At 60.4% G+C, this 461,373-nt stretch carries 377 protein-coding genes, 3 tRNA genes, 4 rRNA genes and 10 pseudogenes (2 of these 394 cut by a window edge); 210 read left to right on the top strand and 184 right to left on the bottom strand.

Annotated elements, in window-relative coordinates; genetic code table 11:
* The 13 genes and pseudogenes from tssF to ACVWZP_RS21300 all read left to right on the top strand — a co-directional run.
* On the top strand, positions 1–487 hold the 3' portion of the coding sequence (gene tssF, locus ACVWZP_RS21360) for a type VI secretion system baseplate subunit TssF (protein WP_046381630.1). Its footprint begins 1,373 nt before the window's first position; only the last 487 of its 1,860 coding nucleotides appear in the window; its start codon lies beyond the left edge, outside the window; its stop codon occupies positions 485–487.
* Positions 451–1,494: a type VI secretion system baseplate subunit TssG gene (gene tssG, locus ACVWZP_RS21355; RefSeq protein ID WP_057004025.1), complete on the top strand. Its 1,044-nt coding sequence runs from the start codon at positions 451–453 to the stop codon at positions 1,492–1,494. The genes tssF and tssG overlap by 37 nt, the downstream gene beginning before the upstream one ends.
* A complete protein-coding gene (gene tssH, locus ACVWZP_RS21350; protein WP_057004026.1) occupies positions 1,487–4,144 on the top strand; it encodes a type VI secretion system ATPase TssH in 2,658 nt (885 codons plus the stop codon). The genes tssG and tssH overlap by 8 nt, the downstream gene beginning before the upstream one ends.
* A 148-nt stretch (positions 4,145–4,292) precedes the next feature.
* Positions 4,293–6,233: a type VI secretion system Vgr family protein gene (locus tag ACVWZP_RS21345; protein ID WP_169863643.1), complete on the top strand. Its 1,941-nt coding sequence runs from the start codon at positions 4,293–4,295 to the stop codon at positions 6,231–6,233.
* 15 nt (positions 6,234–6,248) lie between these two features.
* Positions 6,249–6,684, top strand: a pseudogene (locus ACVWZP_RS21340) (DcrB-related protein).
* A gap of 12 nt (positions 6,685–6,696) precedes the next feature.
* Positions 6,697–11,124 carry an RHS repeat-associated core domain-containing protein gene (locus ACVWZP_RS21335; RefSeq protein WP_457370146.1) on the top strand — a complete coding sequence of 1,476 codons (4,428 nt, stop codon included), beginning with the start codon at positions 6,697–6,699 and terminating at the stop codon, positions 11,122–11,124.
* A gap of 2 nt (positions 11,125–11,126) precedes the next feature.
* Positions 11,127–11,405 carry a hypothetical protein gene (locus tag ACVWZP_RS21330; RefSeq protein ID WP_057005221.1) on the top strand — a complete coding sequence of 93 codons (279 nt, stop codon included), beginning with the start codon at positions 11,127–11,129 and terminating at the stop codon, positions 11,403–11,405.
* Positions 11,406–11,474: 69 nt separating this feature from the next.
* A complete protein-coding gene (locus ACVWZP_RS21325) occupies positions 11,475–15,821 on the top strand; it encodes an RHS repeat-associated core domain-containing protein (RefSeq protein ID WP_457370145.1) in 4,347 nt (1,448 codons plus the stop codon).
* A 13-nt stretch (positions 15,822–15,834) separates the two neighbouring features.
* Positions 15,835–16,281, top strand: a complete 447-nt coding sequence (locus ACVWZP_RS21320; RefSeq protein ID WP_057005220.1) for a hypothetical protein — start codon at positions 15,835–15,837, stop codon at positions 16,279–16,281.
* A 292-nt stretch (positions 16,282–16,573) separates the two neighbouring features.
* A pseudogene (locus tag ACVWZP_RS21315) lies at positions 16,574–16,839 on the top strand (RHS repeat-associated core domain-containing protein); the annotation flags it as partial.
* A gap of 74 nt (positions 16,840–16,913) precedes the next feature.
* Positions 16,914–17,185: pseudogene (locus tag ACVWZP_RS21310) on the top strand (hypothetical protein).
* Positions 17,186–17,193: 8 nt separating this feature from the next.
* Positions 17,194–18,063: a tetratricopeptide repeat protein gene (locus tag ACVWZP_RS21305; protein ID WP_457370144.1), complete on the top strand. Its 870-nt coding sequence runs from the start codon at positions 17,194–17,196 to the stop codon at positions 18,061–18,063.
* A 148-nt stretch (positions 18,064–18,211) separates the two neighbouring features.
* Positions 18,212–19,027, top strand: a pseudogene (locus tag ACVWZP_RS21300) (RHS repeat-associated core domain-containing protein); the annotation flags it as partial.
* 18 nt (positions 19,028–19,045) lie between these two features.
* Here the strand turns inward: ACVWZP_RS21300 and ACVWZP_RS21295 are convergent.
* The 4 genes from ACVWZP_RS21295 to ACVWZP_RS21280 form a co-directional block, all read right to left on the bottom strand.
* Positions 19,046–19,540 carry a type III secretion effector protein gene (locus tag ACVWZP_RS21295; RefSeq protein WP_231589857.1) on the bottom strand — a complete coding sequence of 165 codons (495 nt, stop codon included), beginning with the start codon at positions 19,538–19,540 and terminating at the stop codon, positions 19,046–19,048.
* A gap of 951 nt (positions 19,541–20,491) precedes the next feature.
* Entirely contained in the window at positions 20,492–20,767 is a 276-nt protein-coding gene (locus ACVWZP_RS21290; RefSeq protein ID WP_003213368.1) for an HU family DNA-binding protein, read from the bottom strand.
* 191 nt (positions 20,768–20,958) lie between these two features.
* Positions 20,959–22,107 (bottom strand): NAD(P)/FAD-dependent oxidoreductase, encoded by a 1,149-nt coding sequence (locus ACVWZP_RS21285; RefSeq protein WP_457370143.1) that lies wholly within the window; start codon positions 22,105–22,107, stop codon positions 20,959–20,961.
* Positions 22,108–22,143: 36 nt separating this feature from the next.
* Positions 22,144–22,311 carry a rubredoxin gene (locus ACVWZP_RS21280; RefSeq protein WP_046381624.1) on the bottom strand — a complete coding sequence of 56 codons (168 nt, stop codon included), beginning with the start codon at positions 22,309–22,311 and terminating at the stop codon, positions 22,144–22,146.
* 197 nt (positions 22,312–22,508) lie between these two features.
* Here ACVWZP_RS21280 and ACVWZP_RS21275 point away from each other — a divergent pair, with 197 nt between their 5' ends.
* Both ACVWZP_RS21275 and ubiA read left to right on the top strand, forming a co-directional pair.
* Positions 22,509–23,072, top strand: a complete 564-nt coding sequence (locus ACVWZP_RS21275; RefSeq protein ID WP_017849993.1) for a chorismate lyase — start codon at positions 22,509–22,511, stop codon at positions 23,070–23,072.
* The gene (gene ubiA / locus ACVWZP_RS21270) at positions 23,072–23,962 is read left to right on the top strand and encodes a 4-hydroxybenzoate octaprenyltransferase (protein ID WP_017849994.1); all 891 of its coding nucleotides are present in this window, start codon (positions 23,072–23,074) and stop codon (positions 23,960–23,962) included. Before ACVWZP_RS21275 ends, ubiA begins: the two co-directional genes overlap by 1 nt.
* A 30-nt stretch (positions 23,963–23,992) precedes the next feature.
* On the opposite strand, the gene ACVWZP_RS21265 is transcribed toward ubiA, so the two are convergent.
* The gene (locus ACVWZP_RS21265; RefSeq protein WP_046381623.1) at positions 23,993–24,373 is read right to left on the bottom strand and encodes a COG4315 family predicted lipoprotein; all 381 of its coding nucleotides are present in this window, start codon (positions 24,371–24,373) and stop codon (positions 23,993–23,995) included.
* A 154-nt stretch (positions 24,374–24,527) separates the two neighbouring features.
* Here ACVWZP_RS21265 and phoB point away from each other — a divergent pair, with 154 nt between their 5' ends.
* The 3 genes from phoB (at position 24,528) to ACVWZP_RS21250 (ending at position 28,144) form a co-directional block, all read left to right on the top strand.
* Positions 24,528–25,217, top strand: coding sequence for a phosphate regulon transcriptional regulator PhoB (gene phoB / locus ACVWZP_RS21260; RefSeq protein ID WP_003176964.1), 690 nt, complete (start codon positions 24,528–24,530; stop codon positions 25,215–25,217).
* 59 nt (positions 25,218–25,276) lie between these two features.
* Positions 25,277–26,599: a phosphate regulon sensor histidine kinase PhoR gene (phoR, locus tag ACVWZP_RS21255; RefSeq protein WP_017849996.1), complete on the top strand. Its 1,323-nt coding sequence runs from the start codon at positions 25,277–25,279 to the stop codon at positions 26,597–26,599.
* A gap of 204 nt (positions 26,600–26,803) precedes the next feature.
* Positions 26,804–28,144, top strand: coding sequence for a hemolysin family protein (locus ACVWZP_RS21250; RefSeq protein ID WP_177029754.1), 1,341 nt, complete (start codon positions 26,804–26,806; stop codon positions 28,142–28,144).
* A 3-nt stretch (positions 28,145–28,147) separates the two neighbouring features.
* Here ACVWZP_RS21250 and ACVWZP_RS21245 read toward each other — a convergent pair whose 3' ends face one another.
* The 8 genes from ACVWZP_RS21245 to ACVWZP_RS21210 all read right to left on the bottom strand — a co-directional run bounded on the left by ACVWZP_RS21245 (position 28,148) and on the right by ACVWZP_RS21210 (position 38,686).
* Positions 28,148–28,819 carry a peptidoglycan DD-metalloendopeptidase family protein gene (locus ACVWZP_RS21245; protein ID WP_046381621.1) on the bottom strand — a complete coding sequence of 224 codons (672 nt, stop codon included), beginning with the start codon at positions 28,817–28,819 and terminating at the stop codon, positions 28,148–28,150.
* 207 nt (positions 28,820–29,026) lie between these two features.
* On the bottom strand, positions 29,027–29,932 hold the full coding sequence (locus ACVWZP_RS21240) for a response regulator (RefSeq protein WP_046381620.1): 906 nt from the start codon (positions 29,930–29,932) through the stop codon (positions 29,027–29,029).
* Positions 29,933–30,099: 167 nt separating this feature from the next.
* Entirely contained in the window at positions 30,100–30,861 is a 762-nt protein-coding gene (gene phoU / locus ACVWZP_RS21235; protein ID WP_017850000.1) for a phosphate signaling complex protein PhoU, read from the bottom strand.
* A 70-nt stretch (positions 30,862–30,931) separates the two neighbouring features.
* Positions 30,932–31,765, bottom strand: a complete 834-nt coding sequence (gene pstB, locus ACVWZP_RS21230) for a phosphate ABC transporter ATP-binding protein PstB (RefSeq protein WP_017850001.1) — start codon at positions 31,763–31,765, stop codon at positions 30,932–30,934.
* Between the two features lie 190 nt (positions 31,766–31,955).
* Positions 31,956–33,626, bottom strand: coding sequence for a phosphate ABC transporter permease PstA (gene pstA, locus ACVWZP_RS21225; protein WP_457370142.1), 1,671 nt, complete (start codon positions 33,624–33,626; stop codon positions 31,956–31,958).
* 15 nt (positions 33,627–33,641) lie between these two features.
* Positions 33,642–35,675, bottom strand: a complete 2,034-nt coding sequence (locus ACVWZP_RS21220; RefSeq protein WP_169884756.1) for an ABC transporter permease subunit — start codon at positions 35,673–35,675, stop codon at positions 33,642–33,644.
* A 484-nt stretch (positions 35,676–36,159) separates the two neighbouring features.
* Positions 36,160–37,146, bottom strand: a complete 987-nt coding sequence (locus tag ACVWZP_RS21215) for a phosphate ABC transporter substrate-binding protein PstS (RefSeq protein WP_017850004.1) — start codon at positions 37,144–37,146, stop codon at positions 36,160–36,162.
* 250 nt (positions 37,147–37,396) lie between these two features.
* Positions 37,397–38,686 carry an MFS transporter gene (locus tag ACVWZP_RS21210; RefSeq protein WP_017850005.1) on the bottom strand — a complete coding sequence of 430 codons (1,290 nt, stop codon included), beginning with the start codon at positions 38,684–38,686 and terminating at the stop codon, positions 37,397–37,399.
* 468 nt (positions 38,687–39,154) lie between these two features.
* Between ACVWZP_RS21210 and ACVWZP_RS21205 the strand changes: the two genes are divergently transcribed.
* Together ACVWZP_RS21205 and ACVWZP_RS21200 are read left to right on the top strand one after the other, a co-directional pair.
* Positions 39,155–39,559, top strand: coding sequence for an acyl-CoA thioesterase (locus ACVWZP_RS21205; protein ID WP_010566936.1), 405 nt, complete (start codon positions 39,155–39,157; stop codon positions 39,557–39,559).
* A gap of 58 nt (positions 39,560–39,617) precedes the next feature.
* Positions 39,618–40,517, top strand: coding sequence for a D-hexose-6-phosphate mutarotase (locus ACVWZP_RS21200; protein ID WP_046381618.1), 900 nt, complete (start codon positions 39,618–39,620; stop codon positions 40,515–40,517).
* A 58-nt stretch (positions 40,518–40,575) separates the two neighbouring features.
* Here the strand turns inward: ACVWZP_RS21200 and ACVWZP_RS21195 are convergent, their stop codons facing one another.
* The 5 genes from ACVWZP_RS21195 to ACVWZP_RS21175 form a co-directional block, all read right to left on the bottom strand.
* Positions 40,576–41,112: a DUF3299 domain-containing protein gene (locus ACVWZP_RS21195; RefSeq protein ID WP_046381617.1), complete on the bottom strand. Its 537-nt coding sequence runs from the start codon at positions 41,110–41,112 to the stop codon at positions 40,576–40,578.
* Between the two features lie 78 nt (positions 41,113–41,190).
* Positions 41,191–41,436, bottom strand: a complete 246-nt coding sequence (locus ACVWZP_RS21190) for a GlsB/YeaQ/YmgE family stress response membrane protein (RefSeq protein WP_046381616.1) — start codon at positions 41,434–41,436, stop codon at positions 41,191–41,193.
* 106 nt (positions 41,437–41,542) lie between these two features.
* The gene (locus tag ACVWZP_RS21185) at positions 41,543–42,628 is read right to left on the bottom strand and encodes a 5-(carboxyamino)imidazole ribonucleotide synthase (RefSeq protein ID WP_457370141.1); all 1,086 of its coding nucleotides are present in this window, start codon (positions 42,626–42,628) and stop codon (positions 41,543–41,545) included.
* A gap of 11 nt (positions 42,629–42,639) precedes the next feature.
* The gene (gene purE / locus ACVWZP_RS21180) at positions 42,640–43,131 is read right to left on the bottom strand and encodes a 5-(carboxyamino)imidazole ribonucleotide mutase (RefSeq protein WP_017850010.1); all 492 of its coding nucleotides are present in this window, start codon (positions 43,129–43,131) and stop codon (positions 42,640–42,642) included.
* 251 nt (positions 43,132–43,382) lie between these two features.
* A complete protein-coding gene (locus ACVWZP_RS21175) occupies positions 43,383–44,291 on the bottom strand; it encodes a LysR substrate-binding domain-containing protein (protein WP_017850011.1) in 909 nt (302 codons plus the stop codon).
* Between the two features lie 182 nt (positions 44,292–44,473).
* On the opposite strand from ACVWZP_RS21175, the gene aspA reads away from it, so the two are divergent.
* The 8 genes from aspA to ACVWZP_RS21135 all read left to right on the top strand — a co-directional run bounded on the left by aspA (position 44,474) and on the right by ACVWZP_RS21135 (position 61,494).
* Complete coding sequence (aspA, locus tag ACVWZP_RS21170; RefSeq protein ID WP_017850012.1) at positions 44,474–45,898, top strand: aspartate ammonia-lyase; 1,425 nt, start codon at positions 44,474–44,476, stop codon at positions 45,896–45,898.
* Positions 45,899–46,278: 380 nt separating this feature from the next.
* Positions 46,279–47,730, top strand: coding sequence for an alanine/glycine:cation symporter family protein (locus ACVWZP_RS21165; RefSeq protein ID WP_046381614.1), 1,452 nt, complete (start codon positions 46,279–46,281; stop codon positions 47,728–47,730).
* Positions 47,731–47,802: 72 nt separating this feature from the next.
* On the top strand, positions 47,803–48,780 hold the full coding sequence (locus ACVWZP_RS21160) for an asparaginase (protein WP_457370140.1): 978 nt from the start codon (positions 47,803–47,805) through the stop codon (positions 48,778–48,780).
* 129 nt (positions 48,781–48,909) lie between these two features.
* The gene (locus ACVWZP_RS21155; RefSeq protein WP_457370139.1) at positions 48,910–51,525 is read left to right on the top strand and encodes a dermonecrotic toxin domain-containing protein; all 2,616 of its coding nucleotides are present in this window, start codon (positions 48,910–48,912) and stop codon (positions 51,523–51,525) included.
* A gap of 2,040 nt (positions 51,526–53,565) precedes the next feature.
* Positions 53,566–54,558: an AraC family transcriptional regulator gene (locus ACVWZP_RS21150; protein ID WP_017850016.1), complete on the top strand. Its 993-nt coding sequence runs from the start codon at positions 53,566–53,568 to the stop codon at positions 54,556–54,558.
* Positions 54,559–54,691: 133 nt separating this feature from the next.
* Positions 54,692–55,726 (top strand): histone deacetylase family protein, encoded by a 1,035-nt coding sequence (locus tag ACVWZP_RS21145; protein WP_046485934.1) that lies wholly within the window; start codon positions 54,692–54,694, stop codon positions 55,724–55,726.
* Complete coding sequence (locus ACVWZP_RS21140; RefSeq protein ID WP_017850018.1) at positions 55,723–56,814, top strand: polyamine ABC transporter substrate-binding protein; 1,092 nt, start codon at positions 55,723–55,725, stop codon at positions 56,812–56,814. The genes ACVWZP_RS21145 and ACVWZP_RS21140 overlap by 4 nt, the downstream gene beginning before the upstream one ends.
* Before the next feature lie 111 nt (positions 56,815–56,925).
* Positions 56,926–61,494 (top strand): dermonecrotic toxin domain-containing protein, encoded by a 4,569-nt coding sequence (locus tag ACVWZP_RS21135; protein WP_457370138.1) that lies wholly within the window; start codon positions 56,926–56,928, stop codon positions 61,492–61,494.
* On the opposite strand, the gene pdxR is transcribed toward ACVWZP_RS21135, so the two are convergent.
* Positions 61,479–63,029 (bottom strand): MocR-like pyridoxine biosynthesis transcription factor PdxR, encoded by a 1,551-nt coding sequence (gene pdxR, locus ACVWZP_RS21130; RefSeq protein WP_128192117.1) that lies wholly within the window; start codon positions 63,027–63,029, stop codon positions 61,479–61,481. The genes ACVWZP_RS21135 and pdxR overlap by 16 nt on opposite strands.
* A gap of 102 nt (positions 63,030–63,131) precedes the next feature.
* Here pdxR and ACVWZP_RS21125 point away from each other — a divergent pair, with 102 nt between their 5' ends.
* From ACVWZP_RS21125 to ACVWZP_RS21115, 3 genes are read left to right on the top strand one after another with little or no spacing between them, the layout of a single operon-like run.
* Positions 63,132–63,770: an FMN-binding negative transcriptional regulator gene (locus ACVWZP_RS21125; protein WP_017850021.1), complete on the top strand. Its 639-nt coding sequence runs from the start codon at positions 63,132–63,134 to the stop codon at positions 63,768–63,770.
* On the top strand, positions 63,767–64,213 hold the full coding sequence (locus tag ACVWZP_RS21120; protein ID WP_457370137.1) for an N-acetyltransferase family protein: 447 nt from the start codon (positions 63,767–63,769) through the stop codon (positions 64,211–64,213). Before ACVWZP_RS21125 ends, ACVWZP_RS21120 begins: the two co-directional genes overlap by 4 nt.
* Before the next feature lie 10 nt (positions 64,214–64,223).
* The gene (locus ACVWZP_RS21115; RefSeq protein ID WP_017850023.1) at positions 64,224–64,895 is read left to right on the top strand and encodes a GNAT family N-acetyltransferase; all 672 of its coding nucleotides are present in this window, start codon (positions 64,224–64,226) and stop codon (positions 64,893–64,895) included.
* Between the two features lie 551 nt (positions 64,896–65,446).
* Here ACVWZP_RS21115 and ACVWZP_RS21110 read toward each other — a convergent pair.
* Positions 65,447–66,349 (bottom strand): homocysteine S-methyltransferase family protein, encoded by a 903-nt coding sequence (locus ACVWZP_RS21110; RefSeq protein ID WP_046485926.1) that lies wholly within the window; start codon positions 66,347–66,349, stop codon positions 65,447–65,449.
* A 113-nt stretch (positions 66,350–66,462) separates the two neighbouring features.
* On the opposite strand from ACVWZP_RS21110, the gene ACVWZP_RS21105 reads away from it, so the two are divergent.
* From ACVWZP_RS21105 to ACVWZP_RS21095, 3 genes are all read left to right on the top strand, one after another.
* Positions 66,463–67,284 (top strand): ABC transporter substrate-binding protein, encoded by an 822-nt coding sequence (locus ACVWZP_RS21105; RefSeq protein ID WP_017850025.1) that lies wholly within the window; start codon positions 66,463–66,465, stop codon positions 67,282–67,284.
* Complete coding sequence (locus ACVWZP_RS21100; RefSeq protein ID WP_057005205.1) at positions 67,281–68,111, top strand: amino acid ABC transporter permease; 831 nt, start codon at positions 67,281–67,283, stop codon at positions 68,109–68,111. The genes ACVWZP_RS21105 and ACVWZP_RS21100 overlap by 4 nt, the downstream gene beginning before the upstream one ends.
* Positions 68,112–68,244: 133 nt before the next feature.
* On the top strand, positions 68,245–69,537 hold the full coding sequence (locus ACVWZP_RS21095) for an autotransporter outer membrane beta-barrel domain-containing protein (protein WP_457370136.1): 1,293 nt from the start codon (positions 68,245–68,247) through the stop codon (positions 69,535–69,537).
* 91 nt (positions 69,538–69,628) lie between these two features.
* Here ACVWZP_RS21095 and oadA read toward each other — a convergent pair whose 3' ends face one another.
* Together oadA and ACVWZP_RS21085 are read right to left on the bottom strand one after the other, a co-directional pair.
* Positions 69,629–71,437 carry a sodium-extruding oxaloacetate decarboxylase subunit alpha gene (oadA, locus tag ACVWZP_RS21090; RefSeq protein WP_046381604.1) on the bottom strand — a complete coding sequence of 603 codons (1,809 nt, stop codon included), beginning with the start codon at positions 71,435–71,437 and terminating at the stop codon, positions 69,629–69,631.
* A gap of 11 nt (positions 71,438–71,448) precedes the next feature.
* Positions 71,449–72,864 carry an acetyl-CoA carboxylase biotin carboxylase subunit gene (locus tag ACVWZP_RS21085; RefSeq protein WP_003213442.1) on the bottom strand — a complete coding sequence of 472 codons (1,416 nt, stop codon included), beginning with the start codon at positions 72,862–72,864 and terminating at the stop codon, positions 71,449–71,451.
* 196 nt (positions 72,865–73,060) lie between these two features.
* Between ACVWZP_RS21085 and ACVWZP_RS21080 the strand changes: the two genes are divergently transcribed.
* Entirely contained in the window at positions 73,061–74,035 is a 975-nt protein-coding gene (locus ACVWZP_RS21080; RefSeq protein ID WP_017850031.1) for a LysR family transcriptional regulator, read from the top strand.
* Here ACVWZP_RS21080 and ACVWZP_RS21075 read toward each other — a convergent pair.
* The 3 genes from ACVWZP_RS21075 to ACVWZP_RS21065 all read right to left on the bottom strand — a co-directional run bounded on the left by ACVWZP_RS21075 (position 73,965) and on the right by ACVWZP_RS21065 (position 78,286).
* Positions 73,965–74,162, bottom strand: a complete 198-nt coding sequence (locus ACVWZP_RS21075) for a PA3496 family putative envelope integrity protein (protein WP_079444958.1) — start codon at positions 74,160–74,162, stop codon at positions 73,965–73,967. The genes ACVWZP_RS21080 and ACVWZP_RS21075 overlap by 71 nt on opposite strands.
* A gap of 221 nt (positions 74,163–74,383) precedes the next feature.
* Positions 74,384–75,250, bottom strand: coding sequence for a transcriptional regulator HexR (gene hexR, locus ACVWZP_RS21070; protein WP_017850032.1), 867 nt, complete (start codon positions 75,248–75,250; stop codon positions 74,384–74,386).
* 162 nt (positions 75,251–75,412) lie between these two features.
* Positions 75,413–78,286, bottom strand: coding sequence for an EAL domain-containing protein (locus ACVWZP_RS21065; RefSeq protein WP_457370135.1), 2,874 nt, complete (start codon positions 78,284–78,286; stop codon positions 75,413–75,415).
* A 279-nt stretch (positions 78,287–78,565) separates the two neighbouring features.
* On the opposite strand from ACVWZP_RS21065, the gene uvrD reads away from it, so the two are divergent.
* The 3 genes from uvrD (at position 78,566) to ACVWZP_RS21050 (ending at position 82,478) form a co-directional block, all read left to right on the top strand.
* Complete coding sequence (gene uvrD, locus ACVWZP_RS21060) at positions 78,566–80,749, top strand: DNA helicase II (protein WP_057005204.1); 2,184 nt, start codon at positions 78,566–78,568, stop codon at positions 80,747–80,749.
* 315 nt (positions 80,750–81,064) lie between these two features.
* Positions 81,065–81,934 (top strand): Tim44 domain-containing protein, encoded by an 870-nt coding sequence (locus tag ACVWZP_RS21055; RefSeq protein ID WP_017850035.1) that lies wholly within the window; start codon positions 81,065–81,067, stop codon positions 81,932–81,934.
* 136 nt (positions 81,935–82,070) lie between these two features.
* The gene (locus ACVWZP_RS21050; RefSeq protein WP_046381602.1) at positions 82,071–82,478 is read left to right on the top strand and encodes an SMI1/KNR4 family protein; all 408 of its coding nucleotides are present in this window, start codon (positions 82,071–82,073) and stop codon (positions 82,476–82,478) included.
* 37 nt (positions 82,479–82,515) lie between these two features.
* Here the strand turns inward: ACVWZP_RS21050 and ACVWZP_RS21045 are convergent, their stop codons facing one another.
* On the bottom strand, positions 82,516–84,279 hold the full coding sequence (locus ACVWZP_RS21045; RefSeq protein ID WP_017850037.1) for a cation:proton antiporter: 1,764 nt from the start codon (positions 84,277–84,279) through the stop codon (positions 82,516–82,518).
* A 288-nt stretch (positions 84,280–84,567) separates the two neighbouring features.
* On the opposite strand from ACVWZP_RS21045, the gene ACVWZP_RS21040 reads away from it, so the two are divergent.
* Complete coding sequence (locus tag ACVWZP_RS21040) at positions 84,568–85,053, top strand: acyl-CoA thioesterase (protein WP_017850038.1); 486 nt, start codon at positions 84,568–84,570, stop codon at positions 85,051–85,053.
* Between the two features lie 69 nt (positions 85,054–85,122).
* Here ACVWZP_RS21040 and pdxY read toward each other — a convergent pair whose 3' ends face one another.
* Entirely contained in the window at positions 85,123–85,995 is an 873-nt protein-coding gene (gene pdxY, locus ACVWZP_RS21035) for a pyridoxal kinase PdxY (protein ID WP_457370134.1), read from the bottom strand.
* 119 nt (positions 85,996–86,114) lie between these two features.
* Here pdxY and ACVWZP_RS21030 point away from each other — a divergent pair, with 119 nt between their 5' ends.
* On the top strand, positions 86,115–86,507 hold the full coding sequence (locus ACVWZP_RS21030) for a DUF3301 domain-containing protein (protein WP_017850040.1): 393 nt from the start codon (positions 86,115–86,117) through the stop codon (positions 86,505–86,507).
* On the opposite strand, the gene ACVWZP_RS21025 is transcribed toward ACVWZP_RS21030, so the two are convergent.
* Genes ACVWZP_RS21025 through zigA form a run of 3 tightly spaced genes read right to left on the bottom strand, consistent with a single transcriptional unit; the run spans position 86,501 to position 89,360 of the window.
* The gene (locus ACVWZP_RS21025) at positions 86,501–87,463 is read right to left on the bottom strand and encodes a CobW-like GTP-binding protein (protein WP_108525805.1); all 963 of its coding nucleotides are present in this window, start codon (positions 87,461–87,463) and stop codon (positions 86,501–86,503) included. The two genes, ACVWZP_RS21030 and ACVWZP_RS21025, sit on opposite strands and share 7 nt — an antisense overlap.
* Positions 87,464–87,507: 44 nt before the next feature.
* On the bottom strand, positions 87,508–88,152 hold the full coding sequence (locus ACVWZP_RS21020) for a DUF1826 domain-containing protein (protein WP_057005203.1): 645 nt from the start codon (positions 88,150–88,152) through the stop codon (positions 87,508–87,510).
* The gene (gene zigA / locus ACVWZP_RS21015; RefSeq protein ID WP_046484300.1) at positions 88,152–89,360 is read right to left on the bottom strand and encodes a zinc metallochaperone GTPase ZigA; all 1,209 of its coding nucleotides are present in this window, start codon (positions 89,358–89,360) and stop codon (positions 88,152–88,154) included. The genes ACVWZP_RS21020 and zigA overlap by 1 nt, the downstream gene beginning before the upstream one ends.
* Positions 89,361–89,499: 139 nt before the next feature.
* Between zigA and ACVWZP_RS21010 the strand changes: the two genes are divergently transcribed.
* A complete protein-coding gene (locus ACVWZP_RS21010) occupies positions 89,500–89,868 on the top strand; it encodes a hypothetical protein (protein ID WP_017850044.1) in 369 nt (122 codons plus the stop codon).
* On the opposite strand, the gene ACVWZP_RS21005 is transcribed toward ACVWZP_RS21010, so the two are convergent.
* Positions 89,865–91,067, bottom strand: a complete 1,203-nt coding sequence (locus ACVWZP_RS21005; RefSeq protein ID WP_448124421.1) for an N-acetylmuramoyl-L-alanine amidase — start codon at positions 91,065–91,067, stop codon at positions 89,865–89,867. The two genes, ACVWZP_RS21010 and ACVWZP_RS21005, sit on opposite strands and share 4 nt — an antisense overlap.
* A gap of 129 nt (positions 91,068–91,196) precedes the next feature.
* Here ACVWZP_RS21005 and folE2 point away from each other — a divergent pair, with 129 nt between their 5' ends.
* From folE2 to ACVWZP_RS20975, 6 genes are read left to right on the top strand one after another with little or no spacing between them, the layout of a single operon-like run.
* Complete coding sequence (folE2, locus tag ACVWZP_RS21000) at positions 91,197–92,087, top strand: GTP cyclohydrolase FolE2 (protein WP_017850046.1); 891 nt, start codon at positions 91,197–91,199, stop codon at positions 92,085–92,087.
* Positions 92,084–92,752 carry a metal ABC transporter ATP-binding protein gene (locus ACVWZP_RS20995; RefSeq protein WP_457370133.1) on the top strand — a complete coding sequence of 223 codons (669 nt, stop codon included), beginning with the start codon at positions 92,084–92,086 and terminating at the stop codon, positions 92,750–92,752. Before folE2 ends, ACVWZP_RS20995 begins: the two co-directional genes overlap by 4 nt.
* Positions 92,752–93,618, top strand: a complete 867-nt coding sequence (locus tag ACVWZP_RS20990) for a metal ABC transporter permease (RefSeq protein ID WP_457370132.1) — start codon at positions 92,752–92,754, stop codon at positions 93,616–93,618. The genes ACVWZP_RS20995 and ACVWZP_RS20990 overlap by 1 nt, the downstream gene beginning before the upstream one ends.
* Before the next feature lie 11 nt (positions 93,619–93,629).
* Positions 93,630–94,508 carry a metal ABC transporter substrate-binding protein gene (locus tag ACVWZP_RS20985; RefSeq protein WP_046381599.1) on the top strand — a complete coding sequence of 293 codons (879 nt, stop codon included), beginning with the start codon at positions 93,630–93,632 and terminating at the stop codon, positions 94,506–94,508.
* Positions 94,505–95,065: a gamma carbonic anhydrase family protein gene (locus ACVWZP_RS20980; RefSeq protein ID WP_017850050.1), complete on the top strand. Its 561-nt coding sequence runs from the start codon at positions 94,505–94,507 to the stop codon at positions 95,063–95,065. Before ACVWZP_RS20985 ends, ACVWZP_RS20980 begins: the two co-directional genes overlap by 4 nt.
* A 3-nt stretch (positions 95,066–95,068) precedes the next feature.
* Positions 95,069–96,406 carry a dihydroorotase gene (locus ACVWZP_RS20975; protein WP_128192122.1) on the top strand — a complete coding sequence of 446 codons (1,338 nt, stop codon included), beginning with the start codon at positions 95,069–95,071 and terminating at the stop codon, positions 96,404–96,406.
* On the opposite strand, the gene ACVWZP_RS20970 is transcribed toward ACVWZP_RS20975, so the two are convergent.
* Entirely contained in the window at positions 96,403–96,924 is a 522-nt protein-coding gene (locus ACVWZP_RS20970) for a DUF3617 domain-containing protein (RefSeq protein WP_017850052.1), read from the bottom strand. The two genes, ACVWZP_RS20975 and ACVWZP_RS20970, sit on opposite strands and share 4 nt — an antisense overlap.
* Before the next feature lie 130 nt (positions 96,925–97,054).
* Here ACVWZP_RS20970 and cls point away from each other — a divergent pair, with 130 nt between their 5' ends.
* Positions 97,055–98,494 (top strand): cardiolipin synthase, encoded by a 1,440-nt coding sequence (cls, locus tag ACVWZP_RS20965; RefSeq protein ID WP_046484309.1) that lies wholly within the window; start codon positions 97,055–97,057, stop codon positions 98,492–98,494.
* A gap of 561 nt (positions 98,495–99,055) precedes the next feature.
* On the opposite strand, the gene cfaB is transcribed toward cls, so the two are convergent.
* The 8 genes from cfaB to hflK (ACVWZP_RS20925) form a co-directional block, all read right to left on the bottom strand.
* Positions 99,056–100,240 carry a C17 cyclopropane fatty acid synthase CfaB gene (gene cfaB / locus ACVWZP_RS20960; RefSeq protein WP_026140407.1) on the bottom strand — a complete coding sequence of 395 codons (1,185 nt, stop codon included), beginning with the start codon at positions 100,238–100,240 and terminating at the stop codon, positions 99,056–99,058.
* 87 nt (positions 100,241–100,327) lie between these two features.
* Positions 100,328–101,116, bottom strand: coding sequence for an HvfC/BufC N-terminal domain-containing protein (locus ACVWZP_RS20955; RefSeq protein ID WP_046484311.1), 789 nt, complete (start codon positions 101,114–101,116; stop codon positions 100,328–100,330).
* Positions 101,107–101,952, bottom strand: a complete 846-nt coding sequence (gene bufB / locus ACVWZP_RS20950) for an MNIO family bufferin maturase (protein WP_017850056.1) — start codon at positions 101,950–101,952, stop codon at positions 101,107–101,109. Before bufB ends, ACVWZP_RS20955 begins: the two co-directional genes overlap by 10 nt.
* A gap of 65 nt (positions 101,953–102,017) precedes the next feature.
* Positions 102,018–102,269: a BufA2 family periplasmic bufferin-type metallophore gene (gene bufA2 / locus ACVWZP_RS20945; RefSeq protein WP_046381596.1), complete on the bottom strand. Its 252-nt coding sequence runs from the start codon at positions 102,267–102,269 to the stop codon at positions 102,018–102,020.
* 115 nt (positions 102,270–102,384) lie between these two features.
* Positions 102,385–104,271 (bottom strand): cation-translocating P-type ATPase, encoded by a 1,887-nt coding sequence (locus tag ACVWZP_RS20940; protein ID WP_046381595.1) that lies wholly within the window; start codon positions 104,269–104,271, stop codon positions 102,385–102,387.
* Positions 104,268–105,302: a protease modulator HflK gene (gene hflK / locus ACVWZP_RS20935; protein ID WP_169863634.1), complete on the bottom strand. Its 1,035-nt coding sequence runs from the start codon at positions 105,300–105,302 to the stop codon at positions 104,268–104,270. The genes ACVWZP_RS20940 and hflK (ACVWZP_RS20935) overlap by 4 nt, the downstream gene beginning before the upstream one ends.
* On the bottom strand, positions 105,299–106,288 hold the full coding sequence (hflC, locus tag ACVWZP_RS20930) for a protease modulator HflC (protein ID WP_017850060.1): 990 nt from the start codon (positions 106,286–106,288) through the stop codon (positions 105,299–105,301). The genes hflK (ACVWZP_RS20935) and hflC overlap by 4 nt, the downstream gene beginning before the upstream one ends.
* Before the next feature lie 12 nt (positions 106,289–106,300).
* Positions 106,301–108,226, bottom strand: coding sequence for a protease modulator HflK (gene hflK / locus ACVWZP_RS20925; RefSeq protein ID WP_128192123.1), 1,926 nt, complete (start codon positions 108,224–108,226; stop codon positions 106,301–106,303).
* Between the two features lie 319 nt (positions 108,227–108,545).
* On the opposite strand from hflK (ACVWZP_RS20925), the gene ACVWZP_RS20920 reads away from it, so the two are divergent.
* The 8 genes from ACVWZP_RS20920 (at position 108,546) to pbpC (ending at position 122,457) form a co-directional block, all read left to right on the top strand.
* Positions 108,546–109,169 carry a CDP-alcohol phosphatidyltransferase family protein gene (locus tag ACVWZP_RS20920; RefSeq protein ID WP_046381592.1) on the top strand — a complete coding sequence of 208 codons (624 nt, stop codon included), beginning with the start codon at positions 108,546–108,548 and terminating at the stop codon, positions 109,167–109,169.
* A 10-nt stretch (positions 109,170–109,179) separates the two neighbouring features.
* Entirely contained in the window at positions 109,180–110,934 is a 1,755-nt protein-coding gene (locus ACVWZP_RS20915) for a bifunctional alpha/beta hydrolase/class I SAM-dependent methyltransferase (protein ID WP_046381591.1), read from the top strand.
* A gap of 2 nt (positions 110,935–110,936) precedes the next feature.
* Entirely contained in the window at positions 110,937–112,235 is a 1,299-nt protein-coding gene (locus ACVWZP_RS20910) for a phosphatase PAP2/dual specificity phosphatase family protein (RefSeq protein WP_457370131.1), read from the top strand.
* On the top strand, positions 112,225–112,668 hold the full coding sequence (locus ACVWZP_RS20905; RefSeq protein WP_017850065.1) for a hypothetical protein: 444 nt from the start codon (positions 112,225–112,227) through the stop codon (positions 112,666–112,668). Before ACVWZP_RS20910 ends, ACVWZP_RS20905 begins: the two co-directional genes overlap by 11 nt.
* Before the next feature lie 9 nt (positions 112,669–112,677).
* Positions 112,678–113,298 carry a lysophospholipid acyltransferase family protein gene (locus tag ACVWZP_RS20900; RefSeq protein ID WP_017850066.1) on the top strand — a complete coding sequence of 207 codons (621 nt, stop codon included), beginning with the start codon at positions 112,678–112,680 and terminating at the stop codon, positions 113,296–113,298.
* Position 113,299: 1 nt separating this feature from the next.
* Complete coding sequence (locus ACVWZP_RS20895) at positions 113,300–114,232, top strand: phosphatidate cytidylyltransferase (RefSeq protein ID WP_108525785.1); 933 nt, start codon at positions 113,300–113,302, stop codon at positions 114,230–114,232.
* Between the two features lie 145 nt (positions 114,233–114,377).
* Complete coding sequence (locus ACVWZP_RS20890; protein WP_457370130.1) at positions 114,378–120,179, top strand: MG2 domain-containing protein; 5,802 nt, start codon at positions 114,378–114,380, stop codon at positions 120,177–120,179.
* Positions 120,160–122,457: a penicillin-binding protein 1C gene (pbpC, locus tag ACVWZP_RS20885; RefSeq protein ID WP_046381588.1), complete on the top strand. Its 2,298-nt coding sequence runs from the start codon at positions 120,160–120,162 to the stop codon at positions 122,455–122,457. Before ACVWZP_RS20890 ends, pbpC begins: the two co-directional genes overlap by 20 nt.
* A 21-nt stretch (positions 122,458–122,478) precedes the next feature.
* Here pbpC and ACVWZP_RS20880 read toward each other — a convergent pair whose 3' ends face one another.
* The 3 genes from ACVWZP_RS20880 to arsQ form a co-directional block, all read right to left on the bottom strand.
* Complete coding sequence (locus tag ACVWZP_RS20880) at positions 122,479–122,844, bottom strand: hypothetical protein (RefSeq protein ID WP_457370129.1); 366 nt, start codon at positions 122,842–122,844, stop codon at positions 122,479–122,481.
* Positions 122,845–123,111: 267 nt separating this feature from the next.
* Positions 123,112–123,657 carry an arsinothricin resistance N-acetyltransferase ArsN1 family B gene (locus ACVWZP_RS20875; RefSeq protein ID WP_057005224.1) on the bottom strand — a complete coding sequence of 182 codons (546 nt, stop codon included), beginning with the start codon at positions 123,655–123,657 and terminating at the stop codon, positions 123,112–123,114.
* A gap of 91 nt (positions 123,658–123,748) precedes the next feature.
* Positions 123,749–124,954: an arsinothricin export permease ArsQ gene (gene arsQ / locus ACVWZP_RS20870; protein ID WP_288076363.1), complete on the bottom strand. Its 1,206-nt coding sequence runs from the start codon at positions 124,952–124,954 to the stop codon at positions 123,749–123,751.
* 196 nt (positions 124,955–125,150) lie between these two features.
* Here arsQ and ACVWZP_RS20865 point away from each other — a divergent pair, with 196 nt between their 5' ends.
* A complete protein-coding gene (locus ACVWZP_RS20865) occupies positions 125,151–125,648 on the top strand; it encodes a MarR family winged helix-turn-helix transcriptional regulator (protein ID WP_046381585.1) in 498 nt (165 codons plus the stop codon).
* Between the two features lie 298 nt (positions 125,649–125,946).
* On the opposite strand, the gene ACVWZP_RS20860 is transcribed toward ACVWZP_RS20865, so the two are convergent.
* Both ACVWZP_RS20860 and ACVWZP_RS20855 read right to left on the bottom strand, forming a co-directional pair.
* Positions 125,947–127,809, bottom strand: coding sequence for a DUF3857 domain-containing transglutaminase family protein (locus ACVWZP_RS20860; RefSeq protein ID WP_457370128.1), 1,863 nt, complete (start codon positions 127,807–127,809; stop codon positions 125,947–125,949).
* Positions 127,810–127,864: 55 nt separating this feature from the next.
* Complete coding sequence (locus ACVWZP_RS20855; RefSeq protein ID WP_238587091.1) at positions 127,865–128,293, bottom strand: PDDEXK family nuclease; 429 nt, start codon at positions 128,291–128,293, stop codon at positions 127,865–127,867.
* 472 nt (positions 128,294–128,765) lie between these two features.
* Here ACVWZP_RS20855 and ACVWZP_RS20850 point away from each other — a divergent pair, with 472 nt between their 5' ends.
* From ACVWZP_RS20850 to ACVWZP_RS20840, 3 genes are all read left to right on the top strand, one after another.
* A complete protein-coding gene (locus ACVWZP_RS20850) occupies positions 128,766–129,530 on the top strand; it encodes a hypothetical protein (RefSeq protein ID WP_457370127.1) in 765 nt (254 codons plus the stop codon).
* Positions 129,458–132,337: a DEAD/DEAH box helicase gene (locus tag ACVWZP_RS20845; protein WP_457370126.1), complete on the top strand. Its 2,880-nt coding sequence runs from the start codon at positions 129,458–129,460 to the stop codon at positions 132,335–132,337. Before ACVWZP_RS20850 ends, ACVWZP_RS20845 begins: the two co-directional genes overlap by 73 nt.
* Before the next feature lie 92 nt (positions 132,338–132,429).
* Positions 132,430–132,981, top strand: a complete 552-nt coding sequence (locus ACVWZP_RS20840) for a hypothetical protein (RefSeq protein WP_457370125.1) — start codon at positions 132,430–132,432, stop codon at positions 132,979–132,981.
* A 564-nt stretch (positions 132,982–133,545) separates the two neighbouring features.
* Here ACVWZP_RS20840 and ACVWZP_RS20835 read toward each other — a convergent pair.
* The 6 genes from ACVWZP_RS20835 to ACVWZP_RS20810 form a co-directional block, all read right to left on the bottom strand.
* Positions 133,546–134,418, bottom strand: a complete 873-nt coding sequence (locus ACVWZP_RS20835) for a hypothetical protein (protein ID WP_457370124.1) — start codon at positions 134,416–134,418, stop codon at positions 133,546–133,548.
* Complete coding sequence (locus tag ACVWZP_RS20830; protein ID WP_457370123.1) at positions 134,418–136,040, bottom strand: AAA family ATPase; 1,623 nt, start codon at positions 136,038–136,040, stop codon at positions 134,418–134,420. The genes ACVWZP_RS20835 and ACVWZP_RS20830 overlap by 1 nt, the downstream gene beginning before the upstream one ends.
* Before the next feature lie 98 nt (positions 136,041–136,138).
* Positions 136,139–137,353 carry a restriction endonuclease subunit S gene (locus ACVWZP_RS20825; protein WP_457370122.1) on the bottom strand — a complete coding sequence of 405 codons (1,215 nt, stop codon included), beginning with the start codon at positions 137,351–137,353 and terminating at the stop codon, positions 136,139–136,141.
* Entirely contained in the window at positions 137,350–138,933 is a 1,584-nt protein-coding gene (locus ACVWZP_RS20820; RefSeq protein ID WP_457370121.1) for a type I restriction-modification system subunit M, read from the bottom strand. The genes ACVWZP_RS20825 and ACVWZP_RS20820 overlap by 4 nt, the downstream gene beginning before the upstream one ends.
* Before the next feature lie 33 nt (positions 138,934–138,966).
* Positions 138,967–140,811: a DNA recombination protein RmuC gene (rmuC, locus tag ACVWZP_RS20815; protein WP_457370120.1), complete on the bottom strand. Its 1,845-nt coding sequence runs from the start codon at positions 140,809–140,811 to the stop codon at positions 138,967–138,969.
* Between the two features lie 8 nt (positions 140,812–140,819).
* A complete protein-coding gene (locus ACVWZP_RS20810; RefSeq protein WP_457370402.1) occupies positions 140,820–144,200 on the bottom strand; it encodes a DEAD/DEAH box helicase family protein in 3,381 nt (1,126 codons plus the stop codon).
* Positions 144,201–144,844: 644 nt separating this feature from the next.
* Here ACVWZP_RS20810 and ACVWZP_RS20805 point away from each other — a divergent pair.
* Both ACVWZP_RS20805 and ACVWZP_RS20800 read left to right on the top strand, forming a co-directional pair.
* A complete protein-coding gene (locus ACVWZP_RS20805; RefSeq protein WP_457370119.1) occupies positions 144,845–145,786 on the top strand; it encodes an RES domain-containing protein in 942 nt (313 codons plus the stop codon).
* 543 nt (positions 145,787–146,329) lie between these two features.
* Positions 146,330–146,635 (top strand): hypothetical protein, encoded by a 306-nt coding sequence (locus ACVWZP_RS20800; RefSeq protein ID WP_457370118.1) that lies wholly within the window; start codon positions 146,330–146,332, stop codon positions 146,633–146,635.
* 82 nt (positions 146,636–146,717) lie between these two features.
* On the opposite strand, the gene ACVWZP_RS20795 is transcribed toward ACVWZP_RS20800, so the two are convergent.
* The 4 genes and pseudogenes from ACVWZP_RS20795 to ACVWZP_RS20780 form a co-directional block, all read right to left on the bottom strand.
* Positions 146,718–147,146: a hypothetical protein gene (locus ACVWZP_RS20795; RefSeq protein ID WP_457370117.1), complete on the bottom strand. Its 429-nt coding sequence runs from the start codon at positions 147,144–147,146 to the stop codon at positions 146,718–146,720.
* Positions 147,143–148,996 carry a DEAD/DEAH box helicase gene (locus ACVWZP_RS20790; protein ID WP_457370116.1) on the bottom strand — a complete coding sequence of 618 codons (1,854 nt, stop codon included), beginning with the start codon at positions 148,994–148,996 and terminating at the stop codon, positions 147,143–147,145. Before ACVWZP_RS20790 ends, ACVWZP_RS20795 begins: the two co-directional genes overlap by 4 nt.
* Positions 148,997–149,591: 595 nt before the next feature.
* A complete protein-coding gene (locus tag ACVWZP_RS20785; protein WP_457370115.1) occupies positions 149,592–150,065 on the bottom strand; it encodes an antitoxin Xre/MbcA/ParS toxin-binding domain-containing protein in 474 nt (157 codons plus the stop codon).
* A gap of 132 nt (positions 150,066–150,197) precedes the next feature.
* Positions 150,198–150,756 (bottom strand): annotated as a pseudogene (locus ACVWZP_RS20780) (DCL family protein).
* A 384-nt stretch (positions 150,757–151,140) separates the two neighbouring features.
* Between ACVWZP_RS20780 and ACVWZP_RS20775 the strand changes: the two are divergent.
* Positions 151,141–152,037, top strand: a complete 897-nt coding sequence (locus tag ACVWZP_RS20775; RefSeq protein WP_457370114.1) for a TniQ family protein — start codon at positions 151,141–151,143, stop codon at positions 152,035–152,037.
* 3 nt (positions 152,038–152,040) lie between these two features.
* On the opposite strand, the gene ACVWZP_RS20770 is transcribed toward ACVWZP_RS20775, so the two are convergent.
* The 25 genes from ACVWZP_RS20770 to rpmH form a co-directional block, all read right to left on the bottom strand.
* Positions 152,041–153,510: a TnsD family Tn7-like transposition protein gene (locus tag ACVWZP_RS20770; protein ID WP_457370113.1), complete on the bottom strand. Its 1,470-nt coding sequence runs from the start codon at positions 153,508–153,510 to the stop codon at positions 152,041–152,043.
* Between the two features lie 27 nt (positions 153,511–153,537).
* A complete protein-coding gene (locus ACVWZP_RS20765) occupies positions 153,538–154,986 on the bottom strand; it encodes an ATP-binding protein (protein WP_457370112.1) in 1,449 nt (482 codons plus the stop codon).
* Complete coding sequence (locus ACVWZP_RS20760) at positions 154,979–157,006, bottom strand: transposase (protein WP_457370111.1); 2,028 nt, start codon at positions 157,004–157,006, stop codon at positions 154,979–154,981. The genes ACVWZP_RS20765 and ACVWZP_RS20760 overlap by 8 nt, the downstream gene beginning before the upstream one ends.
* A gap of 121 nt (positions 157,007–157,127) precedes the next feature.
* Entirely contained in the window at positions 157,128–157,991 is an 864-nt protein-coding gene (locus ACVWZP_RS20755) for a TnsA endonuclease N-terminal domain-containing protein (RefSeq protein ID WP_457370401.1), read from the bottom strand.
* Positions 157,992–158,311: 320 nt separating this feature from the next.
* Entirely contained in the window at positions 158,312–160,144 is a 1,833-nt protein-coding gene (glmS, locus tag ACVWZP_RS20750; protein WP_057004918.1) for a glutamine--fructose-6-phosphate transaminase (isomerizing), read from the bottom strand.
* 10 nt (positions 160,145–160,154) lie between these two features.
* Complete coding sequence (locus ACVWZP_RS20745; protein WP_026140274.1) at positions 160,155–160,922, bottom strand: DeoR/GlpR family DNA-binding transcription regulator; 768 nt, start codon at positions 160,920–160,922, stop codon at positions 160,155–160,157.
* Positions 160,923–161,152: 230 nt separating this feature from the next.
* A complete protein-coding gene (glmU, locus tag ACVWZP_RS20740) occupies positions 161,153–162,520 on the bottom strand; it encodes a bifunctional UDP-N-acetylglucosamine diphosphorylase/glucosamine-1-phosphate N-acetyltransferase GlmU (protein WP_046484441.1) in 1,368 nt (455 codons plus the stop codon).
* 115 nt (positions 162,521–162,635) lie between these two features.
* Positions 162,636–163,061 carry a F0F1 ATP synthase subunit epsilon gene (locus ACVWZP_RS20735; protein ID WP_046381581.1) on the bottom strand — a complete coding sequence of 142 codons (426 nt, stop codon included), beginning with the start codon at positions 163,059–163,061 and terminating at the stop codon, positions 162,636–162,638.
* Positions 163,062–163,105: 44 nt separating this feature from the next.
* On the bottom strand, positions 163,106–164,485 hold the full coding sequence (gene atpD, locus ACVWZP_RS20730; RefSeq protein ID WP_010565871.1) for a F0F1 ATP synthase subunit beta: 1,380 nt from the start codon (positions 164,483–164,485) through the stop codon (positions 163,106–163,108).
* Between the two features lie 27 nt (positions 164,486–164,512).
* Positions 164,513–165,373, bottom strand: coding sequence for a F0F1 ATP synthase subunit gamma (atpG, locus tag ACVWZP_RS20725; protein ID WP_017848932.1), 861 nt, complete (start codon positions 165,371–165,373; stop codon positions 164,513–164,515).
* A gap of 50 nt (positions 165,374–165,423) precedes the next feature.
* Positions 165,424–166,968, bottom strand: coding sequence for a F0F1 ATP synthase subunit alpha (gene atpA / locus ACVWZP_RS20720; protein ID WP_017848933.1), 1,545 nt, complete (start codon positions 166,966–166,968; stop codon positions 165,424–165,426).
* 21 nt (positions 166,969–166,989) lie between these two features.
* Positions 166,990–167,526: a F0F1 ATP synthase subunit delta gene (locus tag ACVWZP_RS20715; protein ID WP_017848934.1), complete on the bottom strand. Its 537-nt coding sequence runs from the start codon at positions 167,524–167,526 to the stop codon at positions 166,990–166,992.
* Between the two features lie 12 nt (positions 167,527–167,538).
* Positions 167,539–168,009 (bottom strand): F0F1 ATP synthase subunit B, encoded by a 471-nt coding sequence (locus ACVWZP_RS20710; RefSeq protein WP_015886647.1) that lies wholly within the window; start codon positions 168,007–168,009, stop codon positions 167,539–167,541.
* Positions 168,010–168,066: 57 nt separating this feature from the next.
* Complete coding sequence (atpE, locus tag ACVWZP_RS20705) at positions 168,067–168,324, bottom strand: F0F1 ATP synthase subunit C (RefSeq protein WP_002555987.1); 258 nt, start codon at positions 168,322–168,324, stop codon at positions 168,067–168,069.
* 133 nt (positions 168,325–168,457) lie between these two features.
* A complete protein-coding gene (gene atpB, locus ACVWZP_RS20700; RefSeq protein ID WP_017848936.1) occupies positions 168,458–169,327 on the bottom strand; it encodes a F0F1 ATP synthase subunit A in 870 nt (289 codons plus the stop codon).
* Positions 169,328–169,343: 16 nt separating this feature from the next.
* A complete protein-coding gene (locus ACVWZP_RS20695) occupies positions 169,344–169,751 on the bottom strand; it encodes a F0F1 ATP synthase subunit I (protein ID WP_026140275.1) in 408 nt (135 codons plus the stop codon).
* 148 nt (positions 169,752–169,899) lie between these two features.
* Positions 169,900–170,772: a ParB/RepB/Spo0J family partition protein gene (locus ACVWZP_RS20690; protein ID WP_017848938.1), complete on the bottom strand. Its 873-nt coding sequence runs from the start codon at positions 170,770–170,772 to the stop codon at positions 169,900–169,902.
* A 9-nt stretch (positions 170,773–170,781) separates the two neighbouring features.
* Positions 170,782–171,579 (bottom strand): ParA family protein, encoded by a 798-nt coding sequence (locus ACVWZP_RS20685; protein WP_016978715.1) that lies wholly within the window; start codon positions 171,577–171,579, stop codon positions 170,782–170,784.
* Between the two features lie 18 nt (positions 171,580–171,597).
* Positions 171,598–172,242 (bottom strand): 16S rRNA (guanine(527)-N(7))-methyltransferase RsmG, encoded by a 645-nt coding sequence (gene rsmG / locus ACVWZP_RS20680; protein ID WP_026140276.1) that lies wholly within the window; start codon positions 172,240–172,242, stop codon positions 171,598–171,600.
* Positions 172,239–174,131, bottom strand: a complete 1,893-nt coding sequence (gene mnmG / locus ACVWZP_RS20675; protein WP_046381580.1) for a tRNA uridine-5-carboxymethylaminomethyl(34) synthesis enzyme MnmG — start codon at positions 174,129–174,131, stop codon at positions 172,239–172,241. The genes rsmG and mnmG overlap by 4 nt, the downstream gene beginning before the upstream one ends.
* A 551-nt stretch (positions 174,132–174,682) precedes the next feature.
* Positions 174,683–176,053 (bottom strand): tRNA uridine-5-carboxymethylaminomethyl(34) synthesis GTPase MnmE, encoded by a 1,371-nt coding sequence (gene mnmE / locus ACVWZP_RS20670; RefSeq protein WP_046381579.1) that lies wholly within the window; start codon positions 176,051–176,053, stop codon positions 174,683–174,685.
* A gap of 79 nt (positions 176,054–176,132) precedes the next feature.
* Positions 176,133–177,815: a membrane protein insertase YidC gene (gene yidC / locus ACVWZP_RS20665; protein ID WP_046381578.1), complete on the bottom strand. Its 1,683-nt coding sequence runs from the start codon at positions 177,813–177,815 to the stop codon at positions 176,133–176,135.
* A gap of 2 nt (positions 177,816–177,817) precedes the next feature.
* Positions 177,818–178,063 carry a membrane protein insertion efficiency factor YidD gene (gene yidD / locus ACVWZP_RS20660; RefSeq protein WP_003213574.1) on the bottom strand — a complete coding sequence of 82 codons (246 nt, stop codon included), beginning with the start codon at positions 178,061–178,063 and terminating at the stop codon, positions 177,818–177,820.
* A complete protein-coding gene (gene rnpA / locus ACVWZP_RS20655; RefSeq protein ID WP_010565857.1) occupies positions 178,056–178,460 on the bottom strand; it encodes a ribonuclease P protein component in 405 nt (134 codons plus the stop codon). Before rnpA ends, yidD begins: the two co-directional genes overlap by 8 nt.
* 16 nt (positions 178,461–178,476) lie before the next feature.
* Positions 178,477–178,611 (bottom strand): 50S ribosomal protein L34, encoded by a 135-nt coding sequence (rpmH, locus tag ACVWZP_RS20650; RefSeq protein ID WP_003213577.1) that lies wholly within the window; start codon positions 178,609–178,611, stop codon positions 178,477–178,479.
* A 585-nt stretch (positions 178,612–179,196) separates the two neighbouring features.
* Between rpmH and dnaA the strand changes: the two genes are divergently transcribed.
* The 5 genes from dnaA (at position 179,197) to ACVWZP_RS20625 (ending at position 187,238) form a co-directional block, all read left to right on the top strand.
* Positions 179,197–180,714, top strand: a complete 1,518-nt coding sequence (gene dnaA, locus ACVWZP_RS20645; protein ID WP_026140277.1) for a chromosomal replication initiator protein DnaA — start codon at positions 179,197–179,199, stop codon at positions 180,712–180,714.
* Between the two features lie 38 nt (positions 180,715–180,752).
* Positions 180,753–181,856: a DNA polymerase III subunit beta gene (dnaN, locus tag ACVWZP_RS20640; protein ID WP_017848945.1), complete on the top strand. Its 1,104-nt coding sequence runs from the start codon at positions 180,753–180,755 to the stop codon at positions 181,854–181,856.
* A 20-nt stretch (positions 181,857–181,876) separates the two neighbouring features.
* Positions 181,877–182,980: a DNA replication/repair protein RecF gene (gene recF / locus ACVWZP_RS20635; RefSeq protein WP_010565854.1), complete on the top strand. Its 1,104-nt coding sequence runs from the start codon at positions 181,877–181,879 to the stop codon at positions 182,978–182,980.
* Positions 182,981–182,984: 4 nt separating this feature from the next.
* Entirely contained in the window at positions 182,985–185,402 is a 2,418-nt protein-coding gene (gene gyrB / locus ACVWZP_RS20630; RefSeq protein WP_017848946.1) for a DNA topoisomerase (ATP-hydrolyzing) subunit B, read from the top strand.
* A gap of 417 nt (positions 185,403–185,819) precedes the next feature.
* Positions 185,820–187,238: a DEAD/DEAH box helicase gene (locus ACVWZP_RS20625; RefSeq protein WP_457370110.1), complete on the top strand. Its 1,419-nt coding sequence runs from the start codon at positions 185,820–185,822 to the stop codon at positions 187,236–187,238.
* Here ACVWZP_RS20625 and ACVWZP_RS20620 read toward each other — a convergent pair.
* Positions 187,235–188,385, bottom strand: a protein-coding gene (locus ACVWZP_RS20620; RefSeq protein ID WP_457369968.1) for an IS3 family transposase whose coding sequence is annotated in 2 segments (ribosomal slippage) — positions 187,235–188,148 and positions 188,148–188,385 — 1,152 coding nt in all. Because the reading frame shifts where the segments join, the coding sequence is not laid out codon by codon here. The genes ACVWZP_RS20625 and ACVWZP_RS20620 overlap by 4 nt on opposite strands.
* A gap of 103 nt (positions 188,386–188,488) precedes the next feature.
* Between ACVWZP_RS20620 and ACVWZP_RS20615 the strand changes: the two genes are divergently transcribed.
* The 4 genes from ACVWZP_RS20615 (at position 188,489) to ACVWZP_RS20600 (ending at position 192,120) form a co-directional block, all read left to right on the top strand.
* Complete coding sequence (locus ACVWZP_RS20615; protein ID WP_457370109.1) at positions 188,489–189,553, top strand: ATP-binding domain-containing protein; 1,065 nt, start codon at positions 188,489–188,491, stop codon at positions 189,551–189,553.
* Between the two features lie 75 nt (positions 189,554–189,628).
* On the top strand, positions 189,629–190,234 hold the full coding sequence (locus tag ACVWZP_RS20610; protein ID WP_457370108.1) for a hypothetical protein: 606 nt from the start codon (positions 189,629–189,631) through the stop codon (positions 190,232–190,234).
* A gap of 300 nt (positions 190,235–190,534) precedes the next feature.
* On the top strand, positions 190,535–191,503 hold the full coding sequence (locus tag ACVWZP_RS20605) for a hypothetical protein (protein ID WP_457370107.1): 969 nt from the start codon (positions 190,535–190,537) through the stop codon (positions 191,501–191,503).
* A gap of 8 nt (positions 191,504–191,511) precedes the next feature.
* Positions 191,512–192,120 (top strand): hypothetical protein, encoded by a 609-nt coding sequence (locus ACVWZP_RS20600; RefSeq protein WP_457370106.1) that lies wholly within the window; start codon positions 191,512–191,514, stop codon positions 192,118–192,120.
* A gap of 308 nt (positions 192,121–192,428) precedes the next feature.
* On the opposite strand, the gene norW is transcribed toward ACVWZP_RS20600, so the two are convergent.
* Positions 192,429–193,562, bottom strand: a complete 1,134-nt coding sequence (gene norW / locus ACVWZP_RS20595) for an NADH:flavorubredoxin reductase NorW (protein WP_017848947.1) — start codon at positions 193,560–193,562, stop codon at positions 192,429–192,431.
* Complete coding sequence (gene norV / locus ACVWZP_RS20590; protein ID WP_256822767.1) at positions 193,559–195,001, bottom strand: anaerobic nitric oxide reductase flavorubredoxin; 1,443 nt, start codon at positions 194,999–195,001, stop codon at positions 193,559–193,561. Before norV ends, norW begins: the two co-directional genes overlap by 4 nt.
* Positions 195,002–195,161: 160 nt before the next feature.
* Here norV and norR point away from each other — a divergent pair, with 160 nt between their 5' ends.
* On the top strand, positions 195,162–196,685 hold the full coding sequence (gene norR / locus ACVWZP_RS20585) for a nitric oxide reductase transcriptional regulator NorR (protein ID WP_079442533.1): 1,524 nt from the start codon (positions 195,162–195,164) through the stop codon (positions 196,683–196,685).
* An 85-nt stretch (positions 196,686–196,770) separates the two neighbouring features.
* Here the strand turns inward: norR and ACVWZP_RS20580 are convergent, their stop codons facing one another.
* Entirely contained in the window at positions 196,771–197,973 is a 1,203-nt protein-coding gene (locus tag ACVWZP_RS20580) for a cytochrome P450 (RefSeq protein WP_057004921.1), read from the bottom strand.
* 200 nt (positions 197,974–198,173) lie between these two features.
* On the opposite strand from ACVWZP_RS20580, the gene ACVWZP_RS20575 reads away from it, so the two are divergent.
* The 4 genes from ACVWZP_RS20575 (at position 198,174) to ACVWZP_RS20560 (ending at position 201,389) form a co-directional block, all read left to right on the top strand.
* The gene (locus ACVWZP_RS20575; RefSeq protein ID WP_017848951.1) at positions 198,174–198,521 is read left to right on the top strand and encodes a hypothetical protein; all 348 of its coding nucleotides are present in this window, start codon (positions 198,174–198,176) and stop codon (positions 198,519–198,521) included.
* Between the two features lie 414 nt (positions 198,522–198,935).
* Entirely contained in the window at positions 198,936–199,286 is a 351-nt protein-coding gene (locus ACVWZP_RS20570; protein WP_046381569.1) for a hypothetical protein, read from the top strand.
* A 284-nt stretch (positions 199,287–199,570) separates the two neighbouring features.
* Entirely contained in the window at positions 199,571–200,344 is a 774-nt protein-coding gene (locus ACVWZP_RS20565) for an SDR family oxidoreductase (RefSeq protein ID WP_057004922.1), read from the top strand.
* A gap of 115 nt (positions 200,345–200,459) precedes the next feature.
* A complete protein-coding gene (locus tag ACVWZP_RS20560; RefSeq protein WP_046381567.1) occupies positions 200,460–201,389 on the top strand; it encodes a LysR family transcriptional regulator in 930 nt (309 codons plus the stop codon).
* A 32-nt stretch (positions 201,390–201,421) separates the two neighbouring features.
* Here ACVWZP_RS20560 and ACVWZP_RS20555 read toward each other — a convergent pair whose 3' ends face one another.
* Positions 201,422–202,144, bottom strand: coding sequence for a response regulator transcription factor (locus ACVWZP_RS20555; RefSeq protein WP_017848955.1), 723 nt, complete (start codon positions 202,142–202,144; stop codon positions 201,422–201,424).
* Between the two features lie 437 nt (positions 202,145–202,581).
* Here ACVWZP_RS20555 and ACVWZP_RS20550 point away from each other — a divergent pair, with 437 nt between their 5' ends.
* A complete protein-coding gene (locus ACVWZP_RS20550; protein ID WP_448123646.1) occupies positions 202,582–204,855 on the top strand; it encodes a CHASE2 domain-containing protein in 2,274 nt (757 codons plus the stop codon).
* Positions 204,856–205,037: 182 nt separating this feature from the next.
* On the opposite strand, the gene ACVWZP_RS20545 is transcribed toward ACVWZP_RS20550, so the two are convergent.
* The 4 genes from ACVWZP_RS20545 to glyQ form a co-directional block, all read right to left on the bottom strand.
* Positions 205,038–205,808 (bottom strand): lysophospholipid acyltransferase family protein, encoded by a 771-nt coding sequence (locus tag ACVWZP_RS20545; RefSeq protein WP_017848958.1) that lies wholly within the window; start codon positions 205,806–205,808, stop codon positions 205,038–205,040.
* An 82-nt stretch (positions 205,809–205,890) separates the two neighbouring features.
* Complete coding sequence (gene gmhB, locus ACVWZP_RS20540; RefSeq protein WP_169850580.1) at positions 205,891–206,430, bottom strand: D-glycero-beta-D-manno-heptose 1,7-bisphosphate 7-phosphatase; 540 nt, start codon at positions 206,428–206,430, stop codon at positions 205,891–205,893.
* On the bottom strand, positions 206,430–208,484 hold the full coding sequence (gene glyS, locus ACVWZP_RS20535) for a glycine--tRNA ligase subunit beta (RefSeq protein WP_017848960.1): 2,055 nt from the start codon (positions 208,482–208,484) through the stop codon (positions 206,430–206,432). The genes gmhB and glyS overlap by 1 nt, the downstream gene beginning before the upstream one ends.
* On the bottom strand, positions 208,481–209,434 hold the full coding sequence (gene glyQ / locus ACVWZP_RS20530) for a glycine--tRNA ligase subunit alpha (RefSeq protein WP_003213601.1): 954 nt from the start codon (positions 209,432–209,434) through the stop codon (positions 208,481–208,483). Before glyQ ends, glyS begins: the two co-directional genes overlap by 4 nt.
* 81 nt (positions 209,435–209,515) lie before the next feature.
* On the opposite strand from glyQ, the gene ACVWZP_RS20525 reads away from it, so the two are divergent.
* Together ACVWZP_RS20525 and ACVWZP_RS20520 are read left to right on the top strand one after the other, a co-directional pair.
* A complete protein-coding gene (locus ACVWZP_RS20525) occupies positions 209,516–210,073 on the top strand; it encodes a DNA-3-methyladenine glycosylase I (protein WP_017848961.1) in 558 nt (185 codons plus the stop codon).
* A gap of 40 nt (positions 210,074–210,113) precedes the next feature.
* On the top strand, positions 210,114–211,001 hold the full coding sequence (locus ACVWZP_RS20520; protein WP_017848962.1) for a lysophospholipid acyltransferase: 888 nt from the start codon (positions 210,114–210,116) through the stop codon (positions 210,999–211,001).
* 137 nt (positions 211,002–211,138) lie between these two features.
* On the opposite strand, the gene ACVWZP_RS20515 is transcribed toward ACVWZP_RS20520, so the two are convergent.
* The 5 genes from ACVWZP_RS20515 to def form a co-directional block, all read right to left on the bottom strand.
* Positions 211,139–211,450: a tetratricopeptide repeat protein gene (locus tag ACVWZP_RS20515; RefSeq protein WP_256822770.1), complete on the bottom strand. Its 312-nt coding sequence runs from the start codon at positions 211,448–211,450 to the stop codon at positions 211,139–211,141.
* 19 nt (positions 211,451–211,469) lie between these two features.
* The gene (gene trkA, locus ACVWZP_RS20510; RefSeq protein WP_046381563.1) at positions 211,470–212,843 is read right to left on the bottom strand and encodes a Trk system potassium transporter TrkA; all 1,374 of its coding nucleotides are present in this window, start codon (positions 212,841–212,843) and stop codon (positions 211,470–211,472) included.
* Between the two features lie 22 nt (positions 212,844–212,865).
* On the bottom strand, positions 212,866–214,176 hold the full coding sequence (gene rsmB, locus ACVWZP_RS20505; RefSeq protein WP_017848965.1) for a 16S rRNA (cytosine(967)-C(5))-methyltransferase RsmB: 1,311 nt from the start codon (positions 214,174–214,176) through the stop codon (positions 212,866–212,868).
* Positions 214,173–215,126 (bottom strand): methionyl-tRNA formyltransferase, encoded by a 954-nt coding sequence (fmt, locus tag ACVWZP_RS20500; RefSeq protein WP_232591059.1) that lies wholly within the window; start codon positions 215,124–215,126, stop codon positions 214,173–214,175. The genes rsmB and fmt overlap by 4 nt, the downstream gene beginning before the upstream one ends.
* 69 nt (positions 215,127–215,195) lie before the next feature.
* A complete protein-coding gene (gene def / locus ACVWZP_RS20495; RefSeq protein WP_017848967.1) occupies positions 215,196–215,702 on the bottom strand; it encodes a peptide deformylase in 507 nt (168 codons plus the stop codon).
* 135 nt (positions 215,703–215,837) lie between these two features.
* Between def and ACVWZP_RS20490 the strand changes: the two genes are divergently transcribed.
* From ACVWZP_RS20490 to ACVWZP_RS20480, 3 genes are all read left to right on the top strand, one after another.
* A complete protein-coding gene (locus ACVWZP_RS20490) occupies positions 215,838–216,614 on the top strand; it encodes a peptidoglycan-binding protein (RefSeq protein ID WP_457370105.1) in 777 nt (258 codons plus the stop codon).
* A gap of 63 nt (positions 216,615–216,677) precedes the next feature.
* Positions 216,678–217,772, top strand: a complete 1,095-nt coding sequence (dprA, locus tag ACVWZP_RS20485) for a DNA-processing protein DprA (protein WP_457370104.1) — start codon at positions 216,678–216,680, stop codon at positions 217,770–217,772.
* A 54-nt stretch (positions 217,773–217,826) separates the two neighbouring features.
* On the top strand, positions 217,827–218,384 hold the full coding sequence (locus tag ACVWZP_RS20480) for an L-threonylcarbamoyladenylate synthase (RefSeq protein WP_017848970.1): 558 nt from the start codon (positions 217,827–217,829) through the stop codon (positions 218,382–218,384).
* 130 nt (positions 218,385–218,514) lie between these two features.
* Here the strand turns inward: ACVWZP_RS20480 and ACVWZP_RS20475 are convergent, their stop codons facing one another.
* Positions 218,515–219,492 (bottom strand): NADPH:quinone reductase, encoded by a 978-nt coding sequence (locus tag ACVWZP_RS20475; protein WP_079442542.1) that lies wholly within the window; start codon positions 219,490–219,492, stop codon positions 218,515–218,517.
* Positions 219,493–219,652: 160 nt separating this feature from the next.
* Here ACVWZP_RS20475 and hemF point away from each other — a divergent pair, with 160 nt between their 5' ends.
* Positions 219,653–220,585, top strand: coding sequence for an oxygen-dependent coproporphyrinogen oxidase (hemF, locus tag ACVWZP_RS20470; protein ID WP_017848972.1), 933 nt, complete (start codon positions 219,653–219,655; stop codon positions 220,583–220,585).
* The gene (aroE, locus tag ACVWZP_RS20465) at positions 220,585–221,403 is read left to right on the top strand and encodes a shikimate dehydrogenase (RefSeq protein ID WP_017848973.1); all 819 of its coding nucleotides are present in this window, start codon (positions 220,585–220,587) and stop codon (positions 221,401–221,403) included. The genes hemF and aroE overlap by 1 nt, the downstream gene beginning before the upstream one ends.
* Before the next feature lie 52 nt (positions 221,404–221,455).
* On the opposite strand, the gene ACVWZP_RS20460 is transcribed toward aroE, so the two are convergent.
* The 3 genes from ACVWZP_RS20460 to betC form a co-directional block, all read right to left on the bottom strand.
* The gene (locus tag ACVWZP_RS20460; protein WP_457370103.1) at positions 221,456–223,024 is read right to left on the bottom strand and encodes a SulP family inorganic anion transporter; all 1,569 of its coding nucleotides are present in this window, start codon (positions 223,022–223,024) and stop codon (positions 221,456–221,458) included.
* Positions 223,025–223,185: 161 nt separating this feature from the next.
* The gene (gene choX, locus ACVWZP_RS20455) at positions 223,186–224,109 is read right to left on the bottom strand and encodes a choline ABC transporter substrate-binding protein (protein WP_046484407.1); all 924 of its coding nucleotides are present in this window, start codon (positions 224,107–224,109) and stop codon (positions 223,186–223,188) included.
* Positions 224,110–224,124: 15 nt separating this feature from the next.
* Positions 224,125–225,639 carry a choline-sulfatase gene (betC, locus tag ACVWZP_RS20450; protein WP_128192138.1) on the bottom strand — a complete coding sequence of 505 codons (1,515 nt, stop codon included), beginning with the start codon at positions 225,637–225,639 and terminating at the stop codon, positions 224,125–224,127.
* Positions 225,640–225,742: 103 nt separating this feature from the next.
* Between betC and ACVWZP_RS20445 the strand changes: the two genes are divergently transcribed.
* From ACVWZP_RS20445 to ACVWZP_RS20420, 6 genes and pseudogenes are all read left to right on the top strand, one after another.
* The gene (locus tag ACVWZP_RS20445; protein ID WP_017848977.1) at positions 225,743–226,693 is read left to right on the top strand and encodes a choline sulfate utilization transcriptional regulator; all 951 of its coding nucleotides are present in this window, start codon (positions 225,743–225,745) and stop codon (positions 226,691–226,693) included.
* 2 nt (positions 226,694–226,695) lie between these two features.
* A pseudogene (locus ACVWZP_RS20440) lies at positions 226,696–226,773 on the top strand (DOPA 4,5-dioxygenase family protein); the annotation flags it as partial.
* A 176-nt stretch (positions 226,774–226,949) separates the two neighbouring features.
* Complete coding sequence (locus ACVWZP_RS20435; RefSeq protein WP_457370102.1) at positions 226,950–227,909, top strand: 2-dehydro-3-deoxygalactonokinase; 960 nt, start codon at positions 226,950–226,952, stop codon at positions 227,907–227,909.
* A 1-nt stretch (position 227,910) separates the two neighbouring features.
* The gene (locus ACVWZP_RS20430) at positions 227,911–228,531 is read left to right on the top strand and encodes a 2-dehydro-3-deoxy-6-phosphogalactonate aldolase (RefSeq protein WP_017848979.1); all 621 of its coding nucleotides are present in this window, start codon (positions 227,911–227,913) and stop codon (positions 228,529–228,531) included.
* 48 nt (positions 228,532–228,579) lie between these two features.
* Positions 228,580–229,729 (top strand): annotated as a pseudogene (gene dgoD / locus ACVWZP_RS20425) (galactonate dehydratase).
* A 175-nt stretch (positions 229,730–229,904) separates the two neighbouring features.
* Complete coding sequence (locus ACVWZP_RS20420; protein ID WP_046484398.1) at positions 229,905–231,209, top strand: MFS transporter; 1,305 nt, start codon at positions 229,905–229,907, stop codon at positions 231,207–231,209.
* 41 nt (positions 231,210–231,250) lie between these two features.
* Here the strand turns inward: ACVWZP_RS20420 and ACVWZP_RS20415 are convergent, their stop codons facing one another.
* The 4 genes from ACVWZP_RS20415 to trpB form a co-directional block, all read right to left on the bottom strand.
* Positions 231,251–232,909, bottom strand: a complete 1,659-nt coding sequence (locus ACVWZP_RS20415; protein WP_177030071.1) for a BBE domain-containing protein — start codon at positions 232,907–232,909, stop codon at positions 231,251–231,253.
* Positions 232,910–233,083: 174 nt separating this feature from the next.
* Positions 233,084–233,524 carry an anti-virulence regulator CigR family protein gene (locus ACVWZP_RS20410; RefSeq protein ID WP_057004935.1) on the bottom strand — a complete coding sequence of 147 codons (441 nt, stop codon included), beginning with the start codon at positions 233,522–233,524 and terminating at the stop codon, positions 233,084–233,086.
* A 136-nt stretch (positions 233,525–233,660) separates the two neighbouring features.
* Entirely contained in the window at positions 233,661–234,470 is an 810-nt protein-coding gene (trpA, locus tag ACVWZP_RS20405; RefSeq protein ID WP_046381551.1) for a tryptophan synthase subunit alpha, read from the bottom strand.
* Positions 234,471–235,697, bottom strand: a complete 1,227-nt coding sequence (gene trpB / locus ACVWZP_RS20400) for a tryptophan synthase subunit beta (RefSeq protein ID WP_017848984.1) — start codon at positions 235,695–235,697, stop codon at positions 234,471–234,473.
* Between the two features lie 111 nt (positions 235,698–235,808).
* On the opposite strand from trpB, the gene ACVWZP_RS20395 reads away from it, so the two are divergent.
* On the top strand, positions 235,809–236,705 hold the full coding sequence (locus ACVWZP_RS20395) for a LysR family transcriptional regulator (protein ID WP_177033149.1): 897 nt from the start codon (positions 235,809–235,811) through the stop codon (positions 236,703–236,705).
* Positions 236,706–236,713: 8 nt separating this feature from the next.
* Here ACVWZP_RS20395 and ACVWZP_RS20390 read toward each other — a convergent pair whose 3' ends face one another.
* Positions 236,714–237,040 (bottom strand): DUF883 family protein, encoded by a 327-nt coding sequence (locus tag ACVWZP_RS20390; protein WP_010565821.1) that lies wholly within the window; start codon positions 237,038–237,040, stop codon positions 236,714–236,716.
* A 156-nt stretch (positions 237,041–237,196) separates the two neighbouring features.
* Between ACVWZP_RS20390 and ACVWZP_RS20385 the strand changes: the two genes are divergently transcribed.
* A complete protein-coding gene (locus ACVWZP_RS20385) occupies positions 237,197–237,412 on the top strand; it encodes a dodecin (protein WP_017848986.1) in 216 nt (71 codons plus the stop codon).
* 115 nt (positions 237,413–237,527) lie between these two features.
* A complete protein-coding gene (locus tag ACVWZP_RS20380; protein WP_017848987.1) occupies positions 237,528–237,752 on the top strand; it encodes a DUF1161 domain-containing protein in 225 nt (74 codons plus the stop codon).
* Positions 237,753–237,813: 61 nt separating this feature from the next.
* On the opposite strand, the gene ACVWZP_RS20375 is transcribed toward ACVWZP_RS20380, so the two are convergent.
* Positions 237,814–238,815 carry an LLM class flavin-dependent oxidoreductase gene (locus ACVWZP_RS20375; RefSeq protein WP_017848988.1) on the bottom strand — a complete coding sequence of 334 codons (1,002 nt, stop codon included), beginning with the start codon at positions 238,813–238,815 and terminating at the stop codon, positions 237,814–237,816.
* 216 nt (positions 238,816–239,031) lie between these two features.
* Between ACVWZP_RS20375 and ACVWZP_RS20370 the strand changes: the two genes are divergently transcribed.
* Positions 239,032–239,463: an OsmC family protein gene (locus ACVWZP_RS20370; protein WP_017848989.1), complete on the top strand. Its 432-nt coding sequence runs from the start codon at positions 239,032–239,034 to the stop codon at positions 239,461–239,463.
* Positions 239,464–239,605: 142 nt separating this feature from the next.
* The gene (locus ACVWZP_RS20365; RefSeq protein ID WP_017848990.1) at positions 239,606–239,845 is read left to right on the top strand and encodes a DUF1161 domain-containing protein; all 240 of its coding nucleotides are present in this window, start codon (positions 239,606–239,608) and stop codon (positions 239,843–239,845) included.
* Here the strand turns inward: ACVWZP_RS20365 and ACVWZP_RS20360 are convergent, their stop codons facing one another.
* Positions 239,846–240,268 (bottom strand): PA0061/PA0062 family lipoprotein, encoded by a 423-nt coding sequence (locus ACVWZP_RS20360; protein WP_017848991.1) that lies wholly within the window; start codon positions 240,266–240,268, stop codon positions 239,846–239,848. It abuts the gene before it with no gap.
* Positions 240,269–240,378: 110 nt separating this feature from the next.
* Here ACVWZP_RS20360 and ACVWZP_RS20355 point away from each other — a divergent pair, with 110 nt between their 5' ends.
* Positions 240,379–241,422, top strand: coding sequence for an aminopeptidase (locus ACVWZP_RS20355; RefSeq protein WP_057004936.1), 1,044 nt, complete (start codon positions 240,379–240,381; stop codon positions 241,420–241,422).
* A gap of 86 nt (positions 241,423–241,508) precedes the next feature.
* Here the strand turns inward: ACVWZP_RS20355 and ACVWZP_RS20350 are convergent, their stop codons facing one another.
* Together ACVWZP_RS20350 and ACVWZP_RS20345 are read right to left on the bottom strand one after the other, a co-directional pair.
* Entirely contained in the window at positions 241,509–242,168 is a 660-nt protein-coding gene (locus ACVWZP_RS20350; RefSeq protein WP_457370101.1) for an HAD family hydrolase, read from the bottom strand.
* Positions 242,165–242,707, bottom strand: a complete 543-nt coding sequence (locus ACVWZP_RS20345; RefSeq protein WP_017848994.1) for a gamma carbonic anhydrase family protein — start codon at positions 242,705–242,707, stop codon at positions 242,165–242,167. Before ACVWZP_RS20345 ends, ACVWZP_RS20350 begins: the two co-directional genes overlap by 4 nt.
* A gap of 102 nt (positions 242,708–242,809) precedes the next feature.
* Here ACVWZP_RS20345 and prlC point away from each other — a divergent pair, with 102 nt between their 5' ends.
* Positions 242,810–244,861 carry an oligopeptidase A gene (gene prlC / locus ACVWZP_RS20340; RefSeq protein WP_046381549.1) on the top strand — a complete coding sequence of 684 codons (2,052 nt, stop codon included), beginning with the start codon at positions 242,810–242,812 and terminating at the stop codon, positions 244,859–244,861.
* On the top strand, positions 244,858–245,130 hold the full coding sequence (locus ACVWZP_RS20335; protein WP_046381548.1) for a YheV family putative zinc ribbon protein: 273 nt from the start codon (positions 244,858–244,860) through the stop codon (positions 245,128–245,130). The genes prlC and ACVWZP_RS20335 overlap by 4 nt, the downstream gene beginning before the upstream one ends.
* 7 nt (positions 245,131–245,137) lie before the next feature.
* Here the strand turns inward: ACVWZP_RS20335 and ACVWZP_RS20330 are convergent, their stop codons facing one another.
* Positions 245,138–245,824 (bottom strand): tyrosine-protein phosphatase, encoded by a 687-nt coding sequence (locus tag ACVWZP_RS20330; protein ID WP_046381547.1) that lies wholly within the window; start codon positions 245,822–245,824, stop codon positions 245,138–245,140.
* Positions 245,825–246,105: 281 nt separating this feature from the next.
* Here ACVWZP_RS20330 and ACVWZP_RS20325 point away from each other — a divergent pair, with 281 nt between their 5' ends.
* From ACVWZP_RS20325 to ACVWZP_RS20300, 6 genes are all read left to right on the top strand, one after another.
* A complete protein-coding gene (locus ACVWZP_RS20325; protein ID WP_288076512.1) occupies positions 246,106–246,858 on the top strand; it encodes a gluconate 2-dehydrogenase subunit 3 family protein in 753 nt (250 codons plus the stop codon).
* Positions 246,859–246,860: 2 nt separating this feature from the next.
* The gene (locus ACVWZP_RS20320; RefSeq protein WP_457370100.1) at positions 246,861–248,645 is read left to right on the top strand and encodes a GMC family oxidoreductase; all 1,785 of its coding nucleotides are present in this window, start codon (positions 246,861–246,863) and stop codon (positions 248,643–248,645) included.
* Between the two features lie 12 nt (positions 248,646–248,657).
* Entirely contained in the window at positions 248,658–249,968 is a 1,311-nt protein-coding gene (locus tag ACVWZP_RS20315) for a c-type cytochrome (protein WP_457370099.1), read from the top strand.
* 70 nt (positions 249,969–250,038) lie between these two features.
* Positions 250,039–251,097: a PA0069 family radical SAM protein gene (locus tag ACVWZP_RS20310; RefSeq protein WP_169865945.1), complete on the top strand. Its 1,059-nt coding sequence runs from the start codon at positions 250,039–250,041 to the stop codon at positions 251,095–251,097.
* Between the two features lie 227 nt (positions 251,098–251,324).
* Positions 251,325–252,056 (top strand): carbonic anhydrase, encoded by a 732-nt coding sequence (locus ACVWZP_RS20305; protein ID WP_017849002.1) that lies wholly within the window; start codon positions 251,325–251,327, stop codon positions 252,054–252,056.
* A gap of 85 nt (positions 252,057–252,141) precedes the next feature.
* A complete protein-coding gene (locus ACVWZP_RS20300) occupies positions 252,142–253,689 on the top strand; it encodes a SulP family inorganic anion transporter (RefSeq protein WP_017849003.1) in 1,548 nt (515 codons plus the stop codon).
* 69 nt (positions 253,690–253,758) lie between these two features.
* Here ACVWZP_RS20300 and ACVWZP_RS20295 read toward each other — a convergent pair whose 3' ends face one another.
* Positions 253,759–254,406, bottom strand: coding sequence for a hypothetical protein (locus tag ACVWZP_RS20295; RefSeq protein WP_046484380.1), 648 nt, complete (start codon positions 254,404–254,406; stop codon positions 253,759–253,761).
* A gap of 368 nt (positions 254,407–254,774) precedes the next feature.
* Here ACVWZP_RS20295 and coxB point away from each other — a divergent pair, with 368 nt between their 5' ends.
* From coxB to ACVWZP_RS20275, 4 genes are read left to right on the top strand one after another with little or no spacing between them, the layout of a single operon-like run.
* Complete coding sequence (coxB, locus tag ACVWZP_RS20290) at positions 254,775–255,902, top strand: cytochrome c oxidase subunit II (protein ID WP_026140284.1); 1,128 nt, start codon at positions 254,775–254,777, stop codon at positions 255,900–255,902.
* 58 nt (positions 255,903–255,960) lie between these two features.
* Positions 255,961–257,550: a cytochrome c oxidase subunit I gene (gene ctaD / locus ACVWZP_RS20285; protein ID WP_017849006.1), complete on the top strand. Its 1,590-nt coding sequence runs from the start codon at positions 255,961–255,963 to the stop codon at positions 257,548–257,550.
* Positions 257,551–257,593: 43 nt separating this feature from the next.
* The gene (locus ACVWZP_RS20280; RefSeq protein ID WP_026140285.1) at positions 257,594–258,145 is read left to right on the top strand and encodes a cytochrome c oxidase assembly protein; all 552 of its coding nucleotides are present in this window, start codon (positions 257,594–257,596) and stop codon (positions 258,143–258,145) included.
* Between the two features lie 35 nt (positions 258,146–258,180).
* Positions 258,181–259,068 carry a cytochrome c oxidase subunit 3 gene (locus tag ACVWZP_RS20275; RefSeq protein ID WP_177030074.1) on the top strand — a complete coding sequence of 296 codons (888 nt, stop codon included), beginning with the start codon at positions 258,181–258,183 and terminating at the stop codon, positions 259,066–259,068.
* Between the two features lie 6 nt (positions 259,069–259,074).
* Here ACVWZP_RS20275 and ACVWZP_RS20270 read toward each other — a convergent pair whose 3' ends face one another.
* Positions 259,075–259,278 carry a twin transmembrane helix small protein gene (locus ACVWZP_RS20270; protein ID WP_017849009.1) on the bottom strand — a complete coding sequence of 68 codons (204 nt, stop codon included), beginning with the start codon at positions 259,276–259,278 and terminating at the stop codon, positions 259,075–259,077.
* A gap of 32 nt (positions 259,279–259,310) precedes the next feature.
* Here ACVWZP_RS20270 and ACVWZP_RS20265 point away from each other — a divergent pair, with 32 nt between their 5' ends.
* From ACVWZP_RS20265 to ACVWZP_RS20245, 5 genes are read left to right on the top strand one after another with little or no spacing between them, the layout of a single operon-like run.
* Positions 259,311–260,075, top strand: coding sequence for an SURF1 family protein (locus ACVWZP_RS20265; protein WP_017849010.1), 765 nt, complete (start codon positions 259,311–259,313; stop codon positions 260,073–260,075).
* A complete protein-coding gene (locus ACVWZP_RS20260; RefSeq protein WP_457370098.1) occupies positions 260,041–260,634 on the top strand; it encodes a hypothetical protein in 594 nt (197 codons plus the stop codon). Before ACVWZP_RS20265 ends, ACVWZP_RS20260 begins: the two co-directional genes overlap by 35 nt.
* Positions 260,635–260,644: 10 nt before the next feature.
* Complete coding sequence (locus tag ACVWZP_RS20255) at positions 260,645–261,724, top strand: COX15/CtaA family protein (RefSeq protein ID WP_017849012.1); 1,080 nt, start codon at positions 260,645–260,647, stop codon at positions 261,722–261,724.
* A complete protein-coding gene (cyoE, locus tag ACVWZP_RS20250) occupies positions 261,712–262,611 on the top strand; it encodes a heme o synthase (protein ID WP_046381540.1) in 900 nt (299 codons plus the stop codon). The genes ACVWZP_RS20255 and cyoE overlap by 13 nt, the downstream gene beginning before the upstream one ends.
* On the top strand, positions 262,608–263,243 hold the full coding sequence (locus ACVWZP_RS20245; RefSeq protein WP_017849014.1) for an SCO family protein: 636 nt from the start codon (positions 262,608–262,610) through the stop codon (positions 263,241–263,243). Before cyoE ends, ACVWZP_RS20245 begins: the two co-directional genes overlap by 4 nt.
* 144 nt (positions 263,244–263,387) lie before the next feature.
* On the opposite strand, the gene ACVWZP_RS20240 is transcribed toward ACVWZP_RS20245, so the two are convergent.
* The 3 genes from ACVWZP_RS20240 to ACVWZP_RS20230 are packed head-to-tail and all read right to left on the bottom strand — an operon-like array spanning position 263,388 to position 265,891.
* The gene (locus ACVWZP_RS20240) at positions 263,388–264,158 is read right to left on the bottom strand and encodes a MetQ/NlpA family ABC transporter substrate-binding protein (protein WP_017849015.1); all 771 of its coding nucleotides are present in this window, start codon (positions 264,156–264,158) and stop codon (positions 263,388–263,390) included.
* A 51-nt stretch (positions 264,159–264,209) separates the two neighbouring features.
* Positions 264,210–264,884: a methionine ABC transporter permease gene (locus ACVWZP_RS20235; protein ID WP_017849016.1), complete on the bottom strand. Its 675-nt coding sequence runs from the start codon at positions 264,882–264,884 to the stop codon at positions 264,210–264,212.
* Positions 264,884–265,891, bottom strand: a complete 1,008-nt coding sequence (locus tag ACVWZP_RS20230) for a methionine ABC transporter ATP-binding protein (RefSeq protein ID WP_017849017.1) — start codon at positions 265,889–265,891, stop codon at positions 264,884–264,886. Before ACVWZP_RS20230 ends, ACVWZP_RS20235 begins: the two co-directional genes overlap by 1 nt.
* Positions 265,892–266,156: 265 nt before the next feature.
* Between ACVWZP_RS20230 and katE the strand changes: the two are divergent.
* A pseudogene (katE, locus tag ACVWZP_RS20225) lies at positions 266,157–268,299 on the top strand (catalase HPII).
* A gap of 102 nt (positions 268,300–268,401) precedes the next feature.
* Here katE and ACVWZP_RS20220 read toward each other — a convergent pair.
* From ACVWZP_RS20220 to zur, 4 genes are read right to left on the bottom strand one after another with little or no spacing between them, the layout of a single operon-like run.
* A complete protein-coding gene (locus tag ACVWZP_RS20220) occupies positions 268,402–269,121 on the bottom strand; it encodes a PA5502 family lipoprotein (RefSeq protein WP_017849019.1) in 720 nt (239 codons plus the stop codon).
* 37 nt (positions 269,122–269,158) lie between these two features.
* Positions 269,159–269,947 (bottom strand): zinc ABC transporter permease subunit ZnuB, encoded by a 789-nt coding sequence (znuB, locus tag ACVWZP_RS20215; RefSeq protein ID WP_017849020.1) that lies wholly within the window; start codon positions 269,945–269,947, stop codon positions 269,159–269,161.
* Positions 269,940–270,725: a zinc ABC transporter ATP-binding protein ZnuC gene (gene znuC / locus ACVWZP_RS20210; RefSeq protein WP_457370097.1), complete on the bottom strand. Its 786-nt coding sequence runs from the start codon at positions 270,723–270,725 to the stop codon at positions 269,940–269,942. The genes znuB and znuC overlap by 8 nt, the downstream gene beginning before the upstream one ends.
* The gene (zur, locus tag ACVWZP_RS20205) at positions 270,725–271,207 is read right to left on the bottom strand and encodes a zinc uptake transcriptional repressor Zur (RefSeq protein ID WP_026140288.1); all 483 of its coding nucleotides are present in this window, start codon (positions 271,205–271,207) and stop codon (positions 270,725–270,727) included. The genes znuC and zur overlap by 1 nt, the downstream gene beginning before the upstream one ends.
* 58 nt (positions 271,208–271,265) lie before the next feature.
* On the opposite strand from zur, the gene ACVWZP_RS20200 reads away from it, so the two are divergent.
* Complete coding sequence (locus ACVWZP_RS20200; RefSeq protein WP_017849023.1) at positions 271,266–272,195, top strand: zinc ABC transporter substrate-binding protein; 930 nt, start codon at positions 271,266–271,268, stop codon at positions 272,193–272,195.
* Positions 272,196–272,246: 51 nt separating this feature from the next.
* Here the strand turns inward: ACVWZP_RS20200 and ACVWZP_RS20195 are convergent, their stop codons facing one another.
* On the bottom strand, positions 272,247–273,200 hold the full coding sequence (locus tag ACVWZP_RS20195) for a homoserine kinase (protein ID WP_017849024.1): 954 nt from the start codon (positions 273,198–273,200) through the stop codon (positions 272,247–272,249).
* A 56-nt stretch (positions 273,201–273,256) separates the two neighbouring features.
* Positions 273,257–273,547 carry a DUF2782 domain-containing protein gene (locus ACVWZP_RS20190; protein WP_079442558.1) on the bottom strand — a complete coding sequence of 97 codons (291 nt, stop codon included), beginning with the start codon at positions 273,545–273,547 and terminating at the stop codon, positions 273,257–273,259.
* A 74-nt stretch (positions 273,548–273,621) separates the two neighbouring features.
* Between ACVWZP_RS20190 and polA the strand changes: the two genes are divergently transcribed.
* The gene (polA, locus tag ACVWZP_RS20185; protein ID WP_017849026.1) at positions 273,622–276,396 is read left to right on the top strand and encodes a DNA polymerase I; all 2,775 of its coding nucleotides are present in this window, start codon (positions 273,622–273,624) and stop codon (positions 276,394–276,396) included.
* Positions 276,397–276,665: 269 nt separating this feature from the next.
* Here the strand turns inward: polA and yihA are convergent, their stop codons facing one another.
* On the bottom strand, positions 276,666–277,307 hold the full coding sequence (yihA, locus tag ACVWZP_RS20180; RefSeq protein WP_017849027.1) for a ribosome biogenesis GTP-binding protein YihA/YsxC: 642 nt from the start codon (positions 277,305–277,307) through the stop codon (positions 276,666–276,668).
* Positions 277,308–277,499: 192 nt separating this feature from the next.
* Here yihA and ACVWZP_RS20175 point away from each other — a divergent pair, with 192 nt between their 5' ends.
* The 6 genes from ACVWZP_RS20175 to ACVWZP_RS20150 all read left to right on the top strand — a co-directional run bounded on the left by ACVWZP_RS20175 (position 277,500) and on the right by ACVWZP_RS20150 (position 283,092).
* The gene (locus ACVWZP_RS20175; protein WP_017849028.1) at positions 277,500–277,799 is read left to right on the top strand and encodes a c-type cytochrome; all 300 of its coding nucleotides are present in this window, start codon (positions 277,500–277,502) and stop codon (positions 277,797–277,799) included.
* A 37-nt stretch (positions 277,800–277,836) separates the two neighbouring features.
* Positions 277,837–278,442 carry a c-type cytochrome gene (locus ACVWZP_RS20170; RefSeq protein ID WP_017849029.1) on the top strand — a complete coding sequence of 202 codons (606 nt, stop codon included), beginning with the start codon at positions 277,837–277,839 and terminating at the stop codon, positions 278,440–278,442.
* A gap of 167 nt (positions 278,443–278,609) precedes the next feature.
* The gene (gene dsbA / locus ACVWZP_RS20165) at positions 278,610–279,245 is read left to right on the top strand and encodes a thiol:disulfide interchange protein DsbA (protein WP_017849030.1); all 636 of its coding nucleotides are present in this window, start codon (positions 278,610–278,612) and stop codon (positions 279,243–279,245) included.
* 10 nt (positions 279,246–279,255) lie between these two features.
* A complete protein-coding gene (locus ACVWZP_RS20160) occupies positions 279,256–280,134 on the top strand; it encodes an endonuclease/exonuclease/phosphatase family protein (RefSeq protein ID WP_046381537.1) in 879 nt (292 codons plus the stop codon).
* Complete coding sequence (locus ACVWZP_RS20155; RefSeq protein ID WP_457370096.1) at positions 280,131–282,227, top strand: GGDEF domain-containing protein; 2,097 nt, start codon at positions 280,131–280,133, stop codon at positions 282,225–282,227. The genes ACVWZP_RS20160 and ACVWZP_RS20155 overlap by 4 nt, the downstream gene beginning before the upstream one ends.
* A gap of 88 nt (positions 282,228–282,315) precedes the next feature.
* A complete protein-coding gene (locus tag ACVWZP_RS20150) occupies positions 282,316–283,092 on the top strand; it encodes an N-acetylmuramoyl-L-alanine amidase (protein WP_017849033.1) in 777 nt (258 codons plus the stop codon).
* Between the two features lie 3 nt (positions 283,093–283,095).
* Here the strand turns inward: ACVWZP_RS20150 and ACVWZP_RS20145 are convergent, their stop codons facing one another.
* Together ACVWZP_RS20145 and algB are read right to left on the bottom strand one after the other, a co-directional pair.
* Positions 283,096–284,883: an ATP-binding protein gene (locus tag ACVWZP_RS20145; RefSeq protein ID WP_457370095.1), complete on the bottom strand. Its 1,788-nt coding sequence runs from the start codon at positions 284,881–284,883 to the stop codon at positions 283,096–283,098.
* A gap of 10 nt (positions 284,884–284,893) precedes the next feature.
* A complete protein-coding gene (gene algB, locus ACVWZP_RS20140) occupies positions 284,894–286,240 on the bottom strand; it encodes a sigma-54-dependent response regulator transcription factor AlgB (RefSeq protein ID WP_017849035.1) in 1,347 nt (448 codons plus the stop codon).
* Between the two features lie 376 nt (positions 286,241–286,616).
* Here algB and ACVWZP_RS20135 point away from each other — a divergent pair, with 376 nt between their 5' ends.
* From ACVWZP_RS20135 to ACVWZP_RS20115, 5 genes are all read left to right on the top strand, one after another.
* Positions 286,617–286,916, top strand: a complete 300-nt coding sequence (locus tag ACVWZP_RS20135; protein ID WP_457370094.1) for a hypothetical protein — start codon at positions 286,617–286,619, stop codon at positions 286,914–286,916.
* A 79-nt stretch (positions 286,917–286,995) separates the two neighbouring features.
* A complete protein-coding gene (locus ACVWZP_RS20130; protein ID WP_003170804.1) occupies positions 286,996–287,160 on the top strand; it encodes a DUF1328 domain-containing protein in 165 nt (54 codons plus the stop codon).
* Between the two features lie 2 nt (positions 287,161–287,162).
* Positions 287,163–287,630 carry an inhibitor of vertebrate lysozyme family protein gene (locus tag ACVWZP_RS20125; RefSeq protein ID WP_457370093.1) on the top strand — a complete coding sequence of 156 codons (468 nt, stop codon included), beginning with the start codon at positions 287,163–287,165 and terminating at the stop codon, positions 287,628–287,630.
* 728 nt (positions 287,631–288,358) lie between these two features.
* Entirely contained in the window at positions 288,359–289,690 is a 1,332-nt protein-coding gene (gltP, locus tag ACVWZP_RS20120) for a glutamate/aspartate:proton symporter GltP (RefSeq protein WP_457370092.1), read from the top strand.
* Positions 289,691–289,785: 95 nt separating this feature from the next.
* Positions 289,786–291,015: a nucleoside recognition domain-containing protein gene (locus tag ACVWZP_RS20115; protein ID WP_017849039.1), complete on the top strand. Its 1,230-nt coding sequence runs from the start codon at positions 289,786–289,788 to the stop codon at positions 291,013–291,015.
* Positions 291,016–291,118: 103 nt separating this feature from the next.
* Here ACVWZP_RS20115 and ACVWZP_RS20110 read toward each other — a convergent pair whose 3' ends face one another.
* The 20 genes from ACVWZP_RS20110 to ACVWZP_RS20015 form a co-directional block, all read right to left on the bottom strand.
* A complete protein-coding gene (locus ACVWZP_RS20110) occupies positions 291,119–291,730 on the bottom strand; it encodes an ABC-type transport auxiliary lipoprotein family protein (RefSeq protein WP_288076627.1) in 612 nt (203 codons plus the stop codon).
* A complete protein-coding gene (locus tag ACVWZP_RS20105) occupies positions 291,727–292,665 on the bottom strand; it encodes an MlaD family protein (RefSeq protein WP_457370091.1) in 939 nt (312 codons plus the stop codon). Before ACVWZP_RS20105 ends, ACVWZP_RS20110 begins: the two co-directional genes overlap by 4 nt.
* A gap of 1 nt (position 292,666) precedes the next feature.
* Positions 292,667–293,470 carry an ABC transporter ATP-binding protein gene (locus ACVWZP_RS20100; RefSeq protein WP_017849042.1) on the bottom strand — a complete coding sequence of 268 codons (804 nt, stop codon included), beginning with the start codon at positions 293,468–293,470 and terminating at the stop codon, positions 292,667–292,669.
* Positions 293,467–294,615 (bottom strand): ABC transporter permease, encoded by a 1,149-nt coding sequence (locus tag ACVWZP_RS20095; RefSeq protein WP_046381527.1) that lies wholly within the window; start codon positions 294,613–294,615, stop codon positions 293,467–293,469. Before ACVWZP_RS20095 ends, ACVWZP_RS20100 begins: the two co-directional genes overlap by 4 nt.
* A gap of 54 nt (positions 294,616–294,669) precedes the next feature.
* Positions 294,670–295,701, bottom strand: coding sequence for a DUF5924 family protein (locus ACVWZP_RS20090; protein WP_017849044.1), 1,032 nt, complete (start codon positions 295,699–295,701; stop codon positions 294,670–294,672).
* 70 nt (positions 295,702–295,771) lie between these two features.
* Positions 295,772–297,154 (bottom strand): M16 family metallopeptidase, encoded by a 1,383-nt coding sequence (locus ACVWZP_RS20085; protein ID WP_046484541.1) that lies wholly within the window; start codon positions 297,152–297,154, stop codon positions 295,772–295,774.
* Positions 297,155–297,211: 57 nt separating this feature from the next.
* The gene (locus ACVWZP_RS20080) at positions 297,212–298,870 is read right to left on the bottom strand and encodes a Na/Pi cotransporter family protein (protein ID WP_017849046.1); all 1,659 of its coding nucleotides are present in this window, start codon (positions 298,868–298,870) and stop codon (positions 297,212–297,214) included.
* Positions 298,871–299,081: 211 nt separating this feature from the next.
* Complete coding sequence (locus ACVWZP_RS20075; protein WP_017849047.1) at positions 299,082–299,849, bottom strand: TerC family protein; 768 nt, start codon at positions 299,847–299,849, stop codon at positions 299,082–299,084.
* 64 nt (positions 299,850–299,913) lie between these two features.
* The gene (locus ACVWZP_RS20070) at positions 299,914–301,221 is read right to left on the bottom strand and encodes a CitMHS family transporter (protein ID WP_017849048.1); all 1,308 of its coding nucleotides are present in this window, start codon (positions 301,219–301,221) and stop codon (positions 299,914–299,916) included.
* A gap of 311 nt (positions 301,222–301,532) precedes the next feature.
* Entirely contained in the window at positions 301,533–303,494 is a 1,962-nt protein-coding gene (locus ACVWZP_RS20065) for a DUF7844 domain-containing protein (RefSeq protein ID WP_457370090.1), read from the bottom strand.
* Positions 303,491–303,811 carry a DUF2388 domain-containing protein gene (locus ACVWZP_RS20060; RefSeq protein WP_017849050.1) on the bottom strand — a complete coding sequence of 107 codons (321 nt, stop codon included), beginning with the start codon at positions 303,809–303,811 and terminating at the stop codon, positions 303,491–303,493. The genes ACVWZP_RS20065 and ACVWZP_RS20060 overlap by 4 nt, the downstream gene beginning before the upstream one ends.
* Positions 303,812–303,837: 26 nt before the next feature.
* The gene (locus ACVWZP_RS20055; protein WP_046381522.1) at positions 303,838–304,146 is read right to left on the bottom strand and encodes a DUF2388 domain-containing protein; all 309 of its coding nucleotides are present in this window, start codon (positions 304,144–304,146) and stop codon (positions 303,838–303,840) included.
* 106 nt (positions 304,147–304,252) lie between these two features.
* Entirely contained in the window at positions 304,253–304,573 is a 321-nt protein-coding gene (locus ACVWZP_RS20050) for a DUF2388 domain-containing protein (protein ID WP_017849052.1), read from the bottom strand.
* A 159-nt stretch (positions 304,574–304,732) separates the two neighbouring features.
* Positions 304,733–304,915: a DUF1127 domain-containing protein gene (locus ACVWZP_RS20045; RefSeq protein ID WP_017849053.1), complete on the bottom strand. Its 183-nt coding sequence runs from the start codon at positions 304,913–304,915 to the stop codon at positions 304,733–304,735.
* Between the two features lie 265 nt (positions 304,916–305,180).
* The gene (locus ACVWZP_RS20040) at positions 305,181–305,396 is read right to left on the bottom strand and encodes a DUF1127 domain-containing protein (RefSeq protein WP_017849054.1); all 216 of its coding nucleotides are present in this window, start codon (positions 305,394–305,396) and stop codon (positions 305,181–305,183) included.
* 316 nt (positions 305,397–305,712) lie between these two features.
* Entirely contained in the window at positions 305,713–307,206 is a 1,494-nt protein-coding gene (locus ACVWZP_RS20035) for an acetyl-CoA hydrolase/transferase family protein (protein WP_017849055.1), read from the bottom strand.
* 179 nt (positions 307,207–307,385) lie between these two features.
* Positions 307,386–308,822, bottom strand: a complete 1,437-nt coding sequence (locus ACVWZP_RS20030; protein ID WP_457370089.1) for an NAD(P)(+) transhydrogenase (Re/Si-specific) subunit beta — start codon at positions 308,820–308,822, stop codon at positions 307,386–307,388.
* Positions 308,822–309,142, bottom strand: a complete 321-nt coding sequence (locus ACVWZP_RS20025; RefSeq protein ID WP_003187417.1) for an NAD(P) transhydrogenase subunit alpha — start codon at positions 309,140–309,142, stop codon at positions 308,822–308,824. Before ACVWZP_RS20025 ends, ACVWZP_RS20030 begins: the two co-directional genes overlap by 1 nt.
* A gap of 15 nt (positions 309,143–309,157) precedes the next feature.
* Positions 309,158–310,279 carry a Re/Si-specific NAD(P)(+) transhydrogenase subunit alpha gene (locus ACVWZP_RS20020; protein WP_046381520.1) on the bottom strand — a complete coding sequence of 374 codons (1,122 nt, stop codon included), beginning with the start codon at positions 310,277–310,279 and terminating at the stop codon, positions 309,158–309,160.
* Between the two features lie 452 nt (positions 310,280–310,731).
* Positions 310,732–311,631: a LysR family transcriptional regulator gene (locus tag ACVWZP_RS20015; protein WP_104904171.1), complete on the bottom strand. Its 900-nt coding sequence runs from the start codon at positions 311,629–311,631 to the stop codon at positions 310,732–310,734.
* A 156-nt stretch (positions 311,632–311,787) separates the two neighbouring features.
* On the opposite strand from ACVWZP_RS20015, the gene ACVWZP_RS20010 reads away from it, so the two are divergent.
* The 9 genes from ACVWZP_RS20010 to ACVWZP_RS19970 all read left to right on the top strand — a co-directional run bounded on the left by ACVWZP_RS20010 (position 311,788) and on the right by ACVWZP_RS19970 (position 322,503).
* Positions 311,788–312,969 (top strand): acyl-CoA dehydrogenase, encoded by a 1,182-nt coding sequence (locus ACVWZP_RS20010; protein WP_017849059.1) that lies wholly within the window; start codon positions 311,788–311,790, stop codon positions 312,967–312,969.
* 13 nt (positions 312,970–312,982) lie between these two features.
* Entirely contained in the window at positions 312,983–314,203 is a 1,221-nt protein-coding gene (locus ACVWZP_RS20005; RefSeq protein WP_457370088.1) for a CaiB/BaiF CoA transferase family protein, read from the top strand.
* A gap of 639 nt (positions 314,204–314,842) precedes the next feature.
* Positions 314,843–316,379, top strand: a 16S ribosomal RNA gene (locus ACVWZP_RS20000).
* 82 nt (positions 316,380–316,461) lie between these two features.
* A tRNA-Ile gene (locus ACVWZP_RS19995) sits at positions 316,462–316,538 on the top strand.
* Between the two features lie 27 nt (positions 316,539–316,565).
* Positions 316,566–316,641, top strand: a tRNA-Ala gene (locus tag ACVWZP_RS19990).
* Between the two features lie 247 nt (positions 316,642–316,888).
* A 23S ribosomal RNA gene (locus tag ACVWZP_RS19985) occupies positions 316,889–319,779 on the top strand.
* A 156-nt stretch (positions 319,780–319,935) separates the two neighbouring features.
* A 5S ribosomal RNA gene (gene rrf / locus ACVWZP_RS19980) occupies positions 319,936–320,051 on the top strand.
* Between the two features lie 109 nt (positions 320,052–320,160).
* Positions 320,161–320,276, top strand: a 5S ribosomal RNA gene (rrf, locus tag ACVWZP_RS19975).
* The 16S, 23S and 5S rRNA genes sit together here with 2 tRNA genes alongside, the layout of an rRNA operon.
* Before the next feature lie 346 nt (positions 320,277–320,622).
* Positions 320,623–322,503 (top strand): methyl-accepting chemotaxis protein, encoded by a 1,881-nt coding sequence (locus tag ACVWZP_RS19970; RefSeq protein ID WP_079442568.1) that lies wholly within the window; start codon positions 320,623–320,625, stop codon positions 322,501–322,503.
* Between the two features lie 39 nt (positions 322,504–322,542).
* Here the strand turns inward: ACVWZP_RS19970 and ACVWZP_RS19965 are convergent, their stop codons facing one another.
* The 5 genes and pseudogenes from ACVWZP_RS19965 to ACVWZP_RS19945 form a co-directional block, all read right to left on the bottom strand.
* A complete protein-coding gene (locus ACVWZP_RS19965; RefSeq protein ID WP_457370087.1) occupies positions 322,543–323,001 on the bottom strand; it encodes an SRPBCC family protein in 459 nt (152 codons plus the stop codon).
* A 19-nt stretch (positions 323,002–323,020) separates the two neighbouring features.
* Positions 323,021–326,389: pseudogene (locus ACVWZP_RS19960) on the bottom strand (amino acid adenylation domain-containing protein).
* Positions 326,386–327,333 carry a diiron oxygenase gene (locus tag ACVWZP_RS19955; RefSeq protein ID WP_457370086.1) on the bottom strand — a complete coding sequence of 316 codons (948 nt, stop codon included), beginning with the start codon at positions 327,331–327,333 and terminating at the stop codon, positions 326,386–326,388. Before ACVWZP_RS19955 ends, ACVWZP_RS19960 begins: the two are co-directional and overlap by 4 nt.
* Positions 327,330–328,088 (bottom strand): DUF3050 domain-containing protein, encoded by a 759-nt coding sequence (locus tag ACVWZP_RS19950; RefSeq protein WP_288074620.1) that lies wholly within the window; start codon positions 328,086–328,088, stop codon positions 327,330–327,332. The genes ACVWZP_RS19955 and ACVWZP_RS19950 overlap by 4 nt, the downstream gene beginning before the upstream one ends.
* Positions 328,089–328,467: 379 nt before the next feature.
* Positions 328,468–329,166, bottom strand: coding sequence for a GntR family transcriptional regulator (locus ACVWZP_RS19945; RefSeq protein WP_046385134.1), 699 nt, complete (start codon positions 329,164–329,166; stop codon positions 328,468–328,470).
* A gap of 332 nt (positions 329,167–329,498) precedes the next feature.
* Between ACVWZP_RS19945 and ACVWZP_RS19940 the strand changes: the two genes are divergently transcribed.
* From ACVWZP_RS19940 to ACVWZP_RS19905, 8 genes are all read left to right on the top strand, one after another.
* Entirely contained in the window at positions 329,499–330,392 is an 894-nt protein-coding gene (locus ACVWZP_RS19940; protein WP_256823553.1) for a TauD/TfdA dioxygenase family protein, read from the top strand.
* Between the two features lie 14 nt (positions 330,393–330,406).
* On the top strand, positions 330,407–331,432 hold the full coding sequence (locus ACVWZP_RS19935; protein WP_079442575.1) for an ABC transporter substrate-binding protein: 1,026 nt from the start codon (positions 330,407–330,409) through the stop codon (positions 331,430–331,432).
* Position 331,433: 1 nt separating this feature from the next.
* A complete protein-coding gene (locus tag ACVWZP_RS19930; protein ID WP_046385131.1) occupies positions 331,434–332,285 on the top strand; it encodes an ABC transporter ATP-binding protein in 852 nt (283 codons plus the stop codon).
* Between the two features lie 12 nt (positions 332,286–332,297).
* A complete protein-coding gene (locus ACVWZP_RS19925; RefSeq protein WP_046385130.1) occupies positions 332,298–333,146 on the top strand; it encodes an ABC transporter permease in 849 nt (282 codons plus the stop codon).
* Between the two features lie 72 nt (positions 333,147–333,218).
* Positions 333,219–334,175, top strand: coding sequence for a LysR family transcriptional regulator (locus ACVWZP_RS19920; protein WP_457370085.1), 957 nt, complete (start codon positions 333,219–333,221; stop codon positions 334,173–334,175).
* Positions 334,176–334,282: 107 nt separating this feature from the next.
* Positions 334,283–335,818, top strand: a complete 1,536-nt coding sequence (locus tag ACVWZP_RS19915) for an MFS transporter (RefSeq protein WP_169863892.1) — start codon at positions 334,283–334,285, stop codon at positions 335,816–335,818.
* Positions 335,819–335,845: 27 nt separating this feature from the next.
* Positions 335,846–336,904 (top strand): HlyD family secretion protein, encoded by a 1,059-nt coding sequence (locus tag ACVWZP_RS19910; protein WP_046385127.1) that lies wholly within the window; start codon positions 335,846–335,848, stop codon positions 336,902–336,904.
* Positions 336,901–338,346, top strand: a complete 1,446-nt coding sequence (locus tag ACVWZP_RS19905) for an efflux transporter outer membrane subunit (protein ID WP_108526149.1) — start codon at positions 336,901–336,903, stop codon at positions 338,344–338,346. The genes ACVWZP_RS19910 and ACVWZP_RS19905 overlap by 4 nt, the downstream gene beginning before the upstream one ends.
* 125 nt (positions 338,347–338,471) lie before the next feature.
* On the opposite strand, the gene ACVWZP_RS19900 is transcribed toward ACVWZP_RS19905, so the two are convergent.
* Positions 338,472–339,176, bottom strand: coding sequence for a DUF3142 domain-containing protein (locus ACVWZP_RS19900; RefSeq protein WP_046385125.1), 705 nt, complete (start codon positions 339,174–339,176; stop codon positions 338,472–338,474).
* Positions 339,173–341,341 (bottom strand): outer membrane assembly lipoprotein YfiO, encoded by a 2,169-nt coding sequence (locus ACVWZP_RS19895; RefSeq protein ID WP_457370084.1) that lies wholly within the window; start codon positions 341,339–341,341, stop codon positions 339,173–339,175. Before ACVWZP_RS19895 ends, ACVWZP_RS19900 begins: the two co-directional genes overlap by 4 nt.
* A gap of 219 nt (positions 341,342–341,560) precedes the next feature.
* On the opposite strand from ACVWZP_RS19895, the gene ACVWZP_RS19890 reads away from it, so the two are divergent.
* Genes ACVWZP_RS19890 through ACVWZP_RS19875 form a run of 4 tightly spaced genes read left to right on the top strand, consistent with a single transcriptional unit; the run spans position 341,561 to position 346,220 of the window.
* On the top strand, positions 341,561–342,277 hold the full coding sequence (locus tag ACVWZP_RS19890; protein WP_262377530.1) for an efflux RND transporter periplasmic adaptor subunit: 717 nt from the start codon (positions 341,561–341,563) through the stop codon (positions 342,275–342,277).
* Positions 342,274–343,593 carry an efflux RND transporter periplasmic adaptor subunit gene (locus tag ACVWZP_RS19885; protein ID WP_457370083.1) on the top strand — a complete coding sequence of 440 codons (1,320 nt, stop codon included), beginning with the start codon at positions 342,274–342,276 and terminating at the stop codon, positions 343,591–343,593. The genes ACVWZP_RS19890 and ACVWZP_RS19885 overlap by 4 nt, the downstream gene beginning before the upstream one ends.
* Entirely contained in the window at positions 343,593–345,689 is a 2,097-nt protein-coding gene (locus ACVWZP_RS19880; RefSeq protein ID WP_177030625.1) for a biotin/lipoyl-binding protein, read from the top strand. The genes ACVWZP_RS19885 and ACVWZP_RS19880 overlap by 1 nt, the downstream gene beginning before the upstream one ends.
* Before the next feature lie 15 nt (positions 345,690–345,704).
* Positions 345,705–346,220, top strand: coding sequence for a GNAT family N-acetyltransferase (locus ACVWZP_RS19875; protein ID WP_046385120.1), 516 nt, complete (start codon positions 345,705–345,707; stop codon positions 346,218–346,220).
* On the opposite strand, the gene ACVWZP_RS19870 is transcribed toward ACVWZP_RS19875, so the two are convergent.
* Together ACVWZP_RS19870 and ACVWZP_RS19865 are read right to left on the bottom strand one after the other, a co-directional pair.
* Positions 346,196–346,504 carry a hypothetical protein gene (locus ACVWZP_RS19870; RefSeq protein ID WP_046385119.1) on the bottom strand — a complete coding sequence of 103 codons (309 nt, stop codon included), beginning with the start codon at positions 346,502–346,504 and terminating at the stop codon, positions 346,196–346,198. The genes ACVWZP_RS19875 and ACVWZP_RS19870 overlap by 25 nt on opposite strands.
* 55 nt (positions 346,505–346,559) lie before the next feature.
* Positions 346,560–347,147 carry a phage tail protein gene (locus tag ACVWZP_RS19865; protein WP_046385118.1) on the bottom strand — a complete coding sequence of 196 codons (588 nt, stop codon included), beginning with the start codon at positions 347,145–347,147 and terminating at the stop codon, positions 346,560–346,562.
* 202 nt (positions 347,148–347,349) lie between these two features.
* Between ACVWZP_RS19865 and ACVWZP_RS19860 the strand changes: the two genes are divergently transcribed.
* From ACVWZP_RS19860 to ACVWZP_RS19740, 25 genes are all read left to right on the top strand, one after another.
* Entirely contained in the window at positions 347,350–348,963 is a 1,614-nt protein-coding gene (locus tag ACVWZP_RS19860; protein WP_457370082.1) for a glycosyltransferase family 39 protein, read from the top strand.
* A gap of 117 nt (positions 348,964–349,080) precedes the next feature.
* Positions 349,081–349,914 carry a sulfotransferase family protein gene (locus ACVWZP_RS19855; RefSeq protein WP_017845533.1) on the top strand — a complete coding sequence of 278 codons (834 nt, stop codon included), beginning with the start codon at positions 349,081–349,083 and terminating at the stop codon, positions 349,912–349,914.
* A gap of 51 nt (positions 349,915–349,965) precedes the next feature.
* A complete protein-coding gene (locus ACVWZP_RS19850; protein WP_457370081.1) occupies positions 349,966–356,943 on the top strand; it encodes an Ig-like domain-containing protein in 6,978 nt (2,325 codons plus the stop codon).
* A 40-nt stretch (positions 356,944–356,983) separates the two neighbouring features.
* Entirely contained in the window at positions 356,984–358,498 is a 1,515-nt protein-coding gene (locus ACVWZP_RS19845) for a TolC family protein (RefSeq protein ID WP_108526153.1), read from the top strand.
* Positions 358,482–359,069, top strand: coding sequence for an adenylyl-sulfate kinase (gene cysC, locus ACVWZP_RS19840; RefSeq protein ID WP_046385115.1), 588 nt, complete (start codon positions 358,482–358,484; stop codon positions 359,067–359,069). Before ACVWZP_RS19845 ends, cysC begins: the two co-directional genes overlap by 17 nt.
* 65 nt (positions 359,070–359,134) lie before the next feature.
* A complete protein-coding gene (locus ACVWZP_RS19835; protein ID WP_108526155.1) occupies positions 359,135–359,371 on the top strand; it encodes a DUF2789 domain-containing protein in 237 nt (78 codons plus the stop codon).
* Positions 359,372–359,815: 444 nt separating this feature from the next.
* Positions 359,816–360,232, top strand: coding sequence for a hypothetical protein (locus tag ACVWZP_RS19830; RefSeq protein ID WP_126587694.1), 417 nt, complete (start codon positions 359,816–359,818; stop codon positions 360,230–360,232).
* 785 nt (positions 360,233–361,017) lie between these two features.
* Positions 361,018–361,449 carry a MarR family winged helix-turn-helix transcriptional regulator gene (locus ACVWZP_RS19825; protein WP_017845527.1) on the top strand — a complete coding sequence of 144 codons (432 nt, stop codon included), beginning with the start codon at positions 361,018–361,020 and terminating at the stop codon, positions 361,447–361,449.
* On the top strand, positions 361,446–363,524 hold the full coding sequence (locus tag ACVWZP_RS19820) for an FUSC family protein (protein WP_457370080.1): 2,079 nt from the start codon (positions 361,446–361,448) through the stop codon (positions 363,522–363,524). Before ACVWZP_RS19825 ends, ACVWZP_RS19820 begins: the two co-directional genes overlap by 4 nt.
* Positions 363,521–363,730 carry a DUF1656 domain-containing protein gene (locus tag ACVWZP_RS19815; protein ID WP_256823581.1) on the top strand — a complete coding sequence of 70 codons (210 nt, stop codon included), beginning with the start codon at positions 363,521–363,523 and terminating at the stop codon, positions 363,728–363,730. Before ACVWZP_RS19820 ends, ACVWZP_RS19815 begins: the two co-directional genes overlap by 4 nt.
* Entirely contained in the window at positions 363,727–364,617 is an 891-nt protein-coding gene (locus ACVWZP_RS19810; protein ID WP_017845524.1) for an efflux RND transporter periplasmic adaptor subunit, read from the top strand. Before ACVWZP_RS19815 ends, ACVWZP_RS19810 begins: the two co-directional genes overlap by 4 nt.
* Positions 364,614–366,056, top strand: a complete 1,443-nt coding sequence (locus tag ACVWZP_RS19805) for an efflux transporter outer membrane subunit (RefSeq protein WP_457370079.1) — start codon at positions 364,614–364,616, stop codon at positions 366,054–366,056. Before ACVWZP_RS19810 ends, ACVWZP_RS19805 begins: the two co-directional genes overlap by 4 nt.
* Positions 366,057–366,152: 96 nt before the next feature.
* Positions 366,153–366,785, top strand: a complete 633-nt coding sequence (locus ACVWZP_RS19800) for a hypothetical protein (RefSeq protein WP_026139839.1) — start codon at positions 366,153–366,155, stop codon at positions 366,783–366,785.
* Between the two features lie 149 nt (positions 366,786–366,934).
* Positions 366,935–368,431, top strand: a complete 1,497-nt coding sequence (locus tag ACVWZP_RS19795; RefSeq protein WP_079442589.1) for a YdgA family protein — start codon at positions 366,935–366,937, stop codon at positions 368,429–368,431.
* A 302-nt stretch (positions 368,432–368,733) separates the two neighbouring features.
* Positions 368,734–371,214, top strand: coding sequence for a poly-beta-1,6 N-acetyl-D-glucosamine export porin PgaA (gene pgaA / locus ACVWZP_RS19790; protein ID WP_457370078.1), 2,481 nt, complete (start codon positions 368,734–368,736; stop codon positions 371,212–371,214).
* A 12-nt stretch (positions 371,215–371,226) separates the two neighbouring features.
* The gene (gene pgaB / locus ACVWZP_RS19785; protein WP_017845519.1) at positions 371,227–373,230 is read left to right on the top strand and encodes a poly-beta-1,6-N-acetyl-D-glucosamine N-deacetylase PgaB; all 2,004 of its coding nucleotides are present in this window, start codon (positions 371,227–371,229) and stop codon (positions 373,228–373,230) included.
* A 2-nt stretch (positions 373,231–373,232) separates the two neighbouring features.
* Complete coding sequence (pgaC, locus tag ACVWZP_RS19780; protein WP_017845518.1) at positions 373,233–374,573, top strand: poly-beta-1,6-N-acetyl-D-glucosamine synthase; 1,341 nt, start codon at positions 373,233–373,235, stop codon at positions 374,571–374,573.
* A gap of 2 nt (positions 374,574–374,575) precedes the next feature.
* On the top strand, positions 374,576–375,058 hold the full coding sequence (gene pgaD, locus ACVWZP_RS19775; RefSeq protein WP_026139837.1) for a poly-beta-1,6-N-acetyl-D-glucosamine biosynthesis protein PgaD: 483 nt from the start codon (positions 374,576–374,578) through the stop codon (positions 375,056–375,058).
* Positions 375,059–375,490: 432 nt separating this feature from the next.
* Positions 375,491–377,212 (top strand): ShlB/FhaC/HecB family hemolysin secretion/activation protein, encoded by a 1,722-nt coding sequence (locus ACVWZP_RS19770; protein ID WP_457370077.1) that lies wholly within the window; start codon positions 375,491–375,493, stop codon positions 377,210–377,212.
* A gap of 31 nt (positions 377,213–377,243) precedes the next feature.
* Positions 377,244–384,155 (top strand): two-partner secretion domain-containing protein, encoded by a 6,912-nt coding sequence (locus ACVWZP_RS19765; protein WP_457370076.1) that lies wholly within the window; start codon positions 377,244–377,246, stop codon positions 384,153–384,155.
* Positions 384,156–384,518 (top strand): hypothetical protein, encoded by a 363-nt coding sequence (locus ACVWZP_RS19760; protein ID WP_096131191.1) that lies wholly within the window; start codon positions 384,156–384,158, stop codon positions 384,516–384,518. It abuts the gene before it with no gap.
* Positions 384,519–384,607: 89 nt separating this feature from the next.
* The gene (locus tag ACVWZP_RS19755) at positions 384,608–385,003 is read left to right on the top strand and encodes a hypothetical protein (RefSeq protein ID WP_126587703.1); all 396 of its coding nucleotides are present in this window, start codon (positions 384,608–384,610) and stop codon (positions 385,001–385,003) included.
* Positions 385,003–385,479 carry a lytic transglycosylase gene (locus ACVWZP_RS19750; RefSeq protein ID WP_082107815.1) on the top strand — a complete coding sequence of 159 codons (477 nt, stop codon included), beginning with the start codon at positions 385,003–385,005 and terminating at the stop codon, positions 385,477–385,479. Before ACVWZP_RS19755 ends, ACVWZP_RS19750 begins: the two co-directional genes overlap by 1 nt.
* A gap of 362 nt (positions 385,480–385,841) precedes the next feature.
* On the top strand, positions 385,842–386,579 hold the full coding sequence (locus ACVWZP_RS19745; protein WP_457370400.1) for a DUF637 domain-containing protein: 738 nt from the start codon (positions 385,842–385,844) through the stop codon (positions 386,577–386,579).
* 663 nt (positions 386,580–387,242) lie between these two features.
* Positions 387,243–387,908: a hypothetical protein gene (locus tag ACVWZP_RS19740; protein WP_079442594.1), complete on the top strand. Its 666-nt coding sequence runs from the start codon at positions 387,243–387,245 to the stop codon at positions 387,906–387,908.
* 147 nt (positions 387,909–388,055) lie between these two features.
* On the opposite strand, the gene ACVWZP_RS19735 is transcribed toward ACVWZP_RS19740, so the two are convergent.
* Complete coding sequence (locus ACVWZP_RS19735) at positions 388,056–388,310, bottom strand: hypothetical protein (RefSeq protein ID WP_057006050.1); 255 nt, start codon at positions 388,308–388,310, stop codon at positions 388,056–388,058.
* A 254-nt stretch (positions 388,311–388,564) separates the two neighbouring features.
* On the opposite strand from ACVWZP_RS19735, the gene ACVWZP_RS19730 reads away from it, so the two are divergent.
* From ACVWZP_RS19730 to ACVWZP_RS19715, 4 genes are all read left to right on the top strand, one after another.
* Positions 388,565–389,836, top strand: coding sequence for a DUF637 domain-containing protein (locus tag ACVWZP_RS19730; RefSeq protein ID WP_457370075.1), 1,272 nt, complete (start codon positions 388,565–388,567; stop codon positions 389,834–389,836).
* Positions 389,837–389,865: 29 nt separating this feature from the next.
* Positions 389,866–390,312, top strand: coding sequence for a pentapeptide repeat-containing protein (locus ACVWZP_RS19725; RefSeq protein WP_227778761.1), 447 nt, complete (start codon positions 389,866–389,868; stop codon positions 390,310–390,312).
* A 101-nt stretch (positions 390,313–390,413) separates the two neighbouring features.
* Entirely contained in the window at positions 390,414–390,698 is a 285-nt protein-coding gene (locus ACVWZP_RS19720) for a hypothetical protein (RefSeq protein WP_457370074.1), read from the top strand.
* A 167-nt stretch (positions 390,699–390,865) separates the two neighbouring features.
* Positions 390,866–391,189 (top strand): hypothetical protein, encoded by a 324-nt coding sequence (locus ACVWZP_RS19715; protein ID WP_253392479.1) that lies wholly within the window; start codon positions 390,866–390,868, stop codon positions 391,187–391,189.
* A gap of 385 nt (positions 391,190–391,574) precedes the next feature.
* Here ACVWZP_RS19715 and ACVWZP_RS19710 read toward each other — a convergent pair whose 3' ends face one another.
* From ACVWZP_RS19710 to ACVWZP_RS19695, 4 genes are all read right to left on the bottom strand, one after another.
* Positions 391,575–391,877: a hypothetical protein gene (locus ACVWZP_RS19710; protein ID WP_046385098.1), complete on the bottom strand. Its 303-nt coding sequence runs from the start codon at positions 391,875–391,877 to the stop codon at positions 391,575–391,577.
* Between the two features lie 313 nt (positions 391,878–392,190).
* Positions 392,191–392,448, bottom strand: coding sequence for a hypothetical protein (locus ACVWZP_RS19705; RefSeq protein WP_046385097.1), 258 nt, complete (start codon positions 392,446–392,448; stop codon positions 392,191–392,193).
* Between the two features lie 553 nt (positions 392,449–393,001).
* A complete protein-coding gene (locus ACVWZP_RS19700; RefSeq protein ID WP_046385096.1) occupies positions 393,002–393,589 on the bottom strand; it encodes a hypothetical protein in 588 nt (195 codons plus the stop codon).
* 16 nt (positions 393,590–393,605) lie between these two features.
* Positions 393,606–394,217 carry a hypothetical protein gene (locus ACVWZP_RS19695; protein WP_046385095.1) on the bottom strand — a complete coding sequence of 204 codons (612 nt, stop codon included), beginning with the start codon at positions 394,215–394,217 and terminating at the stop codon, positions 393,606–393,608.
* A gap of 328 nt (positions 394,218–394,545) precedes the next feature.
* Here ACVWZP_RS19695 and ACVWZP_RS19690 point away from each other — a divergent pair, with 328 nt between their 5' ends.
* The 7 genes from ACVWZP_RS19690 (at position 394,546) to ACVWZP_RS19660 (ending at position 402,339) form a co-directional block, all read left to right on the top strand.
* Positions 394,546–395,226 carry a CsgG/HfaB family protein gene (locus ACVWZP_RS19690; RefSeq protein ID WP_017848624.1) on the top strand — a complete coding sequence of 227 codons (681 nt, stop codon included), beginning with the start codon at positions 394,546–394,548 and terminating at the stop codon, positions 395,224–395,226.
* 29 nt (positions 395,227–395,255) lie between these two features.
* The gene (locus ACVWZP_RS19685) at positions 395,256–395,618 is read left to right on the top strand and encodes a DUF4810 domain-containing protein (protein WP_017848623.1); all 363 of its coding nucleotides are present in this window, start codon (positions 395,256–395,258) and stop codon (positions 395,616–395,618) included.
* Positions 395,615–396,268: a DUF799 domain-containing protein gene (locus ACVWZP_RS19680; RefSeq protein WP_079442601.1), complete on the top strand. Its 654-nt coding sequence runs from the start codon at positions 395,615–395,617 to the stop codon at positions 396,266–396,268. Before ACVWZP_RS19685 ends, ACVWZP_RS19680 begins: the two co-directional genes overlap by 4 nt.
* A gap of 1,770 nt (positions 396,269–398,038) precedes the next feature.
* The gene (locus ACVWZP_RS19675; protein WP_457370073.1) at positions 398,039–399,661 is read left to right on the top strand and encodes a vWA domain-containing protein; all 1,623 of its coding nucleotides are present in this window, start codon (positions 398,039–398,041) and stop codon (positions 399,659–399,661) included.
* A 38-nt stretch (positions 399,662–399,699) separates the two neighbouring features.
* The gene (locus tag ACVWZP_RS19670) at positions 399,700–400,272 is read left to right on the top strand and encodes an RNA polymerase sigma factor (protein ID WP_017848620.1); all 573 of its coding nucleotides are present in this window, start codon (positions 399,700–399,702) and stop codon (positions 400,270–400,272) included.
* A complete protein-coding gene (locus ACVWZP_RS19665) occupies positions 400,269–400,856 on the top strand; it encodes a protein kinase family protein (protein WP_261754312.1) in 588 nt (195 codons plus the stop codon). The genes ACVWZP_RS19670 and ACVWZP_RS19665 overlap by 4 nt, the downstream gene beginning before the upstream one ends.
* A 418-nt stretch (positions 400,857–401,274) precedes the next feature.
* Positions 401,275–402,339: a 2,3-butanediol dehydrogenase gene (locus ACVWZP_RS19660; RefSeq protein ID WP_260473884.1), complete on the top strand. Its 1,065-nt coding sequence runs from the start codon at positions 401,275–401,277 to the stop codon at positions 402,337–402,339.
* A 276-nt stretch (positions 402,340–402,615) separates the two neighbouring features.
* On the opposite strand, the gene ACVWZP_RS19655 is transcribed toward ACVWZP_RS19660, so the two are convergent.
* The 3 genes and pseudogenes from ACVWZP_RS19655 to ACVWZP_RS19645 form a co-directional block, all read right to left on the bottom strand.
* Positions 402,616–404,235 carry a methyl-accepting chemotaxis protein gene (locus ACVWZP_RS19655; protein WP_201021704.1) on the bottom strand — a complete coding sequence of 540 codons (1,620 nt, stop codon included), beginning with the start codon at positions 404,233–404,235 and terminating at the stop codon, positions 402,616–402,618.
* A 209-nt stretch (positions 404,236–404,444) separates the two neighbouring features.
* A pseudogene (locus tag ACVWZP_RS19650) lies at positions 404,445–404,623 on the bottom strand (transposase domain-containing protein); the annotation flags it as partial.
* Between the two features lie 256 nt (positions 404,624–404,879).
* Positions 404,880–404,956: transfer RNA gene (locus ACVWZP_RS19645), tRNA-Arg, on the bottom strand.
* Between the two features lie 370 nt (positions 404,957–405,326).
* Between ACVWZP_RS19645 and gabD the strand changes: the two genes are divergently transcribed.
* From gabD to ACVWZP_RS19630, 3 genes are all read left to right on the top strand, one after another.
* Positions 405,327–406,769 (top strand): NADP-dependent succinate-semialdehyde dehydrogenase, encoded by a 1,443-nt coding sequence (gabD, locus tag ACVWZP_RS19640; protein ID WP_046385078.1) that lies wholly within the window; start codon positions 405,327–405,329, stop codon positions 406,767–406,769.
* Between the two features lie 181 nt (positions 406,770–406,950).
* Positions 406,951–408,228, top strand: a complete 1,278-nt coding sequence (gene gabT, locus ACVWZP_RS19635; RefSeq protein ID WP_017848615.1) for a 4-aminobutyrate--2-oxoglutarate transaminase — start codon at positions 406,951–406,953, stop codon at positions 408,226–408,228.
* A gap of 139 nt (positions 408,229–408,367) precedes the next feature.
* A complete protein-coding gene (locus ACVWZP_RS19630) occupies positions 408,368–409,576 on the top strand; it encodes an HDOD domain-containing protein (RefSeq protein ID WP_457370072.1) in 1,209 nt (402 codons plus the stop codon).
* Positions 409,577–409,640: 64 nt separating this feature from the next.
* Here ACVWZP_RS19630 and ACVWZP_RS19625 read toward each other — a convergent pair whose 3' ends face one another.
* Both ACVWZP_RS19625 and desA read right to left on the bottom strand, forming a co-directional pair.
* Complete coding sequence (locus ACVWZP_RS19625) at positions 409,641–410,642, bottom strand: sensor domain-containing diguanylate cyclase (protein WP_457370071.1); 1,002 nt, start codon at positions 410,640–410,642, stop codon at positions 409,641–409,643.
* Between the two features lie 202 nt (positions 410,643–410,844).
* Complete coding sequence (desA, locus tag ACVWZP_RS19620) at positions 410,845–412,029, bottom strand: delta-9 fatty acid desaturase DesA (protein WP_046385075.1); 1,185 nt, start codon at positions 412,027–412,029, stop codon at positions 410,845–410,847.
* Positions 412,030–412,195: 166 nt separating this feature from the next.
* Between desA and dibA the strand changes: the two genes are divergently transcribed.
* The 6 genes from dibA (at position 412,196) to ACVWZP_RS19590 (ending at position 418,576) form a co-directional block, all read left to right on the top strand.
* Positions 412,196–414,109 carry a phosphodiesterase DibA gene (dibA, locus tag ACVWZP_RS19615; RefSeq protein WP_288074980.1) on the top strand — a complete coding sequence of 638 codons (1,914 nt, stop codon included), beginning with the start codon at positions 412,196–412,198 and terminating at the stop codon, positions 414,107–414,109.
* 239 nt (positions 414,110–414,348) lie between these two features.
* Positions 414,349–414,531, top strand: coding sequence for a sulfur starvation response protein OscA (gene oscA, locus ACVWZP_RS19610; RefSeq protein ID WP_010565387.1), 183 nt, complete (start codon positions 414,349–414,351; stop codon positions 414,529–414,531).
* A gap of 177 nt (positions 414,532–414,708) precedes the next feature.
* Entirely contained in the window at positions 414,709–415,719 is a 1,011-nt protein-coding gene (locus ACVWZP_RS19605) for a sulfate ABC transporter substrate-binding protein (protein WP_017848610.1), read from the top strand.
* Positions 415,720–415,887: 168 nt separating this feature from the next.
* Positions 415,888–416,706, top strand: a complete 819-nt coding sequence (gene cysT / locus ACVWZP_RS19600) for a sulfate ABC transporter permease subunit CysT (RefSeq protein ID WP_017848609.1) — start codon at positions 415,888–415,890, stop codon at positions 416,704–416,706.
* Positions 416,707–416,719: 13 nt separating this feature from the next.
* The gene (gene cysW / locus ACVWZP_RS19595) at positions 416,720–417,592 is read left to right on the top strand and encodes a sulfate ABC transporter permease subunit CysW (RefSeq protein ID WP_017848608.1); all 873 of its coding nucleotides are present in this window, start codon (positions 416,720–416,722) and stop codon (positions 417,590–417,592) included.
* A gap of 3 nt (positions 417,593–417,595) precedes the next feature.
* Positions 417,596–418,576, top strand: a complete 981-nt coding sequence (locus tag ACVWZP_RS19590; RefSeq protein ID WP_457370070.1) for a sulfate/molybdate ABC transporter ATP-binding protein — start codon at positions 417,596–417,598, stop codon at positions 418,574–418,576.
* A 109-nt stretch (positions 418,577–418,685) separates the two neighbouring features.
* Here the strand turns inward: ACVWZP_RS19590 and ACVWZP_RS19585 are convergent, their stop codons facing one another.
* Positions 418,686–419,213, bottom strand: coding sequence for an Mpo1 family 2-hydroxy fatty acid dioxygenase (locus tag ACVWZP_RS19585; protein WP_457370069.1), 528 nt, complete (start codon positions 419,211–419,213; stop codon positions 418,686–418,688).
* 83 nt (positions 419,214–419,296) lie between these two features.
* On the opposite strand from ACVWZP_RS19585, the gene ACVWZP_RS19580 reads away from it, so the two are divergent.
* From ACVWZP_RS19580 to ACVWZP_RS19540, 9 genes are all read left to right on the top strand, one after another.
* A complete protein-coding gene (locus ACVWZP_RS19580; protein WP_457370068.1) occupies positions 419,297–419,983 on the top strand; it encodes a Crp/Fnr family transcriptional regulator in 687 nt (228 codons plus the stop codon).
* A 38-nt stretch (positions 419,984–420,021) separates the two neighbouring features.
* A complete protein-coding gene (locus ACVWZP_RS19575) occupies positions 420,022–420,387 on the top strand; it encodes a response regulator (RefSeq protein WP_128192249.1) in 366 nt (121 codons plus the stop codon).
* A 229-nt stretch (positions 420,388–420,616) separates the two neighbouring features.
* The gene (locus ACVWZP_RS19570; RefSeq protein ID WP_448119888.1) at positions 420,617–421,198 is read left to right on the top strand and encodes an alpha/beta hydrolase; all 582 of its coding nucleotides are present in this window, start codon (positions 420,617–420,619) and stop codon (positions 421,196–421,198) included.
* Between the two features lie 49 nt (positions 421,199–421,247).
* Positions 421,248–422,174 carry a sigma 54-interacting transcriptional regulator gene (locus ACVWZP_RS19565; RefSeq protein ID WP_046385070.1) on the top strand — a complete coding sequence of 309 codons (927 nt, stop codon included), beginning with the start codon at positions 421,248–421,250 and terminating at the stop codon, positions 422,172–422,174.
* 125 nt (positions 422,175–422,299) lie between these two features.
* Entirely contained in the window at positions 422,300–423,082 is a 783-nt protein-coding gene (locus ACVWZP_RS19560) for a MetQ/NlpA family ABC transporter substrate-binding protein (protein ID WP_046488782.1), read from the top strand.
* A gap of 579 nt (positions 423,083–423,661) precedes the next feature.
* Positions 423,662–424,765, top strand: a complete 1,104-nt coding sequence (locus ACVWZP_RS19555; RefSeq protein ID WP_256823168.1) for an efflux RND transporter periplasmic adaptor subunit — start codon at positions 423,662–423,664, stop codon at positions 424,763–424,765.
* The gene (locus ACVWZP_RS19550) at positions 424,762–425,832 is read left to right on the top strand and encodes an efflux RND transporter periplasmic adaptor subunit (RefSeq protein ID WP_301555664.1); all 1,071 of its coding nucleotides are present in this window, start codon (positions 424,762–424,764) and stop codon (positions 425,830–425,832) included. The genes ACVWZP_RS19555 and ACVWZP_RS19550 overlap by 4 nt, the downstream gene beginning before the upstream one ends.
* Positions 425,829–428,876, top strand: coding sequence for an efflux RND transporter permease subunit (locus tag ACVWZP_RS19545; RefSeq protein ID WP_457370067.1), 3,048 nt, complete (start codon positions 425,829–425,831; stop codon positions 428,874–428,876). Before ACVWZP_RS19550 ends, ACVWZP_RS19545 begins: the two co-directional genes overlap by 4 nt.
* Before the next feature lie 153 nt (positions 428,877–429,029).
* Complete coding sequence (locus tag ACVWZP_RS19540) at positions 429,030–430,346, top strand: amidohydrolase family protein (protein ID WP_256823171.1); 1,317 nt, start codon at positions 429,030–429,032, stop codon at positions 430,344–430,346.
* Here the strand turns inward: ACVWZP_RS19540 and ACVWZP_RS19535 are convergent.
* Positions 430,332–430,976 (bottom strand): class I SAM-dependent methyltransferase, encoded by a 645-nt coding sequence (locus ACVWZP_RS19535; RefSeq protein WP_457370066.1) that lies wholly within the window; start codon positions 430,974–430,976, stop codon positions 430,332–430,334. The two genes, ACVWZP_RS19540 and ACVWZP_RS19535, sit on opposite strands and share 15 nt — an antisense overlap.
* A 415-nt stretch (positions 430,977–431,391) precedes the next feature.
* Between ACVWZP_RS19535 and ACVWZP_RS19530 the strand changes: the two genes are divergently transcribed.
* Positions 431,392–431,520, top strand: coding sequence for a hypothetical protein (locus ACVWZP_RS19530; protein WP_288073940.1), 129 nt, complete (start codon positions 431,392–431,394; stop codon positions 431,518–431,520).
* Between the two features lie 92 nt (positions 431,521–431,612).
* Here ACVWZP_RS19530 and ACVWZP_RS19525 read toward each other — a convergent pair whose 3' ends face one another.
* From ACVWZP_RS19525 to ACVWZP_RS19465, 13 genes are all read right to left on the bottom strand, one after another.
* Positions 431,613–431,810, bottom strand: a complete 198-nt coding sequence (locus ACVWZP_RS19525) for a hypothetical protein (protein ID WP_177030237.1) — start codon at positions 431,808–431,810, stop codon at positions 431,613–431,615.
* A 194-nt stretch (positions 431,811–432,004) separates the two neighbouring features.
* Entirely contained in the window at positions 432,005–432,202 is a 198-nt protein-coding gene (locus ACVWZP_RS19520; RefSeq protein ID WP_457370065.1) for a hypothetical protein, read from the bottom strand.
* Between the two features lie 99 nt (positions 432,203–432,301).
* Positions 432,302–432,946, bottom strand: coding sequence for a methionine ABC transporter permease (locus ACVWZP_RS19515; RefSeq protein WP_010214125.1), 645 nt, complete (start codon positions 432,944–432,946; stop codon positions 432,302–432,304).
* A complete protein-coding gene (locus ACVWZP_RS19510; RefSeq protein ID WP_169863835.1) occupies positions 432,936–434,051 on the bottom strand; it encodes a methionine ABC transporter ATP-binding protein in 1,116 nt (371 codons plus the stop codon). The genes ACVWZP_RS19515 and ACVWZP_RS19510 overlap by 11 nt, the downstream gene beginning before the upstream one ends.
* 2 nt (positions 434,052–434,053) lie before the next feature.
* The gene (locus ACVWZP_RS19505) at positions 434,054–434,863 is read right to left on the bottom strand and encodes a MetQ/NlpA family ABC transporter substrate-binding protein (protein WP_256823175.1); all 810 of its coding nucleotides are present in this window, start codon (positions 434,861–434,863) and stop codon (positions 434,054–434,056) included.
* Positions 434,864–434,973: 110 nt separating this feature from the next.
* Positions 434,974–436,335, bottom strand: coding sequence for an LLM class flavin-dependent oxidoreductase (locus tag ACVWZP_RS19500; RefSeq protein ID WP_457370064.1), 1,362 nt, complete (start codon positions 436,333–436,335; stop codon positions 434,974–434,976).
* The gene (locus tag ACVWZP_RS19495; RefSeq protein WP_057005860.1) at positions 436,336–437,529 is read right to left on the bottom strand and encodes an SfnB family sulfur acquisition oxidoreductase; all 1,194 of its coding nucleotides are present in this window, start codon (positions 437,527–437,529) and stop codon (positions 436,336–436,338) included.
* A 41-nt stretch (positions 437,530–437,570) separates the two neighbouring features.
* Positions 437,571–438,812, bottom strand: a complete 1,242-nt coding sequence (locus tag ACVWZP_RS19490; RefSeq protein ID WP_126587740.1) for an SfnB family sulfur acquisition oxidoreductase — start codon at positions 438,810–438,812, stop codon at positions 437,571–437,573.
* A 198-nt stretch (positions 438,813–439,010) separates the two neighbouring features.
* Entirely contained in the window at positions 439,011–439,775 is a 765-nt protein-coding gene (locus tag ACVWZP_RS19485) for a hypothetical protein (RefSeq protein WP_017848590.1), read from the bottom strand.
* Between the two features lie 306 nt (positions 439,776–440,081).
* Positions 440,082–440,828 (bottom strand): L-cystine ABC transporter ATP-binding protein TcyN, encoded by a 747-nt coding sequence (tcyN, locus tag ACVWZP_RS19480; RefSeq protein ID WP_046385059.1) that lies wholly within the window; start codon positions 440,826–440,828, stop codon positions 440,082–440,084.
* Between the two features lie 3 nt (positions 440,829–440,831).
* Complete coding sequence (gene tcyL, locus ACVWZP_RS19475) at positions 440,832–441,497, bottom strand: cystine ABC transporter permease (protein WP_017848588.1); 666 nt, start codon at positions 441,495–441,497, stop codon at positions 440,832–440,834.
* Positions 441,497–442,291 carry a cystine ABC transporter substrate-binding protein gene (gene tcyJ, locus ACVWZP_RS19470; protein WP_017848587.1) on the bottom strand — a complete coding sequence of 265 codons (795 nt, stop codon included), beginning with the start codon at positions 442,289–442,291 and terminating at the stop codon, positions 441,497–441,499. Before tcyJ ends, tcyL begins: the two co-directional genes overlap by 1 nt.
* A gap of 279 nt (positions 442,292–442,570) precedes the next feature.
* A complete protein-coding gene (locus tag ACVWZP_RS19465) occupies positions 442,571–443,566 on the bottom strand; it encodes a D-cysteine desulfhydrase (RefSeq protein ID WP_046385058.1) in 996 nt (331 codons plus the stop codon).
* Between the two features lie 166 nt (positions 443,567–443,732).
* On the opposite strand from ACVWZP_RS19465, the gene epsC reads away from it, so the two are divergent.
* The 4 genes from epsC (at position 443,733) to mgrA (ending at position 449,970) form a co-directional block, all read left to right on the top strand.
* Positions 443,733–444,659 (top strand): serine O-acetyltransferase EpsC, encoded by a 927-nt coding sequence (gene epsC / locus ACVWZP_RS19460; RefSeq protein ID WP_108526209.1) that lies wholly within the window; start codon positions 443,733–443,735, stop codon positions 444,657–444,659.
* 662 nt (positions 444,660–445,321) lie between these two features.
* Positions 445,322–447,283 carry a choline transporter BetT gene (gene betT / locus ACVWZP_RS19455; protein ID WP_017848584.1) on the top strand — a complete coding sequence of 654 codons (1,962 nt, stop codon included), beginning with the start codon at positions 445,322–445,324 and terminating at the stop codon, positions 447,281–447,283.
* Between the two features lie 212 nt (positions 447,284–447,495).
* Positions 447,496–448,824 (top strand): OprD family outer membrane porin, encoded by a 1,329-nt coding sequence (locus ACVWZP_RS19450; RefSeq protein WP_082107807.1) that lies wholly within the window; start codon positions 447,496–447,498, stop codon positions 448,822–448,824.
* 108 nt (positions 448,825–448,932) lie between these two features.
* A complete protein-coding gene (gene mgrA, locus ACVWZP_RS19445; protein WP_017848582.1) occupies positions 448,933–449,970 on the top strand; it encodes an L-glyceraldehyde 3-phosphate reductase in 1,038 nt (345 codons plus the stop codon).
* A 143-nt stretch (positions 449,971–450,113) separates the two neighbouring features.
* Here the strand turns inward: mgrA and tauD are convergent, their stop codons facing one another.
* The 7 genes from tauD to ACVWZP_RS19410 all read right to left on the bottom strand — a co-directional run bounded on the left by tauD (position 450,114) and on the right by ACVWZP_RS19410 (position 458,339).
* Positions 450,114–450,950 (bottom strand): taurine dioxygenase, encoded by an 837-nt coding sequence (gene tauD, locus ACVWZP_RS19440; protein ID WP_457370063.1) that lies wholly within the window; start codon positions 450,948–450,950, stop codon positions 450,114–450,116.
* 14 nt (positions 450,951–450,964) lie between these two features.
* Positions 450,965–451,801 (bottom strand): taurine ABC transporter permease TauC, encoded by an 837-nt coding sequence (gene tauC / locus ACVWZP_RS19435; protein WP_017848580.1) that lies wholly within the window; start codon positions 451,799–451,801, stop codon positions 450,965–450,967.
* Positions 451,798–452,577, bottom strand: a complete 780-nt coding sequence (gene tauB, locus ACVWZP_RS19430; RefSeq protein WP_126585939.1) for a taurine ABC transporter ATP-binding subunit — start codon at positions 452,575–452,577, stop codon at positions 451,798–451,800. Before tauB ends, tauC begins: the two co-directional genes overlap by 4 nt.
* 16 nt (positions 452,578–452,593) lie before the next feature.
* On the bottom strand, positions 452,594–453,571 hold the full coding sequence (tauA, locus tag ACVWZP_RS19425; RefSeq protein ID WP_079442631.1) for a taurine ABC transporter substrate-binding protein: 978 nt from the start codon (positions 453,569–453,571) through the stop codon (positions 452,594–452,596).
* Between the two features lie 262 nt (positions 453,572–453,833).
* Positions 453,834–455,417 carry a glutamate--cysteine ligase gene (gene gshA, locus ACVWZP_RS19420; protein ID WP_017848577.1) on the bottom strand — a complete coding sequence of 528 codons (1,584 nt, stop codon included), beginning with the start codon at positions 455,415–455,417 and terminating at the stop codon, positions 453,834–453,836.
* Positions 455,418–455,631: 214 nt separating this feature from the next.
* Positions 455,632–456,015, bottom strand: coding sequence for a PaaI family thioesterase (locus tag ACVWZP_RS19415; protein WP_017848576.1), 384 nt, complete (start codon positions 456,013–456,015; stop codon positions 455,632–455,634).
* Positions 456,015–458,339, bottom strand: coding sequence for a Tex family protein (locus tag ACVWZP_RS19410; RefSeq protein ID WP_232566156.1), 2,325 nt, complete (start codon positions 458,337–458,339; stop codon positions 456,015–456,017). Before ACVWZP_RS19410 ends, ACVWZP_RS19415 begins: the two co-directional genes overlap by 1 nt.
* Before the next feature lie 358 nt (positions 458,340–458,697).
* Between ACVWZP_RS19410 and ompR the strand changes: the two genes are divergently transcribed.
* Positions 458,698–459,438: an osmolarity response regulator transcription factor OmpR gene (ompR, locus tag ACVWZP_RS19405; RefSeq protein ID WP_003213175.1), complete on the top strand. Its 741-nt coding sequence runs from the start codon at positions 458,698–458,700 to the stop codon at positions 459,436–459,438.
* Between the two features lie 117 nt (positions 459,439–459,555).
* A complete protein-coding gene (locus ACVWZP_RS19400; protein WP_017848574.1) occupies positions 459,556–460,869 on the top strand; it encodes an ATP-binding protein in 1,314 nt (437 codons plus the stop codon).
* Between the two features lie 97 nt (positions 460,870–460,966).
* On the opposite strand, the gene rimK is transcribed toward ACVWZP_RS19400, so the two are convergent.
* Positions 460,967–461,373 carry the 3' portion of a 30S ribosomal protein S6--L-glutamate ligase gene (rimK, locus tag ACVWZP_RS19395; RefSeq protein ID WP_003213178.1) on the bottom strand. Its footprint extends 499 nt past the window's final position, so the window shows 407 of its 906 coding nt (coding positions 500–906); its start codon lies off the right edge, out of view — the gene reads right to left on this strand; its stop codon occupies positions 460,967–460,969.

Here is a 461,373-nt window from a genome sequence, read left to right as displayed (position 1 = left end):
CCTCGCCGACAGCGCCCCGGTGCTGGCCGTGCGCTGCGTCGCCGGGCCCAGCCGCCCGCGTGCCAGCCATGCCCATGACGCCAAGGCCTGGCGCCTGATCAGCCAGCTGTCGCTCAACTATTTGTCCCTGAGCGAACAGGGCCAGGGCGCGGGCGCCTTGCGCGAGCTGCTGCGCCTGTATGGCGACAGCAACGACGCCGCCCTGCAATTGCAGATCGAAGGCCTGCGCGAAGTCAGCAGCAAAGCGGTGACCCGGCGCCTGCCGATGCCCGGCCCGATCGTGTTTGGGCGCGGCCTGGAAATCACCTTGGAATTCGATGAAAACGCGTTTCGCGGCACCGGCGTGTTCCTGCTCGGTGCGGTACTGGAACGCTTCCTGGCACGCTACGTGTCGATCAACAGTTTTACCGAGACGGTGATCCGTACCACCGAACGCGGCGAGATCATGCGATGGAAAGCCAAGCCCGGACGTCGTCCGACCCTGTGAGTACCCTGGATGCGATGCACCAGGAGCCCTGGGAATACGATTTCTTCCAGGCGCTGCGGCGTATCGAGTGCGAATCGCCGGACCTGCCGCGCCTGGGCCAGTCCCTGCGCCTGGCGGACGACCCGCTGCGCCTCGGGCAACAGGCCGACTGCACCTTCGCCCCGGCCACCCTGGCCTCGGTCGACCCCGCTGGCGAGGGCAAGCCAGCGCGGCTGCAGCAGTACTTTTTCGGCCTCGGCGGCCCCAACGGCCCGCTGCCGCTGCACATCACCGAGTACGTGCGCGAACGCCAGCGCAACAATGCCGACAGCACCAGCAAACAGTTCCTGGATATCTTCCACCATCGCCTGTTGAGCCTGTTCTACCGGGCCTGGGCCGAGGCGCGGCCGACCGTCAGCCACGACCGCCCGGACGATGATTACTGGTCGGCGCGCCTCGCCGCCTTGAGCGGTCGGGGCATGCCGAGCCTGCTCAACCAGGGGCTGATCCCCGACACGGCAAAGCTGCATTACAGCGGCCACCTGTCGGCGCAGACCCGCTACCCGGATGGCTTGAAGGCGATCCTTGGCGAGTACTTCGGCCTGCCGGTAGAGATCGAAGAATACATCGGCCAATGGCTCGAGCTGCCCGAGCGCAGTCGCGTCGGGGTCAGCGCCAACCGGCTCGGCGTGGACTTCTGCCTGGGCAGCCATGTGTGGGACCGCCAGCACAAATTCCGCATCCGCCTGGGCCCGCTCGCGCTGGACGACTACATGGGCATGCTACCCGGCAGCCAGCCGTTCAACGAGCTGGTGGCCTGGGTGGCCGAGTACCTGGGCCATGAATTGGACTGGGACTTGAACCTGGTTCTGCAACAACCCGAAGTCCCGGCGCTGCAACTCAACGGCCGGTTCCGCCTGGGCTTCAATACCTGGCTCGGCCGCCCTGCGGTTGATGCCAACGACCTAATCCTGGCCCGGCATTACGCCGATCACGCCACCACCTCAAGGAATCCAGAGCATGGGTGAAATCAGTCGCGCCGCACTGTTCGGCAAACTCAACAGCGTGGCCTACAAAGCCATCGAAGCCGCCACGGTGTTCTGCAAGCTGCGGGGCAATCCGTATGTGGAACTGGCCCACTGGTTTCACCAGTTGCTGCAACTGCAGGACTCGGACCTGCACCGCATCATCCGTCAGTTCAATGTGGAACCGGCGCGCCTGGCCCGCGACCTGACTGAAGCCCTCGACCGCCTGCCGCGGGGCTCGACTTCGATCACCGACCTGTCCTCCCATGTGGAAGAAGCCGTAGAGCGCGGCTGGGTCTACGGCAGCCTGATGTTCGGCGAAAGCCAGGTGCGTACCGGTTATCTGCTGCTGGGCATTCTGAAGACGCCGAGCCTGCGCCATGCGCTGTTGGGTTTGTCGGCGGAGTTCGACAAGGTCAAGGCCGAAGCCCTGAGCGAACGCTTTGACGAGTACGTCGGCGACTCGCCGGAGAATGCGTTGACGGCCAGCGACGGTTTCAACGCCGGCGCCGTTCCGGGCGAAGCCAGCGGTGCGATGGCGCCGAGTGCGATGGGCAAGCAGGAAGCGCTCAAGCGTTTCACGGTCGACCTGACCGAACAGGCACGCAGCGGCAAGCTCGACCCGATCGTCGGCCGCGACGAAGAGATCCGCCAGTTGGTGGATATCCTCATGCGTCGACGCCAGAACAACCCGATCCTCACCGGTGAAGCCGGCGTGGGCAAGACTGCCGTGGTCGAAGGCTTCGCCCTGCGCATCGTCGCCGGCGACGTGCCGCCCGCGCTGAAAGACGTGGAACTGCGCAGCCTCGACGTCGGCCTGCTGCAAGCCGGCGCCAGCATGAAAGGCGAGTTCGAACAGCGCCTGCGCCAGGTCATCGAAGACGTCCAGGCCTCGCCGAAGCCGATCATCCTGTTCATCGACGAAGCCCACACCCTGGTGGGTGCCGGTGGTGCCGCCGGCACCGGTGACGCAGCCAACCTGCTCAAACCGGCCCTGGCCCGCGGCACCTTGCGTACCGTGGCCGCGACCACCTGGGCCGAGTACAAGAAACACATCGAAAAAGACCCGGCCCTGACCCGCCGTTTCCAGGTAGTGCAGGTGGCCGAACCGTCGGAAGACAAGGCGCTGCTGATGATGCGCGGCGTGGCCTCGACCATGGAGAAACACCATCAGGTGCAGATCCTCGACGAAGCACTGGAAGCCTCGGTGAAGCTGTCCCACCGCTACATCCCGGCGCGCCAGTTGCCGGATAAATCCGTCAGCCTGCTGGACACCGCCTGCGCCCGCGTCGCCATCAGCCTGCATGCGGTGCCGGCCGAAGTCGACGACAGCCGTCGCCGCATCGAAGCCCTGGAAACCGAGCTGCAGATCATCGCCCGCGAGCATGCGATCGGCATCGCCATCGGGGCGCGCCAGAGCAACAGCGAAGCCTTGCTGAGTGCCGAGCGCGAGCGCCTGGCCAGCCTGGAAAGCCGCTGGGCCGAAGAGAAAACCCTGGTCGATGAGTTGCTCGCCACCCGCGCCACGTTGCGTGAAAAAGTCGGCGTGGTCGACAGCGGCAACGATGAGTTGCGTGCGCAATTGGTCGACCTGCAGCAGCGCCTCACCGCGCTGCAAGGCGAAACCCCGCTGATCCTGCCGACCGTGGATTACCAGGCGGTGGCCTCGGTGGTCGCCGACTGGACCGGCATCCCGGTCGGCCGCATGGCGCGCAACGAACTGGAAACCGTGCTCAACCTCGACCAGCACCTGAAGAAACGCATCATCGGCCAGGACCACGCCTTGCAGATGATCGCCAAGCGCATCCAGACCTCCCGCGCCGGCCTCGACAACCCGAGCAAGCCGATCGGCGTGTTCATGCTGGCCGGCACCTCCGGCGTGGGCAAGACCGAAACCGCCCTGGCCCTGGCCGAAGCCATGTACGGCGGCGAGCAGAACGTCATCACCATCAACATGAGCGAGTTCCAGGAAGCCCACACCGTGTCGACCCTCAAGGGCGCGCCACCGGGCTACATCGGCTACGGCGAAGGCGGCGTGCTGACCGAAGCGGTACGGCGCAAACCCTACAGCGTGGTGCTGCTGGACGAGGTGGAAAAAGCCCACCCGGACGTACACGAGATCTTCTTCCAGGTGTTCGACAAGGGCGTGATGGAAGACGGCGAAGGCCGGGTCATCGACTTCAAGAACACGCTGATCCTGCTGACCACCAACGCCGGCACCGAGTTGATTTCCCAGGTCTGCAAAGACCCGGCGAACATCCCCGCGCCGGAAGACATTGCCAAAGCCCTGCGCCAGCCGCTGCTGGAAATTTTCCCGCCCGCACTGCTCGGCCGACTGGTGACCATCCCGTATTACCCGCTGAGCGACGAGATGCTCAAGGCGATCACCCGCCTGCAACTCGAGCGCATCAAGAAGCGTGTGCAGAACACCCACAAAGTCGCCTTCGATTACGACGACGCGGTGGTCGATTTGATCGTCTCGCGCTGCACCGAGACCGAAAGCGGCGGGCGCATGATCGACACGATCCTCACCAACAGCCTGCTGCCGGACATGAGCCGTGAATTCCTCACGCGCATGCTCGAAGGCAAGGCGCTGGCGGGTGTGCGGATCAGTAGCCGGGATAATGAATTGCACTATCAGTTCAACGATTGACCTGAAGAAACATAATCAAAAATGTGGGAGGGGGCTTGCCCCCGATGGCGGTGAATCAGTCACCTGATACATCAACTGACACACTGCTATCGGGGGCAAGCCCCCTCCCACATTTTGATTGGGTTCCTTCAGCTATTAGGGTACTTCGATGCTATTCAACCAAACCTCACGCCTGGCCAAGATCACCAGCCCCCTCGGGCCGGACGTGCTGTTGCTCAATCAAATGGGTGGCGGCGAAGAGTTGGGTCGGCTGTTCGCCTATGAGCTGCAACTGACCTCCCTGGACGCCAACATCGACCTCAACCAGTTGCTGGGCAAGCCGATGAGCGTCGGCGTGCAATTGGCGGACGGCGGCGAGCGGCACTTTCACGGCATCGTCGCGCAGTGCAGCCAGAGCATCGACCAGGGCCAGTTCGCCAGCTACCAGGTGACGCTGCGCCCGTGGCTGTGGCTGCTGAGCCGCACGTCAGACTGCCGGATTTTCCAGAACCTGAGCATCCCGCAGATCATCAAGCAGGTGTTCCGCGACCTCGGCTTTTCCGACTTTGAAGACGCCCTGAGCCGACCGTATCGCGAGTGGGAATACTGCGTGCAGTACCGCGAGACCAGCTTCGATTTCGTCAGCCGCTTGATGGAACAGGAAGGCATCTACTACTTCTTCCGCCATGAACAGGACCGCCACGTGCTGGTACTGGCCGATGCCTACGGCGCCCACGCCACGGTGCCGGGCTACGTGTCGATTCCGTACTACCCCAAGGACGAGCAGCAACGCGAACGCGACCACCTGTACAACTGGCACCTGGCCCAGCAAGTGCAGCCGGGCTCGCTGGAGCTCAACGACTACGACTTCCAGCGCCCCAGCGCGAGCATCGACGTGCGCTCGGCGATGCCACGCCCGCACGCCGCCGGCGACTACCCGCTGTACGACTACCCCGGCACCTACGTGCAAAGCGCGGACGGCGAACACTACGCGCGCACCCGCATCGAAGCCCTGCAAACCCTGCATGAACAAATCGAATTCAACGGCAACGCCCGCGGCCTCGGTTCCGGCCATCTGTTCAGCCTCACCGGCTTCAGCCGCCAGGACCAGAACCGCGAATACCTGATCGTCGGCTGCCGCTATTACATCGTTCAGGAAAGCCTGGAAAGCGGCGGCGGCTCCAGCTCGGCGCAGTTCGACAGCAGCCTGACCTGCATCGATGCCCAACAAAGCTTCCGCCCGCTGGCCAACACCTATCGCCCCATCGTCAAAGGCCCGCAGACCGCGCTGGTGGTCGGCCCCAAAGGCGAGGAAATCTGGACCGACCAGTACGGCCGCGTGAAGGTGCATTTCTACTGGGACCGCCACGACCAGTCCAACGAAAACAGCTCGTGCTGGATACGCGTATCGCAATCCTGGGCCGGCAAGAACTGGGGCTCGATGCAGATCCCACGGATCGGCCAGGAGGTGATTGTGAGCTTTCTGGAAGGCGACCCGGACCGGCCGATTATTACTGGGCGGGTGTACAACGCGGAGCAGACGGTGCCCTACGATTTGCCGGAGAACGCGACCCAGAGCGGCATGAAAAGTCGTTCGAGCAAGGGCGGCACGCCAGCCAACTTCAATGAAATCCGCATGGAGGACAAGAAGGGGGTGGAACAGTTGTATATCCATGCCGAGCGCAATCAGGACATCGTCGTCGAGGTGGATGAGAGCCATTCGGTGGGGCATGACCGCAACAAGAGTATTGGGCACAACGAGACGGTGACGATTGGCAACAACCGCCTGCGCATCGTCAAGCAGGAAGACATCCTCTCGGTGGGCCAGAGGAAGACCGACAGCATCAGCCAGAGCTACGTCATCGAAGTGGGCGAAAACCTACGCCTGGTCTGCGGCGAAAGCATCCTGGAGTTGAACGCCAGCGGGCAGATCAACCTCACCGGCGTGCAAATCAGCTTCTACGCCAGCGGCGATGCCGAGTTCAACACCGGCGGCGTGCTGCACCTGAACAATGGCGGCGGCCCCGGCGCGACGCCCGATGGCCAAGGCATAAAAGCCAGCATCGACGCCAACATCAAAGCCGCGTTCCCCGCGCCTAAAAGCTCCTGACGAGACCTGTCTTCCATGACGTACCGAATCAACGAATTCCAGTTCCAACTGCCGGCCGGCGAGCTGCAGGACGCGTCGATCAATATCCTCAAGTTCCTCGAACTGGGCACTTCCCTGATCGTCAGCCGCAGCCTGCTCGCCGAAGGCGAAACCCCTGCACAGCAACTTCGACGACCAACTCAAGCGCCTGGAAAAACAGGTGCAGGACTTGCGCTGCCAACCGAGCGTCACCGTGCGCTTGGGCGCCGCCCAAGAGGTGGAAGGTATCGAGCTGCGCAGCCAGTTCAACAAGGGCAATGACAAGGTGTTCCAGTATCAACTGGCGTTGGTGTTGCCAGGGACGCGCAAGATGCTCGCCTTGAGTTACGTCAAGGCAGACACGCTGGGGGATGCCGAGGCGGCGCATTGGGCTTTGATCAAAAACTCGCTGTCCTTCGACATGCCACAGTGACGACGCGCCTCAATGTCTGACGCACTGCTCTGGGCCGCACGGTTGGGGGATGGCTTGTCCCATACCTCAGTGATGGCCGACATCCTTGGCGGTGTGCTCGAGGTCGCGGCTAACGTGGCGATAACGGCGTTGGCCACGGCTGCGGTGGTGGCGGCGACCGGTATCACCGTTGCGACGGGGGGGCTGGGCGCGTGCGTGTTGGGTGCCGTCGTCGGCGTGGTTGTCGGCATCGCCATGAGCAAAACCGGTGCCGACAAAGGCTTGAGCACGATGTGCGAAGGCATCGGCAACGCGCTGTTCCCTCCCGCCGTCATGGCGACGATTGTCAGCGGCTCCACTGACACCCTGATCAACTCAACCCCCGCTGCACGGGCAGCCGGCACGGTGCCATCCCATGTCGCCCCCTCCGGCACCGAAGCCGAAGAACCACCGTCGAAGCCGGAACACAGCGAAGAGCCCAGCTACCTGGATATGGCCAAGGGGTTCTTTTCACAAATGTGGCGCCCTACCGTCGCCACCCCGGCCCCCGGCGCAGTCCCCAAACCGTTGGACCTGGTGACGTGCATGAAGCATCCTCCGATGCCGCCGCAGTTTCTCGCCGAGGGCTCGGAAAAAGTCACGATCAACGGTCAGCCCGCCGTGCGCAGCGGCGACCGTAGCACTTGCGACGCGACGGTGGTGTCGTCGGGGCTGATCTCGCCGAACGTGACCATCGGCGGTGGCTCAGTGGTGGTGCGCGAGATACGCAGCGGCAAAACACCGGGTGTAGGCCTCGCCGTTACCGCCTTGATGATGCTCAAAGGGGGCAAAGGCAAGTTCCTCAGCAACCTGCCTTGTATGCTGCTCGCAGGCGTCAATTCGTTTGTGGTCAGCCAGGCCATGGGCGCCCTGGCCAATGCGACCATGGGCTCGCCTAACCCTGTTCACGCCAGTACCGGAGCCAAGGTACTCGGCGGTTCCGAGGAATTGGATTTTGCCCTGCCTGGCATCATGCCCATCGACTGGCAACGTTTCTACAACAGCCGGGACGAGCGCCAGGATGGCTTGTTCGGTGCCGGCTGGAGCCTGTCCTATGAGGTCAGCGTCCACTTGCTGCGCCACCCGGAAGGCGGCGAACACCTGGTGTACGTCGACGAGCAAGGCCGACGCATCGACATGGGATCGATCCCCTTGGGCGGCGCCGTGTTCAGTGCTGGCGAGGGGCTCAGCGTCAGGCGCCACCTGGGCGGTCAGTTGCTGATCGAAAGTGCCGACGGTCTGTATCGGTTGTTCGACCCGGCGCCACAGAACGCTACCTTGCTGCACCTTAGTCAATTAGGTGATCGCAACGACAACCGTATCTACCTGGATTATGACAACGACGGTCGCCTGCTGCGGCTTCGGGACACCTTTGACCTGGTCAAGGTTGAACTGGCATACGACGCAACCTGGCAGCGCCGCGTCAGCCAGATCGAGCGGCTTTACCCCGACCAGCGCCGCGAAGTGCTGATGCATTACAGCTACGACAGCCGTGGCGATCTGGCTTGTGTACGTCAATCCGACGGCCAGGTTAAACGTCGATTTGTCTACGATGCCGGGCAGCGTATGGTCGAGCATCAATTGCCCACCGGCTTGCGCTGTTTCTACCAGTGGGCCCTGGTGGAAGACCGTGAGTGGCGTGTGGTCCGGCACTGGACAGACGCCGGGGACACCTACGATTACCACTACGAACTGGACGCTGGCATCACCCGCATCACCGACGGGCTGGAGCGAATCAGCATCCGCCGATGGGATCAACAGCATCAGATCATCGAGTCTATCGATGTGCTCGGACGTACCTGGGCCTTCCAATGGAATGATGAAAGCCAACTGCTGGGCGCCACCGATCCCAACGGCGGGCACTACCAATTCAGCTACGACGAAGCCGGTAACCTGAGCGAGACGCTCGACCCCTTGGGACGCAGCGAATCGACCTTGTGGCTGGAACATTGGGCACTACCGCTGGCAGAAACCGACGCCGCAGGCAATACCTGGCAATACCGTTACGACTCGCGCGGCAATTGCGTCAGCGAAACCGACGCTGCTGGGAACGTCACGGCCTATCGTCATGATGCCCACGGGCAAGTCGTGCAAATCACCGATGCCAGTGGCAAGAGCAAAACCCTGCGCTGGACGCCGCTCGGCCAGTTAAGCGAGCACACCGACTGTTCGGGAATGACCACTCGCTTGAGCTACTGCGAGCGCGGCCTGCTGCTGACCAGCACCGATGCACTGGGCGAGCGCACGGTGTTCAGCTATGACGATCAAGGCCGACTCACCCGCAAGCAATTGCCCGACGGCCGCAGCGAACACTATGAGCACGACGCCTGTGGTCAGGTCATCGGCTATCGCGACCCCGCTGGCAACACTACCTACTTCCAGCATGCCCTGAGTGGCCAGTTACATCAGCGCATTGACGCCCATGGCCGCCGCGTGACGTTGAACCATGATGCTTACGGCCGCCTGCAAAGCCTGACCAACGAGAACGGTGAACGCTACCGGTTCGACTGGGACGCCGGCGACCGGTTGACCCAGGAACACCGCCTGGACGGCAGTCTCAAGCGCTACGCCTACGACCCACTGGACAACGTCACGCAGGTAGAGACGATCGCAGTACACGGCACCGAGACAGCCATCATTCACGACCTGGAACGGGATGCCGCAGGTCGGCTGGTCGCCAAGAACACCCTGGATGGGCGCACCGAATATTGCTATGACGAGCTGGATCAAGTCACATCCATCACGTTCACCGGGCGTGACGGCCAACAGAGTCTGGGATTCGGTTATGACGTCCTCGGCCAACTGGTTCTCGAACACAGTGCCGCCGGCAGTTTGGAACACCGTTACGACGAGCTGGGCAATCTGGTTCAGACCCAGCTTCCTGACGGCCGTTGGCTCAACCGCCTGCGCTACGGCAGCGGGCATCTGCACCAGATCAATCTTGATGGCAGGGTCATCAGTGATTTCGAGCGTGATCGGTTTCACCGGGAAGTCCTGCGCACCCAGGGCCGTATCAGCACCCGCAGCGAGTACGACCGCAGCGGACGACTCCGCGCCCGTCAGCGTCGGCAACAGGACCAGTCGCTGCTGGTGCCAGCAACGCAAACACGCTTTGGCTATGACGACAGCGACCAGTTGGTCGAGCGCTTTGTCAGCCACCCGGGCACGACACACCGCCAACTGCTGCACTACGATGCCACCGGTCGCATTCTCGCCAGCCAGGACAACCTTCTGGGTCAACGTGAAGCCTTCGCCTACGACCCGGCCGCCAATTTGCAAGATGGCCTCGGGCATGTGGCCCACAACCGGTTATTGACCTATCAGGACAAGCGTTACCGCTACGACGGTTTCGGCCGCATGGTCGAAAAATACAGCACCCAGCGCGGCACCCAACGCTTCAGCTATGACGCCGAGCAGCGGCTGGTGCAGGTGAACAACAACGACGGCTCCACGGTCAAAATGACCTACGACCCGCTGGGCCGACGGATCGCCAAAACATTGTTTGACCGTAACGGTGTCCAGCAGAGCCAGACGCTATTCACCTGGGACGCGATGCAGTTGTTGCAGGAGCGCTGCAACCAGCGGACCAGCCTCTATATCTATGCCGACGAGGGCTACGAACCCGTCGCACGCGTCGATGGCCTCGGGGCTCTGCAAAAGGTTCGCTACTATCACAACGACCCCAATGGCCTGCCCGAGCAGCTCACGGAAAGCGACGGCCATACGGTATGGAAGGCGCGTTATGAAGTCTGGGGCAATACCGTCGAGGAAACCCGCGAGCCCTATTACATCGAAGAACAGAACCTGCGCTTTCAGGGCCAGTACCTGGATCGAGAAACCGGGCTGCACTACAACACGCTGCGCTTTTACGATCCGCAGATCGGACGCTTCACGACGCCCGACCCTATCGGCCTGGCCGGCGGCCTTAACCTCTACCAGTACGCACCCAACCCCCTGAGCTGGATCGACCCGCTGGGCCTGATGAAGTGCTCAAGCCCACCCAAGGGGCGTAAGGTCAATCGCACGGTGTATCGATTCGAGGAGCCCGGACGCATCGGTACGACCTGGCAGGCACACAAGTGGAATGTGGAGTCCCGACACCGGTACACGGCCAGGGGACTGGGTGGCGTGTATGGCGCCAACTCGCGAAAGACCGCATTGGGCGAAGTCACCCACTGGGATGTCGACCTGTCCACACGGGTACTGGTCAGCAAAAAGGTGCAGCTAAACAACGTGCTGGACTTAACGCGCGCCGACGTGCGCAAACAGTTAGGCGTATCACTCAAAAGCATTACGGGTAACAAATACACCGAAACTCACCAGATCGGCAGCTGGGCAAAAGCCAATGGCTATGATGGGATTCTTGCCCCATCCGCGCGAAACCCGACCGGCAGCAACTTAATATCATTTGCAGGATTCTGATCATGCCACTTGAAGATGAATACCCCGGCGATGCCGACTGGCAAAGCATGGTAGCGCTGTACAAAGAAGACTATCTGGACGAAGACGCGCGCACCCTGGCGCAAGCATTGGCCGGCGACCTCGACGTGGCCGTTGTGCTGCGAGGCAAGCGAGGGCTCAAGGAAGGGCTGTGGTGGATCGAACGCAAAGTTCCCGCTCTCGACAATGTGCGGCCTGTCGACTGCCTTGAAGATCCGCGGCTGATCAAACGCCTGCGAACAGCCTTGATGAGCATGCCGTAACCAGACGAGGGAGCAACTGATTGACTATGGAAGGTCTCAAGAAAATCGCCACGGCCCTGGGCACCGCGTATGTCTGACGCACTCTGGGCCGCTCGCATGGGCGATGCGCTGGCCCACACCTCGATGATGGCCGACATCCTCGGCGGTGTGCTGGAGGTGGCTGCCAATATCGCGATCACTGCCGTGGCGACTGCTGCCGTTGTCGCTGCCACAGGGATTACCGTCGTGACCGGCGGGTTGGGGTGCTTCCTGTTGGGCGCGGTAGTGGGCACGATTGTTGGCCTTGCCATGAGCAAGACCGGTGCAGACAAAGGCCTGACAAACTTATGCGATAGCTTCAGCAATGCCCTTTTCCCGCCCACGGTACAGGCGAATATTCTCACCGGCTCAACCGATACCCTGACCAACAACATCCCTGCCGCCCGGGCCGCCGGGGCGATCAGCTCTCATGTGGCGCCGGCAGGCACCGAACTGGAAGCACCCGAGCCGGAACCCGAGGCCAGTTATCTGGACATGGCCGAGAGTTTCTTCTCGCAGATGTGGCGCCCCACGGTTGCCACTCCGGCGCCAGGCGCCGTGCCAAAGCCGCTGGACCTGGTCGCGTGCATGAAGCATCCACCGATGCCGCCGCAGTTTCTCGCCGAAGGTTCGTCCAAGGTCACGATCAATGGCCAACCAGCGGTGCGCAGCGGCGACCGCAGTACGTGCGACGCCAGCGTGGTGTCTTCCGGGCTGATTTCACCCAACGTGACGATTGGCGGCGGCTCAGTGGTGGTGCGGGAAATCCGCAGCGGCAAGACACCCGGCGTCGGGCTCGCAGTCACGGCGTTGTTGATGCTCAAGGGCGGCAAGGGCAAGTTCTTCAGCAAGCTGCCGTGCATGCTGATCGGCGGCGCGACTTCGATGGCGGTCAGCAGTGCAATGGGCGCGATGGCCAACGCGGCCATGGGCTCGTCCAACCCGGTGCATGCGGCGACCGGCGCGAAAGTGCTGGGCGATGTCGAGGAGCTGGATTTCGTGCTGCCCGGCATCCTGCCAATCGACTGGCAACGCATCTACAACAGCCGCGACGAACGCCCCGGCAGTCTGTTCGGCGCGGGCTGGAGTGTCGCCTATGAGGTGTGCGTCGAGATCCGCCCTCATCCCGACGGCGGCGATACGCTGGTCTACACCGATGAGCAGGGCCGACCGATCGACATGGGCTCGATTGCCCTGGGCGGCGCGGTGTTCAGCGCCGGTGAAGGACTCTCCGTGCGGCGCCACCTCAACGGGCAATTGCTGATCGAAAGTGATGACGGCCTGTACCGGCTGTTCGAACCGACCCCGACCAATGCTGGCTTGCTCCGCCTGACTCAGCTCGGTGACCGCAACGACAACCGTATCCACGTCGACTATGACACCGCCGGGCGCCTGGTGCGCCTGCGCGATACTTTCGATCTGGTGCAAGTCGAACTGGTGCGCGAGCGTGAACGCGTCACTCATATCGAACGCATCTATCCCGATCAACGCCGCGAAGTGCTCGTCAGCTATACCTACGACACGGCGGGAAATCTGGCTGAGGTACGCGATACCACCGGCCAGGTGCAGCGGCGCTTCGCCTACGACGCCGGGCGCCGGATGGTGGAGCATCAGTTGCCCACCGGGTTGCGTTGCTTCTATGAATGGGCGCTGGTCGAAGACTTGGAATGGCGCGTGGTCCGGCACTGGACCGACGAGGGTGACGCCTACCAGTTCGACTATGACTTGAAAGCCGGCCTCACCCGCATTACCGACGGCTTGCAACGCGTCAGCAGCCGCCACTGGAATACCCAGCACCAGATCATTCAATACAGCGACAACCTCGGCCAGACCTGGTTGTTCGAGTGGAACGACGAACGCCAATTGCTCAGTGCCACCGATCCACAGGGTGGGCGCTACGCATACAGTTACGACGAGGCCGGCAACCTGATCGGCGATTCCGACCCGCTGGGCCGCAGCGATTCGACGCTGTGGCTGGAACATTGGGCCTTACCGCTGGTGGAAACCGACGCCGCCGGCCGCAGCTGGCAGTATCGCTACGACCCGCGCGGCAACTGCATTGCCGAAACCGATCCGCTGGGTCATATCACTCGCTATCGCTACGACGCCCATGGACAGGTCGTGGAAATCGTCGACGCCACGGGTAAACGCAAGAAGCTGCGGTGGAATCCGTTCGGGCAACTGGTCGAGCACATTGACTGCTCGGGTTACCCCACGCGCTTCAGCTATGACGAGCGAGGCTATTTGCAGGTCATCACCGACGCCCTCGGCGAACGCACTCAATTCAGCTATGACGCCAACGGGCGTTTGCTCAGCAGCCAACTGCCGGACGGACGCATTGAGCGCTATCAGCGCGATGTCAGCGGTCAGTTGGTGGGCTACACCGACCCGGCCGGGCACACCACGCTCTACCAGCACAACCGTCGTGGCCAGGTACGCCAGCGCACCGACGCCCATGGACGACAGGTGCAATTCGGCTATGACAGCTACGGGCGGCTGCAAGCGCTGGTCAACGAGAACGGCGAAAGCTATCGGTTCGCGTGGGATGCAGGGGATCGGCTGACCCAACAACAAGACCTCGACGGCAGCGCCAAGCGCTACACCTACGACCAACTGGATAACATCACGGCAGTGACCGCCGTTGCGGCGCCTTATGGCAATGGCTTGGCGGTGGTTCCCGAGATGCCAGCGCCCCCCATCGTTCATCGGCTGGAGCGCGATGTGGTTGGCCGGTTGATTGCCAAGACCACCGACGATGGCCGCACCGACTACAGCTACGATGCGGTGGACCAGCTAACCGCCGTCACCTTCACCGACTTGCAGGGCAATACCCAGGCTCTTGGTTTCGCTTACGACGCCCTTGGCCAGTTGCTTGCCGAACAGAGTTCAGCGGGCAATCTGCACCACCACTACGACGAACTCGGCAACCTGATCCAGACGCAACTACCGGACGGCCGCTGGCTCAATCGCCTGTACTACGGCAGCGGCCACCTGCACCAGATCAACCTCGACGGCCAGGTCATCAGCGACTTCGAACGCGACCGCCTGCACCGCGAAGTGCTGCGCACCCAAGGCCAACTCAGCACCCGCAGCGAATACGACCGCAGCGGCCGCCTGCGCGCACGCCAGCGCCGCCACGCCAGCCAGCCCTCGTTGATGCCAGCGGCCACGCAAAAACACTTCGAGTACGACCCCGCCGACAACCTGATCAGCAAACTCGACCAGCAACCCGCAGCGCAACATCGCCAACTGCTGCACTACGACGCCACCGGCCGCATCATCGCCAGCCAGGACAACCTGCACGGCCAGCGCGAAACCTTCGCCTACGACGCGGCCGCCAACCTGCTCGACGGCCCGCAACCCGGCGCCGGGCTGGTGGTGCATAACAAGCTGCTGACCTACCAGGACAAGCGTTACCGCTACGACGCCTTTGGCCGCATGATCGAAAAACGCAGCGCCAAACGCGGCGTGCAGCGCTTTGCCTACGACGCCGAAAGCCGGCTGATTGAAGTACGCAATGAAAACGGCAGCGTGCTCAGGATGACCTATGACCCGCTGGGCCGGCGTATTGAAAAAACCGAGCATGGCCGCGACGGCTATCCGCTGGGCGAAACCCGGTTCATGTGGGATGGCCTGCGGTTGTTGCAGGAGCATAAACACAGTCAGACGAGCCTGTATGTCTATGAAGACGAAGGCTACGAACCCTTGGCCCGAGTCGACGGCATCGGCCCGCTGCAGAAAATCCGCTACTACCACAACGATCTGAACGGGTTGCCGGAGCAACTGACCGAAACAGATGGAGAAACGGTGTGGCGCGCGACGTATCGGGTGTGGGGCAACACACTGGAGGAGGTGCGCGAGCCTTATTACATTGAAGAGCAGAATTTGCGGTTTCAGGGGCAGTATCTGGACCGGGAGACGGGGCTGCATTTCAATACGTTTAGGTTTTATGATCCGGATGTGGGGCGGTTTACGACGCCGGATCCGATTGGGTTGACGGGGGGAATCAACCTCTACAAATACGCACAAAATCCCATCTCTTGGATTGACCCATGGGGACTTCTTAATCTCAACACCAACGGCGCTGCAGGTAATTTCGGTGTGTACGAAATTCGAATAGACGGTGAGCTGTACAAGTACGGCAAGGCCGATATGAACCGTGTAACAAAATCCAGCGGCAACCCGACCAGACTTCACCAACAAGTAGAAAAATTAGAACGGCTGAATCCTGGTAAAACGATTAAGGGTACCGTTCTAGAAAGCGGCATAAGCACGACCCAGGCGGCCAAGACCATCGAAACTGCCAAATTGGATGCACATTACAAAAAAACTGGCGGACTGATTCCTGAAGGAAACAAAAAGAGCTATAAAGGCCCTAAATCGCTATGTGGCAAATAAGAGAGGACAAATAATGCGCAACCCATACCCTATCGCCATAAGCGGACTTTTCCCAGATCCCGCTGCTGTTTTTTATGTATCGCACCATGTTAGCCGAATTATTCGAGAACAACTCGAACGCCAGATAATAAACACCGAAGTGTTCGATAAAAAATATGGTGACAATTATTGGCTGAGCCTGAGGGACTCAAGCGTGTCTGGGCTACTGGACCTAAATGTTACAGGCCCCGAGGTATCTAAGAGAAATAAAGCAGTGAGCTACTCCTTGAGAATGCCCAGCCAACCTATCAACAAAGACCCTACAGGCTATGAAAAATACCTTGAGTACCACGAAAAAGGTGTAAAAGAGGTCTTTGATGCATTAAAGATCCAGATGTCGGAGCCAATCGATAGCATTTATAACGCTATACGTAAGGAAGTTCGAAAATTGCCTCCGGACAAACTCAAGAATCCGGAATAAACATCGACGAACTTCAACTATATCACATGAGGCAAACTTATTTAAAATCACAGATCAAATAAATACCCCGCTTAATAAACCCAGGACTAACAGCAAGTTTCTATATTGATATATGGCAGGAATCCATCCTATTAGCTCAATTAAAATCGCACGTCGCCAGATCTACGATGAGACTTTTGAATTGGAGGCGCAGCAGCGGAAATTTTCCGTTTGTTGCCAAAGACAGCCACGGCAAACCACATATATTTGAAGTGAAGCACGGTGCTGGGAAGTTGACCCCAGACACAGGGCCTGGCAGGTAACGTATCAGATATGGGGTAACACGCTAGATAGAGGCGCGCGAGCCTTATTACATTGAAGAGCAGAATTTGCGGTTTCAGGGGCAGTATCTGGACCGGGAGACGGGGCTGCATTTCAATACGTTTAGGTTTTATGATCCGGATGTGGGGCGGTTTACGACGCCGGATCCGATTGGGTTGGACGGAGAGCTTAATCTCTACCAATACGCATCAAATCCGATTGCATGGATCGATCCATGGGGATGGAAAACTTGCGGCGCTGCAAACGGAAATTCCAGACAAAATAACAAGGTAAATCATGTATACGTCATTCGTAACAAAACGACTGGGCAGGTGTACAAATATGGTATCAGCGGTGGGAAATTTCCAAAAATGGGAAATCTTACCGAGCGCAGTCGCAGGTACGCAGACTTAACAGGGGGAGCTCTGATAAATACGAGTCCGCCATAATCAGAAAAAATGTAACACGCACCAAGGCTCTTAAAGTTGAACAAGGTAGAGTCAATGGCTACTCAGTAGCCGCTCAGCGAGCAGGTCAAACACCTTCATTTCCAAAAGTCGGGATTAATCCTGTGGGCAACTCACTGCCAAATGCGACGAGATAGAAACTCTGATGAGCAAATATTTATCAACACTCGAAATTATTCCAACTACAGACCGCCTGCAGGCTCACAGCGTTCGAGAGGCCGCCGTACTCTATATTTTTCTTCTAACGACCACTTGCAAGCTTTCTACTGGTGGAGTTGCCAAAGTGGTTCTTCAGCAAGCGCCAGAGGAAGCAGAGCTGACACTTACAAATGTTTGCACCTACTCTCATCCTTTCAAGCGCTTACAGGACCTGCCGACGGAAGCTACAGACGCCGTTATTCGCCAGTGCTTAATCGACGATATCAATGAGGCGCTCCTATCATTAGCAACTCTCAAAGGTTGGGATACCGACCCAATACATAAACTTCATGCAGCGATTGTCAAACGTGGCTATCAGTTTTCCGGTACTTCAGGCCGCTCACTGAAAAACCCAGCTAAAACGCTCACGGCGTCAGCCGCCTGGCGCACGGATCGATACATTAATATCGGCGTCTTGGTGCAAGGCCCCAAAAACACACCAACCGAGTTTTTTACTGCCACACGAATTGGCATATCGCTGGGACTTTTCGAATCACTGCTAGGCGCTGTTGAATGGGTGGACGATCAAACCATTCGCCTTTTCCAAGCAAACAAGCGCGACTATTGGGAAATTGATACGATCTCTAAAGAGGTGAAATTCCACTTCCCCAGAGCTGAGTCCGGTGATGCCCATGGAGAGTTTGATCTGGGTAAAATGTACGTTGATGGATGGATAGTCGAACAGAATTTTGAACAAGCCCGGCAGTGGTTGGAGCGCTCCGCTGCTCAAGGTTTCTCGCGAGCAGTCAAACTTTTGCAGCGCATGAATGACGGCGACACAAACCTCGCGGATCCGGTGATGAACAGCAAAAAATGATTCCGGGGTATATTCCTCTTGCATCCCGATTACTGGCTGCTCCTCATACACTCTGCGACCTGACAGAGCAATATTGTTACGACTAACCGCACGTGTACCTGCGCTCACGCCACCGTTGCCTACACCGGCACAAAAGCAGTTCGAGCATGCCGCCGCCAACCTGCTCGACGGCCCGCAACCCGGCGCCGGGCTAGTGGTGCATAACAAACTGCTGACCTACCAGGACAAGCGTTACCGCTACGACGCCTTTGGCGGCATGATCGAAAAACGCAGCGCCAAACGCGGCGTGCAGCGCTTTGCCTACGACGCCGAAAGCCGGCTGATTGAAGTACGCAATGAAAACGGCAGCGTGCTCAGGATGACCTATGACCCGCTGGGCCGGCGTATTGAAAAAACCGAGCATGGCCGCGACGGCTATCCGCTGGGCGAAACCCGGTTCATGTGGGATGGCCTGCGGTTGTTGCAGGAGCATATGGACCGGGAGACGGGGCTGCATTTCAATACGTTTAGGTTTTATGATCCGGATGTGGGGCGGTTTACTACGCCGGATCCGATTGGGTTGGAAGGTGGCCTCCATCTTTACCAATACGCGCCAAACCCAATTGGATGGGCCGATCCATGGGGCTGGGCGTATGCAGGGGTGGACTTTACTGGCAGCAGTGACCTGTATCCGATAAAAGGCTCACACAGAAATATCGTGACGATCAAGATGCAAGGCTCTAGATCGCGCGACTTTACTCAAGCCTACAAAGAACCAGGTATTCCTAGAAGCGCCAAGAAACACTATACCTGGCACCAGGTTGATGACTTCGACGCAAAATCCGGCAATACAACAATGCAGCTTGTCAGAAAATCTACCTATGAGGCTACGTACCCACATGGCGGTTCAGTTGCACAGTATGAAAAATACTTCAAAGTTAAAGGGCGGACTTGCCTAAACAAATCCGCCACTCTCCACTCTTGAATCAAGAGTTTATCAAAACTACGTTACATCCGATTCTACAAGCGTTATCAATCTTTTAATCATTCTGTTCATGTGCTTGTGGCGCAGTTCAATCGCATCCATACGAGACTTGTCAGTCGGTGCATCCGACGACTTCGGCGCTTCATACGGCTTATAAACAAGGTCGTATCGTGTACCCAGGTCTTGCAACTGGGCTTCTATGCCATCCATGGTTTTTTCTTGATTGGTCAAGCGCCCGGCTGTGTCTTTTGGTGCATCCGATTTTTTACTAACCGCATTAGCCTCAGATCCTTCGTTAATGGAAAGGATCTGGTTGACCATCAACTCTGTTTTTATTTCACTGTCTTCGAGGCGCGCGTCTATTTTTTGCTTTTCTGTTGCTGCCGGGTCTACGGTCGTGGTCGTGCCGTCCGCGTTCTTTTTTGCCGCGCCTGGCATTGCAGCTTGCGCTTCGATTCTATCGATGATGGCTTTGGAAGCCAAATGTTCCCCCACATTCAAGGGGATATTCACCAGTGAATTTACCCCCCCACTGATAAGTGAGTTGCGCGCGCTGGACGCCAGTTCAGAAGAGAGCGGCGAGAACCCATTTTTATCGTGTAGATCGTTAATATTTTGCGTGGTCTTTAAAGAATCCTTAATACCAGGTGACGCGGCTTTGGGGTTTGGCAGAGGATGGGAGCCTCCTTGTTTATTTGACCGAGGATTGGAGCCCCCTGATCCATTTGCGTGAGAATTCGGACCTCCTTGCCCATTTACGTGAGAATTTGAACCTCCTTGCCCATTTGCCTGAGAATTCGGACCTCCTTGCCCATTTACGTGAGAATTCGAACCTCCTTGTCCATTTGCCTGAGAATTCGGACCTCCTTGCCCATTTACGTGAGAATTCGAACCTCCTTGTCCATTTGGCGGAGTACCGGATCCACTTCCGGAACCTCCACGTCCACTTGACCCTCCCCCCCTGCGTCCTCCGCCAGCCTTAGTAGCGCCACTTAACTCAGAAGCACCTATTTTCTCATTACTCGTCGTGGGATATTCAATACCCCCTCCGTTACCCGCATTCGAACCATATACAATCTTCGAGGAGTCAGCCGTTTGCTGCCCATTACCCGACGTCAACGGAACTGAGTTTCCTGGCACAGTTGGCTGAGGTGATGGAGTATTTGGAGGAATATAAGTTAGATCAGTGAGTTTCATTGAGACACCTCTTTAAAATAGTCTTGAGCGCGTCCCTGCAATCTCGACTAATAGGTGGCGCCTCGTACCCATTAAGTTCCAGTGCGTAAGTAATCGTCCTTTACAAACAATAAAAAACTCTGCCCCGCTAATACTAATAACTGTATAAGCCGTGAGCCCCCTCCTTGCGCCTCGATTGCTTTTCCACGCGCACAAAAAATGGGCACCCGACCCAGTCGGCGTGCCCACTTTTTCTACCTCCCCGCCCCCTTCGAGACGATACCGCTATTACGGGTTGACGCTGTCTTTGAGCGACTTGCCCGGCTTGAACGCAACGGTATTGCTGGCCTTGATTTTCACAGGCTCACCGGTTTGCGGGTTTTTGCCGGTGCGGGCGCCGCGGTGGCGTTGCAGGAAGGTGCCGAAGCCAACCAGGGTGACGCTGTCCTTGCGGTGCAGGGCGCCGGTGATTTCTTCGAGAACGGCGTTGAGGACGCGATTCGCCTGTTCTTTGGTGAGGTCCGCTTTTTCAGCGATGGCGGCTGCGAGTTCTGGTTTACGCATAAGTGAAGCCTCTTTGACGGTTTTTTGTTGTTATGTCCGTGCTGCTCTCTAATGGAGCAGCGCCCAAGGCGCCGCAGGCTCTACTCTGCGGCAGACGGGAGTGAGGATGGCATGCCCTCGGACGCCGCGCCAGTCTCGTGGCGACCTTTCTAGGGTGAAAAATAGGGTTATTCCGACAGAACGACCGGTATTTACGCCAGCAGCGGCGGAAGTTCTTTGTTCAACGCCAGTTTTTCCATCACGGCGCTGCCGGTCAGCGCGTAGCCCAGCAGGCGGCCGCTGGCATCGCGGCACAGGGCCTTGATGTCGGCGCCCTGCCCTTCGACGCTCCACACGCCTTCGGTGCCCCGTGGCGGTGGCGAAACCACCAGCGGGCAGACCGGGGTTTTCACGGTGACCGGCATCGGCCCGTAGCTGACGGCCGTGGCGTTGCCCGCCAGCGTCTGGGCCAAGGCGCGGGCGCAGCTCATCAGCGGCATGACGTACAGCAGGTTCAGGCCATCGACCTCGGCGCAGTCGCCCAGGGCATAGATGTTGGCGTGGGAGGTCTTGAGGTGGCGGTCGACCACGATCCCACGGTTGACCTGCAAGCCGGCAGCCGCGGCCAGGTCGACACGCGGGCGCAGGCCGATGGCCGAGACCACCAGGTCGCACTGGATCACTTCACCGTCCGACAGGTGCGCTTCCAGACCTTCGGCGCTGCGTTGCAGGCGGTTGAGCACCGGGCCCAGGTGGAAGCGCGCCCCAAGGCCTTCCAGCCCGGCTTGTACCGCTGCGGCCGCCGCTGGGTGCAGCAGGGTCGGCATGACTTGCTCGCACGGTGCCACCAGGTCGATTTCGTAGCCGCCGAGGATCAGGTCGTTGGCGAATTCGCAGCCGATCAGGCCGGCGCCAAGCAGCAGCACGCGGCGTTTACCGACGGCTGCCGCGCGAAAGCGGGCGTAGTCTTCAAGATCGTTGATCGGGAAAATCAGCTCCGCGGCGTCGCCTTCGACCGGCACGCGCACGGTTTCCGCGCCCCAGGCCAGGACCAGGTCGCGGTAAGTCACCGCTTCTTCGCCGATCCACAAGCGCTTGTGGCCCGGGTCAATACCGGTGATACGGGTATGAGTGCGTACCTCGGCCTTGAGTTGCTCGGCCATGGCGCCGGGTTCAGCCATGCTCAGGCCATCGGCTTCCTTGTTCTTGGCAAAGCCGGTGGAGAGCATGGGCTTGGAGTAGGAGCGCCCATCATCCGCGGTGATCAGCAACAACGGGGTATCGCTGTCGAGCTTGCGAAACTCGCGGGCCACGTTGTAACCGGCGAGCCCTGTGCCGACGATCACGACAGGTGCGTTCATTCCTTTCTCCTTGTAGTACGTTTCTTAAATTCGCGATTACGCGATTTCAATCATTTCGAAATCCACTTTGCCCACGCCGCAGTCCGGGCACAGCCAGTCTTCCGGAACGTCCTCCCACAGGGTACCCGGAGCGATTCCGTCGTCCGGCCAGCCGTCTTTCTCGTCATAGATCAGGCCGCAGACTATGCATTGCCACTTCTTCATTTACTTGCTTCCTCAGGGTCCAGGCAGGTTGGCCGACGGTCGATAGATCCCGCGTTGCCGTGCGGCTCAGCGCGTTTTGTACTGATCGGGGCCTGCAGATGCAAGTACGATCGACACAAGGCACCGGTTCAGCCCGGCAAAAGAGCCGGACGCCATGGTAAGCTCGCCACCTCTTTTGCTGCCAATATTGACGCACCGTGCCGCACTCAATCGCCCTTCCCGATGCTTGCCAATGGCTGACCCAGAGCCTTCTGAGCCCCCTGCCCGCGCCGTTGACCCTTGACTGGCTGTTCGACGAGGGCTCGCTGACGCGGCGCCTGACGGGGCTGTCCAGCGACAGTTTCAGCGTGACGCCGCTGTGCGAAGGCTGGCAGCCGTTGCGCGACGATGAGTGCGCGGCGCTTGACCTGCCCCAGGCCAGCATCGGTTGGGTGCGCGAGGTGTATTTGCGCGGGCATGGCCAGCCGTGGGTGTTTGCCCGCAGCGTGGCGTCGCGCAGTGCGTTGCAAGGCGACGGGTTGCATATGGACGAGCTGGGGAGCCGCTCCCTGGGCGAGCTGCTGTTCTGCGACCGCGCCTTCACGCGCCGGGCGATCGAGGTCTGCCATTACCCGCGCCCATGGCTGCCCCCCGCGGATCAGCTCGACGGGCTGTGGGCGCGCCGCTCGCGGTTCGATCGCGGGGCGCTGAGCGTGCTGGTCGCCGAAATCTTCCTGCCGAGCCTGTGGCACGCGGTGCATGACCACCCGGAGAACCGCTGATGTATCAACGCCTGCTCAAATCCTTGAACCGTCTGAACCCCAGGGCCTGGGATTTCATTCAGTTGACGCGCATGGACAAACCCATCGGCATCTATCTGCTGCTGTGGCCGACGCTGTGGGCGCTGTGGATCGCCGGCAAGGGCTCGCCGTCCTTGATCAATATCCTGATTTTCGTGCTCGGCGTGGTGCTCACTCGCGCCGGCGGCTGCGTGATCAACGACTGGGCCGACCGCAAGGTCGACGGCCACGTGAAGCGCACCGAGCAACGCCCACTGGTCAGCGGCAAGATCAGCTCGAAAGAGGCGCTGGTGTTTTTCGCGCTGCTGATGGGTGTCAGTTTCCTGCTGGTGCTGCTGACCAACGCGACGACCATCCTGCTGTCCCTCGGCGGCCTGGCGCTGGCGGCGAGCTATCCGTTCATGAAGCGCTACACCTATTACCCGCAAGTGGTGCTGGGCGCGGCGTTTTCCTGGGGCATGCCGATGGCGTTCACCGCCGAAACCGGCAACCTGCCTGCCGCCGCGTGGCTGCTGTACATCGCCAATGTGCTGTGGACGGTGGGCTACGACACCTATTACGCCATGACCGACCGCGACGACGATTTGAAGATCGGCGTGAAATCCACCGCCATCCTGTTTGGCGACGCCGACCGGGCGATCATTCTGACCCTGCAAGGCCTGGCGCTGGCGTGCCTGTTGCTGGCCGGCGCGCGGTTCGAGCTGGGCGGCTGGTTCCACCTGGGGTTGCTGGCGGCGGCGGGCTGTTTTGCCTGGGAATTCTGGTATACCCGGGACAGGGACCGGATGAAGTGCTTCAAGGCGTTTTTGCACAACCACTGGGCCGGGTTGGCGATCTTTGTCGGGATTGTCGCGGATTACGGCTTTCGATGAGGGGCCAGGCCCCTCATCGCGAGGGCCCAACTAAGGCTTGGCGACTTTCCAGGCCCCGTCCATCTTGCCTTCACCGGTCATGTCGCCGGCCTTCTTGTCCATGACGAAGGTGTAGAGCGGCTTGCCGCTGTAGGCCCACTGACTCTTCTGGTCGTCACGGGTGATCACGGTCCATTTGCCCATGGGCTTGTCGGTGGACGCCGCCGTCAATGGCGGCCAGTTGGCGGCGCACTTATCGTTGCACATGGATTTGCCATTGGCGTCCTTGGCGAAGGTATAGAGCGTCATGCCGTTGTGATCGACCAGTATCCCGTCTTTGGTCGTCGCGGGGTCCGCCGCGAATGCCAGGGTCGGCAGCGTCAACGCCGCCGTGACCAGCAGGGCTTTCCAGGAAAAAGTACTGTAAGTCATCGGAACCTTCCTTTTGTGGTTGTCAGGATTCGGACCCAAAGCGTAGTCCACGCAGGCGGGAATTGCGCGAGCAGCTAAATTACTGTCACACGACTGCAATAATTCCGTTATCTAATGCGGCGCAAGACAGTTAAATGACAAGAGGATTTTAGGCATGGTTGGCAGGAGCATTCTGATCGTCGACGACGAAGCGCCCATTCGCGAGATGATCGCCGTCGCGTTGGAAATGGCCGGCTATGACTGCCTGGAAGCGGAGAACTCGCAGCAGGCCCATGCCATTATCGTCGACCGCAAACCGGACCTGATCCTGCTCGACTGGATGCTGCCCGGCACCTCCGGCATCGAACTGGCGCGGCGCCTCAAGCGTGACGAGCTGACCGGCGACATCCCGATCATCATGCTCACGGCCAAGGGCGAAGAAGACAACAAGATCCAGGGCCTGGAAGTCGGCGCCGATGACTACATCACCAAGCCGTTTTCCCCACGGGAACTGGTCGCACGCCTGAAAGCCGTACTGCGCCGCGCCGGCCCGACCGATGGCGAAGCACCGATCGAAGTCGGCGGCCTGTTGCTGGACCCGATCAGCCACCGCGTGACCATCGACGGCAAGCCCGCCGAGATGGGCCCGACCGAATACCGTCTGCTGCAGTTCTTCATGACCCACCAGGAACGCGCCTACACCCGCGGCCAGTTGCTGGACCAAGTGTGGGGCGGCAATGTGTACGTGGAAGAGCGCACCGTGGACGTGCATATCCGTCGCCTGCGCAAAGCCCTGGGCGATGCCTACGAGAATCTGGTACAAACCGTGCGCGGCACCGGCTATCGGTTTTCCACCAAGGGCTGAGCCAGCCGGTTTCTGAACGCAAGAGCCTGACTTAACAGCTGACAAGGACGCATGTTCAAGTGAACCAAAACTGGCATGGCACGCTGATCCGCCACCTGCTGCTGTTGATCACCGGCTGCTTGCTGGTAGGCCTGATCAGCGGCCAATACGGCTGGAGCCTGGCCGTCGGCATTGGTCTGTACCTGGGCTGGACCCTCAAGCAATTGCTGCGCCTGCATGAATGGCTGCGCCAACACAAACCCGATGAAGCACCACCCGACGGCTACGGCCTGTGGGGCGAGGTGTTCGACAGCATCTATCACCTGCAACGCCGCGACCAACGGGTACGCGGGCGCCTGCAAGCGGTGATCGACCGGGTGCAGGAGTCCACCGCCGCGCTGAAAGACGCAGTGATCATGCTCGACAGCGACGGCAACCTCGAATGGTGGAACCGCGCCGCCGAGACCCTGCTGGGCCTCAAGACGCCCCAGGACAGCGGCCAACCGGTGACCAACCTGGTCCGCCACCCGCGCTTCAAGGAATACTTCGAGCAGGAAAACTACGAAGAAGCCCTGGAAATTCCCTCGCCCACCAACGACCGCGTACGCATCCAGTTGTACCTGACGCGCTACGGCAACAACGAACACTTGATGCTGGTGCGCGACGTAACCCGCATCCACCAGTTGGAACAGATGCGCAAGGACTTCGTTGCCAACGTCTCCCACGAGCTGCGCACCCCGTTGACGGTGATCTGCGGCTACCTGGAGACGCTGCTGGACAACGTCGACGAGATCAACCCGCGCTGGAGCCGCGCCCTGCAGCAGATGCAGCAGCAAGGCTCGCGCATGCAAACCCTGCTCAATGACCTGCTGTTGCTGGCCAAGCTGGAGGCGACCGATTACCCGTCGGATAACCACCCGGTGGCGGTGCAAAGCCTGTTGCAGACCATCAAGAACGACGCCCAGGCCCTCTCCGGCCAACGCGGGCAACAGATCACCCTGGAAGCCGACCCGTCGGTACTGCTCAAAGGCAGCGAAGGCGAATTGCGCAGCGCGTTTTCCAACCTGGTGTTCAACGCCGTGAAGTACACACCGGACAAGGGCAATATCCGCATCCGCTGGTGGGCCGACGCCCAGGGCGCGCACCTGAGCGTGCAAGACTCCGGCATCGGCATCGACGCCAAGCACCTGCCGCGCCTGACCGAGCGCTTCTACCGCGTCGACTCCAGCCGCAACTCCAACACCGGCGGCACCGGGCTGGGCCTGGCGATCGTCAAGCACGTGCTGCTGCGCCACCGCGCACGCCTGGAAATCAGCAGTGTGCTCGGCCACGGCAGCACCTTTACCTGCCATTTTCCGCCGCCCCAGGTAACCCGTTCGCGGATGGTCGTGAATGATGAATAACCCGGACACAATACAACGCTAAATGTGGGAGCAAGCCCCCTCCCACATTTGGAATTGCATTGTTCCAAAGCAGGTATTCCTGGCTCCACCAGGCAGCAACCACTAGGCAAGCGCCGCGCCAGCCGCTACATTGGCCGACTTGTGTCCGCCTTTCAGGCGCTCCTGTCACCCCTATTGAACATACGGAACCCGCAAAACCCCATCATGGACCCTTCCCCAGGTATCACCCTCGCCACACTCTTCGCCGATTTCGGCATGATTCTTTTTGCACTGATCCTGGTACTGCTCAACGCGTTCTTCGTTGCGGCGGAGTTTGCCATGGTCAAACTGCGCTCCACGCGGGTCGAGGCCATCGCCCACACCAATGGTTGGCGCGGGCAGATCCTGCGCACCGTCCACCGCCAGCTCGACGCCTACCTGTCGGCCTGCCAGCTGGGTATCACCCTCGCCTCCCTGGGCCTGGGCTGGGTCGGCGAGCCGGCGTTTGCGCATATCCTCGAGCCGCTGCTGGGCGCCGCTGGCGTCGAGTCGCCGGAAGTGATCAAAGGCGTGTCGTTCTTTTCCGCCTTCTTCCTGATTTCCTACCTGCACATCGTGGTCGGTGAACTGGCGCCCAAGTCCTGGGCCATTCGCAAGCCGGAACTGCTGTCGCTGTGGACGGCCGTGCCGCTGTACCTGTTCTACTGGGCCATGTACCCGGCAATCTACCTGCTCAACGCCAGCGCCAATGCCATCCTGCGGATCGCCGGGCAAGGCGAACCCGGCCCGCACCATGAGCACCAGTACAGCCGCGAAGAACTCAAGCTGATCCTGCACTCCAGCCGTGGCCAGGACCCCAGCGACCAAGGCATGCGCGTCTTGGCCTCGGCCGTGGAAATGGGCGAACTGGAAGTGGTCGACTGGGCCAACTCGCGGGAAGACCTGGTGACCCTGGACTTCAACGCCCCGCTCAAGGAAATCCTTGCGCTGTTCCGTCGCCACAAATTCAGCCGTTACCCGGTGTATGACGCGCAGCGCAACGAGTTTGTCGGCCTGCTGCACATCAAGGACCTGCTGCTGGAACTGGCGAACCTGGACCATCTCCCCGAGTCGTTCAACCTGGCCGAACTGACCCGCCCGCTGGAGCGCGTGTCGCGGCACATGCCGCTGTCGCAGTTGCTGGAGCAGTTCCGCAAAGGCGGCGCGCACTTCGCCCTGGTGGAAGAAGCCGACGGCAAGATCATCGGCTACCTGACCATGGAAGACGTGCTCGAAGTGCTGGTGGGCGATATCCAGGACGAACACCGCAAGGCCGAGCGCGGCATCCTCGCCTACCAGCCGGGCAAACTGCTGGTACGCGGCGATACGCCGCTGTTCAAGGTGGAACGCCTGCTTGGCGTCGACCTCGACCACATCGAAGCGGAAACCCTGGCCGGGCTGGTCTATGACACCCTCAAGCGGGTGCCGGAAGAGGAAGAAGTCCTCGAGGTTGAAGGCCTGCGGATCATCATCAAGAAGATGAAAGGGCCGAAAATCGTGCTGGCCAAGGTCCTGCTGCTGGACTGACCGTCAATTGCCCAAGGCAAAATTGGGCAATACCCCCACGGGCTGGTTGAACTCATACGGGATCGATACCAGCCCCGCCTCGGTCCGCTGCTGCACCACAAAGTGCAGGTGCGGCCCGCTGCTGTTGCCGGTGTTGCCCGACAACCCCAGCGCACTGCCCACCGCCACCCGCTGCCCCGGCCTGACGCTGACCGAACCTTGCTTGAGGTGCAGGTACACGCCCTGGGTGCCGTCATCGTGCAGCACCCGCACGAAATTCCCTGACGCATCGTTGCCGCGCCCGGCCTGGTCATTCTCGATCTTCACCACCCTGCCGCTGCGCGCCGCAATGATCGGCGTGCCTTCGGGCATGGCAATGTCCATGGCGTAGCGGCTTTTGGCGTCGGTATGGCTGAAGCTGCCGTTGGGGCCTTGGCTCAGGCGAAACGGCCCGCCGCGCCAGGGCAAGGGGTAGCGGTAGGCCTGCTGGGGATAACCGGGCCTTGGCCGGTCGAGCACCGGCCGTTGCACGCGCACGGCCCCCCGCTCCCGGATCACAAACGCCTGGGCGCCGGGGGTTTGCCGGTCGCTGAAAAACACCTCGCCATTGGCGTCGGTGGATTTGTACAGGGTCATGGCCGGGGTCGACGTGGCGACCGCAGCCAGCCCACAGAACAGCAATAGGCGAAGGAGCATGGCGCGAACCTGCCGGGGGGACTGAATGGCAGGCTAGCAAGGCTTGATGACAAGACCGTGTGAGATTTACCCGATACTGAAAACAACGAACTTCACATGTAGGAGCGGGCTTGCTCGCGATTGCGGTAGTTCAGCCAACGAAGATGTTGAATGAAAGACCATCGGGAGCACGCCCCCTTCCACAGAGGACAGGTGGCGTTCTGTGAATCAGGCACCCGGCACAAAATGCTTCTGCGCCGTACCCCGCGCGATCAGCCGCGAGATGTAGTCCAGTTTCTGCGCATCCTGGTCGATAAAGCGGAAGGTCAGTTGCAGCCAGTCGCTGTCGGGCTTGGGCTCGAAGGCGACGACGGCGTGCAGGTAGCCGTTGAGGCGCGCGACTTCGGCGTTGTCGCCTTGCTCAAGGTCGAGCACCGCGCTTTCCAGTACCTGAGGCAGGACCTCACCGCGACGGACCACCAGCAGCGCTTCCTTGATGCTCAGGCCCTTGATCACGCATTGCTGGGTGCCGCTGGACAGGCGCAACTGACCCTGCCCGCGACCACTGGCGGGCGCAGCGGCGGCAGCCGCCTTCACGGGCGGGCTGTTGAGCAGGCCTTTGCTCGGTGCAGCCGCCGCGACAGGAGCGACCTTGACCGCTTCGGGCTTGCCACCGGTCAGGGCGCTCAGGGAGTCGTTGCCGAACGCTGAGTTCATCTTGGTCGGTGCGCTGGCGACCAGGGCGTCGAGGCGCCCGACCTTGTGCAGAGCGTGCTTGACCTTGGTCAACAGCTGTTCGTTGGTGAACGGTTTGCTGACGTAGCCGGAAACCCCGGCCTGGATCGCCTGCACCACGTTCTCTTTGTCGCCGCGGCTGGTCACCATCACGAACGGCATGGCTTTGAGCTGCGGTTGCTCGCGGCACCAGGTCAACAGCTCCAGGCCGGACATCTCGGGCATTTCCCAGTCGCACAACACCAGATCGAAGGTTTCGCGCATCAGGATGGCCTGGGCCTTTTTGCCGTTCACCGCATCTTCAATCTTGATCCCGGGGAAGTAATTGCGCAGGCACTTCTTCACCAGGTCGCGAATAAACGAGGCGTCATCCACCACCAATACACTGACTTTACTCATCGACCCTTTATCCTATAAAAACGCGGCACGCAGAACGCCTGACTGATGGCATTTTGCCAAAACTCTGTAGTTGTGTTGGGACTTTCTTTCACCCCACGCACAAAAAAATCAGCGCCCACAAACGAAAACGCCCGACCAAAGGCCGGGCGTTAATATCTCGGGCAACCTTACTTATCGTCAGATTCGCCCGGAACATTAGGGATTTGATCGGTAGATCCTTCAACTTCGGCTTTCATGCGCTTGAGGCCCATGTGCCGCACGTCGGTGCCACGCACCAGATAGATCACCAACTCCGAGATATTGCGCGCGTGGTCGCCGATCCGCTCCAGCGAACGCAGCACCCAGATAATGCTCAAGACCCGCGTGATAGAGCGCGGGTCTTCCATCATGTAGGTGGCCAGCTCGCGCAGGGCGGTCTTGTACTCACGGTCGATGATCTTGTCGTACTGGGCCACCGACAACGCCAGTTCGGCGTCGAAACGGGCAAACGCGTCCAGGGCATCGCGCACCATGTTGCGCACCTGGTCACCGATATGCCGCACTTCCACATAACCGCGCGGCGCTTCGCCTTCTTCGCACAGTTGGATGGCGCGGCGGGCGATCTTGGTGGATTCATCGCCGATACGCTCAAGGTCGATCACCGACTTGGAAATACTGATGATCAAGCGCAGGTCGGAAGCCGCCGGCTGGCGACGGGCGAGAATGCGCAGGCATTCTTCGTCGATATTGCGTTCCATCTGGTTGATCTGGTCATCGATCTCGCGCACTTGCTGGGCCAAGCCCGAGTCGGCCTCGATCAGCGCGGTGACCGCATCGTTGACTTGCTTCTCCACCAGCCCGCCCATCGCCAGGAGGTGGCTGCGCACTTCCTCAAGCTCGGCATTGAACTGCGCGGAGATGTGGTGGGTAAGGCCTTCTTTGCTAATCATGTTGGCGTCCTTGGAGCGTCCGGAAAGGTGCGGAGAACCGCAGCGTCAATGCAATCTGAACCACAGCTTCCTAGCCGTAGCGACCGGTGATGTAGTCTTCGGTCTGTTTCTTCGCCGGATTGGTGAACAGGGTATCGGTATCGCCGAACTCCACCAGCTTGCCCATGTACATGAACGCGGTGTAGTCGGAAACCCGCGCCGCCTGTTGCATGTTGTGAGTCACGATGACGATGGTGAACTTGGACTTGAGCTCGTAGATCAGTTCTTCGACTTTCAACGTCGAGATCGGGTCGAGTGCCGAGCAAGGTTCGTCGAGCAGCAGCACTTCCGGTTCCACGGCGATGGTACGCGCGATCACCAGGCGTTGTTGCTGGCCGCCGGACAGGCCGAGTGCGGAGTCGTGCAGGCGGTCCTTGACCTCGTCCCACAGCGCGGCGCCTTTAAGCGCCCATTCGACCGCTTCGTCGAGGATGCGCTTCTTGTTGATGCCCTGGATGCGCAAGCCGTAGACCACGTTTTCGTAGATGGTCTTGGGGAACGGGTTGGGCTTCTGGAACACCATGCCCACCCGGCGACGCAGCTCGGCCACGTCTTCACCCTTGCGGTAGATGTTGCTGCCGTAGAGGTTGATCGCACCGTCCACGCGGCAACCGTCGACCAGGTCGTTCATGCGGTTGAAGGTGCGCAGCAGCGTGGACTTGCCGCAGCCCGACGGGCCGATGAAGGCGGTCACGCGCTGCTTGGGGATGTTCATGCTGACGTCGAACAGCGCCTGTTTGTCGCCGTAGTACAGGCTCAGGCCCGGCACTTCGATGGCCACGGTTTCCTGGGCCAGGCTCAGGCTCTGCTTGTCACGACCCAGGGCAGACATGTTGATGCCATGGGAATGGGTTTCTTGTTGCATGGGATGCTCCCTGTGCTACCAATTCGTGTTGTTGAACCGCCGGGGGCGGTTTACTCAAATTCTGCGTATATCGTGGTCTAGTGTGGGAGGGGGCTTGCCCCCGATAGCAGTGTGTCAGCCAGCATATGTGTTTCTGATACGCCGCTATCGGGGGCAAGCCCCCTCCCACATTGAGTCCGCGTCACTTCAATTAGCTATCCAACGCTTTATATTTTTCGCGCAGGTGGTTACGGATCCACACCGCCGACAAGTTGAGCGTGGCGATCACCAGCACCAGCAACAGCGCGGTGGCATATACCAGCGGCCTTGCGGCCTCGACGTTGGGGCTCTGGAAACCGACGTCATAAATATGGAAGCCCAGGTGCATGATCTTCTGGTCAAGGTGCAAGTAAGGGTAGTTGCCGTCCAGCGGCAGCGACGGGGCCAGCTTGACCACGCCCACCAGCATCAGCGGCGCTACTTCACCGGCGGCACGGGCCACGGCGAGGATCATGCCGGTCATCATCGCCGGGCTGGCCATCGGCAGCACGATCTTCCACAGCGTTTCCGCCTTGGTCGCGCCGAGTGCCAGCGAGCCTTCGCGCACAGTGCGAGGAATCCGCGCCAGGCCTTCCTCGGTAGCCACGATCACCACCGGCACCGCCAGCAGCGCCAGGGTCAGCGACGCCCACAACAGGCCCGGCGTGCCGAAGGTCGGGGCCGGCAGGGCTTCGGCGAAGAACAGGCGGTCAACCGAGCCACCCAATACATACACGAAGAAGCCCAGGCCGAACACGCCGTAAACGATGGCCGGTACGCCCGCCAGGTTGTTCACGGCGATGCGGATGATCCGCGTCAGGGCGTTCTGCTTGGCGTATTCACGCAGGTACACCGCCGCCAGCACGCCGAACGGGGTCACGATCATCGCCATGATCAGGGTCATCATCACGGTGCCGAAGATGGCCGGGAAGATCCCGCCTTCGGTGTTGGCTTCCCGTGGGTCGTCGCTGAGGAACTCCCAGACCTTGCTGAAGTAGAAGCCGATCTTGGTCATCGTGCCCATGGCGTTCGGCTGATAGGCGTGGACCACTTTGCCGATGCCGATTTCGACTTCCTTGCCGTTCGCATCGCGGGCAGTCAAGGCGTCGCGGTTGAATTGGGCGTGCAGGTCGGCCAGGCGCGCTTCGATGTCCTGGTAACGGGCATTCAGTTCGGCGCGGCCCGAGTCCATGTCGGCCTGGGCGGCGGCGTCGAGCTTGCCTTCCAGTTCCAGCTTGCGACCGTGCAGACGGATACGTTCAAGACCGGCGTTGATCGCGCCGATGTCGGACTTCTCAAGGGTCTTGAGCTGGGCCGCCAGCTTGTTCACGCGGTCGACCCGAGCCTGCAGCTCCGGCCACGCAGCCTGGCCTTCGGCGATGACCTTGCCATCCTGCTTGACGTTGACCAGGGTGCCGTAGAAGTTGCCCCACTCACGGCGCTCGATGGTCATCAATTCCAGCGGTTTGGTCTGGTTCTTCAGCCATTCGCCGACGATCCATGTGAAGTCGTTGCCGTTCAGATCGCGGTTACCGACTTTGATCAACTCGCGAGTCATGAATTCCGGGCCCACGTCGGGCACGGGCAGGCCAGCGCTTTTCAGGCGCTCGCGCGGCACTTCTTCTTTCTGTACCACTTCGCCGATGACGATATGGTTTTCTTGGCCCGGGACATCGTAGTTGGCCTGGATCAGGTCAGCCGGCCAGAAGTGGCCCAAACCACGCACCGCAATCACAGCCAGCAAACCAAGGGTCATGATGACCGCGATGGACACCGCGCCACCGCTGATCCAGACGCCGGGGGCGCCGCTCTTGAACCATCCATTCAGGGAGTTCTGTTTCACAGACTTCTACCTTTCTTAAAGCGACGAGTATTTCTTGCGCAGACGCTGACGAATCAGCTCGGCGAGGGTGTTCATGATGAAGGTGAACAACAGCAGCACCAGCGCCGAGAGGAACAGCACGCGGTAGTGACTGCCGCCCACTTCCGACTCGGGCATTTCCACCGCGACGTTGGCCGCCAGGGTGCGCAGGCCTTCGAACAGGTTCATCTCCATCACCGGGGTGTTACCGGTGGCCATCAGCACGATCATGGTCTCGCCCACGGCGCGGCCCATGCCGATCATCAGCGCCGAGAAAATCCCCGGGCTGGCGGTCAGGATGACCACGCGGGTCATGGTCTGCCACGGCGTGGCGCCCAGGGCCAAAGAGCCCAGGGTCAGGCCGCGCGGCACGCTGAACACGGCGTCTTCGGCGATGGAGTAGATGTTCGGGATCACCGCGAACCCCATCGCCAGGCCGACGACCAGGGCGTTGCGCTGGTCATAGGTGATGCCCAGGTCATGGGAGATCCACATCCGCATGTCGCCGCCGAAGAACCAGGTTTCCAGGTATGGGCTCATGTACAGCGAGAGCCAGCCCACAAACAGGATCACCGGGATCAGGATCGCGCTTTCCCAGCCATCGGGAACCCGCAGGCGAATGGACTCAGGCAGGCGGCTGAAGATAAAACCGGCCACCAGGATGCCAATCGGCACCAGCATCAGCAGGCTGAAAATCCCCGGTAGATGCCCTTCGACATACGGCGCGAGGAACAGGCCGGCGAAGAAGCCGAGGATCACCGTCGGCATCGCTTCCATCAGCTCGATCACCGGCTTGACCTTGCGGCGCAGGCCCGGCGCCATGAAGTACGCGGTGTAGATCGCTGCGGCAACGGCCAGCGGCGCGGCCAGCAACATGGCGTAGAACGCGGCCTTCAGCGTACCGAAGGTCAGCGGCGCGAGGCTCATCTTGGGTTCGAAATCGGTGTTGGCGGCGGTCGATTGCCAGACGTATTTAGGCTCGTCGTAGTTTTCGTACCAGACCTTGCTCCACAGCGCGCTCCACGACACTTCCGGGTGCGGGTTGTCCAGCAGCAACGGTTGCAGCTTGCCGTCGGCTTCGACGATCACACGGTTGGCCCGTGGCGACAGGCCGAACACGCCCGGGCCATCGACCACCGGGTCCACCAGCAGGGTGCGGTGGGCGGTGCTGTGGAACACGCCGAACTTGCCGGAAGCGTCGAGGGCGGTGAAGCCTTTGCGACGTTCTTCGGCGGTGATTTCAACGATGGGCGCAGTGCCCATCTCGAAGGTGCGGATCTGCTTCAGGCGCTGTTCGCCATCCGGGTCACGGGCCATGAACCACTGGGCCAGGCCGCCCTTGGAGTTACCGACGATCAGCGAGATACCACCCACCAGTTGGGTGCTGGCGGTGATTTCGGCGTCGCCGTCTTCCAGCAGTTTATAGCGACCGTTGAGGCTCTTGTCGCGCAGGCTGAACACATCCGCCAGGGCACGGCCGTTGATCACGTACAGCCATTGCTGGCGTGGGTCGATGAAGATCGCCTTCACCGGCTCGGTCATCTGCGGCAGCTCGATACGCTTCTGCTCGCTGGTGACTTCGCCGGTCATCATGTTTTCTTCACGGCTCAGGGACAGCACGTTCAAGTGCGAACCGGCCGAACCGGCCACCACCAGCGAGGTGTCGGTGACGTTCAGCGCGACGTGTTCCAGCGGGCGACCGGCGTCATCCAGCACGATCGGCGTTTCGCCGTAAGGGTATTCGATGGCCGGGCTGATGGTCTTCTTGCCGTCCGGGTAGGACACCTTGTAGGTGTGGCGGAACACCAGGGACTGGCCATTGGACAAACCGAGGATCACCAGCGGGCTGCCCGGCTGGTCTTTACCAATCGACACGACGCTGACGCCGGCCGCCAGCGGCAGGTCGATGCGCTTGAGTTCGGCGCCGGTGCTCACGTCGAAGAACAGCGCCTGGCCTTTGTCGGAAACCCGCATGGCGACTTGGTTCTGTTCTTCCAGCGAGATCATCAACGGCTTGCCCGCGTCTTGCATCCACGCCGGTGTCAGCGCGGCTTCCTTGGTCAGCGAGGCGCCCTGGAACAAGGGCGCGACCACGTAGGCCAGGAAGAAGAAGATCAGAGTGATAGCGCCGAGGACGGCGAGGCCGCCGATCAGCACGTACCAACGGGTCAGGCGATCCTTGAGCGCGCGAATGCGGCGCTTGCGTTGCAACTCAGGCGTATTGAAGTCAATACGCTTGGGGGGAGAAGTCGTCGTCATAGTGGAATTGGCCAGATCATTCATGCGCACACCCTAGCGGTCCTGTATGACAGAAAGATGACAATGCAGTGACGCAAGAAATCCGCCGCATGGCAAAGCCGGCAGCGGACTAAAAATTAGGAGTTTCTGTAGGAGCGAGCTTGCTCGCGAAGAGCGTTAACGATAACGCGCTGCTTCTGAATAAACGCAGTGCTCTATCATCTTTCGCGAGCAAGCCCGCTCCTACAGAACGGCCGGTTTTACCCGGCCCAGCAACTTAGTTGCCTTCTTTCAGACCCAGGTCAGCCAGTGCCTTGGCGGCAACTTTGGCTGGCAGTGGGATGTAGCCGTCCTTGACCACAACTTCCTGGCCCTGCTTGGACAGAACCAGCTTCACGAACTCGGCTTCCAGCGGTGCCAGCGGCTTGTTCGGGGCTTTGTTGACGTAAACGTAGAGGAAACGCGACAGCGGGTATTTGCCGTTCAGGGCGTTTTCTTCGCTGTCTTCGATGAAGTCAGTGCTGCCTTTCTTGGCCAGGGCCACGGTCTTCACGCTGGCGGTCTTGTAGCCGATGCCCGAGTAACCGATGCCGTTCAGCGAGGAGCTGATCGACTGCACGACCGAAGCCGAGCCTGGTTGTTCGTTCACGTTAGGCTTGTAGTCGCCTTTGCACAGGGCTTCTTCTTTGAAGTAGCCGTAGGTGCCGGATACCGAGTTACGACCGAACAGTTGCACTGGCTTGTTGGCCAGGTCGCCGGTCACACCCAGGTCGCCCCAGGTTTTGACGTCGGCTTTGGCACCGCACAGGCGAGTCGAGGAGAAGATCGCGTCGACTTGTTCCATGGTCAGGTGCTTGATCGGGTTGTCCTTGTGCACGAACACGGCCAGGGCATCCACGGCAACCGGGATAGCGGTTGGCTTGTAGCCGTACTTCTGCTCGAAGGCCGCCAGTTCGGTGTCCTTCATCTTGCGGCTCATCGGGCCCAGGTTGGAGGTGCCTTCAGTCAGCGCAGGTGGCGCAGTGGCAGAACCAGCAGCTTGAATCTGGATGTTGACGTTCGGGTATTCCTTTTTGTAACCCTCGGCCCACAGGGTCATCAGGTTAGCCAGGGTATCGGAACCGACGCTGGACAAGTTGCCCGACACACCAGTGGTCTTCGTATAAGCCGGAATAGCCGGGTCAACACCAGCGGCCACCGCGTGGGCAGTCGCAACGCCAGCAGCGACAAAAGTCATTGCCGCCATCAAACGCTTCAGTTTCATGCCTTACTCCTAGCAGATAGGGATAGTTGGATCGGGGCCAAGTATTGATAGGCCGTGTGAACACTCTATGTCTGGAATATGACAATTAGATGAAAGGCCAGTATTGGGGGAAAAAGCGGCCAGAAGCGGCAAGTGCCGAAAAAACGGGGGTGGCGAGGACGTCGAGGCGGTTGAAACGATGATTCGGAAACACTCTGTAATTTATGATCGCTCCTACGCAACTGCGTAGGAACGATCTTCAGATAGCTGATTACCTGCCGCGCTTCCACAGATACCCACCCACCCCCATCCCCATCACGCACAGGACGGCAACGTAGTAGGCCGGGCCCATCGGGCTTTCTTTCATCAGCAGCGACACCGCCAACGGCGTCAGCCCGCCGAACACGGCGTAGGCCACGTTGTAGGAGAACGACAACCCGCTGAAGCGCACCACCGGTGGGAAGGCTTTCACCATCACGTAGGGCACCACGCCGATGGTGCCGACAAACAGGCCGGTCAGGGCGTACAGCGGGAACAGCCAGTCAGGGTGGTCCAGCAGGCTGTGATACAGCGTCCAGGAGGTCGCCAGCAACAGTGCGCAACCGACCACCAGTATGCGGCCGGCACCGAAGCGGTCGGCCAGGGCGCCGGAGGCAATGCAGCCCAGGCTCAGGGTCACGATGGCCAGGCTGTTGGCTTGCAGCGCAACGGTCGGGCTGAAGTGGTAGAGGGTCTGCAGCACGGTCGGGGTCATCAGGATGACGACTACCACGCCGGCCGACAGCAGCCAGGTCAGCAGCATCGACAGCACGATGGCGCCACGGTGGTCGCGCAGCACCGCGCGCAGCGGCAGTTCGGCGGCCAGAGCCTTGCGTTGCTGCATCTCGGCGAAGATCGGCGTTTCATGCAGCCAGCGGCGCAAGTACACCGACAGCAGGCCGAACACACCGCCGAGCAGGAACGGGATACGCCAGGCGTAATCGGAGACCTGCTCCGGGCTGTAGAGCGTGTTGATGGCGGTGGCCACCAGCGAACCCAACAGGATGCCGGCGGTGAGGCCGCTGGTCAGGGTGCCGCAGGCGTAGCCGATGTGGCGTGGCGGAACGTGTTCGGAGACGAACACCCAGGCGCCCGGGACTTCGCCGCCGATCGCCGCGCCCTGGATCACGCGCATCAACAGCAACAGGATCGGCGCCCACAGGCCGATCTGCGCGTAGGTCGGCAGCAGGCCCATGATCAGGGTCGGCACGGCCATCATGAAGATGCTCAGGGTGAACATTTTCTTGCGCCCCAGCAGGTCACCGAAGTGCGCCATGATGATGCCGCCCAGGGGCCGCGCCAGGTAACCGGCGGCGAAGATGCCGAAGGTCTGCATCATGCGCAGCCACTCGGGCATGTCGGCGGGGAAGAACAGTTTTCCGACCACGGTGGCGAAAAACACGAAGATGATGAAGTCGTAGAACTCCAGCGCCCCGCCCAAGGCAGACAGCGACAGGGTTTTGTAGTCGTTGCGGGTCAGCGGGCGCGACGGTTGCGCACTGCTTGCGGGCACGGAGGACATGGCAAGGCTTCTCTTATAGTAATCAGCGTAATAAAGACGGCACGCCCTGGACTTGCGGCGGTCTGGCAAGATAGCAAATCGCCGGAAAAAGCACAGCGTCGAACGGTTGATAGCGCAGCGCGGTGAACTATTCACGGCGCAGGGAGTCGGTCAACCAGGGCAGGAGAACAGTTGCCGGAAAAAGCTCCGTTACAGCGTCTATTTACCGACCAAATGAGCGCCGAGAGGTCGTCGCGACGCCAGCGTCTCGATATACTCGGCCCTTGCAAGCGCCAGACCCGCAGTCTTGAGGGGCTGCTGTGCCAAAACGCCGTTGGGTGCCATCCAGCCGGTTTGGCAGAGTTTCCCTTTAGTACGCCTTACGAGAAACACAGCTCGCGTCGTGCGTTGGTGCTGAAATGTTTTTCTACAAGACGGCTATCCATTTGAAACACCCATGAAGCGTCACGGCTCAGAGGCACCCTCGGCATGATCGAACTCGAACAAGAAGATCCCATCCCACAAGGCGATCTCGCCCTGCAAATCACCGCGCTTCCGCGTGAAACCAACGGTTTCGGCGATATCTTCGGCGGCTGGCTGGTCTCGCAGATGGACCTGGCCGGTACGGCCATGGCCAGCAAGGTCGCAGGCGGGCGTGTCGCCACCGTGGCCATTGATCGCATGGCGTTCCTGGTGCCGGTGGCCGTGGGCGCGCAATTGTCCTTCTATACCCAGGCCCTGGAAATCGGCCGCAGCTCGATCCAGATGATGGTCGAAGTGTGGAGCGACGACCCGCTGTCCAGCGAATGGCGCAAGGTCACCGAGGCGGTGTTCGTGTTCGTCGCCATCGATGGCAGCGGCCGCACCCGTTCGGTACCGTCGCGAGCGCGTTAAACCTCGCCGGGTTTTGACGGTCAATTGCCCCATTGCCTGCTATTAAGAGTGCTTTGTTATGCCGACGCCCCACGTTGAATCCGTGAAAATCGACGAGCTGGACTGCTGGCGCATCCGCCACAACGGCGCCGAGCTGATGGTGGCCCAACAGGGCGCGCACCTCTTCAGTTACCAACGCGCAGGCGAACAGCCGCTGATCTGGCCGAACAAGGCAGCCGTCTTCAAGGCTGGCAAAGGCATCCGCACCGGCGTACCGGTGTGCTGGCCGTGGTTCGGCGTGTTCGATCGCAACCCACACAGCGTGCAGGCCATGCGCCAGAGCGACCAGCCCGCGGGCGCCCACGGTTTCGTGCGTACTGCACTCTGGGAATTGGCCGCCACCGAACTCGAAGGTGACACCCTGCGCGTCGACCTGGTGCTCCCCGTACCCGCGGGCGGCTTCCCCGGCTGGCCGCATCAGGTCGACCTGAAGCTGAGCCTGCGCCTGGACGATCACCTGCACATCGGCCTGACCAGTCATAACCGTGGCACCGACACCGTGACCCTCAGCCAGGCGTTGCACACCTACTTCGCCGTGAGCGATGTGCGCAACGTGCAGGTCGAGGGCCTGGACGGGCTTGCGTATATCGATACCGCCGACGGCTGGGCCACCCGGCAACAGGCTGGGCCGCTGCACTTCGGCGCCGAGACCGACCGCATCTACCTCGACACCCCCGCGCAGTTGCACATCGTCGATAACGACTGGCAGCGGCGCGTCCGGCTCAGCAGCGAAGGCTCCCACTCGACCGTGATCTGGAACCCCTGGACCGAACGTGCCAAGGCCTTCGACGACATGGCCGACGACGGCTGGCAGGGCATGCTGTGCATCGAGACGGCGAATGTGCTGGATGACGTGGTGACGCTGGCGCCGGGCGAAAGCCACACCTTGGGCGTGAGCATCACCAGTAGCGCTTTGTAAACCCAATCAAAATGTGGGAGGGGGTGTTGCTCCCTCCCACATTGGTCGGTGTTGTGGTTTAGAGATCCGACTCCTTCACCGCCCGCACCTTGCCCGCATCCAGCGCATACGCCGCATCGGCCAGGTCGTTATTGACCGTCTCCACCTTCAACGTGCCCGTGACCCACAGCGGCGTGTAGATATCATCCAGCTTCAACCCCTTGGGGTAACGCACCAGCACCAATTGGTTCGGCGGCGGTGGCGGCACGTGGATGCACGCGCCTGGGTACGGCACCAGGAAAAACAGGGTGCTGCGGCCCTTGGCGTCGGTTTCCAAGGGCACCGGGTAACCGCCGATGCGGATGTTCTTGCCGTTCATGGCGGCCACGGTCTTGGTCGAATACATCACCGCCGGCAACCCTTTGCTCTGCTTCAAGCCACCTTTGTCGGTAAAGGTGCCCTGGGCTTCGGGGGAGTTGTGGTCGATTTCCGGCATTTGTTCGAGGGCTTTCTGGTCCGACAGCGGCATCAGGTCGAGCCAGTCGGTTTCCGGCAGTTCGCCAGCATGAGCCAGGCCTGGGCCCAGCAGGAGAAACATCAAGAGGAGACGGCGCATGGAGGAGCTCGACAAGGTAAACAGTGCTGGCATTCTAGCCCTCTGCGCCTGCGCAGCGCAGAGGACTTTGTCGCTCGATTAGTTCTTTTTGATCAGGCCGTAGATCACCAGCAGCACAATGGCACCCACCAATGCGCCGATGAAGCCAGCGCCCTGGCCTGCCTGGTAGATACCCAGTGCCTGACCGCCGTAGGTGGCGGCAAGGGAGCCGGCGATACCCAGCAGGATGGTCATGATCCAGCCCATGCTGTCGTCGCCGGGCTTGAGGAAACGCGCCAGCAGGCCGACGATCAGGCCGATAAAGATGGTTCCGATGATACCCATGGCATTTCCCTCTGATTGAATGTGAGTCATGAAAAAGCCTAGCCAGGCTTTATCATCCTGCAATCAGAGAGACGGCGGCCACCAATGGTTCCCGCCGCCCCCGGGATTATTGCTCGGCGATCAACGCTTCGACCTTGAGGATCTGCGCTTGCAGCGTCGCGCGGTCCTGGCAACGCAGGTTGGCGTGGCCGACCTTGCGCCCGGTCTTGAAAGCCTTGCCGTAGTGATGCAGGTGGCAGTCGTCGATGGCGATGACTTTTTCAACCGGCGGGACCACGCCGATGAAGTTGAGCATGGCGCTCTCGCCCACCTTGGCTGTGGAGCCCAGCGGCAAGCCTGCCACCGCGCGCAGGTGGTTCTCGAACTGGCTGCACTCGGCGCCTTCGGTGGTCCAGTGCCCGGAGTTGTGCACACGCGGGGCGATTTCGTTGGCCTTCAGGCCACCGTCGACTTCAAAGAACTCGAACGCCATCACGCCGACATATTCCAGCTGCTTGAGCACACGGCTGGAATAGTCTTCGGCCAGGGCCTGCAACGGATGGTCGGTGCTGGCCACGGACAGTTTGAGAATGCCGTTGTCGTGGGTGTTGTGGACCAACGGGTAGAAGCGGGTCTCGCCATCGCGGGCACGCACGGCGATCAGCGAAACTTCGCCGGTGAACGGCACGAAGCCTTCCAACAGGCAGGCCACTCTGCCCAGTTCGGCGAAGGTGCCGACCACATCGGCGGCGGTGCGCAGGACTTTCTGGCCCTTGCCGTCGTAACCCAGGGTACGGGTTTTCAGCACGGCCGGCAGGCCGATGCTGGCGACGGCGGCGTCCAGGTCCGCCTGGGACTGGATATCGGCGAAGGCCGGGGTCGGAATGCCCAGGTCCTTGAACATGCTCTTCTCGAACCAGCGGTCACGGGCGATGCGCAAGGCTTCGGCGCTCGGGTAGACCGGCACGAACTGCGAGAGGAAGGCCACGGTTTCGGCCGGGACGCTTTCGAACTCGAAGGTCACCAGGTCGACTTCTTCGGCCAGTTGGCGCAGGTGGTCCGGGTCGCTGTAGTCAGCGCGCAGGTGTTCACCCAACGCGGCCGCACAGGCATCCGGCGCCGGGTCCAGGAAAGCGAAGTTCATCCCCAGCGGCGTTCCCGCCAGGGCCAGCATGCGACCCAGTTGGCCGCCACCGATTACACCGATTTTCATCGTCAACAACCTCAGGCGATACGTGGGTCTGGATTGTCCAGCACGCTGTCTGTCTGCTCAGCACGGAATTTTTTCAGCATCGCGTGGAACTGCGGGTGCTTGGCGCCCAGGATGCTGGCGGACAGCAAGGCGGCGTTGATCGCGCCGGCCTTGCCGATCGCCAGGGTCGCCACCGGGATACCGGCCGGCATCTGCACGATGGACAACAGCGAATCCACGCCCGAGAGCATCGACGACTGCACCGGCACGCCGAGTACCGGCAGGTGGGTCTTGGCCGCACACATGCCTGGCAGGTGCGCTGCACCGCCGGCACCGGCGATGATCACCTCGATGCCACGGGATTCTGCTTCATCGGCATACTGGAACAGCAAATCCGGGGTGCGGTGGGCAGAGACCACTTTCACTTCATACGGAATGCCGAGTTTTTCCAGCATATCGGCGGTGTGGCTAAGGGTGGACCAATCGGACTTGGAGCCCATGATCACGCCAACCAATGCACTCATCGTCGTGCCTCTTCTCTCTGGGCGCCCGCAGGCGCGTCAAAAAACAACAAGCCACGCGGGAAATCCGGCGTGGCTTGGTGTACGAAATTTGGCCGGTTGGACCGGCCGAAGGCCGCGCAGTATACCGTAATAACGCAGATAAACAGCCCCTGGAATGACCATCTGTCTAGCGGCGCAAACCGGCGGTTTTATTGACTTAAGAGTCAGCGAAAACCCCACAAAACCCCTTCCACAGTTAAGCGGTGCTGGACTCACGTATTCTGCGCGGCTCCACCTTCCAGCTTGCGCCACAACAACCGCACGTTTGCCTTACGCACCAAGGCACAGCGGTACAAACGAATCTCCAATGGCACATGCCACTGCGGACCGCCGCAGACCACCAGCTCACCCCGGGCCAACTCGGCACGCACGCTCAGTTGCGGCACCCAGGCGATGCCCAGGCCTTCCAGGGCCATGCTTTTGAGGCTGTCGGCCATCGCGGTTTCGTAAACCGTGGTGAAGCGCAGGGCACGTTGGCGCAACAGCAGGTTCACCGAACGACCCAGAAATGCCCCGGCGCTGTAGGCCAGCAGCGGCACACTGCCTTCACCTTCCAGGTCGAACAGTGGCTTGCCCTCGGCATCGGCGGCGCACACCGGGAGCATTTCGGTATTGCCCAGGTGCAGTGACGGGAAGATCTCCGGGTCCATCTGCATTGCCGCGTCGGGGTCGTAGAACGCCAGCATCAAATCGCAGCCGCCTTCGCGCAGGGCATGCACGGCATCACCGACGTTGGTGGCGACCAGCCGGGTGGCAATGTTCAGGCCTTCGTTGCGCAACTGCGCGATCCAGCGCGGGAAGAAGCCCAGCGCCAGGGAGTGGGCCGCCGCCACTTGCATGACTTCGCCCTGCCCGCCTTCCAGATGGTGCAAATGGCGCAGTACTTCACCGAGCTGCTCGACCACCGTGCGCGCGGTCACCAGAAACAACTGCCCCGCGGCCGTCAATTCCACCGGCGTGCGCGAGCGGTTGACCAGGGTCAGGCCCAGCGCGGCTTCGAGGCTGCGGATACGTCGACTGAACGCCGGCTGGGTGACAAAGCGCCGCTCAGCAGCCTGGGAAAAGCTGCGCGTCGCCGCCAGGGCGCTGAAGTCTTCCAGCCATTTGCTCTCAAGGTTCATCAGTTCCTCCCACGGGTATGCACCATTTTGGCACACACGCCCGCCATGATAGCCGGGTCACACGCCTATTATGCCGTTTGTGCATAGGCCAGTGTTTAACAGCATTGGCCCAAAAACTTCCACAAGCCTAGCATTCACAGCGTTCCGGCCAGTTCCGGGTCCATATCGAGATGATTTCCGTCATGTCCTCCGCTGCATCATTCCGCACAGAAAAAGACCTGCTTGGCGTACTCGAAGTACCTGCTCAAGCGTATTACGGCATCCAGACCCTGCGAGCGGTGAATAACTTCCGCCTCTCGGGCGTTCCGATTTCGCATTACCCGAAATTGGTGGTCGGCCTGGCAATGGTCAAGCAAGCCGCCGCTGACGCCAACCGCGAGTTGGGCCAGCTCAGCGAAGCCAAGCACGCTGCGATCAGCGAAGCCTGTGCCCGCCTGATCCGCGGAGACTTCCACGAAGAATTCGTGGTGGACATGATTCAAGGCGGCGCTGGCACTTCAACCAACATGAATGCCAACGAAGTCATCGCCAACATCGCGTTGGAGGCCATGGGCCACAACAAGGGCGAGTACCAGTACCTGCACCCGAACAACGACGTGAACATGGCGCAGTCGACCAACGACGCCTACCCGACCGCGATCCGCCTGGGTCTGCTGTTGGGCCATGACGCGCTGCTGGCCAGCCTCGACAGCCTGATCCAGGCGTTCGCCGCCAAGGGTGTCGAGTTCAACCATGTACTGAAAATGGGCCGCACCCAGTTGCAAGACGCCGTGCCGATGACCCTCGGCCAGGAATTCCGCGCCTTTGCCACCACCCTCAACGAAGACCTGGCCCGCCTGAAAACCCTGGCGCCGGAGCTGTTGACCGAAGTGAACCTGGGCGGCACCGCCATCGGCACCGGCATCAACGCCGACCCGCGCTACCAGGCCCTGGCCGTACAACGCCTGGCCACCATCAGCGGCCAGCCGCTGGTGCCGGCGGCGGACTTGATCGAAGCCACCTCCGACATGGGCGCCTTCGTATTGTTCTCCGGCATGCTCAAGCGTACCGCGGTGAAGCTGTCGAAGATCTGCAACGACCTGCGCCTGCTGTCCAGCGGCCCACGTACCGGCATCAACGAGATCAACCTGCCGGCCCGCCAGCCTGGCAGCTCGATCATGCCTGGCAAGGTCAACCCGGTGATCCCGGAAGCCGTCAACCAAGTGGCCTTCCAAGTGATCGGCAACGACCTGGCCCTGACCATGGCAGCCGAAGGCGGCCAACTGCAGTTGAACGTGATGGAACCGTTGATCGCCTTCAAGATCTTCGACTCGATCCGCCTGCTGCAACGGGCCATGGACATGCTGCGCGAGCACTGCATCGTCGGCATCACCGCCAACGAAGCCCGCTGCCGCGAGCTGGTGGAGCACTCCATCGGCCTGGTCACCGCGCTGAACCCGTACATCGGCTATGAAAACGCCACCCGCATCGCGCGTATCGCCCTCGAAAGCGGCCGCGGCGTGCTGGAACTGGTGCGCGAAGAAGGCTTGCTCGACGACGCCATGCTCGACGACATCCTGCGCCCCGAAAACATGATTGCTCCACGTTTGGTCCCGCTGAAGGCCTAAGCGTTTGTTGCACCGCTCACCAGGTTGAGGGACTAGACACCTCTCACCTTTTGAGGGCCTGAAGGCTCGTTCTTCAGGCCCTTTTTTTTGCCTCAAGGTTGTGAAATGACGCCCATAAAAATTCCAATATCGCCCCTGCCCGCCACGCCCTGGCTGAAACCTTTAATCAGCCCAGGCAGACGGATCACGTTCGCCTAGGTATAGTGCCGCCCCTCTTCGCGCCAGCGGCCATCGGTAACGAGGCCCGGACACACGCGAAAACGCATGAATAACAACACCCGCAAAAGGATCGGGTCGAACCGTCGCGCACTGCCTGGTGCCAAGTGACAGCGTCGAACCGTCCTGCGTTTGCCATTAGAAAAATCAGCGAGGAACACTCCATGCTCGAAGTCATCAACGACTTCCTCTCAGGGAAAGTACTGATCGTGCTCATTGTCGGGCTCGGCGGTTATTTCACGATCCGCTCGCGTTTCGTTCAGTTGCGTCACTTTTTCCACATGTTTTCGGTGTTTCGCGACAGCCTGAAAAACAGCTCCGACCAGCTCAGTTCGTTCCAGGCGCTGATGCTCAGCCTGGCCGGCCGCGTCGGTGCCGGTAACATCGCCGGCGTCGGCATTGCCGTGACCCTGGGCGGCCCCGGTGCCGTGTTCTGGATGTGGGTCACCGCGTTGGTGGGCATGTCCTCGAGCTTTATCGAGTGCTCCCTGGGCCAGTTGTACAAGCGCACCGACGCCGAAGGCACCTTCCGCGGCGGCCCGGCTTATTACATCCAGCACGGCCTGCACAAGCGCTGGCTGGGCATGGTGATGGCGTTCCTGCTGCTGGTGACTTTCGGTTTTGCCTTCAACGGCCTGCAAGCCCATGCCGTGACGCATTCGCTGAACAACGCCTTCGGCCTCGACACCACCTACACCGGCCTGGCCCTGGCGGCATTGCTGGGCCTGGTGTTCATCGGCGGGATCAAGCGGATCGCCTCGATCGCCGACCTGCTGGTGCCGGTCAAGACCCTGGTCTACATCGCCGTGACCCTCTACGTGATCGTGCTGCAATTCGACCACGTACCGGCCATGCTCGCGACCATCGTCAAGAGCGCGTTCGGCCTCGACCAAGCCTTCGGCGGCCTGGTGGGCAGCGCGATCATCATGGGCGTGAAGCGCGGCGTGTTCGCCAACGAAGCCGGTTTGGGCAGTGCGCCTAACGTGGCGGCAGTCGCGTCGGTGGAACACCCGATCGCCCAAGGTGTGGTGCAAGCGTTCAGCGTGTTCCTCGACACCTTCGTGATCTGCACCTGCACCGCCTTGCTGATCCTGCTCTCCGGTTTCTACACCCCAGGCTTTGAAGGCGACGGCATTGCCCTGACCCAGAACTCCCTGGCGGCCGTGGTCGGCGACTGGGGCCGGATGTTCATCTCGGTGGCCCTGGCGTTGTTCGTGTTCACCTCGATCATGTACAACTACTACCTCGGCGAGAGCAACCTGCGCTTCCTGGTCGGCAACAACCGCAAGGTGCTGATGGGCTACCGCGCGTTGGTGCTGGTGCTGATTTTCTGGGGTTCGATCGAGAACCTGAGCACCGTGTTCGCCTTCGCCGACATCACCATGACGATGCTCGCTTTCGTCAACCTGTTCGCCCTGGCGTTCCTGTTCAAGATCGCCATGCGTATCCTGAATGACTACGACAACCAGCGCGCGGCGGGGATCAAGACCCCGGTGTTCGACTCCAGCCAGTTCCCCGACCTGGACCTGGACCACAAGGCCTGGCCGGCCAACCCGGTGAAACCGGAGCCTGCCGCTAAAGCGCCTGCTGAATCGATCGCACTGTCGCAACGCTAAGCGCAGATGACACGCCGCCTGGCCTTGGGCATGCTCTGGGCTTGGCGGCGTTTTTCGTTCAGGAGATTTTCGATGCAAGCAGCTAACAACGTCATGGTGCTCTACACCGGCGGCACCATCGGCATGCAAGCCAGTGCCAACGGCCTGACCCCCGCATCCGGTTTCGAAGCCCGCATGCGCGAACAGCTCGCCAACCAGCCAGTGCCTACATGGCGCTTCCGGGAAATGTCGCCGCTGATCGACAGCGCCAACATGACCCCGGCCTACTGGCAGCGCCTGCGCACTGCCGTGGTCGAAGCCGTGGACGACGGTTGCGACGCGGTGCTGATCCTGCACGGCACCGACACCTTGGCCTACAGCGCAGCCGCCATGAGCTTCCAACTGTTGGGCCTGCCGGCGCCGGTGCTGTTCACCGGCTCCATGCTCCCGGCCGGCGTACCCGACAGCGATGCCTGGGAAAACGTCAGCGGTGCGCTGCTGGCCCTGGGCCAAGGCCTGGCGCCGGGTGTGCAGTTGTACTTCCACGGCACGCTGATGGCGCCGACACGCTGCGCGAAAGTCCGCAGCTTCGGGCGCCACCCGTTCGCCGCGTTGCAACGCCAGGGCGGCGTGGCCCGCGCCGCGTCGATTCCTGCAGCGCTGGACTACCGTCAGCCCAAGGCCCTGGCCAATGTCGGCGTGCTGCCGTTGGTGCCGGGTATCGGCGCGCCCCAACTGGACGGTTTGATCGGCAGCGGCCTGCAGGCGCTGATCCTGGAATGCTTCGGCAGCGGCACCGGGCCCAGCGATAACCCCGAGTTCCTCGCCAGCCTCCAGCGCGCGCAGGCGCAAGGCGTGGTCGTGGTCGCGATCACCCAATGCCATGAGGGCGGCGTGGAACTGGACGTGTACGAAGCCGGCAGCCGTTTGCGTGCAGCGGGCGTGCTGTCCGGTGGTGGCATGACCCGTGAAGCGGCGTTCGGCAAACTCAACGCGCTGCTCGGCGCCGGGCTCGACACCCAGACCATCCGGCGCCTGGTGGAACTCGATCTGTGCGGTGAACTGGCCTGAATCGTACAGCCGAACCCGCGTAAAAACCCTCGGCCAACTATATAGTTAGCCTCCTCCCTGCCTTGCCGCTTTCTAGCATGCCGAAGCTGTTCTTCCGGCAGCGTCCATGAAATGGCAAGGCAGGAACCCATGAGCCAACAAACCTCCACCCTTCGTTACAACCCCTCCGATACGCTGGTCACCCAACTCTGCGTCGGCCCCGCCTTCCGGGAAGCCGCCAGCACGCTGTTACGCCGCTCGTTGCAAGAACTCTACCCGGACCTGGGCATCGACCCGGACATCGCCATGGTCGGCACGCCGACATGGGGCATTGTCGACGATGAAATCGTCGCCGGCCCCACCGCGCACCAAACCCTCACCGACATCCTCACCAATCAGGCCATCTCAGGTGAACCCGCGCTCTACATCGAAGGCGCGCACTACCTTATCCAGCCGAAAAACCAGCAACCCACCGCGCACTTGCCGGTACGCATCACGCAGATCGCCACCCTGATCAACCTGCTGGCGCCAGTGATGCTCACCGCCTACCAGGAACAACAAGTGGCGTTCTGGAACTCCAGCAACGGCACCTCCGGCCCCCATTGGCAAGCCTTGTCCAGCACGCTGCGCTCGGTGTGGAACGTGACCCGCGTCGACGGCTGGGACGAGCAGGACTGCGCCATGGCCCGCACGCTGTACGCCGCGCCGGAACTGACACGCCGCCAGAGCGACGATGCGTTCGCCTGCCGCGCCTACCTGGTGGACGTCGATCAGGTCGATGGCGCAACCGTCACCCACCTGGGCCTGCTGTCGATTGCCGTACTGATCGGCAACCACGACGGCGAGACGCTTATCCTCACGTACTCCCTGTTCAACGGCTACGAGAAATTCGCCACGCTGGAGCAACTGGGCCAGAGCTTGCCCGGCTACGTAGGTCGCCATGCACCCACTGACATCCAATGGCGACTGTTCGAACCCACCGGGCATTTTTTCGATCACCAGGCTTGCACGCTGATTGCCCAACAGCTTGCGTTCATCGGGCAGCTCGACACTCAGCAACTGCGGCGCACCGCCCCCAGCGAATCCTCACTCAACCTGCCACCGGCCACCCAAGAGCTGGTCGGCGAAAAGCAACCCGACCTCAAACCCTACCTCGACGCACTCCCGTCCTGGCTGACATCCGCCTCCACCACCGACCTGAGTCTCTACGCACGCTACCTGAAAGACCTCGCCGCGCTGCACAGCCTCAACGCGGGCAAGTCCTACGACGATGACATCCCGCACATCCAGACCTACGCGCTCGACAGACTGCGCGCCGAAATGCTCAAGGACCACACCGACGCGGCGAACCTGCGCCTGGAGAACATCGAGATTCAGGTACGCAGCCCGATTGTGTGGGGCAGTTTCACCCTGCCGGGCAAGGTCGACACCACCACCTTCAGCCTGGCCGACCTGGCCCTGCAAAACCTGATCGGCCTGCCCCTCGGCGACAAAAGCGTGCGCTTGCGCAACAGCAGCACCGTGCCGGCGTGGCTGACCATGGCATACATCGAAACGCTGATCCGCAAGGTGGACGTCGGCCAACACTACCCGGCCCTGGCCAAAAGCAAGTTGCTCGACAACCCGCTCGAATCCAGCCGCCGACGCGCCCTGTACAGCAGCCATTTGCGCATCCAACTGCCGCTGCAAGCCTTGCAATACAAGATGAGCCGACACGCCGGGATCGACGAACTGGGGTATCGCTACGTCGCTGCCGTGCTGGCGCCAGAGGCAGCGGACCGTCAGGTCGACGGGCAAGCCATCGTTCTTCGTCCCCTGGCCTTCCTGCCGAAAAACCGCAGCGCCGACACGCAAGACGTGGTGAGCAACATGTTTGTGATTGGCCCCCAGGACACGAACGCCGGGCCCTGCCTGTTGTATCGCCCGATGGCGGAATTACAACTGCTGCAATATCCGTCACCGGCCGACCTGCTGTATGCGATCCGCCAATCACGCCACCTGCGCGACTCGGTCCTGGCCTGGCTGCCGGACAACGTGCGCGACGACTACGCACGCTACGCATTCCCTGGCGAACTGCCGTCGCCCTGGGCAGTCGTGACGTTGCTGGCGGACCCGGTCAAACTCGTGATGATGAGCGGGCCCATGGACCTGGGCACGCAAGTGCTCAGCGGTGATCTGCCCGGCGAGCTGTTCAAGGCCAACGCCAACGCGCTGATCACGCTGGCCGACCGTCAGTCGGCGTCGAATGCCGAAAGTCGCTGGGCCTCGCTCAAGCAGGCGGGCTGGCTGATATTCAACGCAGCCCTGCCGTTCCTGGGCCGCACCGTAAACACCGCCGCCTGGATCTGGCAGATCCTGGATCAGGTGCAAGCGGTCGTCGACGCGCAACAGCAAAAGGACAAACCGGCCGAATGGTCCGCCCTGGCCGGGCTGTTGCTCAACCTGGGCATGGTGTTGACCCTGCACATCGCCAGCCGCGACGCGCCGTCAGCCCCCGCCTTGAGCAAGGACGAGCCGGCGCCGAAACCTGCCGCCCGGCCCGAGGTGATCGCCAAGCCCGTGACAGTCAAACAATTGGCCAACCTTTCGGCAGTTGAGCTGCCAGGCAATCACCCGCATGCACTGCCACACCCTGGCCGCGATCAACCGCAGCCCCAGCGACCTGGGCAGCCTGCTGGACAGTTTCAAGGTCGAAAAGCCGAAGGTGCGCAACAAAGCCTCATCGCGCATCGGCCCCCATCGCCACCTCTACCCGCTGCTCGATAAATGGTACGCACAGGTCGGCGAACGCTGGTTCGAAGTGACGGTGGATGAGAATGACGAAGTGCAGATCACCGATCCCCAACAACCCGCGCGCAACGGTCCCTTTCTGATCGGCAATCTCAAGGGCGAGTGGTTCATCGACACCCGGCTGCGCCTGCGTGGCGGCGGTTCAAGAAGCCGGGAGCGCAAAGCCCGGGCGCAAGCCGAACGCCAGGCCAGCCAACTGCGCAGGCAGATCACCGCCTTCGAGCAACAGAAAAAGACCGCCCAGGACACCCTGGAAAAGACTTATCAGGCACTGGTCGACGCACCGCCCACTTCGGCCCAGGCCGCGCAAAGGGCTTACCTCGATCAACTGGAGGCCCAACGCACAGACTACGAGACCGCCCTGAAAAACCTGAAAGAATTGAATGTACTTGCCCCCACGCCGGACTACCTGCACAGCGCCGTGGGGTATCTCAAGGCTCAGTTGAGCCTGAGCTGGGCCGGGCTCAACGAAGTGCTCAAAGCCTTTACGCCCAAACTCCGCACAATCCTCGACCACATCGCGAAGCAGGCCGCCGATGCCCGCGTGCGCAACATCCCCGACGCGCGGCAAATGAACGCAATACTGCACGGCATGATCGAGCGCCTGGACTACTTCGAAACGCGGTTCAACGAACTGCGTGACCTGCCCGGCGAAGGCCTGCGCCTGATCAAGAACACCAAAAGCCTGCTGCCTGCCTACAGCAGCGGCGACCTCAAGGCGTTGCAAGTCACCTTGGCCCGCAACCTGTGCCTGCGCGAAACCACCACCCTCAGCGCACCACTGGCATGGGCCGCCATCGACCATATTGTCGACGCCTGCGACATCGCCATCCAGGCCCTGCGCGACACCCTGCGCGAGCGCAGTGACAAGCGCATCGACGAACAGATCGAAACCCTGAGCAGCCTGATCGAACAGTTCACGGTGCTGGGCGAGCGCCTGCAGGACTTTCCCACGGAATTCCCCAGCGTCTCCCTGACGGAACCGTTGACCCGCCTGCGCGAGCAACTCGGCGAGTACACCAAACACGCCAGCACCCATCTTGCGCAAATGGCCGACCGACGCACCGCGCTGAGAGCCACCCCCAGCCCGCCGCCCGTCCCGCCACACCCGCAGAAAAAATTCATCCGCACCCGTTACCACGGCATGGTCGTCGGTGAGCCGCAGGTGTCCGCCACAGGCCTGGACACCGGGCTGGTGGATGTTCGCTCGCCCCTGTCCAACACCGTGGTGGCCACGTTTCACGAGAAACCAGACGGCTTTTGGGTGCAACGGGCCAGGAGCGAACAAACGGTGAACACGCCCATCGACCTGCAAACCAGCGTGGACGCCGGCCAGAACCTGCTCGACGGCCTACCGGACTTCAAACAACGGATCACCGGCCTGGCCAGCCAAGCCCAACGCACGCCCATCGGCATCGAATACTTGTACCATCAACACGCCCAGCGCCTGGAGCAAGCCACGCGCAGTATCGAGCAAGCCCTGAGCCAGAAGAACCTCGCGCAAGGCGACGTGGCCCTGGCCAGCACCGTCAAAAAGACCCTCAGCGACGCCACCACAACCCTCTATCAACAATCCGTAGACAATGTGCTGAGGATGACCCAACAGCACCCGCCGACACCCTCCGGCGTGCAATGGCTGAAGGCCCGCAACGCGATAAGCATCAAAAAAACCATCAGCCGCCGACGCATCAAATCCGCCCGGCCGGATTACCTGGACGAATACACCATCACCGACCGCAGCACCCATAAGGTGCTGTGGTCTGCACACTTCCACTACTCGACCGACTGGACCACGCCCAGGGCGTTTATCAACGCGCGCCTCAAGACACCGCAGGAACACAGCCTGGGCGCGGCAGCCGACACCACCAAAGGCCTGAGCAGCGCACAACGCGTGGCATTCCACCGCAGCGAGATCAACGAGAGTCAGGCCAGTACGCTGTTTTTCAACCTCGCCTGACACACGGCCGACGGCACACAACTTGCTCTTTCACCGTACCTGACACGTTGGAGCCGTCGATGCTGCACGCTCATCTCACCACCCTCAACGCGGTGTCGCTGGTGCTCGACACCTTCAAGGCCCAAGGGCTGCCCAGCGAGGCCTTGCTCGCGGGCAGCGGCATCTGCGCGGCGGACTTGAGCCGCGCCGACACGCGCATTACCACCAATCAGGAAATGCGCGTATGCGCCAATGCCGTGGCCCTGCGCCGGGATGTCGGCCTGGCGCTGGGCCGCCAGATGCATGTATCGGCCTACGGCATGCTCGGTTACGCGCTGCTGACGAGTGCCACCTTCGGTGACGCTTTGCGCCTGGCGCTGCGCTATCCGGCGCTGCTGGGAACACTTTTCAAGCTGAGCCTGGAGGCGGACGGCGAGCGCATCTGGTTTACCGCCGCTGACTATCGCGAAACCCCGGCCATGCAGATGTTCAACGTCGAACTGTGCCTGGCCTCGCTGAAGGTGATCTGCGACGACCTGCTCGGCCAGCCGCTGGCGCTGCTTGGCGCGCGCTTTGAATACAGCGCGCCGGATTATCGCGCGCGCTACAGCGAGTGTTTCGCCTGCCCGCTGCAGTTCGACGCCGGCACCAACGCCTTCGCCTTCGACAAGCGCTGGCTGGACCAGCCCCTGCCCCTGGCCGACGCCGTCACGCACCAGGCCATGGCCGAGCGATGCCGCAAACAGAACCTGGAGTTCACCGGCCGCCAGGCGTGGCTGGGCAGAATCCGCCAGTTGCTCACCAGCCAACTCGGCGCCGCGCCGGGGATCGAAGGCCTGGCCGCACAGATGAACTGCTCGCCGCGCACCCTGCGCCGCCACTTGCACGACCTGGGGTGCAGTTATCAGGAACTGCTCGACGAACTGCGCTTCGAACGCGCCAAGCAATGGCTGGCGGCGGATGAACTGCCGATCTACCGCATCGCCGAGCAACTGGGTTTCAGCGAAACCGCCAGCTTCCGGCATGCCTTTGTGCGCTGGAGCGGCGTGGCGCCGAGCCAATTTCGTGCATGACGCCCCATTGATGGGCGAATTGCGGACACATAATTTGGCCCGATTTATCCCCTTTTGGCCGCTCCTGCCGTTCTCATAAAGCGCCCCGCCCGCAAGACTGCAGGCACCGATACCGCCTGCGGAGAACAACAAAATGCTGACGATCTACTCGGACGATCACCACCTGCACCACGGCCGCTGTGAACTGATGGACGGGCAACTGATGCCCTGCTTCGAAATGCCCTCGCGCGCCGACCACGTACTGCAACGGGTCAAAGCCCGTGGGCTGGGCCCGGTCCTTGCCCCGCAGGACTTTGGCCTCGCGCCGCTGCAACGTGTCCATAGCCGCGACTACCTGGACTTCTTCAAAGGTGCCTGGCAACGCTGGACCGCATTCGGCGAGGACGGCGACCTGTTGCCCTACACCTGGCCCGCCCGCACCTTGCGCCGCGTGCTGCCCACCAGCCTGCACGGCCAGCTCGGTTACTACAGCTTCGACGGCGGCGCACCGATTACCGCCGGCACCTGGCAAGCGGCCTACAGCGCCGCCCAGGTCGCGTTGACCGCACAGCAAGCGATCCAGCGCGGCGCCCACTGTGCGTTCGCGCTGTGTCGCCCGCCGGGGCACCACGCCGCCAGCGACTTGATGGGCGGTTATTGCTACCTCAACAACGCCGCCATCGCCGCCCAGGCGTTTCTCGACCAGGGCCACCGCAAGGTGGCGATCCTCGACGTGGACTACCACCACGGCAATGGCACTCAATCGATCTTCTACGCACGCAACGACGTGCTCTTTACCTCGATCCATGGGCATCCGGAGGCGGAGTTCCCGTTTTTCCTGGGCTACGCCGATGAGCAGGGAGAAGGCGCCGGGGAAGGCTTCAACTTCAACTACCCGTTGCCGGCCGGTTCCGGGTGGGCGCGCTGGAGCGCGGCGCTTGACGAGGCATGCAGGGAAATCGAGCGCTATGACGCCGACATCATCGTCGTGTCGCTGGGTGTGGACACGTTCAAGGACGACCCGATCTCGCAGTTCAAGCTCGACAGCCCGGACTACCTGGCCATGGGCGCACGCATCGCGCGCCTGGGCAAACCCACGCTGTTTGTGATGGAAGGCGGCTACGCCGTGGCAGAAATCGGCATCAACGCCGTCAACGTTCTAGAAGGTTTTGAGGGGTCCATCCAATGAACATGCTCAAGTCGCTCGTCCTCTGCGCCGCCGTTCTCGGTGGCGCGGCCCATGCCGAAGAGAAAACCCTGCGGGTCTACAACTGGTTCGACTACATCACGCCCAAGGCGCTGGAAGACTTCAAGGCGCAGAACCCCGACGTCAAACTGGTGTACGACATCTTCGACACCAACGAAGCCCTGGAAGCCAAGCTGCTCACCGGCAACTCCGGGTATGACGTGGTGGTGCCGTCCAACGTGTTCCTCGCCAAGCAGATCGAAGCCGGAGTATTCCAACCCCTGGACCGCAGCCGACTGCCGAACTGGAACCACCTTGATCCCAAGCTGATGAAGCTGCTCGAGGCCAACGACCCCGGCAATAAGTTCGCCGTGCCCTACATGTACGGCACCATCCTGATCGGCTTCAACCCCGACAAGGTCAAGGCCGCGCTGGGTGCCGATGCGCCGGTGGACAGTTGGGACCTGATCTTCAAGGAAGAAAACATCAGCAAGCTCAAGCAGTGTGGCGTCGCACTGCTCGATTCGCCGTCCGAGATCCTGCCGCTGGCCCTGCAGCACCTGGGCCTGGACCCCAACAGCAGCAACCCCAAGGACTATGAAAAAGCCGAAGCGCTGCTGATGAAAGTCCGCCCGTACATCACCTACTTCCACTCCTCCAAGTACATGGCCGATATCGCCAACGGTGACATCTGCGTGGCCGTCGGTTATTCCGGCAGCTTCTCCCAGGCCGCCAACCGCGCCAAGGAAGCCAAGAACGGCGTGATCGTGGACATGCGCCTGCCCAAGGAAGGCGCGCCGATCTGGTTCGACATGCTCGCCCTGCCCAAAGGCGCGAAAAACCCGCAGGACGCCTACACCTTCATCAACTACCTGCTGCAACCGCAGGTGATCGCGCCGATCAGCGACTTCGTCGGTTACCCCAACCCGAACAAAGACGCGACGGAACTGGTTGACCCAGCGATCCGCCACAACCCCAACCTGTACCCCACCGAGGCGGCGATGGCCACGCTGTATACCCTCAAACCCCTGGGCCGCGACGCCGAGCGCGCCCGGACGCGGGCGTGGACCAAGATCAAGTCGGGGACATAGGGGCCGCCCGCTATCTAACTACCACCTCCGGACGGGCACGCGCCCTAACGTGGTCGAGGTCCTGGGTTGCCGTCGGCAACCCGCCTCACCTCGCCCGTCAGGAGCCCGCCCTTGCCCTCATCGCCTCCCAGTGCCAACGACCTGTTGACTCAACTGACCACCGGCCCCTCCTTGCGCGAAGTCGCGGCCGCCACCCTGCGCTCGAGCTTGCGCGAGCTGTACCCGGATCTCGACATCGACCCCGATCTGACCCTTCTGGTGACGCCGCACTGGCAGATCACCGCCGAGGCGATCCTGCCCGGAGCCCCGCGATTTCAAACACTGACCGGCGCGTTGTGCCGCAGTGCAACATCCGGCGCACCTGTCACCTGGCTCGACAGCGAGCACTACCTGATCTATCAATCCGCCACCGGGCCGAACGTGCATCTGCCGGTCAAGGTGGACTCCGTCGGCCGCCTGATCAATGAGCTGGCACCGTTGCTGTGCGTCGCGTACCAAGAACAGCAACTCGCGTTCTGGAATGCCAGCAACCACCCGAACGGCCCACGCTGGCGCACCTTTGCCAACGCCTTGCGCGCGATCTGGAATGTCGACAGCGTGGAGGGTTGGGACGAGGATGAATGCAACGTTGCCAGGGCGGTTTTTCACACGCCGGATTACGCCCAGCGCTTGCCCCAGGACAAATACGCGACCAAGGCTTATCTGATCGACGTCGACCTGGAATACGCCACACAGGTCAAACACCTCAACCTGTCGGCATTGGCGGTACTGGTCGGGCGCCTCGGCGAGCGCGACATCATCCTCAGCTATTCGATCGCCGACGGTTACGCCGCCTTCAAGAGCCTGCAAGCGCTTGGCGACGCCCTGAGCATTCAAGTGGCCACTCCACAGGCGACCAAGCTCCACTGGCGACTCTTCCAACCCTCAGGGGACTTTTTCGAGCAGCAGGCCTGTGCGTTTATTTCCCTGCAGATTCAGGCAATCGGCGCAATCGCGTTCAACAGCGGTGAGCTGATCCCGACCATGGCGCACGACAAGCCAGGCAGCGAAATCGCCCCCCGCGCCCCGCTGAATCAAGACCGAATCGGCTGGGTACATCGCGCCTTGCCCGACTGGATACTCACCGCGTCCTCGTCGGATCAGGCCACCTACGGGCGCTACATGATGGACCTCGCGGCCCTGCACCTGCGGCACGCGGGTAAAGCCTTTGATGACGGGATCAAGCACATCGGCGATTTTGCCCTGGATGCGATCCACACCCTGATGGTCAAGGACCACCCCGGCGTGGCCCGCACGACGCTGGACAGCGTGCGGATCAGCGTCACCAGCGTGCAAGCCTGGGGCACCCTGATCGTGCCGGGAAACACCCAGACCCAAACCTTTACCCTCGCCGAGTTGGCCCTGGAAAACCTGATAGCCCTGCCCTTGGGCAACAAAACCGTCGATTATGAAAACGGCAGCGCGGTGCCCGCCTGGATGACGGCGGCCTACCTGGAGCACTTGATTACCCAGGCGAACGTCGGCATGCGCTACCCGGCCCTGGTCAAACGCACGCTGCTTGACGACGCTGCCGAGTCCCTGCGAAGGCAACGTCTCTACACCGCTCAATTACGCCTGCAACTGCCGCTATTGGCGTTGCAGTACAAAGTACGAGGTGTCCACGACCTGAGCGAACAGGGCTATCGCTATGTCTGCGCGGCGATGCATCCAGACAGCGCAGCCCGTGTGGTCGACGGCGCGGCGGTGGTCATCCGCCGCTTGTCCCTGCTCCCCAAACGCCGTCTGGGCTCGGCCGTCGACGTCGTCGGCAACATGTTCGTCATTGGCCCTCAAGACCCGAAAAAAGGTCCTTGCCTGCTCTATCGCCCGCTGTCCAACCAACCGTTGATGCAGTTCCCGTCACCGACCAACCTGCTGTACGCGATCAAACAAGACACGCCATTGCGCCAATCGGTCCTGGCTTGGCTGCCCGATAAGGTGCGAACGGCTTACGCGCAATTTGTGTTTCCCGGCAGCCTGCCCTCGCCGTGGGTATTTACCAGTGTGCTGAACGACCCGCTGAATGCACTGGTGATGACCGGCCCCGTCGAACTGGGGCGGGAAGTGCTGCCAAACGACGACTTCGCCACACTGTTCCGAGCCAACGCCGACGCGCTGGTCACCCTGGCCGACCGCCAATCGGTGTCCAATGCCGAGGCGCGCTGGGAGAGTTTCAAGCACGCCGGGTGGCTGATGTTCAATACCGTGCTGCCGTTCATGGGCCGCGCCGCGGGCGCCGCGACCTGGATCTGGCAATTGATGGATGACCTGCAACAAATGGTCGACACCAATGAGGTCGGTGACCGTTCCGCCGGGCTCTCGGCGCTGGTGGATATCTTGCTGACGCTCGGCATGGTGTTAACGACGCATGTCGCCACGGCGCATCGGCCCGAGTCGTCCATCGGGAAGCCCGCCAAGCCGCGCGCATTGCCGCCGCCGGAGGTCAAGGTAGAGGTCGTCCAAAAGCCGGATATCGCGACGGCAGAGCTGCCCGTCGACCACGAACACACCCTGCACATCAGTGGTGCCCTGAACCGCAGCGCGCAGAACCTGGGCACGTTTCTCGACAGCTTTGCGCAGGCCAAGCCCGATCAATTGGGTACGCAACAGACCGTGGAAGGCCCTCATCAGCATCTCTATGCCAAAGCCTCACACTGGTACGCCCCGGTGGGTACACGATGGTTTGAAGTGACGGTCGACGAAAACGACACCGTGTTGATCATCGATCCGCGCCAACCTGGCCGGCGCGGCCCGCCGCTGATCGCCAATCGCCTGGGGCAATGGTTCGTCGACACGCGCTTGCGCCTACGCGCAGGCGGCCTGCGCAGCCGGCGCAAAAAAGGCGAAGCCCTCAGGCCGCCGAAAATCACCGATTTACGCCGGCAACTGGCAACCTTCGACAGCGAGCAAGCCCAGCGCCAGCACGGTCTTGAAGCCTTGCAAGGCGCCATCGACCGCACGGCGGGTGACGCCAAAGCCGCGGCCAGAACCACCTTTCTCGAACAGGTGGATACGCGTCTCAAAGAATTCGACGTACCGATTTCCCAGCTCAAATCCCTGAATATTCTCGACACGGTGCCCAACTATCAGGACGCCATGGTCGGCTACCTGGAACATCAGCTGTTTCTGGCGCGCTCCGCCATCAGCGAACAACAGATCCCGTTTCGCGAACGACTGGAAGCCATACAGGGCCACCTCGACATCGAGGGCGTTGAAGAAGAAGCCTTGCCCACCGTTCACTACCGCAACATGTATACCGCGACACACGCCATGGCGGAGCGCCTGGGCTACCTTCAGGCACGCTTCAAGGAGGCTCGTGCCCTGGGTGCGCGCGGGGTCAGGCTGATCCAGCAGCATGAGCCGCACCTGCCCGCTTATGCCCTTGATGATCTCAAGGCGTTCAAGATTACCCTGGGCCACTTCCTGTGCGTGGCCGAAGGCGCATCGGCCACACGCGACGACGCCAGGGAAGCCTTGCGCCGTATCGTCGATGTGGCGGAGCTGGCGGTCCAAAGTTTCAGAGAGGCCGCACAACCGCGCAACATGGTGCCGCCGGAGCAGTTGATCGAAACCCTGGACAGCCTGATGGATCAGTTTTCCAGGGTTGACCAGAACCTGGTGGATCTGCCGGCCGAGTTTCCCAATGACCTCAACAAGCCCGACCTGGAAAACCTGCGCAAGCAAGTGGACGAGTTCGCTCGGCTCGCAGAGAAACAACTGACAACCCTGCTTCGCGAACGCAGAGCCATGGAGCCCACCGCGGGCCCGTCGCGCACCGTCCCCAGGGCGAAGAAAAAATACATCAAGACGCGCTTCAAGGGGATGGTGGTCGGCGAAGAGCGTGAAAGCCCCGACGAAGACGGCAAGACGCTGGTCGACGTAAAGGAACCCCTGACCGGCAAAGTGATTGCAACCTTCCATGAGAAGGAGCCGGGGGTTTGGGTCGAACGCGAGCTGACGCCCAAGCCCGCTTCCCGCAGCCAGGCGCGTAACCTGGCAAACAGCATCAGCGACGGTCAGGCGCTGGTCGATGGGGTCGAAACCTTTATCGCCAACAAGGAAGCCTGGGCGAAGGAAACCCGGCAACTGCCGGTGGAAATCGAAGAGCGCTTCCACCAGCACGCCAAAAAACTGCAACGGGCCAACCAGGATATCGAAGAGGCGTTGACCTCCAGCAACCAGACCGAAAGCGCCTCGCCGTCAGCTGCGTTGACTAACCGCCGCCTTGATGAGGCGATCACCCAGCTTTACCGGGCAGGCAAACGGATCAAGCTCGAGGTGCTCAAGCGCCGACCACCGGAGGCGGCGCACGTCGAATTGCTGTTGCGCGAGGGCGCCGTCACGGTAGACCCGCCTGTCGGCGCCCGCACCCGACTCAGGGGGCGCGACAAGGGTTTCCTGCAGGAGTATGCGGTGGTGGACGTCAACACGAACCGTCCGTTGTGGTACGCACACTTTCACTACCCCACCCTCACCGGGCCGGAAGAAGCCTACACCGCCGCCCACCTGAAAAACCGCCAACAGCGCCTGATGGGCGGCCGGTTCGAACCCTTGAGCGACATCGCCGTGTACCGCAGTGAAATCGGTCTGCATCTGGCCCGCTCGCTGTTCCTGAAAGCCAAGCCTCAGCCCTCAGCCTGACCGGTCCAGGCCTGGCGCAACCGCGCGAGCGCCTGGCGGATCGCCGCCTCGGGCACTGCGGCGAAGCCCAGCACCAGGCCGGCGCGTTGATCGTCCGGTGGCCCGGCCTGCGCCAGCCAATAGCTGCTCAGGCCATTGACCTCCACGCCCACCGCGCGGGCCTGCGCCACCAGTTGTTGTTCGCGGGCAAGGCTGTCCACCCGCACGGTGAGGTGCAGGCCCGCCGCACTGTTCGGCAGGCTGCCGACCCCCGGCAGCTCGTCCGGCCAGCCGTTCAACAGGACGTTGCGTCGACTGAGCGCAGCGCGACGCATGCGCCGGATATGCCGCTGAAAGTGCCCCGCCGCCATGAACTCCGCCATCACCGCCTGGGTGCTGACCTCCGAGTGCCGCACGTCCACGGCGCGGCGCTGGGCGAATGCGTCGACCAGCGTCGGCGGCAACACCAGGTAACCCAGGCGCAGCGCCGGGAACGCGACCTTGCCGAACGTCCCCACATACAACACCCGCCCGCTGCGATCCAGGGCCGCCAGCGGGGCCAGCGGCGCGCCGCTGTAACGGTACTCGCCGTCGTAGTCATCCTCGACGACCCAGCCACCGCTGCGTTCGGCCCAGGCCAGCAACTCCAGGCGCCGGGCCAGGCTCATGACCACGCCCAATGGGTACTGATGGGACGGCGTGACATAGGCCAGGCGGCAGTTGTCGAGGCCGCTCAACACGCTGCAGTCGATCCCCTCGCTGTCCACCGCCACACCTTGCAACTGCGCACCGGCCAGGGCGAAGGCATGACCGGCGGCGCGGTAGCCGGGATTTTCAATCGCCACGCCATCACCTGGGCTCACCAGCAACTGTGCACAAAGGCTGATTGCCTGCTGCGCGCCACTGGTGATCACAATTTGCTCAGCCGTACACTGCATGCCCCGCGAGCTGCGCAGGTAGGCGGCAATCAGGCTGCGCAAGCGCTCGTCCCCGGCCGGGTTGCCATAGCACAGTTGCTTGAGGTCCGGCTTGCGCCAAAAAGCCGCATTCAGCTTGGCCCAGACGTCAAAAGGGAACAGGTCGAAGGCCGGAACCCCCACCCGAAATGCCCGTGGAGGCCCCGTGGGCGGCAAGGGCAAATGGTTGTTTTCGAGGCGCTCCAGCGCCGCGCTGTGGATAACTTTTTCGCTCGAAATATCGGCGTTTTTCAGCTCGATTGTGGATAAGGCTGGGGATAAGCCTGTTGAAAACCCTGTGGACAGTTTTGTGGATAGTTTTTTTGAACTGGGCAGTTGGGCGACATACGTCCCGTCGCCGACCCGGCTTTGCGTAAAGCCCTCGGCATACAGCTGATCGTAGGCACGCACCACGCTGTTGCGCGAAATCGACAACGCCGCCGCCAGGTCGCGCGTGGCGGGCAAACGCGTGCCGCCGGCCAGTCGCCCGTCCAGCACGCGTTGGCGCAAGGCTTCGTACAGCTGGCGGGTCAGCCCCTGACGACGATCCAGCTCGATTCCCGCAGGGTTGAACGACAACGGCGGCGCAAGGGACGACATTGGGCAGGCTCCGGAATTGGACCCATGAAATGGGTCATAGATGGCTCTTACAACGAACCATTAGCCTGCCTAGGATGCAGGCATTCGCCAAGGAATACTTTTATGTACACACCACGCGCCTTTGCCCTCGACGATTTGCCCGAACTGCAGCAACTGATCCAGCACACGCGCCTGGCGCAGGTGGTGACCGTGGGTGAACACGGCCTGCTGGCCAGCCACCTGCCACTGCTGCTCAACCCCAACGAAGGCCCGAACGGTACGCTCTACGGCCACATGGCCAAGGCCAACCCGCAGTGGCACGACCTGCAGAACGGCGGCGAAGCGCTGGTGATCTTTGCCGGGGCCGACGCCTATGTCAGCCCGGCGTTTTACCCGAGCAAGGCCGAGCACGGCAAAGTGGTACCCACCTGGAATTACCTGGCCGTGCATGCCTACGGCACGGCCGACGTGTTTACCGACGCCGAGCGCCTGCTCGGCGTGGTCAGCGCCCTCACCGACCGCCACGAAGGCCGCCGCGCCCAGCCCTGGAAGGTCAGCGACGCCCCGGCCGACTACATTGAAGGCATGCTCAAGGCCATCGTCGGTTTCGCCTTGCCCATCGAACGCCTGATCGGCAAACGCAAACTCAGCCAGAACCGCAGTGCCGCCGACATCCAGGGCGTGCGCGAGGGGCTGGCCGCCAGCCTCGACGTGCGCGACCAGACCCTCGCCCGTTTCATTCCCCAAGGAGCCCCAGAATGAGCCCGATCGACATCCGCCCCGTCACCGCCGCAGACCACGCCGCCTGGCTGGCGCTGTGGCACGCGTACTTGCAGTTCTACAACACCGAACTGCCAGACGCCGTCACCCAGAGCACCTGGCAACGCCTGATCGACGCCCATGAGCCGACCCACTCCGCGCTCGCCTGGCAGGACGGCAAAGCGGTAGGCATGGTCAACTTCATCTACCATCGCTCCAACTGGAGCATTGAAAACTCCTGCTACCTGCAAGACCTGCTGGTGGCGCCGGCCCAGCGCGGCGGCGGCGTGGGCCGCAAATTGATCGAACACGTCTATGCCACGGCCAAAGCCGACGGCTGCTGCGAGGTCCATTGGCTGACCCACGAGACCAATGCCACCGCGATCCAACTGTACGAACGCATCGCCGAACGCCCTGGTTTCATCCAATTTTGCAAAGGTCTTTAAGGAGCGCAGCATGTCCACCTCTCTCGCCGACTGGCAAGGCGCCCCGGCGCCCACGGTCCAACTGCTCGAAGGGCGTTTCATCCGCCTGGAAAAACTCGACCCGGCGCGCCACGCCGACGGTCTGTGGCAAGCCCTCGAAGGCCCCGGCGCCGACCCCAAGCTGTGGGACTATTTGCCGTATGGCCCGTTCAGCGACCGCACCGCGTTCGATGCCTGGCTGAATAACCATGCCCAGCACAACGAGCCGTATTTCTTCAGCGTGATCGACCGCGCCAGCGGCGATGTGCAGGGCATCCTCAGCCTGATGTCCATCGTCCCGGCCCACGGGCGCATCGAAATCGGCCACGTCACCTTCGGCGCGCCAATGCAGCGCTCGCCGAAAAGCACCGAGGCCGTGTATCTGTTGGCCAAGCATGCTTTCGAACTGGGCTACCGCCGCCTGGAATGGAAATGCAATAACGGCAATGCCCGCTCCAAATACGCCGCCGAGCGCCTGGGGTTCAGTTTTGAAGGGGTGTTCCGCCAGCACATGGTGGTCAAGGGGCAGAACCGGGACACGGCGTGGTATTCGATTCTGGACTCGGAATGGCCGCCGATCGGGGCAGGGTTTGAGCACTGGCTGTCGGAAGCCAATCAGGCAGGTTCAGGCCAATTGAAAAGCCTGGCGGAGTGTCGCGCCTAAATCCCACAGACAGCGCAGCACCAGAATATGAGCGCGGGCTTGCCCGCGAGGCGGTGGGTCAGTCGAGATTGATTTTCGACTGGTCTACCGCTATCGCGGCGTAGGTATCTACACATCCGATGACGCTGAAAACCCCGGTCGTATCGCGAGCTGTTGCTTTGCTGTTGCTCTGTTTTTGCTCTGTTTTTGATTTTGATCTTAGGCGCCCCGTTAACCACGCTGGCCGAACGCAGGCTTGAATCCGTGGGCAACCCGGCAGGACGCCGGGTTAGCCGTCCTGGGCCAGGGATGGCCCATGACGGCGGCCCACGGATTCAAGCCTGCGTTCGGGCATGCCGAGCCTAAGCGAGGCACCGAGTGGTGGGGCAAGAGCGTTTTGCTTACTTTTGCGCTTTTCAAAAGTGAGCCGCCGTAAGGGCGGAACCCATAGCGGCCGTCACCTGAATAATGGATATGTACTCATTCCAACCCGAGCGAAGGGTCGGCCCACAGGCCGCCACGGGAGCAAGCCCCCTCCCACACTCGATCCTCAGTGCAATCCGCACTGGGTGTCAGTCGGCAAGCTGCTCGGCCAACACCGCAATATGCTCCGGTCCGATCCCGCAGCAACCGCCCAAATGGCTGGCGCCGCGCTTCTGCCAATCGGCAGCCCATTGCAGGTAGCCCGGCGGGTCGAGGTCGTCGCGCAACGGGTCGAGGCCGTCGTTGGCCGTGGCCTCCTTGGGCTGTGGCGGGAAGGCGTTGGCATAGGCGCCGATCTGGATCGCCACCCCCAGGCGCTCGAAGGTCTGGCGGGCCGCGTCAATCGCCGCGCCGATCACCTCCGGCTGGCTGCAGTTGAACAACAACACCTGCACGCCCAGTTGCGCAGCCGCTTCGGCCGCCTCGGCCACCGGCTCGCCGGAACGCAGGCGCGGCACCTCGTCGGTGTCTTCGTCCTTCAAGGTAAACGACAGCCAGAACGGTTTGCCGTCCGCCGGCAGACCGGCATGAATGGCCCGCGCCTCGACGATCGAACTCTGGGTTTCCGCCAGCCACAGGTCGACATAAGGCGCCAGGCCGTTCACCAGGGGCGTCAGCAGTTCGCTGACCCGGTCGGCCTCGAACAGGTCGGGCCGATACGAGCCGAACAGCGGCGGCAGGGAGCCGGCCACGCGCACTGCTTGGCCGGACGCCACCACCGCGCGCCGCGCCAATTCACCGGCCAACGCCGCCAGGGCCTGGCCCTCGGCGGCAAACCGCGCTTCGCCGATATGAAACGGTACGACGGCATAGCTGTTGCTGGTGATCACGTCGGCACCGGCCTGGATGTAAGCCGCGTGTACCGCTTCCACCGCCTGCGGCGCTTCGCTCAACGCCAGCGCCGACCACTCCGGCTGTCGGAACGGCGCGCCGCGGCGTTGCAGTTCGCGGCCCATGCCACCATCGAGAATTACTGTGCGTACTGCGGCCATATGCTTTTTACTCATAAGCTTATGAAAATAACTCACTATGAGAGTCGCTCTTATAACTATTTAATACGGTAAATTCGCTTCATAACAACTTCTTTTTTATTCGGGTGCCTCTCTTGAAACTCAAACCGCTACTGGCCCTGGGCCTGACCATGCTGGCTGCCTCCACCCAAGCCTTCGGCGGTGCAACCCTGGACCGGGTTGAGCAAAACCACGAATTGGTCGGCGTGCTGATGGAAAGCTATCCGCCTTTCTCGTTCCTCAACGAGCAGAACCAGCTCGACGGTTTCGACGTCGACGTGGCCAAGGCCGTCGCGCAAAAACTGGGGGTCAAACTGCGCCTGGAAACCCCGTCCTGGGACGTGATCGCCGCCGGCCGCTGGAGCGGGCGCTACGACATCTGCATCTGCTCGATGACCCCAAGCAAGGCCCGCGCCGAAGTGTTCGACTTCCCCGTGGAGTACTACGCCTCGCCTGCGGTGATCGTGGTCAATGCCAAGGATGAGCGCATCCACGGCGCCAAGGACCTGAGCGGCAAGAAAGTCGGCCTCACCAGCGCCTCCAGCTACGAGAGCTACCTGAACAAAAACCTGGTGATCGAAGGCGCCGAAGACACCCAACTGCAATACCCGTTCGAGAACGTGCAGATTGCCCCCTACGACACCGACAACGTGGCCTTCCAGGACCTGGGCCTGGGCGCCGGCGTGCGCCTGGATGCGATCCTCACCAACCTGGTCACCGCCCAACCGCGCCTGAGCCAGGACAAGCGCTTCAAGCTGGCCGGCGAAGCGCTGTACGCCGAGCCCAACTCGGTGGCCATCGAAAAAGGCGACCCGCAGTGGGACAGCAAAGTGCGTGAAGTCTTCGCGCAGTTGAAGCAGGACGGCACCTTGAGCAAGCTGTCGCAAAAATGGATCGGCGCCGACATCAGCCAATGACCGCGTTCCCCACCCCACCCAAACCACCGATCAGCGCGTCGCGGCTACAACGATTCTTCGGTTTTCGCACGCGCCTGTACCTGACCTGGGCCGCGCTGTTCTGCCTGTTCGCCAGCTTCTTCCTGAGCTTTGACCTGAAGTTCTCGATCATCCTCGACAAGCTGCCCAATCTGGTCGGCGTGCATCTGGCGCCCAACGGGTTTCTGCAAGGCGCGGCGCTGACGGTGTTCCTGTGCCTGTGCTCGATCGTGGCGTCATCGATACTGGGCTTTATCACCGCCCTGGGGCGCCTGTCGAAAAGCGCGGTAGCCTTTGGCGTCGCGAGTTTCTATGCCTCATTCTTCCGTGGCACACCGCTGCTGATCCAGATCCTGCTGATCTACCTGGGCCTGCCGCAACTGGGCCTGGTGCCGGGGGCCATCGTCGCCGGGATCATCGCGCTGTCGCTGAACTACGGCGCCTACCTGAGCGAAATCTTCCGCGCCGGCATCCTCGGCGTGCCCCACGGCCAACGGGAAGCCGCCCTGGCCCTGGGCATGCGCGACAGTGCGATCTTCTGGCACGTCACCCTGCCCCAGGCCATGCGTACCATCGTCCCGCCCGCCACCAACCAGTTCATCTCGATGCTCAAGGACTCCTCCCTGATCTCGGTGATGGGCGTGTGGGAAGTGATGTTCCTCGCGCAATCCTACGGCCGCTCCAGCTATCGCTACATCGAAATGCTCACCACGGCGGCGATCATCTACTGGGTGATGTCCCTCGGCCTGGAACTGATCCAGGCGCGTATGGAGCGGCATTACGGCAAGGGGTATGTGCGACGGGGGTGAGGACTCAGTCAGATGCGTTTTTAATCGCACCGCACTACAGACAACTCCCGCAAACCAGGGGTCGATAGCCTGACAGTTATCGCCCCGCCATCTCGCTAAATTTCCGGCCTCATTCATCAGAGGTTGGGATCACATGCCCTTTACACCCCCACGATTTGCACTTGTCATGGCGCTTGCGATCAGCGCCGCCAGCCTTCAACACGCCCAGGCGCGGGGCGATATCGAATACCGGCCGTACCATTTCCAACCCTATGAGGCGCTTGATAATGAGTGGGCCGACGCAGCGTCTGAAAAAGCCGAACCCATCGACGGCTACCTCACTCAGCGCGCCACCACGCACAATGGCCTGCAGCTCGCCAAGGCCCTGGAACCTGCGCTGGTTCAGTTGCTGGAGTCCGGCGAACTGACCTCCGAACAGATCAAAGCCCTGGAAAAATTCGCCGACGCGCTGGACAAGCAGCCCGGCGGCATCGGCGCGGCCCTTGAGCAATTGGCTGCCAGCCAGAACGCCAACCTCGCCGCCGCGACCCAGAACACCACGCAGCAACTGAGCAGCCAACTGTTGTCGATCCTGCGCACCCTGCCCGCCGACGACGCTGGCCACTTCTGGGTGCAAAGCCTGGGCAACGACGGCACGCTCGACAATAAAGGTGGCAGCGCCGGTCTGAAACATGGCACCCAAGGCCTGTTGCTGGGGGCCGATTGGGCGCTGGACCACGCCTGGCGTGTCGGCGTGATGGGCGCCAAATCCAGCAGCCACCTCGACGCCGCGCGTTTTTCCGCCGACCTCGACAGCTGGCACCTGGGCAGCTATGCCGTGCGGCAGGACGGCCCGTTGGCCCTGCGCCTGGGAGCGATCTACAGCAGCCATGACGGGCAGAACAAGCGCAGCGTCAAGTTGCTCGATTACACCGAGCAGCTCAGGGCCAATTACAACGCCAACAGCCAAACCGTCTTCTCCGAAATGGGCTACCAATTGGGCACTGCGGATTTGAGCGTGGAACCCTTCGCCGGCCTCGGTTACCAGCGCTATCACCGCGACGGTTTCAAGGAGCGGGGTGGCCTGACCGCGCTGAACGTCGGCTCGCAAAACCAACAGAACCTGAGCAGCACCTTCGGTCTTCGCCTGGCGTCGCTGTATCGGTTCGATAACCAGATGAGTCTGACCCCCCACCTCAGCGCCAGTTGGAAACACCTGTACGGCGACGTCGACAGCCGGGTCAGTCAATCCTTTCGCGCTGCGCCGGGGCTGATTGACAGCTTCACTGTCCAGGGCACGTCGCTGGACCGCGACAGCCTGAACGTCCGAGCCGGCCTGGACCTCGCACTCTCGCCGCAACACACCGTGGGCCTGACCTACGCCAGCGAAACAGGCAACCATAGCCGCAACCAGGGCCTGATGGGCCAATGGCAAATGCGGTTCTGACCCCACGCTGCGCGCGCCGGCCAAATTACGGGCGAAAAAAAAGGGGAGCACCTGCTCCCCCGAGGATTAAACGGTAGTGTCGAAGGCTGGATCAGCCTTCGATTTCAATCAGGATTTCGCCAGGGTTCACCCGGTCGCCCTTGGCTACATGAACGGCGGTCACCTTGCCGGCAATCGCGGCCTGCACTTCGGTTTCCATCTTCATTGCTTCGGTGATCAGCACCGCCTGGCCGGCCTTGACGACGTCGCCTGGCTTGACCAGCACGTCGACGATATTGCCCGGCATCGTGGTGCTCACATGGCCTGGCTCGGTGGCTTGCTTGCGCTTGCTGCCGCCACCGCCGACGAACTCGTTGAGCGGTTCGAACACCACTTCTTCGGGCATGCCGTCGATGGACAGGTAGAAGTGACGCTTGCCTTCAGCTTTCACGCCAACACCGGTGATGTCGACGCGGTAGCTTTCGCCGTGGACGTCGATGACGAACTCGGTCGGTACGCCTTCGCCACCCGCACGGGCCACGCCGCCGGCTTCCGGGATCGGCAGCAACACTTCCGGAGTCAGGGTGCCGGCGTCGCGCTCTTCGAGGAACTTGCGGCCAATGTCCGGGAACATGGCGTAGGTCAGCACGTCTTCTTCAGATTTGGCCAACGCACCGATTTCGCCGCGCAGCTTGTTCATTTCCGGCTTGAGCAGGTCGGCCGGGCGCACGTCGATCACGTCTTCGCTGCCGATGGCCTGGCGACGCAGTTGCCCGTTCACCGTGCCCGGCGCTTTGCCGTAGCCGCCTTGCAGGTAGAGCTTCACTTCGTTGGTGATGGTCTTGTAGCGCTCGCCGGCCAGCACGTTGAAGAACGCCTGGGTGCCGACGATCTGCGAGGTCGGGGTGACCAGCGGCGGGAAGCCCAAGTCTTCACGCACCCGCGGAATTTCAGCCAGCACTTCGCCCATGCGGTTGAGTGCGCCCTGCTCTTTGAGCTGGTTGGCCAGGTTGGAAATCATCCCGCCCGGCACTTGGTTGACTTGCACGCGCGTGTCGACCGCGGTGAATTCGCTTTCGAACTGGTGATACTTCTTACGCACGGCGTAGAAGTACAGGCCGATTTCCTGCAGCAGTTCCAGGTCGAGGCCGGTGTCGAATTCGCTACCTTTAAGGGCGGCGACCATCGACTCGGTGCCCGGGTGGCTGGTGCCCCAGGCGAAGCTGGAGATCGCGGTATCGATGTGCTCGGCACCGTTTTCGATGGCCTTGAGTTGGCACATCGCTGCCAAACCCGCCGTGTCATGCGAGTGGATGAACACCGGCAGGCTCTGCTCGGCTTTCAGTGCCTTGACCAGCTCGCCGGTGGCGTATGGCGTGAGCAGGCCGGCCATGTCCTTGATCGCCACCGAGTCGCAGCCCATGGACTCCATTTGCTTGGCCTGGGCCACAAACGCGTCGATGGTGTGTACCGGGCTGGTGGTGTAGGCGATGGTGCCCTGGGCGTGTTTGCCGGCGGCCTTGACCGCTTCGATGGCCACGCGCAGGTTACGCACGTCGTTCATCGCGTCGAAGATGCGGAACACGTCGATACCGTTGACGGCGGCCTTGGCGACGAAGGCTTTGACCACGTCGTCGCTGTAGTGGCGATAGCCCAACAGGTTCTGGCCGCGCAGCAGCATTTGCAGGCGGGTGTTAGGCAACGCAGCGCGCAATTTGCGCAGACGCTCCCACGGGTCTTCTTTCAAAAAGCGCACGCAGGCGTCGAAGGTCGCGCCGCCCCAGACTTCCAGGGACCAGTAGCCGACTTTGTCGAGCTTGTCGCAGATCGGCAGCATGTCGTCGGTACGCATGCGGGTGGCCAGCAACGATTGGTGAGCGTCGCGCAGGATGGTGTCGGTGACAAAGATCTTCTTGCTCATTGTTATATTCCTCACAGGCCTGCGTGGGCGGCGATGGCGGCGGCGATGGCCAGGGCCAGCTCTTCGGGTTTGCGCTTGATCGAGTAGTTGGTCAGCTCAGGGTGGCTTTCCACAAAACTGGTGTTGAACTGGCCGCTGCGGAATTCCGGGTTGCGCAGGATTTCCTGGTAGTAGGCGGCGGTGGTCTTCACGCCTTGCAGGCGCATGTCATCCAGGGCACGCAGGCCGCGGTCCATGGCTTCTTCCCAGGTCAACGCCCACACCACCAGTTTCAGGCACATGGAATCGTAGAACGGCGGGATGGTGTAGCCGGTGTAGATCGCCGTGTCGGTACGCACGCCGGGGCCGCCGGGCGCGTAATAGCGGGTGATCTTGCCGAAGCTGGGCAGGAAGTTGTTCTTCGGGTCTTCAGCGTTGATCCGGAACTGCAACGCAAAACCACGGTGCTGGATGTCTTCCTGCTTCACCGAGAGCGGCAGGCCCGAGGCGATGCGGATCTGCTCGCGAACGATGTCGATCCCGGTGATTTCTTCGGTGATCGTGTGTTCCACCTGCACCCGGGTGTTCATCTCCATGAAGTACACCTCGCCCTCGGCGAGCAGGAACTCCACGGTGCCAGCGTTTTCGTAACCCACGGCCTTGGCTGCGCGCACCGACAGGTCGCCGATGTAGGCGCGCTGTTCAGGGGTCAGTTGCGGGCTCGGGGCGATTTCGATGAGCTTCTGGTTACGGCGCTGGATCGAGCAATCGCGCTCGAACAGATGCACCACGTTGCCAAAGCTGTCACCGAGGATCTGCGCTTCGATGTGCTTGGGGTTGACGATGCATTTTTCCAGGAACACTTCCGCCGAACCGAAGGCCTTGGTGGCTTCGGAGATCACGCGGGGGAAGGCTTGTTCGAGTTCTTCACGGCTGTTGCAACGACGAATGCCGCGACCGCCGCCACCGGAGGTGGCCTTGAGCATCACCGGGTAACCGATGCGGTCGCCTTCGGTGAGGGCTTCGGCGATGTCGGCGACGTTGCCTTCGGTGCCGGGGGTGACCGGTACGCCGGCCTTGATCATGCTGCGGCGCGCTTCGGTCTTGTCGCCCATGCGGCGAATCACTTCCGCGGATGGGCCGATGAATTTAATCCCACGTTCGGCGCAAATGTCCGCCAGTTCCGCGTTTTCCGAGAGGAAACCGTAACCGGGATGCAACGCATCGCAACCGGTTTCCACGGCCAGGTTCACCAGCTTGCGCGGGTTCAGGTAACCGGCAAGGGGCTCGGCCCCGATGCTGTGGGCCTCGTCGGCACGCTTGACGTGCAACGCGTGGCGGTCGGCGTCGGAATAGACCGCGACCGAGCGAATGCCCATCTCGGCGCAGGCACGCACGATTCGCACGGCAATTTCACCACGGTTGGCGATCAGGATCTTTTTTATCACTTGGAAATTCCCTTGAGCCGATTGCTGCGTTCTTCGACCCGCTAGACTCGGGTCGGCGCGTGACTAAATGTTTCAAGCCAGTCGCGAGGCACACACTAAGCCTGCTGAGGGATTAACAAAAATCAATAATTATTGGGTCATGCATAAGTAAAGACTTATAGTTTGCGGACCGGACGCCGCCAAGAGGCTTGAAAAAATGCGTAAGTCATTGATGAGACTGACATTACGTCAACTGCAGATCTTCAATGAGGTGTGTGATTTGCGCTCCTACAGCCGGGCGGCCGAGGAAATGTCCCTCACCCAGCCGGCCGTCAGCCTGCAAATTCGTCAGCTGGAAGAGCTGATCGGCCAGCCGTTGTTCGACTATGTCGGTAAGAAACTTTACATGACCGAGGCGGCCGAAGCGCTGCAACGGGCCAGTCGCGATATTTTCGGACGCCTGGAAAACCTCGATATGCAGCTGTCGGACATGCAGGGCTCGCTGCAAGGCCAACTGAAACTGGCGGTAGAGTCCAGCGCCAAGTACTTCGTGCCGCACCTGTTTGCCGCGTTCAAGCGCCAGCATCCGGAGGTGCAATTGCATCTGACGGTGGTCAACCGCGCCCAGGTGATCCGCCGGCTGTCGGACAACCGTGACGACTTGGTGATCATGTCCATGGTGCCCCAAGACATGGGCCTCGAATTCCTGCCGTTCCTCAACAACCCGATCGTCGCCGTGGCGCTGCCCGACCACCCCTTGAGCCAGCAAGGAGCGCTGCGCCTGCGCGACCTGGAGCCTTACACGCTGTTACTGCGCGAACCGGGTTCCGGCACGCGGCTGGCTTGCGAGGAGTACTTCAAGGAAAAACGCGTTCACTTCAGCCAGACGGTGGAAGTCGCCTCGGCCGAGGCGCAGCGTGAATGCGTGTTGGCCGGGTTGGGCGTGGCCTTGTTGACACGCCACGCCCTGAACCTGGAACTGGCCACCGGCGGGCTCAAGGAGCTGCCGGTGGAAGAGCTGCCGCTGTACCGCAGTTGGTGCCTGGTGCAGGCCAAGGCCAAGCGCCTGTCACCGGTGGCCCATGCGTTCCTGGGCTTTATCCGCAGCGAGCGGGTGCAAATCAGCGCGCTGGCTGAGCGCTTCGCTGGGCAGCCGCGGGTGCCTGCCAGTGCAGTTCCGGGTAGTCCGTGATGCTTTGCAGCAATTGGCGTTGATCACAGCGGTCTTCGATTGCGCGACGGAACGCCATGCGGCGCTGGTCTTCCTGCTGACGACGGGTCTTGACGGAGCTGTTGCTATCTTCGTAGGGCCGGGCCATTTGGAGTCTCCCAATGCGAGTGCGGGGAGTTCAGAATGGGCGCGAGGGATGACGGTTTGGCGGCGCGGGGATGACAGGACGATGAATCTTCTGGACAGGTGAGACATGCACATGTGGGAGGGGGCTTGCTCCCGATAGCAGAGTGTCAGTCGATGCATATGCGACTGAACCACCGCTATCGGGAGCAAGCCCCCTCCCACATTTGGATCGCTGTATCGCGCTCAGTCGTCGAGGGCTTTGACGGACTTGGGCGACAGACGAAGGCTGCGCAGGCTGCGCTTGACGCTCTTGAGGTGGTTGACCAGGCTCGGCCCGCGCGCCATGGCCACGCCCATCGCCAGCACGTCGATCACCACCAGGTGGGCGATGCGCGAGGTCAACGGGGTGTAGATTTCGGTGTCTTCGTGGACATCGATCGCCAGGTTGACCGTGGACAGTTCCGCCAACGGCGTCTGGCTCGGGCACAGAGTGATCAGCGTGGCGCCGCTTTCACGCACCAGGTTGGCGGTGATCAGCAAGTCCTTGGAGCGGCCGGACTGGGAAATACAGATGGCCACGTCGGTCGGCTTCAACGTCACGGCCGACATCGCCTGCATGTGCGGGTCGCTGTAGGCCGCCGCCGTAAGCAGCAGTCTGAAGAATTTGTGCTGGGCATCGGCCGCCACCGCACCCGACGCGCCAAACCCGTAGAACTCGACACGCTGGGCCTGGGACATCGCCGTCACGGCCTTTTGCAGCGCCACCGGGTCGAGCTTCTCGCGCACTTCCATCAGGGTGTGCAGCGTGGTGTCGAAGATCTTGAGGCTGTAGTCGGCGACGGAATCGTCTTCGTGAATCGCAAACTGCCCGAAGCTCGCGCCGGCGGCCAGGCTTTGGGCCAGCTTGAGTTTCAGGTCCTGGAAGCCGGAACAACCGATGGCACGGCAGAAGCGCACGATGGTCGGCTCACTGATGCCCACGCTGTGGGCCAGGTCGGCCATGGAACTGTGCATTACGGCCGCAGGGTCAAGCAGCACGTGGTCGGCAACCTTGAGTTCCGATTTGCGTAACAGGTGGCGCGACTGGGCGATATGTTGCAACAGGTTCAAAGGACAGGACTCTTGTTATTGGCAGACGCCAGGGATGTAGCAAGCTTGTAGTTATACTACAAGAATTGCCGTTTTGCCCGTCCGATGCATCACTAAATCGCCCTGCTGCCCTTTGAATCTAAGGGCAGCCAAGTTGTAGCCACAAAGGCTGAAGGCACGCCTCTAGGAAAAATCCGCATTCTTCCGTAACAAATCTGCCAGCCCTTCGGCCTTCATCGGCCGGCTGATCAAGTAGCCCTGCACCTCATCGCAACGCTCCCGGCGCAGGAAATCCAGCTGCTGCTGATCTTCCACGCCTTCGGCCACCACCTTGAGCGCCAAACCGTGGGCCATGGCGATGATCGCACGGGTAATGGCCGCGTCTTCCCGCCCCTGGCCGAGGCCGCGGATGAAGGTCTGGTCGATCTTCACGTAGTCCACGGGAATGCGCTTGAGGTAACTGAGGGACGAATAGCCGGTGCCGAAATCGTCGATGGCCAACTTCACCCCCAGGTCGCGCAGTTGCTGGAAGGTGGCGATGATGTGCTCGACACTGTCGAGCAGCTGGCTTTCGGTCAGCTCCAGCTCCAGGTATTGCGGGTCCAGGCCGGTTTCTTCCAGCACCTGGCGCACCAGGCTGACCAGCTTGCCTTGACGCAGTTGATGCACCGACAGGTTCACCGACACACGTATCGGCGCCAGCCCCTGACGCTGCCACTCACAAGCCTGCCAGCAGGCCTGGCGCAGGACGAATTCGCCCAACGGCACGATCAGGCCGGTTTCTTCGGCCAGGCCGATGAAGTCGCTTGGCGGCACCGTGCCCCACTGCGGATGCTCCCAACGAATCAACGCCTCGGCGGCGTTCAGTTTGCCGCTGGCCAGGCACAATTTCGGTTGGTAGAACACCGACAGCTGGCGCTCGTCGATGGCCTTGCGCAGCTGGTTTTCCAGCTGCAAACGCTCCAGGGTGCTGGCTTGCAGGCTGTCGGTGTAGAACTGGAAATTATTCCCGCCCAGGTGTTTGGCGTGTTGCATGGCCATGTTCGCCTGGCTGACCAACGCCGAAATTTCCCGCGCATTATCCGGAAGCAGGCTGACGCCCATCGAGGCGCTGACCACCAATTCATGCCCTTCCACCGTCACCGGCACGCGCAACTTGGCCAGCAGGCGCGTGGCCACCCGCGCCAGGCTTGAGAGGTTGCCGTAGGCATCGAAAAGCACGGCGAACTCATCCCCGGACAAACGCGCGATGGTGTCGGCCTCAGGCAGGGCATTGATCAAACGTCGCGCCATTTTTTGCAGCAATTGGTCGGCGACGTCATGGCCCAGGCTGTCGTTGAGCAACTTGAAACGGTCCAGGTTGATATGCAGCAACGCCAGGCTGCGCCCGCCCTGGCGCACCCGCTGATGCGCTTCGCGCAGCCGCTCGCGAAACAGCGAGCGGTTGGCCAGGCCGGTCAACTCGTCATAGTGCGTGAGGTAGCGCATGCGCTCCTCGGATTCGCGCCGCGCCGAGAGATCGGCGAAGAAGCCTACGATATGGCTGACGTTTCCTCGAATATCGCGCACCACGTTCAGTTGCAGCCACTGCGGGTACAACTCGCCGTTCTTGCGCGTTTCCACCAACTCGCCCTGCCAGGTACCGTGACTGAGCAGCGCCTGGCGGATCAGCGGAAAGTGCCGCCGGGCGTCGCGGCTGCACGGCAACTCCACCACATTGCGCCCGAGCATGTCGTCGATATCAAAGCCGGTGACGCGACTGAAGGCCTGGTTGACGGCGAGCAGCGCGTAGTCCGGGTCGAGGATCACAATACCTTCGCTGGCCGCTTCGAATACGGTCGAGGCCAGGCGTTGCTGTTCCTCCAGCGCCTTGCTTGCGCTGATGTCGCGGCGCGTGCCGAGCATGCGCGTGACGCGACCGCTGGGCGCACGCTCCACGGCGCGGCCGCGGTCTTCGATCCACACCCAGTGGCCATCGCCATGGCGCACCCGGTATTCCACCAGATAGTCCTCGCTGCGGCCCTTGAGATGCTCCACCAGGGCACGCTTGAGCAGCGGCAAGTCGTCGGGGTGCAGGCGCGGTTTGAGGTGGCTGAGCATCGCCGTGACGAACTCGGGCTCCAGGCCGAACAGTTCCTTGAGCTGGGTGTGGTGGACCTCGTCGGTTTGCAGATTCCAGTCCCACAGGCCCAGTTCGCTGGCTTGCAGAGCCATCGCCAGGCGCGCTTCGCTTTTATTCAGGGCCAGGCTGGCGGCGTCCAGTTCCTGGCTGCGTTGCGCCACGCGGTCCTGCAGGCCGATTTGCGCTTCGCGCAGTTCCTGCTCGACCTGGCGGCGTTGCTCGACTTCGCGCACCAGCTCCTGATTCAACTGTTCACTGCGCTGCTGTGCCTGTTGCAGATGCTCGATCAGCGCCTGGTTCTGAAAGCGCCGCAACAGCCCGTGCTGGATCAGGCGGTTGACCTGCCACGCCACCACACTCAAGGACGCCAGCAGGATCAGGCCGAGTACACCCCAACCCTGTTGCTGCGCGGCGCCGTTCCAGAAGAGATAGACAATGGCCGGCACCAGGCACGGCAGCGCGAATGACAGGAACGCCGGCAGGCTCACCGCATAGGCAACGCTGGCGGACAACGTCGCCGCGCCGATCAGGCCGAACACCCAGGCTTGCTGCATAAAGCTGTCTGCCGGCACCAGGGCGATGGCGGCGATGGCCAGGGTCAGGCCGCTGACCGCCGAGCCGAGCATGAACATGCGCCGCCAGATCGGTTGGGCCTGGCGGCTGGGCATCGCCGAGTCGAAGGCGGCCACCTGGATCACGCGCAGCGCGACCAGCGCCAGCAGCCAGACCAGCCAGATGCTGTCGAGCAGGTAATGTTTGGGGTTCCAGATCAACCAGGCGCAGACCAGGCCGTTGACCAGCATCAATAAGGTCGGCAGCAGCGAACCCTGGTAGAGCAGACGCGTGCGTTCGACCGCCATCTCGGTAGCGTAGTGTTTTCGGATAACCTGCGCGGGCGCCGCCATGGGGCTAAACAGGTCGGTGCTGAGGGTCATAGGCAGTGTTCTTATAATGGTGAGCCCGAAACGTCGACGGAGCATACACAAGCAAGCGCTCGGGCCAAACTGCTGCGCGTCATAAAAACCAGCGAGGCGTACCGCGCAAACCTCGGGGCCAGACGGCTTGAGCGAGACGCGGCGCGGCCTGTGGCCCATGACCAACCAGTCATCAGCCCCGCCGGAACGCGTGCCCGCCCCGGCACGCGCCGCAGGTTTTCCGTCGGCCATCCGCCAATGGGATTTGCCCCACTCCCCCGCGGGCCATAGAATGCGCCGATGCGCGATGATCTCTCCCTTTTGCTGAATTCCCTCAACGATGCCCAACGCCAGGCCGTAGCGGCCCCCGTTGGCCGTCAGTTGGTCCTGGCCGGTGCTGGCTCCGGTAAAACCCGAGTGCTGGTACACCGTATCGCCTGGTTGATCCAGGTCGAGAACGCGTCCCCGCATTCGATCCTGTCGGTGACCTTCACCAACAAGGCCGCTGCCGAGATGCGCCACCGCATCGAGCAGTTGATGGGCATCAGCCCGGCCGGCATGTGGGTGGGCACCTTCCACGGCCTGGCGCACCGCCTGCTGCGGGCGCATTGGCAGGAGGCGGGCCTGGCCCAGACCTTCCAGATCCTCGACAGCGATGACCAGCAACGCCTGGTCAAGCGCGTGATCCGCGAGCTGGGCCTCGACGAACAGCGTTGGCCGGCGCGCCAGGCCCAGTGGTTCATCAATGGCCAGAAAGACGAAGGCCTGCGCCCGCAACATATCCAGGCCAGCGGCGATTTGTTCCTGGCCACCATGCGCAGCATTTATGAAGCCTACGAAGCGGCCTGCGTGCGCGCCGGCGTGATCGACTTCTCCGAGCTGCTGCTGCGCGCCCTCGACCTGTGGCGCGATAACCCCGGCCTGCTGGCCCATTACCAGAAACGCTTCCGGCACATCCTGGTCGACGAGTTCCAGGACACCAACGCCGTGCAGTACGCCTGGTTGCGCCTGCTGGCCAAGGGCGGCGACAGCCTGATGGTGGTGGGCGACGACGACCAGTCGATCTACGGCTGGCGCGGCGCGAAAATCGAGAACATCTACCAGTATTCCGAAGACTTCCCGGACGCGGTCACCATCCGCCTGGAGCAGAACTACCGCTCCACCGCCGGGATCCTCAAGGCCGCCAACGCCTTGATCGCCAATAACACCGGGCGCCTGGGCAAAGAGCTGTGGACCGACGGCGGCGAAGGCGAAGCGATCAACCTGTACGCGGCGTTCAACGAGCACGACGAAGCGCGCTACGTGGTGGAAACCATCGAAAGCGCATTGAAAACCGGCCTGGCGCGCAGCGACATCGCGATTCTGTACCGTTCCAACGCCCAATCGCGGGTGCTGGAAGAAGCCTTGCTGCGCGAGCGCATCCCGTACCGTATTTACGGCGGCCAGCGCTTCTTCGAGCGCGCCGAAATCAAGAACGCCATGGCCTACCTGCGTTTGCTGGAAGGTCGCGGCAACGATGCGGCGCTGGAGCGGGTGATCAATATCCCGGCCCGCGGCATCGGCGAAAAAACCGTTGAAGCGATTCGCGACCATGCGCGCCACGCCGATGTGTCGATGTGGGAAGCCATGCGCTTGCTGATCGCCAATAAAGGCCTGACCGGCCGTGCTGCCGGGGCGTTGGGTGTGTTTGTCGAGCTGATCGAGAACCTGACGGCCAAGTGCGCGGACATGCCCCTGCATTTGATGACCCAGACCGTGATCGAGCAGTCCGGGCTGATTGCCTATCACGAAGCGGAAAAAGGCGAGAAAGGCCAGGCCCGGGTGGAAAACCTTGAGGAACTGGTCAGCGCCGCCCGCGCGTTTGAAAACACCGAGGCCGATGAAGAACTGACCCCGCTCGCCGCGTTCCTCGGCCATGCGTCGCTGGAAGCCGGTGATACCCAGGCCGATGAGCATGAAGACAGCATCCAGCTGATGACCTTGCACAGCGCCAAGGGCCTGGAGTTCCCGTATGTGTTCCTGGTGGGCATGGAAGAAGGCCTGTTCCCCCACAAGATGAGCCTGGAAGAGCCCGGCCGCCTTGAGGAAGAACGCCGCCTGGCCTATGTGGGCATTACCCGGGCGATGCAGAACCTGGTGATGACCTACGCCGAGACCCGTCGCTTGTATGGCAGCGAGACCTACAACAAGGTGTCGCGCTTCGTGCGGGAAGTGCCGAAGGGGCTGATCCAGGAAGTGCGCCTGTCCAACAGCGTCAGTCGCCCGTTCGGCGGCGGCCAGCAGCAGAACTCCAGCAGCCTGTTTGCCGGTTCCGAGATCCCGGAAACCCCGTTCAGCCTTGGCCAGCAGGTCAAGCATGCGATCTTCGGCGAAGGGGTGATCCTCAACTTCGAAGGCGCCGGCGCCCAGGCACGGGTGCAGGTGAACTTCGCCGAGGGCAGCAAGTGGCTGATGATGGGTTACGCGAAGCTCGAAGCGGTCTGACACGCTGACCCCTTCCCCCTGTAGGAGCGAGCTTGCTCGCGAAAAACCCTCAGACAACGCGTCTCATCCAGGATGCCCGCGTTATCGTTGGCGATCTTCGCGAGCAAGCTCGCTCCTACAGACAGAAGGACGGTTCAGCATGAAGGTTTCGCGTCCACCCTTGTTTTTGATGCGCGCGGGCCAATATCTGTAACTAGTCCTACAGACCCTTCGGATTCTGTCTTACGCAAAAGCCCGAAACATTATGTCGCTAGCCACTGTCACGACACCTGTGCAACATGGCGCGCGTGCAATCCACAAATGGGAATTCCCTTTATGAAACGTTTTCTTAGCATCGCCATGGCGCTGTGCATTGGCCTGACGATGAGCCTCGATGCCAACGCCAAACGCTTCGGTGGCGGCAAAAGCATAGGCTCGGCACCAACTCACCAGACCAGCCAAATGGCTCCGTCCGCTGGCGTCGGCGGTGCTGCCGCCACTGCAGGCGCGGCCGGTGCTGCAGGCGCAGCCGCCAAGGCCGGCGGTGCTTCGCGCTGGTTGGGCCCTCTGGCCGGTATCGCCGCCGGTGGCCTGCTCGCATCCATGTTCATGGGCGGCGGCTTCCAGGGCATGCAGATCTTCGACATCCTGATCATGGCGGTCATCGCCTTCCTGATCTTCCGCTTCATCGCCGCCCGTCGTCGCAAGCAACAGGAGCACATGGCTCCAGCCGGCGCGCCGATGCAGCGTGAAGTGTTCGAGCAGAAGCCAGCCATGGGTTCGATCTTCGGTGGTTCGGCCGCGCCTGCTGCTGCCCGCCCGGTGATCAATGCGCCAGCCTGGTTCAACGAAGAGCGTTTCGTCGAAGCGGCCCGCAGCCACTTCCAGTCCCTGCAGCAGCACTGGGACGCCAACGAAATGGATAAAATCTCCGAGTTCGTGACCCCGCAACTGCTCGAGTTCCTCAAGCGCGAACGCGCCGATCTGGGCGACGGCTTCCAGTCGACCTACATCGACGACCTGCGCGTGCAGCTCGAAGGTGTGGACGATCGCGCCGACAAGACCATCGCCACCCTGACGTTCAGCGGTGTGTCGAAGACCTCGCGTTTCGACCAGGGCGAAGTGTTCAGCGAAAGCTGGAACATGGAACGCGCCCAAGGCGACAACCAGCCTTGGCTGGTCGCCGGTATCCGCCAGAACGGCTGATAGCCACACGCTTGAACAAGCCGTAAGCAAAACCCCGGACATGTTCCGGGGTTTTCTATTTCACGGTTGCACTTATAGCGAGCTACTGTATAAAACGCCCCTGTAAACCGCGCCATCTAGCAAGAGGATCCCGGCCGTGGAAGAAGTCATCGAACAATTGCGTGAAGCCAACGAACCGGTTCCGGTTCCTCTGGAACTGCCTGATGAAGACCAACTGGTGGAAATCGAGGAACAGCTGTTCATCGACATCCCGTTTGTCTTCCGCGAATTCCTGCTAACCGTCAGCGACGTGGTGTACGGCAGCCTGGAGCCGGTGACCGTCACCGACCCGCAGTCCCACACCTACCTGCCGGATGTGGCGGCCAACGCCTGGGATGCCGGTGTTGACCGCAGCATGATCCCGATCTGCCAGGACGGCGACGACTACTACTGCGTCGAAGAAGACGGCACCGTGGTGCTGTGGTGCGCCGAAGAAGAACTCGTCACCGAAGAAACCTGGGAGTCGGTGTGGCACTGGGCACGGGACGTCTGGCTGGAAAGCTGACACCTGCGTCCTGCTCGCGCGGGGCGGCCCAGCCTCCTCAGTGTTCCGGCGTATCCTTGTGGTTATCCAGAGTCTCCAGCAAAGCGACCTGCATCCGCGTATGCACGCGGATGAACCACCGCCAGAGCACGGCCGCCACCGCCGCCGCGACCACGGCGATCAGCACCAGCAACTTGTTGGTCGGCAGAATACTCGCCGACAACGCCGCCAATAGCAGGAAGATCACCAGCAGCGACAAAATCGGGATCACCTCGGCGATCACCCGACGCACGCGCTGGGTATGCCGCCCGGCCATTTCCGGCTTGACGCTCATCTCCGCCAGCAGCATCGACAGCGCCTTGAGCTTGCGGTACGCCGCAATCAGGAACGGCAGCGACAACAGCAACGCCGCGCCCCAGATCAACGCCTTCTGCCAGCTTGGATCACTGATCCAGCCCTCCAGATACCCGCCGATACGCAGCGCGAAATAACTGCCGGTAAAGAAGATCGCCACCACCAGCGCCAGGTTCACCCCCACTTGCAGCACGATTTTGCGGATCATCGACGCTAGCAGCGCCCCCTCGCCGTGGGGCTGAATGCTGCGCAGCCATTCGCCATAGAGGCCAAATACCCGGCTCATGCGCTTGGGCATCACGGCGGCAATCTTCAGCGACAATGGGTCGGCGCCGCGAATCAGGTATGGGGTGAGCAATGTGGTGATCGCCGACACCGCGACCGCCACCGGGTAGAGGAAGTCACTGGTCACCTGCAAGGTCATGCCGAGCGCCGCGATGATGAAGGAAAACTCACCAATTTGTGACAGCCCCATCCCAACGCGCAACGACGTGCGGCCGTCATTGCCGGCGATAAATGCGCCCATGCCGCAGGACAACATCTTGCCCAGCACCACGGCCACGCTGATCACGGCAATCGGCCAGGCATATTGCAGCAGGATCTGCGGGTCGATCATCAAGCCAATGGCGACAAAGAAGATTGCGCTGAACATGTCGCGAACCGGCTCGATCAGGCGCTCGATCTTAATCAACTGGCGGGATTCGGCCATGATCGCGCCGATCAGGAACGCCCCCAGCACCATGCTGTATTCCAGCTTCACCACCAGCAGGCAAAAACCGAAACACAGGCCCAGCACGGTGATCAGCAGCATTTCATTGCTGTCGAACCTGGCCACGTAGGCCAGCAAGCGCGGCACCAGCAAAATCCCGATGACCAGCGCGACGATCATGAACAGCGAGAGCTTACCGACCGTGGAAAACACCTCACCGGAGCTGACCGTGCCACTGACGGCGATGCTCGACAGCAAGGCGATGATGCCGATGCCGAGGATATCCTCGACGATCAGCACGCCGAAAATCAGTTGGGCGAAGCGCTGGTCTTTCATCTTCAGGTCGTTGAGCGCCTTGACGATGATGGTGGTCGAGGAAATCGCCAGGATCGCGCCGAGGAACAGCGAGTCCATGGTGTTCCAGTCGAACCAGCGGCCGATCTCGTAGCCGATCCAGATCATCAGCACGATTTCCAGGAAGGCCGCGATAAACGCCGTGGCTCCCACCTTGAACAGCTTGCGCAGGCTGAACTCCAGGCCCAGGCAGAACATCAGGAAGATCACCCCCAGTTCGGCGAGGGTCTTGATGGTGTCTTCATCGTGGATCAGGCCGAACGGCGGCGTGTGGGGGCCGATGATGAACCCGGCGACGATGTAACCGAGCACCACCGGCTGCTTGAGGCGATGAAACAGGATAGTCACGACCCCAGCCACCAACATGATCACGGCCAGATCCTGGATAAAGCTGATGGCGTGCATGGCGAGGGGCTCCTTGAGGGTACTGGCGCTTTTCCCACGTCCACCGCACCTTTGAAACTTCGTAAAGAGCGGAAGGAAAAGTCTGCCTTGATCGTAAGAAATGCCCTTAGAAAGGCTTTTGAAGGTTAACACCGCGACTTCCGCCGAAAAGCCGGTGCAATATATGGAAACAGATCGCTGCAGGCGTGACGGCAAGCCGCCTACCGGCGTCCCGTAAGAGATGGCGCTGCAATGACTCGAGCATCCACAGAGGTGCCTCCCCACCAATGCCTAACCCGTGAGTGTGCTATGGAACCCGGAAACGCCCAGCTGTCGATGACGGTACTGATGACCCCTGATATGGCCAACTTCTCAGGCAATGTCCATGGCGGCACCCTGCTCAAGTACCTCGACGAAGTGGCCTACGCCTGCGCGAGCCGTTATGCCGGGCGTTATGTCGTGACCTTGTCGGTGGACCAAGTGATTTTTCGCGAACCGATCCACGTCGGCGAGTTGGTGACCTTCCTCGCATCGGTCAACTACACCGGCCACACCTCGATGGAGGTGGGCATCAAGGTGGTGACCGAAAACATCCGCGAGCGCTCTGTGCGCCATACCAACAGTTGCTTCTTCACCATGGTCGCCGTGGACGACCAGCGCAAACCCGCCGCCGTGCCGCAACTGCAACCGCACAACAGCGAAGACCGCCGCCGGTTTGCGCAGGCGCAGCAACGCCGGCAGATCCGCCAGGAGTTGGAAAAGCGCTACCAGGAAATCAAAGCCGACGCGCTGTAAGCACCAGGCTGTATACCCAAGCAAAATGTGGGAGGGGGCTTGCTCCCTCCCACGTTGGGTTTTGTGTAGTTACAGGCCGATCGGCGTGGCCTCGAAACGCACGCGGGGATGGGCGATGCGATCCTGGGCACGTACCAGCTCCAGTTCATAACTGGCGCAGGCCTGGGTTTCCAGCAGCACTTCATGCACCGCCGCCGCGGTGAACTCGAAAGCGGCCACCAGGCTGTCGCCCAACAATACCCGCGCCAGGAACAACCCTGAGGTCAGGTCGCCCACGCCCACCGGCTGGCGGGGAAACGCCAGCAGCGGCCGACGCAGGTGCCAGCTGCCTTCGGCTGTCACCAGCAGCATCTCAAAGCCTTCCGGCAATTTGCCCGGGTAATCCAGGTGCTTGACCAGCACGGCCTTGGGCCCGCGTGCCAGCAGGGCTTTGGCCATGCCCAGGCAGTCGAACAGCGATTGCGGCTTGCGCCCGGAAAAGCTGTCCAGTTCCAGCTGGTTGGGGCACAGGAAGTCGGCCATGGCAGCGGCTTCGTCCAACAGAAAATCACTGACTTCCTGCGGCACGACGCAGCCCTTTTCCGGGTGGCCCATCACCGGGTCGCACAGGTACAGGGCCTTGGGGTTGATCGCCTTGATCCGCGCCACGCCGGTGAGGATCGCCCGGCCCTGGGCCGCGCTGCCCAGGTAGCCGGAGAGAATGGCGTCGCAGTTGCCCAATTCACCGATGGCCGCAATACCCTCCACCAGCGCTGGAATCTGCTGCGGCGCTAACACTTCGCCCGTCCACTGGCCATACTGGGTGTGGTTGGAGAATTGCACCGTGTTGAGCGGCCACACGTTCACCCCGACCCGCTGCATGGGGAACACGGCGGCGCTGTTTCCGGCGTGGCCAAAGACCACATGAGACTGGATCGCAAGCAGATGAGGTGTGCGTTTCATGCAGGGGATTTCCGTAAAACCATTGAAATTCTGGTCGCGCAGTATGCGACCAAACACAGCCTGTACGACAGGCTAACGACACAGTTAAGCTGCTCTCACTTCGTTGGAGTTTTTTTCGCATGCTGACCCTGGGAAACATCTTCGTGTTGATGCTGCTGGCGACCGGCGCCGCCTGGGTATGGCACAACCACGGCCTGCGCGAGCGCGCGTTGGAGCGGGTCAAGCAGCATTGCGCCAAGCTCGATATCGAGTTGCTCGACGGTGCCGTGGCCTTGAAGCGCATCGGTTTTGTGAAGGATGCCAAAGGACGGCGACGCCTGGCGCGCATCTACAATTTCGAATTCACCGTGACCGGCGAAACCCGCCACCCCGGGACCATCACCCAGTTCGGCGCCCACAGCGCGCAGATCGAACTGGCGCCCTACCCGTTCGAAATCAAGACGCCGCTACCCAGCGCCGACGTGATCGAACTCAGCCAGTGGCGCCAGGACCACGCCAAGCACCGTCAATGACGGCAGGCGGCCAGCGCCTGCTGTAGCGCGGCCACGTCCTGTGGCGCGCTGAAAATCAGTTCGATACGCGAATCACGCCGCCATTCGCTGGGTTGCCAGACGAGTGGGCTGTTATCCACAGCGTTGCCGGAGATCCAGCCGTCGGTGCTGTGGATAACCAGTTTGGCGCGGCGCCAATCCAGGTGTGTCAGCCATTGCGCCAGGCGCTGGTGATCGAATGACTGGCTCGGATGCCAGCGCCAACCGATGCTCCAGCCGCCCTCCTGGGCCTGGCTCAAGCAGATCGGCAACGCAGGATCGCTCCACACCGCCGGCATTTGCGCCACGCCCTTGGGCGCCACGAAGTTATCCACAGCCGCTGCAGCCTGTGCGTTCAGGCCTGGCAAAAGCTGCAGTGGCAATTGCGCCTGACGCGTCCAGTAAAACGGAACCTCGACTAACTGCCGTTCGATCGCCTCGCGCTGTGCGGCGTCCAACGTCTCATCCTTGTTCAGGACCAACAGGCCGGCGCTGGCGAGTGCTTCGCGCTGCGCCTCCGGCAATGGTTTGCCCGCCGCCAGGGCTTGCGCATCCAGCACCAGCACGCAGGGCTGAACCGCGAGCACATCCTGCCATGGCGCCTCGCGCAATTGCTTGAGCACCTGCACCGGGTGCCCGAGCCCCGAAGGTTCGATAAACAGGCGGTCCGGCTTGGCCTTACGCAGCAAGCGGCCCAGTCCGACCTGGAACGGCGCACCATTCACACAGCACAAGCAGCCACCCGCCACTTCGCCCAGGGCAATGCCGTCGTCGGCCTGGGTCAGCAAGGCCGCATCCAGACCGATCTGCCCGAATTCGTTGATCAACACCGCCCAGCGCTCGTTGGCCGGGCGTTGGGCGAGCAGGTGTTTGATCAGGCTGGTCTTGCCGGCGCCCAGGGGCCCGGCAATCACATGAGTAGGAATGTTCTGCAGCATAGAGGGCATCATTCAAGCCGTGTAGAGCGTTTGATCCTACGCGGTTATGCCAGCCAATCCAGCGTCAGAATTAACCGTCGCTCATCGGCTTTAAGCTGCGGCGAGCGGTGAATCAGGCCGTGAGCTTCGTTGCCATGCCACTTCGTCCCTTTGAGCAACGCCACTTCGCCGCAGTGAATCTGCTCGATACGCTCGCTGGGCTCGGCATCCGCCTGGCCCAACTGGCGGCGGTCCATCACACCTTCGCGCAACCATTGGCTGCCGATGCCGGCATACGTGGTGATCAGGCGCACGGGCACATGGTCGACGTGAAAGCGCGGGCACATGGCTTTGTCCAACAGGCGCAAACGCACGCCGATCCGACGGGCGCCAAGCAGGCAGGCAAACGCGCCGATCAGCCACGACACATCGGCGATAAACCCTTCGTAACCCTCAAGATCGCGGCAGCAGGCGGCTAATCCCTGCACGTTCGGCACCGCGTCGTCGCTGGCCAATTCGATGACCAGCGACTCGGCCAACGGCTCGTCGAGCGCCACCAGCAAGGCGCCGAACTCGGCGATGTGCAACGGCAATTGGCGCTGCCACAGCGCCAGGTTGACGCCGTCTTCGAGAATCTCGGACAGCGCCAGCGGGGTGTCGCCGCAGGTCTGGCGGATCACCGGGCGCAGGGGGATGAGCGGTGCCAGCATCAGGCGGCCGCCTCTTCATACCAAGGGCCAAAAGGATCGGCCAGCAAGCGCCATGCGTCGACGCCCAGGGCCATTTCTTCATCGGTCAGCAGGCAGGCGTCCAGTTCGGTACGCATCTGCGCGAAGTCGATGTTTTGCCCGATGAACACCAGTTCCTGACGGCAATCGCCGGTGCTTGCTTGCCAGTGGCCCATGATCGCGGCGACGCTTTCTTCGTCCTGCGGCCACTGGCTTTTCGGCACAAAACGCCACCAACGTCCGGCAAAGCCATGGCGCATCAGGCCGCCGGCCTGGGACCAACTGCCGGCGTCCTGCGGCTTGCTGGCCAGCCAGAAAAAGCCCTTGGAGCGCAGGAGTTTGCCGTTCACCCAAGGGCGGTCGATAAACTCGAAAAAGCGCTGCGGATGGAACGGACGGCGCGCGCGGTAAGCCGTGGAGGCGATGCCGTACTCTTCGGTTTCCGGCACATGCTCGCCGCGCAATTCCTGCAGCCAGCCGGGGGCCTGGGCGGCGCGTTCAAAGTCGAAGCGGCCGGTGTTGAGGATTTTGTTCAGCGGCACTTCGCCCATGACCATCGGAATGATCTCGGCCTGGGCATTCAGGCGTTCGAGGATGGCCATCAGTTCCTCACGTTCGTGGCGGCCGATCAGGTCGATTTTGCTGATCAGGATGACGTCGGCAAATTCGATCTGCTCGATCAACAGGTCGGTGATCGAGCGTTCGTCTTCTTCGCCAAGGGTTTCGCCCCGCGATGCGAGGCTTTCGGCGGCCTGGTAGTCGAGCAGGAAGTTCATGCCGTCGACCACAGTGACCATGGTGTCCAGGCGCGCAATATCGGCCAGGCTCTGCTCGTTTTCATCGCGAAAGGTGAAGGTTTCGGCCACGGGCAACGGCTCGGAGATGCCGGTGGATTCGATCAACAGGTAATCGAAGCGGCCGTCCCTGGCGAGTTTTCCGACCTCTTCGAGCAGGTCTTCACGCAAGGTGCAGCAGATGCAGCCGTTGCTCATCTCTACCAGTTTTTCTTCGGCGCGGTTGAGGGTGACGTCGCGCTGCACCTCACCGCCGTCGATGTTGATTTCGCTCATGTCGTTGACGATCACCGCCACCCGCAGGTTGTCGCGGTTGCGCAGGACATAGTTGAGCAGCGTACTTTTACCGGCGCCGAGAAAGCCGGACAACACGGTAACGGGGAGACGATTGGGCATCAGGTCATTCTCATCAGGCCGCCCGTTCAAGCCGGGCTGTACTTAATGTTATATTATAACAACACAAATAAGCCAATCCCCCGCTTGCTCATCATGACCAACGGAGCAATGCTGGCGCTTGTCTACGTCGAGAAACCCTATGAAATATCTACTGTGCAGCCTGCTGTTGCTCATCACGACCCAGGCCTGCGCCCAAGTGCCGCGCCTGTCGGCCAATTGCACGCGCAGCGCCAACCTGCTGGCCTGCGTCGATCCGCTGGGCAATGCCTACAGCGTGGCGACGGTTGGCAGCACCACGTATCTGCGCGGTTTCGAGGCGATCGGCAGGCGCTATTGGGCGCAAACCAACAGCCGCTACGGGCAACTGACGTTCTTCACCGGCTTGGCCTCGGACGGTGAAGCGTGGGTCGGCTACACGCGGCGTGTGGGCTGGACCACAATCAACCGGTTTTCCAGCTCCGGTGGCGCCAGCGCCACGTTCACCTGCAGCCGTGTGACCGGCTGTTAGGCCTGGTTGTGTTTCTGTTCCTGGACCCAAGCCATGTAGCTGTTCACCGGCGGGTTCTTCTGGAAATAGCGCTGCAGGCCGAGGAACAAACCCTCCGCCACCGCCTGTTGATGCCGCGCCGTGACCAGCCGCGCACTGTCCCGCGCATTGGAGATAAACCCGGTCTCCACCAGGATCGACGGTACATCCGGTGACTTGAGCACCGCGAACCCGGCCTGTTCCACACGCTTTTGATGCAACGAGGTGATGCCTTCCAGGCTACCCAGGATCGAGCTGCCCAGTTGCAGGCTGGAAGCGATGGTGGCGTTCATCGACATGTCGAGAATTACCCCGGCCAGCATCGGGTCCTTGTCCTTGAGGTTCAGCAGACTGGTGGCGCCCAGCAGGTCGGCGCCGTTTTCCCGTTGCGCCATGAACCGCGCCGTGGCCGAGGTGGCACCGCCTTCGGACAAGGCATACACCGAAGCCCCCGACGCGGTGATCCGTGGTGCCGCATCCGCATGCACCGAGATAAACATGTCGGCGTTGTGTTTGTGGGCGATCTCCACGCGCTTGCGCAGCGGCACGAAGAAGTCATCGTTGCGCACCAGCTTCACATCGAACCCTTTCTCGCGCTTCAAGCGTTTGGCCAGCAATTGGGCAATGGACAGCACCACGTCTTTTTCGCGCTGGCCCTTGGAACCAATAGCGCCGGGGTCCTTGCCGCCGTGGCCGGGGTCGACCACCACGATGATGTCGCGCTTGGGGTGCGCCCTGTCGACCAGCGGCCGGGGTGCGGCCGCTATCGGGTGAGGCACCTGGGTGGCGCTGGTGAGATCAAGCACCAGGCGGTGCCCTTGCCCATCCCCTGGCGGCAACAAAAAGCTGGTGAGCTGCATCGGCGTGGCGAGGTCCAGCACGATGCGCGTATCCGCCTTGCCGAAGTGCCCGGAGCGAATCGAGGTGATCCCGCTGTTTTTCAAGACCAACTGAGAGAAGTCGCCACTGAGCCCGGCGCCGCTCAGGTCGATGATCAGGCGCTCCGGCGCGGTCAGGGAAAAAGTCTTGTAGTTCACCGGGCCACTGAGGTCGAACACCAGCCGCAGCTTGTCGTCCGAGCGCCACAGGCGGGCGTTGCGAATCTGCGTGGCCGACGCGGTGAAGGGCAAGGTGAACAGCGGGCTGACCAGGAGCAGGTTGAGGAGCTGACGTCTGTGCATGACAAATACCGCAAATAAAGGAGCGTCCTTACTCGACATGACTGAAAAAAGGCCGGAGCAGAAAATTCATCGTCGACTCAATAGTTATAATATAACATGTCTTTTTTATCGCCAACGATGGACCTGCTCATGAATGCGCTGACTCTGCCGGATATCGCCGCGCAGGCTTCACGCCAAGCCTTGCCGCTCGATTGGGTGGGCATGTGCGGCATCGCCTTGCCTATTTTGATCGACGACCAACGCCTCGCCGCCACGGCCGATGCCGGCGTCAGCCTGGACGACGGTGCCGCCCGTGGCATTCATATGTCGCGCCTGTACCTGGCGCTGGAGATGCTCGACCAGCAGCCACTGACTCCGGCACTTCTGCGTAAGGTACTGCAGCGTTTTCTCGACAGTCATGAAGGTTTATCTAATAACGCCTACCTGCGTATCCACACCGATCTGCTGCTCAAGCGCCCGGCATTGGTCAGCCCACTGGCTGGCTGGAAGGGCTACCCGGTGAGTATCGAAGCGCGCGTGGAAAACCAGATGTTCCACGTGGAACTAAACATCGAGGTGACTTATTCCTCAACCTGCCCGTGCTCGGCGGCCCTCGCCAGGCAGTTGATTCAGCAGCAATTTCTCGAAGATTTCGGCAACACGCCGTTGCAGCATGCCGATGTGCTGACCTGGCTCGGCAGCGCCAACGGCATCGTCGCCACGCCCCACAGCCAGCGCAGCAGCGCGCAACTACGTGTCCAGTTGCGCGGCGAGCAGCTGGCGCTGACCGAGTTGATCAATACCGCCGAAGCCGCCCTCGGCACCGCCGTGCAAACCGCGGTGAAACGTGCGGACGAACAAGCCTTCGCCCTGGCCAACGGACAGAACCTGATGTTCTGCGAAGACGCCGCCCGCCGCCTGAACCTCGCCTTGAAACGCTCGGATGCCGTCCAAGCCTTCCACCTCAAAGTGATCCACGCCGAAAGCCTGCACGCGCACGATGCCGTGGCTGAAAGCCGTTGGACGAGACACTCAGCATGATCACCTGCACCGCTTTGCGCTGGGGTGCCCCCGGCCAACCCCTGACACCCGCCGTGGACTTCACCCTGGAAACCGGCAGCCTTACTGGCGTGATCGGCCCCAACGGCTGCGGTAAAAGCAGCCTGCTCAAAGTCATCGCCGGCCTGCAAAAACCGCTGGCGGGCAAAATCCGCGTGGATGTGCCGCGTCGCGGCGGCGTGTCCTTCCTGCCCCAGCAACAACACCTCGATCGGCAGTTCCCCATCAGCTTGCAAGAGCTGGTCGCCGCCGGTTTCTGGGGCACCCGACTCACCCCGCAACAACGCAGCGAACGCCTGCACGCCGTGTTGGAAGACTGGTGCCTCAGCGGCCTGGAACAGCGCCCGTTGATGGCCTTGTCCGGCGGCGAACTGCAACGCGCCCTGCTCGCCCGCATGAGCCTGGCCGAAGCGCCGGTGTTGCTGCTCGACGAACCCCACGCCGCCCTCGACGAAGACGGCCAGGCCCTGTGCTGGAAACATATCCACGCCTGGCATGACGAGGGCCGCACGGTGGTCGTGGTCTGTCATGACTTGGCCTCCGTGCGTCAACACACCCAGCAAGCGGTGCAGATCAAAAGCACGGGCTGCCTGTTCGGGCCGAGCAAAGAACTGATCCGCCCGCAACCGCACATGCAGGTGGCCTGATGCACTTCACCGCCCACCTGTGGATGCCGTTTCTCGACTTCGTGTTCATGCGCCGCGCCTTGATCGGCGGCCTGGTACTCGCTTGCAGCACCGCGCCGCTGGGGGTGTTCCTGATCCTGCGGCGCATGAGCCTGATCGGTGACGCCGTCGCCCACGGCATCCTGCCCGGTGCCGCCCTGGGTTTCTGGTTCGCCGGCCTGAGCCTGCCCGCGCTGACCATCGGCGGCCTCGGCGCCGGCCTGAGCATGGCGGGGTTGGCCGCGTGGATCACCCGTCGCACCGGCCTGCGCGAAGACGCCAGCCTGGCCGCCATCTACCCCATCTCCCTCGCCGCCGGTGTGCTGATCCTCGGCCTTGCCGGCAAGCGCCTGGACCTGCTGCACCTGCTGTTCGGCTCGGCCCTGGCCGTCGACGAAACCACCTTGACCGGCATGCTCTGGGTCTCTGGTTTCAGCCTGGTCGCCATGGTGCTGATCTACAAACCGCTGCTGCTGGACACCCTCGACCCGCTGTTCCTGCAAACCGTCAGCCGCCTCGGCCCATTGGCCCACGGGATGTTTTTGACCCTGGTGGTGCTGAACCTGGTGATCGGTTTCCAGGCCATCGGCGCACTGATGGTGGTGGGTTTGATGATGTTGCCGGCCATCGCGTCCCGCTTCTGGAGCCGGCGCTTGCCGGTGCTGATCGCGGTATCGGCAGTGCTGGGATGCCTGTCGGTGTGGCTTGGCTTGTTGCTGTCGTTCTACTACTCACTGCCCAGCGGCCCGGCGATTGTGCTGGTGGCTGGCGGTGGGTACCTGCTGTCCGTGATCTTCGGTCCGGTGCATGGCTTGCTGCGCCGCCCGCCCTTGCTGTCATCCCAATGAGGTGTCTCCCGATGCGCGCTCTACTCGTGTTGTTCAGTCTGCTACTGCCGTTGTCCATGGCCCAGGCCGCCGACAAACTCCAGGTGGTGACCAGCTTCAGTATTCTCGATGACATTACCCACCAGATCGGTGGCGAACACATCCAGATCAGCAACATGGTCGGCCCCGACGCCGACGCTCATACCTACGAGCCGACCCCGGACGACGCCAAGGCGCTGCTCAAGGCCAAGCTGATCATCAAAAATGGCCTCGGCTTCGAGCCGTGGCTGGACCGCCTGGTGACCAGCACCGAAACCCGCGCCACCGTGGTTACCGCCAGTAAAGGCGTGATCTCCCACACCATGGAAGAAGACGGCGAAACCATCCCGGACCCGCACGCCTGGCATAACCTGGCCAACGCCGAAATCTATGTGAACAACATCACCAAGGCGCTGGTGGCCGCCGACCCGGCCAACCAGGCCGACTACCTGCGCAACAGCCAGGCGTACCTGAAAGACATCTACCGTTTGCTCGCCGAGGCCAAGGCCAAGTTCGGCGCGCTGCCAGCAGGCAACCGCCGCATCGTCACCTCCCATGACGCGTTCGGCTACCTGGGCCAGGCCTATGGCATCCAGTTCCTCGCGCCTCAGGGTTTGTCCACCGAGCGTGAGCCTTCCGCCGCCGAAGTCGCCGCGCTGATCACTCAGATCCGCAAGGACAAGGTCAAAGCCGTGTTCATTGAAAACATCAAGGACTCGCGCCTGCTCAAACAGATCGCCAGCGAAAGCGGCGCGCAGATCGGCGGCACGCTGTATTCCGACGCCCTCGCCGCAGAAGGCCCGGCCAGCACCTTTCTCGGGCTGTTCGAATACAACCTCAACACCCTGTGCGCCGCGTTGGGCAAACCATGATCCGCAAGAACCCATCCGGTGATCTGCCGGTGATTGCCGAATCGGCCTACGTCGATAAAACCGCGATCATCTGCGGCAAGGTCATCATCGGTGAGAACGTATTCGTCGGCCCCTACGCCGTGATCCGCGCGGACGAGGTCGACGCCAGCGGCGACATGGACCCGATCACCATCGGCGCCAACTCCAATATCCAGGACGGCGTGGTGATCCACTCCAAATCCGGCGCGGCGGTGACCATCGGCGAGTTCACCTCCATCGCCCACCGCTCCATCGTCCATGGCCCCTGCAGCGTCGGCGACCGCGTGTTCATCGGCTTCAACAGCGTGTTGTTCAACTGCGCCGTCGGCGACGGCTGCGTGGTGCGCCACAACTCGGTGGTCGACGGCCGCGACTTGCCCGCCGCGTTCTACGTGCCTTCGACCACCCGCATCGGGCCCAACACCGACCTGTCGCAATTCCCGCCGGTGAGCGTCAGCGCGTCGGAGTTTTCCGAGGACGTAGCGCGTACCAACGTCGATCTGGTGCAGGGTTACAAAGCCCTGCAAAACGAGTTCTGAACCATGAGCCGCCTGTTGATCCGCAACGCCCGACTGGTGAATGAAGGCCAGGTATTCGACGCCGACGTGCTGGTCGCCCACGGCCGTATCGAGAAGATTGCCAGCAGCATCACGGGGCACACGGCGCCTGTGGAAATCGACGCCCACGGTCAATGGCTGCTGCCGGGGATGATCGATGACCAGGTTCACTTTCGCGAACCCGGCGCGCCGGACAAAGGCGGTTTCTACAGCGAATCCCGCGCAGCGGTGGCCGGCGGCATCACCAGTTTCATGGACATGCCCAACACCCGGCCGGCCACCCTCACCCTGGAAGCGCTAGCCGACAAAAAACGCCGCGCCGTCCAGCACTCGGTGGCCAACTACGGTTTTCACTTCGGCGTCAGCAACGACAACCTCGACACCGTCGCCGCGCTCGACCCGCGGCAAGTGGCCGGGGTCAAAGTATTCATGGGCGCGTCCACCGGCAACATGCTGGTGGACGATCCACGGATTCTGGAGCGCCTGTTCGCCGATGTGCCGACGATCCTGCTGGCCCACTGCGAACACACGCCGAGTATCCAGGCCAACGAACAGCGCTTGCGCGAGCGTTTCGGCGACAACATCCCTGCCGCCGCCCATCCGCTGATCCGCGATGCCGAAGCCTGTTATCGCTCGTCTTCACTGGCGGTGGAACTGGCCAAGCGCCACGGCACGCGCCTGCATGTGTTACACCTGAGCAGCGCCCGCGAGTTGGCGTTGTTCGAAGACCAGCCGCTGGCGCAGAAACGCATCACCGCCGAGGTCTGCGTCCATCACCTGTTGTTCGACGACCGCGACTATCACCGCCTGGGCCACCAGATCAAATGCAACCCGGCGATCAAGACCCGCGCCGACCGCGACGCCTTGCGCCTGGCCCTGCTCGGCGAGCGGCTGGATGTGATCGGCACCGACCATGCGCCGCATACCTGGGCGCAAAAGCAGTTGGCGTATGGTGAGGCGCCGTCGGGTTTGCCCCTGGTGCAACATGCGTTGCCGGCGTTACTGGAGTTGGTGGCCGATGGGCTGCTGCCGCTGACCACCCTGGTGGCGAAAACCAGTCATCGCGTTGCCGACCTGTTCGCGATCCCGGACCGTGGCTACCTGCGCGAAGGCTATTGGGCCGATCTGGTGCTGATCAAACCCGAACCCGAAGGCAAGCCGGTCCGCAGCCAGCCGATCCTGGCCCGCTGCGGCTGGACACCGTTCGCCGAGCACCGCTTTCGCCACAGCGTCAGCACCACTCTGGTGTCGGGCCAGTTGGCCTGGCACAACGGCCAGGTGGTCGACAGCTGCCAGGGCCTGCCCCTGCACTTTCAGCGTTAAGCGCGTGGTTTGACGCTGCCGCAGTTTTCCCCCAGCCACTGGGCGTGACTGTCCAGGCTGCCCTTCTGCTGAATGCCGGTGGCATTGAAGGTGCCGTTGACCGTGGTGGTGAATTCCTTCTGGCTCTGGAAGGTGGCAACGCCGGTGCCCTGGGCTTTCGGGCAGCTGAAACGGAATTTCCACTGGTTGCCGCTCTTGTCGGTCACTTGCTGTTTGCAGCCCGACTGCGGATCGGTCAGCGGGATCGCGTCGGAGGCGACCTGGGCGGGGGTGAGGCACACCTGCACGCCTTTACCGGCCATGGTGATGCCTTGTTTTTCCAGCATGGCGCGCTGTTCGGGGGTCATTTGTTGCTTGAGCTGACCGAGGATCAATGACAAATCCGGCAGGTCCTGGTTATCCACTTTCATGTTGCTCGTGGTCAATTCCCACAAACCAGGCGCCAGCATCTGCGCCTGGGCCGCCACGGGCAGCGACAAACCAATAACCATGGCCAAACCTAGCAGACGAGCATTCATCGGGTAACTCCTGGATAATTGTGGGCATTAGACGCCACAAAAGCGCCAGTGTTGCACGGCAAATAAAATAGCGACATTCCTGACCGAACATGGTCTGTTAGGCACTGGATTGCCTGGAGTACCATCGTCCATGGATTTTTTTGGCCCGCACCTGCTCGCCTACTTCATCGCCACCCTGCATTTTCTCGGGACGCTCGCCGCGATCCATGCAGTGCTGACCGTCAGGACCGCCCAAGGCTCGATTGCCTGGGCGTTGTCGCTGATGTTCATACCCTACCTCACGCTGATCCCGTACCTGATCTTCGGCCGCAGCACCTTCGATGCGTACATCCAGGCGCGGCGCCAGGCCAACCAGGAAATGCACACTGCGATCAACGAGCTGAACTGGCGCCCGTGGGTCGAGGAAGCCCTGGCCGCCCGCAACTCCAGCGCCTACGCCTCCTTGCGGGCGATGCCGAAGCTGGGCCGCATGCCGTGCCTGGCGAATAATGAAGTGCGTTTGCTGATCAATGGTGACGCCACCTTCAGCGCGATCTTCGAGGCAATTCGCCGCGCCAAAACCGCCGTGCTGTTCCAGTTTTTCATCATTCATGACGACGAGCTCGGTCGGCAGTTGCATGCCTTGCTGAAGGAAAAAGCCGCCCAAGGCGTCGCCGTCTACGTGCTCTACGACCGCATCGGCAGCCACGCCCTGCCCTCTCACTATGCACAAACGCTGCGCGACGCCGGGGTGCAGGTCAAGGCGTTCGCCACCCGCAGCGGCTGGCTCAATCGCTTCCAGGTCAACTTCCGCAACCACCGCAAGATCGTGGTGGTGGATGGCATCACCGGGTTTGTCGGCGGGCATAACGTCGGCGATGAATATTTGGGCAAAAAACCGCCGCTGGCGCCGTGGCGCGATACCCATGTGCAGGTCACCGGCCCGGTGGTGGCGTGCCTGCAGGAATCGTTTGCCGAAGACTGGTTCTGGGCGGCGCGGGAACTGCCGCCGCTGATCCTGCCGGACACCTACCCCGAAAACGGCGTGCTCTGCCAATTGCTCGCCAGCGGCCCGGCCGACCCTTATGAAACCTGCTCGCTGTTTTTTGTCGAAGCGATCCACGCCGCGACCGAGCGGGTGTGGATCACCAGCCCGTATTTCATCCCGGATGAAGCGGTGTTTGCCGCCCTGCGCCTGGCGGTGCTGCGCGGGGTCGACGTGCGCCTGCTGCTGCCGTCGCGGCCCGACCACCGCATCGTGTATGCCGCCTCCAGCCTTTACGCGATCGAAGCGGTGCGCGCCGGGGTGCGGGTGTTCCGCTATACGCCGGGGTTTCTGCACCAGAAAGTGGTGTTGGTCGACAGCGAAATCAGCGCCATCGGCAGTGCGAACATGGACAACCGTTCGTTCCGCCTGAATTTCGAGGTGATGTTGCTGACCGTCGATGAAGCCTTCGCCCAGCAAGTGGAACACATGCTGCTCGATGACTTCGCCCTGGCCCATGAAGTCAGCCAGGAAGAAAGCCGCGAAACCCGCCGCCTACAACAACTGGGCATGCGGGTCGCGCGGCTTATCTCACCGATTCTCTAACAGACACTGCTGTAAAAAGTGGGAGGGGGCTTGCCCCCGATAGCGGTGAATCAGTGCCCAATCCGCTAGCTGACACACCGCAATCGGGGGCAAGCCCCCTCCCACATTTGGATCTGCGGGGCTTCGGGAAAATGCTTCAGCGGTAGATATCTTCCCGTGTCCACGGCAGTTCATGGCTGCCATCGGCGAAGGGTTTTGCCGCCAGTATGCGGATCCCACGGCGTGTTTCACCGCTGCACCAACAGACGCTGCGGTAAAAATGTGGGAGGGGGCAAGCCCCCTCCCACATTTGGATCTGCAGGGCTGTGGGAAAATGCTTCAGCGGTAGATATCTTCCCGCGTCCACGGCAGTTCATGGCTGCCATCGGCGAAGGGTTTTACCGCCAGTATGCGGATCCCACGGCGTGTTTCACCGCTGCACCAACAGACGCTGCGGTAAAAATGTGGGAGGGGGCTTGCCCCCGATAGCGGTGAATCAGTGCCCAATCCGCTAGCTGACACACCGCAATCGGGGGCAAGCCCCCTCCCACACTTGGATCTGCGGGGCTGTGGGAAAATGCTTCAGCGGTAGATATCTTCCCGCGTCCACGGCAGTTCGTGGCTGCCATCGGCGTGGGGTTTTACCGCCAGGATCTGGTGCAGGTTAATCCAGCCCCGCGCAAACGCGTAGGCGCAACCGGCCAGGTACAACCGCCAGATGCGCAACGCCTGCGCCGGCACCATCTTCGCCGCCGCTTCCAGGTTGTCTTCCAGGCGTTCGCTCCAGTGGTCCAGGGTGCGTGCGTAGTGCAGGCGCAGGCTTTCCACGTCGACCACTTCGAGCCCGGCTTCGCTGAGTTCGGCGGTCATCATCGCCAGGTGCGGCAGTTCGCCGTTGGGGAAAACGTAGCGCTCGATGAAATCCCCGGCGCCGCGGCCCACGGGGCGCCCGTCGGTGTGCTTGGCGGTGATGCCATGGTTCATCACCAGCCCGCCTTCGCGCACCGCGCCAAACAGGGTTTTGCAGTACTGCGCCAGGTTGGCGTGGCCGACGTGTTCGAACATGCCCACGCTCACCACTTTGTCGAAACGACCGTCCTGGGGCAGGTCACGGTAATCGAGCAGTTGCAGGTCCACCTGATCGTCCAGGCCCTCGGCTTTCACGCGTGCCTTGGCCAGGGCCAGTTGCTCCTTGCTCAGGGTGATGCCGAACACCTTTACCCCGAACTCCCGCGCCGCATACCGCGCCAGCCCGCCCCAACCACAGCCGACATCAAGCAAATACTCCCCCGGCTGCAAGCGCAACTTGCGGCACAGGTGGCGGAATTTGTCTTGTTGGGCCTGATCGATGGATTCGCTGCCGGTTTCGAAATAACCGCAGGAATACGCCATGTCCTGGTCGAGCCACAGCTGGTAGAACTCGTTGGACAGGTCGTAATGGTAGGAAATCGCCGCTGCGTCAGTGGCCTTGTCGTGGAACGAGCGCACCGGACGATTGCCCCCATCGTCATCGACCAGGGCGTGACTCAACTCGTCACACACCCGGATCACCTCGGAGATGGAGCCTTCCAGCTCCAGTTTGCCCTCGACGAAGGCTTCGCCCAATGAATCGAGCGTGGGATGGGAAAGCTTGGACACAATCGTGGGGTCCTTCACCACGATGGTCACACTGGGCTCAGGGCCCAAGTTGAATTCATGGCCGTCCCAGAGTCGAAGACGCAGCGGTAGCTGAAGATTCTGTAAGGCCGGTGGAAGTTGCGCGAGCATGAGTAGTCCCCCCTTGTTTCAGACGTCTGGAAAGAGGGTAGACCATCCGACGACCGGGTAGGAAGCTATCGATCTGATAACCTGCGCTTATGGAATCCGGCGTTCGAGCAAACCGTCCTGAACCCACTGTTTCAGCCATGAGACTGCTTGCAGGGGCGCACCCTCTCCATGACTGACCGCCAAGCGTTCGCACAGTTCTGAAAAACACCAGCCGGTGCTCACCATGCCCGCCAGGGCGCAGGTTTGCGCGGGTTCCAGGCTGCGGTAGCGGCATATCTGCTGATCGCGCCACACCAGGCAGACCTGCGGCGCGTCCAGAGGCTGGCCGGCGTGCAAGGCCGATTTAGCCTTGGCGGCACGCCAGGTTTCGACGGTATTGAAGCGGCAGAATATCTGCTGAACGGTCGGCGCCAGGGTGACCTGCAAGCCCGGCCAGTCGGGCGGCGGCAGTCGCGCCATGTCGTCCAGGGTCAGCGGCGTGCCCGGCGGCGCATCGAACGCCAGGGTAAACGCCCACTCCAGCCGTGCCAGCTCGGCCAACGGCGCGCTTTGTTCAGCCACCAGGTGCTCCTGGATAAACCCCGCAAACCGCTCGCCCAGCCAGCGCAGGCTGTAATGGGCGGACGGATAGCGACGCACGTAGGCCTCGGTCAGCGAGGCGAATTCGTCATCGCCCAGCCAATACCAGAGGGCGCCGAAGTCCTGCCGTAATACGTCCTGCAAGCGCGACAGGTAGGCGTTGTGATAAATCGCCAGGCCGGTTTCCACATCCAGCGTAGGACCACCCAGCAAGGTGGCGGCAAAGCCAGTACCGGCCACGGGCGTTTCGGCTAATAAATGCTCTTCGAAAGCCCGCTGCCAATCCGTCAGGCGCATAGCGTTCTCCTGAGCAAGGCGCTCGCCCCCAGCGACCGGGCCTTGTCCAACTCGCTGAGCAAGTCTTCGAACGGCGGGAAATGGTCGTCGCGCTCGAGCAACGTCGAGACCGGGCCCAGGTGCTCCAGGGTCTGTTGATACAGCGCCCACACCGGATCACACACCGGGTGGTCATGGGTATCGACCACGTAATCGCCGTAGTCCATATGCCCCGCCAGATGCAGCTGGCGGATGCTCTGCGGCGGCAGGTTGTGAATGAACGTCCAGGCATCGAAGCCATGATTGCGCGAGCTGACGTACACATTGTTGACGTCCAGCAGCAACTGGCACCCGGTCAAGTGGGTCAGCGCGTTGAGGAATTCCCACTCGGTGAATTCATCCGCCTTGGCGCGCACATAGCTGGAGACGTTTTCCAGCACCAGCGGGCGCTGCAACACATCCTGTACCTGAAGCACGCGACTGGCCACGTGATACAAACTTTCTTCGGTGTACGGCAGGGGCAGCAAGTCATGCAATTGGTGCGCGCTGCCGCGGCTCCAGCACAGGTGATCGGAGATCCACGCCGGCTGGATGCGTGCGGCGAGTTGCTGGAGCTGCTTGAGGTAATCGGTATCGAGCGGATGGGGCCCGCCGATGGACAGGGACACGCCGTGCATCACCAGCGGGTAGCGCTCGGCGATCGCGTCCAGGTAGTACAAGGCTTTACCGCCCTGCACCAGGTAATTCTCGGAGATCACTTCGAACCAATCCACGGCCGGCGATTGTTCAAGGATCTGCTGGTAGTACTCACTGCGTAGACCCAGGCCGTAACCCAGGCTCGGAAGGGATGTAGACATCAGGCACTCCTGGGCAAAAGTGTCCGCAGCGGTGACGGCGACCGCTGCGGGGTACGCGGGGCCGATTACGCGCCGACTTTGCCACCGGCCGCGTCGCACGCGGCCTTGGTCATGGCCTTGAAGCCATGACCCTTGCAGACCGCCTGGCCCTTGCAGGCGTTTTCAGCGGTCTTGCAGTCATTCATGCCTTTGCAGGAGGTTACGCCGTAGCAATGAACCGGAGCGTCGGCGGCCTGGACCTGGGTGGTGACACCGGCAAACAAGGCGGCGGCAGCGAAAGCCAGGGCAGCACCGGAAACGACGTTTTTGATGGTCATGGGGTCATCCTCATAAATCGTGGTTAGGTCGGCTGAGCGGAATGCTCAGTCGCGACATAGCACTAGAGTGAGGTGCCCCCTTGCCGTTACAGCGCCATCGAAAAAAACCTGGAATTTATTCCTCCAGCTTCGACAGCGGCTCCTGAAACCGCAGCAACCGCCCGGCATTGCCCAGCACCAGCAAGGTGCTGAGGTTGTGCAACACCGCCGCGATCATTGCGCCGGCGGCGCCCAACCAGCCAAACGCGGCGAACACCACGATCGCCAGCGTCCAGCCCAGGCCGATGATCACGTTGACCTGCAACGTCTGCCGGCACCGTCGGCTCAAGCGCACACAGGTGCCCAGGCGGCGCAAGTCGCTGCCAATCAACACCACATCCGCCGAGGCCAACGCAATGTCCGCACCGCCCGCGCCCATGGCCACGCCGACCACGCCGGCTTTGAGCGCCAGGGAGTCGTTGATGCCGTCGCCCACCACCATCGGCCGGAAACCGCTGCTGATTTCACCCAACACGCGGTTGAGCTTGTCTTCCGGCAACGCCTGGGCTTCGACATCGCTGATGCCCACGTCGAGGGCCAGGCTGTCGGCCACGCTTTGGCGGTCGCCGGTCAGCAGCAGTTGCCGCCCCAGGCCCAGGTCGCGCAGCTCTTGCAGGGCCTGGCGGGCTTCCGGTTTGACGCTGTCGGCCAGCAACAGCCAGGCGAGGAACGCACCGTTCAACGCCAGCCCGGCAATCGGGCCATCATGGTCGGGGACGCGGGTAGTGACGATGCCCAACTGCTCGAACAACTCCGGCCGGCCCAAGGCCGCTTCGCCCTGCGCGGTCTGGGCCACCACGCCGAGGCCTTGGCGTTCGCGGATGTCGGTGAGCACCAACAGCTGTTCCTGGCTCGCCAACCCGGCCAACGCGCGGCTGACCGGGTGGCTGCTGGCCGAACCGAGGCTGGCCGCCAGGTTCAACAACCCTTGGCGGTCCGGCGCGGTGGTTTGGATGGACTGCAGACGCAGAGTGCCGAAGGTCAGGGTGCCGGTCTTGTCGACCACCAGCGAGGTCAGGTCCGCCAACTCTTCGAGGAACGCCGAGCTGCGGATCAGAATCCCATGCCGCGCCGCCACAGCGATCCCGGCAATCGCCGTGGCCGGGGCCGACAGCACCAGGGCGCATGGGCACGCTGCGACCAGCACCGCGAGCATCGCCTGGGCGTCATTGGTGACAAACCAGGTCACCGCCGCCAGCAACAGCACCAACACCATATAGCTGCCGGCGTAACGCTCCAGCAGCCGCGTGATCGGCGGCTTGGAACGTTCGGCGTTCTGCATCAGGGCGATGACTTTGCCCAGGGTCGACTCGTTGCCGGTACGCGTCACTTCCAGGCGCAACAACCCGTCGAGGTTGATCGCACCGCCGAACACTTGCACGCCGACACTGGCTTCCAGCGGCACCGACTCGCCGGTGATCGGCGCCGTGTCGAGGCTGGCCTGGCCGGACAGCACCACACCATCGGCAGGCACGCGGTCGCCGGCGCGCACTTCGACGATGTCGCCGCTGTTCAGCGTGCCGTTGTCGACTTCGCTGATGCTGCCGTCCGCCTGCACCAGGCGTGCGTGGCTGCGGGTCAGTTTGCCGAGGGCGTGGATCGCTTCCTGGGAGCCGATCACGCTGCGCTCTTCGAGCACATGGCCGAAGATCATGATGATCGGCAGCAACGCGGCGGTCAGCAGATCGCCCGTGGCCCACGCGCCGAGCATCGCCAGGGCGATGAGTTGGTCGGTGATGCCATGCAGGCTGGGAAAACGCAGGCTGTACCAGGCCGAGCGCATCACCGGCACGGCCACCAGCAGCGAGGCCACGCCGAGCAGCAACTGGCTGACGCCGCTCTGGTCCGGCGCCAGCCAGCGCCACACCAGGCCCAGCACGAGCAAGCCGAGGGCGAGCATGGCCAGGGTCAATTGCCGGGCGGCGCTGCGCTGCTCGGCGGATGTCAGCATGGGTGCGCTCATTGTTCGGCTCCCTGAATGATCAAGCGGGAGTCGTCTTTGGGATCGACCGTGGTCACGGAACCGGCCTGGCCGAGAATCTTCGGCAAGCGCTCGCGGTACAGGCGCAACAGCAAGCCGGGGTCTTTGACCTGGGCCAGGCTGGCGACGGTGGCGGTTTGCGCCTGCGCGTTGGCCAGGCGTTCGCTGGCCTGGGCGTGGGCGACTTGCACCAGGCGGTCAGCCTGCTGGTTGGCGGTCTGGGTGAGCTTTTCCGCGTCGGTGCGCGCATTCGCCACCGCTTTGTCGGCTTGCTGGCTGGCGGTGAGCACCGCATTGAAGGCATTCACCGCCGGGCTCGGCAGGCTCGATTGCACATCGACGCGGGTGACTTCGATGCCCACCCCCAAGCCGCTGGCGGTCAACTCCGCCAGGCGCTTGTTGATGCCTTGCACCAGGTCGCCGCGCAGTCGTTCACGGCGCTCGGCGGCGCCGTTGTCGCTGCCGATCAATTCGGGGCGCGCCACCAGGATGGTGTCCAGATCCCGCGCCGCCGTCAGGGCCACGGCGCTGCGCGTCACCAGGCGATCCAGCGCCGGCAGCACGTGCTCGCCCTGCAGCACAAACGCATAAGGCTCGGTGACTTTGTAGAACACCCGCACATCCAGCTGCACCACGCCGGCATCGCCGGTCAGCAGGTAGCCGGACCCGGCCAGGGCATCGCTCAACGGCGTGGCGAAGCTGGCCACGCGATCGGCCTGCACCGCGGCATCGGAACGCAGCAGGTTGCCGACCCGCCGCTCGATCACCCGGTCTGCCGCCGGCAACAGCACGACTTGCTCGAACGGCTGCGGCCACGCCAGCAACAGTCCGGCATTCTGAACCCGATCGAGTGCGCCGAAGTGCAGCACCACGGCGCGATTCTGCGGGTCGATCTGCCGCACATTGGAAAACGCCCAGGCCAGGGCGGCCAACACCGTCACCGCGTACAGCGCCATGAACGTCAGGCGCCCGGCCTGAATCCACGGGCTGTCCGGGCTGTCACGCTCGGTCATGGCTGGACGTCCTTCGGCCCGTCCACCAGCGCGCGGAACGGCGCGGCGTCGGTGCGCAGGATGATCTTGGTGCCCGGGGTGACCACGGTGCCCAGGGTATCCAGGGAACGCAGCAGGTTGTACAGCTGGGGATTGCCGGCGTAGGCGCGACCATAGATCTGCGCCGCTTCGACCCGCGATTGCGCTTCGATGTCGGCGGCTTTCACCGTGGCATCGGCCTGCACGATGCGCGCATCGCGCTCGGCGGCGGAACGGATCTGCGCCGCCTCACGCTTGCCCACGGCGGTGCGTTCGGTGGCGATGGTTTCGCGCTCGGCGCGCATGCGGTCGACGGTGGCGGTGAGCGTCACCGACGGCAAGGTCAGCCGCTCGATGCCCACCTGCGCCACGCGCACGCCATAGGTGGTGAGCAATTGTTGATCGATCTGCTGGCGCAACTGCGCTTCGAAATCGCTGATGCGTACCTGGCTGGCGTCGGTATTGATCAGGCTGGACAGGTCGAAGCTGGCCGCCGTGGTTTCCAGCGCCGAACCGACAAACGTCCGAATCTGCCGCGCCGCTTCATCCGGCTGGTTCTGCACCGCACGCATGAAGCGCTGCACATTGTCGGCATCGCCCTGCACCTGCCACGCCACATAAGCCTGCACGATGATGCGCAGGCCATCGCGGGTACCGACATCCTGCAAACCGCTGGAGGTGGTGCGCAGGCGCAGGTCCACCGGGATCGCCGCTTCGAACGGCGCCGGCCAGCGCCAGCCCAGGCCCGGTTCCAGCAGCACCCGCGACGGGTTGCCGAAACGGGTAATCACCGTGGCTTCGCCGGAGCGCACTTGCACCAGGCTGGCGGCCGCTACTGCAAACAACACCAGCAACACAGCCCAGGCCATGCGCCGCCAAGGGAATGGGCCGGCGGGCTGTTCGTCACCATGGTGGTGATGATGGTGGCCGTGGTGGTGGTGACCATGATCGTGAGAATGAGCGCTCAACAGACAGACTCCTTATTGAACGGCTTTACGCGGCACCGAAGGATCGGCCGGCAAGGTAAAAGAACGCAGATCGATCGTCGGCGCACTGTCGGCGCCCAGGCGATGATCCAGAATCAACAGCTTGGCGTGAGCCAGGCCCTGGGTCAGCTGGCCGAGGTACTGCTCCAGCACGAAGGCTTTGCCCGCGCTGGCGTAGGCTTTTTGTTCGGCGGCAAAACGCAGGTCCGCCGCCCGGGCCCCGGCATTGACCTCGTGCGCGGTGGCCTGGGCCTGGTCGCGGACGGTGCTGGCTTGCAGCAGGGCCTGGTTGGTTTGTTCGCTGGCGGCGCCGCGTTCGCGGGAGATCAGCGCCTGGGCGCCGATCTGCGCCGCTTGCACGCCGTGGTAGGCGTTGGCGGCACCGGACGGCGGGTGGATGGCTTCGACCACCGTGGCGAGAATCTCCACGCCGCTGTCGAGTGTATGCAGGTCCGCTTGCACGGCGCGGCCGATCTCGTCGGCCAGGCCGGTGCGTTGTTCGCCGAGCAACTCGTCGAGGGTACGCGAGGCAAAGTCATGCACGAGGATGCGGCTGGCGGTGCTGCGGATCAGGGTCGGCACATCCGCGCTGTTATAGGTGGCGGCCAGTGCAGCCTGGTCGGTCAGACCGATACGGTAGACGAAGCGCACATCCATATTGACGATCTGGAAGCTCTGCTTGTCGCCACGGCTGCTGGCGATCACCTGGGACTTGTCATTCACATGGCTGGCGTCCCACAACCGGTTGGCGATCAGCGGCGCCGGGCCTTCGGCCGCCGCGAGTTCCGGGCTGGCGGTTTCGCTGACGCTGGTCGCCAGCTCATGCACCACGCCGTTTTCCACGTTCAGCACGCGGCCCAGCGGCCACGGCAACCCGGCATGCAGGCCAGGGCCGAAGACTTGCACCGGTTTGCCAAAGCGCTCATAAATCCCACGGCCTTGCAGGGGCACTTCATGCACCCCCGTCAGCGCCCAGCCGACGGCCAGTACCACCAGCAGCACCGGCAGGAATGCCCGACGCATGTAGGTAAACGCCCAGATCTGGCGCAGGTCGATGCCGAAGCGGTTGTGCAATTCGTGCTGCAAGGCCTGCAGCGGTTGCGGCGGCCAGCGCAGCAGCCCGGCGACAAAACTCTGCGCCATCAGGCGTGGTTCGAGGCGCGGTTGGCGCGGGCTGAACAGTGACAGCGCGGCCCGTAACAGAAACTCCAGCGCGACCAGCGCCGGCAACAGCCCGACCAGCGTCGCCAGGCGCAGCGGCCACACCGACCCGGCACTGGCAAACAGCAGGCAAATCGCGCTGATCACCAGGCACGCAATCGCCACCCGGCTCAGTTGCGCCAACTGCGCGGCTTCCGGCCATTGCGCGGCGGTTTCCTGGGCCAGGCGCCGCTCGAACACCAACAGGCCAAAGGCCAATGCCAAGGCCAGCGCAGCGCCGATACTTGCGCCTTGGCCGACCGCTGCCGCGGGCAAGCCCAGGTTCCAGAACTCGACAATGCTGACCAGCGCGAACAACGACCAACCGCCGAGCCACAACACCGGCGCGCCGATCTGGGCCAGCAACCCTCTGCCGAAACGCCCTACCAGGCGCGCCTGCCAGCCAGCGGGTTCACTCTCTGCTTCGAGTAACTCAGGTGCCGACGCTTCCAGCGCCTGGGCACGCCAATCGGCCACCCACCACGCCGACTGCAACCCGGCCACCAGCACCAGCAACGCAGACGCGCAATTGATCAACACCACCGGCCAGATCGACAACGGGGCGAACAGCGCGACGAACAACGCCAGCACCCAGCCGCTGATAGCCACCGCAGTCAGGCTGATACCGGCCTGCCTCAATCGACGGGCATGGAACAGCCCTTGCTGAAAACGCGGCAGTCCTTCAACCGAAGCGCCGTCAGCTTCTAGATCCACTTGCATCCACTCATGCCCGTTCACACATAATTCGTTACGATATAACACATGGCGTGAAATTTTTGTTCGTTAAACACCGTATTCACCTGCAACACAGACCCACTGTGGGAGCGGGCTTGCTCGCGATGGCGGTGGGTCAGGTGATACATGGGTTGGCGGGGCCGCCGCCATCGCGAGCAAGCCCCCTCCCACATTTGTTCTGCATCGCGCTCCGGAACGTGACTAACCCCCCATAAACACGTGCCATCACTGGTGCAGGCCACGATTAATCGGCACACTTCAGGCCAGTTTTTCGCGGGCTTACGGACAAGGAAACGTCACTCCCATGATTTCGATCTATCAACTCAAACCGCGTTTTCAAAACCTGCTGCGCCCCCTCGTGCAGCGCCTCTACGACAACGGCACCACCGCCAACCAGATCACCGTGCTGGCCGGGGTCATCTCCCTGCTGGTCGGCCTGCTGATCGCCGGCTTCGCCCAACACCTCTGGCTGTTCGCGCTGATCCCGCTGTGGATGATCCTGCGCATGGCCCTCAATGCCATCGACGGCATGCTCGCCCGCGAATTCGGCCAGCAGTCGCGCCTGGGCGCCTACCTCAATGAACTGTGCGACGTGATCGCCGACAGCGCGCTGATCCTGCCCTTTGCGTTGATCCCCGGCGTCAGCCTGGCGCCGGTGCTGCTGGTGACCTTACTGGCAGTGTTCAGCGAATACGCCGGGGTGCTCGGGCCGATGGTCGGCGCGTCGCGGCGCTACGACGGGCCGATGGGCAAGAGTGATCGGGCCTTCGTCCTCGGCGTGCTGGCCAGCGGCGTGGCGCTGGGCTGGCTCGGTGCCGGCTGGGTCGACACGGTGATGTGGCTGGTCGCCGCCCTGCTCGCCTACACCGTGGTCAACCGGGTGCGCCAGGGCCTCAAAGAAGAACAACACATTTCCCCTTCTGCATAAGGATTTTGCGATGCGCGAACAGCGAGAACACACCTTCAGTACCCATGATGGCGTCGAGCTTTTCTACCGGCACTGGCCCGCCACCGCCCCGGCAGGCGGCGAGCCGCGCAAGGCGATCCTGCTGTTCCATCGCGGCCATGAGCATTCGGGGCGCATTGCCCATCTGGTCGATGAACTGAACCTGCCCCATTTCGACTTCTTCGCCTGGGACGCCCGTGGCCACGGCCAATCCCCCGGCGAGCGCGGCGACAGCCCCAGCTTCGCCACCAGCGCCCGCGACGTGCAGACGTTCTGCGAACATATCGGCGCCACTTACGGCGTCGAGGCGGAAAATCTTGCAGTCATCGCCCAAAGCGTCGGCGCGGTGATCGCAGCCACCTGGGTTCACGACTACGCACCGAAAATCCGCGCCCTGGTGCTCGCCTCCCCGGCGTTCAAAGTCAAACTGTACGTGCCCTTCGCCCGGCCGGGCCTGGCGCTGATGCGCAGGTTTCGCGGCAACTTTTTCGTCAACAGTTACGTCAAGGCCAAGTTCCTCAGCCACGACCCGGAGCGCGTCGCGTCCTACGACAGCGACCCGCTGATCACCAAGGCGATTTCGGTGAATGTGCTGCTCGGGCTGTACGAAGCGGCCGACCGGGTTGTCGCCGATGCCCAGGCGATCCAGGTGCCGACCCAACTGCTGATCTCCGGCTCCGACTTCGTGGTCCACCGCAAACCCCAACAACAGTTCTTCGACCGCCTCGGCAGCCTGAAAAAAGAGCTGCATATCCTCCCCGGCTTCTTCCACGACACCCTCGGCGAGCGCGACCGTGCGGTGGCCGTGAGCAGCGCCCGGCGTTTTATCCTGCAGAATTTCGCGCACCCGCTGGACCGCGCCTCGCTGCTCGATGCCGACAAACTGGGCGCGACCTGTGCCGAATCCGAAGCCCTCGCCGCGCCGCTGCCGCGCAATTCCCTGCGCGACCTGTACTGGCGCCTGACCCGCGCCAGCATGGGCCTGGGCAAGAACCTGTCGGACGGCGTCAAGCTGGGCTTCGACACCGGTTTCGACTCCGGTAGCACCTTGGACTACGTGTACCGCAACACGCCCACCGGCAAAGGCGCGCTGGGGCGGATGATCGACACCAATTACCTCAACTCCATCGGCTGGCGCGGCATTCGCCAGCGCAAGCTGAACGTCGAAGAGCTGCTGCGCCTGGCCATGGCCACGCTGCGCACCGATGATCGCGAAGTGCGTATCGTCGATATCGCCGCCGGCCACGGTCGCTACATTCTCGAAGCCTTGCAGGGCGTTTCGCCGCTGCCGGAATCGATCCTGCTGCGCGACTACAGCGACATCAACGTGCGCGACGGTGGCGCGTTGATCCGCGAGAAAGGCCTGGGCGAGATTGCGCAGTTCATCAAAGCCGACGCGTTCGACCGTGCGGACCTGGCAGCGCTGGCGCCCAAGCCGACGCTGGCGGTGGTCTCCGGGTTATATGAACTGTTTGCCGACAACGCCATGGTCGGCGGTTCGCTGGCGGGCCTGGCCGAAGCCGTGGAGCCCGGCGGTTATCTGGTCTACACCGGCCAGCCATGGCACCCGCAGTTGGAACTGATCGCCCGCGCATTGACCAGCCATCGCCAGGGCCAGGCCTGGGTGATGCGCCGGCGCAGTCAGGCGGAAATGGATCAACTGGTGCAAGCCGCCGGTTTCCGCAAGATCACCCAGCGGGTGGATGAGTGGGGCATCTTTACCGTATCCCTGGCACAGAAGATCTGAACATGCGCGAACCCGGCCTGTTAAAGCCCGCGTTCCTGTGGCTGTTGCTGTTGGCGCCGCTGTTTTTCAGCACCTACGGCTTTGCCACATGGGTCACCAGCCAGCGCAGCGACGTCGGCACACTGGTGTTCGATTGGGAAACCCACATGCCGTTCTGGGCCTGGACCATCGTGCCCTACTGGACCATCGACCTGCTCTACGGTTTCTCCCTGCTGCTGCCCAACAGCCGCCATGAACTGAAGCAACATGCGCTGCGCCTGCTGAGTGCGCAGCTCATCGCCGTGAGTTGCTTCCTGATCTGGCCGCTGCGCTTCACCTTCGAACGGCCGGAGCTGGATGGCGTGTTCGGCTGGCTGTTTGCCGTGCTGGCCGGTTTCGATAAACCGTTCAACCAGGCGCCGTCGCTGCATATCGCGCTGCTGGTGATCCTGTGGATCATGTACCAACGCCACACCCAGGGCGCCTGGCGCTGGCTGGTGCATGGCTGGTTCGGGTTGATCGGGGTTTCAGTGCTGACCACTTATCAACACCACTTTATCGACTTACCCACAGGTGCCCTGGCGGGTTGGCTGTGCGTGTGGCTGTGGCCGCTGGAACATCCGAGCCCGCTGCTGAATGCGCGGCTGACCCGTGATTCCACGCGCTGGCGCCTGGGGTTGCGCTACGGCCTGGGCGCGCTGGTGCTGTTCATCATCGCGCTGACTTACGGCGGGTGGTGGCTATGGCTGCTGTGGCCGGCGCTGTCCCTGGGGCTGATCATGGCGAATTACGTCGTCCTCGGCGCGCCAGGTTTCCAGAAGCGTGCCGACGGTCGACTGACCCCCGCGGCGCGCTGGCTGTATGCGCCGTATCTGGCAGCGGCGTGGCTCAATTCACGGCTGTGGACGCGCACGCATCCACAGCCCGACCTGATTGTGGATAACGTCTCGCTCGGTCGGCTTCCTACCGTGCGCGAGCAAGGTTCATTCAAGGCCATCGTCGATCTGTGCGCGGAATTGCCGATTAATCCACAGGGCCGTGCCTATCAAAGCGTCCCCGTCCTCGACCTGATCGCGCCGACCCCCGCCGAATGCCTGCAAGCCGCGCAAGCCATCGAACGCCTGCGCGCCAGCGGCCCGGTGCTGGTGTGCTGCGCCCTTGGCTATTCGCGCAGCGCCACCGCTGTGGCGGCCTGGCTGCTGCACAGCGGGCGCGCCGCCACGGTGGATCAGGCACTGGCTATTATTCGTACAGCGCGGACCGAGGTGGTCCTGCATCCCGCTCATCGCCATGCTTTGGAGGCCTTGCCCCATGCCTGCTGATATGGAACTCCAGGTCGTCGCCAGCCTGCTGCGCCGCGGCCGCTCACTGGATCAGTTATCCACAGGCCTGACGCTGCTGGGCGTATTGTTCGGCCTGGCGCAACTGCTGATGGCCAGCATCGCGCCGATCTGCCTGCTGCTCAGCCTGTGGATGATTATCCTCGGCCTGCTGCAAAAGTACTGGGCGCTGCGCGTGGCCTTCGATGCCGACCTGTTCGCCCTGCTCGCCCGTAACACCGAACGCACCCCGGACCTCGACCAGGCCCTGCAAACCCTCGGCCTGCAGTCGCCCAAACGCGCCGGCCGACCCTGGACCGAACGCCGTCGCGGCGCCCTCAAACTGCTGCGCAAGCAAGCCTGGCTGCTGGGCGCGCAAGTGCTGTTGACCCTGGGCGTGATTCTCGCCAGCCCTTGGCTACCTTTCGCCGGATAAGGAATTCCCATGTTCGAACCCGTGGTCGCCACCCTGATTACCTCGATGGCCCGCACCGTCACCGGCGCCCGCAGCCTGTGGCTGGGCTGCGCGCCGGTGCCGGTGCAACGCATCTACTTCGCCAACCACAGCAGCCACGGCGACTTCGTGTTGCTGTGGGCATCGCTGCCGCAGAACCTGCGCAAATTCACGCGCCCGGTGGCCGGCAGCGACTACTGGAACAACAGTGCGCTGCGCCGCTACATCATCCACCGCGTGTTCAACGGCGTGTTGATCGACCGCGAGCGCAAAGACCCTGTGGATAACCCCTTGCAGCCCATGCTCGCCGCACTGGAAGGCGGCGACTCGCTGATCATCTTTCCCGAAGGCACGCGCAATCTGGAAGACGGCTTGCTGCCGTTTAAAAGCGGCCTGTATCACCTGGCAAAAAGTTACCCACAGGCCGAATTGATCCCCGTGTGGATTGCCAACCTCAACCGCGTCATGCCCAAGGGGCGCGTCCTGCCGCTGCCTCTGCTGTGTACCACCAGCTTCGGCGCGCCACTGCAATTGGAAGAAGGCGAAGACAAAGCCGCCTTCCTAGCCCGCACCCGCGACGCCCTGCTCGCCCTCGCCCCGGAGCATTCCTGAGATGGATAGCCAAACCCTGATGCTGTTCGGCGGAATCGGCGCGATCCTGGTACTCGCCTCGCTGATCGGCCTGATCCTCAAGCTGCGCAGCCGTGGCACGCCGAATGCGGTGATCGACAACCTCAACGCCCGCATCAACGCCTGGTGGGTGATGGTGGTGATGATCGGCATCGCCTTCTGGCTCGGCACCGGCGCGGTGATCGTGCTGTTCTATGCCGTGTCGTTCTATGCCCTGCGTGAATTCCTCACCCTCACCCCGACCCGGCGCAGCGACTACCCGGCGCTGGTGGCCGCGTTCTACCTGGCGCTGCCGCTGCAATACCTGCTGATCTATGCCGACTGGTACGGGCTGTTCTCGATCTTCATCCCGGTGTACGTGTTCCTGCTGCTGCCGATCCTCGCCTCCCTCGGCGGCGACAGCACACACTTCCTGGAGCGCGCCTCGAAGGTGCAATGGGGCTTGATGATCGCAGTGTTCTGCGTGTCCTTCGTGCCCGCCCTGCTCACCCTCGACATCCCCGGCTATGAAGGCCGCAACCTGCTGCTGATCGCCTACCTGGTGATCGTGGTGCAACTGTCGGACGTGTTGCAGTACGTGTGCGGCAAGCTGTTCGGCAAACACAAGATCGCGCCCAACCTGTCGCCGTCGAAAACCGTCGAAGGCTTTGTCGGCGGCATCCTGCTCTCCTCGCTGATCGGCGCGGCGCTGTGGTGGACCACGCCGTTCAACCCGTGGCAGTCGTTTCTGATTGCGCTGCTGATCAACTTGCTGGGGTTTGCCGGCGGCATTGTGATGTCGGCGATCAAACGCGACCGTGGCGTGAAGGACTGGGGGCATATGATCGAGGGGCACGGCGGAATGCTCGATCGGCTGGATTCGGTGTGCTTTGCGGCGCCGATTTTCTTCCACCTTGTGCGCTACTGGTGGACCTGACCGACACCGCCCTCAAGCCCGACGAAGATCAACATATGAGGGCGGGCATGCTCCCGCACGCTCGGCATTGATGTGACGTATCGCCCTCATCTTTTGTCGCAAAGACGCGTGTAAGATACGCCGCACTTAGCCAGGGATGCTCACCATGTTCGACACGTTAAAAACGATCTTTCGCCGTTTGTTCGGTGCGTTAATAACTGTGGTGGGTGCCCTGTTTGGCCAATGGCAGCCGCCGTTCTGGCTACGCGCCATCGGCCGGGGCGTGCTGAACCTGGGCAGCAAGGCCCGCGCTTACCCGCGCCGGGCCGGGGGCGGAGTGTTGGGCCTGGTGCTGCTGGCCGCCGCCGGGTTCTACGGCTGGCAGTGGTACTCCAACCTGCCGCAGCCGCACACCGTGGGTTATTCGCTGCACAAACCCAACCTGACCGACTACACCCAGCAACCCGCGGTTGTGGATAACTTGCAGGTGCGTTTTGCCGAGTCCGTCGCGCCCCTGGCGGCGATCGGCAAGCCGGTCACCGCCGGCATTACCCTTAAACCCGCTGTAGCCGGGGCCTGGCGCTGGTCTGATGACCGCACATTGCTGTTCACGCCGGAAAAAGACTGGCCCATCGACACCCATTACACCTTCGATCTGGCGAAGAAAAACCTGCTCGCCGACGGCGTATTGCTCAGCCAGTACAGCGGCCAGTTCTCCACTCAACCGTTCCGCGCCAGCCTTTCGCAGAACGAGTTGTATCAGGACCCGTCCAACCCGACGCTGAAACAACTGGTGGCGACTTTCCGTTTTTCCCACCCGGTCGACGAGGAAAGCCTACGCAAGCGGGTTTCGATCATTCTCGGCAAAGGCCTCGCCTACCGCGACGCCCAGTTACCCAATCGCCCGGAAATCAGCTTCGACGAGACCAAGCTCAACGCCTATGTACGCTCCGCCGCCCTGGCCACCCCGCTGGAAAGCACGCCCGTCAGCGCCAAGCTCGACGAAGGCATCAAGGCCCGGGACGGCGGCAACGCCAGCAACGCGCCATTGGTGGCCGAAGTCACCGTGCCCGGTCGCTATCGCCTGACGTTTACTGCTGCCGAAGTGAGCTTTGTCGACAACGAACGCGGCGAACCCGAGCCGGTGTTAATGTTCAGCAGTTCCAGCGCCGTAGCCGATGACACCATCGCCGGTAAGGTCCAGGCCTGGTTGCTACCGGAAAAAGCCGAGGACGACACGCGCCCCTATAACAGCAACGACATCGACGATGCCCTGCTGGCCCGCAGCACCAAGGTCAACCTGACCCACGTGCCCAGCGTCGAACCGCTCAACACCCTGCACGCATTCAAGTTCAAGGCCCCGGCCGGTCGTGCGCTGTATGTGCGCGTGCCCGCCAACCTGGAAGCCATCGGCGGCTACCTGGCGAAAAACCCCACAGCGTCGCTGATCAGCATGCCGGCCTACCCGCGCACGTTGCAGTTCCTCTCCGACGGCGCCTTGCTCAGCCTCACCGGCGAAAAACGCCTGGGTTTCATGGCCCGTGGCGTGCCCGGTGCCCATGTGGAAATCGCTCGCCTGCTGCCCAACCAGTTGCAGCATTTGGTGGACCAGAGCAGCGGCAGCTTTGCACGGCCGAACTTCGGTAATGAGTACTTCGATCGCATGGTCGAGCGTCAGTCGCTGGATATTCCGCTGTCGTCCAACGACCCGGCGAAAACCGTCTACGACAACGTCGACCTCAGCCATTACCTGACCGCCAACGGCGGCCGACGCGGTATTTTCGTACTCAAGCTCAGCCCACAGGATGACCCGGCCGAACGCACATTCGACTACTCCCGCAGCAGCACCAGCGACCTGCGCTTTATCGTGGTGACAGACCTCGGGATCATCGCCAAGCGCTCCAGCGACGGCAGCCATGACGTGTATGTGCAGTCCATCGGCAACGGTTCGCCGGTGGCCGACGCGCAAGTCGACATCATCGGCCGTAACGGTCTGCCGGTCGCCAGCGGCCACACCGACGCCGAAGGCCACGCGCATTTCGCCAAACTCGATGAACTGCGCCGTGAGAAAACGCCACTGATGTATGTGGTCAGTCGCGGTAATGACCAATCCTTCCTGCCGATTGCCCGTCAGTCCCAGCAGTTGGATCTGTCGCGCTTCGACGTAGGCGGTTTGCAAGAAGACGGTGCGATCGATCGCCTTAGCGCCTACCTGTTCACCGACCGTGGCTTGTACCGGCCCGGCGAAACCGCGCACCTGGGCATGATCGTGCGCAGCGGCAACTGGAAAGGCGCCCTGCAAGGCTTGCCGGTGGAGCTGCAAATCACCGACCCTCGCGGCCTGGAAGTGATTCGCCAGCCGCTGAAGCTGTCCGCCAGCGGTTTTGAAACCTTTGATTTCCCCAGCAGCGAAGTGGCCCCGGCCGGGGATTACACCGCGACCTTGCAACTGATCGGCGCGAAACAGACCCGCACCGACCTGGGCAGTGTCAGCTTCAAGGTCCGCGACTTCGAGCCGGACCGTATGAAAGTCAGCCTGAGCCTGCACGACACGCCAGTGCCGGGCTGGATTCCACCGGAGCAGGTGGTGGCCAAAGTCAGCGCAATGCACCTGTTCGGCGCCCCGGCGGCCGGCCGTCGCGTGACCGCGAAGATGTCCCTGAGCCCGACGCTCGCGGCGTTCGAGCGTTACCCCGATTACCGCTTCCGCCTCAACGATGCGCTGGAAGAGGCCAGCACCGAAGACCTGGCCGAGACCACCGTCGATGACAACGGCCAGGCCGTGCTCGACCTCAACCTGCAACGCTTCGCCAACAGCACTTACCGCCTGCAGGTAATGACCCAGGTGTTCGAGGCCGAAGGCGGGCGCAATGTGGCGGCGCAAAGTGCGTTGCTGGTGTCGTCTGCGCCCTACCTGGTGGGTGTGAAAAGTCAGGACTCGCTGTCGTATGTCGCCAAGGACGCCCCGCGCCAGGTGCAATGGTTGGCCGTCGCGCCGGATCTCACGCCGCTGGCGGTGGACGGGCTGACCAGCGAAGTGGTCGAGCACCGCTACGTCTCGGTGCTGGTGAAGCAGTCCAACGGCACCTACAAATACGAATCGCGGATCAAGAACATCAGCCAGCCCGCCTCGCCGCTGGTGATGACCAAGGACGGCGCCAAGCAAACCCTGAACACCGCCACCCCTGGCGATTTCACCCTGCAACTCAAGGACGCCAACGGCAAGCTGCTGAACCAGATCGACTACAGCGTGGCCGGGCGCGGCAACACCTCGCGCTCCCTGGAGCGCAACGCCGAGCTGCAACTGCGCCTGGATAAACGCAGTTACGCAACGGGGGATGAGATTGCCATCAGTGTCCGCGCGCCGTACACCGGGGCGGGCCTGATCACCATCGAGCGTGACAAGGTCTACACCCAGCAGTGGTTCAAGGCCGACAGCACCAACAGTGTGCAGCATATCCGCGTGCCCGCAGGGCTTGAGGGCAATGCCTACGTCAACGTGCAGTTTGTGCGCGACATCGGTTCGTCCGAGGTCTACATGAGCCCGCTGTCCTACGGCGTGGTGCCGTTCAGCATCAACCTGGATGCGCGGCGCATGCCATTGAAGGTTGACGGCCCGGCGCAGATCGAACCGGGGCAGACTCTGGATATCAAGGTCAACGCCGACCGCCCGGGCCGTGCGGTGGTGTATGCGGTGGACGAAGGCATCCTGCAGGTGGCGCGCTACCAGACGCCGGACCCGCTGGGCTTCTTCTTCCAGAAACGTGCGCTGGAAGTCGGCACCAGTCAGATTCTTGACCTGATCCTGCCGGAATTCAGCCGCCTGCTCAGTGGGGCCGCGCCCGGTGGCGATACCGAAGGCGCGTTGGCTAATCACCTCAACCCGTTCAAGCGTAAACACCAGCCGCCTGTGGCCTGGTGGTCCGGGCTGGTGGACTTGCCAGCCGGTGAAAGCGTGCTGCATTACCAGGTGCCGGACAGTTTCAACGGCAAGCTGCACCTGTTCGCGGTGGCGGTGGATGCCGACAGCGTGGGCGTCAGCGAGGCCACTACCGAGGTGCGCGGGCCGCTCGTGATCACGCCAAACGTACCGGCTTTCGTCGCGCCGGGGGATGTGTTCAACGTGAGCGCCGGGGTGTTCAGCAACCTCGACGCAGCGGCGGATGTGAAGTTTGAAGTGCAGACCAGCAACGGCCTCAACGTGCAGGGCGACAAAGGCAGCACCTTGTCGCTGCAACCGCGCAAGGAAGGCACCGCCGAGTTCAAGATCAAAGTCGGCGACACCCTCGGCTCGGCAGATCTGCGCTTTATCGCCGTGTTGCCGAATGGCAAGCGCATTCAGGTGGCGGAAACCACCTCGATCCGCCCTCTGAGCGAACACCGCGTGGCCCTGAGCCTGGGCCGTTTCGACAGCGCCAGCAAAGAGCTCAAGCCCACCCGCGAACTGTTCAGCCAACTGCGCGACGTGCAACTGGGTGTGGCGGCGTCGCCACTGGTGTGGGCCAACGGTCTCAAGCATTACCTGGATGACTACGGCTACGCCTGCACCGAACAGTTGGTGTCCAAAGCCATGCCGGCGTTGATCTGGGGTGGCAACGCGCCCGAGGCCGAACAGGCCTTCGCCAGCGCGGTGCGGATGTTGCGCCAGCGCCAGAACCAGGCCGGCGGTTTCGGTTTGTGGGCGGCCAATCCGGATGTAGCGCCATATGCCAGCCTGTACGCCACCGACTTCCTGATCGAAGCCAAGGAACGCGGGCTGCCGGTGCCGGAAGACCTGCTGGTACGGGCCAATACCTATCTGACAGACCTGGCCAACGGCCCCAGCGAAGGCCTGTCGGAATTGCGCAACCGTGCCTACGCCAGTTACCTGCTGAGCCGTCAGGGGATTCTGGTGAGCGGCGCCTTGAGCGATATCCGTGAGCGCTACGAGCGCTACTTCAAGGACACCTGGCAGAACGACCTGGGCGCCGCCTACCTGGCCGCCAGCTACAAGCTGCTCAAGCAGGATCGCCAGGCGGATACGCTGTTCCGTAAGATTCCATGGCGTTCGCTTGTGGATAAGTGGAACAACGACGGTCTGTATTACGACCCGTTGGTGCATGACGCCGAACACCTGCACTTGCTGGCACGGCATTTCCCCGAGCTACTGGACGAGGTGCCGGCGGCGCTGCTGGATAAACTCGGCAAGCGCCTTAACGAGCAACGTTACAACTCGCTGTCGGCGGCGCTGTTACTGCGCGCCCTGGATAACTACGGCCAGCGCGCACAAAGCGACATGACCCTCAAGGCCAGCGCGTGGTTGGGCGACAAACAGCAACAATTGCTGGAGATGGCCGGCCAACCGCCGCGCGCCGCAGTGCCGAGCGCCACGCAAAAATTGCTGATGGAAAAATCCGACGGCCCGGCAGCGTTCTACATGCTCAGCGAAGCCGGCTTTGATAAAGGTGCCAAGCTCAAGCCGATCACCAACGGCCTGGAGATTATCCACGAGTACCTCGACCTCAACGGCGAGCCGGTAAACACAGTCGCGGTGGGTGATGAGTTCCTGGTGCGCCTGCGCCTGAGGGCGACCGACCGCGATCAAGTGCAGCAAGTGGCGGTGGTCGACCTGCTGCCCGGTGGCGTCGAGCCTGTGTATAACTTGCCGCCGGAGCCGGAGGCCGCCAGCACCGATGACAGTGAAGGCGAGGAAGCGGAATACGTAGAAGACAGCGAAACGCCTGACGCCTGGCAAGCGCCGATCGGCGAAACCGAGCTAAGCAACTGGCAGCCAGACTACGTGGACGTGCGCGATGATCGGGTGGTGTTGTACGGCACCGCACTGCGTGACGTAGGCACTTTCGTGTACCGCGTGCGCGCCACCAACGCCGGTACCTTCAATACGCCACCGGCCTACGCCGAAGGCATGTACGAAACCACCCTGCAAGGGCGCGGCAAAGTAGGCCAGCTTGAAATTACCAAGCCTTAAACGCCTGACGCCGCTGCTGGCAGCGGCGGTACTGCTGGCGGGGCTGCGGCTGTGGCCACATGCTCCGCTGGAACAGGCGGTGACATCCTCAAGGGTGGTGCTGGCCGATGACGGCTCGCTGTTGCGCATGACCTTGGCGGATGACGGGCAATACCGCTTATGGCTACCGCTGGAGAGGTTTTCTCCGTCATTGATCGAGGCCTTGCTGCTCAAGGAAGACCGTAATTTCTACTGGCACCCGGGGATCAATCCCCCGGCGTTGCTGCGTGCGGCCATGGCCACTTACAGCGGCGGCCAGCGCCAGGGCGGCTCGACGTTGAGCATGCAACTGGCGCGGCGCTTGTGGGATCTGAACACCCGCCAGGTGCCGGGCAAGCTGCAACAGATGGCCTTGGCCTTGTGGCTGGAAGCGCGCTACAGCAAGCACGACATCCTTGAGGCCTACCTGAACCTGGCGCCCATGGGCGGCAATATCGAAGGCGCCGAGGCGGCGAGTCGCATTTACTTCGGCAAGGCGGCGGCGCAGTTGTCATTGTCCGAAGCGCTGGCACTGGCGGTGATCCCCCAGCAGCCGGGGCGACGCGCGCGCTTCGGGCCCTCGTTGCAAAACGCGCGACAGCGCTTGATGAACGACTGGCGCGCAACTTATCCACAGGACCCGCGCAACGACAGCCTGCTGGACGTGCCCCTGGAAGCGCGCAACCGCCAGCAGATCGCGTTTCTGGCGCCGCACTTGAGCGAACAGTTGCTCGCGTCCCAGCCCGGCAACGAGCTGAACAGCACCCTCAACCTGCCCTTGCAACAATTGCTCGAACGCTTGATCAGCGGCTTTATCGCCGAGCGGCGCGGCACGGGGGTGGAAAACGCCACGGCGATCCTGATCGACAGCCGCGACCAGAGCGTCAAGGCACTGGTGGGCTCGGCGGATTACTTATCCACAGGCATCCATGGCCAGGTCAATGGCGTGCTGGCGCGGCGTTCGCCGGGGTCGACGCTCAAACCGTTCCTCTATGGATTAGCGCTGGACCAGGGGGTGATCCACCCCATGAGCATCCTCAAGGATTTACCCAGTAACTTCGGCTACTTCCAACCGGAGAATTTCGACGGCAGTTTTGTCGGGCCACTGACGGCGCGCGATGCGTTGATCCGTAGCCGCAATATCCCCGCCGTGTGGCTCGCCAGCCAGGTGAAATCGCCTTCGTTATACGGCTTGTTGCAACGCGCCGGCATCAAGGGCCTGCGCGGTGAAAGCCATTACGGCCTGGCCCTGGCCCTCGGCGGCGGCGAGATGACGCCCGAAGAGCTGGCGCGGCTGTACCTGATGCTGGCGGGCGACGGGCACCTGCGGCCGTTGCGCTATTTACAGGAACAGCCCCAGGCCAGCGGCCCCGCGCTGCTGACGCCTCAAGCCGCCTTCATGGTGCGCGACATGCTGCGCCGCAACCCGCGCCCGGATGGCCTGCCCGGCCGGCACTGGCGCACCGCCTGGAAAACCGGCACCTCCTGGGGCTTCCACGATGCATGGAGTGCCGGGCTGGTCGGCCCCTACGTGCTAGTGGTGTGGGTCGGTAACTTCGATGGGCGACCGAACCCGGCGTTCATCGGCGCCAAGACCGCCGCGCCGCTGTTCTTCCGCATCGCCGACGCCCTGCCCCTGGCCTTGCCCAACGTGCAGATCAAACCCGACAAGCCGCCGCCCGGGCTGATCCGTATCGACGTCTGCGCGGCCTCCGGCGAATTGCCCAACCGCTGGTGCCCGCAGACCCGCAAAACCTGGTACATCCCCGGCGTCTCGCCGATTCGCGTGTCCAACCTGCACCGCCCGGTGCTGATCGACACCCGCACCGGCAAAGCCGCCTGCCCGCCGTTCGACCCGCAGTACACCCGCGAAGAAGTCTTCGAGTTCTGGCCCAGCGACGTACAACGCCTGTACCGCGCCGCCGGCCTGGCGCGACGCACGCCGCCCACGGTGATGAAAAACTGCCAGCCCAACCGCATCGGCGACCAGAGCGAAGCCCCGCAGATCCGTTCGCCGCTGACCCAGGTGAGCTATCAATTGCGCCTGTCCCAACCGCAGGAAAGCATTGCGCTGAATGCCAACGCGGCCAGCGACGCGACGACGTTGTACTGGTTTGCCGACCAGACCCTGATCGGCCAAGGCCCGCCGCAATCCACGCTGAATTGGCGACCGGGCAAGTCGGGGGAGTACCGATTGCGGGTCAGTGACGATCAGGGCCGCAGTGCGAGCCGGGCGCTGCGGGTGGAGTTTGTGCCGTGAGCGGGCGAACGCGCCTGACCGCTAGGCGCTGATCTCCACGTAACTCGACTCCCCACCGCCCGTCGCGCCCGACAACCATCCCCAAACGAAGCTCAAGGTGGTACGCCCGGCCTGATCCACACCCACCGTGCCACGCGACCAGCCGGCCAGCAGCTCGCCCTCAAGCGTCAGGCATTGATACAGCAACTCGATGGTATCAGCGCCTGTCACACGCCCGACCTGCGTGCCCACGCGGATTCGACCGCCTTGGTAAGAGCCGGAGATGGCCTCCCCTTCGACAAGGTAATGAAACACCGTGCCGGTACCGGATAGCCCGTGGGCATTGTTCGCGACCGTAAAGCGACGATTGTTCAAACGTGCGTGGATTGGGCAGAAGGGAGTGTCCATGAATGTCGCGTCCTTTCGTAGGGGGCTTCCGTTCCGGGTCGAGCCTGGAGACCCGGCGGTGGATCTAGAGAATTAAAACACTCGCAATCTACTTGGTTGTTTGCTGGGAACCAATACGCCCGTCTTCAGCTTGTCAGATGCGAATGACCTGGTGAATCACCTGATCCACAACCATGAAGGCTTCAGCATTCTCGATCAGCTCCTGGAGGCTGCAGACACCAATGTCGAAGCTGGCGCAGTAGCATCTGGCAGCCCTCTCTTGCTGCTCTACTCTTCCTTTACATCACTGAACGGGATGATTTCTATTGGTGGTGTCACTGCACAAAGTGGTTTGCGCCAATAACCAACGCTATGCCATTGACCGTGCTTGTACCCAACCTCAGGGTACGTGCCGATATGGGTAAAACCGAGCGCTTCATGGATACCGATGCTCCCCGCGTTGGGTAAGGCAATGCCGGCGTAGGCCGTATGAAACCCCTGTTTCTCGAGGAGCGGTAGAAGCCGCTGATAAAGCGCACGACCAACCCCTTTTCGGTGTACGGCAGGGTCGACATAGACGGTGACATCTACCGACCAGCGATAGGCTTCTCTAGCGCGATGCTGGCTTGCATAAGCGTATCCAACGACATCGCCATTCATCTCGGCTACCAGATAGGGATACATCGGCAGTGTTGCGGCGATCCGCTCTGCCATTTCATCGACAGTTGGTGGCGTCAGCTCAAACGAGATGGCTGTGTTCAAAACCATCGGCGCATAGATAGCCTGAATGGCAGAGGCATCAGCGGGTGTAGCGACCCTCACGTTGTAATTCATGGCGACCAAGTACTCCATTCTCTTTCTCTTTGAGTTCAGGCACGACGATTCGGTGGCTCGAGATCGCCGTTGGTTTTGTAGGCGTTCGAAATTAAGGCGATATCAGCAGAAGAACCGCCAGACCGATCAATGCTTGTAGAACTGAACCGGCGGTCATCAAACGCATATACCTGCCGGTGCTGTATTCGGGAAAGGCGTCCGATTTGACCAGCCAGTAATAGCTGTCGTTAGGGAGAATGGCGACGAACGATCCCAGACAGACGGCGAATGTGACGCTCATCAAGTCCACCGCGCCAGACGCAAGGATTGGAGAGAGAACAGGAGGGATGGCGGCAAAGGTCGCAAGGGAAGAGCCATTCAGTGTTTTGAATACCGCAGCCAGCAGGAACACCCCCACCAAAATATGCGTGGTGCTGCCCGACGCGCTGAACGCATGCTGAATCAGTTCCTTGGGAAGCACCAAACCGAGGGCTTGGCCCAAAGCAGACGCACAACCGATGGTGAACAATAACGGGCTGGTTCTACGCATCGCTTTGGACAGCAGATCTTGAACCTCATCAGGTTTGCAGCTAAGCGCAATCAACAACGATGTGGCGATCAACGCACCGGCGGGAGTAGTGAAGAACTCGATGATGGAGTGCTGGTTCTTTGGAATGGCGTAGCCGGTGATCAGGAGCAGGAAAAATACAGCCAGAGGCAGGATCACCTTGATAACCGAGTCGTGAGGCACGGTGGGATCAGTCGAATCGTTGGGTGATGAACAATCTGTGCGGGTCGTCCAGTACGTCCAGACCGTCCCGACAACCCAGGTGACGACTGTCAGCAGCAACCCTAGATACAGAAACTTTGGGTCATGCGTGTTGGCCCCTAACCCAATCCCAATGATCAGCGGGCCCGCGGGCATTAACAGCTTGAATCCCGAGTAGCATCCGATTGCAATGAACTTGCGGTGTTGCCCTGCAATGGGAGCAAGAGACGCATAGGCTGTATCGGGACAAACCATGCCAGCACCCAGCAAGGGTGACAGAGAGATGCCGAATTTTCCGAAGGACGCACTTCCTTGCGTCGAGATCCAGCCGGCAATGAAAAACGCGCTCAGGATGACGATGGCGAAATAGCCAAGGTTGTTTGCGAATCCTTTGCTCAGCGATTGGAACACGTCACTGCTGTTGGTGCCGGCAAGAAGAGGGATCAGAATCGCACCCAGCAACATCGCGACAGGGAGAGGAATGGAGACACGGCTCCCCAGGTTCCGTAGCCGGGAGCGTGTTTTCGTCCTAAGCGCTTCTACCAACATCCATGTACCTCCCCGCGTTACCGGAACCGCCTCTGAAAGGTCTGCAAGTTGTGCCTGCACTTCACAATCGCAAAATACGTTGCGACCCGCAACTAATATAATTGAACAATTTCGCAGGCGCTTATGCCCAGAAAAATGTGTCGCTGCGCCTGCTAAGGTGGTATTAGCGTTTTCCCGGAATTGCGAGCCGAGTGCTATGCCAAACATTGATCAGATCGACCAGGATGCCGAACAGCTTTACGAAGCCCTGAGTCACTTGGTTAGGGTCTACCAGTTTCGTGACAGAGATCGCAGCTGCTGCGAAGGCCTGTCCGTCACTCAATGCTATGCGCTTGAGCATGTGATAAAGGCTGGGCCGGTTCGCGTTCAATCGTTGGCCAGTGAGCTTTTTCTCGACAAGAGCAACGCGAGCCGGTTAGTCGATTCGCTTGCAAAACAGGGGCTGGTTTGCCGCGTACCAGATGCCACTGACGGCCGCGCGCTGGCGATCACCGTGACGCCCGAAGGCGTGACGCTTTATGAAAGTATTCGATCGGATTTAGTCGCAGAGGCTCGCAATCTCGCATCTGACTTATCGAAAGAAGCCCGTGAGGGTGCAATCCAAATGCTACGTCGCTTCGCTAACGCCACCGAACAACGGTGCGGTCTCAAAGACTTCAGTGCTGACGAGGCTCTGCCCCGCAAATGCTGCTGAGGCTGTTGGCGCTGATGCCGAGTTGACCCAGTTGCCGAGATTTCACTGAGCCAGTCTGACTCCTCGTGAATCATTGTCTGTGCTCGATTGTTGCAGTTTTAGAGATGGGACAGTCTTGCGTCGGCAATTGGGTCAATCCGGGGTCAGCATCAACACCCTGATTGATCTGTGTCTCGGCTACACATTACTGGAAGACCTCAACCTCAATGTTTCACTACAGAACATGACGGACCGTTAGAACCCGGTTCGTCATGCCCTTCGCGTGATGGCACACCTGCCGATCACGCGAGCATCGGGGTTACATCGTCTGCACAATGATCTGGCTTTTCAGGTCATTGACCATGCCTTCAATCGTCGGCTTCATCGCCGCGAACTCCTCGGGCGTGCACAACACGTTCGGCTTGGAGAATGCATAGTGTCGCGTGATCAGGACCGTATTGGCTTTCTTCACATAGGTTGAGCGGTAGTCGAAGCCGTTTTGTTTCATCGTGACCGCCTTGGGGAGTGCCAGAATTTTCACGTTGCCGGGAAACGCCAGTCGCGCCTCCTCAGAGATTTCACCCGACATACAGGTAGAGGTTTGCGTGCGCTCGTTTTCGGCAATGAACGAAAACACGTTCTGGGCGATGCCGCCGGCCAGGCTGGAGAGGGTACGAACTCCGGTAGGGCCGGGCAGGCTCACCAGATTTTTGGTATGGCCGCTCATCGTCGACGTGAAAGTATTGGCGTTGCCTTCCATTGAATCGTTTTCGATTACACCACTGCCGGATTGCCCGTACATACTCAAAATCTGTTGCACCAACTGATCGCGGTCGGCTGGCTGCATGGCCTTGAATATGAAGCGACTGAATTCCGCCCCCCAACCTTGCGCAGTGGATGCATGGGTAAAATCGGCAGCGCCTTTGCCGTCGATCTTGAAAGACAGCGTTGTGTTCACGTTGCTTTGCTGATGGTATGGGGTATGGCCGCGTTCACCGCTCTGGGTCTGCAGCACCGGCTTGCCCAATTCCTGAATGGGCAAATAACCCGCCGCGATAGGCGTGGCAGTCGAGTCCAGATATAGGTCGAGGCTGGGCACGTAGGTAATCACGTGGTTGAGCAGGCCCAGAGTCGGCACCTTCGGCAGTACGTAGGCATTACCGAGGTTGATCAGCGCGGGCGAGCTTTCGATGGCGGCAGCCTTGAGCAAGGCTTCTAGCAAGACGACATGGTCTTTGCAGTCGCCGTAGCGATTATCCAGCACCGCCTGTGCGGCATGCGGCACTACGCCGCCCGCTCCAACGTAAACGGCCACGTAACGGATATTCTTGCGCACCCAATCGCTCAACGCCAGGGCTTTGGCGCGCGGGGTATCGAGGTTGGCAGTGAGCTCACTTGCCAGTTGCGTGATGGCTGGAGTCACGTCTACCTTTGCCCTAGCGGCGTAGGCTTGAGCAAATTGTTTGTAGTCGGTGAAGGTGGAAACGGCTAGCAATTGTCCGTAATCGGTGTAAGCCACGGAGCCTTCTTCCACGCGTTTTTTTTCACTAGCTTGCAAGTCCCAACGGTAGACGGTCCGCCCGTTAGCGGTGGTGGGGACGGATGCTTTGAACCCCCGGAAGTCGGCGTACAACTTCATCTCGGCGGGCATGTCGTAGGTGAAACTCACCTGCTCGTTGCGATAGAAGTCCGGTGAAAACAGGTCTTCGAACTGCCCAGGGAACAACGGCGTGTTGCGATAACGCTGATAGTGCATAACTATGCGATCACCCACCTGCAGCTCGGGGAATATCACCACCTTGACCCGTGAGTCTTGGAACATTGGCGCTTCAGTGGAGGCCTGCTCCTGCTGCTCCTTGATCCGGTCTGCGGCTACGACGACTTTGCGTCCATCCGGTTTCAAGGTGTAGGCGTCAACGATATCCAAGGTTTCCAGCGTGCGGTTGTAGCTTACTGAGTGCTGGGCGTTGGTTTTGATCGCGCGCTCTTCTTTGATCAACGAAACCAGCTCGACATCCAGTACGAAACTGCCGTCGGCATTCACTGCGTACGACCGGATGTTTTTTTCGTGAATCAGAGAAAGGTCGGTGTAATCGGCGCGGACCTGCGTCATGAACAGCAGGCCGATGATCACAACCAGTGCACCGTACAGGCGCGTCGAGGGGTGCATAAAGCTTTGCATAGAGATCCTTCTGAGCGATGAGGCGCGCCGTCTTCAAGGCGGTACGCGCTTCTGGTTAAACCGCTAAATGCGAAGCGTTATTATATAGAGCCGATAACGAGCTAGCTGATTTTTTGTTGTGAATCGCCCCGGATTCTCTAGACACCTTGCAATAAACGGGATAACGAATACTCAAAGCATGGGCAATTGACTGGAGGGTTGGTACCGGCAGGAGAGGAAATTGCTCACGTATATCCAGCACCTCTGGGGAAAACTCGGCTACGAGCAAATACCCGTATTCAAGATCTGACAGCAGATGATGAAGCCTATCAACTTTTACTCCGTGGACCTTACGTGAGCGGCCCTGAGATGGAACGTCCTGCACGCGCAGCCATGGCACATACAGCTCCTGACTTCCTTGCCCAAAGCCTTTTTCGATATGCCGATCAATATCGGACTGCATCTTCCACGCAAGCCAACCTCCCATGCCTTCTGCAGCCTCCACATATCCTCAAAATGGAATGTGTACAAAAAAGTCCTAGGAAATTATCTGCCCTGTGAATAAGTCTAATCACTGGTACCAGACTAAACCTTCAGCAGGATCACAATCCAAAATAGGGTATGTGGTGGAGACACATAAAAAAGAAAAGCCCCTGAGATCAGGGGCTTTTGGCAGTGATTGTCTGAAACCAGACGGTGTGACGAAACAATAAAGATCGTCACAGTACCCGTCGTAGTCCGCGGCCTGTAAGACATTACAGAGCCAGCGCTTTGAAAATAAAGCTTGTCACAAATCTCCAAATCTCCAAAACAATTGCTCTGCTGCAAACAATAAAGGTTGTCACAAATGTTGACTCCGATGTCGAATTGCCCCTGATACAAAATCGCATCAGTACCAACACGCTGCGCTAACATAGTGGCGGAAGGCCTTACTCATGCAGCAGAGGCCATTTGCTGGAACAGGGAATGAGATACCGATGGCCTTCACTAAATCGCCCGCGAAGTCATCCAATGGATGGCAGATTCAGCTTGTCCGAGGCAATCCCGATTGCGCGGCGTTCTACCAATGGATTCATACCGAGCTCACGAAGGCGACCAAAAACTGGCCACCGAAAATCACAAAGCTTACTACCGGCCGGAAGGGCAACCTTGGCGAGTTTCTATCGTACAAGATTGCTCATGCCAGTGGATTACGCGGGAAGGGCAACGGGTACACAGTGGCGCTAATGGGAGCCCTAACTCCGCTTCAAGATGGCGCCCCGACGGGGCTGGACATCACCATCCTCCACTTGGACCCAGGAGGCGACGAGAGCAAGGACTGCCTTTACATCATGGAGGTAAAGACTACTGGCGCCACCGTGTTGACCTACGCGACCGCACTAATTGACGACTACGACAAGCTTTTGGGGAAAACAACGGTCGCTGGGTCGTTAGGTCAGAGATTTAACTGGCTACAGGGTTACCTGATGGAGGTTCACGAGTTCGATGACGACGCGCTTGAGCGAGTTGGCAATCTTTTCATGCCCGAGGCGAAGGACTGTAAAGGCATTAAGTTGTTGCCCACGTTGGTGCACGACCGTGGTGTCGGTGATCAGGCGGCTGTTGACGCGTTAGACAATGTCGCCGTCAAGATTGAACAACAAGGCTGGGACAAGCGAACTATTGAGCCTTGGAGCATCGCGATAAGCAAGCTGACTCATTGCCTTGTGCATCTTTCAAACAACGGAAGTACGATGCCATGAACGGCCTCCCTGTTTCTGTCAGATTCCTCGAAAGTGCTGCCTCCTCCGCAGCAAAGGCCAGAGGGGTTGAGCCGGTGTTGCCGACCGCAGACCCATTCGATGTGGCGACGGCACTTAAGTGCATCAGTGCGTTCCAAGTTCGCGTGGGAGTGAAGGTGCTTGAGGCACTTGATGACGAGAGCAAAGCGCAGCCTCTTGTCGCAGCAGCTCGGATCTTGCAATCGACGGCACAATACCTGCGACGTGGAACAAATCCGCCGAACGTCGCTGATCTTGATGACTTGTCTTTTCATGCCGCGCTTGCCTTTGCTATGCACGGCAACTTTCCCAGTGCACGCGCTGCGCTTTCTGATGTGTCCTCAGGTTATATCAACGAAAGCTTAGTGTTCCGTATGGTCGCAGCGATATGCGACCCATCGAGTAGGAACGTTCGATACCGTTCGTTCGATATGGAATTCGACGAGTTTCGTTTCTGGTGGTACCGCGCCTTGCGTCGCTCTGGCAAGCGGAGACGTAGCGAAGCATTCGAAAATGCGCTCGAACTCTTCACTGAAGCTGCAACGGCAGGAACCATGGCGGAGGGTGCACTCTTGCTGGGTGGGCGGATGGCAGCTAACCAAGCGAGACGACTAGCAACAGTTAATCTTCTAGACGACGCTCCCGAAATTCCGAGATGGTTCATCCGGCAATCCATCAAAGCTGGCATGGTGACCCTACTGCCCCCGCAGCACATTCTTCTGAGCAAGAAACGAATTGCTAGGCATGGACGCAACACCCTATTAACGCTTCCCACAAGCACTGGAAAGACTTTTGTCGCTGAAGCTTGTATGGCTGCCGATTTAGCGGATGACGGTTTGTGTGTCTATGTCGCTCCCTATGTCGCCATTGGGGAGCAGGTGAAGGATTCACTTCGGAGGTGCTTTGGCGATGAGGTCCCTGTTGTTTCAATGTTTGGCGGTTTCCAATCTGAGGCTTTAAACAGCTTCGCCGAGCGTGAGGTTGTCGTCGCTACTCCTGAACGGTTTGACGGTTGGCTTCGTACTGGTGAAAACCTTGACCGACTGCGCACAATCATCTTCGACGAGATCCATATTCTTGAGAATGGATCTCGGGGTGCTCGGGTGGAAGGCATGGTTTCAAGACTTCGGCTCCTTCAGCGAAACAATCCAAAGCTTCGCATCATTGGGCTGTCAGCTGTGTTGACTGAGCCGCAGCGCGTCTGTACGTGGCTTGGCGTGCAAGAAATTGACCTTCATCAAATTGGCTGGCGACCTACCGCACGCCGATTAGCCATGTGCCTCGCGAACGGGGATATGTACTGGATTCATGGGAACGACGCGCTCCGTCCCTCGAACGAGGAAGCCACTTCGGCCGTGTCGGAACCGATCAAAGTCAAACTTCCGGGGAAAATTAAACCGGCGCAGTTTCCGAATGCTAACGAGAAGAGTGCAGCCGCCAATGTTGGTGCGATAGCGCGAGATCTTTTGACTCGACTAGGTTCGCCCGGTCTAATCGTGTGCCCAAGAAAGCTGGACACGCGGCTACTTGCCCGTGAGTTGCTGGAAGGCCGAGAGGAGGTTGAGAATGATAACGTTCTACAGACGGCAGCCAACATCCTTAAACGTTACCCCTACTTGAACTTCTTAGCCGAATGTCTTCGGTATGGAGTGTCGTACCACAACGCATCTCTGCCCTTTGATGTGCGACGCGATATAGAAGAATTAATTCGGGCGCGCGCGCTGTCAGCTGTTTGCGCAACCACCACACTCGCTGAAGGTGCGGACCTTCCGTTCCGATGGACCATCGTCGCTCACTGGCTCAGCAGCATGCGTGACGATGGTCGGGTAATGAAGTCGATGACTTTCCGTAACATTGCGGGCCGTTGCGGTAGAGCGGGTGCCTTTTCTGAGGGCGATACGGTTCTCTTCGAAAACTTGATGGGGCCCCCATCCTTGAAGCGGGGGCAGCGAAACAAACGTAGTTTAGAAGACGTCATGTTTGCGTCCTCACCGCTCCAGTCGACGCTTGGGGGTGAGTGGGACGAGACCCCTATCCAAGGGCAGAAACTGCTGGAGGCAACAATCAGTGCGCAATTGCTCGCGTGCATCGGAGAGCATCCCGACGCTGAAGATATAGTGTCAGAACTGACGGAGGCCTCTTATGCTGGGCAAACCGATGGCAAGCAAAACGTACGACGAATCTTGTCGGAGACCGTCAGCAGAATTTTAGACGATCAGGAGGCTGGCGGTGCAATGGCTGTCATGAACAGCCCAATCAGACTCACGGAGTTTGGCCAAGCTGCCAACCTCAGCGGCTTCTCACCAGGGACATGTCGGCTAATGGTGGAATTTCTGTCCGAGGAGTGCTTCGAAGCTGGCGCGGCGCTATACAGTGAGCTTCTGGAGCGGTTCAACGACGTTCCCGAGCAGTCGAATGAGACGTTAAAAAAAATCTTCTCAGGAGTGAACCACAGAAACGTGGTTAAGACTGAAAACATTGAAGAGATGCTCAAAAACTTGCTATTGCGCATGGACTTACGCCAGGTCTTTGAAGGGCTGCGCAGCAAGAAATCTGCGGCTAAGCCGGACACGGTTGAGACGATGTTCGAGGAGTTCGTATCGTTCATTAATGGTGTTGTGGCCAATTTCCTACCATGGATTCTTAGAGCTCTCGGGAAACTCAGCAAGTTCGGAAGCGAAAAGGCAGCTGCCACAGACTGGTCGAAAATGGCTAAGGCGATTGAGAGTGCTTTGAGCGCTAGAAGCGGCGATACAGAATTCGACGACTTGCTGATTCCAATTGAATAGCCTCGCCTGGTCACGGCGTTGATCGCCTTGGTTGTTGGCCTTCTGGCCACCAGGTATGTGTATCGTCCATCTGACTCGGCAGATATATAGAAATGACTGAAGTTGAAGAGAAAGTGTTCGCTGATCGTGTGCTGGGCAAGCTATATGGCTTTCCGCAATGCTGCGTTGACTTCTACGTCGGGAGCACTTCCGATGCCCTGCGACGCACGAAAGGATTTCCTGGCATTCGGTTGTGTGAAAAATGCCGGGACAAGGAACTTGAAGAGGTTGTCACCGACCTGAATAGCCGCCGGATTTGTCCGCAACCATTTCCGATGGGACCGACAGAGAAGGACTACCAGAGCCTGGTTGCTGATTCTCGATTCACTACGGACGAGCAGGCTTGGTTGCTGGCCAACAAGAATCGAGTCGTCCCGCCAGAAGATCCTTTCCATCAGCTGCTGTTGGACTTCCATCGGAGCATGAACGAGCTCAACGCAAACACTGAAGCATCCATCGCCGCAGAACCGCACCGAGAGAAATTTTTTCAAGCGGTGCGAGAGCTGAATGCAGACGATATGATCGGCCTGCTACTAACTCGGATACACAAGCCTATGCATGCCCGCGTGGTGGATCAAGTGAAAGCAGGGTATCTGAAGGTGTAGCGAGGGAGGGTGTTGCCGCTGACCGAAAACTGCCCCAGTAAAGGCTGTTCTGCCGACTGAAAACTGACCCAGGTGTTCAACTGCTTCTGTTCACTTTCCGAGCAGGAGAACACAGGGTGATCAGCATGGAAATGTTGGGAATAATCCGGCGGATGTACTTCCGCGACAAGCTCTCGCTGGCGAGGTGAACAAGGCAAGTCTTTACGCGCTTTTGTACCGCTGAGGCTTGCGCTCGGTGAGCGGAGGAACTCCTCTCTGCTAGGCTTTTGACTATCCATTAGAAAGCCGCTTAAGCAGCTCCACCGAGACAGGCACGGTATGGTCATAGCGCACCACAGATCTAAACGCAGCTTGTTGTCTACGCAATACCCGACCAGATCTTGAGTGATATCGGACGCGCTACTACCGTAAGCCACAGCAGCCAATACGCTATCCACCTGAACCGCATCGGACAGCACAGGCAGCATATCCCGCAGGTGTATTCTGTTAATTCGATTGGCGATCAGTTTGAACGTTGAATTCCTTCATAGCTATTCGCAAATCGCACTACCCGCCAAAGCGCTATCAAACGATAGTAATTCTCGTGGCTTTTCCCTCGTCGAGTAGGGTTTTCAAAGACTGCTGCGTTCTCTGCACCTCATCAATACTAATAAGGTTGATGTTTAACTGATCCGCATGTGTCCCCTTTACTATATCGCTCATGAATCCATGTCCGGCGCGGACTGCGCCGGCATCCGTGAGAAAATAGCGGTCATGGAAAAACTGATCGGGAGCTACTATCCACACCAAACCAACTCCTCTCCCATTAATAGTGAGATATTCACGTTCATACACTCGCAGAGGATCCGCGGCACCAATAGTGCTTACAACACAAATAGACCTAACCGATGTACTTTGCAAAGCAATAAGAATCTTAGAAAAAGTTTTGTTATCCGCGAGGCGAAAGTAAGGATCAATCAACGTTACTTCTGTAGAGAGCCGCAACAAGCCACGAACCGCATCAACGATAGCTTCAGCTGTACGAGGAATAGAAAGCGAAGCCGGAACACTCCACTCAGGATGACCTTCATTTATGGAGTTTATATCCAGACGGCCCTCATCAGCTGACTCAGAGATCGTCACATCAAACGGACGGACTTGGATCTGGCTATTGATCCACGCCGGCCAGAGCCGGTGGTCGTCTCTGGGTCTATCTGGTGCCAGTAAGAACTCATCACTATCTTTGGAGCGAGGCAGCTTGTTCAGATAGTTTTTAATCGACTGCTCGCGAATAACCGAAAGCTCAGCCTGCTTTACAGCAGCCATGGCCTCCTGCGCCCAAGCTCTCCGATCAGCTGCGACGTAGCGCCCTTTATCAAAGCCGAACTGCTGTTTGAGCAGCGAATAGTATTCAAAGCTTTGAAGGCAGCACGGATCAAAAGCGACTTCCTTATACATCAGAAAAGCTCCGCATCACGCTCATCAAAAAAGCCTCCTGGCCATTTTTGCTCAAAATCACCGTCAGACGTAACGTCTAGCCGTTTGACTATCACCCCGTCTGGCGAAGGAATCAGATACGTAATAGAAATCTGAACTGGGACCACTCCCAACCCATTGGAGTTCTCGTGATACTCACGCACTCGGCGCAGTAACCGAAGGATCATGTGTTCGCTATGGGTCTCTATGAGATAGGGATGCCGATCACAGGTGCTGATAAACAGATCCGCTAACTCAACCTGAAACCGTGGATGGATATGCAATTCAGGCTGCTCGACAGTAACCATAGTGGCTCGGTTATAGTGGCTAGCAACAATGATCGGCAGAACCTGAGAAATACCCGTACCTAGCTGATTCGCGCTGAGGCAGATACCCGTAAGCTGATCTTTGAACCATAAATGCCGCTTTTGCAGCAGACGGCCTATTTCAGGTGCCTGCGAGGTATGCTCAACCAGCATCTGATTAAGCGATTCATTTACGAGGGCGTAACCAGTATTGAGCTTATCGGGATTAGCCAGCCAGTCGTTCGTCTCTCTTAATAAGGCGCTGGTCGCACTTTGCCGCTCAGGATTTTGATGTAACAGGTCCCAAGCTGCAGCACCATCGACCCAGTCTGACTGCGTGGGGTGGGAGTTGGCCATGTAGTCCATATCAGGCACCAAACGCAGCGGCCCAATTTGAATGGTATTCTCCAAATAGTTAAGTATCTTATCTAATGGAAGAACAAATGCTTGACTCAAAGCTTGCTGTACAGCTAGGTAATTAAGATGCTCATCGGCGTGGTCAAATTCCTGGCCAAGAAGATTCGTAGAGGCCGGATTCCCCAACAAAGGTACCGCTCCCCATTGGCAATGCAGGCTGATTGGTGCCACTCGATTTACAAATTGCAGCCCAACTGTTTCAGCGTCGGGCACCACCGCCGTACTCACAGAGTTCGGGTTGAGCTGATCCAAAACTCGCTCAAACTCAGTAGGGTATTCACCCCGTTCATCATTTGGCACCCCCTCATCTTCCATCTGTTCCTGATGATCCAGAGGCACTAATAGCGGATGCAGCGTATTCAGCTCACGAATAGCCGTGTTGCGCAGATCATCGCTTGAATGGACACAACCTATGTAGCCCCCATTTATCCATACCCGATACTCACGGACATAAGCCCATTGATACCGGTCAGACCAAGCTATCTCCAACTCCACAGCGCCATGGGTGATGCTACCGCCAAAATCATCCATGAGCACGACGCTAGCCTGAACATGGTTGAGCATATCGCTGACTTCGGCATCATAGTAGCTGAAGGGGGTTAAGCCAGACTCAAAGTCCAGCCGAATACGAATGCTACGCGCAGTATCCTGTCCGTAGACCAATGCGCGGAACCCACCGATAGCTTTCCGTCCCAGAGCATCAAGATGCTGGGGATCGCAATGGCCATACCCGAGGATCTGCCGGACATAAGCCAGAGCCATCAAAATTGAGCTCTTACCTACGCTGTTGGGGCCAAACAGCAGAGTAACTGGAGCCAGCTCAATGGTTTGAGCCGTCCTAAAGGACCGAAAATTCTCAAGTGTGATTTTTGTAATACGCATTCAGTATTGTCCTTTACTTTAACGGAGATAGCACTATTCCACAATTTCCTTGAAATATAACCAGCGCCCCCACTCAAAGACTTGTAACTACTACAAACTCAGAAAACTTTAGAAAAAGCCTTTTGCGTCAAAGCGTCAAATAGATCCCCAGTTTTCAACCGTGATGACGACATCCTATCCACTAATGCTTGGACCTTCCAATAAACGTGTTTAAATTTTTTCTGGGATTCAACACAAGGAAAAATTGCGCCTATTTCTTCAAACTTGCCTCTGGAGATATTAAGCATTGATCCGCTTGAGCCCGTAGCTTGAGATGTCAACCTTTCCTTGAATTTTGGATGCGATAATAGATAATTCAAAAATTCCGGCAAAAGCTGATCTTGACTAGCTTCAACTTTCCAAAGTTTATCTGGCAAAAAAACATTATCAAAATCCGACTGAACAAGGCACGTTGCCGCAACTAACTCCCGAGTATTTGCACGACTGAATAATAAATCCCCTCTTTTAGGGAAAATTAACGGCTTCCCTTTCGGAATATCCTCGTGCGAAACTCTTTTATTTTCCTCGGGTTTGAAAACACCACTAGTAACAGCGCTAATTTTCAGAACCCCAATTTCTCCAACATCACAGGGAAAACTTTCACCGTTTGCACTCCAGCCCGCTTTAATTGATTTCAAACCTGAAGATAAAGGCCTCACATCCCATCCCATCGGATTGATCACAGGATCGCCGAACATGCTCAGAAACAAGGCGCGGAGAAAGTCGTCGGCGAGCTGGATGGAGTGATGGCGTTTGCGGCTGATTGCGTCGGCTTTGTCGAGGGTGGCGGCTATTCGTTTTTGTTCAGGCACGGGTGGGAGGGGGATCTCAAACTCTCTTAAATCTTTAGCTGACAAGTTGGGCTGTGCAGCCCCGTTCTCAAAGCGAGTTATTTCACGAGCACACAAAGTGCTTCGCAAGTAATTTTTTAAATATCCTTCATCAAGTCTACGGTCAGGTCTAATAATCACGAGCGATGATGCAATAGCTCCTTTAGGAACTGCTGAGTCGACTATAGCAAATTTGCCAAGCGAGCCTCGAAGGCAGAATAGAATATCCCCCTGCTGAACCTTGCCATTACTTAACAGATTATAAGTTTCTTCTGAAATATAATTTGCACCCGAACAAACTATCGAGTGATCTTTAGTTAGGTTTCCCGCATTTATGAAAGGTATACCTTTAGATAAAATGCTGTCCTTTGATGGGTAGTTCTTACCCCTATCACCATTTACCAGTTTGCAGACCACTCCTAATTTAACCACAGGCCAACTCACAACATCCCCTCCAGCTCTTCCAAATTCGCCATGATCTCGCCTTCAAGCGCCTTGAGCTTTTGCAAAATCACCATAGGGTCTTCGAACTGCTCCTGTTGGTAAACCACTTTCCTGTAGCGATTGATGGAGAGGTCGTAGTTATTGGCGGCAATATCTACTGCTGGTACGACAAAGGCCTTATTGGCCCTGTCACCGAACACGGTATTGATGGTGCTGCCGCTGATATTTGACTCGATCATCTGCCGGTAGCGCTGCCATTGGACGAGGGTATCGGGCAGGTCATTGCAGCCCTCGCCTTTCAGCTCGGTGCGCTTGTCATCCAGAGAGTAGCCGTCAGCCTGCAGGTCGTAGAACCACACCCGCTCGGTGCTGCCGCCTTTCGTGAAGATCAGGACGGCGGTGCTAACCCCTGCATAGGGTTTGAACACGCCACCGGGTAGGCTGACGATGCCTTCGAGCTGGTTGTTTTCCAGCAGCTCCTGGCGCAGTTGCTGGTGGGCTTTACTGGAGCCGAACAGCACGCCGTCAGGCACGATCACCGCGGCGCGACCACCGAGCTTGAGCGAACGCAGGATATGGGCAATGAACAGTAACTCGGTCTTCTTGGTTTTCACCAACGCAAGCACGTCGGCGTTGGTGTTTGTTTCGTCCAGACTTCCTTTGAACGGCGGGTTGGCCAGTACCACGTCGAAGAAGTTCTCTTCTTGCCGTGGGTAGTGTTCCTTGATGGATTTGCTCAGAGAGTCTTGATAACGGATGTTCGCCCCATTTACCCCGTGCAGCATCATGTTCATGCTGGAGACGCGTAGCATGGTGGTGTCGAAGTCGAAGCCCCAGTACATCTGGGTATTAATGTGCTGGCGGTAGGGTTCAAGCAGGTCGCCGGTATAGTGCAGGTTACCGTCTTCATCGCTGAAGGTGCCGGCCTCGCTGGAATTTACCCGGTTGAGGTATTCCATGGTGCGTGCAAGGAAACCGGCGGTGCCGCAGGCCGGATCGCAGATGACGTCCGTTGGTTGCGGGGCGATTAGCTCAATCATGGTGTCAATGATATGGCGCGGCGTACGGAACTGGCCGTTGATGCCGGCGGTGGTGAGCTTGCTCAGCAGGTATTCGTAAATATCGCCCTTGACGTCGCTTTGCGTCAGCGGCAGATCGTTGACCATTTCCACGGCGGAGGTCAACACCGACTCGTTCTTGATCTCCAGGTCGGCGTCCTGCATATACTCGCTGATGTGACTAAGTCCTTCACGCTCGTCGCCCTCACCGTCAGCGCTGCCCAGCTTCGCGAAGAAGGGGTAGACGTTATGCTTGAGGTGTTTGTGCAGCTCCTTGCCGCTCATGTTGCGGAAGTTTTTCCAACGCAATAACTGGCCTTCCGGCGTGTAGGGAAACAGGCGTTCGAAGGCTTTGCCGGTGCGGTTGGCTTTGCGCTCGGCAACGTCTTCTTGCATGTCGAGCATGCGAGCGAACATCAGATAGCTGATCTGTTCAATCACAGTCAGCGGGTTGGTGATGCCGCCCGTCCAGAACTTTTCCCAGAGCTTGTCGATATCGGTGCGGATTTTACCAGTGAGCATGCGAGGTACTTCTCTCGTTCGGAAATTTGGAGATCAGAGCTGGGCAGCCAACTCTTCTTCGGATGATTGTGTGGAGAGTAGCGTTGGATCCGGGGCTTCGTCGATGGCTTCAACAATCAGTGACAGCCGCTCGCTTTCGAAGTCCATGTGAGCAGGCTCCAGCGCCGGCAGGATTTTGCTGACTTTGGCTGAGAGCTTGTTGAAACGCTCCACTTTGCCGTAGAGACCCTGCTTACCGGCCAGCGCCTTGACGGTTTCGTTGTAGTGGTTGCTGACGGTATTGAGCGTGCCGCCGAGCTTACCGAGACGCTCAGCCACAGTGCAGACCTGGTTGTAGATCTCGCCAGCCTTCTCGCTGATTTCCCGCGCCTCAGCGTTGCTGCGTTCGATCATCCACAGGTTCGAGACCGTGCGCAGGATGGGAATCAGGGTGGTATGCGAGACCAACACGATGCCCTTCTTGTAGCCGTACTCAAACAAATCCTTGTTGTTCTTCATGGCCTCGATGTAGGCCGGCTCGATAGGCATGAACATCAGCACAAAGCTGGGGCTGCGCATGCCAACGAGGTTGGTGTAGTCCTTGGATGCAAGGTCATCAACATGCTTACGCACGGCTTTGATGTGGTCGGCCATGGCAAGCTGATACGCCTCAGGCGACTCAGCACCGACAGCACGATCATAAGCGTTCAGGGACACCTTGCTATCGATAATGATGTGCTTACCATCCGGTATTTTTACCAGGTAATCGGTTTGCTTGCTTTTACCCTCGGCATCCTTAAAGGCGCTTTGTACCTCGAAGTGTGCTTCTTCAATCAAGCCGCTCATTTCAAGCGTCCTGCGCAGCTGGGCTTCACCCCAAGCGCCACGCTGCTGCGAGTCGCCCTTGAGTGCTGAAGTGAGATTATTAGCCTCTTTGCTCATTTGCAGACCGATATCAAGAACCTTTTTGATTTCACCATTGAGGCTGGTGTTGCCCTGCTGAGACGCGTCGTGCACGTCGTTAATACGCTTCTGGAAACCCTCGATCTGCTCGCGAAAAGGCTTGAGAAGACCGTCGATACTGATCTGACTGGTATGGGTGAATGTCTTGCCTTTCTCTTCGAAGATCTTGTTGGCCAGGTTTTCAAATTCCTGGGTGAGCGACTTCTTGGTGTCAGACAGTTGGGTCATCTGCTCTTGAAAGTGCTCCTCGCGTTTCTGTAAGGTGGTCTTAAGCTCGGTATGGTCGGAACCGAGCTTATGCAGACGTTCCTGCAACTGATTGAAAGACTCTATCTGCTGGGCATGCGTTTGCTTGGCCTCTGCAAATTGCTCGCGCACTTCTCGTTCAGAGGTTTCTAGCGCCTTAGCCCGTTTGCCTTCGCTCGCCAGCTCGTCCTTCAGACCGTCGCGCTCAGTTTGCATGGACGCGTTTTTCGTTTCTGCAGCGGTAAGCCGCTCTCGCAGCTCAGCGACCTGCTCTTGAAAGCCCCGCACTTCAGCCTGGGCCGTTTCCAAGCGCTTGGCCGTCTCATGATGATGTTGGTTCGCCTCTTCCAGTTTCAGCTGCAATGCCGCGCCTGTGTCTTTGCTTGTTAGCAGGTCAGCAGAGAGGCGTGTCGCTGTATCGGCTGCAGCGTGCAGCTGTGTCTGCAGCTTGCCTTGCTCCACCTGCAGGTTATGGCATTGCGCTTCTTCTGCTTTTAGCTGGCCTTGCAGTGCGGTCTGTTGGGCATCAGCAGCCGCTTGGCCTTGCTGTGCCTGTTCTAGCTTCGCAGTCAGCATGCTGACCTGCCGCCCCTGCCGCAGGGCCGTGATGAAGTAGCCAATCACCGCACTGGCAATGGCGAGCACTACGCTGATCACGATAATTTCCATCGTCCATTGGCTGGCTAGCATGATTGCTCCTAGAGGGCACTTGGCGGGGTAGTTCCGCGCAAAAAGGGTTTGAGCACTGCCACCAACTCGGTGACATCAGTAGGTGCGAAGACGCCGTCGATACCCTCGTGTGAAATGCTGTCGAACGGCGGTTCGTAGAGTTTTTCCACTACGATGCTGCCGTGCTGAGCGATGTAGTTTTTAAGCAGGTTCATAAAACGTACCTGCTGGGCCGTGAGGCTTGGATGGGCATGGAGGAAGCTCTTGAAATGCTCCTCGATGGCTTGCGCATCCAGACCGATAATCTCGCGCACGGTTAGGTGCAGCTGATCGGCCGTGCGACCGTAGAACTCATTGAGCACTTCCAGACTGACGCCAGGGTGGCTCGTGAGGATGGTCGACGTGAGCGTTTTCAGCTCCGGTTCGGCAATGGGTTCGCCCTTGTGGATTTTCTGCAGGGTCGGGTTAGACGCGAGCATGCCGTCGAGAATGTCCTTGAGGCGACGGCGATAGATCATCGCTTCGCTGGCACCGGCGATGTACACCGCTCGCTCCCCGCCCTGCACGTTGTCATCCCTGGTTTTGGTGGTGTCTATGCCGTACCCCGTGCTGGTTCCTGTTTGCCGGTATTTCATGATGCCGCGAAGTTCTTTGCGCGCGTTTTCCAGTTTGTCGATGCTCGGGTTCTGCCAGAAACCGGCGCTGCGTACTTCGGCAATCAGCACATCCTTCTGACGCACGGCCTGGATGTTGACCGCAAGCTTGTCCAACTCGACCAGCAGGATGATCTTGCCATCATCGAAACAGCTGGCCTTCTCGACCAGGCAACGCTGGATACCAGCAATCAACTTGTCCAACGCCGTGGCGTGTTTGTCGCGCAGCACCCGGGCCGACATCAGCGGTGCAATGGTATTGCTGAGCAGGTGCTGGGTTTTGGCATCGAACTGTTGTAGCAGATTGGTTTGCTGCAACTGGTGGACGACACGGAGCTCGCGCTTCACCGCCACGCTGTTTTCCGGCAGGTCATTGATGTCTGCACGTAGCAGTTCAATGGCTGCGTCGAACGCTTCTGCATGATTCTGACGGAGTGCGGCCTGGACAAGCTCCAGACGAGCTTCGAAAGTGGTTTGCAGCAGGGATTTGCCGCCTGTGTCATCCGGTTCCTGGTAATCCTGCTCGAAGAAATCGAAGTTGCCGTAGTGATCGAAGATCAGGAACTCGCTTTTATGTTTACCAGTGCCGAACAGATTAGGCCTCAGACGCGTGCCCCGACCTATCATCTGCCAGAACTTGACCCACGATTTAACAGGCTTGGCGAATACCAGGTTGACCACTTCCGGAACGTCGATACCGGTGTCGAGCATGTCTACCGAAATGGCGATGCGGAAGTGGTTATCCGGTTTCTTGAATTCCTTGATTAGGGTGTCCACATGCGGAATGTCGTTGTGGATGACCTTACAAACCCTGGCCCCATACTGCGGGTAGAGCTTGCAGAAGAGCTTTTCCAGATGCTCGGCGTGGTCCTGGCGTTGGGCGAAGACGATGGTCTTGCCGACCAGTGAACCGGTCTCATCCTTGATGCCGTTGTTAATCAGATTTTCCAGGATAATGCGATCGGTGTCCTCACTGAAAATCTTGCGACCAATGTCCTTGCCGGCAATGGTGGTGCGCTTGGCCTCCTCCTCGCCGAGGTCATCTTCCAGCTGGCGCTTCTGCTCATCGCTTAGGTCGTTGTAATGGATTCCGTCGCGCAGGAAGTCGGTGGTGAGGTCACGTACACGGAACGGTGCCAGATAAGGGGGCTCGTTGTTGATGGCGGCATCCAAACCGAACTCGAAGGTTGGATCGGTGGTTTCACAGTCGAAAATATCAAAGGTGTTGCGGCTGATGAACTTCACCGGAGTGGCGGTGAGGCCAACCTGTATGGCATCGAAGTAATCGAACAGGTCGCGGTACTTGTTGTAGATGGTGCGGTGACTCTCGTCAGCAATGATCAGATCAAAGAAGCCCACATCGAGTTGAGCGAAGCGGTTCATCATGCCCGGGTAGGTTGCGATATAGATGCGTGCGGTTTGATCCACCTTGTTGGTTTCACCGATCACGCAGCGCGGCTCACTAGGCAGATTCTGCTTGAAGGCCTCATCAGCCTGCACGCGAAGCTCCTTACGGTCGCAGAGAAACAGCACCCGTTTGGCCCAACCAGTGCGCAGAAGCAGCTCGGCCAAGGCAATGGCCACACGGGTTTTTCCTGTCCCGGTGGCCTGGATGATCAGCGCCTTGCGGCGCTGCTTTTGGAAGTGCGCAGCAACAGTCTTGATTGCTTCAATCTGGTAGGGCCGGTCGGCAATGCTCAGCTCGGGGTTGTGCTTTTCCAGCTCGGCGATGCGGTACTGACGCTGGTAGTTCAGGTATTCAAGGCTGTCCTTACTGTAGAGACCGTACACCGGGCGATAGGTGTTGTACTGCTTGTCGTCCCAGATGAAGGTTTCGTAGCCGTTGCTGTAGAAAATCACCGGGCGCTGCATGCCCATGCGCTCGAAGCCGTCGGCGTACATACGAGCTTGTTCGCGCCCTGCCTGCAGACTGACATTGCCGGACTTCTTGGCTTCGATCACGGCCAGGGGCTGACCGTTGTCACCCCATAGTACGTAATCCGCACGCCCCTTGCCGGACGTGTTTCCGGGGAAGTCGACTTCCACTTCATGGCCGACCTGAGCCGGGTTACTGACATCCCAGCCGGCCTGCAGAAGCATGGCGTCGATCAGCAGTGCGCGGGTCTTGGCTTCATTCCATTGCAGGCTGTCGGCAACTTTCTGACTCTGCTGCTGACGCTTTTGTTGATCTGGCTTGGCAGGTTGAACCAGCTTGTCGAGGTTGCGGGTGCGCTCCTGCTCCAGCTTGTCCATAACTCGCTGCAGCTCTTCCTGCTGCTTCTGCAGTTCTTTCTCATAGCTGGAAACTGATTGCTGAAGCTGACTCAGCGCAGCGGTCGGATCCTTGACCTCAATGAATTCCGGCAGCGCCGCCTGAGTAACGCCGTAGTATTTTACAGCCATATACTTGGCAAGCTCATGCGCTGCATTCAAAGCCAGCTTGGCATTGCGCAAATCACCCTCGCCACCATGAGCAGCGTCGTTACCCTGAATACGCAGGAAGTTAATCTGATAAACCAGCGATTTGCTGACGCAATCATTGAACACGGGGTCTTTCACCAGCTCATAGAAGCTCGACTGCGGTATACGCGGCAGCAGTTCTTCTTTGTAGATGGTTTTGGTCAGCTCTTCGGCAAAGCTGCGCAAGCGGGTGAGCGCGCTGCCCGGGTCGATGTGCAGCACCGCTTCGGCAAGGCCAACCAAGTTGGCCAGCATCTGGTTGCCGGAGCGAAGGAATTCGAAGTTAATTGATTTCATAAAGGCGATTCTGTCCATATCGATCCTAATAGCGAGGATCGTGCCAGTTTTACTCGATGCCGTAGGTACAGCTTTTAACGTGGACAGAGTCGGGAGCCTCACCGCCTGAAATTGCGTTGAGATCATTTCCGCCAACCCAACTGGCCAACACGCGTTGCTTTGTCGCCACTTAACCCTGAACTCCCGGCCTTCCTGTTGCCCATTCGCAGGCTAGAAAAATGTGCTCAAGTTCGATCTAGATGGTAAACCATCAGTTGATGCGGGTCTTGAAACGACTAATAATCAGAAGGGGTTATGCATGCGATGAGGCTCAGCCCGTTCACACATACTGCAAATTGCCCCATTTGTCGAGATGTCAACGCTGAGCGGAGGAACTCCTCCCTAATACGCCAACATACAGAAAGGCTCTGTGCCCGCACAACGGTTTCGTGCGACCGGCTGTTGCGGAAGAAAAACTCAATTTTGTGTCTAGGATTAGTTGATCACTACACTTCCACGCCATGTATGACTAGCCCAGGTATAACCTCAGTGATAGCTTGGCTTAGTCATCTCGCTCATGGTCGCGACGCAGACTCAGCTAGCAACCTTGAACGAGGGCTTGAAGGTGACCGCAGCGAAAAACTACGAGAGGCCAGAGGAATTACATGTCGATGTTAGAAATGGATAGCGAACGCGCACCAAAGGAAGACCTATCCCAGATAGAAGATTTACTGCGTAACATCAGCAGCAAGGAACTAAAGAGACGTATTGAGTCATTCAACAAAAACTATAAAACCTTCGACTCTGACGACATCTATGAACGAATCAAAGATGTGATCTTGGTCCAGGTAGGCGCATTGCGTGCGGGAGCATTTCCTGTCCAAGAAAAAGAATATTCCCCAGAAGGAATATTTTACCGGGCAAGAATCTGGTATGAAGAATTTAAAGACTTACCTGAGTCGGATTTCTGGGCAGCACCCGGAGAAAAGATCAAATCCTACGGTCGCATCAACCGACCTTCTCAAGGCCTGCTCTATACGTCTGAAGGCCAGATACACACCACCTTTGAGGAAGTAAGAGCCAACCCGCAATCTAAAGTTCTCTTGATGGCTTATCAATCAAAAGACACATTGACGGTGGGTACCATGGGAAACAGGTTTGGTGCTGATCTGTCATCAGATGCGAAAAAGAAGCTCGCTCTCATTCGCAAATTTATCAACAAAAACCTATTGGCTGCCGGTGAGGGTGCATATTTGTTCAGCAGCGAATTCACCAACACAATGATGAATTTCAGCCCCGACGGCTGGGCCTATCCTTCAGCCCTTTGTCCAGGGGGCGAGAATGTGTGCTTCCGTCCAGAATCTCAGCAAAAGCTGGAGTTGCTTGAGGTCTTCGCATTCAGTGGTACGGAAAACGGGCAGCCTGCGCCTGTGGGCTTTTTCCTACGGAAGCTCGATGGACACTATGAGTATCAAGCCGATGCTGAAGCCGCAGCCGCGCGCTTGCGGGACTTTATTCTCAAACACCGACGATTAACTTTTTCAAATGATCGATCGACCTTGGAACAGCGGAAAACAGTGTGCACGACAACCAATTTGATTCCCTAGAGGCGGTCATGGACAAATCCTAGGTAGATCGGCCGCAAGCTGCCGACTGATATCAAATGCGTGTAGCAGAAATAGAAAAGCCCGCCTTGGGGGGCGGGCTTTCAAGTTTCTCCGAGGGGAGGCTATGGGCCAACAAAGTCCCGGAGCAAGCCTCTGAAGAATATGCAATCTACACAGGAACTGTAAGCCAGCTTCAACGAGCCCTTACCGATGCCCGAGCAGGTGCTCACTACGGTTAGCCTCACAGAGTGGTTTCAGCACGATCGAAGCGTTCAGGAGCTCTACGTTGAGCTGACCCCAGTTTGGGGCCCTGCTCCACTAGGAGCTCGATGGCAGGCCGACGATGACCTGACCATTGCCATCTAAAGATGATTTGGTATCTCGACCGTTAGAGGCACATGAAACCGCATCTTAACGGGTTCGAAACCGCAATGTTGTCAGGGACTCTCTGGCCAAGCCCAGGCGGCTGATCAGCCACATAGCCAAGCGGCAAGGCCATGAGCGTCTAAACTGGATATGAGGGTGCACAGAGGCCCGCTCGAAATGAAAATCACTGGTCGCGTGGAAGTGGAAGCAGTGACCGACGTACGTTGCGACGTATGCGGCTGCTCCACCCGTTTGGAAAGTGGCAACTTAGAGTACGGGATGCTCCAAGCGCGTTGGGGCTATGATGCGCTGCACGACGGCAAGCGCTATGAGATGCACCTGTGCGAAGCCTGCTTCTTTGCGACCATCGCTTACCTCAAACAAGAGCGAAGGACGGCAAATATGTTTGAGGATATGCCACATCCGCCCGATGAAGACTTCGGGTTGGTCGCCCAGGATGACTTTTTCCGTGATGGCCCATGACTAGCGGCCTTTGAAGCAGGCGCTCACTGCGGCGTGATCATGACTGGTGGACGTCAGCCGCAGTGACAGGAAGGCAGGATGGTTACGCGACTAATTGAAGCCGAGGGGCGAGCGCGAGGTAGTCTTTAGGCATTGTCGCCAGGATTCTTGCGACTTGGGCTTGTGGGAGCTTGGCAGAAAGCAGCACCTCAAGCTTTTCAATACGCTCTTGGACTGCCCGGGCACGATCCCACTGAACGCTGAACCTCTTGGCCGCTACTTTCTGTTCTACGAGTACAAGATGACGGTTGCGGTCGTAAGTATAGCGCATCGTGACTTTGCTCGGGGCTCCCTCCTCGACCGACTCCGTGAAGATCAGCTCAAAGATCAGCCCGTCTGAGTTCTTGCGTGCGGAGGATTCGACATACTCATCCTCAAAGAGGTTGTCGATCAGCTCACTGGGCTGAACGCCACGGGTTACGTGGAGGGTCGTGAGCTCGTCAACAAGCGATTTGATGGATTCGAGACTCATTTCAACATCCCCCTCAGTTCAGCCATGATTATCTCGACATGCTCGATGGACCTGGACAGCGCGTTAGTGTCCCGTTCAACGACCTTACCGAATTTCTTCACGAGCTTGGCGTTAATAAATCTCACCAGTATACCGTCGTTAGGCATGCTGGATTGAATTCCCACAAGGTGGCGGCTGAATTTCGGATAAAGAGTAGACGCTTTCTCGTCGATCCCGAGGTCGCTGAGCAGCGTCGCGACTTCATCTTGGGCCTTTTTTGTGAGTATCTCGCGAAGTTGCTTGCGGGCGATTTCAGGCCGCTTTGCCACAAGATTGGGGTCAATTGTCTGAGCAGCCTTCCTGGTTTCTGCATTGATGATGAGGCTCTTGAACTGCGCCAAGGTGGCTTCATCGTAATCTGCGAGAGCAGACATGGCCTGCAGCTTTTGGGTCGCGATGGAGTCGATTTCAGCCCGTTTTTCGGAAAAAATCTTGTTGAAATCGAGGTCATCGAGATAGGAGTCTTGATCGCTCACGAACGCATCAGATGAGGTGACGCCGGCCAGGGAATGTTCTTTCCGCGTGTACTCTGTGTCGGTGATGGTGTACTCACGCGTTCGCTGATGCTGGGCGCGGTCCACTTCCTTCTGAAATGCGCTCCACATTGAGTCCAGGCCAGTTTCCTCGTGGTAAATCACCACCGCATTGTTGTCCACTTCGAAGGCCGATATCTCCTCTGCCGGAATAGCTCGAAGCACGCGGCCGACGATCTGCGCAAACGCATTGATACTGCGATAAGGACGGAACAGGGCAAGGACTGTGAGGTAACGATGGTCGTAGCCCTCCATCAACATATTCACCGAAATGACAACGTCGCACTCGTGGTTGTCGATCGCCCGGAATGCCGCATCGATATCCGACTGCTCCATGTCGCTGTGCACGATAGCCGCAGTCAGGTTCTTGGACTGGTACCATTTCTGGAGATCTACCGCATGGGCAATGCTGCACCCAACAGCCAGGATCTTGTGCGGCACCTTTGGTGATACCTTGCGTAGCTCGCTGAGGTTGGCGATGCTTCGCTCAATCACATCCATCGAGCACTCAGGCGAGAGCGCTACGCTTCGCTCTAGCCACTCTTTGTCCTTTAGCGCAAGAACCTCATCCTTTGACAAGCGAACACCCGGTTGATCCGCCAGGGTGAAGTAGAGTTCGTACGCATTGACGGTCTCTTTCCTCAACCACTTGACGTACCGATCCCGCATGACTTCGGACAGAGGCGTTTCATGGATTAGCTTTCCAGGAACCTCTTGTTTGTCACCACGGAACGGGGTGCCAGTGATGAAAATCTTTTTGGCCTTCGCGAAATATCCAATTGTTCTTTGCCACGTATCGGCCGGAGCGTGGTGACCCTCATCGATGATGATGAGATCGAAGAAGTCGGGCGATACACGCTTGGTTAAGCACCCCGCCCGCTCGCTGTGGACCTGCTGAATGTTTGAGTAGACGAAGTGACTCTGCTCTAAGCTAGAGGAAAGGGTTTTGGAGTTGTACTCGCAAATAACTGGGAGATCATCAGCATTGAAAATAATGTCCTGATTGATCCAGAAATTGTCTTCCAAAAGCTCTTGGGTCTTGCGAATGCTCTGCTTCGTTACGAGGTTAGGGGTTACGATCAGTACTCGTCCCTTGGCCAGCCCAAACGGTACGATGGAGATCAGCCCACTTTTCCCTGTTCCGGTCGGTAGCACTATCAGCGCGTCTTCGTCGGAGCTAGCGAAGTGGTCCTGCGCTTTGATGTAGGCCTCGATTTGGGGCGTACGCAGCTTATTGTTGCCAAGGATATTGGCTGCCGTTTCGATGAAGTAATTCATGGACAGTCGTGATTCCTATAGGCGGCGCGCGCCAAAGTGCCCGCACACCGAGCGGTTGCTCGGTGACCGGCGAACAGAGGTATGAGGGGTTTAAGTGCAGCAGACAAGGGCATTGAAATATCCATATTTCGGGCCCGCTGTCATCAGTGATCCTGACAGCTGAGCGAGTAGGCTACCGATGATTGTAGCCCAGTGACATCACTCTATGGGCCCTGACTTCATTGAAAAATGCCGTAGTCACTGCCATCGGCGAGGTAAAAAGCGCGGTTCCAACTGAGCTCTCACCTACGCTACTGGTCCACCTACTAGCTACCTTTCCGTTTGCGTGCAGCTGACTGCGGCAATCCCTCTCGGCTTCCTGCGAGTAGTCCGACGGGTTCCTCAATCGTCGTCTGAGCAGCGGTAGGGTAAAGAAGCGTGGTCGCCGATGCCCTATGCGCAAGAATTAATCGGGCGTCTTTAGCAAATTGCGCCATCATCAGCCACTTGTCCGTTTTGGCCTTTCGACGTCCCTTCATCTCCTACCTCCCTCTACCAGATATGCCTACGCCTCTCTCGACTACGTTATCTGAATAATAGGGATCATCATGAAAAGTCATTGATATATACCCAACTCGATTCTCTCCAAGTAATGTCTCACTGCTTGGAAGCCAATCGCGTTTTCAATCAGATCTAGGGGAATTAAGCCAGACAGATATTTGCATGGCCGACTAAGCCATTCTTCAGCAATCATCTGTGTCCCGAAAACAACAGTAGCCTGCTCCAATGCCTTCGCATATTGGAAAGCAATAGCACTTTGACGTGAGTTCAAGCGAGTTGGATGCGCCAGGTCACGCTGTCTTCGCGTCACCCGGGCGGGTGTCCCAATGATCCGCTCGGTTATTTGGGGGGTTGAGTAAAGTTTGGACAATGAAATCATGGCGTGGACGTCGTCAATTTCAAACCCTCTGATAATCAGAGAGACAATGCTAGATTCGCTCAGCTGACCCAGCTGCCCCTTTATCAAGCATTCTGTTGCGGTAAGAGCTGGATTTATTGATGTAGACTCATCAACACGACTTTTGATCATTCCAGATGCTCCTAAAATAGGCTAAACCTCATAAATTATAGCCGGTGAGCCCGAGATGCTAGCTTCGAGAGCGGTGCCAGCTGCTGAAAAGCCGCGATGAGAAACCAGCCGTTCCAGATACTCCACTCCTTGTCAGAGAACATATTTTTTGAATATTTCTAACTTGGCCACTGTCGCATGGCATTCAATGAAATCTAATGCCATCGCCGGGCTCGTGAAAACCGTTTGATATTGCATATCTTGGCTCTCTGTCACCATAGAGGAGCTAATCACCAAATTTTTTCCTTGAATAAATCCCGTCACAATATCCCGAAATCGCGGTTCAGTATGGCGATATTCGGATGTATGAATGGTGGTCAACTCCCCGGTTCCGGGGGACGAGTCGAATAACTGCTGTTTCTGATCCATCAGTTCGGCCACTCCCGAACGCCGACATGCCTCATAAAAATCATGACGTAAGCTCGGAGCCCGACCTGTTACACAGGCTGAATATCCAAAGTCCGTACTACTTCCATCGGCCCGCAAGGCATGGAAGCATGCTTGTGGGATGATTTGGTGATTTGTTTCTGAAAAAAGCTCGGACTCCTGCACCAATCTTTTGATCTGCATCCGGATGGCGATGTAGTAGTTCGTACAGGATATCTTCGTCGTCAGCATCCAGAAACTCTCCATCCGTGTAACGCGCAAGCATATCTTTGAAAAAGACTGTCGCCTCGCCTTGCTTAGCGAATGTCCTGCTGGGCAGCACCACGGGTTTAGCAGGCGTACAAACGTCCTCCTCAGTGCGTCGGGGATGGAGCCATGCATGGCACCACCACATTACCACACACCTTCCTGGTACGATGTTTCGAGCCCGCTCGCAGGTAGTGGAATCAGTCGGTTCGAACACGCATTGCCCACTCTAGACAGGTTGAGCTTCGGCCCCCGACGCTTGACATTGAGGGGGGTCTTGTCGGAGTTTTCTCATGATATCAGACTGATAGCGATGGCTTGCGAGGTGCTGGAGGCATGACCGAAGACCGTCGACGCCTACAAGAATAAGACCATCTGACAGGGCCACTAGTGATCTTAAACTATGAAAATTTTTACGCCGTTGCCAGGTGAGTACATTGCTTCAGCACTGAAACGAGGAAACGAATTGCTAGGTGTCGCGTCTCTAGCGACAGAAGATTTTTATATAAAGCCCGTACCAAGAGCTGGTTACGGAAAAAGCGGATCGCTTCTGCCTGTAACGGTAGAAGAGCGCGAGCATGCAGTATTCGACTTCCCAAAATTCCTGACTGAAAATAATATTGCCGAAGATGTATTAACCAAACACACTTTGTACCCTATAAATGCAGCGCTGGGCCGTTCACGCGCATGCAGTAAGGTCACCCCGAAGGTTTGGGCAAGAATTTGCCCAGAATGCGCAGTGGAAGACCTTGAAACCTATGGCAGTACTTATATACATACTAGGCATGTCCAAGCCTATGTTAAGGTATGCAATGTTCACGGATCTAAATTATTAGAAGCTTGCCCACATTGCTCTATCCCAATAAGCCGCCACGCCGTGGCTAAATTAGGTTACTGCAACCAAAAATACAAAACTTCAAAAAGATCTAGACGCCAACTAAATTCACCACCACATCAGTATGCATCATTCATCGCAGAACTTCTCAACTATCGCGGCCCAATGGTTAATCGATATCTTGCTGATTTTATAGCACACATCAGTATATTCAAGCATTATGCCAAAGACCTAGAACGCCCACACAACAAGTTAGACATGACCTATATTATAGAGCACGAACTCGGGCTTTCAGTTAAATATAGTAGATCCGATAGTCCACTAGACAACAAGTTTTCGATTTATGCTTTCATAGGCTGTAGGACTGCTGATAAATATTTTGAACTACTAAGCAACAAGGAACTTAGAGATTCATTAAGAGATACTATTCATTACTCAAACCTCCTGCATTGGCGACTTCATTAATACCTAAGAACTACTAAGTAGGTTTATGACTTCGCTATCAGACACCAGAGAAACTCTGATTCCAGCAAAACGGTATACGACGCTTATCGCACACCTTTCGTTCAGAAAATAGGTTTTGGCTGCCCATTTTATTTTACGAACTTGATAGTCATGAGTAGATTCAAGTAGGTCATCCACCAATGCGATGCTAATGGGAAAATGGTTTGGCTGTCTCAAAAAATCATAGCGATTGGCTACAAGGCCGCAGAGCGCACCACGTGTGACCTTCTGTGGTTTGCCCTCCGCAAACATTATCCGGTCATTAGCTTCCATAAGCTCTCGCGCAAGGTCAGCGTCCCGACCCTCCCAATCGATCAAGGCAGTTTGCGGCCTGATGAAAGGATGTGCAGACACATATTGCTTCAACCAATCCCTATCGTGACGGTACAGCCAAAGATAGCCACGCTTTTCGTGACATCTCAGATTGGCACTGTTGCAAAACGCTGACCGGCGCTCCTCAATGTCGCCCTCATTAGCAGAGTTCACTGCATGATTGCCGCCCGGCAAATCGCCACTGAGATACTCGGCTTTTGGCCGAAAAAGTTTGAGTTGTTCAAGATCTAAACCAAGCAGCCAACAAAGAAGGTAAAATTTCAAAGGCTGCACTACTCCACGTGGACGCAAGACTCGCAGGACCCACTCAGTGGAGCCCGTAATCTCCTGAAACTCAGTCGCGTCAGGAATGCGGAGAAGATGCGAAGCCAGGAAGGCTGCTAGCAGTTGCTCTCTGATCCGGCCAGACTTGATAAACCCCATCTCATCAAGGCGGTACCTTAGAAAATTCCCTGCGAAAAGTGCATGCACCTCCCTTGGATGCCCGAGTCCCCAGAACTGCATTTCAGCAATACTTGCAGCTGCTGTTCTGCCAGGAGAGCGTATTACCGGCGTTCCAGCTGCTTCAGCCGGTAGGAGCATGCAGCGCCAATCGGCGCCATTCGGAAATATCAGTGCGTGAAGCACTTCTCCGTGGTGCGGGCAAATACAGGTCCCTGCAGCTTGATGAATTCGGTGCCAGTAGGCAGAGCCGAATTTCAGGACGTCTTCTCTGACGCACCTGTCGCAGTATCTGAAAGATGCGTGTTTAAGAAAGCGAGAGGCGGTGATGCCCAGACTCATCTTGAGGCCAGTACCATCGCTGCCGGCCATCGTGATAATGGAAGCTCTGTACTTCGTATCGTTCAAAAATGGCCGATAGAGCGGCAAAAGCGTGAAGCGCTCGATCAACTCGACTACCGGATAGACTGCACCAAGCCTTTGAGACAGAGCCCCCAAGCAACACGGTAGAATGGAGCCACAGGTCCTGGAGTAAGTCCCGAACAGTTCTTGGCTTGTGAGGCGATAGCTGCGATTCGCCGCCAGCCTATGATAACGGACAGCCAAGCTGTAGAGAGACTCATCAGGAAACGGCTGAGGAAAGAAAAAAAGACTCTCCATACGCCTCCCCCCCCCCCCGCGAATCAGTCACCAGGCAGAGTCCTTATCCACCCAGCCGCGCTGTTCGAGTTGAGTTTGCACGTCTTCGTCTTTTGAAAAATGTGCGCTTTTTAAGGACCCATCGGCGACCGGGACTATCGGCCAACTGGCAACCTTGGCGACTGGACTAGCAATAGATTCTGCAGGAGAGGCAAACGAAGCCTGAGTAAGAAGCGAAAGATGTGTCCTATCGGCTCGCCGCGCCAGATCGTAACTCATCATCTGAGCGATCTGGTCCTTTGTAGGCATCATGTCCTCGAAGTCCGCAATTTGCAGAGGATCACCGCTTCGGAGGGCCTCAATGGGCTTGTGCAGAAGCCTCATCTGGGTGTCATACACCTGCTGCAATACCGCTGAAGTAATCGAATCAATGCCCTCCCAAATTACGTGCCGCTGGGTAAGCATGAGAAGCTTGGCCAAGAAGTCCGTGTTGCCTTGAGTGAGGTCGTAAATCGTAGCCAGGAGCTCATCTGTCAGCGGAGCACAGGAAGCTGTCCAGTCATAGGCCCAGAGCTGCGATACCAGATGTGACCAATATGGATCGTTCTCGCTGAATCGGTCAAAAGCGATCGGGCCCATCCCCGCAGCTCGCCGGGCGTTTCGCAAAACTCCGGAGAATAGCGGCAGCATTGCGTTTGTTCCGACGTAGACCAGCGGAACGCCGGTGTCGTTTGACAGCGTCACGAAAAAATTGAGCAACTTCTCGCGGTCTTGCCCGCCCCGCGACGAGCAAAGATGTTGCATCTCATCAATGATCAATGCACCGATATAGAAAGTTTTGCACAACTGACTGAGGTGCTGAAGCATCAAACTGATACTGTTGCCTGCGCCACCTTTGCGCGAGTATTTGTCAATTCCTAGCGCTACATCCAGTGCCGAGAAGAACGCGGAGCAAAACCCTCGTAGTGAACCGTCGTGCGGGCACTCAATCTTGAGCCAGACTACTTGGGTCTCGACGAAGATTTGCTCTTTGTATCTACTATGGCTGATCACCTGTGGGTAAAGCTTCGCTATGGAATTAAGGGCGGTTGTTTTACCCATACCGCTCAGCCCAATGAGCGTCATCGTTTCCGCCGTGGACATGAAGCCTTGGCGTTGAATCTCGGCAGATGAAGGCATCCGATGCCTGACGGATGAAACGAGTAGCGGGTTGCGACCTGTATACCCGTACCGGATCAACTGACTGAACAAATCCTCAAGCCGAAGGTGGATCTCAAAAGGAACGACGACATCCTTCAGTCTGTTGATCCCGTGTCCACGAAGCTTGGGGTCCAATGTCCGCTCCGCTTCGTCAGGCCTCATGGGATGATTACCAACACGCCTGACGACATCGATATCCGAAAGAATCCTGGGCAGGCACTCGATCAACGGATTACCGTCGTATTGAGGCATCCCGGTTGGAGTGTAATCAGCGGGCGCAAAACTGAAGTCACTCATTGGTCTCTCCACCGGCATTGAGCACCAGTTTCAGGAAGGCAGCGCTTCTCGCAGAATTGGGCTTGCTTACAGCTAGTTTGGGATTTTCCGCCGTAACAGGCGGGTTATCCACAACGCGAAGCTGATTCAGATCAGCGGAATGGAGGTCGCGCTCACTCTGAGCTTCTGTGGCTCGCTTGGAGCGTTTGTCCCGTTTGAAATCAGCGTTCGATTTCGGCTCGCCTTGAGCTACACGCTTGGTTTTAGCTCGGTAAAGGATGTCCTCCTGGCGACCTTTTAGTCGTGCCGCGATGTTGTCAGCTTCATATCGAGCGTCCGGCGAGACCTGATTCATGATCTTGATGATATCAAGCACCTCCTCCATACGGAGTCCGCCGTATTTTTGCGATTGTTGCGGCACTATCGTGAGCGGCTCGAATCCCGCTTCAGATTTAACCCAGCAATTCTCTATAGAGTTGGGATCATAATAAACCCTAACGTATTTCGTTTGAAAATTATGCGAGCGCTCTAACCACTCCTCGCGAACTGCTGTTTGACAAGTATATTGGACACCTTGGAAATTAATTCCGCCTCGGCTGATACGGCACTCCCGCGAAGGCAACAAGGCGATTTTGAGCTCAGCAGGAGAAACCGCCTTAGTATTGAGCATGCTGTTTTCCATGGACCATTTCCAGAGTTCTATTGGAGTAGGTTCTATTCCTGCCGCAATCATCTCGCGATTGAGAAGATGAGGCACCCGAAGACTTTTGTTGTGTGCCAGCACTCCCACTATTACCATTTCGGTAAATTCATCGATATCAAGGATTGCATCCAACTGGTAGTCTCGGTCACCTCGTTCCATTTTTCGGGCGTCCACGCCACCTGGCACAAACTTTAGGTCCAACTTTTCGTTTATCAACCGAAAGCGGCTTTCAATGATACTTTTCCAGTCTGGCCTAAAGGGTGGCAAAATTTTAACGGTAGTACCCAGGACCTTCGTCATCGCCTCACCGGCCTCGCTTAAAAGCTCAGCGCGGTCCGCAACGAGCTCAACCGGCAGATGAGAGCACGGCCAGTCAAACTCGTCGATATCAACGCCGTACCGCTTGCAGAAATCTACTTTAGGTGTACAGGCATTATAAATAGCATGCCTAGCTCCATTCCAACTTGGCCCCTCAAGACCAACGTGGATGCCAACAATCATTCTGGTGAACGTATCTACAACAACGTAGAGCACAGGTCGGCCAATAAGCCACAATCTGTTGACCCGGTGCACCAGATAAACATCGGCAATAGTTGAATCTATTTCATAGCGATGGCCAGCACCAAACAACCCCGTAGATGCTGACCCAACGAGCGAACGATGATCTTTGTTATAGCGAATGGCACCTCCGCGTTTCTTCAACTTATAAAGAGCATCGAAAAATAATTTTCCATTATGTCTAAGCTGATGGATGGATGGGTAACTGCCTTGTACCACATCCCCTTTAGAGCCATCGGTTAGCCTTTCCCTGTAGAATTTATTCAACATCCACTTATGTGCGTCTTGAAGCGTACCGCACCTGCCACTAGCAACCCGCCCATAAGCAAGGCGGATGTGGGCCAGATGCCGGCTCTCAAGCATGATAGCGCCATCTTCGCTCAGCGCGACGCCGAGATATTTGGCCGGCCTCCCAGGAATGACTCCAGAGACGCGGCTTTTCTTCTGCCCTCGACCGCCACATGCACTGGTGTTCCACAAGAATGCGTTGCGAGTTTGCCCCATGCTCCAGTATCTATAAAGAAGCCTATAGATTTGCTTGCGATCTAGTCCCATCGTCATAGCATGATTCGAAACGAGCGCACCGAAATTCGAAGTCAAGATATCTAAGGCAGTTTGATTTTCCACCAAATCCCGAACAAGGCTCCAGTTTCTATCTCTACTATTTCTTTCATTCTCACTTATCTGATCTTCAGTTCTAAGCAAATGCATAGGCACCCTTTCCGGGCTTAACACAGACGCACCGGAATCAATCTCTTCCAGCAAAAGTGATTTATTCATCCTCCAAGGCTTCGTCGGATTTGTGGATAGCTCTATCACTAAGACGTCATCATCTTTTTGACCCAAAACTCTAACTGGCCTCTGCAACAGGCTAGAGCCTTCACCTGGAGAAACGATGCAGTTAACTCGCAGATTTAGCATCATTGGATACCCCGATTGGTGCCGTAACAGCCGAACGCGATTCACTAATCCATACATGTAACGGCTGAGATAGGCTAATCACCTTTGATGTGAGATCCATTTCCAACCGACCGGCCCATAAAAGGTAATGAAAAAGTCGCTTTAAGTCCATGTAGTTTATATGTACATACTTTGAAGCTTTATCTAGTAGCAACTTAAGTACGATCTGATCAGTTTTGCACCGCTGTATGAACACAATTAAATTATGTATGTTCTTTTCTGTAGGCAGCGAAGGATGAATGTTCGCATAGGTGCGCAGAATGGTGAGATTTGCTATCTTGTTTCGCGACAAATTTTCGTGCAGAACTAGCTTCCACTCTACATTCCTCATCGACCAATACTTTTCTTCGATAGCAAGTTTCTCAGCCATTCGATTCCGCACGCCAATATCTGCATCCTCGAACTCCTTCCGGTATTTGACCGAGCGCGCAGCCAGCCTGACTTCGCCTGATGAATCTAGGAAGGTGATTAGGAAGTCAGTCGTTATGACTACAGGAACATGAGTCCCTGGGTAGACCGGATGGCGATAATCAAGACTGGTGGCTATAGCCTGGGTTTCGACTTGTGTTAAGAGAGGGTACTGCTCGCGGATATCGATTACTGAATTATCACGTTCCAGAACGGTGAGATAATCGCGCTCAGCGTTGGATAGGAGGTGATGAGTGCGTTGGATTTTTACTCCCGATACTAGGTGGGAAACACCCTTGGATTTGATGTCCCAAACCCTGATCCAAGGTTCATAGGATTCTCTCACGCCGCTACCACGACCAGATTTGATTCTTCTATCGATTCTCTGCTGAGTCATCAGCTTAGAGGAAACAGGCTTAGCAGGCGCAGCGGGAGCAGCGGGAGCAGATGTCATTTCGAGTCGCTCTTCGTTAGGCGACCGCTCGCGAGAAACGGCACAGGAGGGACGTGGCATGGAGAAGTCAAGAGTGACCTCAGCCAGGACAGCAATCACAAGTCCATAGAGGATCATGATCCTAATTTCACAGACCTGCTCCTGCCCCGATGTACGGTCGGAGCAGGGGATTGTGACAACCTTTATTAAGTTGTGACAACCTTTATTGTTTTGTGACAGCCTTTATTGTTTGGAAACAGACGGGCCTTCCGGCGCCAGCCGTATTACTCCACCGTCACCGACTTCGCCAGGTTGCGCGGCTGGTCAACGTCGGTGCCCTTGAGCACGGCGACGTAGTACGACAGCAATTGCAGCGGGATGGTGTAGAGGATCGGCGACAGGGTGTCGTGGATGTGCGGCATGTTGATGACGTGGGTGCCTTCGCCATTGACCATGCCGGCTTTCTCGTCAGCGAAGACGATCAGTTGGCCGCCGCGGGCGCGCACTTCCTGCAGGTTGGACTTGAGCTTCTCCAGCAGTTCGTTGTTCGGCGCGACGGTGACCACCGGCATGTCGTCATCCACCAGGGCCAATGGGCCGTGTTTCAGTTCGCCGGCCGGGTAGGCTTCGGCGTGGATGTACGAAATTTCCTTGAGCTTCAGGGAGCCTTCCATCGCCACCGGGTATTGCGCGCCACGGCCGAGGAACAGGGTGTGGTTCTTGTCGGCGAACAGCTCGGCGACTTTTTCTACGGTGCTGTCCATCGCCAGCGCTTCGCCGAGGCGGGTCGGCAGGCGGCGCAGTTCTTCCACCAGGGTGGCTTCGACGCCGGGGGCCAGGGTGCCGCGCACTTGGCCCAGGGACAGGGTCAGCAGCAGCAGGCCGACCAGTTGGGTGGTGAAGGCTTTGGTGGAGGCCACGCCGATTTCGCGACCGGCCTGGGTCAGCAGGGTCAGGTCGGACTCACGCACCAGGGAGCTGATGCTGACGTTGCAGATCGCCAGGCTGGCGAGGAAGCCCAGCTCTTTGGCGTTACGCAGGGCGGCCAGGGTGTCGGCGGTTTCGCCGGACTGCGAGATGGTCACGAACAGGCTGTCGGGCTGCACCACCACCTTGCGGTAGCGGAATTCGCTGGCGACTTCGACCTGGCACGGGATGCCGGCCAGTTCTTCCAGCCAGTAACGCGCAACCATACCAGCGTGGTAGCTGGTGCCGCAGGCCACGATCTGGACATTGCGCACCTTGGCGAACAGCTCGGCGGCTTGCGGGCCGAAGGCGTTGACCAGCACTTGCTTGTCGCCAAGGCGACCTTCCAGGGTGCGTTGCACCACGGCCGGTTGCTCGTGGATTTCCTTGAGCATGAAGTGGCGGAACGCGCCCTTGTCGGCCGCTTCGGCGCCGTCGCGGTATTGCACGGCTTCGCGCTCGACGGAATTGCCGTTTACGTCCCAGATCGCCACGCTGTCACGGCGGATGTCGGCAATATCGCCTTCTTCCAGGTACATGAAGCGGTCGGTGACCTGGCGCAGGGCCAGTTGGTCGGAGGCGAGGAAGTTTTCCCCCAGGCCCAGGCCGATCACCAGCGGGCTGCCACTGCGTGCGGCAACCACGCGGTCGGGTTGGCTCGCGCAGATCACGGCCAGGCCGTAGGCGCCGTGCAGTTCCTTGACCGTGGCCTTGAGGGCGGCGGTCAGGTCGTTGTGGTCCTTGAGCTTGTGGTTGAGCAGGTGGGCGATGACTTCGGTGTCGGTGTCCGAGGTGAACACGTAACCCAGGCTCTTCAACTGTTCACGCAGCGCTTCGTGGTTTTCGATGATGCCGTTGTGTACCACGGCCACGTCGCCAGAGAAGTGCGGGTGGGCGTTACGTTCGCACGGCGCACCGTGGGTGGCCCAACGGGTGTGGGCGATGCCCAGGCGACCGACCAGCGGTTCGCCGGCCAGGGCCTGGTCCAACTCGCTGACCTTGCCCGGACGACGCAGGCGCTCCAGCTTGCCGGCGTTGGTGAAGACCGCCACACCGGCGCTGTCATAGCCGCGGTATTCCAGGCGTTTGAGGCCTTCGATCAGGATGGGGGTGATGTTACGTTCAGCGACTGCGCCAACAATGCCACACATGGTGTTTCTCCTAGATGATTGCCGCGCATATCAGCGTAATGCCGCGGGCTTGGATCTGGTCGCGGGCCTCATGCGGCAGGCGATCATCGGTGATCAGGGTATGGACGCTGCTCCAGGGCAGTTCCAGGTTGGGAATCTTGCGGCCGATCTTGTCGGACTCGACCATTACCACCACTTCACGGGCAACCTCGGCCATCACGCGGCTCAGGCCCAGCAGTTCGTTGAACGTGGTGGTGCCGCGCTGCAGATCGATGCCGTCGGCGCCGATGAACAGTTGATCAAAGTCGTAGGAACGCAGCACCTGCTCGGCAACCTGGCCCTGGAACGAGTCCGAATGCGGGTCCCAGGTGCCGCCGGTCATCAACAGCACCGGCTCGTGTTCCAGTTCGCTCAAGGCGCGAGCCACGTGCAGGGAGTTGGTCATCACCACCAGGCCGGGCTGGTGGCCCAGTTCGGGGATCATGGCGGCGGTGGTGCTGCCGCTGTCGATGATGATGCGTGCGTGTTCGCGCAGGCGCATCACGGCGGCACGTGCGATGGCGCGCTTGTAGACCGAGATCGGCTGGGCAGGGTCGCCGACGAGCTCCTGGGGCATGGTGATCGCACCACCGTAACGGCGTAGCAGCAGGCCGTTGCTTTCGAGGGCGGCCAGGTCCTTGCGGATGGTGACTTCCGAGGTTTCGAAACGCTTGGCCAATTCATCCACGCTGACTTCGCCCAGTTGATTGAGCAAGGTCAGGATGTTGTGGCGTCGTTGGGGTGTATTTCGTTTCGACATGGTGACTTTATGTTTCGTTTCGAAAGATAACGAAGGCAATAAAAACCTATTGGCGAAAGATCGTCAAGCAGCATGCCGCAAATTTTTGAAACTGGCGAAGGGCTAATGTGGGAGGGGGCTTGCCCCCGATAGCAGTGTGTCAGTCATTAAGTGCTTTGACTGGACCGTCGCCATCGGGGGCAAGCCCCCTCCCACATTGGCTATTTGTTGCTGATAAGACTGTGGATAACTCAGCTCTTTTTGATTTTCACCGGGCGTTTCCAACCGTCGATGTTGCGCTGACGGGCGCGGGCCACGGCAAGCTGGGACTTATCCACATCCTGATTGATGGTTGAACCCGCTGCGGTGTTTGAGCCATCACCGATGGTTACAGGTGCAACCAGCGAGTTATTGGAGCCGATGAATACGTCTTCACCAATCGTCGTCTGATACTTGTTGGCACCATCGTAATTGCAGGTGATGGTGCCGGCGCCGACGTTGGTCCGCGCGCCGATCACCGCATCGCCCAGGTACGTCAGGTGGCCGGCCTTGGCGCCTTCGCCCAGATGGGCGTTTTTCAATTCGACAAAGTTACCCACATGGGCCTTGGCTTCCAACACGCTGCCGGGACGCAGGCGCGCAAACGGCCCCGCATCGCTGCCCTCGCCCATCACCGCACCGTCGAGATGGCTGTTGGCCTTGATCACCACGCCCTTGCGCAGGGTGCTGTCCTTGATCACGCAGTTCGGCCCGATCACCACGTCGTCTTCGATGATCACGCGGCCCTCGAGGATCACATTGATGTCGATCAGCACATCCCGGCCCACGGTGACTTCACCGCGCACATCGAAGCGCGCCGGGTCGCGCAGGGTCACGCCCTGGGCCATCAGGCGGCGGCCTTCGCGCAGTTGGTAGTGACGCTCCAGTTCGGCGAGTTGCTTGCGGTCGTTGGCGCCCTGCACTTCCATCGGGTCGTGGGGCTGTTCGGTGGCGACCAGCAAGCCATCGTTGACGGCCATTTCGATCACGTCGGTCAGGTAGTACTCGCCCTGGGCGTTGTTGTTGGACAAACGGCTCATCCAGTCCGCCAGGCGATTGGCCGGCACTGCGAGAATCCCGGTGTTGCCTTCGGTGATGGCGCGTTGGGCGTCGCTGGCGTCCTTGTGCTCGACGATAGCGGCGACCTTGCCGTCGGCGTTGCGCACGATGCGGCCGTAGCCGGTAGGGTCATCCAGTTCGACGGTGAGCAGGCCCATCTGGCCGGGCACGACGTGCTTGAGCAGGCGCTGCAGAGTTTCCACTTCGATCAGGGGCACGTCGCCGTAGAGGATCAGCACCGTGTCGGCTTTGATGAACGGCACGGCTTGGGCGGTAGCGTGGCCGGTGCCCAGTTGCTTGTCTTGCAATACGAAATTCAGGTCATCCGCGGCCAGGCGTTCACGCACCACATCGGCACCGTGGCCGATGACGACGTGGATGCGTTGCGGGGCCAGTTGCCGGGCGCTGTGGATAACATGGCCAAGCATGGAGTTACCGGCCACCGGGTGCAGCACTTTGGGCAAGGCCGAACGCATGCGGGTGCCCTGGCCAGCGGCGAGAATGACGATTTCTAGAGACATGAATGGCTACCAATCCTGGGCGGTCCGGCTTCAGACCAGAGAAGTGTTTTGCAAAAAAAGAAAAAGGGTAGCCGAGGCTACCCTTTTTAATCAATCACGCATGAGGCGTAACGGCTTAGCCGCCAAACTTCTTGCGGATCTGCTGGACGGTACGCAGCTGAGCTGCGGCCTCGGCCAGACGAGCGGCAGCAGAACCGTAGTCGAAATCTGCGCCTCTTTCGTTCAGGGCCTTCTCAGCAGCCTTGACGGCAGCCTGAGCGGAGGCTTCATCCAGGTCAGCAGCACGTTGCACGGTGTCGGCAAGTACCGTGACCATGTTCGGCTGAACCTCGAGGAAACCACCGGAGATGTAAAACACCTCCCGTTCCCCGCCTTGCTTGGTCAGAGTGATCGGACCTGGCTTCAAACCGGTGATCAATGGCGCGTGGCCCATGGCAATACCCAGGTCACCGAGTTCGCCGTGTGCAATCACCATTTCTACCAGACCGGAGAAGATTTGCCCTTCCGCGCTGACGATATCGCAATGGACTGTCATAGCCATCTGATTGCCTCAACCTGATGAGCGCCCGTTGCCGGGCGCCGGGATTACAGTTTCTTGGCTTTCTCGATCGCTTCTTCGATGCCGCCGACCATGTAGAACGCTTGTTCTGGCAGGTGGTCGTAGTCACCGTTGAGGATGCCTTTGAAGCCAGCAATGGTGTCTTTCAGGGAAACGTATTTACCCGAGGCACCGGTGAAGACTTCAGCCACGAAGAACGGCTGCGACAAGAAACGCTGGATCTTACGAGCGCGGGATACCAACTGCTTGTCGGTTTCCGACAGCTCGTCCATACCCAGGATCGCAATGATGTCCTTCAGTTCTTTGTAACGCTGCAGCACGTACTGAACGCCGCGAGCGGTGTCGTAGTGCTCCTGGCCGATCACGTTCGGGTCCAGCTGGCGCGAAGTCGAGTCGAGTGGATCGACCGCTGGGTAGATACCCAGGGAAGCGATGTCACGGGACAGAACGACGGTGGCGTCCAAGTGGGCGAAGGTGGTCGCTGGCGACGGGTCGGTCAAGTCATCCGCAGGTACGTATACCGCTTGGATCGAAGTGATCGAACCTTCCTTGGTCGAAGTGATACGTTCTTGCAGAACGCCCATCTCTTCAGCCAGGGTCGGCTGGTAACCTACTGCCGAAGGCATACGGCCCAGCAGTGCGGATACTTCAGTACCGGCCAGGGTGTAACGATAGATGTTGTCGACGAACAGCAGAACGTCGTTACCTTCGTCACGGAACTTCTCGGCCATGGTCAGGCCGGTCAGTGCTACGCGCAGACGGTTTCCCGGCGGCTCGTTCATCTGACCGTAAACCAGTGCCACTTTGTCCAGAACGTTGGAGTCCTTCATCTCGTGGTAGAAGTCGTTACCCTCACGAGTACGCTCACCCACACCGGCGAACACGGAATAACCGCTGTGCTCGATGGCGATGTTACGGATCAGTTCCATCATGTTTACGGTCTTGCCTACACCGGCACCACCGAACAGACCGACTTTACCGCCCTTGGCGAACGGGCAAACCAGGTCGATAACCTTGATGCCGGTTTCCAGCAGGTCGTTGCCGCCAGCTTGTTCCGCGAACGAAGGTGCTGGACGGTGAATGCCCCAGCGCTCTTCGGTGTCGATCGGGCCAGCTTCGTCAATCGGGTTACCCAGAACGTCCATGATCCGGCCCAGGGTCGCTTTACCGACCGGTACGGAGATGGCAGCGCCAGTGTCCAGAACACCCAGACCGCGCTTCAAGCCCTCGGTGGAACCCATTGCAATGGTACGAACCACGCCGTCGCCCAGCTGCTGCTGAACTTCCAGAGTGGTGCCTGCATCGCTTTGTACTTTCAAAGCGTTGTAGATGCTCGGTACGCTGTCGCGTGGAAATTCCACGTCGATAACGGCGCCGATGATTTGAACGATACGTCCGCTACTCATAGCTGGATCCTCTGAATATTTGAACCGTTAAACCGCGGCAGCGCCGCCGACGATTTCCGAGATCTCTTGGGTGATCGCAGCCTGACGCGCCTTGTTGTAGATCAGCTGCAAATCGCTGATCAGATCACCGGCGTTATCGGTAGCGTTTTTCATCGCGATCATCCGCGCCGCTTGTTCAGCTGCGTTGTTCTCGACCACCGCCTGGTACACCTGCGACTCCACGTAGCGCACCATCAAGCCGTCAAGCAGCTCTTTGGCGTCTGGTTCGTAGAGGTAGTCCCAGTGGTGCTTGAGTTCCTGATCCGGAGTCGCCACCAGTGGAATCAATTGCTCCACGGTAGGCTGCTGGGTCATGGTGTTGATGAACTTGTTGGATACCACGGACAGGCGGTCAATCCGGCCTTCCAGGTACGCATCCAGCATCACCTTCACACTGCCGATCAAATCATTGATCGACGGCTCTTCACCCAGGTGGCTGATAGCTGCAACGACGTTACCGCCGAAGTTGCGGAAAAAGGCCGCACCCTTGCTACCAACTACACACAGATCGATCTCGACGCCGTTTTCGCGGTTTACCGCCATGTCCTTGACCAGGGCCTTGAACAGGTTGGTATTCAAACCACCGCACAAACCACGGTCACTGCTCACTACCACATAACCCACACGCTTAACTTCGCGGTCGATCATGAACGGGTGGCGGTATTCCGGGTTGGCGTTGGCCAAATGCCCAATTACCTGGCGGATACGCTCCGCATAAGGACGGCTAGCCGACATACGCATTTGTGCCTTGCGCATTTTGCTGACCGCCACTTTTTCCATGGCGCTGGTAATTTTTTGCGTGCTTTTGATGCTCGCAATCTTACTGCGAATCTCTTTTGCGCCTGCCATGTAACACCTATCAGGTTAGCAAGCGGGAGCCTTGCGGCTCCCGCTGCGGCTTACCAGGTTTGGGTGGCCTTGAACTTCTCGATACCGGCTTTCATGCCAGCGTCGATATCGTCATTGAAGTCACCCTTCACGTTGATCTTCGCCATCAATTCGGCGTGATCGCGGTTGAAGTAAGCAATCAGCGCTTGTTCAAAGCTGCCGACCTTGGCGATTTCAACGTCGGTCAGGAACCCACGCTCAGCGGCATACAGCGACAACGCCATGTCAGCGATCGACATCGGGGCGTATTGCTTCTGCTTCATCAGCTCGGTAACGCGCTGACCATGCTCAAGTTGCTTACGGGTCGCTTCGTCCAGGTCAGAAGCGAACTGGGCGAATGCCGCCAGTTCACGGTACTGAGCCAGAGCGGTACGGATACCACCGGAGAGCTTCTTGATGATCTTGGTCTGAGCGGCACCACCCACACGGGATACCGAAACACCGGCGTTCACTGCAGGGCGGATGCCCGAGTTGAACATGGCCGATTCCAGGAAGATCTGACCGTCGGTGATGGAAATCACGTTGGTCGGAACGAACGCGGAAACGTCGCCAGCCTGGGTTTCGATGATCGGCAGTGCGGTCAGGGAACCGGTTTTGCCGGTCACTGCGCCGTTGGTGAACTTCTCTACGTATTCTTCCGAAACGCGGGATGCGCGCTCCAGCAGACGGGAGTGGAGATAGAACACGTCGCCTGGGTAGGCTTCACGGCCTGGTGGACGGCGCAGCAGCAGGGAAATCTGGCGGTAAGCCACTGCTTGCTTGGACAGATCGTCATAAACGATCAGCGCGTCTTCACCGCGGTCACGGAAGAATTCACCCATGGTGCAACCGGAGTACGGTGCCAGGAATTGCAGCGCAGGAGATTCCGAAGCACTGGCAGCCACGATGATCGTGTTGGCCAGGGCGCCGTTTTCTTCCAGCTTGCGAACCACGTTGGCGATGGTCGATTGTTTCTGACCGATGGCTACGTAGACGCAGAAAATGCCGCTGTTCTTCTGGTTGATGATCGCGTCGATCGCCAGAGCGGTTTTACCGATCTGACGGTCACCGATGATCAGCTCACGCTGGCCACGGCCGACTGGGATCATGGCATCGACAGCCTTGTAGCCAGTCTGTACAGGCTGGTCTACCGACTTACGCCAGATCACGCCTGGAGCAACTTTCTCGACCGCATCGGTCTCGGTGTTGTTCAGCGGACCTTTGCCGTCAACTGGGTTACCCAGTGCGTCGACTACGCGACCCAGCAGTTCCTTACCAACCGGAACCTCCAGGATGCGGCCGGTGCACTTGGCGCTCATGCCTTCAGCCAGACTGGTGTACGCGCCCAATACAACGGCACCTACGGAGTCTTGCTCCAGGTTGAGGGCCATACCGTAGACGCCGCCCGGAAACTCGATCATCTCGCCGTACATGACGTCGGCCAGACCGTGAATCCGCACGATGCCGTCAGATACGCTGACGACAGTGCCTTCGTTACGGGCTTGGGAGGTCACATCGAGCTTGTCGATGCGGCCCTTGATAATTTCACTTATTTCGGAAGGATTGAGTTGCTGCATTGCTCTGCTGCCCCTTCAAACTCAAGATTTCAATGCTTCGGCAAGGCTCGCGAGTTTGCCGCGAACCGAGCCATCGATAACCAGGTCGCCGGCGCGAATGACAATGCCCCCAATGAGGGATTTGTCTTCCGCAACTTGCAGGCGCACTTCCCGGTCGAGTCGTGCACTGAGAACCTTGGCGAGTTTGTCTTGCTGTTCTTGGTTCAATGCAAAAGCACTGGTCACTTCAACGTCTACCGACTTCTCTTGCTCGGCCTTGAACAGGTCGAACAGAGCGGCAATCTCCGGCAGAAGCGGGAGACGGTCGTTTTCGGCAACGACGTGAATGAAGTTCTGCACTTTCACATCGAACTTGTCGCCGCACACGTCAATAAACGTGGCGGCCTTGTCTGCGCTCGTCAGGCGCGGGGCCTTGAGCACGCGCTGCATGGTGTCGTCTTGCGACACTGCTGCAGCCAGGCCGAGCATGGCTGACCAAGAGGCCAGCTGCTGGTGGGCCTGGGCGTGCTCGAAGGCTGCCTTAGCGTAAGGTCGGGCCAACGTGGTCAGTTCTGCCATGATCGCCCTCGCTTAAATTTCAGCAGCCAGTTTATTAACCAGCTCCGCGTGCGCGTTTTGATCGATTGTGGCACCGAGGATCTTCTCGGCACCGCCGACCGCCAGAGCACCCAGTTGGGCACGCAGCGCGTCTTTGACGCCGTTCAGTTCCTGTTCGATCTCGGCATGAGCCGAAGCCTTCACACGATCAGCTTCGACGCGGGCTTTTTCAACAGCCTCTTCGACGATCTGGTTGCCGCGCTTCTTGGCTTGCTCAATGATTTCAGCTGCCTGTGCTTTAGCATCGCGCAGTTGATGACCCACTTTCTCTTGGGCCAACTCCAGGTCGCGAGCTGCACGGCTGGCAGCGTCCAAACCATCCGCGATCTTCTTCTGACGTTCGTGCAAAGCCGCGATGACCGGAGGCCACACGAACTTCATGCAAAACACTACAAAAATGAAGAACGCAACGGATTGGCCAATCAGGGTTGCATTAATGTTCACGCCAACACCTCGCTCATTCGTTGTCCATCACCCCAATCAACTCGAAAATTCGAGTGATTAGCCAGCGAGTTGACCAACGAAGGGGTTCGCGAAGGTGAAGAACAGAGCGATACCAACGCCGATCATGGTCACGGCGTCGAGCAGGCCGGCGACGATGAACATTTTAACTTGCAGCATTGGAACCATTTCTGGCTGACGCGCTGCGCCTTCCAGGAATTTGCCGCCAAGCAGGCCGAAACCAATGGCAGTACCCAGGGCGCCCAGGCCGATCAACAGTGCAACAGCGATAGCGGTTAGACCAACTACAGTTTCCATCTTTCCTCCCGACTTTTACGTCGTATGGTTTAGGTTTTTTAGATTTTAAAGCGGTAAAACAAATCGTTTCATAGCCCTTTCAGGCCACCTTCCCGTTTTACCGGGAAGGACATCAGACTAGTCGAGACTGGCCTTAATGGTTCTCTTCGTGCGCCATCGACAGGTAGACGATGGTCAGCATCATGAAGATAAACGCCTGCAGGGTGATGATCAGGATGTGGAACACAGCCCACGCCCACTGCAGAACAACGCCCAGGCCGCTAAGCCAGAGCAGACCGCTGCCGAACATCACAGCGATCAGAATGAACACCAGCTCGCCGGCATACATGTTGCCGAACAGTCGCAAGGCCAGGGAGATCGGCTTGGCGACCAGAGTCACGAATTCCAGCAGGAAGTTCACCGGGATCAGCAGGGCTTGAACGAAGATGTTCTTGCTGCCGAACGGGTGCAGGGTCAGTTCGCCGATGAAGCCGCCGATGCCCTTGACCTTGATGCTGTAGAAAATGATCAACGCGAACACCGACAGGGCCATGCCCAGGGTGGCGTTAGGGTCAGTGGTGGACACCGCACGGAATGGAATGTGGTGATCGCCAGTGATCAGGATGGCCAACTGAGGAATCCAGTCGACCGGAATCAGGTCGACGGCGTTCATCAGGAACACCCAGACGAAGATGGTCAGTGCCAGCGGTGCAATCACCGGGCTACGGCCATGGAAGCTGTCTTTCACGCTGCCATCGACGAATTCGACCAATACTTCAACGAAGTTCTGCAGGGCACCCGGTTGACCGGAAGTCGCCTTCTTTGCCGCCATGCGGAAAATCAGGACGAAAATCAGACCCAATGCGACCGACCAGCCCAGAGTATCCAGGTGGAAAGCCCAGAAGCCCATTTCTTTGGCTTCTGCTGCGGTGTGGGCGAAGCCCCAGCCGCCGTTGGGAAGCTGACCGAAGGTCAGGTTCTGCAAGTGGTGCTGGATATAGCCCGAAGCGGTTGTTTCTGCCATGGTTGCCTCAAACGCCCTAAGGTTTCGAAAGTCTTGTTTTCATTAGCAGGGGAGCGAACCAGCTGACCAGTTGGGTCAACACGAAGACGCTGAATACAGCCAGCGGCGCCAATGGCTTCACACCTGCAAAGGTCAGTGCAAACAGCACTGCCGTCAAAATCAATTTCCCCGCCTCGCCGGCATAAAAAGACCGGACGATGGCCTGGGCTGCTCGGGCGCCGGAAAACCGAAAGGCCCTGTGAGCAAAATACATATTGGGCAGCAAGGCTATCAGGCCTCCGCAGAGTCCCGAGTATCCCGCTACGACTCCATGCCAATACCAAAGCGCCAGTGCGGCGATCAGCAAAATGACAAATTGCGCCAATAGAACCGGGAAAACGGCCAAGCGATGGAACGACGACGTGTTTGGCGTGCGGGTTTCCACCACTCTTGCTCCTCAATGGTCGGCTGCCGGAAATCAATAACTTGGCATAATTTGTGCCGACAAAATGCGCGCAGAGTATAGGGGCGGTTCTGCCCCTATTCAACTGTCAGGTAGTGATTTCCGATCACACGCTACATAAGCAATTGTTTCAGCGGATGTGGGCAAGAACACCCTGAAGCTCATCTAGCGAGTTATAGCCGATGACCAGTTGGCCTTTACCCTTCTTGCCATGCCGAATTTGCACCGCAGAGCCCAGGCGCTCGGCCAGGCGCTGTTCGAGACGCGCGATATCCGGATCAGTTTTGACCGCTTCGACCGGTGCAGGTTTACCACTGAGCCACTGTCGAACCAGGGCCTCGGTCTGACGAACGGTTAGGCCTCGTGCGACAACGTGTCGCGCCCCTTCAACCTGTTGATTTTCCGGTAAACCGAGCAAAGCACGCGCATGCCCCATTTCGAGGTCGCCATGGGAAAGCATCGTCTTGATGACTTCCGGCAGTGCGATCAGGCGCAGCAGGTTGGACACGGTCACGCGGGATTTACCCACGGCATCGGCCACTTGTTGCTGGGTCAGCTGGAATTCCTGCTGCAAACGCTGCAAAGCGATCGCTTCTTCGATCGGATTGAGGTCTTCGCGCTGGATGTTCTCGATCAACGCCATGGCGATGGCGGTTTCATCCGGCACATCGCGCACCATCGCCGGGATGGTTTCCTTGCCGGCCTGTTGGCTCGCGCGCCAGCGGCGTTCGCCGGCGATGATTTCAAAGCGGCCGGCGCCAATCGGGCGGACCACGATCGGCTGCATCACGCCCTGGGCCTTGATCGAGTTGGCCAGTTCTTCCAGCGCCTGCGGGTCCATGTCCCGGCGCGGCTGGTATTTGCCGCGCTGGATCAGGTCCAGCGGCAGGTGCTGCAGCTCGCGCTCGTCGGCCTGTACCGCTTGTTCTTCAAGGGTCGTGACAGTCGGACCACTCAGCAGTGCATCCAGTCCACGTCCGAGACCTCGTTTCTTGACGGCCATGGGGTTTCCTTAAGTTGGCTGGGCTGCAGCGGTACGGGAGTTGCGGCGTTGACGACGAACCATCTCGCCGGCCAATGCCAGGTAGGCAATGGCGCCACGCGAGGACTTGTCATACGCCAGCGCGGGCATGCCATAGCTTGGCGCTTCGGCCAGGCGGATGTTGCGTGGGATCACGGTGTCGTACAGCTGATCGCCGAAGTGTTCCTTGAGCTGCGCCGACACATCGTTCATCAGGCTCAGGCGCGGATCGAACATGGTCCGCAGCAGGCCTTCGATCTGCAGGTTCGGGTTGAGCAGTTCGGCGATGCGCTTGATGTTATCCACAAGGTCGCTCAAGCCTTCCAGTGCGTAGTACTCGCACTGCATGGGGATAATCACGCCATCGGCGGCCACCAGCGCATTGAGCGTCAGCATCGACAGCGACGGCGGGCAGTCGATCAAGATGTAATCGTAATTCTCGCGGATCGGCGCCAAGGCGCTGCGCAGACGGCTTTCTTTCATCTGCATTTCCAGCAGCACCACTTCCGCCGCCGTCAGGTCGCGGTTGGCCGGCAGCAGTTGATAACCGCCGTGTTCAGAATAGTGCATGGCCTGGGCAAGGTCGCACTCGCCGATCAGCAAGTCGTAGACCGAGTTTTCCAGGCCGTGTTTATCCACACCGCTACCCATGGTGGCGTTGCCCTGTGGATCGAGATCGATCAACAGCACCCGGCGCTTGGTCGCGACCAGGGATGCTGCGAGGTTGATGCAGGTGGTGGTTTTACCCACGCCACCTTTCTGGTTCGCTATCGCGAATACCTTAGCCATTCTTGCTTGTGTTCCCAATCATGCCGTGCGGCGCAGTATCAGCAGATGGCGTTGGCCTTGGCAACCGGGTACGGCCAAGGCGTGTTCGCTATCGAGGTGGAAGTCTGCCGGCAATGCTAACAGCTCGTCGCTTGGATGAACGCCCTTCATTGCCAGCCAACGTGTGTCGCGGTCGCCTAAGTGGCGGGTCCAGTTGCTGAAATTCTCCATGCTGCTGAAAGCCCGGGAAACAATTCCGTTGAAAGGCTGCGGCGGCGTGAAGGCTTCGACGCGACTGTGGATAACTTGCAGGTTGTCCAGCTTCAGTTCGAGTTTGACCTGGGTCAGGAAGCGGGTCTTCTTGCCGTTACTGTCCAGGCAGGTCACTTGCGACTCGGGAAACAGGATAGCGAGCGGAATGCCAGGCATCCCGCCGCCGCTGCCGACGTCGAGCCAGCGGCCGTTTTCGATGAACGGCATCACGCTCAGGCTGTCGAGCAAGTGGCGCGAGACCATTTCGTCGGGGTCGCGCACCGCCGTCAGGTTGTAAGCCTTGTTCCATTTGATCAACAGGGCCAGGTAGCCGAGCAGCAACTCGTGCTGGGCGGGGCTCAGGTCGACACCCAACTGGCGTGCTCCTGTGGATAACTCTTCGGCGTGTTGCGAGGTGACCAACGAACTCAAGCGCTTTGCTCCAACTGACGGCCCGCGCCGCGTTTTTTCAAATGAATCATCAACAGCGAAATGGCTGCCGGGGTGACACCGGGGATCCGTGAAGCCTGGCCCAGGGTTTCCGGGCGAGTTATCCCCAGCTTGCTTTGGATTTCTTTCGACAGCCCGGAAATCCCGGTGTAATCGATATCCACAGGCAGCTTGGTGTCTTCACTGGCGCGCAGGCGAGCGATCTCGTCCTGCTGGCGATCGATATAACCGGCGTACTTGGTTTTGATCTCGACCTGTTCGGCGACCTGCGGATCGTCTGCGCCGCCGCCGGTCACTTCAATCAGACCAGCGTAGTCGATTTCCGGACGGGACAGCAGGTTCAGCAGGTTGTACTCGTGGGTCAGCGGCGTGCCGAATTTTTCGGCGATCGCGTCGCCCTGCTCGGTACCCGGGCGAACCCAGGTGCTTTTCAGGCGCTGCTCTTCCAGGTCGATACTTTCGCGTTTCTTGCAGAAAGCCGCCCAACGCGTGTCATCCACCAGACCCAACTCGCGGCCTTTTTCGGTCAGGCGCAGGTCGGCGTTGTCTTCGCGCAGGATCAGACGGTATTCCGCCCGCGAAGTGAACATCCGGTACGGTTCCTGGGTACCCAGGGTGATCAGGTCGTCGACCAACACGCCGATATACGCTTCATCGCGACGCGGGCACCAGCTGTCTTTGCCCTGCGCGCGCAACGCGGCGTTGGCCCCGGCCAGCAAACCTTGGGCGCCGGCTTCTTCGTAACCGGTGGTGCCATTGATTTGCCCGGCGAAGAACAGACCGCCGATCACTTTGGTTTCCAGGCTGTATTTCAGGTCACGCGGGTCGAAGTAGTCGTACTCGATGGCGTAGCCGGGACGCACGATGTGCGCGTTTTCCATGCCGCGAATCGATTGCACGATCTGGATTTGCACGTCGAACGGCAGGGAAGTGGAAATCCCGTTCGGGTACAGCTCGTGAGTGGTCAAGCCTTCGGGCTCGATGAAGACCTGGTGGCTTTCCTTGTCGGCAAAGCGGTGGATCTTGTCTTCGATCGACGGGCAGTAACGCGGGCCGATGCCTTCGATCACCCCGGAATACATCGGCGAACGGTCGAGGTTCGCGGCAATGATTTCGTGGGTACGCGCATTGGTGTGGGTAATCCAGCAGCTCACCTGTTTCGGGTGCTGCTCTTTCGAACCCATGAACGACATCACCGGAATCGGCGTATCACCGGCCTGCTCGGTCATCACCGAGAAATCCACCGAACGCCCATCGATCCGCGGCGGCGTCCCGGTTTTCAGGCGACCGACCCGCAGCGGCAGTTCGCGCAGGCGTTGTGCCAGGGCAATCGACGGCGGATCGCCGGCGCGGCCACCGGAATAGTTCTGCATGCCGATGTGGATAAGTCCACCGAGGAACGTGCCGGTGGTCAACACCACGGATTCAGCGAAGAAACGCAGGCCCATCTGGGTAACAACACCGCGGACCTGGTCTTGTTCGACGATCAGGTCATCGGCTGCCTGTTGAAATATCCACAGGTTCGCCTGGTTTTCCAGGGTTTCGCGTACCGCCGCCTTGTACAGGATGCGGTCGGCTTGTGCCCGGGTCGCACGCACGGCTGGGCCTTTGCGGCTGTTCAGCACACGAAATTGAATACCCCCTTTGTCGGTGGCCATGGCCATCGCGCCGCCAAGGGCGTCGATTTCCTTGACCAGATGGCTTTTGCCGATGCCGCCAATGGCAGGGTTGCAACTCATGGCACCAAGGGTTTCCACGTTGTGCGTCAGCAACAGGGTTTTTGCACCCATGCGTGCTGAGGCCAGTGCTGCCTCGGTACCGGCATGACCGCCGCCGATGACGATCACTTCAAAACGGGAAGGGAAATCCACCACGCACCTCGTGCCTGCTTATGTAGGTAATTAGGAATTGATTGATTGAGCTGGTTTTAGAGCTTTGGCGGCCAGTATAGGGACTTAGCCCTTCCTAAAGAACCCTTTGCACAAAATTTAACCAGCTGTGGATGAATCACAGACAATAGAAATTAAAAGAGAGAAAGATATTAAATCTTTGTTTTTATGTTTATTTATACTGAGCCTACTTTCTGTGGATAGATTGCTACAGCCCTTTATTTACGTAATGTACAGAGATTCAAAAGTCTGTGGTCATGTGTCCATGAGCGGCGTGGATAAGTGCTTTAAACCTGTGGATTAAACAGGCGGTTATCCACAGAGGGGTTTTCGCTCAGGTTTCAAGCCCTGTTATCAACCGGGCACAGGCGCGGTTATTCACAGGGCTTAATCCACAGAAATTGCTGCGCCAACGCAAATCGCGCCCACGGCGAGGCCACCAATGGCTGGCTCAGGAGTGCAGAAAGAGAGGAAATCGGCTGAAACAAGAGAAACAGACAGGCACGAATGGCCTGTCTGTGGACAACGAAGGTCTATTTACCGATACAGAAGCTGGAAAAGATCCGCCCCAGCAGGTCATCCGAGCTGAATGCCCCGGTGATCTCGCCCAATAGCTGCTGCGCCTGGCGTAAATCCTCAGCCAGCAGCTCACCGGCGCCAGCCAAGGTCAGCTGCGCCCGACCATGCTCCAGGGCCGCGCTGGCATGGCGCAGCGCCTCCAGGTGCCTGCGACGGGCGCTGAAGCTGCTTTCCGACGTCTGCTCATAGCCCATGCAGGCTTTGAGGTGTTCGCGCAGCAACTCCAGGCCATCCCCGGCCGACTTGGCACTCAGGCTGATCGTGACGTGGCCATCCTCGCTGGTTTCCATGGCAATGGCTTCGCCGGTCAGGTCGGCCTTGTTGCGGATCAAGGTGACTTTGGCCGGGTCGGGCCGTTGCTCGAGGAATTCCGGCCACAGGGCGAAAGGGTCCACCGCCTCCGGCGCAGTGGCGTCTACCACCAGCAGCACGCGGTCGGCTTCGCCGATGGCCTTGAGGGCGCGTTCCACGCCGATCTTTTCCACCTGGTCGTCGGTGTCACGCAGCCCGGCCGTATCGACGACGTGCAGCGGCATGCCGTCGATGTGGATATGTTCGCGCAGGATATCCCGGGTGGTGCCGGCAATCTCGGTGACGATCGCCGCTTCACGGCCGGCCAGGGCATTGAGCAGGCTGGATTTGCCCGCATTGGGGCGCCCGGCAATCACCACGGTCATGCCGTCGCGCAACAACGCGCCCTGCCCGGCTTCGCGCAGTACTGTGGATAACTCGTCGCGGACTTTATCCAGCATCGCCAACACATGGCCATCGGCGAGGAAGTCGATTTCTTCTTCCGGAAAATCAATTGCCGCCTCCACATAGATGCGCAGGCTGATCAGTTGCTCGGTCAAGTTATGCACGCGCTGGGAAAACGCGCCCTGCAGTGAGCGCAAGGCGTTGCGCGCCGCCTGTGCAGAACTGGCCTCGATCAAATCGGCAATGGCTTCGGCCTGGGCCAGGTCGAGTTTGTCGTTGAGGAATGCACGCTCGCTGAATTCTCCCGGCCGGGCCAGGCGACAGCCCAGTTGCAGGCAGCGCTGCAGCAGCATATCCAGCACGACGGGGCCGCCGTGACCCTGCAATTCAAGGACGTCTTCACCGGTAAAGGAATTCGGCCCCGGGAAATAGAGGGCCAGGCCTTCGTCCAGCACCTGGTTATCCGCATCCAGAAACGCGCCGTAATGGGCGTAGCGCGGTTTCAACTCACGACCGCTGATGGCCTTGGCAGCCATGCCGGCGAGCGGCCCGGAAATTCGAACGATACCGACACCGCCGCGACCTTGGGCGGTAGCGACAGCAGCGATGGTTTCACGAGGAGCGCTCATCAGCAGGTTCCAGAACAAAAGTGACGGAAAGCAAAACGCCCCACTAGGGGGCGTCTTGAGTGGTTATCCACAGAGTAAGTTACGCCGCGGCTTTTTTGGTAGCCGCTTCGATCTTACGTGTGATGTACCACTGTTGAGAGATCGACAACACGTTGTTGACCACCCAGTACAGCACCAGACCAGCCGGGAACCACAGGAAGAAGAAGGTGAAGATGATTGGCATCATTTTCATTACCTTGGCCTGCATCGGATCCGGCGGAGTCGGGTTCAGGCGCTGCTGGATGAACATGGTCGCGCCCATGATGATCGGCAGGATAAAGAACGGGTCTTTGATCGACAGGTCAGTTATCCACAGCATGAACGGTGCCTGGCGCATTTCCACGCTTTCCAGGAGTACCCAGTACAGCGACAGGAATACCGGCATCTGCACCAGAATCGGCAAGCATCCACCCAGCGGGTTGATCTTCTCTTTCTTGTACAGCTCCATCATGGCCTGCGACATTTTCTGCCGGTCGTCGCCATGTTGTTCTTTCAGCGCGGCCAGTTTCGGGGCCACGGCACGCATGCGCGCCATCGACTTGTAGCTGGCGGCCGACAGTGGGAAGAAGATCCCCTTGATCAGCATCGTCAGGAAGATGATCGAGAAGCCCCAGTTGCCGACGATGCTGTGGATATGTTGCAGCAGCCAGAAGATCGGCTGGGCAATGAACCACAGGATGCCGTAATCCACAGTCAGTTCCAGACCTGGGGATAACTCTTTGAGCACTGCCTGGCTTTTCGGGCCGGCGTACAGGGTCGCGGTGGTTTCAGCCTTGGCGCCTGGAGCAACGGTCAACGTCGGGCCAGTAAAGCCGATGATGTAGTTGCCCTGGCTGTCCTTGCGGGTTTGCACCAGGTTGGCTTCACCCTTGTTCGGGATCCACGCGGTCACGAAGTAGTGTTGCAACCAGGCAACCCAACCACCCTGCACGGTTTCTTTCAGCGCGCCCTTGTCGATATCTTTCATCGACACTTTTTTGTACGGCTCGTTACTTGTCCACAGGGCGGCGCCCAGGTAAGTCGCGGTGCCGGTGGCGGTGCTGGAAGAAGGATCGGCGCTGCCATCACGCTTGAGCTGGGCAAACAGGTTGCCGCTCCACGCTTTGTCGCTTTCGTTGTCGATCAGGTAAGTGACCTTCAAGTCGTACAAACCGCGGGTGAAGCTGAAGCGTTTGATGTAATTGACGCCGTCGAGGCTGAATTTCAGGTCGACGTTCAACTGGTTCTGGCCGTCAGCCAGTTGATAAGTCTTCTGTTCGGTCGAATAAACCGGACGACCGGTAGCACGCGCATCCGGACCGTTGGTGCCGGTCAGGCCGCTTTGTGCCAGATAAACGCGTTCGCCGCCGTTATCGAACAGCTGGAACGGAACATCCGGATGGTCTTGGCGACGTGGATACAGCGGCAGTTTCAGCTGCGCGATATCACCACCTTGTGGATCGATAGCCAGGTCGAGCACATCCGTTTTCACATGGATGAGGTCTTTATTGGTGACAACTGGCGTTTCTACAGGGGCGCTTGTCTCGCCATTCGCGCTGGGAACATCGGCACTCGCGGACGCATTGTTACCCAGCGGGGTGTCCGGAATAGCCGGCGCAGCCTGATTGGCAGCAACATTCTGAGTCGGCAGGGCAGCTTGGCCGTAGTCCTGGTTCCACTTAAGAACCATGACGTAGGACACGATTGCCAGGGCGACGATCAGGATCGTGCGTTTAATATCCATGATTACTCGGCCATCGAAGAAGAACGGGAGGTAGGGATAGGTGGAACCGGGTCATAACCACCGGGATTCCACGGATGACAGCGACCTAAACGACGAAAGGTCAGCCAGCCACCGCGCAGAAGACCATGATTTTCTATGGCCTCTAACGCGTAGCAGGAACAACTGGGGTAGAAACGACAGTGGTTGGCCATCAGAGGACTAATGGCATAGCGGTAAAACTGGATCGGAACGAGTGCCAGTTTACGCATCAAGGCTGTCTACCCCTACAGTTTCGGTGCTGACTGCTGGTGCTGGTTTGTTGGTACGCGCCAGACGTTTCCAGAGCTTGCCGAAATGCTGAATCAATTCGGGGTTTTCTACGTCCCCCAAGCCTTTGCGCGCGACGATAACAATATCCCAACCAACCAGAGTGTCCTGGTGGAGGCGAAACGATTCGCGCATCAGACGCTTGAGGCGATTGCGCTCAACGGAGAGCTTTACGCTCTTCTTGCCGATCACCAACCCGAGACGGGGGTGATCCAGATCGTTGTTACGCGCAAGGAGCAGGAGATTTTTCCCCGGAACCTTGCCGGTGGGGGAGTCAAAGACTGCCTTGAAGTGCCGGGGGGTAAGCAGACGCTTTTCCCGACTGAAGTCCTGACTCACCACCAGTACCGGATTATCAAACTGCCAGACGCGCACGACCTTTGGCGCGGCGACGCGACAGGACAGCACGGCCGTTCTTGGTAGCCATGCGAGCACGGAAGCCGTGGGTACGGGCGCGTTTGATGGTGCTTGGTTGGAAAGTACGTTTCATGGCGTTGTTACCTGGTTCGTCCACAACGGGCCGGAATGGCCCCCGTTTTAAGAGACCGGCGATTCTAGAGAAAGCAAGCCTCTAGGTCAATTTCCAACCAGCTTTTCCTTCAATTAGATCTTTACAGGCAATCCGCCCTTTTTTGTCCAGCGAGCTTCCAAGGGCAATGCCATAGATATAAAAATAAAGAAGGAAGTTATTTAAAGCTTTTCTGTAAAGCTTATAAAAGCTAGGCAGGCATTCCTCTGTGGATAACTGCCTTAAGGCCTTATTCCACGTGATGTACAGAGAATGACAACACGGGGGAGAAACGGTGCTCTGCCTGTGCTGCGCTGTCGGATAAGCTGTGGGTGGAATGGGTTGTTATCCACAGGCCAGTTACCCACAGACTTTCGACCCCACTTGTGCAACGAGCTCAGGGGCGCTTATCCACAGAGCTTATGCACAGACCATTGGTCGCCTTTATTCACGTTAAGGCGTTGATTTTGGCTGGCCTGTGCGCAACCTACATGTGGATAAGTGGGCGGCCGACCGCTACAATGGCGGCTGTTTTTGCCTCACCGGCTTTCAACTTAGGGGATATCCGTGTCAGTGGAACTTTGGCAGCAGTGCGTAGAGCTTTTGCGCGATGAGCTGCCTGCCCAGCAATTCAACACCTGGATCCGTCCGCTACAGGTCGAAGCCGAAGGCGACGAGTTGCGCGTCTACGCACCCAACCGTTTTGTTCTCGACTGGGTCAACGAGAAGTACCTGAGCCGCGTTCTCGAATTGCTCGATGAACATGGCAACGGCCTCGCGCCCGTGCTCTCCTTATTAATAGGCAGCAAACGTAGCTCCGCGCCTCGCGCTGCGCCGAATGCGCCATTGGCGGCTGCCGCGTCGCAAGCCCAGGCGGTGACGGCTCCGGTCAACCACGCGCCGGCTCCCGCGCCGACGCCTTCGAAATCGTCGGCCCAGAAAAACGCGCCGGCCAATGAAGAGCCGTCCCGCGACAGCTTCGATCCGATGGCGGGTGCCAGTTCCCAGCAAGCACCGGTTCGCGCCGAGCAGCGCACCGTGCAGGTCGAAGGCGCGCTCAAGCACACCAGCTACCTGAACCGCACCTTTACCTTTGAGAACTTCGTCGAGGGTAAATCCAACCAGCTGGCCCGCGCGGCCGCCTGGCAAGTCGCCGACAACCCCAAGCACGGTTACAACCCGCTGTTCCTTTATGGTGGCGTTGGCCTGGGTAAGACGCACTTGATGCACGCGGTGGGTAACCATCTATTAAAGAAGAACCCGAATGCCAAGGTCGTGTACCTGCACTCGGAGCGCTTCGTGGCTGACATGGTCAAGGCCCTGCAGCTCAACGCTATCAACGAGTTCAAGCGGTTCTACCGTTCCGTGGATGCCTTGCTGATCGATGACATTCAATTCTTCGCGCGCAAGGAACGTTCCCAGGAAGAGTTTTTCCACACCTTCAACGCCCTGCTCGAAGGCGGCCAGCAGGTCATCTTGACCAGCGACCGCTACCCGAAGGAAATCGAAGGCCTGGAAGAACGCTTGAAGTCGCGCTTCGGCTGGGGCCTGACCGTGGCGGTCGAGCCACCGGAGCTGGAAACCCGCGTGGCGATCCTGATGAAAAAGGCCGATCAGGCCAAAGTCGATCTGCCCCACGACGCCGCGTTCTTCATCGCCCAACGCATTCGCTCCAACGTGCGTGAGCTGGAAGGCGCGCTCAAGCGGGTCATCGCGCACTCGCACTTCATGGGCCGCGACATCACCATCGAGCTGATTCGCGAATCCCTGAAAGACCTGCTGGCTCTGCAGGACAAACTGGTAAGTGTGGATAACATCCAACGCACCGTGGCCGAGTACTACAAGATCAAGATTTCCGATCTGCTGTCCAAGCGCCGTTCGCGCTCGGTGGCACGTCCGCGTCAGGTGGCCATGGCACTCTCCAAAGAGTTGACCAACCACAGCCTGCCGGAAATCGGCGATGTCTTCGGTGGTCGCGACCACACCACGGTCTTGCACGCATGCCGCAAGATCAACGAGCTTAAGGAATCCGACGCGGATATTCGCGAGGACTACAAGAACCTGCTGCGTACACTGACTACTTGATGACACCAGCGCAGCTTATTAAGGCAAGGGACTAGACCATGCACTTCACCATTCAACGCGAAGCCCTGTTGAAACCCCTGCAACTGGTCGCAGGCGTCGTCGAGCGCCGACAGACCTTGCCGGTGCTTTCCAACGTATTGCTGGTTGTCGAGGGCCAGCAATTGTCCTTGACCGGCACCGACCTGGAAGTCGAACTGGTGGGTCGCGTTCAGCTGGAAGAGCCCGCTGAACCTGGCGAGATCACCGTGCCCGCGCGCAAGCTGATGGATATCTGCAAAAGCTTGCCCAACGACGCGCTGATCGACATCAAGGTCGATGAGCAGAAGCTGGTGGTCAAGGCCGGCCGCAGTCGCTTCACCTTGTCGACGTTGCCGGCCAATGACTTCCCGACTGTGGAAGAAGGCCCGGGTTCGCTGACCTGCAGCCTGGAGCAAAGCAAACTGCGCCGTTTGATCGAGCGCACCAGCTTCGCCATGGCCCAGCAGGACGTGCGCTATTACCTCAACGGTATGTTGCTGGAAGTGTCGGAAGGCATTATTCGCGCCGTGGCCACCGACGGTCACCGCCTGGCCATGTGTTCGATGAAGGCCGATATCGGTCAGCCGGACCGTCATCAGGTGATCGTGCCGCGCAAAGGTATCCTTGAACTGGCGCGTCTGCTCACCGAGCCGGACGGTATTGTCAGCATCGTCCTGGGCCAGCATCACATCCGCGCCACCACCGGCGAGTTCACCTTCACCTCCAAGCTGGTTGACGGCAAGTTCCCGGATTACGAGCGTGTACTGCCTAAGGGTGGCGACAAGCTGGTGGTCGGTGATCGTCAGGCCCTGCGTGAGGCGTTCAGCCGTACTGCGATTCTGTCCAACGAAAAGTACCGGGGTATTCGCCTGCAATTGGCCAACGGCCAACTGAAAATCCAGGCCAACAACCCGGAACAGGAAGAAGCGGAAGAAGAAGTGGGCGTCGACTACAACGGCGGTTCGCTGGAAATCGGCTTCAACGTGAGCTACTTGCTCGACGTGCTGGGTGTGATGACCACCGAACAGGTTCGCCTGATTCTGTCCGACTCCAACAGCAGTGCGCTGGTGCAAGAATCCGATAACGATGACTCGGCTTACGTTGTTATGCCGATGCGTCTGTAATCATGCTCAGCAGAAGCTAGATGTCCCTCAGTCGCGTCTCGGTCACCGCGGTGCGCAATCTGCACCCGGTGACCTTCTCCCCCTCCCCCCGCATCAATATCCTCCACGGCGCCAACGGCAGTGGCAAAACCAGCGTGCTGGAAGCCATCCATTTGTTGGGGCTTGCCCGGTCTTTCCGCAGTGCCCGCCTGTTGCCGGTGATTCAGTACGAACAACTGGCGTGTACGGTGTTTGGCCAGGTCGAGTTGGCTGAAGGTGGCCATAGCAGCCTGGGGATATCCCGTGATCGCGGGGGCGAGTTTCAGATCCGCATCGACGGGCAAAATGCTCGCAGCGCGGCGCAGTTGGCGGAAATCCTGCCGCTGCAACTGATCAACCCCGACAGTTTCCGTTTGCTCGAAGGCGCGCCGAAAATCCGTCGGCAGTTCCTCGATTGGGGAGTGTTCCACGTGGAACCGCGCTTCATGGCCACTTGGCAGCGCCTGCAGAAGGCCTTGCGGCAGCGGAACTCATGGCTGCGGCATGGTACACTTGACGCCGCGTCGCAAGCAGCCTGGGACCGGGAACTGTGCCTGGCCAGCGACGAAATAGATGAATACCGCCGCGCCTATATCAAAGCCTTGAAACCAGTCTTTGAGCAGACCTTGAGTGAGCTGTTGGACCTCGAAGGGCTGACGCTGAGCTACTACCGCGGTTGGGACAAAGAGCGTGAACTGAGTGCAGTGCTCGCCACGTCCTTGCAGCGGGATCAGCAAATCGGCCACACCCAGGCCGGCCCCCAGCGCGCTGATTTGCGTCTTAGGTTAGGCGCACATAATGCCGCGGATATCTTGTCCCGCGGCCAGCAGAAGCTGGTGGTATGTGCATTGCGTATCGCCCAAGGGCATTTGGTTAGCCAGGCCCGGCGCGGTCAATGTATTTATCTGGTGGATGATTTGCCGTCAGAACTCGACGAGCAACACCGCCGAGCGTTATGCCGCTTGTTGGAAGACTTACGCTGCCAGGTGTTTATCACCTGTGTAGACCACGAATTATTGAGGGAAGGCTGGCAGACGGAAACGCCAGTCGCTTTGTTCCACGTGGAACAAGGCCGTATCACCCAGACCCACGACCATCGGGAGTGAAGGCATGAGCGAAGAAAACACGTACGACTCGACCAGCATTAAAGTGCTGAAAGGTTTGGATGCCGTACGCAAACGTCCCGGTATGTACATTGGCGACACCGATGATGGTAGCGGTCTGCACCACATGGTGTTCGAGGTGGTCGACAACTCCATCGACGAAGCTCTCGCCGGTCACTGCGACGACATCAGCATTATCATTCACCCGGATGAGTCCATCACCGTGCGCGACAACGGTCGTGGCATTCCGGTAGACGTGCATAAAGAAGAAGGCGTTTCGGCGGCAGAGGTCATCATGACCGTGCTCCACGCCGGCGGTAAGTTCGACGACAACTCGTACAAAGTATCCGGTGGTTTGCACGGCGTAGGTGTTTCCGTAGTAAACGCCCTCTCCGAATTGCTGGTGCTGACTGTGCGTCGCAGCGGAAAGATTTGGGAGCAGACCTACGTTCACGGTGTTCCGCAGGAACCGATGAAGGTTGTTGGCGAAAGCGAAACTACCGGTACCCAGATTCACTTCCGTCCTTCTGACGAAACCTTCAAGAACATCCACTTCAGCTGGGACATCCTGGCCAAGCGGATTCGTGAACTGTCCTTCCTCAACTCCGGTGTCGGCATCGTCCTCAAGGATGAGCGCAGCGGCAAGGAAGAGCTGTTCAAGTACGAAGGCGGCCTGCGTGCGTTCGTTGAATACCTGAACACCAACAAGACTCCGGTCAACCAGGTGTTCCACTTCAACGTCCAGCGTGAAGACGGCATCGGCGTGGAAATCGCCCTGCAGTGGAACGACAGCTTCAACGAGAACCTGTTGTGCTTCACCAACAACATTCCGCAGCGCGACGGCGGTACTCACCTGGTGGGTTTCCGTTCCGCGCTGACGCGTAACCTGAACACCTACATCGAAGCCGAAGGCCTGGCCAAGAAGCACAAAGTTGCCACCACCGGTGACGATGCGCGTGAAGGTCTGACTGCGATTATTTCGGTGAAAGTACCGGACCCTAAGTTCAGCTCCCAGACCAAAGACAAGCTGGTGTCTTCCGAAGTGAAGACCGCCGTGGAACAGGAGATGGGCAAGTACTTCTCCGACTTCCTGCTGGAAAACCCGAACGAAGCCAAGCTGGTTGTCGGCAAGATGATCGACGCAGCGCGTGCCCGTGAAGCCGCGCGTAAAGCCCGTGAGATGACCCGCCGCAAAGGCGCGCTGGACATCGCCGGCCTGCCGGGCAAACTGGCTGACTGCCAGGAGAAGGACCCTGCCCTCTCCGAGCTGTACCTGGTGGAAGGTGACTCTGCTGGCGGTTCCGCCAAGCAGGGCCGTAACCGTCGCACCCAGGCCATCCTGCCGTTGAAGGGTAAGATCCTCAACGTCGAGAAAGCACGCTTCGACAAGATGATTTCCTCCCAGGAAGTCGGCACCTTGATCACGGCATTGGGCTGCGGTATCGGCCGCGACGAGTACAACATCGACAAGCTGCGCTATCACAACATCATCATCATGACCGATGCTGACGTCGACGGTTCGCACATCCGTACCCTGCTGCTGACCTTCTTCTTCCGTCAGTTGCCGGAGCTGATCGAGCGCGGCTACATCTACATCGCCCAGCCGCCGTTGTACAAAGTCAAAAAGGGCAAGCAAGAGCAATACATCAAAGACGACGACGCCATGGAAGAGTACATGACGCAGTCGGCCCTGGAAGACGCCAGCCTGCACTTGAACGAAGAAGCGCCGGGCATTTCCGGTGAGGCGCTGGAGCGTCTGGTCAACGACTTCCGCATGGTCATGAAGACGCTCAAGCGTCTGTCGCGCCTGTACCCTCAGGAGCTGACCGAGCACTTCATCTACCTGCCGGCCGTGAGCCTGGAGCAGTTGGGCGATCACGCAGCGATGCAGGATTGGCTGGCCCAGTACGAAGTGCGTCTGCGCACCGTCGAGAAATCCGGCCTGGTGTACAAAGCCAGCCTGCGCGAAGACCGTGAACGTAACGTGTGGCTGCCCGAGGTCGAATTGATCTCCCACGGCCTGTCCAACTACGTCACCTTCAACCGCGACTTCTTCGGCAGCAACGACTACAAAACCGTCGTCACCCTGGGCGCACAACTGAGCACCCTGTTGGACGACGGCGCTTATATCCAACGTGGCGAACGCAAGAAGCAGGTCAGGGAATTCAAGGAAGCCCTTGACTGGCTGATGGCCGAAAGCACCAAGCGTCACACCATCCAGCGCTACAAAGGTCTGGGCGAGATGAACCCGGATCAACTGTGGGAAACCACCATGGACCCCGCTCAGCGCCGTATGCTGCGCGTGACCATCGAAGACGCCATTGGCGCAGACCAGATCTTCAACACCCTGATGGGTGATGCGGTCGAGCCTCGCCGTGACTTCATCGAGAGCAATGCTTTGGCGGTGTCTAACCTGGATTTCTGATCGGGTTGTCGATGGGCACATTAAGTGTCGCAAGTGGGCGGGTTATTGTCGTCCACTAAAACAAACCCCGGCCTGAGTGTCGGGGTTTGTTTTGTGGAGAGTAAGCCATTATATGGCTGAGCATGGTGAAGGTCTCGTCGAAACGAACTGCGCCCTTGATTGGCTGAATGGCTGCTATGTGTTGGTAAAGTTATTTGCGCTTTCGGCTTAGACGATCAATAGCCCCTGGTAACACTATTGCCGGGGGCTTGCTCTTTAATCTTACCCCTAGGCATAGAGTGATAGCTTGTGATGGCATATTGCCTTTAATGTGGCTTTTGAGTGTGAAGAGAACCCACCGCATGGCAGAGTGGCACTGTTAATATCTACATCTGTTCAGAAATTATCGCAGCGCCCACAGGGACGCCAGGGTTCAGCATGCTCAAGCTCGAAGACATTAAGAAGGACGCACAGGTTAAGGGTATCCAAGCAAGCGAAATCGTCCGTGTGGTTACGGTTGAGCCTGTTGGCGACAATGCCATTACCGTTTACTTCAAAGACAGCCAAGGTCGATTGGGCGAGCAGATGTTGTTCCGTTCTGACGAAGTTCGTCTGGCGCTAGCTCAAGTAGGTAGACCTTGGTCATTTGATGCTCCAGGTCCTGATTTCAAACTTGGATTGGAAGCCTACCGTATCAGTCTGGCCTATCTGTTCGATCCAATGATGGCGGTTCACACGTCCAATGTAGATCCACTACCCCACCAGATCTCTGCTGTTTATGAGTCGATGCTTCCGCGTCAGCCTCTGCGCTTCGTTCTTGCCGACGATCCGGGCGCGGGTAAGACAATCATGGCTGGTTTGCTGATCCGGGAGTTACTGATGCGGTCGGATGCCAAACGCATTCTGGTCGTTTCTCCCGGCTCCCTGACCGATCAGTGGCAGGATGAACTTCTTGAGAAGTTTGGCGTTAGGTTTGAGATATTCAGCCGAGAGAAGCAAGAACAATGTGCCTCGGGTAACTACTTCGAAGAAACCAATCTGCTGATAGCGCGTCTCGATCAGTTGTCACGCAGTGAAGAATTCCAGCAGAAGCTAAAGAACACTGAATGGGACCTGATCATCGTTGATGAGGCACACAAGCTTTCGGCTAACTATTTCGGCAGCAAGGTCAACAAGACCAAGCGTTTTGAGTTAGGAGAACTACTCGGCTCCATTACGCGCCACTTCTTATTGATGACGGCAACGCCGCACAACGGCAAGGAAGAAGATTTCCAGATTTGGCTCTCCCTGCTCGACGGTGACCGGTTCTACGGTAAATTCCGTGAAGGTGCACATAAGGTCGATGTGTCTGACATGATGCGTCGCATGGTAAAGGAGGAGCTGCTGAAGTTTGATGGGACCCCCCTCTTCCCCGAGCGTCGTGCCTACACAGCCAATTACGAGTTGTCAGACCTAGAGGCTGCGCTGTACCACGATGTTACCGAGTATGTGCGCAACGAGATGAATCGTGCCGACCAGCTCGACGGCAAGCGTAAAGGCACAATTGGTTTCGCACTAACACAACTCCAACGTCGTTTGGCGTCGAGCCCTGAGGCTATTTACCAATCGCTTCAGCGTCGCCGTAAGCGCATGGAAAATCGCCTCGGAGAGACCAAGCTTCTGGCTCGTGGTCTAGGCGTTGCCAGCACCCTGGGCGAATATAACGTAAAGAGACAGATCGATCTTCCAGACAATCTTGATGACCTGGATGATGAACTGAGCGCCGACGAATACGAACTCTATGCAGAGCAGGTGGTTGACCAGGCTACTGCTGCTGAGACCATTCCAGAGCTTGATGAATCGCCCCGGATTCTCTAGACACCTTGCAAGCTCATTGCGTAACGCTTTTCAAACTCTACCGGTGACAGCTGCTTGTTGAAACCATGGCGGCGTTTTACGTTGTAGAACATCTCGATGTAATCGAACACATCACTCCGAGCATCTTCCCGCGTGGTGTAGATTTTTCGCTTGATCCGTTCCCGTTTCAGAAGCTGGAAAAAGCTCTCGGCCACGGCGTTGTCATGACAGTTGCCTCGGCGACTCATACTGGCAACCAAATTGTTTGCCTTTAAAAAGCTGCGCCAATCGGAGCTGCTGTATTGGCTGCCTTGGTCGGAATGAACCATCACCTCTTGCTTCGGTTTACGCCTCCAAACCGCCATCAACAACGCATCAATGGCCAAATCACTGGTCATCTGCGACTTCATTGACCAGCCAACGACCTGACGAGAAAACAGATCCAGCACCACCGCCAAATACAACCAGCCTTCATAAGTACGAATGTAGGTGATGTCGGTGACCCAAACCTTGTTGGGTTCCACGACATCGAACTGGCGCTTCAACAAATTGGGTGAGGCGACCGCTGGCTTACCGCCGTACTTTCCTGGGCGGCGTCGGTAACCTGTCTGAGAGCGCAGCCCTTCAAGACGCATCAGCCTTGCCACGCGATGGCGCCCGCAAACTTCACCGACCTCGCGCAGATCGTCATGGATTTTGCGATAGCCATAAACGCCACCACTTTCCAGCCATGAATGCTTGATCAAACCCAGCAGTCGCTGGTCGTCTTTGGCGCGTGCAGATTGCGGCTCAGACAACCAGGCGTAATAGCCACTGGGATGGACTTTCAGCGTGAGGCAAAGCCGTCGAATGGAATAGTCGCCGGCGCGCTGCTTGATAAAGGCGTACTTCAGCCGCACTCCTTGGCAAAGTACGCGGCGGCCTTTTTTAATATGTCTCGCTCTTCAGTAACGCGCTTTAGCTCCGCTCGCAGACGACGCAGTTCAGCGTGCTGGTCATCATCCTGCTGCCGTTCTTCTTGAGGTTTGCTGTAGCGCTTTATCCAGGCATAGAGGCTATGCGTTGACACGCCGAGACGGGCCGCTACCTCAGCGACAGGCAGCTTCTTTTCGGTCACTTGATTGACTGCTTGGATTTTGAATTCTTCGGGGTAACGCGGGTTGCTCATGGCACCTCCTAATTGGCCTCAGTTTAAGGCAAAGAGGTGTCTACGAAACCCGGGGCGATTCATTATGCCTGCAAATGAGTTGTTCATACGTCTCGGGCACAGCATGCCCCTGATGTTCCGTAGCGGCACTGCGCTCAAGCGGTTGAAGATTATGACGGGGGCAGGTACACGAGCCCCTGAAGGCGTCGAGTCACCAGCCAAGGTTTTTGGGCGGACGATGAGGACCAATCTCATATCGCCTTTGAAGAATTTCGCCCATTTGTATCGGCTTGCGCTGGAATCGGAAGCAGCATTATTCCCAGAGCCATTAGTGGCCGCTCAAGTACTTGGACGCCTGCGGGAAAATACTCTGAGCGATGATGATATTGATCTATTGCTCTGTCTTGCCCACGACATCTCGATTGGCTCGAAATCAAAGTCGTTACCCGTCGGGCTCCACGCTCCTATTTACTACCAAAGCGTGTTTGTGGATGAAGTACAGGATTTTACCGAGCAACAGATTTATCTAATGACGTCTTTGGCTGATCCAGAGTACAGCGCAATTACTGTCGTAGGTGACCGATCACAGCAGCTCCTGCGCAATGAGCCGATGCGTATTGACGATTGCTTCCCCGTGGGGCAACGGCCAGAATTTATTCGATTGGAAGAAAACTTACGTCAGAGAAGTCGGCCGTCGCTCGCCGCATTTACCAAGACCTTGCGGCAATTATTCGAGCAGGGGGGAGGCATGGACCTCCAATTGTTAAATGAGGGTCTGCTAAACCTCCAGGATGACGATCAAGGTGCCTACACACTGAGGAGAGTGTCATCTCGTGAAGCTGAGTTCGAATATCTCAGTGAGGTTATCGCTAGCATTCCTGAAGATCAGACAGTTGCTATCGTGCTGCCTGATCAGGACACCGCGCGTGAGTTGCACAATTACTGCGAGCAACGTCTTGTGGGAAGTTTTCGCAGGATGAGCATGTCGGAACACATCGATCTTGAGAAAAAATACCTTGTGCATTTCACGTCTGTTTTAAACGTGAAGGGACTTGAGTTTGATGTGGTATTGCTTCCGATGATTGATAGCTATGACCTTGCTCAGCCTATTTTCAGAAACCGTCTGTATGTGGGCTGTACACGGGCGAGAAAACAATTGGTGATGAGCAGGTTGTTACTGCAAGTGTAGGTTTGTATATCGAGAACAGTTAATTGAAATAGTTGAAGATTTTTAATTTGTTGTTTGTGTTATTTGGGGGATAAAGTGGAATATGATCAAGAGGCCATGGCGGCTAAACGTAAACAATTGGAAGATTTTGTAAAATTAGCTTTTGATGGGCATGGGGAAAGTTATTCGCAAGTTGCTATAAGGGCACTAGATGCTTTTACAATGCTTTCACCTCCTGTGGAGTCTGAGCAGTACATTCAGTATATTGCTGTTGGTTCTTCGAGAGGTAGTGGGGGAAGTTCGCGCAAGCCAGGAAACCTGTTACTTAACTGGAAGAAGTTGATGGATATCATACCTGATATTTCCATCGCGTCAGCTGGCGTCGCAGGGTCTCAAACTTGGCTTGCCGCTCTAATTGGTTTGTATGTTTGGAACAAAGTTTGGAGGGGGGCGGAAGAGCCGCTTTCTGATATAGAGGCTACTACTATTCTGGCATTATGGAAAAGTAAGGATGCTAGGAGGAGAATCTCTGAAGAGATGGGGTTGGAGAAAACCAACGAATGGAGGCAGATCTTGAGCCTGCCCCCTCTGACAACTGATCAATACCGTGAAGTGATTAATCGTTTGCTTAAGATGCAGTGTATAAAAATGGATAATGGCATTATTTGGTTGTGTGAATGGGTAAAAGTCGGGTATCGGTAGGAGTAGTGTGGTGAAACTCTCAAATAAAAAACAATTCTTGTAGAACAAAAAATAATCAGTATTGCTCATTGCTAGTTTGATAGTTAACCCTGACAAGAGGCCCTTCCGATGGCTTCCTGTCAGGGGCACTCCGTTTGGGCGAGATTCTAGATTGACTGGAAACGATTTGTGATGCCGTGGGCGAACCGACCATGCACCTATGTTTTTTCGAGTTTTTGTGACGAAAACGGCTAATAGACTATAGTGGCTTGGTGCCTCCAAATATTTTCCACAATTATCTGGCAGAAAGGAACTTACCCAGTGCCTGCCCATATTTTTCGTACCCTGATTGTCAAAGCCATTAGATACAAAGTCACTCGGTCTACCCCTGAAGGATGGATTCGCCCGCTGATACAGGACGAGATGCGCAACGTCATGGCCAAGACCAGTAGTATTGGGATGAGGCATTTCCCAGATCCGGGTATCAGAATCGAAAAGGGACAGTCGTGCTATTTTATTAATTCGATGAAAGATTTGGGGGCGGATGGCGTTTTTTTCACTGTCTGCTCCTATCAGCATGGCCACGTTCCCGAGTCGATCACCCCTGACCTGACGTCCGCTGAGGCGGAAATCAAAATTATCGAGCTTAAAGATGAGGATGGTAAGGCTGGTGAGCTAGTCCACAGCTATCGATGCATTGCGCTTGGAGAGGTAATTATCATTGAGTCAGTTATGGGCAGCGGTGGGGCTGCGGGTCTAGAGAAACTACTTGGCCAGCTCTTCCGGCGCTATCGTGATCAGGCCCATCCTCTGGTCGACTTTTCCGATATTGCATCGACCGATCTGCGAGAATTAATAGATCTACACGGCGGCGTTGAGCGGATTACCGCTCGTTTGGCGGTAGACAGCAAACATCAAGGAACTCAGTTCGGCGGCTTGCTTGCCAGCCTGCTGCAAAAAATTCCCGGTGCTGCGCAATGCAACGTCAGCTGGGAGAACAAGGATGGAACCTTGGACGAAAATCAGGCGATAGCGCTGCTGGAGGAAGCTGACGGTCAAGCGTTAGCAGGCGCCACGCTTCACTTTAAAAATGGTGGTAGCGTCAACAACCTGAGCGAGTATCGGGAGCGCAAGCCTGTTCAAATCCAATTAACACCAGAAGGCCGTCCTGCCATTACAGAAATCGAAATTGCTTTGAAGACCTACCTCGGTGAATTACGAGATCCTGGGCATAACGGGCCAGTTAAAACTGATGGTGTTTTGAAGTCTGTGAAATTGTTGGGAGAATGAGGATGAGGGTGCGTGACTGGCTGTTGCCAGACGAAGTTCAGAGTGCCGCAACAGCTGGTGCTGAAATGCTTCGTGTGGTTACCCAAACGTCACATTTTTGGATCAAACAGACGGTAGCGGCTGTTGTCCCGATTTCTGTCGGCGCGGCTTTAGGCTATTGGTTATCTGATGGTGCTGCTACGGGAAACCAGGCAGTTGCAATGAAAGACATCATGACAGGGATCATGACGTTCATTTCTGTGCTCGCTGGTTTCATGGTCACCTTGATGCTGTTCACTGGGAGAAGTGGTGGCTCCAAGTTGCTAACCGTCGATCAAGCACCCCTCTATGTTGAAAAAATTACCTACCTCCTTTTTTCCCAAGCAGTGACCCTGGCGGTCCACATCGCCTGCATCCTTGCTTGCCTAATCTGGCTGATCGTCCAAAGTCACGGTGAGGCGGTAGCTGTCGGGCAATGGCTATTCGTCTTGAGCATTGGATTGCTGATTCTATCAATGTTTAGAACCCTTCTTCTGCCATTCCAGATTTATGAGGTCCACCATTTCGAATTGACCGCGATGGTGGAGGAGAAAAATGAGGAGTTCCGGAGGGCGATACGCGAGCGACAGGGGCTGTGATCGGTCTCTGGGTTGGGTTGCGATTGATGAACGGAAACGACATTTAATAGTGTCAAAAAACTGCGGGATGACACTAATTGCGGCTCATCCGCGACATTTATAGTGCCCATGTTTCACGTGGAACGCTGATTCCACCTAGGGCACGCATGACACTTAATATGCCCATCGACACGGGTGTAGGCACTCACAAAAGCAGCTGACGTTCACACTATGCTGCTTTCGCCGCGCTACAAAAAAGGCCAACCCCTGCGGGTTGGCCTTTTTTTGCCCGTATGTCCAGGAACGCGCGAGAGCTCTGCCAATTGGATTCACAGCGAGAGTTGCCGTAGTAGCGTAAAGGCCTGCTTCATTTGGTCTTCACTGACAACGAACGCACGTAGCTGCCCTGCCATGTCCAGACCTTTGGCTATAAGCCCCTGTGCCTCAAGGCTGATCTGCCATTGCAAGTCCTTGCGGCTGGTTTCTCCGGCCAGGTGCAGCGGCATTTCCGGAGTCTTGACCTTCACCAGCATCGCCGGGAACTTAACTTCCTCATTCCCACCCAGCACATTACGCGCCAGGGTCATGGCGCTTACCTGAATAGGTTGCAGAAACGGCAGTAGCTTGCCCTGGATTTGCGCGCAATCGCCAACGGCGAATATGCGTGGGTCAGAGGTGCACATGCGTTCATCAACTTCAATGCCACGGTCCACTCGTAAGCCAGCCTGTGTGGCTAACGTCGTATCGGGTTTCAACCCAATTGAGGCAACGATCACATCGGCGCTGATGTGTCGGCCGTTGGACAACGTCGCCAACAGGCCATCGTTTCTCTTTTCAATGGATACCAACGCCTGGTTAAACAGCATCTCCACACCCATCTGGCATAACCGGTGCTGCAGGCGGCTGCTCACCTCAACAGGAAGCAACGATGCGAGCAGGCTGCAGGACTTGTCCATCAGCACCACCTGCTTTCCGGCACGATTGATGTCCATGGCCAGTTCACTGCCAATCAAGCCGGCCCCGAGGATCAGTACGCGCTGTGCAGCCCGCAGTGCATGTTGTGCATGACGGTATTCCTGCTGGCTGTTCAGAGTCACCATCCACTCCCGCCCGGGAATCGGCGGAACCATGGCTTGCGCCCCCGTGGCGAGAATCAGTTGGTCGTAGCTGAATGCCTCATTACCGGCGCTAACACGCTGGTTTTCGCGATCAATCGCAGTGAGCTGGCAGCACGAGTTCAGGGTCAACCGATACATCTCGGCAAACTCTGCCGCAGGCTGGCGAGTCATGTCGTCGGCAGTCTGATTGAGACTGACGACGTGACTCAGGTCGGGCTTGTTGTACTCATCGCAACTGTCTGCAGCGATCAATCGAATGGGCACCGCCGCATCGAGCCGGCGCAAGTTCTTGACCACCTGACGAGCCGCGAAGCCGGAGCCCACAATGACGATTTCCCGGTTCATGTCGCCTCCGAAGGCAGCTCATCGAATACCGATTTACCCATTGAACATTCAGGGCACAGGAAGTAATCAGGCACATCACACCAGGCCGTACCGGCCTGCACATCCTGCATCGGCTCGCCGATCGCGGGGTCGTAAATCCATTGGCAGACACTGCATCGCATGCGCAGGCCGTTGTCCGCGATGGGGTCTGCCTGGGCAGTTGCGGTGGCTGCAGCGGGTACGACATGTGCAGCCGTCGATGGATGCAGCGCCCATTGCCGAGCGATTTCGCGGCCATGAGCCCGGCAAACCTCAAGCGCGCCACCGTCGGGCCGCCACTTGGCTTTGAGCGCCAATGTGGTTTCAAAACCAGCGTCCATCAAGCGCGTCTGGATACGGTCTACCGCCCCGCCATTCCAGCCGTAACTGCCAAACGCCGAAGCCTTTTTGTCACGAAAACGCAGCCCGGTTATTTCCTCCAGCAGTGCGGCGACTTTAGGCATCATCACGTTGTTCATGGTGGACGAGCCCACCAAAACGCCTTTTGAGCGGAACACGTTGGTCAGAATTTCATTCTTGTCGTGGCGCGCGACGTTGAAAATCTTCACCGCCACACCTGGATCGACTTCGTGAATACCCTGCGCGATGGCATCGGCCATCATGCGGGTGTTGTTCGACATGGTGTCGTAGAACAGGGTGATGCGATCCTCCTGATAGTCCGCTGCCCATTCCAGATAGCGGTGCACGATCTGCGTCGGATTATCACGCCACACCACGCCATGAGCGGTGGCAATCATATCGACCGGCAGGTTGAAACCGAGGATCTCGGTAATCTTGGCAATGACCAGGCGGCTGAATGGGGTGAGGATATTGGCGTAGTAGCGTTGGCACTGTTCGAACAGTTCGTTTTGATCCACTTCATCATTAAACAGGTGTTCGTCGCAGTAATGCTGGCCAAAGGCGTCGTTACTGAACAGAACGGCATCGCCGGTCATGTACGTCATCATGCTGTCCGGCCAATGCAGCATCGGGGTTTCCACGAAAACCAGCTGTTTGCCATTGCCGACATCCAGGGTGTCGCCGGTATGGACGACGTGGAAATTCCATTCAGGATGATGGTGATGACCGTTGATCGAGTCCACGCCATTGGCGGTGCAATAGATCGGCGTATTCGGGATCAGCGACATCAACTCTGTCAGCGCTCCTGCATGGTCCTCTTCCGCATGGTTGATGACGATACAGTCCAGCGTGTTCAGGTCGATTTCCATCGCCAGGTTCTGTATGAACTCCCGACTGAACCTGTGATCAACCGTATCAATCAGTACGGTCTTTTCTTCACGGATCAGGTAGCTGTTATAGCTGCTACCTTTGTGGCATTTGTATTCTGTGCCATGAAAGTCTCGCACTTCCCAATCGCGCTGACCGACCCAATGAATGTTGTTTTTGACGTGAATTGACATGACCTACCTCGGTATAGAAATGATGTTCTACACCGAAGATGGCAACCTTCGTGCCACATAATAAACCGTTGATTTAAAAGGAAAAATAAAACAATGATTGTCAATATGACATTGCCCGACTATTGTCTTTATGACTAATTCATTGTCAAAGTGACAAACCATGAGTCTCTCCGTTGAATCCCTGGCACGCATCGCTATTGAGCTGCAAAGCGGCATTTCCCATCAGGACCGCTTTCAACGTCTGATCAATACCCTGCGCCAATTGCTCGGTTGCGACGCCTCTGCCTTGTTACGTTATGAACAGCGACTGTTCCGTCCGCTGGCGATCGATGGCCTGGCACCGGATGTTCTGGGGCGCCGCTTCAGCCTTGATGCACATCCGCGTCTGGAAGCCATCGCTCGCGCCGGTGACGTGGTGCGCTTTCCGGCAGAGAGTCATTTGCCTGATCCCTATGACGGCCTGATCCCGAGCCGGCAGGACCTCAAAGTACATGCCTGCATCGGGTTACCGTTGTTCGCGGACCAGACACTGATTGGCGCGCTGACGATCGATGGCATGGACCCGGCACAGTTTGATCACTTCAGCGACGAAGAGCTGCGACTGGTGGGCGCCCTCGCTTCTGCTGCCTTGACCAATGCGTTGCTGGTCGAGCAACTGGAAAGTCAGACCATTACGCCTCTCTCCATCAGTCATGTCCCGGCGGGCAAACCCGGCACCGAAATGGTCGGGCTCAGCGAGGTCATGCAACAGTTGAAAAGAGAGATCGAAATGGTGGCAGGTTCCGACCTGAACGTTTTGATCACTGGAGAAACCGGGGTCGGCAAGGAACTGGTCGCCAAGGCGATACATGAAGGTTCATCACGCGCCAGTCACCCTGTGGTCTATCTAAACTGCGCTGCGCTGCCGGAGTCAGTGGCTGAAAGTGAGTTGTTCGGCCATGTCAAAGGTGCCTTCACCGGGGCGATCCATCATCGCACCGGCAAGTTCGAAATGGCCGATAACGGCACACTGTTCCTCGACGAAATCGGTGAACTGTCGCTGAGCCTGCAAGCAAAACTGCTACGGGTATTGCAATACGGCGACCTGCAACGGGTCGGTGACGATACCGTCTTGCGGGTCAACGTAAGGGTGCTTGCCGCGACCAATCGTGACCTGAAGCAGGAAGTGCTGAACAATCGCTTCCGGGTCGACCTGTTCCACCGTTTAAGCGTGTTCCCTGTGCATGTGCCGCCACTGCGTGAGCGTGGGCAGGACATCACATTGCTAGCGGGTTTTTTCTGCGAGCAGAGCCGGGTACGCATGGGATTGCAACGGGTGGCGCTGGCTGCCGGTTGCCTGTCGTTGCTCAAGCAGTACTCGTGGCCAGGAAACGTTCGCGAACTGGAACATGCTGTTTATCGAGCGACAATCCTTGCTCGTGCGACCCAGCAAAGTGAAGAGCTGCTGCTGGAAGCACAGCATTTCAATCAAGTCCCAGAACAGCTGGCGATACTGCCTGTTGCTGTGGATGTTCCTTCCAGCAGCGTTGGCCAATGCCTACGGGACGCGACGGATAGCTTCCAGCGTCAGCTGATTGAAAACACGCTGAAAAATTGCGCAGATAACTGGTCTGCCTGTGCGCGAATGCTCGATATGGATGTGGCCAACCTGCACCGACTGGCGAAGCGGCTCGGTTTGAAATAACACTCGCGGCCGATCAGGGCTCAATGCAGGTCAGTCATGCTGACCCACATGTCGCCCTCGCCGCCAAGCTGTCCAGCATAAAACGCTATCGGATCTCGGGGGGAAGGCCGGCGCCCAGCGGTTGAGACGGCGGTTTCTGAATCTGCAGGTGTAGAGAAGAAAACCCACCGGCAGGGAAAAACGCGTTCACTGGTTCTTTATCCGGCGCCAGCGTAATCCGGCTGGTGCGTCCAAGCAGTTCCTCCATCACGATCCGTAGCTCCAGTCTGGCAAGCGGCGCACCGGGGCAGACATGAATGCCGGCGCCATAGAGCAGGTTCAGCTCGGGATCGCGATCGAGGCGCAATTCATCGGGATCTCCAAAGACCGCTTCGTCCCGATTGGCGGACGCCCAGTTGAGGGCAATACGCGAACCCTTCGCCAGCGTGCGCCCGCCCAGCGTGACCTCTTTCGTAGTCACCCGACGGTTCATGATCAGTGGTGCATGAATACGCAGTATTTCATCAATGGCGACAGGTAACAGCGCGGGTTGTTCGCGCAATCGCTGCTGCCACCCGAAGTTGGTCGCCAGATAGTGCGCAAGAATGCCGACCGAGGCGGAAATGGTTCCGAGTTCGCCGACTGTCCAGTTACGTAGAATGCTGACGATCTCGTCGTCCGTCAGGGGCCTTCCCAAGGACTGGTCGCGTAGCAAGAGGGTCGTGATGTCATGCGACGCAGCAGCGCCAGCGGTACGGCGCACGTCCAGCAGATCCTTGATGTAACCGTCAAACTCAAGGGCCACGGCACTCAGGGCCGCCTCGTCTCGGGACAGCGTGGCCGAGTGATTCTTCAGCGTCCACAGGCGCAGCGGTTCATGAAAATCCGCCGGCCAACCCAGCCAGGCACACTGGATCTGCAACGCAAAGATCTGGGCAAATTCGCCGATCAGTTCTGCACGGCCTTCATCCGGTAACGCCTGCACCAGACGAACCGCTATATCACGGCACGTCGGCGCAAAGGCATCCATATGCTCCGGGCTGAAATAACGCTCGATGAGGTTCCGGTACGCCGTATGTTCGGGCGGATCCATTCCGTTGGGGACCGCGGGGAAACGCGAGACGGCATTACTGAAGGTTTCATGATCGTTAAGTACGCGCAGCACATCCGCATGCCTGAATAACGACGTATAGCCATATTGACTGTGTGCGACCGGGCAACGGTGGCGCATGTCGTCATAGGCTGTCGTCTGATCCTTTAATACGGCTTCAGACCTGGGATCCCAATCCGGTAGCGATTTCTTGTCCATCGTTTACTCCATAAACCCGTCCCGCTGAGAACCCGGAAACAAGGAAGCAAGGTTTGTCGGCCTACTTGTACTCGGTCGGGACATGTAGGAAATACCCGCTAGACTGAAACCATGCACGACGTCCCTACGTCGGCATCACTTGGGTGAAGTCTGTACGGGCTTATAGGGAAAATCGGCTATTAGCTAGCCAGGGGGTTGTGATGAGTAAGCTTCAGCAGTGGGTAAACTCGCAGGGCAGCACTGCGCTGTGGGTGGTGTTCTGGCTCTACGGGGTGGTGCTCAGCAATGTACTGTTTGGCCTGATTCTGGTCGCCTTCAACAAAGTTGCACCCTCCCTGTTTGGTCTAATGCTGCTGGGTTTTGTGGCCTACACCGCGTGCATGCTCAATGCGGTATGGCGCAATGCGGATAATGTCAGTGACCCCCTCTACGGTCAGATCGCTCGTTTCCTCACGGTGGCCTGGTCGATCAACGCGGTATTGGTTTCGGGCTTTCTCTTCCTGGGCCATCTGAATGCCGTTGCCCTCCCCCTGCCGCTGCCTTTTTGATTCCAGATAACCTGGGCCCTCAATGTGGGGTTTGAACGTTAGAGCCCAGGTCATTGCGCCGCTGCGATTATCGCGCCAATTGATTGTCTGCATAGTTGATCAATATCAATTCCATTATTTCTGTCGATCGCCATCACCGTTTCAACGCTATCTCAAGTGCAACAACTCGATCTTCGCTCATGACGCAAAGCGGCTCTGTAGAGCGTTGAGCACTGTTCAACCCCTCCCTTCAACAAATTGCCTCAACTGGCGATAGGAAGTCATATTGACTATTCCTTTGTCATTATGACCTTTTTAGAGTTAGGTCATAATGACAGTGTTGTTATTTAACTAGTTGATATTAAACAATAAAATTGTTGGCCCGGTTTGTGTATTAGGTAATGAACTTAACGCAAACCCCAAAGGGACAATCTCATGACTCGTACCATCGCGCTCAGTTTCACCCTGTGTACACTGCTGTCTCCGCTATGCCAGGCAGACCAGATAATCCGTGTAGTCCCCGACACAACCGCCGGCAAGGGGGTCGGCGTTTTGACCGGAATGATGGTTGGCGCGGTAGGCGGCCCGATTGGAGCATTAGTCGGCGCAGCTGGCGGTTTTTTTGCCGGCAGTGCGGTACAAGGAGGCATTGGCAAGTCTGAAACCGCTTATGAAGTGAAAAACGCGCAAGGCGAGATTAGTACGGTGCGCTCACCCAATGGGCGTTTTGAAGTCGGGCAACAGGTCACGCGTAAAGGTGTGCGACTGGTGGCATCTGAGGAGTAAGAGCCTCCCGTCTGCGTCTTCCCAAGCATTCCAGGCCCTCCGTGGAGTTGCACACATAGATGGTTCGGCTAATCCTCACCGATTAGCTGAACATCACGAAAAGAGCCCGCCAAATCGCGGGCTTTTTTTTGCATTCGATCCGGGTTTTTATTACGTGACCTTCCCCGCTCCAATCTGCCTGATTGGGGTGTTTTTCTGGATTATTCATCCAGTCATCCACGGTTTATCGCCGCGTTGAAGCGGCCTAATCTCGATTCTCCATCGATTCGTGAAGGAGATTCTCCATGGCAGACCATTCCATTAAAGGCAAAGTCGTTCTCATCGCGGGTGGCGCGAAGAACCTTGGCGGTCTCATCGCCCGTGATATGGCCGCGCAGGGTGCCAAGGCTGTCGCGATCCATTACAACAGCGCCGCGTCCAAGGTTGATGCCGATGCCACGGTTGCCGCCGTTCAGGCCAGCGGCGCACAGGCCGTCGCGCTGCAGGGGGATCTGACGACGGCCGGCGCCATCGAGAGGTTGTTCGCCGATACCATCGCCGCGGTCGGCAAACCCGACATCGCCATCAACACCGTTGGCAAGGTGCTCAAGAAGCCGATGGCCGAGGTGAGTGAAGCCGAATACGACGAGATGAGCGCGGTCAACTCCAAGACCGCTTTCTTCTTCCTCAAGGAGGCGGGCAAGCACCTCAATGACCATGGCAAGATCTGCACGATAGTGACGTCGCTGCTGGGCGCCTTCACGCCGTTCTATGCCGCTTATGCCGGCACCAAGGCGCCGGTCGAACACTACACCCGAGCGGCCTCCAAGGAATTGGGCGCGCGCGGTATTTCGGTGACAGCGGTCGGTCCGGGGCCGATGGATACGCCGTTCTTCTACCCGGCCGAAGGCGCCGACGCGGTGGCCTATCACAAGACCGCCGCCGCGCTCTCGCCGTTCAGTAAAACAGGCCTGACCGACATCGAGGATGTGGTGCCTTTCATTCGCCATCTGGTCAGTGACGGCTGGTGGATCACCGGCCAGACCATTCTCATCAATGGTGGGTACACCACCAAGTAAATCCATTATCCGCAGTGTGATCTTCGTCGCCATCCGCTGCTGGGGCGCCGTACAATCGACGCAAAGCAGGCGCCCCTGGGCAGGCTGACGTCGGGACCATCGGCAGGGCAGATACATGGACAGATTCGACCAGTACCGCGTATTCGCCAAAGTGGCCGAGATGGGCAGCTTCATCAAAGCTGCCAACGCGCTGGAGATGCCACGAGCGTCGGTGTCTGCGGCCATCCAGCAGTTAGAGGCTCAACTGGGCGTGCGCCTGCTGCATCGCACGACGCGGCAGGTACGGCTGACACCCGATGGGGAGCAATTGCTCAGCCGTGTACGCCCGGTGTTGTGCAACGTCGAAGACATCGACCAGTTATTCCAGGCCAGCCAGCGGCAAGTTTCCGGTCGGCTGATCATCGATGTGCCCAGCCGCATTGCCCGCCGCGTCATTGCGCCAGCGCTGCCCGGCCTGTTGCGTTGTCATCCCCTGCTTCAATTGATTTTGGGTTCGACCGACCGGGCCATCGATCTGGTGCAGGAAGGTGTGGACTGCGCGGTGCGCGTTGGCGCGCTGCATGACAGCAGTCTTGTGGTGCGGCCGCTGGGTCAGATTGCCTTGATCAATTGTGCGAGCCCGGCCTATTTGCTTGAGCATGGAGAGCCTCAGCAGCCTGCGCAGCTACTCGATGGACATTGGACCATCGGCTATGCGTCGCCGAAGTCGGGCAAGGAACTGCCTTGGGAATACCTGTCCGGCGACGGCAGCGTGCAGCGGTTCGACGTGCCGAGCCGGGTGATCGTGAACAATGCCGAAAGCTATATCGCTTGCTGCCTTGCAGGGTTGGGGTTGATCCAGATCCCGCGCTTCGACGTCCAACACCTGCTGGACTCACGACAACTGGTGGAGGTCATGTCGAGTTACTGTGCCGCTTCGATGCCGGTATCCCTGCTCTACCCGCACCGCCGGCAGCGTTCGCAGCGACTGGATGTGTTCCACGAGTGGTTCGAGGCATTGATGCGGCCGTATTTGGATAGCCGCCACGTCTCTCTGCATCAATAAAGCCAAATGCTCCACGTGGAACATCGGCATTTTTAACCCGCTGAAGCGGCCGCCACACTCTCCAACCGGTAGCCGTATCCATAGATCGTCAACAACTGCCAACCCCGATCCGCGGTTAACCCCAGCTTGTTCCGCAGCCGATAGATATGTGTGTCCAGCGGCCGCGACGAGACCATTTCTTCATGGCTCCAGAACCGCTCATACAGATACTCGCGAGACAACGGCCGCGCCAGGTTGGCGAACAGGCAACTGGCCAGGCGGTATTCGCGTTCGGTCAGGTTGATCGGTTTGCCCGCACGGGTGACGGTCAGTTCGGCGTCGTCAAAGGTCAGGTCGTTGAAACTTTGCACTTCAGACGTCGCCGACTTTTGCAGACCGTGGCGGCGCAGGACGGCGTTGACCCGGGCTTTGAGTTCATTCGGGCGAAAGGGTTTACTGACGTAATCGTCGGCGCCGCTGTTCAGGGCGGTGACGATATCGCTTTCGGCATCGCGGCTGGTAAGCATGATCACGGCCGGGGGCGATTCCATGTGTTCACGGGTCCAGCGCAGCAAGGCGATGCCGCTGATGTCGGGCAGCTGCCAGTCGAGGATCAGCAGGTCGAAGGTTTCCCGGCGCAGTTGGCGCAGCAGGTCCTCACCGCGTTCGAAGCAATGCACAGACCAAGGCTGTTCCAGGTTGCTGGGGATCTGTCGCAGTGTCTGTTCCACCCGCTGCAATTCAGCGGGTTCGTCATCCAGTATTGCGACACGCATGGGTGGGTCCTTTCTACTTGGAAATATTTCAGCTGTCGGCCGGTCGAAGAGCGGGCGTCCTTGCTGCGCAGATGCCAGTCATTGAATCTGAAGAATTGTGCTCAGATTCAACGACCCTTTGGATCTCTCGGTACGCTGATATCAAAGGGCCGTTAACGCTTTGAAAAACCATGCGACTCAGGGGGAAAGATACCGACTCCCGTGCGTAAGGAAAAGGATCAGTGCCGCTGGCATTGCATAGCCGTGCGGGTAGCTGATACTGCGCCCCGATGTACGGTATGTTTCAACGAACGCATTCAGGAAAAACCCCGGGGCGATCAAAATGAGCTTCACTGGGTTCAGCACCACACCGCGCACCACCTGGAGGGAGAAACCGGGTCTATGACATCTTCAACTGTCCATTTTCAGCAGCGGTGCGGGTTCCTGGCGGTCGCCCCGTGATGCTGTGGCGCAAGGCCGAAAAACGCCAGCCCACCCAGGCGCAGTTGTTGTTCCATGGCCTGTTTCGGGAGTGGCTGTGGATTGGCCTGGTGTTGCTGCCCTTTACTGCATATTTGTCCTCAAGTGCGGGCCTGGCCTTCAATAACCCGCTGTATGACGGCCTGCGCCGCCTGACCCCTCTGCCGGTCGATCCACGCATTTTGCTGGTGACCATCGATGACCAGAGCCTGAAAAAGCTCGGCCAATGGCCATGGCCGCGCAGCCTGCATGCCGACGTCATCAACCGTCTGAGCGCTGCCCAACCCGCGGGTATCTTGTTCGATGTGATCTTCAGTGAGCCGCGCAACGCCACCGATGACCAGCGCCTGGCCAATGCCGTGTGCAACGCCGGGAATGTTTTGCTTCCCCTGGAACGCGATGGCGGCGCGAGCCAGCCGGGCGAACAGCTGTTGCCGCTGCTCAATTGCGCCAAGGGGCTGGGCCATATCAACGTCGAAGCAGACAGCGACGGTGCCGTCCGCAGCCTGTATCTGCGTGAAGGCCCGCCCGGGAACACCCTGCCGCAGTTGGCATGGCTGGCGTATACGTTGAGCGGGCAAACCGCGCAAATGCCGGGACGCAGCGAACAACCGAACAGTCAGCGCTGGCATCGGGAATATAGAGTTCGCGTCCCGTCCACGTCTGAGCCGCATGGGTTTCCTAGTGTGTCCTACGCCAGCGTATTGCACGGCGAAGTGCCGGCCGAATTGCTGCGCGACCGCCTGATCCTGGTGGGCGCCAGCGCCTATGGGCTGGGGGACCGTTTTGTGACGCCGCTCTCCTCCACTCCGGATACCACCGCCGGTGTGGAAATCCAGGCCAATGTGCTCAACGGTTTGCTGCAGGAGCGCAGCATTGTCGACCTCCCCGGCTGGCTCGCGGCACTGATCGCCACTGCCTGGGTGGCGTTGTTGCTCGGCCTTTTGCTGTACCGCCCACGCTACGCACTGTGGATGACCTTGGCTTGCATGGCCGGCGCGTTGCTCGGCGCGTGGGCGCTGTTACGCCTTGGCCATTGGTGGTCGCCCGCGGCCTGCCTGATCGGTATGTTGCTCAGCTACCTGATCTGGAACTGGCGCCGCCTGAGCGTGATCCTTGCCTACTTTGGCTGGGAACTGGCGCGCCTGGACAACGAACCCAAGGTGCTGCCCGAACGCCGCCGAGCGCCCGCGAACAAAGGCGATGTGTTGCAAGGGCGCATCTTTGCCCTGGAGCAGGCCGTCAGCCGCACCCGTGACACCCGACGCTTCATGGCCGATGGCCTCGAATGCCTGCCGGTGGCGACCCTGATTACCGATCCGCGGGGCAACATCCTGTTGGCCAACCGTATTGCCCGTGAAGTATTCGGCAATGATCTGGTCAACCAAAACCTGCTCGAACAGCTCGCCGACCTGGGTTATCCACCCTTGCATAACGGCGTGCGCCCTGCCTTGTCCGCCCTGGAAATCGTCGAGTTCCGGGACATCCACCAACGCAGCCTGCGCATGGAAATCGCACCCTTGCTGCCCGCCGAAGGCGATGTCGCCCTCGGCTGGCTGCTCAGCCTGACCGACTTGAGCAAGGAGCGCGAAGCCCAGCAACACCGCGAAACCATGCTGCGCTTCCTGTCCCACGACCTGCGCGCGCCGCACTCGGCGATCCTCGCGTTACTGGATGTGCATAACGCGGAGTCGCCGGTGTTTGCCCAGATCGAGCAGCAGGTTCGACGCGCCTTGAGCCTCACCGAATCATTCGTACAACTGGCGAAAGCCGAGGCTGACGGCTACCACTTCCAGCCAAGCCTGTTTGCCATGCTGGTGATGGATGCGTTCGATCAGGTGGCGGTGATTGCGCAGCTCAAGGGTATCCAGTTGATCCACGACCTGGATGAAGCGGATGAAGGCATGGTGTCGGCCGATCAATCCCTGCTCACCCGCGCGTTGTTCAACGTGCTGGAGAACGCGATCAAATACTCGCCGGCCGGCACCACCGTGAGGTTGAGCCACGGCAGCGCGCAAGGTTGGCTGGAGTGTCGCATCAGCGACCAGGGCCCGGGCATTGCGGCAAAGGACTTGCCGGAACTGTTCAGCCAGTACCGCCGCTTCGATTCTGCCCAGGGCAGCGAAGGCCTTGGGTTGGGCCTGACCATGGTCAAGGCCGTTGTGGAGCGGCACGGTGGCCGTATCTGCTGCGAAAGCGTGGTGGGCAAGGGCACCACATTCACCCTGCAGCTGCCCCAGTTGGAAGACTGACAAAACGTGCTTTTGCGCTGTGTATAAAAAACCGGTCTCAAGGACCGGTTTTTTTATCCAAAAAAAACTTATGCACGTTTTTAGTATTTTTATGAGTTCAGGAAATATCTAATAAAATCATCTTGTTATGAAGAGAAAATGCCATTTTGCCAACAAACCGTACACAGGTTATCCACAGATGATCAGGCCACCGGCGTGTCCACCGCTACCGGCTCCGGCGGCAGCGAACCCATGGCGCGTTGCTGGGCTTCATTCCAGGCGGCGGCGCGGTCATTCAGTGCGGCAATTGCACGCGGTCCTTCACCTTCGGCGTACATCGGTTCCCCGATCACCACGGTGATGGTGCCAGCACGTTTTGCCCAACCGGTTTTTGGCCAGTACTTGCCGGCATTATGTGCAATCGGCAACACGGGCAGGTGGGCGTTGACGGCCAATGCCGTGCCGCCGCGTGAGAACTTGCCGACGGTGCCGTAGGGCACACGCGTACCTTCCGGAAAGATCAGCACCCAGACGCCGTCCTTGAGCAGCTCGTCGCCCTTTTTGGCCACGTGCTTGAGCGCCGCCTTGGGGTTGTCGCGGTCGATGGCGATCGGGCGCAGCATCGCCATCGCCCAGCCGAAGAACGGCACATACAGCAGCTCGCGCTTGAGCACTTGGCTCAGGGGCGAGAAGTACGCCGAGAGGAAGAACGTCTCCCACGTGCTCTGGTGGTTCGACAGAATCACGCAGGGCTGATCCGGGACGTTTTCCGCGCCCTTGACCTCGAAGCGGATGTTCAGGAACACCTTGGTCAGCCACAGCGCGCAGCGGCACCAATAGACGTTGATGAAGCGATAGCGCGCCTTGAACGGCAGAAAAGGCGCGATAAAAAAGCTCAGGGTGCACCAGAGAAACGAACTGGTGCCCAACAGCAGGTAAAAGAAGAAGGTTCTGATGGCCTGCAAAATCGACATGGCGGCATTTACCGTTGCGGGACACAGCCCGCCTGTTGAAGGCGCACTCCCGAACAGTCCTTGGTCAGGCAGTCGAGGGCGGCTAGTTGTTGATAAGTTCTGCGGCAACCGCCGCCAGATCGTCAAAAATCAAGGTGCCTACCGGCAGGTTTTTCGCCTGGGTCTTTTCGCCTTTCCCGGTCTTTACCAAAACTGGCTGAGAGTCGACGGCTTTGGCCGCCTCCAGGTCACCGAGGCTGTCCCCGACGAACCATAGCCCAGCCAGGGGCACGTTGTAATGTTCTGAAATAGTTTTCAACATGCCAGGCTTGGGTTTGCGGCAATCGCAGCCCTCATCCGGCCCGTGGGGGCAGTACACCACCAGCCCCACCTCACCGCCCTGCTCCGCCACCAACGTGCGCAAGCGCGCGTGCATGGCGTCCAGGGTTGCGATGTCGTAGTAGCCGCGGGCGATGCCGGACTGGTTGGTGGCGACGGCCACCGTCCAGCCGGCCTTGCTCAACTGCGCGATGGCCTCGATCGCGCCGGGCAGTGGGATCCATTCCTCCACCGACTTGATGTAAGCGTCGGAGTCGTAATTGATCACCCCGTCCCGATCGAGAATCAGCAGTTTCAACATGATCAGCCCAATACGGAAATGTCAGCGATGTTGATGAACAGACCGCGCAGACGCGCCAGCATGGCGTAGCGGTTTTTCCGCACGCCGGCATCTTCGGCATTGATCATCACCGCTTCGAAGAACGCATCCACCGGCTCGCGCAAGGTGGCCAGGCGCGCCAGTGCTTCGGCGTAGTTGCGTTCGGCGATCAGCGGTTTCACCGCATTTTCCGCCTTGGCGATGGCCGAGTTCAGCGAGAACTCCTTGGCATCGGCGAACAGGCCTGGGTCGACATCGGCATTGCCGAGGTTGTCGGCCTTGCTCAACAGGTTCGACACGCGCTTGTTCACGGCGGCCAGGGCGTCGGCTTCCGGCAGTTTGCGGAAGGCCTGCACGGCTTGCACGCGTTGGTCGAAGTCCAGCGCCGAACCCGGTTGCAGGGCACGTACCGACAGGTACACCGAAACGTCCACGCCTTCGTCTTCGTAACGCGCACGCAGGCGGTCGAACACGAACTCCAGCACTTGCTCGGCCAGGCCGGTTTGCTTGACCTTGCCGCCGAACTGGCCGACCGCGAACACCACGGCCTGGGTCAGGTCGAGGTCGAGCTTCTTGTCGATCAGGATCCGCAGTACGCCCAGGGCCGCACGGCGCAGGGCATACGGGTCTTTACTGCCGGTAGGCAGCATGCCGATGCCGAAGATCCCGACGAGGGTATCCAGCTTGTCGGCAATGGCCACGGCCGCACCGGTCAGGGTGGTCGGCAACTCGGCGCCAGCACCGCGCGGCATGTACTGCTCGTTCAGGGCCAGGGCGACATCGTCCGGCTCGCCGTCGTTGAGGGCGTAGTAGTAACCGGCAACGCCTTGCATTTCCGGGAACTCGCCGACCATCTCGGTGGCCAGGTCGCACTTGGACAGCAGGCCTGCGCGCGCAGCCCAGGCAGCGTCACCACCAATGCGCGGGGCAATGTAGGCGGCCAGTTTGGAAACGCGCACAGCCTTGTCGTAGACGCTGCCGAGTTTTTCCTGGAACACCACGTTTTGCAGGCGCAGGTTGAAGTCTTCGAGCTTCTGCTTCTTGTCTTGCTTGAAGAAGAACTCGGCGTCGGTCAGGCGCGGGCGCACGACTTTTTCGTTACCGGCGATGATCTGCTGCGGGTCCTTGCTTTCGATGTTGGCCACGGTGATGAAGCGCGGCAGCAACTTACCGTCCACGTCCAGCAGGCAGAAGTACTTCTGGTTGTCCTGCATCGTGGTGATCAGCGCTTCTTGCGGCACATCGAGGAAGCGTTCTTCGAACGAGCACACCAGCGGCACCGGCCATTCAACCAGGGCGGTCACTTCGTCCAACAGGCTTGGCGGCACGATGGCGGTGCCTTCCTGCAGGCGGGCCAGCTCTTCGGTGCGCTTGCTGATCAGCTCGCGACGCTCGTTGGCGTCGGCCAGCACATAGGCGGCGCGCAGGTCGTTGAGGTAGTTGGCCGGCGCGGTGATACGCACGCTTTGCGGGTGGTGGAAGCGGTGACCACGGGAATCGCGGCCGGCTTTCTGGGCAAGGATGGTGCAATCGATGACCTGGTCACCGAGCAGCATCACCAGCCACTGGGTCGGACGCACGAACTCTTCCTTGCGCGCACCCCAGCGCATGCGCTTGGGGATCGGCAGGTCGTTCAGGGAGTCTTCGACGATGGTCGGCAACAAGCTGGCAGTCGGCTTGCCTTTGATGACCTGGCTGAAACGCAGTTTCGGGCCGCTCTGGTCGATCTCGCTCAGCTCGACGCCACACTTCTTGGCAAAACCCAGCGCTGCTTGGGTCGGGTTGCCTTCGGCGTCGAAAGCGGCCTGGCGTGGCGGGCCGTCGAGGTTGATGCTGCGATCCGGCTGCTGGGTTTCCAGCGCGGTCAGCAACACCGCCAGGCGACGCGGCGCGGCGTAGACTTTTTTCGCCTCGAACTTCAGGCCGGCGCTTTGCAGGCCTTTTTCGATACCGGCCAGGAACGCATCGGCCAGGGTGTTCAGTGCCTTGGGTGGCAGCTCTTCGGTGCCCAGTTCAACCAGAAAATCTTGAGCACTCATTGTGCAGCCTCCAGCTTAGCCAACACTTCATCACGCAGGTCCGGGGTTGCCATCGGGAAGCCCAGCTTGGCGCGAGCCAGCAGGTAGGCTTGGGCGACGGAACGCGCCAGGGTGCGAACACGCAGAATATATTGCTGGCGCGCAGTCACCGAGATGGCGCGGCGGGCGTCCAGCAGGTTGAAGGTATGGGACGCCTTCAACACCATTTCATAGCTCGGCAACGGCAGCGGCTGGTCCAGTTCGATCAGGCGCTTGGCTTCGCTTTCATAGAAGTCGAACAGTTCGAACAGCTTCTCGACGTTGGCGTGTTCGAAGTTATAAGTCGACTGCTCCACTTCGTTCTGGTGGAACACATCGCCGTAGGTCACTTTGCCGAACGGGCCGTCTGCCCACACCAGGTCGTAGACCGAATCCACGCCTTGCAGGTACATGGCCAGGCGCTCGAGACCGTAGGTGATCTCGCCGGTCACCGGGTAGCACTCGATGCCGCCCGCTTGCTGGAAGTAGGTGAACTGCGTGACTTCCATGCCGTTCAGCCAGACTTCCCAGCCCAGGCCCCAGGCGCCCAGGGTCGGCGATTCCCAGTTGTCTTCGACGAAACGGATGTCGTGGACCAACGGGTCGAGGCCGACATGTTTCAGCGAGCCGAGGTACAGCTCCTGGAAGTTGTCCGGGTTCGGCTTCAATACCACCTGGAACTGGTAGTAATGCTGCAGACGGTTCGGGTTTTCGCCGTAGCGGCCGTCAGTCGGGCGCCGACTGGGCTGCACATAAGCGGCGTTCCAGGTTTCCGGGCCGATGGCCCGCAGGAATGTAGCGGTGTGGAAAGTGCCGGCGCCTACTTCCATATCGTAGGGCTGAAGTACCACACAACCTTGCTCGGCCCAGTACTGCTGGAGGGCGAGGATCAAGTCTTGGAAGGTACGCACGGCTGGCGTAGGCTGGCTCACGAAATTCACCTGTTACTTGGGCTGCGATTTAAAGAGCGGGAGTATACCCGATTCGGCCGCGCCACCATCCCCTGGAGCCTTATGCCACGCTGCTTTTGGTGTTCTGAAGATCCGCTGTACATGGCTTATCACGATCAGGAGTGGGGAACGCCGCTGCGCGATGCGCAGGGTTTGTTCGAGTTACTTTTGCTCGAAGGGTTCCAGGCGGGCCTGTCCTGGATCACCGTTTTACGCAAACGCGAGCATTATCGAAAGGTCTTGTTCGGTTTTGATGCACAGCGCCTGGCGCGGCTGAGCGATGCCGAGATCGAAGCGTTGATGCTCGACCCAGGCATCGTGCGCAATCGTCTGAAGCTCAACGCCACCCGCCGCAACGCCGCGGCCTGGTTGGCGCTGGAGGACCCGGTGGGGCTGCTGTGGTCGTTTGTCGGCGGCGTGCCCAAGGTCAATCACTTCAAGGACCGCAGCGAAGTCCCGGCGATTACCGCCGAAGCCGAGGCCATGAGCCGCGCGCTGAAAAAAGCCGGTTTCACCTTCGTCGGGCCGACTATTTGCTACGCGTTCATGCAGGCCTCGGGCATGGTCATGGACCACACTCAGGACTGCGACCGTTACGCGGACTTGGCCAACGCCGGTTAGAATGCGTGCTTTGCGCACCACACACGATCAGGAGTGACCTGTGGAAAAGTTTAAAGGCGCCTTGCTGGTAGGCGCTCTCCGGTTGTTTGCCCTGCTGCCCTGGCGCGCCGTGCAAGCCGTAGGTTCAGCGATTGGCTGGATCATGTGGAAAACCCCCAACCGCTCCCGCGACACGGTGCGGATCAACCTCTCAAAATGCTTCCCGGACATGGACCCGGCCGAGCGCGAGCGCCTGGTGGGCCGCAGCCTGATGGACATCGGCAAGTCCCTGACCGAAAGCGCCTGCGCCTGGATCTGGCCGGCCCAGCGCTCCATCGACTTGGTGCGCGAAGTCGAAGGCCTGGAAGTCCTCCACGAAGCCCTGGCCTCGGGCAAAGGCGTGGTCGGTATCACCAGCCACCTGGGCAACTGGGAGGTGTTGAACCACTTCTATTGCAGCCAGTGCAAACCGATCATTTTCTACCGCCCGCCGAAGCTCAAGGCGGTGGATGACCTGCTGCGCAAGCAACGCGTGCAACTGGGTAACCGCGTGGCGGCGTCCACCAAGGAAGGCATCCTCAGTGTCATCAAGGAAGTGCGCAAGGGCGGCCAGGTGGGCATTCCGGCCGACCCGGAGCCGGCTGAATCGGCGGGGATCTTCGTGCCGTTCTTCGCCACCCAGGCGCTGACCAGCAAGTTCGTGCCGAACATGCTCGCGGGCCACAAGGCGGTCGGTGTATTCCTGCATGCCCTGCGCCTGCCGGACGGTTCAGGCTACAAAGTGATCCTGGAAGCAGCGCCGGAAGACATGTACAGCACCGACACCGCCACCTCCTGCGCGGCGATGAGCAAGGTGGTGGAGCGTTATGTCGGCGCCTACCCGAGCCAGTACATGTGGAGCATGAAGCGCTTCAAGAAACGCCCGCCGGGTGAGGCGCGGTGGTACTGACTCAAGGGCAACCCAAAACAATGTGGGAGGGGGCTTGCCCCCGATAGCAGTGTGTCAGCCAATGCATATTTGACTGAACCTCCGCTATCGGGGGCAAGTCGAATCGTCGCACCGCCCCTCCCACATTTGAGTTCCGCTTAGGCCTTGCGGTCGAGTTTTTTCAGGAACACAGTCATCTCTTTTTCGGCCTGCTTGTCGCCATGGGCCTGGGCCGCTTCAATGCCCTTCTCCCAGGCCTGTCGCGCAGCGGGACGGTCACCCAATCCGGCGTGCGCCTTCCCCAACAGCTTCCACGCCGCCGAATACTTCGGATCAAACTCGACACACTTGTGCAGATGCTCGGCGGCCTTGGCGTTGTCCTTCAGGTCCAGATAACCCTTGCCCAGCCCAAAGCGCAGCAGGGCGTTATCCACACCCTTGGCCAGCATTTTCTCCAGGGATTCGAGCATGTCGGTGTACTCCGTTTGATCAGAAAAAGCTCAACCCCACGTGGAACAGCTTCTCCACATCGCGGATATGTTTTTTATCCACCAGGAACAGGATCACATGGTCGCCGGTGGCAATTACCGTGTCGTCGTGGGCAATGATCACTTCTTCATCGCGAATGATCGCACCGATGGTGGTACCCGGCGGCAAGCCGATGTCGCGGATGGCCTTGCCGATCACCTTGCTCGACTTCGAGTCGCCATGGGCGATCGCCTCGATGGCTTCCGCCGCGCCGCGGCGCAGGGAGTGGACGCTGACGATATCGCCACGGCGCACGTGGGTGAGCAAGGTGCCGATAGTCGCCAACTGCGGGCTGATGGCGATGTCGATATCGCCGCCCTGGATCAGGTCGACATACGCCGGGTTATTGATGATGGTCATCACCTTCTTCGCCCCCAGCCGCTTGGCCAGCAGCGATGACATGATGTTGGCTTCGTCATCGTTGGTCAGGGCCAGGAAGATATCGGCGTCGGCGATGTTTTCTTCCATCAACAGGTCGCGGTCCGAGGCGCTGCCTTGCAGGACTACAGTGCTGTCGAGGGTGTCGGACAAATGCCGGCAGCGCGCCGGGCTCATCTCGATGATCTTCACTTGGTAGCGGCTTTCGATGGCCTCAGCCAAGCGTTCGCCGATCTGCCCGCCACCGGCGATGACGATGCGTTTATACGTCTCATCGAGACGGCGCATTTCGCTCATCACGGCACGAATATTCGCTTTGGCGGCGATGAAGAAGACTTCGTCGTCAGCCTCGATCACCGTGTCGCCCTGGGGCAGGATCGGCCGGTCACGCCGGAAAATCGCCGCGACGCGGGTTTCCACATTCGGCATGTGTTCGCGCAGTTGGCGCAGTTGCTGGCCGACCAACGGCCCGCCGTAATAGGCCTTCACGGCGACCAGTTGCGCTTTGCCGTCGGCGAAGTCGATCACCTGCAACGCGCCGGGAATCTCGATCAGGCGCTTGATGTAATGGGTGACCACCTGCTCCGGGCTGATCAGCACGTCCACCGGGATCGCGTCGTTGTCGAACAGGCCGGCGCGGGTCAGGTAGGCGGCTTCACGCACTCGGGCGATCTTGGTCGGGGTGTGGAACAGCGTGTGGGCGACCTGGCACGCGACCATATTGGTCTCGTCGCTGTTGGTCACGGCCACCAGCATATCGGCATCGTCGGCACCCGCCTGACGCAGCACCGTAGGAAACGACGCACGACCCTGCACGGTACGAATGTCCAGGCGGTCGCCCAGGTTGCGCAGGCGCTCGGCATCGGTGTCGACCACGGTGATGTCGTTGGATTCGCTGGCCAAATGCTCGGCCAGCGTGCCACCGACCTGCCCTGCCCCGAGGATGATGATTTTCATCCGGTCACTCCCTTTGAACCGTTCAGCCGCGTGCGGCGGCGATCTTGATCAGTTTGGCGTAGTAGAAGCCATCGTGTCCGCCTTCCTGTGCCAGCAATTGGCGCCCGTGGGGCTGCTTGATGCCGGCTGCGGTGGCGAGGTCCAGCTCGCGCGCGCCGCTGGTACGGGCGAGGAAGGCTTCGATGACCTCGGTGTTCTCGGTGGGCAAGGTGGAACAAGTGGCGTAGAGCAGGATGCCGCCGACTTCCAGGGTCGGCCACAACGCGTCGAGCAGTTCGCCTTGCAGCACGGCCAGGGCGGCGATGTCGTCGGGTTGGCGGGTCAGCTTGATGTCCGGGTGGCGACGGATCACGCCGGTGGCGGAGCACGGCGCGTCGAGCAGGATGCGCTGGAACGGCTTGCCGTCCCACCAGGTGGCGGTGTCGCGGCCATCGGCGGCGATCAGCTCGGCGCTCAGGCCCAGGCGTGCGAGGTTTTCCCGCACGCGCACCAGGCGCTTGGCTTCCAGGTCGACGGCGACGACGCCGGCGAGGTCTTTTTCGACCTCCAGGATGTGACACGTCTTACCGCCGGGGGCGCAGCAGGCGTCCAGCACGCGCTGGCCTGGGGCCAGGTCGAGCAGGTCGGCCGCCAGTTGCGCGGCTTCGTCCTGCACGCTGATCCAGCCCTCGGCGAAGCCCGGCAGGCTGCGCACGTCGGTGGCGGCTTCGAGCACGATGCCATCGGTGCTGTACACGCACGGCGCGGCCGCGATGCCCGCGTCGGTCAGCAATTGCAGATAAGCATCGCGGCGGTGATGGCGACGGTTGACCCGCAGGATCATCGGCGGGTGTGCATTGTTGGCCGCGCAGATGGCTTCCCATTGCTCGGGCCAGAAGGCTTTCAGGGATTTTTGCAGCCAGCGCGGGTGAGCGGTACGCACCACCGGGTCATGTTCCAGCTCGGCCAGCAGCGCTTCGCTTTCGCGCTGGGCGCGGCGCAGCACGGCGTTGAGCAGGGCTTTGGCCCAGGGTTTTTTCAGCTTTTCGGCGCAGCCGACGGTTTCACCGATGGCGGCGTGGGCCGGCACGCGGGTGTAGAGCAATTGATAGAGGCCTACCAGCAGCAGCGCTTCTACATCGGCATCGGCCGCCTTGAACGGCTTTTGCAGCAGCTTGGCTGCCAGCGCCGACAGCCGTGGCTGCCAGCGCGCGGTGCCGAAGGCCAGGTCCTGGGTGAAACCGCGATCACGGTCTTCGACCTTATCCAACTGGGTCGGCAGCGAACTGTTCAGCGAAGCCTTGCCGTTGAGCACGGCGGCCAGGGCCTTGGCGGCGGCCAGACGCGGGTTCATTGGGCGGCCACCCCGAGAAGCGTGCCTACGGCAAATTTCTCACGACGGCTGTTGAACAAATCGCTGAAACTCAGCGCCTTGCCACCGGGCAATTGCAGACGCGTCAGACACAGCGCCTGTTCACCGCAGGCGACCAGCAGGCCGTCCTTGCTGGCACCGATGATTTCACCGGGGGCGCCCTTGCCGTCGGCCAGGGTGGCAGCCAACACCTTCAAGGCTTCGCCGTTGAGGGTGCTGTGGCAGATCGGCCACGGGTTGAACGCGCGCACCAGGCGCTCCAGTTCCACGGCCGGGCGGCTCCAGTCGAGGCGCGCTTCGTCCTTGTTCAGTTTGTGCGCGTAGGTCGCCAGGCTGTCGTCCTGCACCTCGCCTTCGAGGGTGCCGGCAGCGAGCCCGGCAATCGCCTGGATCACGGCCGGCGGGCCCATCTCGGCCAAGCGATCGTGCAGGCTGCCGCCGGTGTCTTCGGCGGTGATCGGGGTGCTGACTTTCAACAGCATCGGGCCGGTATCCAGGCCCGCTTCCATACGCATCACGGTCACGCCGCTTTCGCTGTCGCCCGCTTCCACGGCGCGTTGGATCGGTGCCGCACCGCGCCAGCGTGGCAGCAGCGAGGCATGGCTGTTGATGCAACCCAGGCGCGGGATGTCCAGGACCACTTGGGGCAGGATCAAGCCGTAGGCCACCACCACCAGCAGGTCCGGTTTCAGCGCGGCCAACTCGGCCTGGGCCTCGGCGTTGCGCAGGGTCGGCGGTTGCAGCACGGGAATGTGGTGCTCCAGCGCCAGTTGCTTGACCGGGCTCGGCATCAGTTTTTGCCCGCGACCGGCCGGGCGATCCGGCTGGGTGTACACCGCGACGATGTCATAAGGGCTGGCGAGCAGGGCCTTGAGGTGTTCGGCGGCAAATTCGGGTGTGCCGGCAAAAACAATGCGCAGTGGCTCGGTCATGGGCGTTCTCGGTTAAAAGCAGTCACAAAAGAAAAAGGCTTGCCGCAGCAAGCCTTTGGAAGAAGGGCATCAAGCTTGCTGGCGGTGCTTTTTTTCCAGCTTCTTCTTGATCCGGTCACGTTTGAGCGTGGACAGGTAATCGACAAACAGCTTGCCGTTGAGGTGGTCGCATTCGTGCTGGATACACACCGCCAGCAGGCCTTCGGCAACCTGCTCGAAGGGCTTGCCGTCGCGGTCCAGGGCCCTGATCTTCACGCGCACCGGGCGCTCGACGTTCTCGTAGAACTCCGGCACCGACAGGCAGCCTTCCTGGTATTCGCCCATTTCGTCGGTCAGCGCTTCGAACTCGGGGTTGATGAACACCCGTGGCTCGCTGCGATCTTCGGACAGGTCCATCACCACGACACGCTGATGCACGTTGACCTGGGTCGCGGCGAGGCCGATGCCCGGGGCTTCATACATTGTTTCAAACATGTCATCGACCAACTGACGAACCTTATCGTCCACTACGGCCACCGGTTTGGCGATCGTGCGCAGGCGCGAGTCGGGGAATTCGAGGATGTTCAAAATAGCCATAAGCGTAATTGCTGCACATGTGAGGTAAAGGCAAATCGGCGTAGGGATGGACCCGCACGGCCGGTGTGGAACGCTCGGAAGCCGCGAAGGCTATGGCGTTTCACGCGAACGTACATAATAAAGGAGATTCACCCCATGAGGAAATCGCTACTCGTCTTGCTGCTCTGGGCGCCGTTCGCCCAGGCCCTGCTTCCATCGCCCGGCCCGCGCCTGGATCAACCGACGCAACAGGCCATCCAGCGATTTTTGTTACACAATCGCATCCTCGATTCGCCCCTCGATCTCGATAACGCGCCCTACGTTGTCGCGGCAGAGGCCGGGCGCGTGCTGGGGGCCAATGGCGAGCGCGTGCATGCCCGCGGCGTCCTGGACCCGGCCCAGCCAAGCTATGGGATTTTCCGCCGAGGCAAGGTCTACACCGACCCCAAAACCCAGGAGTTACTGGGTATCCACGCCGACGACATCGGCACCGCGCACTGGGTGATGGCCGGCGACCTGACCACCCTTGCCGTACATCGGGTTACCCAGGAAGTGCGCCCCGGCGACCGCTTGCTGCGTGCCGAACCGCCGGTTGCGCTGGCCAGCCTGGAAGGCCCGCAGGCCGCGCCGTTTATCGAAGGGCGCATCATCGACGTGCCCAAGGGCGTGACGCAGATCGGCGTGCTGGATGCCGTGACCCTGAATAAAGGCCGCCGCGACGGCCTGGTCGACGGCCAACGGCTGAATGTGATCAAGACCGGCGCCACGGTACGCGACGCTCTCAGCGGCGCTCCGGTGAAGCTGGCCGATGAGTACGGCGGCATGCTGCTGGTGTTTCGCACCTACGAAAAACTCAGTTACGGCCTGGTCCTCAATGCCTCGCGGCCACTGGCGGTGATGGACCGTTTCGAGACGGCCCGTCAAACGCAATAAATAGGCTGCTAAATAAGTTACCAACAGAGTTATCCACAGCTTGTTCCGGTCAAGGATGATCAGATGTATCCGATAAACAGCAGTGAAATTTCCCCGGCAGAACTGGAAGCCCGGCTACGCTTGCACAGGCTGCCGGAGCTGGGCCCGAAGCGTTTTCGCCGGTTGATCGACGCGTTCGGCTGCGCCTCGAAAGCGCTCAGCGCTCCGGCCAGCGCTTGGCGTTCGCTCGGCTTGCCCGCCGTCAGCGCCGAGGCTCGGCGCAGCCATGAAGTCCGCGAGGGCGCGAGTGTCGCATTGGCCTGGCTGGCGCGCCCGGCCCAGCATTTGCTGATGTGGGACCAGCCTGAGTACCCCGCACTGCTGGCCCAGATCGATGACGCACCGCCGTTGTTATTCGTCGCCGGCGACCCTGCGATCCTGGAAAAACCCCAGTTGGCCATAGTCGGCAGCCGCCGCGCATCGCGCCCCGGCATGGACACCGCCGCCGCCTTTTCCCGCAGCCTGGCGAGTGCTGGGTTTGTCATCACCAGCGGCCTGGCCCTGGGCATTGACGGCGCGGCGCATCAAGCGGCCCTGGAGGTCGGCGGGCAGACCATCGGCGTACTCGGCACCGGCCTGGAAAAGTTTTATCCACAGCGCCACCGACGCCTCGCGGCCGCGATGATTGCCCAGGGCAGCGCGGTGGTTTCCGAGTTTCCGCTGGACGCCGCGCCCCAGGCCGGCAATTTCCCCCGGCGCAACCGCATCATCAGTGGTCTGTCGCTGGGCGTGCTGGTGGTGGAAGCCGGCATCGCCAGCGGTTCGCTGATCACCGCGCGGCTCGCCGCCGAGCAAGGGCGCGAGGTGTACGCGATTCCCGGCTCGATCCATCATCCCGCAGCCAAGGGTTGTCATCAGCTGATCCGCGACGGCGCGGTGTTGGTGGAAACCATCGAGCACATTCTTGAAGGCTTGCGCGGCTGGCAGGCGCTGCCGTGTCCGGTGCCGCTGCCGGCGACTCATCCACTGGTCGCACTGCTGCATGCGGCGCCCCACACCAGCGAAGCCCTGGCGATTGCCAGCGGGCGGCCGTTGTCCCAGGTGCTGGCGACCCTCACTGAGTTGGAGCTGGAAGGCCAGGTGATCTGCGAAAGCGGGCGTTGGCTCGCGCGCTGCTAGGTTTTGCAGGGAAGATCGGTAAACTGCGCAGAGCTTTAGTCCGGAGAGTGAGTAATGGTCAACAGGTGGCGTGTGCTGGAAGCCGCACGAGAAATTCGCGCAGGCGCGGTGATTGCCTATCCGACCGAGGCGGTCTGGGGCCTGGGCTGTGACCCGTGGAACGAAGCGGCGGTGGACCGGCTGCTGGCGATCAAGAACCGCTCGGTGGATAAGGGCCTGATCCTGGTCGCGGATACTATCCGCCAGTTCGATTTTCTCTTCGAAGACTTCCCGCAGGATTGGATCGACCGCATGGCCAGCACCTGGCCGGGGCCGAACACCTGGCTGGTGCCTCATCAGGACCTGTTGCCGGAATGGGTCACGGGGGAGCATGACACCGTGGCGCTGCGGGTCAGCGACCATCCGCTGGTGCGCGACTTGTGCTCATTGGTCGGGCCATTGATTTCCACCTCGGCCAACCCCCAGGGCCGCCCGGCCGCCCGCACGCGGATTCGCGTCGAGCAGTACTTCCGTGGCCAGGTCGATCTGGTGTTGGGTGGCGCCCTCGGTGGGCGCAAGAACCCGAGCCTGATTCGCGATCTGGTGACGGGTGAGGTTGTGCGGCCGTCCTGAGACCGCGGCGTGGCTATCGCGGGCAAGCCCGGCTCCTACATTCGATCGCTGTCCGTCATGACAACACGGTCAAATGTAGGAGCCCGGCTTGCCCGCGATGGCGCCCTTAGCCACGCCGAAATCCCAAGCCTTACGGCAACAGAATGGTCGACCCGGTCGTGCGCCGCGCCGACAGCTCGGTCTGTGCCTTGGCCGCTTCCGCCAGCGAGAAGCGCTGGTTGATATCGATGCGTACCTTGCCGCTCTGGATCATCGAGAACAGATCATCGGCCATGGCCTGCAAGTTCTTGGGGTTGCTGGCGTAGGTCGCCAGGGTCGGCCGGGTGACGTACAGCGAGCCCTTGGCCGCCAGAATCCCCAGGTTCACCCCGTCCACCGCGCCCGAGGCGTTACCGAAACTCACCACCAACCCCCGGGGCGCTGCGCAGTCCAGCGAGGTCAGCCAGGTGTCCTTGCCGACGCCGTCGTACACCACCGGGCATTTCTTGCCGTCGGTCAATTCCAGCACGCGCTGTGCGACGTTTTCCTTGCTGTAGTCGATGGTTGCCCAGGCGCCGTGGGATTTGGCCACAGCGGCTTTTTCCGGCGAACTGACCGTGCCGATCAGCTTCACGCCCAGGGCCTTGGCCCACTGGCAGGCCAGGGAGCCCACGCCACCGGCTGCGGCGTGGAACAGGATGGTTTCGCCGCCCTTCAACTCATAGGTCTGGCGCAGCAGGTATTGCACGGTCAGGCCCTTGAGCATCGCGCCGGCGGCTTGTTCGAAGCTGATGTCGTCCGGCAGGTGAACCAGGTTGGCTGCGGGCAACACGTGCAGTTCGCTGTAGGCACCCAATGGCCCGCTGCCGTAGGCCACGCGGTCGCCGACCTTGAATTGGCTGACCTCGCTGCCCACGGCGTCGACCACACCGGCACCTTCGGCGCCCAGGCCCGACGGCAAGGCCGGCGGCGCGTACAAGCCGCTGCGATAGTAGGTGTCGATGAAGTTCAGGCCGATGGCCGCGTTGCGCACCCGAACCTGCTGTGGGCCAGGTTCTGCTGGCGTGTAGTCCACATACTCAAGCACCTCGGGGCCGCCATGGGCGCTGAACTGGATACGTTTGGCCATCTGCACTTCTCCTGGGTTCGAATTCGGGTAGCGCCCTATCGGACTCCTAAGCTTGATCTTCGTCAACTGCGACGGAGTTGAGTGCGGTGGTATCCTGTGCGCCCATTTGCCGCCGACGCCCAATGGCCTCGCGTAGCTTTGCCCGATTCAAGGTGATGCCATGACTACCCGCACCGAGGCTGTTAAAGCCTATCTGCTTGATCTGCAAGACCGTATTTGCAGCGCCCTGGAAACCTTCGAGACGGACACTCGCTTTATCGAAGACGCCTGGACCCGGCCAGCCGGCGGCGGCGGTCGCACCCGTGTGATTGAAAACGGTACGGTGATCGAAAAAGGCGGCGTCAACTTTTCCCACGTGTTTGGCAGCGGCCTGCCGCCGTCCGCCAGCGCGCATCGCCCCGAGCTGGCCGGGCGTGGGTTTGAAGCGCTGGGGGTGTCGCTGGTGATTCACCCGCACAACCCGCATGTACCGACTTCCCACGCCAACGTGCGCTTTTTCATCGCTGAAAAAGAAGGTGAAGAGCCGGTGTGGTGGTTCGGCGGCGGCTTCGACCTCACGCCCTATTACGCCAACGAAGAAGACTGCATCCACTGGCACCGCGTGGCCGAACAGGCCTGTGCGCCGTTCGGCGCCGACGTTTATGCGCGCTACAAGGCCTGGTGCGACACCTACTTCTACATCAAGCATCGCAACGAACCGCGCGGCATCGGCGGCCTGTTCTTCGATGACTTGAACGAGTGGGACTTCGACACCTGCTTCGCCTTCATCCGTGCCATCGGCGATGCGTACATCGACGCCTACCTGCCGATCGTGCAGCGCCGCAAGGCCCAGGCCTATACCGAACAGCAGCGCGAATTCCAGGAATTCCGCCGTGGTCGCTACGTTGAATTCAACCTGGTCTACGACCGTGGCACCTTGTTCGGCCTGCAGTCGGGCGGGCGTACCGAGTCGATCCTGATGTCGCTGCCGCCCCAGGTGCGCTGGAGCTACGACTGGAAAGCCGAGGCCGGCAGCGAAGAAGCGCGCCTCACCGACTACTTCCTGCAAGACCGCGACTGGCTCGGCGTGGCTGCGCCCAAGGCGGCGGTCTGATGGACCGTTATGTGGTGTTCGGCAACCCCATCGGCCACAGCAAGTCGCCGTTGATCCACCGCATGTTCGCCGAGCAGACCGGCGAGCAACTGGACTACAGCGCTCTGCTTGCGCCGCTCGAGGATTTCATCGGGTTTGCCCGTGAGTTTTTTCAACAAGGCCGTGGCGCCAACGTCACGGTGCCGTTCAAGGAAGACGCCTACCGCCTGGCCGACACCCTCACCGCACGCGCCGAGCGCGCCGGGGCGGTGAACACCCTGAGCAAGCTGGCCGATGGCAGCCTGCTGGGCGATAACACCGACGGCGCCGGCCTGGTGCGCGACCTGACGGTGAATGCCGGGCTGCACCTGCAAGGGCAACGCATCCTGTTGCTCGGCGCTGGCGGCGCAGTGCGCGGGGCGTTGGAGCCGTTACTGGCCGAGCGGCCGGCGTCGCTGATCATCGCCAACCGCACCGTGGAAAAAGCCGAAATGCTCGCCGAGTTGTTCGACGATTTGGGCCCGGTGTCTGCCAGTGGTTTCGACTGGCTGTGTGAGCCGGTGGACGTGATCATCAATGCCACCTCCGCCAGCCTGTCAGGCGATGTACCGCCGATTGCAGGCAGCTTGATCGCGCCGGGCAAAACGTTTTGCTACGACATGATGTATGCCAAGGAACCGACCGCATTCTGCCGCTGGGCCACGGAACATGGCGCGGCGGTGGCGATGGATGGCCTGGGCATGCTGGTGGAGCAGGCGGCGGAAGCGTTCTTCCTGTGGCGCGGCGTGCGTCCGGATTCGGCGCCGGTGTTGGCCGAACTGCGCCGCCAATTGGCTTGAGGCAACTCGAAAGGTGGGAGGAGCAAGCCCCCTCCCACCTGTTTGACCACATTCAGTCTTCGAAATGGATGGGGCAATTGTCGGCGCCTTCCAGCTTTTTCAACTCCTCGACGACCTGCGGCCTGGCCCGGCGCAAGGTCAGGCTACGGCCCATCGTCCTTAGTCGCCGCGCTTCCTGGTGCAGCATCTCCACCCCGGAATAGTCGATAAAGTTGATCTGCTGCGCTTCGATTACCACCCGCTCACTCTGCAGGCTTTGCAGGCGAACTTGCAGGTAATGGCTGGCGCCGAAAAAGATCGAGCCACCGACCCGCAACACCTCTTCCTCGCCGTCGCGCCATTGCTGAACCCGCGGCTGCGAGGTGCGCTTGAGGTAGAAAAACAGCGAGGCCAGCACTCCGGCGTAAATCGCGGTTTGCAGCTCCAGCAGCAACGTGGCGATGCAGGTCAGGCTCATCACCACAAACTCGGCGCGACTGACCCGGAACAACGCGCGAATGCCCCGATGATCCACCAGGCCCCAACTGATCAGCAGGATGCTCGCGGCCATGCTCGGGATCGGTATATGTGCGATCAGCGCTGCACCAAACAGTGCGAACAACGCCACCCACAGGGCGGAAAACACCCCCGCCAGCGGCGAGCAGGCGCCTGCTTCATAGCTGAGGCCGGAGCGCGTAAAGGAACCGGCCGACAGGTAGCCGGAGAAAAATCCGCCGACGATATTGGACAAACCCTGCGCTCGAACTTCCTGGTTGGCGTCGAGCAATTGCTGTGAGCGCGCCGCCAGCGAGCGCGCGATCGACAGGCTGGTCACCAGCCCGAGCATACCCACCGCCACGGCGCTGGGCAGCAGGCGCAAGAGCATGTCCAGGTCCAGCGGCAACGGGCTGAATGGCGGCAGCTTGCCGATAAACGCACTGACCAGCGCCACCTGCCCGAATATCGCCGGCCACAGCCAGGCGGCCAGGCTGCCCAGCGCCAGCGTGATCAACAGCGTCGGCCAGCGCGGCAGCAGGTACTTGAGCAGCGCGCCCGCCAGCAAGGTGCCGAGCCCCAGGGCGAGTGAGGCGTGGTCCCACTCGCCGCCGTGCTCGATCAGTGCCATCAGGCTGTTGATCGCCGTGGCCTGGCTCGGCAAATCCAGGCCCAACAGGTTGGGCAGTTGGCCGAGGGCAATCACCACGGCGGCGCCGAGGGTGAACCCCAGCACCACCGAATGGGAGATGAAATTCACCAGCGCGCCGAAGCGCAGCAGGCCGAGCAACCACTGGAACACCCCGGCGAGGAAGGTCAGCAGCAGGATCAAGGTGATGTAGTCCTGTGAACCCGGCACGGCCAGGGGGCTGACGCTGGCGTAGAGCACGATGGATATCGCCGCCGTGGGGCCGCAGATCAGGTGCCAGGACGAACCCCAGAGGCACGCGATCAGCACCGGGATGATCGCGGCGTACAGGCCGTATTCCGGTGGGAGACCGGCGATGAGCGCGTAGGCAATCGACTGCGGCAAGGCCAGCACCGCGCCGCTGAGGCCGACGATCGCGTCCCGGCCGACGCTGGCGCGGGTTTGGCGCGGCAGCCAACTGAGGAAGGGGAAGAGTGTGTGGCGGTTGGGCCGGGGCATCGCAAACTCGGGTTGAAAGGTTTGGCTCAGGGTATCAGTACACACCGGCTTTTTGTGGGAGGGGGCTTGCCCCCGATAGCGGCGAACCAGCCGCCGAAGATGTCGACTGACACTCACCTATCGGGAGCAAGCTCCCTCCCACATTTGGATAGTGGTGGGCTTTAGAGCTTGGCTTTTACGGCGGCCAACGCGTCCTGGCCGTCCACGGTTTTCACGCCGTCGAGCCACTGCTCCAGTACCGCCGGGTTGGCCTTGATCCACGCCTTCGCCGCATCCGCATTGCTGACCTTGTTGTTGACCACCGCGGCCATGATGCTGTTCTCCATCGCCTGGGTGAAACTCAGGTTGGTCAGCAGTTTTCCTACGTTCGGGCAGGCTTGTGCATAACCCTTGCGCGTCAGGGTATACACGCTGCCGGTGTCGCCGAAGTACTTCTCGCCGCCCTTGAGGTAATGCATTTTCAACTGCACGTTCATCGGGTGCGGGGTCCAGCCGAGGAAGGTGATGAAGCGCTGTTTCTTCACCGCCCGTGAGACTTCGGCGAGCATCGCCTGTTCGCTGGACTCGATCAGCTTCCATTGGCCCAGGTCGAAGTCGTTCTTCTTGATGATCTCCTGCAGCGAGAGGTTCGCTGGCGCGCCGGAGCCGATGCCGTAGATCTTCTTGTCGAACTTGTCGGCGAATGAGTTGAGGTCGGCAAAGTCATGCACCCCGGCGTCCCACACATAGTCCGGCACAGCCAGGGTGAATTCGGTGCCGTCGAGGTTTTTCGCCAACTGCACCACATCGCCGTTGGCCACGAATTTGTCGTAGAAACCTTGCTGCGCCGGCATCCAGTTACCCAGGAACACATCCACCTGGCCGTCCTTGAGCCCGCCGAAGGTGATCGGCACCGCCAGGGTGTCGACCTTGGGCTTGTAACCCATGCCCGTCAGCAGAAAACCGGCGACGGCATTGGTGGCGGCAATATCACTCCAGCCGGGATCGGCCATCCTCACCGTCTCACAACCGGCGTCTGCATACACGGTGGCGCTGCTCAACGCCGCCATGCCCATTACGCCCAGCACCACAGTCAATTTTTGCATGGCCTTCCCTCTGTTTTATTGGTTTTGGCAGGGTTGTGGATAACGTGCCTTGCGCTCCAGGTCGTCGAGGTCGATATGGTTGCGCATGTATTGCTGACTGGCGTCCACCAGCGGCTGGTGATCCCAGCTCTTCAGCTTGCCCTGGGTCAGCGCCTGATAGACCAGGCGGCGACGGCGTTGACTGGCGAGCACCTGCTGGTGGATCGCCGGGATGTCCCATTTGGCCCGCGCCTCAAGCAGAAAGGCGGCAAACAGCGCCCGATGCTGCGGCGATTGGCTGAGTTCTTCCTGCTCGCGCGGGTCGTTGTGTATGTCGAACAGTAGGCAGGGGTCGTCTTCGCTGTAGATGAATTTGTAGGCGCCACGGCGAATCATCATCAGCGGGCTGAGGGTGCCTTCGGCCATGTATTCGCCGAACACTTCGTCGTGCCCGCCCTGCCCTTGCAGGTGCGGGACCAGCGAGCGGCCGTCCATGGGCAAGTGCGGTTCGAGTTCGCCGCCGGCCAGTTCCACCAGGGTCGGCAACAGGTCGGCGGTGGAGACCGCCTGGGTCACACGGCCCGCCGCGAACTGCCCCGGCGCGCTGATCAGCAGCGGCACGCGGGCGGCCATTTCGAACCAGTGCATTTTGTACCAGAGGCCGCGCTCGCCGAGCATGTCGCCATGGTCGCCGGAGAAAACGATCAGGGTGTCGTCGGCCAGGCCGGTGTCTTCCAGGGTCTGCAGCAGCTTGCCGACATTGCTGTCGATGTAACTGCAGGCGCCGAAGTAGGCGCGGCGCGCATCGCGGATCTTGTCCACTGGCAGCGGCTTGTCCCACAGGTCGTAGACCTTGAGCAGGCGCTGGGAGTGCGGGTCGAGATCGCCCTGGGCCGGGGTTGTGGGCAACGGGATGTCGCTGTCGTCGTACAGATCCCAGAACGGTTTGGGAATGGTGTACGGGTCGTGGGGATGGGTCATCGACACGGTGAGGCAGAACGGCTGGTCGCCGCCCTCGCGAATGTGGTCGAACAGGTACTGCTGGGCCTTGAACACCACCTCTTCGTCGAAATCCAGTTGGTTGGTTCGCACGCACGGCCCGGCTTGCAGCACCGAGGACATGTTGTGGTACCAGGTGGGGCGCACGTCCGGCTCATCCCAGTTCACCGCCCAGCCATAGTCGGCGGGGTAGATGTCGCTGGTCAGGCGCTCTTCGTAACCGTGCAACTGGTCTGGCCCGCAGAAATGCATCTTGCCCGACAGCGCGGTGCGGTAGCCGAGACGACGCAGGTAGTGGGCATACGTCGGCACATCGGCGGGGAAATCTGCCGCGTTGTCGTAGGCGCCGATCTTGCTCGGCAACTGGCCGCTGACCAGGGTAAAGCGCGACGGCGCACACAGTGGGCTGTTGCAGTAGGCGGCGTCGAACACCACGCCTTGTGCGGCGAGGCGACTGAGATTCGGCAACTTGATCGGGGAAGGTCCGTAGAACGGCAGCATCGGCGCGGCCATTTGATCGGCCATGATGAAAAGAATGTTCTTGCGCTTCATGGGTCTTCGGCATTCCATAGGCGGTGTTTATGCGAATGAGCATGCAGCCCATGGAAAATGGGGTAAAGCCCATGAAAGGCAATGTCTAGGATAAGTACAGCTTATGTATAAAGCCTTCGGCGACGTATCCCTCGATCTGCTCCGGGCGTTCGAAGCGGCGGCGCGCCACCGCAGTTTTACCGCTGCGGCGATGGAGCTGGGCACCACCCAACCGGCCATCAGCCAGCAGATCAAGCGCCTCGAAGAGCAATTGGCGATCCGCCTGTTTGATCGCATCTACCGTGGCATCGAGCTGACCGACGCCGGCGCGCTGCTGTTCGAACATGTCCAGGGCGGTTTGCAGACCATCAACCAGGGCCTGAGCGCGATCACCCAGCAGGACCAGCACGAAGTGCTGCAAGTGGCCACCGACTTCGCCTTCGCCGCCTACTGGCTGATGCCGCGCCTGCATCGCTTCCATGCGGCCAACCCCCAGGTCGACGTCAGCCTGGTGACCAGCGAGCGCAATCATGCCACGTTGCGCAGCGATATCGACGTGGCGGTGCTGTTTGGCGACGGCCGTTTCAAGCAGGGCGACAGCCTGTGGCTGTTCAATGAGGAAGTGTTCCCGGTGTGCAGTCCGCAATGGCTCAAGGACCAGGCCACGCCGCTGACCGTGCAGACCTTGCCCGACTGCCCCTTGCTGCACCTGCGCCAGGAACACACCAGCCAGTGGTTCGACTGGAGCGGCGTGTTCCGCGAACTGGGCATTACCAGCACGCCGACCCCCGGCCAACTGCGCTTCGATAACTACACTCTGTTGATCCAGGCCGCGATTGCCGGCCAGGGCGTGGCCATCGGCTGGCGCCACTTGGTGGACAACCTGCTGGAACAGAAGTGGCTGTGCCGGCCGATCAGCGACACGGTGATCTCACGCTTCGGCTACTACGTGGTGCAGCCGCAGCGCAAACGGCGGGGGCAGTTGGTCGAGCGGTTCGTCGACTGGCTGGTGGCGGAGCAGGCGCGCAGTGCACAGTCGCTGACCGGGCTGGCCCTGCCGTCGATTGCGGTCTAGGGGGCGATGACCTGAAGGACCACACCGAGTACGCGATCTGGATGGGTGCGATACGCGAACTGAATCTGTCGGTTTTTTAACCTCTCTTATCAGATAAAGCCTGGCCGTTCCCGCAGTAAAAGGCGGAGTGGTTGTAGGATTTATCTCGATTCATTCCAATATATGGGATTGATATTTATATATTGAGATATCGCCGAGCATAGGTTTATATTCGCCCATCTGCTTTTTTCAGCACCCACTCATTTCAGGTGAAGCGATGCCGGCGCAATTGATCGCGCTCGATTGGGGAACCAGTTCCCTTCGTGCTTATAAACTCGGCCCCGCAGGCGTGGTGCTGGAACAACGTGCGTTGGCGTCGGGGATCATGCACCTGCCCAGCCAGCCCCGGGAGATTGCCGGCGTTTGCTGCAGCGATGGCTTCGAGTTGGCGTTCGACGCGGCCTGTGGCGATTGGCTCGACGCGCAACCGGGCTTGCCGGTGATCGCCTGCGGCATGGTCGGCAGCGCCCAGGGCTGGAGCGAAGCGGCCTACCGCAACACCCCGGTCGACGTCGCCAGCCTCGGCCAAGCATTGCACCGCGTGCGCAGTGTGCGCGGCGTCGATGTGCATATCGTGCCCGGCGTGATCGAGCAGGTCGGCTTGCCCAACGTGATGCGCGGCGAAGAAACCCAGGTACTCGGCGTGCTGCAAGGCCTTGGCGCCGAGGTCTTGATCGGCCTGCCCGGCAGCCATTCCAAATGGGTCGAGGTGGTCGATGGCTGTATCACCCATTTCGACACCTTCATGACCGGCGAGCTGTTCGCGGTGCTGAGCAAGCACAGCCTGCTCGGGCGCACCCAACAACCCGCCGAACACTTCCAGGCGGCGGCTTTCGACCGCGGCGTGCGCGTGGCGCTGTCGGCAGACGGCCAGCGCGGCGTGCTGTCGACGCTGTTCAGCGCACGCACCCTGGGCTTGACCGGCGAACTCGCCCCGGACCAGCAGCCCGACTACCTTTCCGGTCTGTTGATCGGCCATGAACTCGCCGGCTTGCCCGGTGCCGCCCAACATAAGCCGATCATCCTGGTCGGCGCCGCACCGCTCTGTACACGTTACCAGCGTGCCCTCGGCCTCTGCGGCTTCGCCCACGTCAGCCTGGCGCAAGAGGCCAGCGAACGCGGCCTCTGGCAGTTGGCCCAGGCCGCCGGGCTCATTCAACCAGCAATGGAGGCCTGACATGCTCAAGCAAGCACTCACGCAAAACGGTTTGATCGCGATCCTGCGCGGCGTGCGCCCGGACGAAGCCGAGGCGATTGGCCAGGTGCTGTACCGCGCCGGTTTTCGCGTGATCGAAGTCCCGCTCAATTCGCCGGACCCTTACACCAGCATCCGCACCCTGCGTGACAGCCTGCCCGCCGATTGCCTGATCGGCGCCGGCACGGTGTTGACGCCGGCGCAGGTCGAGCAGGTCAAGGCCGCCGGTGGCCAGGTGATCGTGATGCCCCACAGCGACGCCAAGGTCTTGCGTGCCGCGAAAGCCGCCGGCCTGTACCTGTCGCCAGGTGTGGCCACCCCGACCGAGGCGTTCGCCGCGCTGGCCGAAGGCGCCGACGTATTGAAACTGTTCCCCGCCGAGCAAATGGGCCCGGCGGTGATCAAGGCGTGGCTGGCGGTGTTGCCGGCGGGCACGCTGTTGCTGCCGGTCGGCGGCGTGAGCCCGGCCAACATGCAGGTGTATTTCGACGCCGGCGCCAGGGGCTTCGGCCTGGGGTCCGGATTGTTCAAGCCGGGCATGTCCGTGGCCGAGGTGGCGAGCAGTGCCCAGGCGTATGTCGCGGCCTGGAACGCCTTGAACTGATCGCAAGCTTTGCGCCTTGGGCGCTGCATCGACAAGAGAGATAAGAAGATGAAAATCACCAAACTGACTACCTTCATCGTCCCACCGCGCTGGTGCTTCCTCAAAGTGGAGACCGACCAGGGCGTCACCGGCTGGGGCGAACCCGTGGTCGAAGGCCGCGCCCACACGGTGGCGGCTGCGGTCGAGGAACTGTCCGACTACCTGATCGGCAAAGACCCACGCAATATCGAAGACATCTGGACCGTGCTCTATCGCGGCGGTTTCTATCGCGGCGGCGCCGTGCATATGAGCGCGCTGGCCGGCATCGACCAGGCGCTGTGGGACATCAAGGGCAAGGCCCTGGGCGTGTCGGTCAGCGACCTGCTGGGCGGCCAGGTGCGTGACAAGATTCGCGTGTATTCGTGGATCGGCGGCGACCGCCCCGCCGACACCGCCCGCGCCGCCAAAGAGGCCGTGGCCCGTGGCTTCACTGCGGTGAAAATGAACGGCACGGAAGAATTGCAGTTCGTCGACAGCTTCGAAAAAGTCGACCTGGCGCTGGCCAACGTCGCCGCCGTGCGCGATGCCGTCGGCCCCAACGTGGGCATCGGCGTCGACTTCCATGGCCGCGTACACAAGCCCATGGCCAAGGTGCTGATGAAAGAGCTGGACCCGTACAAACTGATGTTCATCGAAGAGCCGGTACTCAGCGAAAACTACGAAGCGCTGAAGGAACTCGCACCGCTGACCAGCACCCCGATTGCCCTGGGCGAGCGTCTGTTCTCGCGCTGGGACTTCAAACGCGTGCTCAGCGAAGGCTACGTCGACATCATCCAGCCGGACGCTTCCCACGCTGGCGGTATCACCGAAACCCCGCAAGATCGCCAACATGGCCGAAGCCTACGACGTGGCCCTGGCGCTGCACTGCCCGCTGGGCCCGATCGCGCTGGCCGCCTGCCTGCAGCTGGACGCGGTCTGCTACAACGCGTTTATCCAGGAGCAAAGCCTGGGCATTCACTACAACGAGAGCAACGACCTGCTCGACTACGTGCGCGACCCGGGCGTGTTCGACTATGACCAGGGCTTCGTGAAGATCCCCAACGGGCCGGGCCTGGGCATCGAGATCAACGAGGAATACGTGATCGAACGCGCGGCCATCGGCCATCGCTGGCGCAACCCGATCTGGCGCCATGCCGACGGCAGTTTTGCCGAGTGGTGATGTCTGCCTGAAAAAATGTGGCAAAAAATGTGGGAGGGGGCTTGCCCCCGATAGCTGAGTGTCAGTCGACATCTTCGGCGGCTGGTTCACCGCTATCGGGGGCAAGCCCCCTCCCACATTTGAGCTGGTTTGGTCAGTAAGTCCGTCCTCAATAAACATAAGAAGAGACAACCCCATGCACCCTGAATCCCTCACCGGGCAGGCTTCTTTAGTCACGCCTAGCAGAAAGCGCTACTTCATCATGGTGCTGCTGTTTATCACCGTGGTGATCAACTACCTCGACCGCAGCAACCTGTCGATCGCGGCCCCGGCCCTGACCAGCGACCTGGGCATCGACCCGGTGCATGTCGGGCTGATTTTCTCGGCGTTCGGCTGGACCTACGCCGCCATGCAAATCCCCGGTGGCTGGCTGGTCGACCGGGTGCCGCCGCGCATCCTCTACACCGTGGCCCTGCTGCTGTGGTCCATCGCCACTGTAATGCTCGGCTTTGCGGCCAGCTTCATCGCGCTGTTTGTCCTGCGCATGGCGGTGGGCGCCCTGGAAGCGCCGGCCTATCCGATCAACAGCCGCGTGGTCACCACGTGGTTCCCCGAGCGTGAGCGCGCCACGGCGATTGGCTTCTACACCTCCGGCCAGTTCGTCGGGCTGGCGTTTCTCACCCCGGTGCTGGCCTGGTTGCAGCACCACTACGGCTGGCACATGGTGTTTGTCACCACCGGCGGCGTCGGCATCCTCTGGGCGCTGATCTGGTACGCGGTGTACCGCGAGCCGAAGGACTTCAAAGGCGCCAACGCCGCTGAAATCGAACTGATCCGTGCCGGCGGCGGGCTGGTGGACATGCAGGCGCAAACCGCCAAGGCACCGTTCAGTTGGGTCGACCTGGGCATCGTGCTGAGCAAGCGCAAACTCTGGGGCATCTACCTGGGGCAGTTCTGCCTGAACTCCACGCTGTGGTTCTTCCTGACATGGTTCCCGACCTATCTGGTGAAATATCGCGGGATGGACTTCATCAAATCCGGCCTGCTCGCTTCCCTGCCCTTCCTCGCGGCGTTTGTCGGCGTGCTGTGCTCCGGGATTTTTTCCGACTGGTTGATTCGCCGCGGCGCATCAGTGGGCTTTGCGCGCAAGTTGCCGATCATCGGCGGGCTGTTGATTTCCACCGCGATCATTGGCGCCAACTACGTGGATTCGACGGCCTGGGTGATTGCGTTCCTGGCGGTGGCGTTCTTCGGCAATGGCCTGGCGTCGATCACCTGGTCGCTGGTGTCGACCTTGGCACCCGCTCGCTTGCTCGGCTTGACCGGTGGCGTGTTCAACTTCATCGGCAACCTGGCGGCGATTGCCACGCCGATCGTGATTGGCTTCCTGGCCAGCGGCGATTCGTTCGCACCGGCGATCACCTATATCGCAGTGCTGGCGTTGCTCGGGGCGCTTTCCTACATCTTGTTGGTGGGCAAGGTCGAACGGATCGAGTTGTAAAAAAACGGGCGACCTTGGGGTCGCCCGTTTTTATTTGCGGCTTACGGCACCGACATTTCGTTGTGGAATATATTCAGCGGGTCCCAGCGCTGCTTGGTACGCCGCAGCCGGCTTTCGATGATCAGGTCGGGGAAGAAAACCGTGTACCACTGGGGGTTCTTGGCGTTCGCCGGGTTGCCGCCGAGGTGCGTCATGTCGAGGTCGGGGTAATTGATGTAGCAGCCCTCGAACTCCGCGTTGAGCGGCACGCCTTGATCGTTGGCGAAGGCGTTGAAAAACAGCCCCTGAATCCAATCGGCATGTGCCTGGTCGGTGGCGGCACTGGCATCGCGCCAATAACACTGCGGTTGCCACTTGAGGAAAGAGCCGCGCTGGGCCGCAGACGATTCGCGCCGCACCGCCGGATCTGGCTGGTTGATGCGCCCGCCGAACGACTGGATCTGTATGAGACTTTGGGTCAACACGTTCGCCGGGTCGGGCCAGGTCAGTGTGGTCCAGATCGCGGATAACACCTGCGGCGTGAAAATGCCTTTCTGATAGGCCGACTTATAGCGCCCGCGCTGGTTGTCGCCGGAGCCGTTGAGGGTTTGCTGGCACGGCAGCCAGTCGAGGCGGCGCACGACGGCCCGCGCCGTGCTCAAGGAGTTGATGACACGCCCGGTGGGGTTGCTTCGCGGCAGGTGGATCACGTGAAACGGTGTCACCGATTCGCTGGCGGCAATGCCGATGGCGTCCAGCATCGTCGTGACAAAATCGTCGAAGGGCGCCTGATCGTTCAACTCGCCGTCTTTGTCCACGTAGTGAATGCCCAGCGTGACGTTGCCGGTGTGCTGGTGGCGCATTTCCAGCTTGGTCGCCAGGCCCCAGGTGTCCGGGTCGGCCTGATGTTGGGCGAACCAGGCTTGATAGGCCACCAGCAATCGGTCGAGCGCCGGTTTGGTCAGCATCGCCCAGTCCCATTCCAGTACCAGCCAAAGCACCTCCTTGGGGGCGTCCGGCAGGTCCTTGAAGTAATAACTGGTGATGATCCCGAATTGCCCGCCGCCGGCACCGCAGCACGCGGCAAACAGGTCCAGTTCGTCCGGGTCGGTGCTCTCCCGGCAGACATGACGCGCTGTCAGGCCGTTGCCCTGGGCGTTGGGCACCAGAATATCGACACCGGACAGCCAGTCGCACACCAGGCCGTGTTTGCGCGAGAGCAAGCCATAACCGCCACCGCAGATGTGCCCGCCCAGGCCCACCGAATAACACGAACCACCGGGCAGGGTCTTGTTGGCCAACGTGTACAGTGCGACGTAGGCGTCCCAGTTCTGCCCGCCGGCTTCCAGGCGAAAGCGGTAGCGATAGGGCAAGGTCGGTATCAACTGGGAGTGCAGTTGGCCGTCGGCATCGTAGTCCAGTTGCTTCATTTGCCCGATATCCAGAATCGCCAATACCTCATTGGGGTTGTTGGGCATCTTGTTGGCGACGAAACCTTCGTAACAGTGGCCGCCGCTGCGCACGGTAATCCGGCCATTGGCAACGGCCAGGGCCTGCGCCGCGGCGTCGATGATGTCCTGGGGGCTGTAACAGAGGTAAATCAGGTTGGCGCCGTTGGGGGAGGATTGGCCCTGCACGTTGCCCAACGGCCAGCGCAGGTTGAAGCCTTTTTGCAAGGTGGCGTGACGGCGGTCCGATTCGGTGATGAGATCAAATGCCATGATGTACTCCATAGAGCCAAGAATGACTTCTGATGCGGCTAACTTAACGACCGGGAGCGCAAGAAATACCGGGGCTTGCTGAGGTGGTTAGACGGCAATAGGCATGAAGTGCGTTAAGGGGGAACGAACGGTTCGCCCCTTAAGCCTAGCGGAAGAAATCGCGGAACCGTGGCGTCAGTTCAACACGCCTTCCAGAATCTCATAGACGATACCGGTGCCCACTGCGATCAGCACCACGTCCGGGCCTGAACGGCGCCATTCGTAACCCTCGTAGTACGGCAGGCGTGCCAGGGCGCGGTTGTCGAGGCGTTCGCCGTAGTAGCCGTGGGGCAGCGGCCGGCCACGGACCAGGCGCACATTCGGCGGCGGCGGCGCGCCACGGCCGAATTGGCCGTGGTTGTCGTGGATGATCTGGCGCACCGGGCCGAAGTCCTGGGGCGGGCCGCCGCGATGGTTGTCCTGCGGGCCGCGATGGTCGTCGCCACGTTGCTCGTGCTGGTCTTGTGGGCCGCCACGGTCGTCACCGCGCTGGTCAGGCGGCGCGGCTTGCACCAGGGCGCTGGCGGCAAGCACCAGGACGCCACAACCAGCAATCACGGATTTGCGCATTTTCATCGGGAATTCCTCGGGGCACGCATACAAAAAAGGGATTGCGAACACGGTTCGAAATCCCTTGGTCTTGTTGTTTAGGCCACGGTGTTGCCAGTTGATTCCTGTGTATCAGGAACTTTACCTACCGCATACGAGGCGCTTACTTACGTGCGTTACGGACACCTTCCGACAGCGCCGCGCACAGGCTCAGCACGCCGTCGATGGCTTGCTGGTCGTTGCTGGCGTTGGCGATGTGATCGATCAGCGCCGAACCCACCACCACACCATCTGCCAAGCGCGCGATGGCGGCCGCTTGTTCCGGCGTGCGGATACCGAAACCGATGCTGATCGGCAGGTCGGTATGGCGACGCAGGCGGGCCACGGCTTCTTCGACATGTTCCAGGGTGGCGGCACCGGCACCGGTCACACCGGCTACCGACACGTAGTACACAAAGCCCGAGCTGCCGTTGAGCACGGTCGGCAGGCGCACGTCGTCGGTGGTCGGCGTGGTCAGGCGGATAAAGTCGATGCCTGCCGCCTGGGCCGGGTCGCACAGCTCGCCGTTATGTTCGGGCGGCAGGTCGACCACGATCAGGCCGTCGACGCCGGCTTGCTTGGCGTCGGCAATAAAGGCCGGCACGCCGTATTTGTGGATCGGGTTGAAGTAACCCATCAGCACCAGCGGGGTGTCGCTGTTGTCCTTGCGGAACTCGCGCACCATCTGCAGGGTTTTCGCCAGGTTTTGCTTGGCGCTCAGCGCGCGGATGTTGGCCAGTTGAATGGCCGGGCCGTCGGCCATCGGGTCGGTGAAGGGCATGCCCAGCTCGATCACGTCGGCACCGGCGGCGGGCAAGCCCTTGAGGATCGCCAGCGAGGTGTCGTAACCGGGGTCGCCGGCGGTGACGAAGGTCACCAGGGCGGCGCGGTTTTGTTGCTTGAGTTGCGCAAAGCGGGTTTGCAGGCGGCTCATTTAGTGTTTCTCCTGCTGGGACTGTTCCATGTGGTGCATCACGGTCTGCATGTCTTTGTCGCCACGGCCGGACAGGTTGACCACCATCAGGTGTTCCTTCGGCAGGGTCGGCGCGCGTTTGAACACTTCGGCCAGGGCGTGGGCGCTTTCCAGTGCAGGAATAATCCCTTCCAGGCGGCAGCATTTGTGAAAGGCGTCGAGCGCTTCGTGGTCGGTCACCGAGGTGTACTGGACGCGGCCGATATCGTGCAACCAGGCGTGCTCAGGGCCGATGCCGGGGTAGTCGAGGCCGGCGGAAATCGAGTGGGCGTCGATGATCTGGCCATCGTCGTCCTGCAGCAGGAAGGTGCGGTTGCCGTGCAGTACGCCCGGTACGCCACCGTTGAGGCTGGCGGCGTGCTTGCCGGTTTCGATGCCAAAGCCCGCGGCTTCCACGCCGATGATCTCGACGCTGCTGTCATCCAGGAACGGGTGGAACAGGCCCATGGCGTTGGACCCTCCGCCGATGCACGCCACCAGGCTGTCCGGCAGGCGGCCTTCCTGGGCTTGCAGCTGGGTGCGGGTTTCCTTGCCGATCACGGACTGGAAGTCGCGCACCATCGCAGGATAAGGGTGCGGGCCGGCAACGGTGCCGATCAGGTAGAACGTGTCGTCGACGTTGGTCACCCAGTCGCGCAGGGCTTCGTTCATCGCGTCTTTGAGGGTGCCGGTGCCGGCGACCACCGGGATCACTTCAGCGCCCAGCAGCTTCATGCGAAATACGTTGGCCTGTTGGCGCTCGATGTCAGTGGTGCCCATGTAGATCACGCATTGCAGGCCGAAACGCGCGGCCACGGTGGCGGTGGCCACACCGTGCATGCCGGCGCCGGTCTCGGCGATGATGCGTTTCTTACCCATACGCCGCGCCAGCAGGATCTGGCCGATGCAGTTGTTGATCTTGTGCGCGCCGGTGTGGTTCAGCTCTTCGCGCTTGAGGTAAATCTTGGCGCCGCCGCAGAACTCCGTCAGGCGCTCAGCGAAATACAGCGGGCTTGGTCGACCGACGTAGTCGCGCTGGAAGTAGGCTAATTCCTCGTTGAACGCAGGATCAATCTTGGCCGCTTCGTACTCGCGGGCCAGGTCGAGGATCAACGGCATCAGGGTTTCGGCGACGTAGCGGCCGCCGAATGCGCCGAACAGGCCGTTGGCGTCAGGGCCGTTGCGTAGATCGGTCTGGGACTGAGTCATGGGACGCTCCAGGAAAAGAATTCGGGTGGGAAGCAATGACGCTCACTCTACCCCTGACGCCCAAGGCTGAAAACCGATAAGATCGCTGCAACCTGTCAGGAAAACTCACAGATGAGCCGAGACCTCCCGCCCCTTAATGCCCTGCGCGCCTTTGAAGCCACGGCCCGCCTCAACAGCGTGAGCCAGGCGGCTGAGCAGTTGCACGTCACCCATGGCGCCGTGAGCCGCCAGCTTAAAGTGCTGGAAGAACATTTGGGGGTCAGCCTGTTCGTCAAGGAAGGGCGCGGCCTCAAACTCACAGATGCCGGCGTGCGTCTGCGCGATGCGAGTGCCGAGGCGTTCGAGCGGTTAAGGGAGGTGTGCGCGCAAATTACCCAAAGCAGCGCCGATGCACCGTTCGTCCTCGGCTGTTCGGGCAGTTTGCTGGCGCGCTGGTTCATTCCGCGCCTGGGCCGCTTGAATGCCGACCTGCCCGATCTGCGCTTGCACCTGTCGGCGGGTGAAGGTGATCTGGACCCGCGCCGTCCCGGCCTGGATGCCCTGCTGTTGTTCGCCGAACCGCCGTGGCCGGCGGATATGCAGGTGTACGAGCTGGCCAGCGAACGCATCGGCCCGGTCATGAGCCCGCATTTCGCCGGTTACGAACGCCTGCGCGACGCCCCGGCCACGGCGCTGTGCGGCGAAGCGCTGTTGCACACCACGTCTCGCCCGCAGGCCTGGCCCAGCTGGGCGCAGCAACACGGGATCGAACCCGGTGCGTTAAAACTCGGCCAGGGGTTTGAGCATTTGTATTACTTGCTGGAAGCGGCGGTTGCGGGGCTGGGTGTGGCGATCGCGCCGGAGCCGCTGGTGGCGGAGGACGTGCGCGCCGGTCGCCTGGTGGCGCCGTGGGGTTTCACGCAAACCCCGGCGCACCTGGCGTTGTGGCTACCCAAGCGCGCCGCGGACGGGCGCGCTCGGCAATTGGCGCAATGGCTCAAGGCTGAGCTGTCGCGCCAGCCGGTATAGCCGGCAGATCAGTTACCGCGTTTGCACAAAAGGTAAGCCGCCAGCAGGCCCAGCGCGCCAACGGCAACGCCGGCGGTAGTCCATGGGTGTTCTTGTGCGTAGTCCCGGGTCGCCACGCCGGTTTCGCGGATTTTGACTTTGCTTTCTTCGTAGGCGTCGCTGATCAGGTGGCGAGAATGCTTGAGCGCGTTCTCGGCATTGCTTTTCAGGGCCTTCAGAGTCTTGAGCGACTCATCGGATGCGTCGTCCTTGAGGCTCTCAAGAGACTTGAGCAGGCTCGAAATCTCGGCTTCCATGCTTTCCAGCGACGCTTTGCGTAAAGAGGTGTTGGCCATGTGGACTCTCCTGAAGTGATTAGGTGGCGTGTGTAGATACCGACTACGGCCATTTCAGAAAGTGCAGTAAATCTGAACTTTCGAGTAGGAACGGTCGCCAGAAGCAGTATGAGCTTTGACTGCTAGGCTTTATTGACGACCCTCAGGAGAAACGCCATGTCTGATCATCACACTTACAAGAAAGTCGAATTGGTGGGTTCGTCCACCACCAGCATCGAAGAGGCGATCAACAACGCCCTGGCTGAAGCCAGCAAGAGCATCAAGCATTTGGAGTGGTTCGAGGTGACCGAAACCCGTGGCCATATCAAGGACGGCAAGGCTGCGCACTTCCAGGTTACGCTGAAGGTGGGGTTCCGAATTGCCAGTAGTTGATCGAAACCGTTGAACTTGCCGGCTGGCCGATTGCCATAACCTGCGCTACAACCAATGGGGGCCGATGCGACCAGCGTCGGCACGCTCGTTTCGATCAGCGCAAGGGAAGTGACGGATGAAGAAGTTCTTGTTAGCAGTAGGTTTGTTGAGCATGGCGGGCACCGTGCTGGCGGCGGGCAAGCCGTGTGAAGAGCTGAAAAGCGAAATTGCCGCGAAAATCGACGCCAAGGGTGCTTCGGGTTATTCGTTGGAAGTGGTGGCTAAAGGCGCTGCGGCTGACGGCAAGGTGGTTGGCACCTGCGAAGGCGGCACCAAGGAAATCGTCTACAAGCGCGGTTAATCGTGCGTTGCAGACATAAAAAACCGACGCGCGTGCGTCGGTTTTTTTTCGCCTGCCAGATTTAGCCCTTCATCAACTGCGCGAGCAGCTCGTAGGAATGAATCCGGTCGGCGTGTTCGTACAGGTCGCAGGTAAAGATCAGCTCGTCGGCGCCGGTCTGTTCGACCAGTACTTCCAATTTGGCGCGGATCTTCGCCGGGCTGCCGACCATCGCCAGGCCGAGGAAGCTGCCCACCGCGTCTTTTTCATGGGGTAGCCACAGGCCGTCCATGCTTTCCACCGGCGGACGCTGCACCAGGCTCTGCCCGCGCATCAGCGCCAGGATGCGTTGGTAGACGGAAGTGGCCAGGTAATCGGCCTGTTCGTCGGTATCCGCCGCGACCAACGGAAGGCCGAGCATTACGTAAGGCTTGTCCAGAACGGCCGAAGGCTTGAAGTGATTGCGGTACACACGAATCGCCTCATGCATCAAGCGCGGTGCGAAATGCGAGGCAAAGGCGTAGGGCAAGCCGCGCTCCCCCGCCAACTGTGCGCTGAACAGGCTGGACCCGAGCAGCCACACCGGGACGTTGGTGCCGGTGCCGGGAACCGCGATCACCCGCTGGTCGGGCGTGCGCGGGCCGAGGTAGGCCATCAATTCGGCCACGTCTTCGGGGAAGTCGTCGGCGCTGCCGGAGCGCTCACGGCGCAGGGCGCGGGCGGTCATCTGGTCGGAACCGGGCGCACGGCCCAGGCCCAGGTCGATCCGGCCGGGGTACAGGCTTTCCAGGGTGCCGAATTGTTCGGCGATCACCAGCGGTGCATGGTTGGGCAGCATCACGCCGCCGGAGCCGACGCGGATGGTCGAAGTGCCGCCGGCCAGGTAACCGAGCAATACCGAGGTGGCCGAGCTGGCGATGCCGTCCATGTTGTGGTGTTCCGCCACCCAGAAGCGGTTGTAGCCAAACTTTTCCACATGCTGGGCCAGGTCCAGGGAATTGCGCAACGACTGCGCGGCGCTGCCGTTGGCCCGCACGGGCACCAGGTCGAGGGTCGAGAACTTCACGTCGGACAGCGATTTCATAAGCCTGCTTCTCCAATAAGGGCGCAGGTTTCTTAGACGAACCAAAACCTGCCGCTTCATGTGCATGTTCTATGCAATGAGGGCATATACCCGAGATTCAATAGGTCGTGCGAAATTTCCTACTTTGTTGCTAGGTTTCTCTTACAAGTGAACTTTGCCAAAGCATCTATCCTCAGAACCCTTACTGACGCAAAACCATCGTTTGAGGAGACTGCTATGAGTATCGTTAAAAAAGCATCCGCGCATTGGGAAGGTGATCTGAAGACAGGCCTGGGTTCCATCTCCACGGAAACCGGCGTGCTGCGCGAAGCGCCCTACGGCTTCAAGGCCCGTTTCGAGGGCGGCAAGGGCACCAACCCTGAAGAGTTGATCGGTGCGGCCCACGCTGGCTGTTTCTCCATGGCGTTTTCCATGATTCTCGGCGACGCCGGGCTCAAGGCTGACAGCATCGACACCCAGGCCGAAGTGACCCTGGACCAGGTCGACGGTGGTTTTGCGATCACCGCTGTACACCTGATCCTCAACGCCAAGATTCCCGGCGCGAGCCAGGCGCAGTTCGATGAGCTGAGCAAAAAGGCCAAGGAAGGGTGCCCAGTGTCCAAGGTGCTGAACGCGAAAATCAGCCTGGACGCCACCCTCGTCGACTGACACAGCCTTAGGTGAGAGGGGGCTTGCTCCCTCCCACATTCAGTTGTGCGTTAAATCAGAACTCGTGTTTCCCCGATGTGGTCCTATAGCCTATGCAGCCATAGGCGCACATTCGTGCGCGTGCATTCAGGGAGCTTCACACATGAAACGTTTTGTCTTGGCGATCATCTGCGGTGTATTGGCCACATCGGCTGTGGCCGCGCCCAAAGACTGCGAAGAACTCAGGAAAGAGATCGAAGTGAAGATCCAGGCCAAGGCGATTCCGTCCTACACCCTGGAAATCGTCAGCAAGGAAGAAGCCGACAAGCACGATGTCGCCATGGTCGTAGGCACGTGTGAGAACGGTACCAAGGCAATCATCTACCAGAAGAACAATGACTGATCAGATGCAGTTCACGCTGCGCTCCTGCGCCAATAACTGACGCGCGGCGTTGTACAGCCGGATATTCGGTGTGTAGGACAACGAGCGCCCCTCCAGGCGATAACGCTGGCCTGCCTCGAAGTGGTCGTACTGCAAGGTCATGAAACAGGTCCGGTCCTGGGTCTGCGACAACCCGCCAAAGCTGCCGCCGGTCGGCACTTCGAAATCAAACCGCACCATCAACTCGTGACTGCCCGGCGGGACCTGGAAGAAGCGCCCGTCGTTGAGGTTTTTCCCATCCAGACGTTGGGCCATCACCAGCTTGGCCCCCGGTGTCGGGGTGGCGAAATCGACCCAGGCCTGTTGCGCGTCCATCGGCGGGATGGGTGGTAAAGCACAGGCGCTGAGCAACAGGGCGGCGATGGGAAGCACTAGCTGGCGCATGGCGGGCACTCAACACAAGGAGAGCCTTGAGTATAAACGCGCTACGCCATGGAAAAACGCCGGGCAGTCACGATAGGCTGGCGAGCCAATTACCCAGGAGCAGTCGCGGCATGATCAGGCGTTTTCTTCCAGGGTTGTGGTGGGTGCTGCTCAGCGGTTGTTCCAGCGTCGATTACTACGGCCAATTGGCCAGCGGCCAGTGGCAGTTGCTGCAGGCTCGGGAGCCGGTGGCCAAGGTGATTGCCGACCCGGCGCGGCCGCAACAGTTACGTGAGCACTTGGTGCAATCGCAAAAGGCGCGCACGTTCGCCAGCGAGCAGTTGCACCTGCCTGACAATCAGAGTTACCGGTTGTACGCCGATATTGGCCGGCCTTATGTGGTCTGGAATGTTTTTGCCACGCAGGAATTTTCCTTGTCGGCGCAAAATCACTGCTTTCCCATCGCTGGCTGTGTCGCCTATCGCGGTTATTACAGCCAGGGCGCGGCGCGGGGTGAGGCGGCGTTGCTCAAGCAACAAGGCATGGACGTGTCGATTGGCGGCGTCGAGGCCTATTCCACCTTGGGTTGGTTCAATGACCCGATCATGAGTTCGATGCTGGGCTGGGGCGATGAGCGCCTGGCCACGTTGATCTTTCACGAACTGGCGCACCAGCGCTTTTACGTGAAGGACGACACCGAGTTCAACGAGTCCTTTGCCACGTTCGTCGAGCAGGAAGGCACGCGCCAATGGCGCGCCGCCCGTGGCCTGGCGCCGATCGGCAGTGCGGCGCTGCAGCAGCGTGACCAATTTACCCAGTTGCTCCTCGATACTCGCAAACGTCTGGAAACACTCTACGCCCAGCCCTTGGCGGCCGATGCGATGCGGCGGGCCAAGGCGGCTGAATTCGAGCGTTTGCGCAGCGACTACCGGCGGGTGCGGGACAGTCAGTGGGGCGGCGACAAGCGTTATGACGCCTGGATGAACCTGCCGATGAACAATGCGCGGCTTTTACCGTTCGGGCTGTATGACCAGTGGGTGCCGGCATTTGCGGCGTTGTTCCGGCAGGAAGGCGGGGATTGGCTGAAGTTCTATGCGGCAGTGGAGCGGATGGGCCAACTGCCGGTGGCGCAGCGTAAGGCGGCGTTGAGGCAGTTGGAAGGTGTTGGCCGGTAGGGCCTCATCGGGAGCAGGCCCCCTCCCACATTTGGCCTGCGTACACGGATCAAAATGTGGGAGGGAGCTTGCTCCCGATAGCGCCCTCAAGGCCGCTGCAAAAACGCCTGATGCATCTGCGCCAGCGTCTCGAAATGCCAGGTCGGCGCTTCGGCACTCAGCTCTTCGAAACTGCCGAACCCATACCCGACCGCCGCCGAATCCAGCCCATTGCTGCGCGCCCCGATCAAGTCATGCTTGCGGTCGCCGATCATCAAGGTGGTGGCCGGGTCCAGGCGTTCTTCGCGCATCAAGTGGGCGATCAGCTCGACCTTGTTGGTGCGCGTGCCGTCCAGTTCGCTGCCGTAGATCACCTTGAAGTGCTTGGCAAAATCGAAATGACGGGCGATCTCGCGGGCAAATTCCCACGGCTTGGAGGTGGCCACGTACAGCTGACGCCCCTGGCTGTTGAGGGCTTCGAGCAGCGGCATCACCCCTTCGAACACGCGGTTTTCATACAAACCGGTGACTTTGAAGCGTTCACGGTAGAAATTCACCGCTTCCCAGGCCTTGGCTTCGTCGAAATCGTAGAACTGCATGAAGGCTTGCAGCAACGGGGGGCCGATGAAATGTTCCAGTTGGGTGATGTCCGGCTCATCGATACCGAGTTTGCCCAGCGCGTACTGGATCGAACGGGTAATGCCCTCGCGCGGGTCGGTCAGGGTGCCGTCCAGATCGAACAGTACGGTTTGATGGTGCAGAGTCATTGATCGAATCCCTCGGCCAGGTGCAGGTCTTTGAGCTTCACGTAGTTCGCTGCGCTGTAGGTGAAAAACGCGCGTTCCTTGTCAGTCAGTTCGCGGATCTGTTTAACCGGGCTGCCGACGTACAAGAAGCCGCTTTCAAGTCTCTTGCCCGGCGGCACCAGGCTGCCGGCGCCGATGATCACGTCGTCTTCGACCACGGCGCCGTCCATCACGATGCTGCCCATGCCGATCAGGATGCGATTGCCGACGGTGCAGCCGTGCAGCATGACTTTGTGGGCGATGGTCACGTCGTCGCCGATCAGCAGCGCAAAACCATCGGGATTGAACGGCCCGGCGTGGGTAATGTGCAGCACGCAGCCGTCCTGCACGCTGGTGCGCGCGCCGATGCGGATGCGGTGCATGTCGCCGCGGATCACCGTCAGCGGCCAAACCGAGCTGTCGTCGCCGATTTCGACATCGCCGATCACCACCGCCGAAATATCGACAAAAGCCCCGGCGCCCAGGGTTGGCGTGTGGTTCTGATAGGTGCGAAGGGTCACGATAGCCTCTCTCTCTTCTGCTGATAGCTGCGGTGGACGTTGATTGTAATTAAGATGGCCCCATCTTTGTTCTTACATGTTTCTTCAGCCAAGGTGCCAACCGTGAGCGCGAACAACCCTCTTCTGCAGCCCTATGACCTGCCGCCGTTCTCGGCGATCCGTGCCGAGCACGTTCAGCCGGCCATCGAACAGATCCTCGCCGACAACCGGCTTGCCATCGAAGGCATCCTGCAAAGCCAGGGGAAAAATCCGACGTGGGCCGGCCTGGTCCTCGCCATGGATGAGCTGAATGATCGCCTGGGTGCCGCCTGGAGCCCGGTCAGCCACCTCAATGCCGTGTGCAACAGCGCCGAACTGCGCGAAGCCTACGAGGCATGCCTGCCGGCGTTGAGCGCTTATTCCACCGAGATGGGCCAGAACCGCGAACTGTTCCAGGCCTTCGAAGCCCTGGCCAGCAGCCCGGAAGCCGGCGGTTTCGACGTGGCGCAAAAAACCATCCTGGAACACTCGCTGCGCGATTTCCGCCTGTCGGGTATCGACCTGCCGCCCGAGCAGCAAAAACGCTACGCCGAAGTGCAAAGCAAGCTCTCCGAATTGGGCAGCAAGTTCTCCAACCAGTTGCTGGACGCGACCCAGGCCTGGACCAAACACGTTACCGATGAAGCCACCCTCGCCGGCCTGACCGACTCGGCCAAGGCGCAAATGGCCGCCGCAGCCCAGGCCAAAGGCCTCGACGGTTGGCTGATCACCCTGGAATTCCCCAGCTACTACGCGGTGATGACCTACGCCCAGGACCGCGCCCTGCGCGAAGAAATCTACGCAGCCTATTGCACCCGGGCGTCGGACCAAGGCCCGAATGCCGGTCAGAACGATAACGGCCCGGTCATGGAACAGATCCTCGACCTGCGTCAGGAACTCGCCCAGCTGCTGGGCTACGCGTCCTTCTCGGAATTGAGCCTGGCCACGAAAATGGCCGACTCCAGCGACCAGGTGTTGAGCTTCCTGCGCGACCTGGCCAAGCGCAGCAAGCCGTTTGCCGCCCAGGACCTGCAGCAGCTCAAAGCCTACGCCGCCGAACAAGGCTGCGCCGACCTGCAAAGCTGGGACAGCGGTTTCTACGGTGAAAAACTGCGTGAGCAGCGCTACAGCGTGTCCCAGGAAGCCTTGCGCGCCTACTTCCCAATCGACAAGGTGCTTGGCGGCTTGTTCGCCATCGTGCAGCGTCTGTATGGCATCGAGATCGCCGAGCAGAAGGGCTTCGACACCTGGCACCCAGACGTGCGCCTGTTCGAAATCAAGGAAAACGGCCAGCACGTCGGGCGCTTCTTCTTCGACCTGTACGCCCGCGCCAACAAGCGTGGCGGCGCCTGGATGGACGGCGCCCGCGACCGTCGCCGCACCATCGACGGCGTGCTGCAAAGCCCGGTGGCCAACCTGGTGTGCAACTTCACCCCGGCCGACAGCGGCAAGCCTGCCCTGCTGACCCACGACGAAGTGACGACGCTGTTCCACGAATTCGGCCACGGCCTGCATCACCTGCTGACCCGTGTCGAGCATGCCGGCGTGTCCGGCATCAACGGCGTGGCCTGGGATGCGGTGGAATTGCCGAGCCAGTTCATGGAGAACTGGTGCTGGGAGCCGGAAGGCCTGGCGCTGATCTCCGGCCATTATGAAACCGGCGAGCCGCTGCCCCAGGACCTGCTGGAAAAAATGCTCGCGGCGAAGAACTTCCAGTCCGGCCTGATGATGGTGCGCCAGTTGGAGTTCTCGCTGTTCGACTTTGAATTGCATGCCACCCATGGCGATGGCCGCAGTGTGGCGCAGGTACTTGAAAGCGTGCGCGACGAGGTGTCGGTGATGCGTCCGCCGGCCTATAACCGCTTCCCCAACAGCTTCGCGCATATCTTCGCCGGTGGTTACGCCGCGGGTTACTACAGCTACAAGTGGGCTGAAGTGCTGTCGGCCGATGCGTTCTCCAAGTTCGAAGAAGACGGCGTGCTCAATGCCGAAACCGGACGTGCTTTCCGCGAGGCGATCCTGGCCCGTGGTGGTTCCCAGGCGCCGATGGTGTTGTTTGTCGATTTCCGCGGGCGTGCGCCGTCGATTGACGCACTCTTGCGCCACAGCGGCCTGAGTGAGGACGCAGCAGCATGAGTGACGTACCAGTGATTACCAAAAAGCAATTCATCGCCGGGGCTGTCTGCCCGGCGTGCAGCGAGCCGGACAAGTTGAAGATGTGGACCGAGGACAGCGTGCCGCATCGCGAATGCGTGGCCTGCGGCTATACCGACACCTTGAATGATCAAGGTTTGTCAGTGCCCAAGGAATTGGGCACGCGGGTCAACACCTCGGCGCTCAAAGCGCCGGACCCGACGGTGCAGTCGGTACAGTTTTTTCCTAATCCCAAGCTGAAGAAAGACTGAGACCCTGTCAGGGGGTTGTCAGCGTCAGCGTGCTTTTCTGAGGTTCGACATGGCTGTTGCCGGCTGTGTTGAACCAGCTTTTCACCGAGCACAGGGCAAACGCGCTGGTGCTGCAATCGCCATTGGCCAAGGCTGTGCGCAACTTGTCGATATCGGCCTTCATCATGTAGCGAACGCCGTCCTTGAAGCCCTTGCTGCTGCCGAAGCCGCCCAGGGTCATTTCGTTCAACGCCTCTTCCTTGCTCCAGCCCTGAACCACCACGCGATACATCGCCGCCATCAGGCCGGTGCGGTCTGAGCCATGCTTGCAGTGCATCAATACTGCACCGTTGGCTTCGGAGTCGCGGATCGCCCTCAGTGCGGCCAGCACGTCAGCGTCATCGACATGATTTGTGCGATAAATCAGCTGGATCTGTCGGATATCAGAATTTTTTAGCCAGCTGTCGTCGGACTCCGGCAGAAAGTTGATCACCGTGCCGACCTTGAGCTTTTCCAGCAGGGGCACGGCATTGCTGTCCGGCAGCGCGCTGCGGTAGAGGGTGGGCGTCATCTGGTGCAGGTTGTATTGATTGCCGACCGGCTGCGCCCATTCGGGGGAACGCAGGGATGTGCTGTCGTCCGCCCAGGTGTGAGCGCTGGTGAACAGTGCCAGGAACGCAAGGCCGAGGGCCGGTAGCCATTGATGATTGAACATGGGCGACGTAACCGATAGGGGGTTGGCGGGTGATGCCAAGAGTCGGCCAGGCGCGGTCAATGGGGTGTGAGGGGGGCGTCAAAGAAATGTGAATCACCGTCGATGGTGCAGTTTTGACGCTGAATCGATTCTCTTTATACTTAGCCTGCTATCATTTGTAACTATTGATTGCCGCTACGTTCTATCTGCTTGGATCGGTGGGGTCCACCTTGCTGCTGCCAAACCACAAGCTGCTCCTAGAGGCGGCTGATAAACCCGTGACCACATGATGAGGTACACCCATGTCTGATCAAGATCAAGACAACCCCCGGCGTGACTTTTTGCGCAAATCCTTGACCTTGATCCCGGTGGTCACGGTTGCCAGCAGCGGCCTTGGCGGTTCGATGCTGATGGCCGCGCCCGCACCGGCCCAAGCCAGCCCCGCTCCGCCGCCGGTCAGCGACAAGGCGTATGAGCCGAGCTATTTCAGCGCCGAAGAATGGGCATTCATCAACGCCGCCGTGGCGCGCCTGATCCCCGCCGATGCCCAAGGCCCTGGCGCCCTGGAAGCCGGTGCGGCGGAATACATCGACCGCCAGATGAACACGCCCTACGCCAGTGGCGCGCTGTGGTTCATGCAAGGTCCGTTCAACGCCGACGCCGCGCCGGAAATGGGCTGGCAGAGCAAGTTGGTACCCAAGGTCATCTATCGCCTGGGCATTGCCGCGACGGATGCCTGGTCGAAAGCGTTCAACGGCAAGGCTTTTGCTGCGCAAGACAGCGCTACCCAGGATGACATGCTGCGCCGCCTGGAGGCTGGCGGTAGTGAGGTGAGTGCCCATTTCGACGCGGTGCCGCCGAAGATGTTCTTCAATTTGCTGCTGCAAAACACCAAGGAAGGCTTCTTCTGCGATCCGATCCACGGCGGCAATAAAGGCCTGGTCGGCTGGACCATGATCGGCTTCCCCGGCGCCCGCGCCGACTTCATGGATTGGGTGGAGCGCAACGAGCAATACCCCTTCCCGGCGGTTTCCATTCGCGGCGAGAGGGCATAAACGTGGCGACCATCATGAAAAAAGTGGATGCGGTGATCGTCGGCTTCGGCTGGACTGGCGCGATCATGGCCAAGGAACTGACGGAAGCGGGCCTCAACGTGGTAGCGCTAGAGCGCGGCCCGATGCAGGACACTTACCCGGACGGCAACTATCCCCAGGTCATCGACGAATTGACCTACAGCGTGCGTAAAAAACTCTTCCAGGACATCTCCAAGGAGACGGTGACAATTCGCCATAGCGTGAATGACGTCGCCCTGCCCAACCGTCAGCTCGGCGCCTTTTTGCCGGGCAACGGCGTCGGCGGTGCGGGGCTGCACTGGTCGGGTGTGCATTTTCGCGTCGACCCTATCGAGTTGCGCATGCGCAGCCACTACGAAGAGCGCTACGGCAAACATTTCATTCCCAAGGACATGACTATCCAGGACTTCGGCGTCAGCTATGAAGAGCTGGAGCCGTTTTTCGACTACGCCGAAAAAGTCTTCGGCACCTCCGGCCAGGCCTGGACCGTCAACGGTCAGTTGGTCGGCGAAGGCCGTGGCGGCAACCCGTATGCGCCGGATCGTTCCAACCCGTTCCCGTTGGAGGCGCAGAAGAACACGGTGTCGGCGCAGCTGTTTCAGAAAGCAGCCACGGCAGTCGGTTACAAACCCTACAACCTGCCATCAGCCAATACCTCGGGGCCATACACCAACCCCTACGGCGCGCAGATGGGCCCGTGCAACTTCTGCGGTTTTTGCAGTGGCTACGTGTGCTACATGTACTCCAAGGCGTCGCCGAACGTGAACATCCTGCCAGCGTTGCGCCAGGTGCCGAACTTCGAGCTGCGGCCGAATTCCCACGTACTCAAGGTCAACCTCGACAGCACCAAGAGCAAGGCGACCGGCGTGACCTATATCGACGCCCAGGGGCGGGAATGCGAGCAGCCGGCCGATTTGGTGATTCTCGGCGCGTTCCAGTTCCATAACGTGCGCTTGATGCTGCTGTCGGGGATCGGCAAGCCCTACGACCCGATCAGCGGCGAAGGCGTGGTAGGCAAGAACTTCGCCTACCAGAACATGGCGACCATCAAGGCCTTCTTCGACAAGGACACCCACACCAACAACTTTATCGGTGCTGGCGGCAATGGTGTGGCCATCGATGACTTCAACGCCGACAACTTCGACCACGGGCCCCATGGCTTCGTCGGGGGCTCGCCGATGTGGGTCAACCAGGCCGGCAGTCGGCCGATCGCCGGCACCTCCAACCCACCCGGTACTCCGGCGTGGGGCAGCGCCTGGAAGCGTGCCACCGCTGATTACTACACCCATCAGGTGTCGATGGATGCCCACGGCGCGCATCAATCCTACCGCGGTAACTACCTCGATCTGGACCCGGTGTACCACGATGCCTACGGCCTGCCGCTGCTGCGCATGACCTTCGACTGGCAGGAAAACGACATCAAGATGAACCGCTTCATGGTCGAGAAAATGGGCAAGATCGCCGAAGCGATGAACCCCAAGGCCATTGCCGTGCTGGGCAAGAAGGTCGGTGAGCATTTCAATACCGCGTCCTATCAGACCACCCACCTCAACGGCGGCGCGATCATGGGCATCGACCCGAAAACCAGTGCGTTGAACCGCTACCTGCAGTGCTGGGATGTACACAACGTGTTTGTCCCCGGCGCGTCCGCTTTCCCACAAGGTCTAGGTTACAACCCTACCGGCCTGGTGGCGGCGTTGACCTACTGGTCGGCGCGAGCGATTCGCGAGCAGTACCTGAAAAATCCCGGCCCACTGGTTCAGGCATAAGGAACGATGACCATGAAAGCACGTGTTATCGCCTCCTTCGCGGCGTCCCTGGCGTTGCTCGGCAACTGCTCGGTGAGCGCCGCCGACGCCGACCTGATCAAGCAAGGCGAATACCTGGCCCGCGCCGGCGACTGCGTCGCCTGCCACACTGCCAAGGGCGGCAAGCCGTTCGCCGGCGGCCTGCCGATGGAGACCCCCATCGGCGTGATCTATTCCACCAACATCACCCCGGACAAGACCGGCCTGGGCGCCTACAGTTTCGCGGACTTCGACAAGGCCGTGCGCCATGGCGTCGTCAAGAGTGGCAGTACGCTTTACCCAGCGATGCCCTATCCGTCTTACGCCCGCGTCAGTGAAAGCGACATGCAGGCGCTGTATGCGTACTTCATGAAGGGCGTGGAACCGGTCGCCCAGGAAAACCGGGCCAGTGACATTCCCTGGCCTTTGAGCATGCGTTGGCCGTTGGCGGCGTGGCGCTGGATGTTTGCCCCGCCCGTGGCGGATACCCCGGAAGTGGCGGGCGCCGATCCGGTGATCAGCCGTGGCGCTTACTTGGTCGAGGGCCTCGGCCACTGTGGCGCGTGCCATACGCCGCGGGCGCTGACCATGCAGGAAAAAGCCTTGAGTGCGGCCGACGGCAGCGCTTTTTTGTCCGGCAGTGCGCCGCTGGAAGGTTGGATCGCGAAAAGCCTGCGTGGCGACCACAAGGACGGCCTCGGCAGTTGGAGCGAAGAGCAACTGGTGCAATTCCTCAAGACCGGCCGCAGTGATCGCAGCGCGGTGTTCGGCGGCATGAGCGATGTGGTCGTCCACAGCATGCAGTACATGTCCCAGGACGACCTGACCGCGATCGCCCGCTACCTCAAGAGCCTGCCGGCGGTGGACCCTCAAAACCCGCCGCACCAGTACGACAAGCAGGTGGCCGAAGCGCTGTGGAAAGGCGATGACAGCCGGCCGGGCGCGTCGGTGTATATCGACAACTGCGCCGCCTGCCATCGCACCGACGGTCATGGCTACACGCGGGTGTTCCCGGCGCTGGCGGGCAACCCGGTGGTGCAGACGGCGGATGCCACGTCGCTGATCAACATCGTGTTGAACGGCGGCACATTGCCGGCCACCCACACTGCGCCTTCCACCTTCACCATGCCGGCGTTTGCCTGGCGCCTGTCGGACCAGGAAGTGGCGGATGTCGTCAGCTTCGTGCGCGGTAGTTGGGGTAACAAAGGTGCTGCGGTGAAGGCCAGTGACGTGGCCGACCTGCGCAAGAATGACATGCACACGACGTCAGGCGACGACCTGGGGCAAGTCACGCAACCGCACTGACCGCCAAACGGCACTGGTCATCCAGCTTGCGCCCCTATACTGTATATAAAAACAGTATAGGGGCGTTTTCATGTCTGCACCTCTGCCGCCCCGTGGCCGGGGCACGGCGACCAACCTGCACAATCGTTTCGCGCCCACCGTCAGCGTGGCCGAGGACGACGGCTGGTACCAGGAGGTGCCGCCGACCCAGGGCACCGAAGTGCGTATCGAAACGGCCAAGACCATCATCACGCGCAACAACTCGCCGGACTTGCCGTTCGATCGCTCGATCAATCCTTATCGCGGGTGTGAGCATGGCTGCATCTACTGCTATGCGCGGCCCAGCCATGCCTATTGGGACCTGTCGCCGGGGCTGGATTTCGAAACCAAGCTGATCGCCAAGACCAACGCCGCCGACGTGCTCGAACAGCAACTGTCCAAGCCCGGCTACGTGTGTGCGCCGATCAACCTGGGTTCCAACACCGATCCGTACCAGCCGATCGAGCGCGAGTACAAGATCACCCGGCAAACCCTCGAAGTGCTGCTGCGCTATCGGCACCCGGTGACCATCATCACCAAGGGCTCGCTGATCCTGCGCGATCTCGACCTGCTCACCGAACTGGCGCGCCAGCGGCTGGTGGCGGTGATGATCAGCCTCACCAGCCTCGACGACGAACTCAAGCGCATCCTGGAGCCGCGCACGGCGGCGCCCAAGGCGCGGTTGCGGGCGATCCGGGTGATGCGCGAGGCCGGTATCCCGGTGGGGGTGCTGTGTTCGCCGATGATCCCGATGATCAACGACAGCGAGCTGGAGAGCCTGCTCACCGAAGCCCATGCAGCCGGTGCACAAAGTGCCGCGTATATGATGCTGCGCCTGCCGCTGGAGGTGGCGCCGCTGTTCGAGGAGTGGCTGGCGGCGCATTACCCGCAGCGCGCCGCCCATGTGATGAGCCTGGTACGCCAGGTGCGGGGCGGGGGCGTGTATGACAGTCGCTTCGGCGTGCGTATGCGCGGAGAGGGGCCGTTTGCCGATCTGCTGGCGCAGCGCTTCAGCAAGGCAATCAAGCGCCTTGGGCTCGACCGTCGGGAAGGCTTCAATCTGGATTGCACGGCGTTCTGCCCACCGGGCAGGCAGATGGCGTTGTTGTAGACTATTGGGCAAATACGCACTGTGATCGTAGAGGTGGTCGCGTTTTGACATCACTGAAACCCGCGATCTAGAGCGGTTGATTCAGTTTGAGTTAAGTTTCGACGGCTACTTTGTTCAGCGAGTGACTGACGAGTTGGCACCCGGCTTTGCGGCGTTCTAAAACTATTCCATCGGCCCGGCGTCGAATTGACCTGAACCCTCCCCTGCATTAATCAAGAGGATGAATCATGAGTGACAAGGATAAACAGCCGTTGGCTGCGTCGGCTTCAGCCGCTCAAGTGGCGGAGTCCGCCGATGCAGCGCTAAAGCACATCGTTGACGGCTTTTTGCATTTCCATCACGACGTCTTCCCTCAGCAAGAAGAACTCTTCAAGAAACTCGCCACGGCCCAGAACCCTCGGGCGATGTTCATCACCTGCGCCGACTCGCGCATCGTGCCCGAGCTGATTACCCAGAGCTCGCCCGGCGACCTGTTCGTGACCCGTAACGTCGGCAACGTGGTGCCCCCCTACGGGCAGATGAACGGCGGTGTTTCCACGGCCATCGAATACGCGGTCCTTGCCCTGGGCGTGCAGCACATCATCGTGTGCGGGCACTCCGACTGCGGCGCGATGCGCGCGGTGCTCAACCCCGCGAGCCTGGAGAAGATGCCGACGGTCAAGGCCTGGCTGCGGCACGCCGAAGTCGCCAAGACCATGGTTCACGACAACTGCGACTGCGCCAATGAAGGCGAGAGCATGAAGATGCTGACCGAAGAAAACGTCATCGCCCAGTTGCAGCATTTGCGCACCCACCCGTCCGTGGCCTCGCGCATGGCCAATGGTCATTTGTTTATCCATGGCTGGATCTACAACATCGAGACCAGTGAAATCCGCGCCTACGATGCGGAAAAGGCGGCGTTTCGACCGCTGAACGGCACCGAGCCAATCCCCTCCGCGACGCCTAAAGCGCGCTTCTAACACACTTCCCTGCCGGGTAGAGCGGTGGCTGCCATGGATGCAGCCAGGCTTTGCCGCGCCCGGCGAATGCCTCGGGAGAGTCATCATGCGTGCTGCTCAATTAAAAGCTGTGTTGCCTCGGGAGCTGCTGGCCTCCGTGGTAGTGTTTCTGGTCGCCCTGCCCTTGTGCATGGGGATCGCGATCGCTTCCGGCATGCCGCCGGCCAAGGGCCTGATCACCGGCATCATCGGGGGCCTGGTGGTGGGCTGGATGGCGGGGTCGCCGTTGCAAGTCAGCGGGCCGGCGGCGGGGTTGGCGGTGTTGGTGTTCGAACTGGTGCGCCAGCACGGCATGCCGATGCTCGGGCCGATCCTGCTGCTGGCCGGCTTGCTGCAACTGCTGGCCGGGCGTTTGCGCCTGGGCTGCTGGTTCCGTGTCACGGCGCCGGCGGTGGTCTACGGCATGCTGGCGGGGATCGGCGTGCTGATTGTGCTGTCGCAGGTCCATGTGATGCTCGACGGTGCGCCCCAGCCATCAGGGCTGGATAACCTGGCGGGCTTCCCGGCCGCGTTGGCAGCGGCGGTGCCTACCCTGGGCGGCGGCCTTGGCTGGCAGGCCGGTTTGCTGGGGCTGTCGACCATGTTGGTGATGTACCTGTGGGATAAGTTCCGCCCGCAACCGCTGCGGTTTGTGCCGGGCGCCTTGTTGGGTGTGGGCCTGGCAACGCTGGCCAGCCTGGTACTGGCGTTGCAGGTCAAGCGCGTGGAGGTGCCGGAAAACCTCGCCGACGCCATCGATTGGCTGCGCCCCAGCGACTTGCTGAACCTGGCCGATCCCCAATTGTTGATCGCCGCGTTCGCCGTGGCGTTTATCGCCAGTGCCGAAACCCTGCTCTCCGCCGCCGCAGTCGACCGCATGCACAGTGGTCAGCGTTCTGACTTCGATAAGGAATTGTCCGCGCAAGGCGTGGGCAACATGCTGTGCGGCCTGGTCGGCGCCTTGCCGATGACGGGTGTGATCGTGCGCAGCTCGGCCAACGTGCAGGCCGGCGCCACCACGCGCTTGTCGGCGATGTTCCATGGCGTGTGGCTGCTGGGGTTCGTGCTGTTGCTGTCGAGCGTGCTGCAAAGCATTCCGGTGGCGAGCCTGGCGGGCGTTCTGGTGTACACCGGGATCAAGCTGGTGGACGTCAAGGCGTTCCGCGCGTTGGGCCGCTACGGGCGGATGCCGATGTTTACCTACGCGGCCACGGCGCTGGCGATCGTCTTTACCGACCTGCTGACCGGCGTGTTGGTGGGTTTCGGGCTGACGTTGCTGAAACTGGCGTTCAAGGCTTCGCGCCTGAAAATCAGCCTGATCGATTTGCCCGGCCACGGTGAAATGGAATTGCGTTTGAGCGGCGCGGCGACTTTTCTGAAAGTGCCGGCATTAACCCGGGTGCTGTCGACGGTGCCGGCGGGAAACACCCTGCATGTACCGCTGAACAACCTCAGTTACATCGACCATTCTTGCCTGGAGTTGCTGGAGGAGTGGGGTCGGGCCAATGCGGCCAAGGGCGCGAAGCTGGTGATCGAGGCGCGGGGGTTGAAGCGTCGCTTGGAAGGTCGGGTGCGGACCACGACGGGGATCGGTTCGGCGCCGTTTACCAACTGACGGAACCGGATCAAAAATGCGGGAGGGGGCTTGCCCTCTCCCGCATGTGTTTAGCGTCAGGTCGAAGATTCAGGCCTGCTGATCCAGTTCCAACTCAATGCCCAACTTGCGCGACAGGCACGGCCAGCGCTTCCACGCTGCTTCCGTTGCCAGGCTTTTGAGCTGCTCGCGGTAGGCCTCGACCGATTCCAGCGCAAAGCTGTCTTCGCTGAGCATTTTATCTACCGCATGGTGTACGGCTTCGTCCAACTGGTTGGCAAAGGTTTCACCGATCAGTTGATGGGCAATCAGATTGGCCACGGTGGTGTCCGCTGGAATCAACGGTTGGCCGAAATGCGTGATATACAGGTCATTGACCTCTTCGACCAGGCGATGGGCCAGGTAGGCCTCGTCCAGCAGGCCGTCGAGACCGATATGGCCCGCCAGAATCGCTGGCGGTTGCAGGAAAAACTGCTCGGCAATCTTCAGTACCGGCTTGACCTGGCTTTCGATACCGGCCTCGCGGGCTACGTCGTTGGCGGCGTCCAGCAGGTCTGGGACGAGGTCGACGTAGGCAGTGACAAAGCGTGTCATGACGAGGTTACGATCACCCTCCGCCAGGGTAATGGCCGAATGCAGGTGCGGTAATTGTTTCTCGAGTTGCTGGGCCAGTTGGCCGGTGCTGGCTTCGTGTTGATGGGCACGGGAAATCTGCTCGCGCAATGCGGCGGTGTTCATGAAAGCTCCAGTGAAGCAGGCGTAGGAAAAGGGAAAGGACAAGGTAGTTCGTTTATACAAGCGTCTAAGACGCATTTGTCATAATTATTTCATGGTTATGCGCCGCTGTTATATCGAATTGCCATCGTTCGTCGGATAAACGATTCCGCCCCCCGGTCTTATGGGCCCCGTCCGTCTGTTTCAGCTCATTTGCCCCTGCACATTGCGGGGTGGCAGGTGCTGTCTATACTCGGTTTTGTACGCGATTAGCTGATGACGCCAGACTGCATAAGCAGGTGAGGCTAAGCGGTTGTAAGCAGTATGGAAGCCGCTCCCTTCGACGCAGGTGCACACCGGCGGGATAACAAGAACGATAAGGGGAACCCGCAATGACGCGACATCCACATGTTTGGATGGGCCTCCTGTTGTGGTCAGTATTCGGTCAGGCGCATGCCGCCTGGACAACGAATATGGCGCCAGGGGCGACAGAAGTCAGTCACGCCGTGTTCGACCTGCACATGACCATTTTCTGGATCTGTGTAGTGATCGGCATTGTCGTATTTGGCGCGATGTTCTGGTCGATGATCCTTCACCGCCGGTCTACGGGCCAGGTGGCCGCCAAGTTCCACGAAAGCACCACCGTGGAAATCCTCTGGACCGTAGTGCCCTTGCTGATCTTGGTGGCGATGGCCATTCCGGCGACCAAGACCCTGATCAACATCTACGACAGCACGGAATCGGACATCGATATCCAGATCACCGGCTATCAGTGGAAGTGGCATTACAAATACCTCGGCCAGGATGTGGAGTTCTTCAGCAACCTGGCCACTCCCGCCGAGCAGATCCACAACAAGGCCACCAAAGGCGAACATTACCTGCTGGAAGTCGACCAGCCGCTGGTGCTGCCGGTGGGCGCCAAGGTGCGTTTTCTGGTGACCGCCGCGGACGTGATCCACTCCTGGTGGGTGCCGGCCTTTGCGGTCAAGCGCGATGCCATCCCCGGTTTCATCAACGAGGCCTGGACCCGTATCGAGAAGCCCGGCATCTACCGGGGCCAGTGCGCCGAACTGTGCGGCAAGGACCACGGCTTCATGCCCATCGTGGTCGAGGTCAAGTCCAAGGCCGACTACGACACCTGGCTCGGCGAGCGCAAGGCTGAGGCCGCTCAGCTCAAGGAGCTGACCTCCAAGGAGTGGACGCTGGACGAACTGGTCGCCCGTGGCGACAAGGTCTATCACACCAGCTGTGTGGCCTGTCACCAGGCCGAAGGCCAGGGCCTGCCGCCGATGTTCCCGGCGCTCAAGGGCTCGCCGATCGCCACCGGAAGCAAGGAAGACCACCTGCACCGCGTCTACTTCGGCAAGCCCGGCACCGCCATGGCCGCCTTCGGCAAGCAACTCTCGGAAGTGGATATCGCCGCGGTGGTGACCTACGAGCGCAACGCCTGGGGCAACAACAAAGGCGACATGGTCACGCCCAAAGACGTGCTGGCTCTGAAACAGGCGGAAAGCAAATGACTCACTTCATTGCGAATGCGCTGAACCGCCCCGCCCACTCGTTTGCAGGAGAACGGCCATGAGCGCTGTGATCGATGACCATGGCCACGCCAGTGACCATGCCCACGGCCCCGCCAAGGGTTTGATGCGCTGGGTGCTGACCACCAACCACAAAGACATCGGCACGATGTACCTGTGGTTCGCCTTCACCATGTTCCTGCTCGGCGGCTCGTTCGCCATGGTGATCCGCGCCGAGCTGTTCCAGCCCGGCCTGCAGATCGTCGAGCCGGCGTTCTTCAACCAGATGACCACCATGCACGGCTTGATCATGGTGTTCGGCGCGGTGATGCCGGCGTTCGTCGGCCTGGCCAACTGGATGATCCCGCTGATGATCGGCGCGCCGGACATGGCCCTGCCGCGCATGAACAACTTCAGCTTCTGGTTGCTGCCGGCGGCGTTCCTGCTACTGGTCTCGACCCTGTTCACCCCGGGCGGCGGGCCGAATTTCGGCTGGACCTTCTACGCCCCGCTCTCCACCACCTACGCCCCGGAAAGCGTGACGTTCTTCATCTTCGCCATCCACCTGATGGGCATCAGTTCGATCATGGGCGCGATCAACGTGGTCGCCACCATTCTCAACCTGCGCGCACCGGGCATGACCCTGATGAAAATGCCGCTGTTCGTGTGGACCTGGCTGATCACCGCCTTCCTGCTGATCGCGGTGATGCCGGTGCTGGCCGGCTGCGTGACGATGATGCTGATGGACATCCACTTCGGCACCAGCTTCTTCAGTGCCGCCGGCGGCGGTGATCCGGTGTTGTTCCAGCATGTGTTCTGGTTCTTCGGCCATCCCGAGGTGTACATCATGATCCTGCCGGCCTTCGGCGCCGTCAGCTCGATCATCCCGACCTTTTCGCGCAAACCGCTGTTTGGCTACACCTCGATGGTCTACGCCACGGCGAGTATCGCGTTCCTGTCGTTCATCGTGTGGGCGCACCACATGTTCGTGGTCGGCATTCCGCTGGTGGGCGAGTTGTTCTTCATGTACGCCACCCTGCTGATCGCCGTCCCGACGGGGGTGAAGGTGTTCAACTGGGTCAGCACCATGTGGCAAGGCTCGCTGACGTTCGAGACGCCGATGCTGTTTGCGGTGGCGTTCGTGATCCTGTTCACCATCGGCGGTTTCTCCGGCTTGATGCTGGCCATCGCGCCGGCAGACTTCCAGTACCACGACACCTACTTCGTGGTGGCGCACTTCCATTACGTACTGGTGCCTGGCGCAATCTTCGGCATCTTCGCCTCGGCTTACTACTGGCTGCCGAAATGGACCGGCCACATGTACGACGAAACCCTGGGCAAGCTGCACTTCTGGCTGTCTTTCGTGGGCATGAACATGGCGTTCTTCCCGATGCACTTCGTCGGGCTGGCCGGCATGCCGCGTCGGGTGCCGGACTACAACCTGCAGTTCGCCGACTTCAACATGGTCTCGTCCATCGGCGCGTTCATGTTCGGTGCCACGCAGATCTTCTTCCTGTTTATCGTGATCAAGTGCATCCGCGGCGGCCCGCCAGCACCGGCCAAGCCGTGGGACGGCGCTGAAGGCCTGGAGTGGAGCGTGCCCTCGCCCGCGCCGTACCACACCTTCACCACGCCACCGGAGGTCAAATGAACCGGCTTCCACAAATCCCCTCCCACACTGTCGGGTGATCGCCATGGCTGACTCCGTGCCACTCAAGCGCCTGGTCACCCGCCTGTTGATCCTGGTGCTGGCGATGTTCGCCTTCGGCTTTGCCCTGGTGCCGATCTACGACGTGATGTGCAAGGCGTTCGGCATCAACGGCAAGACGGCCGGGCAGTATGAGGGCGAGCAGATCGTCGATCCGTCGCGGCAGGTGCGGGTGCAGTTCCTGTCCACCAATGCCATCGACATGGTCTGGGAGTTCCATTCCAAGGCCGATGAGATCGTGGTCAACCCCGGCGCGGTCAACGAGATGCTTTTTGTGGCCTACAACCCCAGCGATAAGCCGATGACCGCCCAGGCGATCCCGAGCATTTCCCCGGCTGAAGCGGCGATGTACTTCCATAAGACCGAGTGTTTTTGCTTCACCCAGCAAGTGCTGCAACCCGGTGAGCGCATCGAAATGCCGGTGCGCTTCATTGTCGATCGCGACATGCCCAAGGATGTGAAGCATTTGACCCTGGCGTACACGCTGTTTGATATCACCGCGCGCCAACCGCCCGTGGCTGTCCATAGCGGCGGCTAGCTACTGTTTGCCCGCTCAATCAGGAGAGCGAATACATGTCGACTCATGATACGTACTACGTACCAGCGCAAAGCAAATGGCCGATAATTGCCACGGTTGGCCTGCTGATCACCGTGTATGGCCTGGGCGTGTGGTTCAACGACCTGAAGGCTGCGCGCCCGGAATCCCACGGGCCGTGGATCTTTTTCGTCGGTGGCCTGTTGCTGGCCTACATGCTGTTCGGCTGGTTCGGCGCGGTGATCAAGGAAAGCCGTGCCGGGTTGTACAGCGCGCAGATGGACCGCTCGTTCCGCTGGGGCATGACCTGGTTCATCTTTTCCGAAGTGATGTTCTTCATCGCGTTCTTCGGTGCGCTGTTTTATGTGCGGCATATGTCGGCGCCGTGGTTGGCGGGCGAAGGCTCCAAAGGCATCGCGCATATGCTGTGGCCGAATTTCGAGTTTGTCTGGCCGCTGCTCAACAACCCCGATCCCAAGCTGTTTCCCGCGCCCGAAGGCACCATCAGCCCGTGGGGCCTGCCGTTGGTCAACACCATCCTGCTGGTGAGTTCCAGCGTGACCATCACCATCGCCCACCATGCGCTGCGCAAAGGCCATCGCGGTGCGCTGAAGCTCTGGCTGGCGATCACGGTGCTGCTGGGCCTGGGGTTTCTTGGGTTCCAGGCAGAGGAATACATCCACGCCTACAAAGAGCTGGGCCTGACGTTGGGCTCCGGCGTGTACGGCGCGACCTTCTTCATGCTCACCGGTTTTCACGGGGCCCACGTGACCATCGGCACGATTATTTTGTTCGTGATGCTGATGCGTATCTTGCGCGGGCACTTCAATGCCGAGCACCAGTTCGGTTTCGAGGCGGCCAGTTGGTATTGGCACTTTGTGGATGTGGTCTGGATCGGCCTGTTTTTCTTCGTGTATGTGCTGTGAGGCGCGCTACCAAGGCGCATGCGACACCAACTGGCCGCTGAAAAAGCCCCAGGCGATCAACGCCACGGTGATCACGGCCAGTACGACACGCACGGTCAAGGCGGTGACGAGGCGGTTGGAGTGGCCCTCGTCCTTGACCAGAAAGAACAAGCCACTGAACAGGCTCGCGACGGTCGCGATCAGCATCAGGGCAATGGCGGCTTTGAGCATGGTCTGGCTCCAGGGCTTATAGGGGAGGGGCGATGAAATCCAGTATAGCCAGTGCCATCCAGCGCTTTCGCCCCGGTATCGCGCCGACGTTGGTGGTGCTCGTGTTGCTGCCGCTGATGGTGGGCCTGGGGTTCTGGCAACTGTCGCGCGGCCATGAAAAACAGCTGATGGTGGACAGCTACGCCGAGCGCCGCGCCGCTGAGCCGGTGGGCAGTGCGCAACTCGACAGCATGGCTGATCCGGCCTTCCGTCGCGTGCATCTGCGCGGTCAATTCGACGGCGAGCACAGTGTGTTGCTCGACAACCGCATGCGTAATGGCAAGGCCGGCGTCGAGCTGCTGCAACCGTTTCACGACCAGGCCAGCGGCCTGTGGCTGCTGCTCAATCGCGGCTGGTTGCCCTGGCCGGATCGGCGCGCGCCGCCCGTCTTCAGCACGCCGGAACAGCCGGTGAATCTTGACGCCTGGGTGTATGTCGCGCCCGGCGAAACCTTCCAGTTGCACGCCGACCCGGCGACCGCGCACTGGCCGCGCCTGCTCACCGCGCTGCATCCGGCCACGCTGTGGGCCGAGCTGGGGCGCAGCGGTTTTGCCTACGAACTGCGCGCCGAAGCCGGCCCCGGCACCTACGACACCACCTGGCCCATCGTTGCCATGGGCCCGGAAAAACACCTGGCCTATGCGGTGCAATGGTTCGCCATGGCGCTGGCGCTGCTCAGCCTTTACCTCTACCTCGGATGGCACAACGCAAAGGAGAAGCACCATGGGAGCGGCCATGAATCCACTCAACATGTCTGATGCGCCAGCGACGCCCGACCGGCGCAAAGGCCGCTGGCAGCTGATCCTGATCCTGCTGATGGTGGTCGGCCCGATGGCGCTCGCCACCTTTATGTACAAGCTGCAGTTCTGGGTGCCGGACAGTCGCAGTTACCACGGCGAACTGATCGGCAACGGCCAGACCCGCGCCGATATCGGCGTGCAGGCGGACGAACAGCGCTGGCAGTTGCTCGTCACCGCGCCCAGCGCCTGCGCCGCCGAGTGCCGGCAACTGGTGTACCTGGCGCGGCAGCTGCAGATCGGCCTCGGCCGCGATGCGTCCCGGGCCAGTCATGCCCTGGCCAGTGCGCAGCCGGTCGGCGCCGATTACGAGGCCAGGCTCAAGGCCGAATACCCGCAATTGCAACGCTACCCGCTGGACTTGACGACCTTCGGCAAAGCCGCTGCCGCACCGGGCGAGGCGCAACTGTGGATCGTCGATCCCCACGGCAACCTGGTGCTGCGCTACGACACGACGGTCAAGGGCAAGGACTTGCTCAACGACCTGCGCCACCTGCTGAAACTGTCGAACATCGGATAAGGGCATCGTCATGGCCAAACCTGGATTTCGCCTCGCGCTGTTTGCCACCTTGCTGGCGCTGATTGTCGTATTGCTCGGCGCCTATACGCGCCTGACCCACGCCGGCCTGGGTTGTCCGGATTGGCCAGGGTGCTACGGCTTTATCAGCGTGCCGCAAAGCGATGCCCAGTTGGCCCATGCCGAGTTGCATTTCCCGGACACGCCGGTGGAGGCCGACAAAGGCTGGAGCGAGATGGTCCATCGTTACTTTGCCGGCACCCTGGGCCTGCTGATCGTGCTGCTGGCGGCGCGCTCGTGGCGGCATCGGCGCGACCCCGGCCAGCCGGTGAAGTTGCCGCTGTTCCTGTTGGCGGTGGTGTTCGCCCAGGCGGCGTTCGGTATGTGGACGGTGACGCTCAAGCTCTGGCCGCAAGTGGTGACCGGGCATCTGTTGGGCGGCTTTGCGACCTTGAGCCTGTTGTTTCTGCTGACCCTGCGCCTGTCCGGCGTGCTGCCCGCGCTGATCGTGCCCAAGCGCCTGCAATATTGGGCCACCGCCGGCCTGGTGCTGGTGATCGGCCAGATCGCACTGGGCGGCTGGGTGAGTTCCAACTACGCGGCGGTGGCCTGTATCGATTTGCCCACCTGCCATGGCCAGTGGTGGCCGGCGGCGGACTTTGCCAATGGCTTCCACCTGACCCAGCACATCGGCCCCAATTACCTCGGCGGCCAGCTCGACAGCGACGCGCGCACGGCCATTCACCTGACCCACCGCATCGGCGCGCTGCTGGTCACCCTGGTATTGCTGGGCCTGGCCTGGCAGCTGCGCGCGGTGGGTATGACCCGGCTCGCGGGCCTGCTGCTGATCGCCCTGGCGGCACAGATCGGCCTGGGCCTGAGCAACGTGTATTTCCACCTGCCGCTGCCGGTGGCGGTCGGTCACAACGCCGGTGGCGCAGCCTTGTTGCTGACCCTGGTACTGGTCAATTACCACGCCCGTACCAGCCTGGTCCGGGTGCGCCGCCAGATGCCGTTCGGCTGGCGCTTCAGCCCGCGTAAACACGTATCGGGCCTTATCACCCTCAAAGGAGAGATGCCATGGCGACCTTGATCGGCGCGCGTCACGGCCAGGCGATCTGGCGTGACTACCTGGAGCTGACCAAGCCGAAAGTGGTGGTGCTGATGCTCATCACCTCGCTGGTGGGCATGTTCCTCGCCACCCGCGCCGGGGTGCCGTGGGCGGTGCTGATCTTCGGCAACCTGGGGATCGCCCTGTGTGCCGGTGGCGCGGCGGTGGTCAACCACGTCGTCGATCGGCGCATTGATACGCTGATGGCGCGCACGCAAAAGCGCCCGATCGCTCAAGGGCGTGTATCGCCCGGGGCGGCGCTGGCCTTTGCTTTGTTTCTGGCTGTTGCCGGGTTGGCGCTGCTGCTGGCGTTCACCAACCCGCTGGCGGCCTGGCTGACGCTGGCTTCGTTGCTCGGTTATGCGGTGATCTACACCGGCTTTCTCAAGCGCGCGACGCCGCAGAACATCGTCATCGGTGGCCTGGCTGGCGCGGCGCCGCCGCTGTTGGGCTGGGTTGCGGTCACCGGGCATGTCAGCGCCGAGCCGCTGCTGCTGGTGCTGATCATCTTCGCCTGGACCCCGCCGCACTTCTGGGCCCTGGCCATTCACCGCAAGGAGGAATACGCCAAGGCCGATATTCCGATGCTGCCGGTCACCCATGGCGAGCACTACACCAAGGTGCATATCCTGCTCTACACCTGCGTCCTGCTGGCGGTGAGCCTGATGCCCTACGTCATCCATATGAGCGGCCTGCTGTACCTCGGATCTGCGCTGGTGTTGGGTGCACGCTTTCTGCAATGGGCCTGGGTGCTGTACCGTGGCGCTCAGCCGCACGCGGCGATCAACACGTTCAAGTACTCTATCTGGTACCTGTTCCTGCTGTTTATCGCCCTGCTTGTAGACCACTACTTACTGTTGAACCTATGACCCGAACTCAAAAAACTGTCTTCATTCTGGTGGCCATTGTCGCGTTGATCATGGGCCTGACCGTCAACAAAGTGCTCTCGGGCAAGGGCCAGGGCGACCCGACCGCCTTGATCGATGCCGGCATCATCCTGCTGCCGCAAAGCCGCCAATTGCCGCCGGTGACCATGACCAACCAGGACGGCCAGCCGGTGCTGGTCAACGAGTTGAAGGGTAAGTGGAGCCTGCTGTTCTTCGGCTACACCTTCTGCCCGGACATCTGCCCCACCACCCTCGCCCAACTGCGCCAGATCAAGAGCGAGTTGCCCAAAGAGGCTGTGGATAAGTTGCAGGTGATCCTGGTCAGCGTCGACCCGAACCGCGACACGCCGACTCAGCTCAAGCAATACCTGGGCTATTTCGACCCGCAATTCGAAGGCCTGACCGGCGCGAATGTGGACGATGTGCAGAAGGTGTCGAACGCGGTGAGCATCCCGTTCATTCCGGCGGACACGACCAAGCCGAACTACACGGTCGACCACAGCGGCAACCTCGCGCTGATCGGTCCGGATGGCACCCAGCGTGGGTTCATTCGTGCGCCGCTGAACAACCAGAAGCTGGTGGCGCAGTTGCCAGGGCTGTTGCAGCGCAAATAACAGGCAACACAAAACACAGGTGGGAGGGGGCTTGCTCCCGATAGCGGTGGGTCAGTCAACGTATGCATCGACTGAACTGCCGCTATCGGGAGCAAGCCCCCTCCCACATTGTTTGATCTGCGGTGTGTTGGGGAGCGAGTCGGATCAGAACGCCGGCTTGATCGCGCCTTTGTACTTCTCTTCGATGAACTTCTTCACTTCAGGCGTGTGCAGGGCTGCGACCAGCTTCTTCACGGCGTCCGAGTCTTTGTTGTCTTCGCGGGTCACCAGGATGTTCACGTAAGGCGAGTCGCTGCCTTCGATGACCAGAGCGTCCTTGGACGGGTCCAGTTTGGCTTCCAGCGCGTAGTTGGTGTTGATCAGCGCCAGGTCGACCTGGGTCAGCACGCGCGGCAACGTGGCGGCTTCCAGTTCGCGGAACTTGAGTTTTTTCGGGTTGGCGGTGATGTCCTTGATGGTCGACAGGATGTTGGTCGGGTCCTTCAGGGTGATCAGGTTGTGCTTGGCCAGCAGCAACAGCGCACGGCCGCCGTTGGTGGCGTCGTTCGGGATCACGACGTTGGCGCCGTCAGGCAGGTCGGCCAGGGTCTTGTACTTGCTGGAGTAAGCGCCCAGGGGTTCGAGGTGGACCGCGCCGACGCTCACCAGGTGCGTGCCCTTGGCTTTGTTGAACTCATCCAGGTACGGCTGGTGCTGGAAGAAGTTGGCGTCCAGGCGCTTTTCGGCCACTTGTACGTTGGGCTGCACGTAGTCGGTGAAGACTTTGACCTGCAAGTCCACGCCCTCTTTGGCGAGTGCCGGCTTCACGAATTCGAGGATTTCCGCGTGGGGCACCGGCGAGGCGGCAACCGTGATGGTCTCGGCGTGGGCCGAAAACGCGGCGACGGCGGCGAAAGCAACCAGTAGTTTTTTCATCCAGCAAGCTCCTTGTTCGGGCATTTATCGGCGTATAGCCGGCAATAGTCGTTATTTTCGAGAAAAATGCACCACCAGCTTGTCGCCGACGGTTTGCAGAATTTGCACCAGGATCAACAACAGCACCACCGTGACGACCATCACATCGGTCTGGAAGCGCTGGTAGCCGAAACGGATGGCCAGGTCGCCCAGGCCGCCGGCACCGACGACGCCGGCCATGGCGGTGTAGGACACCAGTGTAATCGCCGTCACCGTAATCGCCGCGAAAATGCCGGGGCGGGCTTCAGGCAATAAAGCATGGGTGATGATCTGGCGCGTGCTGGCCCCCATGGACTGGGTGGCTTCGATGATGCCGCGGTCCACTTCACGCAGCGCGGTCTCCACCAGGCGCGCAAAGAACGGCGTTGCGCCCACGACCAGCGGCGGAATCGCACCGGCCACACCCAGCGAAGTGCCGGTGATCAGCACGGTGAACGGGATCATCACGATCAACAGGATGATGAACGGCAGCGAGCGCAGGATGTTCACGCTCAGCGACAGCAACGCGTACAGGCCTTTTTGCTCGAACAGCTGGCGCGGGCTGCACAGAAACAGCAGCACGCCCAAGGGCAAGCCGAGCAGCACGGTGAAGAACAGCGAACCGAACAGCATGGTCATGGTGTCGCCGGTGGCGAGCCAGATTTCGGACCAGTCGATATTGGCGAAGAAACTCATCAGGACTTCCATTAGCGCAGCACCTCCATGTGGACGTCGGCGGCGGTGAAGCGGGCAAAGGCCGCTTCCATGTCACCGCCGGTGATGGCGAGGGTCAGTTGCCCGTAGGGGATGTCTTTGATGCGGTCGATACGCCCGGCGAGGATGCTGTAGTCCACACCCGTTTCGCGGGCGATGTTACCCAACAGCGGTGCGTAGGTCGCTTCGCCCTGGAACGTCAGGCGCACGATGCGACCCGGTACATGGGCGAAGTCATCGCGCTGCTCGCTTTCGTCGACCTGATCGGCTTCCTGGACAAAGCGCTTGGTGGTCGGGTGCTTGGGGTGCAGGAACACGTCGGCCACCGAGCCTTGCTCGACGATCACGCCGGCATCCATCACGGCCACCTGGTCGCATACGCGGCGGATCACGTCCATTTCGTGGGTGATCAGTACGATGGTGAGCTTCAACTCGCGGTTGATCTCGGCCAGCAGTTGCAACACCGAGGCGGTGGTCTGCGGGTCAAGGGCGCTGGTGGCTTCGTCGCACAGCAGGATTTTCGGCTTGGTCGCCAGGGCGCGGGCAATGCCGACGCGCTGCTTCTGACCGCCGGACAGTTGCGCCGGGTACTTCTTGGCGTGGTCCGACAGGCCGACACGCGCCAGCAGTTCGGCGACGCGCTGGTCGATGGCCTTGCGCGACAATTCGCCGGCCAGTGTCAGCGGCAGCGCCACGTTGTCGGCGACGGTCTTGGAGGCCAGCAGGTTGAAGTGCTGGAAAATCATCCCGACCTGCTGACGGAAACGGCGCAGGCCGTTGGCATCCAGGGCCGTGACTTCTTCGCCATCGACGTTGATCTGGCCGCCGCTGGGTTGCTCGAGGCGATTGATCAGGCGCAACAAGGTACTTTTTCCCGCACCGGAGTGGCCAATCAGACCAAACACCTGGCCGTTCTCGACGCGCAGGTTGGTGGGGTGAAGCGCGGGGATTTCCTTACCGGCGACGCGGTAGGTTTTATGGACGTTATGAAACTCGATCACGTAGCGAACCTTGTGGGGCGCATGGAAAAGGGATCAGCGGTTAGCCGGGCGCGCATTTTAGCCTGTCCGTATAGCGGTTCTTAGCATTTATTTCGCATTCAACCAGTGATTTGGCAATAACGCGATCAAAGGTCATAAAAAAGGAACGGTGCAAATTCGTGTCAGTCACTACTTCAGCAACTCGATTTCCCGGGTGCCGTGCCTGGGGTTTTGCTCAAACGAGCCGGGGACCGCTCTGGCCACTTTGAATAAGGAGTTTTGTCTGATGAGTACCCACAAGCCAGCCATCCCGCCGAAGAGTGAACTGGCGGGCACCGATACCCTGGACCGTGGCAACACCAACGCCAAGCTGCAGGCCCTGGAGGCATTCCGTAGCGACGCGACCGGCCAGGCACTGCGTACCAACCAAGGCGTGAAGATTTCCGATAACCAGAACACCTTGAAAGTCGGTGCCCGCGGCCCCTCGCTGCTGGAAGACTTCATCATGCGTGAAAAAATCACGCATTTTGACCATGAACGTATCCCGGAGCGCATCGTGCATGCGCGCGGTACGGGCGCGCATGGCTATTTTCAGACCTATGAGAACCATTCGGCGCTGAGCAAGGCCGGTTTCCTGCGTAACCCCGAGCATAAAACCCCGGTGTTCGTGCGTTTTTCCACCGTGCAAGGCCCGCGTGGTTCGGGCGATACGGTGCGCGACGTGCGCGGTTTTGCCGTGAAGTTCTTCACCGAGGAAGGCAACTTCGACCTGGTGGGCAACAACATGCCGGTATTTTTCATTCAGGATGCGATCAAGTTTCCTGACTTTGTGCATGCGGTAAAGCCTGAGCCGCACAATGAAATGCCTACCGGAGGCTCGGCCCACGATACGTTCTGGGATTTTGTCTCGCTGCAGCCGGAATCGGCGCACATGGTGATCTGGGCCATGTCTGACCGGGCTATTCCGAAAAGCCTGCGTGCCATGCAGGGGTTCGGTATTCACACCTTTCGCTTGATCAATACCGAAGGTAAATCGAGCTTCGTGAAATTCCACTGGCATCCAACAGTCGGCACCTGTTCCCTGGTGTGGGACGAAGCGCAAAAGCTTGCCGGTAAAGATACCGATTACCACCGTCGCGATCTGTGGGAAGCGATTGAGGGCGGTGACTACCCTGAGTGGGAGTTGGGTGTACAGATCGTTGCGCAAGAAGACGAGCATAAGTTCGACTTCGACCTGCTCGATCCGACCAAGATCATCCCCGAAGAGTTGGTGCCGATTACGCCGCTGGGCAAGATGGTGCTTAACCGCAACCCCGACAACTTCTTTGCCGAAGTCGAGCAAGTCGCCTTTTGCCCTGGCCATATCGTGCCGGGTATCGACTTCACCAACGACCCGCTACTGCAAGGCCGCCTGTTTTCCTACACGGATACCCAGATCAGCCGACTCGGTGGGCCGAACTTTCATGAGCTGCCGATCAATCGGCCTGTAGTGCCTTTCCATAATGGTCAGCGGGATTGCCCAGCATCGCACTGTGATCGATAAGGGCCGGGCTGCGTATGAGCCGAATTCGATCGATGGCGGTTGGCCGAAAGAAACGCCGCCCGCGGCTCAGGAGGGTGGTTTCGAAACCTATTACGAGCGCGTCGATGCCAACAAGGTGCGCGAGCGCAGTGAGTCGTTTGGCGATCACTTCTCCCAGGCCACGCTGTTTTTTAACAGCATGAGCCACCATGAGAAAGAGCACATCATTGCGGCCTACAGTTTTGAGTTGGGCAAGGTGGAGCGCGAGGTTATCCGTGCCCGTCAGGTCAATGAGATTCTGGCCAACATCGACCTGGAACTGGCCAGGCGCGTTGCACAGAACCTGGGTCTGCCCGCACCGACCAAAGGCACGGTGCCGCCGCGCAAGGCGTCGGTGAAAGCGTCGCCGGCGTTGAGCCAGGTGAACCTGCTGTCGGGCGATATCAAAACGCGCAAAGTGGCGATTCTGGCGGCCGATGGTGTCGACGGCGCGGCAATTGCTGCATTGAAGAAAGCGCTGCAAGCCGAGGGCGCACACGCCAAGTTGCTCGGGCCGACCTCGGCGCCGGTCACCACGGCCGATGGCAAGCATCTGGCGGTGGATGCGTCGATGGCAGGCCTGCCCTCGATTGCGTTTGATGCGGTGTTCGTGCCCGGCGGTAAGGCGTCGATCAAGGCGTTGAGTGGGGACGGTGTGGCGTTGCACTACCTGCTGGAGGCCTACAAGCACCTGAAGGCGATTGCCGTGGCCAGTGACGCGCAGCCCTTGCTCGACCTGCTCAAGCTCGAGGCGGATGCGGGGTTGATCGTGGGGGCGGATACCAAGGCGTTCAAGGCGTTCTTTAAAGCGATTGCCCAGCATCGGGTCTGGGAGCGTGAGCCGAAGGCCAAGGCGGTTCCGGCTTAAGTCATCTGTTGTTGGTTAGATTGCCATCGGGGGCAAGCCCCCTCCCACACTTTGAATGTATTCACCGTTCAAAATGTGGGAGGGGGCTTGCCCCCGATGGCTTTATTCCGCCTTGCGCGGAATCAGCACAACCTGCGCCGGAATAGTCTTCAGGATCTGCCGGTGAATCGTCAGGTCGTAGCCCGAATCAATGCGCTTGACCCGTTTGCTCAGCAAGGTCGCCAGCCACGGGTAATCCTGGGTGCGCGGTGCCTGGATGGTCACATCGCACTGGTAATTCACCACGTCGGTGGCGATGGCATCCAGCTGATGGCGCAGCTCTTCGATGTCTGTGAGGTTCAGCGCCACGGTGGTGCTCTGCGCGGCCGGGTCGATGACCTTGGCGACGGGCTTGGTTTCGGCGGCCTTGAGGGCGGCCTCGGCTTTGTCCAGCTCGGCTTTGCGCGCGTGGGTGATGGCGCTGTTGACGCCACCGGTCAGCGCCGGAGCCTTGGGCATCAATGCGCGGGCGCGGCTGAGGGCGGTAGCGGCGGCGTTGACATCACCTTTTTGCAACACGATCTGACTGCGTTGCAGGTAGGCCTCGGCCAGTTGACGCTGGTAAGCCTCGAGCGCCGGATCGTTGGGCGACTGGGCTTGCAGCGCGGCCAGTTGGTCTTCGGCGGTGGCCAGCTCGCTGCTGGCCAGGTTTTGCTCCAGTTGCGCGATGGCGACAGCGCGTGCGTCCGGGGCCTCGGGGGCGGCGGGCGGGGTACTTTGACAAGCGCCCAGCAGCAGGGAAAATGCGGCAAGGAGCAGATAACGGGAGGTGAACGGCTTCATTCCTGCGACTCTCTATTTGCGCAAAAAGCGAGCAAGTCTACACCCCTCGACGGGGCAGGACAAAACTCAGCAGAAACAGGGCGGCCGCCGTGACCACAATCGACGGCCCTGCCGGCGTGTCCTTGAACCAGGACAGCGCCAGGCCCCCACACACTGCCAGCATCCCCAGTACGCTGGCGCCGATCGCCATCTGTTCCGGCGAGCGGGCGTGGCGCTGGGCGGCGGCTGCGGGAATGATCAGCAGTGACGTAATCAACAATACGCCGACAATCTTCATCGCGACAGCGATCACCACGGCGATCAACAACATCAAGGTCATGCGCAGCGCGGGCACGGGCAAGCCTTCCACCGTGGCCAGTTCTTCATGCACGGTGATTGCCAGCAGCGGGCGCCACAGCGTCACCAGCAGCACCAGCACGGCAGCGCTGCCGCCGAGAATCCACGCAAGGTCCGTGGGGCTGATCGCCAGCAGGTCGCCGAACAGGTAAGCCATCAGGTCGATGCGTACTTCATGCATGAAGCTCAGCACCACCAGGCCCAGGGACAGAGTGCTGGGCGCCAGGATGCCCAGCAACGTGTCGGAGGCCAGCGGCTGGCGCTGTTGCAGGGTCACCAGCAGCACCGCCAGCAGCAGGCAGCCGACGGTCACGGCGATGGCCGGGCTCACATCCAGCAGAAAGCCCAGGGCCACGCCCAGCAATGCGGCGTGGGACAAGGTGTCGCCGAAATAGGCCATGCGCCGCCAGACCACGAACGAGCCCAGCGGGCCCGCCACCAGCGCCAGAGCCAAGCCTGCCAGCAGGGCGTAGAGCAGAAAATCAGCCATGCTTGCAGCTATCTCCATGAACGTGAGTGTGGGGTGTGGCGGGATCGTCGACCACGGCGCCATGCAGGTCATGGGCGTGATCGTGATGGTGGTGATAAATCGCCAGGCTCTGCGCGTTCTTGCCGAACAGCTCGACGAACGCCGGGTCGCCGCTGACTTGCTCCGGATGGCCGGAGCAGCACACGTGGCGGTTGAGGCACACCACTTGGTCGGTGGTGCTCATCACCAGGTGCAGGTCGTGGGAGACCATCAGCACGCCGCAGCCAAGGCGGTCGCGCAGGCGGGTGATCAAGCTGTACAACTCGGCCTGGCCGGCGACGTCGACGCCCTGCACCGGTTCGTCGAGCACCAGCAGTTCCGGCTCGCGCAACAGGGCGCGGGCCAGCAACACGCGCTGCATTTCACCGCCGGAGATGCTTTGCACCGGGCTGTCGATGACCTGTTCGGCACCGACTTCCTTGAGCGCGGCTTGCGCGCGGGCGCGGTCCACGCCCGGCACCAGGCGCAGGAAGCGCAGCACCGACAAGGGCAGCGTCGGGTCCACGAAGAGTTTTTGCGGCATATAACCGACACGCAGCTTGGGCTTGCGCCACACACTGCCGGTGTCGGGCTTGAGCAGGCCGAGTACGGCGCGCACCAGGGTGGTCTTGCCGGCGCCATTGGGGCCGATCAGCGTGACGATCTGCCCCGGTTCGACGCTCAGCACGATGTTATCCAGCACGTTTTGCCCGGCGAACGTGACCCCGACCTGCTCCAGGCGGATTAACGCGTTGCTCATCAAGCCCCCTGGCAACCGGCGCAGAGTCCGACGACTTCGACGGTTTGCCCTTCCACCTTGAAGCCGACGTCGGCGGCGCTCTGGATGATGGCGTCGCTGATGCTGCTTTGCTCAAGCTCGATGGCGGCGTGGCACTTGCGACAGATCAGGAACTGCCCCTGGTGCGCGTGTTCCGGGTGGTTGCAGCCGACGAAGGCGTTGAGTGACGCGATGCGGTGTACCAGGCCGTTGTCCAGCAGGAAATCCAGCGCGCGGTACACCGTGGGCGGCGCGGCGCGGCGACCGTCCTGCTCGCTGAGCACGCCGAGGATGTCGTAGGCGCCCAGCGGCTTGTGGCTCTGCCAGACCAGTTCCAGCACGCGCCGACGCAGGGCGGTCAGGCGCAGGCCCTGCCGTGCGCAGAGGGTGTCGGCCTCCGACAGCGCGGTATGCACGCAGTGAGAGTGGTCGTGGGGACGGCTGGCAAGCGGTGTTATAGGCATGAGCGGCGACAGATATTTGATAGAGACGTTATTATGTTACCCGTTCCTACGCCATTGAGTGGTCATCGTGTCCCGACTTTTTCCCGTTTTTGTCGTATTTGTCGCCAGTTTGCTCACCGCGGGTGCCGCTCAGGCGGAGGTCAAGGTGCTGACCAGCATCAAGCCGCTGCAGTTGATTGCCGCGGCTGTGCAGGACGGCGTGGCGGTTCCCGAGGTGTTGTTGCCGCCGGGGGCCTCGCCGCATAACTATGCGTTGCGCCCATCCGACGTGCGGCGCGTGCAGTCGGTAGACCTGCTGTATTGGATCGGCCCGGACATGGAAGGCTTCCTGCCCCGCGTCCTGAAGGGGCGCAGCCTGCCGACGGTGGCCGTGCAGGATCTTCCGGGCATGAAACTCCGCCGTTTCGCCGAAGATAGCCATTCCCACGCCGACGATGCCGACGAACATGACCACGATCATCGCCCAGGCACTTTGGATGCACATCTGTGGTTGTCGACGCTCAACGCCCGGGTGATTGCCGCACGCATGGGCGCCGACCTCAGCGCCGCGGACCCGGCCAATGCCGAGCGTTACCAGCTCAACGTGAAGGCGTTCGTGAGCCGACTGGATGCGTTGGACGCGCGCTTGAAAGCGCGGATGGCCGGCATCCACGACAAGCCTTACTTTGTGTTCCACGAAGCCTTTGATTATTTCGAAGAGGCCTACGGCCTCAAGCACGCCGGTGTGTTCAGCGTGGCCGCCGAAGTGCAGCCCGGTGCCCAGCATGTGGCGGCGATGCGTACACGTTTGCAGGAAGTCGGCAAGACCTGCGTGTTCAGTGAGCCGCCGCTGCGTCCGCGCCTGGCGGAAACGCTGGTGGCCGGTTTGCCGGTGAAATTGGCGGAGCTGGATGCGTTGGGCGGGTACACCCCGGCTTCCGCTCAAGGTTACGAACAGGTGCTGGACAAGCTGGGCAATGACTTGGCGGGCTGCCTGGAGTCGCTCTGAAAGCCCAGGCATAACGTCTGTAGGAGGGAGCAAGAAGCCCCCTCCCGCATTTTAGAGCGCGAACGGCAGCTGGATCGCGACCTGCTGGCGCTGCGCCAGCCGATGCTCGAACTCCGCCGGGTCATGAATCAACACATCCTGCCCGGCAAACGACTCCGCCGCGATCAGGCGTGACAACCAGAACCGCACGCACGCCACGCGCAACATCGTCGGCCACAACTCGGCTTCTTTCGCGGTAAACGGGCGCAACCCCGCATAAGCCCCGAGCAGTGCGCGGGCGCGCTGGCCGTCGAGTACGCCGTCGGCGTCCGAGCACCAGTCATTCAGGGCGATCGCCACGTCGTACAGCATCGGGCCCGAGCAGGCGTTGTAAAAGTCGATCAAGCCCGTCAGGTGCGTGCCTTCGAACATCGCGTTGTCGCGAAACAGATCTGCGTGAATATTCGCGCGCGGCAGGGCGAGGATCTGCGCCTTGTGGGCCTCGATCTCATCCAGCGCGTCGCGCAGCAGGCGTTGCGGCGCTGCGTCCAGGTGCGAAATCAACTGCGCGCCTTCGCTGAGCATCCAGTCCAGCCCGCGATCGGTCTTGCGCTCCAGCACCTTGTCGCCCTGGGTCGCCAGGTGCAGATGGCCAAGCAGGTCGCCGACCTGGGCGCAGTGCTGGGCATTGGCGTCCTTGATGTGCTTGCCGGCCAGGCGCGGTTGCAGCAGCGCCGGTTTGCCGGCCAATTCGCGCAGGGCCACGCCGTCGGTGGTGCGCAGGGCGTAAGGCACCGGCAAGTCGGCGTCGTGGAGCACGTCGAGCAGTTCGATGAAGAACGGCATTTCCTGCACCGGGCCGCGCTCGACCAGGGTCAGGACGAACTCACCCTGTTCCAGGCTGATGAAGAAATTGGTGTTTTCGCTACCCGCGGCGATCCCCTGGAAATCAAGCAGGCGGCCGAGCCCGTAAGGGGCAAGAAAGGTTTCCAGCTCGGGCCGAGCCAGGGGGGTGAACACAGACATGGTTAAAACTGCCAGTACGGGCGCCGCGGTGTGCGGCGCCAATTGAAGTTAAGAAATCATTTCCATTCGAAGATCTTCCATGACGGGATCAGCATATCCGGTTGGTCAGAGCGGATGTAGTTCCCATCGGATCCGTCTGCGCGCACCAGGAAATATGGTGGGAAGCCTTTCTTCGTTATCTTGATTGCGTACAGGAAACCGTTTTGACGGTACTCCTGAATGGTTCTGTCGCCCTCTGTGCGAATGGTAACTTCCGGATCGCCCGGAGGTGCACTGTCTGCCGCCATGGCAACCATCGGAGCGAATGCAAACAAGCCGGTCAACAGCAGGCGATTGAATGAGCGCATGATAACCTTGTCCCTTTGTTGTCTGTGGTCCGGCTATTCTAGCGCCTGACCCGCCGAAAAGGTTGATCCTGCTCATGAGCCAAGCCCCCCTCGTCCTGGTGGACGGTTCTTCATATCTGTACCGCGCCTTCCACGCGCTGCCACCGCTGACCACTTCCAAAGGCCTGCCGACCGGTGCGGTCAAGGGCGTGTTGAACATGCTCAAGAGCCTGCGCAAGCAGTACCCGGACAGCCCGTTCGCGGTCGTGTTCGACGCCAAGGGTGGGACCTTTCGCGACGAAATGTACGCCGAATACAAGGCCAACCGCCCAAGCATGCCCGACGACATGCGCCTGCAGATCGAGCCCCTGCACCAGAGCGTGATCGCCCTGGGTTTCCCGCTGTTGTGCGTCGAAGGCGTCGAAGCCGATGACGTGATCGGCACCCTGGCCCGCAGCAGCGCAGCCGCGGACCGCCCGGTGGTGATCTCGACCGGCGACAAAGACATGGCGCAGCTGGTGGACGGGCACATTACCTTGGTCAACACCATGACCGGTAGCGCCATGGATGTGGAGGGCGTAAAGGAGAAATTTGGCGTCGCTCCGGAGCAGATTATCGACTATCTGGCGTTGATGGGCGATTCGTCCGACAACATTCCTGGCGTTCCGGGCATTGGTCCGAAGACCGCTTCTGGCTTGCTGGTGGGCGTCAATGGCGGCCTGAAAGAGCTGTATGAAAATCTGGATATTGTGCCGAGCCTGCCTATCCGTGGGGCCAAGACCCTGCCGGCCAAGCTGCAAGAGCATAAGGACATGGCCTTCCTCTCCTATCAACTGGCGACGATCAAGATCGACGTGCCGCTGGACGTGGGCCTGGATGATCTGCACCTGATCGAGCCGGATCGCGAAAAACTCCTGGAGCTGTACACCCTCCTGGAGTTCAAAAGCTGGTTCGAGGAAGTGCAGCGCGACGCCAAGCGCACCGGCTTGGAGGTGGCGGCTCCGGTCGCCGAGAATGCGCCGGTCGTCAGCACCGAGCTCAAGTACGAGACCATCCTCGATCAGGCGCGTTTCGATGTGTGGCTGAAGAAGCTCGGCGAGGCCAAGCTGTTCGCCTTCGATACCGAGACCACCGGCATCGATGCGCAGCAAGCGCAGCTGGTTGGGTTGTCGTTCGCGGTGCAGCCCTACGAAGCGGCCTACATCCCGCTGACCCATTCCTACATGGGCGTGCCGGAGCAGCTGGACCGCGACACGGTGCTGCGCGCGCTCAAGCCGATCCTCGAAGACCCGAGCAAGCTCAAGGTGGGCCAGCACGCCAAGTTCGATATGAATATCCTCGCCAACTGTGCCATCGGTGGCGATCAGAATTGTGGCATCACGGTGCAGGGCATTGCCTACGACACCATGCTCGAATCCTACGTCCTCGACTCCACCGCCACACGGCATGACATGGACAGCCTGGCTCAGAAATACCTGGGTCACACCACGGTGAGCTTCCAGGATATTGCGGGTAAAGGCGCCAAACAGCTGACCTTTGACCAGATTTCCCTCGAACAGGCCGGCCCTTACGCGGCTGAAGATGCCGACGTCACCCTGCGCCTGCACCAGACCTTGTTCGAAAAACTCCAGGCGATCCCCAGCCTGGTCAGCGTGCTGACCGATATCGAGATGCCGTTGGTGCCGGTGCTGGCGCGTATCGAGCGCCAGGGCGCGCTGGTGGATGCCAAGTTGCTCGGCGTGCAGAGCGTTGAGCTGGGCGAGAAGATGGTCGAGCTGGAGCGTGAGGCATTTGCCATCGCCGGTGAGGAATTCAACCTGGGCTCGCCCAAGCAATTGGGCGCGATCCTCTACGAAAAACTCGGCCACCCGGTTCTCAGCAAGACCGCCAAGGGCCAGGCGTCGACCGCCGAAGCGGTGCTTGCCGAACTGGCCGAGCAGGATTTCCCGCTGCCCAAGGTGCTGATGCAGTACCGCTCCATGAGCAAGCTGAAAAGCACCTACACCGACCGCTTGCCTGAGCAGATCAACCCGCGCACCGGGCGCATCCATACCTCGTATCACCAGGCGGTGGCGGCCACCGGGCGTTTGTCGTCGAGTGATCCGAACCTGCAGAACATTCCGATCCGCACCGCTGAAGGCCGGCGGATTCGTCAGGCGTTCGTCGCGCCAAAAGGCTACAAGCTGCTGGCGGCGGACTACTCGCAGATCGAGCTGCGGATCATGGCGCACCTGGCCAAGGACGAAGGCTTGCTGCACGCCTTCCGCAATGACCTGGACGTACACAAGGCCACCGCCGCCGAAGTATTTGGCGTGGAGCTGGGCGCGGTCACCACCGACCAGCGTCGCAGCGCCAAGGCGATCAACTTCGGCCTGATCTACGGCATGAGCGCGTTTGGCCTGGCCAAGCAGATCGGTGTCGATCGTAAACAGTCCCAGGCCTATATCGACCGTTATTTCGCCCGCTATCCGGGCGTGCTGGCCTATATGGAGCGCACCCGCGCCCAGGCGGCCGAGCAGGGTTATGTCGAGACGATCTTCGGTCGCCGCCTGTACCTGCCGGACATCAACGCGAAGAACCCGGCGCTGCGCAAAGGCGCCGAGCGCACGGCGATCAACGCGCCGATGCAGGGCACGGCGGCGGATATCATCAAGAAAGCCATGGTGGCGGTGGATAACTGGCTGACCGCGTCAGGCCTGGATGCCAAAGTCATCCTGCAGGTACACGATGAACTGGTGCTGGAGGTTCGCGAGGATCTGGTCGATCAAGTGCGTGACGAGATCCGCCAGCACATGAGCCACGCGGCGACGCTGGATGTGCCGCTGCTGGTGGAAGTGGGCGTGGGTGATAACTGGGACGAAGCGCACTGATAGCGCGGTTCTGCCACCGCCGAGGGTGGTGGCAGAACGCTTTAGACCCGAAAACGCCGTCGCTTATTGCAAATAGTTTTTTGTACCTGCCGGAACTTAACTCATGAAATGCCACTCAGAGTTACTGAATGGGTGGTGAAGCCCTTCAATGCTCCTATGTTGTGTTAAGTGTTGGCAGATATCTGGACCCCGCCCTAGCGGTCCGGAGCTTGAACCCCGAACTTCCCCTCCCCATACGAAGTCCGGGGTTTTTTTTGCCTGCGCAAAAGTCACTCCGCGGTTTCTGCGCCCTTGTCGGCCAATTCCATCCAGTCGGCCAGCACGGTGTAGGCTTCTTCCAGGCCCAGGCGCTTTGGCGCCGAGAACAGCTGGATGGTGATGGTGTCACCCCAACCTTTGCGGATTTCCGCCTGCACCTTCAACAGCGTGTTCTTGGCGGCGCCATAGGTCAGTTTGTCGGCTTTGGTCAGCAGGATATGCATCGGCATGCCGCTGGCGACTGCCCAGTCGAGCATCAGCAGGTCGAAGTCGGTCATTGGATGACGGATGTCCATCATCAGAATCAAACCCTTCAAACTCTCCCGGCCACCCAGGTAAGCCTCGAGGTGACGCTGCCAGTGCAGCTTCAGCGGGATAGGTACTTTTGCATAACCGTAGCCCGGAAGGTCGACCAGACGCCGATCATCGTCTAGCTTGAAGAAGTTGAGCAACTGCGTGCGGCCCGGGGTTTTCGAGGTGCGCGCCAGGCTGGCATGGGTCAAGGTGTTCAGGGCGCTGGATTTGCCCGCGTTGGAACGGCCGGCAAAGGCGACTTCAAAGCCCTCGTCATCGGGGCATTGGTCCACTTTGGCGGCGCTGAGCATGAAGGTGGACTGTTGGCACAGGCCGAGGATGGGGTTCTTGAGTTGCATGAGATTTCCGATATGGGCGGTGCCGAAAAAGGGTGCGGCAAGCGGTGTCGTTTCCGTTTCAGTAGCGCCAGTATATAATGCCGCAGATTTTGTGTGTGCTTTGTCCCAGCGAAGGATGAAGTTCACGGGAGCGATAGACCTTTATTGCGCATTAGAACGCAAAACGCTCCCAAACCCTGAAAAGGTCGATGTATGACCAGATGGTTGCTTGCTGTCGGTGTCTTGATGCCGCTTTACGGCGCTCAGGCTACACAGGAACCGGAAGCGGTGTACAACCGAGTTTGCGTGGCTTGCCATGCCGGCCAACTGCCGAACGCCCCGAAGCGGGGTGACCAGGCAGCCTGGGCGCCCAGACTGGCGCAAGGCATGGACACGCTGGTGCAACACGTGACCCAGGGTTTCAAGGCAATGCCGCCGCGTGGTTTGTGCATGGACTGCAGTACCGAGGATTACCAGGCCATCATTGAGTGGATGGTGAGTAAACCCGGTTAGATAACTCTTAAACCCTTAGCCGTAGTTGGATTAGCTGATGAACAAACTGATCGTGAGTCTGCTGTTGACCTTGGGCATCACCGGTGTTGCCCATGCTGCAGGCGACGCTGCTGCGGGTCAGGCGAAAGCCGCCGTGTGTGGTGCTTGCCATGGACCGGATGGTAATAGCCCGGCGCCGAACTTCCCTAAACTGGCCGGCCAGGGTGAGCGTTACCTGACCAAGCAGATGCACGACATCAAGGACGGCAAGCGCACGGTCCTGGAAATGACCGGCTTGCTGACCAACCTCAGCGATCAGGACCTGGCCGATATCGCGGCCTATTTTTCCAGCCAGAAAGGCAGTGTGGGAGCTGCTGATCCGAAGCAAGTGGCCCGTGGCGAAGAACTGTTCCGTGGCGGCAACCTCGACAAAGGCATGCCTTCCTGCATCGGTTGCCACTCGCCTAACGGCGTGGGCAACGCTGCTGCGGGCTTCCCGCATGTGGGTGGCCAGCATGCGCAGTACGTCGCCAAGCAACTGACGGACTTCCGTGAAGGCAATCGTACCAACGACGGCGATACCAAAATCATGCAGAGCATTGCCGCCAAGCTGAGCAACAAGGACATCGAAGCGGTTTCCCAATACATTCAGGGTCTGCACTGATCGAGGGCTGCGTTAACGCTCGATTAATCCGTTGATGCAAGCATAAAAAGGGTGGCCTAGGCCGCCCTTTTTTGTGGCCGGTGCCGTTACACTAACGAACTCATGCCCGCGCAGACCTGTCACAACAAAGGTCGCGTGAGGCGACTTTATTTGTCCAGGAGTAAAGCATGCGTAATCTGATCCTCAGCGCCGCTCTCGTCACCGCCAGCCTCTTCGGCATGACCGCACAAGCCGCCGATGTGCCGCTTGAAGCCGGTAAAACCTACGTGGAATTGGCCAACCCCGTGCCGGTTTCGGTGCCGGGCAAGATCGAAGTGGTGGAGCTGTTCTGGTACGGCTGCCCGCATTGCTACGCCTTCGAGCCAACCATCAACCCATGGGTTGAGAAACTGCCCAAGGACGTGAACTTCAAACGCATCCCTGCCATGTTCGGCGGCCCATGGGATGCCCACGGCCAACTGTTCCTGACCCTGGAAGCCATGGGTGTCGAGCACAAGGTTCACAACGCTGTCTTCGAGGCGATCCAGAAACAAGGCAAGCGCCTGACCAAGCCTGAGGACATGGCTGACTTCGTCGCGACCCAAGGTGTCGACAAGGACAAGTTCCTGGCCACCTTCAATTCCTTCGCCATCAAGGGCCAGATCGAAGCCGCCAAGAAACTCGCCGTGGCTTATGGCGTGCAAGGCGTTCCGACCATGATCGTCAACGGCAAGTACCGTTTCGACCTGGGCACCACCGGCGGTCCTGAAGCGACCCTCAATGTGGCCGACCAGTTGATCGCCAAAGAACGCGCCGCCAAGTAAGGGGCCTGCCATGCGTCGCTGGGGTACCGAACGCGTTGTCGGTCTGCATGACCCGCAGGTCAACGAAGCTCACCTGGAATCCACGGGCCTGCCGGCGGACAGCCGCCTGCGGCTGCTCAGCTTCAATATCCAGGTGGGTATCAGTACCGAGAAGTACCGGCACTACCTCACCCGTGGCTGGCAGCACTTGCTGCCCCACAACGGGCGGGCCGGCAACCTGCAGAAGATCGGCGACCTGTTGGGCGACTTCGACCTGGTCGCCCTGCAGGAAGCCGACGGCGGCAGCATTCGCTCCGGCTACATCAACCAGGTGGAACACCTGGCCCAGTTGGGTGCATTTCCCTACTGGTATCAGCAACTCAATCGCAACCTCGGGCGTCTGGCGCAGCACAGCAACGGCGTGCTCAGCCGCCTGAAGCCATCGGCCATCGAAGATCACCCATTGCCGGGCCCCAAGGGTCGTGGCGCGATCCTCGTGCGTTTTGGCGAAGGTTCGGAAGCCCTGGTGGTGGTGATGATGCACCTGGCGCTTGGGGGGCGGACCCGCAACCTGCAGTTGGCCTACGTGCGTGAGTTGATTGGCGGCTACAAGCATCAGGTGTTGATGGGGGACATGAACACCCATGCCATCGACCTGCTGCAGAATTCCCCGTTGCGTGACCTTGGGTTGCTGGCGCCGCAAGTCGAAGCCACGTTCCCCAGCTGGCGCCCGCAACGCTGTCTTGACCACATCCTGCTCAGTCCGACCCTCACGCTTGAAAGTGTGCAGGTGCTGGCGCAGCCCATCTCCGATCACCTGCCGGTCGCGGTAGAGATTCGTCTGCCGGGTTCGCTCACGGTGGATGCATTGCCCGCGTTGAGCCCCGGCCCTCGCGGACCCCTTGCATGAGCGACGAAGCCCAGCGCTGGAAAGAGAAATACCTTAAAAGCATCGATCAACAAGACAAACTCGAACGCCGCTGGGCCGCCCGCCTCGACCTGCTGCGCCGAGGCTTGGTGCGCAGTACGTTGGCCGCTGAAGGCACCGACCGCGCGGTCGATCAATGCATGAAGGAAATGCGCGACGTGGTGCGCAGCGACGACATGGATGCCGCCCTCGCCGCATTGCTGCCGCGCCTGGAAAAAGCCGTACTGGATTCGGAGCAGCGTCGCGAAACCCGGATTGACCAGATGAGCAGCGCGCTCACGGCCCTGGTTGCGCAGTTGCAGAAACTGCCGCTGCCCCGCGAGGTGGCCCGCCCGTTGAAAACCTTCGCCAAGCAGCTGGATAGCCGCGTGGGCCAGGCGCGCGAGATCCCGCTGTTGCTCAGTGAGTTGAGCAACCTGCAAGGGCAGGCGTTGAATAACCTGGAACCGGACGGCGAAACCCCACGCCCCGGTCCCGGCCTGCTGCAACGTCTGTTTGGCGCCAAGGAAGTTGCGAGTGAGGCGCCGACCGGCGAGCCCGCGCCGCCGCCTTCTGCGCCCTCTGCGCCCGCCGCCGCCGCCAGGCCGGTGCCCGAACCCGTCGCCGAAGCGGCACCGCCGCCCCAGTCCGACGAGTTGGCCCAGGCCCTGCGGGCGTTCGCGCCGTTGCCGCAAGGCTCGGCCCCGCCCCCGCCGGAACCGCCGGAACCGGTGGCAGCGGCCAAGGCGGCCACGGTGGCCACGGCGGCTGAGGTCGTGAGCCCGGTCGTCGCCCCCGAAGCCGCGCCCCAGCCCGTGCCGATCGCCCGGCCCGTCGAAGTGGCGGCGCCTGCCGCGCTTCCAGCAGCGGCGCCAGAACCTGGCGCCGAAAGTGCACTCGCCGCGCTTATCGAACCACCACCGGTTCAGGTCGATGCACCGCAACAAACCGTCATCGGCAGCCTGTCACTGCCGCCGGTGCTGGACGCGCCGGACCCGGACGAGCTGCTGGCGGACGCAATCTACGCCCTGCCCGATTCGCCGGAGCCGTCCTACAGCTCCGTGGCCAAACACATTGAAGACACCTTGCTTGGCCTGCTGGAAGACCTGTCCCTGCCCGAGCGCCACCGGCCCCAGGCCGAAGCCATGCGCGAGCGCCTGGCCCATGGTTTGAACTGGTACGAACTGCTGCCGATCCTCGATGACCTGGCCACGCTGATGCTGGCGATCACCGACAGCGGCCAGCATGAGTTCGAGGCCTACCTCAAGCAGCTCAACGAACGCCTCGAAGCGTTCCAGGGCCATCTGCAGACGGCCAGCGAAGGCTATGCCGACAGTCGCTCGGCCGCCCGCGAGCTGGACACGCAAATCCGCGAACAGGTCGACGGCCTGCAAAGCAGTGTGCAGGGCGCCGCCGACCTGGACAGCCTCAAGCAGGTATTGGAAAGCCACCTTGAAGGCCTGCTCGGCACCATGGACCAGCACCAGCAGCAGCGTGACCTGCGCGAGCAGGAAGTGGCGGAGCGCTTGAAAGGGCTCGCCGAACGCGTCGCCAATATGGAGCAGGAGGCCCAGGGTTATCGCGATCACCTCGAAGTGCAGCGCCAGAAAGCGCTGGTCGATCCGCTTACCGGCTTGCCCAACCGTGCCGCGTGGAGCGAGCGCCTGGACCATGAGGTCAACCTCTGGCATCAGCGCGGCAACAGCCTGTCGCTGGCGATGCTGGACCTCGATCACTTCAAGCGTATCAACGACGGTTACGGGCACCTGGCCGGCGACAAAGTGCTGAAAATCATCGCCAGCGTGCTGCGCAAGCGCCTGCGCCCCGGCGACTTCATTGCGCGCTTCGGCGGCGAAGAGTTTGTGTTGCTGATGCCCGACTCACCCCTGGCGAATGCCCTGAGCGCTGGCGAAGCGCTGCGCGCGGCGATTGAAGTCTGCCCGTTCCACTTCAAGGGCGAGCCGGTGACGATCACGGTGTCGATGGGCGTGGCGCAGTTCCAGCCCGGCGAGCGCAGCGACCTGGCGCTCAAGCGCGCCGACGAGGCGTTGTACCGGGCCAAGGCAGCGGGACGTAACCGGGTGCAGGCGGCCTAAAAGATGTTCCATTTTGTAATTTGACGTTCGGGCCACAAACGGTACGTTACACTGTTGCATTATCGTCTTCAGCGTAACGTTATCCGCCATGAAATCCGTGTACTTCGCCTTTGTGTTCCTCCTGCTCAGCGGCTGCGCCAGCGGCCCGCGCCTGGATACCAGCCACCCTTCGGTCAACCATGACAACCGCGTGCAGTTCGTGGTCGTCCATTACACCTCGACCAACCTCGAACGCTCCCTGGCGCTGCTGACCCATGGTCAGGTCAGCAGCCATTACCTGATCGGCGACGACGCTTCGGGCACCATCTACAAGCTGGTGGATGAAAGCCAGCGCGCCTGGCATGCCGGGGAAAGCGAGTGGATGGGCCGCACCTGGCTGAACTCCAGCTCCATCGGGATCGAGATCGTCAACCCAGGGTTCCGCGACACGCCGACGGGCCGCGTGTGGTACCCGTATTCCGAAGCGCAGGTGAAATCCCTGGAGGTGTTGCTCAAGGACATCAGCACGCGCAACGGCATCGACCCCCGAAACATCATCGGTCACAGCGACATCGCGCCGCTGCGCAAGCTGGACCCGGGGCCGTTGTTCCCATGGAAGCGCCTGGCCGAGAAAGGCCTGGGCGTCTGGCCCGACGCGCAGGCGGTGGCACGCTTCCAGGCGCAGTACGCCACGGACCTGCCGAGCATCACCTGGTTCCAGGAAGCGTTGGCGCACCTGGGCTACCAGACGCCGCAGACTGGTGAGCTGGACGTCGCCACGCGCCATGTGCTCGCCGCGTTCCAGATGCACTTTCGCCCTGCGCTGTTCGATGGTACGCCGGATGCCGAGAGTGCCGCGATCCTGCGTGCCCTCGACCGGCGTTAATCGCTACAGCGGCAACGCCATATAAAACTGCGTGCCCTGCCCCGGCCGCGAATACACGCCCATGCGGCCGCCGTGCAGTTGCACGATCTCCTTGCACAGCGCCAGCCCCAGGCCGGCGCCGCCTTTCTTGCGACCCACCTGCACGAAGGGTTCGAAGATGCGGCCTTGTTGGCCATAGGCGATACCTTCGCCGTTGTCCTCGACGCTGATGATCACCCGCTCGCCATGGCGCCGTGCCTGCAGACGGATCTGCCCGCCCTCGGCGGTATGGCGCAGGGCGTTGCCCAACAGGTTGTCGAGCACGCGTTCCAGTTGCGCCTGGTCGGCATACAGCCGAGGCAGGTCGGGCTGGGCTTCTACCAGCAGTTCGATGTGTTGTGCATTCGCCGGCTCGGCAAAGCGCGCCCGTGCATGCTCCAGCAGGTCGGTGACATCGCACGGGGCCAGGGTGAGTTTCTGCAGGCCGTTCTGGTAGCGCGAAAAGTTGAGCAAGTCGTTGATCAGTTGCATCAGGCGCTGCATTTCTTCATTGACCGTATCCAGCAGGTCCGCTTCACGGGACTCCGCAGGAAACTTCGCGCGTTCGCGGAACAAGCCGAAGGCCATGTGCATACCGGTCACCGGCGTGCGCAGTTCGTGGGAGGCGCGCAACACGAACTCGCTGCGTACCCGTTCAAAGGCGCGCTGTTCGGTGACGTCATGCAGCACCATCACGGCACCGAGGATATGCCCCTGGGTGTGGCTCACCGGCGTCAGGCTGTAGGTCAGCAGGCGCAGTTCGCCCTCGACTTCCACTTCCAGGTCATCCGGCGCGCGCTCCAGGCTGCCGCCACGCAGCACCAGTTGCAGCTGATCGTCCATTTCCGGGCGACCCAGCGCCTCGCCCAGGCCCTGGCCGAGACGTTCCTCGTCCCAGCCCAACTGGCGCTGTGCCACTGGGTTGAGGTGCTCCAGGCGGCCTTGCCGGTCAATCATCAACAGGCCGTCGTCGATACTGTCGAGCACCGCTTGCAGGCGCTGCTGGCCGGCGAGCAACTCATCGATATTGGTTGCCTGATGCTGGCGCAAGGCTTCGGCCATGATGCCGAAGCGTCGGGTCAGCTGGTTCATTTCCGCTGCCGAAGAAATGGGCAGGGTCACTTCAAAATCGCCTTGCCCGATCTTGTCGGCGGCCTTGGCCAGTGCTTCGATCGGCCCGCCAAACCGTCGGGCGATGCCATGGGCGGTAACAAAACCGATGATCAACACTGCGAGGCCAACCAACCCCAGCAGCCCGGCGATCAACAAGGCGCGCTCGCGGGATTTATGTTCGCTGGCGCTGATGTTTTCCAAGGCCTGCTGGTGCTCGGCGATCAGGCCGTTGCGCAGGACATTGAAGGTTTCGGTGATTTTCTCTTTGCTGCCGGGCGGTGGGGACGCTTGTTGAGACTCGTCAAAAGCCGCCAGCAAGCGCTGATAGTCGGCCCGGGCCCGGCTGAAACCGCTGCTGTTCCCGTCGCGCTGTTCATGCGCAATGCCTTGGTCGAGCAGCTCGAAGTAACGCTGTTCGGACGCTTGCAGCGCCTCGGGATTGGGGCGCTGTTCGAGCATCATCATCAACTGATCGCCCAGGCTCTGGCGCAGTTTGAGTCCCAGGTCGAGGGTGATGAAGTTGCTGCGGATCGACGACTCCTGGGTCTTGGCCATCTGCATCACGCTGACCAGGCCCAGGATCAACCCCAGCAGGGCGACGGTGATCAGCGCTGAGATACTCAGGAATAACCGAGTGCGCAATGTCATCGCTAACTTCATAGGGTGCCGCTCACAGGTTGTACTGTTTGCGTTTGCGGTACAGCGTCGACGCGTCGATGCCCAGGGTGCGGGCCGCCTGATCCAGGGTGTCGCTGGTGGCAAGTACCGCGCCGATATGCGCTTTTTCCAGCTCGTCCAGGCTCAACGCTGCACCGATACGGGGGGCATTGTTGGTCGGCTGTTCGGCCATCCCGAGGTGGCTGATTTCGACTTTTTCCTGCGGGCAGATAATGCTCGCGCGCTCCACCACGTTGCGCAGCTCGCGGATATTGCCCGGCCAGCGGTAGTTGAGCAGCGCTTCGCGTGCCTCATCGCTGAAGCCCCGCGCCGGTCGCGCGTATTCCTTGACGAAGCGGGCGAGGAAGCGGTCGGCCAAGGCCAGGATGTCTTCGCTGCGTTCGCGCAACGGCGGCAGGTGCAAGGTGATGACGTTGAGGCGGTACAGCAAGTCTTCGCGGAAGCGGCCGTCGCGCACCATGTCTTCGAGATTCAGGTTGGTGGCCGCGAGGATGCGTACATCGGCGCGCCGGGTGACCGGGTCGCCCACACGCTCGTATTCCTTGTCCTGGATAAAACGCAGCAACTTGGGTTGCAGAGTGAGGGGAAAGTCGCCGATCTCGTCGAGAAACAGCGTGCCGCCATCCGCCTGGTTGACCCGGCCCAAGGTGCTTTCGCTGGCGCCGGTAAAGGCTCCGCGGCTATGGCCGAACAGTTCGCTTTCCATCAGCTCCGCCGTCAGCGACGGGCAGTTGATGGTGACGCAGGATTTCTTCGAGCGCTTGCTCCAGCCATGAATGGCCCGCGCCAGCTCGCCTTTACCGGTGCCGGACTCGCCGAGGATGAGGATGTTGGCGTCAGTCCCGGCCACTTGGCGCGCAGTTTCCAGCACCGCCATCATCGCCGGGCTGTGGGAGTCGAGACCGTCTTTCGGTTGGCGCACTTCGCCTTCCAGTGCTTCCAGGCGCGCGGAGAGCTGGCGCACTTCCAGCTGTTTGGCGGTGGCCAGGCGCAGCTGGTCGGGGCTGCACGGTTTGACCAGATAATCAGCCGCGCCGGCCTGGATGGCATCCACCGCGGTGTCGACGGCGGAATGCGCGGTCACAATCACCACGCGCATCCACGGCGCCTGGATACGCATCTGCGCCAACACATCCAGGCCGTTGTCCTCGCCCAGGCGCAGGTCGAGGAAGCACAGGTCGAACACCTGGCGTTGCATCAAGGCATCGGCCTGGGCGGCGCTGTTGGCGGTGGCTACGGTGTAGCCCTCATCTTCCAGGCAATAACGGAAGGTACGAAGGATTGCGGATTCGTCGTCCACCAAAAGAATGCGGCCTTGAAGTTCCTTGGCTGATTCCATCTGTCCCGCGCTCCTTAATATGAATGATGGTGTTTAGTCCCGGAATAATCGGGCAAGTTGCATGGTTCATTCTGATCGATAAAACGCAACGTCGTGCAGCTATCTGCCTGCATTCCTACAAAGCCTGCGCCCAATGGCGTTTTCATGCCTTCTTGCCACTTCGGCAACGCGCGATTGGTTTTCTATCCGTCGATCCGACCGCTGGCGATCGTGCATTTCGCACGGCGCCCAGGCGGCCATCGTGCAGGATGCTGGGCTTTGCTCCGGTCGCATATATCTAACTGATTGATTTGGTTGAATATTATTTTGTAAAAAAACTGGCATGCGCTCTGCAATAGCTCTCCTAACGAATAATCAAAATGCGGGAGAAAGCAGCATGACTCGCCCAAGCCTCAGCTCACTGCATGTATCGCCACTGCGCTTGCAACAAGGCCTGTTCGCCAGCCTGGCCTTGATGGTCACGTTGATTGGCGGCCAGCAGTTGCAGCATTGGCAGCAGAGTCAGCATCAAACCCCGCATTTCGAACGTCCGGCGATGACCCAGACCCACTTTCGTTCCATTGATAGCCGTTCCGTTGGCAGCGTTTCTGCCGATGTAACCGTTCCCCAACTGCGGATGGTTGACCAGGCGTCTGCCCTGAATGAACTGCCATCCCAGGAACGTTGGGTGTTCTAGGCAATAAAAGGTCGCTTGAGTTGAGCGATTGCACGGCAGTACCGCTGTCACCCCCTATAAAAGCGTAAGGAGAATCACCATGTTGAGTTGGGCAATCACATTTCTGATCATCGCCATTGTGGCTGCAGTCCTGGGCTTCGGTGGTATCGCGGGCACCGCCACGGGTATCGCCAAGATCCTGTTTGTGGTCTTCCTGGTGATGTTCATCGCTTCGTTCTTCTTTGGTCGTCGTGGCCGAGGCTGAATATGACCCGTTTGTCCCTCAAAACCATGGCTGCCGTCCTGCTCCTGGGCGGCAGCGGCTTGGCGATGGCCGCTCACGACGGCCAGAGCCGCGCCAACGAATTGCTCGGCGCGGACCCGCAGTACCGTGAAACCTGGCAAAGCGTGGTGAAGAAAGAAGAGCGCCTGCCAGAATGGGTCATGAACCTGTCTGGCGCCGCCGAGCAAATGAATGCCGTCGAAGAAGGTGGCGACAAGTACTTGCTCGGGCCGCTCTGCGAAACCGCAGACACCTGCCGAAACAAGCGCCTGATCGTCGCCTTCAGTTACGACAAGGAAGATGCCTACGCCATGTTGGTGGAAGTCCCGGCCGGCCTGCCGGCGGACAAGTCCCCGACCCGGCACGCCGATTACCGGTTTATCGGTAAGCCGGACGCAGGCATGCAAAAACTGCTGATGGAGCAGCTTAAGAACGATCCGAATTGGTACTAGGTTCCGTCTGATGCATTTGTCGTCTACGGGACTGGCGTCCATAGAAAGAAGCCTGCGCGCTTCTTTCTGTTTGCATCGCTCGCCAAGGGTGATGCATGACCAGGGGGCCGGGTTGCTCTGATCCTTCGCGATCGGCGCGACCTACGGGGACAGGGAGTGCCTGCGCAAGGGCCGGGTCAGGTGAAAAGCTGCGCCGCAAGTCCACCCGCTCTCGAGCTTGCTGGATTTGCGGCGCGCTTATGACGTTCACCCCCGCCTCTTATGCCGCTCATAGCCGAGAGTCTTCTTTTCGCCCGAGCCCAATCATTACTGGGTATGTCGGGGCGACCATCTATCGAGAAAATTTTGCCTGCGCTATAGGACATTTCAGACAACAGGCCCCTGAATACACAGGCATTTTCGCGAATGCCCTGAGGTCTCCTGAATCTCTGAGCGAGCCTGATTTGACCGGTTCACGGCATATTCACCGGGCAACATGTCGCATTTGAACTGACCGTTCGGACAGTTATTCTTAAAAAAAGCCATGCCGATTCGGCATGGGGTAGGCGTTTACGGCATTAGACGTCGCCCCCTTGCATGGGAATAGTTGCGCCTTTTTTCGCCTGCCAGTAAGCCATTTCGGCCATGCGGCGATGACTTTCTACGGAGGCAGATGCACACACTTTTTCGCTTCCGAGCGTTGCAGCTGGCGCATTTGCCTTAAGTTCACTTGAAGTAAGGGTAATGACATGAAGAAGGCAAAGCTAAGCCTCGCCTGGCAGATCCTCATCGGTTTGGTGCTGGGTATCGCAATCGGTGCCGTGCTCAACCATTTCAGTGCTGAAAAGGCCTGGTGGATCAGCAATGTGCTGCAGCCAGCGGGCGATATCTTTATCCGCCTGATCAAGATGATCGTGATCCCGATTGTGATTTCTTCGCTGATCGTCGGCATTGCCGGTGTCGGTGACGCGAAAAAGCTCGGGCGCATCGGTGTCAAAACCATCCTTTACTTCGAAATCGTCACCACCATCGCCATCGTGGTCGGCCTGTTGCTGGCCAACGTGTTCCACCCCGGTACGGGCATCGACATGAGTACCCTGGGTACCGTGGACATCTCCAAGTACCAGGCGACCGCGGCGGAAGTGCAGCATGAGCATGCGTTCGTCCAGACCATCCTCAACCTGATCCCGTCGAACATCTTTGCCGCCGTCGCGCGTGGCGAGATGCTGCCGATCATCTTCTTCTCCGTGCTGTTCGGCCTGGGCCTGTCGAGCCTCAAGCCTGAGCTGCGCGAACCGTTGGTGACGATGTTCCAGGGCGTGTCCGAGAGCATGTTCAAAGTCACCCACATGATCATGAAGTACGCGCCTATCGGTGTGTTCGCGCTGATCGCGGTGACCGTCGCCAACTTCGGCTTCGCTTCCCTGCTGCCACTGGCCAAGCTGGTGATTCTGGTTTACGTCGCCATCCTGTTCTTCGCCTTTGTGGTCCTGGGCCTGATCGCACGCCTGTTCGGCTTCTCGGTGATCAAGCTGATGCGTATCTTCAAGGATGAGCTGGTGCTGGCCTACTCCACCGCCAGTTCGGAAACCGTGCTGCCGCGTGTGATCGAGAAGATGGAAGCCTACGGCGCGCCGAAGGCGATCTGCAGCTTCGTGGTGCCGACCGGTTATTCGTTCAACCTCGATGGTTCGACCCTGTACCAGAGCATCGCGGCGATCTTTATCGCGCAGCTGTATGGCATTGATTTGTCGGTCGGCCAGCAACTGATGCTGGTGTTGACGCTGATGGTCACCTCCAAGGGCATCGCCGGTGTGCCGGGTGTGTCCTTCGTGGTGTTGCTGGCGACGCTGGGCAGCGTGGGCATTCCCTTGGAAGGCCTGGCATTCATTGCCGGCGTCGACCGAATCATGGACATGGCGCGTACCGCGCTCAACGTGATCGGCAACGCCCTGGCGGTACTGGTCATCTCCCGTTGGGAAGGCATGTACGACGATGCCAAGGGCGAGCGCTACTGGAACTCCCTGCCGCACTGGCGCACCAAGCAAGTGCTGCCGGTCGGCGAGACCAGCCGCGGCTGAGGCCAGCCTGATGCGAACAAACCCCGGGAAATCCGGGGTTTGTCGTTTCTGCCAGCCCCGCTATCATTCGCCCCATCTTTCGGGGGATTCAACTGATGCTCAATGGCCTGTGGCTTGGCTTCTTTGTCGTGGCAATGGTGTCAGCACTGGCGCAATGGCTGGTGGGCGGTAACGCCGGGATTTTTGCGGCGATGGTGGAAAGCATTTTCGCCATGGCCAAATTGTCGGTGGAGGTCATGGTGTTGCTGTTCGGCACCCTGACGTTATGGCTGGGGTTTTTGCGCATCGCCGAAAAGGCCGGGATCGTCAATTGGTTGGCCAAGGCCCTGGGCCCCCTGTTCCGCCGGCTGATGCCGGAAGTGCCGGCCGGCCACCCGGCCATCGGCCTGATCACCCTCAACTTCGCCGCCAACGGCCTGGGCCTGGACAACGCCGCCACGCCCATCGGCCTGAAAGCCATGAAGGCGTTGCAGGAACTCAACCCGATCCCCAATACCGCGAGTAACGCGCAGATTCTGTTCCTGGTGCTCAACGCGTCCTCGTTGACGCTGTTGCCGGTGACCATCTTCATGTACCGCGCCCAGCAAGGCGCGGCCGACCCGACGCTGGTGTTCCTGCCGATCCTGCTGGCCACCAGCGCGTCGACCCTGACGGGCTTGCTCTCGGTGGCGGTGATGCAGCGCCTGCGGCTGTGGGACCCGGTGGTGCTGGCCTATTTGATACCAGGCGCACTGCTGCTGGGCGGCTTCATGGCATTGCTGGCGACCTTGTCCGCCACGGCGCTGGCCGGGCTGTCGTCGATCCTCGGCAACCTGACGCTGTTTGGTCTGATCATGCTGTTCCTGCTGGTCGGCGCGTTGCGCAAGGTGAAGGTGTACGAGGCGTTTGTCGAAGGGGCCAAAGAAGGCTTCGACGTCGCCAAGAACCTGCTGCCATACCTGGTGGCGATGCTTTGCGCGGTGGGCGTGTTGCGTGCGTCCGGCGCGCTGGACTTTGGCCTGGAAGGCATTCGTCATGTGGTGGCCTGGACCGGCCTGGACACGCGCTTCGTCGACGCGCTGCCGACCGCGATGGTCAAGCCGTTCTCCGGCAGTGCCGCACGGGCGATGTTGATCGAGACCATGCAGACCCAGGGCGTCGACAGCTTCCCGGCGTTGGTGGCGGCGACGGTTCAGGGCAGTACCGAGACCACCTTCTATGTGTTGGCGGTGTATTTCGGCTCGGTGGGCATTCAGCGGGCAAGGCATGCGGTGGGTTGTGCATTGCTCGCGGAGTTTGCTGGTGTGGTGGCGGCGATTGCGGTGTGCTACTGGTTCTTTGGTTAAGGCTTAGAGGGCTATCGGGAGCAAGCTCCCTCCCACATTTAACCGTATTCATCCTGACAAAACGCGGTTAAATGTGGGAGGGGGCTTGCCCCCGATGAGGCCCTCAGCGTTTCGGCGCAGTGTTGCCCTGCGCCACCACCCAATCCACCACCTGCTTGTTCAACTGATCCCCCGCCTGCCCAAACCCGGCCACCACCGCCGGCACTTTGCTGTCGCCGACTGGCTGGCGCACTTCAAACCGGCGGCTGGCAATGATCCGCTGATCGCTGCCGCGCACCAGCCGCGCATCCAGGCGGATCACCACCTCCACCGCGTTGCCGCGGTATTCGCTCTGGAACGCCTGTAATTGCCCGCCCAACTCGTAGTCGGCCTGCAGGTTGGTCTCGTCGCTGCTCAGCAGTGTCACCCGGCCATCGCGCTGGAAGCCATCCATGAAGCGGTTACGCAGCAGCACCGGCGCCGGGTCGCTCCAGCGTGAGTTGGCGTAGCTGCTGATCAGATCACCCTGGGGCACCACGGCAATGCGCGAGCTGTCGAGGAACTCGCTGGTCTGCGGCTTGGTCACGCGCAGCGACCAGGCTACCGGCGCCGCTTGGGTGGTCGCCGGGGCCGAGGCCAGGCGATAGACGTCGGACGGGTTGGGGCTGGGCAGGATCGAGCACGCGCTGACCAGCGCCAGGGCCACGGGGGCGATCAGTTGGTAAGCACGCTTCATGGCGTGAACTCCTTGTTCTTGTCGCTGCCCAGCAGGTAACCGCTGGGGTTGGCTTCCAGGCGGCGGGAGATGGCGCGCAGCGAACCGAGGGTTTCGCGCAGTTCGCGCACGGTCGGCGCCAGTTCGTTGAGGCCCTGCATGCCGCTGTTCACCGAGTCCTTGTTATCGGTCAGCAAGGTATTGATGGTCGCGGTGCTTTGCTCAAGGGATTTCATCGCTTGTTCGGCGCTGCCGAAGACCTGCTTGCCTTGATCGTTGAGCAGGCCGTTGGCATTGCGCATCAGCGCAGTGGTCTGCTCCAGGGCGGCACCGGCCTGCTTGCTGACCTGCATCAGTTGCTGCATCACCACCTTGATATCACCGCGCTGTTCGGCAATCGCGCCGGTGGTTTGTTCCAGGTGGTCCAGGGTGTTGCTGATGCGCTCGACATTCTGCGCGGAGAACATTTCGTTGGCGTTGTGCAGCAGCAGGTTGATGCTGGTCATCAGGTCGTTGCTGTTGGTCAGCAACCGCGCGATTGGCGATGGCGAGGCAATGATCTCCGGCAGGTTGCCGTCCTTGCCCTTGAGTTTCGGGCTTTGCGGTGTGCCGCCGCTGAGCTGGATGATCGATGTGCCAGTGATGCCGGTCAGCGCCAGTTTGGCCTGGGTGTCTTCCTTGATCGGCGTCTGCCCGGAGAGGCGGATGCGCGCGAGCACGCGGCGCGGGTCTTTGGGGTCCAGGCGCAGGCTGATGACATCGCCCACCTTGATCCCGCTGTACTGCACCGAGCTGCCCTGGGACAGGCCGCTGACCGCCTCGTTGAAAATCACTTCGTAATCCTGGAACGCGGTGTCGACGCTGGACTTGGCCAGCCACAGGCCGAACAGCATCGCGCCGACTACCACAATCACGCTGAACAGACCGATCATCACATGATGGGCTCGGGTTTCCATGTCATACCTCGTTGAGCGGTTGAGCGGCATCCAATGCCGCGCGGCCCCGGGGGCCGTGGAAATATTCGTGAATCCAGGCGTCGTCGGTTTCCGAGACGACATCGATGGCATCGGCCACCAGCACTTTCTTCTGCGCCAGCACCGCCACGCGGTCGGTGATGGTGTACAGCGTGTCCAGGTCATGGGTGACCAGGAACACACTCAAGCCCAGCGCATCGCGCAGGGTCAGGATCAGTTGGTCGAATTGCGCGGCGCCGATCGGGTCGAGCCCGGCGGTGGGTTCGTCGAGGAACAGGATGTCCGGGTCCAGCGCCAGGGCACGGGCCAGGGCTGCACGCTTGATCATGCCGCCGGACAGCGACGCCGGGTATTTGTCGGCCGCCGACAACGGCAACCCGGCCAGGGCCAGTTTGACCGCAGCCAGGTGCTCGGCGTCGGCGCGGCTCAGGCCGGCGTGCTCGATCAGCGGCAGCGCGACGTTCTCGGTCACCGTCAGCGAGGAAAACAGCGCGCCCTTCTGGAACAGTACGCCAAAGCGTCGTTCCACCAGGGAGCGCTCATGCTCCGGCAGGTTCGACAAGTCCTTGCCGAATACCCGTACCTCGCCTGCGCTGGGCCGGCGCAGGCCGACGATGCTGCGCAACAGCACCGACTTGCCGCTGCCGGAACCGCCGACCACGGCGAGGATTTCGCCCTTGTACAGATCCAGGTCGAGGTTTTCATGCACGCTCTGGCTGCCAAAGCGATTGCACAGCCCACGGACTTCGATCACCGCCTCGCTGGGCGCTCGGGGTCGGCGACTCACCAGCTCATCTCCATGAAGAACAGCGCGGCGACTGCATCGAGCACGATCACCACAAAAATCGATTGCACCACGCTGGAGGTGGTATGGGCGCCGACCGACTCGGCGCTGCCGCTGACCTTGAAGCCTTCCAGGCAACCGATGGCGGCGATCAGGAAGGCGAAGAACGGCGCTTTCACCATGCCCACCAGGAAATGCTTCACGCCAATGTCCGACTGCAGCAGCGAGAGGAACATCGCCGGCGAAATATCCAGGGTCAGCGCACACACCACCCCGCCGCCGACAATCCCCGAGAGCATCGCCAGGAACGTCAGCATCGGCAGCGACACCAGCAGTGCCAGTACCCGGGGCAATACCAGCAACTCCATCGGGTCCAGGCCCAGGGTGCGGATCGCGTCGATTTCTTCGTTGGCCTTCATCGAGCCGATCTGTGCGGTAAAGGCACTGGCGGTGCGGCCGGCGATCAGGATCGCGGTGAGCAAGACGCCGAATTCCCGTAGGAAGGAGAACGCCACCAGGTCCACGGTGAAAATTGTCGCGCCAAAGCTCTTGAGTACCGTGGCACCGAGGAATGCCACCACGGCGCCCACCAGAAACGTCAGCAAGGCGACGATGGGCGCGGCGTCGAGGCCGGTCTGTTCGATATGCGCAACCATCGGCGTCACGCGCCAGCGCTTGGGCCGGAAAATGCTGCGGGCGAAGGTTTCCAGGATCAGGCCGATAAAGCCCAGCAGTTGCTTGCTGTCCAGCCACACTGTGTCCACCGCGGCACCGATGCGCGCCAGCAACTGGATGCCGGCGGCTTCTTCCGGCGCTTTTTCCGGTACGCAGAAATCGTTCAGGGAGCGGTAGACGGTCTTGAGCAGCGCGCGGTCGGCGGCGGACAGGCTGCAATCGGTCTGCTCGGCGGATTGCTCGATGCGGTCCGGGCCCAGCAGCTCCACCAGCAGTGAGGCGCCGGCTGTGTCGAGGGCGCCGAGGCCATTGAGGTCGATGCGGGCGCCGGCGTCGTATTGGCCGTCGAGTTTGTCCGACAGTTTCTTCAGGTTTGTGTAGTGGGCAAGCGTCCAGTCCCCCGTAATCCTGAGTAACGGGGGGGCGGTGGACGTATCGAGGTGGGCTGTGCCGGCCGAGGTACGAGTGGTCATAAGCTCCGAGCTTGTCTGGCTATCCACAATGCCTACGTAATAGCACGATACAGCTTACTTTGGGTTGTCCGTTTGTGCTGTGTCAGTCACTTTGAAGCGCAGCACACCGATCACCTGCCCGTCCTCGGTCAGCACCCGGACTTGCCAGCGCCCCACGGAGTCGGCCGGGAAGTTCTGCTTGTGGGTCCAGGCGCGGTAGCCTTCCTTGCGCCCGCCGTGGATATCCAGGGCGATGCGGTCGACTTCCTGGCCGTTGAATTTCCACACATGGTAGATCCGCTCATCCAGTCCGCGCGGGGCATTGATCGCGGTATAGGCATACAGCCCGCCGCTGCGCAGTTGGGCGGCGCTGACCTCTTTGAGATCGTCGCCGGGTGTGCGGTCTTGCAACTGGGTGCTGATCGCCACTTCGGTCATCCACAAGGTGGCCGGTGGAACCCAACTGCGTAGGAACCATCCGGCACAGCCAATCGCGGCCGTGACCCCGAGCAGCATCGCCCAGCCTTTGACGCTGCGCAGCGGCAGGCTTACGGCCAGGCTCGGGATCGACAGGACCATGGCCACGCCGAGGGCCAGCTTGTAACTCTCGGCGGTGGTCAGGTGCAGGATGATCGGCAGCGCGGTGAGCAGCGCGGCGAACAGGGTCAAGGTGTGCAAGGCGAGGAACAGCGAGCGTTTGGGCGCCAGCCACTTGTAATACAGCGGGTCGGTGATCGACACCAGCGCCGCCGCGCCGAGCAGCCCGGTGAAGATCGATTGGCCGCTGTTCCAGGTGGTGGTGATGAAAAAGAACGGCAGCACGAAAAACAGACTTTCCTGGTGGATCATCTGGGTGGCGTAGCGCAGCAGCGGTTCGGGGATTTCGCGCTTGAAGAGTTTGGTGAACAGCTGGGTAAAGCTGTTTTCCAGCATCAGCCACAGCCAGCTCACCAGCATGATCACCGCGATCCAGCTGGCCATGCCCTGCTGGCGGTCCACTAGGATGAAGCTGCTCACCCCCGAGATGAAACCGCCGAGTGCAATCACCCCTGGGTAGCGCTTCATCAGTTCGAGGATGCGCTGGATGTAGTGGTTCAGGTTCGGCATTCGGCGGTCACAGTCTTTGTAGGAAAAATCCCAGACAGAATAACGTCTTAGCCCTGGGTGCGGTGCCTCATTACGCGATCCGTTTGCGATAACTGCGCACGCCGATCACTCCAATCGCGATCAGCCCGAGCACACCGGCGCCGATCCAGTTCAGCATGTCGTAGCTCAGCAGCGGTTTCTCGATGCGCCAGTAGCCCGGCTGCTTGAAGAGTTGGCGCATGGCCTGGTTGGTCTGCGCCAGGCTCACGGCCTTGATGCGTTTGACCGGGTCGCTGAAGTGACCGTTGTCATAGTCGCCCGAGGCGCTCCAGTAATAGTCGGCCAACGCGCTGTTGCCCTGCACGGCCCAGGCCTGGCGTGCGATGGCGGCGTTTTGCAGGCGGGCGAATGCCGCCGGGTCGAGGCCGTCCTTGAGCAGTTGGGCCGTGAGGTCTTGCAACACCTGTTCGGCTTCGGCGAGGTTTTCCCGTTCGAGGTCGGCATTCAGGCTGAGGAAACCGACGCCGCCGAGCACTTCGCGTTCGCTCCACGGGCCGTAGGACAAACCGTGCTTGAGGCGCAGTTGGCGATACAGCGCCCAGTCGAGGTAGTCCTTGAGCAGGTTGTAGGTTTCGTCATGCTGGTCGTCGAGTACCGGCTCGGGGAACAACCAGTGCAGTTTGGCGCCGTTGCCGACCCAGCCATGGATCAGATCGCGGCGGTTGGCGGCGGCGTGCTGGATTTCCGGCAGGGCCAGATGCTCGGTGGGCTCGACCGGGACAAGTTGGCCATAAGTGCGTTCCAGATAGGCCGGCAGCAGTTTGTCGAGGTCGCCGACGATGATCAGCGTCATGTTGTTGGGGGCGTACCAGTTTTTGCGCAGTTGCTCCAACTGGTCGCGGGTCAACTGGCCGGCCTCGGCGCGTTCGGCGCACTTGAGGCCCAGTTCGACCGCCAATTGGTTGCTGGCGGTGTGGCCCAGGTCCTGGCGGTCCAGCAGGCGTTGCAGGTGCGAGTAATGGCCGCCGTCTTCGCGCTCGACCACCTGCTTGGCGGCATTGATATGGGCATCGGTCAGTTCGGTGCGGGTGAGGATCGCCCGCAGCAGGTCCAGGACCTTGCGCTGGTTTTGCGCGGGCGCCTCGATCACGAAGGTGGTGTCGGCGTTGCTGGTGTAGGCGTTCCACTCGCCGCCCAGGGCTTGCATGCGTTCTTCGAGGTCGCCTTCGCCGCCGCCGTCGATACCGCTGAACAACAAGTGTTCGAGCAGGTGTGGCAGTTCCTTGTCTTCGCAGCGGAAGTCATCCAGGCCCACGCCGACCACTAGGCGAATCGCCACATGCCCGCGTTCGGTGCCCGGTTTGAGCAGCAGCTGCAGGCCGTTGGGCAAGGTGTAACCCTCGACGTGCAGGCGGTCAAAGGCAAAGGCATGTGCAGAGCCCATGAGCAGGCAGGCGAGTAACAGGCGACGCATAACTGGCTTCCTGGCGAGTGAGGTCAGTGTTAACTGACTTCAGCGGCCGTCTTACGTTCAGGGCGAATGTGTGATGTCGGCAATATCTTCGGCGGACAGCGCGCCGGTGTCGGACGTTTCCAAGACTACATAAGCACTGCTGCAAAACAATGAGTTCAAGCGTTTCATGTCGGCAATCAGTTCCAAATGCAGGGAACTGGTCTCCAGGCTCTGTACGATCTTGCGTTGCAGGCGGCTGACGTGGGCATGGGCCAGGCGCCGCTCCTGGGCGCGGAAGCGGCGTTTCTCGCGCAGCAATTGGCGCGCGCTTTCCGGGTCGGCACTGAGGAATACCGACAGGCCCAGGCGCAGGTTGGCAATCAGTTGGCTGTGCAGGCCGGTGAGTTCTTCCAGGCCCACTTCGGAGAACTGGCGACGCTGGGACGTTTTCTGCTGCTGGACTTTGCGCAGCATGCGTTCGATCAGGTCGCCGGCCAGTTTCAGGTTGATCGACAGCTCGATGATCTCGGCCCAGCGGCGGTTGTCCTGTTCGCTGAGGTCTTCGCGGGGCATTTGCGCCAGGTAGAGTTTGATCGCGCTGTAGAGCGCCTCGACGTCGTCGCTGAGGCTGCGCATTTCCTGGGTGATGGCCGTCTGTTTGCCGCGCAGCACTTCGAGCATCGCGGTGAGCATGTTGTCGATCAGGTCGCCCAGGCGCAGGGTTTCCCGCACCGCGTTGGCCAGCGCCAGGCTTGGCGTGGCCAGGGCGGCGAGGTCCAGGTGGCGCGGCGTGGCCTTGCCGTTGGCCTCTTCCCGTTCGGGCAGCAACCACGCGCAGACCCGGGCCATCGGGCCGATGCTCGGTAGCAGGATCAGGCAGCGACTGACGTTGTAGAGCAGGTGGAAGCTGATGACCATGCCTTGGGCGCTGTAATCCAGGCCGTCCATCCACAACACAAGCGGGTCGAGCACCGGGATGATCAGCAACAGGCCGATCAATTTGTACAACAGGCTGCCCAGGGCCACCTGGCGTCCGGCGGCGTTCTGCATGTTGGTGCTGAGGAAGGCGAGCACGCCGCTGCCGATGTTGGCGCCGATCACCAGGCCGATGGCCACGTGCAAGCCGATCAGTCCGGCGCCGGCCAGGGTGGCGGTCAGCAGTACGGCGGCGAGGCTGGAGTAGGAAATCATCGCGAACAACGCGCCGACCAGCGCATCGAGCAGGATGTCGCCGGTCAGTGAGGCGAACAGCACCTTCACGCCCTGCGCGTGGGTAATCGGCCCGGCGGCTTCGACGATCAATTGCAGGGCGAGGATGATCAGCCCGAGGCCGATTCCGACCCGACCCAGTTGCCCGGCCCGTGTCTGCTTGCGCGAGAGGAAGAAGATCACCCCGAGAAAGATCAGCAGCGGCGACAGCCAGGACAGGTCCAGGGTGAGCACCCGGGCCATCAGCGCCGTCCCGACGTCGGCGCCGAGCATGGTCGCCAGGGCAGGCATCAGCCCCATCAGGCCCTGGCCGACAAACGATGTGACCAGCATGGCGGTGGCGTTGCTGCTCTGCACCATGGCCGTCACCAGGATACCGGCGACGAACGCCAGCCAGCGCTTGGACATGTTTTGCCCGATGACGTGGCGCAGGTTGGAACCGTAGACCCGCAGGATGCCGGTACGGACGATATGCGTGCCCCAGATCAGCAGGGTCACGGCGGAAAGCAGATTGAGCAAGGTCAGCATGCTCGGCCCCCCGTGTGGGTGGGCTCCAACAGGAGCCAATGAGAATTGCCGCGTGCCGTTCTACGTCTTGTACTTAAGCTGTAGTTGGCGAAAGGGCTGTGCGCCAGCATCGCATAGCTAAAGTCGGGTTTGAAACAAAACTGTCATGAAACCAGTTTTGTGCAGATGAAAAAATGGGGCGCGAACGCCCCATTTCAGCAGCGGATCAAGATTATTGACCCGGAATGTCCTTGCGCAGTTTCACAGGGTCCTGCTGTTTCTTCTTTTTCGCGATGGCGGTACGCATCTTGATGTTCACCGCTTCCACCGCCAGCGAGAACGCCATGGCGAAGTAGACGTAGCCTTTAGGCACATGCACGTCGAAGGATTCGGCGATCAGCACGGTACCCACCACTACCAGGAACGACAGCGCCAGCATCTTCAGCGACGGGTGCTTGTCGATGAAGTCACTGATGGTGCCGGCCGCTGCCATCATCACCAGCACCGCGACCACGATCGCCGCGATCATCACCGGCACGTGGGACACCATGCCGACGGCAGTGATCACCGAGTCGAGGGAGAACACGATGTCGATGATCGCGATCTGGATGATGGTGTAGATGAACTTGCCACCGGCGCCTTTGGGCTCTTCGTGGGTTTCGTCTTCACCTTCCAGGGCGTGGTACATCTCCTGGGAGCTTTTCCACAGCAGGAACAAACCACCGAAGAACAGGATCAGGTCGCGCCCGGAAATGCCCTGGCCGAAGACCACGAACAGGTCGTCGGTCAGGCGCATGACCCAAGTGATGGACAGCAGCAACAGGATTCGCGTGACCATGGCCAGGGCCAGGCCGAAGATCCGGGTACGCGCCTGCATGTGCTTGGGCATGCGGCTGACCAGGATCGAAATCATGATGATGTTATCGATGCCCAGGACGATCTCGAGGGCCGTCAGGGTGAAGAAGGCAATCCAGATTTCCGGATTGGTCAGCCATTCCATGTGTATTCCTTTAAGCGAGTGTTAAACCGCGCCAGCTGCAGCGCCGCGCGGTGAGTCGGTACGATTATAGAGTGCTGAACAGCGGAAAAATCCCCATCAGCAACGCCGCGAACATTATGCACAGGCAAACCAGCACTGCCCACTTCAGGGTGAAGCGCTGGTGATCGCCGAATTCGATACCGGCCAGGGCCACCAGCAGGTAAGTCGATGGCACCAACGGGCTGAGCAAGTGTACGGGTTGGCCGACGATGGAGGCACGGGCCATTTCTACGGCGGTGATGCCATAGTGACTGGCGGCTTCGGCCAGCACCGGCAGTACGCCATAGTAGAACGCATCGTTGGACATGAAGAAGGTGAACGGCATGCTCACCAGTGCGGTGATCACCGCCAGGTAAGGGCCCAGGGCTTCTGGAATGACCGCCAGCAGGCTCTTGGACATGGCGTCGACCATGCCGGTGCCCGACAGGATGCCGGTGAAAATCCCTGCAGCGAAGATCAACCCCACCACGGCCAGTACGCTGCCGGCATGGGCGGCGACGCGGTCTTTCTGCTGTTGCAGGCACGGGTAGTTGACGATCATCGCGATACTGAACGCCACCATGAACAGCACCGGCAGTGGCAACAGGCCGGCGATCAATGTACACATCAGCGCCAGGGTCAGCACGCCGTTGAACCAGATCAGCTTCGGACGGCGGGCATCCGGGTATTGCGACACGCTGATTTCGCTGTGATCGATCTCGTCGCCCTGCAGGTGCAGTTCACCCAGGCGCGCACGTTCGCGCTTGCCGTACATGTAAGCGATCACCAGGATCGCGACCACGCCGGCGGCCATGGCCGGGATCATCGGGACGAAGATGTCTGACGGGTCCACATGCAGCGCACTCGCGGCGCGAGCGGTCGGGCCGCCCCAGGGCGTCATGTTCATCACGCCTCCGGCGAGGATGATCAGGCCGGCCATGATCCGCGGGCTCATGCCGATGCGCTGGTACAGCGGCAGCATCGCGGCCACGCAGATCATGTAGGTGGTGGCGCCGTCACCGTCGAGGGACACCACCAAGGCCAGCACGGCGGTGCCGACCGAGACTTTCAGCGGGTCGCCCTTGACCATCTTGAGGATCTTGCGCACGGCCGGGTCGAACAGGCCGGAGTCGATCATCAGGGCAAAGTAGAGGATGGCGAACATCAGCATCACGCCGGTCGGCGCGAGCTTGGTAATGCCTTCGAGCATCATCGGGCCGATCTTCGGCGCGAAACCGCCGAACAGCGCGAACAGAATCGGCACGATGATCAGGGCGATCAGCGCGGACAGGCGCTTGGTCATGATCAGGAACATGAACGTGATGACCATGGCAAAGCCAAGGAAAGTCAGCATAGGAATACTCCAGGCGTAGCGCGGCTAAGGAATGGCGAACCGGGTGGGGTCAGCGCAGAACGAGAGGCACGAGGCTTACGGGTGGAGTGGGGGCGAACAGGCGGGAGCGAGCGGACATCGGGAATCACCATTGTTGTTGTTAACAGCCGGTCTGTTGCCGGCAGTGGGGGCGATCCTAGACGCGTAAGCTTTCAGCCAGCTTTCGTTGATCAAACAGGTGAGGTGGAAATGACACACGGTCTCCAGGCCTGCGCAGATCAACATGTGGGAGGGGGCTCGCTCCCACATTCAGCTGGTGTATGCGCAAATTTTCAGGGCAGTTCGAGGCCGCCCGCTGCTTTGTGCAGTTTGCGCAGATGTTCGCCAATCTGCTTGAGGTTAGCTTCACACGCGGCAATCTCGGCGGCGCGGGACGGGTCCAGCAGCGCCCTCACCTCTTTATCCAGTTCGCCGGTCAGGGATTGCAGCTGTTTCTGGCGCTCGGCACTTTCCGATTCCAGCCGCTTGGACTCCGAAGGTTGCGGCAAGCCATAGCCACCGCTGCCCAGCAGTTCTGCCGGGCGGCTGAGGAAGCCGCTGTTGGCGAGAATCTGCTGCAGCGTGGCGTTGGCTTTCTCCATGCCGCCATTTTTCAGCTCGCGGGCGCCGAGGTAGCGTTGTTTGACTTCGTCCTGGGCCAGCATCAATTGCTTGCGAAAGCTTGCCTGTTCCAGCAGCAGTAATGCGGCGCTGGTGCGCAGGTCGGCCTGCTCGAACCAGTGGCGGCGCTCTTGCGCGCTCAGGGACAGCCAGTCTTCGACCTGGGTCTGTTGGATCGGCAGGCGCTTGCGCAGCACGTCGAACATCGCTTGGTAGCGCTCGCGGAACGAGTCGAAGTGATAGCCCAGGCGCAGCGCCTCGCGCTTGTCGTTCAACACGCTGGTATCGGCCAGGCCGCGCGCCTGCAGGACCTCCAGCAGCCCGTTGGGCGTGATGTTGTCCAGACCGGTCAATTGCGGGTTGGCGCTGCCGCTGCGTAACAGTTTCAGGCCTTCGACCGCGCAGTTGTTGGACAGGAAGAAGTAGTTGCCGTCGTAGCTCCAATGCATTTCGGCCGCGTGTTCGACGGTGTCCTCGATCTCCCGGCGCGTCAGCTTCAGCGGCACCGAGGCGAGGCCGCGCAATTCGGTCTTGGTGTACTCGTCGATGACCTGGGCCAGCGGCAACACGAACAGCCGTGACGGGTACTTGCCCACCAGGCCATCCCAGCTCGACAGTTGTACGTCACCGACAAAGGCGCGGTAGGACAACACCAGATGCTGGTCCAGATCCAGCCGACAGTCCGGGCCGCGAGGGCGCCCCGGCGCGCAGATCACCAGGCGCAACATGCTGTGGCCCCAACGACTGACCAGGTTCTGGTTGGCTTCGGCGAGCAGGTAATCGATTTCGTAGACCCGTTCCGGGTCGACATGGCCCAGGGGCGTCTTGGCGAAATCGTTGCCGGCGTTGAGGAAGGCGTAGGTCTTGGCGCAGGTGTCTTGCGCGGGCGGCGCCCAGCCAAAGTGTTTCTTGTAATAGCGGAACAGCGCGGGGCGGCGGCAGGCGTAGCTCGGGTCGAGGAGGAAATATTCCATGTTGACCGCGACGAACTCCAGCGGGCTGCTGGTTTCGTAGAGGTCCGGGCTGCGCGCGACCTGGCGGTTGTGCTGCTCGCGCTCACCGCGGCGGCCGACGTATTGCGGCCAGCCGGCGAGGTCGAGCAGGCGCGGGTCGTCGCTGAGGGTGAAGCGGCGGTCGTTCTGGCCACGGCATTGATCGGGCAGGCCGACCAGGCCGGTGATGCTGTTCTGGCGGCTGCAGCGTCGGATCAGCGCGCGCTCGTCGCTGGGCCACAGGCGCGCACGGTCGTAGATGTGGGTCAGTTCATGCAGCACGGTGGCGAGCATTTCCCGGCGCACGGTACCGTGGGGGCGGTTGGTCTTGCGGGTGGCGGCGCTGCCGTCGGTCAGGCTGGCGAGCAGGTTGCGGTTGAGGTCCAGCTCGGACACCAGGGAGGCCTGGCCGTAGGCGTTGGCGGGCATCTTGTCGGTCCAGCCGACATCGATGCGCCGGTCCAACTGTTCGATGAAGCGCGGCGGCAGTGAGTGCAGCGCTTCATCGAGCAACGCCTGGCTGGCCTGCTGTTCGGCTGGGCTCAAACCTTCGGTAATGAGCCGCAGTTGCAGGCTGGCCTGGGCTGCGCCGGCACACAACAGCACAGCCCCGGCCAGGAGCCAGGCGATGAGACGCCTCACAGCGCGAGAATGGCTTCGGCGAGGGTCTGGTCGCTGGCATCACGGGCTTCCGGTACGCGGGTGCGCAGGGTGTCGAAGGCGGCTTCGAGTTGTGCGCCACGGATCTCGCCGTTGCTGGCGACGAAGCTGGCGGCGTCATCGTGGGCTTCGCGCACGATTTTGGAGTCGCGGATGGAGGTGGTGGTGTCCGAGGTGAAATCAATGGTGCGCGCGGAGGCGCGGACGATGATGTTACTGGTGGCCTTCAAGGTCTGCGCGTGGGCGACATCGGTCAACAACAGCAGGCCGAGAGCGGCGGCGATCAGCGGGCTACGCATGGAATGACTCCGAAATACAAAGATGATTATTGGACGAGAATTGCTTGCGCCAGTTCAAGGTCGCTGGCGTTAAGTTTTGGTTGGCTGCGGCGCAGACGATCCAGCGCTGATTCCAGCCGAGCCCCCCGCCATCGGCCGTCAGTGGCAATGAATGCGGCAGCGTCATCCTGGGCGGCCAGCACCCACTTTCGGTCAAACGGCGCGGAGGTCACTTTGCTGGTGGCATAAGCGCTCACCACAGTGCTCTGGGTGGACAGATCAAAGGCCGAAGCCAATGGCGACCAGCCGGCAGCAAACATCACGGGAACCAGCACTAGGCGGTATGAAAAAGCCATGGGACTCGACAACTGAAAGCGAGCGCCAAGGCTAGCGCAATGCCCGGGCGAGAGCCAGCGTCGAGGCATCCGGGAGCGGCTGGCGCTCCCTTGTTCCGACGGGTTTTCAGATGGCCAGAATGGCCTGGGCCAGTTGTGCGTCTGTCGCAGCGCTCAGTTGTGGCGCTTGCTGGCGGATCTGTGCCAGGGCGCTTTCCAGTTTGACCCCACGAATGGCGCCTTGGCTGGCGACGAAGCTGGCGGCGTCGTCACGGGCGGCGCGCACGACCTTGTTGTCACGCAGGGAGGAGGTGGCATCGGAACTGGCATCGGAGGTGGCTTTCAATGCGCCGACGATCGAGTCGGTCGTCACGATGAGGCTGGACGCATGGGCGTTGGCGGCGAGGGCCAACAGGGCGGCGGCACTCAGCAGGCGAAGACGGGACATGGGGTTACTCCTGTAGATGAACAAATAAGGTCACGCGCAGCGGCCACTGTGAAACGGATGTGGATGCCATTGAGCATCAGACGCCCGTTCTACACGGTTCGCCACGTGGTGACCGGATATTAAGCCGCGGCCTGTCCATTCGAAAAGCGTCTTGACTGTCTAGTCACGCCAGAACGGCTTGGACAGCTCGACCTGGCGCTCGCCGGGGCTGATACCCGCGTCGGACAGCTCTCGCGGGTCGAGCTGGGCCAGTTGGTGTCGTTCTCGGGCCTGTTGCCGCCACCTGGCGAGCGTGGCGACGGTGCGGCGTAACAACGTGGTGCGCGGGGTTGGTGGGTGCATGGGGAGCGCCTTACAGGGTCTTTTTTTTGGAAGACCATGTTGAGCGGATCGTTTCGACCGATACAGATACACCGGCACTCAATTGTACTGCTTAATTGTTATAATAATTGAACTGTACTGGTTGATTTGCAAGCGATCTGTTCGGGGCCGAAAACACCCGGGCCCAGACACAACAAAGCCCGCCTCCGGTGACCCGGGGCGGGCTTTGCTTAACGAATCAGGTTGCTGGCTGTGGACCCGGTGGGTCAGGGCCAGCGGGCGCTCATTAGCGCCAGAACGGCTTGCTCAGCTCTTCGTAGCGTTGTGCTTCGCTGATACCTGCGTCAGCCAGCAGACGCGAATCCAGACGAGCCAGTTGATGGCGGCTGGAGATGCGGCGCTGCCACAGCATCAGGTTGGCGATAACGCGCAGAGGCAGGGAAGCCTGGGTGCTTACAGCTTTTTCTTCAAAGAACAGATCGGAACTGAGTGTACGTTCCATGATGACATCCTTCCGCTTGTGGCGGGATTAGGTAGTGGTTTAACTGATGCCAATGATCCTCCTCCCGCGCAAGACTCTCTAGATACAGTTCACCTGTATTGTGAGGGGCCAGTTAACTGTTTATAGCGGCTGTACTGTACGGAAATGGGGCAACTGTACCTGTCCGCACTGAAACAGTGCAAAAATGGCATTTTAGAAGAAGGGTGTGGGATATTTCGGTAGGAAAAGACCGGTACAGCAGTACAGTTTTTTACAGAAAGGAGGGTGGTGCAACCGAGCTGATGAAACTGTGTGCATCAGCTCGGTTGTGTATCGATCAATCCTTGAGCATGTGCCCGGTTTCTTCCAGGTTAATGTGCCAGCTCAGGGCTTCGCGCAGGACGTGAGGGGTGTGGCCACCAATCGCGCAAGCGGCGTTGAAGTATTTGTTCAACGCATCGCGATAGTCCGGATGCACGCAGTTGTCGATGATCACCCGTGCGCGCTCCCGTGGCGCCAGGCCACGCAAGTCGGCGAGGCCCACTTCGGTCACCAGGATGTCGACGTCGTGCTCGGTGTGGTCGACGTGGCTGACCATCGGCACCACGCTGGAAATCGCCCCGGCCTTGGCAATCGACTTGGTCACGAAGATTGCCAGGTGCGCGTTACGCGCGAAGTCGCCCGAGCCGCCGATTCCGTTCATCATCCGCGTCCCGCACACGTGCGTGGAGTTGACGTTGCCGTAGATGTCGAACTCCAGCGCGGTGTTGATCGCGATGATGCCCAGGCGACGAACCACTTCAGGGTGGTTGGAAATTTCTTGCGGGCGCAGCACCAGTTTGTCCTTGTAGTGCTCCAGGTTGCCGAACACGTTGCTGTTGCGTCGCTCCGACAAGGTGATCGAACTGCCGGAGGCGAAGCTCAGCTTGCCGGCGTCAATCAGGTCGAACGTCGAGTCCTGCAGCACTTCCGAATACATGGTCAGGTCTTCGAACGGCGAATCGATCAAGCCACACATCACGGCGTTGGCGATGTTGCCGATCCCGGCCTGCAGCGGGCCGAGCTTGTTGGTCATGCGGCCGGCGTCCACTTCCTGCTTGAGGAAGTTGATCAGGTGGCTGGCGATGCCTTGGGTGTCGGCGTCCGGCGGCGTCACTGTGGAAGGCGAGTCAGCCTTGTTGGTGATCACGATGGCGACGATCTTCTCCGGCGGAATCGGGATCGCGGTGCTGCCAATGCGGTCGTCGACTTTTACCAGCGGGATCGGCGTGCGCGTTGGCCGATAGGTCGGGATGTAGATGTCGTGCAGGCCTTCCAGGTTCGGGTTGTGCGCCATGTTGATCTCGACGATCACTTGCTTGGCGAAAATCGCGAAACTGGCCGAGTTGCCCACGGAAGTGGTCGGCACGATATGGCCTTGTTCGGTGATCGCAACGGCTTCGATCACGGCAATGTCAGGCAGCTTGAGCTGGTTGTTGCGCAGTTGCTCGACGGTTTCCGACAAATGCTGGTCGATGAACATCACCTCGCCGGCATTGATCGCCTTGCGCAGGGTGCTGTCGACCTGGAACGGCATGCGTCGCGACAGTACGCCGGCTTCGGTCAGTTGCTTGTCGAGATCGTTGCCCAGGCTGGCGCCGGTCATCAGGGTGATTTTCAGCGGCGACGTCTTGGCACGTTCGGCCAGAGCTTGAGGGACGGCTTTGGCTTCACCCGCACGGGTAAAGCCGCTCATCCCGACGGTCATGCCGTCCTCGATCAGTGCGGCGGCATCAGCCGCGCTCATGACCTTGTTCAACAGCGAAGGCAAGCGGATACGATCACGGTACATGGATTGTTATCTCGAGATACGGAGGCAAGGTGCGCAGTTTAGTGATTTCAAAAGTTTTCGGCCCGCTACCATGGTCGAATGCCGGGCAGCGATTTAGGGCCTTTGGTCGGTTTTCATGCTGCAATAAAAAACCCTAGCCTACTGCAGGCCAGGGTTTCGGGTATTGCGCTGGCGCAGTGTTACTCGACAGCCTTGACCATGTCTTCGATAACCTTCTTGGCGTCGCCGAAGACCATCATGGTTTTGTCCAGGTAGAACAGCTCGTTGTCCAGGCCGGCATAGCCGCTGGCCATCGAGCGCTTGTTGACGATGATGGTCTTGGCCTTGAACGCCTCGAGGATCGGCATGCCGGCAATCGGCGAGTTCGGATCGTTCTTGGCGGCCGGGTTGACCACGTCGTTCGCGCCGAGCACCAGTACTACGTCAGCCTGGCCGAATTCGGAGTTGATGTCTTCCATCTCGAACACCTGGTCGTAAGGCACTTCGGCCTCGGCCAGCAATACGTTCATGTGTCCGGGCATGCGGCCGGCCACCGGGTGGATCGCGTACTTCACGGTCACGCCACGGTGGGTCAGCTTCTCGGTCAGTTCCTTCAGCGCATGCTGTGCCCGTGCCACTGCCAGGCCATAGCCCGGCACGATGATCACGGTATCGGCGTTGGTCAGCAGGAACGTGGCGTCGTCGGCCGAGCCGGACTTCACCGGGCGCGCTTCTTTCGAGCCGGCCGCCGCACCGGCATCCGGCGCATTGCCGAAACCGCCGAGCAGCACGTTGAAGAAGGAGCGGTTCATCGCCTTGCACATGATGTAGGACAGGATCGCACCGCTGGAGCCCACCAGCGAGCCGGCGATGATCAGCATCGAGTTGTTCAGCGAGAAGCCGATCCCTGCCGCAGCCCAGCCGGAGTAGCTGTTGAGCATCGACACCACTACCGGCATGTCGGCGCCGCCGATCGGGATGATGATCAGCACGCCCAGCACGAACGCCAGGGCCAGCATCAGCGCGAAGGCAGAGAGGTTGCCGGTGAACATGAAGGTCAGGCCGAGCCCCAATGTAGTCAGGCCGAGCACCAGGTTCAGTTTGTGTTCGCCGCCGAACTGTACCGGTGCGCCTTGGAACAGGCGGAACTTGTACTTGCCCGACAGCTTGCCGAAGGCGATCACCGAACCGGAGAAGGTGATGGCGCCGATGGCGGCACCGAGGAACAGTTCCAGGCGGTTACCGGCCGGGATCGCATCGCCCAGGTGTTTGACGATGCCCAGGGATTGCGGTTCGACCACGGCGGCAATGGCGATAAACACCGCGGCCAGGCCGATCATGCTGTGCATGAAGGCGACCAGTTCCGGCATCTTGGTCATTTCCACGCGCTTGGCCATGATCGAGCCGGCGGTGCCGCCGATCAGCAGGCCCACGATCACGTAGCCGATGCCGGCAGTGGCAAGCTCAGCGCCCAGCTTATAGATGAGGCCCACGGTGGTGAGCACCGCCAGCGCCATGCCGAGCATGCCGAACAGGTTGCCGCGCCGCGAAGTGGTCGGATGCGACAGGCCTTTGAGGGCCTGGATGAAACAGATCGACGCGATCAGATAGAGCGTCGTGACAAGATTCATGCTCATTACTTCGGCGCCTCTTCTTTTACTTTCGGGGCTTTCTTCTTGAACATCTCAAGCATCCTGCGAGTCACCAGGAAGCCGCCGAACACGTTGACGGCCGCCAGGGCCACGGCCAGGGTGCCCATGGTCTTGCCCAGCGGAGTCACGGTCAACGCAGCAGCCAGCATGGCGCCGACGATCACGATCGCCGAGATTGCGTTGGTCACCGCCATCAACGGCGTGTGCAGTGCGGGGGTAACGTTCCAGACCACGTGGTAACCGACATAAATCGCCAGCACGAAGATGATCAGGTTGTAGATACCGGGGGAGATAAGCTCTTCCATCGTCTGAATCCCTGCTTAGGCGTTTTTGCGGATGACTTGGCCGTCGCGGCACATCAGGCACGCGGCGACGATGTCGTCTTCGAGGTTGATTTCAAACTGCCCTTCCTTGTTGAAGACCAGCTTCAGGAAGTCCAGCAGGTTGCGCGCATACAGGGCCGATGCGTCGGCGGCGACGGCACCCGCCAGGTTGGTCGGACCGCAAATGATCACGCCGTTTTCCACCACCACCTGGTCGGCGACGGTCAGCGGGCAGTTGCCGCCCTGGGCTGCGGCAAGGTCGATCACCACTGAGCCCGGCTTCATCTGGGCAACCGTGTCGGCGCTGAGCAGGGTCGGAGCCTTGCGGCCCGGGATCAGGGCGGTGGTGATGACGATGTCGGCCTGCTTGGCGCGTTCGTGGACCGCCAGGGCCTGGCGTTGCATCCAGCTGGTCGGCATCGGGCGTGCGTAACCGCCGACGCCGACGGCGCATTCACGCTCTTCGTCGGTCTCATAAGGCACGTCGACGAACTTGGCGCCGAGGGATTCGATCTGCTCTTTCACGGCCGGGCGCACGTCAGACGCTTCGATCACTGCACCCAGACGTTTCGCCGTGGCGATGGCCTGCAGGCCCGCGACGCCAGCGCCGAGGATCAACACGCGCGCGGCTTTTACCGTACCGGCGGCAGTCATCAGCATCGGCATGAAGCGTGGGTAATGATGGGCGGCGAGCAACACGGCCTTGTAACCGGCGATGTTGGCCTGGGACGACAGCACGTCCAGGCTCTGGGCCCGCGAAGTCCGCGGCGCGGCTTCGAGCGCGAAGGCCGTGATGCCCTGCTCGGCCAGCTTGGCGATGGTTTCATTGCTGAACGGATTGAGCATGCCCACCAGCACGGTGCCGCTTTTGATCAGCGTCAGTTCGCTGTCGCTGGGGGCAACCACTTTGAGGATCAGCTCCGCGCCAAATGCATCGCTGGCGCTGCCAATGGTTGCACCTGCCGTTTCATAGGCACTGTCGACGATGCTGGCTTTAATGCCCGCCCCGCTTTGTACAGTGACCTTATGGCCCTGGCCGATCAGCTTCTTGATGGTTTCCGGGGTGGCAGCCACCCGCGTTTCACCGGTCTGGGTTTCGAGAGGAACACCAATGTGCACGTGAAATCTCCTGCATGATCTTTTTGCTTTTGATCTTATTGTAAAAAGGCCAGCGCACCGTGAGTGGCGCATCTGGGGCGGCCGATCAGCACGATCCCGCTGAAATGACAGCGGGGCGCGGCATTTTGCAGGCGAACTTTACGGCCTTCAAGGGATTATGACGGGTGACGAAAAATTAACTACAAGTCACCCTGTGACTGATTGTCGCAATGCCTTGAGATAACTTATTTAAATACAAGTGGTTAAAGGTGTATTTCGGTTTTTTTGTAGTTTCGCCCTCGCCGTTGTGAATAGTCGGGCATTAGCCGGTAATAGTCGCTACAAGCCATGAGAATCATGGCTTTTAGCCTCATTTTCGCCGAACAGGTACAGTTTGCTGGAATGCGACATTTATATATATCTGTAGGATTCTATTTTAACTGACTACATAGTCAACAAATGCCACTCCGTCCTTAGATTACTGGGCTATAGCGCTGGGACTGGTCGATCAGCCAGTCCCTGAAGGCGTGCAGGGAGGCCGATTCGACTTTCCTGTCAGGAATCATCAAGTAATACGCCTTCGAACTGCTCAGTGCTTCAGGGCTCGCGATCACCAGTTGGTGCTCGTTCAGTTCGCGCTGGATGAGGAACGGTGGAATCAGCGCAATGCCCATGTCATGCATGGCCGCCTGGGACAACATCGAGAATAGCTCGTAGCGGGGGCCTGTCATGTCGCGGGGTATGTTCAGTTGTTGCGCGTTGAACCACTGGCGCCAGGCATAGGGCCGCGTGGTCTGCTGCAGCAGCGGCAGTTCTGCGATTTCCTGGGGGCTGAAGTGTGTGCGGCTGCCGAGTAAGCGCGGGCTGCACACCGGGACCGGGTTCTCTCCCATCAGCCGGTGGGATTCGGTACCGGACCAGTCGGCATCACCGAAATAGATCGCGGCGTCGAATTCGGTGTCGGCAAACAGGAAGGGGCGCGTGCGGTTGGTGAGGTTGACCGTGACTTCCGGGTGCTGGCGCTGAAAGTCCTTGAGACGAGGGATCAGCCATTGGGTGCCAAAGGTCGGCACCACCGCCAGCTCGATGACGTTCGCGCCCTGCTGTCCCATGACGGACAAGGTGTCGCGCTCCACCGCGTCCAATTGCGTGGCGACACGACGGCTATACGACAGGCCCGCTTCTGTGAGCTTGACCCCACGCCGCGAGCGTCGAAACAGTTCGACACTCAAAAACTCCTCGAGGCTGGCGATCTGTCGGCAAATGGCGCCCTGAGTGATGGAAAGCTCCTGCGCCGCCTTGGTAAAGCTCTCGTGGCGGGCTGCAGCTTCAAAGCTGACAAGGGCGGTGGTGCTGGGGATTTTTCTGCGCATGTACCTTGTTCTCACTTATAAGGCGCGTTTGCGCCCTTCTCGGCCGTTACGGAGTGAGAAATTAGCACAAGCCTATGCAAAAACCTCGTTTGCCCTCTGCGCTTGCCGAGCCTAGTCTGCATCCACGACTTCTGATTTCTTTGCGAGGACTTATTCATGGCTGGCAAGGCAAGCTTCAACTGGATCGATCCACTGCTGCTGGATCAACAGCTCACCGAAGAAGAGCGCATGGTGCGCGACAGTGCTGAGCAATTCGCCCAGGACAAGTTGGCGCCAAGGGTGCTCGAAGCCTTCCGCCATGAAAAGACCGACCCGGCGATCTTCCGTGAGATGGGCGAAACCGGCCTGTTGGGCGCGATGATTCCCGAGCAGTACGGCGGCAGTGGCCTGAATTACGTCAGCTACGGGTTGATTGCGCGTGAGGTCGAGCGAGTCGACTCCGGCTATCGCTCGATGATGAGTGTGCAGTCGTCACTGGTCATGGTGCCGATCAATGAGTTCGGCACCGAAGCGCAAAAACAGAAATACCTGCCGAAACTGGCGTCGGGTGAATGGATCGGTTGCTTCGGTCTGACCGAGCCTAACCACGGTTCCGACCCGGGCGCGATGATTACCCGGGCACGCAAGGTGGATGGCGGCTACAGCCTGACCGGCGCCAAGATGTGGATCACCAACAGCCCGATCGCCGATGTGTTCGTGGTGTGGGCCAAGGACGATGCCGGCGATATCCGCGGTTTTGTCCTGGAGAAAGGCTGGAAAGGTCTGAGCGCTCCGGCGATTCACGGCAAGGTCGGCCTGCGGGCTTCCATTACCGGCGAGATCGTCATGGACAACGTGTTCGTGCCCGACGAGAACATCTTCCCGGATGTGCGTGGCTTGAAAGGCCCCTTCACCTGCCTTAACTCCGCTCGTTACGGGATCTCCTGGGGCGCGCTGGGAGCTGCCGAGTTCTGCTGGCATACCGCTCGCCAATACACCCTTGATCGGCATCAGTTCGGTCGGCCATTGGCGGCGACCCAGCTTATCCAGAAGAAGCTCGCGGACATGCAGACCGAGATCACTCTGGCCCTGCAAGGCTGCCTGCGCCTGGGGCGGATGAAGGATGAAGGCACTGCGGCGGTGGAAATCACGTCGATCATGAAGCGCAATTCCTGCGGCAAGTCGCTGGATATCGCACGCATGGCGCGGGATATGCTGGGCGGCAACGGTATCTCCGACGAGTTCGGGGTGGCGCGTCACCTGGTCAACCTGGAAGTGGTGAACACCTATGAAGGTACCCACGATGTACACGCCTTGATTCTGGGGCGCGCGCAAACCGGTCTTCAGGCGTTCTATTAATAGGAGCACGGGCATGGGCGCGCTTTCGCATCTGCGGGTACTGGATTTGTCGCGAGTACTGGCGGGCCCTTGGGCCGGGCAGATCCTCGCGGACCTTGGGGCCGAAGTGATCAAGGTCGAGCGGCCGGGCAATGGTGACGACACGCGTGCCTGGGGGCCTCCCTTCCTCAAGGACGCGTATGGCGAGAACACCAGTGAAGCGGCGTATTACTTGTCGGCCAACCGCAACAAAGAGTCGGTGACCATCGACTTCACGCAGCCGGAGGGGCAGAAGCTGGTGCGTGACCTGGCGGCCAAGTCCGACATCCTGATCGAGAACTTCAAGGTGGGCGGCCTGGCGGCGTATGGGTTGGACTATGCCTCGCTGAAGGAGGTCAACCCGGCGTTGATCTATTGCTCGATCACGGGGTTTGGCCAGACGGGGCCTTATGCGGCCCGTGCGGGCTACGACTTCATGATCCAGGGGTTGGGTGGACTCATGAGCCTGACGGGGCGGCCGGAGGGAGATGAGGGGGCGGGCCCGGTGAAAGTGGGGGTGGCGTTGACTGACATCCTTACGGGGCTCTATTCGACGGTGGCGATCCTGGCGGCGCTGGCTCATCGCGAGCGTGACGGCGGCGGGCAACATATTGATATGGCGCTGCTGGACGTGCAGGTGGCTTGTCTGGCCAACCAGGCGATGAACTACCTGACGACAGGCGTGCCGCCAAAGCGCTTGGGCAATGCACATCCGAATATCGTGCCTTATCAGGATTTTCCCACGGCCGATGGCGACTTCATCCTGACGGTGGGGAATGACGGGCAGTTCCGTAAGTTTGCGCAGGTGGCAGGTCAGCCGCAGTGGGCGGATGATCCGCGTTTCGCGACCAACAAGGTGCGGGTGGCCAATCGCGCGGAACTGATTCCCTTGATTCGCCAGGCGACGGTGTTCAAGACGACGGCTGAATGGGTGTCGCAACTGGAGCGAGTCGGCGTGCCGTGCGGGCCGATCAATGATCTGGCGCAGGTATTCGCGGATGCCCAGGTCAAGGCGCGCGGGCTGGCGATTGAGTTGCCTCATGCACTGGCGGGGATGGTGCCTCAGGTTGCCAGTCCTATACGGTTATCCAAGACCCCTGTGGAATACCGCAGCGCGCCTCCTTTATTGGGTGAGCATACGGTCAGGGTGTTGCAGGAAGTGCTGGGGTTGATGCCGGCGAATGTGGCTGCTTTAAAAGAAGCTGGGGTTGTCTGAGTCATCTCTTCTATATAGAGCGTCATTAAGGGCTCTATATAGAAGAAAGTTGGTTGTTTTTTAGCCAATCCTAACTATTGGATAGATAAGCGAAATTAAAGGTTGACGGCAAATCCTGGACGTCTATAATTCGCCCCACTTCCGGCGCAGTCGAAACGGAAAACTCCTTGGTAAACAAAGAGTTACGCAAGATTCGACAGCGACCTGCTTCAGTTCATCGAAGCCTGGAAGGAGTTGGTAGAGCAGTGTTGTTTGGCTCTATTGACGTTTCGATCTTCTCGGTCGAAAGCGGAGAAAAAGAGGTGTTGACAGCAGCGTGTAACGCTGTAGAATTCGCCTCCCGCTAACGAGAGATCGGAAGCGCAAGTGGTTGAAGTTACAAAGGAAACTTTGAAAACTTCTTAAAATAATCACTTGACAGCAAATGAGGCTGCTGTAGAATGCGCGCCTCGGTTGAGACGAAAGATCTTAACCAACCGCTCTTTAACAACTGAATCAAGCAATTCGTGTGGGTGCTTGTGGAGTCAGACTGATAGTCAACAAGATTATCAGCATCACAAGTTACTCCGCGAGAAATCAAAGATGTAACCAACGATTGCTGAGCCAAGTTTAGGGTTTCTTAAAAACCCAAAGATGTTTGAACTGAAGAGTTTGATCATGGCTCAGATTGAACGCTGGCGGCAGGCCTAACACATGCAAGTCGAGCGGTAGAGAGAAGCTTGCTTCTCTTGAGAGCGGCGGACGGGTGAGTAATGCCTAGGAATCTGCCTGGTAGTGGGGGATAACGTTCGGAAACGGACGCTAATACCGCATACGTCCTACGGGAGAAAGCAGGGGACCTTCGGGCCTTGCGCTATCAGATGAGCCTAGGTCGGATTAGCTAGTTGGTGAGGTAATGGCTCACCAAGGCGACGATCCGTAACTGGTCTGAGAGGATGATCAGTCACACTGGAACTGAGACACGGTCCAGACTCCTACGGGAGGCAGCAGTGGGGAATATTGGACAATGGGCGAAAGCCTGATCCAGCCATGCCGCGTGTGTGAAGAAGGTCTTCGGATTGTAAAGCACTTTAAGTTGGGAGGAAGGGCAGTTACCTAATACGTGATTGTTTTGACGTTACCGACAGAATAAGCACCGGCTAACTCTGTGCCAGCAGCCGCGGTAATACAGAGGGTGCAAGCGTTAATCGGAATTACTGGGCGTAAAGCGCGCGTAGGTGGTTAGTTAAGTTGGATGTGAAATCCCCGGGCTCAACCTGGGAACTGCATTCAAAACTGACTGACTAGAGTATGGTAGAGGGTGGTGGAATTTCCTGTGTAGCGGTGAAATGCGTAGATATAGGAAGGAACACCAGTGGCGAAGGCGACCACCTGGACTGATACTGACACTGAGGTGCGAAAGCGTGGGGAGCAAACAGGATTAGATACCCTGGTAGTCCACGCCGTAAACGATGTCAACTAGCCGTTGGGAGCCTTGAGCTCTTAGTGGCGCAGCTAACGCATTAAGTTGACCGCCTGGGGAGTACGGCCGCAAGGTTAAAACTCAAATGAATTGACGGGGGCCCGCACAAGCGGTGGAGCATGTGGTTTAATTCGAAGCAACGCGAAGAACCTTACCAGGCCTTGACATCCAATGAACTTTCTAGAGATAGATTGGTGCCTTCGGGAACATTGAGACAGGTGCTGCATGGCTGTCGTCAGCTCGTGTCGTGAGATGTTGGGTTAAGTCCCGTAACGAGCGCAACCCTTGTCCTTAGTTACCAGCACGTAATGGTGGGCACTCTAAGGAGACTGCCGGTGACAAACCGGAGGAAGGTGGGGATGACGTCAAGTCATCATGGCCCTTACGGCCTGGGCTACACACGTGCTACAATGGTCGGTACAGAGGGTTGCCAAGCCGCGAGGTGGAGCTAATCCCAGAAAACCGATCGTAGTCCGGATCGCAGTCTGCAACTCGACTGCGTGAAGTCGGAATCGCTAGTAATCGCGAATCAGAATGTCGCGGTGAATACGTTCCCGGGCCTTGTACACACCGCCCGTCACACCATGGGAGTGGGTTGCACCAGAAGTAGCTAGTCTAACCTTCGGGGGGACGGTTACCACGGTGTGATTCATGACTGGGGTGAAGTCGTAACAAGGTAGCCGTAGGGGAACCTGCGGCTGGATCACCTCCTTAATCGACGACATCAGCTGCTCCATAAGTTCCCACACGAATTGCTTGATTCATTGAAGAAGACGATAAGAAGCAGCCCGAAATTGGGTCTGTAGCTCAGTTGGTTAGAGCGCACCCCTGATAAGGGTGAGGTCGGCAGTTCGAATCTGCCCAGACCCACCAATTTTGTGTGGGAACCTGTAGAAATACGGGGCCATAGCTCAGCTGGGAGAGCGCCTGCCTTGCACGCAGGAGGTCAACGGTTCGATCCCGTTTGGCTCCACCACTACTGCTTCTAGAAGTTGAAAGCTTAGAAATGAGCATTCCATCGTGATGATGGTGAATGTTGATTTCTAGTCTTTGATTAGATCGTTCTTTAAAAATTTGGGTATGTGATAGAAAGATAGACTGAACGTTACTTTCACTGGTAACGGATCAGGCTAAGGTAAAATTTGTGAGTTCTCTTAATTGAGAAATTCGAATTTTCGGCGAATGTCGTCTTCACAGTATAACCAGATTGCTTGGGGTTATATGGTCAAGTGAAGAAGCGCATACGGTGGATGCCTTGGCAGTCAGAGGCGATGAAAGACGTGGTAGCCTGCGAAAAGCTTCGGGGAGTCGGCAAACAGACTTTGATCCGGAGATGTCTGAATGGGGGAACCCAGCCATCATAAGATGGTTACCTTACACTGAATACATAGGTGTAAGGGGCGAACCAGGGGAACTGAAACATCTAAGTACCCTGAGGAAAAGAAATCAACCGAGATTCCCTTAGTAGTGGCGAGCGAACGGGGACTAGCCCTTAAGTGGCTTTGAGATTAGCGGAACGCTCTGGAAAGTGCGGCCATAGTGGGTGATAGCCCTGTACGCGAAAATCTCTTAGTCATGAAATCGAGTAGGACGGAGCACGAGAAACTTTGTCTGAATATGGGGGGACCATCCTCCAAGGCTAAATACTACTGACTGACCGATAGTGAACTAGTACCGTGAGGGAAAGGCGAAAAGAACCCCGGAGAGGGGAGTGAAATAGATCCTGAAACCGTATGCGTACAAGCAGTGGGAGCCTACTTGTTAGGTGACTGCGTACCTTTTGTATAATGGGTCAGCGACTTATTTTCAGTGGCGAGCTTAACCGAATAGGGGAGGCGTAGCGAAAGCGAGTCTTAATAGGGCGTCTAGTCGCTGGGAATAGACCCGAAACCGGGCGATCTATCCATGGGCAGGTTGAAGGTTGGGTAACACTAACTGGAGGACCGAACCGACTACCGTTGAAAAGTTAGCGGATGACCTGTGGATCGGAGTGAAAGGCTAATCAAGCTCGGAGATAGCTGGTTCTCCTCGAAAGCTATTTAGGTAGCGCCTCATGTATCACTGTAGGGGGTAGAGCACTGTTTCGGCTAGGGGGTCATCCCGACTTACCAAACCGATGCAAACTCCGAATACCTACAAGTGCCGAGCATGGGAGACACACGGCGGGTGCTAACGTCCGTCGTGAAAAGGGAAACAACCCAGACCGTCAGCTAAGGTCCCAAAGTTATGGTTAAGTGGGAAACGATGTGGGAAGGCTTAGACAGCTAGGAGGTTGGCTTAGAAGCAGCCACCCTTTAAAGAAAGCGTAATAGCTCACTAGTCGAGTCGGCCTGCGCGGAAGATGTAACGGGGCTCAAACCATACACCGAAGCTACGGGTATCACGTAAGTGATGCGGTAGAGGAGCGTTCTGTAAGCCTGTGAAGGTGAGTTGAGAAGCTTGCTGGAGGTATCAGAAGTGCGAATGCTGACATGAGTAACGATAATGGGTGTGAAAAACACCCACGCCGAAAGACCAAGGTTTCCTGCGCAACGTTAATCGACGCAGGGTTAGTCGGTCCCTAAGGCGAGGCTGAAAAGCGTAGTCGATGGAAAACAGGTTAATATTCCTGTACTTCTGGTTATTGCGATGGAGGGACGGAGAAGGCTAGGCCAGCTTGGCGTTGGTTGTCCAAGTTTAAGGTGGTAGGCTGGAATCTTAGGTAAATCCGGGATTCTAAGGCCGAGAGCTGATGACGAGTCATCTTTTAGATGACGAAGTGGTTGATGCCATGCTTCCAAGAAAAGCTTCTAAGCTTCAGGTAACCAGGAACCGTACCCCAAACCGACACAGGTGGTTGGGTAGAGAATACCAAGGCGCTTGAGAGAACTCGGGTGAAGGAACTAGGCAAAATGGCACCGTAACTTCGGGAGAAGGTGCGCCGGTGAGGGTGAAGGACTTGCTCCGTAAGCTCATGCCGGTCGAAGATACCAGGCCGCTGCGACTGTTTATTAAAAACACAGCACTCTGCAAACACGAAAGTGGACGTATAGGGTGTGACGCCTGCCCGGTGCCGGAAGGTTAATTGATGGGGTTAGCTAACGCGAAGCTCTTGATCGAAGCCCCGGTAAACGGCGGCCGTAACTATAACGGTCCTAAGGTAGCGAAATTCCTTGTCGGGTAAGTTCCGACCTGCACGAATGGCGTAACGATGGCGGCGCTGTCTCCACCCGAGACTCAGTGAAATTGAAATCGCTGTGAAGATGCAGTGTATCCGCGGCTAGACGGAAAGACCCCGTGAACCTTTACTATAGCTTTGCACTGGACTTTGAATTTGCTTGTGTAGGATAGGTGGGAGGCTTTGAAGCGTGGACGCCAGTTCGCGTGGAGCCAACCTTGAAATACCACCCTGGCAACTTTGAGGTTCTAACTCAGGTCCGTTATCCGGATCGAGGACAGTGTATGGTGGGTAGTTTGACTGGGGCGGTCTCCTCCTAAAGAGTAACGGAGGAGTACGAAGGTGCGCTCAGACCGGTCGGAAATCGGTCGTAGAGTATAAAGGCAAAAGCGCGCTTGACTGCGAGACAGACACGTCGAGCAGGTACGAAAGTAGGTCTTAGTGATCCGGTGGTTCTGTATGGAAGGGCCATCGCTCAACGGATAAAAGGTACTCCGGGGATAACAGGCTGATACCGCCCAAGAGTTCATATCGACGGCGGTGTTTGGCACCTCGATGTCGGCTCATCACATCCTGGGGCTGAAGCCGGTCCCAAGGGTATGGCTGTTCGCCATTTAAAGTGGTACGCGAGCTGGGTTTAGAACGTCGTGAGACAGTTCGGTCCCTATCTGCCGTGGACGTTTGAGATTTGAGAGGGGCTGCTCCTAGTACGAGAGGACCGGAGTGGACGAACCTCTGGTGTTCCGGTTGTCACGCCAGTGGCATTGCCGGGTAGCTATGTTCGGAATAGATAACCGCTGAAAGCATCTAAGCGGGAAACTAGCCTCAAGATGAGATCTCACTGGGACCTTGAGTCCCCTGAAGGGCCGTCGAAGACTACGACGTTGATAGGTTGGGTGTGTAAGCGCTGTGAGGCGTTGAGCTAACCAATACTAATTGCCCGTGAGGCTTGACCATATAACACCCAAGCAATTTGCGAACTCGAAAGAGACCAGATTGCGGTGTGTGAAGACGAAACGAACCGAAAGTTCGACTCTTACAAAACACCGAAAGCTATCACATACCCAATTTGCTGAAGCGAGGCCAGCTGGCCACGACTCAGTACCCGAATTTCTTGACGACCATAGAGCATTGGAACCACCTGATCCCATCCCGAACTCAGCAGTGAAACGATGCATCGCCGATGGTAGTGTGGGGTTTCCCCATGTGAGAGTAGGTCATCGTCAAGATTAAATTCCAGAACCCCTGTTTGCTTACGCAGACAGGGGTTTTGTTTTAGTAGAAGTCCACGAATTTCACTGGAGCGTTGCCAAGGCAACGGTCTGGTACACAGAATTTCTTGACGACCATAGAGCATTGGAACCACCTGATCCCATCCCGAACTCAGCAGTGAAACGATGCATCGCCGATGGTAGTGTGGGGTTTCCCCATGTGAGAGTAGGTCATCGTCAAGATTAAATTCCGAAACCCCTGTCTGCTTGCGCAGACAGGGGTTTTGTCGTTTAAGAGGTCTGCTTCGGTCGCACATCCGCTCAGCTGACTCCCTGCATCTGATCGATGCTCATCCGTCCTGGAAAACTGCAAGACTTTGCAGTTTCGGACGCCTTGCTTGTACCGCCGGTCTGTTTCCCACTCAAAAAGAGGATCTTTCTGACAAAACCTTAAGATTCCACTTCATTTGGCCGAAAGCCTGACGAGCCATGCGTGCACCGATTTGGAGCAGATCAAGCGTCTGCCCAGGCGTTACATGGAATGTTCCACCCAGCACGCTCCCCCCATTTGGCAAAAGAAGTCGATGAAATGAATCTAAAGTTCAGTCATAAAATTCTGTTGGCCGCGTCAGGCGTCGTGGTCTTGGCCTTCGCGTTATTCACGTTGTACAACGATTACTTACAGCGCAGCACCATCAAACAGAACCTGGAGTCGTCCATCCAGCAATCCGGAGAACTCACCGCCAGCAGTGTGCAGAACTGGCTCAGTGGCCGTGTGCTGATACTCGAAAACCTGGCACAAAACATGGCTCACCAGGGCAGTGCTGCAGATCTTCCAGGCTTGGTTGATCAGCCCGCACTCACCTCGAACTTCCAGTTCACTTATGTCGGCCAAACCAACGGCGTGTTCACCCAACGCCCCGACGCAAAAATGCCCGATGGCTATGACCCGCGCCAGCGTCCTTGGTACAAGCAAGCCGTGGCGGCTGACAAACCGATGCTGACCCCGCCTTACATGGCAGCCGTGGGTGGGCAGATCGTGACCATCGCCATGCCGGTGAAAAAGAACGGCGAGTTGCTGGGCGTGGTCGGTGGTGACCTGAGCCTGCAAACGCTGGTGAAGATCATCAACTCGGTAGACTTCGGCGGCATCGGCCATGCGTTCCTGGTCAGCGGCGACGGTCAGGTCATCGTCAGCCCCGATCAGGGCCAGGTGATGAAGAACCTCAAGGACATCTACCCAGGCACCAGCGTCCGCATCGAGAAGCTTAACCAGGATGTTGTCCTCAACGGTCAGGATCGCATTCTGTCCTTCACCCCTATCGCCGGCTTGCCAGGTGCGGACTGGTACATCGGCTTGTCGATTGATAAAGACAAAGCCTACGCACCCCTGGGTAAATTCCGCACCTCCGCGCTGATTGCCATGCTGATTGCCGTGGTGGCGATTGCGGTGCTCTTGAGCTTGCTGATCCAAGTACTGCTGCGGCCATTGACCACCATGGGCGTTGCCATGCAGGACATCGCCCAGGGTGAGGGTGACCTGACCCGCCGCCTGGACGTGACCAGCAAAGATGAGTTTGGCGAGGTAGGCAGTGCCTTCAACCAGTTCGTCGAGCGTATCCACGCCTCGATTTCCGAGGTGTCCTCGGCAACACGCCAGGTGCATGACTTGTCCCAGCGCGTAATGGCGTCGTCCAACGCTTCGATCGTCGGTTCTGACGAGCAGAGCGCGCGCACCAACAGCGTAGCGGCGGCAATCAACGAACTGGGCGCCGCGACCCAGGAAATCGCGCGTAACGCCGCTGACGCTTCCCAGCACGCCAGTGGTGCCAGCGAGCAGGCTGACGATGGGCGCAAAGTGGTGGAGAAAACCATCCTGGCGATGTCGGAACTGTCGCAAAAGATCAGCCTGTCCTGCACCCAGATCGAAACCTTGAACGCCAGCACCGATAACATCGGCCACATTCTCGATGTGATCAAAGGCATCTCCCAGCAGACCAACCTGCTCGCGCTCAACGCCGCGATCGAGGCCGCCCGTGCCGGGGAAGCGGGTCGCGGGTTTGCCGTGGTCGCCGATGAGGTGCGCAACCTGGCTCACCGTACCCAGGAGTCGGCGGAGGAAATCCACAAAATGATTACTTCGCTGCAAGTGGGTTCGCGTGAAGCGGTGACCACCATGAACGCGAGCCAGACCTCCAGCGAAGAGAGCGTCGAAGTCGCCAACCAGGCCGGTGAGCGCCTGATCAGCGTGACGCAGCGGATTGTTGAAATCGACGGCATGAACCAGTCGGTCGCCGCTGCCACCGAGGAGCAGACCGCGGTGGTGGAAACCCTCAATGTCGACATCAACCAGATCAACCTGCTGAACCAGCAAGGCGTGGCCAACCTCAATGAAACATTGAAGGACTGTGACGCGTTGTCTCAACAGGCCAGCCGCTTGAAACAACTGGTCGACAGTTTCAAGATCTGACCTCAGCGGCATAGGAGCGAGGCCTCTCGCTCCTACTGCTTAGCCGAGCATTTGTCGGACATTTTCCAGGGCGCCGTCGGCGAAGTTCTGCATAAAGTGTTCGAACCCTTCCTGCGCGGTGTCGACCGGTTCGCCGATGAGCGTCCAGGTCGCTCTGGAGCATCCGCAGCCAAGTGGCTCCACACGCATTGCCGCCCACAAGCGGGCCACGCCCAAGGTGTTGTAGACCGTGGTCCAGGTCATGAACATGGCCTCTTCGTCACGGCTGTTGAGCTGCTCCACCGCACAATGGCCATCGTGGAAATACTTCGTGCGTAAAGCGCCTACGCCGGTGCCGGTCATTTCGATGTGCGACAAGGCGGGAATGAACGCATCAAAGCCTGCAAAGTCCCCCACCAAGCCCCACAGCCTGGGGGCCTCGCAGGTGACTACGACAGAGGCCACCACTGGTGTGCCCCGGGGGTTGCGGATCAATGTATCGGGTTGCAACGGTTTCATGAGGTTGTCCTGAGGCGGTTCAGAGAAAGCCGATGGCCTTGAGGTAGTCGCAGCCTTTGCCTAACAGCGCGGGGCTTTTCTCGGGGTACGGCTTACCCATTTCTTCCACGCCCCGGCGTGCGTTGTCGTGACGGATCATCGACGTATCGCCGATGTCTTCACCCAACCCGTCCAGGTAAAAACCCAGCACGCCAAACAGCGCATTTTCGCGGCCCACCGTTCGCAGTTGCCGTTGCTACTGCGCGACACTGACCCGCTCGAATGTGTAGCCGGCGTCGCTGAATGCATCGAGGTACTGCTCCCAGCTCAGGGGTTGTGGGTTATGCAGGTTGTACACGCTGCGCCCGGTTGCGAAACGAGCGCAGTGGAACGCGATGAAGCGTGCAAAAAAGTCCACCGGCATCAGGTCGAAGTTCACCGCTAACCGCGGAACCAGGCCCAACTGCAGCGAGCCCTTGAGCATCAGCATCAGGCGATTTTTCTGTGGTTGGCAAACACCGCTTTGGCTGTTGAAACTGATATTGCCCGGACGATAGATATTCACCCAGGCACCTTGCTCCAGCGCGCGCGCCGATAGCCGCTCGGCCACCCATTTGGACAGGTTGTAACCATTCTTGATGTAGATCGGCGGTGTCGCCGCAGCAGGCGACTCGAGGACCTGTCCCGCGGCGTCGATGGCGCTGCATGCCGAGAGTGTCGAGATGAAGTTGAAGACCTTTTTGCTGTGGGTTTCACACAGACGCACGCATTCCAGTACCGGGTCGACGTTGTCTTTCACCAGCGACGCGTAGTCCATCACATGGTTGACCTGCGCCGCGTTATGCACCAGCACGCCAAAGTCCCTGGCGAGGCGCTCGTACACCTCGGCGGCCAGGCCCAGGCCAGGCTGGCTGACATCGGCGGCGTACACCTGCACCCGGCTCCGGTCCAGATGTTCCAGGCGGTACTCCTGCAACGCCTGGGTGAACCGTACCGTTGCCGGCTGGTTCGGCAGTTCCCGCACCAGGCATGCCACTTCGGTCGCACCGCCGGCCAGCAAGGCTTCGACAATGTGGACCCCGATAAAACTGTTGGCCCCCGTCACGATCACTTTGCGACGATCACCGGCGCGGTCCTCGGGCAGCACCTCAAAAGCCGGTTCCCGCTGCGCGTCTTGAACCGCCTGGCCGACGGGTGCGGCAGCGCGCGGGCCGTCCTCCAGCAGTGCCGCGAGCGTGCGAATGGTCGGCATTTCAAAAAAGCTGTTCAGGGGCAGGCTGCGACCAAATTGTTCGCGAACCCGCAGCAGCAGGCTCGACAGCAAAATGGAGTGGCCGCCGACGTTAAAGAAGCTGTCATCGATGGACAACGTGCCCGTGGGAAGCTGCAACAACTCATGCCACAGCCCCAACAGCTCAACCTGTAGCGGCGTTTGCGCGGCCTTTACGGTGTGATTCGAAGGGCGCTGCACCGGCAGTTGCAACAAGGCCTGGCGATCGACTTTACCGTTGCTCGCGTAAGGCAGGCCGGCGAGTTCGATCCACCGCTCGGGTTGCATGTAATCAGGCAGCCACTGCCGTGCATGCTGCTTGAGGTCGTCCATCGTGGCACCCGGTTCCGGCTGGGCGACCACACCGCGAATCCTGCGATCACCGTCGATCACCACCGCCACCTGGCGGAACAGGCGGCTGGCACGCAGGCACTGTTCGATCTCCTGGGGTTCGACTCGAAACCCCCGAATCTTCACTTGCTCGTCCCGACGCCCGCCCAGCTCGATGCCGTCGCCGGTCCACTTTGCGTAATCGCCGCTGCGGTAGGCGCACACGGGTTGTCCTCCCGGCAGTACCAGTTCGACAAAAGGGTCGTCGTGCAGTTGTGTTGCGTTCAAGTACCCCAGGCTCACGCCCGGCCCGACGATGTACAGCTCGCCCATCACCTGTTCGTCCACTGGCTGCAAATGCTCATCGAGTATCAGCACCTGGCTGTTGGCGATGGGACGGCCGGCGTTGCGATTGCTGTCCCCGGGCCGCAACGTGCGATGGGTGACCAGCACCGTGGCTTCGGTGGGGCCATAGAGGTTGTGCAACTGGCATTGGCCGGCCAGTCGTTCGATCACATAGGGTTCACAGGCATCGCCGCCGGTCAGCAGGTGCGTCAGGCCCAGCGGTTGGTCCAGCGGCAGGATGCTCAGCAGCGCCGGCGGCAGGAAGGCATGGGTGATCTGCTGCTGGCGGATCAGTTCTACCAACTGCTGCGGGTCGCGTCGTTGCGCCTCGCTTGGAACAATTAACTCGGCGCCGGCAATCAGGCTGGGGAAGATATCCATCAGCGAGGCGTCGAAGCTCAACGAAGCGAACTGCAGTACTCGACTCTGCTCGTCCAGCCCCATGCAACCGCCGAACCAGGCGGTGAAATGGGCCAGGTTGCTCTGGCTCAGCAACACGCCTTTGGGGCGGCCGGTAGTGCCCGAGGTGAAGAGCACCATGCACGGTGCATCGGGGGAGGGGCGATGCTGCAGCAACGGTGACGTGTCGTGCTGATCGAGGGCACTGACATCCAATGAAACGAAGTGCTCGCGCAGTGGGTGGCCGCCATCATCCAGCAACAGCCTGGCTCCCGCGCTGTCCAGCATGGCCTGTTGGCGTTGCGCCGGATGATCCGGTGCCAGCGGCAGATAAACCGCGCCGCAGCCCAGCACCGCAAGAATGCTGGCATACAACGCCGTTGTTTTTTCCAGGCACACCCCGACCACCGGTGGTACCTCGAGGCCTTCCAGCAGTGGGCCGAGGCGTTGCTGGATCGCCCGTGCTTGAGCGTGCAATTGTCGGTAGGTCAGCACACGGCCGGCAATGTTCAGCGCCGGTCGTGCGGCGAAGGTGAGCAGGCTGGCTTGCAGTCGTTCGATCATCGGCACCTGCGCTGCCTGCAGCAATTGCACATCGGCGGTGTGATTGAACCGATGCACGAACGCCAGTGCCTCCAGCTTTTGCAAGCTGTGTTCGGGCCAGGCATTGGTGCCGGCCGCGGCGGGGCAATACTCCGGGTCGCGGGCGAAGCCGCTGACCAGCACGGCGACCCATTCCACCAGCGCGCTTGTCGCTTGCAGGCGCAGTCGCTGGCCATTGCCGCTGGGCGCGTCGGCAAGGTCCAGCACGGCCAGCAAGCATTGGCCGGCGGCATAAGCGCGTAACTGTAGCCGCGGCAACCCATGCTCCGTCAGCGGGCCGACGCCCAGGCGCAGGCTGATGCGTGGAGCGGCGGCCAGGTGCGCGGGCAGTGACTCGCTACCGTCCTCGATCACCAGGTCGGCAGCGTCATGCCCCGACAGATGACCATACTGTTCCAGCTCCACCCTCACCGCATCCAGGGCACGGCTGATACCCAACCATCCAATTGTCAGGCGCCTCATGCCGCTCTCCCGGCCACCGGCAGATAGTCGGCCAATGCCTGGGCCACACTCGGTGTCTGCAGCAAACCGCTGTGTTGCAGAAAGCCCATGATGTTGCCGATCAGCGGGTGGTGGCGGGTGATGGGGAACTCCAGTGCCGCCATGTCGGCCCGCAGCGCATGGCGAACGTCAGCGCTGACGTCCAACTGATCGATCAGCTGCAGGTCGAAGGATTTTTGCAGCTCGTTGGTCAGGTAATGCGCCAGAAAGATGGGCAAGACCGGCGCAATGCTATCGCGGTCAGCCGGGCTTGCCGCCTGCCAATAGAGGCGCACCAGGCGTGTCCAGAACTGCCCATGGCGCCCTTCGTCGAACAGGTGATCGGCCATCAAGCCACGGATGGAGGCCTTGACGCTGTCGTCCCTGGAAAACGCCGCTACGTCATGGGTTACGGTGTTTTCGGCAATGGCCACGGCAATCAATTCCACCGCATCGCGCAGGTGCGTCGGGGCCTGCGCCTGCGCCGCCGTCAGGGCGCGGCTCAGTTCGATCTGCCCGGGCAGATCCAGCGGTGATATACCGGTCATCTTCACGGTCTGTTGCAGGAAGTCCAGCGCGACCAGGGCGTGATAGTCCTCGTCCACCACGACGGTCATCGCGTCATAGCGACACACCAGGGGGAAGGGCAGGGCGAAACGGTTCTTGGCGATGTTGCGCGCGGTCCTGTCGACAATCTCGGTTTCGAAAATCACCACGTCATTGATGAATTTGTAGAAGCTTTGCAACAGCACGAAGTCGCGCCACTGCGGGCAATGTTCAAGAAAGGTCGCGCTGAGCACCAGAGGTTGGCGGCACAGCGGGTAGATCAGTTTGTCGTCGTTTTCCAGCAGGCGGCGAGGGCGTGTGCGGATGGTGGCGCGGCGTTCCCAGTCTTCGGCGATGGAGCGGTAGGCGCTGATGTTCATGGGCGCACCTGTTGCAGCAAGGTGTGTACGTCGTCCCAGAGCTTGATGCGGTTTTCCACGGCGTTGACCGCGGTTTCAGCCGCCTGTTGCTGGCGCTCGGGTGCGTTGTCGGTAAGGCCCTGGAGCATCCTCTGCGCCCCTGGCTCGTGGTCTTGGGTGTCCAGTTCGATGTGGCGGTTGAGGTACTCGCCCAAGGTTGGCGCCTGGCTTCTGATGATCTCACTGCCCTGCAACAGCCGTTCGAACATGCTCGGGATAATGCTTTCGCGGCCGTGCAGGAAGGCGGCGGCCACACAATGGGTGGGCGCATTCAACGCGATGTGCAACGTGCTGGCGACGAAGTGGGCCACGCCGGGCAGCACATCGACCTGGCCCAGGGCGGCATTGGCCTCGACGCCCCGACGTTGCAGCGTGATGAACGTATCGATGGCGTGGGTACTGGCGCCCACTTCGAGCATGGCTTCGCGGTACAGCTCGAAGTGGCTGCAATGACCGCGCCGGGGGTGTTCGTCCGACTCCTCGCCCAGCACGATTTCGTTGATCAGGCGGGCGGCTTGCGGGTCGGTCGGCGGGAGCCAGGGCAATTGCGTACAGGTCAGGTCCCGTTGCAGGCGTTTGGTGAGGCTCATGAAGTCCCAAACGGCAAATACATGGTTTTCCATAAAGATTTGTAACTTGCCAAGTGAAGTTATTTCTTCAAATAACGGATGGCTGCATAACTGCAGTTTTTTTTGTTTAAGTAAACCTTGATACATAGTTGATGCCTATAAGTTGTTGCGACTGCTCTGAAAACAGTGCTGGGCTTTTGCAGCCCAAAAGCGGACAGATAACGTTTAGCCAAGCAGCGCGCGCAGCGCTGCCCAAACAAGGGTTCGTGCAGGCTGTTGAGGTGCTTGGTTTATTGAAGAAAGATAATAAGCCGATTAAACGTTTGGGCGAGCTTATAAATGTATTAGATGTTTTTTCGAAAAGATTCCGGTTGTGGGTAAGTTATATTATTAAACGTGGGAAGTTTCTCGAGCATTAGCAGGCATTACGCAGTCGAATAGTTTTAACCGGGGCGTCTTGATGCAGGTTCTGCCAACAGCGAAGGTCGCCCCGCAATGCTTGATCGGTGAAGCAGGCTGGAAAAGTTCAGGTGCCGGTCGCCTCAAGGCCCTTGAGGTAAGTGCTGATGACCTCCATGCCTCGCATCAAGTGATTGCGCAACGTCAGGATACTTTCGTCGACCTTCTTCTGCGCCACCAGGCTCAGCAGTTCGCGGTGATCTTCCTGGGACGTCTCGCCGAGCCCCATCGCCTCAAGGTTGAAACGCAGGAAGCGCTCCTCTTCATTCAAACCGTGTTCGACTAGCGTGAGTAGCCGCCGGTTGGGGGCCTTGCCATACAGCGCCATGTGGAACAGGCGGTTGAGCCGGCCGATCTCGGTATAGTCTTTCTCTTGTTCCAGCGCCGTGATGAAGGCATCGGCCTGGGCAATGTCGTCTGCGCTGAGCAACGGAATCGACAAGCGCAGCGCTTCGGACTCCAGCAGCATGCGCAGGGCGTAGGTCTCGGCCGAATTGTCTTCGATCAGCGGTGCAACCACCGCCCCCTTGTGCGTCACGACGTGCAGCAACGACTGGGCTTCCAGCTGCCGAAGGGCTTCACGCACGGGCATGCGACTGACGCCGAACAGGCTGGCCAGCTCCTGCTGGCGCATGGCGGTACCACAAGGCAATCGGCCATCGAGGATGGCGTTGCGCAAGGTTTCTTCGATTACGGAACGAGCAAGATGGGCGGGAATAGGCCCGCTGACCTTGATACTGCTCAAAGGGCTCGGCTTTTGCGTCACGGCTACGCTAGCCTCCTCATAGAATGGCAATGGCTTATTGGATCCAATGCACACTAGAGATTGCCTACAGGCTTGTCAAACGAGCAAGGTTTTCGGCTTGTAAGCGGCTAAACACGCCACTCTGGGTGCCCACATCGAGCTTTTGCGGTGTCTTACACGGTGGTGTCGGATTGCCCTGCATTGAACACTTCACCGCCATCGTTTGTGCCATTCCCGCCGCCCAGCGCAGGGTTTCGTCGGTGCATTCCTGTCTATGCATATTCTCTAACGGTATTTAAAATACATTTCTTATATCTATAAAGTCACTCTCCTGTCCGATCGGGAGTGAATTCATGTCAGCCACCTCTACTGTTCCAGCAGCGATCCCTAACGCCCAAACCTTCGAGATTCGTCCACTCCCCGGCAGCGTGGGGGCCGAGATCATCGGCCTGGATTTGTCCCGCCCGGTCAATGACGAGGATTTCGCCCGCATTCACCGCGCGCACCTGGATCACCATGTGGTGGTCTTTCGCGACCAGCGCATCACCCCCGACCAGCAGATCGCCTTCAGCCGTCGCTTTGGCGTGCTGCAGATCCATGTGCTCAAGCAGTTCCTGCTGGCCAACCACCCGGAAATCCTGATCGTCTCCAACATCATCGAAAACGGCCAAGCCATCGGCCTGGGCGATGCGGGCAAGTTCTGGCATTCGGACCTTTCCTATAAAGAACTGCCCAGCCTGGGCTCGATGCTGCATGCCCGGGAACTGCCAGCCGAAGGCGGCGACACCCTGTTTGCCGACATGCACAAGGCCTGGGACCACTTGCCCGAGCACCTGCGCAACGCCGTACACGGCCGCAGCGCTGCGCATTCCTACACCGCGCGTTACAGCGAAACCAAATTCGAAGGCAACTGGCGCCCGACACTGACCCCCGAGCAGCTCGCCCAGGTCGCCGAAGTGGTCCACCCGATTGTGCGTACCCATCCGGAAACCGGCCGCAAGGCGCTGTTCGTCAGTGAAGGCTTCACCACCCGCATCGTCGGCCTGCCGGAGGACGAAAGCCGCGACCTGCTGGCCCAGCTCTACGCCCACAGCGTGCTGCCGGACAATATCTACCGCCACCACTGGCAGCCCCACGACTTGGTGTTCTGGGACAACCGCTCGCTGATCCACCTGGCTACCGGTTGCCCGAGCCATCTGCGCCGCAAGTTGTACCGCACCACCATCCAGGGCGACGCGCCTTTCTGATTCGGAGCATGACCATGTCCAGAAACATTCCATTTGCGCGGCTGGCCGCCACGTTCGGCCTGGGTATCAGCCTGCTGGCCGGCAGCCTCGTCGCCCCGGCGGTGGCGCAGGCTGAAGGTGAGATTCGCATCGCCGAGCAGTTCGGCATCGTCTACCTGTTGCTCAACGTGGTGCGCGACCAGCACCTCATCGAAAAATACGGTAAGCAGGAAGGCCTCGATATCCAGGTCGACTGGACCCAACTCTCCGGCGGCGCGGCCGTGAATGATGCGTTGCTCTCCGGTTCCATCGACATTGCCGGTGCCGGCGTCGGGCCGCTGCTGACCATCTGGGACCGTACCCGCGGCAAGCAGAACGTCAAGGCCGTCGCCTCCCTCGGTAACTTTCCCTACTATTTGGTGAGCAACAATCCCAAGGTCAAGACCATCGCCGATTTCACCGATAACGACCGCATCGCGGTACCGGCGGTGGGTGTGTCGGTGCAGTCGCGCTTCCTGCAATACGCAGCTGCCAAGCAGTGGGGCGACAAGCAATTCAATCGCCTCGATCAGTACACCGTCGCCGTCCCGCACCCCGACGCCACGGCGGCGCTGATCGCCGGCGGTACCGAGCTGACCGGGCACTTTTCCAACCCGCCGTTCCAGGACCAGGCCCTGGCGAACCCCAATGTGCATGTGGTGCTCAACACTTATGACCTGCTGGGCCCGAACTCGCCGACGGTGTTGTTCGCCACTGAAAAATTCCGTAACGACAACCCGAAAACCTACAAGGCATTCGTCGATGCGCTGACCGAAGCCGCGCAGTTCGCCCAGCACGACAAAGGCGCCGCCGCCGACACTTACATCCGCGTGACCAAGGCCAAGATCGACCGTGCCGAGCTGCTGAAAATCATCGACAACCCGCAATTCGAGTTCAGTGTCACGCCGAAAAACACTTACCCGCTGGCGGAGTTCCTCTACCGCGTCGGCGCAATCAAGAACAAGCCGGAATCGTGGAAGGACTACTTCTTCCAGGACGCCAAGCCCCTGCAAGGAAGCTGAGATGAACGCGCCCCTGCAAGGCCACACGGCCAGCAACCTGCCCACCGCCACTGCGCTGCTGGCGGTGGATAACGTCAGCCTCGAATACCGCACCCCCGAGCGCGTGGTGCGGGCCACGCACCAAGTCAGTTTCGACATCGACCCGGCCGACCGCTACGTGTTGCTCGGCCCGTCGGGTTGCGGCAAATCCACCTTGCTCAAGTCCATCGCCGGGTTTATCCAGCCTTGCGAAGGGGAGATCCGCCTGCTGGGGCAGAGGGTCGAACAGCCCGGTCCAGACCGCATCGTGGTGTTCCAGGAATTCGACCAGTTGCCGCCGTGGAAAACCGTCAAACAAAACGTCATGTTCCCGCTGCTGGCATCGAACACCCTCAAGCGGCGGGACGCCGAAGAACGCGCGTTGCACTACCTCGACAAAGTCGGCCTCGGCGCCTTTGCCGACGCCTATCCGCACACCCTCTCCGGCGGCATGAAAGCCCGCGTGGCCATCGCCCGCGCCCTGGCGATGCAGCCGAAAATCCTGTTGATGGACGAACCCTTCGCCGCCCTCGATGCGCTGACCCGCCGCAAGATGCAGGAAGAGTTGCTGCGGCTCTGGGAAGAGGTGCGTTTCACCTTGCTGTTCGTCACCCACTCCATCGAAGAGGCGCTGGTGGTGGGCAATCGCATCCTGTTGCTGTCGCCCCATCCCGGGCGCGTGCGCGCGGAAATCCACAGCCATCAATACGATCTGCACAGCCTTGGCGGTGCGCAATTCCAGGCCTCGGCGCGAAGGATTCATCGCCTGCTGTTCGATGAAGCGCCCGAAGCCGAACGTGAGTTGGGCTTCGCCGATATCCGCATCGCTTACTGAAGGGCCCCTCCCATGCGCCAGGAATATGAAGTCACCCTCGAACCGCTGCTCAGCGTCCCCGTGGAGCGCGAGCTGCCCCTGCGCCAACGCGTGTGGCAACAAGGCTGGTTGCGCAAAGGGTTGATCCTGATCGTGCTCGCGATCCTCTGGGAAGCGGTTGCGCGCTACCAGAACAATGACCTATTGCTGCCGAGTTTCTTGCAGACGTTTCACGCGCTCTACGACGGGCTTCTGAGTGGCGAGCTGCTGAGCAAAGTCAGCATTTCGTTGGTGGTGCTGATCAAGGGTTACCTGATCGGCATTGTGCTGGCATTTACCCTGACCACACTGGCGGTCTCGACCCAACTGGGCCGCGACCTGCTCAGCACCCTGACCTCGATGTTCAACCCGCTGCCGGCGATTGCGCTGTTGCCGCTGGCGCTCTTGTGGTTTGGCCTGGGCCAGAACAGCCTGATTTTCGTGCTGGTGCATTCGGTGTTGTGGGCGTTGGCGCTCAACACCTATTCGGGGTTTCTCGGCGTGTCCGAAACCCTGCGCATGGCCGGTCGCAACTACGGGTTGAAGGGCATGCGCTTCGTGCTGTTCATCCTGATCCCGGCGGCACTGCCGTCGATCCTCGCCGGCCTGAAAATCGGCTGGGCATTCGCCTGGCGCACGCTGATTGCCGCCGAGCTGGTGTTCGGCGCCACCAGCGGCAAAGGCGGCCTGGGCTGGTACATCTTCCAGAACCGCAATGAGCTGTACACCGATAAGGTTTTTGCCGGGCTGGCGGTGGTGATCCTGATCGGCTTGCTGGTGGAGAACCTGGTGTTCGACACGTTCGAGCGGCTCACCGTGAAGCGTTGGGGCATGCAGCGTTGATGCTGTAGCCCCACGCGACATCCCTGTTACGATTGCGCCCAGTTCACTCCCTATCGATCACGAGTGCTTGGCATGCAACTACCGGACATGAACCTGCTGGTCGCTCTCGACGCATTGCTCGACGAGGGCAGCGTGGTCGGTGCTGCGCGGCGGATGAACCTCAGCCCGGCGGCGATGAGCCGCACCCTCACGCGTATTCGCGAGGCGGTGGGTGACCCGATCCTGGTACGCGCCGGGCGTGGCCTGGTGCCGACGCCCAAGGCGCTGGCGTTGCAGGGCCAGGTGCGCAACGTAGTGGAACAGGCGGCGCTGCTGTTCCGTTCGGCGGATCAGGTCGACCTGAGCACCCTGCGCCGGCGCTTCAGCGTGCGGGCCAACGACTTTTTCATCGGTGTGTATGGCGGTCGTCTGTTCGACACCCTGGAGCGTTCGGCACCGTTATGCGAGCTGTGCTTCGTGCCCGAAGGCGATACCGACGACGAAGCGCTGCGCGAAGGGCGCCTGGACTTGCGGGTGAGCAATACCCTGCCCGCCAGTCCCGAAGTCAAGGTGCAGAACCTGTTCTCCACCACCTTCGTCGGGCTCGCGCGGGAAGATCATCCCTTGTTCGATGAGGAGATCACCGCTGCACGGTTCGCCAGCTATTCCCACATCAGCATCTCGCGACGCGGCATCGCCCGCGGGCCGATCGACACTGCGCTCAATGCCCTGGGCCTGGAGCGCCACGTGGCAATGATCGCCCCGGGTTTTCACGGCGCGATGTTCATGTTGCCCGACTCCGACCTGTTGCTGCCGGTGCCCAAGGAAGCGCTCTACAGCGTCAATCGCTTGAAGTTGCCGTTGCGTGTGTTCGCGTTGCCGATTTCCCTGCCGACCCTGGTCCTGGCCCAATTCTGGCACCCGCGTTTCGACAAGGACCCGGCCCACAAATGGCTGCGCGAAACCCTGCGCGAGAGTTGCCACGCCACCTGGTTGGAAGCCCAGCCTGCCCAGGCTTTAAGCATGCACGATCAAGGGTGGAAGGGGTGAGCCCAGGATTGCGTCCGGCGCACTTATAACCTTCCGATAAGTAACTTTTTGTCATGAATGTGCCCGATTAAACTGCTCGGGTATTTCTCATCCCGAGTTACCTGTTCATGACGTCCCTCGCTGCCCCGGCCCCCCTGGCCGCGGCCAAACCCACTGCCCCGAGCCCGCCCGTGTTCGGCCCGCGTATCATCGTTGGCCTGGTCGGCGTTTTGCTCGCGGTGTTGGTGTCCGGTCTCAACGAAATGGTCACCAAGGTCGCCCTCGCCGATATCCGTGGCGCGCTGTACATCGGTTTTGACGAAGGCACCTGGCTGGTCGCGGCCTACACGGCCACTTCCGTAGCGGCCATGGCGTTTGCGCCCTGGTGTTCGGTGACGTTTTCTCTGCGCCGTTTCACCCTGTGCGCCATCGGCCTGTTCACCGTGCTCGGCATCCTGTGTCCGTTTGCGCCGAACTACGAAAGCCTGTTGCTGTTGCGCACTGTGCAAGGCCTGGCGGGCGGCGCGTTGCCGCCGATGCTGATGACCGTGGCGCTGCGTTTTCTGCCGGCCGACGTCAAACTGTATGGACTGGCCGGCTACGCGCTCACGGCCACCTTCGGGCCGAGTCTGGGTACGCCGCTGGCGGCGTTGTGGACCGAATACGTCGGCTGGCAATGGGCGTTCTGGCAGATCGTCGGGCCGTGCCTGCTGGCAATGGCCGCCGTGGCTTACGGCCTGCCACAAGACCCGCTGCGGCTGGAGCGCTTCAAGCAGTTCAACTGGCGCGGCCTGCTGCTGGGTTTTCCGGCGATCTGCATGCTGGTGATCGGCCTGTTGCAGGGCAACCGCCTGGACTGGTTCGAGTCGGGCCTGATCACCGGCTTGCTGGGCGGCGGCGCATTGTTGCTGGTGCTGTTCATGTTCAATGAATGGTCGCACCCGATGCCGTTTTTCAATTTGCAGATGCTTGGCCTGCGTAACTTAGCGTTTGCCCTGATCGTGCTCGCGGGGGTGTTGATAGTGCTGACCTCAGTGATCATCATCCCGTCGAGTTTCCTTGCCCAGGTTCAGGGTTACCGGCCGCTGCAAACCGCGCCGCTGATGTTGCTGATGGCGCTGCCGCAATTGATCGCGCTGCCGCTGGTGGCGGCAATGTGCAACCTGCGTTGGGTCGATTGCCGTTGGGTGCTGGGGATCGGGCTGGGTCTGTTGGCGCTGTCTTGCATCGGCAGTGTGCACCTGACGTCGGCGTGGGTGCGCGACGATTTCTATGGCCTGTATCTGCTGCAAATCTTCGGCCAACCCATGGCCGTGTTGCCGCTGCTGATGCTCTCCACGGGCAGCATCCAACCGGCGGACGGGCCGTTCGCTTCGGCCTGGTTCAACACCGTCAAGGGGCTGGCCGCCGTGATCGCCACCGCCGTTCTCGATGTGCTGACCACCCGGCGCCTGCATTTCCACTCGACTGTGCTGGTCGACCGCCTGGGCAACTCGCCACTGGCCGACAGCGACGCGCCGGGCCTGGCCCAGCGCCTGCACGCGCAGGCCGTGGTGCTCACTTCCTCGGATCTCTATTACGTCATGGCGGTTGTCGCGGCGACGTTGATCCTGCTGATTTTCTGGATGCCCACGCGGATTTTTCCGCCCCGCGCGCCGACTTGATTGCTCACCGAGCCCTAAGGACTTTCCATGAAACGCAAAGACAAAATGGCTGTCTCCGCCATCGCTGTGTTCGCCGTCGGTGTGCTGCTGTACCAGGCTGTGCCGGGTCTGCTGGGCAGCCAGCGCCAGACCACCAATGACGCCTTCGTCGCCGCCGACTTCACCCTGGTCGCACCCCGTGTGGCCGGGTTTATCAAGGAGGTGTTGGTGGAAGACAACCAGCGCGTCAAGGCCGGCCAGTTGTTGGCGCTGATCGACGACCGCGATTTTCGCGCCGCTGCCCAGGCTGCCGATGCGGATATGTTGGTGGCCCAGGCTCAACTGAAAAACGCCACCGCCACCCTTGAGCGCCAAAGCTCGGTGATCACCCAGGCCCAGGCCACGGTGGCGGCAGAGCGCGCCGAAGTCGCCTTCGCCGAACACGAACTGAACCGCTACAACCACCTCGCCGGTGTCGGTGCGGGCACTGTGCAGAACGCCCAGCAAGCCAGGACGCGCATCGACCAGGCCACCGCGCGCCTGACCAATGCCACGGCGGTGCTGGCGGCCGAGCGCAAGCAGGTGGAGATCCTCAGCGCCTTGCGCGACGCCGCCGCCGGTGGACTGAAACGCGCCCAGGCCGCACTGGAAATGGCCAGCTATCAGTTGTCCTATACGCGCATCGTCGCGCCGCTGGATGGCATGGTCGGCGAACGCGCGGTGCGGGTCGGCGCCTACGTCACGCCGGGCAGCAAAATCCTCGCGGTGGTGCCGTTGGCCGAGGCATACGTGGTCGCTAACTTCCAGGAAACCCAGCTTCTCCATATGCATGCCGGCCAGGCCGTGCAGGTGCGCGTCGACAGCCTCGACGGCGAGTTGCTCGACGGTCACCTTGAAAGCCTGGCACCCGCGACCGGGGTGACGTTCTCCGCGGTCAAACCGGACAATGCCACCGGCAACTTCACCAAGGTGGTGCAGCGCATCCCGGTGAAGATCGTCCTCGAACCCCACCAAGCGCTGACCGAACGCCTGCGCGTCGGCATGTCGGTGGAAGCCAGCGTCGACACTCGGTCCGTCGCGCAACAGCGTGAGGTGGCCCAGCAATGAGACAGGTCGCCTGGCTTACCTTGAGCCTCATCAGCCTGACCGCCTGCAGCGTCGGCCCGGATTTTCAGCGGCCACAAGGCCTGCCCATGGCGCAATGGGCCGAACCCCAGGGCCGTCAGGCGGCCAGTCGCGCGGTCAGCGATGCGCTGCAAGAGCGCTGGTGGGACGTGTTCCATGACGAGCAACTGTCGGCCCTCACCCGTCGCGCCCTCACCGATAACCTGGACCTGAAACTGGCCAGCAGCCGCCTGCAACAAAGCCGCGCCATGCGCCAGGTGATCACCGCCGAACGTTACCCCAATGTCGATGCCACGGGTGGCTCTCAACGCAAACGCAACAGCGGCAAAGGCTTGAGCGACCCTTCCGGCGAAAATGGCCGCTCGGCATTCAGCCAATGGGACATGGGCTTCTCCGCCTCCTGGGAGCTGGACTTCTGGGGCCGCGTCAAGCGCGAAACCGAGGCCGCCGACGCCACCCTGCACGTCGCCGAAAACGACCGCCGCGCCGTGTTGCTGTCGGTGCTGGCCGAGACCGCCCAGGACTACATCCAACTGCGCGGCGTGCAGAACACCCGCGCCGTCACCGAACAAAACCTTGCCGTCGCCCGCCGCAGCCTCTCACTGTCGCAACTTCGCCTGGCTGACGGTGTAGCGACGGACCTGGACGTGGCTGAAGCCGCCGCCCAGGTTGCGGCCATCGAAGCGCGCCTGCCGGATTTGCAGCAACGCCAGGACCAGTTGATCAACGCTCTCAGCCTGCTGATGGGCGAACCGCCGCAAGCCCTGCATGCGCAACTGTCCAGGGACGCGGCCGTGCCGCAGACCCCGCGTCAGGTTGCCATCGGCCTGCCTTCGCAACTCGCCGAACGCCGCCCCGATATCCGCCAGGCCGAAGCGCGCCTGCACGCCGCCACCGCCAGCATCGGCGTGGCCCGGGGCGACTTCTATCCGCGCATCACCCTGTCCGGCAGTCTCGGCTCCCAGGCCATGCAACTGTCGGACTTCGGCTCCTGGGGCTCCCGCGCATTTGCCTTCGGCCCGCAATTCAGCCTGCCGCTGTTCAACGGCGGGCGCTTGCAAGGCATGTTGAACCTGCGCGAAGCCCAGCAGCAGGAAGCCGCGCTGGCCTACCAACACACCGTGCTGCGTGCCTGGCATGAAATCGACGATCAACTGACCCGCTACAACACCAGCCAACTGCGCCGCGACAGCCTCGCCGAAGCGGTGCGCCAGAACCAGATCGCCCTGTCCACCGCGCAACACCAGTACGTCGAAGGCGTGGTGGATTTCGTCAACGTACTCACCGTGCAAAGCGCGCTGCTGACCACGCAAGAGCAGTGGGTGGAAAGCTCTACCGGCGTGTCGTTGGCGATGGTGGGGTTGTATAAAGCGCTGGGCGGCGGCTGGGAGTCGGTCTACCCGTTGACGGACGTTCGACGCTGAAATGGGAAAATCTTCTCGTCATTTCCTGCGAGGCGAAGATTTAGAAAGGGGTCGAGGTTAGCCCGGGCCTCCGTTGGAGGAAGACGCATGGCTTCTTGCATATTTTAATTGGGCGTCAGGATTGATCAGGGATTGCGCAAAAACACCACATACCCGCGAAACCACTCACTCCCCTTCAAATACCCCGGCGCCGTCCATTCCCCGCCCTGGATCAAGCCGATCTTGAACGGCAGTCCCAGCCGATTCATCCGTGGCAGATACGCGGCGTAATCCGGGATGCTCTGGCGCCCCTGATACGTCTGCACCACCACCTCATCCACCACGCCGTTGAGCCGGGCGATGGCGGTTGGGTCGGCGTTGCTGCTCCAGTCCATCAGGCCGGTGATGCTCAGGCGCAGGTCGGCGGGCAGGCGCTGGCGCAGGTCGCGCAGGAAGTCGGCGTATTCGTGCAGGTACTGGGTGCGGGCGTCGAAGTCGATCTGGATGCCGATCACCGGGTTGCCGGCGTCGCGCCAGCGTTGTACCTGGCCGAGCAGTTGGGTGTAGACGCGGTCCGGCCAGCGCAGGGTGTGGGCGCGGTAGACCAGCCAGATGTCACCCTGGGTGATGCGCGGCACGCTTATGCCCTGGGCGATCAATTGCACGCCGCGTTGGGGCGCGCGGCGGGTGGCGTTGATCTGGCCCTGGAGGATGTACAGGGTGTTTGCCTGCTTGAGCACTGGCTGCGGCGTGACCCCGCTCCACAGCCAGAAGGCGTCATAGTCGCGGGCGTCGACCGCGCCGAAAGCCGGGCTTGCCAGCAACAGCAAGCCGAGCCACAGCGGTTTCACCAGTAGTACTGCAGGGATTTGCCCCACTGCGTGTCGGCAAAGCCCGTCTTGAGTTGACGGAACCAGGCCTTGCGCACGGCCGGTGCGACGTCTTCGCCGCCGCAGCTGTTATAGCCGGCGGGCGCGTAGCAGTTGATGGCGCGGAACAGCGCGTAGGCTTTGTCGGTTTTCGGCGCCTTGGGGTTGCCGATCACCTGTTGGTAGCCGTCGAGCCGCGAGAAGGTGTCACCCTTGAAGTCCGATGGCGTGCTGCCCAGGCTGCCGGCGGCGCGTGCCTGTTCAAGGGGCATGCCGTCGAGGTTGTTGCGCAGGATGAACTCGCCGAAGCAGTTCAGGCCTTGTGGGTTTTTCGCGTCGTTCTGCAAGGTCGCGGCGGTTTGCGCGATGCTCGGGCAGGCGTAGCCGGATTCGGCTTTTTCGCCGTTCCACTGGAACAGTTTCAACGTCTGGCTGGCGCTGTAGACATAACCCAGGCTGGTACCCAGCTTGTCGTCCGGGGCCGACGCCGGCAGTTGCTTGAGGTCGTCGTCGAAGGTGGCGAACTGGCCGCGCAGCAGGTCTTTATAGAGCAGCACGAATTGGGCGGTCTGGCGCTCCAGCGGGTCATGGGCCTGGGCGATCTGTTGGCGCAGCAAGTCCGGCCCGGCGATGTGGCGCAGCAGGATGTAGCGCACCTGTTTGGCGCTGATCGGCGAATCGGCGGCGAACACCTTGGCCAACTGGCCGCTGCGTTCGTAATTCATCGCCAGTGCCAGCTCCAACTGGTCGCGTTGCAGCGGTTGCTTGGCCAGCGGCAGCAGTTGCAGCCACAGGGTTTCGGCGGCTTTCCAGTCTTGCTTGGCTTCCAGGGCCAGGCCGCGCAGGGTCTGTTGGCTGAAGGCGAAGTAATCCGGGTTCGACGGCACGTCCTGGGGCAGGTGTTTCAACGCGTTGTCGGGTTGATGCTCGACGTACAGGGCATACGCCGCTTGCAGGTAGTCGAACAGCGCCGGCGCGTCGGCAAACACGGCTTTTTGCTGATCGAGGTCGGCGCGGCTGAGGGCCGGCGGCGTGTGAGCGCGCATCCGCATCAGGTCGCTGACGAGCAGGATCATCGGGTTCTGGACTGCCTTGCCGTTGACCATCAGCAGCTTGACGTCGGCTTCGGCCACCAGCTCATCCACGGACACATTGCGCTGGGCGTCGGTGGCCTGGGTCAGTTGCCAGGCATAGGCCTCGGCGAGCTTGGCTTGATCGTCCGCCAACCAATACACCCGGCGCAGCAGGCCACGGGCGGAGGCGACGTAATCACCCTGTGGATAAGTCTTCAGGTAACCGAGGAAGCCTTCTTCGGCGTCGCTCAGGGCGGACTTATCCACATGCTCGAGTTGCGGCATGCCGTATTCGTCGAAGGCGTCGGCCTGCGCCTGGTTCAGTGACGTCCGCGCGGTCATGTACAGCGCGGTTTCCTTCAGCCAGGGCACATTGCTGGTGCTGGCGCCGGCGAAACCGCGCTCGGCGTCGCTGAAACGGCCGCTATAGAAGTCGGCGGCGGCCTGCAGATAAGTGCGGAACAATTGGCCTTCGCTGGATTGGATCTGCTGTGCATCCAGCACTTGGCCTTCCCAAGAACAGGCCGTGAGCAATTGCAAACGCGCCTTCACCAGTAGCTCGCGTTCGGCTGCCGGCATGTCGGCCTTGAGCACCTGGCGGATAAACGCGGTGGCGCTGTCATCGTCGTTGCTGCGGCAGCGGCTGCCTTCGCCATTCAGGAAGTCAGCCCCCGCCGATTTGTATTCGTCGCGCTTGATGCCCAAAGGCTGGAGCAGGGTGTCGAGTTCGGCGCTGGGCGAGGTGTGCGATGTGTTATCCGCTTCGGCCGGCGCGGCGGCGATCGGCACCAGGCGGTACACCGGGAACGGCACCGGACCGAAGCCTTGGGACAGGTCGTCTTCGCTCAAGGCGTTCGGCGTCAGGGGCGCGGCTTTTTTGTCGGCCAGCAACAGGCGCAGGTTGGTTCGGCTGTCATTGCCGGGGCTCAGGAACGGCAGGTTGTTGCAGGTGTCCAGGCTGTCCCGCGAGACCCTCCAGTCGGGGTAGCACGAGTCGTCGGAGCTGGCGAGTGCCGGCAGGGAGAGACCGGCGAGCAGGGCCAGTGCCAGGGGTGACAGAAAACCGATGTGCATGACGTGTCCTTGATCCTGAGTCCTTGGAGGTCGGCAATCATAACGTGATCCGGCGAAGGCTTCGGCAAAGGCCTACAAAAAATGCTGATTTGTCTGACTGGGGGTAGTGGCAATTTAACTCCGCTGCCCTAGACTGCGCACATCGTCAGGGAGGTCGAGTGTATGAAGCAGTTATGTAGATCGGTACTGGGATTTTCCTGCTTGGTGGGCCTGGCGCCGATGGTCATGGCGGACGATCCGCTGTTGGACCACGCGCCCGCAGCGGCCGTCAGCGCCGACAGCGAAGCCCGTGGTGTATTGCGCGCCCGTGACCAGGCGATGCTTGCCAGTGAATTGTCGGGGCGGATTGTCGAACTGCCGTTCAGCGAGGGCGAGTCGTTCAAGAAAGGCGACACCCTGGCGCGTTTCGATTGCTCGGCCTACCAGGCCCAACTCAATGCCGCCTCGGCCGCCAGCCGTGGCGCCGGCGAAGAACTGGCCCACAACAAACAACTGGCGGCGCTGAATTCGGTCGGCCGGTTCGAAGTGGCCCGCGCCGAAGCCAAACTCACCGAAACCCAGGCCCAGTCCCAGGTCTATCAGGTGCAGGTCAAGCGTTGCAGCGTGCTGGCGCCGTATGACGGCCAGGTGGTGCAGCGCAAAGTCCAACGCTATGAAAGCGTCTCGGCCGGCGCACCGCTGCTGGAAATCGTCGACAACCGCAGCCTGGAGATCCACCTGCTGGTGCCGTCGCGCTGGATGGGCAAACTCAAGCCCGGGCAGACGTTCAGCTTCACCCCCGACGAAACCGGCCAGGCATTCAACGCCACCGTCAAACGCCTTGGCGCGCGCATCGACGAAGGCAGCCAGACCCTGTTGCTGGTCGCGACCTTGCCCAATGCCAATGGGTTGATGGCCGGCATGAGCGGCACCGCGCACTTTGCACAACTGCAATGAACGCACCGATGACGGGCAATGCCGAGCGGGTATTCGCGCAGTTTCTCGAGTTGGAACGCCAGACCCGCGCCGCCCAGAGCATTGAGCAATTGGCCTACAGCCTGGTCAATGATGGGCAACCGCTGTTCGGCTATCGCCATGCGGCGCTGTTGATCGCCGGCAAGGTGCGGGCGGTGACGGCGGTGAGCAGCGTCGACCCGAACGCGCCGTTTGTGGCCTTCGTCGAGCAGGCCGTGGCCCAATTGCACAAACACGGACTGGGCCAGACCGCCCGGGAAGTGCCGGCCGCGCAATTGAGCGCGCAACTGCAGGTCGACTGGCAGAGCCTGTCCGCCGGCCATGTGTTCTGGTTGCCCTTGATCGACCCGCAAGGCCGCGTGTTCGGCGGTGTGTGGCTGGCGCGGGATACGCCCTGGAACCCGGCCGAGCAAGTGCTGCTGGCGCAGTTGGGCGACACCTACAGCCACGCTTGGCGTGCGCTGCAACCGCGGCAGCCGTGGCGCCTGCGCCTGACCCGCAAACGCCAGGTGCTGGTGGTCGTCGCGTTACTGCTGATGCTGCTGATTCCGGTGCGCCAATCGGTACTGGCGCCCGCCGAAGTGGTGCCGTTGGCCGGCCAGGTGGTAGCGGCGCCGCTGGACGGGGTGATCGCCGAGTTCCTGGTCAAGCCCAACCAGACGGTGAAAACCGGCGACCTGCTGCTGCGCTTCGAAAGCACCACCCTCACGGCCCAGGCCGATGTGGCCGCGCGTGCCCTGGGCGTGGCCGAAGCGGAGCTCAAGGCCAATTCCCAGCGCGCCTTTGCCGATGCCGAATCGAGTTCGCGTATCGACCTGCTGGCGGCCCGGGTCGAGCAAAAACGCGCCGAGCGCGACTACGCCCGCGAACTGCTCAAGCGCAGCGAAGTACGCGCCGAGCGTGACGGTATCGCGGTGTTTGCCGACGCCGAACGCTGGACCGGCAAACCGGTACAGACCGGCGAGCGTCTGCTGCAGATCGCCGACCCCGGCCAGGCAGAGTTGCGCATCGAACTGGCGGTGGGCGATGCCATCGCATTGGCGCCCGACGCCCAGGTTGCGCTGTTCCTCGACAGCGACCCGTTGCAGCGCCACCTCGCCACCTTGCAACGCGCCGCCTACGAGGCGCAGCCCACGCCCGGCGGGCAACTCGCCTATCGCCTCGATGCGCGCTTCGATGAGGCACCGCCACGCATCGGCCTGCGCGGCACGGCGAAGCTCTTCGGTGAGCGCGCGCCCCTGGCCCTGTACCTGTTGCGTCGGCCATTGGCCGGCTTGCGCCAGAGCGTTGGCCTCTGATGAACCTGCCCCCACTGCGCGAAGACCTGCAACTGTCCAGCGCCGGCGCGGCCCTGGACGGCTCGCCGCGCTGGACCCTGGCCGACCCGGTGCGCGGGCGTTACTTCAAGCTCGGCGCCACCGCCATTCGGCTGCTGCGCCACTGGTCCCTGGGCGACCCGCAACACGTCCTGCAAGCCGCCAACCGTGAGCCGGGCCTGCCCCTGGGCGCCAGTGAAGTGGATGAGCTGCTGAGCTTCCTGCGCGCCCATGACCTGATCGCCGCGCTGGACCCGCAGCAACGTGCCAGTTACGCCTACAAGGCCGCCGCTCGTAAGCAAAGCCTGTGGCAAATCCTGCTGCACCAATATTTGTTCTTCCGCATCCCGCTGTGGCGCCCGGACGCGTTCCTCAACCGCGCCTGGCCGTGGCTGGCGCGCTTCGGGCCGGGGCTGTTGCGCTACGGTTTGCCGCTGACCCTGGGCCTGGGCGTGTTTCTGGTGGCGCGGGACTGGCAGCGCTTTCTGGCGACGTTCCCGCACCTGTTCAGCCTCGGCGGTGCCCTGGCGTTTGGCGTGGCGCTGTTCTTCGCCAAGCTGTGCCATGAATTCGGCCATGCCTTCATGGCCAAGCGCGCCGGGTGCCGCGTGCAAAGCATGGGTGTGGCGTTCATGGTGTTGCTGCCGATGTTCTACACCGATGTAAGTGATGCCTGGCGGGTCAATGATCGGCGTGCGCGATTGCTGATCGGCGCCGGTGGGGTGATGGCCGAGTTGCTGCTGGCCTGCGTGGCCTTGCTGGCCTGGTCGCTGCTGCCGGACGGCGCGGCGCGCACGGCGGCGTTCATGTTGGCCAGTGCGACGTGGCTGACCACCCTGGCGATCAACCTCAACCCGTTCATGCGTTTCGATGGTTATTTTTTGATCAGCGACCTGTGGGGCGTCGACAACCTGCAAGGTCGCGCCTTCGCCCTTTGCCGCTGGCGCCTGCGCGAGTGGTTGTTCGGCTATGGCGAACCGGCGCCGGAACCCTGGGCGCCGAACATGCAACGGCGCCTGCTGTGGTGGGGTTACCTGGCCTGGTTGTGGCGGGCGGCGCTGTTCCTGGGGATCGCCCTGGCGGTGTATCACCTGTTCTTCAAGCTGCTGGGGATCTTCCTGATGCTGGTGGAACTGGTGTGGTTCATCGGCCTGCCGATCTTCAAGGAGTGGCGCGAATGGTGGAGTCGCCGCAGCCAGGCCCATGCGCCGCGGGTGCTGCTCAGCGGCCTGGGCCTGCTGTTGATCGTGCTGGCCCTGGTGGTGCCGTGGCGCAGTGCCGTGGAGTTACCGAGCATGCTCGAGGCCGGGCGCGCCAGTGCCTTGCACGCGCCAGTGGCGGCGCGGGTGAAACAGTTGCGGGTGGTGGATGGGCAAGTCGTGACCCAGGGCCAGGTGCTGATCGAATTGGAATCGCCGGATTTGGATGCGCGGCAAAGCATCGTGCGCCGCGAAGTGGAGATCCTGCAGTTGCAGATGCGTCGCCAGGCCGGACGCAGTGAAACCGCGGCCGACGCCGGGATCAACGATCAGCGCCTGTCCCAGGCCCTGGCCGAATACCGCGGGCTTGCCGCCCAGCGCGAACGCCTGCTGTTGCGTGCGCCCCATGCCGGCACCGTGCGCGACGTGCTGCCGCAGTTGAGCGTGGGCCGCTGGCTGTCGCCTAAAGACGCGCTGGCGCGAGTGGTCGAGGAGGGCGCGCGCCTGCGCGGGTATCTGGCGGAAGCCGAGCTGTGGCGGGTGACGCCTGGGGCGAGCGGGCGCTTTATCGCCGATGACCCGATGCGCGCCGCCATCCCGGTGGTGCTGACCGATATCGATGCCAACGGCGTGGCCTATCTGGACCAGGAAGCCCTGACCTCCGACCACCACGGGCCGATTGCCGTGCGCCGCGACGAAAACCAGCGCCCGGCGCCGGTGCAGGCGCAGTACGGCGTGCGGTTGCGCAGTGCGCAACCGATCGCCACCCCCCATCAACCGCTGCGCGGCGTGGTGGTGTTGCAAGGGCGCAGCGAGTCGGTGCTGGGCGTGGCCTGGCGTCGAGCGGCGGCCTTGGGCGTGCGGGAAAGCGGATTCTGACAGGAGTGCAAAGGCATGTTGAACAAGGACGGCGCTTTGGCGCAGGGCCTGGTGGTGCGCCCGTCACGGCCCACCGACGGGCCATTTCTGCAAAGCCTCTACCGCTCGGCGCGTGCCGATTTGCAGTGGATCGACGGTGAGCAGGGGCTGGTCGAGGCGGTGATCGCGCAACAGTTTCAAGTGCAGGAAAACGGCATGGGCGAGCATTTTCCCGGGGCCTTGCATTATGTGATCGAAAAACTCGACACGCCCATTGGCGCCCTGAGTGCCGATTTCGGCCCGAATGAAATCCGTGTGCTGTACCTGGCGTTTATCCCCGCTGCCCGAGGCCAGGGTTTTGGCCGCGCAGTACTGCACGGCGTGCAACGGGCCGCGCAGCAGGTGTGTTGCCCGGTGGCCACGGTGGTGTGGGCGAGCAACCCCCATGCGCGCCAGCATTACCTGGCGCTGGGGTTTCGGTTGGAGGAAGAGACGCCCGCCGCGCAGCGGCTGGTGTGGTACCCGTCTCAGTTGAACACGATGCAGAAATAACCGCGGGCGTTGTCGCGGCCCATGGCGGGTTCGCGGGACACAAACACCTGCTCCAGGCAGGTCTGCGCCAGCGGCAAACGGCAGAGGCCGTCGACGAAATCCGTCGGCTCCAGGCTGTCGAGCAACACGCTGAAGGCCGTGCGCGGGCTGCCCGGCACGCTGGCTTTGGGCGCATCAGTCACCTGTTGGATCTGGATCGGCAGCGCCGACCCATCCGGCAGGTACAACACACTCGTGCGCGCAAGCAGAGGGCGAAAGTGCTCGGGGGTGACCAGGTTCAACATACATCGGCTCCGTGTCAGAGAGGCCGAGGCCCAAGTGCCCCGGCCCGGGTGCGGGTCAGTCGCGTGACGGGAAGACCCCGTTCAGGGCAATGCTGAAGTTGATCACCAGGAACGGGTTCATCGTGTCCATGGGCAACCCTTGGCCGGCCAAGGCCAGCGTGCCGGTCAAGCTTGTGCTGACGCCTTTGAGCGGTACCGGGCTGGCGCCCTGCTGGTCGGAAAAGATCGAGGCACTGCCCGGCCCGCCGCCGGAGGCGCCGATAAACGCGTTGGCGGCGCTCGGCGCTGTAAGCGGGTTGCTGGCGGTGGCGGCCAGTTGCACCGCCGCGCTGACTGCCAGCGCCGCCGTGCTATGGGTGTGCGTGGGTAGGTTGGCCTGGGTGGCCATCACACTTTCGACGCCGTCGACGTCGCCGATCAACCGCTGCGACAGGCCCGGGCCATTGCCTTGGCCGATGGGTAGGCGACCTTGCAGGTCAGGCAGCTTGAAGGTTTGCGTGCCGTCCCCGCCATATGTCGTGCCGATCAGCGCGTACAGCGCCTGGTATTGGCTGATGGGCAGGAGCTGGCCGGCGCAGAAGGCCCAGTTTCTTGGGGCGAAATTAAAGGCGAAAGGTTGGATGGTGCCGATGAATACTTCCATGAATCGTTCATCCTTGTGTGAGCTGTTCAAGGGGATATAAAGCCAGTCGATCCGGCTTCATCGCAGAGCGTAGACGCAGGTTTTGAGCGCTGCCTGCCGGTTGCGAAACAACGAGCGAATCCGGGGCTTTTGTCCTAGAGTGGCGCTTGTTTGCGCATGCGCAGGTTTGGCCCTGGAAATGGGCAGTGGCGGGGGAATCGGGGTGCGACGGTCTGTGGTAGAGCAAGACGACAACGTTGGGGTGATTTCTGCTGTCAATCGCCTCGCAAAGGGCCGTGACGGTGGCGATTGGTTGCGCCAGTTATGGTGGGTGCCGATTCTGGCGCTGGCGCTGGCCGTGCGTTTTTATGGCCTGACGGCCGCGGCGATCTGGGGCGACGAAGGCTCGAGCCTGCTGCTCAGCCAATATGCGGCGACCGACCTGTGGTTTCACGCCGCCCACGATGTGCATCCGCCGTTGTATTTCTTCTTGCTGCGCGGCTGGATCGAGCTGTTCGGCGACGGCATCTGGTCGATTCGCAGCATGAGTGCGATTCCCGGTGTGGTCGTGGTGGGCCTGGGCATCTGCCTTGCGCGGCAGTTGTCCACCCTTCGTGCCGCCGTGCTGGCGGGTGTGCTGCTGGCGCTGTTTCCCAGCGCGGTGCGCTACAGCCAGGAAGTGCGTATGTACTCGCTGCTCGGCGTGTGGCTGCTGGGCGCGACGCTGGCGTTGGTGTATTGGGTGCGCCAACCCGAGCGCACGCGCTACCTGCTGGGGTATGGGCTGCTGATGGCCGCCGGTTTCTATACCCATTACTTCACCGCGTTGTGTGTGTTGGTGCATTGGGCCTGGCTGGGCCTGTTGAGTGCGTCCCAGCCCCCCGGCCGGCGCTTGATCACGCGTCCGGCATGGTGGGCGGCCAACGTCGCGATCGTGCTGGTGTACCTGCCTTGGCTGCCGAACCTGGTGGGCCTGGTGCAGCATGTCGAGCAGCTCAAGGTCGGCGGCGACATCGGCTGGGAAGAGCCGATCAACCAGTTCTCCGTGCCGTCGATGATCTGGCAGTTCATGTTGCAGGACGAAGGTCTTGGCTTATCGCCTGTGCTGTTCTGGTCATTCCCGCTGCTGCTGGTGGCCGTGGTCGGCGTCTGCGCCTGGCGCGATCAGACGCGCTACCGGCCGGCCGGTCTGTTGGCGCTGTTTTTCTTGCTGCCGTTGCTGCTGGTGTACGGGGTGTCGTTTATCTCGTCGGTGTTTATCGAGCGTTACCTCACCGTCTATGCCCTGGCTTTGCCGATCATCCTGGCGCTGGCCATCGACCGCCTGCCCGGACGTCTTTCATGGCTGGGCGCGGCATTGTTCGTGCTGTGCGTCGGTGTGGAACTGCTGGGGGTGAAGAACAATGCCACCGTGGATGTGGATGATCAGTTCAACGTGCCGGTGGAGTTCGTCAATCGCAACTACCAGGAAGGTGACCGCATCGTCCTCAGCGACATGCTGTGGTACCTCAGCTACGTGTATTACGACCGGACCGACGCCCAATTGCAGCTTTACACCCCGCCCAAACCGGATGGCACGCCGACGCGGCCGAACTCCTATGGTTTTGGCACGCTGGTGGATCAGGACGGCGGGCGTATTTACCTCGACCGTTTGTCGGCATTACCGGCCGATACCCAGCGTGTCTGGCTGATCAGCAGCAACGAAGCACCGGACGATTTTGCGCCGCTACCGGACGGATGGCGTGAAAAAATGCAGCAGGACGGGGGCGGTGCCAGGGCGCGATTATTCGTGCTATGCCTCGGCCCAGAGCCTTCGCAGCCAGAGGCCTGCCGCTAATATCCATTTGGAATGAAGGGAATATCAAAACAGTGGCATTTGACCACTAGTGATCTCTTTAATCATCAGTTACGATTCGTATACAAATGGATTTTGTCCTACAAAAGTGGTGAAGGGATGCAGTATCACTTTATCTCCGGTTTGCCCCGCTCCGGTTCGACGCTGCTGTCTGCGATCCTCTTGCAGAACCCGCGCTTTCACGCTGGCATGAGCAGCCCCGTGGGCACTCTGTTCAACGGCGTGCTGGGGCAATGCAGTGCTGGCAGCGAGTTCGGCTCGGTCATCGATGCCAACACCCGGCGCCGCTTGCTGCGCGGGTTGTTCGATGCCTATTACGCCGACCGCGCCCCTGTGCCGGTGGTGTTCGACACCAATCGCCAATGGTGCGCCCGCATGCCGGCGCTGCACGACCTGTTCCCCCAGGCCAAGGTCATTGCCTGCGTGCGTAACGTGGCGTGGATCATGGACAGCCTCGAGCGTGTGTACCGCGCCAACCCCTTCGAAAACACCAAGCTGTTCAACGACGACGTCGAGCGCAACACCGTCTACAGCCGTGTCGAAACCCTTGGCCAGCGCAATCGCCTGGTGGGGTACGCCTGGTCGGCGCTCAAAGAGGCGTACTACGGTGAACACGCCGACTCGATGCTGGTGGTCGACTACGATTTGCTCTCCCAGGCCCCCGAGCGGGTCATGCGGCTGGTCTACGAATTTATCGGCGAGCCCTGGTTCGAGCACGATTTCGAGCACCTGAGCTACGACGCGCCGGACTTCGACGACGCCCTCGGTGTGAGCGGTTTGCATCGGGTCAAACCGAAGGTGGAACTGCAGCCCCGGCGGACCATCCTGCCGCCCGATCTCTTCGAGCAGTTCGCGCATATGTCTTTTTGGCGTGATGGCACTTCCAGCGCCGCCAATGTGATCCGTACCAAAGCCGATGCCGCGATCAGTTGATCGCGGTTTTTTTCATTGCGCAAATCAGCATTCGACCGACGGGTGAGCAGCATGTGGTGGAACAACCTTAAGGCACGGCCAGCAACAACCAATGCCAGCACCCTGGCGACGCCGATGATTATGTCCCTGGAACCGCGCATGCTGTTCGACGGCGCAGTGGCCGCCACCGTGGCCGATGCGGCCCAGGCCGACAGCCACGCCACCGCAGATGCTGCGGCCAAGGCGCCGACGACCACCGAACACGCCGCCACCGGTAGCGAAAGCCACCCGCAGTCCGACGCGCCCGCCACTCCCGCACCGGTTGCCGTGCCGGGGCAGAGCGTGGTGTTTGTCGATGCCCGCGTGAAGGATTCCGCCGAGCTGCTCAACGGCGTTGCCCCCGGCACCCAAGTGGTGCAACTGGACGCGAGCAAGGACGGCCTGCAGCAGATCGCCGATTACCTGGGCAGCCATCAGGGCGTCAGCTCGGTGCAGATCATCGCCCACGGCAATGCCGGTGATCTATGGCTGGGCAGCACCTATTTGTCCGCCGACAACGTCGCAGCCCGCAGCGAAGTGCTGGCGCAGATCGGCCAGGACATGAACGTGGGCGGCGATATCCTGATCTACGCCTGCAACACCGCCGCCAGCGACAAGGGCATCAACTTTGTCGACTCCCTGGCGCAACTGACCGGGCGCGATGTTGCCGCGTCCACCAACCGCACCGGCCTGGGCGGCGACTGGACCCTGGAAGTCGCCACCGGCTCCATCGAAAGTCATACGGCGTTGTCGTACCAGGCGATGTCGGCATACCAATACGGCCTGGCAAACATCACGGTGACCAGCGCCGCAGACAGCGGTGCCGGCACACTGCGCCAGGCCCTGACCGATGTGGGTGTCGGCGAGACCGTCACCTTCAGCACCCCGGGCATGACGGTCAATCTGGACACGCAGTTGGTCATCGCTAAAAACCTGACCATCGATGGCGACCTGAACAACGATGGCGTTGCTGATGTGACCCTCAGCGGGCAGCACAAGACCCAGGTGCTCAAGGTTAACAGCGGTGTCACCGCGACCTTGGACGGCTTGGTTATCACCCAGGGTCTAGCGGCTGGCAACGGCGGCAATGGCAGCGCCAATAGCAGCGGTGCCACCGCAGCCAATTTGTTGGGGGCGGGGATAAGTAACTTCGGTGTCCTGACCCTGAATAATGTCAGCGTGACAGCGAACGCGGCCTCAGGCGGCGGCGGTGGTGGTGGCGCGGGCGTTGGTAATGCCAGCGGTGGCGGTGGTGGTGGCGGCGCGTTGGGCGGCGGCATCGGCGGGACTGGCGGCAACTCCGGGGCCAACCTGTACGCCGGTATCGCAGGTTCAACCAACCTTGGGGGGGCAGGCGGGGGCGCCTACACCATGGGCGGTCGCGGCGGTTCGAGCGTCGGTGGCGCCGGCTCGACCGGTGTCGGGGGTTATACCAACGGCTCCGCGGGTGGCACAGCGAGCTCTGGCGCCTTGTCGATCGGCGGCGGCGGGGGTGGTTCCGGCTGGGATGGTGCTGGTGGCAAGGGCGGCGGAGCGGCTGGCGGTATCTACAACGCCAGCGGCGCCACCCTGACCATCGTCGGCACCAGCTCGATTACCGGTAACATCGGTGCCGGCGGCGGCGGCGGTGGCGGTTCGGCTACCGGCAGCGGCACTACTCTGAATGGCGGTGACGGTGGCCTGGGTGTCGGTGCCATCTGGAACAAAGGCACGGTATTGATCACGGCGGCCAACTTCGCCGCGCTGGGCGGTTCGGCCAACACCGGTGCCAGTGGTAACGGAGGCTTGGCTACCAACGCCTCGGCGGGCAGCAAACCCACAGCAGTCAACGGTCTGTTCAACGATATCGGCGGAACGGCGAACACCGCTTACAATCCGGCCCCGGTCGCGACCATCGTGGTCAGCAACACCGCGCAGCACATCGGCAGCACCTCGCAGGTGACCATTACCTTCAACCAGGCCGTGACCGGCTTTACCAGCGCCGATCTGACGATCAGCAACGGTACCCTGGGCACCCTGACTACCAGCGACAACATCACCTACACCGCGACCTTTACGCCGAGCGCGAGCGTGACCAGCGCCACCAACCAGATTGTCCTCGACAATACCGGCGTCACCGCCACGTCGACGGGGACACCAGGGACCGGCACCACCTCGTCCAACACCTTCAGCATCGATACCGTGCGCCCAACCGCGACCGTTACGGTCGTTGCGCCGACGTTGAGCACCACGGTCAACTCGACGGTGAACATTACCTTCAGCGAAGCGGTGAGCGGTTTCAGCCTTACTGACATGTCGGCGTCCAACGGCACCCTGAGCAACCTGACCACCAGTGACAATATCCACTGGACCGCGACCCTGACACCGAGCGCCAGCAACAGCAGCAGCGGCAATGTCGTTACCCTGGACAACACCCTCTATACCGATACCGCGACCAACGCCGGTACCGGCACGACCACGTCCAACACCTATGCGATCGACACGGTGCTGCCGACCTCGACCATTGTGGTGTCCGATACCGCACTGAGTATCAGCGGTAACACGTCCCTGGTGACCATCACCTTCAGCGAGGCGGTCACCGGGCTCACCGTCGGCGCCTTCACGGTCGCCGACGGCATCCTGAGCAACTTGGGCAGCAACGACGGTGGTCTCACGTGGACCGCAACCCTGACTGCGACCCCTGGGGCCTCCCATACCGGCAATGTCATCACCCTGAACAACACCGCGGTCAGTGATGGCGCGGGCAACGCCGGCAGTGGCACCACCAATTCCAACACCTATGCGGTCGACACCGCGCGGCCGAGCGCGACTGTCGTGTTCGCCAACACCAACCTGGGCATCGGCCAGACCTCGCTGGTGACCATCACCTTCAGCGAAGCCGTGACCGGGTTCACCAACGCCGACCTGATAGTGTCCAATGGCACCCTGAGCGCGGTCAGCAGCAACGACGGTGGTACCACCTGGACCGCCACCTTTACCCCGACGGCGAGTATCGTCAGCGCGAGCAACCACATCACCCTGGACAACACCGGGGTCCAGGACGTGGCGGGCAACGCCGGCAGCGGCACTACCACGTCGAACAACGTGGCCATCGACGGCGTGCGTCCGACCGCCACGGTGGTGGTCGCCAGCAGCACATTGGCGATAGGCCAGACCTCGCAGGTCACCGTGACGTTCAGTGAAGCTGTCGTCGGTTTCACCAACGCCGACCTGACCGTCGCCAACGGTACGTTGAGTGCGGTGAGCTCCAGTGACGGCGGTATCACCTGGCATGCGACTTTCACCCCAACGGCTAACATCACCAATACGTCCAACCTGATTACCCTGGACAACACCGCCTACAGCGACACCAGCGGCAACACCGGCACCGGCACCAGCGACTCCAATAACTACGTCATCGATACCGTGCGCCCCACCGCGACCATCGTGGTCGCCGACCCAGCGCTGACCGCTGGCGAAACGTCGCTGGTGACGATCACCTTCAGCGAAGCCGTGACTGGCTTCACCCTCGCCGACCTGACGGCAAGCCACGGCAGCCTGAGCAGCCTGAGCAGCGCCGACGGCGGCATCACCTGGACCGCGACCTTCACCCCAGGGACGAACACCAACAGCGCGAGCAACGTGATCACCCTGGCCAACACCGGCATCGCCGACCTGTCCGGCAACGCAGGCGCGAGCACCACCAACTCGGCGAATTACACCGTCGATACGGTGTTGCCTTCGGCGACCATCGTGGTGGCCAACCCGACGCTGAAAATCGGTGACTCCTCCCAAGTGATGATTACGTTCAACGAGGCCGTGACCGGTTTCAGCAATGCCGACCTGACGATCACCAATGGCACCTTGAGCGCGGTCAGCAGCAGCGACGGCGGCATTACCTGGGGCGCGACGTTCACCCCGAGCAGCGCGATCAGCGACGCCACCAACCAGATCACCCTGGACAACAGCGGCGTCCAGGCGGCGGTGTCGGGTAATGTCGGCGTCGGTACCAGCAATTCCAATAACTACGCCATCGACACCCAACGCCCGACCGCGACGGTGGTGGTGAACAACGACCACCTGGGGATCGGCGGCTCGTCGCTGGTGACCATCACTTTCAGCGAAGCAGTGACCGGGTTCAGCCTGGCCGATCTGACCACCGACAATGGCACCCTGAGCAGCCTGAGCACCAGCGACAACATCACCTATACCGCGACGTTGACGCCTGTGGCAGGCATCTCTCAGAACAACAATCACATTGTCCTGGATAACACCGGTGTGATCGATGGCGTCGGTAACGTCGGGTCTGGCACCACGTCGTCCAACGCCTATATGATCGACAGCCAGCGGCCAACGGCGACCATCGTGATGGCCGACCCTGTGTTGAGTGCCGGCGAAACTTCCTTGGTCACGGTCACGTTCTCGGAAGCCGTCAGCGGTTTTGACAACAGCGACCTGAACGCACCCAACGGCACCCTCTCGACAGTCAGCAGCGCGGATGGCGGCGTCACCTGGACGGCGACTTTCACACCGACCGGCAACGTCCGCGACACCACCAACCTGATCAGCCTGAACAACGCCGGCTACACCGACCTGGCCGGCAACGCCGGCAGCGGTGTCACCAACTCGGGTAACTTCACCATCGACACGGTGCAGCCGAGCGCAACCATCGTCGTCGCCGACAATGCCCTGAACATCGGCGACACCTCGCTGGTCACCATTACCTTCTCCGAAGCGGTCAGCGGTTTTACCAACGCCGACCTGACGATCGCCAACGGCACGCTGACCTCCGTCAGCAGCAACGACGGCGGCGTGACCTGGACGGCGACCCTCACGCCGAGCAGCGCGATCAGCGACACCAGCAACGTGATCACCCTGGACAACAGCGGTGTGCAAAACGGCTCCGGCAACAGCGGCAGCGGCACCACCGATTCGAACAACTACGCCGTCGACACCGTGCGCCCAACGGCCACCATCGTGGTCGCGAACCCGGCCCTCGGCGTGGGTGACAGCTCACTGGTGGTGATCACCTTCTCGGAGGCGGTCACCGGGCTCAGCAACGCCGATCTGACGATCAACAACGGCACTTTGAGCACCGTGAGCAGCGCGGACGGCGGCGTGACCTGGACCGCGACGTTCACCCCGACGTCCGGCATCACCGACACCAGCAACGTGATCACCCTGGACAACACCGGCATCGCCGATCTGGCGGGCAACAGCGACAGCGGCACCACCGACTCGAACAACTACACCATCGACAGCCAGCGGCCAACGGCGACCATCGTGATGGCCGACCCTGTGTTGAGTGCCGGCGAAACCTCCTTGGTCACGGTCACCTTCTCGGAAGCCGTCAGCGGTTTTGACAACAGCGACCTGAACGTCGCCCATGGCACCCTGAGCGCGGTCAGCAGCAGCGACGGCGGCATCACCTGGACGGCTCTCTTCACACCGGCGGCGGGTATCCGCGCCGCCAGCAACGTGATCACCCTGGCCAATACCGGCATTGCCGACCTGGCCGGCAACGCCGGTACGGGAACGACCGACTCGGCCAACTACAGCATCGACACCGTGCTGCCGACGGCGACCATCGTGGTCGGCGACACCGCCCTCAAGGCCGGCGAGACCGCCCCGGTGACCATCACCTTCTCCGAGGCTGTCAGCGGTTTCACCCTGGCCGACCTGAGCGTGGCCAACGGCGTGCTGAGCAACCTGGGCTCCAGCGACGGCGGCGTGACCTGGACCGCGACCCTGACGCCGACGGCCGACGTGACCGACACCAGCAACCTGATCAGCCTGGACAACAGCGGCGTACAGACCGCCGCCGGCAACGCGGGCAGCGGCAGCACCGATTCGAACAACTATGCGATCGACACCCAGCGCCCGACCGCGACCATTTCGGTGGCCAACGGCACCCTGGGCATCGGCCAGACCACCACCGTCACCATCGGCTTCAGCGAGGCCGTCAGCGGTTTCGATCTGTCTGACCTGAGCGTGGCCAACGGCGTGCTGTCCAACCTGGCCAGCAACGATGGCGGCAAAACCTGGACCGCCACCCTGACCCCGACGGCGGCGATTACCGATGCGACCAACGTGATCGTGCTGGACGCCGGCCAGGTCAACGATGCTGCCGGTAACGCCGGCAGCGGCATTGCGATCTCGAACAACTTCGCGATCGATGGCGAACGCCCGACGGCGACCATCACCATTGCCAACCCGAACCTGACCGTCGGCCAGACCACCACCGTCACGTTTACCTTCAGTGAAAAAGTCAGCGGCTTCGCGCTGGATGACCTCAGCGTGGCCAACGGCACCTTGTCCAACCTGGCCAGCAACGACGGCGGCAAAACCTGGACCGCGACCCTCACACCGACGGCCAACCTCAACGACCCGAGCAACTTCATCACCCTCGACACCGGCCTGGTGAATGACATGACGGGCAACGCCGGCAGCGGTTATGCCAATTCCAACAACTACGCGATCAACACCATTGCCCTGACCGGCGACCCGCTGTTCCGCGTCACCGAGCCGGCACCGCCACCCGGCGCGCCGGATGTGCCGCTGCAACCGATCGTGTTTGGCCGGCCCGTGGGCGACCTGGGTTCACCCATTGGCTTCCCGGCGTTGTTCGAACAGCGCGAGATGGGCGCGGGCTTGCCGCCTATCGGTAACATCTTCATTCGCAACGGTGCCTTGGCGCCCAGCTTCATTGCCCAGGTGTTCAACAGCGACAGTGGCGCGACCGGCGGCGCGCAGGGCTTCCTCGGTTTTGGCGGCGGCGATGGCGGGGTGTTTGGTTCAAGCACCTTGTCGGGGTTGTTCAATCGCGAGAGTGGCGGCGGGGACAGTGGCCTCAAGGCGTTCGACAGCCGAGCGATCCAGGGCGGCGGTGACGCAGCGCAAGGCCTGCGGGGCGTGTTCGGCGCCCCGACCCTGGGCCAGCAATTGCAGCAGATCAAAGACGTGGAACAGCGTCAGGTGATTGACCTGGCGAAGGCATTGCAACAGGTCGGCATCAGCGAAATGCAGGCCTGACACACTTAAATCAAGGCGCAGTAACAGGGGCAGTCCAAGGATGAATACAGTTCATAAGTTGTTCGGCGCCAGCGTGCTGGCGCTGGCGATCAGCGGTTGTGCGGTCACCAGCGAGCCGATTGAGCGCAGTGTCAGTGAGCAGCGAGCCCGCAGCGACCTGCACGGTATGTACACGGATCAGGAGCCATTGAACGGCCCGTTGACACTGCACCAGGCCATGGCCCGGGCGGTTAAATACAACCTCGAAGGGCGCTTGAAGATCATGGAGGAGGCGCTGGCCAAGCGCCAACTCGACCTCGCCAGTTTCGACATGCTGCCGCGCATGGCGTTGTCCGCCGGTTACGCCGGGCGCAACAACACCAACGCCTCCAGCAGCCAGAGTGTTCGCACCGGCACCCAGTCCCTGGAACCGTCGACATCCCAGGACCGCGACCGTCGCGTGGCCGACCTGACCATGGTGTGGAACGTCCTCGACTTTGGCGTCAGCTACATCAGTGCCAAACAGCAAGGCGACCAACGCCTGATCGTCCAGGAGCGGCGCCGCAAGGTGATCAACACCATCGTCCAGGACGTGCGCTCGGCCTATTGGCGGGCGGTCGCGGCCGAACGCCTGCTGACCCAGATCGACAGCCTGATGGCGCGGGTCGACCAGGCCCAGAGCAACAGCCAAAGCATGAGCGAGCAGCGTATCGGCGACCCGATCCAGGCCCTGGGCTACCAGCGCTCGCTGATCGAAGCCACGCGCCAATTGCAGGAACAGCGCCGCGCGCTCTCCCTGGCCAAGACTGAACTGTCGACCCTGATCAACCTGCCCATGGGCACCGACCTCAAGCTGGCCACGCCGGACGACTACGCCGTGCCGCAGCTCAAGGTCAACTTCGCCAGCCTGGAACAGGAAGCCCTGGCCAACCGCCCTGAACTGCGCGAGCAGGACTACCAGACCCGCATCAGCGCCGCCGAAACCCGCAAGGCCATGCTGCGCCTGCTGCCGGGCCTGGAATTCTCGGCCGGTGGGCATTACGACAGCAACTCGTTCCTGGTGGACAACCGCTGGGCCGACTACGGCGCCAAGGTCACCTGGAACCTGTTCAACGTGCTCTCCGCCCCGGCCGCCATCGACGTCGCCAAGGCCGGCGAAGAAGTCGCCACCGCACGGCGCCAGGCCATGTCCATCGCGGTACTGGCGCAACTCTACGTCGCCAACGCGAACTTCCAGGACGCCGTGCGCCAGTTCAAGACCAACGAACAGCTGGCCGACATCGACGGGCAGATCCTCACCCAACTGCGCAACCGTCACCAAGCCGCAGGCCTGGGCGAACTGGACCTGATCCAGGGCGAACTCAACACCCTGCAAGCCGACCTGCGCCGCGACCTGGCCTACGCCGACCTGCGCAACGCCTACGGCCAGATCTTCGCCAGCGCCGGGCTCGACCCGTTGCCGGAGCAGGTCGATTCCGACCGCGTGCAGTCCATCGCCACCGCGCTGGCCGGCCGCGAATCGGCATGGGCCGCCGGCAACATCGCCGCCCCGGTGCCCCGTGCCGCCGTCAAGTAACCTGGTAGCACCGACCGCGAGCATCACGCGTGCCCAGCGTGAGGCTCGCAACGGTCATCGCGGCGTCGCGATCCTGCTGACCGGCCTGCCGGCGTCGGGTAAATCGACCCTGGCCCAAGGGCTGCAGGCGGCGTTGTTCGAACAAGGCCGACACAGCATCGTGCTCGACGGCGATGCCTTGCGCGGCGGCTTGAACAAAGACCTGGGGTTTGCCGACGGCGACCGCCTGGAAAACATCCGTCGCGCCGCCGAACTGGCGGCGTTGCTGGTGGACAACGGGCAAATCGTGATCCTGGCGCTGATCGCGCCGTTGGTCGAATTACGCGCGGTGCTCGCCGAACGCCTGGGCGCGGACTATCGGGAAGTGTGGTGCAACGCCGCACTGGACATCTGCGAACGCCGCGACCCCAAAGGCCACTACGCCCGCGCCCGACGCGGCGAACTGCCGGGGTTCACCGGCATCGGCTCACCCTACGAACCGCCGCCGCAAGCCGCCCTGGTCCTGGAGACCGGCCAGCTATCCGTGCAGCAATGCGTCGCACAACTGCAGGCCTGGTTGCAAACCCTGTAGCGCAAGCTCGCGCCTGCCGTGGGTGAGGGCTAGACTCGGATAAACCCACCTATCCGGAGCTCATCATGCAATCGCCTGAACACAGCTTGCCCTCCCTGTTCAAACAACTCGGCCTGGCCGACGACCCCGTCGGCATCGAGCAGTTCGTCACCGCGCACTCACCGCTCAAGGCGGACCTGAAACTGGCCGATGCGTTTTTCTGGACGGATAGCCAGAAAGCGTTTTTGCGTGAGGAAATTCTGGAGGATGCGGATTGGGCTGAAGTGGTGGATGAGTTGAACCTGATGTTGCGGCGTAATTGAGAGGTGTAAAAAAATCTTTGATGAAATGCCGTAATGTAAAAAAATTGGTGTGCGGTAAAAAAAACTGGGCTGTAAGCGGCCCAGTTAATTTTTTCTGGAAAGCTTCGCACCATGGCAATCGACCTGCGCGCTGGGGCGGGTGATACACGAGGTTGGGAAATTTCCTATCGACTAATAGGAAGTGGATGATGGTGGGCAGAGTGAGGAACCCTTATCAACAGGGGCTGACTCCTTATTCTGAACACAATATGAAACGACTGATCCCCCGCGCTGAAATTGAACAATATGACCTCACAAAAATCGAGAGTCCCTATTTTGCCGACAGCAAAGTAAGGGAGTTTTTCGTGCGCCTTATGCGTTGCAGGGACTGAGTGAACTTCTTGGTGAATGCAATATTTCCCCTGTTTGTTGTTCTGGGGAAAAAAGATCAAAGGACGCAGGAAAATGACGCGCAAGCATGTTTTTTGGTTTTGGGGAGCCATGGATGCCCTTTATCTGATTCGCTATGCAGTGGCCAGCGCAATAGAGGGAAGGATTCCTTATTTAAGTGATCTTGAAAGTGCGTTATGGGTGCTGCGTGATCATAGCGTTGTGCAGTTATACATGTTCGGCTTTGCCATGCTGCTGCAAGTTTCCATCGTGATCTCGTGCCTGCTGTTCTTTCTTGGACGTGAACAGGTGAGATGGGTTACTTACCTTCAAACACCCTTGCGATTGGCTTTTATTGTGCCTTCTGTTTCGCTGTTGCTAGTGGGTGCTCAGCTTGTTCCCAACTACAACGTGGTGTTAATGGCTGCGTTAGTTGTTGTATCCGAGGCAGTGAAAGTCTGGAGCGTCTGGCGGTGGAGCAAAAGGTGCTGATATTTTCCGGCAGAGCCACTTAGGAGACTGAGCGGTCAATAAGCCGGTTGCACAGCAATCCTGAAGCCGACACCGATCCAAATGTGGGAGGGGGCTTGCCCCCGATAGCGGCAGATCAGTCAATCGTGTATTGCCTTCACTCCGCTATCGGGGGCAAGCCCCCTCCCACATGGGTCATGCGGCGTTGTGGCTATCGTTGAAGATCCAACCCTCACACTGAAAGTCGCTTTACTTACCCACGCGCCGCCCGAATGGCAGGCCGCACAGCAATCCTGAAGCCGACACCGATCCAAATGTGGGAGGGGGCTTGCCCCCGATAGCGGCAGATCAGTCAACCGTGTATTGCCTTCACTCCGCTATCGGGGGCAAGCCCCCTCCCACATGGGTCATGCGGCGTTGTGGCTATCGTTGAAGATCCAACCCTCACACTGAAAGTCGCTTTACTTACCCACGCGCCGCCCGAATGGCAGGCCGCACAGCAATCCTGAAGCCGACACCGATCCAAATGTGGGAGGGGGCTTGCCCCCGATAGCGGCAGATCAGTCAATCGTGTATTGCCTTCACTCCGCTATCGGGGGCAAGCCCCCTCCCACATGGGTCATGCGGCGTTGCGGCTATCGTTGAAGATCCAACCTTCGTGCTGAAAGCCGCTTTACTTACCCACGCCACGCATCCGCTAAATTTGTTTCAAAACTTGACGCATCTAGCGCCATCCACCATATTGATAGTTAGCAAACTAACTGTATGCGAACGATCCAGTGCCCAAGACCCTCGAACAACTCCAGATGAACCTCAGCAGCAGCATGGTGGTGGGCGCCCGTAATTGGCGCAAAATCTGCCAGAACACGCTGGTGAGCTACGGTATTTCCGAAGCCTGCGCCGTGCCGTTGCTGATGATCGGCCGCCTGGGCGACGGGGTGCATCAAGTCAAAGTGGCCCAGGCTTCGGGGATGGAAAGCCCGTCGCTGGTGCGCCTGCTCGACCAACTGTGCAGCGGCGGCTATGTGTGCCGCAGCGAAGACACCCACGACCGCCGCGCCAAGGCCTTGAGCCTCACCGCGCGGGGCCGTGAGCTGGTACAGGCGGTGGAGGCGCAACTGGTGCGCCTGCGCCGCGACGTGCTGGCCGATATCGCGCCTGCGGACATGGAGGTTGCGCTGCGCGTGTTGCGCGCCTTTGAAGTCGCGCATCAATACCCTGTGGTTGCAGCATCTTGAGAGGATTTTTTACCGGCATGCCGCCGGCCAAGGACTGGTTCTACGGGGTACGCACGTTCGCGGCGTCGATGATCGCGTTGTACATCGCCATGCTCATGCAAATGCCGCGTCCGTACTGGGCGATGGCCACGGTGTACATCGTCTCCAGCCCGTTTGTCGGGCCGACCAGTTCCAAGGCGCTGTACCGTGCGATCGGCACCTTCATGGGCGCGGCGGCGGCGGTGGTGTTCGTGCCGATGTTTGTGCAATCGCCCTACCTGCTGGTGGTGGTGATTGCATTGTGGACGGGCACCCTGCTGTTTCTCTCCATGCATCTGCGCACCGCGAACAACTACGCCTTGATGCTGGCCGGCTACACCTTGCCGCTGATCGCCTTGCCGGTGGTGGATAACCCGCTGACGGTGTGGGACGTGGCTGAAGCGCGCACCGAGGAAATCTTTCTTGGCATCGCGGTGGCGGCGGTGGTCGGCGCAATGTTCTGGCCGCGGCGCCTGATGCCGGTGTTCGATGGCTCGGTGGCCAAGTGGTTTAGCGACGCCCAGGTCTACAGCCAGCGCTTTATGAGCCGCAACGTGGCGCGCGACGAAGTCAGCGCCTTGCGCGGTGGCATGGTCGCCACCTTCAACACGTTGGAATTGATGATCGGCCAGTTGCCCCACGAAGGCGCCCGGCCGCAGACGGTGCGCAACACCAAGGAACTGCGCGGGCGGATGATCCACCTGCTGCCGGTGGTGGATGCGCTCGACGATGCGCTATACGCCATCGAACACCGTGCGCCGGAGTTTCTCGAAACGCTCGCGCCGCTGTTGGAGGCCACGGATCAGTGGCTGCAAAGCACCTCCGAGTCGGCCCCGTTGGAACGCTGGCGCACCCTGCGTGACCAACTCGACGCGCTGCAACCGGCAGGCGAAGCGCTGGACGACCGCCACACGCTGCTGTTCTCCAACGCGCTGTATCGCCTGGGTGAGTGGATCGACCTGTGGCAAGACTGCCGCAGCCTGCAGGCCGCGATCCAATGCGAGAGCCAGGACACCTGGCGCGCCGTTTACCGCCACTGGCGCCTGGGCCGCCTGACGCCTTTTCTCGACCGTGGCCTGATGTTCTACTCGGCGTTTTCCACCGTCACTGCGATCATCGTCGCCTCGGTGCTGTGGATTCTGCTGGGCTGGACTGACGGCGGCAGCGCCGTGATCCTGGCAGCCGTCGCCTGCAGCTTCTTTGCGTCGATGGACGACCCGGCGCCGCAGATCTACCGGTTCTTTTTCTGGACCGCCATGTCGGTGCTGTTCGCCAGCCTGTATCTGTTCCTGGTGCTGCCCAACCTGCACGATTTCCCCATGCTGGTGCTGGCGTTCGCGGTGCCGTTTATCTGCATCGGCACACTCACGGTCCAACCGCGTTTCTACCTGGGCATGCTGCTGACGTTGGTGAACACCTCGTCGTTCATCAGCATCCAGGGCGCCTATGACGCCGACTTCCTCAACTTCGCCAACGTCAACCTGGCCGGGCCCGTGGGTCTGCTGTTTGCCTTTGTGTGGACGCTGATCGCGCGGCCCTTCGGTGCCGAGTTGGCCGCCAAGCGCCTGACCCGGTTCACCTGGCACGACATCGTCGGCCTGACCGAACCGGCGAACCTGGCCGAACAACGGTACCTGGCCGCGCAAATGCTCGATCGCTTGATGCAGCACCTGCCGCGCCTGGCCATCATCGGCCATGACACCGGCGTCGCCCTGCGCGATTTGCGCGTGGCGCTGAACCTGCTCGACCTGCTGGCCTACTCGCCACGGATCTACGGCGTACCGCGGGTGTTGCTCGGCCAAGTGGTGGAAGGCGTCGGCGCTTACTACAGGGCCTGCCTCAAGGCGGGCCGACGCTTGCCTTCGCCCAGCGGCCTGCTGATGACCCTCGACCGCACGCGCCGCGCCCTCAACGGCCAAGGCCTGCAAGACGAAGACGACACCCGCCTGCATCTGTTGCATGCCCTGGCGGGTCTGCGCCTGGCGCTGTTGCCCGGCGTGGAATTGATTGGCGGCACCGAGACCGAGGCGCCGCTGCCTGATGGAGCGCCTTTATGATCGGTGATCTGGATATCAGCGGGGTGTTCCTGCCCACGCTGCTGGTGCTGATGGGCATTGCGTACCTGTTGTTTCTGCTGGTGCATGGGTTGTTGACCCGTCTGCACTTTTATCGCCTGGTCTGGCACCGGGCATTGTTCAACGTGGGGCTCTACGCGCTGTTGCTGGGCGCGGTGGACTCACTCAGTCGATACCTGATGACATGAAAAAACCTTTTTTGACCATCGGCCGTGTCGTCCTGACGTTGTTGATCGTGAGCTTCGCGGTCGTCGTCGTATGGCGCATGGTCATGTACTACATGTTTGCGCCCTGGACCCGTGACGGCCACATCCGTGCCGATATCGTGCAGATCGCCCCGGACGTGTCTGGGCTGATCCAGCGCGTCGACGTGCGCGACAACCAACTGGTGAGCAAAGGCCAGGTGCTGTTCGCCGTCGACCAGGACCGCTTCAAGCTGGCCCTGCGCCAGGCCCAGGCCGCCGTGGCCGACCGCCAGGAAACCCTGGCCCAGGCCCAGCGCGAGTACAAGCGTAACCGTGGCCTGGGCAACCTGGTGCCGAGCGAGCAACTGGAAGAAAGCCAGTCCCGCGTCGCCCGTGCCCAGTCGGCCCTGGCCGAAGCGCAAGTGACGGTGGACTCGGCGCAACTCAACCTCGACCGTTCGGTGATCCGCAGCCCGGTGGACGGCTACGTCAACGACCGTGCGCCGCGCACGCAGGAGTTCGTCACCGCCGGGCGCCCGGTGCTGTCGGTGGTGGACAGCAACTCCTTCCATATCGACGGCTACTTCGAAGAGACCAAGCTCGACGGCATCCACGTCGGCATGGGCGTCGATATCCGTGTGATTGGCGACGGCGCCCGGCTGCACGGCCATGTGCAGAGCATCGTCGCCGGTATCGAGGACCGTGACCGCAGCAGCGGCGCCAACCTGCTGCCCAACGTCAACCCGGCGTTCAGCTGGGTGCGCCTGGCCCAGCGGATTCCGGTGCGTATCGCGTTTGACGAGGTGCCGGCGGACTTTCGCATGATCGCCGGGCGCACCGCGACGGTGTCGATCATCGGCGACAAGCCCAAGGACGGAGCCCAGCCATGAAGCAGATTTTGGCAACCGCGGCGCTGGGTGTGCTGTTGTCAGCCTGCCAGGTGGTCGGCCCGGATTATCGACTGCCGGACAAGGCCGCCATGAACCGTGGCGACCTGCAAGGGCAACTGGCGGGCGAGGGCGCCAACGTGGTCTCGGCGCCGGTGCCGGCGGACTGGTGGAAGCTGTACAACGACCCGCGCCTGGATGAACTGGTGCGCCAGGCCATGGCTTCCAACACCGACCTGCGCGTCGCCGCCGCCAACTTGCAGCGGGCGCGCTATCAGGTGCAGGAGGCTGAATCCGTCGGCGGCTGGAGCGCCGGCGCCAAGGCCGAAGCCCAGCGCCTGCAAGAGTCCGGCGAAGCGTTTTTACTCTCGGAAAAAGTCCCGGTGGGCGACATCGGCAGCGTGGGGATCACCACCTCGTATCAATTCGATCTGTTCGGCACCTTGCAGCGCGGCATCGAAAGCGCCCAGGCCAGCGCCGACGCAACCCAGGCCGCGGCCGATATTGCGCGGATCACCCTGGTCGCCGATGTGGTGCGTTCGTACACGCAAGTCTGCGCGGCCAACGAAGAGCTGGCGATCGCCAACGAATCCCTCGACCTGCAAGCCCAGAGCACGACGTTGACCCAGCGCCTGCGCGACGCCGGGCGCGGCGATGAAACCCAGGTCACCCGCTCGCAGACCCAGTACAAATCCTTGCGCGCCGACATGCCGCGCTACGAAGCTGCGCGCCAGGCCGGGCTGTTTCGCCTGTCGATGCTGCTGGCCAAGCCGGTGGCGCAACTGCCGGCGGGCACCGGCACGTGCGCCGAACTCCCGCACATCGCCCAACTGCTGCCGGTGGGCGATGGCGCAACGCTGCTCAAGCGTCGCCCCGATGTGCGCCAGGCGGAACGCCAACTGGCCGCGGCCACTGCGCGCATCGGCGTGGCCACGGGCGCGCTGTACCCGGACATCAGCATCGGCGCCTCGGTCAGCACGGTCGGGTTGCTCGAAAATCTCGGCACGCCGGCCACCAACCGCTGGGGCTTTGGCCCGATGATCAGTTGGACCGTGCCGACCAACGGCGCCCGCGCGCGCATCCACGAAGCCGAAGCGGCGACCCAGGGCGCCCTCGCGCACTTCGACGGGGTGGTGCTCAACGCCATCCGCGAAACCCAGACCGGCCTGGCGCAGTACACCGCGCAGTTACAGCGCCGCGATGCCCTGGCCGAAGCCGACGCATCGGCCAAGGAAGCCGCAGACCAGACCCACCGCTTCTTCCAGGCCGGCCGCGCATCGTTCCTCGCCGACCTGCAAGCCACGCGCACCTACACCGATGTGCGCGCGCAACTGGCGGCGGCCAACACCCAGGTTGCCATGAGCCAGATCGATCTGTTCCTGGCCCTGGGCGGCGGCTGGGAAAGCGGACGAACGCAAGCCTCACAGCCCGGCAAACCCTGAGCAGCTAGCTATGCTTTGACAAGCGGGCCGCCATGCTTTTTGACCGGCAGAGGGCCCGCCTGACACAGCTCGCGTTTGCTCATGGGGATTCCAATAATGAAAAACCCTTATGCTCCCGCTTTCTGGTGCGTGTGCTTCGCACTGGTGTTGTTATCGGCGGCCTACTTCTACGGTGTCATGCTCGCTCACCGAATCGACACGGCCATGGTGTTTCTCGACAGCGCCTGCCTGGTGATCGGCACCTTGTCCATCGGCGTCGTCGCCTGGGCGTCCTATCAAAACCAAAAGGTGAAGAAAAAACTCCTCGAACAAGGCAAGACCCGCGTCGCGATCTGGGACACCAAGGTCGCCCTGCGCCGGGTCGAAACCGTGTTCGACCGCTATTTCTGGGGCAGCTATTGGCAGCCCGGGCGCACCTTCCAGGAAGTCATGGGCGACCTGACCGGCACGCCCCTGGAAAAAAGCCTCGAGACCCTGAAAAAACAATGCGTGCTGCTGGATCGGCAGGTCGCCGACGGTAGGCATTGGCTGAATAATGCGCGGGAATTGTCCGATGTGGCCACGCAGATGGCCCGCGAGCGCTACCAACTGGACTTCTGCGACCCCAAGGTCGATACCCCCGGTAATGCCGTGATACACCGTGAATTCGAGGTGTTGGTGTACACCTGGACCGCCCGGTTGAAGAGTTTCGACCACCAGTTGGACGAGATCGAAACGGAATATTCCTGAACTTGCGTGGAACTGATCCCTCTGAAAGTCTGGGCCGTTCGCGGCCGCCAGTGCTAATCTTCCCCCCGTTTTTCGGCGGGCTTGAGCCAACCTCACTCGGGGTTCAAGGAAGACAGCCCACTTCTCACAGGATTTGATCAGGTCACCTCATGAATAAGCCAGCAGTCGTTCTTTTGGGTTTTGTTGTCGCCGTTGGCGTCGTCAGTGCAGGCGGCGCCTGGTACACCGGTAAGCAACTGGAACCGGTGCTGCAAACCGCGATCCAGAACGCCAACAAGGAACTGAAGACCTCCATGGCCGGCGTCGACGGCACGATGGCCCTTGAGCTGGTGTCCCTGGAGCGTGGCGTGTTCAGCAGCACCGCCCATTACCGCCTGAAAGCACAAGGTGCGGTCTTCGGCGAAGACAACCCGAACCCTGAATTGCTGTTCGTCGACCATATCGAACACGGCCCGCTGCCGTTGTCGCGCCTGGTCACGCTGAAATGGCTGCCGGTCATGGCCACCAGTCACTATGAGTTGGAAAAGAACGCCACCACCGAGAAGTGGTTTGCCGCCGCCAAAGACGTGTCGCCGCTCAAGGGCGTGGCCAACATCGGCTACAGCCTCTCGGTCAACGGCAACGTCGAATTGCTGCCCCTGGCGTTCAAGGACGACAAGTCGTCGGTGAGCTTCTCCGGTGCCAACCTGAACTTCGACAGCAGCGCCGAAGGCAAGAAGGTCAAGGCCGACGGTTACATGAACAGCCTCAAGGTCGCCGTCGTCGACGCCAATGGCTCGCCGTTCGAAGCCGAACTGGCCGGGCTGACAGTGGCCAGCAACCTGGAAAAATCCACGTTCGGTTTCTACACCGGGCAGAACACCGTGGAACTGACCGACACCAAGCTCACCATGGGCCCGCAGAAGGCCGTGCTGACCCTCAAGGGCTTCGAGCAGAAAGACACCAGCGACACCAAGGACAACAACCTGGCCGGGCGCGTCGATTACAAGATCGACGAGATCGGTTACCAGGGCAAACCCGTGGGTTCGGCCGCCATGGCCCTGAGCATGAAGAACGTCGACGTGCCGTCGATGCTGGTGCTGACCAAGCTCTATCAGGACAAGATGGCACCCGTGCAGGCCGCCGCTGCCGCCGGTGAACCGGTACCCGAGCTGCAACTGAGCGACGCCGAGCAGGCCCTGGCCGATACCAACGTCAACCAACTGCTGGCCGCCAAGCCGCAAGTGGCGGTGGAAAACCTGTCGCTGAAAACCACCCGTGGCGAAAGCAAATTCAGCCTGGTCGTGGACCTGGCCAAGCCAAGCAGCATGGAACTGCCACCGCTGGAGCTGGGCAAGCAGATCATCGCATTGCTCGATGCCAACCTGAGCCTGTCCAAGCCGATGATCGCCGACGTTGCCGCCCTGCAAGCGCAGCTCGGTGGTGTGACCGACCCTGAAGCCATCGAGCAGCAATCCCAGATGGCCAGCGAGATGATCAGCGGCATGGCCGTCGGTACGCAACTGGCGACCCTGGTCGGCAGCGACGTGGTGTCCAAGCTGCACTACGCCAACAACGAAGTGACGTTCAACGGCCAGAAGATGACGGTTGAGCAATTCCTCTCCTTCGTCATGTCCAAAGTCGGTGCGATGGGCGGCGCGCAGTAAAAATATTCTGCACCGGTCAGAAATAAAAAAAGCGGGGGCGGGTTTGCGGGTGAAACGGGTCAAATAGTCGCCATGGCGATTGGCTGAAGCCCCGTTATCTTCGGTAAGTCCGTCGCCACATTGATTTTTTTCAGGATGTCGGGCAATTCTGAACAATTGTTCTGAATTGGACTTTTTCCTATTTTCTTGAGGGATAGTTCCCACAGGAAAGCTAGGCCGGGTCCCGAGACGCCGGCACCCTGCAGCAAATTGCTCAGGACCACCTATCGTTACAGCTTTCCGTGTGTAAGGAAGCTCGCGATATGTTGCCAAACCCTCCACTCAGTGCATCAGGCCGGTTGCGACTGCTCATCGGGGTCGCCTTGTGCAGTCAGTTGCTGATGCCCACCTTCGCCGTGGCCGACCCGGCCTATGACGCCCTGATCATCCAGGCGCGCAACGGCAACTTCACCCCCGCGCTGACCCAACTGCGCCAGTTGCCTGCCGAACGGCAGACAGCGGGCCAGGTCAGCGACCATCTGGTGATCGCCGGGTGGGCCGGCCAGGACGCCGAAGTACTGAAGGTGTACGAGGCCCAGGGCCAGAATCGCAACCTCACGCCCCAGGCGCTCGCCACGGTGGCGCGCACCTATCGCAACCAACAGCAGTGGGCCAAGGCCGAGGCGGTGTATCGCCAGGCGTTGCTGCGTGAACCGAACAATACCGACCTGCAACTCGGCCTGGCGTTGACCCAGGCCGACGGCGGCCAAGCCAGCGAGGCCGTGCAGCGCACCCGCGCAATGGTCGCGGCCAAGCCCGACGACCCCAGCCGGCGCATGGCCCTGGGCTACGCGTTGACTCGCGCCGACTTGAACTACGATGCCCTGTTCGAGTTCGACCAAGCGTTTATCCGCGCCGGCGACAAGCCTGAAGTGGCCCGCGAATACATCGTCGCCCTGCAAAAGGCCCGACTGCCGGAGCCGGCGTTGCGTCTGGCGGCCCAGCGCCCGGGCTTGGTGGACGCCGTCACCCAGCGCCGCCTCGAAGGCGACCTGGCCGCCGAGCGGGTACGCATGGCCGAGTTCGCTACGCGCACCGAAAAAGAACGCTTTGTCATCGCTGACCGCGCGCTCGAAGCCTACGACAAACTGCTCACCCGCTGGACCCCGGACGCCAGCGCCCAAGACGACGTGGTGGTCTGGCGCATCGACCGCCTCGGCGCGCTCAAGGCGCGGGGCCGCACCGCCGAGGTGATCAGCGAATACGAAATCCTCAAGGCCGAAGGCGTGCAACTGCCGACCTACGCCGTGCGCTGGGTGGCTGCCGCCTACCTCGACCAGCGCCAGCCGGAAAAGTCTGTGCCGCTGTATCGCCAGGCGGTGACGGCTGCAGACGCTGACCCCGGTGATCATGTTAAAGACAGCTCGGCCTTGTTCTACGCCTTGTTGGAAAGCGACCAGGTGCCAGAGGCGCGCGCGGTCGCCAATAACCTGGCCAGCACCGAGAAACCTAGGGTTGAACTCAAGGGGCTGCCCATCGGCAACCCTAACGACGAGTGGATGGACGCCCAACAGTTGGCGGCTCAGGCCGGAACCTACGGCGATGACCTGAACGCCAGTGAAAAAAACCTCGAAGACCTGGGGAATAAAGCCCCAGGCAGCATCGGTGTGCGTTTGGCGCAGGCGGAGATGTACCGTGCCCGTGAGTGGCCAAGACGCGCTGAAGACTCACTCAAGGAAACGGAAAACCAAAGCCCGCGTGACGTTGGCGTGGAGATGTCTCAAGGCTTCACTGCGCTGGACCTGCAGGAGTGGCGCCAACTCGACCTGCTCACCGACGACGTCGTCGCCCGCGCCCCGGAAAACCGTCAGGTACAGCGCCTCAGTCGCCTGCGCGATGTACACGACATGGCCGAAGTGCGCGTGGAGGCCTACACCGGTAAAAGCTACGGTGGCAGCAATGACGCAGAATCCGGCGCGATAACGGGTAGCCGTGACTGGGGCATTGAAAGCGTGATCTATACCCCGCCCATCGACGAAGACTGGCGCTTGTTCGCCGGCGCCGGTTACGCCACCGCCGACTTTACCGAAGGCACTGGCCATCACCGTTGGCAGCGCGTGGGCGTGGAACGGCGTACCCGTGACATGACCCTTGAAGCCGAGGTCTCCAACCACTCCTACGGCTTTGGCTCCAAGCAAGGCGCGCGCGTATCGATTGCCCGCGACATCAACGACCACTGGCAATACGGCGGCAGCCTCGACTACCTCGCGGCGACCACGCCGTTGCGGGCGCTCAATACCGACGTCACGGCCAACGGCGGCAGCGGGTTCATCCGCTGGCGTGCCAATGAAAGCCGCGAGTGGAAACTCGCCGTGAGCCCGTCCCATTTCAGCGACGGCAATGACCGCCTCGAAGCCATGCTCACCGGCCGTGAAGGCGTCTACAGCTCGCCCAAGGTGCAAGTGGAGTTGGGCCTGGAAGTCAGTGCCAGCCGTAACAGCAAAGAAGACACGCTGTACTTCAACCCGAAGTCGGACGTCGGCGTGATGCCCACCGTCACCGTCAACCATGTGCTCTATCACCGCTACGAGACCCAGTGGAGTCAGCAGTTCCAGCTCGGTGCGGGGGCTTACCGTCAGCAGGATTACTCCACGGGCGGTGTCGGCTTGATCGGCTACGGCCAACGCTTTCGCTGGAACGACGTGCTGGAAGCCGGCGCCAACCTGAGCCTGGTCAGCCGAACTTACGACGGTGATCGCGAACGCGATCTGCGCCTGCTCGTCGACCTCACTTACCGTTTCTAGAAGAGCCTGACCATGACCCTCCTCAGCCGTTGCTTGTTGGTCCTGGGTGTATTGCTGGCCGCCGCCTGCGCCCAGCAACCCGCGCCATTCACTCCACCCGCCGAGCGCCAGATACTGGCCAACGAAGCGCCGTGGCCGAAAAACCATTTCCTGGGCATCGCCTACCACGACGTCAATGATTCCGACCCCGACCAGGCGGTGGTGGCGGTACGCACCGAGCGTTTGATCGAGCAGTTGGCCTGGCTGCGGGAGAACGGTTATCAGGCGGTCAGCGTGGACCAAGTCCTCGCCGCCCGCCGGGGTGGGCCGCCGCTGCCGCCCAAAGCCGTCATGCTCAGTTTCGACGACGGTTATTCCAGTTTCTACACCCGCGTGATGCCGATTCTGCGCGCTTACAACTGGCCGGCATTGCTGGCGCCGGTGGGCACCTGGATCGATACGCCGTTGACTCAGCCGGTGGACTTCGCGGGGACGCCACGGCCACGCGGAGACTTCCTGACCTGGCAGCAGATCCGGGAAGTGTCCCGATCCGGCCTGGTGGAAATCGCCGCGCACACCGACGCCAGTCACAAGGGCATCCTGGCTAACCCCCAGGGCAACCTGGAGCCGGCTGCCACCACGCGGCGCTTTGATCCAGCGACCAATCGCTACGAAACCGAGGCGCAGTTCCGGGAGCGGATGCGTGCTGATGTGGTCGCGATATCAGACAAGATCCGTGCGGTTACCGGCAAGGCCCCGCGGGTTTGGGTATGGCCTTATGGTGCAGCCGACGGCACCTCGCTCGCGGTCGTGAGTGAACACGGTTACGAGATGGCGCTGACCCTGGACGACGGCCTCGACGACTCGAAAAAGCTGATGAGCAGCCCGCGCTTTTTGGTGGACTCCGATCCGGACGGCGAGCACTTCGCCAGCAGCATGGTCTCAGTGCAGGCCAAGGCCCCACTGCGCGTGCTGCATGTGGACTTGGACCATGTCTACGACCCCGACCCGGCGCAACAGGCGCGTAACCTCGATGTGTTGGTACAGCGCGTGGTGGATATGGGCTCCGTGACGGTATTCCTGCAAGCCTACGCCGACCCCAAGGGCGACGGCCTGGTGCATTCGCTGTACTTCCCCAATCGCCACCTGCCGATGCGTGCCGACTTGTTCAACCGTGTCGCCTGGCAGTTGCACACCCGTGCCCGCGCCAGCGTGTTTGCGTGGATGCCGGTGCTGAGTTACGCCCTCGATTCCAAACTGCCGCGCGTGACACGTTGGGACCCGGAAACCGGCAAGGTCGGCCCCGATCCGGATCAATACCAGCGCTTGTCGCCGTTTGATCCGAAGGTGCGGCAGATGATCGGCGAGATTTATCAAGACCTGGCGAGCGGCAGCAACAGTGCCGTCGATGGTGTGCTGTATCACGATGATGCGCTGCTCAGCGATTTTGAAGACGCCAGCCCCGCAGCGCTCAAGGTCTACGCCGCCAACGGCCTGCCGAACAGCATCGCCGCCCTGCGCGCCGACCCGGCAGTGATGCAACGCTGGACCCGTTTCAAGAGTCGCTACCTGATCGACTTCACCAACGAGTTGACCGCCAAGTTCCGTGCTATCCGTGGCCCGCAGGTCCTGACCGCACGCAATATCTTCGCCGAGCCGATGCTCAACCCGCAGAGCGAAGCGTGGTTCGCGCAGAACCTCGACGACTTCCTCCAGACCTATGACTGGACTGCGCCGATGGCCATGCCGCTGATGGAAGGCGAGACACTCAAGAATTCCAACGCCTGGTTGGAAAAACTGGTCGCCACGGTCAAGGCACGCCCTGGTGCGCTGGAACGTACCGTATTCGAACTGCAAGCCAAAGACTGGCGGACCAAGGCCGCGCCCGATATCAGCGCTGAGCAACTGGCGGAATGGATGGATGTACTCAAACGCCAGGGGGTCACGAGTTTTGGCTACTACCCGGACAACTTCCTGGAAAATTCCCCGGACTTGAAAACCGTGCGTCCGGCCCTTTCCAACCAATGGAACCCTTGACCATGTTCGATAGAATCCTGGCTTTATTCGTACTGGCGTTGGTATTGGGCGTGCCCCTGGGCTTGATCTTCCTGATCACCGGGCAATTCCTGATGGACTTCGTGTTCTTCTACCCGCTGTTCATGTCGGCGCTGTGGATCGCCGGCGGCCTGTACTTCTGGCTGCACTGGGAGCGCCACTGGCCGTGGGAAGAAGACACGCCGGCGCCGACCCTGGCCGGCAACCCGCTGATCTCGATCATCATCCCTTGCTACAACGAAGGCGATAACGCCGCCGAGACCATTCATGCGGCGCTGGGCCAGGTGTACCCGAACATTGAAGTGATCGCCGTCAACGATGGCTCCAAGGACAACACGGCAGCGGTGCTCGATGCCTTGGCCTTGGAGCATCCGCGCCTGCGGGTGCTGCACCTGGCGCAGAACCAGGGCAAGGCCGTGGCCTTGCGCATGGGCGCCGTGGCGGCGCGCAGCGAGTACCTGGTGTGCATCGACGGCGATGCGCTGCTCGACAAAAACGCGGCGGCCTACCTGGTGGCGCCGATGCTCGACAACCCGCGCCTGGGCGCCGTGACCGGCAACCCACGCATCCGCACGCGCTCGACCTTGATCGGCCGCGTGCAGGTCGGCGAGTTCTCCTCGATCATCGGCTTGATCAAGCGCACCCAACGCGTGTTCGGGCGGATCTTCACGGTGTCCGGTGTGGTGGTGGCGTTCCGTAAAAAGGCGCTCGACCGCGTCGACTACTGGAGCACCGACATGATCACCGAAGACATCGATGTCAGTTGGAAGCTGCAACTCGATCACTGGAGCATCTTCTACGAGCCGCGCGGCCTGTGCTGGATTCTCATGCCCGAAACCGTCGGTGGCCTGTGGAAACAGCGCCTGCGCTGGGCCCAGGGTGGCGCCGAAGTGCTGTTCAAGAACATCCGAGGCATCTGGCAATGGCGGCATCGCTACCTGTGGCCGTTGCTGTTCGAATACTGCCTGTCCACCGGCTGGGCCTTCACCTTCCTGTTGTCGGTGATCTTCTGGGGGGTGGGCAAATTCATGGTCTTGCCCCAAGCGATTGCGGTGGACTCCCTGGTGCCGCCGGCGTTTACCGGGCTGGTGCTGGCGATGGTGTGCCTGGTGCAGTTTGCCGTGAGCATCCTGATCGACCGGCGCTACGAAAAAGACCTGTGGAAAACCCTGTTCTGGACCGTGTGGTACCCGATGGTGTTCTGGCTGATCAGCTTGTTCACCACGCTGGTTAGTTTTCCCAAGGTGTTGTTCAAACAGCATCAGAAGCGCGCACGCTGGGTCAGCCCGGATCGCGGTATCAAACCTGCCAATGAGGACGTGTGATCATGAAACTGGTCCGAACTCGTCAACACCCGGTGATGTGGGGCATCGATGTGCTCTTGACCCTGCTGGCCTGGGGCGGGTTGATTTGGCTGCTGATGCGCGGCATTACGTCGATGCTTGACAGCCATGGCGGCCCACGCCTGGAAGCGCCGATTTTCGCGGCGCTCAACACCCTGCAGATCTACCTGTGGATCGCCCTGTTCAACGCTGTGATCCTGATCAGTTGGGCGCGTTACCAGCAACGCAAGGGACGCAAGTTCGCCCAGCGCCGCGCCGAGGTCAACGGGCTCAGCGACAAGCACCTCAGTGAAAGTTTTAAGCTGGAGGAGGGGGCCCTGGAGCAACTGCGCAGGCCGGGTGTGCTGGTCATCCACAACGACGAGCACGGCGGCGTCGAGGACGTGAAGTCGCATGTCTCCCGCGACGTGGAACGCCCGCCGCTGACCCTGGTGCCCGGCCAGGAAAAAGGCAAGGACATCGGCTGAAGGCCAAACCACGCCGCTCTTTGTGGTCGCTGTGGAGCCCCGGCGAGGCTCTACAGCGCCTCCAGCGGTTCTGCAGCATCAGGTTTGCCGCTCGTCGCCAATCGGTTTGCCCTGCAATCTCGATAAATGAGCCCTGGTTCACAAAACTCCTGCGAACTTTTCCGTCTTTCCCGGTACTAACCTAACTCGGCAATAACTTGATGGCCAAGTAGTGGCAATTAATAAGTTATTCGCTGAATCAACATCAAAATAGTTGCCGTTTGTCGGAATAATATTTCCGGTGAGCGCTTGCTTATCTGTTTTGATTATTTTTATGGTTATAAATCAGTGTGTTGCAGAACTATCTAGAACTTTCGTGCAACTAATCCAGTCCCTTGGGTCAGCCGAAGTTCGATGTTAGTTTGCCGCGCCTTGATTTTCGACGGATCGAACATGTCTTTGTTATTGCCACGGACTCGGTATCTTCTGTGTACTTTGCTGCTCGCCTGGTTAAGCCTGAACAGCGCCACGGCCGCCCCCACGCCGGGCGATCAGGACCTGATCCGCGACCGCCAGAACCGCCTGCTCGACGAGCAGCGCCGGCGCCTCGACGAGCTCAAGGACCTGCCCGGCAAAGAAGCCAAGCCCCAGGCCCCGGCCACGCCCGCCGACAGCCGTTGCTTCCCGATCCGGGACATCACGCTCAAAGGCGCCGACAGCCTGCCCGCCACCGACCGCGAGCGCCTGCTCAAACCCTATGTCGGCCAGTGCCTGGGCGTGTCGCAGCTCAATGAACTGCTCAAGGTCATCACCGATTACTACATCGACAAAGGCCGGGTCACCAGCCGCGCCTACTTGCCGCAACAAGACCTTTCCAGCGGCCACCTCCAGGTGCTGGTGGTTGAAGGCAAACTCGAAGGACTCAAAGGCGCCCAAGGCAGCAGCGTGACTGATCGCGAGCTGGCCATGGCCTTTCCCGGCAAGGTCGGCGAGGCGCTCAACCTGCGCGAAGTCGAGCAACTGGTGGACCAGCTCAACCGCCTGCCCTCCAAGCAGGCGCAAATGGAACTGACCCCCGGCACCCAGGTAGGCGGCAGTGACGTCGTGGTCAAGAACACCCCGCAAAAGCCCTGGCGCGCCAGCCTGTCGCGCAACAACGATGGGCAGAAAAGCACCGGCGAACAGCAATGGGGCGCCGGCCTGGAGTGGGACAGCCCGCTCGGCCTGGCCGACCAACTGGTGCTGCGTGGCGGCCACGATGCTGTCAGCGACCACCAGAAAACCTCGAAAAACAGCATGCTCTACTACAACGTGCCGTGGGGCTGGTGGAACTTCAGTTACACCTACAACGAGAGCGACTACCGCACCTTTGGCGTGACCAACGACTACAAATTCAAGCAGAACGGCGACAACCAGAATCACCAGTTGCGCGCCGAGCGGGTGGTCCATCGTGACGATGTGAGCAAGACATCGCTGAACGTCGGCGTGGCGCACCTGCGCACCAACAACTACATCCTCGATACCCGTACCGCCTCGAGCAGCAACCGCCTCAGCGAATTGCAACTGGGCTTCAACCACGGGCGCCGCATCGGCAGCGGGTTCGTCAACGTTGACCTGGGCATGCAGAACGGCATCGGCTTGCTCGATGCCCAGGCCCAGGACGAGCGTGATGACGCTGGCAATCGGCAGCCCAACGCGCGCTATCGCAAATACACCGCCACCGCCAGCTTCCTGCAGCCGTTCACGCTGTGGGGCGAGTCGTTCAGTTTTTCCAGCCTGGCCATCGGCCAACGCAGTGAAGACATCCTGTTCAGTCCACAGCGCATCAGCCTCGGCGGCTCGGCCTCGGTGCGCGGCTTCAAAGACCAGCAACTGAGCGGCGACAGCGGCGGCTACTGGCGCAACGACGTGCGCTGGGCGCGCCCGGTGACGCTCGATTGGCTGCGCCCGGCCTTTGCCGAATACGGCGCCAGCGTCGGCTACGACCAAGGAGTGATCAGCCACGGTCGCTACAACGACGACGTACACGGTCGGGTCTCGAGCAACTCCCTGGAGCTGTTCGCCCGGGGCAAACACGTCAGCACCAGCGTGACGTTTGCCCATTCTTTGGAACGCCCGGCAGTGATGAGCGAGCGCGAAGCGCCGATCTACTTCCGCATGGATTTCTTCCTGTAATTCAACGCCCCGTTACATCGAGAATTTGAAAATGGATGTTCGCCAATTTGCCTTCCTGGCCCGCCAACCTTCTGCCGCCCTGAAGCCGCGCGACGCGTTCTTCGGCCTGCCCAAGCGCGGGCTGGCGTTGATCCTCGCCAACGCGCTGTTCTGGCAGCCGCTGCTGGCCCAGGCCGAGGGCATCGTGGTCAGCGCGCCCGGCACCACCGTCGGCGCCGCGGGCAATGGCGTGCCGGTGGTGAACATCGCCACACCGAACGGCAGTGGCCTGTCGCACAACCAGTTCAAGGACTACAACGTCGGCCCCAACGGCGTGATCCTCAACAACGCCAGCGGCGCGGTGACCAACACCCAGCTGGGCGGCTACATCGTCGGCAACCCCAACCTCAAGGGCGGCGCGGCCAGCGTCATCCTCAACGAAGTCAACGGCGGCAACCCCAGCCAGTTGCGCGGCTACACCGAAGTAGCGGGTCAGTCGGCCAAAGTCATCGTCGCCAACCCCTACGGCATCAGTTGCAACGGCTGCGGCTTCATCAACACCCCCAACGCCACCCTGACCACCGGCAAACCCGTCATCGATCCGACCGGTCAACTGAAAAGCTACCAGGTCGACGGCGGCGCGGTGACCATCGACGGTCAGGGCCTGAACGCGAGCAACGTCGACCGCTTCGAAATCATCACCCGCTCGGCCAAGATCAACGCGCAGATCAACGCGCGCCAACTCACCGTGATTGCCGGTCGCAATGACGTGGATGCACAAACGTTGAACGCCACCGCACGCGCAGATGACGGCAGTGCCAAGCCTGAGCTGGCAATCGACTCCAGCGCCTTGGGCGGCATGTACGCCGGCGCGATCAAACTGGTCGGCACCGAAGCCGGCGTGGGTGTGAAGCTCGACGGTACGTTGGCGGCGAGTGGTGGGGATATTCAGCTTGATGCCAATGGCCATTTGAGCATGGCGCAGGCAGCGGCCACCGGTAACGTCACGGTCAACGCGCAGAATATCGACCTTACCGATAGGGTCTACGCCACCGGCAATGTGCAAGTGACCAGCGCCCAGGCGTTGGTCAACCAGAAGAGTGTGGCGGCCGGTCAGCGTATCGAAATCAATGCGACGACAGTGACCAACCCCGGCATCATCGAAGCTGGCGTCGCCCCCGACAACAGCCGCAATGCCACCGGCGACCTGGTGGTCAACGCGCAAACTGTCAACACCACCGGCAACCTGCTGGCCAGCCGCACATTAGCGATCACTGCCGCGCAAACGCTGACCAATCAGGACGGCGTCATTCAGGGTAAAACCGTCAGCATCGATGCGGCCAAGTTGGTCAACCAGGGCGAAGTGGCACGGGTGTATGGCGTAAAAAGCCTGGCGATCAATGCGCCGGCCATCGTCAACCTGGGCGGTTTGCTCCGCTTCGGTGAAGGCCAGGCGGCGACCCTCGACAGCGCGTCCCTGGACAACCGTCAGGGCCGTATCGAAATGGCCGGTGGCAGCCTGGTGCTGAGCAGTGCCGCGCTGAACAACAGCGAAGGCAAGATCATTGCTAGCGACTTGACGGTCAACGCGGGCCGCGTCAATAACCAGAGCGGCCTGCTCGTCGCCAACACCGTGACAGTGACAGCCGACACGCTCGACAACAGCAACGGCACACTGGCCAGCCAACTCGGCAACCTGAAGCTGACTGTTAAAGCCCTGACCAACCGTGGCGGCAAACTGTTCGGCAAAGAATTGTTAACCTTCGACGGTGCCACCCTTGATAACAGCGCCAATGGCCAGATCAGCGGCAACCGACTGGACCTGACGGCTCGCGACACGCTCACCAACCGTGGCGGCCTGATCGAAGCCAGCCAGGGTCTGACCCTCGGCGGCGGCAATCTCGACAACAGCGCAGGCGGGCAAGTACGCAGCCTGGCTGGCACCAGCAGCAGCCTCGACTTCAGCGGGCAGGTGAGCAACCAAAAGGGCATTCTTGAGTTTGGTAGCCAGGCCTTCAGCCTCGACGCCGGGCACTTGAACAACCAAGCCGGTCAATTGCAGCACGCCGGCAGCGGCCTGTTCCGCGTCAAAACCGCCAGCCTCAGCGGCAGCCAAGGCGACATCAATGGCCTGGGCACCGCCGACTGGTCCTTCGGTACTGTCGATGGCCTCGGGCGTGTGCAACTCAATGAACGCCTCACTTACACAAGCACCCAGAACCTGACCCTCAAAGCCGGCGACCGCATGGCCAGCGCAAAAGGCCTGGTGCTTGACGTGGCCAGCCTCGACAACGGCGGCGAACTGCTCAGCGACGGCGACCTGAGCATCACCCTCAGCGGCGACATGACCAACAGCGGCCGCGTGTCGGCCCTGCAAAAACTCAGCGTGCAGGCCAATAGCCTCAGCCAGAACGGTGGGCGCCTGGCGGGCAACACCACCCAACTGAACCTGCGCGGCACCCTCGACAACCTCGGCTACCTCACCGCACGTCAGCAACTGGATATCGCCGCGCTGCAAATCAACAACCGTGGCACCCTCGGTGCACAGGGTGCAGTGAACCTCAGCGCCGTCAACGGCATCACCAATGGAGCGGATTCGCTGCTATTCAGCGGTGCCGACCTGACCTTGCGCGGCAACGGCTTCAGCAACGTTTATGGCGACGTTTACACCCAGGGCAACCTGACGTTTGCCGCGCGTGATGGTGGTCAGGCGGCAGTGTTCAGCAACCTGTCGGGCACGGTTGAAGCCGAAGGCTCTATCGGCATCAACGCCGCATTCGTGGAAAACGCCAAGGCCGTGTTCGAGCTGGGACGGACCGTGACCACCGGGAGTGTGTACTGGCAATGTGGCCAGCACTGCGACGGGGACTACTCGTACAAGCGCGGCGAGATACGCATCAACCAGACCTTCCTCGAATCCGCGCTCAAGGACTCGGCGCCCGCGCGCCTGGTCGCTGGCAAAGACATGCTGATCCAGGGCGACAACGTCCAGAACCGTTACAGCCTGCTGGCCGCCAACGGCAACCTCGGCATCGTCGCGAATAACCTGCTCAACCAAGGCGCGGGCACCCGCACTGGGCAGAACAGCATCGTTATCGGCACTCCGCGAAGAATTGACAAACATTACTGGGACCACGTTGAGTACGTCGAAGTCCCCGCGTTCAACGCCGCCGTTGCTGCCGGTCACTTCGACCTGGCGACGTTTGAAGCGCTCAAGGCGCGCTCCAGTGACTGGCGTTTTGCCGAGGCGAGTAACGTCACCACCTGGACCGTAAAAGATGCGCTTGTCTACAACGCCACCCTGCAAGCCGGTGGCACCGTCGACCTGTCCAAAGTCGTCAACACCGTGCAAAACGGCACGCTGCTGGAAAACCAGAAAGCGCAACTGACCGGCACCCTCGACAACGACCAGACTGGCATCCCCGTCGGCGGCATTAACATCAGCCTCAGCCAGCAGGCCAGTGCCCCTGGCTCGGCGTTCACCCCAGTCGACCCGACCACCTCGCCGTATTTCAAACTGCCCAAGGGCGAGTACGGCCTGTTCGTCAAAAACGCCGACCCTACCAGCCACTACCTGATCGAAACCAACCCCCAGTTTGCCAGCCTCTCGGGCTTCTTCAGCTCCGACTATATGCTCGACAAACTCGGCTTCAGCGCCGACACCGCCTGGCGCCGTCTCGGGGATGGCCAATACGAAACCCGCCTGATCCGCGACGCCGTGCTCGCGCAAACCGGCCAACGCTTCCTCACCAGTGCCTTGAGCAGCGACGCGGACCAATTCCGCTACCTGATGGACAACGCGCTGGCCAGCAAAGACGCCCTGCGCCTGAGCCTCGGCGTGTCCCTCACTAGCCAGCAAGTCGGCGCACTGACCCACGACATCGTGTGGATGGAAAATCGCGTGATCGACGGCCAGAGCGTCCTCGTGCCGGTGCTCTACCTGGCCCAGGCCGAGTCACGCAATGTACGCGGCAGCAGCCTGATCCAGGGCCGCGACCTCAACCTGGTCACTGGCGGCGACCTGCTCAACGTCGGCACCCTGCGCGCCAGCAACAACCTCTCCGCCGCCGCCGGCGGCAGTCTCTACAACGGCGGCCTGATCGAAGCGGGCAACAACCTGACCTTGCTGGCCCAGGACAGCATCCGCAACGCCATGGCCGGTGAAATTCGCGGTCCCCAAGTCAACCTCGCCGCCCTCAAAGGCGACATCACCAACGACACCACCGCGATTCAAGTGCGCGATGGCGCGGGCATGCGTACCCTCACCGACAACGGCACTAGCACCATCAGCGCCCGCGACAACCTGGTGATGGAGGCCGGTCGTGACCTCATCAATCGCGGTGCGCTTGCAGGCGGCAACGACGTCACCCTCACCGCTGGCCGCGACCTCAGCCTGCTGCCCGTCAGCGATACCCGCGTGAAGCACGAATTCAGCGACGGCGGGCACAAATCCAGCATCACCACCGACGTGAAAAACCTCGCCGCCAGCGTTACGGCGGGGGGCAATCTGAATATGAAGGCTGGGCAGGATGTAAACATCATCGGTAGCACGGCCACCGCTGGCAAAGACATCAATGTCGACGTCGGGCGCGATTTCAACGTGGTGTCGGTCAGCGATGTGCACAGTGTTGAAGGTAAGGAAAAACACGGCAAAAAACGCATCAAGACGACGGATGAGCAGACCACCCAAGTGGCCAGTGTGTTGACCGCGGGTGGGGATTTCAGAAGTCAGGCCGGGCGTGATACGACGCTGGTGGCGAGCAAGATCAGTGCGGGGAATGAAGCGTATTTGTACAGCGGGGAGCAGATGAATCTGCTGGCGGCTGAGAACAGTACGCATACCTTGTATGACATGAAGGAGAAGGGAAGCTGGGGCGCTAAAAAGGCGCAGATGGACGAAGTAACCCGCACGACTCAAGTAGGCACCGAGATCAAGGCGGGCGGAAACCTCACTCTGAAAAGTGGTGGCGACCAGTTGTACCAAGTCGCCAAGCTCAACAGCGGTAAGGACATCATTCTCGATAGCAGCGGTGCGATCGTCTTTGAAGGAGTCAAGGACCTGCACGATGAGAGCCACACCAAGAGCAAAAGCGACCTCTCCTGGTTCAGCGCCAAAGGTAAAGGCAATACCGATGAAACCCTGCGTCAGAGCGAGCTGGTTGCTCAAGGGCAGCTTGTTATCAAGGCCGCCGAAGGCATTCGCATCGATGTCAAACAGGTTGATCAGCAGACCATAAGCCAGACCGTTGATGCGATGGTAAAGGCTGATCCCAATCTGGCTTGGCTGAAGCAAGCTGAGGCACGTGGCGACATTGATTGGCGCCAGGTGAAGGAGATTCACGAGAGCTTCAAGTACGACAACTCGGGGCTGGGTGCCGGTGCCAAGATTGCGATTGCGATCATGATGGCGGCGATTATGGGCCCGGCTGGTTTTGGTCTAGGTGGCTGGCAACTGGCGGTCGCTACGAGCTTCTCTACTACGGGTGTTACCAGCACCATTAACAACAAAGGCAACCTCGGCAGGGCTTTGAAGGAAACCGTTAGTACCGACAGCCTTAAAAGCGCGGCGGTCGCTGGTTTTACGGCGGGTGCTCTGGAGTATGCCGACACTAATTGGTTCGCTGGTGCCGACAAAGCAGGTGCAAGTACTAGCACCGTCCAAGGTGTTAACCCGAGTGCGGGCTCAACCTTGGCGGTTACTAACTCCTCCAAAGATATTTTCACCTGGACGTCAGCGGGTGATATCGCCCTGCGCACTGGAGGTCGGGCGGTAATCTCTAGCGGGATTTCTACGGCCATCCAGGGCGGAAGTTTCGGCGACAATTTCAATGCTGCCTTGCTGGGAGAGGCTGGCAACGTTGCGATGGCTACCGGTTTTAATTGGGTGGGTGACTACGTCACGTTCCCGAATGGAAGCCCTCAAAAGATCATTGCTCATGCATTGATGGGCGGATTGCTGGCGGAAGCGACCGGCAGTGATTTCAAAACCGGGGCTGCGGCGGCTGGGTTGAATGAAGCGCTCATCAATCAATTAACTTGGGCCGCCCAAGGCAATAAAGACATCACTTTGATGCTTTCACAACTGACTGGGTTGTTAGCAGCGGCAGCGGTTGATGGTGATTTAGAGAAAGGCTCTCAGATTGCTCAGAAGGCGACGACGTTTAACTACCTTTACCACAAAGAAGTCGAGGAGATGCTTCGGGAGGTTGACAGCAAAAGTACGGAACAAGAGAAAAGGGCGGTTAGGGAGCGGTATGCGGCCCTTGATCAGCAGAGAAATGACGAATTGGATGCGCTCTGCGCGCGCGATCCGCAACGCTGCAGGGGTATTGCTATCTCGTTGGCGAACGATGATCAGAAACTCGTCGATCTGGTAGGTAAGCTTAGGTCCCAGGGGCAGGGTGGTGCTGCTTCTGCTGTAGGTTTTGTGATAGGGAGCAACCTAGACGCTTCCAGCAAAATTGCTGCAGATATCAGCTCTGCTGGCGGTGGGGTGTTGGTTAAGCTCGGGGCGGAGGCTATCAAGGCTGGAGTTGGAGTAACATTACCCTCGCGCTCTGGAGCAGGGAAAGGGAAGGGTAGTCAGGGTGAAGCTGCGGGTCCTGATGTACCGCAGGGTGCAAAAGCAAATGTGGGGTCCATTAGTCACATCTCTGGAGTGAATCTTCCTAAAAGTCAGTCTAAGATGATTGCTGATTTTGAAGCAGCAGGGTACCCAACAAAACCAGTAGTTTCTCCGACCAGCGGAAACGTGGTCGGAACTCAATACATCTTGCCTGATGGTTCGCGAGTTCGGGTGATGCAGGCGGATGGTCGAAGTCCCCAGCGCGCATCATTCGAGAACGCTAATGGCGGACCTGTTGATCCGACTACTGGAAAACCGCCGCAGCCCCCGCAAGGTTTATCGAAGGCTGAACGGAAGCAGTGGATTAGAGAGCGTACGCATATTGAACAGGTGGACTAAATGATGAATACACTCTTGCAGGCTGTGGCTCTTTTGTTGCCTATGAAAATTGAAAGAGTATTTTGGGATGGCGATACTTTGATGCTTTTTTCGGCGGGTTGGAGCTTTCGGACTGAGAGTGCGTGGCGTGTGTCTAAGGGGGGGGAGCTGCTGTTCGCTTGTTGGGATGACGATGCCCTTGACCATGTTTCTGAGCTTTTAGGCTTATCCATTGTTGAGGTAGGTTGGCTTATTGATGCTCAGCCAATTGATCCATTTTTTAAATTATCTGACGGCCGCGTCTTGAATGCATTTTGTTCGTCATCAACTGAGCCTTGGCTTATGGAGTTCTCGGACGGGGTCGTTTATTTAGGTAACACTTAATTTCATAAATTTTTCTTGGTGCAAAAGCAACTGGCGGTGCTGCAGAAAAGGTAGATGATGTTGTAGCTCCATCGTCTAAACCTGAATGGTTGCAACGGCTTGATGCGGGTAATGAGTTTAATAAGGTACAGTCTAAAAACTACCCGAATAACGAAGTTTATATTCAGCGACCTGACGGGAATGGCTATTATCGTGTTGATTCGTATAATCCCATAAAAGGCGAAATCGTCTCTCGTAAATTGACACAGCTTTCTGAGGTTTCAGAGGCGACAGCAAAGAGCTACATAAGTGAGGCCATTACGAAATACCCTTCTGGTGCGACCATTGCGAAAGTTCCATCTAGTGGGTCTTTGGGTGGTCAAAAATTGCAAGGTACTGTTATTCTGGAGGTTCCTCCACAGAATGGCGTGATTCCAAAAGCCATCTTGGACTCTGCCAATAAAGCAGGGGTTTTAATTAGAGATACTAATGGGAAGGTGTATTGATGGAGCTGCCTATTTATTATTGTAAGACTTGGTTTCGGATGAAGAAGTTTGCGATAGAGCCTATGGATGAATCTCTGGCACATTCTAGGCATCTCTCGGGTGAGTCATATACGGCTCTCATTGGCTCGGACTCTGCGCCATCTTGCTTTGTTGAGTTCTCCATAGATAAAGGAATGGTTGGTGTCGGTTTTTTAGATAAAAAATGTCGTGAGTACCTGACCTACCAATTTCAAGTAACAGATTCGGATAACTTATTTTTGACTATGGCGACTCATCGTGAGTTTGAAGGGGATGGAGACGAGGTCATAGGTGGGGAGTCCTATATTTTCAATGAGGAAGGCGGCCTTGTTATTAGGCGAGAAAAATTTAATCCTCATGAGGTTGAAGAGGCCAGATCAAGTTTCGAGCCGTCTCGAAATTATGAAAAACTTCCCAAGTTTGGTTGTTACTCTAATTTAACAAAAGCTGACAGATGAAAAAGACAGGTGAGTTCCATTATAAATTTTAAGGGGTCTGAGTTGATATGGCACCGGCCTTGCGCCGGTGTTTTTGCACCCTGATTGCACTCTTTTTGCATCCTACTTGCCTCCTTTCTGCAGTCAAGTTGCATCCCTTTTGCACCCACCCTGACGACCTACGGTCTAGCTGCTCAATACGCCCTTTTTGAGCATGATTTTTCGCCCCTTAACAGGAGCAAAATCTCAACAGAAATAGGGGTCAGACCACGTTTTGCATTTATGGAGTTTTTGTGACTATTGTTCAGTCCTTTAAAAAGAGAGTTATCCGAGGAGTGGTATGTCGTCCGAAGGCTGTTTTTTCTTAGTCTTATAATGGTGGTCTGACCCCTATTTCTCCCGCGCTTTCTTCCATGGCGGGTACCGCAGCGGCGAGCACTATCAACAACAAAGGCAACATTGGCCTGGTGCTTAAGGACGTGACGAGCCAAGACGCTCTGAAAGGGTATGCCACGGGTGCGGTAATCGCCGGCTTTGGCGCAGCCTTCACCGACGGTTGGGGCAGAGAGTTGACGTCTGAGGGCAACTATAAAACGGTGAGTTACGCGGAGCGGGTTAAAGCCTATACCGCGAATACGGCGTTGAAAGGCGTGCTGAGCGGCAAAGATAAAAGCTCTTGGCTGACGATCGCGGGCACTGGAGCGTTGACTGAAATTTATCAATATTCCGCTGGGCGCGGTCCGGATACACGACCGGGAGTCGACAGAGTGAAGGGGCCTGAATACGAGGTGTTACCTGATGGATTTGTTCCTCGTGGAGTCTACAACGGGGTAGACAGAGATGGTAAAAATATCGGTCTCAATCTAACCGAAGGCTGTGGCATATTTTCTATTTGTCATGGCACTCCAATTAGTAATGGGTTAAATCAAGTTCCTGGATTTAATTCTTTCGCGACCTTGCATGACACATGGATGAGTGATTTGGAAACGTACAAGGGAGATGAAATGTCGTTTCTTGAAAATATTGGAAGTATGCCCCCGGCGCTATTTGTTAACTATGGTGCGATCTATGACAAATATCGGCCTCAAATCGAAGCGGAGAAAAAACGTGCGCAGAATTAGTCTCTTTGTATTATTCGCCTTTTTAATCACAGGGTGTGCACCTTCTTACTCTGGATGGAAGAACAGTAAGGATGCTTGGGTGGGAACAACATTGGATTCGCATAATCACTCCATTTGTCAACGAGATTGTGGCGGGTCGCTATGGTCCCCGGTGAATAAAAATCGCGTGTTTGATCGTGTTGTTGCTGAAGGAAAAAATAAACGGATTTACATTACGTGGATCAGGGATTGCCATTACTCTGTGTTGGTTTCCGAGGAGGGTATCATTAGAGCGTGGCGGCCCGAGGGAAGCAGTGATGAAAATTGCTATATATACTAGTGGAAATAGGGGGCAGACCAGAATGGCACTTACTTAACCTTCTTCGGATGCCCATTCTTGCGTACCTCGGCCCTTGCCGCTCCTCGTGCCTGCATCAGCTTGGGGTAAGGTTTTGGCCTTCGTTTTACAGAAATAGGTAGGGGTCAGACCACGTTTTGCATTTATGGAGTTTTTGTGACTATTGTTCAGTCCTTTAAAAAGAGAGTTCTCCGAGGAGTGGTATGTCGTCCGAAGGCTGTTTTTTCTTAGTCTTATAATGGTGGTCTGACCCCTATTTCTCATAGGGCAACAGATATCCTTGTTGAGCAAAATATCAGAAATATTTCTGTAAGGGTGGCACCTTAATGACTAAATATAAGCTTGAATTTCGACATAGACCTAATTTTTCAGAGTCTATCGAAGATAGGCATAATAATTTTTTGAGAGCTGTAAGCGATTTGGGCGTTCCATGGGGTTTGAGCGATTCCCTTAAAGTTCCCCCTATTGGAAGCGAGTTGGTGACCTCGGCGTCATTAGATAAGCTACTTCCAGTCGGCGTTAAAGGTCGTATTTCATACGCCCTGCGAGATCAGAAGTATCTGGAAGATGATGCGCAGTTTGATGATACTCTATTTATTGAATTTACAGCTTCAAAAGTCGACTATTCAGATTTGTTGAAAGTTGTTTTTCCTAGATATATTAAGGCGTTTGGTTCCTATCGCTCGGCTTTGCATGATTGGAGTGTTACGAGAAGCGATTGGCCTTTAGTGGTAGAAGCTTGTGAAGCTACAAAGAAAGACGTCAATGGTAGGGATGGTGTTTTTCGTATAAATGCAGCGAATTATTTCGATAAGGAATTGTGTTTTCGTGCTTTTGGAAAGGGACCTCGTGAACTTGTTGATTTAATATGTGATTATGTAGAAGAAGTGCGTGAGTTTGAAGATGGAGTTTTGATTGTGATTAGTTATAATCCGCTATCTGCCGACGAGCTCCTCAGTGCGGGTGATCGACTAAAAAGCTTGGTGATTTGATTGTTTTTTTTGGTCAAAATGGTCGGTGTAGGGCTGTTTTGACTGGGCCTGGTAGAGTTGTTGGGAAGATTCTGCTTTTATGGTTCTTTAATAAAATTGTTTTATATATCGGCCGGGCAGTTATGGTTTAACTGCCCGGATTCTGCTTTAGATCTTCGAGTTTGATTTCCGTCCAATAACATCCAGCAGATCGCACCCATCCCGCAGCGGTATAGCCAGCAGCAGCGCAAAATCATGCAACACAACCGCATCACTGCTGATCTTTTCCCGAAATGCCAGATTCTCCAAAAACTGAGTCACCGCACGAATACGATACGCGGCAGCCTCATGGAGGACATCGAGGGGCGCTTGCGTGTCGATCACCAACGCGGGAATGGTTGAGTCGTGGCCTGTTAATGGCATGGGAAATAGGGGAAATAGGGGTCATAGGGAAATAGGGGTCAGACCACGTTTTGCATTTATGGAGTTTTTGTGACTATTGTTCAGTCCTTTAAAAAGAGAGTTATCCGAGGAGTGGTATGTCGTCCGAAGGCTGTTTTTTCTTAGTCTTATAATGGTGGTCTGACCCCTATTTCTCTAATTGGTTCGCTAGTGCCGACAAAGCAGGTGCAAGTACTAGCACCGTCCAAGGTGTTAACCCGAGTGCGGGCTCAACCTTGGCGGTTACTAACTCCTCCAAAGATATTTTCACCTGGACGTCAGCGGGTGATATCGCCCTGCGCACTGGAGGTCGGGCGGTAATCTCTAGCGGGATTTCTACGGCCATCCAGGGCGGAAGTTTCGGCGACAATTTCAATGCTGCCTTGCTGGGAGAGGCTGGCAACGTTGCGATGGCTACCGGTTTTAATTGGGTGGGTGACTACGTCACCTTCCCGAATGGAAGTCCTCAAAAGATCATTGCTCATGCATTGATGGGCGGATTGCTGGCGGAAGCGACCGGCAGTGATTTCAAAACCGGGGCTGCGGCGGCTGGGTTGAATGAAGCGCTCATCAATCAATTAACTTGGGCCGCCCAAGGCAATAAAGACATCACTTTGATGCTTTCACAACTGACTGGGTTGTTAGCAGCGGCGGCGGTTGATGGTGATTTAGAGAAAGGCTCTCAGATTGCTCAGAAGGCGACGACGTTTAACTACCTTTACCACAAAGAAGTCGAGGAGATGCTTCGGGAGGTTGACAGCAAAAGTACGGAACAAGAGAAAAGGGCGGTTAGGGAGCGGTATGCGGCCCTTGATCAGCAGAGAAATGACGAATTGGATGCGCTCTGCGCGCGCGATCCGCAACGCTGCAGGGGTATTGCTATCTCGTTGGCGAACGATGATCAGAAACTCGTCGATCTGGTAGGTAAGCTTAGGTCCCATGGGCAGGGTGGTGCTGCTTCTGCTGTAGGTTTTGTGATAGGGAGCAACCTAGACGCTTCCAGCAAAATTGCTGCAGATATCAGCTCTGCTGGCGGTGGGGTGTTGGTTAAGCTCGGGGCGGAGGCTATCAAGGCTGGAGTTGGAGTAACATTACCCTCGCGCTCTGGAGCAGGGAAAGGGAAGGGTAGTCAGGGTGAAGCTGCGGGTCCTGATGTACCGCAGGGTGCAAAAGCGACAGTTCAGGGACCTTTGGTTTCTAAAGGGTCCGATGTAACGCCAGAGATCATTCAAAAAGCATTACAAGGTAATCCTGCTATTAGCGGTCAAAATTTTGTTTCATTACCTGCGGTTCAGAGATACGTTGATCGTCTTCTTAAGGGTGATGTCGCTCCTCCAATTAAAATGGATGGAAATATAATTGTTGATGGGAATCATCGTTATATCGCTGCGAAAATATTAGGGCGAAGTCCAGAGGTGGCTCCAGGAACATTGTCACCGAGCAAAGCTGGACAAACCAAACCTGTATCAGATGTAAAAATTGATCCGGTAGATTGGGGGAATAGATGATAACTATTTACTTTGAGACAGGTGAGACTATGGACTTGCCTTTGGATAGTCTAGCTAATTCTATATTTAGTGGGTTGGAGCTTCATCGTGCAATTTTTGATAATTTTGATGTTTCTGGAGCAAATTTTACAAATTCGAATTTGAGAAATGCATCTTTTAATCACTCTATATTGAATGGGGCGGTAATGCATGGTGCCGCTCTTATGAATGCGACACTGGTTGGCGTACAGATGAAACGGGCGGATCTTTCAAGTGTTATAGCAGTTGGGGCTGACTTTACCGAGGCCGATCTTTCATCGTCTGGTCTGAAAAATGCGGATGTTTTTGGCGCTAGTTTCGTAAGAGCTAATTTATGCGATGTTAATTTTGACGTTAAAAGAATAGAAAACGCTTCTTTTTCTGGTGCTATATATAATGAAGGGACAGTTTGGCCTGAAGGTTTTGATCCTATAATGTTTGGTGCGACCAAAATTTAATTTTAGTCTCTCTATTCGGTGCAAAAGCTACTGGTGGCGCTGCTGGAAAGGTAGATGATCTTGCGTCAACTAAGGTCAAGTGGGTTGATGAGAATGCAGGTATGAGTTCGCGTGCCCGTGATTACAATGACTCAGCAACCGGTGCTCGCTCCAATCCTGCAACCCAATCTGGCCAAGCTCCTGCGCTAGAAAGAACAATGCCGGATGGATCAATAAGGTTGGTTAAATTCGATGGTGTGGATGGTGAAGTTTTAGTTGATCGCAAGATTTCGGTTGTAACGACGAGCAAATCGAAGGACCAGGCGCTTAGACAGTCTGACGAAAAATCGGGGTCAGACCACGTTTTGCATTTAAGGAGTTTTCGTGGCTATTGTTCGGTTCTTTAAAAAGAGAGTTGTCCGAGGAGTGGTGTGTCATCCGAAGGCTGTTTTTTCTTAGTCTTATAATGGTGGTCTGACCCCTATTTCTCCGGAATATCATTCCGACCCCCACACGCATACCTATGAATATGGTCCAGGCTATGGCTCCAATGGGAAAGAGACGAGGATCAATAATGATTAGTCTTCCAGAATTGAATGAATTGCTTGTTGCTCACAACTGCCTGCATGCGATTAGTATTCAGCTGAATGTTGACGGGATGGCTTATGATTTATCCTTATCGATCTCGGCCTCTGAAAAGGTAGGGGCTGATGTGGTGAGTATCAGATTCATTGATATTAGCCAATTTACGTGCCGTGATTTTGGCGGCGGATTAACTCAGCTGATGCACATGAACGTTAATAAGCTGGATTCTGGCTTCGATAGGATGCGTTATCAACTGAGTGATCTTGAGGATAAAAAGTTGTCGTTTTACTTCTCATCATTCTCGCTTGATTAGCTGGTGCAAAAGGCGCAGGTGAGGTTGCCTCTATAGGCGGAAAGACCTGGGAAATAGGGGGCAGACCACGTTTTGCATTTATGGAGTTTTTGGGGGAAATAGGGGTCAGACCACGTTTTGCATTTATGGAGTTTTTGTGACTATTGTTCAGTCCTTTAAAAAGAGAGTTCTCCGAGGAGTGGTATGTCGTCCGAAGGCTGTTTTTTCTTAGTCTTATAATGGTGGTCTGACCCCTATTTCTCTTCAACATCAATCTGAACTTGCAACACCTGGACAATTACAACGTTGGCTTTCATCGCCTAGTAACCGAGCGAAGCCAAACAGATAGCCTCGCCCCTGCTCATCCACTTTCACCGATCTTTTTTGATCTAAGACCTTTTATCAATCAAGCATTGAACCTGGTTTTAACTTCTCCACCACGCGCATAAGTCATCACAAACGAACTCCAATTTTCACCACGTCTGGTGGCGCACTCCCTCAACTCCTTCACCAAACGATAGAGGATTGCGCCATTGTAATCCGTTTCCGCATCCGTCACCCGAACCCCTTTGTTCTCGACAGTAAGAACAGTTTCTATATAACCCGCACCTACTGTTACCTCATAAAAAAAAGAGTCGTAGCCATCCACGATACCTGCATCTAGCAGCTCAAAAATCTGTTTCACTAACTGTACGTCTTGAGTAACCACTATATAACCTCCGGAATCTTATGAGCCTCATTTTCAAAGAAAACTTTTTCGGTCTTTCCATTTATCGTATAGGTCAACTCCATGTTATCAGGACGCGGGAAATAGGGGTCAGACCACATTTTGCATTTAAGGAGTTTTCGTGACTATTGTTCAGTCCTTTAAAAATAGAGTTATCCGAGGAGTGGTATGTCGTCCGAAGGCTGTTTTTTCTTAGTCTTATAATGGTGGTCTGACCCCTATTTCTCTTTAATGGTGGGGCCTAGAGTTGATTATCTGCACAAACCGGGGCGGCACTAAGGCCGCCCGATTTTATTCAGGTTGGATCGGCATTGAGCCTGCGGCTGATCACATCCAACAAATCACACCCATCGCGCAGCGGAATCGCCAGTAGATGGGCAAAGTCTTGCAGCACCACGGCATCGCTGCTGAGCTGTTCGCGAAAGGCTAGGTTTTCCAGCAGTTGGGTGACGGCTCGAATCCGGTACACGGCGGCGTCGTGGAGGACGTCGAGGGGTGCCTGAGTGTCGATGAGCAGGGCGGGTACGGTGCTATCGTGACCGGTTAGGGGCATGTATCGATTCATTTGAAGTCTCGTTTAGAGGGTATGAGATCTACCACCTAATCGTCGCCAAACGAATTAGGTGGCAGCTGTACGCAGGTTGGCGAACCGGAAACGAGTAACCGGCAGACCCGAAGGCCTCCCACGCACAGCCGCCATAACAGCGACTCTGCGGGTGCAAAATGCCTGCAAAAAAACGCAGAACGCTTTTGCACTCGTTTACGGATCGCCAAATCCGATCGCCCGGTTGGGCGACGGCCGGACTATAAGCCCCCTGCCCAAAACCACGCAAGGTATAGCACCCCGCCACTCCCTCAAGCCCCGCAGCCCTCAAACGCCCCACCCGGTCGGGTTGCATGGATTGCAGCGTTTTCAAATGACATGAGTGGATGGGGTAATGCTCAAGGCGCGTTACGCGTTCCAAGCCAGAACGCCGCCGGGTCAAGGGCAAACACTGTACCTGTGGCGAGGGAACAAGCTCCCGCGCCACAGGTCGCTTTTCGAGCGTTGTGTTTTTTCACTGAGCAGCGTGAGGGCTGGCCTGCCCTCACAGCGACTTTTGACCTCAGAACAACTTGCGCTGCACCGCCTCATCCAGCGTGCTGCGCGTCAACGCCTCCACCACTTCCCGCGTGTCCGCCTGGAACGGGATGCCCACGATCAGCACCAGGTGCATCCAGGTGCGTACCGACTCACTCTTTTTCACGCGCCCGAGTTCTTTGCCGTCTTTGTCCTTGAACACGGTTTCCAGGGTGAAGGTGTTCTTCGCCGTGGACGGGATGATGAAGAACGTCACGCCAGTGATGATCGCCGAGGCCATGTTGAACTGTTCGTTGTTGTACAGGGTGGCGTCGGCGTAGATGTCCGAGTCGACCTTGTCGGTGCTCACCCGCGAGAAGCGGTTGGACTGGCGAAACGAATCCGCCACGGCCTTTTCCCACAACGCCGCCGGAGCGCCGGCTGCAGTGTTGCCCGGGCCGCTGTTGACCTGGCGGAGCGCGGTGGTACGCACGAACGCCGTGGGTTTTTGCGCCGGTGCGTTGGCGGTCGGCGGCCAGGTTTGCACGGGCGGCAGTTCGTGTTGCGAGTAAGACACGCAACCTGTCAGCAAGATGGCCGCGAGGACCAGGCTGTGTTTGATCAATCCTTTCATGTGTCGCTCCTTGAAATTACGGTTTGGCCAGCTTCGCGGTAGCGGTGTCGAGCAGTTGCGCGACCAGTTCGTTCAGTTGCTTGGCGCCCATGGTTGGGGCCCAGTATTCGCGACCGTAGAGGCCGACGTTGCGCTCGAACTTGACCTCGTGTTTGGCGCTCGCCAGTTCCTTGCCATCGCGATCGACGATCACCAGGTCGCCGGCCACGTCAAAGGTGTCGACGTAGATCGGGCCGTTGACCCAGATCCAGACCGTCAGCGTCAGCAAGGCGCCGGGGACATAGCCCGGGTGTATGCCACGGTGGCCCTTGAGGGAGGTCATGTTGAACTTGAGCGACACGTCCTGCTCGCCCAGGCGCACGGGGTATTCGGTGACCTGCTTGAAGTAGCCCGCAGTACTCACATACTGATTGAGCTGGGCGGTCAGCGAGCGGCTGATCGCGGTCTTGTTGGCGTCGTTGACGTCGGCGACGCTCACCGTCACATCGGCGACTTGTGCGCTGCGCGGGCTGGTGACGGCGGCAGGGTGGAGCGGGGCGCCAATGGGGCCGGTGACGGTGTAGGACACACAACCGGTCATCGACAGGGCGGCGATCAGGGTCGCTGCTCGGAAGAGGTTTTTCAACACGCAATATCCCTATTAATAAATGAGCCAGGCCACTGTCTCGACTGACGGGCCGAAAACTTGAGGAATGTGCGTCACCGCACGCGCTCCGACGAAACACCTTGAGAACCCCTCTCAACCCCGTAAAATGCTGCAGCCGTTGCGACCCGACATGTTCAGGGATGAAGTCAGTTACGCGCGAGTTCTTGCCTTTGCGCAGGCCAGCCTGCCTCCCTCCCTGAAACTGCCGCCCTTGGCCCGACGCCTTCGACCTCGAAGGGGTGGGTATCGCCTCGTGCCCGGTTTCTCGCTACACCGAACGCTGCTGATTTCCTCACTTTAGGAGCAACATGTGAAAACACTGTCCCAAATCCTGCTGTCCGGCGTTGCCGTCGCAGCGCTGCTGACCGTGGCCGGTTGCGCCACGGAGAGCAACCGCGCGATGCCGGTGGAACAAGTCGCCAGCGCCCACGTCGCCTATTCCGGCGTGCGCGTGCCGATTGCCGTGGGCAAGTTCGATAACCGCTCCAGCTACATGCGCGGCATCTTCTCCGACGGCGTCGACCGTCTCGGCGGCCAGGCCAAGACCATCCTGATCACCCACCTGCAGCAGACCAACCGCTTCAGCGTGCTGGACCGCGACAACATGGGCGAAATTTCCCAGGAAGCCGCGATCAAAGGCACCGTGCAGAAGCTCAAAGGCGCTGATTACGTGGTGACCGGCGATGTGACCGAGTTCGGCCGCAAAGAAACCGGCGACCGCCAGTTGTTCGGCATCCTCGGCCGTGGCAAGACGCAAGTGGCCTACGCCAAAGTCGCGTTGAATATCGTCAACATCAGCACTTCCGAAGTGGTGTATTCCACCCAGGGTGCCGGTGAGTACGCGCTGTCCAACCGTGAAGTGATCGGCTTCGGCGGCACCGCCAGCTACGACTCCACCCTCAATGGCAAGGTGCTCGACCTGGCCATGCGTGAAGCGATCAACCGCCTGGTCGACGGCATCAACGCCGGCGCCTGGAACCCGCGCAACTGATTGGCAACCCCTCAAGGAGTAGTACACGGATGAGCAAGGCAGTGAAGTTGGCGCTGATGCTGACAGCAATCGCGACGGTCGCCGGGTGCCAGACGGCGCCTCAACCCCTGTATCAATGGGAAAGCTACCAGCCGCAGGTTTACGAGTACTTCAAGGGCGAGCCCAAGGAAGCGCAGGTCGAGGCCCTGGAGCGCGATCTGCAGAAGATCAACGCCAGTGGCCGCAAAGCACCGCCGGGTTACCACGCCCACCTGGGCATGCTGTACCTGAGCATGGGCAAGGATGACCAGATGGTGCAGGAGTTCCGCACCGAGAAGGCGCTGTTCCCCGAATCCGCTGCGTACATGGACTTTCTGCTGAAAAACGCCAAGACTGGAGTCGCCACCAAATGAGCCTATTGAAACTCACCGGCGCCTTGCTGGCCCTGGCCTTGCTCGGCGGTTGCGCGGCACCGAAGACGATTGATTACACGGCATACAAACAGGCGCGGCCGAAGTCGATCCTGGTGCTGCCGCCGATCAATGAATCGCCGGAAGTGCAGGCGTCCTACAGCATGGTTTCGCAGGTGACCTACCCGTTGGCCGAAGCCGGCTACTACGTGTTGCCGATTGCCCTGGTGGACGAAACCTTCCGCCAGAACGGCCTGACCACCGCCAACGATATCCAGGGCGTGCCGCCGGCCAAGCTGCATGACATCTTCGGTGCGGATGCAGCGCTGTACATCACCGTCAGCGAGTACGGCACCCAGTACATGCTGATCTCCAGCAACACCGCGGTGACCGCCTCGGCCAAACTGGTGGACCTGCGCACCGGCACCACCCTGTGGACCGGCTCGGCGCGTGCGTCCAGTGAGGAAGGCAACAATAACAACGGCGGCGGCCTGGTGGGCATGTTGATCACAGCGGCGGTCAAGCAGGTGATCAACAGCTCCACCGACGCAGCGCATCCGATCGCGGGCATCACCAGTGCGCGCCTGCTCTCGGCAGGGCAGCGCACCGGGCTGCTGTACGGTCCGCGCAACCCGAAATACGGTACGGACTGATCTCAGCGAAGGTCAAAGGTGGGAGGGAGCAAGCCCCCTCCCACACTGATCGAGGTGTTATCTAAACCAGGAATCAGGCGGGGCAGCGCGCCGGGCTGAGTTAACCGTCTCGATTCTGGCACCACCGAAGATCAAAGGTGGGAGGGAGCTTGCTCCCGATGGCGGTGGGTCAGTCACCCGATGCAGTGGCTGACAGTTGGCAATCGGGGGCAAGCCCCCTCCCACACTGATCGAGGTGTTATCTAAACCAGGATTCAGGCGGGGCAGCGCGCCGGGCTGAGTTAACCGTCTCGATTCTGGCACCACCGAAGATCAAAGGTGGGAGGGAGCTTGCTCCCGATGGCGGTGGGTCAGTCACCCGATGCAGTGGCTGACGCTTGGTCATCGGGGGCAAGCCCCCTCCCACACTGATCGAGGTGTTATCTAAACCAGGATTCAGGCGGGGGAGCGCACCGGACTGAGTTAACCGTCTCGATTCTGGCACCACCGAAGATCAAAGGTGGGAGGGAGCTTGCTCCCGATGGCGGTGGGTCAGTCACCCGATGCAGTGGCTGACAGTTGGCAATCGGGGGCAAGCCCCCTCCCACACTGATTGAGGTGTTATCTAAACCAGGATTCAGGCGGGGCAGCGCGCCGGGCTGAGTTAATCGTCTCGATTCTGGCACCACCGAAGATCAAATGTGGGAGGGAGCTTGCTCCCGATGGCGGTGGGTCAGTCGCCCGATGCAGTGGCTGACAGTTGGCAATCGGGGGCAAGCCCCCTCCCACACTGATCGAGGTGTTATCTAAACCAGGATTCAGGCGGGGCAGCGCGCCGGGCTGAGTTAACCGTCTCGATTTTGGCACCACCGAAGATCAAATGAGGGAGGGAGCTTGCTCCCGATGGCGGTGGGTCAGTCGCCCGATGCAGTGGCTGACAGTTGGCAATCGGGGGCAAGCCCCCTCCCACACTGATTGAGGTGTTATCTAAACCAGGATTCAGGCGGGGCAGCGCGCCGGACTGAGTTAACCGTCTCGATTCTGGCACCACCGAAGATCAAAGGTGGGAGGGAGCTTGCTCCCGATGGCGGTGGGTCAGTCACCCGATGCAGTGGCTGACAGTTGGCAATCGGGGGCAAGCCCCCTCCCACACTGATTGAGGTGTTATCTAAACCAGGATTCAGGCGGGGCAGCGCGCCGGGCTGAGTTAACCGTCTCGATTCTGGCACCACCGAAGATCAAATGTGGGAGGGAGCTTGCTCCCGATGGCGGTGGGTCAGTCACCCGATGCAGTGGCTGACGCTTGGTCATCGGGGGCAAGCCCCCTCCCACACTGATCGAGGTGTTATCTACACCAGGATTCAGGCGGGGCAGCGCGCCGGGCTGAGTTAACCGTCTCGATTCTGGCACCACCGAAGATCAAATGTGGGAGGGAGCTTGCTCCCGATGGCGGTGGGTCAGTCGCCCGATGCAGTGGCTGACAGTTGGCAATCGGGGGCAAGCCCCCTCCCACACTGATCGAGGTGTTATCTAAACCAGGATTCAGGCGGGGCAGCGCGCCGGGCTGAGTTAATCGTCTCGATTCTGGCACCACCGAAGATCAAAGGTGGGAGGGAGCTTGCTCCCGATGGCGGTGGGTCAGTCACCCGATGCAGTAGCTGACAGTTGGCAATCGGGGGCAAGCCCCCTCCCACACTGATTGAGGTGTTATCTAGTCCAGGGTTTAACCCGAACACCCCACACCCTGCGTCTGACCTTGTGAACGGATCATTCTTTCACGAGGTTCAGTCCATGTCCCATCCTCTGCTTTTCCTGCGTCCTGCTGCCCAGGGCTTTGCGGTTACCTTGCTGGTGGCGCTGGCCGGTTGTGGGCTGTCTTCGTCCCCAGATTTAGCCAAACCGGCTGAGCCCGTCGCCGAGCTGCACAGCGCGCCGGTCCAGGGCGCGTTGGTCAAGCGCCAGGCGATGCCTGCACCGATGCGGATGCAGGAGTCGGCAACCCTGGATTACCAAAGCGAACCCCGCGAGCAGTACGCCAACCTGCCGGACAACCCGGTGCATCGGGTCGCCGAAACGCCGGTCTCGACCTTCAGCATCGACGTCGACACCGGCAGCTACGCCAACGTGAGACGTTTCCTCAACCAAGGCCGTCTACCGCCCGAGGGTGCTGTGCGACTGGAGGAAATGCTCAACTACTTCCCCTATCACTACGCCTTGCCCACCGACGGTTCGCCGTTTGGCGTGACCACCGAACTGGCGGCCACCCCGTGGAACCCGCGCACCCAACTGCTGCGCATCGGCATCAAGGCCTCCGACCGCGCCGTAGCGCAGCTGGCGCCGGCCAACCTGGTGTTTCTGGTCGATGTGTCCGGCTCCATGGACCGCCGCGAAGGCTTGCCGCTGGTGAAAAGCACCCTGAAATTGCTGGTGGATCAATTGCGCGAGCAAGACCGCGTGTCGCTGGTGGTCTACGCCGGCGAGTCGCGCGTGGTGCTCCCTCCCACCTCCGGGCGCGACAAAGTGAAGCTGCGCAACGCCATCGACCAACTCAGCGCGGGCGGCGCCACCGCCGGTGCTTCAGGTATCGAACTGGCCTACCAGATGGCCCGCGAAGGCTTTATCGAGCAGGGCATCAACCGCATCCTGCTGGCCACCGATGGCGACTTCAATGTCGGCGTCAGCGATTTCGACAGCCTCAAGCAAATGGCCGCGGAACAACGCAAAAGCGGTGTGTCGCTGACCACCCTCGGCTTCGGTGTGGATAACTACAACGAACACCTGATGGAGCAGCTGGCCGACGCGGGCGACGGCAACTACGCCTACATCGACACCCTGCGCGAAGCGCGCAAGGTGTTGGTGGACCAACTCAGCTCGACCCTGGCGGTGGTGGCGCGGGATGTGAAGGTGCAGGTGGAATTCAACCCGGCCCAGGTCAGCGAATACCGCTTGCTGGGTTATGAAAACCGCGTGTTGAAGCGTGAGGACTTCAACAACGACAAGGTCGACGCGGGAGAGATCGGCGCCGGGCACACGCTGACCGCGCTGTACGAAATTGTACCGAAGGGCCAGCAGGGCTGGCTGGAGCCGCTGCGCTATGCCGCCGCGCCTGCGGTGTCGGGCGCTTCCGATGAGTTGGCCATGTTGCGCGTGCGCTACAAGCCCGCGGCCGGTGGCGCGAGCCGCTTGATCGAGCGGCCGGTGAGCAACGCCTCGGCCAAGGCCAGCGACGACCTGCGCTTCTGCGCCGCCGTGGCCGCCTTCGCCCAGCAACTCAAGGGCGATGGCCGCTACACTGGCAGCATGAGTTTGCAGGACACCGCCGCACTCGCCCGCTCTGCCCGGGGCGATGACCCGTTCGGCTTGCGCAATGAATTCGTGCAACTGGTGGAAGTGGCGCAAAGCCTCAAACCTTGATCGTGAACACAACGACCAGAAAGGAGTTCGCCACCGACATGCCCGCTCCAGATGATTCACCCAGCGACGAATCGCTGCTGGCCCGCTACCGAAGCGGTGACGGCGCCGCGTTCGAAGCCTTATACGCGCGGCACCGCCAAGGTCTCTACCGCTTCCTGGTGTCCCTGAGCAACAAGGCCGAACTGGCCGAGGAAATTTATCAGGAGACCTGGCTCAGCCTGATCCGCAGCGCCACTCAGCCACAAGGCCGGGCGAGTTTTCGTACCTGGCTGTTCCAGATCGCCCGCAACCGCCTGATCGACTATTGGCGCAAGCACGGCATCCACAACCCGTTGCACGACAGTTACGATGAACAACTGCACGCCCAGCCCGACACCAGCGCCGGCCCCGAGCAGCATCTGAGCCTGAGCCGCGACCAGGCGCGTCTCGACGCCGCGTTGCAAGACTTGCCCGAAGACCAGCGCGAAGTCTTCCTGCTGCGCCTGCATGGCGACCTCGACGTGCCGCAGATCGCCGCCCTCACCGGCGCCCCGCTGGAAACCGTGAAAAGCCGCCTGCGTTACGCCCAGCAGAAACTGCGCCGCCTGCTGGCCGAGGAGATACCCGCATGACCGACTCCCGATACACCCCCGACCCCGACGACCTGCTCATCCAGCACGTGCGTCAACACAGCCGCGGCGAGCCACCGGCGTCCCTCGACGCCTTCATCCTCGCCACCGCCCGCCGCGAAACCCCAGCGCCGCAACCCAGCCGCTGGCAACGCTGGCTGCACGCCTGCCAACGCCCACGCTGGCAGATGGCATTCGCCACCGTCGCAGGGTTAGCGTTGATGATCGGCGTGGTCATGCGCTCGCCCGTGCCTCAACCCGACATCTCCCCGGCGACGTTCTCCGCGCCCCACCCAGAAAGCGCCCACCCGGCCCCCGCGCCGATGGCCCGGATGGCCGTCGCGCCCAGAGCCGAAAGCGCGCCGGTCCAAGCCGAAATCGCCGGTGCGTTGTCGGACAAATCGCCGGCCAGGCTCAGCAAGCGCGCACCGGTTGCACTGCCTTCATTGGAAGAGGGCTTGCAGGAAATCGTCAACCTGCGGGCGGCCGGGGACAGCCAAGCGGCGGATGAGAAGCTGCTGGCGTTGCACGCGCGCTTTCCCCAGGAGGACTTGCCGGCGCGCCTGGAGGTGTTGCGCAAGCGCTGAACGGCGGGGCGGGCGGTGAGACGCAACGTCTCGCCGTCTCATCGCCACCAGGTGTGGTCTGACATGGCGCGTCTCATTCGAACGCGATCGCGGCCGCCCCAGGGGTTCCAGCGGACCGCTCTAAGCAAGGCCTGTTCAGGTGCTTTTGCGGATCTGGCACCGGCCTTGCTCTGGCACTGGTAACCAGCCCGACTGGTGACCCAATAATAAAAACAGGTGCCCGATGTCCTGCCCAACTCCCTTTCCCGGTTCTGCCCGTGGCGGCGTCATGAGTCGCATGCCGCAACAGCTCAATCGACTGGTTCTGGACCTTGTGCTACCGCGCTGACGCCCCTCCTGGCGGACTCTTGCGGGGCGCCAGGGCCAATCGTTCCAAGGAGATTTCGCTATGACCCTTTCGATCAATCCGCAACGCAGCATGCGCGCCGCTGTCTGGCACGGCCGTCACGATATCCGCGTCGAAGACGTCCCGCTGCCCATTTCGCCGCCGGCCGGTTGGGTGCAGATCCGCGTGCAGTGGTGCGGAATCTGCGGGTCCGATTTGCATGAGTACGTGGCCGGGCCGGTGTTCATACCGGTCGACGCCCCGCACCCGCTGACCGGGATAAAGGGGCAGTGCATCCTCGGGCATGAGTTTTGTGGCGAGATCGTCGAACTCGGCGCCGGCGTGCAGGGCTTCAGCGTCGGCGAGCCGGTGGCGGCCGATGCGTGCCAGCATTGCGGCACGTGCTACTACTGCACCCACGGGATGTACAACATCTGCGAGAACCTGGCCTTCACCGGGCTGATGAACAATGGTGCCTTCGCCGAACTGGTCAACGTGCCGGCCAACCTGCTGTACAAATTGCCGGCGAATTTTCCCGCTGAAGCCGGGGCACTGATCGAGCCGCTGGCGGTGGGCATGCACGCAGTGAAAAAAGCCGGAAGCCTGCTCGGGCAAAACGTAGTGGTGGTCGGTGCCGGCACCATCGGCCTGTGTACCATCATGTGCGCCAAGGCGGCCGGTGCGGCGCAGGTGATCGCGCTGGAAATGTCCGGCGCCCGCAAGACCAAGGCCCGGGAAGTGGGCGCGACCCATGTGCTCGATCCCAATGAGTGCGACGCCCTGGCCGAAGTCCGCCGCCTCACGGGCGGGCTCGGCGCGGATGTCAGCTTCGAATGCATCGGTAACAAACACACGGCCAAACTCGCAATCGACCTGATCCGCAAGGCCGGCAAGTGCGTCCTGGTGGGGATCTTCGAGGAGCCCAGCGAGTTCAACTTTTTCGAGTTGGTGGCGACGGAAAAACAAGTACTCGGCGCGCTGGCCTATAACGGCGAGTTCGCTGACGTGATCGCGTTTATCGCCGATGGACGGCTGGACATTACGCCGCTGGTGACGGGGCGTATCCAGTTGGAACAGATCGTGGGGCAGGGCTTTGAGGAGTTGGTCAAGAATAAGGAGCACAACGTGAAAATCATCGTGTCGCCTGCTCGGGTCTGAAGCGAGCGATGAGCAGTACGCCACTCTTGCCACTTCGTTGTGAGTGGCAAGAGTGGCGTGCGGCTGATGGAATCTATCGACGGCCTCTCATGCCGTATTGCCGGAATTTGCCGACGAGTAGCGAGTCGCCACCGATCACCCGTCCGGCCTGGGCTTGTGGGTAAGCGCTGCATCAGCACATCCGCCAGACCGGCGTGCCGACATCAGCACGCATTTGGTCAAGTCATCTATCGAGGCGTGATATGCCCCAAGCATGAATTTCGCTCGGCGCCTTTTTCACACCGCGAATCGGTTAACCAACTGATTCAGGTTGACCGCCAGTTTTGACATCTCACCGCTTGCACTGGCCGTCTGGCTGGCACCCGCAGCACTCTGAGTTGCCAGCTCGCGAATACTGACCAGATTACGATCAACCTCACGCGCAACATGCGACTGCTCTTCAGACGCCGTGGCGATCATGAGGTTACGCTCATTGATCTGAACAATGGCGGTGGCTATTTGATCCAGCGAGGTACTGGCCTCTTGGGCGACACCAAGTGATTCGGTCGCTAGGTCTCTGCTCGTATTCATCGCCTTCACGGCGAGATCAGAATCGTTCTGGATGGCAGCAATCATCTGCTCGATTTCTTGTGTCGACACCTGAGTGCGATGGGCCAACGCCCTTACTTCGTCAGCAACTACCGCAAACCCACGGCCTTGCTCGCCTGCGCGTGCTGCCTCGATAGCCGCGTTCAAAGCCAGCAGGTTGGTTTGTTCTGCAATGGCCCGAATCACCTCGACAACTTTAGTGATGCTCTGGGCACGATCTGACAACCCCTGAATCTGTTCACTCGTGTTCTCAACGTTCCCGTTCAGCTTTTGAATGGACTTCAATGTCTGAGCCACTCGCTCCAAACCTATTTCGGTATAGCCCTGGGTACGCTTTGACTCTTCGGAAGCCGACTCCGCGTTACGAGCGACCTCATCAACAGCTGCGCTCATTTCTGTGACCGCTGTGGCAGCCTGATTGACCTCGTCATTTTGGGCGACAAGACTCCGACTCGACTCCTCAGTGACCGCTGTCATCTCTTCTGACGCAGAGGCCAGTTGGGTGGACGAATCGGATATCTGCATAATTGTAGTTCGCAGGTTTGTCTGCATCTGCGCGAGGGCTTTCAACAGTCGTCCAGCTTCATCAGTCCCGCTGACCAATACCTCTTTGGAGAGGTCGCTGGCCGCGATGCGCTCCGCGACAGACAGGGCATCTTTAATCGGAGAGGTAATACTTTTCGTCAACAGCAATGCCAAACCAACTGTCAGGACGACAACGGCAGCAATAAGGCCGACAACCAACCACAACCCATTGTTATAAAGATCGGTTGCGTTTTGCCCAGCCTGCGCAGCGCCGTCGTTGTTAAAGTTGGTCAAGTCTTTGATCTGCATTTCCATCGTGTTCGTCAGAGGGCGGATGCCGGTCTTCACCAGGCTGACCGCCGCCGCTACGTCACCCTGCCTCATCAACGGTTCAAGACTATCCATTAGTTTGGAGTAGGCATCGGCGCTGTTTTTTACCGGTGTATAAAACGAACGCTCCTTATCACTCGCTATCAGAGGCTCATAATTCGCCACCGCATCGTTGAACGCCTTACGGTAGCTGGCGAAGCTATCAATCGTCTTTTGTATCGACTGAGGGTCAGCAAGGCCACGCTGTGTTTCGAGCCTCAAGCGAAGGGCTGTACTGTTCATCAGCTCCGTTTGTCGGATGCTAGCCATCCAATTGAGTTCGACGTCTTTTTCGGAGTCCCTCAGCTTGCCCATTTGCACGACTGCGAATGCGCCGAGCACAAAAACCAACGCAATAATCAACGCGAAAAACAGGGCAGCGCGTGGCGCTACGTTGAGATTTCTAAGGTGCATACAAGATTCCTGTTTTCCAACGGTTGTTGATATGTTCAACAGGCTATCGACTCAAAGCCGGAAACTTTAAGGATGTCGTCGAAAGGCGATGTGGTTGGCGAACGCCTGGCCGGTGGAGCTTGCCTTGCTTCAATCTGCGGGGGGAGCCAGCTCCCGAAGCCGTCATGCACAAGGACTTTCATGCGAGTTGCGCGGTAACCGAATGGGCATTACAGGTTGCGTAACGGTAACCCGTTATGCGGCAACAACCCGGCGATCTTGCTGGCGCGCTGGCTAGTACATCCTTGAGATAACCAGATGGATCATGCCCATTGAGCTTGGCCGACTGGCTCAGGCTCATCAGCGCAGCTGCGTGTTGGCTGCCGAGACCCAGCCAAGACCGTTGTCCGTTAGGTTTCACGCTGAAGTAGAGGCCGTTCCCGTCTTGCTCGCGATAGGTAGCGTGGTCAGGTTCCGGGCCGGCGAGCGTGGTGTTTGCTAAGGGGCGGCTTTCTGTATGCCTCCAGTTATAGGAGTCTCAAGGCATGCATTGCGGGAAGTTATCGGGTTGGAGAGAGATGGAAAGCCAGAAACAAGGAAGCCCGCACGGGGTGGGCTTCTTGGGGTGTTTCGTAGACTGTCTGAGACAGCCCGAGACTGCTATATGGTGCACCCGGCGGGATTCGAACCCACGACCCCTGCCTTCGGAGGGCAGTACTCTATCCAGCTGAGCTACGGATGCTTGTGCGGGCGACATCATACCCATGTCGACCTTGGGCGTCCATGCTGGTTTTTGGCTGCTGGCGGGTGGGAATTGTCTGTGTTGGGGCCTTGCGTCGGGCGCTGTGGCTCGGTGGTGGGGTGCGGGGCTTGAGGTCGTTGATCTGATAAATCCGGCAAATAAGCGGTTTTCGTTCTTTTTTTCGAACATCCTATTGCCCTGTACCCCCTTTGATCCTAGGATTCGTTTGAGATTTCAAACGCTCTGTCTCCCGTGCGCTCTCCACTTGCTTGCACGCAGGGGCTGATTTCCCTGACGGCAGCCCCCAAAGGCGCCTTTCAACAACTCTAATTCGCTCCGCGCGCGCGCGGTGCTGTTAAGGAAAGCCGACATGCAGCTTAAAGATGCCCAGTTGTTCCGCCAGCAAGCCTTTATCGATGGGGCTTGGGTCGATGCGGACAACGGTCAGACCATCAAGGTCAACAACCCCGCCACGGGCGAGATTCTCGGCACCGTGCCGAAGATGGGCGCCGCTGAAACCCGCCGCGCCATCGAAGCGGCGGACAAAGCGCTGCCGGCCTGGCGTGCGCTGACCGCCAAGGAGCGCGCCAACAAGCTGCGCCGCTGGTTCGAGCTGATCATCGAGAACCAGGAAGACCTGGCGCGCCTGATGACCCTGGAACAGGGCAAGCCGCTGGCCGAAGCCAAGGGCGAAATTGTCTACGCCGCCTCCTTTATCGAGTGGTTCGCCGAAGAAGCCAAGCGCATCTACGGTGATGTGATTCCCGGCCACCAGCCGGACAAGCGTCTGATCGTGATCAAGCAACCGATCGGCGTGACCGCTGCGATCACGCCGTGGAACTTCCCCGCCGCGATGATCACGCGTAAAGCCGGCCCGGCCCTGGCCGCCGGTTGCACCATGGTGCTCAAGCCTGCCTCGCAAACGCCGTTCTCGGCGTTCGCCCTGGCTGAACTGGCGCAGCGTGCCGGCATTCCGAAAGGCGTGTTCAGCGTGGTCTCCGGCAGCGCCGGCGATATCGGCAGCGAGCTGACCAGCAACCCGATCGTGCGTAAATTGTCCTTCACCGGCTCGACCGAAATCGGTCGCCAGTTGATGGCCGAATGCGCCAAGGACATCAAGAAAGTGTCCCTGGAGCTAGGCGGCAACGCGCCGTTCATCGTGTTTGACGACGCTGACCTGGATAAGGCCGTCGAAGGCGCGATCATCTCCAAGTACCGCAACAACGGCCAGACCTGCGTCTGCGCCAACCGTCTGTACGTTCAAGACGCGGTGTACGACGCGTTCGCGGAAAAACTCAAAGTGGCGGTGGCCAAGCTCAAGATCGGCAACGGTCTGGAAGACGGCACCACCACCGGCCCGCTGATCGACGGCAAAGCCGTGGCCAAGGTCCAGGAACACATTGCGGACGCGCTGGCCAAAGGCGCCACGCTGCTGGCGGGCGGCAAGGTCATGGAGGGTAACTTCTTCGAGCCGACCATCCTGACCAACGTGCCGAAAAATGCCGCTGTGGCGAAGGAAGAAACCTTCGGCCCACTGGCGCCGCTGTTCCGTTTCAAGGACGAAGCCGAAGTGATCGCGATGTCCAACGACACCGAGTTCGGCCTCGCGTCCTACTTCTATGCGCGTGACCTGAGCCGTGTGTTCCGTGTGGCCGAAGCCCTGGAATACGGCATGGTCGGCGTCAACACCGGGTTGATCTCCAACGAAGTGGCGCCGTTCGGCGGTATCAAGGCTTCGGGCCTGGGCCGTGAAGGTTCCAAGTACGGGATCGAGGATTACCTGGAAATCAAATACCTCTGCCTGGGCATCTAAGCCCGGCAAGGCATTGCTGCAAACGCAAAGGGCACGAGAGCGCTGACCCTTTGCGTGTTTTACACCGTTATTCGTAGTGGCCGGGAACGCTGTGTCAGTCGATCATCGCATGCTGCCGTAGTTGCCCCCCGCCACGTATTCCTTGAACAACGCCACCCGATGAGTGGCGAATGAGGACTTTATGAGCAAGACCAACGCTTCCCTGATGAAACGCCGCGAAGCCGCTGTACCACGCGGTGTTGGCCAGATTCACCCGATCTTCGCCGAGTCCGCGAAGAACGCCACCGTGACCGACGTTGAAGGTCGCGAGTTCATCGACTTCGCCGGCGGTATCGCCGTGCTGAACACCGGCCACGTACACCCGAAAATCATCGCGGCCGTGACCGAGCAACTGAACAAGCTGACCCACACCTGCTTCCAGGTACTGGCCTACGAGCCTTACGTGGAACTGTGCGAAAAAATCAACGCCAAGGTCCCAGGTGATTTCGCCAAGAAAACCCTGCTGGTCACCACCGGTTCCGAAGCAGTTGAGAACGCCGTGAAAATCGCCCGCGCTGCCACTGGCCGTGCTGGCATCATCGCGTTCACCGGCGCGTACCACGGTCGCACCATGATGACCCTGGGCCTCACCGGTAAAGTCGTGCCTTACTCGGCCGGCATGGGCCTGATGCCAGGCGGCATCTTCCGCGCGCTGTACCCGAACGAACTGCATGGCGTGAGCGTCGACGACTCCATCGCCAGCATCGAACGTATCTTCAAGAACGATGCCGAGCCGCGTGATATCGCTGCCATCATCATCGAGCCGGTGCAGGGCGAAGGCGGTTTCTACGTCGCGCCTAAACCTTTCATGAAGCGCCTGCGCGAACTGTGCGACAAGCACGGCATCCTGCTGATCGCCGACGAAGTGCAAACCGGTGCCGGCCGTACCGGTACGTTCTTCGCCATGGAACAGATGGGCGTGACTGCCGACCTGACCACCTTCGCCAAATCCATCGCCGGCGGTTTCCCGTTGGCCGGTGTGTGCGGCAAGGCCGAATACATGGACGCCATCGCGCCAGGCGGCCTCGGCGGCACCTACGCCGGTAGCCCGATCGCTTGCGCCGCGGCCCTGGCCGTGCTGGAAGTGTTCGAAGAAGAGCACCTGCTGGATCGCTGCAAAGCCGTCGGCGAGCGTCTGGTCTCCGGCCTCAAGGCCATCCAGGCCAAGTACCCGGTGATCGGCGACGTGCGTGCCCTGGGCGCGATGATCGCGATCGAGCTGTTCGAAGGTGGCGACACCCACAAGCCAAACGCTGCTGCCGTCGCCGCTGTAGTGGCCAAGGCGCGTGAGAAAGGCTTGATCCTGCTGTCCTGCGGCCCTTACGGCAACGTGTTGCGCATCCTGGTGCCGCTGACCGCGCCGGACGAGCAACTGGACAAAGGCTTGGCAATCATCGAAGAGTGCTTCTCCGAGCTGTAAGCCCGGGCTGAACCGATCGATAGAAAAAACCCGCTTCGGCGGGTTTTTTTTTACCTGATGCAGCACATTCAGTGGTTGTTCATTGTACGTAGGCCGCCGCATTGTCTAAGGTGCAGGCATTGCAGATGGAGCGTGCAGGATGAGTGCTGTGGATTTACCCGCTGTACCCCGGGTGTTGATTGCTGAGGCAGACCCTTGGTCGCGGGACCTGCTCAAGCAGGTGTTGTTGAATGTGCGTTGCGACGCACGGCTGGATATGTGTGGCGATGGCCGGCAAGCGGCTACGCTGCTGCGCGACAAAGCCTACGACCTGATCGTGGCGGATTGGGAACTGCCGGGCATCGATGGCCTGAGCCTGTTGCGCAATGTGCGTCAGCAGCGTCGCTCGCCCGCGTTGCCGTTCATCCTCTTGAGCAGTCGCAATGACAGCGCCAGCGTGCGTGAGGCCTTGCCCTTGGCGCCCACGGCGTATCTGACCAAACCGCTGAACATGGACGGCCTGACCCAGCGCCTGCAAGACCTGCTGCTCAACGAAGGCGAAAGCGTGTACTGCGAAGTGCCGCGACTGGCGCCGGGCATGACCTTGCCGGTGTTCCTCGAGCGCCGCCGCGACGCCTGCGATGGCGCGCCGCTGTGGGTCGATGTGAAGGCCGCCGTGCAAGACAGCCTCGGGCCGGAGGGCCTGGACCTCAAGTGCCTGGAAGACCGCGTGTGTATGGACCCGCAGATCACCGCCGTGCTGATCGCCGCCGCCAACAGCGCCGGCCATCACGGCACGCCGGTGCAGACCCTGTCGGCGGCGTTGCACAAGCTGCAGGCCGGGCAAAGCATGAACCTGATACTCGGCCTGGCGCTCAAGCACAACGTGGTATTGGGTGATCCAGGCCTGGTGGCGTATGCCGAGCGTCACTGGCAGTTGTCCCAGGACACCGCCGACTACGCCCGCCGCCTGGCGCGCATGCTGGAGCTGGACCACGAGCGCTGCTACAGCGCGGGCATCCTGCATCGGCTCGGCGACCTGGCGTTGTTGAGCTGCCTGGAAGACTGGCGCCAGGGTGGCGGGGCGCTGGATGACGAAGCGATTGGCGAGTCGCTGCACGCCTTGGGTGCCGCCTACGGTTCGGCGTTGCGCACGCGTTGGCGCTTGCCGCTGGAACTGCGTCAGTTGATCGCGGCGATCTACTCCCTGGAAGGCGGGGTGTATTCGCGGGAGGCGCTGGTGATGAACCTGGCGGCGCAGATGGCGCGGTTGACCGAGCATGAAGGGCTGGAAGCGCTGGCCAGGAGCAAGACCGCGCGCTTGCTGAAAATGGGGCTGTCGGAGCTGATGAGGTTGCGCAAGGCCTAAAGGGTTATGAAGTTCAGATGTGGGCGGGGCAGGTTCCCTCCCACATTTGCTCTGTGTTGATCCTCTAGCCAGCAACCACGCGGTTTTTGCCCAGGCGCTTGGCCTCGTACATGGCGCCATCCGCGCGGGCGAACAGGCTGTTCAGGGTCGAGTCTTGCTCGTTGAGGTTGGCCAGGCCCTGGCTGACCGTCACGGTGAACGCGTGGCCTTCATAGCTGAAGCTCAACGCCTGGATTTCCTTGCCAAGCCGCTCAGCGACTTGCAGCGCCATCTCCGGCGCGCAACCCGGCAGCACGGCGGCGAACTCTTCGCCGCCAATGCGCCCGAACAGGTCGCCACGGCGCAGTACGCCACGACCGCTCTCGGCAATGCGCCGCAACACCTGATCGCCCTCCAAGTGGCCGTAGGTGTCGTTGACGTCCTTGAAGTCATCGATGTCCAGCAGCAGGAATGCCAGCGGCGCAGCCTGGGCGCGGGCGCTGTCGAAGGCCTGGTTGGCGCATTCGAAAAAGTGTCGGCGGTTGCTGCTCTGGGTCAGCACGTCGGTGGTGGCCAGGCGGTGCAGCTCCAGCTCCAACTGTTTCTTGTCGGTGATGTCCTCGGCCATGCCGACCACGATCAACGGCTCGCCCGGTTCGGCCTGCTGGTTGATGTAGCACTTGTCGCTGAGCCAGCGAATCTGCCCGCCGGCCGTGATGATGCGGTACTCGCGGTCTTCCACGGCGCCTTGTTCGAGTACGCGGGCCAGGCTGTGTTCGGCGTAGTCGAGGTCTTCGGGGTGAATGCTGTTGCGCCATTCCCGGTGGTCGGCCAGCAGCATGCCGGCGGAACGGCCGAATACCCGCTCATACGCCGGGCTCACATACAGCACGCGTCGCGACGCCCAGTCGATGGCCCATAGCACCGCATTCACGCTGACCAGCAGGGAACTGAGTAATTGCTCACGCTCACTCAGCCGCTCGACCTCGCCCTGGGCGTGCATCAACGCCAGCAAGGTTGCTGCGGCTGCGGGGCGTGGGGGTTCAGCGGTGGGGGGATCGGGCAGGTGCGTTTTTTCTTGGACCATCGGCACAACTCTCTCTGGGCGCGCCGCAGGGTTCAGCAGCGGTCACAACAAGGGGCCACCATGATGGCGAAGTGTTGTTTGAGAGGGGCGAATTGCGTCTAAGTTCCGTCATTGGGGGCGATTGTGACGGATTTATGGGTGTCTGGAGAATGGCGTCAAAAAAGCGATCAAAGGGGAAGGCAAGCCTTCCCCCTCCGCGTGTTCACACCGTTGCAGGGCGCAACGAGTAGGTCTTCAATTGGTGGGCAAAATCGCGCAGGGACTGGATGCCGCTGGCCTCGGCCTCATGCACCCATTCCTTGATCGCGGCCAGCATATCGTGGCCGTTGGAGCTGGTCTTGAGCCAGATCTGCTGCAGGGCCAGACGCTTTTCGTAGATCACTTTCAGGGCTTGGCTGTGTTCCAGCATGCTCTGGATACGCAGGTGGTGGCGGTCATCCAGCAGGCTGGTTTCCCGCGACAGCAGGCGCTTGGCACGGTGGAACTGATGGCGCACCGAGTGATCGACCTTCTCCAGTTCCTGCTTGACCAGCGGGCCGATCACCAGCTTGCGGTACTGGGCCATGATCTGGAAACGGTTGTTGAGGATCGCCATGGCGGTGTCCATGTCCAGGTGGCCCTTGCCTTCGACACGGTGGGCGATCGGCGCGACGCGCTGCACCTTGGCCAGGCGCAGCAGGCTGAACAGCTTGATCCACGCCCAGCCGAGGTCGAACTCCCATTTCTTCACCGACAGTTTGGCGGAGTTGGGGTAGGTGTGGTGGTTGTTGTGCAGCTCTTCGCCGCCCACGATGATGCCCCACGGCACCAGGTTGGTCGCCGCGTCCCGGCATTCGAAGTTGCGATAGCCCACGGCGTGGCCGAGGCCGTTGATCACACCGGCGGCCCAGAATGGAATCCACATCATCTGGATCGCCCAGATGGTGATGCCGATGGTGCCGAACAGCAGAAGGTCGATCACACCCATGATTGCCACACCCAAGAGCGGGTAGGGCGTGTAGAGTTTGCGTTCGATCCAGTCGTCCGGGCAGTTCTTGCCGTAGATGCGCAGGGTCTCGGGGTTCTCCGCTTCGGCGCGATAGAGCTCGGCACCTTTGCGCAATACGGTAGACAGGCCTTTAATGACGGGACTGTGCGGGTCGTCGACGGTTTCGCATTTGGCGTGATGCTTACGGTGGATGGCGGTCCACTCGCGGGTGTTCTGCGCCGTGGTCAGCCACAGCCAGAAGCGGAAGAAGTGTTTCAGGCCGGCATTGAGCTCCAGGGAGCGATGGGCTGAATAGCGGTGCAGATAGACGGTGACCCCAATAATGGTCACGTGGGTCATCAACAGGGTGACTGCCACCAGTTGCCAGGCTGACAGGTCAAGAAAACCGTTGTACCACATAGGCTGTATGGCCCTCAGAAAAAGAAAAAAACAGCTCACGCATTATCACTAAGCTCACAGAGAAAACCAGCCGACCTTTCAGATAGGAGTGACGGGATGTTTCTTATTCTATAATCCGTAACCTTTGTAGGGCGAATCTAGCTTTTTAGTAAGGATTACTGGCCATATGTTGTTCTCATACCGAGGTGCCCGGCGCGCGGGGTTGGTATATCTGCTGGTTTCGCTGCTGTGGGTTGTGCTTACTCACCGGGTATTGATCAAGTTCCTCGATGACCCGGTTGAGTTAGATCAGTGGCTGCAGCTGCGCGGCTATGTGTGGGTGGCCCTCAGCGCCCTGGTGATTTACCTGATTTGCGCGCGCTTTGCGCGCGTCAACGAATTGCAGCAACCGCTCAAAGAGAGTCGTGAGCGCCTGCGCCAGGCCGCTGCCGTGTTCGATTGCACCCGTGAAGGGGTGCTGGTCACCGATGCCAAGGGGCAGATCGTCCATGTGAACCGGGCCTTTATGGCGATCACCGGCTATCGGCGCGAAGATGTCATGGGCGAGCAACCCAGCTTGTTCAAGTCAGGCCGCCATTCGTCGAGTTTTTACCAGCAGATGTTCCTGGCCCTGGAACAAACCGGCGAGTGGAGCGGGGAAATCTGGAACCGGCGCAAAAGCGGCGAAATTTATCCACAGTGGCAAACCATCCGGGTGATTCACGACGACCTCGGCCATGTCAGCCATTACGTCGCGGTGTTTTCCGATATCAGCGCCATCAAGGATTCCGAGCACGAACTGGCGCACCTCGCGCACCACGACCCGCTGACCGACCTGCCCAACCGCCTGCTGTTCACCGACCGCGCCGAGCAGGCCCTGGCTTCGGCGCAAGTGCATAAACGCGGCTGTGCGTTGCTGCTGCTCGACCTGGACCACTTCAAGATCATCAACGACAGCCTGGGCCATAACGTCGGCGACCAGTTGCTCAAATTGGTCGGTGAACGCCTGAGAAGCCAATTCGGCACCGGCGTGACGCTGGCGCGGCTGGGCGGGGACGAATTCGCAGTGTTGGCGGAAAACTGTCCACAGGTGGTGCAGGCCGCCGCGCTCGCGCAACGCATGCTCGATGCGATGAAACTCCCGTTCAATTTCGACGGCCACCAATTGTTTATCAGTGCGAGCGTTGGCATCAGCCTGTTTCCCAGCGACGCGCTGAGTGCCCAGCAGTTGTTGCGTAACGCCGATTCCGCGTTGTTCAAGGCCAAGAGCGTCGGCCGTGAAGGCTACGCGTTGTACACCGAAGAGTTGACTGCCCACGCGCAGAACCGCGTGGAAATTGCCGGCGAACTGCGCCGCGCCCTCGACCAGCAGGAGCTGCGTGTCTACTACCAGCCGGTTCACGACCTGCACACCAGCCGCCTGATCGGCGTCGAAGCCCTGGTGCGCTGGCAACACCCGGAGCGCGGCCTGGTACCGCCGGTCGAGTTCATCCCCATTGCCGAACGCACCGGGTTGATTGCCGATATCGACGCCTGGGTCATGCACGAGGCTTGCGCCCAGATGTGCCAGTGGCTGGAGGACGGCGTGCCGTTGAGGTTTATCGCGATCAACGTGTCCAGTCGCTTGTTTGCGCGACGCGAGTTGTATGAGCAAGTCGCCAAGGTGCTGCACGACACTGGCCTGGACCCGGCTTACCTGGAGCTGGAAGTCACCGAAAGCGCGGTGATGGAAGACCCCGAAGTGGCCCTGGAACAACTGCACCGCCTGCGCGAGCTGGGCCTGCGCCTGGCCATTGACGACTTTGGCACCGGCTATTCGTCGCTGCTGCGCCTCAAGCGCCTGCCGGTGCAGAAGCTCAAGATCGACCAGGGCTTTGTCGCCGGGGTGCCGTGGGATGAAGACGACGCCGCCATCGTGCGCGTGGTGATCGCCCTGGCGAAAAGCATGGGCATGCAGGTACACGCCGAAGGGATCGAACAGGTGGAGCAGGCGCGGTTCCTGCTGGAGCAAAACTGCGACATGGGCCAGGGCTATTGGTTTGGCCGCCCGATGCCGGCGTGTGAAATCGACTGGGACCGGGCACCCGCCATCCAGAGTTGAAATGCAGTCAACTGTGGGAGGGAGCAAGCCCCCTCCCACAATTGGATATTCGCCAGGCTCGATTTTGGCACTTGGCCACAAAACGCCGTCGTAACCCCACGTCCGGCCAGAAAATTCTTTCTGGTTATATAAACATTCTTAAATAGTATTTTTAAGAATATCCGCGCTTATCTACTATCGCCCTCACGCCGCAAGCAGTGCCGCCACTGCGCGGCACTTTTCATTTCAGGAGCGAGACCATGAGCGCATCTCTACGTAGCGTCGACGGCCAGGACGAAGCAGCCATTTTGCGTGAGATCCAGAGCGCGTTGCGCGATCTGCGCTTTGGCGCGGTGGAAATCACTGTACACAACGCTCAAGTGGTACAGATCGAACGCAAAGAAAAATTCCGCCTGCAGAACCCGGGTAACAAACCGGCCTGAGCAAGAGCGGCGATAGACCCATCACTATAAAAAATGCCCCTGTAGGCGCGAGCTTGCTCGCGAAAAGCTTGAAGGCAACGCGTTGCACCTGATGTGCAGCGTTATCGTTGACGTTTTTCGCGAGCCAGCTCGCTCCTGCAGTCGTCAGCCAACACCCCGGAATTTCAGGAGCTTTCTATGTCGTCGATTCGCCGTTACGCCCTGGCTGCCTTGGCCAGCGCCGTGTTTGCCGGGTCTGCCGTTGCCAAGGACTACGAGTTGCTCAACGTCTCGTATGACCCGACCCGTGAGCTGTACCAGGACTACAACGCTGAGTTCACCAGCTACTGGAAACAGTCCCACCCCGGCGACAGCGTCAAGATCCAGCAATCCCACGGCGGCTCGGGCAAACAGGGCCGTGCGGTGATCGACGGCCTGCGTGCCGACGTCGTGACCCTGGCCCTGGCCGGTGATATCGACGAAATCGCCAAGTTGGGCAAGACCCTGCCGGAAAACTGGCAGACCCGCCTGCCGGATGCGAGCACCCCGTACACCTCGACCATCGTGTTCCTGGTGCGCAAGGGCAACCCCAAAGGCATCAAGGACTGGGGCGACCTGATCAAGAAAGACGTGGCGGTCATCACCCCGAACCCGAAAACCTCCGGCGGTGCGCGCTGGAACTTCCTCGCCGCCTGGGCCTATGGCCTGAAAGCCGGTGGCAGCGAAGCCAAGGCGCAGGAATACGTCAAAGAGCTGTTCAAGCACGTACCGGTCCTCGACACCGGGGCGCGCGGTTCGACCATCACCTTCGTCAACAACGGTCAGGGTGACGTGTTGCTGGCCTGGGAAAACGAGGCGTTCCTGGCATTGAAAGAAAACGGCGGCGCCGACAAGTTCGACATCGTCGTACCGTCCCTGTCGATCCTCGCCGAGCCGCCTGTGGCCGTGGTCGACAAGAACGCCGAGAAAAAGGGCAACACCGAGATCGCTACCGAGTACCTCAAGCACCTGTACAGCCCGGCTGGCCAGGAGATTGCGGCGAAGAACTTCTACCGCCCACGCGATGAGAAAATCGCCGCCAAATACGCCCAGCAGTTCCCGAAGCTGGATTTGGTGACTATCGACAAAGACTTCGGCGGCTGGAAAACTGCGCAGCCGAAATTCTTTAACGACGGTGGCGTGTTCGACCAGATCTACTCGGCGCAATAAAAACACCGCCCTCTGTAGGCGCGAGCTTGCTCGCGAAGAAGGTCCAGGCACCGCGTGCACCCAGAATGTGCGCGTTATCGTTGACGTTTTTCGCGGGCAAGCCCGCTCCTACAGAGCACGCATTCACCTGCGGGTTTTGTGTGTCAGACCTGCTAACCAAGGACTTTTATGTCGCGTCGTATTTCCCCCGTCATACCCGGCTTCGGGCTGACGCTGGGCTACACCGTGGTGTACCTCAGCCTGATCGTACTCATCCCCCTCGCGGCGATGTTTGTACACGCCGCTCAACTTACCTGGGATCAGTTCTGGAACATCATCACCGCACCGCGTGTGCTGGCGGCATTGAAGTTGAGCTTCAGCACCGCGCTGTACGCGGCGCTGATCAATGGCCTGATCGGCACGCTGCTGGCCTGGGTGCTGGTGCGCTACACCTTCCCCGGGCGCAAGATCATCGATGCGATGATCGACCTGCCGTTCGCCCTGCCCACCGCTGTCGCCGGTATCGCGCTGACCGCGCTGTACACCCCGACCGGCCTGGTCGGCCAGTTCGCCGCCGACCTGGGCTTCAAGATCGCCTACAGCCCCTTGGGCATCACCCTGGCGCTGACCTTCGTCACGTTGCCGTTCGTGGTCCGCACGGTGCAGCCGGTCCTCGCCGATATCCCCCGGGAAATCGAAGAAGCCGCCGCCTGCCTGGGCGCCAAGCCGTTGCAGGTGTTTCGCTACATCCTCGTGCCCGCGTTGCTGCCTGCCTGGCTGACCGGCTTCGCCCTGGCGTTTGCCCGTGGCGTCGGTGAGTACGGTTCGGTGATCTTCATCGCCGGCAACATGCCGATGAAGACCGAGATCCTGCCGCTGCTGATCATGGTCAAGCTCGACCAGTACGACTACCACGGCGCCACCTCCATCGGTGTGCTGATGCTGGTGGTTTCCTTCGTGTTGCTGCTGCTGATCAATTTGCTGCAGCGGCGCATCGAACACCCATAAGGAGGCGCGGAACATGTCCCAATCGTCTATCTCCGCCGCGTCCTCGGCCAACGCTGCCCGGCGTGGCAGTGCGCTGTCGCGGCGCATCCTGATCAGCCTGGGCTGGCTGGTGTTCTTCCTGTTCCTGGTGCTGCCGCTGTTTATCGTGGTGTCCCAGGGCTTGAAGAATGGCCTCGGCGCGTTCTTCACCGCGATCCTCGAGCCCGATGCGCTGTCGGCGCTCAAGCTCACGGTGGTCGCCGTGCTGATCTCGGTGCCGCTCAACGTGGTGTTCGGCGTCAGCGCCGCATGGTGCGTGAGCAAGTACTCGTTCCGTGGCAAGAGCATCCTGGTGACGCTGATCGACCTGCCGTTCTCGGTGTCGCCGGTGATCGCGGGCCTGGTCTATGTGCTGATGTTCGGCGCCCAGGGCTTCTTTGGCCCGTGGCTGCAGGCGCATGACATCCAGATCGTGTTCGCCTTGCCGGGCATCGTGCTGGCGACCATCTTCGTCACCGTGCCGTTCGTGGCCCGGGAACTGATCCCGCTGATGCAGGAACAAGGCACCCAGGAAGAAGAAGCCGCGCGGCTGCTTGGCGCCAATGGCTGGCAGATGTTCTGGCATGTCACCGTGCCGAATATCAAATGGGGCCTGATCTACGGCGTGGTGCTGTGTACCGCGCGGGCGATGGGTGAGTTCGGCGCGGTGTCGGTGGTGTCCGGCCACATTCGCGGCGTGACCAACACGTTGCCGCTGCACGTCGAGATTCTCTACAACGAATACAACCACGTCGCCGCGTTTGCGGTGGCGAGTCTGTTGCTGATCCTGGCGCTCTTCATCCTGCTGCTCAAGCAGTGGAGCGAGAACCGTATCAACCGCCTGCGCGCAGCTGCGGCTGAGGAATAATCCATGTCCATCGAAGTCCGTAATGTCAGCAAGAACTTCAACGCCTTCAAGGCCCTGAATAGCATCAACCTGGACATCCAGAGTGGCGAGCTGGTGGCGTTGCTTGGGCCCTCCGGCTGCGGCAAGACCACCTTGCTGCGCATCATCGCCGGTCTCGAAACCCCGGATACCGGCAGCATCGTGTTCCACGGTGAAGACGTCTCCGGCCACGACGTGCGTGATCGCAACGTCGGGTTTGTGTTCCAGCACTACGCGCTGTTCCGCCACATGACCGTGTTCGATAACGTCGCCTTCGGCCTGCGCATGAAGCCGAAAAACCAGCGCCCGAACGAAAGCCAGATCGCGGTCAAAGTCCACGAACTGTTGAACATGGTGCAACTGGACTGGCTGTCCGACCGCTACCCGGAACAACTCTCCGGCGGCCAACGCCAGCGCATCGCCCTGGCCCGCGCCCTGGCGGTGGAGCCCAAAGTGCTGCTGCTCGACGAACCCTTCGGCGCCCTCGACGCCAAGGTGCGCAAAGAGCTGCGCCGCTGGCTGGCGCGCCTGCACGAAGATATCAACCTGACCTCGGTGTTCGTGACCCACGACCAGGAAGAGGCGATGGAAGTCGCCGACCGTATCGTGGTGATGAACAAGGGCGTGATCGAGCAGATCGGCTCACCGGGCGACGTCTACGAAAACCCGGCCAGCGATTTCGTCTACCACTTCCTCGGCGACTCCAACCGCCTGCACCTGGGGGGCGACCAACACGTGCTGTTCCGCCCCCACGAAGTGTCGCTGTCGCGCCATGAACTGGAAGACCACCATGCCGCCGAAGTGCGCGATATCCGGCCGCTGGGGGCGACCACGCGGGTGACCTTGAAAGTCGAAGGCCAGAGCGACCTGATCGAAGCCGAAGTGGTGAAAGACCACGACAGCCTGATCGGCCTGGCGCGGGGCGAGACCTTGTTCTTCAAACCCAAGGTCTGGCAAAAAGCCTAAGGACACTACAACACCCAATGTGGGAGGGGGCTTGCCCCCGATAGCAGTGGATCAGTCAATATCTTCAGTGACTGACCCACTGCAATCGGGGGCAAGCCCCCTCCCACATTCAGACTTCTCTCGGCTTTAGATCGCGGCGAGCGACTGGCCCGGAGCGGCGTTCAATCTGCTCTTTGAGCTCATGCCGCAACCCCAGCAAAAACGCCAACTCCGCCACCACAAACAACGGCCCGACGATCAGCCCCGACACATCATCCACAAACGCCGGCTTCTTGCCTTCGTAGTAATGCCCGACAAACTGAATCACCCAACCCACCACGAACATACCGATACCGCCGCTGAGCCAGACCGTCGTGCTTTGCGCCGCCAGCACGTGCCCGGCCCACACCGACAAGCCCATCAGCACGCTCATCAGCACGCCCAGCGCGAGTTCCAGGCGCAGGTAGAACCACGCCGCAAGCAGCGCAACGATCAGCGCCGGCGACAGCCAGAGCCCGGCCAGCGGCCACTCCGGGCGTGAAAGCAACGCGGCGACGGCGACCACGATCAGCGGGATGCCGATAAAATGGCTGGCGATATTGCGCGGGTCGCGGTGGTAGGCGGCGTATTGACTGAGGTGGTCGACGAGGCTTTTCATTGTTATTCCTCCTGTAGGATGTTTGATCATGCCCTGTCAGCCTTCGCCTAACTGTCAGCTGGGCGACAATCTTCGGAGTTCTCATGAACGCAGAGCAATGGCGACCCCGGCTGGCTGCTGGGCACTGGTTCAGCCACTTGCCCGGCGCTTTTCAGCATAGTCTGCTGGCCCACGCGCGGCTGCGGCTGCTGACGGCGGGGCAATACCTGTTCAAGCGCGGTGACCCGCCCTGCGGCTTGTATGCGGTGCTCGACGGCAGTTTGCGGATCAGCGCGGTGAACGAGCAGGGCAAGGAAGCGCTGCTCAGCCTGGTGGAGTCGCCCTACTGGTTCGGTGAAATCTGCCTGTTCGACGGCCTGCCGCGCACCCACGACGCCTGTGCGGTCGGGCCGTGCAGGCTGTTGCAGGTGCCCCAGCAGGCATTGCTCGACATTCTCGATGAAACCCCGCAGTACTGGCGCGACTTGGCCTTGTTGATGAGCCAAAAGTTGCGCCTGAGTTTCATCGGCCTCGAACAGCTCAGCCTGATGCCCGCCTCGGTGCGGCTGGCCCATCGTTTGTTGATGATCATTGAAGGGTACGGCGACATCGAGCCCTCAAAACGCCGGCTGCAGTTACCCCAGGAAGACCTGGCGGCGATGTTGAGCCTGTCGCGCCAGACCACCAACGCCTTGCTCAAGGACCTGCAAGCCCAGGGCATCGTGCGCCTGGGCTATGGCGAGATCGAAATCCTCGATGCACAGCGCCTGCGTGAGGCGGCGCGCACCTGAGGGTGTTAGCCTGCAGGTCTGATCAATCGAGGTGTGTTATGCGCGTGCTGTTAGTGGAACATGAATCCGAAGAAGCACAGCGGATGGCCCAGGGTTTGAACGAGGCCGGTTATTCCGTGGAAGTCGCGGCCAACGGCATGGCCGCCCAGCGGTTTGTCGAGGGCAACGAGTACGACTTGGTGATTCTGGACGTGATGCTGCCGGGGCTGAATGCCTGGACACTGCAGCAGGCGATTCGGCACAAGGGCGAGACGCCGGTGTTGTTTCTGACCAGCCCGGGTGGGATCGAAGACCGTCTGCGCGACTTGGAATTGCATGAGGATGATTATTTACTCAAGCCGTTTGAAGACAAGGCGCTGGTCATGCGCGTGAAAAAACTACTGCGTCGCGATCGCGGGCGCTGATAGATGTGTGGCCTGGGCTCTCGCGATCGCGGGCAAGCCCGGCTGTTAAATGTGGGAGAGGGCTTGCCCCCGATGACGGTGGATCAATTGATGAATGCGCTAGCTGATACACCGCCCCTCCCATAGTTTGATTTTTTAGTTATTAATAAATAGCTTCTTATTCCTTAACGAATATAAACCCCGTCCCTATACTGTCCAGCAACGTTAAACGCTGCAGGAGGGCACACCCATGCACAGCGAATCGATTCGTTACCTGATCGTGCCGGGCTGGCAAGGATCGCCAGAAGATCATTGGCAAACGCATTGGCAGAACAGCCTGCCCAACAGCGCCCGGGTGGAGCAGGCCGATTGGCTGACGCCGCGTCGCGAAGACTGGGTGGCGGCGCTGGCCGAGGCGATCGCCGCCGACAGCACGCCAGTGATTCTGATCGCCCATAGCCTGGGCTGCATCACCGTGGCCCACTGGGCTGCCACTGCCCCGCTGCAATTTTTGCGGCAGGTGCGCGGGGCGTTGCTGGTGGCGCCGGCGGATGTCGAACGCCCGGCCTGTGCCCCCGCGCTGCGTAACTTCGCGCCGATTCCACGCGACCTGCTGCCGTTTCCCAGCCAGGTGGTCAGCTCCGACAACGACAGTGCCGTCAGCGCCCCCAGGGCCATGGAGCTGGCGCGCGAGTGGGGTGCTGAAGCCGGCATTTTGTCCGGCGCGGGGCATATCAATGTGAAGTCCGGCCACCAGCGCTGGGAGCAGGGTTTCGCGTATCTCTATCGCCTGCAAAGCCGCCTGGAGCATCACGCCCGGCGCACGGCCTGAACCTTTTTCAACGCCCCGTCCCTGAGCGGATTGGGGGCGGGAGCCTGCCATGAGTCTGCATGAAACCTTCGGTCAGCCGCTGCTGACCTTCCCCGACGCCGAAAAAAGCCCGCTGAGCATCCGCGCCAAGGCACTGGTGTTCGTCGACCCGCGTTCGCGGCAACTGCGCGAAGCGCTGGAACACCTCGCGCCCCGCGCCTTGCCGGTGTTGATCCGTGGCGAGACCGGCAGCGGCAAAGAGTTGCTGGCGCGGCATATCCATCGGGGCAGCGACCGCGCCGGGCTGTTTGTCTCGGTCAATTGCGGCGCGATCAGCCCGACCTATGCCGATGCCGAGCTGTTCGGCTACGCCGCTGGCGCCCACAGTGGCGCGGCGAGCAGCCGGGCCGGCTGGTTCGGCTCGGCCAACGGCGGCACCTTGTACCTGGATGAGATCGGCGACTTGCCGTTGCCGATCCAGGTCAAATTGCTCGCCGCCCTGGAAAACCACGAAGTCACCCGCGTCGGCGCGCAGCAACCAAGCCCGGTGGACGTGCGCCTGGTGGCGGCGACCAGCATCGACCTGGCCCAGGCCGTGGCCGCAGGCAAGTTCAATGAGCGCCTGTTCCATTACCTCAGCGAAGGCCAACTGGACCTGCCGGCCTTGCGCGAGCGGGTCGGCGACATCCTGTCCCTGGCCGAATACTTCCTCGGCATCTACAGCCAGCGCCTGGACCTGCCGGTGCCGCTGATCAGCGACGCGGCCCAGCGCGTGCTGGAACACCACAGCTGGCCGGGCAATACCCGCGAGCTGGAGAACGTCATCCACTTTGCCTTGCTGGTCAGCAGCGGCGACGAAATCTTGCCGGAGCATTTGAACCTGCCGACCGCCGGTTCGCCGCTGGAGCAGGTGCAGCGGATATTCGAAAGCGCCAGTGCGGCCGAGCGGGAAACCTTGCGCAAATTCCTACATGAACAAAATGGAATATCAACCTGAATAAAAGGTATTGTTCGGGAATAAAAAATCTAGGTATTGTCACTCTCACGCCGCGATAGCACTTCGCTGGCACTCCACCCCAATACGGTCGTCAGAGACGCCCCGGAATGTCGATAAGGACACTCATGAAAAAGGTTCTGTTGTTTACCGCACTGGCGGCTGCCCTGACTGCGGGCTTCGCCCAGGCCAACGAAAAGCTGATAGTGGCCGCTACCCCGGTCCCGCACGCCGAGATCCTCGAGCTGGTCAAGCCGACCCTCGCCAAAGAAGGCGTGGATCTGGAAATCAAAGTCTTCACCGACTACGTACAGCCCAACGTGCAGGTGGCCGAGAAGCGTCTGGACGCCAACTACTTCCAGACCCTGCCGTACCTGGAAAACTTCAACAAGGGTAAGGGCACCAACCTGGTTACTGTGGTGGGCGTACACGTTGAACCCTTCGGCGGTTACTCGAAGAAAATCAAAAACATTTCTGAGCTCAAAGATGGCGCCACTGTGGCCATTCCGAACGAAGGCTCCAACAGCGGCCGTGCCCTGTTGCTGCTGCAGAAGGCCGGTGTGATCACCCTGAAAGACCCGACCAATGCGCTGGCGACGCCAAAAGACATTGCCAGCAACCCGAAAAACCTGAAGTTCAAAGAGCTGGAATCAGCCCTGCTGCCACGCGTGCTGGACCAGGTTGACCTGGACCTGATCAACACCAACTACGCCCTGGAAGCCGGCCTCAACCCGGCCAGGGACGCGTTGATCATCGAAGACGCCAAATCGCCGTATGTGAACTTCCTGGTGGCGCGCCCGGACAACAAGGACAGCGCTGCTATCCAGAAACTGGCCAAGGCCCTGACCAGCCCGGAAGTCAAAGCGTTCATCGAGAAGAAATACAACGGCGCGGTCGTGCCGGCGTTCTGATCGAGCGGTAAAACCTTTCAAGGTTTAAACGCCGACGGCTTGCACAGCGTCGGCGTTTTTTTATGGGTGGAATTTGGAATGCGCTCAAAATTGTGGGAGGGGGCTTGCCCCCGATAGCAGTGGTTCAGTCAATGCATCGGTGACTGTCATACCGCTATCGGGGGCAAGCCCCCTCCCACATTTGATTTTTATCTTACAGTGGATTTTCAGCGTTTCACCGCACTCGGGCGTTGATCGCCCTGCGCAATGCCACCAACCATTTCACCAGCTCCTGCGGATCAATCGGTTTCGCTTCGTTCATTGTTCATTCCCTCGAATCACAGACCCCACAACCATAGCCGTCACTCGCCAACCCCGCGAATCTGGCAGCTATCGTGTTGGGCGATATCAATGTGATATTTCGGTATCAAAAATCGACGGTTTATGCCAATAAAGGCCGGGCTACCCGGCGTCTTGAGCGTGGGCATTCGTTTGGCTTCGGAACCATTGGCGTTGGGCGCCATCCATGCACATGGAACCCTGCTAAAAGGTCGTAGTCGCCTACACTCCGGCAAGTTGGCATCACGTAAAGGAGCCTGCATGGGCGGTCACCCTTCGACAGTTATTTTCGCACTTGGCCTGTTGGCGCTGCTGAGCGGCTGCGGCCAGGAAAAAGCCGAGCCCAAGCAGCATGCGCGGGTGTTCGTGCAGACCGTGCAGCCGACTGACTACGCAGTGGCCGTCACGCTGACCGGCGATATCCAGGCGCGGGTGCAAACCGATCTGTCCTTTCGCGTGGGGGGCAAGATCATTCAGCGCATGGTCGATGTGGGCGACCATGTCAGCGCCAAGCAAGTGCTGGCCAAGCTCGACCCCAAGGACTTGCAGAGCAATGTCGACTCCGCCCAGGCCCAGGTCGTGGCCGAGCAGGCGCGGGTCAAGCAGACCGCCGCCGCGTTCGTGCGCCAGGAAAAACTCCTGCCCAAGGGCTACACCAGCCGCAGCGAATACGACACCGCCCAGGCCGCGTTGCGCAGCAGCCAAAGCGCCCTGGCCGCCGCCCAGGCGCAACTGGCCAATGCCCGCGAGCAACTGGGCTACACCGCGCTGTTCGCCGAGGCCCCCGGGGTGATTACTGCGCGCCAGGCTGAAGTGGGCCAGGTGGTGCAGGCCACCGTGCCGATCTTCAGCCTGGCCCGCGAGGGCGAGCGCGACGCGGTATTCGACGTGTACGAGTCGTTGCTGGTGGAACCGCCGGCCGATGCGCCGATCACGGTGAGCCTGTTGGATAACCCCAGTATCAAGGTCCAGGGCCACGTCCGCGAAGTTACCCCGGCCGTCGCTGCCAATACCGGCACGGTGCAAGTCAAAATCGCTCTGGAGGCCCTGCCCGCGGGCATGCATCTGGGCTCGGTGGTCAGCGCTACCGCCAACGGCCCGGCCAAGCCCAGCATCGAGCTGCCATGGTCGGCGCTGACCAAAGACCTCAGCGACCCCGCCGTGTGGCTGGTGGATGGCGACGGCCTGGCGCAGCTGCGCAAGGTCAGTGTGGCGCGTTACCTCACCGGCAAGGTGATCATCAGTGACGGTCTGCAGGGCGGTGAAAAAGTCGTGGTGGCCGGCGGGCAATTGCTGCACCCCGGCATGCGCGTCGAAATCGCCCAGCCGCCCGACTCGGCCCAGGCCCAAGGAGTGCAACCATGATGCGCCTGACCGGCCTGCTCGCCGCCAGCCTATTGCTGCTGGCCTGCTCCAAGAACGACCCGCCACCCGAGCCCGTGCGCCCGGTGTTGTCCATGGAAGTGAAAGCCGAAGACCAGGAAACCCTCGGTCGTTTCGCCGGCACCATCCAGGCGCGCTACGAAAGCAACCTGGGGTTCCGCGTGCCCGGGCGCATTGCCCACCGCACCGTGGATGTCGGCGCCGAGGTGGAGAAGGGCGCGGTACTCGCCGTACTCGACCCCACCGACCAGCAGAACCAACTGCGCGCGGTCCAAGGCGACCTCGCCCGCGTGCAGGCGCAGTTCATCAACGCCCAGGCCAGCGCCCGTCGCCAGCAGGCGTTGTTCAACCGTGGCGTCGGCGCCCAGGCCCAGTTGGACGCAGCCCAGACCGACCTGAAAACCACCCAGGCCAGCCTCGACCAGGCGCAGGCCTCGGTCAACCAGGCCAAGGACCAGCTCAACTACGCCCGATTGCGTACCGACCATGGCGGCATCGTTACCGCCTGGAACGCCGAGGCCGGCCAGGTGGTCAGCGCGGGCCAGCAAGTGGTGACCCTGGCGCGCCCGGACATCAAGGAGGCGGTGATCGACCTGCCCGCCGGCCTCGCCGAGCGTCTGCCGCCTGATGTGGTGTTCCTCGTCGCCGGGCAACTCGACCCCAGCGTGAACACCACTGCCACCGTGCGCGAAATCGAACCCCAGGCCCAGAGCGCCACGCGCACCCGTCGCGCGCGCCTGACCCTGGCCGACACGCCGGCGGCTTTTCTGCTGGGTACGGCGATCAGCGTGACCTTGAGCTCGGCCATCCCACCGCGCATCGAACTGCCGTTGAGCGCCTTGCAGCAAATCGACGGCAAAACGCGGATCTGGCTGCTGGACACCCAAAGCCGGACCGTGCAGCCGCGTGAAGTCACGGTGCTCAGTCGTGACGCCGACAGCGTTTTGCTCAACGGCGGGGTCAAGCCCGGTGAGCGCATCATTGTCGCCGGTGTGAACAGCCTGCAACCGGGGCAAACAGTCAAGATCGACGAGGACAGCCCGCGATGAAAGGGAGCTTCAACTTATCCGAATGGGCCCTCAAGCATCAGTCCTTTATCTGGTACCTGATGTTCGTCGCGCTGCTGATGGGCGTGTTTTCCTACAAGAACCTGGGCCGCGAGGAAGACCCTTCGTTCACCATCAAAACCATGGTGATCCAGACCCGCTGGCCGGGCGCGACCCAGGAAGAAACGCTCAAACAGGTGACCGACCGCATCGAGAAAAAACTCGAAGAACTCGACGCCCTCGACTACGTGAACAGCTACACCCGGCCCGGTGAGTCCACGGTGTTCGTGTACCTCAAGGACACCACCAGCGCCAAGGCGATCCCCGAGATCTGGTACCAGGTGCGCAAGAAGATCGACGATATTCGCGGCAGCTTCCCCCAGGGCTTGCAGGGGCCGTCGTTCAACGATGAGTTCGGTGACGTGTTCGGCTCGGTGTACGCCTTTACCAGCGACGGCCTGTCGATGCGCCAGCTGCGCGACTACGTGGAGCAGGCGCGCGCCGAGATCCGTGCGGTGCCGGGCCTGGGCAAGGTCGAGCTGATCGGCCAGCAGGACGAAGTGATTTACCTGAATTTCTCCACGCGCAAACTCGCGGCCCTGGGGATCGACCAACGCCAGGTGGTGCAGAGCCTGCAGGCGCAGAACGCAGTGACCCCGGCCGGGGTGATCGAAGCCGGGCCGGAGCGCATTTCCGTGCGGACGTCCGGGCAGTTCGCCTCGGAAAAAGACCTGGCCAACGTCAACCTGCGCCTCAACGACCGCTTCTATCGCCTGGCGGACGTCGCCGACATCAGCCGCGGCTACGTTGACCCGGCGACGCCAATGTTCCGTTTCAACGGCAAGCCGGCGATCGGTTTGGCGATCGCGATGCAGAAGGGCGGCAATATCCAGTCGTTCGGCGAGGCCCTGCACACGCGCATGGACGAACTGACCGCCGACCTGCCGGTGGGGGTCGGCGTCTACAAGGTCTCCGACCAGGCGGAAGTGGTGCAAGAGGCCGTCGGCGGCTTCACCAGCGCGCTGTTCGAAGCGGTGATCATCGTGCTGGTGGTGAGCTTTATCAGCCTCGGCCTGCGTGCCGGGCTGGTGGTGGCGTGCTCGATCCCGCTGGTGCTGGCGCTGGTGTTCGTGTTCATGGAATACACCGGCATCACCATGCAGCGCGTGTCCCTGGGGGCGCTGATCATCGCGCTCGGCTTGCTGGTGGACGACGCGATGATCACCGTGGAGATGATGATCACGCGCCTGGAAAAAGGCGAAACCAAGGCGCAGGCGGCGACCTACGCCTACACCTCCACCGCGTTCCCGATGCTCACCGGCACCCTGGTGACCGTGGCCGGGTTTGTGCCGATCGGCCTCAACGCCAGTTCGGCGGGCGAGTACACCTTCACCCTGTTCGCGGTGATTGCCGTGGCGATGTTGGTGTCGTGGGTGGTGGCGGTGCTGTTTGCGCCGGTGATCGGCGTGCATATCCTCAGCGCCAACGTGAAACCCCACAGTGCCGAACCGGGGCGCATCGGCCGCGCTTTCAATGGCGGCATGCTGTGGGCCATGCGCAACCGCTGGTGGGCCATCGGCATCACCGTGGCGCTGTTCGCGGCGTCGGTGTTTTCCATGCAGTTTGTGCAGAACCAGTTCTTCCCGTCGTCGGACCGTCCGGAGATCCTCGTCGACCTCAACCTGCCGCAAAACGCTTCGATCAACGAAACCCGCAAAGCCGTCGACCGCCTCGAAGCGATCATCAAGGACGACCCGGATATCGAGCGCTGGAGCACTTACATCGGCCAGGGCGCGATCCGTTTCTACCTGCCTCTCGACCAACAACTGGAAAACCCCTACTACGCGCAGTTGGTAATCGTCAGCAAGGGCCTGAAGGCGCGCGGCGAGTTGATCGCGCGCCTGCAAAAACGCCTGCGTGAGGATTTCGTCGGCGTCGGCAGCTTTGTGCAGCCGCTGGAGATGGGCCCGCCGGTGGGGCGGCCGATCCAGTACCGCGTTTCCGGCAAAGACACTGACCAGGTGCGCAAGCACGCCATCGAACTGGCGACCTTGCTGGACAAGAACCGCCACCTGGGCGAGATCATTTACGACTGGAACGAACCGGGCAAAGTCCTGCGCATCGAGATTGCCCAGGACAAGGCGCGGCAGTTGGGCTTGTCTTCCGAAGACGTGGCGCAGTTGATGAACAGCGTGGTCAGCGGCGCGTCGGTGACTCAGGTGCATGACGATATCTACCTGATCGACGTGGTCGGCCGCGCCGAAGATGCCGAGCGCGGCACGCCGGAAACCTTGCAGAACCTGCAGATCGTCACGCCCAACGGCGTCTCGATTCCGCTGCTGGCTTTCGCCACTGTGCGTTATGAGCTGGAGCAGCCGCTGGTGTGGCGCCGCGACCGCAAGCCGACCATCACCCTCAAGGTGGCGGTGCGCGACGCGATGCAGCCGACCGATCTGGTCAAACAGCTCAAGCCCGAGATCGATGCGTTCAACGCCGGCCTGCCGGTGGGCTACAAGGTCGCCACCGGCGGCACCGTGGAAGAAAGCAGCAAGGCCCAGGGCCCGATTGCCAGCGTGGTGCCGTTGATGCTGTTTTTGATGGCGACCTTCCTGATGATCCAACTGCACAGTGTGCAGAAGATGTTCCTGGTGGCCAGCGTCGCGCCGCTGGGGCTGATCGGCGTGGTGCTGGCGCTGGTCCCCACCGGCACGCCCATGGGCTTCGTGGCGATCCTTGGCATTCTGGCGCTGATCGGCATCATCATCCGCAACTCGGTGATCCTGGTGACGCAAATCGAGGAATATGAACTGGCCGGCTACACGCCGTGGGATGCGGTGGTGCAAGCCACCGAACACCGGCGCCGGCCGATCCTGCTGACGGCGGCTGCGGCGAGCCTGGGCATGATCCCGATTGCGCGGGAAGTGTTCTGGGGGCCGATGGCCTACGCGATGATCGGCGGGATCATCATTGCCACGCTGCTGACGCTGTTGTTCCTGCCGGCGCTGTATGTGGCCTGGTACAAGATTCGCGAGCCGAAGAGCGAATAACGCGCCTCACAAGAACGCTCGCGCTCAGCTAGGATTCACCGTGCCACCCTTGTCGGATACAGCATTACCGCGTTTTAAAGGAAGGCGGAACACTCATGCAGTATGCGTCGACACTCATGGCTTGGAGTGTCGACCACGACAGGAGAGAGCGCTATGTTTCTCAGATCTGCGGTACTTGCCCTGAGTCTACTGATTGTCATCGCGTGTCAGCATCAGCCTCGACAAAGTGACCCACGGTTGCTGGTCGAAAACGCTTATATCCTCACCCTTGAACAGGGCCAGCGCGAACCGGTGAAGGGCTATTTGCTGGTTGACCACAAGGGTGTCATCAGTGAGTTGGCCGCTGGCAAACCGCCTGTTGGCCTGGTGGTACAACGCAGGCTCGATGCACAGGGGCAGTGGTTGTTGCCGGGATTTGTGTCGGCCCATAGTCACCTGTGGCAAAGCGGATTCTACGGTATTGCCGCCAACGATAATCTTGAAGGCTGGATTGACCGGCTCTATGGCGTGGAGGCGCCAAAGTTGGACGCTGCGCAGCTTTACCAGTTGACCCGGCGCGGTGCCACACAGCACCTGCAGAACGGTATAACCAGCGTGTTCAATTTCACCTACACCGGCGCCGATCGCAGCGGCGAAGTCGATCGCCAGCAATTACGCGGCGCGCTGGATGCCGGCTTACGCGTGGTGCATGGCCTCAATGTGCGTACAGTCAATGAAAGCTGGACGCCGGCAATGGCGCGTGAGCGCACGGCGGCCTTTCTGACGTGGGCCAGTGCTCAACCCGAGTCGGGGCGTTACCTGGGCACGATGTTGGCGGGCGCCGCCGGATATGTCAGCGCGACGCCGGGTCAGGCACAGGTCGAGGGCGACTTGATGCGTGAGTTTTTCCTGGGCAACCAGCAGCATTACCTGGAGTCTGTGGTGGACTCAGCGGGAGAGCGCGCCCGCTATCCGTTGCTCGAGCAGGCCGGTATCGCCGGGCCGCACTTGATCTTCGGTCATTTCATTCATTCCACGCCCGAACTGACCGCCATGGCGGTGCGGGCGGGGGTGGGTATGACCTGGAATCCAATGTCCAATGGGCGGCTGGGATCGGGAATGGCGGATGTGTTGGCCTATCGCGCGGCGGGCATGAAAGTCGGCATGGGCGTGGATGGCGAGGCCAGCGCCGACCGGGCCGACCCGTTTGAAAACATGCGTATGGGCTTGTATCAAGTGCGCGCCAGGCAACAACGTGCGGCGGCGATGCAAGCCTATGAAGTGCTGCGCTTGCACACCCTGGGCAGTGCCGAGGTGCTCGGTATTGATTCGCAGGTGGGGAGTCTCAAGGTGGGCAAGCGTGCAGACATGCTCCTGTTGGACCCACGGGCTTTCACGCCCTGGCAGGAACCTTACGCCGCGCTGGTGTTTGCCGCGGGCGTGAAGGATATCCGGGAAGTATTCGTGGATGGCGTGTCATTGGCCCGATGAAGCGGCCGGCTTGCGCCACACGCTGGCCAGCCAGGGTTGCTGTTCCCGGGGCAGGCCGGCGGGGCGATAGTAATGCTCCAACTCCACAAACCCGGCGGCAGTCAGCAGGGCTTGCCAGGCCGTGAGGTCGTGATAGGCACCGTAGCGCGGCCCATTCCAGCCTTCGCGGTTGTCACCGCGTGGATTGGAACTGAACAACACCCCGCCCGGTTTCAGCGCGCCATGCAGTTGCTTGAGCACACGCGGCAGTTCCTGCTTGGGAATGTGAAACAGCACCGCATTGGCAAAGATCCCGTCGAAGCGTGCGTTGGGTAGGTCCAGCTTCAGGAAGTCCTGCTGCAGCACCTCGCAGCCGCTGTCTTCGCGCGCCATCTGCGCAAAGCGCTCGGAGCCGTCGAGGCCCACGGCGATGTGGCCCATGCGCGTAAAGGTCTGCAAATCCCGCCCCGGCCCGCAGCCGAAGTCCAGCACGGTAAACGGCGCCGCGCCCTGGATATGCCGCAGCAGCGCGTCGATGTTCTGGCTCACATCGTGATCGCGGGTGCCTTCACGGAAGTCCTCGGCCACGCTGTTGTAGTGGTCGAGGGTAGTGACGGTGATCTGGTTGAGGTCGTCGGGGGCGAGTTTCATGGGGAGGCGCTTTGGAGGTGAAGTGCTGACTATATCCCATGTCCAGTTGACTGCCCCCTGAGACGGCTCTTCATTTGATGACTGCGCTTGAATTAATCAGTGAAATTTACGGAGTAGTACGACTCATTGGATAGGATTTGTAGACTCCGTAAAGAGGACATCAAGATGTAACTGTATTTGGGTTGGGGGATGTTGTTAACGATAGTTGTTGAATTTTGCCGGTGAAGCGGAGTTGCCGCTGCATCGCCAAGCGTGACGGCGGCCAGCGCCAACACCAGCGTCGCGCACCTGGCGCAGGTGGTTGTGGTTATAGTGGACATGGTATTCGCTCCTTGATTCGTCGCAGACGGTGTCGAGCCGATTAAAGCTGCATAAACCCCCTCCAACAACTGTCAACCTTGACAGGTCCAAACGAGTGCTCAGCGCGCCAACCGATCCCTACCCAACGATGGCCTACGCGATGATTGACGGGGTCATCATCGCCATGCTGCTGACGCTGCATGTGGCTTGGTACAAGATTCGCGAACCGAAGCAGGGCAGTTGAAAATGTGGGAGGGGGCTTGTATTACCAGGCCGTGACCGTCGAGGCCCGTGGCGATATGGTTCATGCGCGTAAAGGCGTGCCCTGAAGTAACGTCAGTATTGGACAAGCGATCTATAGAAAGTGCTAGCTTTCCAGTTAAAGATCGCTCCTTTGTTGAATGCGAAGGAGTTGTTAACGGTAGTTGTTGAATATTGCCCGTGAAGCGGAGTTGCCGCTGCATCGCCAAGCGTGACGGCAGCCAGCGCCAACACCAGCGTCGCGCACCTGGCGCAGGTGGTTATAGTAGACATGGTATTCGCTCCCTGATTCGTCGCAGACGGTGTCGAGCCGATTAAAGCTGCATAACCCCCCTCCAGCAACTGTCGACCTTGACAGGTCCAAACGAGTGCTCAGCGCGTGTTCAGCCCCCGCGCTTTGTGAATTAATCACAGTGATGAGTAAGGGTGAGGGTGGAAGTCCACTCACACTACATGTCAGTCAGTGTCTATTTGTATTGGAGCTTCTGTGTAAACACATTATTACTCCAGTTAAAGATCCCTCCTTTGTTGAACGTGAAGGAGTTGTTAACGGTAGTTGTTGAATATTGCCCGTGAAGCGGAATTGCCGCTGCATCGCCAAGCGTGACGGCGGCCAGTGCCAACACCAGCGTGACGCACCTGGCGCAGGTGGTTATAGTGGACATGGTATTCGCTCCCTGATCCGTCGCAGACAGTGTCGAGCCGATTAAACCCGCGTAAACCCCCTCCAACAACTGTCAACCTTGACAGGTACAAACGAGTGCTCAGCGCTTGTTCAGCCCCCGCGCCAAGCGGTCTCCGCCCAGCTGAATCACCGCCACCAGCAGCACCAGCAGCACAATCACCGTGAGCATGATCTGCGTATCAAAGCGCTGATAACCATAGCGGTAGGCAATATCCCCCAACCCACCTGCACCAATCGCCCCAGCCATGGCTGACGAGTTGATCATGGTCACCAGGGTGATGGTGAACCCGCCGACGATCCCCGGTAGCGCTTCGGGCAACAGTACGTGCCAGATGATGTGCCAGCGCCGGCAGCCCATGGCTTGTGCGGCTTCGATCAAGCCGTGGTCGACTTCGCGCAGGCTCACTTCGGCGATGCGCGCAAAGAACGGCGTCGCGGCGATGGTCAGCGGCACTACCGCCGCCCACACGCCGTAGGTGGTGCCGACGATCAGCCGGGTGAACGGGATCAGCGCCACCATCAGGATCAGAAACGGAATCGAGCGGAACAGATTGACGAACGCCCCCAGCACCCGGTTCAGCGCCGGAGCCTGGTAGATGCCGCCCTTGTCGCTGGTGACCAGGAACACCGCCAGCGGAATCCCCACCAGCAACGCGATCAGCGACGACACGCCGACCATCAACAGCGTGTCAATGGCGCCCTGCACTAAACGATCAAACCACATAACCCAACACCTCCACCTGTTGTGCCCAATGCCCGGCGCGGCTGCGCAGTGTGTCGGGGTCATGGGGCGAGCCATTCACCGCCAGCAGCAATTGCCCCAGGGCATGCCCCTGAATCCGTTCCACGCCGCCTTGCAGCAAGCGCACGCGCCCGCCGAGGGCGCCGAACAGCGCGGCCAGGTCGGGTTCATCGGTGGCGCTGCCGGTGAACTGCAAGCGCAGTACCAGCGCGGCGTCAGCCGAGGCCGGCGTGGGTTGCAGGCGGCTTTGCAGTTCTTCCGCCAGGCCGTGTTGCAGCGGCGCCAGCAGGGTTCGGCTGACCTCGTGCCGCGGGTTGCCGAATACTTCCCACACCGGGCCTTGCTCGACGATGCGCCCGTGTTCGAGCACCACCACGCGGTCGCAGATCTCGCGAATCACCGCCATCTCATGGGTGATCAACACGATGGTCAGGCCCAGCCGTTGGTTGATCTCGCGCAGCAGGCCGAGGATCGATTGGGTGGTCTCCGGGTCGAGGGCCGAGGTGGCCTCGTCGCACAGCAGAATCTCTGGGTCGTGGACCAGCGAACGGGCGATGCCCACGCGCTGTTTCTGCCCGCCGGAGAGTTGCGCCGGGTAGGCCTTGTGCTTGTCCTTCAGGCCCACCAGCTCCAGCAGTTCACGCACTTTCTGCTCGCGCTGCAACTTGGGGACGCCTGCGACTTTGAGCGGCAACTCGACGTTCTGCCACACGGTCTTGGCCGACATCAGGTTGAAGTGCTGGAAGATCATGCCGATGCGCCGCCGCAGCGCCACCAGGCGGTCTTCGTCGAACGCGCCGATGTCGACCTGATCGATCAGCACGCGCCCGCTGCTGGGTTGTTCCAGGCGGTTGATGGTGCGGATCAGCGACGACTTGCCGGCGCCGCTGCGGCCGATGATGCCGAACACTTCGCCGCGCTGGATGGCCAGGTCGATGCCTTGCAGCGCGTGTACCGTGCCGTCATAGGTCTTGCCCAGGTTGATAAAACGCACATGGGCGCGGTTGAGGTGCGGATGCAGTTCAGTCTGCTCGGCGTTCCTGGGTGGTGTGCCCAGGTCGCGCAGTTGGATGTTGGCGGCCGTCATGTTCAACCTTCCCAGCCGACTTGGTAGAGCTTGCCGAGGGATTTATCCAGGGCGGCGCGCACCACCGGCGAGTGCTGGTAGAGGTCGACGAACTTGATCACCCGCGGGTCGGTTTTGGCTTTCGGCTGGATCACGAACTGGATCACGTATTCCGGGTGGTCGAGGCCGTCGAACAGCAGCGCCGACTCGGCATCGAAGGTCTTGGACAGGCGGATATACGCCGGATAACCCTGCACCAGATCCGCATCGTCATAGGCGCGCACCAACTGCACGGCCTCGACTTGCAGGATCTTGAGCTGCTTCGGGTTGGCGATGATGTCTTCTTCGGTGGCCTTGTAACCCACGCCCGGCTTGAGCGTGATCAGCCCCGCCTTGGCCAGCAGTTGCAGGCCGCGCCCGCTGTTGATCGGGTCGTTGGCAATCGCCACACTGGCGCCTTGGGGCAGGTCGTTGAAGCTTTTGTATTTTTTCGAGTACAGCCCGACGTTGTTGATGATGCCCGGCGCATACGGCACCAGATCAAACCCGGCGGCGGCCTTGGCGTTTTCCAGGAAGGGGATGTGCTGGAAGTAGTTCACGTCGATATCGCCGGCGGCCAGGCTGACGTTGGGCGCGATCCAGTCGGTGAACTCCACCAGCTCGACGTTCAAGCCTTGCTTGCCGGCCTCGGCCACGGCGGCTTCCAGGGGAATTGCGAAGGCCGCGGTGGTGCCGACTTTCAGCGGCGTGTCGGCGGCGAACAGCGTCGAACTGAACAACCCGAAGGCCAGGGCCAGGGCTTTGACTGGGTGGGACAACAGGGTCTTTTTCATAGGTAGTTTCCAATGTGTAGGAGCGAGCTTGCTCGCGAAAAACTTGAGGGCGCTGCGGGGTATCAGGGGCCCCGCGTTATCGTTGACGATCTTCGCGAGCGAGCTCGCTCCTACAGGGGGCCGTGGCGGTAGGTGGAGCCGGTGTGTTGTTCGGGTAAGCGGGCGCCGCCGTGGAAGACTTTTTCCCGCAGCGTTCCGGTGTCGTAAGCGGTCTTGTACGACCCACGCCGCTGCAACTCCGGCACCACCAGGTCGATGAAGTCCACATAGCTTTCCGGGGTGACGATGCGTGTGAGGTTGAAGCCATCCAGCCCGGTTTCAGCGACCCAGGATTCCAGCTCGTCCGCCACTTGCTCGGGCGAACCGACCACGGTGATATAGCGCCCGCCGAGGGCGTGCTGCTCGAGCAATTTGCGGCGGGTCCAATCGTTGTTCTGCAGGTGCTGGGTGGCGGACTGGATCGCGTTGCTCTTCACGTACTGGATCGGTTCGTCGAGGGCGTACTGGGAAAAATCGATCGCCGTGGACGCCGAAAAATGCGCCACTCCGGCTTCCGCGCTGGCATAGCTCAGGTACTCGGCATGCTTGGCCCAGGCCAGTTCCTCAGTGGCGCCAACGATCACGTTGAGGCCCATGAACACCTTGATGTCGTGCGGGTTGCGCCCGGCCGCCACGGCGCTGGCGCGCACCTTGTCCACCTGGAGCCGGGTGCTGGCCTTGTCCCGCCCGCTGATGAACACGCACTCGGCATGCCGCCCGGCGAACACCAGGCCACGCGCCGAAGTGCCAGCCTGGAACAGCAGCGGTGTGCGTTGCGGCGACGGTTCGCACAGGTGATAACCCTCCACCTGGTAGAACTCACCGTGGTGCTCTACTTTGTGCACCTTGCCCGGCTGCGCATACACCCGCGCCTGCGGATCGTTGAGCACGGCGTCGTCTTCCCAACTGCCTTCCCAGAGCTTGTAGAGCACCTGCAGATACTCATCGGCCTGGTCGTAGCGTCGGTCATGTTCGACCTGTTCGGTCAGGCCCATGGCCTTGGCGGCGCTGTCGAGGTAGCCGGTGACGATGTTCCAGCCGACCCGACCACGGCTCAGGTGGTCGAGGGTGGACATGCGCCGGGCGAACAGATACGGCGGCTCGTAGGTCAGGTTGGCGGTCAGGCCGAAACCGAGGTGTTGGGTCACGGCGGCCATGGCCGAGAGCAGCAGCAACGGGTCGTTGACCGGTAGTTGGATCGACTCTTTGAGCGGCACGTCGATGGCGTCCTGGTACACGTCGTAGACGCCGACGATATCGGCAATGAACAACCCGTCGAACAGCCCGCGCTCCAGGGTTCGCGCCAGGTCGGTCCAATACTCGAGGGTTTTGTACTGGGTGGACGTGTCCCGCGGGTGCGTCCACAAGCCGTGATTGATATGCCCGATGCAGTTCATGTTGAAGGAATTGAGCAGGATTTTTTTCTTCGCCATTCAGATGGTCCCCCGCAGTGGCGGTTTTTCATCGTTGAGGTAGTAATTACCCACCGCGTGGTACTTCCAGCGCACCGGGTCGTGCAGGGTATGCACGCGGGCGTTGCGCCAGTGGCGATCGAGGCCGTGCTCGGCCAGGGTCGCCTGGCTGCCGGCCAGTTCGAACAGGGTGCTGCCGGCCGCCAGGGAAATTTCGGTACTCAGGGCGCGTGCTTCGGCGACCGCGATCGAGGCGGCGGCCACGGTCTCGGCGTGGCTGTCGGCCTGGGCGCGGTCGAGAAACTCGCCCGCGCGCTCCAGCAAGGCTTCGGCGGCGTGCAGGCGAATGCTCAAGTGGCCGAAGCTCTTCAGCGTCAGTGGGTCTTCGCTGGCCTTGTCGCTGCCGGAGTCGATCCACGGGCGGGTCTTGGTGCGTACAAAGTGCAGCGCGTCCTCGAAGGCGGCGCGGGCGATGCCGGTGTCGATGGCGGCGTGGAGGATCTGCGCCAGCGGGCCGACGGTGGTCGGGCGTTCGAAGGCGCTCTGGAACGGGAGCACGTCGTGCGCTGCGACCCGCACGTTGTCGAACACCACCGAACCGCTGCCGGTGGTGCGCTGGCCGAAGCCGCTCCAGTCGTCGATCACCGTCAGGCCCGCGCTGTCGCGGGGCACGAAGGCCAGGTGCTGGATGCCGTTCTCGTCCACCACGGAGGTCGGGATGCGTTGCGCGTAGATCGCGCCGGTGGCGTAGAACTTGCGGCCATTGATCCGAAAACCGTCGCCGTCGCGGGTGAGGCGGGTCACGCGGTCGTGGGCGGTCTTGGTGCCCAGTTCCGCCAGGGCGTTGCCGAAGCGCTGGCCGGCCAACACCTCGGCGTACAGGCGTTGTTGCTGCGCGGGGCTGCCGTTCACGCGCAGCACTTCGAGGGCGTAGAAATGGTTTTGCGGGATCTGGCCCAGCGAGGCGTCGGCCTGGGCGATCAGCGCGATGACCTTGGCCAGGGTGACGTTGGACACGCCAGCGCCGCCATAGGCTTTCGGCACGCTGATGCCCCACAGGCCGGAGCGCGAAAATACGTCCAGTTCGGGCAGCGGCAGGCGGCGCTCGCGGTCGCGCTGGGCGCTGTCGCGGCGCAGGTCTTCAGCCAGGTCGCTGGCGACAATCAGGGCTTGTTCGTCGCTGGTGATGAGCGCGACGTGGGTAGATAAAGTCATCGGTGTTCTCCAGAAGCGCGTGGAAAAAGTGTTCTGGGCGGTTAGATCCAGGAGTGACGAGCCGGCAATGTGCCGTTCAGGCGATAAGCGCCCACCGCGTGATACTTCCAGCGCACCGGGTCGTGCAGGGTGTGGACCCGGGCATTGCGCCAGTGGCGGTCGAGGTTGAATTCGGCGAGGGTGGCGCGGCTGCCGGCCAGTTCGAAGAGTTTTTCGCTGGCCAGCAGCGACACTTCGGTGGTCAACACCTTGGCCTCGGCCACGGCAATCGAGGCGCGTGCGGCGGACTGCGCGGTGATCGGCGCGGCGCTGACCTGGTCCAGCACCTGGCCGGCCTTGCGCAGCAGGGCTTCGGCGGCGTGCAGTTCGATCTTCAATTTGCCGATGTCGGCGATCACATACAGGTCATCGCTGGCGCGTTCGACCTTGGCGTCGATCCACGGGCGTGAGCGCTCGCGGACGAACGCAATGGCGTCATCCAGCGCGCCACGGGCAATGCCGGCGTCGATGGCTGCCTGGATCAATTGCGAGACCGCGCCCTGGATATTCGGGCTTTGGCCAAGGCGCCAGTTTTCGACCACCAGCTCTGCGTCCACCGGCACCCGGTCGAGCAGCACGGTGCCGCTGGCGGTGGTGCGTTGGCCGAAGCCGGACCAGTCGTCGACGATGCGCAGTCCTTGCGTGCCACGGCGCACAAATGCCATGACCTGCTTGCCGTCGTCGTTCAGCGCTTTCACCGCGACCCAATGGGCGAACAGGGCGCCGGTGGAGTAGAACTTCTGGCCGCTGATCACATAACCGTCGCCTTCGGCGCTGATCCGCGCCTTGAGCTCCAGGGTGTTTTTGGTGCCGCGCTCCGGGCCGCCGTTACCGATGCGCCAGCCGTCGAGCACGCTCTGGAACAGCTGTTTTTTCTGGCGCTCGGTGGCCGCGCCCTGCAGCAGGTGCAGGATGCCGAAATGGTTTTGCGGGATCTGCCCGAGGGCCGGGTCGGCCGCGCTGATGATCGCGAAGACTTCGGCCAGGGTGGTGAACGACACCTGCGGGCCGCCGTACTCGCGGGGAATGGAAATACTGCCCAGCCCACTGCGGGTGAATTGCTCGATCTGCGCCCAGGGCAGCTTGCGCTGCTGGTCGCGCTTGGCGGCCTGTACGCGCGCGGCCTGGGCCAACTCATGGGCCGCGCTCAGCGCTTGGGCATCGTTGCGCAGCACAACGGCCGGCAACAGCAGGGGGGCGACGTCCAGATCACTCTGGGGGGGTGTTAGAGCCAAGTTAGACATCAGCGCCGCTCCTTGGCTGCACGTAATGCCCTGGCGTTCTGCACCGGGGTAATTCTGACCATACCGACCTCGCATTCAATGAAATGGAAACAAAACAATCAGGAATGTCCGGTGGTCCGGTTTATATACCCTAAACGTGTTAAATATTTAAATAAACTAACTTTTAGGAATATGCATAGAAGGGCCGTTACCCACGCTTCAGGGGCGACGCGGTTGATAGATCTGCGCGGCGCTGGAAGGGCGCTTCGGCGTCGCCGGCACATAGGCGGCGATGCGCAGTGTGCGGGCCGGCGCCCAGCGTGAGTTATTGCCCACCCGATCGAGAATGCAGTACGTGACGTCCAGCCGGCTGTCGTCGCCGGCTTCGATGATGATCGCCGACGGCACCCACACCTGCACCGCGATGCCGACGGCTCGGGCCTGGATTTTCGGCAGGTCCAGGCGCGCATCCCCCCAGCGCAGGGTGATGGCGTCGCCGCGGGTCATGTTCAGGTAGGGTTCGATGGTCAGCGGAATACCGCGCCGCACCTGGCTGCTGTTGACGCCGTAGCGACGAATCATGTCGGGCAGGCCCACAGGGGCGAGGTTCTGGTTTTCGTCGCTGTACAGCGCGCTCGGTTGGCCGCCCGGGTAGTTGGTCTTGACCTGCACCGTGGTCACCGCTGAGCGTGCGGGGCCGTGGCCGATCTGCATGACCTGGTAGTGAACCCGCGCATGGCCGTCCTGCACAAAGCTTTCCGGCACCCGCAGTTGGGTGGCGGTGCCGACCTTGCACGCGGTGATACGCCGCGAGTCGGCAAAGCAGTTGTTCCAGAACAGCTCGATCAGGTCACCCTCATCCATGCCGGGGTAGGGCGCGATGTCGACTTGCAGCTGTGTGGCGGCCAGGGCGTTGATGCCGTTGCCAAGTGCCTGGGGCAGGGTCGGGGCAGTGAGCAGGGCCGGGGTTGCGGTGCGCGTCATAGTAATCTCCTTGATGCAGCCAGCAGCAATCGTTCCGGACCCTTGGCGCGGGAACGCGACGGGGGCCGAAAGGAACGATTCAGTGAAAAGCCGGGATAGGATCCAATCCTCTGGGCGCTAGATAAGAGCGTTGGCCGGAGGGCGTCAATGGCGGCAAAAGGCTAAACGGCGGGTTTGGGAAGATTCAGAACGGTCTGACTGGGCGCGGGAATTTCGGGGGTGGCGCAGGGGCTGTTTTACCCAGGCAGGCCGGGCGTGTGCGGGAGCGGGCTCCCCCACACGCGTTGTGCTGCCGGCGGGCGCGCGTCAATGCGCGAGAAACTTGCTCAGGAACTGTTTCGTGCGTTCTTCCCTGGGGTTGGCGAACAACGCCTTGGCCTCGCCTTGCTCCACGATCACCCCTTTGTCGAAGAAGATCACCCGGTTGGCGACATCCCGGGCAAAGCTCATTTCGTGGGTGACGATCACCATGGTGCGGTTTTCTTCGGCCAGGCTGCGAATGGTCGCCAGCACTTCGCCCACCAGTTCCGGGTCGAGGGCCGAGGTGGGTTCGTCGAACAGGATCACCTCCGGCTCCATGGCCAACGCCCGGGCAATCGCCACGCGCTGTTGCTGGCCGCCGGAGAGGCGCCGAGGGTAGGCGTCTTCCTTGCCGGCCAGGCCGACCCGCGCCAACAGCGTGCGGCCCAGGGCGGTCGCGGCCTCACGGGGCATCTTCTTGACCACGGTCGGGCCTTCGATGACGTTTTCCAGCGCGGTGCGGTGCGGGAACAGGTTGAAGTTCTGGAACACAAAACCCACGTGCTGGCGCAGACGCCGCACCAGGCCCTGTTGCTGGTTGAGCGGTTTGCTGCTGTCGATCTCGATGTCACCGACCTTGATGCGACCGCTGGTGGGGGTTTCGAGGAAGTTCAGGCAGCGCAGGAACGTGGTCTTGCCGGAGCCGCTGGGGCCGATGATGGCGACGACTTCGCCTTCCTTGACCTCCAGGTCGATGCCGTTGAGCACCACCTGGCCGTTGAATTGTTTGGTCAGTTTTTCAACCACGATCATGCTTCAAGACTCCAGGTCATGCCGGTTGACCCGGTCTTCCAGACGATTTTGAAAATGCGCCAGGATGCTTGCCAGGACCCAGTAGATCAGGGCGGCGGACAGATACATGGTGAAGATTTCGAAGGTGCGCGCCGACACCAGTTGCGCCTGGCGGAACAGCTCGGGCACCTGGATGGTGGCTGCCAGCGCGGTGTCCTTGACCAGCGAAATAAAGCTGTTGCCCAGCGGCGGCAACGCGGTACGCATCGCTTGCGGCAGGATGGCCCGACGCAGGGTCTGCGCGCGGGTCATGCCGATACTGGCCGCGGCTTCCCACTGGCCGCGCTCGATGGACGCGATGGCGGCACGCAGGATTTCACAGGCGTAGGCGGCCATGTTCAGCGAGAAGCCGATCATGGCGGCCGGGATCGGGTCCAGCTCGATGCCCACTTGCGGCAAGCCGTAGTAGATCAGGAACAGTTGCACCAGCAGGGGCGTGCCGCGAAAGAACGACACGTAGACGCGAGCGACGCCGCGCAGCAGCATGAAGCGCGACAGGCGCATCAAGGCCAGGCCGAAGCCCAGCAGCAAGCCGAAAAACATCCCGCCGAGGCTGAGGATTACCGTGAAATACGCGCCCTTGAGCAGAAAGGGCGCGGAGTCCAGCGCGAGTTGGAAACCTGCTTCCATTATTGAGTGACGTCAGCGTTGAAGTACTTCTCGGACAGCTTTTTCAAGGTGCCGTCGGCGCGCAGTTTGTCGAGCGCCTTGTTCACGGCCTCGAGCAATTCCGGCTCGCCTTTGCGCAGGGCAATACCGGCTTCCTGGCGGGAGAAGGCGTCGCCGGCGGCGGCAGTGTCCTTGGCTTTCTTGGCGTATTCGAGTGCGGCGAGGCGGTCGATCAGAATCGCGTCGATGCGGCCGATGCGCAGGTCCTGGAACTTGGTAGGGTCATCGTTGTAGGTCTTGATGATGGCTTTGGGCTGATTGTCCTTGAGCCATTGTTCGTAGTTGGTGCCCAGGCCCACGCCGACTTTCTTGCCGGCCAGGTCGTCGGCGGTCTTGATGGTGTCGACGTTTTTGGCCAGGGTCAGGGCCTGTATGCCGGAGACGGTATAAGGCTTGGAGAAGTCGTACTTCTTCTTGCGCTCTTCGGAGATGGTCACTTGGTTGACGACCGCATCCAGGCGCTTGGATTCCAGGGCGGCGAGGATGCCGTCCCATGGCGTGGCCTGCAGTTTGACCTTGACGCCCAGCTCCTTGGCCAGCGCCTCCGACAGCTCGACCTCGAAACCGCTGAGCTTGCCGCTTTCGTCGACAAAGCTGAACGGTGGGTAAGTGCCTTCGAGACCGATCTTGATCTCACCGGCTTTCTTGATGTTGCCCAACTGTTCGCCGGCCACGGCCTGGCCCAACCAACCAGCGCCGAGGGCCAGGCCCAGTGTGCCGACCAGCAATGTGCGACGGAATACAGAAATAGTCATGAAGAGCCCCTGTGTTGTTATGTTGAGCGAAGCAGGTGACGCGGTAGACGTATCCTGCCTTAAAGCGCGTAGCGCGTCTTCGCCTACGGCGCGATGATAAAGCCGGTTTTTAAGACTTGAAAATAATATAAATCTAAATTGATATTCTATTTTTGAATATGCACTTGATCCAATGTGGGAGGGGGCTTGCCCCCGATAGGGCCGTGTCAGCTTATGCATGTATCACTGACCCACCGCTATCGGGGGCAAGCCCCCTCCCACATGTTGATCCCTGTTTATTCAGTTAAATACGGCGTTGTAAGCAAACAACGCCGGCGCCCCACCGGTATGCAGGAAAATGATCGGGCCATCCTCAAAGCGCTGACGCCCGATACCGTCCAGCAAGCCGGCCATGGCCTTGCCAGTGTAGACCGGGTCCAGCAGCAAGCCTTCCTGGCTCGCCAATAGCTTGACCGCTGAAAGGGTGCCGGCGTTCGGTTCACCATAACGCGGGCCGAAGTATTCGTCCCACAGGATCACCTTGAAGGCCTCGGGGATGTCCACACCGAGCAACGCGGCGGTGCGCTCGGCCAGGCCCTGCACTTTCGGGCGTTGGGCTTCGTCGGTGCGCGACACGGTAACGCCGACGACCGGCAAGTTCGGCAGCACTTCGCTCAACGCCAGGGCCAGGCCGCTGTGGGTGCCCGCACTGCCCGAGGCCAAGACCACGGCGGCGAATTCCAGACCGCTGTCTTCGATCTGCGCGGCCAGTTCCAGCCCGGCCCGCACATAACCCAGGGCGCCGAGCGCGTTGGAACCGCCGATGGGCACCAGGTACGGCTTCTTGCCGTTGCTGCGCAGGCGATCGGCGAGGGCGTTGAGCTGGTCGTCGGCGTTGTCGAGGTTCTCTACCAACTCGACCTTGGCGTCGAACAGGTCCAGCAGCAGACGGTTGCCGTTGCCGAGGTAGTTGGGGTCTTCGGTGCCGGTGGGGTTCTCCAGCAGGGCGACGCAGCCCAGGCCCAGCTTGGCGGCCAGCGCGGCGGTCTGGCGCACGTGGTTGGACTGGATGGCCCCGGCGGTCACCAGGGTATCGGCGCCCTGGGCGATGGCATCGGCCGCCAGGTATTCGAGTTTGCGCAGCTTGTTGCCGCCCATGGCCAGCGGTGTGGTGTCGTCGCGCTTGACGTAGATGTCCCTGCCCAGCCAGGTCGACAGCCGCTCGAGTTTTTCCAGGGCAGTGGCGCCGCCCAGCAGTTCCAGGCGGTTAAAACGGTCGAGCTGTTGTTTGATCATGGCTACGCACGGTTGCTAAGTGATGGGGCGACTATAGGCAGGCACTTTTCATCGGGCAACCGCCAATCGTTTATGCTTGATGGTTCTTAGCATTGCACCATTGGTTCTTAAGAGCAGCCGGGGTGCCTATCGTAAAGTGATGGCCATTTTGTCAGGAGTGAATACCGTGAGTGAGCGTTCCAGTCATTGGCAATTACCCACCATTGTCAGCCAACTGCGCAGCGCGCGGGACCAGTGGCGAGCACGCAATGGCCGCATGAGTGGCGAGCACGGCGGTCGTGAGCTGCCTTCGCGCGATGCCGTGGCGCAGATCCTCGAAGCGCTGTGCGGCGCGCTGTTTCCGATGCGCCTGGGGCCGGTGGACCTGCGTGAGGAAAGTGAAGATTTCTACGTCGGCCACACCCTCGACGTCGCCTTGAATGCTTTGCTCGGCCAAGCGCGCCTGGAACTGCGCTACGCCGCGCGCCAGAGCGGCCAGGATGACAGCGAGGTCGACGCCCGCGCCATCCGCCTGATCCAGGATTTCGCCCTGGCCTTGCCGTCCCTGCGCAGCCTGTTGGACACCGATGTGCTGGCCGCCTACCACGGCGACCCGGCTGCGCGCAGTGTGGATGAAGTGCTGCTGTGCTATCCGGGGATACTGGCGGTGATTCACCATCGCCTGGCCCACCATCTGTACCGCGCCGGCCTGCCGTTGTTGGCGCGTATCAGCGCGGAGATCGCCCACTCGGCCACCGGCATCGACATACACCCCGGCGCGCAGATCGGCCCGAGTTTCTTTATCGACCACGGCACGGGTGTGGTGATTGGCGAAACCGCGATCATCGGCGAGCGCGTGCGTATCTATCAGGCGGTGACGTTGGGCGCCAAGCGCTTCCCGGCGGATGAGGACGGGCAGTTGCAGAAAGGCCATCCACGCCATCCGATCGTCGAGGACGACGTGGTGATCTATGCCGGGGCGACGATCCTCGGGCGGATCACCATCGGCAAGGGCTCGACCATTGGCGGCAACGTGTGGCTGACCCGCAGCGTACCGGTGGGGGCGAACATCACGCAGGCGAATCTGCAGCATGACGACGGCACCCAAAAGTAGCGCACGCCCTTAAACATCACACACAAACCTGTGGGAGGGAGCTTGCTCCCGATAGCGGTGGGCCGCTCAATGCATGTGCTGGCTGACCCACCGCTATCGGGGGCAAGCCCCCTCCCACAGGGTGACTGCGTTTCAAATGTGAACCGTATTTGAGCCTGCAACCGCTGGATGATTTGCCTCGTTCAATCACCTACCCCTCAGCCTTGCGGCTCATCCATGTTCAATTTATCAGCATGACGACGGCACCCAAAAGATCACACACAAACTTGTGGGAGGGAGCTTGCTCCCGATAGCGGTGGGCCGCTCAATGCATGTGCTGGCTGACCCACCGCTATCGGGGGCAAGCCCCCTCCCACAGGTTGACTGTATTTCAAATGTGAGCGGTATTTCAGTCGGCAACCGCTGAACGATTTGCCTCGCCCAGGCGTCATACCAGTCCTTGAGCTAGTGTAGGAATCACCTACCACTCAGCCCTGCGATTAGTCCAAAACCGCCTATCCATGTTTAACTTGAACGTTCGTTCAAGTTAAATCGGTGGTTCGCTGCCCGCTCACAACAGGAGGCTTACCTTTGCTGAGTCCGTTATTCACAGCCACATCTCACACCTCAGGGGTGCATCGTTCATGAGTGCATCGACCACCCCACCCAGCGGTTTGGTGCGTATGAATGCGCCCGTGTTCTATTTCGCCGCAAGCTTCATCCTGCTGTTCGGCATCACCGTCATCGCCATCCCGCAACAGGCCGGTGCCTGGCTGCTGGCGGCGCAAAACTGGGCGGCCAATACGGTCGGCTGGTACTACATGCTCGCGATGACTCTGTATCTGGTCTTCGTGGTGGTCACCGCGCTATCGGGCTACGGCAAGATAAAACTCGGTGCCGACCACGACGAGCCCGAGTTCAGTTACCTGTCCTGGGCCGGCATGCTGTTCGCCGCAGGGATCAGCATCACGCTGTTTTTCTTTTGCGTCTCCGAGCCGCTGACGCACCTGGTGCAACCGCCCCAGGGCGCGGCGATGAACGCCGATGCCGCGCGCCAGGCCATGCAGATCCTGTTTCTGCACTGGGGCCTGCATGGCTGGGGCGTGTTCGCCTTTGTCGGCATGGCCCTCGCGTACTTCGCCTACCGGCATAACCTGCCGCTGGCGTTGCGTTCGGCGCTGTACCCGCTGATCGGCAAGCGCATCAACGGCCCGATCGGCTACGCGGTGGACGGCTTCGGCATCATCGCCACGGTGTTCGGCCTCGGTGCCGACATGGGCTTCGGTGTGCTGCACCTCAACGCCGGGTTGGATTACCTGTTTGGCATTGCCCACACCCAGTGGATCCAGGTCGGCCTGATCACCCTGATGATGGGGGCGGCGATCCTGGTGGCGGTGGCCGGCGTGGACAAGGGCGTGCGCGTGATGTCCGACATCAACATGCTGCTGGCCTGTGCGCTGCTGCTGTTCGTGTTGTTCGCCGGGCCCACCCAGCACTTGCTCAACACCCTGATCCAGAACATCGGCGACTACCTCGGCGCACTGCCGACCAAGAGTTTCGACGTCTACGCCTACGACAAGCCAAGCGACTGGCTGGGTGGCTGGACCGTCTTCTACTGGGCCTGGTGGATTGCCTGGTCGCCGTTCGTGGGCCTGTTTATCGCGCGTATTTCCCGTGGCCGCACCATCCGCGAATTCGTGTTTGGCGTGCTGCTGATCCCGCTGGGTTTCACCCTGGCGTGGATGTCGATCTTCGGCAACAGCGCCATCGACCAGGTGCTCAATCACGGGATGACGGCGCTCGGCCAGTCGGCCATCGATGACCCGTCGATGAGCCTCTACCTGCTGCTGGAAACCTACCCGTGGAGCAAGACGGTGATCGCGGTCACGGTGTTTATCAGCTTCGTGTTCTTCGTCACATCCGCCGACTCCGGCACCGTGGTGCTGTCCACGCTGTCATCCAAAGGCGGCAACGCCGATGAAGACGGGCCGAAGTGGCTGCGGGTGTTCTGGGGCGCGATGACCGCGCTGGTGACCAGTGCCTTGCTGTTTGCCGGCAGTATCGATTCGCTGAAATCGGCGGTGGTGCTGACCTCGTTGCCGTTCTCGTTGATCCTGCTGCTGATGATGTGGGGGCTGCACAAAGCCTTCTACCTCGAATCGCAGAAGCAGATCGCCCAACTGCATTCGTTGGCCCCGGTGTCCGCGGCGCGCAAGGGCCGTGGCGGCTGGCGCCAGCGTTTGAGCCAGGCGGTGCATTTCCCGTCGCGCGATGAGGTGTACCGCTTCCTTGAGTCGACGGTACGCCCGGCGATTGAAGAAGTGACCGCCGTGTTCGTCGAGAAGGGCCTGAATGTGGTGACCCAGCCTGACCCGTCCAACGACAGCGTCAGCCTGGAAATCGGCCATGGTGAAGAGCACCCGTTCGTTTATCAGGTACAAATGCGCGGGTACTTCACACCGTCGTTTGCCCGTGGCGGCATGGGTTCCAAGGAGCTCAACAACCGTCGCTACTACCGGGCCGAAGTCCACTTGAGCGAGGGCAGCCAGGACTACGATCTGGTGGGCTATACCAAGGAGCAGGTCATCAACGATATTCTCGACCAGTACGAGCGCCACCTGCAGTTCCTGCACTTGGTGCGTTGATGTTCCAGGCCCTGCTCCCGCGTGGGCAGGGCGCGCTTTACCCCCACGCAAAGCCTCTATTACGGGGCTTTCTTAAACTTAATTTCATGTGCCCCCGCCGCGTTTTGACGCGCAACTGTCATCTAGCCACTGCGTAATTGTGTGAAGCGTTTGACGCTTTCATTTCAGAACAGTGACGGAGACCGGTAACAATGAAGACGTTATTAAGCCCCATGGTCGGTGTCGCCATGGCGAGCTTTATGCTGTCCGCCCATGCCGATTTTATCGATGACAGCCACGCCGATGTGACCCTGCTCAACCGCTATCTCAACCAGCAGGGGCGTGACGTGGTCGGCAGCAATGCCAAGGCCCACAGCATTCGCGATTGGGGCCAGGGTTTCGAGTTCAACTTCAAGTCCGGCTACACCGAAGGCCCCGTGGGTTTCGGCCTCGACTTGCAGGCGTTTTACGGTTTGAAACTGGACTCCGGCGGCGACCTCAATGACAAGAATCACCAGGGCCGCTACCCCGGCAGCATGTTCCCGCTGGACGACGGTAAATCCGCTGACCAGTTCGGCGTGCTGAGCCCAACGTTCAAAATGCGCTTCGCCAAGGATGAACTGCGGGTCGGTACGCTGTATGGCAACAACCCGGTGCTGGCCAACACCGACGGCCGCCTGTACCAGCAGACCAACACCGGTGTGCAACTGGTCTCCAAGGACCTCAGCGACTTCACCTTCACTGGTGGCGATATCTTCAAGACCAAGATCCGCAATGAAACCGGCGACCAGGGCATGATCACCGCGGGCGGCACCAAGGAAAGCGACCGCTTCCTCTTCGGTGGTGCCGACTACACCGGCTTGCCGGGCACCACCGTCAGCCTGTGGTATTCCAACCTTGAGGATTACTACCAACAGTTCTTCCTCGGTGCCAAGCGCCATGACGCGTTGTCGGTCGGTGCAATCGACACCGATGTGCGTATGTTCCGCAGCCTGGGGGTGGGCGGTAACGCCGATGGCGACAAGGATTATGCCGCGGCGGGGGTCTATGGCGATGGCGTGAACAAGGGCCGCATCAACCAGTCCACCGTCAGCCTGTTGGAAAGCTACAGCCTGGAAGGTCATACCGTCGGCCTCGGCATCCAGAAAAACAGCGGCAGCAGCGACTTCCCCTACCTGGATTCCGGCCTTAACAGCGGCGACAGCCGCCAGGGCCCCGGCTCGGGTGCCGACACCCCGGCGCTGACCAACATGCAGTTGAACAAATTCCAGCACGCCGGCGAACGCACCTGGCTGGCGCAATACAAATATGACTTCGGCAAACTGGGCCTCAACGGCCTGACGTTCTCCGCCGCCTATGCCCACGGCGATGACATCCGCACCGCACAAGGCACTACCAGCGAATGGGAACGCAACGTTGCCGTGGCCTACCAAGTGCCGACCGGCACCCTCAAGGGCCTGGGCGTGACCTGGAAAAACGCCCACGCCAGCCCAGACATTACCGGTGCCACTGTGCAGGATGAAAACCGCTTTTATGTCAGCTATGTCGTTCCACTCTGGTAGGAGTTTGCTGTAAAACGGAAAGGCAACGTTAAGCGATTCAGCTGCTTAAAAGGCCTGGGAATAGGCTTATTCCCAGGCCTTATTTGCCCCCGTCCAAGAGAGGATTCGATGACTTATATCGCTGCCGAAAACCGCTACGAATCTATTCCGTATCGCCGCGTCGGCCGCAGTGGCTTGGTGCTGCCGGCACTGTCCCTGGGGCTGTGGCACAACTTTGGCGACAGCACCCCGATCGACACCCAGCGCGCCCTGCTGCGCACCGCGTTCGACCTGGGGATCAACCACTTCGACCTGGCCAACAACTACGGCCCGCCCTATGGCAGCGCCGAGATCAACTTCGGGCGTTTGCTGCGCGAAGACTTCAAGCATTACCGCGACGAATTGATCATCTCCAGCAAGGCCGGTTGGGACATGTGGCCCGGCCCTTATGGCCAGGGCGGCGGTTCGCGCAAATACATCCTGGCGAGCCTGGACCAGAGCCTGCAGCGCCTGGGCGTCGACTATGTGGATATTTTCTACTCGCACCGCTTCGACGCCGACACCCCCCTGGAAGAAACCGCCAGCGCCCTCGCCACCGCCGTGCAGCAAGGCAAGGCGTTGTACATCGGTATTTCTTCCTACTCCGGGGTGAAAACCCGCGAAATCGCCGCCTTGCTCAACGAGTGGAAAGTCCCGCTGCTGATCCATCAGCCGGCCTACAACCTGCTCAACCGCTGGGTGGAAAAAGACCTGCTCGACACCACCGAAGCCCTCGGCGCCGGGGTGATCGCGTTCACGCCGTTGGCCCAGGGGCTGCTGACCGACAAGTACCTCAATGGCGTGCCGGCCGATGCACGGGTCAATCGCCCCGGCGGCGGTTCGTTGCAGGCCAAGCACTTGTCCGAAGCCAACCTCGCTCACGTGCGCGCGCTGAATGAAATCGCCAAGCGCCGTGGCCAAAGCCTGGCCCAACTGGCTCTGGCCTGGACCCTGCGTGACCCACGGGTAACCAGTGCGCTGATCGGCGCGAGCCGGCCGGAGCAGATCATTGAAAACGTCGGGGCGCTGAAGAACTTGAGCTTCACCGCCGAAGAACTGGCGGAGATCGATCGGTTCGCGTTGGAAGGCGGGATCAACCTGTGGGAAAAGCCATCGACGGCTGAATAACCCGGCACGACCCGGTCAATGTGGGAGGGGGCTTGCCCCCGATGGCGGTGGGTCAGTCAGTACATGCATTGACTGATACAGCGCCATCGGGGGCAAGCCCCCTCCCACATTTTGTCTTCAGTGTGGCGACTGTCGTGTTCGGCTCAGAACGGCACATCGCCGAGAATCGTCGCCCGGTGCATCACCCGCCGCTGTGGCCGGTAGTCGTCCACCGCGTAATGCTGGGTGATGCGGTTATCCCAGAACGCCACGTCATTCTCCCGCCAGCGCCAGCGAATCGTGAACTCCGGGCGTGTCGCGTGGGCGAACAGCAGCTTCAAGATCGCCTCGCTTTCCGCCGCTTCCAGCTCGTTGATTCTGGTGGTGAAGCCCTCGCTGACAAACAGCGACTTGCGCCCACTCACCGGGTGGGTGCGTACCACCGGGTGCGACAGCGGCGGGTTCTTCTTGCGGGTTTCTTCCCAGCGCGCCAGGTCTTCGGCAGTGTTGCCAAAACGCTCCAGCGGGAAGGACTTGGTGAAGTCGTGCGTGGCGGTGAGCCCGTCGAGCAGCCTCTTCAGCGGCTCGGACAGGGCCGCATACGCGGCAATCCCGCTGGCCCACAGCGTGTCGCCGCCAAACGCCGGCAGTTGCTTGGCACTCAGCACCGCGCCGAGGGCCGGGGTGGGCAGGAAGGTCACGTCGGTGTGCCACACGGCGTTGTCGCGCACGTCGGTGACGGCGGTGTCGAGGATCAGCACTTCGGGCTGTTCCGGCACGTTGGGGTAGATCGGATGAATGTGCAGATCGCCGAAGTTCGCCGCGAAGCGTGCTTGTTGCTGCGGCGTGAGCGGCTGGTCGCGGAAAAACACCACCGAATGAGTGAGCAACGCCTGTTCGATGGCGTCGCGCTGTTCGGGGCTCAGCGGTTGAGTGATATCGACGCCACTGATCTGCGCGCCGAGGGCGGTGCTTAATGGGGTAACGGTCAGGCTGCTCATTGGGTTCTCATCACTCAGTGTGCCTGGCCATGCCACGGCACCCATTTACGCTGCAGGGCCCGCAGGCCCATTTCCATGGCGAAGGCGATCAGTGCGATCACCAGAATCCCCAGCACCACGACATCGGTGACCAGGAACTGCGCCGCCGACTGCACCATGAAGCCCAGGCCGCTGGTGGCGGCGATCAGCTCGGCGGCGACCAAGGTCGACCAGCCAACTCCCAGCCCGATACGCACGCCGGTGAGGATGTCGGGCAGCGCGCTCGGCAGGATCACGTGGCGAATCAGCTGGGCGCGCGTGGCCCCCAGCGACTGCGCGGCGCGCAGCTTGGCCGGGTCGACGGTACGCACGCCGGTCGCGGTCGCGATGGCAATCGGGGCAAAGATCGCCAGGTAGATCAGCAGCACTTTGGACAGCTCACCGATGCCGCACCAGATCACGATCAGCGGCAGGTAAGCCAGGGGTGGAATCGGCCGGTAGAACTCGATCAACGGGTCGAGAATGCCCCGTGCGATACGGTTCGAGCCGATGGCAATCCCCACCGGGACCGCGGTCAGCACCGCAAAGCCCAGGCCCAGGCCGATGCGTTCGAGGCTCGCGCCGAGGTGCTGCCACAAGGTGGAATCCATATAGCCCGTGGTCGCCAGCAACCAGCCTTTTTGCAGCACGGCGGACGGTGGCGGCAGGAACAATGGTTCGATCAGTCCGCTGGCGGTCACCGCCCACCAGATCACCAGCAAGGCAACCAGCGTCAACAGGCTGATCCAACGCGTACTCAGGCTGCGCCGCAGCGGGATAACGGTGCGCGCCACCGGCTTGGCGACCGTGGCGGGAAGTTCGTAGCTGCTCATGCGGACACCTGCCGTTGGGAGAACACTTTGCCCAGCACGTGTTCGCGGGTTTCGATAAAGCGCGGGTCAGATTTGATCGCTCGCGCCGACTCGCCGGCCGCATAACGTTGACCGAAATCCAGGTGCAGGCGCTCGACGATCTGACCGGGGTTGGGCGCCAGCAGGATCAGATCGGTGGCAAGGAACACCGCTTCTTCGATGTCATGGGTAATCAGGAACACCGGCTTGGCCGTGCGCCGCCAGACTTGCAGCAGCAGCTCCTGCATCTGTTCGCGGGTGAATGCATCGAGGGCGCCGAAGGGTTCGTCCATCAGCAGTACACGCGGGGCCGCCGCCAGGGCGCGGGCCAGGCCGACGCGTTGCTTCTGGCCGCCGGACAGTTGCCAGATGCGCCGGCTGTCGAAACCGGCCAGGCCCACCAGCGCGAGCATTTCCCGGGCGCGCACTTCGCGTTGCGCCTTGCTCACGCCGGCCAGCTCCAGGCCGAAGCCGACATTGGCCAGCACGTCCTGCCAGGGCAGCAGGGCATCGTCCTGGAACACCACGCCGCGTTCGGCGCTCGGGCCTTTGACTGGCACGCCATCGAGGCTGATGCGCCCGGCAGAGGGCTCGACAAAACCGGCAATCAGGTTCAACAGCGAAGTCTTGCCACTGCCGGACGGGCCGAGGGCCACCAGCAATTGCCGGGGCCCAAGTTCGAGTGAAATATCAGACAGTACCGGTTCTGTGGCGCCTGGGTACCGTGCGCTGATGCGCTCCAGTTGTAGCAAGGCCATCGCGATGAACTCCTGATCAGTGGGTGATGAACTTGGCGCTGATGTAAGGGGCGTAATCCGGCAGCACCGCCTCGACCTTGCCTTGTTCCTTGAGGAATGCCGCGGTGTCGGTTACCGCCTTGATGGTCGGCGCGCCCAGCAGGGTCACCTGCTCAGCGGCCAGCGGGTAGACGTTGCCTTGCAGCAGCGCGGGGATGTCGCTGGCCTTGGCCCCGGAGAGTTTCACCAGCTTGTCGACGTTGCTTTTGTCGGCGAGCCAGGCTTGTGGGTCTTTGCGGTACGCGGCGTAGGCATCCAGGGTGACTTTGGCGAAAGCGCTGACGATTTCCGGATGCTTCTCGGCGAAGTCCTTACGCACGATCCACGCGTCGAAGGTCGGCGCGCCGAACGTGGCCAGCTCGCCGGAAGTGATCAGCACCTTGCCGTTTTCCTTGGCCACGCCCAGGGCCGGGTCCCATACGTAGGTGGCGTCGATATCGCCGCGCTTCCAGGCGGCGATGATGGCCGGCGGCGCGAGGTTGAGGATGGTCACTTTCGCCGGGTCGATGTTCCAGTGCTTCAGCGCGGCCAGCAGGCTGTAGTGGCCGGTGGATACGAAGGGCACGGCGACTTTTTTACCGATCAGGTCCTGCGGGCCATTGATCCCCGAACCGTTGCGCGCCACCAGGGCTTCGGCACCGCCGATCTGGGTGGCGACGAGGAAGGTCTGCACCGGCACTTTACGGGTGATGGCGGCGGTCAGCGGGCTGGAACCGAGGTAGCCGATCTGCACATCGCCGGACGCGATGGCGGCGATGATGTCGGAACCGTTGTCGAATTTGCGCCAGTCGATCTTGGCGTTCGTGGCTTTTTCATACGCGCCGTCGGCCTGGGCGACTTTCGCCGGGTCCACGGTGGTCTGGTAGGCGATGGTCACGTCCGCCGCCTGGGCGAACAGGCTGGCACCGGCCAGGGACAATGCCGCCAAGAGGCGGAGAGGGGAATGCAGTTTCAAGGGGAAGCTCCTCAATCAGGCGGCCGAGTGTCGGCGTGTGAGGAGACTAAATGATCTAAGAATGCGAAAATAAATAACTTTTTCGAATTAGCTTATGAGGAGAAGGGTGGGCGGGATTCTTCATCCCAGTGAGGGCAAATGTGGGAGGGAGCTTGCTCCCGATAGCGGTGGGTCAGTCACTGATCAGTTAACTGAGGACTGCTATCGGGGGCAAGCCCCCTCCCACATGAAGCTCATTTCCCTGGGGGAGTGAGTTCGTTTTTTAGTTGCTGATGGCCAGGATGCTGGCCTGGTACGAGCCGACGAACACATCGAAATCGCCCACTTCGTTCTGCTCCAGCTCCGCCTGTTGCGCCAGCGACTTACGTGCCAGTTCTTCAAAGTGCGCCTGCTCTTCGGCGGGCAACGGTTCGCTGCGGAAATACTCGGCATGCACCTCGCTCTGGTGCAGGGAGAACTGGGCGAAACTTTCCTTGCGCTCGGCCATCGCGGCCAACACCTGGGCCGATGGCGTCAGGGACGGGTCGTTGACCTTGGCCAACTGGGCGTCCAGTGCCTGGCGGTGTTCCTCGATGCCGTGGCTCTGATCGAGCAGGGCCGCCAGCGGCGCGATCTGCTCCAGCAGCTCGGTGGCCCATTCCTTCATGTCCACCGCCTGGCCCTTGCGCTGCAGTTGCAGGCCCGGACGCCGGCCTTCCTTGACCACGCTGAGGAAGTTCGAGGTGGCGTTGCCGCACTCGTTGTCGGCGAACAGCGGGCTGTCGTTCATCGCGCAATACAGCAGGAACGCGTCGAGGAAGCGCGACTCTTGCAGGTCGATGCCCATCGGCAGGAACGGGTTGATGTCCAGGCAGCGCACTTCGATGTACTGGATGCCACGGGCCATCAGCGCCTGGATCGGCCGCTCGCCGGTGTAGGTCACGCGCTTGGGGCGGATGTTGGAGTAGTACTCGTTTTCGATCTGCAGGATGTTGGTGTTGAGCTGCACCCACTCTCCATCCTTGTGGGTGCCGACTTCGACATAAGGCGCGTAGGGCGTTGCCACCGCTTCGCGCAGGCTGTCGGTGTAGCTGGCCAAATCGTTGTAGCACGGCGTCAGGCCGGCCTGGGCGTTGCTCTGGTAACCCAGGTCGCTCATGCGCAGGCTGGTGGCATACGGCAGGTACAAGGTGTCGGCATCCAGCACGTCCAACTGGTGCGAACGGCCGCGCAGGAAGCCTGCGTCCAGCGCCGGCGAGGCACCGAACAGGTACATCAGCAGCCAGCTGTTGCGGCGGAAGTTACGGATCAGGGCGATATAGGCGTCGGACTGATAGTCGCGGTCGGTGCCGACGAAGCCTTCGCTTTCCTTGAGCAGCGGCCACAATTTTTCCGGCAGGGAAAAGTTGTAGTGGATGCCGGCAATGCACTGCATGGTCTTGCCGTAACGCAGGGCCAGGCCCTTGCGATACACGTACTTGAGCTGTCCGATATTGGAGGTGCCGTAGTAGGCAATCGGAATGTCTTCCTCGGCCGGCAACGGGCACGGCATCGAGGGGCTCCACAGGTATTCGCTGCCGAGCTTGCTGTAGGCAAAGCGATGGATCTTGTCCAGGCTGCTCAGGGTATCGGCCGGGTTGGGCAGGGCTGGGGTGATGAACTCCAGCAACGATTCCGAGTAGTCGGTGGTGATCTGTTCGTGGGTCAGCGCGGCGCCCAGGGCTTCGGGATGCGGCGTCTGCGCCAGGCGACCTTCATGGGTGACACGCAGGCATTCGCGCTCGATGCCGTGCAAGCAATGCTCCAGCAGGGAGAGGTGTTCGCGCTTGCCGAGCAGGGCCAGGCGGCGGTTGAGAAGTTCGCTCAAGTTGGATTCCTTCACGCGTCAGTCGCCCCAATATGGGGGTGGGCAGGACGGTCTACAAGGGTGAAGTTAAAACTGGCGTGATCGCCTGGTTTTGAGTCGATTTGACCCGCTTTGAAAAAGCCTACATCACTCCATGAATTGGGCTGTAGCGCAGCAAGAAAATTCCGACGCTGTTATCGCAGCGCCGAAATTAACTCAAATCGAGGGCGGGGAGCTATAGGACAGCGAAGGTGCCCTGCGCTTTTGCGACAAGTCTTTCACCCTGGTACACGTCGGCTTCGACCACCAACGTGCGCCGCCCGGGGTGAATCACTCGCGCGGTACACAGCACCTCGCCGTTTTCCACCGCGCGGATGTAGTTGATTTTGCATTCGATGGTCGCGCTCTGCTGGTCGAACCCGTGGGCGCTGGAACAGGCCAGCCCCATGGTGATGTCGACCAGGCTGAAAATCGCCCCGCCATGCAGCTTGCCTGCGCGGTTACGCAGTTGCGGCTCCAGGCTCAGGGCCACCTCGGCAACGCCCTGCTCCAGGCGTTGCAGGCGGCAGCCGATCAGTTCGCTGAACGCGCTTTGGGTCAAGCCGGCCGGAATCTCCATCAGCGTTTCTTCAACTGTTTGGCGTTGGCGAACAGCGAGGCCATGGCGTTGTTGCTCGGCGCTGCGGTCGCGGTTTCCTTGCGTGGCGCGTTGTTTTGCGACTGGCGCGGCGCCGAGCCTGGGCGGGCGCCACGGGCACCGTCGATTTTCTCGCCGGGGGTGTCGCTCATACGCATCGACAGGCCGACGCGCTTGCGCGGGATGTCGACTTCCATGACCTTGACCTTGACCACATCACCGGCCTTCACCGCTTCGCGCGGGTCTTTGATGAACTTCTCCGAAAGCGCGGAGATATGCACCAAACCGTCCTGATGCACGCCGATGTCCACAAAGGCGCCGAAGTTGGTCACGTTGGTCACCACGCCTTCGAGGATCATGCCCAGTTGCAGGTCCTTGAGGTCTTCGACGCCGTCCTGGAACTCGGCGGTCTTGAACTCGGGACGCGGGTCGCGCCCGGGTTTTTCCAGCTCTTGCAGGATGTCGGTGATGGTCGGCACGCCGAAGGTCTCGTCGGTGTACTTCTTCGGGTCCAGGCGCTTGAGGAACGCGGCGTCGCCGATCAGCGAGCGGATGTCGCGGTCGGTCTCGGCGGCGATGCGTTGCACCAGCGGGTAGGCTTCCGGGTGGACCGCCGAGGCGTCCAGCGGGTTGTCGCCGTTCATCACACGCAGGAAGCCGGCGGCCTGTTCGAAGGTTTTTTCACCCAGGCGTGCGACTTTTTTCAGCGCGGCGCGGGTCTTGAACGCACCGTTTTCGTCGCGGTGGGTCACGATGTTCTGCGCCAGGGTCGCGTTGAGGCCGGAGATCCGCGCCAGCAGCGCGACGGAGGCGGTGTTCACGTCCACGCCCACGGCGTTCACGCAGTCTTCCACCACCGCATCCAGGCCGCGTGCCAGTTTCAGCTGCGACACATCGTGCTGGTATTGGCCGACGCCGATGGATTTCGGGTCGATTTTCACCAGTTCGGCCAGTGGGTCTTGCAGGCGACGGGCGATGGACACCGCGCCACGGATCGACACGTCGAGGTCCGGGAATTCCTTGGAAGCCAGTTCCGACGCCGAGTACACCGAAGCGCCCGCCTCGGAGACCATGACCTTGGTCATCTTCATGGCTGGGTATTTTTTGATCAGTTCGGCGGCCAGTTTGTCGGTTTCACGGCTGGCGGTGCCGTTGCCGATGGCGATCAGGTCCACCGCGTGCTTGGCGCACAGGGCGGCGAGGATCGCGAGGGTCTGGTCCCACTTGTTGTGGGGCACGTGCGGATACACGGTGGCGTGGTCCAGCAGCTTGCCGGTCGAGTCGACCACGGCGACCTTGCAGCCGGTGCGCAGGCCCGGGTCGAGGCCCAGGGTGGCACGCGGGCCGGCCGGTGCGGCCAGCAGCAGGTCGTGCAGGTTGTGGGCGAAGACGTTGATCGCTTCGGTTTCGGCGCCGTCGCGCAACTCGCCGAGCAGGTCGGTTTCCAGGTGGGTGTAGAGCTTGACCTTCCAGGTCCAGCGCACGACTTCACCGAGCCACTTGTCCGCAGGACGGTTCTGATTCTGGATGCCGAATTGTTGACCGATCATGCCTTCGCACGGGTGCATGGTGCCCGGCAGTTCGTCGCCGACTTTCAGCGCGGAGCTGAGAATACCTTCGTTGCGGCCGCGGAAAATCGCCAGGGCGCGGTGGGACGGCATGCTCTTGAGCGGTTCGTCGTGTTCGAAGTAGTCGCGGAACTTGGCGCCTTCTTCCTCTTTGCCGGCGATCACGCGGGCGCTGAGGATGGCTTCCTGCTTCAGGTAGGTGCGCAGCTTTTCCAGCAGGCTGGCGTCTTCGGCGAAGCGTTCCATCAGGATGTATTTGGCGCCTTCGAGGGCGGCCTTGACGTCGGCGACGCCTTTTTCAGCGTTGATGAAGCGCGCGGCTTCGGTATCCGGGTTCAGCGATGGGTCGTTGAACAGGTCGTCGGCCAGGTCGCCGAGGCCGGCTTCCAGGGCGATCTGGCCCTTGGTGCGGCGCTTCTGTTTGTACGGCAGGTAGAGGTCTTCGAGACGGGTCTTGGTATCGGCGAGTTTGATGTCGCGTTCCAATTGTGGGGTCAGCTTGCCCTGTTCCGCGATGCTGGCGAGGATGCTGATGCGCCGTTCGTCGAGTTCTCGCAGGTAGCGCAGGCGCTCTTCCAGGTGCCGCAGTTGAATGTCGTCGAGGCTGCCGGTCACTTCTTTTCGGTAACGGGCGATGAAGGGCACCGTGGAGCCCTCATCCAGTAGAGCGACGGCCGCTTCGACCTGTTGGGGGCGTACGCCGAGTTCCTCGGCGATGCGGCTGTTGATGCTGTCCATAAAACCACCTGAAATTCTTAAAAGCAGCTCGCAAGCCCGGAAAACAAGGCCCGACGAGGCTGGTTGAGCGGCCCGACTGGCGCCGCTGCCTGGGTCAAGAGGCTGCCTATTGACCCTCGAAATCGTAAAAAACACGACAAGCGGGTGAAAAAAAGCCCGGCAGTAAACGGTAACGATCTGACGTTGCCCTGCACGAAGGCGCCGCATTATAACCAGCGTTCTGTCCTTGGGGGGGGACTGCGCCGCAGGTTGTAGGGCGTGGGTTCGCTGGCAGTAGAGGAAAAATCTGCTAACAATGCACACGGTGCGTATAACGGCAGCTAGGCCATAATGCGCGCCGAGATAAGAGGAGCATCCAATGAGCAGCACTGCACAAACTGCTGAAGGCGAAAAAATTCTCATCGTTGATGACGATCCGGGGCTGAGCAGCCTGCTGGAGCGTTTTTTCAACTCCAAGGGTTATCGTGCCCGCGCGGTGCCGAACACCGAGCAGATGGACCGCCTGTTGGGGCGGGAAGTGTTCAACCTGGTCGTGCTCGACCTGATGCTACCCGGCGAAGACGGCCTCACCGCCTGCAAACGCCTGCGCGGCGCGAACAACCAGATTCCGATCATCATGCTCACCGCCAAGGGCGATGAGCTGAGCCGCATCAAGGGCCTCGAACTGGGCGCTGATGACTACCTGGCCAAGCCGTTCAACCCGGACGAGCTGATGGCGCGGGTCAAGGCCGTATTGCGTCGCCAGGCGGCGCCGGTGCCGGGCGCACCGGGCAGTGAAGACGAAAGCGTCACCTTCGGCGATTACGAACTGTCATTGGCCACCCGTGAGCTCAAGCGTGGCGATGAAGTCCACATGCTCACCACCGGCGAGTTCGCCGTGCTCAAGGCGCTGGTGATGAACGCGCGCCAGCCGCTGACCCGCGACAAACTGATGAACCTGGCCCGTGGTCGGGAATGGGACGCTCTGGAGCGCTCCATCGACGTGCAGATTTCCCGTCTGCGCCGAATGATCGAGCCGGACCCGTCCAAGCCGCGTTATATCCAGACGGTGTGGGGCGTGGGGTATGTGTTTGTGCCGGATGGCACTGCAACCAAGTGACCGATGATTTGCAGGGGCGGGCATCCTGGCGTTTGGCTCCATGAGGGGCGACGGGATGTCCGGCGTCTGCAATTCTGCGAGCGCCGCTCGTTCCTGCAAGGTGTCTAGCTGTCTCCTATGAAAACCCCGCTGTGGTTCCCGCAAAGTTTCTTCTCCCGCACCCTTTGGCTGGTGCTCATCGTCGTTCTGTTTTCCAAGGCACTCACGCTGGTTTATCTATTGATGAACGAAGACGTGCTGGTAGATCGGCAATACAGCCACGGTGTCGCCCTGACCTTGCGCGCCTATTGGGCGGCCGACCCCGAGAACCGCGAGAAAATCGCCAAGGCGGCGACACTGGTGCGCGTGGCGGGTGCAGGTGTGCCGGAAGGCGAGCAGCATTGGCCCTACAGTGAGATTTACCAGCGCCAGATGCAGGCGGAACTGGGCGACGACACCGAAGTTCGGCTGCGTATGCATGTGTCACCCGCGCTGTGGGTGCGCGCGCCGAGCCTGGGGGAAGATTGGCTGAAGGTGCCGCTGTATCCGCACCCTTTGCGAGGGCAGAAGATCTGGAATGTACTGGGCTGGTTCCTGGCTATCGGCTTGCTTTCGACGGCGTCCGCGTGGATTTTCGTGCGCCAGCTCAATCAACCGCTTAAACGCCTGGTGTTCGCCGCCCGCCAGCTGGGACAGGGGCGCAGTGTGCGCCTGCCGGTCAGCGACACGCCCAGCGAGATGACCGAGGTCTACAGCGCGTTCAACCAGATGGCCGAGGACGTCGAACAGGCCGGGCGCGAGCGCGAGCTGATGCTTGCGGGCGTGTCCCATGACTTGCGCACGCCATTGACGCGTTTGCGGCTGTCCCTGGAGTTGATGGGCAACCATACCGATCTCACGGACGACATGGTGCGTGATATCGAGGACATGGACGCGATTCTCGACCAGTTCCTGGCCTTTATCCGCGATGGTCGCGACGAGGTGGTGGAAGTCGTCGACCTGACGGACCTGGTGCGCGAGGTGGTAGCGCCCTACAACCAGAATGGCGAGCAGGTGCGGATGCGCCTGGAGCCGATCCAGCCGTTTGCGTTGCGTCGGGTCTCGATGAAGCGCCTGCTGAACAACCTGATCGGCAACGCCTTGCACCACGCCGGTTCGGATGTGGAAGTGGCGGCGTATGTTTCCGGTGACAGTGCTGCGCCCTATGTGGTGCTGAGCGTGATGGATCGCGGGGCCGGTATCGACCCGGCCGAGCTGGAAGGCATCTTCAACCCCTTCACCCGTGGCGACCGTGCTCGGGGTGGCAAGGGCACCGGTTTGGGGCTGGCGATTGTGCGGCGGATTGCCTCGATGCATGGCGGCAATGTTGAATTGCGCAACCGCGAGGGCGGCGGGCTGGAAGCACGGGTACGCTTGCCGTTGGGTTTGATGTTGCCCCGAGACGCGGTATAGCTGCAGCGGCAAGCTGCACGTTTAGAGCTGCAAGAGAAAAGCAAACGGCTTCTGCCCTTCTCTTGCAGCCTGAAGCTTCAAGCTGAAGACTGCTCCTCTAGCCCTTGCCCTTGGTCCGGGTCATGTTCGGCCCGCCACTCTTCTCCAGATGCTGAATGATGATCCCCGCCACATCCTTGCCGGTGGTGGTCTCGATGCCTTCCAGGCCAGGTGATGAATTGACTTCCATCACCAGCGGGCCATGGTTGGAACGCAGGATGTCCACACCCGCCACGCTCAACCCCATGACCTTGGCCGCCCGTAGCGCGGTCATGCGCTCTTCGGGGGTGATCTTGATCAGGCTGGCGCTGCCGCCACGGTGCAGGTTGGAGCGGAATTCCCCAGGCTTGGCCTGGCGTTTCATCGCGGCAATCACCTTGTCGCCGACCACGAAGCAGCGGATATCCGCACCGCCGGCTTCCTTGATGTATTCCTGCACCATGATGTTCTGCTTGAGACCCATGA

It is taken from the genome of Pseudomonas sp. TE36184, assembly GCF_054060055.1.
Note: the sequence above shows the minus strand (reverse complement) of the source record. Positions and strands in the feature narration are given on the sequence as shown.

Bases quoted from the DNA above. Each gene is read 5' to 3' on its own strand.
- ACVWZP_RS21325 (WP_457370145.1), top strand. From the start codon at position 11,475: ATGTCTGACGCACTCTGGGCCGCTCGCATGGGCGATGCGCTGGCCCAC.
- ACVWZP_RS20255 (WP_017849012.1), top strand. From the start codon at position 260,645: ATGGCCAAACCTGGATTTCGCCTCGCGCTGTTTGCCACCTTGCTGGCG.
- aspA (WP_017850012.1), top strand. From the start codon at position 44,474: ATGTCCTCCGCTGCATCATTCCGCACAGAAAAAGACCTGCTTGGCGTA.
- tcyJ (WP_017848587.1), bottom strand. From the start codon at position 442,291: ATGACTATTTCTGTATTCCGTCGCACATTGCTGGTCGGCACACTGGGC.
- ACVWZP_RS20090 (WP_017849044.1), bottom strand. From the start codon at position 295,701: ATGCCGAACCTGAACCACTACATCCAGCGCATCCTCGAACTGATGAAG.
- betC (WP_128192138.1), bottom strand. From the start codon at position 225,639: ATGAAGCGCAAGAACATTCTTTTCATCATGGCCGATCAAATGGCCGCG.
- ACVWZP_RS20095 (WP_046381527.1), bottom strand. From the start codon at position 294,615: ATGACCACTCGTACCTCGGCCGGCACAGCCCACCTCGATACGTCCACC.
- phoU (WP_017850000.1), bottom strand. From the start codon at position 30,861: ATGATTAGCAAAGAAGGCCTTACCCACCACATCTCCGCGCAGTTCAAT.
- ACVWZP_RS20810 (WP_457370402.1), bottom strand. From the start codon at position 144,200: ATGAAATCAATTAACTTCGAATTCCTTCGCTCCGGCAACCAGATGCTG.
- atpA (WP_017848933.1), bottom strand. From the start codon at position 166,968: ATGCAGCAACTCAATCCTTCCGAAATAAGTGAAATTATCAAGGGCCGC.
- ACVWZP_RS21345 (WP_169863643.1), top strand. From the start codon at position 4,293: ATGCTATTCAACCAAACCTCACGCCTGGCCAAGATCACCAGCCCCCTC.
- betT (WP_017848584.1), top strand. From the start codon at position 445,322: ATGAATGCGCCCGTGTTCTATTTCGCCGCAAGCTTCATCCTGCTGTTC.
- ACVWZP_RS19590 (WP_457370070.1), top strand. From the start codon at position 417,596: ATGTCCATCGAAGTCCGTAATGTCAGCAAGAACTTCAACGCCTTCAAG.
- ACVWZP_RS19715 (WP_253392479.1), top strand. From the start codon at position 390,866: ATGATTAGTCTTCCAGAATTGAATGAATTGCTTGTTGCTCACAACTGC.
- ACVWZP_RS19935 (WP_079442575.1), top strand. From the start codon at position 330,407: ATGTCCAGAAACATTCCATTTGCGCGGCTGGCCGCCACGTTCGGCCTG.
- ACVWZP_RS20735 (WP_046381581.1), bottom strand. From the start codon at position 163,061: ATGGCTATGACAGTCCATTGCGATATCGTCAGCGCGGAAGGGCAAATC.
- yidC (WP_046381578.1), bottom strand. From the start codon at position 177,815: ATGGATATTAAACGCACGATCCTGATCGTCGCCCTGGCAATCGTGTCC.
- ACVWZP_RS19525 (WP_177030237.1), bottom strand. From the start codon at position 431,810: ATGTCTACTATAACCACCTGCGCCAGGTGCGCGACGCTGGTGTTGGCG.
- tauD (WP_457370063.1), bottom strand. From the start codon at position 450,950: ATGAGCAGCCTGACCGTTACCCCATTAAGCACCGCCCTCGGCGCGCAG.
- mnmE (WP_046381579.1), bottom strand. From the start codon at position 176,053: ATGAGCGCTCCTCGTGAAACCATCGCTGCTGTCGCTACCGCCCAAGGT.
- ACVWZP_RS19575 (WP_128192249.1), top strand. From the start codon at position 420,022: ATGCGCGTGCTGTTAGTGGAACATGAATCCGAAGAAGCACAGCGGATG.
- phoB (WP_003176964.1), top strand. From the start codon at position 24,528: ATGGTTGGCAGGAGCATTCTGATCGTCGACGACGAAGCGCCCATTCGC.
- ACVWZP_RS20135 (WP_457370094.1), top strand. From the start codon at position 286,617: ATGACTCGCCCAAGCCTCAGCTCACTGCATGTATCGCCACTGCGCTTG.
- ACVWZP_RS20375 (WP_017848988.1), bottom strand. From the start codon at position 238,815: ATGAAATCGCTGTCCGACGTGAAGTTCTCGACCCTCGACCTGGTGCCC.
- ACVWZP_RS21125 (WP_017850021.1), top strand. From the start codon at position 63,132: ATGTACACACCACGCGCCTTTGCCCTCGACGATTTGCCCGAACTGCAG.
- ACVWZP_RS20195 (WP_017849024.1), bottom strand. From the start codon at position 273,200: ATGTCTGTGTTCACCCCCCTGGCTCGGCCCGAGCTGGAAACCTTTCTT.
- ACVWZP_RS21055 (WP_017850035.1), top strand. From the start codon at position 81,065: ATGAAACGTTTTCTTAGCATCGCCATGGCGCTGTGCATTGGCCTGACG.
- algB (WP_017849035.1), bottom strand. From the start codon at position 286,240: ATGGAATCAGCCAAGGAACTTCAAGGCCGCATTCTTTTGGTGGACGAC.
- ACVWZP_RS21330 (WP_057005221.1), top strand. From the start codon at position 11,127: ATGCCACTTGAAGATGAATACCCCGGCGATGCCGACTGGCAAAGCATG.
- ACVWZP_RS20365 (WP_017848990.1), top strand. From the start codon at position 239,606: ATGAAACGTTTTGTCTTGGCGATCATCTGCGGTGTATTGGCCACATCG.
- ACVWZP_RS19450 (WP_082107807.1), top strand. From the start codon at position 447,496: ATGGTCGGTGTCGCCATGGCGAGCTTTATGCTGTCCGCCCATGCCGAT.
- ACVWZP_RS20125 (WP_457370093.1), top strand. From the start codon at position 287,163: ATGACCCGTTTGTCCCTCAAAACCATGGCTGCCGTCCTGCTCCTGGGC.
- pgaA (WP_457370078.1), top strand. From the start codon at position 368,734: ATGTTGCCAAACCCTCCACTCAGTGCATCAGGCCGGTTGCGACTGCTC.
- cyoE (WP_046381540.1), top strand. From the start codon at position 261,712: ATGGCGACCTTGATCGGCGCGCGTCACGGCCAGGCGATCTGGCGTGAC.
- oadA (WP_046381604.1), bottom strand. From the start codon at position 71,437: ATGAGCAAGAAGATCTTTGTCACCGACACCATCCTGCGCGACGCTCAC.
- ACVWZP_RS19680 (WP_079442601.1), top strand. From the start codon at position 395,615: ATGAGCCTATTGAAACTCACCGGCGCCTTGCTGGCCCTGGCCTTGCTC.
- ACVWZP_RS19870 (WP_046385119.1), bottom strand. From the start codon at position 346,504: ATGTTGAACCTGGTCACCCCCGAGCACTTTCGCCCTCTGCTTGCGCGC.
- ACVWZP_RS20385 (WP_017848986.1), top strand. From the start codon at position 237,197: ATGTCTGATCATCACACTTACAAGAAAGTCGAATTGGTGGGTTCGTCC.
- ACVWZP_RS20005 (WP_457370088.1), top strand. From the start codon at position 312,983: ATGGGCGCGCTTTCGCATCTGCGGGTACTGGATTTGTCGCGAGTACTG.
- norW (WP_017848947.1), bottom strand. From the start codon at position 193,562: ATGAACCGGGAAATCGTCATTGTGGGCTCCGGCTTCGCGGCTCGTCAG.
- mgrA (WP_017848582.1), top strand. From the start codon at position 448,933: ATGACTTATATCGCTGCCGAAAACCGCTACGAATCTATTCCGTATCGC.
- ACVWZP_RS20840 (WP_457370125.1), top strand. From the start codon at position 132,430: ATGACTGAAGTTGAAGAGAAAGTGTTCGCTGATCGTGTGCTGGGCAAG.
- ACVWZP_RS20325 (WP_288076512.1), top strand. From the start codon at position 246,106: ATGTCTGATCAAGATCAAGACAACCCCCGGCGTGACTTTTTGCGCAAA.
- ACVWZP_RS20245 (WP_017849014.1), top strand. From the start codon at position 262,608: ATGACCCGAACTCAAAAAACTGTCTTCATTCTGGTGGCCATTGTCGCG.
- ACVWZP_RS20545 (WP_017848958.1), bottom strand. From the start codon at position 205,808: ATGTCGATTTTGCAGGCCATCAGAACCTTCTTCTTTTACCTGCTGTTG.
- ACVWZP_RS19965 (WP_457370087.1), bottom strand. From the start codon at position 323,001: ATGAAACCGTTGCAACCCGATACATTGATCCGCAACCCCCGGGGCACA.
- ACVWZP_RS20790 (WP_457370116.1), bottom strand. From the start codon at position 148,996: ATGAATTACTTCATCGAAACGGCAGCCAATATCCTTGGCAACAATAAG.
- ACVWZP_RS20275 (WP_177030074.1), top strand. From the start codon at position 258,181: ATGTCGACTCATGATACGTACTACGTACCAGCGCAAAGCAAATGGCCG.
- ACVWZP_RS20715 (WP_017848934.1), bottom strand. From the start codon at position 167,526: ATGGCAGAACTGACCACGTTGGCCCGACCTTACGCTAAGGCAGCCTTC.
- ACVWZP_RS19685 (WP_017848623.1), top strand. From the start codon at position 395,256: ATGAGCAAGGCAGTGAAGTTGGCGCTGATGCTGACAGCAATCGCGACG.
- ACVWZP_RS20335 (WP_046381548.1), top strand. From the start codon at position 244,858: ATGAGTGACGTACCAGTGATTACCAAAAAGCAATTCATCGCCGGGGCT.
- ACVWZP_RS20910 (WP_457370131.1), top strand. From the start codon at position 110,937: ATGCGCGAACCCGGCCTGTTAAAGCCCGCGTTCCTGTGGCTGTTGCTG.
- ACVWZP_RS20380 (WP_017848987.1), top strand. From the start codon at position 237,528: ATGAAGAAGTTCTTGTTAGCAGTAGGTTTGTTGAGCATGGCGGGCACC.
- ACVWZP_RS19665 (WP_261754312.1), top strand. From the start codon at position 400,269: ATGACCGACTCCCGATACACCCCCGACCCCGACGACCTGCTCATCCAG.
- zur (WP_026140288.1), bottom strand. From the start codon at position 271,207: ATGCCTATAACACCGCTTGCCAGCCGTCCCCACGACCACTCTCACTGC.
- ACVWZP_RS19850 (WP_457370081.1), top strand. From the start codon at position 349,966: ATGTGGTGGAACAACCTTAAGGCACGGCCAGCAACAACCAATGCCAGC.
- fmt (WP_232591059.1), bottom strand. From the start codon at position 215,126: ATGACCGAGCCACTGCGCATTGTTTTTGCCGGCACACCCGAATTTGCC.
- ACVWZP_RS20350 (WP_457370101.1), bottom strand. From the start codon at position 242,168: ATGACTCTGCACCATCAAACCGTACTGTTCGATCTGGACGGCACCCTG.
- ACVWZP_RS20820 (WP_457370121.1), bottom strand. From the start codon at position 138,933: ATGCTCACTGGTAAAATCCGCACCGATATCGACAAGCTCTGGGAAAAG.
- ACVWZP_RS20410 (WP_057004935.1), bottom strand. From the start codon at position 233,524: ATGAAAATGCGCAAATCCGTGATTGCTGGTTGTGGCGTCCTGGTGCTT.
- ACVWZP_RS20445 (WP_017848977.1), top strand. From the start codon at position 225,743: ATGTATAAAGCCTTCGGCGACGTATCCCTCGATCTGCTCCGGGCGTTC.
- zigA (WP_046484300.1), bottom strand. From the start codon at position 89,360: ATGCCCAATCGTCTCCCCGTTACCGTGTTGTCCGGCTTTCTCGGCGCC.
- ACVWZP_RS21265 (WP_046381623.1), bottom strand. From the start codon at position 24,373: ATGACTTACAGTACTTTTTCCTGGAAAGCCCTGCTGGTCACGGCGGCG.
- ACVWZP_RS19800 (WP_026139839.1), top strand. From the start codon at position 366,153: ATGAAAAACCCTTATGCTCCCGCTTTCTGGTGCGTGTGCTTCGCACTG.
- norR (WP_079442533.1), top strand. From the start codon at position 195,162: ATGAGTCTCTCCGTTGAATCCCTGGCACGCATCGCTATTGAGCTGCAA.
- ACVWZP_RS20685 (WP_016978715.1), bottom strand. From the start codon at position 171,579: ATGGCTAAGGTATTCGCGATAGCGAACCAGAAAGGTGGCGTGGGTAAA.
- ACVWZP_RS20995 (WP_457370133.1), top strand. From the start codon at position 92,084: ATGATCACCTGCACCGCTTTGCGCTGGGGTGCCCCCGGCCAACCCCTG.
- ACVWZP_RS20390 (WP_010565821.1), bottom strand. From the start codon at position 237,040: ATGGCCAACACCTCTTTACGCAAAGCGTCGCTGGAAAGCATGGAAGCC.
- ACVWZP_RS20270 (WP_017849009.1), bottom strand. From the start codon at position 259,278: ATGCTCAAAGCCGCCATTGCCCTGATGCTGATCGCGACCGTCGCGAGC.
- ACVWZP_RS21065 (WP_457370135.1), bottom strand. From the start codon at position 78,286: ATGACCCTCAGCACCGACCTGTTTAGCCCCATGGCGGCGCCCGCGCAG.
- ACVWZP_RS19920 (WP_457370085.1), top strand. From the start codon at position 333,219: ATGCAACTACCGGACATGAACCTGCTGGTCGCTCTCGACGCATTGCTC.
- ACVWZP_RS19865 (WP_046385118.1), bottom strand. From the start codon at position 347,147: ATGGAAGTATTCATCGGCACCATCCAACCTTTCGCCTTTAATTTCGCC.
- ACVWZP_RS20805 (WP_457370119.1), top strand. From the start codon at position 144,845: ATGTCGATGTTAGAAATGGATAGCGAACGCGCACCAAAGGAAGACCTA.
- ACVWZP_RS21205 (WP_010566936.1), top strand. From the start codon at position 39,155: ATGATCGAACTCGAACAAGAAGATCCCATCCCACAAGGCGATCTCGCC.
- ACVWZP_RS19955 (WP_457370086.1), bottom strand. From the start codon at position 327,333: ATGAACATCAGCGCCTACCGCTCCATCGCCGAAGACTGGGAACGCCGC.
- rmuC (WP_457370120.1), bottom strand. From the start codon at position 140,811: ATGCTAGCCAGCCAATGGACGATGGAAATTATCGTGATCAGCGTAGTG.
- ACVWZP_RS19760 (WP_096131191.1), top strand. From the start codon at position 384,156: ATGATGAATACACTCTTGCAGGCTGTGGCTCTTTTGTTGCCTATGAAA.
- ACVWZP_RS20990 (WP_457370132.1), top strand. From the start codon at position 92,752: ATGCACTTCACCGCCCACCTGTGGATGCCGTTTCTCGACTTCGTGTTC.
- ACVWZP_RS20315 (WP_457370099.1), top strand. From the start codon at position 248,658: ATGAAAGCACGTGTTATCGCCTCCTTCGCGGCGTCCCTGGCGTTGCTC.
- ACVWZP_RS19740 (WP_079442594.1), top strand. From the start codon at position 387,243: ATGACTAAATATAAGCTTGAATTTCGACATAGACCTAATTTTTCAGAG.
- ACVWZP_RS19545 (WP_457370067.1), top strand. From the start codon at position 425,829: ATGAAAGGGAGCTTCAACTTATCCGAATGGGCCCTCAAGCATCAGTCC.
- ACVWZP_RS19705 (WP_046385097.1), bottom strand. From the start codon at position 392,448: ATGCCCCTAACCGGTCACGATAGCACCGTACCCGCCCTGCTCATCGAC.
- znuC (WP_457370097.1), bottom strand. From the start codon at position 270,725: ATGAGCAACGCGTTAATCCGCCTGGAGCAGGTCGGGGTCACGTTCGCC.
- ACVWZP_RS19830 (WP_126587694.1), top strand. From the start codon at position 359,816: ATGACGCGCAAGCATGTTTTTTGGTTTTGGGGAGCCATGGATGCCCTT.
- ACVWZP_RS20430 (WP_017848979.1), top strand. From the start codon at position 227,911: ATGCTCAAGCAAGCACTCACGCAAAACGGTTTGATCGCGATCCTGCGC.
- ACVWZP_RS21010 (WP_017850044.1), top strand. From the start codon at position 89,500: ATGAAATATCTACTGTGCAGCCTGCTGTTGCTCATCACGACCCAGGCC.
- pdxR (WP_128192117.1), bottom strand. From the start codon at position 63,029: ATGTCGTCCCTTGCGCCGCCGTTGTCGTTCAACCCTGCGGGAATCGAG.
- ACVWZP_RS19845 (WP_108526153.1), top strand. From the start codon at position 356,984: ATGAATACAGTTCATAAGTTGTTCGGCGCCAGCGTGCTGGCGCTGGCG.
- ACVWZP_RS20265 (WP_017849010.1), top strand. From the start codon at position 259,311: ATGAAATCCAGTATAGCCAGTGCCATCCAGCGCTTTCGCCCCGGTATC.
- ACVWZP_RS20560 (WP_046381567.1), top strand. From the start codon at position 200,460: ATGGACAGATTCGACCAGTACCGCGTATTCGCCAAAGTGGCCGAGATG.
- ACVWZP_RS20770 (WP_457370113.1), bottom strand. From the start codon at position 153,510: ATGGAGAGTCTTTTTTTCTTTCCTCAGCCGTTTCCTGATGAGTCTCTC.
- ACVWZP_RS19905 (WP_108526149.1), top strand. From the start codon at position 336,901: ATGAGACAGGTCGCCTGGCTTACCTTGAGCCTCATCAGCCTGACCGCC.
- ACVWZP_RS20755 (WP_457370401.1), bottom strand. From the start codon at position 157,991: ATGACTCAGCAGAGAATCGATAGAAGAATCAAATCTGGTCGTGGTAGC.
- cysT (WP_017848609.1), top strand. From the start codon at position 415,888: ATGTCGCGTCGTATTTCCCCCGTCATACCCGGCTTCGGGCTGACGCTG.
- ACVWZP_RS20800 (WP_457370118.1), top strand. From the start codon at position 146,330: ATGAAAATCACTGGTCGCGTGGAAGTGGAAGCAGTGACCGACGTACGT.
- yidD (WP_003213574.1), bottom strand. From the start codon at position 178,063: ATGCGTAAACTGGCACTCGTTCCGATCCAGTTTTACCGCTATGCCATT.
- ACVWZP_RS20860 (WP_457370128.1), bottom strand. From the start codon at position 127,809: ATGCAAAGCTTTATGCACCCCTCGACGCGCCTGTACGGTGCACTGGTT.
- ACVWZP_RS20295 (WP_046484380.1), bottom strand. From the start codon at position 254,406: ATGAACACCGCCGCATTGCGCGAGCAGATTTCCCGTGCCCATCAACAC.
- ACVWZP_RS21175 (WP_017850011.1), bottom strand. From the start codon at position 44,291: ATGAACCTTGAGAGCAAATGGCTGGAAGACTTCAGCGCCCTGGCGGCG.
- ACVWZP_RS20975 (WP_128192122.1), top strand. From the start codon at position 95,069: ATGAGCCGCCTGTTGATCCGCAACGCCCGACTGGTGAATGAAGGCCAG.
- ACVWZP_RS20110 (WP_288076627.1), bottom strand. From the start codon at position 291,730: ATGAAGCGTGCTTACCAACTGATCGCCCCCGTGGCCCTGGCGCTGGTC.
- ACVWZP_RS19835 (WP_108526155.1), top strand. From the start codon at position 359,135: ATGCAATCGCCTGAACACAGCTTGCCCTCCCTGTTCAAACAACTCGGC.
- tssH (WP_057004026.1), top strand. From the start codon at position 1,487: ATGGGTGAAATCAGTCGCGCCGCACTGTTCGGCAAACTCAACAGCGTG.
- glyS (WP_017848960.1), bottom strand. From the start codon at position 208,484: ATGAGTGCTCAAGATTTTCTGGTTGAACTGGGCACCGAAGAGCTGCCA.
- ACVWZP_RS19875 (WP_046385120.1), top strand. From the start codon at position 345,705: ATGTTGAACAAGGACGGCGCTTTGGCGCAGGGCCTGGTGGTGCGCCCG.
- ACVWZP_RS20625 (WP_457370110.1), top strand. From the start codon at position 185,820: ATGCTCAAGCTCGAAGACATTAAGAAGGACGCACAGGTTAAGGGTATC.
- ACVWZP_RS19415 (WP_017848576.1), bottom strand. From the start codon at position 456,015: ATGGAGATTCCGGCCGGCTTGACCCAAAGCGCGTTCAGCGAACTGATC.
- yihA (WP_017849027.1), bottom strand. From the start codon at position 277,307: ATGCAACTCAAGAACCCCATCCTCGGCCTGTGCCAACAGTCCACCTTC.
- ACVWZP_RS19765 (WP_457370076.1), top strand. From the start codon at position 377,244: ATGGATGTTCGCCAATTTGCCTTCCTGGCCCGCCAACCTTCTGCCGCC.
- ACVWZP_RS20305 (WP_017849002.1), top strand. From the start codon at position 251,325: ATGAGTGACAAGGATAAACAGCCGTTGGCTGCGTCGGCTTCAGCCGCT.
- ACVWZP_RS19725 (WP_227778761.1), top strand. From the start codon at position 389,866: ATGGACTTGCCTTTGGATAGTCTAGCTAATTCTATATTTAGTGGGTTG.
- ACVWZP_RS20190 (WP_079442558.1), bottom strand. From the start codon at position 273,547: ATGCGCTCATTCAATCGCCTGCTGTTGACCGGCTTGTTTGCATTCGCT.
- bufA2 (WP_046381596.1), bottom strand. From the start codon at position 102,269: ATGACCATCAAAAACGTCGTTTCCGGTGCTGCCCTGGCTTTCGCTGCC.
- ACVWZP_RS19625 (WP_457370071.1), bottom strand. From the start codon at position 410,642: ATGGTCCAAGAAAAAACGCACCTGCCCGATCCCCCCACCGCTGAACCC.
- ACVWZP_RS20565 (WP_057004922.1), top strand. From the start codon at position 199,571: ATGGCAGACCATTCCATTAAAGGCAAAGTCGTTCTCATCGCGGGTGGC.
- tauB (WP_126585939.1), bottom strand. From the start codon at position 452,577: ATGGCCTTGCTACAACTGGAGCGCATCAGCGCACGGTACCCAGGCGCC.
- ACVWZP_RS21245 (WP_046381621.1), bottom strand. From the start codon at position 28,819: ATGCTCCTTCGCCTATTGCTGTTCTGTGGGCTGGCTGCGGTCGCCACG.
- dibA (WP_288074980.1), top strand. From the start codon at position 412,196: ATGTTGTTCTCATACCGAGGTGCCCGGCGCGCGGGGTTGGTATATCTG.
- ACVWZP_RS20170 (WP_017849029.1), top strand. From the start codon at position 277,837: ATGAACAAACTGATCGTGAGTCTGCTGTTGACCTTGGGCATCACCGGT.
- ACVWZP_RS21290 (WP_003213368.1), bottom strand. From the start codon at position 20,767: ATGCGTAAACCAGAACTCGCAGCCGCCATCGCTGAAAAAGCGGACCTC.
- ACVWZP_RS19550 (WP_301555664.1), top strand. From the start codon at position 424,762: ATGATGCGCCTGACCGGCCTGCTCGCCGCCAGCCTATTGCTGCTGGCC.
- pgaB (WP_017845519.1), top strand. From the start codon at position 371,227: ATGACCCTCCTCAGCCGTTGCTTGTTGGTCCTGGGTGTATTGCTGGCC.
- hemF (WP_017848972.1), top strand. From the start codon at position 219,653: ATGACTACCCGCACCGAGGCTGTTAAAGCCTATCTGCTTGATCTGCAA.
- ACVWZP_RS21160 (WP_457370140.1), top strand. From the start codon at position 47,803: ATGCAAGCAGCTAACAACGTCATGGTGCTCTACACCGGCGGCACCATC.
- ACVWZP_RS19915 (WP_169863892.1), top strand. From the start codon at position 334,283: ATGACGTCCCTCGCTGCCCCGGCCCCCCTGGCCGCGGCCAAACCCACT.
- ACVWZP_RS20615 (WP_457370109.1), top strand. From the start codon at position 188,489: ATGCCCCTGATGTTCCGTAGCGGCACTGCGCTCAAGCGGTTGAAGATT.
- ACVWZP_RS20045 (WP_017849053.1), bottom strand. From the start codon at position 304,915: ATGCACCCACCAACCCCGCGCACCACGTTGTTACGCCGCACCGTCGCC.
- trpB (WP_017848984.1), bottom strand. From the start codon at position 235,697: ATGACTCAGTCCCAGACCGATCTACGCAACGGCCCTGACGCCAACGGC.
- ACVWZP_RS19410 (WP_232566156.1), bottom strand. From the start codon at position 458,339: ATGGACAGCATCAACAGCCGCATCGCCGAGGAACTCGGCGTACGCCCC.
- ctaD (WP_017849006.1), top strand. From the start codon at position 255,961: ATGAGCGCTGTGATCGATGACCATGGCCACGCCAGTGACCATGCCCAC.
- ACVWZP_RS20030 (WP_457370089.1), bottom strand. From the start codon at position 308,822: ATGAGCATGAATCTTGTCACGACGCTCTATCTGATCGCGTCGATCTGT.
- ACVWZP_RS20920 (WP_046381592.1), top strand. From the start codon at position 108,546: ATGATTTCGATCTATCAACTCAAACCGCGTTTTCAAAACCTGCTGCGC.
- rpmH (WP_003213577.1), bottom strand. From the start codon at position 178,611: ATGAAACGTACTTTCCAACCAAGCACCATCAAACGCGCCCGTACCCAC.
- atpE (WP_002555987.1), bottom strand. From the start codon at position 168,324: ATGGAAACTGTAGTTGGTCTAACCGCTATCGCTGTTGCACTGTTGATC.
- ACVWZP_RS20900 (WP_017850066.1), top strand. From the start codon at position 112,678: ATGTTCGAACCCGTGGTCGCCACCCTGATTACCTCGATGGCCCGCACC.
- glmS (WP_057004918.1), bottom strand. From the start codon at position 160,144: ATGTGTGGCATTGTTGGCGCAGTCGCTGAACGTAACATCACCCCCATC.
- gabT (WP_017848615.1), top strand. From the start codon at position 406,951: ATGAGCAAGACCAACGCTTCCCTGATGAAACGCCGCGAAGCCGCTGTA.
- ACVWZP_RS20525 (WP_017848961.1), top strand. From the start codon at position 209,516: ATGCCACGCTGCTTTTGGTGTTCTGAAGATCCGCTGTACATGGCTTAT.
- ACVWZP_RS21195 (WP_046381617.1), bottom strand. From the start codon at position 41,112: ATGCGCCGTCTCCTCTTGATGTTTCTCCTGCTGGGCCCAGGCCTGGCT.
- ACVWZP_RS19810 (WP_017845524.1), top strand. From the start codon at position 363,727: ATGAAAAAACCTTTTTTGACCATCGGCCGTGTCGTCCTGACGTTGTTG.
- ACVWZP_RS21075 (WP_079444958.1), bottom strand. From the start codon at position 74,162: ATGGCCCGGCCCTACGAAGATAGCAACAGCTCCGTCAAGACCCGTCGT.
- choX (WP_046484407.1), bottom strand. From the start codon at position 224,109: ATGCAAAAATTGACTGTGGTGCTGGGCGTAATGGGCATGGCGGCGTTG.
- ACVWZP_RS20475 (WP_079442542.1), bottom strand. From the start codon at position 219,492: ATGGCCAAACGTATCCAGTTCAGCGCCCATGGCGGCCCCGAGGTGCTT.
- ACVWZP_RS19895 (WP_457370084.1), bottom strand. From the start codon at position 341,341: ATGCACATCGGTTTTCTGTCACCCCTGGCACTGGCCCTGCTCGCCGGT.
- ACVWZP_RS19770 (WP_457370077.1), top strand. From the start codon at position 375,491: ATGTCTTTGTTATTGCCACGGACTCGGTATCTTCTGTGTACTTTGCTG.
- ACVWZP_RS19890 (WP_262377530.1), top strand. From the start codon at position 341,561: ATGGTCATGGCGGACGATCCGCTGTTGGACCACGCGCCCGCAGCGGCC.
- ACVWZP_RS19465 (WP_046385058.1), bottom strand. From the start codon at position 443,566: ATGATCAAACAACAGCTCGACCGTTTTAACCGCCTGGAACTGCTGGGC.
- ACVWZP_RS20360 (WP_017848991.1), bottom strand. From the start codon at position 240,268: ATGCGCCAGCTAGTGCTTCCCATCGCCGCCCTGTTGCTCAGCGCCTGT.
- ACVWZP_RS19655 (WP_201021704.1), bottom strand. From the start codon at position 404,235: ATGCACCTTAGAAATCTCAACGTAGCGCCACGCGCTGCCCTGTTTTTC.
- ACVWZP_RS19795 (WP_079442589.1), top strand. From the start codon at position 366,935: ATGAATAAGCCAGCAGTCGTTCTTTTGGGTTTTGTTGTCGCCGTTGGC.
- ACVWZP_RS19565 (WP_046385070.1), top strand. From the start codon at position 421,248: ATGAGTCTGCATGAAACCTTCGGTCAGCCGCTGCTGACCTTCCCCGAC.
- ACVWZP_RS21250 (WP_177029754.1), top strand. From the start codon at position 26,804: ATGGACCCTTCCCCAGGTATCACCCTCGCCACACTCTTCGCCGATTTC.
- ACVWZP_RS20395 (WP_177033149.1), top strand. From the start codon at position 235,809: ATGAGCCGAGACCTCCCGCCCCTTAATGCCCTGCGCGCCTTTGAAGCC.
- ACVWZP_RS19950 (WP_288074620.1), bottom strand. From the start codon at position 328,088: ATGTATCAAGGTTTACTTAAACAAAAAAAACTGCAGTTATGCAGCCAT.
- pgaC (WP_017845518.1), top strand. From the start codon at position 373,233: ATGTTCGATAGAATCCTGGCTTTATTCGTACTGGCGTTGGTATTGGGC.
- ACVWZP_RS19585 (WP_457370069.1), bottom strand. From the start codon at position 419,213: ATGAAAAGCCTCGTCGACCACCTCAGTCAATACGCCGCCTACCACCGC.
- ACVWZP_RS19930 (WP_046385131.1), top strand. From the start codon at position 331,434: ATGAACGCGCCCCTGCAAGGCCACACGGCCAGCAACCTGCCCACCGCC.
- ACVWZP_RS20460 (WP_457370103.1), bottom strand. From the start codon at position 223,024: ATGCCCCGGCCCAACCGCCACACACTCTTCCCCTTCCTCAGTTGGCTG.
- ACVWZP_RS21285 (WP_457370143.1), bottom strand. From the start codon at position 22,107: ATGAACGCACCTGTCGTGATCGTCGGCACAGGGCTCGCCGGTTACAAC.
- ACVWZP_RS21150 (WP_017850016.1), top strand. From the start codon at position 53,566: ATGCTGCACGCTCATCTCACCACCCTCAACGCGGTGTCGCTGGTGCTC.
- hflK (WP_169863634.1), bottom strand. From the start codon at position 105,302: ATGACCGAGCGTGACAGCCCGGACAGCCCGTGGATTCAGGCCGGGCGC.
- ACVWZP_RS20955 (WP_046484311.1), bottom strand. From the start codon at position 101,116: ATGCGCCTGACGGATTGGCAGCGGGCTTTCGAAGAGCATTTATTAGCC.
- ACVWZP_RS21040 (WP_017850038.1), top strand. From the start codon at position 84,568: ATGGAACCCGGAAACGCCCAGCTGTCGATGACGGTACTGATGACCCCT.
- ACVWZP_RS20150 (WP_017849033.1), top strand. From the start codon at position 282,316: ATGAAATCCGTGTACTTCGCCTTTGTGTTCCTCCTGCTCAGCGGCTGC.
- ACVWZP_RS21095 (WP_457370136.1), top strand. From the start codon at position 68,245: ATGCCCTTTACACCCCCACGATTTGCACTTGTCATGGCGCTTGCGATC.
- ACVWZP_RS21185 (WP_457370141.1), bottom strand. From the start codon at position 42,628: ATGAAAATCGGTGTAATCGGTGGCGGCCAACTGGGTCGCATGCTGGCC.
- ACVWZP_RS20555 (WP_017848955.1), bottom strand. From the start codon at position 202,144: ATGCGTGTCGCAATACTGGATGACGAACCCGCTGAATTGCAGCGGGTG.
- ACVWZP_RS21320 (WP_057005220.1), top strand. From the start codon at position 15,835: ATGCGCAACCCATACCCTATCGCCATAAGCGGACTTTTCCCAGATCCC.
- ACVWZP_RS21335 (WP_457370146.1), top strand. From the start codon at position 6,697: ATGTCTGACGCACTGCTCTGGGCCGCACGGTTGGGGGATGGCTTGTCC.
- ACVWZP_RS20905 (WP_017850065.1), top strand. From the start codon at position 112,225: ATGCCTGCTGATATGGAACTCCAGGTCGTCGCCAGCCTGCTGCGCCGC.
- ACVWZP_RS20515 (WP_256822770.1), bottom strand. From the start codon at position 211,450: ATGCTCGAATCCCTGGAGAAAATGCTGGCCAAGGGTGTGGATAACGCC.
- ACVWZP_RS19495 (WP_057005860.1), bottom strand. From the start codon at position 437,529: ATGACTTTATCTACCCACGTCGCGCTCATCACCAGCGACGAACAAGCC.
- ACVWZP_RS19580 (WP_457370068.1), top strand. From the start codon at position 419,297: ATGAACGCAGAGCAATGGCGACCCCGGCTGGCTGCTGGGCACTGGTTC.
- arsQ (WP_288076363.1), bottom strand. From the start codon at position 124,954: ATGTTGGTAGAAGCGCTTAGGACGAAAACACGCTCCCGGCTACGGAAC.
- ACVWZP_RS19510 (WP_169863835.1), bottom strand. From the start codon at position 434,051: ATGACGGCCGCCAACATCCAACTGCGCGACCTGGGCACACCACCCAGG.
- ACVWZP_RS21020 (WP_057005203.1), bottom strand. From the start codon at position 88,152: ATGCTGGCACCGCTCATCCCCCTGCGCCCGGTGATCCGCCAGACCTGC.
- ACVWZP_RS19805 (WP_457370079.1), top strand. From the start codon at position 364,614: ATGAAGCAGATTTTGGCAACCGCGGCGCTGGGTGTGCTGTTGTCAGCC.
- tcyL (WP_017848588.1), bottom strand. From the start codon at position 441,497: ATGGAAGCAGGTTTCCAACTCGCGCTGGACTCCGCGCCCTTTCTGCTC.
- ACVWZP_RS20025 (WP_003187417.1), bottom strand. From the start codon at position 309,142: ATGGAAGAGCTTATCTCCCCCGGTATCTACAACCTGATCATCTTCGTG.
- ACVWZP_RS19925 (WP_046385130.1), top strand. From the start codon at position 332,298: ATGCGCCAGGAATATGAAGTCACCCTCGAACCGCTGCTCAGCGTCCCC.
- ACVWZP_RS21240 (WP_046381620.1), bottom strand. From the start codon at position 29,932: ATGAGTAAAGTCAGTGTATTGGTGGTGGATGACGCCTCGTTTATTCGC.
- ACVWZP_RS20940 (WP_046381595.1), bottom strand. From the start codon at position 104,271: ATGAGCGCACCCATGCTGACATCCGCCGAGCAGCGCAGCGCCGCCCGG.
- ACVWZP_RS20085 (WP_046484541.1), bottom strand. From the start codon at position 297,154: ATGCGTCGCCTGTTACTCGCCTGCCTGCTCATGGGCTCTGCACATGCC.
- ACVWZP_RS20980 (WP_017850050.1), top strand. From the start codon at position 94,505: ATGATCCGCAAGAACCCATCCGGTGATCTGCCGGTGATTGCCGAATCG.
- ACVWZP_RS20830 (WP_457370123.1), bottom strand. From the start codon at position 136,040: ATGCGTATTACAAAAATCACACTTGAGAATTTTCGGTCCTTTAGGACG.
- hflK (WP_128192123.1), bottom strand. From the start codon at position 108,226: ATGCAAGTGGATCTAGAAGCTGACGGCGCTTCGGTTGAAGGACTGCCG.
- ACVWZP_RS21080 (WP_017850031.1), top strand. From the start codon at position 73,061: ATGCGTAAGTCATTGATGAGACTGACATTACGTCAACTGCAGATCTTC.
- ACVWZP_RS20490 (WP_457370105.1), top strand. From the start codon at position 215,838: ATGAGGAAATCGCTACTCGTCTTGCTGCTCTGGGCGCCGTTCGCCCAG.
- ACVWZP_RS20160 (WP_046381537.1), top strand. From the start codon at position 279,256: ATGCGTCGCTGGGGTACCGAACGCGTTGTCGGTCTGCATGACCCGCAG.
- ACVWZP_RS19605 (WP_017848610.1), top strand. From the start codon at position 414,709: ATGTCGTCGATTCGCCGTTACGCCCTGGCTGCCTTGGCCAGCGCCGTG.
- atpB (WP_017848936.1), bottom strand. From the start codon at position 169,327: ATGGCAGAAACAACCGCTTCGGGCTATATCCAGCACCACTTGCAGAAC.
- ACVWZP_RS20370 (WP_017848989.1), top strand. From the start codon at position 239,032: ATGAGTATCGTTAAAAAAGCATCCGCGCATTGGGAAGGTGATCTGAAG.
- znuB (WP_017849020.1), bottom strand. From the start codon at position 269,947: ATGGCTGATTTTCTGCTCTACGCCCTGCTGGCAGGCTTGGCTCTGGCG.
- ACVWZP_RS19750 (WP_082107815.1), top strand. From the start codon at position 385,003: ATGGAGCTGCCTATTTATTATTGTAAGACTTGGTTTCGGATGAAGAAG.
- aroE (WP_017848973.1), top strand. From the start codon at position 220,585: ATGGACCGTTATGTGGTGTTCGGCAACCCCATCGGCCACAGCAAGTCG.
- ACVWZP_RS20055 (WP_046381522.1), bottom strand. From the start codon at position 304,146: ATGGCTTTTTCATACCGCCTAGTGCTGGTTCCCGTGATGTTTGCTGCC.
- ACVWZP_RS19910 (WP_046385127.1), top strand. From the start codon at position 335,846: ATGAAACGCAAAGACAAAATGGCTGTCTCCGCCATCGCTGTGTTCGCC.
- recF (WP_010565854.1), top strand. From the start codon at position 181,877: ATGTCCCTCAGTCGCGTCTCGGTCACCGCGGTGCGCAATCTGCACCCG.
- ACVWZP_RS20690 (WP_017848938.1), bottom strand. From the start codon at position 170,772: ATGGCCGTCAAGAAACGAGGTCTCGGACGTGGACTGGATGCACTGCTG.
- ACVWZP_RS21115 (WP_017850023.1), top strand. From the start codon at position 64,224: ATGTCCACCTCTCTCGCCGACTGGCAAGGCGCCCCGGCGCCCACGGTC.
- ACVWZP_RS20010 (WP_017849059.1), top strand. From the start codon at position 311,788: ATGGCTGGCAAGGCAAGCTTCAACTGGATCGATCCACTGCTGCTGGAT.
- ACVWZP_RS20075 (WP_017849047.1), bottom strand. From the start codon at position 299,849: ATGGAATGGCTGACCAATCCGGAAATCTGGATTGCCTTCTTCACCCTG.
- coxB (WP_026140284.1), top strand. From the start codon at position 254,775: ATGACGCGACATCCACATGTTTGGATGGGCCTCCTGTTGTGGTCAGTA.
- ACVWZP_RS20875 (WP_057005224.1), bottom strand. From the start codon at position 123,657: ATGAATTACAACGTGAGGGTCGCTACACCCGCTGATGCCTCTGCCATT.
- ACVWZP_RS19555 (WP_256823168.1), top strand. From the start codon at position 423,662: ATGGGCGGTCACCCTTCGACAGTTATTTTCGCACTTGGCCTGTTGGCG.
- ACVWZP_RS20310 (WP_169865945.1), top strand. From the start codon at position 250,039: ATGTCTGCACCTCTGCCGCCCCGTGGCCGGGGCACGGCGACCAACCTG.
- ACVWZP_RS19720 (WP_457370074.1), top strand. From the start codon at position 390,414: ATGAGTTCGCGTGCCCGTGATTACAATGACTCAGCAACCGGTGCTCGC.
- folE2 (WP_017850046.1), top strand. From the start codon at position 91,197: ATGAATGCGCTGACTCTGCCGGATATCGCCGCGCAGGCTTCACGCCAA.
- ACVWZP_RS20915 (WP_046381591.1), top strand. From the start codon at position 109,180: ATGCGCGAACAGCGAGAACACACCTTCAGTACCCATGATGGCGTCGAG.
- atpD (WP_010565871.1), bottom strand. From the start codon at position 164,485: ATGAGTAGCGGACGTATCGTTCAAATCATCGGCGCCGTTATCGACGTG.
- ACVWZP_RS20890 (WP_457370130.1), top strand. From the start codon at position 114,378: ATGTTCGACACGTTAAAAACGATCTTTCGCCGTTTGTTCGGTGCGTTA.
- ACVWZP_RS20775 (WP_457370114.1), top strand. From the start codon at position 151,141: ATGAAAATTTTTACGCCGTTGCCAGGTGAGTACATTGCTTCAGCACTG.
- ACVWZP_RS19400 (WP_017848574.1), top strand. From the start codon at position 459,556: ATGAAAACCCCGCTGTGGTTCCCGCAAAGTTTCTTCTCCCGCACCCTT.
- ACVWZP_RS19630 (WP_457370072.1), top strand. From the start codon at position 408,368: ATGAGTGCTGTGGATTTACCCGCTGTACCCCGGGTGTTGATTGCTGAG.
- ACVWZP_RS20415 (WP_177030071.1), bottom strand. From the start codon at position 232,909: ATGGCATTTGATCTCATCACCGAATCGGACCGCCGTCACGCCACCTTG.
- ACVWZP_RS20850 (WP_457370127.1), top strand. From the start codon at position 128,766: ATGGCCTTCACTAAATCGCCCGCGAAGTCATCCAATGGATGGCAGATT.
- ACVWZP_RS19540 (WP_256823171.1), top strand. From the start codon at position 429,030: ATGTTTCTCAGATCTGCGGTACTTGCCCTGAGTCTACTGATTGTCATC.
- ACVWZP_RS21120 (WP_457370137.1), top strand. From the start codon at position 63,767: ATGAGCCCGATCGACATCCGCCCCGTCACCGCCGCAGACCACGCCGCC.
- ACVWZP_RS20115 (WP_017849039.1), top strand. From the start codon at position 289,786: ATGCTCAATGGCCTGTGGCTTGGCTTCTTTGTCGTGGCAATGGTGTCA.
- ACVWZP_RS20575 (WP_017848951.1), top strand. From the start codon at position 198,174: ATGAGTAAGCTTCAGCAGTGGGTAAACTCGCAGGGCAGCACTGCGCTG.
- ompR (WP_003213175.1), top strand. From the start codon at position 458,698: ATGAGCAGCACTGCACAAACTGCTGAAGGCGAAAAAATTCTCATCGTT.
- ACVWZP_RS19855 (WP_017845533.1), top strand. From the start codon at position 349,081: ATGCAGTATCACTTTATCTCCGGTTTGCCCCGCTCCGGTTCGACGCTG.
- ACVWZP_RS20155 (WP_457370096.1), top strand. From the start codon at position 280,131: ATGAGCGACGAAGCCCAGCGCTGGAAAGAGAAATACCTTAAAAGCATC.
- pstB (WP_017850001.1), bottom strand. From the start codon at position 31,765: ATGCAACAAGAAACCCATTCCCATGGCATCAACATGTCTGCCCTGGGT.
- cysW (WP_017848608.1), top strand. From the start codon at position 416,720: ATGTCCCAATCGTCTATCTCCGCCGCGTCCTCGGCCAACGCTGCCCGG.
- ACVWZP_RS21030 (WP_017850040.1), top strand. From the start codon at position 86,115: ATGCTGACCCTGGGAAACATCTTCGTGTTGATGCTGCTGGCGACCGGC.
- desA (WP_046385075.1), bottom strand. From the start codon at position 412,029: ATGTGGTACAACGGTTTTCTTGACCTGTCAGCCTGGCAACTGGTGGCA.
- ACVWZP_RS20435 (WP_457370102.1), top strand. From the start codon at position 226,950: ATGCCGGCGCAATTGATCGCGCTCGATTGGGGAACCAGTTCCCTTCGT.
- ACVWZP_RS21305 (WP_457370144.1), top strand. From the start codon at position 17,194: ATGAGCAAATATTTATCAACACTCGAAATTATTCCAACTACAGACCGC.
- ACVWZP_RS21190 (WP_046381616.1), bottom strand. From the start codon at position 41,436: ATGGGTATCATCGGAACCATCTTTATCGGCCTGATCGTCGGCCTGCTG.
- ACVWZP_RS19940 (WP_256823553.1), top strand. From the start codon at position 329,499: ATGTCAGCCACCTCTACTGTTCCAGCAGCGATCCCTAACGCCCAAACC.
- ACVWZP_RS20895 (WP_108525785.1), top strand. From the start codon at position 113,300: ATGGATAGCCAAACCCTGATGCTGTTCGGCGGAATCGGCGCGATCCTG.
- ACVWZP_RS20760 (WP_457370111.1), bottom strand. From the start codon at position 157,006: ATGAATAAATCACTTTTGCTGGAAGAGATTGATTCCGGTGCGTCTGTG.
- ACVWZP_RS19700 (WP_046385096.1), bottom strand. From the start codon at position 393,589: ATGAAAGGATTGATCAAACACAGCCTGGTCCTCGCGGCCATCTTGCTG.
- ACVWZP_RS19815 (WP_256823581.1), top strand. From the start codon at position 363,521: ATGATCGGTGATCTGGATATCAGCGGGGTGTTCCTGCCCACGCTGCTG.
- trpA (WP_046381551.1), bottom strand. From the start codon at position 234,470: ATGAGCCGCCTGCAAACCCGCTTTGCGCAACTCAAGCAACAAAACCGC.
- ACVWZP_RS20280 (WP_026140285.1), top strand. From the start codon at position 257,594: ATGGCTGACTCCGTGCCACTCAAGCGCCTGGTCACCCGCCTGTTGATC.
- trkA (WP_046381563.1), bottom strand. From the start codon at position 212,843: ATGAAAATCATCATCCTCGGGGCAGGGCAGGTCGGTGGCACGCTGGCC.
- ACVWZP_RS20865 (WP_046381585.1), top strand. From the start codon at position 125,151: ATGCCAAACATTGATCAGATCGACCAGGATGCCGAACAGCTTTACGAA.
- ACVWZP_RS21140 (WP_017850018.1), top strand. From the start codon at position 55,723: ATGAACATGCTCAAGTCGCTCGTCCTCTGCGCCGCCGTTCTCGGTGGC.
- ACVWZP_RS19970 (WP_079442568.1), top strand. From the start codon at position 320,623: ATGAATCTAAAGTTCAGTCATAAAATTCTGTTGGCCGCGTCAGGCGTC.
- ACVWZP_RS19500 (WP_457370064.1), bottom strand. From the start codon at position 436,335: ATGGCGAAGAAAAAAATCCTGCTCAATTCCTTCAACATGAACTGCATC.
- tssG (WP_057004025.1), top strand. From the start codon at position 451: ATGGAAAGCCAAGCCCGGACGTCGTCCGACCCTGTGAGTACCCTGGAT.
- ACVWZP_RS20105 (WP_457370091.1), bottom strand. From the start codon at position 292,665: ATGGAAACCCGAGCCCATCATGTGATGATCGGTCTGTTCAGCGTGATT.
- ACVWZP_RS20420 (WP_046484398.1), top strand. From the start codon at position 229,905: ATGCACCCTGAATCCCTCACCGGGCAGGCTTCTTTAGTCACGCCTAGC.
- ACVWZP_RS19560 (WP_046488782.1), top strand. From the start codon at position 422,300: ATGAAAAAGGTTCTGTTGTTTACCGCACTGGCGGCTGCCCTGACTGCG.
- ACVWZP_RS19660 (WP_260473884.1), top strand. From the start codon at position 401,275: ATGCGCGCCGCTGTCTGGCACGGCCGTCACGATATCCGCGTCGAAGAC.
- ACVWZP_RS21110 (WP_046485926.1), bottom strand. From the start codon at position 66,349: ATGGCCGCAGTACGCACAGTAATTCTCGATGGTGGCATGGGCCGCGAA.
- bufB (WP_017850056.1), bottom strand. From the start codon at position 101,952: ATGTCTACATCCCTTCCGAGCCTGGGTTACGGCCTGGGTCTACGCAGT.
- ACVWZP_RS20070 (WP_017849048.1), bottom strand. From the start codon at position 301,221: ATGCTGACTTTCCTTGGCTTTGCCATGGTCATCACGTTCATGTTCCTG.
- ACVWZP_RS19515 (WP_010214125.1), bottom strand. From the start codon at position 432,946: ATGTGGTTTGATCGTTTAGTGCAGGGCGCCATTGACACGCTGTTGATG.
- ACVWZP_RS20880 (WP_457370129.1), bottom strand. From the start codon at position 122,844: ATGGACACTCCCTTCTGCCCAATCCACGCACGTTTGAACAATCGTCGC.
- dnaN (WP_017848945.1), top strand. From the start codon at position 180,753: ATGCACTTCACCATTCAACGCGAAGCCCTGTTGAAACCCCTGCAACTG.
- pgaD (WP_026139837.1), top strand. From the start codon at position 374,576: ATGAAACTGGTCCGAACTCGTCAACACCCGGTGATGTGGGGCATCGAT.
- ACVWZP_RS19505 (WP_256823175.1), bottom strand. From the start codon at position 434,863: ATGAAAAAGACCCTGTTGTCCCACCCAGTCAAAGCCCTGGCCCTGGCC.
- ACVWZP_RS19520 (WP_457370065.1), bottom strand. From the start codon at position 432,202: ATGTCCACTATAACCACCTGCGCCAGGTGCGTCACGCTGGTGTTGGCA.
- ACVWZP_RS19735 (WP_057006050.1), bottom strand. From the start codon at position 388,310: ATGCCATTAACAGGCCACGACTCAACCATTCCCGCGTTGGTGATCGAC.
- atpG (WP_017848932.1), bottom strand. From the start codon at position 165,373: ATGGCAGGCGCAAAAGAGATTCGCAGTAAGATTGCGAGCATCAAAAGC.
- ACVWZP_RS21165 (WP_046381614.1), top strand. From the start codon at position 46,279: ATGCTCGAAGTCATCAACGACTTCCTCTCAGGGAAAGTACTGATCGTG.
- ACVWZP_RS19885 (WP_457370083.1), top strand. From the start codon at position 342,274: ATGAACGCACCGATGACGGGCAATGCCGAGCGGGTATTCGCGCAGTTT.
- ACVWZP_RS20080 (WP_017849046.1), bottom strand. From the start codon at position 298,870: ATGCTGACCTTGCTCAATCTGCTTTCCGCCGTGACCCTGCTGATCTGG.
- ACVWZP_RS21145 (WP_046485934.1), top strand. From the start codon at position 54,692: ATGCTGACGATCTACTCGGACGATCACCACCTGCACCACGGCCGCTGT.
- ACVWZP_RS20015 (WP_104904171.1), bottom strand. From the start codon at position 311,631: ATGCGCAGAAAAATCCCCAGCACCACCGCCCTTGTCAGCTTTGAAGCT.
- dsbA (WP_017849030.1), top strand. From the start codon at position 278,610: ATGCGTAATCTGATCCTCAGCGCCGCTCTCGTCACCGCCAGCCTCTTC.
- dprA (WP_457370104.1), top strand. From the start codon at position 216,678: ATGTATCCGATAAACAGCAGTGAAATTTCCCCGGCAGAACTGGAAGCC.
- oscA (WP_010565387.1), top strand. From the start codon at position 414,349: ATGAGCGCATCTCTACGTAGCGTCGACGGCCAGGACGAAGCAGCCATT.
- ACVWZP_RS19490 (WP_126587740.1), bottom strand. From the start codon at position 438,812: ATGTCTAACTTGGCTCTAACACCCCCCCAGAGTGATCTGGACGTCGCC.
- ACVWZP_RS20355 (WP_057004936.1), top strand. From the start codon at position 240,379: ATGATCAGGCGTTTTCTTCCAGGGTTGTGGTGGGTGCTGCTCAGCGGT.
- gabD (WP_046385078.1), top strand. From the start codon at position 405,327: ATGCAGCTTAAAGATGCCCAGTTGTTCCGCCAGCAAGCCTTTATCGAT.
- ACVWZP_RS19880 (WP_177030625.1), top strand. From the start codon at position 343,593: ATGAACCTGCCCCCACTGCGCGAAGACCTGCAACTGTCCAGCGCCGGC.
- def (WP_017848967.1), bottom strand. From the start codon at position 215,702: ATGGCTATTTTGAACATCCTCGAATTCCCCGACTCGCGCCTGCGCACG.
- ACVWZP_RS19570 (WP_448119888.1), top strand. From the start codon at position 420,617: ATGCACAGCGAATCGATTCGTTACCTGATCGTGCCGGGCTGGCAAGGA.
- cls (WP_046484309.1), top strand. From the start codon at position 97,055: ATGGATTTTTTTGGCCCGCACCTGCTCGCCTACTTCATCGCCACCCTG.
- ACVWZP_RS21220 (WP_169884756.1), bottom strand. From the start codon at position 35,675: ATGCAAGACGCGGGCAAGCCGTTGATGATCTCGCTGGAAGAACAGAAC.
- uvrD (WP_057005204.1), top strand. From the start codon at position 78,566: ATGCGCGATGATCTCTCCCTTTTGCTGAATTCCCTCAACGATGCCCAA.
- ACVWZP_RS21200 (WP_046381618.1), top strand. From the start codon at position 39,618: ATGCCGACGCCCCACGTTGAATCCGTGAAAATCGACGAGCTGGACTGC.
- ACVWZP_RS21005 (WP_448124421.1), bottom strand. From the start codon at position 91,067: ATGCACAGACGTCAGCTCCTCAACCTGCTCCTGGTCAGCCCGCTGTTC.
- ACVWZP_RS20175 (WP_017849028.1), top strand. From the start codon at position 277,500: ATGACCAGATGGTTGCTTGCTGTCGGTGTCTTGATGCCGCTTTACGGC.
- ACVWZP_RS20570 (WP_046381569.1), top strand. From the start codon at position 198,936: ATGACTCGTACCATCGCGCTCAGTTTCACCCTGTGTACACTGCTGTCT.
- glmU (WP_046484441.1), bottom strand. From the start codon at position 162,520: ATGTCTCTAGAAATCGTCATTCTCGCCGCTGGCCAGGGCACCCGCATG.
- ACVWZP_RS20785 (WP_457370115.1), bottom strand. From the start codon at position 150,065: ATGATCAAAAGTCGTGTTGATGAGTCTACATCAATAAATCCAGCTCTT.
- ACVWZP_RS21155 (WP_457370139.1), top strand. From the start codon at position 48,910: ATGAGCCAACAAACCTCCACCCTTCGTTACAACCCCTCCGATACGCTG.
- ACVWZP_RS20050 (WP_017849052.1), bottom strand. From the start codon at position 304,573: ATGTCCCGTCTTCGCCTGCTGAGTGCCGCCGCCCTGTTGGCCCTCGCC.
- ACVWZP_RS20300 (WP_017849003.1), top strand. From the start codon at position 252,142: ATGCGTGCTGCTCAATTAAAAGCTGTGTTGCCTCGGGAGCTGCTGGCC.
- ACVWZP_RS20480 (WP_017848970.1), top strand. From the start codon at position 217,827: ATGGTCAACAGGTGGCGTGTGCTGGAAGCCGCACGAGAAATTCGCGCA.
- ACVWZP_RS19485 (WP_017848590.1), bottom strand. From the start codon at position 439,775: ATGACGCGCACCGCAACCCCGGCCCTGCTCACTGCCCCGACCCTGCCC.
- ACVWZP_RS21280 (WP_046381624.1), bottom strand. From the start codon at position 22,311: ATGAAGAAGTGGCAATGCATAGTCTGCGGCCTGATCTATGACGAGAAA.
- ACVWZP_RS20260 (WP_457370098.1), top strand. From the start codon at position 260,041: ATGGGAGCGGCCATGAATCCACTCAACATGTCTGATGCGCCAGCGACG.
- ACVWZP_RS20835 (WP_457370124.1), bottom strand. From the start codon at position 134,418: ATGTATAAGGAAGTCGCTTTTGATCCGTGCTGCCTTCAAAGCTTTGAA.
- ACVWZP_RS21100 (WP_057005205.1), top strand. From the start codon at position 67,281: ATGACCGCGTTCCCCACCCCACCCAAACCACCGATCAGCGCGTCGCGG.
- ACVWZP_RS20240 (WP_017849015.1), bottom strand. From the start codon at position 264,158: ATGAAAAAACTACTGGTTGCTTTCGCCGCCGTCGCCGCGTTTTCGGCC.
- tcyN (WP_046385059.1), bottom strand. From the start codon at position 440,828: ATGATCGTGGTTGAAAAACTGACCAAACAATTCAACGGCCAGGTGGTG.
- ACVWZP_RS19825 (WP_017845527.1), top strand. From the start codon at position 361,018: ATGAACCTCAGCAGCAGCATGGTGGTGGGCGCCCGTAATTGGCGCAAA.
- tauC (WP_017848580.1), bottom strand. From the start codon at position 451,801: ATGAGCAGCTACGAACTTCCCGCCACGGTCGCCAAGCCGGTGGCGCGC.
- gyrB (WP_017848946.1), top strand. From the start codon at position 182,985: ATGAGCGAAGAAAACACGTACGACTCGACCAGCATTAAAGTGCTGAAA.
- ACVWZP_RS19670 (WP_017848620.1), top strand. From the start codon at position 399,700: ATGCCCGCTCCAGATGATTCACCCAGCGACGAATCGCTGCTGGCCCGC.
- ACVWZP_RS20235 (WP_017849016.1), bottom strand. From the start codon at position 264,884: ATGGAAGTCCTGATGAGTTTCTTCGCCAATATCGACTGGTCCGAAATC.
- ACVWZP_RS21025 (WP_108525805.1), bottom strand. From the start codon at position 87,463: ATGCTGCAGAACATTCCTACTCATGTGATTGCCGGGCCCCTGGGCGCC.
- ACVWZP_RS20330 (WP_046381547.1), bottom strand. From the start codon at position 245,824: ATGTTCAATCATCAATGGCTACCGGCCCTCGGCCTTGCGTTCCTGGCA.
- ACVWZP_RS19675 (WP_457370073.1), top strand. From the start codon at position 398,039: ATGTCCCATCCTCTGCTTTTCCTGCGTCCTGCTGCCCAGGGCTTTGCG.
- ACVWZP_RS20060 (WP_017849050.1), bottom strand. From the start codon at position 303,811: ATGCGTAGCCCGCTGATCGCCGCCGCTCTCGGCCTGCTGTTGTTGACC.
- ACVWZP_RS20130 (WP_003170804.1), top strand. From the start codon at position 286,996: ATGTTGAGTTGGGCAATCACATTTCTGATCATCGCCATTGTGGCTGCA.
- ACVWZP_RS20745 (WP_026140274.1), bottom strand. From the start codon at position 160,922: ATGTCGAAACGAAATACACCCCAACGACGCCACAACATCCTGACCTTG.
- rsmB (WP_017848965.1), bottom strand. From the start codon at position 214,176: ATGAACCCGCGTCTGGCCGCCGCCAAGGCCCTGGCCGCCGTGCTCAAC.
- polA (WP_017849026.1), top strand. From the start codon at position 273,622: ATGAGCCAAGCCCCCCTCGTCCTGGTGGACGGTTCTTCATATCTGTAC.
- ACVWZP_RS20580 (WP_057004921.1), bottom strand. From the start codon at position 197,973: ATGGACAAGAAATCGCTACCGGATTGGGATCCCAGGTCTGAAGCCGTA.
- ACVWZP_RS20985 (WP_046381599.1), top strand. From the start codon at position 93,630: ATGCGCGCTCTACTCGTGTTGTTCAGTCTGCTACTGCCGTTGTCCATG.
- ACVWZP_RS20145 (WP_457370095.1), bottom strand. From the start codon at position 284,883: ATGAAGTTAGCGATGACATTGCGCACTCGGTTATTCCTGAGTATCTCA.
- ACVWZP_RS20970 (WP_017850052.1), bottom strand. From the start codon at position 96,924: ATGAATGCTCGTCTGCTAGGTTTGGCCATGGTTATTGGTTTGTCGCTG.
- ACVWZP_RS21215 (WP_017850004.1), bottom strand. From the start codon at position 37,146: ATGAAACTGAAGCGTTTGATGGCGGCAATGACTTTTGTCGCTGCTGGC.
- norV (WP_256822767.1), bottom strand. From the start codon at position 195,001: ATGTCAATTCACGTCAAAAACAACATTCATTGGGTCGGTCAGCGCGAT.
- gltP (WP_457370092.1), top strand. From the start codon at position 288,359: ATGAAGAAGGCAAAGCTAAGCCTCGCCTGGCAGATCCTCATCGGTTTG.
- ACVWZP_RS19535 (WP_457370066.1), bottom strand. From the start codon at position 430,976: ATGAAACTCGCCCCCGACGACCTCAACCAGATCACCGTCACTACCCTC.
- ACVWZP_RS21045 (WP_017850037.1), bottom strand. From the start codon at position 84,279: ATGCACGCCATCAGCTTTATCCAGGATCTGGCCGTGATCATGTTGGTG.
- ACVWZP_RS21210 (WP_017850005.1), bottom strand. From the start codon at position 38,686: ATGTCCTCCGTGCCCGCAAGCAGTGCGCAACCGTCGCGCCCGCTGACC.
- ACVWZP_RS20795 (WP_457370117.1), bottom strand. From the start codon at position 147,146: ATGAGTCTCGAATCCATCAAATCGCTTGTTGACGAGCTCACGACCCTC.
- ubiA (WP_017849994.1), top strand. From the start codon at position 23,072: ATGTATCAACGCCTGCTCAAATCCTTGAACCGTCTGAACCCCAGGGCC.
- ACVWZP_RS20040 (WP_017849054.1), bottom strand. From the start codon at position 305,396: ATGGAACGTACACTCAGTTCCGATCTGTTCTTTGAAGAAAAAGCTGTA.
- ACVWZP_RS20035 (WP_017849055.1), bottom strand. From the start codon at position 307,206: ATGTACCGTGATCGTATCCGCTTGCCTTCGCTGTTGAACAAGGTCATG.
- ACVWZP_RS20220 (WP_017849019.1), bottom strand. From the start codon at position 269,121: ATGAAGCCGTTCACCTCCCGTTATCTGCTCCTTGCCGCATTTTCCCTG.
- pdxY (WP_457370134.1), bottom strand. From the start codon at position 85,995: ATGAAACGCACACCTCATCTGCTTGCGATCCAGTCTCATGTGGTCTTT.
- ACVWZP_RS20765 (WP_457370112.1), bottom strand. From the start codon at position 154,986: ATGAGTGACTTCAGTTTTGCGCCCGCTGATTACACTCCAACCGGGATG.
- purE (WP_017850010.1), bottom strand. From the start codon at position 43,131: ATGAGTGCATTGGTTGGCGTGATCATGGGCTCCAAGTCCGATTGGTCC.
- cfaB (WP_026140407.1), bottom strand. From the start codon at position 100,240: ATGCTCGCGCAACTTCCACCGGCCTTACAGAATCTTCAGCTACCGCTG.